The organism is Xanthobacter sp. NM-25 (assembly GCF_022138605.1).
Lineage (GTDB): Bacteria > Pseudomonadota > Alphaproteobacteria > Rhizobiales > Xanthobacteraceae > Xanthobacter.
The window spans coordinates 283,069-647,855 of sequence record NZ_JACBFS010000002.1 but is presented as its reverse complement, the minus strand read 5'-3'; the positions used below and the strand labels follow the sequence as shown (position 1 = coordinate 647,855).

Sequence of the window (364,787 nt, the reverse complement as noted above, 5' to 3'; positions counted from 1 at the left end):
CCGAGCCGGCGTTGGCCGCCAGCGACAGGATGGTGTCCTGGGCCTTGGCGTGCAGGATCAGGCGGGTGGAATCCGCCTTCGGGTCGCAACCCACGATGAGGATCTTGTGACCCATCTGCGCAAGCGCAGCCAGGGTGTTCTGGGAGGTGGTGGACTTGCCGATACCACCCTTGCCGTAAAACGCGATCTGTCGCAGAGAAGACATCTTGCTCTCCTTCGAACCTATTTGAGACCAGCGCGCGCGTGGCGCGAGGCCGTTTCTCAAGTCAAAGCAAATTTTCGTCGGAAACGCCCCGCGGGTTACGGGAAGGAGCGCATCGCTGGCAGGGATCCATCACTGGACTTGGCCTAGGCGTGCACTCAGCCCTCACTCGCTGTTGCGCAAAGCAACCAGCAAGGCCCATGCCAGTCGCCAGCGGGCGCCGGAAAGTCTTGATTTACGTCAAATTCCGAAGGTGAAGGGCCGTTTTGGCAAGGTGTGTCGAACCCGACATGCAGCACTTTGTCTGTCGCAATCGAAACATGTTGTACGGGGTCGGCTGCGTGCGGCGGAGCGGGGCATCCGGCGCACGTGTCAAACGCAGCGGCGCCCGGGCTTGATCACGCGTGCCTCACGACCGTGTCGATCGCGCGCGGCAGCCTGCGGAATGGAATTTGCTTTGCTGAGAACGCCGCGTGCGGCGGGCGTCTGCGCCTTGCGGGTCGCGGCAGGGTTTCCGGGGGATTGAAGCGAGGGACCAGATGCAGATCGGCGTTGAGACTTCCAAGGCGGTCGACCAGCGGCGTGTGTTCGTGGTGGACGAGGACGAGATCACCCGCGCTGCCCTGCAGTTCATGCTGCATGACGAGATCGAGACCCATGAGCTGGCGACCCCCGAGGAAGCCTATGAGAAGGGCACCGGCTGGCTGATGCCCCACGTGGTGCTGCTGGGGGTGGGCTATCTCAAGAGCCGCGGCAACGGGATCATCGCCGAGATGAAGGAGAAGTTCCCCAATGTGCGCATCCTCATCGTCTGCGAGAAGGCGGACGAGGCGGTGGCCGTGGGCGGCATGAAGGCCGGCGCCGCCGGCGCGGTGGTGAAGCCGCTGACCCTGGAGGCGGTGCGCAAGAAGGTGGATACGGTGCTCGGCCGCGGCGGCGCCGCGCCGCTGGTTCAGCTCTCGGTGATGAAATAGGGGTGCGGCGTGGCGCGCGTCATCTTTTATGAAAAGCCCGGCTGCGGCACCAACGCCCGGCAGAAGCTGATGCTCGCCAATGCCGGGCACGCGCTGGAGGTGAAGAGCCTCCTGGCGGAGCCGTGGACGGTGGAGCGTCTGGCCTCCTTCTTCGGCCCGACGCCGGTGGCGAGCTGGTTCAATCCGGCGGCGCCGGCGGTGAAATCCGGGGGGGTGGATCCCGCCGCCATGACAGCGGACGCGGCGCTGGCGCTGATGGTGGAGCAGCCCATCCTGATCCGCCGCCCGCTGGTGGAAGTGGACGGCGCGCGCTGCGCGGGCTTCGATCGGGAGCCGGTGCTGTCGCTGCTGGCCGCGGACAATGCCAGCGTGCTGCCGCAAGGCTGCTCGCGCGCCACCGAGGGGGCCTGTCCCGACCCGACGGCGATCCCGCAGCCATGAACCCCGCAGCCATGACACCCGCAGCGATGAACGTCGCGGCGGCCCCGGCCGTGACACCGGTGGATGTGGCGATCGCCTATCACGAGCGCACCAAGCACGGCTTGAAGCGCTATGCGGCGGGCCCGGAAACCCTGGATTGGGACATGCAGCCCGATCCGTTCCGCACCTTCGCCGGCTGTATGCGGACCGAGCTACCGCTGCTGGCGGACGGGCTCGAAACGCCCTTCTCGGCCCTGGCGACGCCGGGCGCCGTGCCGCCGGCGCCGCTGACTCTGGGCGCGGTGGCGACACTGCTGGAACTCTCCATGGGCCTGTCCGCCTGGAAGGAGCTGGGGCCCGACCGCTGGGCGGTGCGCTGCAATCCTTCCAGCGGCAACCTCCACCCCACCGAAGCTTATGTTCTGGCGGTCCATGTGCCGGCGCTGGCGAACGGGCTGTATCATTATGTGAGCCGCGACCACGCGCTGGAGCTGCGCTGTCTAAGCGCGGATGCAGGGGCGGACGCGCCGGCCGGCCTGTGGATCGGACTCAGCTCCATCCAGTGGCGCGAGGCGTGGAAATATGGCGAGCGGGCCTTCCGCTATTGCCAGCTCGATACCGGGCATGCGCTGGCCGCGTTCCGTTATGCGGCAGCCGCCCTCGGCTGGCGGGTGCGGCTGGTGGAGGACCTCGACAGCGCCGGGCTCGCAGCCCTGTTGGGTCTTGACCGGGCGGCGGATTTCGCCGGCGCCGAGCGCGAGGAGCCCGAGCTGCTGCTGGCGGTGGATGTGGCGCCGGGTGAAGGCGTCACGGTCCCGCTGCCGACGCTCCTGGCGGAAGGCTGGGTGGGGGCGGCCAATGTGCTCGATCGCCACCCCATGTATCGTTGGCCGGTGATCGACGAGGTGGCGCGCGCCACCGTGCGTCGGGGCGCGTCGGTCGCGCGCGCGCCGATGGTGCTGCCGACCTATCCGCCACGCCGGTCTGATGCAACGGGGCGGGTCGTGGAGATCATTCGCGGCCGGCGCAGCGCTCAGCGCTTCGACGCCAAATATCACATGCCCCAGGCGACCTTCTGGTCGCTGCTGGATGCCCTGTTGCTGCGCCCGCAGGCCGTGCCGTTCGATGTGTGGGATGTCCCGCCATCCCTCCATCCGGTGCTGTTCGTGCACAAGGTGGAGGGGGTGGACACCGGCGTCTATGCGCTGCCGCGTGCGCCGGAGATGGAGGCGCCGCTGCGGGCGGCGCTGCGTGATGATTTCGAGTGGACGAAGCCGGAGGGCTGCCCGGCCCACCTGCCGCTCTATCGCCTCGCCCGCACCGACAGCCGCGGCGTCATCCGCACCCTGAGCTGCCATCAGGCCATTGCCGGGGACAGCTGCTTTTCCGTCGGCTTTATCGCCGCCTTCGGGACGGCGCTGGAGGAGGGGGCGTGGCGCTATCGCCAGCTGTTCTGGGAGGCTGGCCTGCTCGGCCAGGTCCTCTATCTGGAGGCGACGGCGGCCGGCCTCGGCGGCACCGGCATCGGTTGCTATTTCGACGACGATCTGCATCGCCTTCTGGGCCTGGAGGGGCGCGTCTTCCAGTCCATGTATCACTTCACCGTGGGGCGTCCCATGACCGACGCCCGCATCGTGTCGTCTCCGGCCTATCCGGACCGGACGGCGTGAGGAGGCTGAGATGAGGGAGCGCACGGCTTTTCGTTGCATCGGCGTGAAGGAGGCGGATGCGCTGGTGAAGGATGCCCGCACCGTGCTGCTCGATGTGCGGGCGGCCGACGCCTTCGGCGCGGCGCACATGGACCGGGCGCGTCACGTCACCTTCTCCGGCCTGTCCGAGATCATCGGCGGTACTGCCAAGACCACGCCGGTGCTCATCTATTGCTATCACGGCCACGCCAGCCGTGAATTTGCGCAGACCTTGTCGGATTTCGGCTTCAAGGAGGTCTATAGCCTCGATGGGGGCTATGAGGCGTGGACGAGCTGGGAGCAGGCGCAGGTGTCGAGCGCCCTGCCCGGGGCCAGCCTCGCCGCCTGGCTGGTGGGGCAGGGCTTCGCCGCCGATGGCGTCGATATGGCGGTAGACAATGGCATGACGCCGCTGATGAAGGCGGCGCGCGAGGGGTTGGAAGGCATCGTCGAAGCGCTGATCGCCGCCGGCGTCCGGCTCAATGCGCGCAACACCGATGGCAACACGGCGCTGTGGCTGGCCTGCGTGGGCAACCACCTCGGCATTCTGGATCGGCTGGCGGCCGCCGGCATCGACATCGACAATCGCAACGACAATGGCGCCACGGCGCTGATGTATGCGGCGTCCGCCGGCAAGGCGCCGGTGGTGGAACGCCTGTTGGCGCTGGGGGCCGACCCGCTGCCGGAAACGCTGGATGGTTTTTCCGCGCTGGATCTGGCGGCCACCCGCGAATGCCTCGATCTGCTGCGGCGGGCCGCCCGCTCCGGCGCACCGCGCGCCAGCACCGTCTCCTGAGCCGGGCCGTCCTTTCGCGTGGGCCCGGCGGGCGCATCGGCCGCGGCGCGCGTGGTGGACGACGCAGTCCGCGCACCCCATAGTCGCGAAGCTGTATTCAACGATGATCAGCGGCGGCACCTGCGGGCGGGGGATTGCGATGCACAGATGGTGGACCGAGGCCATGCTCGATGCGCTGCTGGCCGAGGATGTGCCTCACGGCGATCTCACCACCGATGCCCTGGGCATCGCCGCCGCGCCGGCGCGCGTGCACATGTCCATGCGGGCCGATGCCACCGTGTGCGGCACCGAGGTGGCGCAGGCCCTGTTCAGCCGGTGTGGGGTTGAAGCCACGGTTCTTGCGCCGTCGGGGGCGCGGGTGGCCGCCGGGGGCGCCATCCTTTCTGCGGAAGGCGCGGCCGGTGGCGTGTTCACCGCCTGGAAGGTGTCGCAGACCCTGGTGGAATATCTCTCCGGCATCGCCACCGCCACGGCCGATCTGATCGCCGCGGCCCGGGCGGTGGCCCCGCAGGTGGCGGTGGTGACCACGCGCAAGACCTTGCCGGGGGCCAAGGCGCAGATGATCGCCGCCATTCGCGCCGGCGGGGCATTCCCCCATCGGCTGGGGCTCTCCGAGACGCTTCTGGTGTTTCCGGAGCACCGCGCCTTCCTCGCCGAGCCGGTGGCTCGGATCGCGGCGCTGCGGCAGGCCATGCCGGAGAAGAAGGTGGTGGTGGAGGTCAAGGGCCTTGATGCCGTGCGCGCGGTGCTGCCGGCGGACCCCGATGTGCTCCAGTGCGAGAAGATGACGCCCGATGAGATTGCCGCCGTGGTGGCGCTCGTGGCGGAGGTGGGCAGCGGGGCGCGGGTGGCGGCGGCCGGCGGAGTCAATGTCCACAACGCAGCCGCCTATGCCGCCGCGGGCGCCCACATTCTAGTGACCTCGGCGCCCTATTGGGCGAAGCCCGCGGATGTGAAGGTCACCATCGATCCGCTGTGATCGCGCGGTTCGCGCCCCGTCGCGGATGAGGCCGGGACAGGTGGCCAGCCGACGCCGGCCACCCATCGCTCACTTGTCGACGCTCACTTGTCGACGCTTATTTGCCGACCAGGATGTTGGACGACTTGATGAAGGCGGTGACCTCGTCGCCGACCTTGAGGCCCATTTCCTTGACCGACTGTTCAGTGATGTGGGCAAACAGGATGTGCCCGCCGCCGATGTCGATGCTGACAGTGCCAGAGATCGGGCCCTCATGGACCTCCACGATCTTGCCCTTCAGCTGATTGCGCGCGCTGATCTGCATAACCGGTCTCCCCAATGACCCCGACGCAACGTCGGGTCACTTCTTATATCTATTTGGATACAGTATTGAAACGCGCAACAGCGCCGCGCCGCCTGCGGAGTTTTCCGGAGGCGACGCCGTAATGGCCCTGTCGCGAACCTCTCGAAAGCCCCGCCCGCCCCTTGCTCCTGTCGCGTTTGCGACACGGAAGGGGGGTGTTTTTGAATGAAAACAATGTGTTGTCTGTTTGGCCCGCCGCTTGCTTTTAGAGAAGCCGAAGGGTTGCCCATCCGCACGGTGGGGGCCTCACGCGCCGGCAGCGGCGCGACCTCTGAAGGTGTCGGGGTGATCGCGTGATGGTCTCGCTTTCGACAGATGCGGCTCTGGCGGTCCGGGCGGCGATGAGCGCGGCGGGGCCGGCGGCGCACGGCCTGCGGCTGGTGGCGCATGCGGATGACGATGCGGTGCTCACGGTCATGATCCATCTCGATGTGGCCCGCCACGGCGATGTGGTGCTCGAGCGGTCCGGCGTGCGGCTTCTTCTTGATGGCGTCAGCCATCGCTCTGTCGAGGGGCTGCGGATCGATTTCGTCACCGCGCCGGGCGTGCCCCGTTTCGTGGTGGGGGCGGATCACGCTGCGCGCGGCGCCGGTGTGTGCTGATGGCCGGCGCGTTCCCGCTCCTGTCCGGTTGCCGGCGTCGCGCGGCGTTCCGTCGCCGCATGGGTGGGGGGAGCGCAGCCGTCGCAAAGGTTTTTGTCTCAAGGGTTTTCGTCTGAAGCTGTCGCAACCGACGCATCGTCGCCGGTGCTTTTCATCGCCACAGGGCTGGCAGATTGGAAGGGGCCCATGCTTGCGAAGTCACCATCGACCGTCTCGGGACGTTCCGGGCGCGCGGCACCGGAGGGTGGCGCCGCCGGTGCACGGTCGAAGCCGGCCCGCACCGTGTTCCTGAACGACACCACCCTGCGCGATGGCGAGCAGGCGCCCGGCGTGGCCTTCACCCGGCGGGAGAAGATCGAGATCGCCGAGGCCCTGGCGGCGGCGGGGGTGCCCGAGATCGAAGCCGGCACGCCGGCCATGGGCGATGAGGAGATCGAGACGCTGCGCTCCATCGCCTCGCTGAAGCTGCCCATGCGGGTGGTCGCCTGGTGCCGCATGAGCGAAGAGGACCTTCTGGCCGCGGTGGCGGCGGGGGTCACCGCCGTGAACCTGTCCATTCCCACGTCCGACCGGCAGTTGCAGGGCAAGCTCGGCAAGGATCGCGAATGGGCCCTGGGGGCGCTGCGCCACGTGGTGGCGCTGGCCCGCAAGATCGGCTTCACCGTCGCGGTGGGGTGCGAGGACGCCTCGCGCGCCGATCCCGATTTCCTGTGCCAGGTGGCGGAAGCGGCCCGCGATGTGGGCGCCTTCCGCATCCGCCTCGCCGACACGCTGGGGGTTCTGGATCCCTTCTCCACTTATGCCCTGGTGCGCCGGGTGGCCAATGCCACCGACCTGGAGGTGGAGTTCCACGCCCATGACGACCTCGGCCTCGCCACCGCCAACACCCTGGCGGCGGTGATGGGCGGCGCGCGCCATGCCAGCGTCACCGTCACCGGGCTGGGTGAGCGGGCCGGCAATGCGGCGCTGGAAGAGGTGGCGGTCGCTCTCATGCAGACGGCTCGGGCCGAGACCGGCATCGCCCTGCGGTCCCTGCGGCCCCTGGCGCAGCGGGTGATGGACGCGGCCGGCCGGCCAATGCCGCGCACCAAGGCGATCGTCGGCGAGGACGTGTTCACCCACGAATCCGGCATCCACGTGTCGGGCCTGCTCAAGGACCGCGCCACCTATGAGGCGCTCAATCCCGACCTGCTAGGCCGCAAGCACGTGCTGGTGCTGGGCAAGCATTCCGGCCTTGCCGCGGTGAACAAGGCGCTGTCCGACCAGGGCCTCAGCGTCGACGAGGCGCGGGGCCGCGCGATCCTGGCGCGGGTGAAGGACTACGCCACCCGCACCAAGCAGAACGTGCCGCCCGACGCGCTGCGCCGGTTCTACGACGAGAGCTTTGCTGAGGACGCTCTGCGTCGCCGGCATATGAGCGTGATGGGAGCCTGCTGATGATCATGGGACGCCTGCGCACCGGCACCAAGGGCAGAGCTGAGGCCGCGGCCGCGCGCCCCGCGGAGGCCCCCGCCACCCGGCCTTCGCTGTGGAGCCTGATCCGGGAGGACGTCGCCTGCGTTCGCTCGCGGGATCCGGCCGCGCGCAACACCTTCGAGATCATCCTCACCTATCCCGGCGTCCACGCGGTGATCTGGCATCGGCTGGCGAGCCGGCTGTGGCGCCGTGGGGTGAAGTTCCCGGCCCGGTTCCTGTCCTGGCTCGGCCGGCTGCTGACCAATGTGGACATCCACCCCGGGGCCACCATCGGCCGGCGCTTCTTCATCGATCACGGCGCCGGCGTGGTGGTGGGGGAAACCGCCGAGATCGGCGACGACGTGACCCTGTATCACGGGGTGACCCTGGGCGGTACCTCATGGACCGCCGGCAAGCGCCATCCCACCCTGCGCGATGGTGTGCTGGTGGGGGCCGGCGCGAAGATCCTCGGGCCCATCACCATCGGCGCGGGCTGCCGGGTGGGGGCCAATTCCGTGGTCATCGACGATGTGCCGCCGGCGATGACGGTGGTGGGCATTCCCGGGCGGGTGGTGAAGCCCCTGTCCGATCGCCGCCGGCTGGGTGATGGGCGGATCGATCTGGAGCATCACCTGATGCCCGATCCGGTGGGGGAAGCCATCGTATCGCTGCTCGACCGCATCGAATTTCTGGAGGCGCGCCTGTCTCACCTGCAGGGCGAAATGCAGCGCGGCCGCAACGCCACCGCCGACGAGGCGGCCTGAGCGGGCCGCCGGGCACGGGGATGGGACACACGTGGAGTGGAGGTTGAAATGTCGGTTCTCGAAACCTTGAAGTCACTCTCCAGCGCGGAAGAGTTTTTCTCCACGCTGCAGGTGGATTATCAGCCGGAGGTGCTCCAGGTTCTGCGCCTGCATATCCTGCGGCGGATGGGACAGTATCTGGTCTCCGCGGATTTCGAGGGGCAGAGCGACGAAGAGATCTTCACCGCCGCGCAATCCATGCTGGCGCAGGCCTATCAGGACTTCATCAAGTCCAATCCCATGGCGGAACGGGTGTTCAAGGTGCTGAAGGAGCACGATCCAAACCGCGAGCCGGTGCCCGGCCCCAAGCCCGCGTTCGTGCCGCTGACCTCGCTGACCACCGGCAGCTAGGTCTGGGCGAACGCCGTCCCGGCGGCCGCGCTCCGGCGCTGCCGCCCCTCGTCCGCCCTCCGCTTTTCCATATTTCAGATGGCATTGTGCAGGGTTCCCCGATTTGCTTGAGGCGCTTGCGTGTTCCACGCAGCGGGGGGCGGACGGTATTTTCCGAAGCGGCACAGCAGCCGACGTGGTGGCATTTTCCGCACCGCGTCGGCTGTGGTCGTTTGGGGGCTGCCTCTGGTGCGTTCGATCCGTGGCCGTGTGGCGGCGTGTGTCCCATCGCCGATGCCCCCATGGCCGGCCCCCCATGGTCGGCGTCCCCATGGTCGGCGTCCCCATGGTCGGCGCCCCCATGGCCGGCGCCGGAGGTGTCCGATGCGCTGCTCCCTTGCGCTCCTTCCCTCGGAGCGGTCGCTTGAGGGCCCCTTCTTTTGGGCCCCTTTTTTTGGGCCGCTTCCTTTGGGCCGCTTCCTTTGGGCCCCTTCCTTTGGGCCCTTCCTTTGGGCCCCTTCCTTTGGGCCCTTCCTTTGAGCCCCTTCCTTTGGGCCCCTTCCTTTGAGCCCCCTTCCCTTGGGGGCCTTGATTGCGGCGGCGCTTCCGCGCAGTTGTTCGGCATGGGTGGCCCATGGGTCGCCCCTCTCCGAAAGGCAACAGGAGCAGCCGATGACCGGCCGGTCGCAGGGACTTCAGGGTTCCGGGGAATCAGAGGCGGGCAAGCCGGGCGCCGGGAGCGTCGCCGGCAGCGCAACCGGCGCGGGTTCCGGGCATGGTGGGCGGAAAGTGGCCTGCGCGGTGTGCGGGCGGATGTTCCCCCGTGGCCAGACCGTGGCCCTGGCAGAGCTGCGTCCCACCCTGGCGGCCTTCGCCGCGGAGAGCCATCCGCAGCTGCCGAGCGAGGGTTTCATCTGCAAGACCGATCTCGGCCGGCTGCGGGCGGGCTTCGTGGCCAGGCTGCTGGAGCGCGAGCGTGGCGAGCTCAGCCATCTGGAGCGCGAGGTGGTGGAAAGCCTCGCCGCCAACGAGACCCTGGCGGAGGACGTGGAAAAGAGCTTCGAGCGTCAGCGCACCCTGGGCGACCGCATGGCGGATGCCATCGCCACGTTCGGCGGTAGCTGGGGCTTCATCGGCATCTTCGCCGGCGTGCTCGGCATCTGGATCCTGTTCAACCTCATCGCGGCGGGCCGGGCCCAGTTCGATCCCTATCCCTTCATCCTGCTCAATCTGGCCCTCTCCTGCCTGGCGGCGGTGCAGGCGCCGGTGATCATGATGAGCCAGAAGCGGGTGGAAGTGCGGGACCGGCTGCGGGCAGAAAACGATTTCAAGGTAAATCTGAAGGCGGAGCTGGAAATCCGCCACCTGCATGAGAAGCTCGATCACCTGCTCGGCCAGCAATGGGAACGGCTGGCGCAGATTCAGGAGGTGCAGATCGATCTTCTGGAGGCGATGAACGAGCGCCGGAAATAGCCCGCCTGGGCCGATTCCGGTGTCTCCGCACCGTCTTCGGCGCCGCGCCGGGGGCAGGATCCGGCTAAGGAACGGGCGAAAGCGCCGGTCTCCCACTATTTGTGCAAGCGCGCCGGCTTGAACCCCTTGCCGGATGGGAGTAGTCAAGCGCCGCTCGGCTCCTGCTCGACGGCAGGCTCATTTCCGGGGAACAGGCATGGCCCGCAACAAGATTGCCCTGATCGGGGCCGGCCAGATCGGCGGAACCCTCGCCCTTCTGGCCGGGCTGAAGGATTTGGGCGACGTGGTCCTGTTCGACGTGGTCGAGGGCGTGCCCCAGGGCAAGGCGCTCGACCTGGCGGAACTGGCCCCGGTCGCAGGCTTCGACGCCGCCTTCGCCGGTACCAATACCTATGACGCCATCGCCGGCGCCGATGTGGTGATCGTCACCGCCGGCGTGCCGCGCAAGCCCGGCATGAGCCGGGACGACCTGCTCGCCATCAACCTCAAGGTGATGGAGCAGGTGGGTGCTGGTATACGTAAGTACGCGCCGGAAGCCTTCGTCATCTGCATCACCAATCCGCTCGATGCCATGGTGTGGGCGCTGCAGCGCTCCAGCGGCCTGCCGCCGGCCAAGGTGGTGGGCATGGCCGGGGTGCTGGATTCGGCCCGCTTCCGCTATTTCCTGGCCGACGAGTTCGCGGTGTCGGTGGAGGATGTCACGGCCTTCGTGCTGGGCGGCCACGGCGACACCATGGTGCCGCTGGTGCGCTATTCGGCGGTGGGCGGCATTCCGGTTCCCGATCTCATCCGCATGGGCTGGACCAGCGCCGAGCGCGTTGCCGCGATCGTCGAGCGCACCCGCAATGGCGGGGCCGAGATCGTCGAGCTGCTGAAGACCGGCTCGGCCTTCTACGCGCCGGCCGCCTCGGCCATCGCCATGGCCGAGAGCTATCTCAAGGACAAGAAGCGGCTGCTGCCGGCGGCGGCCTATCTCGAGGGCGAATATGGCCTGAAAGACATTTATGTGGGGGTCCCGGTCATCATCGGGGCGCGGGGGGTGGAACGCATCGTCGAGGTGGAGCTCGACCATGCGGAGCGCGCCATGTTTGAAAAATCGGTCGCATCGGTCGAAGGGCTGGTGGAGGCCTGTGTGAAGATCGCACCCGATCTCGGGAAGTGATCTCGCTGAACGGCGGCGTTTCCTCGGAAAGGCTGCCATCGTGCCGGTCGTCGCGCCGGCGAGGTGAAGGAGACGAATGTTCCCCTCCTCGGGGGGTGTCATCAGGCCGGGCCGCACCCGGATGGGGCATCTCCCACACTGCCACGGAGGTCGGCCAGCGCCCGCTCCCGCCACGGGTTCGGTTCGGAGCGGTCGAAGCCGGTTCAGGGGGGAAGGGGCACTTCGCAACCCTTAGGGGACGAAGAGATGAATATTCACGAGTACCAGGCCAAGGCGCTGCTGAAGACCTTCGGCGCGCCGGTGTCGCGCGGTGTGCCCGTGCTCAAGGTCGAGGACGCGGAAGCGGCGGCCAAGGAGCTGGGCGGTCCGCTGTGGGTCGTCAAGTCCCAGATCCACGCCGGTGGCCGTGGCAAGGGCAAGTTCAAGGAGCCGGCAGCCGGCGAGAAGGGCGGCGTGCGCCTCGCCAAGTCGGTTGAGGAGGTCAAGCAGTTCGTCGAGCAGATGCTCGGCAACACCCTCGTCACCGTGCAGACCGGCCCGGCCGGCAAGCAGGTGAACCGCCTCTATATCGAGGACGGCTCCGACATCGAGAAGGAATTCTACCTGTCGCTGCTGGTGGACCGCGCCACCTCGCGCGTTGCCTTCGTGGTGTCCACCGAGGGCGGCATGGAGATCGAGGAAGTGGCTCACAAGAGCCCTGAGAAGATCCTGACCTTCTCGGTGGATCCGGCCACCGGCGTGCAGGGCTTCCATGGCCGCAAGGTGGCCCAGGCCCTCGGCCTTTCCGGTGACCTCGCCAAGCAGGCGGGCAAGCTGGTGCAGGTGCTCTACACCGCCTTCACCGAAACCGACATGGCCATGCTCGAGATCAACCCGCTGATCGTCACCAAGGACGGCCAGCTGAAGGTGCTCGACGCCAAGGTGTCGTTCGACTCCAACGCCATGTTCCGTCATCCCGAGCTCGCCGAGCTGCGCGACCTGACGGAAGAGGACGAGAAGGAGATCGAGGCCTCCAAGTACGACCTGGCCTACATCGCCCTCGACGGCACCATCGGCTGCATGGTGAACGGCGCCGGCCTCGCCATGGCGACCCTGGACATCATCAAGCTCTATGGCGAAGAGCCCGCCAACTTCCTGGACGTGGGCGGCGGCGCCAACGAGGAGAAGGTGACGGCGGCCTTCAAGATCATCACCGCGGACCCGAACGTGAAGGGCATCCTGGTGAACATCTTCGGCGGCATCATGAAGTGCGACGTGATCGCCAATGGTGTGCTGGCCGCGGTGAAGGCGGTGGGCCTCAAGGTGCCGCTGGTGGTGCGCCTGGAAGGCACCAACGTGGAAGAGGGCAAGAAGATCATCCGCGAGAGCGGCCTGAACGTGATCCCTGCCGACGACCTGGACGACGCCGCGCAGAAGATCGTGGCCGCTGTGAAGAAGGATGCTGCGTGATGTCCGTGCTGATCGACGCCAACACCAAGGTCATCACCCAGGGCTTCACCGGCAAGAACGGTACGTTCCACGCCGAGCAGGCCATCATGTACGGCACCAAGATGGTCGGCGGCACCTCGCCCGGCAAGGGGGGCTCCACCCACCTCGGCCTGCCGGTGTTCGACACCGTGCTGGAAGCCAAGGAGAAGACCGGTGCCGACGCCTCGGTGATCTACGTGCCGCCGCCCGGCGCCGCTGACGCTATCCTGGAGGCGGTCGACGCCGAGATCCCCCTCATCGTCTGCATCACCGAGGGTATTCCGGTGATGGACATGGTGAAGGTGAAGCGGGCGCTGTCCGGCTCCAAGAGCCGCCTCATCGGCCCCAACTGCCCGGGCATCGTCACCGCCGGCGAATCGAAGATCGGTATCATGCCGGCCAACATCTTCAAGCCCGGCTCGGTGGGCGTGGTCTCGCGCTCCGGCACGCTGACCTATGAAGCGGTGTTCCAGACCACCATGGAAGGCCTCGGCCAGACCTCGGCGGTGGGCATCGGCGGCGACCCGGTGAAGGGCACCGAGTTCATCGACGTCCTGGAGATGTTCCTGGCCGATCCCAAGACCACGTCGATCATCATGATCGGCGAAATCGGCGGCTCGGCCGAGGAAGAGGCTGCCCAGTTCATCGCCGACGAGGCGAAGAAGGGCCGCAAGAAGCCGATGGTCGGCTTCATCGCCGGCCGCACGGCCCCTCCCGGCCGTCGCATGGGCCATGCTGGCGCCATCATCTCCGGTGGCAAGGGCGGCGCCGAGGACAAGATCGCGGCCATGGAGGCGGCGGGCATCCGCGTGTCGCCCTCGCCGGCGCGCCTCGGCAAGACCCTGGTGGACGTGCTGAAGGGCTGATCGCGCGTTCGTGACACCAGCGAACCCGGCGGCGCCGCGCCGCCGGGTTCTGCCACAGCGGCGGCTGTGGAGAGCGGGCAAGAGCTTTTGGACGCACCGGCCCCGAGCGGTCGATGTGCCGCTGCCATGCCCGACCCGCGAATGGCGCAGCGGGGCCGTCTCGGTCCGCGCGCGGGGGGCGGACCTTGAGGCTGGACCTCGAGGGACGGCGCGTGGTCGGTGGCAGCGAGGTGGGTGCCGGTCCTGATTTCGCCGCGATCGCAGGCGAGGGCGGAGCGGCCATGCGATTGACGCGCGTCAGGCAGGCTTTTTCCGTTGGCCTGACGGGACTATGTAGGGCACACGAGTGCCTCGGCCCACGGCTGCCACGAGCCGGGCTGGGGTGAAAAGGCGGCTCGGCTTTGGTCGTTCCGTCGGTTTGTGGCAGACAACACGGCTTTGGGCTTGGTTTTCTGTGCGAAAGGCGCACAAGGAGGGCGAGGCCCGAGGTTATCCGGGAAGACACCCATGTCGCGCGCGGAACAGAACGACCTTTTCCTGAACACCTCCTTCCTCTATGGCGCCAATGCCGCCTGGATCGAGGATCTCTATGCCCGCTATGAGAAGGATCCGAGCTCGGTGGATGCCGAGTGGCAGGCCTTCTTCGCGGCCCTGAAGGATGATCCGAACCAGGTGCTGGAGAACGCCCGCGGCGCCTCCTGGAAGAAGCCCAACTGGCCGGTGCACGCCAATGGCGAGCTGGTGTCCGCCATGGATGGCCAGTGGATCGAGGTGGAGAAGGCTGTCGCCGACAAGGTGAAGGCGAAGGCCCAGAAGGCCGGCGTCGAGCTGCCCGCCGCCGACGTGCAGCAGGCCAGCCGCGATTCCGTGAAGGCGCTCATGATGATCCGCGCCTATCGCATGCGCGGCCATCTGCATGCCAATCTCGATCCGCTGGGCCTGACCCCGCCCAAGGACGCGCCGGAGCTCGATCCGGTCTCCTACGGCTTCTATGAGGCCGATCTCGACCGCAAGATCTTCATCGACCACGTGCTGGGCCTGGAATTCGCCACCGTGCGCGAGATGCTGGCCATTCTGCGCCGCACCTATTGCTCGGATGTGGGCGTCGAGTTCATGCACATCTCCTCGCCCGAGGAGAAGGCCTGGATCCAGGAGCGCATCGAGGGGCCGGACAAGGAGGTCACCTTCACCCGCGAGGGCAAGCGCGCCATCCTCAACAAGCTGGTGGAGGCCGAGGGCTTCGAGAAGTTCCTCGATGTGAAGTACACCGGCACCAAGCGCTTCGGCCTCGACGGCGGCGAGAGCCTGATCCCGGCGCTGGAGCAGATCATCAAGCGCGGCGGCAATCTCGGTCTCAAGGAGATCGTGTTCGGCATGGCCCACCGTGGCCGTCTGAACGTGCTGACCCAGGTGATGGGCAAGCCGCACCGGGCGCTGTTCCACGAGTTCAAGGGCGGCTCCTGGGCCCCCGACGACGTGGAAGGCTCGGGTGACGTGAAGTACCACCTGGGTGCGTCGTCCGACCGCGAGTTCGACAACAACAAGGTCCACCTGTCGCTGACCGCCAACCCCTCGCATCTCGAGATCGTGGATCCGGTGGTGCTCGGCAAGGTGCGCGCCAAGCAGGACCAGTTCGAGGACACCGAGCGGGTGAAGGTGCTGCCGCTCATCCTGCACGGCGATGCCGCCTTCGCCGGCCAGGGCGTGGTGGCCGAGTGCCTTGGTCTGTCGGGCCTGAAGGGGCACCGCACCGGCGGCTCGCTGCATTTCATCATCAACAACCAGATCGGCTTCACCACCAATCCGCGTTATTCGCGTTCCTCGCCCTATCCGTCGGATGTGGCGAAGATGATCGAGGCGCCGATCCTGCACTGCAACGGCGACGACCCCGAATCCGTGGTGTTCTGCGCCAAGGTGGCCATCGAGTTCCGCCAGCGCTTCCACAAGCCGGTGGTCATCGACATGTTCTGCTACCGCCGGTTCGGCCACAACGAGGGCGACGAGCCGTCCTTCACCCAGCCGAAGATGTACAAGGTGATCCGCCAGCACCCCACGGTGCTGGAGCTGTACACCAAGAAGCTGGAGGCCGAGGGCGTGGTGACTGCCGGTGAGGTGGACACCATGCGCAACGCCTGGCGCGAGCGCCTGGAGGCCGAATATGAGGCCGGCCAGGCCTACAAGCCCAACAAGGCGGACTGGCTGGACGGCCGCTGGGCCGGCCTGAAGGCCGCGCGGGACGATGATGATCCGCGCCGTGGCAACACTGGCGTGCCCCTGGACCAGCTCAAGGTCATCGGCGAGAAGATCACCACCGTGCCGGAGGGCTTCAAGGTCCACCGCACCATCCAGCGCTTCCTCGACAACCGCAAGAAGGCCATCGCCGAAGGGCAGGGCATCGATTGGGCGACCGGCGAGGCGCTGGCGTTCTGCTCGCTGCTGGAGGAGGGCCACCCGGTCCGCCTCTCCGGCCAGGACGTGGAGCGCGGCACCTTCTCCCAGCGCCATTCGGTGCTGCTCGACCAGGAGACCGAGGCGCGCTACAAGCCGTTCAACCACCTGACCGACACCCAGGCCAAGTACGAGGTCATCAACTCGATGCTCTCGGAAGAGGCGGTGCTGGGCTTCGAGTATGGCTACTCGCTGTCCGAGCCCAACACGCTGGTGCTGTGGGAGGCGCAGTTCGGCGACTTCGCCAACGGCGCCCAGGTGGTGTTCGACCAGTTCATCTCCTCGGGCGAGCGCAAGTGGCTGCGCATGAGCGGCCTCGTGTGCCTGCTGCCGCACGGCTATGAGGGCCAGGGTCCCGAGCATTCCTCGGCCCGCCTGGAGCGCTATCTGCAGCTGTGCGCCGAGGACAACATGCAGGTGGCCAATGTCACCACCCCGGCCAACTACTTCCACATCCTGCGCCGGCAGCTGAACCGCGAGTTCCGCAAGCCGCTCATCCTGATGACGCCCAAGTCCCTGCTGCGTCACAAGAAGGCGGTGTCGCGCCTGGAGGACATGGCGGCCGGCAGCACCTTCCACCGGGTGCTGTGGGACGATGCCCAGTCCCATCCGGACGTGGCCGGCGTCACCCTGGTGCCGGACGAGAAGATCCGCCGCGTCGTGCTCTCCGCCGGCAAGGTCTATTACGACCTCCTGGAGGAGCGCGAGAAGCGGGGCGTCAACGACGTCTACCTGCTGCGCGTGGAGCAGCTCTATCCGTTCCCGCTCAAGACCCTGGTGCAGGAGCTGTCGCGCTTCAAGAACGCCGAGGTGGTGTGGTGCCAGGAAGAGCCGAAGAACCAGGGTTCCTGGGCCTTCGTGCAGCCGTACCTGGAATGGGTGCTGGAGCAGGTGGGCGGCGTGGCCAAGCGGCCGCGTTATGCCGGCCGTCCGGCGTCGGCCGCCACCGCCACCGGCCTCATGTCCAAGCACCTCGCCCAGCTCAAGGCCTTCCTCGACGAATGCCTGGGCTGAGCCCCGCCCGCGTTTCAATGATCCGACTTTAAAGAAAGAAGACGACCCCCATGGCTACCGAGATCCGCGTACCTACCCTGGGCGAATCCGTGACGGAAGCGACCATCGGCAAGTGGTTCAAGAAGCCCGGCGACGCCGTCAAGGTGGACGAGCCCCTGGTGGAGCTGGAGACCGACAAGGTCACCGTCGAGGTGCCGGCGCCGACCTCCGGCGTGCTCGCCGAGATCATCGCCAAGGATGGTGACACCGTGGGGGTGGGCGCGCTGCTCGGCTCCATCGGCGAGGGTGCCGGCGCCGCCGCCGCGGCTCCCGCCGCCGCTGCCCCGGCCCCCGCCGCTGCTCCGGCCCCGGCTCCCGCAGCGGCGCCCGCCGCAGCCGTGGCTGCCGGCTCCAACGGCCCGGCGGTGGCGCGCATCGCCGCCGAGACCGGCCTCAACCCGGCCGCGGTCGCCGGCTCCGGCAAGGATGGCCGCGTGACCAAGGGTGACATGCTGGCGGCGGTGGCTGCCGGCGTGCCTGCCGCGCCGGTGGCGGCCCCGCGTGCCGCCTCGGCCCCGGTGGATGCCGCCCGCGAGGAGCGGGTGAAGATGACCAAGCTGCGGCAGACCATCGCCCGCCGCCTGAAGGACGCCCAGAACACCGCCGCCATGCTCACCACGTTCAACGACGTGGACATGTCCGGCGTGATGAGCCTGCGCGCCCAGTACAAGGACGCCTTCGAGAAGAAGCACGGCACCAAGCTCGGCTTCATGGGCTTCTTCACCAAGGCCGTGATCGCGGCCCTGAAGGACCTGCCGGCGGTGAACGCCGAGATCGACGGCACCGACATCATCTACAAGAACTACTACAACATCGGCATCGCCGTCGGCACCGAGAAGGGCCTCGTGGTTCCGGTGGTGCGCGACGCGGACCTGCTCTCCATCTCCGACATCGAGAAGCAGATCGCCGGCTATGGCCGCAAGGCGCGTGACGGCAAGCTCGGCATCGAGGACATGCAGGGCGGCACCTTCACCATCACCAACGGCGGCATCTATGGCTCGCTGATGTCCACCCCCATCCTCAACGCGCCGCAGTCGGGCATTCTCGGCATGCACCGCATCGAGGAGCGCCCGGTGGTGGTGAAGGGCCAGATCGTCATCAAGCCGATGATGTATCTCGCCCTCTCCTACGATCACCGGATCGTCGACGGCCGCGAGGCGGTGACCTTCCTGGTGCGGGTGAAGGAGACCCTGGAGGATCCGGCGCGGCTCGTGCTGGACCTGTGATTGCGGCGAACCTGAGCCGCCCGGGGGCGCCCATCGCGGCGCCTCCGGGCGACAGGGTGCCTTGAGGGGGCCGGGATGGTGAACCACCTGTCCGAATATCTGACGCTGATGGCGGTGTTCGGCCTGGCGGCCGTGGCCCCGGGGCCGGATTTCGCCATGGTGGTGCGCCAGAGCGTGGTGCACGGGCGCCGCGCCGGCCTGTTCACCAGCCTCGGGGTGGGCACGGCGCTGCTGTTCCATGCCAGCTACACCCTGGCCGGTCTCGGTTTCCTTGTGGCCCACTCGCTTCTGGCCTTCACCGTGCTGAAGTGGGCCGGCTGCGCCTATCTCGTCTATGTGGGGCTGAAGACCTGGAGCGCGCCGGCGGTGCAGGCGGAACCGCTCGATGCGCCGCGCACGCCGGTCTCCGCCCGCCGCAGCTTCGCCCTCGGCTTTTTGACCAACGCGCTCAATCCGAAGGCGGTGCTGTTCTTCCTGTCCCTGTTCAGCACCCTCGTGAGCGCCGCCACGCCGCTCGCCGTTCAGGGCCTCTATGCCCTCTCCATGGCCGCTCTCCTGGTGTCCTGGTTCGCGGTCGTGACCTTGTTCTTCACCGGCCGGGCCGTCCGCGACGGCTTGGCGCGTCTGGGGCGCGGTTTCAACCGCATCACCGGCGCGCTGCTCATCGGCCTCGGCATCCGCATCGCTCTGCAGAAGGCCGCGACGGTGCCCTGAGCGGCGCCACGGCCTTCCAATCTCAAGGGAATTCCCATGTCCTACGATCTCACCATCATCGGCACCGGCCCGGGTGGTTATGTCTGCGCCATCCGCGCGGCGCAGCTTGGCCTGAAGGTGGCTGTGGTGGAGAAGCGCGGCACCCATGGTGGCACCTGCCTGAACGTGGGCTGCATCCCCTCCAAGGCGCTGCTGTATGCCTCCGAGCTGTTCGAGGAAGCCGGCCACAAGTTCGGCGAGATGGGCATCGGCGTTCCCGCGCCCAAGCTCGACCTGAAGGCCATGCTGGCGTTCAAGGACAAGGGTGTCGACGGCAACGTGAAGGGCGTCGAGTTCCTGCTCAAGAAGAACAAGGTCGACGTCTATATGGGCGTCGGCAAGATCCTCGCTCCCGGCAAGGTGGAAGTCACCCTCAACGCCGACGGCAAGGTGGAGACGCTGGAGACCAAGTCCATCGTCATCGCCACCGGCTCGGACGTGGCGCCGCTGCCGGGTGTGACCATCGACGAGGAGCGCATCGTCTCCTCCACCGGCGCGCTGGCCCTGCCCAAGGTGCCGGGCAAGCTGGTGGTGGTGGGTGCCGGCGTCATCGGCCTGGAGCTCGGCTCCGTGTGGCGTCGCCTCGGCGCCCAGGTCACCGTGGTGGAATTCCTGGACCGCATTCTGCCCGGCATGGACAGCGAGGTGGCCCGCTCCTTCCAGCGCATCCTGGAAAAGCAGGGCTTCGCCTTCAAGCTCGGCACCAAGGTCACCGGCGTCGACACCAAGGGCAAGAGCCTGAAGGTGTCGGTGGAACCGGCCGCCGGCGGCGCCGCCGAGGTGCTGGAGGCGGATGTGGTGCTGGTGGCCATCGGCCGCGTGCCCTACACCACCGGCCTCGGCCTCGAAGAGGTGGGTGTGGCCAAGGATCCGCGCGGCCGCGTGGTCACCGACGGTCATTTCGCTACCAGCGTGCCGGGCATCTATGCCATCGGTGACGCCATCGTCGGCCCCATGCTGGCCCACAAGGCCGAGGATGAGGGCGTGGCCCTGGCCGAGCTGCTGGCCGGCAAGGCCGGTCATGTGAATTATGACGTCATCCCCGGCGTGGTCTACACCTTCCCGGAGGTCGCTTCGGTGGGCAAGACCGAGGACGAGCTGAAGGCGGCGGGCGTGGCCTACAAGGTGGGCAAGTTCCCCTTCACCGCCAACGGCCGCACCAAGGTGAACAACACCACCGACGGATTCGTGAAGATCCTGGCGGATGCCGCCACCGACAAGGTGCTCGGCGCCCACATCATCGGCCCCGAGGCCGGCGAGATGATCCACGAATGCGCGGTGCTGATGGAGTTCGGCGGCTCGTCCGAGGATCTCGCCCGCACCTGCCATGCCCACCCCACCCGCTCGGAAGCGGTGAAGGAAGCGGCCATGGCGGTGGAAAAGCGCGCTATCCACATGTGAGGCCGTCGCTGCGGCGACCCTTTCGTATCACCCATGCACACGGGCCGGCGGGGGCACCCCCGCCGGCCCGTTCGTGTTTCCGCTGGTCCAGGCGCAAAAAAAAGACCCCTCGGGACGGTCTGTCCGGAGGGGCTTGGAGGAGGTCAGGGGTCTTTCGGCAAAGCCGATCGATGGGCGGACTGTCGGTGATTCTGGCTAACAAAAGGTTGCAATCCCGTGCGGCCGGTTCGCGTCATGGTCGTGGAGGCGGCGCCACGCGCCGTTGCTATAGCGCGTAGGTCACGGCTTCGATGCGCCAGCCGTCGGGGTCGATGAGAAAGGCGGCGTAATAGCCTTCACCGTAATGGGGGCGGGGGCCCGGGCCGCCATTGTCGGTGCCGCCGTGGGCGAGGCCGATGGCATGGAAAGCGTGCACCGCCGCCCGGTCCGGTGCCAGGAAGCAGACGTGAAAGCCCGGCGGGCAGTGGATGGGGCCGGGCCGCTGCTCCACCCAGAACGGTGCCGCGCCCGGTATGCCTTCCGGCGCCGGCAGGCTGCCCACCGGCCCCCAGCAGGCGGAAGGCCCGGCGACCTCGGCATAATCCGCCACCCGCACCAGCCCCAGGGGAGCCAGCACCGCGTCATAAAAGGCGATCGCCCGTACGAGATCGTTGGTGCCAAGGGACATGTGGTCGATCACGGGCCGGACGGGGATCATCGGAGACCTCACGGGGGCGGGGCGCCTCGGTGCGGAGTGAAGCACGCGGGGCGCGTCGTTGCCATCGCCCGGCCCTGGTCCCGCGCGCTCGGCGTCAGGCGCGGGGATGGGCGGCGCGGTAGGCGGCCATCAGGGCGGTGGCATCCACCTGGGTGTAGATCTGGGTGGTGGAGAGGGAGGCGTGGCCGAGCAGTTCCTGAATGGCGCGCAGGTCGCCGCCGCGCGCCAGAAGGTGGGTGGCGAAGGAGTGCCGCAGCGCGTGGGGGGTCGCCGTGTCCGGCAGGCCGAGGGCGCCGCGCATGCGGGCGACGGCCAATTGGACGATGCGCGGCGAGAGCGGCCCGCCCTTGGTGCCACGGAACAGGGGCTTGTTCGAGCCGAGATCATAGGGGCACAGGCTGCGATATTCGGCGATGGCGACCGCCACAGGGCGAATCAGCGGCACCATGCGGGTCTTGTTGCCCTTGCCGGTCACGGTGAGCTGGTCGGAGCCCGGGGGCACCATGCCGGCGGTGAGGCCGAGGGCCTCGGAGATGCGCAGCCCCGCCCCATAGAGCAGGGCGATGACGGCGGCATCGCGGGCCAGAACCCAGGGCTCGCGGGTTTCGCCGGCGCGGGTCGCGGGGTCGGCGAGGGCGCGGGCGGCGTCCACGGAGACGGGCTTGGGCAGGCTTTTCGGCACCTTGGGCGCCCGCACGGCAGTGAGCGCGCCCACCTTGCCCTGGCCTTCGCGCTCCAGGTGCCGGCCGAAGGAGCGGGCGGCGGCCAGCAGGCGCACCAAAGTGCGCGGCGCCACCCCATCGGCCCGGCGCGCTGCCAGCACCGCCCGCACATCGGCGGGCTTCAGTGCCGCCAGGGCCGCGAGGTCCGGCTTGCCGCCCAGATGCGCGGTGAGCCGCAGCAGCACCACCGAGAGATCACGGGCATAGGCTTCCAGCGTCTTCTGGGACAGCCGCCGCTCATGGCCGAGCCGGGCGAGCCAGGCCGCGACCGCCTCGGCCACGTCCGGAGCGGCAGCCGCCAGCAGGCCGTGGGCGGCGCGAGCCGCCTTCTGCTGATCGCTCATGGCCATGGGGCGTTCCTCCGGTGAAATCGCCGGTCAGTGTGCCGGCCCAAGGTTGCAGATTTGCTGACGTCCCTCCGGCGCGGCGCTTGCATCGGATGCTGCCGGCGGCCCCTTGCCGCCCGCCGCTCCTCCCAGCCCGAGACTGTCGCCCATGCCTGTTGATTTCAACCGACCCATCTTCGAGTGGCTGCCCACCCGCACCTATGCGAGCTTTCGCCCCGGCCTGCCGGATGTGGTGCTGGGGCGTCTGCCGGAGCCCGTCTCCATCGCCGTGGGGCGGGCCTTCAAGGGTTGGATCGTCGAGAGCGCGGACGAACGGGCGGCGCTGGAGGCGGCCCTGGCGCGGCTCATTCTCCAGCCGGAGCCGGGGCGGCTGAATTTCAAGGCGGGTCCTGATGCCGCCTGCGCCGGCCGCTCACAGGGGCCGGCCTTCCTCGCCCTTTATGCGCCGCCGGAGGAAGGCTGGCCGGTGCTGCTGCTGTCGTCCTTCGCGCCGGAGCGGGAGCGGCGCACGCGCATCCAGCGTGATCGCTATGTGTGGGAGACCTTCGCGACGGCGGCGCTGGCGGAGGAGGCTCTGGCGGCAGAGCTGGCTGAGGCGGGCGATGTGCCGGTCCATCGCGGGGCCTGAGGGGCATGGCTCTTGCTTGAACTTGGGCGCCAAGAGGGGCCCGCCCCAAGAGGAGCCCGCGCCAAGAGGAGCCCGCGCCAAGAGGAGCCCGCGCCAAGAGGAGCCCGTCCCATGAAGATTCCAGCGGTGTTGCACGGTCTGTCGCCCCAGGAGCCTCCCGGCATCCGCGCTGTGGAGGCCGGAGCGCTGATGGGCAGGCGCCTGCACTATTATGATTACTGCATGGCCGCCTTTGCGGTGATCCTCATCTGCTCCAACCTCATCGGCGCCTCCAAGGTGGCGGTGGTGGATCTGCCGCTGTTCGGGGCGGTGACCTTCGGCGCCGGCATCCTGTTCTTTCCTTTGTCCTATGTGCTGGGGGATGTGCTGACCGAGGTCTATGGCTATGCCCGGGCCCGCCGCGTGGTGTGGGTGGGGTTCGTGGCGGCGGTGTTCGCGGCCGGCATGGCGGCGTTCGTGGTGGCGGTGCCACCGGCGCCCGACTGGGGCGGGCAGGGGGCGCTGGCCAGCGTGCTCGGCCAGGTGCCGCGCATCTTCGCCGCTTCCATCCTCGCCTTCTGGGCCGGCGAGTTCGCCAATGCCTTCGTCATGGCGCGCATGAAGGTGTGGACCGAGGGGCGCCATCTGTGGACCCGCACCATCGGCTCCACGGTGGTGGGGCAGGCGGCGGACAGCCTCATCTTCTACCCGCTCGCCTTCCTCGGGGTGTGGGACACCGGCCTCGTGCTGACGGTGATGGTCACAAACTACCTGGTGAAAGTGGGCTGGGAGGCGCTCTTGACCCCGCTCACCTACCAGATCGTCGGCTTCATGAAGCGGGCCGAAGGCCTCGACGTCTATGATCTCGACACCGATTTCACGCCCTTCCGGACCCGGGTCTGAGTCTCATTCCAGGAAGGAAAAGCCCATGGTGCGGGCGTGGTAGTAGAGCCCGCCGTCCTGGACGATGAGGAACAGCGCCCGGGTAGGGCCGCCATTGTGATGGGAGTGGGGCGAGGCCGGCGGGGTCACCAGGGTGGCCCAGGGCGACCAGTCGCAGTGCCGCTCGTCCACCATGGAGTGGCAATCGGTGCCGTTCACCACCAGGGTCAGCGCCGGGGAATTGTGCCGGTGGCTGCGCTGATGCGCGCCGGGGGGCAGGGTGTTCAGCGACAGCGTCAGGGTGGGCATGATGTTGCGCGCCGCCGACTGGGTGTCGTTGGAGAAGATCAGCGCGATGCCGGAGGTGCGCTCGTTGGGCGCATGGGCATAGATGAGGGCGATCTGCCGCTCGATCTCCGCAGCCGGATAATGCACCGGGGCGATGGGCCGGCGGGCGTCGTCGGGCGGGCAATCGCCGTCGAAGGCGAGCTGCGGCTCGTTGGTCACCAGCCAGGCCACCACCCGCTCGCGGGCGGTGATGCGCGCCGGGGCGCCCGGCAGCAGCAGCACGTCGCCGGTGCCGAAGGCGATGTCCTCACCCAGGCAGGAGGCGGTGCCGGTGCCGGCGATCACGTACCAGATGGAGCCGGTGGCGATGAAATCCGTGTCCAGGCTCTCGCCGGGGGCGATGGTGGCGTAGCGGGCCAGCATCAGCGGCGTGGTGGCGGGAAAGGCAAGACCCATGGCCGCCGACTGATCGCAGGTGATGAGCCCGGTGGGGGCATCGTCCGCCATGGCCTGCGCGGCCGGCGCGGTGAACACCCCGCCGGGCACCGGCGGCAGCTTGATGTTGAAGGCGTTGCCCGAGTTGAAGAAGCGCGCCCGCGCCTGGGCCGGCCCGGTGGGCGCGGCGGGGCGCTGCTCCGGCATGTCGGCCATGTCGGGAAGGGCGGAGGCCGCGGCAGCGGGGGATGTCATGGTGCGGGGTCCTCCAGGGATGTGGTGGCGAGCAGGGGCGCGAGCACGTCGCTGAGCACCTGTGTGCCGGCGGCCAATTGCTCGGGGCTGGTGTATTCGTGCTCGGCGTGGCTCACGCCGTCGCGGCAGGGAATGAAGATCATCGCCGTCGGGCACATTGTGGCCAGGTGGCGGGCATCGTGGCCGGCGGCGGAGAGGATGGGCATGGAGGACAGGCCGCGGCCGGCGGCCGCCGCGGCGATCCGCGTCCGCAGGCCGACATCGAAGTCGTTGGGCGGCGCGTCCACCAGGCGCGTCACCGCCACGGCGCAGGGGGCAGCCTGCTGGGCGGCCTGCTCCGTGCAGATCGCCTCGCAGCGGGCGCCGAGGCGGGCGAGGGTGGCGGCATCCGGGTGGCGCAGGTCGATGCGGAAGGTCACCCGCGCGGGCACCACCGAGGGGGCGTTGGGGGCCACCAGCAGCCGGCCGATGGTGAATTTGACGATGGCGTCGGCGCCGCCCACCTGCGCATAGAGCTGCGCCGCCATGCGGGTGAAGGCGGCGAGGGCATCGCGCCGCTCCGCCATGTCGAGGGTGCCCGCATGGCCCTCGGCACCGGTGATCTCCACCTCATAGGTGTATTTGCCCTGGATGCCGGTGACGACGCCGATCTGCGTCGCGGCCGCTTCCAGCAGCGGCCCCTGCTCGATATGCAGTTCCAGGAACGCGGCGGCGGGTGGCCCCAGCGGCCGGCGCGGCAGCGCGGGAAAGGTCGCCAGCAGCCGGTCGAGTGCATCGGCGACGCTGCAGCCCGCGGCATCGCGCACGGCGCGGATGGCCGCCAGCGACCGCACGCCGGCAAAGGCTTCCGAGCCCATCATGCCGGGGGCGAAGCGGGAGCCCTCCTCGTTCATCCAGGCCACCACCGTCAGGTCTCGGGCGCGGGGCAGGGGGCTCGCCGCCAGGGTGGCGGCGGCCTCCAACGCCGCCATCACGCCGGCCGCGCCATCGAACTTGCCGCCGGTGGGCTGGCTGTCGAGATGGCTGCCCGCCAGCACCGGCGCGGCTGTGCGGTCGCGCCCCGGCAGGGTCAGGAAAAGATTGCCGGCGAGGTCGCAGGCCGGCTCCAGCCCCGCCTCGGCGCCCCATTGCAGCATCTGCCGCCAGGCCGCGATGTCCGCGTCGCTCAAGGCCTGGCGGTTGACGCCGCCGGCCGGCAGGGCGCCGATCTCGGCCAACGCCAGGGTGCGGCGCCACAGCCGGGCGGCATCGATGGCGGGCAAGGCCGCGCGCATCTCACGCGGTCCGCATGATCTGGCCGGGCAGCGCCCGGGGATCGCGCGGCAGCCAGTGGCCGGCTTCCACCTGGGCAATGAATTCCGCCAGCTGGGCGTTGAAGGCACACGGCTCTTCGAGATTGAGCGTGTGCCCGGTCTTGGGGAACACCGACAGGCCACAGGCGGGAATGGTCTTCTTGAGGAAGATCCCCGGCTGCAGGCAATGGTCGTCCTCGTCGCCCACCATCACCAGCGTGGGCACCCTCATGGCCTTGAGGTCGTCTTCCAAGTCCCAGAAGGAGGGCCGGCGTGCCTGCACCCCGCGCATGGTCATGGCCGCGCCGATATCGGAATGGGTGGCGAGCCGGGCGGCGAAGTCCTGCCAGCCGCGCGGATCCTTGTTCTGGTACTGCACCCGGCTGGCGCCCAGGGCATAGATCTTGGAAAAGGCCTCGGCGCCGAGGCGCTCGAAATTATCGGCCACATCCCGCGAGACGCCGCGGAAATACTCTTCGAATTCCTTCTCGCACCCATAGCCGGCGCCGGCCACGGTGAGGGACAGGGCGCGTTCCGGCGTGCGCAGGCCGAAATGCACGGTGGCGAAGCCGCCCATGGACAGGCCGACGATATGTGCCTTGTCGATGCCGAGCCCGTCGAGCACCGCCACCGCATCATCGGCGGCGATGGCCTGGGAATAGCTGTCGATGTCGGTGGGAATGTCCGAGGGCGCATAGCCGCGTGCGGCATAGGTGATGCAGCGGTGGCGGCGGGCGAAGAACCGCATCTGCGGTTCCCAGCTCATGTGGTTGCCGCCGAATTCGTGCACGAACAGGATGGGGGTGCCGGTGCCCGCCTCTTCCACATGCAGGCGCACGCCGTCCTTGGCGGTGACGGTGAAGGGGGATGTCGTGAGGGCAGAACGAGACATGACAGACCTCGTCAGAACTGGGCGGGAACGTCGTTAAGGGCGCGGGCGCTGTCGACCAGCCGCGGCAGCAGGCTGGCGAACCTCTCGGCCCAGGGGCCGGGCACCGAGGTGCTCACCTTGATGAAGCGATCGCCGAAGCGGGCGGTGTGATAAGTGCCCTGGCGGATCATCATGCCCTCGCGCCGGGCGGCTTCCACCAGCGCCTCGGGCCGGATGCCGGCGGCCACCGTCTCGATCACCAGGAAGTTGCCATGGGAGGGATAGACCGGCAGGTGCAGCCCCTCGATGGCGAGGGCGGCATCGCGGATCATCTCCTTGTTGGCCCGGTCGATCCGGCGGACCTCGCGCATCCATTCGGGCTTCACCGCAAGGCCGGCCATGGCCGCGCGCTGGGCGATGACGCTGGCGCCGAGCACGGCGGTGGTGCACGCCGTGCAGCGGTCGAGCAGCTCGGGCGCGCCCACCAGGGCGCCGATGCGCAGGCCGGCGAGGCCCAGCCACTTGGAGAAGCTCAGCGAAACCAGGGCGCCTGCCGGGGCGGCGTGGAGCGCGGGGTAATGACCATCGGCGAAATCGCGATAGGTGCAGTCGTGCACCAAGAGGGCGCCGCAGTCGCGGGCGATGGCGGCGAACGCCTCGATCTCCGCGCGGCTGTAGCGGATGCCCAGCGGATTGTTGGGGTCCACCAGATAGATGATGGCGGTGCGGTCATCCACCGCCGCCTTCAGGGCCTCCGGGGTGAGGCGATAGCCGCAGGCGGCGTCGTAGATGGGGATCTCGATGACCTCGGCGCCCTGCTGGCGGGCGAACAGGCAGGGCCATTTCCAGGTCGGGTCGGTGGTGACGAAGGTGCTGCCCGGCGTGCAGAAGGCGCGGCACACCATGGCCAGCGCCGAAACGCCACCCTCGGTCACCAGGGCCTCGGCGCCGGGTGTGCCGAGGTCCGCGACGATGGCGGCGCGCAGGGCCTCGAAGCCCAGGGGCGGGGCATAGGCATTGAACTCGTGGGAGCGGACCGAGGCGATCATCGCCTCTTCCACCGCCGGGTGGGTGGGAATGTGGTTGGTATTCTGGCCGAGCCACATGAGGCCGGGGGTGGAGAACAGGTCGTCGAAATAGCGGTTGCGCAGACGCGCGCTGGATGTAGGGGCGTTGGACATGCGGGGCGTTCCTGGGCGCCCCGCCGTGATGGCGGGGCAGGATCTGGATTTTTGGGCGGCTGGGCGGGCGCGGCTCAGCTCAGATGACCGAGCCGCGGGCCGAGATGCCACCGTCGATGGTGACATTGGTGCCGGTGATGTAGCCGGCGCGGGGCGAGGCCAGGAACGCCACCAGGTCCGCCACTTCCTCGGCGGTGGCGGGACGCTTGCCGGGGTATTTGTCGTAGAGCTCTTCCCAGCGCGCCTCGGCGCCGAGCATGTCGATGGCCTTGCGCTTCATGATCTTCAGCATGCGGTCGGTGGCCACCGGGCCGGGATTGACGCCCACCACGCGCACGCCGTCGTTGAGGCTGGCGCCACCGAGCGCCTTGGTGAAGGACATGAGCGCGGCATTGCCGGTGGAGCCGGCGATGTAGCTGGCGTCCCAATTCTCACCGGAATTGCCGATGACGTTGATGATCACGCCGTCACGGCCGCGCATGCGCGCATAATAGGCCCGCGACAGGGTGATGTAGCCGAACACCTTGAGGTCGAAGCCGCGCCGCCATGCGGCGTCGTCCACCACGTCCAGGGCGCCGGCGGGGATGTCGCCGGCATTGTTGACGAGGATGTCCACCGCGCCGACATCGTCCACTAGCTTCTCCATGGCGGCGGTGCTGGACAGGTCCACCGGATAGATGGCCACGGTGACGCCATAGGTGGCCTCGAGGTCCGCCTTGGCCTGCGCCAGCGCCTCGCCATTGCGGGCGGCCAGGTGCAGGTGGCAGCCCTCGGCGGCCAGTGTCTGGGCGACGGCCAGGCCGATGCCCTTGGAGGCGCCGGTGATGAGGGCGGTCTTGTTGGTCAAATCGAGCTGCACGTTTGTATCTCCGCAGGGGCTGCCGATATACAAACTCATGCAATACGCATACCAATATCAGCCATAGGCGGCGAGGAAGTCCAGCAGGTCGTCACCCAGCAGGTTCACGTGGTCGCGCATGGCGGTGTGGGCGCGCTCCGCGTCGTGAACGCGGATGGCCTCGATGACGGCGGCGTGCTCCTTGAGGGTGGCGGCGATGCGGGTGGGCATGCGGGTGACGCGGCGCCGGTAGGCGGCCACCTGATTGCGCAGCCTGCGGGTTTGCTCGGCCAGGAAGGCGTTGCAGGAGGCTTCATAGATCGCCTCGTGAAATTCCTGGTTCACGTCATAGAAGGCGTCGACCTCATCCGGCGTCGCAAGGCCTTCCAGGCGCAGGTGAATGGCGTCGATCCTGGCGATCTGCGCGGGGGTGATGCGGCGGGCGGCAAGCCGCGCGCACAGGCCTTCCAGCTCCGCCATCACCTGGAACATCTCCACCAGCGTATGGCCGCCGATGCTGCGGACCATGGCGCCCTGGCGGCCGCGCAGTTCCACCAGATTGCTCGCCGCCAGCAGGCGAAAGGCCTCGCGCACGGGCGTGCGGGAGACCCCGAAGCGGTCGGCGATCTCCTGCTCGTCCAGGCGGCTGCCGGGCTCGATGCGTCCGGCTGAGATGGCCGTCTCCAGCTCCTTGCGGATGCGATCCGCCAGGGTGGCGCCGGGGGTTCCGGTACGGGTTTCCTGGTCATTCGGTGGGCAACTGCCTGCCTCATGTGCGCAAACATCTTGCATATGTGTTTCTTAGCTCACTTTACGTATACATAAAGAACGGGATCGCGCCTTGCTTCATGGGCTGATCCACGCCGCCGATGCGTGTCGTCCCTAGGATAAGAGGGCGTTGGCGGCAAAATGCAATGGTGCTGTTGCGCTGCCCCCGGATTGCGCCCCATCTCCGGATATTGGCATGCGCATTGCTAGATAATCTCCACAAATGGATCATCGGCGCATGCGCTGAGGCATCTGCATTATACAATAAAGGAAGGTGTGCTTTTGCCCGTGGCCACACATCACAAAGGGTCGTCGGAACCGGCCTCGGGCGCAGCGGCGCCGGAGTTCCCGGCCGCCGCGGTGCCGCCCCTGCTGGATTTGCGCGGGCTGAGCAAGACGTTTGGCGCCGTGCAGGCCCTGGGGAATTTCACCGCCACCATCCAGCCCGGCGAATTCGTCACCGTGGTCGGTCCCAGCGGCTGCGGCAAGAGCACCTTGTTCAACATCGTCTCGGGCCTCGAGGAGCCCGACGCCGGTGGCGTGGTGCGCTTCCAGGGCGCCAGTGTGATGGCCGCTGATCTGCTCGGCCGCGTCTCCTTCATGCCCCAGCGCGATCTGCTGCTGCCCTGGCGCACGGTGATCGACAATGCGGTGCTCGCGCTGGACGTGGAGGGGGCGCCGCGCAAGGCGGCGCGGGAGCAGGCGCGCGCCATGCTGCCGGAATTCGGCCTCGCTGGCTTTGGGGACCAGTATCCGAGCCAGCTGTCCGGCGGCATGCGCCAGCGGGTGGCACTGATGCGCACCTTTCTGTTCAAGCGCGAGCTGATGCTGCTCGACGAGCCGTTCGGCGCCCTCGACGCCCTGACGCGCACCATGATGCAGCGGTGGCTGCTCGATGTGTGGCAAACCCACAAGCGCACCATATTGTTCATCACCCACGATGTGGACGAAGCCCTGTTCCTGGGGGATCGGGTGATCGTGATGAGCGCGCGTCCCGGCCGCGTGAAGCTGGAGCAGAAGGTGGATCTGCCCCGTCCGCGTCCCGCCGAGGTGGTGATTTCGCCGGAGTTCATCCGCCTCAAGCGCACCCTCCTGGAAGCCATCGAGGAAGAGGCGATGAAGTCGTTCCTCGCCCCCGGCGCCGACGGCGCCACCACAACGGAGGTCCGCTGATGAGCGCTCCCCTCGCCCGTGTTCCCCGCCCGTGCGATCCCCAGGAATGGGCGGCCCGGGTTGAGCTCGCCGCCTGCTACCGGCTGGTGGCGAAGCTGGGCCTCGATGATCTCATCTACAATCACATCTCACTGCGGCTGCCCGGGCGCGAGGGGGAGTTCCTCATCAACCCCTACGGCCTGCTGTTCGAAGAGATCACCGCGTCCAGCCTGGTGAAGATCGACACCGAAGGCCGCAAGCTCGACAACACGCCCTATGAGGTGAACCGCGCCGCCTTCGTCATCCACGCGGCCGTGCACAAAACCGGGTCCGATGCGGCCTGTGTGCTGCATACCCATTCCGATGCCAGTGTCGCGATCTCCGGCCAGAAAGAGGGGCTGCTGCCGCTCAGCCAGTTCGCCATGCGCTTCTACCAGCGCCAGGGGTTCCATGCCTATGAAGGGGTGGCCATCGATCTCGACGAGCAGGCGCGGCTGGTGGCCGATCTCGGCACCCACAAGGTTATGCTGATGCGTCACCACGGCATCCTCACCGTTGGCCGCACGGTCGGTGAGGCGTTCATGCTGCTCTATTATTTCGAGCGGGCCGCGCGCATCCAGCTGGCCATGCAGGCGGCCTGCGCTTCTGGTGTGGAGCTGATGCTGCCGCCGCACGCGGTCTGCGAGAAGGCCGCGCGCCAGTTTTGGGAGCAGCAGGGCGACATCCTCATTCCCGGCGAGCGGGAATGGCCGGGCCTGCTGCGCCAGCTCGATCGCGCCGATTCCAGTTTTCGCCAGTGAGCCGGCGCGGCATTGCCGCCGGCCATGTGGCGCTCCCCACTCTCGCGCCCTCCAACCCCCGGAGATCTGACATGACGACCCGCCGAAGCCTGCTGGCCACCCTGGTGGCCGGCGCCGCGTTCATCACCGCGGCCCTGCCGGCCGTGCCGGCCGCCGCTGCCGATCTCACCAAGGCCAGCCTGCGTCTGAAATGGCTGCCGCAAGCCCAGTTCGCGGGCTTCTACGTGGCGGTCGCCAAGGGTTACTACAAGGCCGAGGGCATCGACCTCACCATCAACCCGGGCGGTCCCAACATTCTCACCGAGAATCTGGTGGCCACCGGCGCCGACACGTTCGGCCTGTCGGGTGGCGTCGACAGCGTGTTCGCCGCCCGCGACAAGGGCATGCCGGTGGTGTGCGTGGGCATCGCCCACCAGATGACGCCGTTCGTGTTCGTCACCCGCGCCGACGGGCCCATCAAGAGCGTCGACGATTTCAAGGGCAAGAAGGTCACCACCTGGTTCACCGGCGCCAACCACGTGCTGAAGGCGATGCTGACCAAGGCGGGCGTGGACCCAGCGCTGGTCAACATCCAGCCGCAGCAGGTGAGCGTGACGCCGTTCGTGGATGGCCAGGTGGATGTCATCACCGCCACCCGCTACAATGAGTATTACACCATCAAGACCCGCATGGGCGAAGAGACGCTGCGTAGTTTCGTGGCCGAAGACTTCGGCGTCACCTTCCCCCGTGACACGCTGATCGTGTCGGAGACCACCGCCAAGGAGAAGCCGGAGCTGGTGAAGGCGTTCCTGCGGGCCTCCATCAAGGGCTGGCAGGATGCCTTCGCCGATCCCAAGGGCGCCGTCGACACCATCATGGCGGTCGCGCCCACCCTCGACCGGGCCCACCAGGAATTCATGCTGGCCGAGGCCCAGAAGCTGATGCTGGCCGGCACCGTGAAGGAGAACGGCCTGTTCTGGATCGACATGGGCGCCGTGAAGACCGCCGAGCAGCTGTTCCTCGACGCCAAGGTGATCGCCAAGCCGGTGGATCTGGCTGCCACCTTCAACGTGAGCTTCCTGGAATCCATCCCGCTGGCGGAGCGTCGCCCGTGAGCGGCGCCCTCGTTGCGTCTCCGGCCTCACGGCCGGAGACGATGTCCCTCGCCCTCCTCGCCCCGCTGTGGCGCTTCGCCCGTGGCCTGTTCTGGCTGGCGGTGGTGCTGGCGGTGGCCGAGGGGCTGATCGTGCTGTTTGGCGTGCGGCCCTATTACGTGCCGCGGCCGAGCGTGGTCATCGGCGCCATCCTGGCGACGCCAACGCCCTATGTGCAGGGCTTCCTGCGCACCCTGTCGGAAACACTGCTGGGCTTTGCCTCGGGGGCGGTGTTCGGCATCGGCATCGGTGTGCTGTTCTTCCGGGCGCGGGCGCTGCGGGAACTGGTGTTTCCCATCTTCATCGTGTCGCAGACCATTCCGGTCATCGCCTTCGGCGCGCTGGTGGTGCTGTGGTTCGGCAACACCCTGGTGGCCAAGGCCGCCATCTCCTTCTATCTCACCTTCTTTCCCGTCACCGTGAACACCCTGCTGGGGCTCGAGGGGGTCGATCCGCGCCAGGAGGCGCTGATGCGCTCGTTCGGCGCCAGCCGCTTCAAGCTGCTGACCCATCTGCAATTGCCCAGCGCGCTGCCGCAGATCTTCGTCGCGCTGCGCCTCGCCTCGGCGCTGGCCCTGGTGGGCGCGCTGGTGGGCGAGTGGTTCGGCGATACGGTGGGGCTCGGCGTGCTGCTGCTGCAGGGCATGTACAACGAGAACGTGGTCGCCATCTGGGCCGCCATCGCTGTCTGCGCGCTGCTGGGCACCGGCCTCTATGCCGCCGTCAGCATGATCGAGAAGTGGCTCGTCTTCTGGGGAGCGGAGCAATGAGCGCGACGGCGGATTTCGCCGCGGCCCTGCCGCGCGTGCTCGGCTCGCGCACGGTTCAGCGGGGCGTGCTGGGCATGGTGCTGCTGGTGGCGGTGTGGGAAGGCGTGGCGCGGGGCTTCGCTTTGCCCGCTTATACCCTGCCGGCGGTCAGCGCCATCCTGGTCAATATTGTCGACAGCTGGGCGGTGCTGGCGCCGGCGGCCAGCTACACCTTGACGGAGTCCCTGCTCGGCTATGGGGTGGGCTCACTGATCGGCATCGCGCTGGCGGGGCTCATCACCCTGGTCCCCCGGGCCCGGGCGGCCATCCTGCCGGTGGCGACCGCCATCAATTCGGTGCCGGTGGTGGCGTGGTCGCCGCTGATCCTGCTGTGGTTCGGCATCGGCATCGCCTCCAAGGTGGTGATGGTGGCGCTGGCGGTGAGCTTCACCGTGTTCCTTTCCGCCCTGGCCGGCTTCGACCGGGTCGACCGGCGCGCCGCCGATCTCATGCGCTCGTTCGGCGCCGGCCGGCTCTCGGTGCTGTGGCGGCTGCGCCTGCCCACAGCGCTGCCGCTGATCGCCGCCGGCATGCGGGTCTCCACCGTGCGGGCCATCATCGTCGCCATCGTCACCGAAATGCTGGGCGCCTACGACGGCATCGGCTGGGTGATCTACCAGGCGGTTCTGCAAGTGGACTTCGTGCGGGTGTGGTCGGCCATCTTCGTGGCCTCGGCCATCAGCCTCGCCTTCTTCGGCCTCGTGAGCTTCTGCGAGCGGCGCCTCATCTTCTGGACCTGAGATCCCGACCATGTCACGACAGATGCACTTCGGCCTGTTCCTGCTGGGAACGGGGAGCCACATCGCGGGCTGGCGCCAGCCGGGTGCCATGGATACTTTCCAGGACATCGAGAAGGTGCGGCAGATCGCGGCCACCGCCGAGCGCGGCCTGTTCGACCTCATCTTCATGGGCGACAACCTGAACGCCGATCCCGCCAGCCACCCCTCCTACACGGCGCGGCTGGAGCCCATGACCCTGCTCGCCGCCATCGCCGGCGCCACCCGCCACATCGGCCTCGGCGGCACCGTGTCCACCACCTATGCGGATCCCTTTTCGGTGGCCCGGGCGTTCGCTTCGCTCGATCACATCAGCGGCGGGCGGGCTGCCTGGAACGCGGTGACCACCTCGGCGCCGGCCGCCGCCGCCAATTTCGGCACCCAGCATCCCGACCACGCCCGGCGCTACGAGCGGGCCGGTGAGTTCGTGGATGTGGTGACGGGCCTGTGGGACTGCTGGGCCGACGACGCCATCTGCGCCGATCGCGCAAGCGGCGTCTATATCGATCCCGCCAAGGTGCGGCCCCTCGACCACGAGGGCCCGTTCTTCAAGGTGAAGGGGCCGCTCAACATCGGGCGCTCGCCCCAGGGCCATCCCATCATCTCCCAGGCCGGCGGTTCGGAGCCGGGGCAGATGCTCGCCGCCCGCACCGCCGACATCGTGTTCGCGGTGGTGCAGGACCTGGCGGAGGCGAAGGCCGGTTACGACAGCCTCAAGGCCCGCCTGCCGGCCTTTGGCCGCCATCCCGACGAAGTGTGTGTTCTACCGGGGGTGATGCCGGTGGTGGGGCGCACCGCCAAGGAGGCGCGGGAGAAGCTCAACGATCTCATGCAGTTCGTCGACACGAGCAATGCGCTGGGCATGCTCTCGGAGCGCTTCGGCCACGACATGAGCGCCTATGCGCTCGACGGTCCCATTCCCGATCTGCCGGAGGCCGACACCTACAAGTCGTTCACCGGGGTGCTGCTCTCGAAGGCCCGGCGGGACGGCATGAGCCTGCGGGATCTCTACAATCTGGTGGCGGCGGCCCGTGGCCACTGGGTGCTGTGCGGGGCGGCGGAAGAGGTGGCCGATACGCTCCAGCAGTGGTTCGAGGCCGGCGCCGCCGATGGCTTCAACGTGATGCCGCCCTATTTCCCCGGCGCGTTCGACGATTTCGTCGATCTGGTCATTCCGATCCTGCAGGAGCGCGGCCTGTTCCGCACCGCCTATGAGGGCGCCACCCTGCGTGATCTGCTGGGCCTGAAGCGGCCGGCCAATCCCAACTTCTGACCCGGGGTGGGCGGGCCCCCGCGACGGGGGCCCGCCACGTCACTTCATGGTGGGCATCACGAACTCGGCGCCGGCGCGGATGCCGGTGGGCCAGCGGGTGGTGATGGTCTTCAGCCGCGTGTAGAAGCGCACGCCCTCCGGCCCATGCATGTGGTGATCGCCGAACAGCGAGGCCTTCCAGCCGCCGAAGGAGTGGAACGCCATGGGCACCGGGATCGGCACGTTGATGCCCACCATGCCCACCTTGATGTCATGGGCGAACTCGCGGGCGGCGTCGCCGTCGCGGGTGAAGATGGCGGTGCCGTTGCCGAACTCGTGCTCGTTGATGAGGGTGGCGGCGGTGGCGAAGCTGTCGGCGCGCAGCACCGCCAGCACCGGGCCGAAGATCTCTTCCTTGTAGATGCGCATGTCCGGCGTCACGTTGTCGAACAGCGTGCCGCCGATGAAGTAGCCGTCCTCATAGCCCTGCAGCTTCAGGCCGCGGCCGTCCACCACCAGGGTCGCGCCCTCGGCGACGCCAGCATCCACATAGCCGGAGACCTTGTCCAGGTGCTGGCGGGTGACGAGCGGGCCCATCTCCGCCTCGGGGTCGGTGCCGGGGCCCACCTTCAGCGCGCGCACCTTGGGTTCGAGCTTGGCCATCAGGGCGTTGGCCGTCTCCTCGCCCACCGGCACGGCCACCGACACCGCCATGCAGCGCTCGCCGGCGGAGCCGTAGGCGGCGCCCATCAGCGCATCCACCGCCTGGTCGAGGTCGGCGTCGGGCATGATGATCATGTGGTTCTTGGCGCCGCCCAGGGCCTGGCAGCGCTTGCCGGTGCGGGCGGCGGTCTCATAGATGTATTTGGCGATGGGGGTGGAGCCCACGAAGCTGATGGCGGAGATGTCCGGGTCGTGGAGCAGGGCATCCACCGCGTCCTTGTCGCCGTTCACCACGTTGAACACGCCGTCGGGCAGCCCGGCTTCCTTGAGCCACTCGGCCAGCACCAAGGCGGCGGAGGGATCGCGCTCGGATGGCTTCAGGATGAAGCAATTGCCGCAGGCCAGCGCCACCGGGAACATCCACATGGGCACCATGGCGGGGAAGTTGAACGGGGTGATGCCGGCGACGATGCCCAGGGGCTGGCGCACGCCGTAGCTGTCCACCTTGGTGCCCACGTCCTCGGTGATCTCACCCTTCAGCATCTGGGGAATACCGGTGGCGAACTCCACCACCTCCATGCCGCGCTGGATTTCGCCCTTGGCGTCGGACAGCACCTTGCCGTGTTCGGCGGTGATGATGGCGGAGAGGCTGTCGATGCGCTCTTCCATGATGCGCAGGAAGGCGTTGAGGATGCGGGCACGGCGCAGCGGCGTGGTGGCGGCCCAGCCGGGGGCGGCGGCCTTGGCGGCGTCCACCGCGGCGCGCACCTCTTCCGGCGCTGCCAAAGCGACGCTGCCGGACTGGAGCCCGGTGGCCGGGTTGAACACTGGGGCGCTGCGGCCGCTGGTGCCCTCGACGCGGCGGCCGGCGATGTAATGGGGAATGGATTGGGCCATGGCTGAGGTCCTTGCGCGGGCAGCGGGCGCGGCTGGCCCGCCGGAATGACGACGCTCCTCCTTCCCGCTTCAAGAGGCGCACAGCAATGAGTAAGATCGATAACTCATTGTGCGAAATTTGAAGTGTGATGATGGATTGGGATCATTTGCGCGTCTTCCTGGCGGTGGCGCGGCAGGGTCAGTTGCTGGCGGCGGCGCGGCGGCTGGGGCTGAACCACGCCACCGTGGCGCGCCGGCTGGATGCGCTGGAGGCGGCGCTGGCGACACCCCTGTTCGATCGCCGCCCGGCGGGCACGGTGCTCACCGCGGCGGGGGAGCGGCTGCTGCCGGCGGCGGAGCGCATCGAGGCGGAGATCCTGGGTGCCGCCGAGAGCCTGCGCGAGGAGGCGGGGGAGGTCTCCGGCACCGTGCGCATCGGCGCGCCGGACGGCCTCGGCAATTATTTCCTGGCCGCCGAACTGGGCCGCCTCGCCGCCGCTTACCCGGACCTGATCGTGGAACTGGTGCCGCTGCCGCGGACCTTCTCCTTGTCCCGGCGCGAAGCCGATCTCGCCATCGTTCTGGACCGGCCGGCGGAAGGCCGGCTGGTGGTCTCGCGCCTCACCGATTACACCCTGGGCGTCTATGCGGCGCAGGCCTATCTCGAAGCGGCGGGCACGCCGCAGGAGGTGGAGGATCTCGCCAACCACACGGTGGTGACCGGGGTGGAGGACCTCGCCTATGCCTCGGCCCTCGATTATGCTGAGGTGCTGGAGCGCCACGGCGGCCGGCGCTTCCGCTGCGCCAGCGTGATGGGGCAGGTGGAGGCGGTGAAGGCCGGCACCGGCATCGGCGTGCTGCATGATTTCGCCGTGGGCGCCCATGACGGGCTGACCCGGATCCTGCCGCAGGTGCGCTTCCGCCGCAGCTATCACCTCCTCGCTCATCCCGATACGCAGGCGGTGCGCCGCATCGCCGTGGCGCGGGATGTCCTGGCCCGCCGCTTCCGCGAGGCGCGGGCGCGCTTCATCTGCGCATGAACAAGGCGCGGTCGGCCCGCACCCGGCTGGTGAGGGCGGCGAGCACCGCCTGCACCCGGCGCAGCCGCCGCATGTCGTCATGGACCGAGAGCCAATAGCTGCGGGTGAGGCCCACCGCCTCGGGCAGGAGGCGGATCAGCTCCGGCCTCCGGGCGGCGAGGAAGGTGGGCAGCACCCCCAGCGCCGCGCCGCTCGCCACCGCCTCCACCTGGGCGATGACGCTGGTGCTGCGGATAGTGGGGGAAAGCTCCACCCGCTCGTCGAGCCGGGAGAAATCGAGGGCGGCGGTGAACAGCAGCTCGGGGATGTAGCCGGCGAACACATGGTCGGGCAAAGCGGCGACGCTGGCCGGTTCGCCGCGCCGGTCGAAATAGGCGCGGGTGCCATAAAGATCGAGGCTGTAGTCGGTGAGCTTGCGCACGCTCACCCGCCCGGCGGCGGGCCGCTCCAGGGTGATGGCGATATCCACCTCGCGGCTGGCCAGGGAATAGGTGCGTGGCAGGGCCACCAGCTCGGTTTCCAAGCCCGGATGCTCGGCTGAGAGGGCGGCGAGCCGGGCGGCCAGATAGCCGACGCCGAGCCCTTCCGGCGCCCCCACCCGCACCCGGCCGGCCAGCACCATCTGGTCTTCCCCAAGGCCGGCCACCTTGCGCAGCACGATGGATTCGATCTCCTCCACCGCCTCCGCCAGCTTCTGGCCCTGCTCGGTGATGACGGTGCGCCGGCCGGCCCGCTCCACCAGAGGCGCGCCCAGCGCCGCTTCCAGCCGGGCGATACGGCGGCCCACGGTGGAATCGTCCACCCCCAGGGCCTTGCCGGCGCTGGTCATGCGGCCGGAGCGGGTAAGCTGCAGAAAGATGCGCAGATCGTCCCAATCCATGGCCTTGTTCTGCATTTTTGCGGAAGTGAAGCGACGCTATCGGCCTTGAGCGGGAAAATCCAGCGTGTCATCACCGCAAGAGCCAGAAGCCACCAAGAGCCACTGGAACAGGGAGAGCGCCATGGGCACCGACGACGTGGGCCGTCTCGACGGCGATTATGATTACATCGTCGTTGGCGCCGGCACCGCCGGCTGCATCGTCGCCAACCGCCTCTCGGCGGACCCCGCCAAACGGGTGCTGCTGCTGGAGGCCGGCGGGCGCGACAACTGGATCTGGTTCCATATTCCGGTGGGCTATCTGTTCGCCATCGGCAATCCGCGCTCCGATTGGATGTTCAAGACCGATCCCGAGCCGGGGCTGAACGGGCGGGCGCTGAACTATCCGCGCGGCAAGGTCATCGGCGGCTCGTCCGCCATCAATGCCATGATCTCCATGCGTGGCCAGGCGGCCGATTACGATCATTGGCGCCAGCTCGGCCTCACCGGCTGGGGCTGGGATGATGTGCTGCCCGCCTTCAAGGCGCTGGAGGACCATTTCCTCGGGGCGAGCGCCCTGCACGGCACCGGCGGCGGCTGGCGCATCGAGGCGCCGCGCCTCTCCTGGGACGTGCTGGATGCGGTGGGCCGCGCGGCGGAGGAGATGGGCGTGCGCCGGGTGCCGGATTTCAACACCGGCGACAATGAGGGCGTGGGCTATTTCCATGTGAACCAGAAGCGCGGCCGGCGCTGGTCGTCCGCCCGCGGCTTCCTGAAGCCGGCCCTCGGCCGCGCCAACCTGCGGCTGGAAACCGATGTGGTGGCCGATCGTGTGCTGGTCGAGGCCGGTCGGGCGGTGGGGGTGCGCTATCGCCAGAACGGGCGGCTGATGGAGGCGCGGGCGCGCGGCGAGGTGCTGCTGTGCTCCGGCTCCATCGGCTCCATCCAGGTGCTGCACCGTTCCGGCATCGGCCCCGGCGAATGGCTGGCGCCCCTGGGGCTGGAGGTCGTCGCCGACCGTCCCGGCGTGGGGCGGAACCTGCAGGATCACCTGCAGCAGCGGGCCATCTACAAGGTGCATGGCATCCGCACCCTCAACGAGACCTATTATTCGCTGCCGCGCCGGGCCCTGATGGGGATCGACTATGCCCTGCGCCGGCGCGGACCGCTGACCATGGCGCCTTCCCAATTGGGCATCTTCACGAGGTCCGATCCGGGCCAGGAGCGGGCCAATATCCAGTTCCACGTTCAGCCCTTGTCCTTGGACAAGTTCGGCGAGCCGCTGCACCGCTTCCCGGCCATCACCGTGGCGGCCTGCAACCTGCGCCCCACCTCCCGTGGGCTGGTGCGGGTGACCACGGCGGACCTCGATGCGCCGCCGCAGATCGCCCCCCATTATCTCACCACCGAGGCTGACCGGCAGGTGGCGGCGGATGCCATCCGCGTCACCCGGCGGCTCATGGGCCAGAAGGCGCTGGCGCCCTATCGGCCGCAGGAATATCTGCCGGGGCCGAGCGTGGGGGATGATGCGGCCTCCCTCGCCAAGGCGGCGGGCGACATCGGCACCACCATCTTCCACCCGGTCGGCACCGCCAAGATGGGGCGGGCGGATGATCCGCAGGCGGTGGTGGATGAACGGCTGCGGGTCTTCGGCATCGGCGGGCTCCGGGTGATCGATGCGTCGGTGATGCCCACCATCACCTCCGGCAACACCAACACCCCCACCGCCATGATCGCCGAGAAGGGCGCCGGCTTCGTCCTTGCCGACGCCCACTGATGCCGGCCGCCCTCAGCCGATGACGCCGGCGCGGCGCAGATCGGCGAGGGTCTCCGGCGCGAGGGCGAGCCGCTCGTGCAGCACCGCGTCGGTCTGCGCGCCCAGCTGCGGCGGCGCGCTGTCATAGCGGGCGGGGGTGGCGGAGAGCTTCACCGGGAAGCCCACCACTGGAACCGTGGTGCCGCCCTCCAGCGTCATGTGCTGCACCAGGCCGCGGGCGGCGATCTGCGGCTCGGCGAACACCTGGTCGATGCGGTTGATGGGCCCGCCCGGCACCCCGGCCTCCGCCATGGCGGGGATGAGGTCGGCGGTGGACCATTGGGCGATGGCCGCGCCCAGGGCCGCTTCCACCTCGTCGCGCCGGGCGACGCGCGCGGCATTGTCGCCATAGCGCGGATCCTCGGCCATGGCATCGAGCTTCAAAAGCCGGCACAGGGCGCGGAACTGGCGGTCGTTGCCGGTGGCGATGATGGCATGGCCGTCGCGGGTGGGGAAGGTGCGGTAGGGCACCACATTGGGGTGCAGATTGCCCATGGGTCTGGGGATCATGCCGCCCACCAGCCAGTTCATGGCCTGGTTGGCGAGCACCGCCACCTGGGTGTCGAGCAGCGCGCAGTCGAGATGCTGGCCGGTGCCGGTGGCATCGCGATGGCGCAGCGCCGCGAGAATGGAGATGGTGGCGTAAAGCCCAGTGAAAACATCGGAAACGGCGACGCCGACCTTCATGGGTTCGGCCCCGGGCGTGCCCTCCGGCTGGCCGGTGATGCTCATGAGGCCGCTCATGCCCTGCACCACGAAATCATAGCCCGGCCGCTTCGCCAGCGGGCCATCCTGGCCGAAGCCGGTGATGGAGCAATAGACCAGCCGGGGGTTGATGGCGCGCAGGCTCTCATAATCGAGCCCATAGCGGGCAAGGGCGCCCACCTTGAAATTCTCCAGCACCACGTCGCTGTCGCGGGCCAGGGCGCGGATGAGATCGGCCCCGGTGGGCTGGGCCATGTCCACGGTGATGGAGCGCTTGTTGCGATTGCAGCCGAGGAAATAGGCGCTGAAGCGGGCGCCCTCGGCGCCATCCTCCACGAACGGTGGGCCCCAGGAGCGGGTGTCGTCGCCAGCCCCCGGCTGCTCCACCTTGATGACGTCGGCGCCGAGATCGCCGAGGATCTGGGAGGCCCAGGGGCCGGCCAGGACGCGGCTGAGATCCAGCACCCGCAGGCCGGCGAGGGCATAGGGGGCGGAGCGAAGGAGCGTTTCCGAATCACGTTCTTGCATGGAATTTCATTCTGTGAAATATTATTTCATATAATCTAGCGCAGGGTCATCCACCCCACAAGGGCGCCGATGACTCGGTGTGGTTGCGGGCGTCGATCCGCGTGCCTAGAAGTCACAGGCGCCGGCGGTGTGTGACCGCCCGTCGGCGCAGGTTGCCGGATCCACCGGCCGCGAGGGGGAGCGTCGATGCCGTCATTCAAGCCCGTGGTCGCGGTCCTGCGCGGTCTCGACGTGTTGCGGGCGGTGAACGAGAGTTCGGAGTCCACCGTGGGCTCTGTGCACGCGGCCACCGGGCTCGACAAGGCCACCATCGTGCGCATGCTGGAGACGCTGGAGCACGGCGGCTATGTGGTGCGCACCGGCAAGCGCGGCACCTACGCCGCTGCCGGCCGCACCCTGCAATTGAGCTCCGGATACAATTTCCATGAGCGCCTGCAGGCGGCGGCCGAGCCCATCATGGCGGCATTCCGCCGGCGGGTGGGCTGGCCGTCGGATCTGGCCGTGTGCGACCGCGACGAGATGATCGTGGTGCAGACCAGCCGCGAGCAGGGCCCGCTCCATCTCAACCGTCGCCCCGGCTATCGCGCACCGGTGCTCATCACCTCGGTGGGCCGGGCCTATCTCGCCTTCTGCACCCCCGCGCGCCAGGCCGCCATTCTCGACCGGCTGGCCCAGCGCCCGGACGTGGCGCCCCTTGACCGCCCGGCCGCCGAAGCCATGCTCGAAACCGTGCGCCGGCAAGGCTTTGCGGTGATGGACGACATCTATTCCAGCCGCGAATATGAGAGCCTGGTATGGGCCATGGCGGTGCCGGTCATAGATGGCGACCATGCCTGTGCCTCCATCAACATCATGATGCTGCGCTCCGCGGTCTCGCCGGAGACCGCCGTCAGCCAGCTGCTCGAACCGCTGCGGGAGACGGCGGGGCAGCTGGCGGAGGCGATCCGCGCCCAGGGTGGGGTTCCGGAGATCTATTCCGCCGCTTGAGCCGCCGGCGCGCGCACCCGCACCATCCGCAGCGGGGTGTAGACCAGGGTGACGGTGCCGTCCTGCTTCACCACCCGATTGCGGGTGCGCACCAGGCCGCGGTCGGGGCGGGAGGTCAGACGCGCCTCGATCACCTCGCAGGCGACGTGGATTGTGTCGCCGACGAAGGTTGGTCCCTTCATGTCCACCTCGGCATTGAGGAAGGCGAGGCCGGTGCGCTGCATGGAGGTGGTGAGCAGCCCCTCGGCGCAGGCATAGACCAGCGCCCCCGGCACCACCCGGCCCTGGATCGCCATGTGCGCCCGGTCGGCGGTGTTGGTGAACAGCTCCTCGGTGAACCAGGAGAGGTTCACGAAGGCGACCAGGTCGGTTTCGGTGATGGTGCGCCCGGTGGTGCGGAAGCGGGTGCCGAGGGGCAGGTCCTCGAAATGGAAACCGAGGCCGAGGGTGGGGCCCTCGTCCCCGAGGGCGGGCGAAGAGGGGGAAGCGGCGTCGCTCATGCGGACTCCATGGGTTCGGTGATGTCGGTGGGGGTATCGGCGGCGACCACCACGGCTCCGCAGGCGCACAGGGCGGCGAGGCGGGCGTCGTCGTACCCGACCTCGGCCAGCACCTCGGCACTGTGCTCGCCGAGCCGCGGCGCGTGTCGGCGCACCTTCGGCCGGGCTCCGGCCCAGCGGGTGGCGATGCCGATGGCGCGCATGGTCCCCTCGCTCGGATGCTCGGTGAGCGGCAGGAAGCCGGTGGCGGCGTGGTGGGGATCCTCAATCAGGCTGCCGGGGGTATGGAGCGGCATGGCCGGGATCTCCGCCGCTGCCAGGGCCGCCAGCCAGTCGGCGGTGGTGCGGGTGGCCATGGCATCGGCCACCATGCCGTAGAGCTCGTTGATGTGCCGGGTGCGGGCGCCGATGTCGGCGAAGCGGGGATCGCAGGTGAGCAGCTCGGCGCGGCCGATGAGGCCCAGGAAGTGGCGCCATTGCTTGTCGTTGTAGATGACCGTGCAGATGTAGCCGTCGAGGGTCCGGTAGGGGCGGCGATGGGCCGCCAGAAGGCGCGGATAGCCGGTGGGCCCCAGGGGCGGGACGAAGGTCTCTCCGCCCATGTGATCGCCCAGGACGAACTCGGTCAGCGCCTCGAACATGGGGATCTCCACCACCTCCCCACGCCCGGTGCGGGCCCGCTGGAGCAAGGCGGCGGTGACCGCATAGACCGCGTGCAGGCCGGCGGTGCGGTCGGCCAGGGTGGCGGGCACGTAGCGCGGGTCGCTGCCGGTGGCCTCCGCAATCAGGGAAGGCAGCGCCACCGCGCCCTGGATCAGGTCGTCATAGGCCGGCTTGTCCGCATAGGGACCATCCTGGCCGAAGCCGGTGATGGCGGCATAGACGAGCTTCGGATTGAGGGCGGTGACGTCCTCTGGCGCCAGCCCCAGCCGCGCCATGGCGCGCGGGCGCATGTTGTGGATGAAGACGTCGGCGGTGGGGACGAGGTCGAGCAGCGCCTGGCGCGCCGCCGGCTGCTTCAGATCCAGCACCAGCGAGCGCTTGGAGCGGTTGGCATGCAGGAAGATGGCGCCCATGCCGGGATGGCGCATGGGGCCGATGCCCCGCACATTGTCGCCGGCGGGCGGCTCCACCTTGATCACGTCGGCGCCGAGGTCGCCGAGGATCTGGGTGGCGTAAGGCCCCACCAGCACCGAGGTGAGATCGAGGATGCGTATGCCGTCGAGCGGTCCGCCCATCGCGGCCCTCCATGGGAGACGTGGCAGCCCGGCCGGCGCAGGAGGCGCGCCGCGCCGGCGGCCAGGGGAATGGTGTTTCGGCTCCGGGCGGAACCCGGAGCGGCAAGCTGAAGTGGGCGACGAGCTGGCAAACGACAGTGGAAAAACATGCCACATGCGGCGTTTGACTGCTGCCGCCCGCTCTCAATTGGGGCGGTCACCGTCTTCTCCCACTGACACGCACAAAACGTGCAGAAGACATGAGGCCGGCCCGATCGATGCGCCGGGCGACGCGCCGTGGCGCGAGGGGCGGACGGCCGCCCCCTTGTCCCTGTGGGTGCGCTGCAGCCCGGCTAGATCCGGGGGCGGCGCCACGGCGGGCGCGCGCCCCCGGCCCGGCGGCCGGTCAGGCGGTGGCCGCTCGGATCACTGGGGCTTCTGCTCGAGGGCCTTGCGGAAGGCCTCGAGGGTCTGGGTGCCGGGCAGGCGGCGCTTGTCCAGATTGGCCGCCCATTCGGTGCTCACCCCGGCCACGTCCTCGCGCAGCTTGGCCTTGTCGGCGGCCGAGAGGGTGACGAACTCCACGCCGGTGGCCTTGATGCGCTCCATGTCGCGGCTGTCGTCCTGGTCGGTCTTGGAGCAGGCGTTGCGGTTGATCTTGTCGGCGGCCTGGTCGATGGCGGCCTTCACATCATCCGGCAGCGCATCCCATTTGCGCTTCGAGATCATGTAGGTGATGACGAAGCTGCCGAGGTTCTCCCCCACGGTGGCCGACTTCACATAGCGGGTGAGGTCGTAGGAGGTGATGCTGGAATGGGGGAAGAGCATGCCGTCCACGGTGCCGCGGGAAAGCGCCTCCATCACGTCCGGGGTGGGAATCTGCACCGGCACGGCGCCGAGCTTGCGCACGGTGAGTTCCTTGGCGGCGCCGGTGGTGCGCAGCTTCTTGCCCTGGGTGACGTTAATGGAGGTGATGGGCTCGCGCGCCATATAGAGCTGGTAGGGCGGCAGCACCAGGGTCCACAGCGCCCGCATGCCGGCGGGGCTGATCTCCTTCTGGTCGAGGAAGCCGCCGGGCTTCACCAGCTGCCAATAGGCCAGCGTGCCCTCGCAGCTGGTGGAGAAGGATTCCGGCAGCTCGGCGACGGTGGAGAGCGGCAGCTTGTCGGTCACGAAGGCCGGCGCCACATAGCCGATGTCGGTCACGCCGCTCTGGGTGAGCTTGAGCATGTCCTTGGATTTGCCGAGCTGCTCGGCCGGGTAATATTTGAACTGCACCTTGCCGTTGGTGGCGCGGGTGATTTCCTCCATCCACGGCTTGGTGCCGTGCTCCACCACATAGTGGCCGGCGGGGAAGGAGTCCGCCACCCGGAGGGTGATCTCCTCGGCCCGCGCGGCGCCGGCGGCCGCCAGGCAGCCGGCGGCCAGCGACAGCAGGGTCAGTGGTCTGGCAACGTTGAACGACATGATTTCCTCCGTGTTTTTCCGTTGTTTATGGGGGTGAGGGCCGGTGCGCCCGTCAGTAGTTCATGTGGGAGGGCAGCCACAGGATGATGGACGGGAAGGCGGTGAGGATGGCGATGAGGATGAGGTGGGACACCACGTGGGGCATGACCCCGGCGAACACCTCGCCCAGCGGCCGGCCGGTGTAGCGGGAGACCACGAACACGTTGAGGCCCATGGGCGGCGTCACCATGCCCACCTCGGCGGTGACCACCGCGAGGATGCCGAACCAGATGGGATCGAAACCCAGGGAGACCACCACCGGGAGCACCACCGGAACCGTGAGGATCAGGATGGCGAACTGATCCATGAAGCAGCCGAGGATGATGTAGCCGAACAGGATCAGGGCGATGATGACCCAGCGCGACACCTGCAGCTCGCCCACCCAATGCACCAGGTCCTGGGTGATCTGGGTGAGGGTGAAGAAGGTGCCGAAGATGTGCGCGCACAGGATGATCATGAGGATCATCGCGGTGGCGTGGCCGGCGCGCACCAGCGAGCGCGTGAGCGCCTTCAAGGTGAGCTTGCCGGAGAAGAACGCCAGCACCAGGGCGCCGAAGGCACCGATGGCCGCCGCCTCGGTGGGGGTGGCGATGCCGAGATAGATGGTGCCGGTGACCGCCGCGAACAGCACGATCATGGGGCCGGACACCTTCAGCGACGCCAGCTTCTCGCGCATGGAATAGGCGCGGCCGGCGGGGGCGCTGGAGGGATCCAGGGTCACCAGCGCCAGCACCGTGAGGATGATGGTGAGGGTGACCAGGAGGCCGGGGATGATGCCGCCGATGAGCAGGGCACCGATGGACACGTCGCCGATGATGCCGAACACCACCAGGGCGATGGAGGGCGGGATCATCATGGCGAGGGTGCCGGAGATGGCCACCACGCCGCCAGCGAGCTTGGGATCATACCCCTGGCGCAGCATCGCCGGGATGGAGGTGGAGGAGAGGGTGGCCGCCGCCGCCGTGCTGGAGCCGGAGATGGCGCCGAAGCCGGCGCCGGCCACCGCGGTGGCCATGGCGAGGCCGCCCGGCACCCGCCCCACCCATTTGGAGGCGGCGGTGAACAGATCGTCCGCCACGCCGGAGACGATCACCAGTTCCGCCATCAGCAGGAACATGGGAATGGTGATCATCTCGTAGGAATTGGCGGTGGAGAAGGGCACCGTTTCCAGGATGCCCGACAGCATGGGCATGCCGCCCACCATGAGAAGGCCGATGGAGCCGGAGATCGCCATGGCGAAGGCGACCGGCAGCCCCAGCACCAGCAGGATGAAGAGCGCGGACAGTCCGGTGATGGCGACCATCAGATGGGCTCCTCGAGGCTGGGGGTGGTCATGTCGGCATCGGCGCGGCTCTTGTCGAAGATGTCGCGCACGTGGGTGGCGGCCAGCAGCAGGCAGCGCAGGGCGATCATGGCGGTGCCCACCACCACCGGAACCTGGGCGATCCAGGTGGGCCACAGATAGGCGCCGGAGAGCATCTCCTCGTTCTGCCACGCGGAGAGCCCGCGGAAGAACGCCAGCTGGGCCATCATGCCGGTGAGGAAGGCGGCGGCCAGATAGCCGATGGCCTCGCCCACGTGGCGCACGGTGGAGGGCAGATAGGGCTGGAACACATCGATGCCCACATGGCCCCCCACCCGCAGGGTGTCGGAGATGGCAAAGAAGAACATGCCGACCATGAGATAAAGCGAGATCACGTCATAGGACCACGCCAGCGGCATGTGGAGAGCGTAGCGCAGAAGAACGTCCGCAATCACGATCAGCATGATGATGAACATGCAGGCCGCGGAAAACAGCACGAGCGCGCGATCGATACGATCGAGGATGTTGCGCGGTTCCTTGTCATGAACCATGGGGGCCTCCCGGTGGTGTTCTTGTTCTTATTCGAGGGTCAGGATGAGCTTGCCCCGGACCCGGCGCGCCAACAGGTCTTGGGCGGCCTCGGGCAGACGGGCGAAGGGGCGGGTTTCGGTCGGGGGCGGCTCGAGCCGCCCCGCGCCCACGAGCGCCAGCAGCAGGGCGAGCGCGCGCCCGGCCGGTTCCGCGGTCTTGATCTCCTCGAACACCGCCAGACCGCTGATGGTCTTGGCGCCGGCCATGTAGAAGGCGCGGGCGTCGATGTGTGCCTCGGTGTCGGCGGAGACCCCGAACACCACGCAGATGCCGCGCGGGGCCAGCATGTCGAGGCTGCGCGCCAGCGACGAGCCGCCCACGGACTCGATGATGAGATCATAGGGGCCGAGGGCGCGGGCAGCGTCCGCGTCCCCGTCGGTGATGGCCACCGCGTCGGCACCCGCCGCGGTGGCGAGCGGCGCGTCGGCCGCGGAGCGCACCAGCGCCGTCACGCGGGCGCCGGAGAGACGGGCGAGGCGGGCGGCGAACTGCCCGACGCCGCCGGTGGTGCCGGTGACCAGCACCCGCCGGCCCAGCAGGGACCCGAGAAACACCTCGCCCCGGCGCACCGCATAAAGGGCCGTGAGGCCGGCGACCGGCAGGCTGGCGGCGGTGGTGAGGGCGATGGCATCGGGCACCTTGGCGAGCTGGCTGGTGGGCACCGCCACCCGGTCGGCCCAGCCACGGCTCGCCACCAGACCGACGACGCGGGTGCCCACCGGCGGGCCGGAGCCGTCGGCGGCGGCCACTTCCACCTCTCCCGCCACGTCCCAGCCCAGCCGGGTGCCGGGCTTGGCGCCCTGGGCGCGGGTGACCTCGCCGCGATTGAGGGAGACGGCGGCGACCCGCACCAGCGCTTCGCTGGCTGCCGGGACGGGGGGCGGGCACTCCTGGAGGGCGAGCCGCCCGTCCGCATCGACAACAAAGGCGCGCATGGGCGAGGCCTCCAGAAGGGTCAGCGACCGGTGAAGGCCGGTTTGCGCCGCTCGAGCAGCGCAGAGACGGCTTCCACATGGTCGGAGGTGGCATGGGCGAGAGCCTGCATGGCGGCCGAGACCTCCAGCAGCGCCGGCAGATCGCTGACGCGACCCTGGCGCAGCAGGCGGCGGGTCATGCGCACCACATGGGGCGGGTTGGCGGCGATGCGGGCGGCCAGCGCCCGGGCCTCGTCCATCAGCGTGGCATCGTCCACCACCTTGGAGACGAGGCCGCAGGCCAGCGCCTCGGCGGCGTCGATGGCATCGCCGGTGAGGGCCATTTCGCAGGCCTTGGAGAAGCCCACCACCCGCGGCAGGAACCAGGCGCCGCCATCACCGGGCACGATGCCCACCTTGACGAAGCTCTCGGCGAAGCGCGCGCTGGCGGCGGCGATGCGCAGGTCGCACATGAGCGCCAGATCGAGGCCGGCGCCGATGGCCGGGCCGTTCACCGCGGCGATCACCGGCACTTCCATGGCCTCGATCAGCAGCGGCAGGCGCTGGATGCCGCGCCGGTAGTTGAGGCGGGTCTGCGCCGGCAGCGCATCGTTGAGGCCGCCGGTGGCGCCCATGGTTTTCAGATTGCCGCCGGAGGAGAAGGCCGAGCCGGCACCGGTGAGGATGATGGCGCGGGTCTCATTGTCCGCATCGAGCCGGGCCAGGGTGGCCAGCATCGGCTCGAGGATCTCGGCGTCGGAGATGGGGTTGCGCAGCTCCGGCAGGTTCAGCGTCAGGGTGACGATGCCGCCGTCGCGGGTTTCCAGAAGGGCGGTTGGCGTGGTCATGGGCGTTCCCGGGTGATCTTTGGTTTTGGTGTCAGCGCAGGCCGAGGCCGCGGGCGATGATGCCGCGCAGGATCTCGCGGGTGCCGCCGCGCAGCGAGAAGCATGGGGCGGCCAGGACGATGTGGGCGAGCACGTTGGACAGATCCACCGGGCTGCGCAGGGACGGTTCCACCGCCAGGATGGTGCGCACCACCTCTGGGATCTCCTGCTCCAAGAGGGCGCCCTGGTCCTTCACCAGCGCCGCCTGCAGGGCCGGATTCTCGCCCCGCTGCAGCAGCCCCGCCACCGAGCGCGACAGCCGCCGCAGGGTGACGATCTGGCCGGTGAGGCGGCCCACTGCCGCCTGCGCCGCGACGGACGGGCTCTGCCCCAGCGCCCGCACCGCCTCCACCAGCAGGATGAAGGAGGACAGGAAGCGCTCCGGCCCGGAGCGCTCGAAGGCGAGCTCGCCCATCACCTGGTTCCAGCCATCCCCCAGGGCGCCGATGACGGCGGAAGAGGGCAGGAACACGTCCTCGAACACGACTTCGTTGAAATGGTGCTCGCCGGAGAGGTCGGCGATGGGGCGGATGGTGATGCCGGGGGTGGAGAGGTCCACCAAAAGCTGGCTGGTGCCGCCGTGCCGGTCATCGGCTGCGCCGGTGCGGCAGAACAGGATCATGTAATGGGACTTGTGGCCGTAGGTGGTCCACAATTTGGTGCCGTTGACCCGGAAGCCGCCCTCCACCGGGGTGGCGCGGGTGCGGGCGGCGGCGAGGTCCGAGCCGCTGTCGGGCTCGCTCATGCCGATGCAGAAGAAGCATTGCCCGGCGGCGATGCGCGGCAGGATCGCTTGCCTCTGCTCCTCGGTGCCGGCCTTCAGCAGCAGCGGGCCGCTCTGACGATCGGCGATCCAGTGGGCGGCGACCGGGGCGCCGGCGGCCAGCATCTCCTCCAGCACCACATAGCGTTCCAAAGCGGAGCGCTCATGGCCACCATAGCGCTTGGGCCAGGTCATGCCGATCCAGCCCCGCTCGCCCATCTGGGCACTGAAATCGGCGTCGAAGCCGGTCCAGGTGCGGGCGCGATCACGCGGCTTGCGGTTCGCGAGGGCGGTGGCGAGGAAGTCGCGGACCTCGGCGCGCAGGTCGGAAAGGGTATCCGCCGGCGGCGGCGGGAAGGTGATCGAAGTCTCGGTCATGATTCTGCTTCAGGCCGCGGTGATGAGGGGCCACAGGCCATCGGCCCCGGCGGCGGTGACGGCGGCGCCCACCCGGGCGTTCCAATGGGTGTCGTTGCCGTATTCGTCGCGCCAGGCCCACAGGCGGCGGGTGAAGTGGTGCAATTCGTGCTCGTGGGTGAAGCCGATGGCGCCGTGCACCTGGTGGGCGATGGCGCAGGCGCTGCTCGCCGCCTCGCCGGTGCGGGCCTTGGCGATGGCGATGGGCAGCGGGTCGAGATCCTCCGCCAAGGCTTCCGCCGCGAGATCGGCGGCGCCGCCGGCAGCCGCGGTCTGGCCTGCGAGAATAGCGAGATTCTGCTGTACCGCCTGGAACTTGCCGATGGGACGGCCGAACTGCACCCGCTCACTGGCATAGCGCACGCTCAATTCGAGCACCCGTTCCAGGGCGCCGGCCATCTGAATCGCACGCAGCGCGGCCCCGGCTTCCTGAAGCGACAGGGCGAGACGGGGGGCCGGTGCCACCGAATCGGCCGGGAGGACGAGGTCGAAGGCGAGGTCGTCGCGGGGCTCGGCGGCGAGATTGTCACCGGCCGTGACCGTGGCCCGGCCGGCCGGGACCCGGGCGATCATCGGACCGTCTGCGCTGTCGGCCACCACCACCACATCGGCCTGCGCCCCCCACGGCACGCGCGGGGCGTGGCCCACGAGGCGCCAGCCGTCCGCGCTGCGGGTGATCTGCAGGGGATCCACTGAGGGGGCCGAGGTCGCCGGGGCGAAGAAGGTGACGGGGCCGCTGGGGCGCGACAGACCGGCGGCGGCAAGAAGGCGATTGGCCCACAGGGTCTCGGCCAGGGGCAGAGGCACGGCGAAACGGGCGGCGGTGCGCACCACGGCGAGGGCGACCAGCGGATCGAGCCCGTAGCCGCCCGCCTGTTCCGGTACCAGGGCTTCCGGCAGGCCGAGGTCAGCGACGGCCTCCCACAGCGCCTGCGGCCAGCTGCCGGCCTCGGCGGCATTGCGCAGCTGTGGCGTGACGTCGTCGGCGAAAAGTCGTGCGGCGGTTTCGACGACGATCTGGTCGATGTCGCTCATGGTCCCCCTCTCGCTTCCTGCTGTCATTTCATCTAGTGAAATGATCTTTCATTCTCATAAGACTAGCCAGCGAACCGGGTTTGCGCAACAGGTTTGGCGCCGGTGGTGATGAAATTTCCCAACCCGTGCCGACCGGTCGCGCCGCGCCTGATTCACTCCTGAGGGACCGATGGCGGGACCATGGTTCCAGAGCGCGCGGTTTCAGCTTGCGCCTTCAGGCCGCCTGTCGCGCGCGGGGCGGCACGGCAAGGAGCGTGCAAGGGAAGGCGGCGGAAGGAGGCGGAGGGACGCGGTCCGCGGAATGGGGCCGGGCCCTGCTGTTCGGATGTATCTTCAGCGGAGGCTGCGCAAGTCCCGCCTGCGCCACCTACCGGTCTCCAATCCCCGGGGCGCGCACGCTCGCCGCCGCCGTCTCGCCGCGGCTGCGCGCGAGCGCTGGGGTGCGGCAGCTGGGGTGTTTCCACCATACCTCCGCGTCCTGCGGCTGTGGAGAAGGGGCGGCGGGCCGCTCGCCCGTAACTTGGTACGGCTGCGATTTTCCTGCCGGACAAACGGTTTTCAACGGCCTGTCAACTTGCTATCGCTGCATGGTTCACGTTCGTCCGCTGAGGTGGTGCGAAGGGCGGCCTGGCGCTATTGCAGGCCCGTCCGTGCCGGCTGTTTGGATGACGTGTGCGGGCTTTGTCCCAGGGTCGGAGGCCGGATACGGGGGCCACCACCACGCCCGCGGCTGCACCACTTTCGGTGGGCCGGGAAGTGAAAGGAAGGAGGGGCGATGACTGAGCGCAAGGGGATCATCCTCGCTGGCGGATCCGGAACGCGACTTTACCCGATTACCATCGGGGTGTCGAAGCAGCTCATGCCGATCTACGATAAGCCGATGATCTATTATCCGCTGTCCGTGTTGATGCTGACGGGCATCCGCGACATCGCGATCATCACCACCCCGCAGGACCAGGACCAGTTTCAGCGGGTGCTCGGCGACGGGAGCCAATGGGGCATCCGCCTCTCCTACGTGGTGCAGCCCGATCCCGGCGGCCTCGCCCAGGCCTATACGCTGACGGAGGATTTCCTTGCCGGCGCACCGTCCTGCATGGTGCTGGGCGACAACATCTTCTTCGGCCATGGTTTGCCGGACCTGCTGGCCCAGGCGGACTCCAAGGCCGTGGGCGGGACCGTGTTCGGCTATCATGTGAACGATCCCGAGCGCTACGGCGTGGTGGCCATGGATGCCGCCGGCAAGGTCATCGGCATCACCGAAAAACCCAAGGTGCCGCCCTCCAATTATGCGGTGACGGGTCTTTATTTCCTCGATGGCCGCGCCTCCGAGCGGGCCCGCCAGGTGAAGCCCTCGGCGCGTGGCGAAGTGGAGATCACCAGCCTCTTGGAGATGTATCTCGAGGAGGGCACGCTGGATGTGAAGCGCATGGGCCGCGGCTTCGCATGGCTCGACACGGGGACCCACGGCAGCCTGCTGGATGCCGGCAATTTCGTGCGCACATTGCAGACCCGCCAGGGGGTTCAATCCGGCTGTCCCGAAGAGATCGCCTTCCACCAGGGCTGGATCAGCCGCGCCGAGCTCACCGCCATCGCCGAGCGCCTCTCGAAGAACAATTATGGCGCCTACCTGCTGGGCCTGCTGCGCGACACGCCCACCTTGTGAGCGTCGCCGGGGGCTGCCCGAGGTTCGGGTGCGGGGACCTCGTCGCGCCGTCATCCTGCCAGGTGACGGCGTCGCTCCGGTGCGGCTACCTGCGGTACAACCTCCGTAGGGAAGGCCGGGGCGGTGGCTTTCGGGCGCCGGCCTGCGGCGGATCCCGGCGCCGGCTGGAGCGCCTGCGGGTTGTGGAGGTACCAGGCAGGCGGATGCGCGGCTCAGGAATGGTAGCGGCTGGTGGGTGGACCATATGTTGAGCGAGAACCTCTTGCGGGCCTGGAAATACTCGTGCATCAACGGTCACGCCCTCGAAACTGGTCCTGAGGTCCCGCCCGCCATGGGCGGGTTTATGACCTCTTGCCATCGAACGAGGCCCTACTCTGCGCGCGAACGCAGAAGGAGGTGCACACGGCCTGCGGTGGCATCAAGGTGGCAATGGGGCGAATAGCAGGGCAGAGCCCGCCAAAGCCTTCAGCCGACTGCGGAATCCAGCTCTGATGCACGCCGCGGCAGTGCCGGGCTGGCTGTGCAGGTTTTCGGTTCTATCCGGGGCGCCTTCGAAGCGGCGCCTCCTTATCGGCATTATCTGGACAGATCTCTCGTTAGGGAAATGATGCGAACAGCTCTTGTCACCGGCGCGGCCGGATTCATCGGGGCCCAATGCTGCGATCGCCTTCTGAAGCAGGGGTGGCGTGTTGTCGGCCTCGATGCATTCACGGATTATTATGATATTTCCCTCAAGCGTGCGCGTTTGCGTAACCTTCCGGAAGGTAGCCCATTCCGGTTGATCGAAGATCATGTGGAAACACGGGATCTTCTTTCCGATCTCTTCGCCGAAGAGAATTTCGAGATTGTCATTCATCTCGCCGCTCAGGCGGGCGTGCGCTATTCCATCGACAATCCCCGGGCCTACCTCGAGAGCAACATCGTCGGGACCTACGAACTGCTGGAGGCGGCACGGGCGCATCCGCCACGCCACATGCTGCTGGCCTCCACATCGTCGGCCTATGGGGCGAATACGGATTTCCCCTATGTGGAGACCATGCGCGCCGATCACCAGATGTCGTTCTACGCCGCTACGAAGAAAGCCGGCGAATCGATGGCGCACAGCTACGCTCATCTTTACAATATTCCAATTACAATGTTCCGTTTCTTTACCGTCTATGGCCCCTGGGGGCGGCCGGACATGGCGCTTTTCAAATTCACGCGCGCCATTCTCGAAGGCCGCCCGATCGACGTCTATAATTACGGCAACATGCGGCGTGATTTTACCTACATCGACGATCTGGTCGACGGCATCATGGCGCTTTCCGAGGTTGTTCCGCCGGGTCCCGTGCCGGAGCGGCCGGTGCCCGAAGGCGACAGTCTTTCACCTGTCGCGCCGTTCCGCGTCGTCAATATCGGCAACTCGAGCCCCGTGCCGCTTACGGATTTCATCGCGGCGATCGAAGCTGCAACCGGTCTGACAGCAGAACGTAATCTGATGCCGATGCAGCCAGGGGATGTACCTGCGACATGGGCAGACACCCAATTACTGCAACAACTGACCGGTCACAGCCCGAAAACGCCGGTAGCGGAGGGGGTGCGGCACTTCGTCTCTTGGTACCGCAACTATTATTCAGTGTGACCTGTGTTGTCTGATGATCTGATCTAACGCACCACGACCCGACGCTCCCCGGCCTGCATCAAGGGCGTCGGTTCCGGTTTCTGCACGGGCTGCATAGCGCCATTGTGGATGGCGGCACGACACAGTGATGAGGCTATGAGGGTGGCGATGCGAAACAACGTTGCTGTATGCGTTCATATTTATTATGAAGATATGTGGGATTATATTGTCGGATATTTGAAGAATATTCCGGAAAATGCCGATTTTTTCATTACATGTCGCCCGCAGATTCACGCATTGGTCGCCGAACGTGTCGCCCGGGACCTCCCGGGCGCGCAGGTCGTTGTGCTCCCCAATCTCGGCATGGACGTGCTGCCGTTTCTTCAGCTCTGTCGGGAGAAAGAGCTCCACCGATATGGCGCCGTTCTGAAGCTGCATACCAAGAACCGCGCCACCAGCCTGCGTGCCGAGCAGGGGCGGATCATGCTGGACGGGCTGTGCGGTTCGCCCGCGCTCGTGCGCCAGATCCTCGATGTCTTTGAGCATGACCCGGATGCGGGCATGGTGGGGGCCGCCTTCCAGCTGCGCTCCGCCAACACGTTGATGTACGGCAATCGCAGCCGCATGGAGGCGCTGCTTGCCACGTTGGGCATTCGCGCGACTGATTGGCCTTTCTTCTCGGGGACCATGTTCTGGATCGCCGGGCGGCTGCTCAAGGATCTGGCCGATCTGGCGCCTGACTTCCAGCGGGAGATCGAGCAGGAGGCGGCGAGCACCACCGGGGGTGATGGCATGCTCGCCCATACGCTCGAGCGCGTCTTTGGCGCCCTTGCCGCGTCGGTCGGGGCGAGCGTTTATCTGACGGAAAAGAAGAAACCCGACGGTCATGACTTCTTGCTTCTGCCTTGGCAGCAGCATGGTGCGGCCAGTAATTGGCGGCCCATGGGCTTGTATAGTCCGGACCTCGTGCGCCGCTACGTCCACGCGACCGCTTGGCGGCGTCTGATCGCCAATTCAGGTTTTTTCGACGTAAAATACTATCGGAAGGTATCTGCGCCCTACGCTGTGCCCGGCATGGACGATCTTTATCATTTCGTGCTCTACGGTGATCTACTCCAGCTGGATCCCAGTGACCGGTTCAATGTGACCTATTACCAATTGCGCAGGCCTGATGTCGCGCGCAAGGGCATATGTTCCCTGGTTCATTACATTGAGAGCGGGCGTCGCGAAGGCGGCGTCGCTGTTCCGGCCGAGGAAGATTGGCGCGCTCTGGGGCTGAGATACTTTCTCTTCGATCCTGAATGGTATCGCCGAACCTACGGGGATGTCGAGCGCCTAGGGATGGAGCCGGCCGAGCACTATTGGCGGGTTGGTCGATATTTATCTCGCGCGGCGAGCTCGAAGTTCCATGCCAAAGGGATTCCTGTGCTTGAGGATGGCGCAGCTGCAGGGCAGGGCGACTTCGTTTATTTCTTGAAGAAGTATTTTCTGGACGAAGGGCTTTTGTATTCGCAGTTGAAGCGTGCGGGCGAGAATGGGGATTACGCCCTGGTGGCGGATGTCGCGCGGCGCATCCTGAGCAAGTTCGGGGCGAGCCGTCCGCTGAACGAAGCGATGGCGGTGAACGATACCCTGAAGGGAAATTGGGCGCTTGCGGAAAAGCGGTGGCGCGAATTCTGGGCGGAGGTGGAGCGGGGGGAGAATTCCGGCCGTCATGGTCGGAGCGTGATGCAATTCGACCGGACGCCCCGAAAGGCGGAAGGATTCGCGACTGTCGGTCCGGAGAATCTTCCCAGCGTGACCGCCGGGGAGGCTCATCAAAGCACCGCTAAAGTCTGTATTTATACGACCTTATTTGGCGATATTGATCAGTTGTCCTCCGTCTCTGACCCGGTTCCCGGTGTTGATTATATTTGCTTCACCGATCGGCCGCGCGAAGCGACGGGCTGGAAGCAGGTCATCACGGATCCGCAGCAGGCGACGAATAACTTGAATGCGAAAGTGTTCAAGATTTTGCCGCACAAGTACCTGGCGGAATATGAATACTCGATGTTTGTTGATGCCAATACCGTATTCGTCGGGCGGGTTGCAGAGCTTATTGAGATTTGCCGTGCGGGTGGCGATTTCGTGATGTGGTCACATCCCACGCGGGATGATGCCTATGTGGAAACGTGCGCCATCATCGGTCATGTGCGCCACGGGCCGGATGGGCTTTTGGACCAGCTGCGCCATTACGCCGACGAGGGCTTGCCGCGGCATACATCCATGTTCGAGGCGTCCTTCATCTGGCGCAGGCACACGCAGCCCGCGGTGCAGGAGCTGATGGAGGCCTGGTGGCAGGAGATTTGCCGCTTCACGAGCCGCGATCAGCTCTCGTTGTCATATCTGGTCTGGAAGACCGGCATGCGGCCATGCCTGCTTTCGAGCCGGCTCGGCACGTCTCGTGATAACATTTACTTCCTCAAGGTGCCGCACCGCAAGAAACATGTGGAAGCGCGGGCGGAGGTTGTGACGCAAGAGGCGGCTGAGGGCAAGGAGCGTCCGGGGGTGGAGCTGAGCGCGCCGGCGCTCAGGGCCGCGGCGCGGGACGTCGTCTTTCTTTACGACGAAAAATACGCTCAGGCGGGCTCGACGGTACTGCGGAGCCAGCAACTGTCGGAAATCGTCGCCGCCCATTATGAGGGGCAGCGGAATGTGCGTTTGGTGAACAGTGCGGCGGACATCCATGATGCCGTCGTGATCCTCGCCAAGGGGTTCCTCAAGCTGGTGACTCCTGAACAGCTGCGGAGCCTGCGTCGCGATAACATCGTGGTCGCGGATTTTGTCGATGAGCCACCCCGGAAAGAGCTTCTCGGGGAGCTTGACGCGCTCATGGCGTCCTCGCTCTGTGGCTACCGCAGCTATCGCACGCTCTTCCGGGACATGCCTGCGTTCCACGTCACGCACCACGTCGATGTGCGTATTCCGTTCCAGGAGGAGGCCGCGGCTGGTGATTTTCGGGCTGGGTATTTTGGCGAGCTCGTCAACACCATCCGAAAAGAAGAGATCGCACGGTTGGTGGATTTCAATTCGGTCGATACCAGCAAGCAAACAAATGATTGGATCGAGGCACTGGCCGGTTATAATTTCCATTATGCCTTGCGTCGGACACGCAAAATCGATGGGGCGAAGCCGTTCCTCAAGGGTTTCGTGGCAGCGCATTGCGGGTGCAATATGATGATCCAGAGATCCGTTGGAGATGCACCGTTCTATCTCGGCGCAGACTATCCCTATCTGCTGGACGATGATGCAGGGCCGGAGACGATTGTGGAGGCGCTTGAGCGCGCCAAGGACTCCATTGGTGGCCCGGAGTGGCGTTACGGGCGACAGATCATGCGCGAGGTGCAGGCCCGCTCGTCTTTACCTTATGTTTTGAATGAATTCGACAACATGCTGAAGGCATTGTGAGGCTGCGCCCATAGTTGCATGACTTTGCATGTGGCGGCGCTGTCCCCGTCCGTGCTAGATCCCCGGATCGGCCCGATGCAGATGTGAGAGACAGGAAAGAGCGGGACGCCATGGAGATGACCCAGGTGGAGGGTTCCATTCGACAGCCCACGCAGCGCACCGCGGTTCTTGTCTTGGGGATGCATCGGTCGGGGACATCCGCGCTGGCGGGGGTTCTGGCACAGCTGGGCTGCGATCTGCCGAAGGACCTGATGGCGCCGCATTCGCCGAATCCGAAGGGTTACTTTGAATCAAATACCGTTCGCGATCTGAATAATGCGATTCTCGAGTCGGCGGGTTCGACTTGGGATGACTGGCTTCCATTTAGTCGGGATTGGCTTGAGACGCCGCACGCCGAGATGTTCAAGGGCCAGGCGATCGATGCTCTGGGGCGTGAATTTGGGCAGTCGCCCCTCTTCGTCCTCAAGGACCCGCGGATCTGCCGCCTGCTGCCGTTCTGGCGGGGGGTGCTGGAGGCGGAGGGGATTCGTCCGGTTGTCGTTCACATTCATCGTGGGCCGCAGGACGTCGGCCAGTCGCTCTATCAGCGCAACGGCATCGAGCCGGACCTCGGCCGCTTGATCTGGCTCGGTCATGTTCTGAGTGCGGAGCATGACAGTCGTGGCATGACGCGCAGCTTCACCTCCTACGACCGTCTTCTCGATGACTGGGCGGGTGTCGTCGAGGGCATGAGCCGGCATCTCGGCTTTCGTTGGCCGCGCTTGTCGGAGCGTGTGGCCGCCGGCATCGGTGAGTTCCTGCTTCCGAGCCTGCGGCACAATCGGGCGCCGCGGGCGGAGATTTTGACAAATCACGCCAACCCCGCGTGGCTGCGGGATGTCTATGGCATTCTGGAGAGCTGGGTCGCGGATGGCGAGCGGCCGCAGGATTTTTCCGCGCTGGACGCAATTCGGGAAGAATTCGCCTCGGGTATCACGAATTTGTCGCCGCTGATCGGCGCCGGTGTGCGGACGCGGAAGCGCGTCGGTGCAGTTCAGGCGGAGCTTTCACAGGCCAAGAGCCAGCTGGAGGAGGGGGGGCGGACGCTGTCGTCCCTCGCCGCGCAGGTGGAGGCGCTGCAGGCGGAGTGCGCCCGCCTGAACGGGAGTGTGGTGGCCTCCGAGCAGGCCTTGAGCGAACTACAGGCGGCGCGGGATGCGCGCGTGGCCGAGCTTGAGCGCGATTGTGAGCAGGGGCGCAGTGCCCTGGCCCGCGCCAGCGAGAGCCTTGAAGCTCTGCGCCAGGAGAACGCGCAGCTGCGGAGCGACCTCGGGCAGCGCGGCCGTGAGGTGGAGGCGGCTTCGGCGGCGGCGCGGGATGCGCGGGAGGCGTTGAAGCAAAGGGAGGTTGTGGCCGAGGAGCGGCGGGAGGCGCAGATCGCGGCGGATGCGGCCCGTAACGTCGCGGAGAAGCGAAGCGTCGAGCTGACCAAGGACAACGCCCGCCTGTCCACTCTGCTGGATGAGCGCGATCGGCGGCTCAGCGAGGAACAGCTCCGCGAGCGGGAGCTGACGACGCAGCTGAGCGTCTTCTCTCAGGTGCTGGCCCAGAAGGATGCTGTTCTGGCAGCGCTCAGCCGCGATCTTGATGAGCTCCGGAGCCGAAAGGAACAGGAGCGGGTCGCGGCGAACGAGGAAATCGGCACCCTGAAGCGGGAGCATGGGGAAGCGATCCGCACGCTTTCCGGTGAACGCGATGCGCTTCGGCAGAGCCTGGATGACCGCTTCTGGGAGATTTCGGAGTTGGCAAAACGCATCTTCGCGGCGGAAGATGCGAGCCGGTCGCTTCCAGGTTTGAAGGAAGAGCTGTCGCAGAAGAGTGCGGCGCTGGAGAGTGCCACGGAGGAACTGGCGGACGCCCGCAGCCAGTTGGAACACCTGCGCGCGGAAAGCGAGGTCCTCAAGGCGGGGCATCCGAAAGTGGTCGCGGCCCTGTCCAGCGAACGCGATGCGCTGAAGCAAAGCCTGGATGAGAGATTCTGGGAAATCGCGGAACTGACGAAGCGCGTGTCGGCGAGCGATGCGACAGAGCAGTCGGTCGCACGGCTGACGGAAGATTTGTCCCAGAAGGAGGCGCTTCTGGCGCAGGCCATGCGTGATCTCGAAGGCACGCGCAGCCGGCTGGAGGAGGGGCGCGTCGCGGCACAGCACGAAATCGACACGCTGAAGCGGAGCGTGGATGAACGCTTCTGGGAGATTGCGGAACTGACGAAGCGCGTGTCGGCGGCGGAAAAGGCCAGCCAGCGCGTCGTGCCGGTGGCTTATGATCCGGCCTGTCTTTCTGCGGACGGTGCCGATGAGACCCGGGCGCCCGACGGCCTCACGCGCTTTCTCAACGGGCTGTCAGAAAAGCGCATCACGCAAAGGGTTGAAGCGTTCATCTTGCGCGGCGGCAAGTATAAGCAGGCAGAAAAGTGGCTTGAGGCCTGCAATGAATATCGCCAGGCGCTGTTGTTGCGACCGTCACTTTTCCTCACCTGGGTGCAGCTGGGGCACTGCTATCGCAAGCTCGGCCGGTCGGCGGCGGCGGAAAACGCCTATCGGAATGCGATCGTCTACGCCCCCGCGCACGCCGATGCGTGGTATTTCTGGGGGGTGGCTCTGCAGGAGCTCGGCCAACTGAAGGCTGCGAAGGGCGCGTTCTTGCACTGCAGCCAAATTGATCCCAACGGCAAGGATGGGAAGCGGGCGAAGAAGCGGAGCGCGGGGCTGAAGCTCTAGCGTCCGTTTGCATTCCGCGCATCTGGCCCGGCGCCGCCCTCATGGTGTTGGTTGCCGGGACATGTTGCTGCCCCGCATGCCGGGGGGCGCTGAACACAGCCGCTCTTCCGACCGGCGATCAGGCCTCATCTGCTGCGTCGGGTGATGCTGCCGTGGTCCTGCGCGAACTGCGGCTGAACGGGAGGTGTCGGCCTTGCGGCGGGTCTTCGGCGTTTGGTCCGCAAGGGTTCCCAGCGTCAGGGGTGAAACCGGGCATCTATCTGTTCGAGAACATGCGGGCGTGATGAGGTGGTGTACGACGTCCTGGGGCGGTGAGCTGGGTTGCGCTGGCGAGCGCCCTGTCAGGTCTCGTCCCGGCCCTCGGTGGGCGGCGTCGTCCCGGCGGGCGTGGGCGCTGTCTCCTCCTGGGGCGTCCCGCGTTTCGTCATTTCATCCTGGGGCGCTTCGTCGTGCCGGGCCTCGTCCTTGGGGTGGTCGGTCAAGGCGGTCTGCAGCCGACGGGCGAGGCTCTCCAATTCGTCCGGTACGGACTCCTGCGCATAATCGTCAAACAATTGGCGCAGCTCCCGTCCCAAAAGATCCTGCCGCGCGGAGATGTCGCGTCGATGGGGCATGCGCATGGCGCGGATGTCTCGCTGGTTCTGTTTGGTCATGGGCGTAGATCGACACATCAAATGAAACGCGAGGGCCGCACCCGCGCAGGGGCGCTGCCAGGATGAACGGACCTTGGCGGCAGGCCGGCGCGCGGCGGTCGGACCTCGCGTGATGGCCCCTTGGGACGGGCCGCCACACTCCACTCGCATGCCCCGTCGAGCCTTCAAGTCCGGCTTGCCGGTGGCCCGGCGCGCCTGTTGCCGCAGGCAATGGCTTACATCTGGCACCCTGATGGCCATAAGGCAACCAGGGTGCCGCCCCTGGGGCGCCGTGATCCGGCTGAATCGCCGCGGCCTAGTCGCGATAGAGCCGGGAGGAGCCGTCGCCTGGCGGCGCCTCGCTGTCCATGTCGAGGTCGGAGCCGGTGCGCTGGTGGTCATCGCCCGGCTGGGCTCGCAGGTCCGCCGTCACGCGGCGCAGGTGGGCGCGCTCCTCGTCACCCACCCGCCGTCGGCGCGGTGGGGAGGGGAAGTCGCGCCCACAGTCCTGCGGCGCGAACTCCAGCCGGTCGTAGCCGATGGGCGGCCGGCCGGTGGGGGCCGTGGGGGATGATCTCATGCCGTTCATGGGGGCCTCCATGCTCGTTGGTGCGTGTACAACGCCTGTGGTGGCAGGCGGTTCCCCGCGCGCGGCGGCTCCGTTGCCCGATCCCGTGACGTGCATTGCGATGGAACAGGCTCCCACATTTTGCGTTGAAGAGGGCATGACAACTTTCATCATGCAGATGTGCAGCACAGAAACAGGTATCGCTGCAGCGCATGTTCAGCACTGGAGGTGATCATGTTTGGGTGGGCGATCAGCTTTCTCATTATCGCACTCATCGCCGCCGTTCTCGGCTTCGGCGGAATTGCGGGAACAGCCATCGAGATCGCGAAACTGATCTTTTTCGTGGCGCTGATCTTGTTTGTCGCGTCTGCGGTCATCGGCTTGTTTCGTCGCGGACCCACGGTGCCTTAGAGGGCGCAGGGTCGGCATCGGCCGGTCATCGACCCCATGATGGGCCACTCATGGGGCCACTCATGGGGCAAAAGCAAAAGGGGCGCCCGCTGGGCGCCCCTTTCGTATGGTCGTGCGCAAGCAGCCGCAGCGGCGGCGCTCAGGGGCACTGAACCCGATAGCGATTGCCGTAACGATCGCGCGCCCAGCAGGCCTTGGGGGTGGTCTCGGCGCCGACGATGGCACCGGTGCCAGCGCCGATCAGGCCGCCGACCAGGGCGCCGGTGCCAGTGCCGGTGGCCGCCGCGCCGATGGCCGCGCCCGCGCCGCCGCCGATCAGGGCGCCGCCCACCGCGCGATCGGAACGCGAATATTCACTGCATCCCGCCAGAGCAAGCGCCATGGCGCCCACGATGAGAGCCGCTTTCATCCTAGTCTCCTTGCCCATGCGCCCAGCCCGGAGGCGGGCGTGTCCAACCGGCCTTGAATGTCCTCGAGAGGGCCGGTGGACGACATCTCCCGACGAGGTCAGAGCCGGGCGATCGGCACCGCCCGACGCAGCGGCATATAACATATCAATTTGCCCGCGCACACCAGATGCAATCCGCCCGCAACCCAATGAGAGGTAAGGTGGAGTGGCCTATCCGGAAGCTTGCGGCGGGCCCGACGCATCCGCCGGTGGTGGGCTGGTCCGGCGCCCGCGGCGTCGACAGGCGGGGCGACGCAGATTATCTATAAAATCATGACAGCGCGATCGGAAGAGACCCTGGCGGCACGGATCTGCCGCACCCTGGCGGAGCGGATCATCGCCGGCGAGATCGAGCCTGGCGCCCGGCTGCGGCAGGATCACGTGGCGGTGGAGTTCGGCGCCAGCCATGTGCCGGTGCGCGAGGCGTTCCGGCGCCTGGAGGCGCAGGGGCTGGCGGTGAGCGAGCCGCGGCGCGGCGTGCGGGTGGCCGCCTTCGATCTCTCGGAGGTGAAGGAGGTGGCGGAGATGCGGGCGGCGCTGGAGGTGCTGGCACTGCGGCACGCGGCGCCGCATGTGACGCCGGCGATCCTCGCCGCCGCCGAGGCCGCGACCCGGGCGGGTGACGAATCCCGCGACGTGCGCTCGTGGGAGGAGGCCAATCGCCGCTTCCATCGTCTCATTCTGGAGCCGTGCGGCATGTCGCGGCTGCTGGCGACCATCGACGACCTGCACGCCGCCAGCGCGCGCTTCCTGTTCGCCGCCTGGCGGTCGGACTGGGAGGCGCGGACCGATCACGACCATCGGGCGATCCTGGCGGCCCTGCGCAAAGGCGATGTGGAGACAGCCTGCGCGACGCTGGCGCGGCATGTGCAATGGATCGGCCGACGGCCGGTGCCGGGCGTGGGCGGGCGGCGGCGCGACGCCTTCGCCATCGTCGGCTGAGCGGTCTGGTTGAAATTATAGATAGCGTGCCTTGCTTTTCCGGCCCTATCGTGGATTCATTATAGATAGTTGTAAAAATTATCTATAAATGAGGTTCGGCATGGAGACGGCTCTTTCACAGGAAACTGCGCGCCGCCCGCAGGCGCTGCGGCGGGCGGCGGTGGTGGCGTTGGGGGTCGGCGTGCTCACCCTCAGCGCCAAACTGCATGTGCCGTTCTGGCCGGTGCCGCTGACCCTGCAGACCTTCGCGGTGATGGCGCTCGCTCTCGTGCTGGGCCCGGCGCGCGCCACCGTCACCTTCCTGGCCTATCTGGCCTGTGGGGCGGCGGGGTTGCCGGTGTTTTCCGGCACGCCGGAGCGGGGCCTGGGGCTCGCTTATATGGTCGGGCCCACCGGGGGCTATCTGCTCGGCTTCCTGCTGGCCAGCGGCGTTACCGGGCACCTGGCGCGCCGGTTCGATAGCGCGGGGGCTTCGGCCCGTCGGGCAGGCGCCATCCTTGGTCGCTTCGGGGCCATGCTGGTGGGGCTCGTGGTGGTGTATGCGTGCGGCCTGGCGTGGCTGGGCCTGTTCGTCCCCGCCGGGCGGATCCTGCCGCTGGGCCTGTTCCCCTTCCTTCTCAGCGATCTGATCGACATCGCCGTGCTGGCGCTGGGCCTGGGCCTGTTGCCCGCCGGTCTGCGCGCCCGCCTGCGCGCGGGGCTGGGCCGATGACCCCGGCCGTGCGCGCGCCGGCCGCGGCGCCCCGCTGGACGCTGGCGCAGGCGCGGGCCCTTTACGATCTGCCCTTTCCGGAACTGCTGCTGCAGGCGCAACTGACCCACCGCCAGTCTTTCGATCCGCAGACGGTGGAGACGGCGACGCTGCTCTCCATCAAGACCGGGGGCTGCCCGGAGGATTGCGGCTATTGTGCCCAGAGCGCCCATTGGGATACCGGGGTCCAGGCGTCGAGGCTGATGGCGGTGGAGGCGGTTCTGGCGGAAGCCCGGCGCGCCAAGGCCGGCGGGGCCACGCGCTTCTGCATGGGGGCGGCCTGGCGCGCCCCCAAGGACCGGGACATGGCGGCGCTATGCGCCATGATCCGCGGCGTGAAGGCGCTGGGGCTCGAGGCCTGCGTGACGTTGGGCATGCTCTCGGCGGCGCAGGTGGCCCGCCTCGCCGAGGCGGGGCTCGACTATTACAACCACAACGTCGACACCTCCCCCGCCTTCTATCCGCAGATCGTTTCCACCCGGACCCTGGAGGATCGGCTGGAGACCCTGGCGCAGGTGCGGTCCGGCGGCATCAGGCTGTGCTGTGGCGGCATCGTCGGCATGGGTGAAGAGGTGGAGGATCGCATCGCCATGCTGGTGCTGCTCGCCGGCCTGGACGAGCCGCCGGAGAGCGTGCCGCTGAACATGTGGACGCCCATCGACGGGGCGCCGGTGATGGACCGGGCCGCGCCGGTGGACCCCATCGCCTTCGTGCGGCTGGTGGCGCTGGCGCGCCTGCTCATGCCGCGCAGCGTGGTGCGGCTCTCGGCGGGGCGCGAGGCCATGAGCGATGAGATGCAGGCGCTCTGCTTCCTGGCGGGCGCCAATTCCATCTTCACCGGCGACACGCTGCTGACGGCGGCCAATCCCGACCGGGACCGGGACGCGGCGCTGCTGCAACGCCTCGGCATGCGCGCGGCGCCTGTCCGCTCGCATGTCACCGCGGCGAGCGAAGAGGCGCCTGCCTGCTGATGCTGGCGTGGATGAGGACACGGCGGCGGAGGGAATCCGCCGTCGGCGGCGGCAAATCGGCTGGTCCTTAACCTGTTCGCAAGATCGCATCGGCCAGTGTGCGGCGCATGATGCGCGGCGTTTCCTGGTATCTTGTCGCTCCGCTCGTGTGCATGGGGCTCCTCACCGGCTGCCGCTTCGGCGATAGCGGCCGTGAGGCCTGGCGCGTCGAGGCCGAGGAGCAGTGCTTGGCGGAGAAGGGCGTGGTGCCTTCCGCCTTCATGGAGCCATTGCCCGCGATTGACGGCAATGGGTCGTGCGGCATGGAGTATCCATTCCGCGTCAGCGCCTTCGCCGAAGGCAATGTCGTGGTGGAACCGTCCGCGCGGCTGGCCTGCCCGGTTATCCGGGAGACCGATGCCTGGGTGAAGGAGGTGGTGGAGCCCGCCGCCATGGCCTGGCTCGGCCAGCCGGTGGTGGCGATCCGCCAGATGTCGTCTTATTCCTGCCGCACCATGAATGGTCAGGCGGGCGCGAAAATCTCCGAGCACGCCTTTGGCAACGCCCTCGATGTGGGCGCCTTCCGCACCGCCGATGGCCGCTGGATCACGGTGAAGAACGGCTGGAAGGGCACAGCGGAGGAGCGCGGCTTCCTGCTGCAGGTGCAGGCAGGTGCGTGCGAGCGTTTCACCACGGTGCTGGCGCCGGGCTCCAACATCTTCCACTACGACCATATTCATGTGGATCTCATGCGCCACGCCAAGGGTCGCATGATCTGCAAGCCCGCGCCGCGTCCCATGCCGGCGCCCAACGTGCCCCCCATGGCGGCGGCGCCGCCGATGGCGGAACCGGCGGTGATGGCGCCCCAGCAGCAGCCGGAGCCGCTGCCGGTGAAGGCGGAGCCGCCTCCGGTCTACCCGCCCCAATCCTATCCGCCCCAGAGCTATCCCGCGCCGGCCCCCAGCTCGCAGGCGCCGCTGCCGCCGGCCCAATTGCCGCCGGGGTGGGATGTGGGGCCGCAGGGCCTGCGGCCGCCGGGACCCATGTCCTATGCGCCGTCTGCCCATGGCAGCGGGCTGGAAACCGGGTCCATCGCCAAGCGGAAATATTATAACGCCCCCGTTCCCCAGGCTTCGCCCATGCCGTTGCCCCAGGCCAAGCCGGGCGAGGATTGAGTGATGATGCCGTCACGGGCCTTCATCGGCCTCGACGGTTGCCGCGGCGGCTGGATCTGCGCCCGTTGGGATGGTGCCGGCGCCCTGCAGCTGAGCCGCATCGCCCGGCTGGAGGACCTGCTCGACGCCGGCGCGCCGGCGGCGCTCCCCATGATCGCCATCGACATGCCCATCGGCCTGCCGGAAACGGTGGGGCCGAAGGGGCGCACCGCGGAACGGCTGGCGCGGCCCAACCTCGGGCCGCGGCAATCCTCGGTGTTTTCGGTGCCGGCCCGGGCGGCGGTGGAAGCGGGGGTGCGCGCCGGGGTGGACGAGGCGACCCGCTACCGCGCGGCCTGCGCGGCCGCCCGCGCCACATCCAACCCGCCCCGGGCGGTGGCCAAGCAGTGCTTTCACATTTTTCCGAAGATCATGGAAGTGGACGCGCTGCTGCGGTCGCGTCCGGAGCTCTTGCCCTTTGTGCATGAGTGCCATCCGGAAGTGGCCTTCTGGGCCATGAACGGATGCAGTCCCGTGCGCCAGGCCAAGAAGGTGAAGAACCGCCCGAATCCGGCGGGCCTGGATTTGCGCAAGGGCTTGCTGGAGGCCGAAGGTCTGCCGATTGATGCGCTCACAGCGCAAGCCGCCCTTGCGCTCAAGGCAGGGCTGGACGACCTGATCGACGCCTGCGCCTGCGCCTGGACGGCGAAAAGAGTGGCATATGGCAAGGCTTTGCGCTTTCCTGATCCACCGGAACAGGACGCGCATGGCTTGCCCGTCTGCATTACCGCCTGAGGCGACTTTGTCTTAAGTCGAATTCCGATGACGGCGTGACGGTGGGTATGCGCGAACCAACCTAATCGAGGAAACCCCGGGACGACGCCATGCCTCAGGACCGTATTCGCCTCGCCTCTCTGCGCGACAAGATCGTTTCCGCCGAGGAGGCCGCGAGCCTCATCAAGGACGGCATGATCGTCGGCATGAGCGGCTTCACCCGGGCCGGCGAGGCGAAAGCCGTGCCGGTGGCGCTGGCCGCCCGGGCCAAGACCGAGCCGATGAAGATCACCCTCATCACCGGCGCCTCGCTGGGCAACGATCTCGACAAGCAGATGGCGGAAGCCCACCTGTTGTCGCGCCGCATTCCCTTTCAGGCCGATCCCGGCCTGCGCAAGGCCATCAATACCGGCGAGGTGATGTTCGTCGACCAGCACCTGTCCGAGACGGTGGAGCACCTGCGCACCCACCAGCTCGGACCCATCGACGTGGCGGTGATCGAGGCGGTGGGCATTACCGCGTCGGGCGGTATCGTGCCCACCACCTCGGTGGGCAATTCGGCCACCTTCGCCATTCTGGCGGACAAGGTGATCATCGAGATCAACCTGACCCAGCCGGCGGAGCTGGAGGGGCTGCACGACATCTATATTCCCACCCGCCGCCCGTTCCGCGAGCCGATCCCGGTGGTGGCCCCCGAGAGCCGGGTGGGCCTGCCCTTCATCCCGATCCCGCCGGAGAAGATCGCCGCCATCGTGGTGACGGAGAAGCTCGATTCCGCATCCACCGTGCTGCCGCCGGACCAGGAGACCGCGGCCATCGCCGCGCATCTGATGGAGTTCTTGAAGCACGAGGTGAAGATCGGCCGGCTCACCGAGCGCCTCCAGCCGCTGCAGGCCGGCATCGGCACCATCGCCAACGCGGTCATGCACGGCTTCATCGAGAGCCCGTTCTATGACCTCACCATGTATTCCGAGGTGCTCCAGGATTCGACCTTCGACCTGTTCGACGCCGGTAAGCTGAACTTCGCCTCCGGCTCGTCCATCACCCTGTCGAAGGCCAAGCACGACGAGGTGATGCCGAAGATCACCGATTACAAGTCGCGCCTCATCCTGCGTCCGCAGGAAATCTCCAACCATCCGGAGATCATCCGCCGGCTTGGCATCATCGGAATCAACACCGCGCTCGAGTTCGACATTTACGGCAATGTGAACTCCACCCACGTGGGTGGCACCCACATGATGAACGGCATCGGCGGCTCGGGGGATTTCGCCCGCAACGCTTATCTGTCGGTGTTCGTCACCAAGTCCATCGCCAAGGGCGGGGCCATCTCCTCGGTGGTGCCGTTCGCCAGCCATGTGGACCACACCGAGCACGACGTGGACATCCTCATCACCGAAGTGGGCCTCGCCGACCTGCGCGAGCTGGCGCCGCGGGAGCGGGCGCGGGTGATCATCGACAATTGCGTGCACCCGAGCTTCCGCGACGAAATCGAGGATTATTTCGGCCGCGCGGTGGCCCGGGGCGGGCACACCCCGCACCTCATCGAAGAGGCCCTGTCCTGGCATGTGCGGGCCCGCGAGACCGGCTCCATGCATGCGGTGGCGGCCCATAAGGTGGCCGAGCCCGCCGCCTGACGCCATCGGCGCCGGTCTTTGGCCGGCGCCAAGCGGGTCCGCTCAAGCACTGGGCGGGCTTGACCCAAGGTCCCCATGAGTCATGCTCATGACCCTTGGACATGGATCCTCCCGGGCCGCGCAGAACTTGTGCCGCGCGGCCACGGTCTGGCCGGAGAGCTTGGTCTCTCCGGCTTTTTTTGTGCCGGTGGCCTGGCGCCCAAGCGCCGCGCGGGGGCATCAGGAGACGGCGGCGATGTCCGGGTGGCGCTTGCGGGCGGCCTGGCGGGCGCTCACCGCCGCGAGGGCGGCGTCATATTCGCGGGCGAGGCGGGCGCACAGATCCGCGGCGGCGGGAATATCGGTGATGGCGCCCACCCCGTGCCCGGCCGACCACACGTCCCGCCAGGCCTTGGCCTCGTTGCCCATGTCCAGATTGCCGTGGCGGACGAGGTTGGCGGGATCGAGCCCGGCGCGCACCAGGGACGGCTTCATGAAATTGGCGTTCACCCCGGAGATGGCGTCCGTATAGATGATGTCCTCGGCGGCGGCGGCGAGCATCATCTGCTTGAAGTCCTCGGCGGCGAGGCTCTCGCGGGTGGCGATGAAGCGGGTGCCCAGATAGGCGAGGTCGGCGCCCATCACCTCGGCGGCGGCGATATGGGCGCCGGTGGACATGGCGCCGGACAGGATCAGGGTCTTGTCGAACACGCGGCGGATCTCGCCGAGCAGCGCGAACGGGCTCAGGGTGCCGGCATGGCCGCCGGCGCCGGCGCACACGGCGATGATGCCATCCACCCCCGCCGCGGCCGCCTTCTCCGCGTGGCGGCGGCTGATGACATCATGGAACACCAGCCCGCCATAGCTGTGCACCGCATCCACCACCTCGCGCGCGGCGCCGAGGGAGGTGATGACGATCGGCACCTTCTTCTCCACCGTCACCGCCAGGTCCGCCTCCAGGCGGGTGTTGGTCTTGTGGACGATGAGGTTGACGCCGAACGGTGCGCTGCCGGAAGGGGGCGCGGTGCGGGCGGCGATGTCGTCGAGCCAGTCGCGATAAAGCGCGGTGCTGCGGGCATTCAGGGCCGGAAAGGTGCCGACGATGCCACCGCGGCAGGTCTCGGTGACGAGGTCCGGCCCCGAGACCAGGAACATGGGGGCGGCGATGGCGGGCACGGCCAGGCGGCCGTGGAACAGCGCGGGCAGGGACATCTGTTTCCTCTCCATGGCGGCATGCCGGATGGCCGCCGCGCGGGTGTTCTGCTTCAGGAGCCTGCCGTTTCCGGGTCCGGTATCGGGGCGGCAGGTTGCTCCGATCCACCTTTGCTTCCAGGTTCACCTATAGGTGAAGCGCTTGTCAATTGAGGGAGTGGCGGGGCGTTTACCACGGGCGGGACGAGAGCCTTGACTCCCGCCTCGGGTTCCGGAATCTATCTAGAACAAATAGTGAACACGAGGCGGTTGGGCCGTCATGAGCATTCCGCGCGCATCCCGCACCGCGGCCGATCTCGCGCGTTTGCGCGGCATCATTTCCGCCATCGAGCGCGGCGTTACCCCGCCGTCCCGGACGCAGGAGCTGCCACAGACCCGGGCCCCGATCCAAGGGACGATCGGTGGAGCGATCGGTGGCGGGCCGGTGGCCCAGGCGACGGCGGAGCTGGTGGCCGGCTCTGAAGGCGGCATGTGTGCCGCTTCAACACCCCCACCCCCTCAGCCGGACGCGGGCGATGGGCACAGCCCATCAGGGCGCCCCGGACCTGCCGGGGAAGGTGGCGCCCCGCCTCGGTCCCCGGTGCCTGCGGTTCCGGCCGCCATCGCGCCCCCCCGGCCCTTCGGTGACCCGCCTCCGCTCGCTTTGGGCGTGCCGGCCGTGGATGGGGCGCTCGGCGGCGGGTTCCGGTGGGGCGCGCTGCACGAGGTGGCGGCCGGGCCGGGGGAGGAGGGGGCGCTCAGCGCCTTCGCCCTCGCCCTGGCGGCGCGGGGCGCGCGGGCGCTCCGGCGCCCGGTGCTGGTGGTGCAGCAGGCGTTCGCCCAGTGGGAGGCGGGGGCGCTCTACGGCCCGGGGCTGGCGGCGCTGGGCCTGCCGCCGGAGGCGCTGCTGCTGGTGCGCGTGCCGCGCCCGCAGGACGTGATGTTCGTGATGGAGGAGGGGTTGAAATGCGCGGGTCTGTCGGTGGTGCTGGGGGAAGTGCTGTCGCCGGTGCCGGAGGCGCTCACCGCCACCCGGCGTCTCTCCCTCGCCGCGCGCGGCTCCGACCGGCTAGGCCTTCTGGTGCGCCACAAGGCGGACCCGGCCCCCTGCGCGGCGCTCACCCGCTGGCGTATCCGCACCCGGCCGAGTCCGGCCCTGGACGGCTTCGGCGGCCTCGGTGCGCCGTGCGTCTGCGCCCGCCTCACTCGCAACCGCTTCGGCCCCCTCGGGGAATGGCCCCTGCGCATCGAGGCGGACGGGTTCCGGCTGGTCGGGGAGACCAGCCATGAGCGCGCCCCATCCGACCCCGGCGGCCGGGCGGCGCTACCTGGGCCTCGTCCTGCCCCATCTCGCCACCGACCGGATCGAACGGTCGTTGTCGCCTGAGGCACGGCTGGCGCCCCGGGTGGTGGTGGCGCTGCAGCAGGGCACGCTGCGGCTCATCGCCGGCAATGGGGCGGCCACTGCCCTCGGGCTTGAGCCCGGCCTCACCCTGGCCGACGCGCGGGCGCGCCATCCCGAGCTGGAGGTGAGCGAGGAGGCGCCGCAGGCGGTGGCCCGACTGCTCGCTCAGCTGGCGGATGCCTGTGAGCGCTATACCCCCCTCATCGCCCTGGAAGGGCGCGACGGGCTGCTGCTGGACGTCACCGGCTGCACCCATCTGTTCGGCGGCGAACAGGGGCTGGTGCGCGATCTGCTGCGGCGGGTGGCGGGCGCCGGCCTCACCGGACGGGCGGCACTGGCGGCCACCGCCGGCGCCGCCTTCGCCCTCGCCCGCTTCGCCGCCGGCCGGGGCGGCGTGGTGGTGCCGCCGGACGAAGACCTCGGCGCGGTGCTGGCGCCCTTGCCGCTTGCTGCCTTGGGCCTTGAGCCGGCGCGGGTGGACAGCCTCGCCCGGCTCGGCTTCCGGCGGATCGACGACGTGCGCGCCGCCCCCCGCGCACCGCTGGCCGCCCGCTTCGGGGCGGAACTGCTGCGCCGTCTCGACGAGGCCCTGGGGCGGGCGCCCACGGCGGTGGATTATCGTTTTCCCCCGCCCGCCTTCTGCGTCGAACGGGCGTTGCCGGAACCGGTGGAGCGGGTGGAGGACGTGCTGGGCCTTGCCACCCATCTCGCCACCACTTTGTCCGGCGCGCTGGAGCGGCACGGGGTGGGCGCGCGGCGGCTGGATCTCACCTTGTTCCGGGTGGATGGCAAGGTAACGCGGCTCGCCATCGGCACCAGCCGGCCGCTGCGGGAGCCTGAGGCCATCCGTCGCCTGTTCGCGGAAAAGGTGGCGACCCTGTCCAGCCTGGAGCCCGGCTTCGGTTTCGAGCTGCTGCGCCTCGCCGTGCGCGAGACCGGCCCGCTCACGGCCCAGCAGGACGGCTTCGGCGCCGAGCCCGATCGCGCGGCGGCCTTGGATGGCCTGGTGGACCGCCTCGCCATCCGCTTCGGCGCCCCCCAGGTGCAGCGCCTCGTGCCGGCCGACCGCCACCTGCCGGAAGAGGCCTGCCCCCCGGTGCCGGCGCAGGGCCGGCGCGGCTGGGCCGAGGCCGCCGCCGCTCTGGCCCTGCCTCCGGCTGGGGCGGCCATGGCGCCATGGAGGGATGGCCCGCCCGCCACCGCGTTTCGCGACGTCTTGTCCGCTCCCGCCGTCCCGCTCCGGCCGCCGGCCGTATCCCAACCTGCGCGCATCGGCGGGTGGGAAGAAAATGGGGTGTCGACGGAGGACGGGGCAGATGCCGAGGGCCGGGCGTTGCTGCGGGTGATTGGCCCGGGCGCTGGTGCTGCTCCTGCAGCGGCGGAAGCTGTGGCTTTTCCCCCTCCCCAACCCTCCCCCGCAAGCGGGAGAGGGAGCGGTGGTGCGGCGGGGGATGAGGCGGATGCAACAGGCCGGGCGCCGTTGCGGGCGATTGGGCCGGGCGCTGGTGCTGCTCCTGCAGCGGCGGAAGCGGCGGCCCTTCCCCCACCCCAACCCTCCCCCGCAAGCGGGAGAGGGAGCGGCGGTGCGACGGAGGATGGGGCGGCTGCAGAGGGCCGGGCGTTGCTGCGGGTGATTGGCCCGGGCGCTGGTGCTGCTCCTGCAGCGGCGGAAGCTGTGGCTTTTCCCCCTCCCCAACCCTCCCCCGCAAGCGGGAGAGGGAGCGGTGGTGCGACGGCGGAGGGGGCGGCTGCAGAGGACCGGGCTCCGCTGCGGGCGATTGGGCCGGGCGCTGCTGTGGCTTCTGTCGACGCGGGACGGATGGCTGAGCCGCCATCCCAACTGTTCCTCGCCGGTGGGGGCGGGAACTGTGATGCGGATGGGGCGATCTTCAGGGAGTCCTGGTGTGCGGAAGAAGAGCGCCCCGACCTGGCCGGGCCGGCGCGGCCGCTGCGGCTTCTGGAGGCGCCGGAGCCGGTGGAGGCGGTGGCCGAGGTGCCCGATGGGCCGCCCATCCGCTTCCGCTGGCGGCGCCAGCTGCATCCGGTGGTGCGGGCGGAGGGGCCGGAGCGCATCGCCGCCGAATGGTGGCGCACGGCGGGGGATCTGCCCACCCGTGACTATTTCCGGGTCGAAACCGCCAGCGGCCATCGCTTCTGGCTGTTCCGGGCCGGCCTCTACGGGCGGGAGGCCGGCCGGCCGACCTGGTTCCTCCACGGCCTGTTCGGGTGAGCACCATGGCCCCGCCGCTTCCCTTCCGCTCCGCGCCCACCCCGCCGCGCCCGCCGCAGGCGCCGCCGTCGTTCGTGGAACTGGCGGTCACCACCAATTTCTCGTTTCTGCGGGGCGGCTCCCATCCGGAGGAATATGTGGCGACCGCCGCCGCTCTCGGCCATGCGGGCATCGGCATCGCCGATCACAACACTCTGGCGGGGGTGGTGCGGGCCCATGCCATGGCCAAATCCCGCGGGGTGCGGCTGGCGGTGGGTGCGCGCCTGGTGTTTGCCGACGGCACGCCGGACATTCTCGCTTACCCTGAGGATCGCGTCGCCTATGGCCGCCTGTGCCGTCTGCTCACCACCGGCAACATGCGGGCGGCCAAGGGCGATTGCCTGCTCACCGGCGCCGACCTCATGGAATGGGCCGAAGGCCTCTGCCTCGCGGTGATGCCGCCGCGCCGCCTACCGGAGGCGTTCGGCCCGTTCCTGGCCGATCTCCAGGCGGCCACCTCCGGCCGGGTGTGGCTGGCGGCGCCCATGATCCTCGCGGGGGACGATGCCCGCCGGCTCGCCCGGCTCCAGGCGGTGGGGGCGAAGGCGGGCGTGCCGCTGCTCGCCACCTGCGACGCGCTCTATCACGATGCCGACCGCCGGCCGCTGCAGGATGTGCTCACCGCCATCCGCGCCCACGTGACCCTGGATGGCGCCGGCCGCCGCCTCGCCGCCAATGCCGAGCGGCACCTGAAGCCGGCGGCGGAGATGGCCCGGCTCTATCGCGCCGCGCCGGAGGCGGTGGCGGAGACGGCCGCCTTTCTCGCCCGCCTGCATTTCTCGCTGGACGATCTGAAGCCGACCTACCCGCGCGAGGCGCGGGCGGGGTTCGAAAGCCCCCAGGCGGCGCTGGAGGTCCTCGCCTGGGCCGGGGCGCGGGCCCATTATCCCGCCGGGGTGCCGCCCAAGGTGGAGGGGGCGCTGCACCATGAGCTCGCCCTCATCGGCAAGCTCGCCTACGCGCCCTATTTCCTCACCGTGCACGAGATCGTGGGGTTTGCCCGCGGCGCCGGCATCCTGTGCCAGGGGCGGGGCTCGGCGGCCAATTCGGCGGTGTGCTTCTGCATCGGCATCACCGATGTGGACCCCATGAAGAGCGATCTTCTGTTCGAGCGCTTCATCTCCGAGGAGCGGGGCGAGCCGCCGGATATCGACATCGATTTCGAGCATGAGCGGCGCGGCGAGGTGCTGGCCTTCATCTATCGCCGCTACGGCGCCGCCCATGCCGGGCTCGCCGCCACCACCACCACCTATCGCTCCCGCTCGGCGGTGCGCGAGGTGGGCAAGGCGTTCGGCCTGTCGGAGGATCTGGTGGGGGCGCTGGCCGGCACCATCTGGGGCTGGTCCTCCGGTGGGGTGAAGGCGGAGGAGGCGCGGCGCATCGGCCTTGATCCCGACGAGCCGCGCCTCGCCCGGGTGCTGGAGATGACCCGCGCCCTCATCGGCTTTCCGCGCCACCTCTCCCAGCATGTGGGCGGCATGGTGGTGACCCACGACCGGCTGGACGAGACCGTGCCGCTTACCCGCTCGGCCATGGATGAGCGCCCCATCATCGAATGGAACAAGGACGATCTGGAAACCGTGGGCCTGCTCAAGGTGGACATCCTGGCCCTGGGCATGCTGACGGCGGTGCAGAAATGCTTCGGCCTGCTGAAGCGGCATTATGGGGTGGAAATGGCCCGCATCGGCGATGCGCCGTTCGGCGATCATCGGGTCTATGCCATGCTGCAGCGGGCGGATTCCATCGGCGTGTTCCAGGTGGAAAGCCGCGCCCAGCAGACCATGCTGCCGCGCCTGAAGCCCAAGGAGTTCAAGGATCTGGTGGTGGAGGTCGCGATCGTGCGGCCGGGGCCGATCCAGGGCGGCATGGTGCATCCCTATCTGCGGCGCCGGCAGGGGCTCGATCCGGTGTCCTATCCCTCTCCGGAGCTGCGGCAGGTCCTGGAGCCGACCCTCGGGGTGCCGCTGTTCCAGGAGCAGGCCATGCAGATCGCCATGGTGGGCGCCGGCTTTTCCGCCGGCGAGGCCGATGCCCTGCGCCGGGCCATGGCCACCTTCAAGCGGGTGGGCACCATCGGCCGCTTCCACGACAAGCTCATCGCCGGCATGCTCGGGAACGGCTACACGCGGGAGTTCGCCGAAAGCCTGTGGCGGCAGATCGAGGGGTTCGGCTCCTATGGCTTTCCGCGCTCCCATGCGGAGAGCTTCGCCCTCATCGTCTATGCCTCGGCCTGGCTGAAGTGCCATTATCCCGATGTGTTCGCCGCCGGCCTTCTCAATGCCTGGCCCATGGGCTTCTACGCCCCCGCCCAATTGGTGCGCGACGCCCAGGAGCACGGGGTCGCGGTGCGCCCGGTGGATGTGAACGCCTCCCATTGGGATCACACGCTGGAGGCGGAGGAGGGGGGCGCCGAGGCGCGTTCGCCTCTCCAGACCGCGCCCTTCCCCCTCCCCAGCCCTCCCCCGCAAGCGGGAGAGGGGGCTGCCGTGTCGCAAAAGGAGAGGGAGGCGGGGGACAGGGAGCGGGGCGAGAGGAGGCCGGGGGCGTTTGGGTGTCGACAGGGTGCGGACCCGGGGCGAACCGAACTGGAGAGCGCCGGGACGCAGCGATCCACACCGGTTCGAAGTCCTGGGGGCGCCGGGGAGCCGTCGGCGGCGGTGCGGCGGCTGCAGCCACGCCATGGCGCCATGGCGGGGGATATCCGCACCACCCATGCGCTGCGGCTCGGGCTGCGGCAGGTGGAGGGGCTGAAAGAGGAGGAGATGCGCCGGCTGGTGGCGCTGCGCGGCGCCGGCTACGATTCCGTGCGCGACCTGTGGCTGCGCACCGGCCTGCCGCCGTCCACGTTGGAAAAACTGGCGGATGCCGATGCCTTCCGCTCCCTCGGGCTCGATCGCCGGGCCGCTTTGTGGGCGGTGAAGGGGCTGCGCCGCGCCGGCGACAAGGACGACCTGCCCCTGTTCCGTGCCGCCGCGACCCCGCGTGAGCCCGATGTGGACCTCGCCGCCTTGCCGCCGGGGGCGCAGGTGGTGGCCGATTATCGGCACATGAAACTGTCCCTGAAGGCCCATCCGCTGGCCTTCCTGCGGCCGGAGCTGGAACGGCGCGGGGTGACCCCGGCGGCGCGGCTGCCGGCATTGGCCAGCGGCCGGCGGCTGACCCTGGCCGGCCTGGTGCTGGTGCGCCAGCGCCCGGGCACCGCCAGCGGCGTCATCTTCATGACCCTGGAGGACGAGGCGGCCTGGGCCAATGTCATCGTCTGGCCCCGGGTGTTCGAGGCGTTCCGCCCGCAGGTGCTGGGGGCGCGGCTGGTGATGGTGTCGGGCCGGCTGCAGAATGAACAGAGCGTCATTCACCTGGTGGCCGAGAAGGTGGAGGATTGGAGCCCGCTCCTGGAGCGTCTGGGCGAGCGTGGCGCCGACCTGTCCGTCGCCGCCCCGGCCGACGAAGGCCGGCGCGGCCCCGATGCCGGGCGCAGCCGTGCCGCGCGCATCCGGGAGAACCCCGGTGCCGCTTTGCCGCGCGGGCGCAATTTCCATTGAGCGCTGAGGCCTTGGCCGGCGTATCCCCCGTCGGGTGCCCGGCCCCGTTCAGCTCTGGAAGACGCGCCGCTGGAGGGGGATGGCCGGACGAGGCGGAGCGCTGTCACCGCGCCGCGATGCCGCCTGGCGGAGCCCGCGTCTCAACCCCGATCCAAAGCGTGTGATTTCTCTCCCGTGGCACTGATTTTCCTGTATGGAAAATAAGTTCAAGCCTCGCCGCTGCGAAGCCCGCGGGCGGCGCGCCGTTCAGCATGAGATTGCCGGGACATGACCTATCTCTATCTCGCCATCGCCATCCTTGCGGAGGTCATCGCCACCTCGGCGCTCAAGTCCACCGCCGGCTTCACCCGGCTGCTGCCCTCGCTGGTGGTGGGGGCGGGCTATGTGGTGGCGTTCTATTTCCTGGCGCTGACCGTGCGCGACCTGCCGGTGGGCATTGTCTATGCCATCTGGTCGGCGGCGGGGATCATCCTGGTGGCGGGCTTCGCCTGGATCTATTACGGCCAGGCGCTGGATACGGCGGGGCTGATCGGCCTCGGCCTCATCATCGCCGGGGTGCTGGTGGTCAACCTGTTCTCGAAAACCGCCGTTCATTAGGGCGCTCCTGTGCGCGCCCATAAAATCTGCAGGCCCATAAAATCTGCAGGCCCATGACATCTGTACGCCCATGAAAAAGGCGGCATCCTCAGGATACCGCCTTTCATCGTTTTCGCCGCGCCTCCAGCGGCGCGCGCGGGGCGCCCGCTCAGGCGGCTTCGGCTTCGATCTGCGCGTCGTCCCCGGCGGGAATCAGCATGTCGAACATACGGCCGGTGGCCAGGCGCTGGGCCTGCAGCACCGCCCCCGCCATGCCCTGCAGGTCGGCCGCGGCCTCCTGCGCCAGCGACAAAGCGGTGGGGAAGGGCGCCTTCAGGGCCGCCGTCACCTCATCGATGTCGAAGCTCAGCTCGGCATCGAACTTGCGGGCGATCTGCTGCATGCGCCGGTTCTGCGCCAGGCAGTTGAGGCACAGCTTGCCGATGCCGCGATTGCGCGCGGCCAGGATCACCCGCTCCAGCAGCTGGGTGCCGAGGCCGTGGTTCTGGAACTCGCGCTCCACGCTGAACGCGGCTTCCGCTTCCCCGGGCAGCACATCGCCCATGGGGTAGAGTTCCGCGGCGGCACGCAAGGTGCCGTCCACGAAATAGCCGTGAACGATGGCGCCGGTGCGGAATGCCCGCGCCGCATATCGCTCGACGAATTCGGCAGACACCGCAGAGCCGAATCTGAACCGACGGCTCTCCACATCGAGCCTGAGGAGGTGATCCTTGAAGATCTCGGCTTCCCCGGCCCAAAGCTTGCGGATGATCCCCGGTGCGACCTGTTCGGTCATATTGGTCTCCAGACTTGGCGTCTTGAAGCCCCCCGGTTCCTCCTGGGGCCGGAATTTATGTGCACTGCAACAAAGGTCAAGGGGGCTGACCTTAACCCTCTGTTCAGAACTCCCCTGCAGACGGCAATTCTGCAGCGCAACATGCTGAAATGTAAGAGGTCGTATGAGCCATGCAAATGGCGCATGGCGGATGCGACTTTCGGACGAGCCCGCGCCCTGCTGTGGCCATGTTCGAGGGCCGGGGCGCTCACGTCGCGCGCGGAAGCACCAGTATGGCCCTGAAATCATTGACATTGGTCAATGTGGGGCCGGTGACGACCAACTGGTCGAGGGTCGCGAACAGGCCATAGGCGTCGTTGTCCGCCAGATGGCGCCGCGGGTCCAGGCCGAGGGCCTGGGCGCGTGCCAGGGTGCGTGAATCGCTCCAGGCCCCGGCATTGTCAGCGCTGCCGTCGATGCCATCGGTGTCGGCAGCCAGCGCCAAGATCGCCGGCCCGTCCGCCGGCAGGCCCTCCAGGGCCAGGGTGAGGGCCAGCAGGAACTCGCTGTTGCGCCCGCCGCGCCCGCGCCCGGTCACCCGCACAGTGGTTTCGCCACCGGAGAGCAGCACGCAGGGCGCCGCCGCCGGCTGGCCATGGGCGGCGGCGGCGCGGGCGATGCCGGCCAGCACCGTGCCGGCGGCGCGCGCCTCTCCCTCGATGGCGTCGCCGAGGATCACCGGCGCGATGCCGAGAGCCTGCGCCTGCGCCGCCGCAGCCTGCAACGCCATGAATGGGGTGGCGATGAGATGCAGCGCGGCCTCGGTCGGCGCGACGGGGGGCGCCGTGAGGCGTGCATTGGCGCGGATTGCCGCCGCGAGCCGGTCATCGGCGGCGATGCCGTAGGCGCCCAGCAGGGCCAGCACCGCCTCGGGATCCGACGGCCGGGGCACCGTGGGGCCCGAGCCGATCACCGCCGGATCGTCACCCGGCACGTCGGAGATCAGATAGGTGACGCACCGCGCCGGGGCGATGGCGGCGGCGAGCCGCCCGCCCTTCACCGCCGACACCGCCTTGCGCACCGTGTTCATCACGCCGATGGGCGCGCCCGAGCGCAGCAGCGCGGTGTTCAGCGCCTGCTTGTCCGCCAGGGTGAGGCCCGGGGCCGGCGCAGTGAGCAGGGCCGAGGCCCCGCCGGAGATGAGGCACACCACGAGGTCGTCGGCGCCGGCGGAGCGGGCGATGTCCAGCAGGCGCCGGGTGGCGGAGAGACCGGCCGCGTCGGGCACCGGATGGCCGGCCTCCACCACCTCGATGGAGCGGGTGGGGCAGCCGTGGCCATAGCGGGTGATGACGAGGCCGGTGCAGGGCCTGTCCCATTCGGCCTCGAAGGCCCGCGCCATGCGCGCGGCGGCCTTGCCGGCCCCCACCACCAGGGTGCGCCCCTTGGGTGGCGCCGGCAGCCGGCCGGCGAACTTGCCTTCCGGCGTCGCCGCCGCGAGCGCCGCCGCGAACAGGGCCCGGAGAATCGCCGGGGCCGCGCCCGGTGTGGATGTGGCTGTTTCCATGCTCTTTATACGGTTGTGCGCGCCGGTTCCGAGGCCCTGTGCATGCGGCCGGTCGCCGTGGTTTTCAACACGCCGGCGGGCCGCCAGGGGACAGGACATTAGACTTTCGTTTGAAATGGGTAAAAGGTGCTGGCCTTTACGGACGGAGCCGTTAGCTTCACTGTTAACGCTTATAACAATACCGATAGGGAGGATGCTGATGATCCGTATCACCACGGCCGCGCTCATCTCAGCTTTGGTTCTGGCGCCTGTCGCCGCCAAGGCGGAGTTCGTGAACGTTCTGACCGGCGGCACGTCCGGCGTCTATTATCCGCTGGGGGTCGCCATCTCCAAGGTGATCGGCGAGAAGGTGCCGAACGCGCGCCCCTCGGTGCAGGCCACCAAGGCCTCCGTGGAGAACCTGAACCTCATTCAGCAGGGCAAGGGCGAAGTGGCCTTCACCCTGGCCGACAGTCTCGCGGACGGCGCCGCCGGCAAGGCCGAGGCGGGCTTCAAGGCCCCGCTCACCAAGGTGGTGGCGCTCGGCGGCATCTATCCCAATTACATCCAGATCGTGGCCGCTAAGGATTCCGGCATCAAGACGCTGGCCGATCTGAAGGGCAAGCGCCTGTCGGTGGGCGCCCCGCGCTCCGGCACCGAGCTCAACGCCCGCGCCATCCTCGGCGCCGCTGGCCTCACCTATGACGATCTCGGCAAGGTGGAATACCTGCCGTTCGCCGAATCCGTCGAGCTGATGAAGAACCGTCAGCTGGACGCGACCCTGCAGTCTTCCGGCCTCGGCGTCGCCTCCATCAAGGATCTCGCCAATTCGGTGCCGATCGTGGTGGTGGAAGTGCCCAACACCGTGGTCGACAAGGTGGGCGCGCCCTACATCAAGGCGGTGATCCCCGCCAACACCTATGAAGGCCAGTCGGTGGACGTGGTGACCGCGGCCGTGCCGAACTTCCTCGTGACCCGCTCCAACATGAAGGACGAGGAGGTCTACGAGATCACCAAGGCCATCTATGACAATCTGCCCGAGCTGGCGGCGGCCCATTCGGCGGCCAAGAGCATCAAGCTCGAGAATGCCATGAAGGGCTCGCCGGTGCCGTTCCATCCCGGCGCCGCCAAGTACTTCAAGGAAAAGGGCGTCACGCCCTGAAGCCGGGTTGGCGGCGGCCCTTGAGGGCGCCGCCGCTCGCGGTGTCGCGCCGCGGATGAAAGATGCGGGGGCTGCCGGCGCCGACGGGCGCGCAGCCCCTTTGTGGTCTTCTCCTCCCCGATGGGACCGTGATCGTTTCCAGTGACGTTGCCGCCGGGCGCGGGGCGCCGGGCGGAGAGTTTTTGACCTGTTGAGGCCGCACGTCCATGACCTCCTCGCTGCACACGCCCACCACGACTCCACCCGTCAGCCACGACCTGAACAACCCCAATCACGGGGCCTCCGTGGTGGTGGACGACGCGCTGCTGGACCTCACCTGGGGCCCGGGCAGCTGGGGGCGCGCGGTATTCTGGATCGCGGTCGCCTTCTCCACCTTCCAGATCATCACCGCCGCCTGGAGCCCGCTGCCGAGCCAGATCGTGCGCTCGGTGCACGTGGGCTTCCTGCTGCTGGTGGTGTTCGCCATCGCCGGCAATCACCGGGTCGGCGGCGGGCGGGTCATGCTGTGGGGGCTCGGCATCCTGTCGTTCGTGGTGGGCCTTTATCACTGGATCTTCTATTCCGACCTCATCGCCCGTGCCGGCGATCCCGATACCATGGACATCGTGGTCGGCGTGGTGGCGGTGGCGCTGGTGTTCGAGGGCTCGCGCCGGCTCATGGGCCTGTCGCTGCCCATCATCTGCGGCTTCTTCATTCTCTACGGCCTGTTCGGCGAATATCTGCCGGCGCCGCTGGACCACCGGCCCTATGATTTCGTGCAGGTGGTGGACCAGTTGTTCCTCGGCACCGAGGGCATCTACGGCACGCCCACTTATGTGTCGTCGTCCTACATCTTCCTCTTCATTCTGTTTGGCGCGTTCCTGGAACGGGCCGGCATGATCAAGCTGTTCAATGATGTGGCCATGGGCACCGTGGGCCATGCCCGCGGCGGCCCGGCCAAGGTCTCGGTGATCTCCTCGGCGCTGATGGGCACCATCAACGGCTCCGGCGTCGCCAACGTGGTCACCACCGGCCAGTTCACCATCCCGCTGATGAAGAACTTCGGCTACAAGCCGGCCTTCGCCGGCGCGGTGGAGGCGACCGCCTCCATGGGCGGGCAGATCATGCCGCCGGTGATGGGTGCGGTGGCCTTCATCATGGCCGAGACCATCGACGTGCCCTATGCGAGCATCGCCACCGCGGCGGTGATCCCCGCCTTCCTCTACTTCCTCACCGTGTTCGCCATGGTGCATCTGGAGGCCGGTCGCAACGGATTGTCGGGCCTGCCCAAGGCGGAGTGCCCCAATGCCTGGGCGGCGCTGAAGGCGCGCTGGTACCTCATCCTGCCGCTGGGCGTCCTGGTCTGGCTGCTGTTCTCCGGCTACACGCCGCTGTTCGCCGGCACCGTGGGCCTGGCGCTGACCGCGCTCATCGTGCTCGGCACGCCGGTGGCCCGCCTCATCGGCCCCTATGGCCTGCGGGTGGTGTTCTGGGTGGTGCTCGGCATCGCCGCCGCCAGTTTCGTGGAATACGGCATCAACGGTGTCGCCACGGTGGTGGCCATCCTGGTGGCGCTGCTGCTGTTCGTGAAGGGCGGGCGGGAGACCTTGCGCATCGCCCTCGACAGCATGGCCGACGGCGCCCGCAACGCGCTGCCGGTGGGCATCGCCTGCGCCCTCGTGGGCACCATGATCGGCATCTTCACCCTGACCGGTGTCGCCACCACCTTCGCCACCTTCGTGGTGGCGGTCGGCGAGAGCTCCCTGCTCTTGTCGCTGGTGCTCACCATGGTGGCGTGCCTGATCCTGGGCATGGGCCTGCCCACCATTCCCAACTACATCATCACCGCCTCCATCGCCGGGCCGGCGCTGCTGGCCCTGGGCGTGCCGCTCATCGTCTCGCACATGTTCGTGTTCTACTTCGGCATCATGGCCGACCTGACGCCGCCGGTGGCCCTTGCCGCCTTCGCGGCGGCGCCCATCGCCGGCGTCTCCGGGCAGGCTATCGCCGTGAACGCGACACGCATCGCGCTCGCCGGCTATGTGGTGCCGTTCATGGCGGTCTATTCGCCGGCGCTGATGCTGCAGACCGGCGATCCCATGGCCGATCTCATCGGCTTCTGGCCGGCGGTGGCCTACGCCTTCATCAAGGCGGTGATTGCCGTTCTGCTGTGGGCCGGTACCGCCACCGGCTATCTGCTGGGCCCGCTCAACATCGTCGAGCGCGTGGTGGCCTTCGCGGCGGCGGCGCTGCTGATCGCCGCTGTGCCGTTGAGCGATGAGCTGGGCTTCGTGGCGGCGGCGGCCTTCATTGCCTGGCATTATTGGCGCACCCGCGCCCAGAAGGTGGCGCAGGCCTGAGGTGGCGGTGCTCGCCTGCCTGGTCGCCGGTACCACCGTGGTGCGGCTGGCGGCTGTCGTGACCCTGGCCTGGACCCATTCGGTGCAGAAAAGCGAATGGCAGGAAGACTGGCGGGCGACCCCCGCCGGCCTCCAGCTGACCGAGGTGCGGGTCCAGGGCTCCGGCGCCGGCATGGAACCGCCCGACGACGCGGTGCTGCAGGGTGACTTCTATGTGGCCCATCCGCGGCTGGCGCCGCAGAAAGAGGTGCTGCTGCGGCGCTCCGGCGCCACCGCCGACTGGCGGGTGTGCAGCGCCGGCCGCTGCCAGCCCATGGGGGAGCTGGTGCCGCCGGATGCGGACCCGGTGCGCTTCACCACCTGCGCGGAGCCCGCGCCCCGCCGCTGAGTGCGGCCCGGTCTGGCGCTCAGGCGGTCTGGAGTGCCCGGCGGGCGGCGGCGAGCCGCAGGCCGTCCCGCAGGGACAGGGCGAGCAGCGTGATGTTGAGGGCCCCGGCCACCAGTTCCACCCCCTGCACCACCATGAACGATGAATCGAACAGCCCGGCGGCGGCGCGCGACTGAAGGAAGATCGCACTCGGCAGCAGGAGGCACAGGCCGTTGAGGGCGATCACCGGCATGCGTCGGCGCTTGGCGACCACCAGCGGCTGGGTGGAGCGCCCGCCGAGCCGGAAGCCGGTGGCGCCGACGCTCACCAGCGCCGGGATCAGCGCCAGCATCCCCCAGAGAATGGCGGTTTTTACCGTTCGCACCGCGGCGGGCGTGCCGAAGGCCTCGCTCACGACCGTGGCGCTCCAGAAGCTGAGGATGATCAGCAGGGCGAGGCCCCCGGCAAGGGGATGCAGACGGCGGATCATGTGGGGTCTCCCGAACCGGCGCCGGCCTCGCTCAGCGTCGTGCGCAACTGGTGAAGGGTGGTGGCGGCGGCCTCCGCCGCGGCGGGCCCGATCCGGGCGAGCAGCAGGTCGGCCAAGGGGGCCCAGCGGGCGCTGGCGGCGGCGAAGGCCTGCGTCCCGGCGGCGGTGAGCTGCACCAGCTTGGCGCGCTTATGGTGGGGGTTGGTGGCGAAGCATACCAGCCCGCGCGCGGCCAGATCATCCACCACCCGCTGCACCGATTGGCGGGTGAGCCCCATGTTGCGGGCAATGCCGGCGGTGGGCAGGGCGCCGCCCGCCTCGGCGATGGCGCCCAGAACCTGCCAGCGGGCACTCGTGAGCCCAAGCGGCGCCACCAGGGTATCACCGGCGGAAATCAGCGCGCCATTGAGGCGGAAGACCTCCAGAGCCAGGCGGCTGGCGGGGTGGGTGAAGGGATCGTGCACAGCGTTCATAATGACAGTATACATCCATAACGACAGTGTGCTGTCAATAAGCGTGACACGATCCAACCGATGCATCGCAGGCCGGAAGGGCCTATATGCGGCGGCATGAGCGCCTCTCTGCCCCTCGTCTTTGATCGCCGCCTGGTCCGGCGGCGGCTGGCCCGCGCCGTCGACCTCGGACCGGAAACCTTCTTGCTGGATCGGGTCGCGGAGGACCTCGTCGACCGGCTGGGGGCGGTGCAGCGGCGGTTCGATCGTGCCCTGGATCTCGGCACCCCCACCGAAGGGCTGGCCCGCGCCCTGGCTGGCGTGCCGGCGGTGGGGCAGGTGCTGCGGGCAGCGCCGCTGGCGCCCGCCTCGTCCGATGGCGCCGCGGTGGTGGCCGACGAGGAGGCCCTGCCGTTCGCTCCGGCAAGCTTCGATCTGGTGGCGTCGGCACTGGCGCTGCAGAGCGTCAATGACCTGCCGGGGGTGCTGGCCCAGGTGCGGCGGGTGCTCCGGCCCGATGGCCTGTTCCTGGCCGGCTTCATCGGTGGCGCCAGCCTCACCGAGCTGCGCCAGTCCTTCGCCATCGCCGAGAGTGAGGTGACCGGCGGCCTCTCCCCCCGGGTGGCGCCGTTCGCCGATGTGCGCGACCTTGGCGGCCTGCTGCAGCGGGCGGGCTTCGCCCTGCCGGTGGCGGATGTGGACCGGGTGGTGGTGCGCTATGGCTCCCCCTTCACCCTGTTCTCCGAGCTGCGCCGCATGGGCGCCACCAATGCGCTGGTCGAGCGGCGGCGGGTGCCGCTGCGCCGCGCCACGCTGCTGCGCGCGGCGGAAGTCTATGGCGAGCGCTTCGCCGATGCCGACGGGCGGCTGCGGGTGACGTTCGACATCGTCTGGCTGTCCGGCTGGGTGCCCCATGAGAGCCAGCAGAAGCCGCTCGCCCCCGGCTCCGCCCGCATGCGCCTCGCCGATGCCCTGGGCGCGCGGGAGGTGCCGTTGCCGGCCGCGTCCAACGGGCCGGCGGAGCCGCGCGACTGACGCGCCCAGCAAACCCTTGACGCCGCGCCGCAGGCGCGCAGCATGACCCCCTGGGCAAGCCAAAAGCCGGGGGTGTCCCATGGCCGGATTCGTCTTCAACACACCGCCACGCATCGTGGTCGCCGCCGGCGCGGCGGGGCAGGTGGCAGCGCGCTGGCGGGCCGCCGGGGTCGGCCGGGTGCTGGTGGTGACCGATGGCGGGGTCGCCCGCGCCGGCGCCCTGGCGGCGGTGCTCGAAGCCCTGCGGGCCGAGTCCATCGCCCACCAGGTGTTCCAGGCGGTCACCCCCAATCCCGATGCGCAACTGGCCGTGGCCGCCGCCGCGCAGGCGGTGGACATGCGCGCCGAGGGCGTGCTCGGGCTCGGCGGCGGCTCCTGTCTCGATGTGGCGAAGCTGGCGGCGCTGCTGGCCACCGGCCATGACGCGCTGTCGGAGATCTATGGCGTCGGGCTTGCCGAGGGCCCGCGCCTGCCGCTCATGCTGGTGCCGACCCTGGCCGGCAGCGGCGCCGAGGTGACGCCCATCGCCCTCGTCACCAGCGATGGCGAGAAGCGGGCCGTGGTGTCCTCCTGCCTGCTGGCCGATGCGGCGCTGCTCGACGTGGACCTCACCTTCACCGCGCCGCCGGAGGCCACAGCGGCGGCCGGGGCCGGCTGCCTGGCGGTGGCCATGGAGGCCTTCACCTCCGCCCATGCCAATGCCAATCCGGTGTCGCGGGCGCTGGCGGAAGGGGCGCTGGCGCTGCTGCGCTGGGCGCTGCCCCTGGTGGTGATGGACGGCGCCGACCGGCGGGCGCGCGAAGCCATGCTTTCCGCTTCGCTCATGGCCGGACAGGCGTTTGCCAACGCGCCCGCCGGCGCGGCCCATGCGCTGGCCTATCCGCTCTGCGTGCGGCATGGTCTGCCGGCGGGTCTTGCCGCGGCGCTGATGCTGCCGCAGGTGGTGCGCTTCAACGGACCGGTGGCGGCGCATGATTACGGCCTGCTGGCCGCCCGCCTGTTTCCCGAACGGCCGATGGTGGGCGACGCCCAGGCGCGTGCCGATATTTTCGCGGCCAACCTGGTGCGCTTCTTCCATGAGCTGGGGCTGCCGACGGACCTGCGCGCCGTGGGGGTGGAGGCGGTGGACGTGGCCCCTCTGGCTGCGGCGGCCATGGGGCAGGGCCGGCTGCTGGCCAATAATCCGCGCCCCCTCGTGGCGCAGGATGCCGCCGCGCTCTACAAGGCGGCTCTGGATTGAGCGTCGCCTGGCGCGGCGCCGACGACAACAGGGAGGCATGCCGATGGCCGAGGCACATGGAGCGCGGGGAACGTCAGCCCCGGGGCGGGAGGCCCCCTTCGTTCTGAAAGACTTTCCCCACAGCCTCCCCATCAGCACGCGGTGGGCGGATGTGGATGTCTACGGCCATGTGAATAATGTGGTGTATTATTCGTATTTCGACACGGTGGTGAACGAATATCTCATCGCCCGCGGGGTGCTCGACCCGCAGACGAGCCCGATCATCGGGCTGGTGGTGGAGACCCGCTGCACCTATTTCCGCAGCCTCACCTTTCCGGCGCCGGTCATGGCGGCGCTCCGGGTGGCCAAGCTCGGCTCCTCCTCGGTGCGCTATGACATCGCTTTGTTCCAGGGAGATGAGGAGGCGGTGGCCCAGGGCCATTTCGTCCATGTCTATGTGGACCGCGCCAGCCAGCGCCCGGTGCCGATTCCCGATCCGGTGCGGGCGGTGCTGCAGGCCCTGGTGAGGACCCCGGCCTGAGAGGCCGGGGCGGCGCAAAGAAAAGGCCGGCTCGCGCACGAGCCGGCCGGAATGATGGAGCGGGAAGCCCGGTTCAGCAGATGTACTGCGCGCCGTTGATGGTCAGCGTCGAGCCGGTGACGAAGGATGCGCCATCGGAGGCGAGGAAGACCACGCCGCGGGCGATATCCTCCGGCTCGCCGAGCCGGCCCACCGGAATGGTGGCGATGATCTTGGCGAGCACCTCGGCCGGCACCGCGCGCACCATGTCGGTGCCGATGTAGCCGGGGGCGATGGCGTTCACCGTGATGCCGTGCTTCGCCGATTCCTGGGCCAGCGCCTTCACGAAGCCGATCTCGCCGGCCTTGGCGGCGGAATAGTTGGTCTGGCCGAACTGCCCCTTCTGGCCGTTGATGGAGGAGATGCAGACGATGCGGCCGAAACCGCGCGCGCGCATGCCCTCGATCACATTGCGGCACATGTTGAAGGAGCTGGAAAGGTTGGTGCTGACCACCGCGTTCCACTGCTCCAGCGACATCTTGTGCAGGGGGGCGTCACGGGTGATGCCGGCGTTGTTCACCAGCACCTCGACCGGACCCAGCTGCGCCTCGACCTTGGCGATGCCCTCTTTGCAGGCGTCAAAATTGGAGACGTCCCACTTGAAATTGGGGATGCCGGTCTTCTCGGTAAAGGCTTTCGCAGCCTCGTCATTGCCGGCGTAGTTCGCCGCGACGGTGTAGCCCGCCTCCTTGAGCGCGATCGAGATGGCCTCGCCGATTCCGCGAGTCCCGCCCGTGACCAATGCGACACGCGCCATAGTTCCCTCCATCGTCTGTTGGCCCGACCTAAAGACGAAATACAACAATCCCAAGCGGATCGGGCCACACAGGGATTGTGTCTAAGCAAACCTTCAGCAGGTTGCGAGGGTCTTGGGCCGCGACCTTCGATCGCGGCCCAAAGTATGATGGTTGAGTGACTGTCTCAGTCGCGCTCGACACACATGGCAATGCCCATGCCGCCGCCGATGCACAGGGTGGCAAGGCCCTTTTTCGCATCGCGCTTCTGCATTTCATGCAGGAGGGTGACGAGAATACGGGTGCCCGAGGCGCCGATGGGGTGGCCGATGGCGATGGCGCCGCCGTTCACGTTCACCTTGGAGGTGTCCCAGCCCACGCCCTTGTTGACGGCGATGGCCTGGGCGGCGAACGCCTCGTTGGCCTCGATGAGGTCGAGGTCGGCGGTGGTCCAGCCGGCCTTTTCCAGCGCCAGCTTGGAGGCCGGGATGGGGCCGGTGCCCATGATGGACGGATCGACGCCGGCCTGGGCCCAGGAGACGATGCGCGCCAGCGGGGTCTTGCCCTCGGCCTTGGCCTTGGCGCCGCTCATGAGCACCACGGCGGCGGCGCCGTCGTTGATGCCGGAAGCGTTGCCGGCGGTCACCGAGCCATCCTTGGCGAAGGCGGGCTTCAGCTTGGTCATGGCGTCGATGGTGGCGCCATGGCGGATGTACTCATCCTGGTCCACCACCACGTCGCCCTTGCGGGTGGAAATGGTGACGGGGACGATTTCATCCTTGAACTTGCCGGACTTCTGGGCCGCCTCGGCCTTGTTCTGGGAGGCGACGGCGAATTCGTCCTGCTCCTGGCGGGTGATCTGGAACTGCTTGGCCACGTTCTCGGCGGTCATGCCCATGTGGTAGCCGTTGAAGGCATCCCACAGGCCGTCCTTGATCATGGTGTCGACGAATTCCATGTTGCCCATGCGCTGGCCGTTGCGCAGGTGGGCGCCATGCACGGACTGGCTCATGGATTCCTGGCCGCCGGCCACCACCACTTCGCTGTCGCCATTGGCGATGGCCTGGGCGCCGAGGGCGACGGAGCGCAGGCCGGAGCCGCACACCATCTGGACTTCATAAGCCGGGCTGGTGATCGGCACGCCGGCCTTGAGGGAGGCCTGGCGGGCGGGATTCTGCCCCTGGGCGGCGGTGAGCACCTGGCCGAGAATGACCTCGCTCACGGCGTCGGTGGAGACACCGGCCCGCTCGAGGGCCGCCTTGATGGCGACGGCGCCGAGCTCGTGCGCCGGCAGGGGAGCCAGCGCGCCGTTGAACGACCCGACCGGGGTGCGCGCGGCGGCGACGATGACGACCTCGTCCTTCATATTGAATCTCCTGGGACTTAGAACAGGCGGGAGCGGCTTTGCGCCGCTTTTGGATCAGAGCATTATATCGCTGTCGAGCACGACCATGTGTCAATGATCCACATCATGGCAAGTGCAATATGGGGCGCGCTGTGCCCAGGGTTGAGTGGGCCGCCGGTTTGTCGCTGGGGATGCCGCTTCGGGATCCGGCCTGCGTGCGACGCGGGCAGTGCACCAGGAATGCGCGCGCTGCACATAATTTGGTAGCTATGGGGCGCGAAACCACTTAACGTGGTGTAACCCCAAGGACATCGGATGACCGGACGATGGCAAAATCAGAAGAACCAGTCACCATCAAGAAATACGCCAACCGTCGCCTGTACAACACGGGCACGAGTACCTATGTGACGCTGGAAGACCTCGCCAACATGGTGAAGGATGGCGAGGATTTTGTGGTGTATGACGCCAAGAATGGCGATGACATCACCCATTCGGTTCTGACGCAGATCATCTTCGAACAGGAAAATAAGGGAACGAATCTGCTTCCCATCACCTTCCTGCGCCAGATCATCCGTTTTTACGGCGACAGCATGCAGATGCTGGTTCCCCGGTACCTGGAAGCGTCCATCGACAGCTTCACCAAGGACCAGGAGAAGTATCGCGACCACGTGGCCAAGACACTGACGGGCGGCGGCTTCGCCGGGCTCGACGATCACGTGCGGCGCAACATGGAGATGTTCGAGCGGGCTTTCCACATGTTCCTGCCGTTCCCCAAGGACGAGGAGCAGGAGGAGGCTGGCGCCGCGCCGGTTGCGTCCACGCCGGCCAAGGAGGCGGACGAGCTCGATGCGCTGAAGCGTCAGATGGCCGATATGCAGGCCAAGCTCGAGCAATTGGTGGTGCGCCCGGCGCCGACGCCGGAACCCGACGTCGCGCCGCCTGCGCCCGATGTGCCGAAGCCCGACGACAACGGCTGAGGCCGGCGCCCGGCTGCACGTGAGGATGGATGGCGAGGGCCGGCATGATAATGCCGGCCCTTTTGCCGTTCAGGTCGGTCCCGTGTCCGCACCGCCTACCGCTGCGCTGGGCCCGGCCCCCTCACGACTGGTCGGGGCGCACCGAGAAATCGCGCTGGGCGACGCGGACCGAGACGGAGAAACCGGCCACCACATCCAGCAGCATCACGCACAACAGCAGCGCGAACACGGAGTTGCCGGCCTGCGGCACCAGCAGGAATTCGGCAAGGCTGACCACGAACAGCAGAATGGACAGCATGTGATCGATCAGCGAGCGGGAGCTGATGCGGGTCGATTTGACGATCTCGAAGAACAGGATCAGCAGCGAGAAGGCGATGAAGGCCTCGGCGAGGGTGATCTTCCACTGGGCGCCGGACAGCATGGAGACGATGGTGAGCGGCGAATCCCAGCTGAGGCTGGGCGTCAGAAATGCGACGATATTGAACAGTGCCAACGGAATGATCAGCAACGGAACCGGTGTCAGCATAGGTGCTCCTTCGGGCCGATCCGCGGCCGCGGCGACGCTGGGACACGGATGCCGCATCGCGGAGGGGGATTGGCAAGGTGCCACCTTGCCGTGCGGAGTGTCACCGTTCCGTTGCCGTGCCTGCTGGCGGGCGTGTTTTGTGCGCCCCGTGCCGTCGCTGACACGGCGGTCTTCGCCGTCGGATGATTGATGGGGAGCGTGTCGCGTGGGCGGGCGCGCATAGGGCGGCCGCACCATTCCAGGTCGATGCCCTGCGGGTGCTTTTGGCCGCTGCTTTTTGGGCCGCCGATCCGGTGCATCCGCGGCGCCGCGCACCGAGCGCGGGTGACGGCAAGTCGCGATCCGCCGACACCGGCGGATGAGGCCGTGCGCGTGGGCCGCCAAGGACGATCCGGACAGCGCCGGATCCTGGGCTCTCCACGCGGGCGACAAGCACGCAGGCCGCAAGGAGGGAAGAGGCGAGGGGCGTTCGGCGCGGACGCACGGCAGGGCCGGCGTTCAGCGCGTGATGATCACGCCCCCGGCCTGTCCCGGCCCGGGAGGGTCTCACCCGGGACGGTACGATCTTAGGCTCAGGCTTCGGCCTTGGGAGCCAGAATCTGGCGGCCCTTGTACATGCCGGTCTTGAGGTCCAGGTGATGCGGACGACGCAGCTCACCGGAATCCTTGTCTTCCACATAAGTGGGCTGCTTCAGCGCATCGGCCGAGCGGCGCATGCCGCGACGGGACGGCGAGGTCTTTCTCTTAGGGACGGCCATTGTCCAAACTCCTGAAGACGAGACATCCGAAGATCGGTCTCGCCCTCTGCGTCGGTTCGCGCGAGGCTGTAGCGAAACCTGTTTCTCGATTGAAGGCGCGCCTTATACAGGCTCTCGCGGCGAAGCGGAAGCCCCGCCCCGGTGTTTTGTCCATTCCGGTGCGGCGCCTCAACAATGCCCTCTTGTCAGATAAGGAGAAGGCGGGCAAGGGTGCACGCCGTTCGGGGTGCACCCATCCCCGAGGAACCCGGACCCAAAGGAACCCGGACCCATGAAGCGCTCCGTTTCCACTGCCGCGCTGGCGGCTGCCCTCGTCTCGTCTGTCGCCCTGTTCTCCGTTTCCGGTCCGGCCCTTGCTCAGTCCGCTGCGGCCAAGCCCGCCGCTGCCAAGCCTGATTCTGCCAAGACTGATGCCTCCAAGCCCGCCGACACCGACCTGGTGGTGGCGACGGTGAACGGCACGCCGATCTATGCCAGCCAGCTGGCCATCGCCGCCGAGGACATCGGTCCCGGCCTGCCGCCCCAGCTTCAGGGGCCGGCGCGGCGCGATTATGTGCTGTCCTTCCTCACCGACATGACCCTGCTGGCGCAGGCGGCGGAAGCGCAGAAGCTGGACCAGACCCCGGCCTTCCAGACGACCCTGAACTACCTGAAGACCAAGGCGCTGATGGAAGCGCTGATGACCCAGGCGGCCAAGGGTGCGGTGACCGACGAGCTCAAGCGCAAGACCTATGACGAGTTCGTCAAGTCTCAGCCGCCGGAGGAAGAGGTCCACGCCCGCCACATTCTGGTGGATGACGAGGCCAAGGCCAAGGAAATCGCCAAGAAGGCCAAGGCCGGCGAGGACTTCGCCAAGCTCGCCAAGGAATATTCCAAGGACGGCGCCGACGACGGCGGTGATCTCGGCTATTTCACCAAGGACCAGATGGTGCCGGAGTTCGCCGAGGTCGCCTTCAAGCTGGACAAGGGGCAGATCTCCGACCCGGTGAAGAGCCAGTTCGGCTGGCACATCATCAAGGTCGAGGACAAGCGCACGAAGCCGGTGCCCACCTACGTGCAGGTGGAAGGCCAGCTGGACCAGTATCTGGTGCGCAAGGCCCAGGCCGATCTCGTCACCAAGCTGCGCGCCGACGCCAAGATCGAGAAGGCCGCGGCGCCCGCCACCCCGGGTGCTGCCGCCACGCCGGCTCCGGCCGCCGCCGGGAAGTGACGCGGGCTTATCGCCAAGGTTGAAGAAAGGGGCGCTGCGGCGCCCCTTTTGCTGTCTACAGCTCTTCGAGCCCTTCACGGGCGCGAGCGGTGAGCTGGGCGGTGGTGAGCACCTTGTCGCCCTCCGCCTCGTGGACGATGGCGCCGAAGCTGCCGGCAAGGGCGGCACAGACCGCCAGCGCGCTCACCTTCTCGCGCACGTCGCCGCTCCACTTGAGGTCCATCGCCACGTCGCGTCCGTCGAGCGCCGTCTTGAGATTGGGCATGGCGTCGAGAGCGGCATCCACATCATGAAAGCGAACGGTGAAGCCTGCATCCTCGCCATCGAGGGTGCAGGGCAGGTAGCCGGAGGATTTCAGCGGCACATAGCCGTCGTCCAGGGTCACCCTGAGCTTGAGGGCATCGAGCGCCGGCTGCAGGGCGGCGCGGGTGGGCACATCGGCGCGATGAAGAAAGGCGCAAAGGGCACGGGCCATGACGGCTCCTTGAGACGAAAAGAAAAATAAGGCGGTGGACCGCGACTGAAACGCGACCACTGTAAGGCCGGGATGGCACGGGAGAAAAGAGCGGGGATCCGGGCCTCCGCAGTGGCGGCGCGGGTGTCGCCCGCCGCGCTCAACCCCTTGCGCGCGCGGCGCGGCTGCGGCACAGGAAAGGCACCCGGGCGGCTGTGCCGCCCTGGACGCGTGCCGCTCAAGCGGTGCTCGCTTCTTCAATGAGCCCGTCCGGGCGGAAGGTTCAGGCCGGGCTCGTGCGGGGATTTCCCATGTCTGCGACCGTTTCACCCCTGGCGCCCCAGTTCGTGCCCGAGCTGCTTCCCATTCCCGGCGTGGGTTTCACCACCGCCGCGGCCGGCATCCGCTACCAGGGCCGCACCGATGTCCTGGTCATGTCATTCGTGCCGGGCACCACGGTGGCGGGGGTGACCACCAAGTCGCTGTGCCCCTCGGCGCCGGTGGAATGGTGCCGGGAGCTGGTGAAGAAGGGCAAGGCGCGGGCGCTGGTGGTGAATTCCGGCAATGCCAATGCCTTCACCGGCAAGAAGGGCCGCGAATCCACCCAGCTCACCGCCGAGATCGCCGCCGCCGTGCTGCGCTGCAAGCCCTCCGAGGTGGCGTTGGCCTCCACCGGCGTCATCGGCGAGCCGCTGGATGCCACCAAGTTCGAGGGCGTGCTGGCGGAAGCCGCCGGCCGTCTGGTGGACTGGCCGTGGCTGGATGCCGCCCGCGCCATCATGACCACCGACACCTTCCCCAAGCTCGCCACCGCCGAGGTGCTGCTGGGCGACGTGCCGGTGCGGATCAACGGCATCGCCAAGGGTGCCGGCATGATCGCCCCGGACATGGCGACCATGCTCTCCTTCGTCTTCACTGACGCCCCCATCGCCGCCGACGTGCTGCAGAAGCTGCTCTCCAAGGGCGTGAAGAACACCTTCAACGCGGTGACGGTGGATGGCGACACCTCCACCTCCGATACCCTGCTGATGTTCGCCACCGGCGTTGCCAAGACCCGGGGCGCCCCGCTCATCAAGGATGCGGATGATCCGCGCCTGAAGACCTTCAAGCGGGCGCTGGTGGACCTTCTGGCAGATCTTTCCGAGCAGGTGGCCCGCGACGGCGAGGGCGCGCGCAAGCTCATCCGCATCCATGTCACCGGCGCCGTCTCCAACAAGTCGGCACGGCGCATCGCCATGTCCATCGCCAACTCGCCGCTGGTGAAGACCGCCGCCGCCGGCGAGGACGCCAATTGGGGCCGGGTGGTGATGGCCGTGGGCAAGGCCGGCGAGCCGGCCGACCGCGACAAGCTCACCATCTCCTTCGGCGATGTGTGCGTGGCCCGCGACGGCGAGCGCGACCCCGACTATGACGAGGCGGTGGTCTCCGCTTACATGAAGAACCCGGTCATCGACCTCACGGTGGACCTCGGCCTCGGCCGCGGCGCCGATCGGGTGCTCACCTGCGATCTCACCAAGGAATATGTCGCCATCAACGGGGACTATCGCTCGTGAAGATCACCTTGGTGGCCGCCTGCGCGCTCATCGATGCCGACAACCGGGTGCTGGTGGCCCAGCGCCCGGAGGGCAAGGCGCTGGCCGGCCTGTGGGAGTTTCCCGGCGGCAAGCTGGAGCCCGGCGAGCGGCCGGAGGATTGCCTCATTCGTGAGCTGGCGGAAGAACTGGGCATCACGGTGAAGGAGCCGTGCCTCGCTCCGCTCACCTTCGCCAGCCACGCCTATGAGACTTTCCATCTCCTCATGCCCCTGTGGATCTGCCGGCGCTGGGAGGGCACGGTGACCCGCAAGGAGCATCAGGCCCTGAAGTGGGTGCGCCCCGGCAAGCTGCGCGAGCTCGACATGCCGCCCGCCGACGCGCCGCTCATTCCCCCGCTCATCGACCTGCTCGGCCCTTGAAGCCTCTTCGCCGGGCAGGGTGCTGCCCGGCCTTTCGTTCGGATCCGTTCATGCCTTCGGCCTCCCCATCGGCCCTGTCGCTCCGCGAGATTTCTCCCCGCCAGGCGACGCGCATCGGCCTCGTGGCCATCCTGTTATGGTCCACGCTGGCCTTCTTCACCGCAGCCACCGGCGCGGTGCCGGCCTTCCTGCTGACGGCGCTCACCTTCGGCATCGGCGGGCTGGTGGGGGTGGTCGCGGCGCTCCTGGGGCCGGGGCTCGGCGTGCTGCGGCAGCGCCCGCTTGCCTATGTGCATGGGGTGGGCGGCCTGTTCGGCTATCACTTCCTCTATTTCGCCGCCCTGAAGCTGGCGCCGCCGGCCGAGGCGGGGCTGCTCAACTATCTGTGGCCGCTGCTCATCGTGCTGCTGTCGGCGACCCTGCCGGGCGGCGGGCTGAAGCGCACCCATGTGATCGGCGCGCTTCTGGGCTTTGCCGGAACGGTGGTGCTGCTGTTGGGCAAGGGTGGCTTTTCCGGCATCGAGGCGCGCTATGTGCCCGGCTATCTCGCCGCCGTCTCCTGCGCCTTCATCTGGGCCATCTATTCGGTGGCCTCGCGCCATTTCGCCGATGTGCCCACCGCCGCCGTGGCCGGCTTCTGCCTCGTGACGGCGCTGCTTGCCGGCCTCTGCCATCTTGTGTGGGAACAGACCATCTGGCCGGCGGACCTCATGCAATGGGGGGCGGTGGTGGCGCTGGGCATCGGTCCGGTGGGGCTTGCCTTCTATGCCTGGGACATCGGCATGAAACGGGGCGACGTGCGGCTGCTGGGGGTGGCCTCCTATGCGGCGCCGGTGCTTTCCACGGTGCTGCTGGTGCTCACCGGCTTCGCCGCCCCCAGCCTTGCCTTGGGGCTCGCCTGCCTCTGCATCGTCGGCGGCGCGGTGGTGGCGACCCGCCGCTGAGGCCACAGCTCTGGTGCGCCGGCACCGGGAAATCTTGCGCTCCGGTCGGCGACGCCTTAGCACTCGCGCCGGAAGTCACCTGAAGATGGCCGCCTGAGGCCGCAGTTTCCGAGGATACACCATGGCCACCCACAAGCTCCTGCTCCTCGCCGGCGACGGCATCGGCCCCGAAGTGATGGCCGAGGTGAAGCGCGTCATCGCCTGGCTGGAACAGGAAGGCCTCGCCTCCTTCGCCATCGAGGAGGATCTGGTGGGCGGCAGCGCCTATGACGCGCACGGCGTCGCCATCTCCGATGCCGCCATGGCGCGCGCCAAGGATGCGGACGCGGTGCTGCTCGCCGCCGTGGGCGGCCCCAAGTGGGCGGATGTGCCCTATGAGGCGCGCCCCGAGGCCGGCCTGCTGCGCCTGCGCAAGGACCTGGAGCTGTTCGCGAATCTGCGCCCCGCCATCTGCTATCCGGCGCTGGCCGATGCCTCCTCCCTGAAGCGGGAGGCGGTGGAAGGCCTCGACATCCTGATCGTGCGTGAGCTCACCGGCGGCGTCTATTTCGGCGAGCCCAAGACCATCATCGACCTCGGCAACGGCCAGAAGCGCGCCATCGATACCCAGGTGTACGACACCTATGAGATCGACCGCATCGCCCGCGTCGCCTTCGAGCTGGCCCGCACCCGCCGCAACAAGGTGACCTCCTCCGAGAAGCACAATGTGATGCGCTCCGGCGTGTTGTGGAAGGAAGTGGTCACCCAGGTGCACGACGCCGACTACAAGGACGTGGTGCTGGAGCACAATCTTGCCGATTCGCTCGCCATGCAGCTGGTGCGCTGGCCCAAGCAGTTCGACGTGATCGTCACCGACAATCTGTTCGGCGACGTGCTGTCCGACATCGCCGCCATGCTCACCGGCTCGCTGGGTATGCTGCCCTCGGCCTCGCTGGGCGCGGTGGACCCCAATACCGGCAAGCGCGCGGCCATGTATGAGCCGGTGCACGGCTCGGCCCCCGATATCGCCGGCAAGGGCATCGCCAACCCCATCGCCATGATCGGCTCGCTGGCCATGGCGCTGCGCTACTCGTTCAACCAGGGCGATGTGGCGGACCGCATCGAGCAGGCCATCGCCGGCGTGCTGGATGCCGGCAAGCGCACCGCCGACATCCGCACCGAGGGCGCCGAGGTGATCAGCACGCAGGCCATGGGCGAAGCCATCGTTGCCGAGCTGGATGCCGCCCGCGCCTGATCGGCAAGAGTTCAGAACAGAAAGCCCCTCTCCGCGCCGCGGAGAGGGGCTTTTTTGTGGGGATTCAGATGCGGGGCACGATGATGAGGCGTTCCACCGGCTTGCCGCCCAAAAGGTGGGAGGTGACGATCTCGTCGATGTCCTCGGGAGTCTTGGGCGTGTACCAGATGCCTTGGGGGTAGACGACCATGATGGGGCCGGCCGAGCAGAAGCTCAGGCAGCCGGACGAGGTCATGGCGATATCGCGGCGGCCGGAGGCCTCCAGCTTCTTGGCGAGCCGTTCCCACAGGGGCTGGGCGCCATTGGCGCCGCATGAGCCGCGCGGATGCTGGGGCGGTCGCTGGGTGAAGCAGCAGAACACGTGGTGGGTGTAGACCTGGGGAATCTCCAGGGAAAATTCCGGGATCTCGGCTTCAGCGCTTTCGGCGACGTCGGACATGGCGGCTCTTCACTTCGAGGGTCCGGGACTTCGGGAGTCCTGAGGCTGGAACCATTCAAAGATCGTGCCGCGCTGGCCGAAAACTGAGATCCACCAAGGCTGGCAAGGCCTTACCCGGGTGTGCCACGCCGTGGTCGGGTGAGGGGATGTCGGGCTTCGGAGGAAGTCCGACATCCGGTGGCGGGTTGCCGTCAGGCCGCGCTCGCTCAGCGGCCGATGAAGACCTGCTCCAGCTTGCCGCCGGAGGCGAAGTGGTCGGCCTGGGCCTTGTCCCAGCCGCCGAACACCTCCTCCACCTTGACCAGGCGGACCGGGGGGAACTGGTCCTTGTACTGGGCGGCGACCTCGGGGTTCACCACCCGGTGGAAGGCCTTGGCGGCAACCTCCTGGCCGGCGGGGGAATAGAGGAACTCGAGATAGGCGGTGGCGGCGGGGCGCGAGCCGCGCTTGTCCACCACCTTGTCCACCACCGCCACCGGGAATTCGGCGAGCAGGCTCACAGAGGGGGTGATCGGCTGCAGCTTGCGGTCGGGATAGAGGTTCTGGATGGCGTGGGTCTCGGCCTCGAAGGTCACCAGCACATCGCCCGTCTCGCGCTCCACGAAGGTGGTGGTGGCGCCGCGGCCGCCGGTGTCGAATACCGGCACGTTGGAAAGCAGCTTCTTCACGAAGGCGTCGGCCTTGGCGGTGTCGCCGTTGAACTTCTCCAGCGCATAGGCATAGGCGGCGAGATAGGTGTAGCGGGCGTTGCCCGAGGTCTTGGGGTTGGGGAAGATGACCTTCACGTCATCGCGCACCAGATCCGACCAGTCCTTGATGCCCTTGGGGTTGCCGGCGCGCACCAGGAACGAGGGGAAGGAATAATAAGGCGAGGCGTTGTTGGGGAACTTCTTCTGCCAGTCCTTGGCGACGAAGCCGGCCTTGGCCAGCACGTCCACGTCGGTCACCTGGTTGAAGGTCACCACGTCCGCCTCCAGCCCCTCGAGAATGGCGCGGGCCTGGCGGGAGGAGCCGGCGTGGCTCTGGTTGATGGTGAGCTGTTGGCCGGTCTTCTCTTTCCAGGCGGGAACGAACAGCGCGTTCTCGGCGGCGAACAGCTCGCGGGCGATGTCGTAGGAGACATTGAGCAGGCTGTCGGGGCCCGGCGCGGCGGTCTGCGCGAAGCTGGGGGCGGCGAACGCGCCCGAGAACACCCCGGCCAGGGCCCCAGCGAGGGCTGTGGCGAGGAAGGCCCGGCGATGGATCATCTGGATCTCCAATAACACAATAAAAATACGTCAAATGACGTATTTCACGTGATATCGGAGATAGCATGCGGAATCGGCGCTGTGAACTCTTTCCGATTTTTATCTGCTATTTGATTTTATTTCACATATAAAATTCGCTTAATCGGTCTCAATCCTGGTTCTCGTGCGCGAGGCTGCGGAAGTGGCCCCTGGCCTGGAGATAGGCGAGCAGCGCCAGGCCCGGCAGGCCGGCGACGGCGGTGATGATGAAGAACACCGGCCATCCGGTGGCCTCGGCGATGAAGCCGCCGCCGGAGGCGAGGAAGGTGCGGCCCACGGCGGTGAGCGCGGTGAGCAGGGCATATTGGGTGGCGGTGTGGGCGCGGGCGCCGCACAGGGCCGAGAGATAGGCCACGAAGATCACCGTGCCGATGGCACCGGTGAAATTCTCCACCACGATGGTGAAGGTGAGAGCGGGCACGCTGACACCGATCACTGCCTGGGCGGTGAAGGCGAGGTTGGAGGCGATCTGCAGCACGCCGCCGATCCACAGGCAGGTGGCAAGCGGCAGCGCCCGCGCCACGAACCCGCCGGCGAACCCGCCCAGCAGCGCCGCGGCCAACCCGACGCCCTTCACGATGGCCGCATAGGTGGCCTTGTCGAAGCCGATGGAGATGACGAACGGCGCCGTGAGCACGCCGGCGAACGCATCGCAGAATTTGTAGAGCAGCACGAACAGCAGGATGGCCCACGCCTGGCGGCGGGCGAGGAACTCGCTGAAGGCGCCCACGGCCGTATCCACCACCCGGGCGACGGCGCTCACCCCTTCCTCGCGCACCGGGGCGGTGGGCTCGCGGGCCATGAAGGTGGCGAGCATGCCCACCGCCAGGCAGGCGGCGGCGGCCACATAGCCCCAGAACCACACGTCGGCGCGGACCGAGCCGAAGGCTTCCAGCGCCGCCACCAAAGCGATGACGCCGGCGCCCGACACCAGCATGCCGATGCGATAGGCGGCCACATAGCCGGCCATGCCGGCGGCCTGCTCGCTGGTGTCGAGGCGCTCCACGCGGAAGGCGTCCACGACAATGTCCTGGGTGGCGGAAACGGTGGCCACCAGCAGCGCCCCAAGGGCCACCATGAACGGCGAGGCGACCGGATCCTGGGCGCCGAGGAAGACGATGGCGCCCATCAGCACGATCTGGGTGGCCAGCAGCCAGCCCCGCCGCCGGCCGAGCAGGCGCGAGAGCACCGGGACGTCGAGGGCATCCACCAGCGGCGCCCAGATGAATTTCAGGGTGTAGGGCAGCCCCACCAAAGAGAACAGGCCGATGCTGCCGAGGCTCACCCCACTTTCCGTCATCCACACCGACAAGGTGGTGCCGGTGAGGGCGAGCGGCAGGCCGGAGGAGAAGCCGAGCAGGATCACCACCAGCACGCTCGGGTGCAGGTAGACGGTGAGCGCCTCCCAGGCGGAGCGCCGGGGCGCGGGGGAGGGGGCGGTTGCGCTGTCGTCGCTCATGAAAAGTCCACCGCTGGAGCCACTCGGCCAGATGCCATCGGCACGCCTTGGGCTTGCCTCACGGCGCCGACCAAGGCGCCGCCGCGGGCAGTGGACACCGTCGCCCGTTAAGAAACCGCATCCGCGGCGCGCGGCCACGGCGCAGGGTTCCCCCGGCGGGAAAGCGCGGCGCGCGGCCGGTAAGGACGGGTGGATTTCAGTGCGTCAGGCCTGGGGCGGGGTCCACAGGCCGGTCTCCACCTTGGAAACGGCGATCACCGCCTGGGTGCGGCTTTCCACCCCCAGCTTCTGCAGGATGGCGGAGACATGGGCCTTCACGGTGGCTTCCGACACCGAGAGCTCATAGGCGATCTGCTTGTTGAGGCGGCCCTCGGCCAGCATCATCAGCACCCGCACCTGCTGCGGCGTGAGGGTGGCGAGGCGGGCGATGATGGCATCGGTCTCGCCGTCGCTGCCGCCGTTGAGGGTGATATCCGGGGGGATGAACACCTCGCCGCCCAGCACCTCGGCGATGGCGTCGCGCATCTGGCGCACGTCCATGGTCTTGGGGATGAAGCCGGAGGCGCCGAGGTCCAGGCCCCGGCGGATCACCGCCGGCTCCTCATTGCCGGAGACCACCACCACCGGCAGCGCCGCATATTGGGCGCGCAGATAGATCAGGCCGGAAAAGCCCCGTGCGCCGGGCATGGTGAGGTCCAGCAGCACCAGATCGAAATCGGCATCCCGTTCCAGCAGCGCCGTCAGATCGTCGAAGGTGCCGACTTCCTCGATGGTGGCGCCGGCGTGATGGCTGAGCACGGCCTCGCGCAGGGCGCCGCGGAACAGGGGATGGTCATCGGCGATGACGAGGCGCAAGGCCCCACCTGATGCCGCACCTAATGCGCCACTCGCGGCTTCTCCCAATGGACCCTCCCCCCGACAGCATCCGTGTTTTGTCTTGGTCCCGACACACTCTTTCGCGGCGCGCCGCCCGCGCGCAACGAATTTTCGCTCCAATCATCATTCGATGGCGAAGCTGTGACAAGTCACGTGATTCAACGCCCTGTATGACCGGTAAACGCCAATACCACTTCTCGTCGGTGCGCGGCGAGCCGATGTTCGATGAGATAGAGGCCCTGCCAGGTGCCGAGCGCCAGCCGGCCGGCGCTGACCGGGATGGCCAGGCTGACCCCGCTGAGCAGGGTGCGCACATGGGCGGGCATGTCGTCCGGCCCCTCGCTGTCGTGCACCCAGCCGGCATGCTGGGGGGCCAGCCGGTCGAGGGCGGTGAGCAGGTCGCGCTGCACGTCCGGATCGGCGTTTTCCTGCAGGGTGAGGGAAGCGGAGGTGTGGCGGCAGAACGCCACCAGCACGCCGTCGCGGGCGCCGATCTCGGCCAGGAACGCGGCGGCCTCGCGGGTGATGTCGGTGAAGCCCTGGCCGGCGGTGGTCACCTCCAGCCGGCATTCGGCGTGGGTGTCCAGGGGCGCGCGGTGCGCGGGGGAACGCTGGAGACGCGCCATGGTCATGGTCCTCACTGCGCGCTTATGCGCGGTCCGGTTCGCGCCCCGTGTATTGCCTCCTACGCCGCCGCCTGCAACCTTGCCCGCGCACCGCCGCGTCGACGGCGGACCAAAATGTCAGCGCCCGGGACTGAATGGACATGTCGAAGCTGGTTCTCGATTCTGCGGTGTTCAGCGATGCCGCCGTCGCCGTCGATACGCGCATGGTGAATGACGCCATCGTCAAGGCCATGCTGGCGGTGCCGGATCGCTGGTCCATCCCGCTGCCGCATATCCGTGCCGCGCGCCTCGCCGGCAAGGGCACCTTTCCCCTGCCGCCGGAGAGCCGGCGCGCCCATGTGGAAAGCATCCCCGGCCCGCGGGGTCCCATTTCCCTGCGCATCCTGATGCCCGATGGCGCCCCCAGGGGCGTCTATCTGCACATCCATGGCGGCGGCTGGACCCTGGGCTCGGCCCGGGAGAATGAGAACCTGACCGATCGCATCGCCGCCAACTGCGGCCTCGCGGTGGTGTCGGTGGATTATCGCCTGGCGCCGGAGGAGCCCTATCCGGCCGGTCCCGACGATTGCGAGGCGGCGGCCCTGTGGCTGGTGAAGGAAGGCCAGAACCGGTTCGGCACCACCCGCTTCGCCATCGGCGGCGAATCGGGTGGGGCGACGCTGGCGGTCACCACCCTGGTGCGCCTGCGCGACCGGCACGACCTGACGCCGTTTTCCGCGGTGAACCTCACCGCCGGCTGCTTCGACCTGCGCCTCACCCCTTCGGTGCGCAATTGGGGCGATCTGCCCCTGGTGCTGAACCGCGCCGACATCGAGCATTTCGTGGAGAATTATCTCCGGCTCGAAGGCCGCGCGGAGGACCCCGATGTCTCGCCGCTTCTGGCCAATCTGAAGGGCCTGCCCAAGGCCCTGTTCATCGTCGGCTCACGCGATCCGCTGGTGGACGACACTTTGTTCATGGCCAACGCCTGGCTCGCCGCTGGCAACGGGACTGAGCTCGAGGTCTATCCCGGCGGCTGCCACGTGTTCCTGGCCTTCCCCGGCACCCTTTCCGACCAGGCGCTGAAACGGGTGGACGCCTTCCTCAGCGATTTCTGAGGCCGGGTGTCTCGAGCCGTCGCATTTTCTGCCCGCGAACCGGTCTCCCCTTCGCTTGAAAATGCTCTATAGCCGCTCGCTCTGGTCCGGCGCCCGCATCTCGTCGACCTTCTGTTTCAGCCAGCGGAACCACTGGTCGGCATAATCGAGCGCGGCATCGAGATCGGAGGTGTCGGGGGCCGGCTTGGTCTCGGGGTTGGTGGCGCCACCGCGCTTCAGCGCCGCGATTTCCCCCTGGAGCCGGCCGATCTCCGCCTCATAGGCATCGCGGCTGTCGGGCACGGCGGTGCAGGCGAAGCCCTGTGGACCCTTGGCGCACAGGGAGACCTTGCCGGTCTCGGTGTCGAGCTTGAGCGCGCCGCCTTCCACCGGGGCGAAGGCGAAGCGCGGCCCGGGCGGCGGCGGCAACGGGTCCGGCGCGCCCGCTGCTGGCGCCGGCTGCGCCAGCGCCGCGCCGGTGGGGATGAGGAGGGGGGTGGCCAGCGCCGTGGTGAGGATTAAACCGGCGATCCTGGCGTGCGCCGTCGCGCGACATGCAGCCATGAGGTCTCCTTTTCAGCGGCGGGCGATGGCCCGTTCGCCGCCACTTTCCGTTGCGATCGGGGCCGAAGCGGGGCGCTAGGCGGGATCGGTGCCGAATGGCGCGCGGCCGGAGGTCAGCGCATCATCGAGCAGCTCGATGCGGTCCTGCCCCCAGAACACTTCTCCCTCCAGCACATAAGCGGGGGCGCCGAAGACGTCGGCGGCCAGCGCCTTGGCCCGATTGTCGAGATAGGCGGCCCCGGCGGCCTCGCCACCGGCGGCGGCCACCAGCGCGGCCCCCGGCAGGCCTGCCGCGTCGGCGAGGGCGGTCACCACCCCCGGGTCGGCGAGATCGAGCTGGCGCTGCCAGACACCGCTGAACAGCGCCGGCAGCAGCCGCTCCACCGGGTGGCCCGCCTGCAGGGCGGCGATGATGGTGCGGTCGGCCAGCGCGCAGTCGAACGGCCAGTGGGCCGGATGGATATGGAAATCAATGCCCCGCTTCACCCGCCAGCGCTGCAGCTCCAACAGGCGGTAGCGCTGGCGCTGCGGCGGGCGCTGGGGCAGCGGCAGGCCCCCGGTTTCGGCGAAGATGGGGCCGAGGGATACTGGATGAAACACCACCTGCGCCCCGTTGCGGGCGGCCACCGCCATGAACAGGTCATGGCCGATGAAGCTCCAGGGGCTGATGGTGGAGAAAAAATAATCGATGCGGCGCGCCATGAGATCCTCCCGTTGGTCGCTTATAGCAGTCCCTTCCGGTTCGTCCCGCTTTGTCCGCCGTTTGGCGGACCGTCGCGCCTGTGAGTTGAGCCCGGCGGCTTGACACGGCGCGGCAGACCCGCGCCTTGTTGGACGAGACCACACCGCGTCATGCCCAGGAGGCGAAGGAGATGACCCGCGCCCGATCCACCGCCCGCAAGCTCGCCGGGCTGAAGGCCGATCTCGCCGCTGCGCCCGCCGCACCTGCCGCGTCACCGCCCGCCGGTGCGGGCGCGGCGCCTGTTGGCGCGGCGCCGTCGGGCGGCTGTCCGTTCCGCGGGTGCGGCGTCGAGGATGCGGAGCGCCAGCTGCGGGCGCTGGTGCGCGCCCGCCCGCTGACGGCGGCGGGGCTGTCGCTGCTGGCGGGGGCCGTGGTGGGGGGACTATTGCTCCGGGGTGGCAAGAAATGAGCGACATGGACACGCTGGTCCGCAATCTGCGGGTGCTGCTGCGGGCCGATCTCATCATCGCCGAGATCCATCTGCGCAAGGCGGCGGCTAAATCCACCTTCTTCGGCATCGCCGCCTTGATCGGGGGCTTTGGCCTGGTGATGCTGGGTATCGCGGGCTTTCTGGCCCTGGAGACGCTCTATGGCGCCATCCTGGCGGCCACCATCACCGGTGGCGTGGCGCTGGTTCTGGCGGCGCTGCTGGTCTTCGCCGGCGCGCGGGTGCGGCCCGGGCGCGAATTGGATCTCGCAACGGAAGTGCATGCCGCCGCCATGACCGCCGTCAGCGCCGATCTGCAGGCGGCGGGGACCAGCGTGCAGCGGCTGACGGCGTTCGTGCGCAACCCGCTCGACACCGCCGTGCCGGCGGTGGCCTTCAGCCTCTTCAACACCCTGCTGAAGGCGTTGCGGCGCAAGAACTGAACGTGTGGCGACCCGCCCCGGCAGCGCCGGGCCGGGCCCGGGAGACAGGCCGTGAGCGACGCGACCATGACGAGCCAGACCGCGACCTCGGAGGCGGCCGACGCCGCCCGCCCCATCATGCTGCTCACCGGGGCCTCGCGGGGCATCGGCCATGCCACGGTGAAGCGCTTTTCGGCCGCCGGCTGGCGCGTCATCACCTGCTCGCGGCACGCCTTTCCGGAAAAGTGCCCGTGGGGCGCCGGCCCCGAGGATCATCTGCAGGTGGACCTGTCGAGCCCGGCCAGCACCCTGGCCGCCGTGGCCGAGGTGAAGCGGCGCCTGCCCGAGGGCAAGCTGCATGCCCTCGTCAACAATGCCGCCATCTCCCCCAAGGGGGAGGGCGGCGCCCGGCTCGGCACCCTCGACACGGATCTTGAGACCTGGGTGGATGTGTTCCAGGTGAACTTCTTCGCGCCCATCATCCTGGCGCGGGGCCTCGCCGGCGAGCTGGAGCGGGCGCAGGGCAGCGTGGTCAACGTCACCTCCATCGCCGGTTCGCGGGTGCATCCCTTCGCCGGCGCCGCCTATGCCACCTCCAAGGGGGCGCTGGCGGCGCTGACGCGCGAGATGGCTTCCGATTTCGGCCGCCGGGGCATCCGGGTGAACGCCATCGCCCCCGGGGAGATCGACACGGCCATCCTCTCGCCGGGCACCGAGAAGATCGTGGCGCAGATTCCCATGCAGCGGCTGGGCACCCCCGATGAGGTGGCCAAGATCATCTTCGTGCTGTGCACCGACACCGCGTCCTATCTCAATGGCGCGGAGATCCACATCAACGGCGGCCAGCACGTCTGACGTGCTGCGGCGCCGGGGGCCTGACCTCAAGCGCGGCCGCGGGCCGAGCGGGTGGGCCGCACCAGGCGATCCACCCAATTGCGGATCTCCAGGGTGCGCACGGGCTTGGCGATCACCGCATCATCAATGCCGCAGCGCCAGGCCAGCGCCTTGTTGCCGGGATCACGCTCGAAATGCTCGAGATCGGCGATGAAGGCGGCTTCCTCCTCCTCGTCCTGAAAGAAGCCTTCGGCGACCAGCGACGGCTGCAGCCGGCGGAAGATGGCGGCCATCTCCCGGAACGGATATTCCGGGTGGTACTGCACCCCCCAGCAGATGGAGCGGCCGGCGCGGATCTCCGCCGCCTGCACGGTCGAATGGTCGTTGGTGGCGAGCAGCCGCGCCCCCTGCGGCAGGGACTCCACCTCGTCGAGATGCACGGTCATGGCCTCGAACACGCCGGGCTTGTCGGCGAACAGGTCATGGCCGGCGACGGTCTGGCGGATGCGGCGGCCGAACCCCACCTCGCGCCCGCGTGGGCTGGGCCGCACGCTACCGCCGGCGGCGACCGCCAGCAATTGCAGGCCCCAGCAGCTGCCGAACACCGGCACGCCGGTGGCAAAGGCCGCCTGGATCAGGGCGATCTGCGGCGCGATCGCCGGCCCGCCCTGGTAGATGTTCAGCGACGAGCCGGTGATGGCGATGCCGTCATAGCCGTCGAGCCCGCCGCTGTCGGGCAAGTTGGCGCCGGGGTCGGCGGGATAGCAGATGTCCACGGTGGCGCCGGGCGCCAGCTCGCGCAGCAGCTGGGCATAGCCCTCGCCCGCCGCCTGGCCGCCGAAATGGATCTGCCGGGCGCGCGCCTCAGCGGTGTTGCCTTCGACAACGAGCAGGCGGGGGGCGGTGGGCGTTGCGGTGGGCGTTGCGGAGGGCATGGCAGGCAGCGGGCCTTTGACACGGGAGCCGTGAGCGGATGGCGGCGAGCATAATGGCCATTTTGACCAAAGCGAGGATGGCGCCTCAGTCCGGCGCCTGCGCCTCCAGGGTGCGCGGCGCCCGCCCGCGCCGTTCGCGCAGCAGCAGGTCGATGCCGGAGGCGATGACGATGGCCGCGCCGGCGAGGGTCCAGGCGGTGGGGGACTGGTCGAACACCAGCCAGCCGAGCGCGATCATGCCGATGATCTGGGTGTAGATGAACGGCGCGAGGAGCGCCGCCGGGGCGCGGGCGTGGGCGAGGATGAGGAAGAAGTGGCCCGCTCCCGCGATGATGCCCAGTTCCAGCATCAAGCCGATGTCGAGGGCCGAGCGCGGCGTTTCCCACACGAAGGGCAGCGGCAGGCTGGCGGCGAGTGAGCCCACCAGCGAGGAATAGAATAGGGTGGTTTCGCTGCGATCGCAGGCGGCGAGCATGCGGGTGGTGATGGAATAGAGAGCATAGGCGGCGGCCGCCGCCAGGCTCAGCAGCGCCGCCGGGTGAATGCCCCCGACCCCGGGGCGGACCACCAGCAGGATGCCGCAGAAGCCCACCATGATGGCGATCCAGCGCCGCACCCCCACCCATTCACCCAGCATGGGCCCGGCGAACAGGGCGACGAAGAAGGGCGCGGAGAACATGATGGAGACGGTCTGATCCAGCTGCAGGAAGTGCAGCGCGGAGAAGTTCAGGGCGGTGATGGCGAACAGCAGGCCCGAGCGGACCAGCTGCAGCCCCGGCCGCGCCGTGCGCAGCAGCCCCGGCACGGTCCAGGGATTGAACACCACCAGCGACACCGCGAAATGCACCACATAGCGGGCCCAGATGACCATGATGACGGGCATCTGCTGGCCGAGCCACTTGGCGGTGGCGTCGGTGACCGCGAAGCTCAGCACCGCCACGCACATGAAGGCGATGCCGAGCAGCGTCGAGCCGCCCGAGGCCGGCAGGCCCTTGCCGGCGGGGCGCGCGGTGGCATGGGGATCCGCAGGCGGAGAGACTGCGGCAAGCGGATCCGCGGGCGCGCCCATGTTGGCCTCGGTCAATAGGTGGCGCGGCCGCCGGAGATGTCGAACACGGCGCCAGTGGTGAAGGAGCAGTCCGACGATGCGGCAAAGGCGATGGTGGCGGCGATCTCCTCCACCGTCACGAATCGCCCGCGCGGGATCTTGGCGAGCATATAAGCGATCTGCGCCTCGCTCATCTGATCGAACAGCGCGGTATGGGCGGCGGCCGGGGTCACGCAGTTCACGCAGATGTCGTGGATGGCCAGTTCCTTGCCCAGGGACTTGGTGAGCGCGATCACCCCGGCCTTGGAGGCGGAATAGGCGGCGGCGTTGGGATTGCCTTCCTTGCCGGCGATGGAGGCCACATTGACGATGCGCCCATAGCCCTGGGCGATCATCACCGGCACCACCGCCCGGCAGCAGAAGAAGGGACCGTCGAGATTGACCGCCATTACCTGGTGCCAGGCGTCCTCGGGATATTCCCAGGTGGGATGATTGGGGCCCGAGATGCCGGCATTGTTGACCAGGATGTCGATCCGCCCCAGCGCCGCATGCGCCTGCTCCATGGCCCGTTCCACGTCCGCGCGGCGGGTCACGTCCACGCCGATGGCGCTCACCCGGTCACGGCCGAGGGCGGCGGCGGTGGCCTCGGCCCGCTCCAGATCCTGGTCGAGAAGGGCGACGCGGGCTCCCGAGTCCAGGAACCGGGCGACCACGGCGCGGCCGATGCCCTGGGCGCCGCCGGTGACAACGGCAGTGCGGCCGATGAGATTGATGGTGTTGGGCTTACTGGCGTGTGGCATGGATCCTCCCGTCGGCGCGGAGGCACCCTCCGCGTCGCGCCGTGGTCCGCTTGTCGCGGCTCGTCGCAGTTTGCGCGCCTCAGGCTAGCCGGGCCGCGCGGGTCCGGGAAGGGCCGGCCGGTGCCACGGTGCCGGGGAGATCCGCTTCGCGCCGTGGGGAACAGGAGGGCTCAGGCCTCCTCGTCCTCATCGGCCGCGTCGGTCTCGTCATCGAGGCCGCCATCGGTGCCGAGCCGCTGGGCCAGATTCTTCTCCACCTTGCGCAGCAGCTTGCGCAGGCGTTTGCGCTCCTTGCCGTCGAGCCCGGCGACCATCTCGCCCTCCAGCGTCTCCCACACCCCGTCGATGGCGCCGGAGCGCTCGCGACCGAGGTCGGTGAGGAACACCCGCACGAGGCGGCCGTCGCCATCGGTGGTGCGGCGTTCCACCAGGCCCTGGGTGGTGAGGCGGGCGATGGTCTTCGAAGCGGTGGGCGGGCGCACGCGCAGGGCGCCTGCCAGATCGCCCATGGTGCGTCCATCCAGCTCCGCCAGCAGCTTGAGCACCGCTTCCTGGCCCGGGAACAGGCCGAGATCGGTGAGCAGGCGCGCCGACAGCGCCCGTTGCAGGCGGGCGGTATGGTTGAGGCGGTAGCCGATGGTCTTTGCGAACGGGTCCTTCATGTTTCCCCCAGCGGCTTGCGCCCTCTTCGTTCTGTCGCGGGCAGCATCGCGCCGACCCGGTGCCGGCGCCAGTGCCGCATGTGATCCGCGCCGAACGTGACGCTGTTATCCACGCGCCGGCTTACATTTTTACGAAGGTGTCGAATGGGAGGATTTCCAAGGGGCGGCCTGATGCTTGACAGGGGCCGCCGGTGGCCCCTTGCATGGGCCCATGAGCACCCCGACGCCCCCCGACGGCGCAGCCGCCGCCGCTTCCCAAGATCTCCCCTCGTCACGTCTCGATGACAGCAGCCTGGATGCCCGGGCCCGCCGCGAGGCGGACGATCCCCATTCGCCGGTGGTGCGCTTCGATGCCTCCTGGCCGCTGCGCCTGGACGCCGGGGTGGCGCTGGAGGCCCAGCAGATCGCCTACCAGACCTACGGCGAGCCCAATGCGGCGCGCTCCAACGCCATTCTCATCTGCCATGCGCTGACCGGCGATCAGCACGCCGCCAATCTCAATCCGGTCACCGGCAAGCCCGGCTGGTGGGAGACCATGGTGGGGCCGGGCCGCCCCATCGACACCGAGCGCTTCTATGTCATCTGCGCCAACGTGCTGGGCGGCTGCATGGGCAGCACCGGGCCATCGTCGCGCAATCCGGCCACCGGCGCGCCCTATGGGCTCGACATGCCGCTGGTGACCATCCGCGACATGGTCAACGCGCAGGCGATGCTGCTCGATCACCTGGGCATCGAGCGATTGTTGTGCGTGGCTGGCGGTTCCATGGGCGGCATGCAGGTGCTGCAATGGGCGGCGAGCTATCCCGAGCGGGTGTTCTCGGCATTGGCGCTCGCCACCGCGGCCCGCCATTCGGCGCAGAACATCGCCTTCCACGAGGTGGGGCGGCAGGCGGTGATGGCGGATCCCGACTGGCGCGGCGGGCGCTATCTGGCGGAAGGGGTGACGCCCCATCGCGGCCTCGCGGTGGCGCGCATGGCGGCGCATATCACCTACATGTCGGACCAGGCGCTGCATCGCAAGTTCGGCCGGCGGCTGCAGAACCGCGCCATGCCCACCTTCGGCTTCGATGCGGATTTCCAGGTGGAAAGCTATCTGCGCCACCAGGGCGAGGCGTTCGTGCAGCGCTTCGATGCCAATTCCTATCTCTACGTCACCCGCGCCATGGATTATTTCGACCTCGCGGCGGATTACGACGGGGTGCTGGCCAACGCCTTCCGCGGCACCAAGACCCGCTTCTGCCTCGCCTCCTTCACCTCCGACTGGCTGTTTCCCACCGAGGATTCCCGGGCCATCGTCCATGCGCTCAATGCCTCGGGCGCCAACGTCTCGTTCGCCGAGATCGAGAGCGACAAGGGCCACGACGCCTTCCTGCTGGAGGAACCGGAATTGTTCGCCATCGCCCATGGCTTCATCGACAGCGCGGCGCGGGCCCTGGGCCTGCCGCCGGCCCGGGAGCGCTGAGCCATGGCGCAGCCGACGCTGGATGAAGGCGCCGTGCGCCAGCAGGGCGGGCGTGTCGACCTGGTGGTGGTGGCGGAGATGGTCGCCCCCGGCTCGCGGGTGCTGGACGTGGGGTCCGGCGACGGCGGCCTGCTGGAGCTGCTGGCCACCACCCGGGGCTGCGATGCCCGGGGCATCGAATTGTCCCGCGAGGGGGTCAATGCCGGGGTGGCCCGGGGCCTCGCCATCATCCAGGGCGATGCCGATGTGGACCTCGCCTATTACCCCGACGATGCCTTCGATTATGTGATCCTGTCCCAGACCCTGCAGGCCACCCGCCGTCCGCGCTGGGTGCTGGAGCAGATGCTGCGGATCGGCCGGCGCGCGGTGGTCTCCTTCCCCAATTTCGGCCATTGGCGCTCGCGGCTCGACCTCCTGGTCAACGGCCGCATGCCGGTGACGGAGAACCTGCCGCTGCCCTGGTATGAGACGCCGAATATCCATTTCTGCACCATCCGCGACTTCGTCGGGCTGGTGGATGCGCTGGACGCCAAGATGGAAAAGGCCGTGGCGCTCGATTCCGCCGGTCACCGGGTCCGCGTGAACATGCCCTGGTGGGTGTGGAACCTTTTGGGCGAACAGGCGGTGTTCCTGCTGTCACGCAAGGGGCGCGGCTGACGGCGCCGGGCCTCAGAGGGGCGCGGCGTCGCGTTCCGCGAGGAACAGTTCCACGTCCCGCAGATACCGCTGTGACACCGGGGCGCTCAGCCCATTGGTGAGGCGGACGCGCGCGGCACGGCCCGTGCGCTCCAGGCCGAGGATGGCCGCATCGGCTACCCACCAGGACCGATGAATCTGTCGCCCCGGCGTCGGGGCGCATTCCGCAATGGCGTCGGTGAGGCGAAGCAGGACCAGGGCGGATCCCCGGTCCGTATGGATCCGGGCATAGTGATCCTCCATCTCCACGGCGACCATGGGGCCCCGCGTCGCCGGAGGCAGGCGGGCAAGAAGGGCGCTGGCGAGGGGCGACGGCTCCGCATCGCCGGGCATGGGGCGTTCAGTGTCCGGCGGTGGTGGCGCCGTGGAGGGGGATGGCGGCCGCGGCTCTGGTCTTTGCCGCAGTTCCGGGCTTTGTCGCAGCTCGTGTTGCGCTTGCCGCGGTTCTCCCATGGGCGTTGCCGCGAAACTGAGGCCGAAAGCCGCCCGCGCGATCATCGACGCCCCGGCGCCGATCAGCACGATCTGAAAGTAGAGCGCCAGGATCTTGTGGGGGTGCGGCCACCATCCGGTGAGCACATGGGTCGCCGGCCCGACGATCAGCATCATGGGCACCGCCGCGACACCCACCAGGGCCAGCCAGCGTGGCGCGGGAGCCAGGGACCGGCCGACGCCGCGGAGGTCGGCGATCCGCTCCACGAGGGCCAGCATGAGGAACCAGCTGGCGAGCATTCCGGTCCAATAGCCCACGCGGGCAAGAAAGACCTGTTCGGTGACGTCGAACGGTCCGATCCAGGCAAAGGCGGGGCTCAGGGCGAAGGCGAGGGAGACCTCGGCCAGCCTGTGCCGCCGCCATGGATTCGTGTGCAGATTGGCGAATTCACGCATCGCGAGGACCTTGACCATCGGGGTGTGGGTAGATTGCCGAATAGTTTGGCGCAATTGCGAAGCGGACGTCGTGGTCGCGGCGGGGCTCTGCCTAAACCGGGCAATCCCGTTCCGATGTCCACCGAGCAAGAGCCCCATGCCCGATCCCCATCGCGTGTTCCCCCGTGCCAAGCCGTCCCGTTCCTTCAAGCCTGTCGGACTGGCGCCGATCGGAGCGCTGATGTTGATGATGCCATCGGCTTCCGCAGCCGATCTCCCGGCACCCGCCGCCACCACACCCACCGGTTTGGAGCCCGCGCCATCCGTCGACCAGTTCACCTGGGTCAGCGAGAAGCTCGCCAACTGGAAGGTCGTGCTGGGTGGCGGTGCCATGGTCGCCCCGAAGTTTGAGGGGTCCGACGAATACGAGGTTTCGCCCATTCCTTTCGTCTCGGCGGCGGTGACCGACTGGATGATGCTCGATCCACGGGGCGTGGCCCTGGGTGTGCGGCCCCTCGATGGTCTCCCGAATTTCAAGGTGGCGGCGCGGCTGGGCTACGATCCCGGCCGCCAGCAGGACGATTCGGATCATCTGCGCGGGTTGGGCGATATTGACGCCGGGGCTGTGGTCGGTGCGCGTGTGGCCTATCTGACCGGTCCGGTGGAGGTGTATGCCGCCGTCGACCGGACCTTCGGCGGCAGCGATGGCCTCCAGGCCCGCTTGGGTGCCGAAGGATCATGGAACTGGGGCCGCTTTTTCTTCACCCTCGGGGCTTCGGCCACCTGGGCGGACGAGACATATATGTCCGCGTATTTCGGCGTCACCCCGATCCAGTCGCTGCGGTCGCATCTGCCGGTCTACGATCTCGGCGCCGGCATCAAGCGGATCGACGTGTCCGCGTCCGTCACCTACATGATGAGCGATCATTGGCTGATCCGGGGGCAGGCCGGCCTTGGCACGCTCGTCGGGGATGCTGGCGACAGCCCCATCGTCCAAAGCCGGACGCAGCCCTCGGGCATGCTTTCGATCGGCTACAAATTCTAGGCAGGGTCCCGCCGCGCGTCGGCTGCCCTATCCCGCCGGGACGCCGCCGAGCACCGGTTCCAGGGCCGGTTCGAGCACCGGAACCAGACGCGAGCGGCGCACCGCCACCGGGCGATAAAGCTGCTTGGTCGCCTCCACCACCAGCACCCCGGAAAAGGGCAGGGAGAGCCGCGCGCCGACCCGCTCGAAGGCCACCGCCGTGCGCAGGAACCAGGCGCTCGGCGGGGCATAGAGCGCCTCGCCCCAGCCCACCGGGGTGAACAGGGCCTCGCGCAGCAGGTTCACCACCTGGCCGCGGGAGAACGGGCGGCCATTGCCGAACGGGGTGGTGTCGAGCCGCGCCCACACCCCGCGCCGATTGGGCACCACCGCCAGCAGGCGGCCGCCAGGGGCCAGCACGCGCCACACCTCGCGCAGCATCTCGGCGGCATTATCGGTCATTTCGAGGGCATGCACCGCCACCACCCGGTCGATGCTGGCGGTGGGCAGGGGCAGCATGGTCTCGTCGGCGAGCGTCGCCAGCGTCGGCCCGCTGGAGGGCCAGCGCACCACGCCCTGGGCGGCGGGCATCACCGCGATGCAGCGCTCGGCCTCCTCGCGGAACACGCCGAGATACGGCGTGGCATAGCCGAGGCCGAGCACGGCGAGGTTGGTGACATTGTCGAACCGGGCGCGGATCGCGCGGCCGAGCAGGCGTCGTGTCATGATGCCGACCGGCTGGGCATAGAAGTTGCGCAGGTCCACGACGTCGAGATACATGCCGCTCCCCTGCACCTCAGTCCTCCGCTGCCGGGCGCGCGTGCGCCGGATCCCGCCCGATCATGTTGCGTCCTGCGCCCGGGCGACGCAATCGCGGCGCGGTGGTTGGGTGGCCTTTTCCTTTGCGCGTGAATAGACGATCATGACCGCCAGGTCGCCAGAGATCTGTCGCCTGGCGTGGGGGCGCCATGCGCCGCCCGGGGAGTGTGTTCGTGCCGGCCGAGATTCGCCTCGTTCCTTGCCTTAGCGACAATTATGCCGTGCTGCTGCACGACCCCGCCACCGAAGCCACGGCGGTGGTCGATGCGCCCGAGGCCGAGCCCATCATGGCCGCGCTGGAGGCTGCGGGCTGGGCCCTCACCCACGTGCTGGTGACCCATCATCACGCGGATCATGTGCAGGGCATTCCCGCTTTGAAGCAGCGCTATGGCGCCACGGTGGTGGGGCCGCGCGCCGAGGCGAGCGACATCCCCGGCCTCGACGTGGCGGTGGTGGACGGTGATCCGGTGGCGGTGGGCACGCTGGTGGGCCGGGTTCTGGAAACCCCGGGCCACACCGCCGGCCATGTGGTCTATCTGTTCGAGGACGAACACGCCTTGTTCGCCGGCGACACCCTGTTCACCCTGGGGTGCGGGCGGCCGTTCGAGTGCGAACCGGCGGTGCTGTGGCACTCCCTGCAGCGCCTCAAGGGGCTGCCGGGGGATCTCCAGGTCTACAGCGGTCATGAATACACGCTGAGCAATGCCCGCTTCGCCCTCTCCGTGGACCCCGACAATGCCGAGCTGAAGACCATGTTCGCCCGCGCCGAGGTGGCGCGGGCCAGGGGCGAGCCCACCATTCCCTCGCTGATGGCGGATGAGCGGGCTGCAAACCCCTTCCTGCGCGCCGATGATCCCGCGCTCGCCGCCCATCTCGGGCTCGCCGGAGCCGATCCGGCGGACGTGTTCGCCGCTTTGCGGGCCCGCAAAAACACCTTCAAGGGCTAACGTTTTCAATCGCTAACATTTTCAAGGGCTGAGCCATGATCCCTCTGGACGTTGGCCTGAGCGCCGCCGATGTGGTCCGCCTGCTGGAGTTGCAACCCCATCCCGAGGGCGGGCATTTCCGCGAGACTTTCCGCGATGTGGCGGCCGATGGCGGCCGCGGCGCCTCCACCGCCATCTATTTTCTGCTGGCGGCCGGGGAGGTCTCCCACTGGCATCGGGTGGATGCGGTGGAGGTCTGGCATTGGCATGCCGGCGCGCCCCTCACCTTGTCGCTGGCGGATGCGGCGGGCCGGCGCGATCTGCGGTTGGGACCGGCGTTGGACCGTGGCGAGCGGCCCCAGGGCATCGTCCCCGCCAGCGTGTGGCAGGCGGCGGCGAGCCAGGGCGCCTGGACCCTGGTGGGCTGCACGGTGGCCCCGGCCTTTGACTTCTCCGGCTTCGAGCTGGCGCCACCCGGCTGGGCGCCCGACTGAGACCGGTCCACCTCCGTGGGGCGCGCCGCGCGTCGTCCCGCCGGCGCGGGCCGGAGCCCGGCGTGCGGTTTCAGCTGTCAGATTTCGGCACGTGGTGGGCGGCGGAGAGGGCCACCGGGTCACCTTCCACCACCTCGGCGGTGTCCTGCGCGCCCATCAGGCTCAGCAGCTTGGCGCGGGCCCGGTTCACGCGGCTCTTGATGGTGCCGAGAGCGCAGCCGCACACATCGGCAGCTTCTTCATAGGACAGGCCGGCGGCCCCCACCAGAACCAGCGCCTCGCGCTGATCGTCGGGCAGCTGAGCCAGGGCTTCCTTGAGGGTGGAAAGGGTGACCGACCAGTCTTGGCCGGGGCCCATGGTGTGGTCCTGCTGGGCGAGAGCCGACAGGCCGTCGTTCTCCCGGCGCTTTTTGCGCATGTCCGTGTAGTAGCTGTTGCGCAGAATGGTGAACAGCCACGCCCGAAGGTTCGTGCCGGGATCGAATTTCTCGATGTTCGAGAGGGCTTTGAGCAGCGTCTCCTGCACCAGGTCGTCGGCCTCGGCGCGATTGCGCGTCAGCGAGCGGGCAAATGCGCGGAGCGCCGGCAACAGCTCCAGCACCTGGTCGCGCAGATCCTGCGCGCCGGACTTGGGCGCATCCGCTGGGTGTGCGTGATCGTTCACGTCCATGGAAGCCCCTTTGGAAGTCCCTTCGGAAGCCTCTTGCTTGACGGACCGTGGGCGGCCCGGCTGCTGCGCATCGACTGAAGTGCCTTCGCGATCGGCGGTCAAGGGCCCCGATTGGGCGCGCGCCGGGCGTGATGACTGCGGCCGGTGTGTCGGCACCGCGTCGCCGATGCGGTCGCTCTCTTGGAGTCGTTTCGGGGGCCGATCCTGGTCCTTATCTCGGCCCCGGCCTTGGACGGCGGCATCGGCGTCGGGGTGGGCCGCCGACGCCGCGCCCCAGGGCGAAGCCTCCGGGGGGCGGGCAAGGGGCCGGTCAAGGGGCTGGGCAAGGGGCTGGGGAAGCCGGGGAGCGCGGGTGTTCAACGACCATCGTAGGGCGGCGGATACGGGTTGAGATTGCGGCAAGGGCTGGCCTCCGTTCTCAAAGGGATCCGAGGGGCAGGCACGCTCTCCTCGCATGCTGTCCTCGTCTGCTCTCCTCTTGCATGGCGCCGGGGCAGGGGCGCCGGTGACGCTGCGGGGTGGGCTACATCTTGGGAGGGCTCTTCTGGCCCCCCTTCTGTCCCGCCAGGGAGGCAAGGGAGCGGTCCCGCGAGAAGCTGCGCTGGTCGTCGGAGACACTCTGACCACCCTTGCGACCCGCCGCGGCGGCGAGGGCCCGGTTCTGGGAGAAGCTGCGCTTCTCGGCAGGCACGCTCTCTCCGCCCTTGCGGGCGATGGCCCGTTGCTTTTCCGCATCCATGGCGGCGAAGCCACGCGGTGCGGGGGTCTTGCTGGGACTCTTGGAGGGCATCTTTTCCATTCTGCTGCTCCTGCTCGGCTGCCCTGCCGCCGCGCTGCGGAAATGGCAGGGGCGCCGCATGGGGCCTCTGGAAGCACAAACGTCACCGGAGCGGAAAAGTTCCACCCATGGTCATGCGCGGGTGCGAGGGCGTCGCCGCGCGGCGTTAGCGGCTGCCATCGCGACAGGGAAAGGTGCCGCAGACGGTGACGCGCGGACCGCTCGTCCTCTGTTCGAGGGTGCCGCCGAGCTGGGCGGCGAAACCATAGGCGAGATCAGCGCCAGTGGCGGCGGGCGGGGGGCCGTCCACCGGCGCTTCCACCGCCACCTGAAGCCGGTTGTCGGCGACGCTGCCGGACAGGGTGAGGGCGAGAGCGGCGCGGTCCCTGGCATCATCACCATCGGCCATGGCGAAGCGCAGGACGATCTCCACCAGCATCAGCGCCAGGGGCACCGCCATGTCGGTGGGAAGCGGCGCGTCCTCGGCCTCGACCGAGATGCGCAGCGGGCCCTCGGCGGCGCTTTCCAGCAGGCCGGCCAACTCGCCCATGAGCTCACGCAGCCGCACCTGCGAGCCTTCCGTCGCCTCGTAGAGGATGCGATGCACCAGAGCGAGGGTGTTGACGCGGGTGCGCAACTGCTCGAACCGCCGCCGATCGGCACCCCGCGGGATCGCCGAGCCGTAGAGGCTGATGAGGCTCACCACGATCTGCAGGCTGTTCTTGATGCGGTGGTGGATCTCGCGCACCAGCGCCGTCTTCTCCGCCAGGCTCTCGCGCAGCCGCGCATCGCGCTCGCGCACGGCGAAGGCCATGTTCTCCACCGCGTGGCCGAGGGCGCGGAACTCGCTGGGCGCATCTTTGATCCGGGTGGGGCGGAAGGCGTAATGGCCCTGGGCGTAGACCGCCGTGACGCGCCGCAGATAGAGCACCCAGCGCAGCACGATGCGATCCACCGCCAGCCACAGCCCCACAAGGCTGGCGACGACGATGAGCGCGGGCAGGGCGAAGCTGGCGGCCACCGTCAGCACGGTCCAGCGGAACAGGCTTTCGGTGGGCAGGGCGAAGGCGATGGTCAGGCCCTGCCGGCTCAAGGGGGCCGTGGCGAAGGTCCAGCTACGCCCGTCACTGTCCCGGGCCTCCCGCAGGCTCCGGCCGGTGCGCGTCATGTCCTGCCCGGCGAACAACGCGGCGCTGGCGGTCCGGGCGTTGGAGACCAGCTCCTCACCATGGGGAGAGAACAGCGCGACCATGCTGCGCGCCGGCGGCGCCTCGCGTTTCATCAGATTGTCGAGCCAGGCGATGTCGATGCCCATGGCGATGGTGCCGTCCACCTGCCCGTCGGCACCGGTCAGGGGCAACAGGGCCATGAGGATGCCGTCGTGGGCGGTGGGGCTGGCGATGCGGCCGGACAGCCGGAACATCCGCGCGTCGGCGGCGGCGCGCCACCAGGGGGCATCGCTCACGTCGGTCTGCTCCAAGGGCAGGGCCGCGCAGGTCACCTTGCCGGTGGTGTCGATGACGCTGATGTTGCTGGCGAAGGGCAGGCTCAGCACGGCGCCGTGCAGAATCGCCGGGCAGGAGGGCGCACCGGTCACCACATCGGCGACGTTCTTCAGTGCCTGCAGCACGTTTTCTGCCGAGGCGATCACCGCCTCCTGGTCCGCGGCGGCGGCGGTGGCGTGCTGCAGCAGCCGCTGGCGGGCCTCTTCCTCGGCGGCGTTGAGCTGCATGACGCCCTGGATGAAATTCAGCGCCGCGATGGGGGCGAGCGCCAGCAGCACCATGAGAATCAGCCGCCGGCGCACGCTGTCGAGCAGGGTGCGCGGACGGCTGGCCGCGGCGGCGAACAGGGCCGAGCGTTCGCGGTGGCGTGTGCGGACGGCTTGCGCCTTTACCCAATCCATGAACGCCATCACCCTCGTTCTGCGCCCGGTCGACCCCGGAATGAAGCACGCCACATCTCGTCCCGCACGAGCCACCGCTGTAGAATGTCCCGGTGCGTCATCGGGTTCCGCACGCGCCGCACCCGGAACAATCGGCAGGTGACGGCGTTGGAAACCATCGAGGCGTTCGTTCCGGTGCCGTCCTTGGTCCGTGCCATTATGAGCGAGTGCCATCCTTCAGGAGAGTCGCGCATGCCGCAAACCTCGATCGTCAAGCAACTGCCGGCGCTGCGGCGCTATGCCCGAGCCCTGCTCGGTTCCCAGCAGGCGGGCGACGATCTGGTGAAGGAGACGCTGGAAGCGGTGCTGGATGGAAAGGTGCCGCTCGACACCGGGGTATCGCCCCGGGTGGCGCTCTACCGGGCCTTCCACCACGTGTGGAATCGCCGGCCCGGCCTTCCCGAGGCGGGCGCCCTGCAGGCCGACTTGCGACTGCAGGCCATGGATCTTTCGTCGCGGGTCGCCTTCCTGCTCACCGCCATGGAGAGCTTTTCTTATGCCGAGGCCGCCAGCATTCTCGGCGTGACCATCGAGGAGGTGGAGGCGCAGGTGGTGGCCGCCCAGCGGGACATCGACCGGCAGATCGCCACCCGGGTGCTGATCATCGAGGACGAGTGGGTGATCGCCCTTGACCTGCGCACCATGGTCGAGGAGCTGGGGCACGAGGTGATCGGCGTGGCGCCCACCCATGCCAAGGCGGTCGAGCTGGCGCAGAGCGGCAATTTCGGTCTGGTGCTGGCGGATATCCAGCTGGCCGACGGATCGTCGGGGGTGGATGCGGTCACCGACATCCTCGAGCGCTTCGCGGTGCCGGTGATCTTCATCACCGCCTTTCCCGACCGCCTGCTCACCGGCGAGCGGCCGGAGCCCACTTATTTGATCACCAAGCCGTTCCTGTCGGAAACGGTGAAGGCGACCATCGCCCAGGCGCTGTTTTTCCACGAGGCCCGCAGCGTCGGCGCCGCGTCCGAGCGGATCGCCTGATCCGCGGGGCACGTGCGCCGGCTGCCGCGCCTGTCCGCTGCCGCGCCTGTCCGTTGCGCCATCGCATTGTCCAACGGCGTGGAGGCGGGCAAGGTGCGGCGGTCGGCATCATCCGCCGCCTCGCCCGTGCGGGTGTGGCGGGAACCGACACGAGATGAATGGAGACCATGATGGCCGAGAAGAGCGAACCGAGTCTGGGAGACGTGCGTCAGGATCTCGATCAACTGCGCGCCGATTTCGCGCGCCTCATCGACAGCCTCGGCAAGACCGCCCAGAGCAAGGTCGAGGGCCTTGCCGGCGAGGCGCAGGTTCAGGCCGCGGCGGCGAGCGAGTGGGCCGAGGGGCACTCGGTGTCGGTGCGCGAGGCCATCCGCGAGCAGCCTTTCGTCGCCTGCGCCGTGGCCGCTGGCGTCGGTCTGCTGCTGGGGCAGCTGCTGCTGCGGCGGTGATCGGTTCCGACGCTGGCGCTAGGCGCCGGCGTCGGGCTCTTCCGGGATCGCCACCCCCACCTCGCGCAGCGCCCCCCGCAGGGTGGCCACGTCATAGGGCTTGCGGATCATCACCAGGCGCGCAACGCCGTCAAATTCCGCGGCAATCTCCTCGATGGCATAGCCGGTGGCGATGATGATGGGCAGGGTGGGCGCCAGCCCGCGCAAGGTGCGCACCACCTCGTCGCCGCCGATGTCGGGCAGGCCGATATCCACCAGGGCCAGCAGCAACGCCCCATCGCCACCGGACTGGAAGGCGTCGCGCGCGTGATCGATGGCGGCGGCGCCATGGCCGGCCACCACCACCATGAACCCGTGGTCCTCGAGCACCTGCTGGGCCACGAGCGCGACGAATGGCTCGTCCTCCACCAGCAGGATGGTTCCGCGCGCGCTCGGCTGTTCGACCACTGGACGTTCCTTCCTGAACCGCGACCCTGGCGCGGCGTCTTTGACCCGTATCGGAGCCGATGGGCGCGGCGGCATCATGGCATAACGGGCGATGGGGGGAAGCACCCGCGCGGTGCGGCTTGCGGGCCTTGCTCCGGCGCTGGCATCATGGCAATGGCGGTGGGGTCAGAGCCTCGCCGGGTGGCGGTTCACGCGCGATCCGGCCGTACAGGTCCATGTTCACCCGGGTCGCGGTGTGCCTTGGCCACCGCCATCCGCCCGAGCGGTCCCCCACCGTGCGCACCCATCGCGCGCCCACGCAGCAGGATGCCCGACGCATGTTCCGCACCCTCTCGGACTTCATCACCGACATCACCGGCGGACGTCGTGACACCGATGCGTTCAGCCCGGACGATTATCGCCTCGCCGCCGCCGCACTCCTGGTTCACGTCGTCTCCATCGACGGTGTGGTGACCGACGCCGAGCGGGCCATGCTGCGCCAGATTCTGGAGCGGCGGTTCGCGCTCGAAGGTGCGGAGAGCGATGCTCTGGTTGAATTGGCCATTGCCAAGGATGCCGAAGCCGTCGATCTTTATGCCTTCACCAGCGTGTTGAATCGGGCGTTGGACGAGGAGGGCCGGCGCCGCATCATCGAGATGATGTTCGAGGTGGCCTTCGCGGATGGCACCTTGAGCGAGTTCGAGGACAACCTCGTCTGGCGCGCAGCGGAATTGCTCAATGTCAGCGCGCGCGAGCGGGTGGAGATCCGGCGCGAGATTCGCGAGGAGACGGAAACGAGCGGTGAACGACAGGATCAGGCCCCAGACACAGCACCCGACCACACCGACCGCGCTTGAGCCGGAGGCGGTGACGCTGCGGACGCCTGCAGGCTCACGCCAGCCGTTACCATGCAGCGCCGATGCCGCCCAGCCGGCGGCGGGCGGGCCGGCCACCGACATCCTCATCATCGTGCATCAGGCCCATTCCTCTCCCGGGCGCATCGGCGAGCGGCTGCAGAAGCGCGGCTATCACCTCGATGTGCGGCGCCCGGCGCTGGGCGAGCCTTTGCCGGGCTCGCTGGAGGATTACGCCGGCGCCGTGGTGTTCGGTGGCCCCATGAGCGCCAATGACGACCTGCCCTTCATCCGTGCCGAGATCGATTTCATGGCCAAGGCGCTGGCGGCGCGCATGCCGCTGCTCGGCATCTGCCTCGGCGGCCAGATGATGGCCAAGGCGCTGGGCGCGCGGGTGCTGCCGCACCACGAAGGCACGTGCGAAATCGGCTATTATCCGCTGGCGGCCACCGACGCCGGTGAGGCACTGCTGCCCTGGCCCAGCCACGTCTATCATTGGCATTCCGAGGGGTTCGAGCTGCCGCCCGGCGCCGATCTCCTGGCCACGGGCGAGGTTTTCCCCAACCAGGCGTTCCGCTATGGCGCCAACGCTTTCGCCCTGCAGTTCCACCCGGAGGTGACGCGGGAGATGATGTGCCTGTGGACCGTGCGCGGCGCCCAGAGCCTGTCGAAGCGCGGCGCGCAGCCGGGGCAGGCCCATCTGGACGGTTGGCAGCGCTATGATTCCGCTGTCTGCCGCTGGCTCGACGGGTTCCTGGACGTCTGGCTCGCCGAGGAGGCGCGGGGCGCCGCCAGGGCGCTCTCGCAGGACTAGTCCACCCCAGTCGTCCGCCCGCCTTCCGGGCTCTCGCAAACTGCAAGAGACCACCCTTGGCATTTTGCAAAATGCGAGCACGATTTGCATTCTGCGAAGCCGTCACGCAAGCTTGGCCATATTTTGTAGGCTGGATGGGGTCTGCGGCCTACATCTTGTTTTTGCCGAATTGGCAGGCCATTTGCTGATACAGGGCGAGGCCGGTCGTCAGGTGTCAGCGTCACCGGCTTCGATGGGGGCGCTCGCCGGTCTGCGGTGAGCGCCCCAATTTCTTTCAGCCGGCCGCCGGGCCGCGCCCCTCCATCATGGAAATGTCGTTCATTTCGGCACAAGACGGGGCCGCGGCGCGCGTGTTCTGTCCATTTGGCGATTCAGCGGCCGTCGATTCTGCTCTAGCGTAGCAGGCTGGAAACCGGAGGAACGCCACCATGACGGGAGCCCACGGGCCGCGATCGAGCGCAATGGCTTGGATGACGCCGAGCACCAAGACGCTGCTGGCCCGCTACAGTATTTTCATCGCCGTGAGCCTTGGGGCGTTGATCAGCCTCATCCTGTCGTTCTCGCTGCATCAGGCGTGGCTCATCGTCTTCTGCGTGCTGTTTCCGCTGGTGCTGCTCGGGGTGTTCGACATCACCCAGCCGGAGCATTCCCTGCTGCGCAACTACCCCGTCATCGGCTCCATGCGCTGGTTGTTCGAGGCGCTGCGGCCCTATCTGCGCCAGTATCTCATGGAGGACGACCTGTCCGAGCGGCCGTTCAATCGCGACGATCGCTCCCTGGTCTATGCCCGTGCCAAAAATGAGGAGGATCGCCAGCCGTTCGGCACCGAGCTCGACACCTACGCCACCGAATATGAATGGATGACCCATTCGCTGGCGCCCATGCCGGTGGCCAAGGAGCCGTTCCGGGTGAGTGTGGGCGGGGCGGACTGCGCCAAGCCCTATTCGGCCTCGGTGCTCAACATCTCGGCCATGAGCTTCGGCTCGCTGGGGGGCAACGCTATCGAGGCGCTGAACCTCGGCGCCCGGGAGGGGGGCTTCTACCACGACACCGGCGAAGGCAGCATCTCCCGGTATCACCGCATCCATGGCGGCGACATCGTGTGGGAGCTGGGGTCGGGCTATTTCGGCTGTCGCAATCCCGATGGCACCTTCTCGCCCGAGCGGTTCGCGGAGCGGGCGGCGGACGACCAGGTGAAGATGATCGAGATCAAGCTCTCGCAGGGCGCCAAGCCAGGCCATGGCGGCATGCTGCTGGCGGCCAAGGTGACGCCGGAGATCGCCGAGGCGCGGGGCATTCCTGTGGGCGAGGACTGCATTTCGCCGGCCCGCCATTCCGCCTTCTCGACGCCGGTGGAGATGATGGAGTTCGTCGCCCGCCTGCGCGAGCTGTCGGGCGGCAAGCCGGTGGGCCTCAAGCTCTGCGTCGGTCACCCCACCGAGGTGTTCGCCATGACCAAGGCCATGCTGAAGAGCGGCATCCGGCCGGATTTCATCGTGGTGGACGGGTCCGAGGGCGGCACCGGTGCGGCGCCGCACGAACTGGCCGATCACGTGGGCATGCCCCTGCGCGAGGGGCTGATCGTGGTTCGCAACGCGCTGGTGGGCACAGGCCTGCGCCCCGAGGTGCGCCTCGCCGCCTCCGGCAAGGTCACATCGGGCTTTTCCATGGTCGCCAACATGGGGATCGGCGCCGATTGGTGCAACGCGGCGCGGGCTTTCATGTTCTCGCTGGGCTGCGTGATGTCCATGCGCTGCCACACCGGCCAGTGCCCCACCGGAGTCACCACCACCGATCCGCACCTGCAGCGCGGGCTGGTGGTGGCCGAGAAGGCGCAACGGGTCACCAATTATCACCGCCACACGGTAGACGCGCTGGCCGAGCTGGTTGCGGCGGCGGGCCTATCCCATCCCAGCGAGCTGCTGCCGCACCATCTGTGGCATCGCGTGAGCCCCATCGAGGTGAAGCCCCTGGATCGCATCTACCCGTTCCTGACGGCGGGCAGCCTCCTGGCGGAGGCGGATGCCACGCCTTATGCGGCCGAATGGGAGGCCGCCGACGCCGACAGCTTCGCCCCGCGCCGGCCGGTGGGGCCGCGCCGGGCGGCCTGAGGGCGCCGCGCCGCGGCGTCGGTCACGACACCCTGCCGGAGGTGGGATCGCCGCCGGCAGGCATCGTCTCTTCCAGATCCTCGTCGGTCCGCTCCCGCGCGCCGGGATGCTCCTCCACCAGCGGGCCCGGGGTCTGGACGACGGGAGGGACGGGCGCCCGGGAGCCCTTGGGCGCGGCGCGGCGGGCGCCGCCGGTTTCCATCACCACATGCACCGGCGGGGCCTCGCCCTTCTTGTCGACGCCGAAATAGATGGTCTGATGGGGGAACGGGATGCGGATGTCGCGGGCGTCAAAGGCCGCCTTGATGCGTCGGTAGAATTCCCGTTTGACGTTCCATTGTCCCAGCGGCCGGGTCTTGAAGCGGCCGCGCAGCCAGACGGCGGAATCCTGCAGCCCCTCCACCCCCATCAGCTCGAAGGGACCGATGATGGTTTCGGCCAGCGGGCCGGTGGAGGCCATCTCCTCGGCCACTTCCGCCATCACCGCCAGCGCCTCGTCGATATTCTCACGGTAGGAGACGGAAACGTCGACCACCGCATAGGCGAACTGCTTCGACATGTTCTTGATGATCTGCACCTCGCCGAACGGCAGGGAGTGCACGTTGCCGTCGAAGTCGCGCAGATGCACCGTGCGGACGGTGATCTTCTCCACCAGCCCCGCGTGGGCACCGAGCTCCACCACGTCGCCCACCGACAACGTATCCTCCATGAGGATGAAAATGCCGGTGATGACGTCCTTCACCATGGTCTGCGCGCCGAAGCCGATGGCGAGGCCCAGCACGCCGGCGCCGGCCAGCAGCGGGCCGATGTTGACGCCGAGCTCGGACAGCACGATGAGCCCGGCGATGGTGACGAGGACAATGCGGAAGCCGTTCTGCAGGAACGGTAGCAGGGTCTTCACCCGATTGGAGGCGGGGTTGCGTTCATAGAGCCGGTCGGCGAAGGCGATGCCCACCTCCCAGGCGGCAAACCCGCCGGCCACCACGATGCAGATGGCGATGGCGCGGCCCAGCAGGTCTTCGCCATGGTCGGTGGCCAGCCAGTCGAACGGCTCGGCGCCCCAGATCTCCAGCAGGATCAGGGTGGTGACGGCGGTGATCAGCAGCCCCACCCCGTGCCGCAGGATCGGCAGATAGCGATTGGCCCGTGCCTCGAGCTGGGGAAACTCCTCCCGCACCGTGTCATTCAGCCGGAACACCGCCTTGCCTACCCGCATCAGGACGAGCATCAGCGCCCGCGCCGCCAGGATGGTGATGAGGGACAGGATGCTGGCCTGGGCGATGAAGGCGGTGCCCCCTTCGATGCCGAGGGCCCAGACCATGAACACCGCAACTACATAAGCGATGGCGAACAGGTGCCAGAATTCGGCGATCTGGTTGCGCAGCAGGGTCATCTGGCCGCCCGCCGCCGATACCTTGCGCAGCTGGCGGGCCACCGGGCGGCGGATCTGCAGAATCAGCACCACCGCCATGCTGGCGATGATGAAGGCCAGCAGATCCAGCAGCATGCCATGGGCGGCCGACGACAGGCCGAGGATCCAGGCGGCGCGCAGCAGGAAATAGCCGTACACCGCAGTGTAGGTGAACCGCCGGACCCAGAGGAAGCAGTAGGCGGCTCCCTCATCCCCCAGTGGCACCAGCCGCAGGCGCGGCAGGGACGGGGTGAGCACGGCCCGCGCCGCCGCCAGCACGCTGCGCGCCAGCACGTTGGCGTTGATCACCGTCACCACCGCCAGGCGCACGGCGAAGGTGAGGTCGGCGAAGGCCAGGACCCCGAAGGCGGTGGCCGCGAACGCGGCGATGGGCAGCACATCGAGCAGCGTGCGCAGGCACAGCCAGGCGAGCCGGGCGACGAGGCTGGCGCTGTTCTGGGCCTCCACCGCCCGGCGTGGGCGGCGCAACAGCCACTTCACCAGCCATTCCACCGCCAGCGCCGCAGCCAGCACCGCCGCCACCATGCCGGTGGCCCAGCTGATGTTCTCGATCACGCGCGGATCGGACAGGTCGGCAAACACCTGCAACAGCAGCTGCGGGAGATTGCGGATCTCGATGACGAGCGCCAGCACCGAGCTGGAGAACTGCCCCAGGCCGCGGGTGGCGCCGGTGAGCCAGTCGTTACGCGCGCCCTGATGGGCGAGAGGGTCGGCGACCCGCAGCAGGGTCTGGAGGTTCGTGATGAGATCCGCGCGGCTCTCGTCATCCTTGAGGGTGCTCAGCAGCCCCTTGATGTCCTTGCGCAGGCTCTCGGAGAGCGGAGGCGGCGTCTGCGCCGGTGCGGCAGGGGGCGCCGCGGCGGAGGGATCCTGGATGGAGGCCTCCGGGGTTGCGGCTCTCGCCCGTGGCAGCTCCAGGGGCTGGGCCCGGGCGGGCGCGGCGAACAGGCTGAACAGGGCGACGGCGACCAGGAGGGTCGCGAGAATCGAGGACGTTCTGAAAGGGGGGCGCAGCGCCATCGGTGGGGGTTCCCGACGTGATCTGGCGTGTTGCGGAGCAGCACGGAGAAGCGTCGCAAGGGCAACGCGGCGTGCCCCTAGCCTTTCATCGCAAGTGCGAAATGTCCACCCGTTGGTAATTAGGTAGCATTCCCCGGGGGGCATACGTGTGCCTTGCGGGAGGGTGGGGGTCACCCCATATGGATCATGTCGAGGTGCCGCGAGGGCCTCGATGGGCGCGGCCGGATAGGTGCGCGCCCGGCAAAGCCAAGTCGTTTGACCAAGTCGCTTGATGAGGACTTGAGGCATGTCGCGAGTTTCTTCGTTGTCGAGTCCCTTTCTCCTGGGGTTCGACGAGGTCGAGCGGGTGCTCGACCGGGTGGCCAAGAGCGCCGACGGATATCCTCCCTACAATGTGGAGAGGATCGAAGCGGGCGCGGGAGCGCCGCTGCGCCTGCGGATCACGCTGGCGGTGGCGGGCTTCAGTGCGGAACAGCTGGAAATCACCCTGGAGGAGCGGGAGCTGACGATCCGTGGGCGTCAGATGGAGGAGGGGCTCAACCGCACCTTCCTGCATCGGGGCATCGCGGCGCGGCAGTTCCAGCGCACCTTCGTCCTTGCCGAGGGCATGAATGTTCTCGGCGCAGAGCTGCGCAACGGCCTGCTGGCGGTGGATCTCGTCCGCCCCGAGCCGGTCCGGGAGGCCAAGCGGATCGATATCGTCTCGCGGCCTTGAATGGGGCGGGCGATCGGCATGCCGGAGTGAGGAGCATAAAAATGACTGGATTTTCGGGACACGGGGGCGCCGCGGCAGCGTCGAACCTGGAGGGCATGACCCCTGAAGCCCTGGCAGGTCTGGGGGGTGGTGAGATCGCCTATGTGCGGAGCATTCAGTCCGAGCAGGTTCGGGCGCTGTTTCCACAGGCGCCGGAGCTGGCGCCGGGCATGACGCTGTTCACGCTGCATGCGGCCGACGGCACGCCCATCATGCTGACCGACAGCCGCGAGGCGGCGCTGGCCAATGCCATGGAACATGAGCTCGTTCCGGTGAGCGTCCACTGACGCCGTGAACGGCACCGCGACGGGGCGCAGAGCCCCGCGCGGACGGCGCGCAGCGCCAGGGCTTGAGACAAGCGGGCCTTGCGACAAGCGGGCAGCGAGCTGCGGGCGGTATGGCGCCGTTTGCGGTCAGAGCCTTAAGCGCCGAGCCTCACCGCTCCTGTGCCTGCTTGTCAGGACAGCCAGGCGTTCCTACCGGCAGGCGTTCCTACCGGCAGGCATTTTTGCCGACAGGCGTTCCTGCAGCATCGGACCAACACCAGCATCCCTGCCGCGACCCGACTGGTCGCTGGAGGGCTGTTCTGGTTGGGCTTCGCAAAGCGGTCAGGCGGCGTTGGAGGCGGATGTGGCGGTGAGCACCGCATACATCATGCTGCTGTCGCGCGTGGCGCGCAGCTTTTCCACAATATCCGGATCGCGCAGCATCCGCGCCACCCGGGCCAGCGCCTTGAGATGATCGGCGCCGGCGGCTTCGGGGGCCAGCAGCAGAAACACCAGATCCACCGGCTCGCCATCCAGCGATTCGAAATCGATGGGTTTTTCGAGGCGGGCAAACAGGCCGAACAGCTTGTTCAGATTGTCGAGCTTGCCGTGGGGAATGGCGATGCCGTTGCCGACACCGGTCGAGCCGAGACGCTCCCGTTGCAGGAGCGTCTCGAAGATTTCCCGCGGATCACGATCCACCAGCAGGCTAGCCTGCTGCGCCAGTTCCTGAAGAACCTGCTTCTTGCTGCTCGCCCGCAGCATGGGGAACACCGCATTCGGGGCGAGAAGGTCGGCAAGGGGCATAGATCGGGTCCCTGCGGCGTACGGCCCTGGCTTGAGAAAACGCGGACGCTAATCTCAAGCGGGGTCGAGGGTCAATGCACTTCCTCGGCGGCCGGGTCGATCCACCCGACATGGCCATCCGGCCGGCGGTATACCACACTGACGCGCCCATGGCCGCCATGGCGGAACACCACCACCGGCGCGCCGGTGATGTCGAGCTCCACCACCGCATCCGCCACCGACATGGAGCGCAGACGAGTCATCTGCTCTGCCACGACAGTCGGACTCCAGCCGTCGAACTCCGCCTCGGTCTCCGATTCGGGGAGGCCGCTGAGAATATAGCTCTGCGCGGCGAAGCTTTCATCCGTCGCTGTGGTTGCGTGGCGCGTCTTCTGCCGCTGCTTGTAGCGGCGCAGCCGCCGCTCGATCTTGTCGATGGCGGAATCCGCGCAGGCATTGGCATCCTGCGCCGATCCCTGCGCCTGCAGATTCACACCCGTATCAAGATGCAGCATGCAATCCGACCGATAGCCGGAACCTTCCCGGGACACGGTGACATGTCCGGACCATCCGCCGTCGAAGTATTTGGCGAGAACTTCGGAGACCCGATCCGTGAGCCGAGCCCGGAGGGCGTCGCCAACGTCGATGTTCTTTCCCGACACGCGTAGGGCCATGCGATTTGATCCCCTTTGAGCGGACCTTCTCGAGATGGGTCCGCTCTGTTTTGCAAACCGGCCGGCTTACAAGTGGTAGGAGTGGTTTGCCGGCGTGTCAACGGAGGGGAAGGACGCCGGTTCCCCGATGATGCGGGAATGCCTCCATCCTGGCATGTAAAGCGGCTTGCAAGGGCGATTGATCTGGGCTGTGTGAAGGCCGGCATATGGAAGGCCTGCACAGCCGGCGCATCGGCGGCGCGCCAGGCGCTCTTGTGTCGGCGCGCGGCCGTTGCCATGTCTAGGGCGAACAAGGTTTTAGCTCCTGCGCCGGGTGGCCGTGGAGGGATCAGAGAGCATCATGGTGTCTGTGGGTGCTGAATTCGGCCTGCTGGGAGGGGATGTCGCCGTCGAACGGGCGATCTCCGAGCTGCGTGCGGGCCGGCCCGTGTGCCTGACGGAGCCGCAGGCCGCGGTGGTGGTGATTGGCGCGGAGGCGCTCGATGCCCGCTTGGCCGAAGCCCTCGCCCGCGTGGGCCGCAGCGCGCGGCTGGTGCTGCCGGCGCCCCGGCTGGACAAGCTCGGCCATCCCGCCTCGCGCCCCGGCGCGGTGGCGCTGGCCGGGGTGGATGCCGGCGCAGTGGCCCGGCTGGCGCTGGATGTGCAATCGCGGCTGCCGGGCGACGCCGCCGTTGCGCCGGCGAATGGGCTGGACGGCTCCGCGCTTGACCTGCTCGGGCTGGCTCTGGTGTTGCCGGCGGCGGTGGTGGTGGACATTGATCCGGCCGCCGCGCCCGGCCTGCTGCGGGTGTCGCGGGAGGCGATCGCCAGCTATCGGGCGGCCCAGGTGGCCAGCCTGAAGATCGTCGGCCGCGCCCAGGTGCCGCTGGAAGGGGCCACCGACACGCAATTCGTGGTGTTTCGCGGTGGCGAGGGGCTGCGCGACCAGGTGGCCATCATCGTTGGCCGGCCGGACCTGTCCGCGCCGGTGCCGGTGCGGCTCCATTCCGCCTGCCTCACCGGCGATCTGTTCGGCTCGCTGAAGTGCGATTGCGGCGACCAGCTGCGCGACACGGTGCGCGCCATGGCGGAAGGGGCCGGGGGCATCCTGCTCTATCTGGACCAGGAAGGGCGGGGCAACGGCATTGCCAACAAGATGCGCGCCTACCACCTGCAGGCCCAGGGCTACGACACCTTCGACGCCGACGCGGCGCTCGGCTTCGGCCTCGACCAGCGGCGCTTCGATTTCGCCGCCGAGATGCTGCGCCAGCTCGGGGTGCGGGGGGTGCGGCTGATCACCAATAATCCACAGAAGATCGAAGCCCTGCGTGCCGCCGGGCTCGATGTGGTGGCCGATGAGCGGGTGTTCGGGCGCCCGACCGCGCAGAATGTGGGCTACCTCACGGCCAAGCGGGATCGCGCCGGCCATTTCATCGATGCCGAAGCCCTGGCGGCGCCTGCCACCAATTGAGCCCCGCCGGGCAGGTGACCGTGGGCTTGACTTCTCCCCGCCGTGGTCGCGCCATGGCGTTATCGCCACTGGCGATGACGGGCCCGCAACGACGGGTTCGTGGCGGTCAATGGTGGGGGAGGAGCCGCGATGACCAGAAGACAGATTGCCGTCGTCACCGGCGCGGGGTCGGGCATCGGCCAGGCGGTCGCCGTGGCGCTGGCGGGGGCCGGCTATGGCGTGGCCATCGCCGGACGACGGGCTGAGGCGTTGAGCGAGACCGCCGCCGCCATGAATTCCGATCACACCCTGGTGGTGCCCACCGATGTCACCCAGCCCGAGCAGGTGAAGGCGCTGTTTGAGGCCGTGCGCGACAAGTTCGGCCGGCTCGACCTGCTGTTCAACAATGCGGGCACAGGCGCGCCGGCGGTGCCCCTTGATGAATTGTGCTTCGGCCAGTGGAAGAGCGTGGTGGACACCAACCTCACCGGCCCGTTCCTGTGCACTCAGGAGGCGTTCCGGCTGATGAAGGCGCAAACCCCGCGGGGCGGGCGGATCATCAACAACGGATCCATCTCCGCCACCGCACCACGGCCCTTTTCGGCCCCCTACACCGCCACCAAGCACGCCATTACCGGCCTCACCAAGGCCACTTCGCTCGATGGCCGCGCCTATGACATCGCCTGCGGGCAGATCGACATCGGCAATGCGGACACCGACATGGCGGCGCGTATGAAGGCCGGCATTCTCCAGGCCGACGGCTCCACCAAGGTGGAACCGGTGATGGACGTGGCCCATGTGGCGAGCGCGGTGCTCTACATGGCCAGCCTGCCGCTGGACGCCAATGTGCAGTTCATGACGGTGATGGCCACCAAGATGCCCTTCATCGGCCGCGGCTGAACATGCCGCGGCCGACGAGGCCGCATCTTGCCTGCTAGCCCCACATGCCCTTGAGGCGGGCGCGCACGTCCACCATGGCGGGGCCCAGGGGCGCGCCGGGGCCGGTCGCCCCCGCCTTGGGCCAGCTTTCCGCCTCGAACAGGTTGAGGAGGGCGGGGGGAATGAAGCGGGTGCGGCTGGCATAGACGTGGCGGTCGCCGCGCGCGTGCTGGCCATGCACGAAGAAGCGCTGCGGCACCATCAGGTCCAGACTGTCCTTGGCCCTTGTCATGGCCACATAGAGCAGGCGGCGCTCCTCCTCGATCTCCGCGCTGGTGCCAGTGCCGAGATCGGACGGCATGCAGCCATCCACCACATTGAGGACGAATACGGATTTCCATTCCTGCCCTTTGGCGGAATGGATGGTGGACAAGATGAGGTAATCCTCGTCCTTCAAGGGCACGCCGGCTTCGCCGGAGGTGGCGTCGGGCGGATCGAGGCTCAATTCGGAGAGGAAGCGGGCGCGGCCGGGATAGCCGGCGGCGATGGCCTCCAGCTGCACTAGGTCGGCGCGGCGCATGTCCGCATCCTCATGGATGCGCTCCAGATGGGGCTCATACCAGCGCCGCACCCGGCCGAGTTCCGCCGGCCAATGGGGATCGGCCGCCCCCAGCCCCTGCATGAGGATGACGAAGGCGGCCCAATCGGCGCCGGAGCGGGGCGGCGCCGGCAGCTCCGCCAAGGTGGCGAGGGGCGTGGGGCTCGCGGCCATGGCGTCCAGCACCCGGGCGGCAGTGGCGGCACCGATGCCCGGCAGCAGCTGCAGCAGCCGGAAGCCGGCCACCTTGTCGCGCGGGTTCTGGGCAAACCGCAGCACCGCCAGAAGGTCTTTCACATGGGCGCTGTCCAGGAACTTCAGCCCACCGAACTTCACGAACGGGATGTTGCGCCGGGTCAGCTCCACTTCCAGGGTGCCGGAATGGTGGGCGGCACGGAACAGCACCGCCTGCTGCTTCAAGGCAATGCCGCCTTCCCGCCCGGCCAGCACCGCATCCGCCACGAAGCGGGCCTGATCGGCCTCGTCGCGCACGGTGACGAGGCGGGGGCGCCGCGGCGAAGGGCGGTCCGACCAGAGGTTTTTGGTGAAACGCTCGGAGGCCTCGGCGATTACCCCGTTGGCGGCGGCGAGGATGGGCTGGGTGGAGCGATAGTTGCGCTCCAGGGTCACCACCTCGGCCGGCGGGCTGAACTGGGCGGGAAAATCCAGGATGTTGCGCACGGTCGCGGCGCGGAAGGCGTAGATGGACTGGGCATCGTCCCCCACCACGGTGAGGCCGTGCCCGGAGGGCTTCAGCGCCAGCAGGATGGAGGCCTGGAGACGATTGGTGTCCTGATATTCGTCCACCATCACATGGTCGAAGCGCGCGCCCATATGGGCGGCGAGGCTCGGCTCACGGACCGCCTCGGCCCAGTAGAGCAGCAAATCGTCGTAATCGAGCACGTTCTGGCGCTGCTTGGCCTCCACATAGGCGCCGAACAGCCGCTTCAGCTCCTCCGCCCAGCCGGCGCACCAGGGAAAGTGCGCGCGCAGCACCTCTTCGATGGGGGCCTGGGCATTGAGGGTGCGGGAATAGATGGCGAGGCAGGTGCCCTTGGCCGGAAACCGTGCCTCGGTCTTGGAGAAACCCAGCTCGTGGCGGACCAGGTTCATCAGGTCCGCCGAATCCTCCCGGTCGTGGATGGTGAAATCCGGGGTGATGCCGAGTTCACCCGCATAGTCGCGCAGCAGCCGGGCGCCGATGGCGTGGAAGGTGCCGGTCCAGGCGAGGGCCTCGCCCATGGCATTGCCCGGGGTGCCGAGCACCCGGGCGCAGATGCCCTCCACCCGGCGCGTCAGTTCCTCCGCGGCGCGGCGGGAGAAGGTCATCAGCAGCATGCGGCCGGGATCGGCGCCGTTGAGGATGAGGTGGGCGACGCGATGGGCGAGGGTGTTGGTCTTGCCCGATCCGGCACCGGCGATGATGAGCAGCGGCCCGCCGACGGTGCCGGAACCGCCCGCGCCATGGGCGGCGGCGCGGCGCTGGTCGTCGTTCAGCGTGTCCAGATGCCCCGTCACCCGCGTCGTCCCCTGCTCGCATCCCGCAGCGGGGCGAATCGCCCCGATCGGAACAAATATCGAACAGGATGCCGGGGGCGGCAACCGCAGTGGGATGGGGGCAGATATGGGATGGGGCAGACATGGAAAGGCCCGCCACCGGGGCGGGCCTTTTGCGGCGTGGCGTCAGTGATAGCCCTCGCCCGGCTTCAGCCGGCCGCGGAAGGTCCAGTAGATGAAGCCGGTGTAGATGAGAATGATGGGCAGCAGGGGAATGGTGCCCAGCAGCACAAACAGCTGGCTTTCCGGAGCCGCCGCCGCTTCCCAGATGGTGACCGAGGCCGGCACCAGATAAGGGAAGACGGAGACCGCAAGGCCGAGGAAGCACAGAAGGAACAGCCCCACGGTGGAGAAGAAGGTCTGCGCCCCCCGGTTCGCCCGGATGCCGCGATAGGCGGAGAAGGCGACCAGAGCGGTGAGCACCGGCACCGCCAGCAGGTAATAGAATTGGGGCAGGCTGAACCAGCGATCGGCGATGCGCGGGATCACCAACGGCGTCCAGATGGACACGGCGGCGATGAAGGCCAGCAGCACGCCGAGCAATGGCAGCGCCCAGCCCTGGGCCTTCCGGGCGAGCGGCCCCTCGGTGCGCATCATCAGCCAGCCACAGCCGAGCAGCGCATAGCCGGCCACCATGCCGATGCCGCACATGATGGAGAAGGGATGGAGCCACGCCAGCGGCCCGCCGGCGAAGGCGCCGTTCTCCACCGGCAACTGGTAGACGACGGCGCCCAGCACCACCCCCTGGAAGAAGGCGGCGAGGGTGGAGCCGGCGGCAAACGCCACGTCCCACTTGCGGTGATCGGGCTTGGAGACAAAGCGGAACTCGAAGGCGACGCCGCGGAACACCAGCGACAGCAGCATGAAGATGATCGGCAGATAGACGCCGGGCATGATCACCGCATAGGCCTTGGGGAACGCCACCCACAGGCCGCCGCCGCCGAGGATGAGCCAGGTCTCGTTGCCATCCCAGAAGGGGGCTACCGAGTTCATCATCTGATCCCGCTCCCCCTCGTCCTTGGTGTGGGGGAACAGGATGCCCATGCCGAGGTCGAAACCGTCGAGCAGGACATAGAGCACGATGGCCGTGCCGATGAGGAGCGCCCAGATCAGGGGCAGATAGTAAGTGAACCAGAGGCTGTCCACGGTGCTCACTCCCCTGCCTGAATGGCCTTGCGGCCGGCATCCTGGGCGGCCGAGAGCGGCCGCAGGGCGGTGGCGTCGTCGCTGCCGTCACCCTCGGGCACGGGCCCGATCTTCAGCAGGCGGCTGATGTAGTAGCCGCCTGCGGTGAAGACGATGCCGTAGACCAGGATGAACAGCAGCAGGCTGGTGAGCACCGCATGGCCGGTCACCGGCGACATGGCGTCCTCGGTGCGCAGGAGGCCGGTGGCGACCCAGGGCTGGCGGCCCACTTCGGTGGTGTACCAGCCGGCCAGCACGGCGATGAAGCCCAGCGGCCACAGATAGCTGGCGATGCGCAGGAACAGCCCGCGCTGGAACAGCCGGCCGCGCAGCCACAGCACGGCGCCGGTGAGGATGGTCAGCATCATGATGCCCCACATGGCGATCATGATGCGGAAGGTGAAGAAGGGAATGGCCACCGGCGGCCGGTCCTGGGGCGGGAATTCCTTCAGGCCCTTGATGGTGCCGTCGAGGGTGTGGGTGAGGATAAGGCTGCCCACATAGGGGATGGCGATCTGGAAGTCGTTGCGCTCCTGCGCCTCGTTGGGCCAGGCGAACACCACCCAGGGGATCGGCCCCTTGGTGTCGTCGGGGCCGCCCCAATGGGCTTCCATGGCCGCCACCTTCACCGGCTGGTGCTCCAGCGTGTTGAGGCCGGAGGCATCGCCCAGGAAGCCCTGCAGCGGCACCAGCACGATGAGCAGGCCCAGGCCCATGCGGATCATGATCCGGGCCTCCTCCACCACCTTGTCCTGCAGCAGCCAGCGGGCGCCCACCGCGAACACCACGAAGGCAGTGGTGATGTAGGCGGCCACCACCATATGGCCGAGCCGTGTGGGGAAGGTGGGGTTGAAGATGATCTTCAGCCAATCCACCGGGAAGGCGATGCCGTTGCGCACCTCATGCCCGGCGGGCATCTGCATCCAGCTGTTGGCGGAGAGAATCCAGAAGGCCGACAAGGTGGTGCCCACCGCCACCGCCAGGCAGGCGAGGAAGTGCAGCCATGGCGGCACCTTGTTCCAGCCGAACAGCATCAGGCCGAGGAAGGTGGCTTCCAGGAAGAAGGCGGTAAGCACCTCATAGCCGATGAGGGGCGCCACCACATTGCCCACCACTTCCGAATAGCGGCTCCAATTGGTGCCGAACTCGTAGGACATGACGATGCCCGACACCACGCCCATGGCGAAGGAGACGGCGAACACCTTGGTCCAGAAGCGGGCGATGAGGTGGAACCGGTCATTGCCGGTGGCCAGCCAGATGCCTTCGAGGGTGGTGATCCAGGCCGCGAGGCCAATGGTGAAGGAGGGAAAGATGATGTGAAAGGAAACCGTGAACGCAAACTGGAGACGCGAAAGTAAGATCGGGTCCAGTTCCATGCCCCACCCCCGATGGCTGTCGGCCCCGCAAGGCCCTGCCGATGCTGAAAACCTGTCCTTGCCCGCTCCGTGCCACGCGCTGCGGTGCCCTTCGGCGGTCCGCGTGGCCTGCCACGGCCTCCGCCCGTCTGGCCGCAGGGCCGGGCGGAATGGGGTCCAGATCGCCGTGGCCCCGCCGGGTCCGGTCCGTCGCAACCGGCGGGCTGGCCGGCGCGCAGGAGACGCGCCGCAGTCGACCCGCTGCGATGCTCTAACTCTCGACGCCGGCAATCAAACTCACGTTCTTTGGTATCGTTTCATCTTCGCGCCCGTTGATCAAGGGAGGGGAAGTCGCAGGTCCCCACACCGGGGCGGCACTCGACCGTCGATTGGTCTCTTCGGGACGCCTGCCGACAGGGTTGCGGTCGGGGGCGGCGCGCGCCACCGTCGGGCGGAGGCCGGCGTCATCACAGGTGGAAGCATTGCCACTATGGCGTTTGCGCGCTTGCGATGGCGGGATGTGAGTCGTTAGATCACGTGAGGACGGCAACGCCGCGGCCGCCGCGGCAGGGGACCTGCATTGAGTATGGCTGGTGAAGCCGGCACGCGCCGGACACGCGACATTTCCTACTATGTCTTTGCGATCATCGTCGGCGGCATCACCGGTCTGGTGGGCACAGCCTTCCACCTGGGCGTCAACGCCATGCTGCAGTGGCCGCAGGTGCTGCGGCGCATGGCGGCGGAGTGGTGGCCGGATCTGCCGGAATATGGGTTCCTGCTGATCTGCGGCCTGTTCGCCGCGGTTCTCGTGCTGGTCGCCACCTGGATGGTGCGCACCTTCGCGCCCGAAGCCGGAGGTTCCGGCGTGCAGGAGGTGGAAGGCGCCATGGAGGGGCTGCGCGAGGTGCGCTGGGCCCGGGTGCTGCCGGTCAAGTTCGTGGGTGGCCTCATGTCCCTGGGCTCTGGGCTGGTGGTGGGGCGCGAGGGGCCGACCATCCACATGGGCGCCTCCATCGCGCGCGCCGCGTCCGGCTGGTTCGCGCTCGAAACACGGGATGCGCGCGGCCTGCTCGCCTCCGGCGCCGCCGCCGGCCTCGCCGCCGCCTTCAATGCGCCGCTGGCCGCGATCCTGTTCGTCATCGAGGAAACCCGGCGCCAGTTTCCCTACGGCTTCAAGACTTATTCCGCCGTTATTCTCGCCGCGGTGGCGAGCGGGGTGGTCACCTCGCTGATCACTGGCACCCGCCCGTTCATGGAAGTCACCGTGCCGGAGACGCCGCTGCTCTATCTGCCGGCGTTCGCGGTGCTTGGCATCGTGCTCGGCTTCGTCGGCGTGCTGTTCAATCGCAGCCTGGTCTGGTCCATGGACGTGGGGCTGAGCATCGGCAAGGGCTCGTCTTTCTATGTCGTGCCGGCGCTGGTGGGCTTCGCGGTGGGCATTCTCGCCACCGTGCAGCCCGAGGCCACCCAGGGGGGCGAGATGCTGGCGGTAACGCTGATCGAGAACCGCCTGCCGCTGCTGGTGCTGGCCGGGTTGGTGGTGATCCGCTTCGTGATGACCATGGCCAGCTATTCCACCGGCGCGCCGGGCGGCATCTTTGCGCCCATCCTCGCGCTCGCCACGGCGACCGGCATGCTCTATGGCACGGCGCTGGAGACCCTGCTGCCGGGGGTGCCCGCCGGGGTGGCGGCGGCGCTCGCCGTGGCCGCCATGGGCGGCCTGTTCTCATCCACCGTGCGGGCGCCGCTGGTGGGGGTGGTGCTGGTGCTGGAGCTCACGGGGGCCTACACCCTGCTGGTGCCGGCCATCCTGACCTGCGTGTTCGCCAACATCATCGCCGAATGGCTGGGCGGCAAGCCGATCTACGAGGTGCTGCTCGATCGGACCCTGCGCCTGTCGGGGCAGCGGCCGCCGGCGGCGCGCGGCAAGGCGGCCGATGGATCGGAGCAGATCGGCGGCTGGGACGAGACCATTCGCCGGCCTGAATGACGCAATCGCGGCGCCGCGACGGGGAACGACGCGGCGGAAACGGGGGGAGATCATGGTGAACAGCGGTGACGTGCTCGGGGGTATCGAAGGCATCGGCGGCCCGTCGGCCCCACCACCGCAGCGCCATTTCTGGCTGCACGAAGCCCCCTATCTGGTGATCCTGGTGCTGACCCTGTGCGGGGCGGCCTACACCACGGTCACGCGCACGCCCATCGTGTATTTCTGGGAAGCCATCGCGGTGTTCAGCTGTGCAGCGAGCATCTTCGAGGGCTGGCGCCATACCTCCGAGCGGGGGGGGCGCTGGCGTCTGGTGTGGACCCAGGTGCTGCACTGGGGGGCCTTCCTCGGCGCCATGAACCTGGTGTTCCTGCCCAGCGTGCAGGCGGTGGCGAATGCGGATTCCACCAGCCTCATCGTGCTGCTGCTGCTGGCGCTGGGCACTTTCGTCGCCGGTGTCCATGCCGCCTCCTGGCGCATGGGCCTCAACGGGGTGGTGATGGGGCTGGCGGTGCCGGTGGTGGCGTTCCTGGACCAGTCGGCGCTGTTGCTGTCGCTGGGCGCCCTGGGGGCGCTGGTGATCGTCGCCGTGGTGCTGGTGTGGATGCGCTCGCGGGGCTGACGGCTCAGGCCGCCGGCACCGACGGCGCGCGGCCAGCCACCAGGTCGGCGAGCACCCGGCCGGTGCCGCAGGCCTGGGTCCAGCCGTTGGAGCCGTGCCCCACATTGAGGAACAGATTGTCGAAGCGCGTGGCCCCCACCCGCGAGGGGCCGTCCGGCATCATCGGCCGGAAGCCGTGCCAGAAGCGGGCCTGCCCATAGTCGGCGGCGCCGGGAAACAGCGCCGCCACGCGGGCGCGCAGCCCGTCCAGAACCGCCGGCGGCATCCGCCGGTCGAAGCCCGCCAGCTCCGCCACCCCCGCCGCGCGCAGGCGCCCGCCGAGACGGGAGATCATCACCTTGGAATGCTCGTCCATCACCGAGAAGCGCGGCGCGGCCTCCAGGTCGGCGATGGGCACGGTGAGCGAATAGCCCTTCACCGGATAGATCGGCACGCGGATTCCCAAAGGTCGCAGCAACGCGGGCGCGAACGGTCCGGTGGCGACGACCACCGCATCGGCGGCGATGGGTCCGGTCGCGGTCGCCACCCCGGCGGCGCGGCCGCCGGCGACGAGGATGCGTTCTACCGATGTGCCAAAGCGGAAGTCGCAGCCCCGCTCTTGCGCGAGCCGCGTCAGTTCCTGGCAGAACAGGTGGCAGTCCCCCACCTCGTCGGTGGGCAGCTGGAGCGCGCCGCTCAACGCCACTCCGGAGGCGGCAAGCCCCGGCTCGATGGTCAGCGCGTCCGCCGGGGCCAGCAGCCGGTGGGCGACGCCGAGCTCGCGCAGGACCTTTGCCGAGCGGACGCCGCCTTCCATCTCCTCGGGGGTGCAGAAGATCTGTAGTACGCCGCCGCTGGCGTGGTCGTAGCGGATGCCGGTTTCCGCCCGCAGCGCCACCAGCTCGGCTTTGCTGAAATGGGCCATGCGCTGCATGCGCGCCTTGTTGCGGGCAAAGCGCGGGGCCGTGCAATTGGCCAGGAAGGCGGCGAGCCAGCGCCATTGGTCCAGGTCGGCCCGGGGCCGCCACTTCAACGGCGGATTGGGGCTCGCCAGCCACTTCAGCACCTTCAGTGGCATTCCGGGCGCGGCCCAGGGGCCGGCGAAGCCGGGGCAGACCCCACCGGCATTGCCATAGCTGGTCTCCAGGCCGGGCCCCTCGCGGGCCTCCAGCACCGTGACCTGGTGGCCATCCTTGTTGAGGTACCAGGCGCTCGTGACGCCCACCACGCCGGCGCCGATCACCACCACATGCATGGGCCCGTCCTCCGCCTCAGAACGTGCCGGGGTAGGAGCCGCCGTCGATCATCAATGATTGGCCGGTGATGAAGCCGGCATGGGCGCTGCACAGGAAGCAGAAGGCGGCGCCGATTTCCTCGGGACGACCATAGCGGCCGGCGGGATTCTCCGCCGCCCGTGCCGCCCAGATCTCCTTGAACCGCTGGGGATCGTGCTGGGCGAGCACGTCCACATGCTCGCGCTGCGCCTCGCTGGCGATGATGCCCGGCAGCAGCGTGTTGATGGTCACATTGTGCCGCACGGTCTGGCGGCCGAGGCCGGCGAGGAAGCCGACGAGGCCCGAGCGGGCACCATTGGACAGGCCCAGCTCCGGCTGCGGGCATTTCACGGTCCGGGCGGCGATGGCGACGATGCGGCCGAAGCCACGGGCCATCATGCCGTCCACCACCGCGCGGGTGAGCAGGATGGGAGGCAGCATCATCAAGTCCACCGCGGCGATCCAGTCCTCGCGGCTCCACTGGCGGAAGTCGCCCGGCTTCATGCCGCCGGCGTTGGCGAGCAGGATGTCGGGAGCGGGGCAGGCGGCCAGCGCCGCCGCCCGGCCCGCCTCGGTGGAGATGTCGGCGGCCACCGTGGTCACCCGCACGCCGCTGACGGCGCGGATGGCCGCCGCCGTCTCCTCCAGCGGGCCGCTGCCCCGGGCCACAAGGGTGAGGTCCACGCCTTCGCGCGCCAATGCTTCGGCGCAGGCCCGGCCCATGCCCCGGCTGGCGCCGGTGAGAAGGGCCGTCCGGCCCTGCAGGCCCATGTCCATGGCTCACTCTCCCTCGTGGTGGTGGCTCGGCAGCGGTCCGGCGCGGACCGCCGGCGCGCTCAGGCGGCGTCGAGCATCGCGGTATTGATGCGCAGGCCGTACTTCTCGGCGAGGCCGAGCTGGGCGAAGGCGTCGAGGCCGGCCTGCAGGATGGCACCGCTGGCCGGCTGCAGGGGCTTGCGCAGGGGGCCGGACGGCAGGCCCACCACGTTCATCAGCGTCTTCATGGTGACCGGGTTGACCGCCATGTAGGAGAAGTGAAGCATGGCGAGGTTTTCGAGATAGGCGGCGCGGCAGGCGAAGGCATCCTCGCCGCTGGTCCAGGGGGTCGAGATCACCGCCATCTCGCGGGGGATGATGTTGCCGGTCATGTTGGCGGTGCCGTGCCCGCCCAACGCCATGGTGGGGATGACGAGGCCGAGGTTCGGCGAGCAGCAGCACATGATGGACATGTCGGGCTTGGCGGCGCAGACCTGCGCCACCTGGCCGACCCGGGTGGTGGATTCCTTCAGCACCACCATGTTCGGATGCTCGGCGAGCTTGAGCAGCTCGGTCCAGTGCAGGTCGGTCTTCACCCGCGGCGGGTTGTTGTAGAAGCCCATGGCCAGATCGGTACTGTCGAGCACTTCAAAGGCATAGTCGGTGATGGCCGCGTTGTCGGCGCAGATGTAGGCCGGGGCCGCGACAATGGCACCGTCGCCGCCTTCCGCTTTCACGTAGCGGGCATAGTCGATGGTGGTGGCAGTATTGTTGCCGGTGACGCCGTAATACATCTGGATGTTGCCGTGGCGCATCGTGGCGGTCTTGGAGATGATCGCCTTGCGCTCCTCGGCGGAGAGCATGGACACCTCGCCGGTGGAGCCCATGATGAGCACGGCGCTGGTGCCGTTCTCGGCATGCCAGTCAAGCAGGGTCTGGAAGCCTTCGAAGTCGATGCTGCCATCGGCATTCATCGGGGTGACGAGGGCAACGAAGGAACCGGTGGGCTTGGTGTGAGCCATGTGTGTCTCCCTAGGGGCGGGGATGGATGGGGCGGGGTCAGAACAGTTCCGGCGCCGCCAGCTTGGGCAGTCCCAGCACGATGTCCGGGAACAGGATCGACAGGATCGCCACCAGCACGGTGAGGGCGCAAATGGGCGCGGCCGCCCACATGGCCCGGCCCAGCGAGACCCCGCCGATCTGCGAGGCGATGAGCAGGCAGATGCCGTAGGGTGGGGTGATGAGGCCCACCGACAGGATGATGGTGCTGAGCACCCCCATATGGACCGGGTTCATGCCGGCGGTGTTGCCCAGGGCCTGGATGATGGGCAGGAAGATGAGGGTTGCCGAGATCGGGTTCAGCACCATGCCCACCAGCAGCAGGAACACGATCAGCAGGATCATGATCATGAAGCCGTTGGAGGTGACGCCGAGGATGAAGTCGACCACCAGCTGCGCCGCGCCCAGATAAGCGATGAGCCAGCCGAAGATGCCGGCGCCCGCCACGGTGAACATGGGGATGGCGAAATCGATCACGCCATCGGCGAACAGCTTCGGCACGGTGCGCAGCGGAATGTCGCGATAGATGACGAGCGACAGGAACAGGGCCCACAGCACCGCGCCGATGGCCCCCTCGGTGGGCGTGAAATAGCCGCCGACGATGCCGCCCAGCACGATCACCGGGATCATCAGCGGGGCGAACCCGCGGACCCCCACGCGCCCCAGCATCTTGAGGCCCGGGAACGGGTTGGCCGGATAATTGTGCCGCACCGCCAGGACATAGGTATAGGCCATCATGAACAGGCCGATGAGGATGCCGGGCACCACGCCGCCCAAGAACAGGGCGCCGATGGAGACGTTGCCGAACGCCCCGTAGACGATGAGGATGATGGACGGCGGGATGATCACGCCCAGGGTGGACGAGGCGGCGGTGAGGGCCACCGCGAAGGCGGGATCATAGCCGGCCTTCTTCATGGCCGGGATCAGGATCGAGCCGACGCTGGCCGTATCCGCCGCCGCTGAGCCGGACAGGCTGGCGAACACCATGGAGACGAACACGTTCACATGGCCGAGGCCGCCGCGCACATGGCCCACCGTGGCATCGGCGACCTCCAGCAGGCGGGTGGTGATGGAGCCGGCATTGAGGATGCGGCCGAGCAGCATGAAGAACGGCACGGCGAGCAGCGTGAAGCTGTCGATGCCCGCATACATCTGGTTGACCACGGAGGTCAGCGGCAGATCTTCCTTCAGTAGCACGATGACGGACGAGATGATCAGCGAAAAGCCGATGTTCACCCGTAGCGCGATGAGCACGAAGAAGGACAGCAGCAGCAGGACGAGGGAGTTCATCGCGCGCCTCCGAGCGCCTTGCGGCTCGCCATCATCTCCACCAGGAACAGCAGCATGAGCACGCCGGAGATCGGCATGGGGATGAAGGTCCAGAAGTGGGAGAGGTTGAGGGATTGGATGCTGCCGGTGGAGCGCAGCATGGCCAGGGTCCAGCCCTGAATGACCAGCAGATAGACGATGATCAGCCCGGCGACGATGCTGATCCAGTCCAGCGCCTGGTTGAGCCAGGCATGGTGCTGCGGCAGCAGGTCGACCGTATAGTGGGCGCCCTTGCGCAGGCCCACGGCGGCGCCGATGAAGATGAGCCAGGTGAAGAGGAGCTGGGCCAGGTCGCCGGTCCAGATCATGGGTTCGTGGAGCAGATTGCGCGCGAGCACCTGGAGCGCGACCGTGGCGATGAGCACGGCGAAGGCGGCGGCCATCGCCGCCTCCACCAGCCGCACCACGCCGTCGCAGAAACGGCTGAGCATGGCAGTTTCCTTATGGGCGGCGACGGTGCCGATCAGTTCTTGAGCAGCTTGAACTCGGCTTCGAGGTTCAGGCGCTGGGCCAGCTGCGGCTGGATGGGGGCCAGCTTCTCGATGAAGGCCGCCTTGTCCGGGCGGGTCACCTGAACCCCGTTCTCGGCCGCCAGCTTCTTCACCAGGCTGTCGTCATACATCTTGGCCTGCTCCAGGCCATAGGCATTGGCGTTGACGGCGGCGGCGTTCACCACTTCCTGCAGATCCTTCGGCAGCTTCTTCCAGCTGCGATCGGCGATGGAGGTGTGGTTGACCTGCACCGTATGCTCGGTAAGCGCGAGGTGGGGCGCCACCTCGAACAGCTTGGAGCCGGTGTAGCCGGGCAGCGAGCTCTCCATGGCCTGGGCGAGGCCGGTCTGCATGGCGGCATAAAGCTCGCCCCAGGCGACGGTGACCGGCAGCATGCCGAGGGCCGCCCAGGTCTCGCTATCCATGGGGGAGGGCGGAGTCCGCATCTTGAGGCCGGCCAGATCAGCCGGGCTGTTGACCGGAACCTTGGCGGTGGCGAGGTTGCGGGTGCCCGAGCCGCCCAGGGCCAGCAGGCGGATGCCCAGGCCGCGCTTGACGAACACGTTCTCGAAATAGGCCTGCACCGGAGTGCCGGGGCCGATCTTCTCCAGCAGTCCGTTCAGGCCCGGCAGCAGGTAGGGCATGGTGAAGATGCCGAACTCGGGGATCTGCTGCACGCCGTTGGAGACGGTGGAGATCATCATGTCGATGGTGCCGATGCCCATTTCGCCGATGACCGCCGGATCCTGGCCGAGCTGTCCGGAATCGAAGATGCGCACGGCGATGCGGCCGGCGCTCTTCTCCTCGATCTCGCTTTTCAGGCGCTGCGCCATATCGTTGTAGGGATGCGGCGACTTGACGAGGGTGTGCAGCCGCAGCGTGAAGTCGGCGGCGCGCGCGGGGGTGATTTTGAGGCCGGCGGCCAGGGAGGCAGCACCCGCGGCGAGGAAGAGACGGCGTCCGATCAGCATCGAGGATCCCCTTCGGTGGGTCTGGGTTTTATTATTGTCCGTCTATCGATCCGTATGCCCAGCATAAATTCAAATACAAATACGGCATCCGATCATTCGGAAATCTTATGCACGCTGCGGCCGAAATCCGGCAGCTCGGCGATGATGGTGCGCAGGTGGGCGAGAAACTGCGCGGCGGCGCGTGAGAGCGGCGGCCCGGCCGGCTTCAGCACCTGGAAGCAGAACGGCAGCAGCGGCCTGAAGGGGATCGCCCGCAGCCGGTCGCCGAACACGTGCGGGGTGATGGGATCGACGATGGCGATGCCGACGCCGAGCGCGGCGAGACTGCAGGCGGAATAGGAGGGCTGCGTTTCGGCAAAGATGCGCGGTGCGACGCGGGCCTCGGCGAGGCATTGGCGCACATAACCGGCCACCACCGTGTGGGATGCCAGCGCCACGAACGGCTGATCGTGCAGGTCGCGCGGGACGATGCAGGCCTGGTCAGCCAATGGGTGATCGGGCCGCATCACACACACGCAATCGGTGCGGTAGGCGGAGAGCAGTTCGAGATCGGGATGGTCGGCCTCGGTCTGGGCGATGCCGAGATCGATCTGGCGCGAGGCGAGCAGATCGAGAATGCGGGCGGATTCGAAGATGTCGTGGGTCACCTTGACCCCGGCATGGGCGTCAACGAACCGCATCAGGGTGGCGGGCACGATCTCGAACCCCACCATGGGCAGGGTGGCGATATGCAGGGTGGCGCGGCGCAGGTCACGGATCTCGTGAGCCACCACCTCGAGCCGCTCGAGGCCGTAGAACATGCGCTCGACCTCGGTGATGAACTCGAAGGCCTCCGCCGTCGGCTCCGCGCGACCGCCCTGGCGCCGCAGCAGGGGGAAGCCGATGGCATATTCGAGATCGGCGATGAGCCGGCTCACGGCGGGCTGCGACACATTGAGCGCCCGCGCTGCCGCGGTGATGGAGCCATGCCGCATCACCAGGCGGAAGGCGTTGATCTGCCGTTGATTCATAGGGCGCTCCCGGGCCGCTGTCGGCCCGACGCTGCCTCTCCCGCCGGCGAAAATCAATGTAGGGCGGCGCGGCGCGCTATGGTTGAATTACGCCGGTCGATCGCGCCGGGTGGGATCGCTGGGGGCGTCTCTCCGGTCGGCGCGGGCCAGGGTGTTTGCGCTGGCTGCGGCGTAGGCTATCATGAAACGGTCTATTGACATGTCAGATATTGGCAACTGAGGCAATCAATGGCGGACGACGCGCAGATCACGGGCCGAGCCTATGCCGCGATCCGGCAGGACATCATGCGTTGCACCTTGGCGCCCGGTAGCGAGGTCTCCGCCGCCCATCTGGCCGAGCATTTCGGCTTCGGCCTCGGTCCGGTGCGCATCGCCCTCTCCCGCCTGGAGCAGGATGGGCTGGTCAAGGCGCTGCCGCGCAAGGGGTATCTGGTGATCCCCGTGACCCTCAAGAGCGTGCTCGACATCTTCGAGATGCGGGCGCTTCTGGAGCCCTATGTGGCGCGCAAGGCGGCGGGCAAGATTGATCCGGCCAAGCTTGCCTTTCTCAACTCGGTCTGCAATCGCGACTACAATCACCGCAACGCCCAGAGCCGGCTCGAATATCTGGAGGCGAACCGAGCCTTTCACGTGTTCATTGCCGAAAGCGCGGGCAATCAGAAGCTGACCGGCACCTTGTCGCAGATCCTCGATGAGATGACCCGCATCCTGTTCATGGGGCTCGGCCTGCGCAACCGCACCACCGAAATGCAGCATGAGCACAAGGCCCTGGTGGAGGCCCTGGTGGCCAATGACGCCGAGGAGGCCGAGCGGCTGGCGGCGCAGGAGGTGATCTCCTCCAAGCAGATGGTGCTGGATGCCATTCTCTCCAGCTCGGCCATCCAGGACGTGCCGCTGGGGGTGAGCGGACAGGTGGTCGATGTGGGGGTGTAGGCCCGCCCGCTTATCGCTATCTGTATATTTCACAAAGCATTTGTTGACATTTTAATTTAGCAGGCCTGTAGTGTGTCGATCTTCTCCGCTCGACGCCTGGACTCATCATGTCTGCTCTCGACCTCCACGACCTGTCCGACCCCGCTGATCGCCCGCTCGGCGCGGTGGCGCGCGAAGCGTGTGGCGCGGACCCTGTTTCGAGCCCGGAGCAGGCTGCGGTGCCGGCCCTGCGGCGGGATCTGGCGGCGGTACTGGACGGCGCGGGGCGCGAATGGACCCGCCGCGCGGTGGCCGCGCTTGAGGCCGATGCGGCCCGCTCCGCCGATACCCATCTGATGAAGCCGTTGTTTCCCGGCCTCACGGGGCTCGACATCTATCTCAAGAACGAATCGACTCACCCCACCGGCAGCCTCAAGCATCGCCTGGCCCGCTCGCTGATCCTCTACGGAATCTGCAATGGCGAGATCCGCGAGGGGACCCACCTGATCGAGGCGTCGTCGGGCTCCACCGCGGTCAGCGAAGCCTATTTCGCCCGCCTGCTGGGCCTGCCGTTCACCGCCGTGGTGCCCAAGGGGACCAGCCGCACCAAGCTGAGCGAGATCGAGCGCCTGGGCGGCACCTGCCATTTCGTGGATGACGGCGCGCGCATCTATGATGAGGCCCAGCGTCTCGCCCATCTTTATGACGGCCACTATCTCGACCAGTTCACCTATGCGGAACGGGCCACCGATTGGCGCGGCAACAACAATATCGCCGAGAGCATCTTCCGGCAGATGCATGCCGAGCCCCACCCGGTGCCGAGCTGGGTGGTGATGAGCGCCGGAACCGGCGGCACTGCCGCCACCATCGGCCGTTACATCCGCTACCGCGGCTTTCCCACCCGGCTGTGCGTGCCGGACGTGGAGAATTCCGTGTTCTACGACGCCTATGTGAGCGGCGACCGCAGCGTGACCTCGGCCACCGGCTCCCGCATCGAGGGCATCGGCCGGCCGCGGGTGGAACCGTCGTTCCGGCCGGCGGTGGTGGACTGCATGGTGAAGGTGCCGGATGCGGCCTCCCTCGCCGCCATGCATGTGCTGTCGGAGCGGCTCTCTTGCCGGGTGGGCGGCTCCACCGGCACCAATTTCTATGCCTTGTGCGCCCTGGCGGCCACCATGCGGTCGGAGGGGCGCTCGGGCTCCCTCGTCACCCTCATCTGCGACAGCGGCGAGCGCTATGCCGCCACCTATTTCAACGCCGATTGGCTGCGGGACAAGAAGATCGACATCACGCCCTATCGCGCCGTTCTGGAGCGGTTCCTGGATCAGGGGGCATATGATTTCGAGGCCGCCGGCCTGCTGGGCGTGGGCACGCGCGGCAAGCCGAAGGCCTGAGTTGCCGCCCTTCCGAGTGAGCCGGTGTCCGCTTCGCTCGGAAAAACATCCTACGCGGCGTGTTCCAGAACGATCAGCTCGCTCTCGTCATAGGGCCGGCGCTCCAGTTCCCGGAAGCCTTCGGGGCAAGCGAAGGCGCCGGTGCGCTCTTCCACCACGATCAATGCCTCGGGGGTGAGCCAGCCGCCGGCCTGCGCGCTCGCAAGGGCCGCTTCGGCGAGGCCCTTGCCATAGGGCGGGTCGCAAAACACCAGACCATAGGCCTCGCCGGGCCCCATCTCCCCCAGCCGGGTGGCGTCGCGGCGGAAAATGCGGGTCACGCCGGTCAGGCCCAGGGCCTCCACATTCTCACGGATCACGCCGCGCGCGCCGGACGCTTCCTCCACCATGAGGGCGAAGCGGGCGCTGCGGGAGAGGGCCTCGATCGCCAGCGCGCCGGTGCCGGAAAAGAGGTCCAGCACCCGCGCGCCGTCGCACGGATCGCCATAGGCATGGGCGAGCACGTTGAACAGGCTCTCCCGCAGCCGGTCCGAGGTGGGCCGGGTGGCGCTGGAGGAGGGGCCCTTCAGAGTGCGGCCCTTGAACCGGCCGCCGACGATCCGCATGGCTCAGGATCCCCGCTCAATCCCGCTCTCAGCGCTTGCCGCGCGGGGCGGAAGGGCGGCCACCCGGTTTGCCGCCGCCTTTGCCCGTTGGGCGTCCGCCCGGCTTGCCGCCGAAGCCGCCCTTGAATCCGCCCTTGAACCCACCTTTGCCGGCAGGCCGGGCGCCCTTGAAGCCGCCGCTGCGCTCGCGGCCCGGCCCCTCGCCACGCGGCGCCCGATCCCCGGCGCCACCGTCCGGACGCGGCCCCCGAGGCCGATCAGCACCGGGACGGCCACCACCAGGGCGGCCACGGCCGGGGCCGCGGAAATCCTCTTCGCCCTCGCGGGGACGGAAGCTGCGCTGGGGGCGGTCCTCATTGCGCTCGAAGCGGCGCGGGCCGCCTTCATTGCGCGGGCCCCGGGGCTTGTCACCACCGGGGCGGCCCCGGCCGCGGGCCTCCTCTTCGCCCTCACGCGGGCGGAAGCTGCGCTGGGGGCGATCGTCATTGCGCTCGAAGCGGCGGGGGCCGCCTTCGGTGCGCGGTCCACGGGGCCGGTCACCACCGGGGCGACCACGGCCGGGACCACGGAATTCTTCTTCCCCCTCGCGGGGGCGGAAGCTGCGCTGGGGGCGATCGTCATTGCGCTCGAAGCGGCGGGGACCGCCTTCGGTGCGCGGGCCTCGGGGCCGATCCTCACCGGGGCGACCCCGCCGCGGACCGCGTCCCTCCTCCTCGCCATCGCGCGGGCGGAAGCCGCGCTGCGGGCGGCGGTCATCGTCCGCAAAGCGGCGCGGGCCGCGTCCAAAATCCCGTTCCTGATCGCGCCCCGTGCCCCGGCTGCCGCGGGCGGGGCGTTCGGCGTCGTCGCGGGGCTTGGTGACGAGGCGTTCCACCTTCACCGCGCGGCCCCTCTTGTCGGCCACGGTGCCCCGGGTCTCCAGCGCGCCCACCTCGGCGATGCGCCGGCGCACGCGGGGGCCGGTCGGGCGGAACTCGTCCTGGGCCGGCGCATCGCCCTCCGCCTTGCCGCGGCGGGCGGCGGCGGCGGCCGGGCGCGGCGGCGCCGGCTCGATCTCGTGCTCCAGGATGGGCCCTTCGAAATCCGCACCGGCCACGGCGGTGAGCTCGGCGCCGATCTGATCCTTCAGCACGCGGGTGCGGACCTCCTCGATCTCCCCTTCGGGGATCTCGCCCAGCTGGAAGGGGCCGTAGGAGATGCGGATCAGCCGGTTCACCTTGAGGCCGAGGGCGCCGAGCACATTGCGCACCTCACGGTTCTTGCCCTCGCGCAGGGAGACGGTGATCCAGGCATTGGCCCCCTGGACGCGATCGAGCTCGGCCTCGATGGGGCCATACTCCACGCCATCCACGGTGATGCCCTTCAGCAGGCTATCGAGCCGGGCCTGGTCGATCTCGCCATTGGCGCGCACTCGGTAGCGCCGCAGCCAGCCAGTTTCCGGCAGCTCCAGCGCGCGGGCGAGGCCGCCATCATTGGTGAGCAGCAGCAGGCCTTCCGAATTGAGATCGAGCCGGCCCACGCTGACGAGGCGCGGCAGGCCCCCGGGCAGGATCTCGAACAGGGTGGTGCGGCCTTCCGGATCGCGGTTGGTGGTCACCACACCCCGGGGCTTGTGGTAAAGGAAGAGGCGGGTGCGCTCCTTCTCCGGCAGCGGCGCGCCATCCACGGTGATGGCATCGGCAGCGGTGACGGTGATGGCAGGGCTGGTGAGCACGGTGCCATTGACCGCCACCCGGCCCTCGGCGATCCAGGCCTCGATCTCGCGGCGCGAGGCGAGCCCCGCGCGGGCGATGACCTTGGCGACGCGCTCCGCCTCCTTCTTCACGGCTGCGGGCAGCTCGCGTTTCTGGCGCGGAACGTTGTTCTTATCCTTGCGGGGCGGTGACATGCGCGGCATTGAAGGCAATCGACAGGTGTCCGTTCGTCAGGGCTCGATCGCGCCAGCCCTGGCGAATGAACACCCGTCGCTCTCATGTTGATCGGCTGAATGGATGTCCCACGCCAGCGACGGCACGGGACGGTTGATTCGGCTCTAGCACACCAAATGTGGCGCGGCGAGCGCGGCGGCGCTTTTTCGCGTTTCCTTGAACGGAACGGCGGCAGCCGGCGCCATCTCCCGCCCCTCAAACGCAGGAACGCCCATGTCCGGAACCTTCATGCAGATGGCGCTCAACGAGGCCCGGGCGGCGGCGGAGCGGGGCGAGGTGCCGGTGGGGGCGGTGCTGGTGCGTGGTAGCGACGTGGTGGCGCGCGATGGCAACCGCACCCGCGAGCTCAACGATCCCACCGCCCATGCGGAGGTGCTGGTGATCCGCGCGGCGGCGGCCCGGCTCAAGTCCGAGCGGCTGATCGGCTGCGATCTCTATGTGACGCTGGAGCCGTGCGCCATGTGCGCGGCGGCGGCCTCGTTCGCGCGGCTGCGGCGCATCTATTTTGGCGCCGCCGATCCCAAGGGTGGGGCGGTGGAGCACGGCCCGCGCTTCTTCTCCCAGCCCACCTGCCACCACGCCCCCGAGGTTTATGGCGGCATTGCCGAGCGGCAGGCGGCGGAGGTGCTGCGCGCCTTCTTTCAGGATCGGCGGTAGGTTTCAGGCCGCCGCGGCGGCCCCGAGGGCGCTGTGGATCTCCCGCTGCATGGCGCTGATGGTGGCGGCGTAGTCGCCGGCGCCGAAAATGGCGCTTCCGGCCACGAAGGTATCGGCCCCGGCGGCGGCGATGGCGCCGATATTGTCCACCTTCACCCCGCCGTCGATCTCCAGGCGGATGTCGCGTCCGGACCCATCGATGCGCGCGCGGAGCGCGGCGAGCTTGTCGAGGGCGCCGGGAATGAAGGCCTGGCCGCCGAAGCCGGGGTTCACCGACATCACCAGCACCAGGTCGAGGGCGTCCAGCGTGTGGTCGAGCACATTGAGGGGCGTCGCCGGGTTCAGCGCCAGCCCGGCCTTCACGCCCTTCGAGCGGATGAGCTGCAGCGAGCGGTCCACATGTTCGCTCGCTTCCGGATGGAAGGAGATGAGGTCGGCCCCGGCGGCGGCGAACGCCTCGATCATTCCATCCACCGGCTTCACCATCAGATGCACGTCGATGAAGGCATCGGTGGCCTTGCGCAGGGACTGGAGCACCAGCGGGCCGATGGTGAGGTTGGGGACGTAATGGTTGTCCATCACGTCGAAGTGGATCCACTCGGCCCCGGCGTGCAGCACCGCTTCCACCTCGGCCCCGAGCCGGGCGAAATCGGCGGAGAGGATCGACGGGGCGATGATGGGATGGGCACGGGCCATGGGGCTCTCCTGAGGTTCACGCACCGAGGGCGTGATGTGGGGCGGCGGTGGAGGGGGGCCCGCGACCACCTTTTGCTGGACGCCGCCCCCTCCCCCGCACGCGGGGGAGGGGTGGGGAGGGGGAATGCCACGGGTTATGGTGCCCCGCTGCCATCCGAAGGGGCGCTGGGCTTCCCGGCGTGGCGGTCGTCCTCGGCGTCCCTGTCCCTCCCCCGCACGCGGGAGAGGGGATGCGGCGGCTTTGGCGGCGCGGAGCAAGCGACCGCGCTGCGTCCCGATCCGTTCCGCTTATGCTGCGGCGCGGGTGGTGTGGACGGTCTGGGTGAGGGCGCCGGTGGCGTAGCGGCGGGCCATCTCATCCAGCTCCACGGGCTTGATCTTCTCCGCCTGGCCGGCCGAGCCGAACGCCTCGAAGCGGGCGATGCACACCGCTTTCGCCTCGTCCATGGCGGCAGCCAGGAACTTGCGCGGATCGAACTCGGAACGCTTGGTGGCGGCCACGCGGCGCATGGCGGCGGTCATGGCAAGGCGGATGTCGGTGTCGATATTCACCTTGCGCACGCCGTGGCGGATGCCTTCCTGGATCTCCTCCACCGGCACGCCATAGGTCTCCTTCATGTCGCCGCCATAGGTGCGGATCTCCGCCAGAAGCTCCTGGGGCACCGAGGAGGAGCCGTGCATCACCAGATGGGTGGTGGGAATGCGGGCGTGGATGGCCTTGATGCGGTCGATGGCGAGGATGTCGCCGGTGGGCTTGCGGGTGAATTTGTAGGCGCCGTGTGAGGTGCCGATGGCGATGGCCAGGGCGTCGCACTGGGTCGCCTTCACGAAGGCGGCGGCTTCGTCCGGATCGGTGAGCAGCTTGTCGTGATCGAGGGCGCCCTCGGCGCCGTGCCCGTCCTCGGCCTCGCCCTTGCCGGTTTCCAGCGAGCCGAGGCAGCCGAGCTCGCCTTCCACGGACACGCCCACCGCATGGGCGAGCTCCACCACCTTGGCGGTGACGGCGACGTTGTAATCGTAATCGGCGGGGGTCTTGCCGTCCTCCTTCAGGGAGCCGTCCATCATCACCGAGGAGAAGCCGGAGCGGATGGCAGCCATGCACACGGCAGGGGAGGCGCCGTGGTCCTGGTGCATCACCACCGGGATCTCCGGATAGGCCTCCACCGCGGCGGCGATGAGATGGCGCAGGAACGGCTCGCCGGCATATTTGCGCGCTCCGGCCGAGCCCTGGAGGATGACCGGCGAGGCGGTGGCGCGGGCCGCCTCCATGATCGCCTTCACCTGTTCCATGTTGTTCACGTTGAACGCCGGCAGGCCATAGGCCTGTTCCGCCGCGTGGTCGAGCAGCTGGCGCATGGACACGAGGGCCATTGTCCTCTCCTTGGATGCGTTGCGGGATGGGGCTGTGGGGCGTCAGGCGAGGGCGGCGCGGACCGCGTCGCTCACCCGCTCCACGGTGAAGCCGAACAGGGGCCAGAGATCCTTTTCCGGCGCCGATTCACCAAAGCGGTCGATGCCGATGGCGGTGACCCCGCCCAGGCCGAGCCCGGCCCAGCCGCGGGTCACCCCCGCTTCCACCGCGATCACCGGCAGGCCCTTTGGCAGCAGCGCCGCGCGGCTGGCGAGGGGGGCTGCCTCGAACCGCTCGCGGCAGGGCATGGACACCACCCGGGTGCCGATGCCTTCGGTCTCCAGCGCCTCGGCCGCCGCCACCGCGAGCTTCACCTCGGAACCGGTGGCCACCAGCACCGCCTGCGGCGCCGTGGGGCTGTCGCGCAGCACATAGGCGCCGGCGGGAACGGCGGCGAGCTGCTCCACCGTGCGCGGCCAGCCGGGCAGGTTCTGGCGCGACAGGATGAGGGCGGTGGGGCCATCGCGCCGGGTGAGGGCGGCGCGCCAGGCGAACAGGGTCTCCACCCCGTCGCACGGGCGCCAGACATCGAGATTGGGGATGAGGCGCAGGCTCTCCACATGCTCCACCGGCTGGTGGGTGGGGCCGTCCTCGCCCAGGCCGATGGAATCGTGGGTGAGAATGTAGATCACCCTTTGCCCCATGAGCGCGCTCATGCGCATGGCGTTGCGGGCGTAATCGGAAAACACCAGGAAGGTGGCGACGAACGGGATGAAGCCGCCATGCAACGCGATGCCGTTGGCGATGGCCGACATGCCGAACTCGCGCACCCCGTAGAACACCTGGTTGCCGGCAGGATTGCGGGTCACCGGCGTCGCGCCGGGGAAGGTGGTGAGGTTGGAATGGGCAAGGTCGGCGGACCCGCCCAGCAGCTCCGGCAGGGCTGGCGCCAGGGCGGCGAGAGCCTGCTGGCTGGCCTTGCGGGTGGCGATTGTCTCGTTCTTCTCCACCGCGCGGGCGAGGGTGGCGGCGAAGGTGCTCTCGAAGGCGTCCGACAGGGCGCCGGAGAGGCGGCGGCGGAATTCCGCGGCCTCATTGGGATAGGCGCGCGCGTAGGCGGCCATGCGCGCCTCCCAGGCCGCCTGACGGGCGGCGCCGGCCTTGCGGGCATCCCATTTCGCGTAGATGTCCGCCGGCACCTCGAACGGGGCATGCTCCCAGCCCATGGCGGCGCGGGTGCGGGCGATCTCCTCCGCCCCGAGCGGCGCGCCGTGGGTGTCCTGGTGGCCCTGCTTGGTGGGGGCGCCGCGGCCGATCACCGTCTTGCAGCAGATGAGGGTAGGCTTCTCCGTCTCCGCCAGCGCCGCCTCCAGCGCCGTGGCGATGGCCGCCGGATCGTGACCGTCCACGGCGGGGATGACTTGCCAGCCATAGGCGGCGAAACGGGCCGGCGTGTCATCGGCAAACCACTCCTCCACCTTGCCGTCGATGGAGATGCCGTTGTCGTCATAGAAGGCCACCAGCTTGCCGAGGCCGAGCCGGCCGGCCAGCGAGCAGGCCTCGTGGCTGATGCCTTCCATCAGGCAGCCGTCGCCCAGAAACACGAAGGTCCGGTGATCGACGACGGTGAGGCCTGGCCGGTTGAACTGGGCCGCCAGGGTCTTTTCCGCCAGCGCCATGCCCACCGCATTGGCGAGGCCCTGGCCGAGCGGGCCGGTGGTGGTCTCCACCCCCGGCGTCATGCCGTATTCGGGATGGCCCGGGGTGTGGGCATGGAGCTGGCGGAAGCGCTTCAGCTCGGCGATGGGCAGATCGTAGCCGGTGAGATGCAGCAGCGCATAGATCAGCATGGAGCCATGGCCATTGGACAGCACAAAGCGGTCGCGGTCGGGCCAGGCGGGATCCGTGGGATTGTGCCGCAGATGGTCGCGCCACAGCACGGTGGCGATCTCCGCCATGCCCAGCGGCGCGCCGGGATGGCCGGACTTGGCCTGCTCCACGCCATCCATGGCGAGGGCCCGCAGGGCGGCGGTGACCGGCCAGGCGAGGCTGCCCGGGGTGCGGTCCAGCGGGGCCGCAGGCGTCAGGACGTCAGCAATGGCATTCATGATGGGTCCTCTCGACCTCAGGTTCCGACACGTCGGGTCAAGGGGGGAGGGCGGCGCCACGGGTCCCCAGGGCATCGGGGACATGTCGCCCTCCCCCGCAGCCTCCCGCGCGAGGAGGAGCTCGGGTTCAGCGTCGGTGCGGCTCACTCCGCTCGGCGCTTGCGGTCCATCAGCTTCATGATCAGCGGGGTGAGCAGGAGCTGCATCGCGAGATCCTGCTTATTGCCCGGGATGACGATGGAATTCGCCCGCGACATGAAGGAGTTGTGGATCATCGACAGGAGGTAGGGGAAGTCGATGCCATGGGGATCGCGGAAGCGGATGACCACCATGGATTCATCGGGCGTCGGGATCCAGCGGGCGACGAACGGGTTCGAGGTGTCCACCGTGGGCACCCGCTGGAAGTTGATGTCCGTCTCCGTGAACTGCGGGCAGATGTAGCGCACGTAATCGGGCATCCGGCGCAGGATGGTGTCGGTGACATCTTCCGTGGAATAGCCGCGGGTGGCCTTGTCGCGGTGGATCTTCTGGATCCACTCGAGATTGATCACCGGCACCACGCCGATCTTCAGGTCCGCATGGCGGGCGACATTCACCTCGTCGGTGACGGCGGCGCCGTGCAGGCCCTCGTAGAACAGCACATCGGTGCCGTCTTCCACCGCCTCCCAGGGGGTGAAGCGCCCCGGCTCGGCGCCGTAGAGGCGAGCTTCGTCCGCATCGTGCACATAATGGCGGAAGCGGCCGGAGCCGGTGGCGCCATAGTCGCGGAAGAGCGTCTCCAGCTCGCCCAAGAGATTGGTCTGGGGCGAGAAATGGCTGAAATGGCGGTTGCCGTTGGTGGCTTCCGCCGCCATCAGCTCGCGCATCTCCAGCCGGTCGTAGCGGTGGAAGGCATCGCCTTCCACATAGGCCGCCTTCACGCCCTCGCGGCGGAAGATCTGGTCGAAGGTGCGCTTGACCGAGGTGGTGCCGGCCCCCGACGAGCCGGTGACGACGATGATGGGATGCTTGATCGACATCTTATGGCTCCCGCCCGGTCAGATGAACAGGCCGCGCCGCGCGAACAGCGGCGAGCGGGCGCCGTGGCCGGCGGGTTCGTCGTGGTAGCGGCCCACCCGGGCCACCTCCTCGCGGGAGCCGAACACCAGGGGCACCCGCTGGTGCAGGGCGCTGGCGGTGCGGTCGAGAATGGCGCCGCGCCCGTCGGTGGCGGCACCGCCCGCCTGCTCCATCAGGAAGGCGATGGGGAAGGCCTCATAGAGCAGCCGGAGCCGGCCCTGGGCGTAGCCCTTCCGGGTATCGCCGGGGTAGAGATAGATGCCGCCGCGCCGCAGGATGCGGTGGGCGTCGGCCACCATGGAGGCCACCCAGCGCATGTTGAAATCGCGCTCGCGCGGGCCCTTCCGGCCGGCCAGGCAATCATCCACATAGGCCCGGACCGGATCGTCCCAATGGTGGTAGTTGGACATGTTGATGGCGAATTCCGCCGTGCTCTCCTTCACCGCCACGTTGGCTTCGGCGAGGCGGAAGGTGCCGGCGCGGTCGAGGGCGAAATGCCAGGTGCCGGCGCCCACGCTCAGCAGCAGCGCCACGTGCGGCCCGTAGATCACATAGCCGCCGGCCAGTAGATCGCGTCCGCTCTGGAAGAAGGCGGCGGCATCGGCGCCGGTGGCGCCTTCGGGGCGGGGCAGCACGGCGAAGATGGTGCCCACCGACAGGTCGGTATCGATGTTGGAGGAGCCGTCGAGGGGGTCGATGGCGACCAGGAGCGGCGCGTCGGGGTTGAGCTCCACCGCCGCCTCGTTTTCCTCGGAGGCCACCGCCGCCACCGGCGCGGTGGCGAGCGCCGCAATGATGAGGTCGTTGGCGATGACGTCGAGGGCCTTTTGCCCCTCACCGGCCTCGCCGGAGGACAGAGTGGCGCCGAAATCGCCGCCGAGGGGACCCTCGGAGATCCGTGCCGCCAGCGCGATGGCGCCAGCCGCCAGCGCGGTCAGGGTGTCGCTCACGCTTCGGCGGCGGGTGTCGGCGCCGGCCCAGGCGTCGAGCACTTCGGCCAGAGGCGTGCCCAGCGGTGCCACGGGCGGGGCCGGGCGGGCGGCTTCTCCGGACGCGGCCGGCGGCGCGTGGGGATCGGTGATCAGAGCGGCGGCGGCCGGCTCCAGGATCGGCTCCAACATGACGTTCATCTCCCTGAGGGTCTTTGCCCTGCGGCCCGTTTGCGGGCCGTCTCACCTGTTCTTGTCCCCATGCGCCGTCGGGCGGCGCCAGAAAATCAAACGACCGGTCCCGGCTGGGGAGCGTCGATGCCCCCGGAAAACACCCGGCTCGCCCGCACGTCCCCTTCGGTGAGGGTTTCAAGCGCATCACGGTCGGTGAGCCCGCCCTGGTCGAACAGCCGCAGCGACTGGCGCAGGCGCATGCGATCGAAGGCGTTGCGGATGGAGCGGGCGTTGGCGAAATTGGGCTGGGCTCGGCGCGCCGTCACATAATCGGCGAGCGCCTGCTCGGCCTCGGCGCTGAAGCGGTAGTCGGCCGCCTCGGCCATGGTCTTGGCGATGGCCACCAGTTCGTCGTCCTCATAATCGGGGAAGTCGATGTGGTGGGCGATGCGGGAGCGGAAGCCGGGATTGCTCTCGAAGAAGCGGTCCATGCGGTCCTTGTAGCCGGCCAGGATCACCACCAGATCGTCGCGCTGGTTCTCCATCACCTGCAGCAGGATCTCGATGGCCTCCTGCCCGTAGTCCCGCTCGTTCTCCGGGCGGTACAGGTAGTAAGCCTCGTCGATGAAGAGGACGCCGCCCATGGCTTTCTTCAAGATCTCTTTGGTTTTGGGTGCCGTGTGGCCGATATACTGGCCCACGAGATCGTCCCGCGTCACCGAGACAAGATGACCCCGGCGCACATAGCCCAGCCGGTGGAGAATCTGCGCCATCTTGAGCGCCACCGTGGTCTTGCCCGTGCCGGGATTGCCGGTGAAGGCCATGTGCAGGGTGGGGGCACCGGCATTGAGGCCGAGGCTTTCCCGCGCGCGGCCGATGACGAGGTGGGCGGCGATCTCGCGAATGCGCCGCTTCACCGGCTTCAGGCCGATCAGGTCGGCTTCGAGATCGGCCAGGAATTCAGGAACCTCGCTCTCGGTGAAGAGAGCACCGAGGTCGAGCGTGCCGTCGGCGTCCCGCGCCGGCAACGCGGCGGACGGTGCGGAGAGGGTTGCGTCAAGCATCGCTCGATCCTCGGCTAAGTTGCGCGGTGGGAACAGCCGCGCTGGTGACACGATGGAAGAAACCTGAAAGGGGCCCCCGGCGGGGGCAGTCGTCGCGCCGGGGGCCGTGCGTGCTGCGGTCAGCGCGCCTCGAACTGGGCGCGATGGCGCATCGCATAGCGCTGGGTGCGGCCGGGCCCTTCGGTGCGATCGAGCCGGAAGCCGTCTTCCTTGGCCGGCCGCTGCACCAGGAAGGACAGGCGCACCGTCTCCCAGCCGCGGGTGGAGTCGAAGGCATTCACCCGCACATATTGGTTCGGGAAGGTGGCGCGGCAGGCGTTGATCTCGCCGAACACGCCGGCGGCATCCTTGAGATCGAACATGGGCAGGCCCCACATCTCCCAGTAATTGTTCCGGGGATGGGGATCGTCCGTGTATTCCACCGAGACCGCCCAGCCTTGTTCCAGGCAATACTGGACCTGAGCCTTGATCTGCGTGTCGGTGAGGTCGGGAAGGAAGGAAAAGGTTCCTTGAGTGATACGCATGGCAGTGTCCTCAGGCGACAGACGCGGTGGGCACGAAATCAGACGTGTCGGTGGAGGCGTAGTTGAAGGTCACCTCACCCCAGGTATCGAGCGCGGCCTTGAGGGGCGCGCAGGTCTTGGCGGCGGTGATGAGGATTTCCGCCCCCTCGTTCCGGATGTCGCGCCCCTCGTTGCGGGCGAGGATCATGGCTTCGAGGGCGACCCGGTTGGCGGTGGCGCCGGCCTGGATGCCATCGGGATGGCCGATGGTGCCGCCGCCGAACTGCAACACCACATCCTCCCCGAACAGGTCGATGAGCTGGTGCATCTGGCCGGCATGGATGCCGCCGGAGGCCACCGGCATCACCTTGCGCAGGCCGGCCCAATCCTGATCGAAATAGAGGCCGCGGGTGTAGTCGGTCTGCGTCACCATCTCGCGGCAGACGTTGTAATAGCCCTGCACGGTCATGGGGTCGCCTTCCAGCTTGCCCACGGCGGTGCCCGCATGCAGGTGATCGACACCGGCGAGGCGCAGCCACTTGGCGATGACGCGGAACGACACGCCATGGTTCTTCTGCCGCGTGTAGGTGCCATGTCCCGCCCGGTGCATGTGCAGGATCATGTCGTTCTCGCGGCACCAGTTGGAGATGGACTGAATGGCGGTCCAGCCGACGATCAGATCCACCATCACCACCACGGAGCCGAGCTCCTTGGCGAAGTCGGCGCGGCGGTACATCTCCTCCATGGTGCCGGCGGTGATGTTGAGGTAGTGGCCCTTCACCTCGCCGGTCTCAGCCTGCGCTTTGTTCACCGCTTCCATGCAGTAGAGGAAGCGGTCGCGCCAGTGCATGAAGGGCTGCGAGTTGATGTTTTCATCGTCCTTCACGAAATCGAGGCCGCCCTTCAGGGCTTCATAGACCACGCGGCCGTAATTCTTACCGGAAAGACCCAGCTTCGGCTTGGTGGTGGCGCCCAAAAGCGGGCGGCCGAACTTGTCGAGGCGCTCGCGCTCCACCACGATGCCGGTGGGCGGGCCGCGGAAGGTCTTCACATAAGCGACGGGAAGACGCATGTCCTCCAGCCGCGCCGCCTTCAGCGGCTTGAAGGAGAAGACGTTGCCGATGATGGAGGCGGTAAGGTTGGCGATGGAGCCTTCCTCGAACAGGTCGAGATCATAGGCGACCCAGCAGAAATACTGCCCCGGCTGGCCCGGCACCGGCTCCACCTTATAGGCCTTGGCGCGGTAGACGTCGGCGGCGGTGAGGCGGTCGGTCCACACCACGGTCCAGGTGGCGGTGGAGCTTTCACCGGCCACCGCGGCGGCGGCCTCCACCGGGTCCACACCCTCCTGCGGGGTGATGCGGAACAGGGCCAGGACATCGGTGTCCTTGGGCTGGTAGTCCCCATCCCAATAGCCCATCTGGGCATATTTCAGCACGCCGGCGGCGTACCTTTTCTTCGCATCCTTGATCTGCCCGATGGCGGCGTCGGCACCCATGGCGACCTCCTCTTTTGTTGAACGAAAGTTGCATCGGGCCGCGCATTCGGTAAATTTGAATGATCTGAATATCGAATTCAGGAAATCTGAATATGGCACTGCACTGGAGCTTGAAGCAGCTGCGTCTGGTGGCCCTGGCCGCGGCTTCCGGCTCCTATGCCAAAGCCGCGCAGGAGCTGAATTTGAGCCCGCCGGCGGTGACCGCCCAGATGAAGGCGCTGGAGGAAGAACTGGGCATGCCCGTGTTCGAGCGGGTGGCCGGCGCTCTGCGACCGACCGCCGCGGGAAAGGAGCTGATTGCTGCGGCGCAGCGTGTGTCCCAGGCGCTCGGCGAGGCGGAGCGGGCCATCCTCGCGCTGAAGAGCCCCGATGCCGGCGCGGTGGTGGTGGGAGTGGTCTCCACCGCCAAATATTTCGCGCCCATGGCGCTCGCCGCCTTTCGCAAGCGCCATCCAGCCATCGAGCTGAAACTGGTCATCGGCAACCGGGCGGACATCATCGCCGGCCTCGCCAATCTCGATGTGGATCTGGCGGTGATGGGCCGCCCGCCGCTGGATCTCGATGCCGAGATGGAGGTGATCGGCGATCACCCCCATGTGGTCATCGCTCCGCCGGAGCACCGGCTGGCCCGGCGGCGGCGCCTCACCCCGCACGATCTGGCGCGCGAGGCGTTCCTGATGCGCGAGGAGGGGTCGGGCACGCGCATGCTGATGGAGAAAGTGTTCGCCGAAGCCGGTGCTCCGCCGCCCCCCATCGCCATGGAGATCGGCTCCAACGAGACCATCAAGCAGGCGGCGATGGCGGGGCTCGGCCTGTCCTTCATCTCCGCCCACACGGTGGCGGCGGAGGTGGCGGACGGCCGCCTCACCATCCTCGAGGTCCGCGGCCTGCCGGTGATGCGCCAGTGGCTGGTGGTGCGGGCGCGGGGCAAGCGCCTGCTGCCCGCCGGCCAGGCCCTGCAGGCCTTCCTGGCGCGGGAGGGCGGCAGCTACCTGCCGCGGATGTCGGGGCCGAAGGTCAGCGCGCCGAGCCGATGATGCGCCCGTCGGGCCCGAAGAAGGGGAAGGGCCCGGGGAAGTCGCCGATGAAGCTGCGGTGGGTCACCAGCTGCCCGTCGGCGAAGCGATGCAGGGCGAGGCTCGGCGGCTCCATATGGAAGGTGGGCGGGGCTTGCGGATCGAGAGCGAGGCTCACCGAATGGGCCGGCGCCGGGGCGATGGTGGCGGCGATGCCGGCGAAGGTGGTGGTCACCGCGCGGTGCACATGGCCGCAGGTATAGCCCAGCACCTGGGGATGCCGGCGGATCACCGCCGCCAGATCCGCCGCGTCGAACAGGTTCTGCACGTCCATATGGCGGATGCCGGTGAGAAAGGGTGGATGGTGGGCGCAGATGAAGGTGGGCCGCGCCGGCGCAGCCGCAAGGGTGCCCTCCAGGAAGGCGAGGCCGGCGGCGCCGATCTCCCCATGGGGCCGGCCCGGCACGCTGGAATCCAGCATCACCAGACGCAGGGCAAACTCATCCACCACATAGTGCGCCTTGCCGGCCGTGGCGCGGTGGGCCACCGCCGGAAAGGCGGCCAGCACGCCCTGCGTGCTGTCATGATTGCCGGGCACCGGGAAGACCGGCATGGGCAGCGGCGCGAGGATCTGCTGGAAGCGGGCATATTCCTCGGCCTTGTCGAAATCCGTGAGGTCGCCGGTGACGATCACCGCGTCGGGGCGCGGCGTCAGCGTCAGGATGTGGCGGACCGCCGCTTCGAGGAAGACGGCGGTGTCCACCACGTCATAGGCGAGGGTTCCGGGCAGGCGGATGTGGGTGTCGGTGAGCTGGGCGATGAGCATGGGCGGTGTCGGCAACCATCACACGAGGGACAGGCGAGACGGATCGAGCCGCAGCCCCATGGCCGCGCCGGCGGCGACGAGCTGCTCGGCGGGGGCTTCCACCACCACCCGCGTCCCGTCGGCCCCGGCCAGCACCACGCGCTGCCGCGCCCCCTGAAACTGCACCTGTTCCACCTGGAAGACGAGCCCCGTTTCTTCCGGCGCGCACAGGCTGGCCGCCTCCGGGCGGAACAGCAGGGTGGCTTCCGCCTTGTCCGCCCCCGCAAACGGCAGGCTGCCGGCGGCGCTGGCGAAATGGCCGGCCTTGAGGCTTCCGGCGAGGCGATTGGTGATGCCCACGAAGGTGGCGACGAAATCGTTCTGCGGCTGGAAATAGACCTCGCGCGGCGTGCCCACCTGTGCGATGGCGCCCTGGCGCATGACGACGATGCGGTCGCCCAGCGCCAGCGCTTCGGCCTGGTCATGGGTGACATAGATGGCGGTGATGGCGAGCCGGCGCAGCAGGGAATCGATCTCGGCCCGCAGATGCTCGCGCAAGGCGGCGTCGAGGGCGGTGAGGGGCTCGTCCAGCAGGATCACCCGCGGCCGCACGGCGAGCGCCCGGGCCAGCGCCACCCGCTGGCGCTGGCCGCCGGAAAGCTGGGTGATGCGCCGCTCCGCCAGGGTGTCGATGCGCATCATCTCCAGCACCGCGTGGGCCTGGCGCAGCCGCTCGGCCTTGGCGACGCCGCGTACCCGAAGGCCATAGGCGACATTGTCGATGACGCTCATGTTGGGGAACAGGGCATAGGACTGGAACACCATGCCCACGTTGCGCTTCTCGATGGGCAGGGTGGTCACGTCCGCGCCGTCGAAGGCGATGTGGCCGCCGGCGTCCGGGCTCTCCAGGCCGGCGATGATGCGCAGAAGCGTGGTCTTGCCGCAGCCCGAGGGGCCGAGCAGCACCAGGGTTTCCCCGGCCGGAATGGAGAGGTCGAGCGGCTCCAGCGCCCGGGTGCCGTCGGCAAAGGTCTTGCCGCAGCCGGAAAGGGTGATGGCGGCGCCGGTGGCGGTTAAGGTCATGGCTGTTCTCCGGCGATCAGCGGCGGGCCCCTGTTGGCCTTTGTGGGGGTCTGGGCGCGGGTCTTGAGGGGGCGTTCGAGGCCGAACATCTGGATCGCCACCAGCAGCGGCACGATCATCACGAAGAACACCAGCGTGTAGGCGCTGGCGATCTCCAGCCGCATGGAGGCATAGCTGTCGGCAAGGCCCACCGGCAGGGTCTTGGTGAGTGGGGTATGCAGCATCCAGGTGAGGTTGAATTCGCCGATGGAGAGGGTCACCACCATCAGTGCGCCGGCGAGAATGCCGCCCTTGGCGTTGGGCACCACCACATGGAAGAACCGCTGCAGCGGTGAGGCGCCGAGCGAGGCTGCCCCTTCCTCGAGGGTGCGCACATCCACGGCGGCAAGCACCGCCATCACCGAGCGCAGCATGAAGGGCAACGTGTAGAGCACGTGCCCCACCAGGATGAACAGGGGGCTCATGCGGAACTCGCGGAAGCCGCCATAGGCGATGATGAGGGCGAGGGCGAGGGCAAGGCCCGGAATGGCCACCGGCAGCGTCACCACCTCTTCCACCAGTCGCGCCATGCGGCCGGGCCTGCGAACCAGAGCCCAGGCCGCCGGCACCCCCAGCACCAGGGTGACGGCGAGGGTGCCGAGCGCCAGAGCGATGGAGAAGCCGATGGTGTCCGAATAGAGCTTCAGCACCTCCTTCACCCAATCGAGGGTCAGGCCGGAGCTGAGGCCGCGGAAGTAATTGGCGGTGAAGCCGGCGAGGATGGAGGCGCCGGCGGGCACCAGCAGGAAGGCGGCGACCACAAGGGTCACCAGGAGCTGCAAAGCGAAAGTCAGGCGATGGGGGCTCATGGAACGTGGGCTCATGGAAGATCCTCAACCCGCCGCCGCGACGCCGGAGCCCGAGAGGCTGCGGGTGAGCGCCAGCACGCCCCAGGTGATCAGCCCCAGCGCCAGGGACAGGGCGCTGGCGGTGGCGAAATTGGCGTTGAGGGTGAACTCCGTATAGATGGTCATGGCCAGCACATCGATGCGGGTGGCGAGGGTGAAGGCGGTGCCGAACGCCCCCACCGCGGTGGCGAAGGCGATGGCGCCGGAGGCGATCAGCGCCGGGGCGATGCCCGGCAGGGTCACGTCCCGCATCACGTGCAAACGGCTGGCGCCCAGCGAGCGGGCGGCCTCCTCCAGGTTCGGGTCCAGCTTGTCCACCGCCGCCATCAGGGTCACCAGAACCCGCGGCAGCGAGAAATAGACATAGCCCGCGAACAGCCCGCCCATGGAATAAGCGAACACCCACTTGCCCAGCCCCAGCGCCTGGGTGGCGTTGCCAAGCAGTCCCTGGCGCCCGGCGAGGAGGATGATCATGAAGCCCACCACCACGCCGGGGAAGGCGAGGGGCAAGGTGAGCAGGGACACCAGCAGCGCCCGGCCGGGAAAGCTGTTGCGGGCGAGGAACAGGGCCACCACCGTGCCGATGGCGAGGGTGGCGAAGGTGACCGCCGCTGACAGCAGCAGGGTCGAGATCAGCGTCTGCAGATGCCGCGGGTTGGTGAGGATGGCGAGATATTCCATGGCGCCGTTGGGTCCGCCACCCGCCACCGCGACGAGCCGCACCAGCGGCAGCACGAAGAAGGCGGCCACGAACAGGAACAAGGGCAGCAGGAACAGGCGGGCGAGACGGTCGGCGCTGGTCATGGGCGCGGCTTCACGGCTGGGGGCGGAGGAGGAGCCCCACCCTGAGGGGGGTGGGGCGTGAGTGGCGAGGTGCTCACTTCACCTCGTTCAGATAGGCTTCGGCAAAGCCCTTCTGGGCGGCTTCCATCTTGGCATAGTCCACCGGCTTGGCGCGGGCGTAATCGGCCGCCGGCAGGAAGCGCTCGGAGATTTCCTTGGGCAGCTCCACCGCCCGGGCAGGGCGCAGATAGGCCTGGGCCCACATGGCCTGGCCCTTGTCGGAGAGCACATAGTCGAGGATCTTCCTGGCGGCTTCCGGGTGCGGCGCGCCCTTCACCATGGTCATCACATAGGGCACCACCACCGTGCCTTCGCAGGGGATGACGAAGGCGAAGTCGCCCTTTTCGTTATATTTGGCCCGGTAGGCATTGAAGTCGTAATCCAAGAGGATCGGGATTTCGCCGGAGACGACGCGGGCATAGGAGGTCTGCTTAGGCACGATGGGGTCATTGGCCTGCAGCTTCTTGAAGTAGTCGACGCCCGGCTTGAAATTGTCGAGGCTGCCGCCCATTGCATTGTTCACCGCCACGGCGCCCACATAGCCCACGAAGGCGCTGGTGGGGTCGAGATAGCCCACCATGCCCTTGTATTCGGGCTTCTGCAGGTCGGCCCAGCAGGCCGGCACCGGCGCGCCGCCGAGGGCCTCCTTGTTCACGAAGAAGCCGAGGGTGCCGGAATGGATGGTGAACCAATTGCCATCCTTGTCCTTGAGGCCTTCGGGGATCTCCTCGAAGCCCTTGGGCTTGTAGGGCTGGGTGACGCCGGCATCCTTGGCCTTGATGCCGAAGGTGACGCCCAGATAGGCCACATCGGCCACCGGGCTCGCCTTTTCCGCCAGGATCTGGGTGAGGGACTGGCCGGAGTTCTTGTTGTCCTGCGGCACGTCGATGCCGGTATCGGCCTTGATGGCCTTCAGCATGGCGCCCCAATTGGCCCATTCGGGCGGGCAATTGTAGCAGATGGCATCGGCGGCCGAGGCGGCGGGCGCCGCAAGCGCCGTGAGGCCGCAGCCGAGCGCGCCCGCCAGGAGCGCGCGTGAGATCAGGCGAAGCATGGTGAACCTCAATCGCTGGTCGGTGATGATGAGGGAGGAACGGTCTGGTACGCGGCACATGGCGGATGCTGCTCGCGGGCTTCCGCCGTCCCGCCCGGTGCAGAGGCGAGCGTGCCTCCCGGGCGAATGGTGTAGTCGAGGTGCTCGATGCTGGGCGGCTCGCCCTGCTCGATCATCTCGAAGAGCTTTTCCACGGCCCGCTCGCCCATGCGCCGGTTGGGCGTGGCGATGGTGGCGAGCGCCGGGGTGATCAGGCTGCCGAGGCTGATGCCGTCGAACCCTGCCACCGAGACGTCGCCGGGCACCTCCAGGCCGAGCTTGCGCAGGGCACCGGCCACCGAGATGGCCAGGAGATCGTTGGAGCACAAGGCGGCGGTGGGGTGGTGCCGGTCGCGGAACAGGGCGGCGAGCGCACGGGCGTGGCCTTCGGCATCGCCGAGGTAATCCAGCTCCACCGCCGGCTCGGGGGGCAGCCCCGCCCCTTCCATGGCGGTGACGTAGCCCAGATAGCGCCGGCGTGACCGGTCGGAGCTGGCGAAGCGCCCGCCGAGATAGACGATGCGCCGATGGCCATCGGCAATCATCGCCTCCGTGAGGGCGCGGGTGGCGCCGGCGTTGTCCACGCACACAGCAGCTCGGTCCGGCCGGGTGGGCTCGTTATAGACCAGCACGTAGGGGATGCCTTCCGCCTCCAAGAGGTCGAGGGAGGGATTGCTGTCGGCATTCGTCACCGTCAGCACCAGCCCGGCCACATTCTGCGCCACCAGGGTTTCCACCATCTCCGGCTCACGGGTGGGGTCATAGTCGGTGGTGGTGAGCAGCAGGGTATGCCGGCGCTGCCGCGCGCCATCCTCCATGCCCGACACCGAAAGGGCGAACACCGGGTTGGTGAGGCTGGGGATGACCACGCCCAGGGTGCGGGTGCGCAGGGTCTTCAGCGAGCGGCCGATCTCGCTGGGGCGGAAGCCCAGTTCCTGCACCGCGGCGCGCACCCGGGCTTCCACCTCCGGGCTGGTGCGGGCCGAGCCGTTAATGACGCGGCTGACGGTGGCGATGGAACAGCCCGCCCGCTCGGCGACAGTGCGTATGGTGACGACCCGGGCCACGGCACTCTCCGCATCCAGTCCCTGTTTCCGGTTTCAACCGTGACCGTCATGCCAGCGCCGACGGGCGGACATAGCTTCACGTGGGTCGTGCCCTCGGGTCGATGTCCTGAAACCGTTTTCAGGGTGTATAGGCAGATGATGCTACAACCGTATGACGGCCGCGTCTTCTTGCAGCGCGAAGAGGGTGGGCGGCGCCGGCCATGAACCTTCGGGTCATGACCCTCATAAAGAAACAGCGGGTGCGTCGAAACGCACCCGCTGTGGGGAAGGGACGATCAGGGCGGCGAGAATCCCTTCCTTTCCGAAGCCTCCGGCTGATGTGCTCAGGCGGAGGCGAACTCAGGGCTGGCCCAGTCCGTCGGGCCCGGGGCCATCCATCTCGGGCCCGGTCATGTCGGGTCCCGGCATATCCGGCCCGTTGGGGCCGCCGAGCGGAGCGGGCGGCGCCGGGCGCCGCGGCGGCATGAGGGCTGGACCCAGCCGGGCCACCCGCTCGAGCTGGGCGGGGGTCAGCTTGGCCTTGAGGGCGGCGGTTGCCTTAGCCAGCTGCTCGCCGGCTTTGCCGCGCTCCTGCAGGCGGCTCGCCATCGCCTCGATGCCGCTGAACGGCGCCGGAGCGTCTGCCTCGGCGGTATCGGATCGCGCCGGACGAGCGGGCCGGCGGGCCGGCCGGGGCGGCGTGGCCGTGGCCTGCAGGGCATCGGTGAAGTCCCGCCAGACATCAAGCTGGTCGACGCGAATGCCGATGGCCGTTTCGGCCGCGGCGAGGCGACCTGCCAAAGCGAGTGGGCCGGGCGGCGGCGGGCCTGGCGGTCCCATGCGGCGCCCGCCGGGCTGGCCGGGCCGGACGGGGCCCGGAGCGGCCGCGAAGGGCGGCTGCGGGTGGGGGCCAGCCGAAGCCAGCTGCGGACCCGCGAGCGGCTGTCCAGGCGGACGATCCAGCGCGGCGACCTGCGTGCGGGCCATCACGCTTTCGCTGGCGATCTGCGGCAACCGATCCTGGGTCTTGCCGGAGCTGTTCTGGGCTGCCGCCACGCCGACCAGGGCGACGCTCGTCACCACGCTCGATAACAGCAGAATCCGAACACTTTGGCGCACCATCTTTACCGCCTCCGTGACGTTTGCGATGGCCGGACAGTGCCCCGTTCCTGTTGCTGGTGAAGGTCCGCAGGTTTCCCAACGTATTCCCGGAGGGCCAAAATGTATCTGAATGTTGCATCCGGCGGCCGAGCAACGGATCGTTGCACGCCGCCATGCGGGGACACGGGCAAAGACGGATAAGGACAATGAAGGACAGGAGGCCAAAGCCCGTGGAGAGTGGCGCCCATATTCTCGTCGTCGATGACGACCAGGAGATCCGCAAGCTTCTGAGCCGCTATCTGGTGGGCCAGGGATTCCGCGTCTCCACTGCCGGAGATGGCAAGGAGATGGGGGAGAAGCTGGCCACCCAGCGTATCGACTTCGTGGTGCTCGATCTGATGCTTCCCGACGTGTCCGGTCTCGATCTGTGTCGCGACCTGCGGGCCACTTCCAACGTGCCGGTGATTCTGCTGACGGCGCTGAAGGAGGATGTGGACCGCATCATCGGGTTGGAGATCGGCGCCGACGATTATCTCGGCAAGCCCTTCAACCCGCGCGAGCTGGTGGCGCGCATCCGCGCCGTGCTGCGGCGCACCGCGCCCAGCGAGGCGCAGGCGGAGACGCCGCGCGCCTTCCATTTCGCCGGTTTCCGCGCCGAGCCGGACCTGCGCCGGGTCACCGCCGAGGACGGCACGGAGGTGGCGCTCACCGGCGCCGAGTTCGATCTTCTGATGGCCTTTCTGGAGCGGCCGGGGCGTATCCTCTCGCGCGAGCAATTGCTGGATATCACCAAGGGCCGCGAGGCCGGGCCCTTCGACCGCTCGGTGGACGTGCTGGTCAGCCGGCTGCGCCGTAAGCTCGGCGACCAGGGTGCCTATCAGATCCTCAAGACCCTGCGCAACGGCGGCTACCAGCTGGCTGTGCGGGTCGAGATCGAGGATGCCACCGCATGAAGCCACTGCCGATCAAGGCATTGCCGATGAAAAGCCTGCGCGCGCAAGTGACGGCGCTGATGGTGGTGGCCATGGTGCTGGTGGTGGCGTTTGCCAACGTCGCCTCCTTCTTCATCACCGCGCCGTCGGGCCCGCCGCCCAATATGGCGGAGGAGACCGCAGGGCAGTTGGCCTTTCTCGCCGACCTCGCCGCCAAAGCTCCGGACGCGCTGCCCGGGATTGGGCGGACCGGGGTGGGCCTAAGCTCCGAGCCGCCGGCGGGGGGGGTGCTGGACTTCCCGTCTCAGGATCTCGCGCGGGCGTTGCAACGCTTTGGAAAGACAGGGGCGGTGCGGGTTGTCGCGCCCGCCGATGGCGGTCCGCCTCTGGCGGCGCTGCAGTTGCCCGACGGCCGCTGGCTGGTCACCAATGATCGCCTGTTCGGCCTGCCGTTGCCGCCGGGGCCCGGGGGGCATCCCAGCTGGACCTTGAATCTCGCCACCTGGCTGGTGCTGATGGTGGCGGGCATCACCGTGGTGGTGCTGCTGGTGATGCGGCGGTTGATGAAGCCCTTGTCGCTGATCGAGGAAGCGGCGGCGCAGATCGGGCCCAATGGCGAGCCACCGGTGTTGCCGGAGGAGGGGCCGGCTGAGGTGCGGGCGGCGGCTGCCGCCATCAATCGCCTGTCTGCCCGGCTCAAGGGGGCCATGGACAGCCGGATGCGGATCGTCGCCGGGGCCGCCCATGATCTGCGGACTCCCTTGACCCGTATGCGTTTGCGGGCGGAATTCATCGCCGATGACGAGGAGCGGGGACAGTGGTTGTCCGATCTCGCCGAGCTCGACCGCATCGCCGACAGCGCCATTCGGCTGGTGCGGGAGGAGGTGGAGGCCGGTCCCGGCGCGCCGGTCTGGCTCGACCGGCTGGTGGCGGAGGTGGTGACGGAAACCGTCGAAAGCGGTCGCAAGGCCTTGTTATTGAAGGCGGAGCCGGTTCTCGTCCTGGCTCGGCCCCTGTCTCTGAAACGGGCGCTGCGCAACCTCATCGTCAATGCCGCCACCCATGGTGGGGGCGCCCGTGTGGCGTTGTGGCGGGATGCCGGGGGGCAGGGGGAGGCGCGGGCGGTTCTCAGCATCGAGGACGATGGGCCGGGCATCCCTGAAGCCTTGATGGGACAGGTATTTGAGCCCTTTTTCCGGGTCGATCCGGCGCGCCAGGCGAAGATCCCCGGGGCCGGGCTGGGGCTGGCCATCGCCAATGAGATCATCGGCCGCCATGGAGGGCGCCTGACCCTGGTGAACCGCCCCGGTGGGGGGCTGGTGCAGCGGGTGGAGTTGCCGGCCACCGCCGCCAGCGCGCCCGAGGAAGCGCTCTGCGAGGGCTGACTCCTCGGCCGTGGAGGCGAGCGAGGCGGCCGCCGAAGGCCCCATCCTCGCCTTCAGACGAACAAAAGCCCGGCTGAGCCGGGCTTTTGCAGGGAGGATCTTAAAATGGTATCGCGGTGCGCTCGCCCGATCAGCGGGTGGGCACCGGCTTTTCGCCGCGATAATCGTAGAAGCCGCGATGGGTCTTCCGGCCGAGCCAGCCGGCTTCCACATATTTCACCAGCAGCGGGCAGGGGCGATATTTGGAATCGGCCAGCCCCTCGTGCAGCACCTGCATGATGGCGAGGCAGGTGTCGAGGCCGATGAAGTCGGCGAGCTGCAGCGGACCCATGGGATGGTTGGCGCCGAGCCGCATGGCCTTGTCGATGGCGTCCACCGAGCCGACACCCTCGTACAGGGTGTAGATGGCCTCGTTGATCATCGGCAGCAGGATGCGGTTGACGATGAAGGCCGGGAAGTCCTCGGCCACCGCATAGGTCTTGCCCAGGCTGGAGACGAAGGTCTTGGCCAGGTCGAAAGTGGCGTCGTCGGTGGCGATGCCGCGCACCAGCTCCACCAGCTCCATGAGCGGCACCGGGTTCATGAAGTGAACGCCGATGAAGTGCTCCGGCCGGTCGGTGACGGCGGCAAGGCGGGTGATGGAGATGGAGGAGGTGTTGGAGGCCAGCAGCGCATCCGGCCGCAGCACCGGGCACAGGCCGATGAAGATCTTGCGCTTCACCTCTTCCCGCTCGGTGGCCGATTCGATCACCAGGTCGCAGGGGGCGAGATCCTCGGTGGCGTTGGCCACCTGGATACGGGCGAGGGCGGCCTGGCGGGCCTCCTCGGTGACGTGGCCCTTGGAGACCTGGCGGGCCATGTTGCCGTTGATGGTGGCGATGCCGGCGCGGATCCGCTCGGGATCCAAATCGTTGAGGTACACGTCATAGCCCGCCAGGGCGCAGACGTGGGCGATGCCGTTGCCCATCTGGCCGGCGCCGATAACCCCGACCTTCTTGATCTCGACCGGCATGATTCTCTCATTTTGCCTTGGGGCCGGGGGACGGCGCCCGAATAGGGATTGGCCCGGGCCGACGGCCCGGTGCCGGTGATCTTACGGCAAGTCACCATCGGGATAGAAGATCCCCACGGTGCTGCGCGTCGACGGCGGACGGCGGCCGCGAACCCTCGCGGCCGCGCGCCCTCAGCCCTTGATCTTGGCGATTTCCGCCTTCAGCTCAGGTACCACGGTGAAGATGTCACCCACGAGACCATAGTCGGCCACCTGGAAGATGGGGGCTTCCTCATCCTTGTTGACGGCGACGATGACCTTGGAGTCTTTCATGCCGGCCAGGTGCTGGATGGCGCCGGAGATGCCGAGCGCCACGTAGAGCTCGGGGGCGACCACCTTGCCGGTCTGGCCCACCTGCCAGTCGTTGGGGGCGTAGCCGGCATCCACCGCGGCGCGGGAGGCGCCGACGGCCGCACCCAGCTCGTCCGCCAGAGGCTCGATCAGCTCGGCGAACTTCTCGCGCGAGCCGACCGCACGGCCACCCGACACGATGATCTTGGCGGCGGTGAGCTCGGGACGGTCCGAGGCGGCGATGGCCTCTTCCACGAAGGTGGAAACGGCCGGATCGGCCGCCACGGCCACCGCCTCGACGGGCGCCGCGCCGCCTTCGGCGGTGGCGGCGAACGAGGCGGTCCGCACCGTGATCACCTTCTTGCCGTCGGTGGACTTCACGGTCTGGATGGCGTTGCCGGCATAGATGGGACGCTCGAACGTGTCGGCGCCGTCCACCTTGATGATGTCGGAGATCTGCATCACGTCGAGCAGAGCGGCGACGCGGGGCAGAACGTTCTTCACCATGGCGGTGGAGGGGCCGACGATGGCGTCATAGCCCGGCGCCAGCGAGACGATGAGGGCCGCCAGCGGCTCGGCCAGGCGATGCGCATAGAGCGCGTCGTCGGCCAGCAGCACCTTGTTGACGCCGGACAGCTTGGCGGCTGCCTCGGCCACCGCCTTGGCATCCTTGCCGGCCACCAGCACGTCCACCGGGGCGCCGAGGGCGGCGGCGGCGGTCAGGGCCTTGGCGGTGACGCCGTTGAGAGAAGAATTGTCGTGTTCGGCGAGAAGCAAAGTCGCCATCAGATCACCCCCGCCTCGTCCTTGAGCTTGGCCACCAGCTCGGCCACCGAGCCGACCTTCACGCCCGCCTTGCGGCCGGCGGGCTCCGCGGTCTTCAGCACCTGAAGACGCGGCGCCACGTCCACGCCGTAGTCGGCGGGGGTCTTTTCGGCGATCGGCTTCTTCTTGGCCTTCATGATGTTGGGGAGCGAGGCATAGCGCGGCTCGTTGAGGCGCAGGTCGGTGGTCACCACCGCCGGGCCCTTGAGGGTCACCGTCTGCAGGCCGCCGTCGATCTCACGGGTCACCGCGAAGCCGCCGTCTTCCACCGCGACCTTCGAGGCGAAGGTGCCCTGGGGCCAGCCCAGCAGCGCCGCCAGCATCTGGCCGGTCTGGTTGCAGTCGTCGTCGATGGCCTGCTTGCCGAGGATCACCAGGCCGGGGGCTTCCTCACCCACCACGCCCTTCAGGATCTTGGCCACCGCCAGCGGCTCCACCGCCGTATCGGTCTTCACCAGAATGCCGCGGTCCGCGCCCATGGCCAGAGCCGTGCGCAGGGTTTCGGAAGCCTGGGCCGGGCCGATGGACACCGCCACCACCTCGGTCGCCTTGCCGGCTTCCTTGAGGCGCAGAGCCTCTTCCACCGCGATCTCATCGAACGGGTTCATGGACATCTTGATATTGGCCAGCTCGACACCCGAGCCGTCCGACTTCACCCGGACTTTGACGTTGTAATCCACTACCCGCTTCACGGGCACCAAGATCTTCATAAAGGCGTGCTCCCCGTCTGACGATCAGAAGGTCCGGCAGCGCGCGAACGGCGCCGAGGCCTCCACTTCCTTCGGTTTCCCTGCATTGCAGCAAACCTTAGGGCCGGCAACGTAGGAGGGGGCATAAATCGTGTCAACGCTCGCGCTTGAATGGTCACCGGCCGCCCCTGCCACCGGATGGATCGCGATCGAACAGCGGCACCCCGCTCCGCCGCATCACCACCACCAGCACCGCCCCGGCGAGAAAGCCGCCGAGATGCGCCCACCAGGCGGTCTCCCCATCGCTGGCGGTCAGAATCTGCCACACCTGCAGGGCGAGCCATCCGCCGATCATTACATAGGCCGGCACCCGCAGGGGGATCTTGGCCAGTGCCAGCACCCACAGCCGAATGTGGGGATGCAGGATCACATAGGCGGCGATCACCCCCGCCACCGCGCCGGAGGCGCCCACCAGGGGCGCTTCCGAATCCGGTTGCGCCGCCACATGGGCGAGGCCGGCGGCGATGCCGCACAGCAGATAGAAGAGGAGGAAGCGCCCATGGCCCATGGCGTCCTCCACATTGTCGGCGAACACCCAGAGGAAGGCCATGTTGCCGAGAAGGTGCAGCCATCCCGCGTGCAGGAACATGTAGCTCACCAGCGCAAGGTCGGCCGGCAGCTGCAGATAGCCCTCGGGCAGCACGGCGGCGCCGGTGAGCACCGCCGGAATGGCGCCGAACGACAGCATGGCCGCCTGAGCCGGGGCTTCGCCATAGCCCTGCTGCAGCAGCACGAACACCGCCAGGTTGAGGACGATGAGCCCGTAGGTCACGTAGGGCCGGCGCACGTGCTCCAGCGGGTTGCTGTCGGCAACGGGCACAAACATGGCGTGGTCCCCGGCGGAAGGAGGGAGGGGAAGCGGAACGGGCGGTGCCTCAGCGACCGCCGCCGGGCACCCACAGCACATCGGCGGTGCCGCGCCCGTTGGCGTAGCGACTGGCGACGAACAGCAGATCCGACAGCCGGTTCACATATTGCAGCGCCGGCGCGCTGACGGCGTCGGGGGCGCTGTGGGCGAGCTCCACCATGTCCCGCTCGGCCCGCCGGCAGATGGTGCGGGCCAGATGCAGGTGGGCCGCGGCCGGGCTGCCGGCCGGCAGCACAAAAGAGGTGAGGGGGGTGAGGGCGGCGTTCAGGGTGTCGATGTCGCGTTCCAGGCCATCCACCTGCGCCGGCACGATGCGCAGGGCCGCTCCCGGGGCCTCGTCGGCGGTGGCCGGGGTGCACAGGTCGGCGCCGAGATCGAACAGATCGTTCTGCACGCGGGTGAGAATGGTCGCCAATTCCGGCTCGCCGGCCAGGTACTGGCGGGCGATGCCAATGGCGGCGTTGGTCTCGTCCACCGCGCCATAGGCCGCCACCCGCAGGTCGTATTTGGCCACCCGCGCGCCGGTGCCGAGGCCGGTGGTGCCGGCATCGCCGGTGCGGGTGTAGATCTTGTTGAGCTTGACCATGGGCAGGGCCTCGAGGCTGGGGAGACACGGCGCGGGCGGTGGCGGCCGCGGGTGGGCTCGCATAGCGCACCCGGTTGCCGGCGTCATCTGGCGCCGGTGCATCGGCTCCGGCATGGGCCGTTCCGGCCGCTGACGTTCGGGCAGGCGTGGTGCCGGATGATCGCTCGCGGTGGCGCGCGTGGCCTATCGGTACATGGCGAACACCGTGGCGGCCACCAGCAGCACCGCCAGAAGCTGGAAAATGATGCGCAGCCGCATCAGCAGCTGTGAGCGCTGCGGACTGCCGCCGGCGGCGAAATTGAACAGGCCCAGCAGCAGCACGCCGGCCACCAGGGCCAGGGCCAGCGGAATGAACAGAGTGATGGACCAGTGGAGCATGGCGTTCCCCCGCCGCCCGCCGCGTCAGTTGAGATGCGCGATCATGGCATTGAGACTTGCGGCGTAGCACACCCAGGCCAGATAGGGCAGCAGCAGCGCCGCCGCCGGCCCATCCACCGCCAGCGCCGCGCGCACGGTGGCGGCGAGGGCCACCACCAGCAGCCCGATGAGCACGAGAGCGGCCTGGAGCGCGTGCAGGCCGAAGAAGACCGGGGACCAAGCGGCGTTCAGCGCCAGCTGCACCATGAACAGAAGGATGGCCCGCCGTCGCGCCGGGCTGGGCGGACGCTCCCAAAGCCGCCACAGGGCGAGCGCCATGGCGGCGTAGAGCAGGGTCCAGGCCACCGGGAAGGCCCAGTTGGGCGGCGTGAACGCCGGCTTCTCGAGCCCCGCATACCAGCCGGGAATGGCCGGACGGGTGACCACGGCGCCGCTGATCGCCACCAAAGTGACGAGAACCGCGCACAGGGCCAGCCGCCCGGCGCGCCGGGCGGTGGGGGATGGCGGCTCTGGAGCGGGCGGCACTGGAGCTTGGGGGCCGGTGGGCGCCATGGCGGAGCGTTTCCCGTTTCCGTTGATCCGGCGGTTCGTCTGGTTGGTTCAGGTGGCGATCAGCCGCTCGATCTCGTCCACCGGCATTTTCACCAGATCCTTGGCCACCTCACCGCTGACCAGTGGGCGCACCGCGGCGGGCAGGGCCTCGCGCAGCACTCCCAGCGCCCGCGGCGGCGCCACCAGCAGGATGCGCTTCACCTCGCCGCTTTCCACCAGCGCGCCGAGGCGGGCCGCCAGCCGGGTGAGAAAGGCGGTCTCGGCGGCATCATGGAGGTCGGGCTGCTCCACGGCGCTGCGGGAGACGCCGGCCGATTCGTGCACCCGACCGGGCCGCTCCGTGCCCTGGGCCGTGGTGGAGGGATGCGGCTCCGTCACGGTTTCCACCACCGTGAGCTTGGGCTGGGGGGCGATGCCCGTATCGGCGAACAGCAGCGCCTTCGCGCCGTCGGCCACCAGCACCAGACGGTTGGACTTGGCGAAGGATCCCATGGCTTGCCTCCTTGCTGCGTCATGTGTCCGGACGGTTCGGTCCGGCCATGCTCTTAAGGTTCCGCGGTGCCGGCCGAGGCGCCTTGCGGCGGATCAATGCGACGCGCGCGCCGGGTTGATCCCTGCGACGTTGCCGCCCGGCTGCGGCCTTGCCTCGATGGGCGCAACCGTGAGAATATAACAGCTTAATCGAAGCGGTGCTGCGGCGTGTGCCCGGCGTGCCGCGGCGGGTCCGGATGGCGTTGGTTCCGGTGCCATTGGTTCAGATGGCACGGTCAGCCCTGCGCGGGTCCGCGGAGAGGGGAAGGACAGATGCCTGCTCTCGTCAAGTTCCTGGTCGGTCACGCGGTGATCGGCGTGTCGCTGGCGGCGGTGTTCGTCGGCGCTCTGGTGGCGTTCGACGTGGCCAATCTCGGCACGCTGGTGCGCACCTCCTCCGATGGCCTGCTGGCCGTGGTGCTGCTCACCTTCGGTCTCGGCATCACCTTCGGCAGCGTGCAGATGGGCTTCGCCGTCATGCTGATGAGCGACGAGGACGAGCCGCCACGTGGTCGCCGCGTGCTGCTGCGCCGTCTGGTGCCCAGCTATGCCAAGGTGAAGGCCAGCCGCTGACGGGCCGGCGCGCCGGGCGCGTGCCCGCCACGCGCGATCGTCGGCTGCCGTTTGCGCTCGCCGATAGTGTGTCCCAGTTCGTGCTGTTCGCCAGCTCTGCCCAGGCTTGTGCTTGAGGCCTCCGCGTCGCCGCGGAGGCCTTTTGCTTTGCAGTGGGCCCTCAGTGGCCGCTGTGGCTGCCGTGATCGGGGGCGCTGGCGCCGATGCCTTCCACCTTGAAGGTGACGTCCACGGTGCCGGCCTTCTCGAAGGTCAGGCTGCCCTTCACGCTCTCGCCCTGCTTCAGGGGGGCCTTCAGATCCATGAACATGATGTGGTAGCTGCCGGGTTTCAGGGCCACCTCGCCATGGGCCGGCACCGGCAGGCCGTCGGGCAGGGGGCGCATGGTCATGACGCCGTCCTTCATGGCCATCTCGTGGATCTCCACCCGGCCGGCCACCTCGGCGGTGGCGGAGACCAGGCGATCGGCGGTGGCGCCGTCATTCTTCAACACCACATAGCCGCCGCCCACCTTGGCGCCGGCCGGGGTCGCCCGGGCCCAGGGGTGGACGACCTCGATGCTGCCGATCTTGAACTCATGGGCGATGCCGGCGTCGACGGAGAACACCGCGAGGCCGGTGACGAGCGCAGCCCCCGCCAGGGCGCGCAAGGCGGAACGGCGGGTGGCGGAGCGGAAACGGGGAAGATGGGTCATGGAGTGATGTCCGAAAATGGAGGTGACGCGAAGCGGCCACGGGGCCGCGCGGGATGGCATGTGCCCGCGCCGCGGCCCCGGCGGTGCCGGAGCGGACGGGTTGCAGGCGAGATACGGGACAGGTTCAGCCGCGTGTCGGGGCTGGGGGCGCGCGCGCTTGCGGCAGATGTCCGCGCCGCTGCGGCGCGATGATCGCGCGCGCCGGCGGCAGAACCGCGGCTTGTGCGAAGCGCAGCGGAATGTCGAGGGGGCTGGCGGTGCCGCCAGGCAGGCCGAAACCGAGGCCGCAGGCGCCGGCGACGCAGCAGGTGGGGGCGCCCGTCTTCGGCCCGCCGCCTTCCGGGGTCGGTGTCGTGCCCGAGGGGGTGCACAGCGCCAGCCAGCCGGGCGAGGAACTGGATGCGGCCGCCGCCGAGACGCCGAGCACCAGGCCCAGCAGCAGCGCCTGCAGCACGAGGCCATAGGCTGCAAGGAGGGCAGCAAAGGCGCGCAGATGCGAAGGCCGCCTCCTCACCGCTGCCGTCCCTCCCCGTGCTGGCGCCTGTTTCGCTTCAAGCTAGAGCATGTCCGCCGATTTCCCAAACAGGCTCTCAGGTCAGCCCCCCTTGCGCCGCAGCGCCTCGGCCAGGGCCGCGCCGAATGCGCCCTGGTCTGGCTTGTCGTTGCTGCGCTTGCCCTGCGGGGGCAGGCCGCGCTTGCCGTCGCGCGGGGCGGTGGCGCGGTCGGGGGTGCCGCCTGCGGGCCGGCCGCCGGCGTCGTCCTTGCGCATGGAGAGGGCGATGCGCTTCCTCTTCACATCCACATCCACCACCCGCACCTTCACCACATCACCGGCCTTGACCACCTCATGGGGGTCCTTCACGAACCGGTCGGCCAGGGCGGAGACATGGACCAGCCCGTCCTGGTGCACGCCGATGTCGACGAAGGCGCCGAACGCGGCGACATTGGTCACCGTGCCTTCCAGCACCATGCCGGGCTTGAGGTCGCTCATCTCGTGCACCCCCTCGGCGAAGGTGGCGGTCTTGAAGGCGGGGCGCGGATCGCGGCCGGGCTTCTCCAATTCGGAGAGGATGTCACGCACCGTGGGCAGGCCGAAGCGCTCGTCCACGAAGGTGCGCGGATCGAGGGCTTTCAGCGCCGCCGTATCGCCCATCAGCGCGCGCACGTCGCGGCCGCAGGCGGCAACGATCTTCTTCGCCACCTCATAGGCTTCCGGATGCACCGCCGAGGCGTCCAACGGCTCGGCGCCATCGGGAATGCGCAGGAAGCCGGCGGCGAGCTCGAAGGTGCGCGGGCCGAGCCGGGAGACCTTCAGCAGTTCCTTGCGGGTCTTGAACGCCCCCACCGTATCGCGGTGGGCGACGATGGCCTCCGCCAGCGACGTGCCGAGCCCCGACACCCGGGCGAGCAGCGAGGCGGAGGCGGTGTTGAGGTCGACGCCCACGGCGTTCACCGCGTCTTCCACCACCGCATCCAGGGCCTTGGCGAGGCGGGCCTGATCCACATCGTGCTGATACTGGCCGACGCCGATGGACTTTGGCTCGATCTTCACCAGCTCCGCCAGCGGGTCCTGCAGCCGGCGGGCGATGGAGACGGCGCCGCGCAGGGACACATCGAGATCGGGCATTTCGGCCGCGGCGGTGGCGGAGGCGGAATAGACCGAGGCGCCGGCCTCGCTCACCACCACCTTGATGGGCTTCTTGCCGGCGGCATCCGGCGGCAAAGCGGAGAGGAGATCGGCGGCGAGCTTGTCGGTCTCGCGGCTCGCCGTGCCGTTGCCGATGGCGATCAGCTCCACCCGATGGCGGCGGATGAGGCTGGCCAGCTCCGCCATGGCTCCTTGCACATCGTTGCGGGGCTGGAACGGATAGACGGTAGAGGTGGCGAGCACCTTGCCGGTGCCATCCACCACCGCCACCTTCACGCCGGTGCGGATGCCGGGGTCGAGGCCCATGGTGGCCCGCGAGCCGGCCGGGGCGGCGAGCAGCAGGTCCTTGAGATTGCGGGCGAAGACGTGGATGGCCTCTTCCTCCGCCTTCTCCCTCAGCTCGCCCATGAGATCGATGGTGAGGTGCAGCGAGAGCTTCACCCGCCAGGCCCAGCGCGCCACGTCCAGGAGGAAGGCATCGGCGGGGCCGCCATTGGCGAGGGGGATCTCGTAAGCCTCGGCCACCAGCCGCTCCACCGGCTTGATGGGGGCGGTGGCGTCCTCGTCCACGACGAGGTCGAGGGTCAGCATGTCCTCGTTGCGGCCGCGCAGCATGGCCAGCACCCGGTGGCTGGGGGCGGTGGCCCATTTTTCCGCATGGTCGAAATAGTCGCGGAACTTGGCGCCGGCCTCCTCCTTGCCCTCGGCCACCTTGGCCTTGAGCACGGCCTGGCTCTTCATATAGGTGCGCAGGCGGCCCACCAGATCGGCATTTTCCGCGAACGTCTCCACCAGGATGTCGCGAGCGCCGTCGAGGGCGGCCTTCACGTCCGCCACCTGATCGTTGAGGAAGCGGGTGGCCAGCTCCGCCGGCACGCTTCTGCGATCGGCCAAAAGGGTTTCCGCCAGCGGGCTGAGGCCTTTTTCGCGGGCGATTTCCGCCTTGGTGCGCCGCTTGGGCTTATAGGGCAGATAGAGGTCTTCCAGCTCCGCCTTGGTGGTGACGGAGAGGAGCTTACCGCGCAGGTCATCGGTGAGCTTGCCCTGGCCCTCAATGGAGGCGAGCACGGTGGCGCGGCGCGCCTCCAGCTCGCGCAGATAGGACAGGCGCTCCTCCAGGGTGCGCAATTGGGTGTCGTCGAGGCCGCCGGTGACTTCCTTTCGGTAGCGGGCGATGAAAGGCACCGTGGCGCCTTCGTCCAGCAGCCCCACCGCCGCGCTCACCTGGGCCGGCCGCGCGCTGATCTCGCCGGCGATGATGCGGGCGATGGCTTCGGTTTCAGCAGCCTTGGTGGCAGACGGCGTAGCGGCCATGGGGGATCCTTAATACGGGTTTCGGGGGATGCCCGAAGCAGCCTGAGGCTCAGGCGCCCCTGCGCAGCGCTGGAGCATGTCCCCGATTCAATGAACGGGCGAGTGCTCTAGCCCAGGGTTGCGGCGCTGTCACGGCAGGGCGGCGTGCACCGGGGGCGAGGTCACAGGAAACGGCCCCCGCGTTTGCCCGTGATGAAGCGGTGCCCCGCGGGGGCCTCAGCCGTGGCGGGAGAGGAAGGCTTCGGCGAGGGCCACCGTGCCATCGGTGAAGGCGGGGCCGAGGGCCTGGGCGGCGGGGCGTTCGCCGTGGGAGGCGGCCCAGGCGGTGAGCAGGATGCGGCGCAGCATCACGAAGACGTCGAGCTGGGCGGAGACATCACCCGGCAGCGGCCGCTCGGCGCGATAGCCCTCCATCCAGGCGGCCTTCAGGGCCGGCACATAGGGTTCGTGCTCCAGGAAGGAGATGGCGGCGGCGAAATCATAGAGGAACCAGGAGAAGCCGCAGTCATCGAAATCGATGAGGGCGAACCGGTCGCCGTCCACCAGCAGATTGGCGAGCCGCAGGTCGGCATGCACCAGGCCGAAGCCGTCCGGCTGTTCCAGCGGTCGCAGCTTGTCCTTCAGCATCCGCGCGGTGCGCTCCAGCAGTACCCGGCCCTGGTCGTCGAGACCGAGGGCGTTGCGGAAATCCCCCCACAACGGCTTGGCGCCCAGCGTGCTCTCGAAATTCCACACCTTGCGGGCGAAGCCTTCGGGGCGCTTCCAGCGGCGGGCATGGGCATGCAGCCGGGCGTGAAGGGTGCCGAGGTGGCGGAACCACGCCACCAGATCCTCATCGGGCGAGGGCTCGCGGCCGGGCATGAACTCGAAGGCCACCACATGGTGGCTGGCGCCCACCCCCGCCACATCGGCGATGAAGCCGCCCTCGGCGAGGGGGATGGGGCGCGGCGTGGTGATGACATCATCGGCGCGCAGCGCCTCGATCCAGGCCAGTTCCGACTTGATCTCGGCCCGGCAGTGGGCGCCGGAGCGGTGCACCCGCAGCACCACATCGCCGTCGCGCCCGTCCTGCACCCTGTAGGTGGCGTTGTCGGACACGGTGATGAGGCGCATCTCCGCATCGGGATCGAGCCCCCAGCGTGGCAGAGCGGCGCGCACGCCGTCTTCGATGCGGTCGCGTTCGGCATGGGTGTCGAGCACGAGGGTTCTCCTGCAAAGCGGGGCTGATGTCAGAGGCTGAACGCCGTGGCCCTCATTCTGTTTCATCCGGCCTGCGCGGGATTAGCGGGGATCGCAGGCCCGTCGCGTCCTCACCTTCAGGCATGGGCTGCGTGAGCACGGCAGGGTCGGCGAAGACCCGCCGGCACGTAGCGCGGCTCATTCCCCCGCCACCGTTCACCTCCTCACCAGCAACGTGTTCCTCTTGGTGCCCCTCCCTCTCCCGCTTGCGGGGGAGGGTCGGGGAAGGGGGCAATCGCCAGTCACGTGAACCGAATTGCGAGGCGAAGGGCCGTGCCTCGAAAGTGAAAAAAGTTTCAAATGCCAAGTTCTCAAATGCCAAGTTCTCAAATGCCAAGTTTTCAAATGCCAGTTTCTGCGATGCAGGACGCCGTCCTGGCCCCCTCCCTCACCCTCCCCCGAAAGCGGGAGAGGGAACGCCCAACGACGGGCCATCGTGCTCGAATGTCGATCGAGCTGAGAGGCTGGCCCAGCCAAGCCCCTGGTGAAGACGGGGGGATGCTACGCAGTCCGGCCGCCGCTTCACAAGCGGTTTTTGTTGTGCGCTGCGGGACCGATGGGCCGTGCGCAGGTGCGCGGGCGGCCCTCAGCAGATGCGGGGCAATTGGTCGCCCACCAGCATGTCGACGATGCGCTCGCCGCCGAAGCGGGTCGCCATGGTCACCCGGCCGGGCCGGCCGCTGGTGATGGTGCCGATGGCCGCCGCATCGCGCCCGAGCGGGTGGGCGCGCAAAGCGGCAAGGGCTGCCTCGGCCTCGTCCGATGGCACCACCGCGACGATCTTGCCTTCGTTGGCGAGATAGAGCGGGTCGAGCCCCAGGATCTCGCAAAAGCCCTGCACCTCCGGCCGCATGGGCAAGGCGAGCTCGTCGAGCCGCACGCCCACGGCGCTCGCCTCCGCCAGCTCGTTCACCACCGCCGCGACGCCGCCACGGGTGGCATCGCGCATCATGCGGATGCCCGGGGTGGCGGTGATCAACGTGGCGATGAGGTCGTGGAGGGGGGCGCAATCGCTGGTGATTTCCGTCTCCAGCGCCAGATCGCCCCGGGCGTTGAGGATGGCGGCACCGTGGTCGCCCAGCAGGCCGTTCACCAGCACCACATCGCCCGGGCGCGCCTTGGTGATGCCCACATCGAGCCCGGTGCGCACCACGCCGATGCCGGTGGTGGTGATGAACAGCTTGTCGCACGCGCCGCGGGCCACCACCTTGGTGTCGCCGGTGGCGATGGCGACGCCGGCGGCGCGGGCGGTCTCGGCCATGGAGGCCACCACCCGGCGCAGTTCCTCCACCTTGAGCCCCTCCTCGATGATGACGGCGCAGGAGAGCGCCACCGGCACCGCCCCGCCCACGGCAAGGTCGTTCACCGTTCCGCACACGGCCAATGTGCCGATGTCGCCGCCGGGGAAGAACAGGGGGTCCACCACGAAGCTGTCGGTGGTGAAGGCGAGCCGGTCGCCCTTGGCGGCGAGGGCGGCGAGATCGAACCGCGCCTGGTCCTCGGGAGCCGGGTGGCCGGCGCCCGAGAAGGTCGAGAGGAACACGTCGTCGATGAGGTCGCGCATGGCGCTGCCGCCGCCCCCATGGGCGAGGGTGATGGTGCTCTGGGTGAGCGCGCGGCGGCGGGTGGGCGTTGCGGGGGCGTTCATGCGGCTTCTCCCCTCAGGCCGCCGTATTGGTAATAGGCGGCGCACGATCCTTCCGACGACACCATGAGCGCGCCGAGCGGCGTTTCCGGCGTGCAACCTTTGCCGAATTCGGGGCAGGCCCAGGGCTTTTCCGCCCCGGTGAGCACGGCGCCGCAGCGGCATTGGGCGGGGTCCGCCACCTTCACGTCGGGCACCGCGAAGCGGCGTTCCGCATCGAAGCGGGCGAAGGCCTCGCGCAGCCGCACCCCGGAGCCGGCGATGGAGCCGAGGCCGCGCCATTCGAAGGTGGGGCGCGGCTCATAGACCTCCGCAACCGCCTTCAGGGCGGCGGGGTTGCCGTGGGGCGGCACCACCCGGGCATATTGGTTCTCGATCCGGGCGTCCCCCGCCTCGATCTGCCGCAGCACCATGAGCAGCGACTGCAACAGGTCGATGGGCTCGAAGCCCGCCACCACCAGGGGCTTCTTGAATTCATCGGCGATGAAGCGGTACGGCTCGGTGCCGATGACCATGGAGACATGGCCCGGGCCGATGAAGCCGTCGATGCCGAAATCCTCCTGCTCCAGCAGCGCCCGCAGGGTGGGGATGATGGTGATGTGGTTGCAGAACAAAGAGAAGTTCTCCACCCCCTCGCGCGCGGCGCGCAGCACGGTGAGCGCCGTGGAGGGCATGGTGGTCTCGAAGCCGAGGCCGAAGAACACCACCTCGCGCTCCGGGTTGCGCGTGGCCAAAGTGAGGGCGTCGAGGGGGGAATAGACCATGCGTACGTCGGCGCCCTCGGCCTTGGCCTGGAGCAGGCTCTTCCTGGAGCCCGGCACTCGCATGGCATCGCCGAAGGTGGCGAAGATCACCTCTTCCCGTTCGGCGATGGCCACGCAGTCATCCACCCGGCCCATGGGCAGCACGCACACCGGGCAGCCGGGGCCATGCACGAATTCCACCAGATCCGGCAAAAGCCCTTCGAGGCCATAGCGGAAGATGGCGTGGGTGTGCCCGCCGCACACTTCCATGATGGCGAACGGCCTGTCGCGGCCGCGTTCCAGCCGGGCGGAGATGGCCTCGATCTCCTTCACCAGCGCCCTGGCCAGAGCGGGATCGCGGAATTCATCGACGAAGCGCATGGGCTCACTCCTGTCCGGCCGGCTGGGAGGCGAGGGGGGCGATAGCGCCGGCGGTGAGCGCCTCCATTTCCGCCGCCGCCTCGCCAATCTCGGTCAGCACCTTCAGGGTGGCGGCCGCCTCCTCCTCGTCGATGACGCTCATGGCGAAGCCCACATGCACCAGCACCCAGGCCCCCACGAGATCTGCGAGGGGCGCGCCGGGCGCGGCCACGCACACCACGTCCACAGTGCGGCGCACGCCGGAGACATCCACCACGCACAGCATGGCCTCCTCATCGGCGACGGCGACGATGCGCCCAGGAATGCCGAGACACATGGCGGTTCTCCGTTCGTCTTCAATGCGGCTGGGCGAAGGTGCGGTCGCGGGCGATGCCGTAGCGGTCGAGTTTGGCGCGCAGCCCCACCCGCGACAGGCCCAGCTCCTCCGCTGCGCGGCTCTTGTTCCAGCGGCAGCGCACCAGGGTTTCGGTGAGGATGGAGGCTTCCATGCGCTCGATGCGGTCTTTCAGCGGGCCGGACTCGGGCAAGGTGATCACCTCCGGCTCGGCGCGGGCGGTGGTGATGGCCGCTGCCCGCACCAGATGGGGCGAGAGCAGGTCGGCGCCCAGGGTCTCGCGCTCGGCCAGCACCAGCATGCGGGTGATCTCGTTCTGCAGTTCGCGCACGTTGCCGGGCCAGTCATAGGCCTGCATGCAGGCGAGCGCCTCGGGGCTGAAGCCCTTGGCGCGCTTGCCGTGCTGGGCGGCCAGCGCATCGAGGATGCTCTGCGCCAGCACCGGGATGTCGGCGCGCCGCTCGCGCAGCGCCGGCAGGGTCAGCACCATGGCGGAGAGGCGGTAATAGAGATCCTCGCGGAAGCGGCCCTTGGCCACCTCGCCGACGAGGTCGCGATGGGTGGCGGCGAGCACCCGCACATTGACGCGCTTGGCCTCGTTGGAGCCCACCGGGCGGATCTCGCCTTCCTGCAAAAAGCGCAGCAGCTTCACCTGGAAGGCGGGGGAGATGTCGCCGATCTCGTCCAACAGGATGGTGCCGCCATCCGCCTGATCGAGCAGGCCGATGCGGGTGACGTGGGCGCCGGTGAACGAGCCTTTCTTGTGGCCGAACAATTCGGATTCCAGCAGCTCGTCGGGGATGGCCCCGCAGTTCACGGCGAAGAACGGGCGGTCCGAGCGCAGGCTGGAATAATGGATGGCGCGGGCCAGGAGTTCCTTGCCGGTGCCGGTCTCCCCATGGATCAGCACCGGCACGTCGAAGGTGGCGACCTTGGCGCCGCGGGTACAGGTGTCGGAGAGCGGGCTGCCGGGGGCGCGGATCAGCGTGTCGAAATGGAAGATCTGTGCCACCCGTTCCCGCTGGGCGGCGAGGCGCGCCTCGGCGGTGGTGGCGGTGAGCTTCATTTCGAGGCTCAGCCGCTCGTGCTCGCGCTGCAGATCGAACAGATGGGCGGCGTTGCGGGCGGCGAGCAGCAATTGGTCGGGATGCCAGGGCTTGGGGATGAACTGGTAGATGCCGGCGGCATTGATGGCGCCGATCATGTCCTCGGGCTCGCTATAGCCGGTGACGATGATGCGCAGGATGTCCGGCCAGCGCTCGCGCACCTCGGTGAGCAGCGCGACGCCGGAGGTGCCGGGCATGCGCTGGTCGCAGAAGATCACCTGGATCCACTCGTTCTCCAGGATGCGCCGGGCCTCGTCGGCGCTGCCGGCGGTGAAGACGTCGAATTCCTCGTCGAGCACGCGGGCGATCACTTCCACCGAGCGCGGCTCGTCATCCACCACGAGAAGGGCGGGGCGGCGGGTCATGAGTGGGCCTCCCGTGCGGCGAGGAGGCCGGCGGCGGCGCGCAGAGTGCGGGCCTTGGCCTCGGCGGCGATGGCGAGGGCCTCGAGCCGGCTGGCGCGCCGGCGCTCCAGCCAGGCGAGCCAGCGGGCGAGGCCCACTTCGCCCCGGGCGGAGACGCGCAGGATCTCCGCCTTGGGGTTCACCCGGGCGATGTTGCGCTCCAGCGCCGCCATGTCCGCATCCACATAAGGCGCCAGGTCCGCCTTGGTGATGAGCACCAGCTCGGCGCCCTGGAAGATGTCGGGATATTTCAGCGGCTTGTCGTCGCCTTCCGCCACCGAGATGAGGGTGATGCGGGCGGTCTCGCCGAGATCGAAGGCGGCGGGGCACACGAGGTTGCCCACATTCTCGATGAACAGCACGCCGCCTTGGGGCAGGGGCAGCTTTTCGAGGGCGTGGCCCACCATGTGGGCGTCCAGGTGGCAGCCCTTGCCGGTGTTGATCTGCACCGCCGGCACGCCCACGGCGCGGATGCGGGCGGCGTCATTGTCGGTCTGCTGGTCGCCCTCGATGACGGCGGCGGGCAGCCGGCCGGCAAGGGCTTTGAGGGTTTCCACCAGAAGCGTGGTCTTGCCGGCGCCGGGGCCGGAAAGGAGATTCAGCGCCAGGATGCCGGCCGCATCGAGCCGGGCGCGGTTGGTACCGGCATAGCCGTCGTTCTTGGCGAGGATATTGGTCTCGATCTCCACCATGCGGGCCTGGCTGAGGCCCGGGGCATGGGCGCGGGCCGGGCCCTGGCCGTAATCGAGGGTGCCGGCGCGCTCCTGTGGCGCGGTGTCTTGTGGCGCGGTGTCTTGCGGGTGGGCGTCTTGCGAATGGGCATGGCTGTGAGTGGTGCCGTCCGCATGGGTATGCACGGCGCCGCCATGGTCATGTGCATGAGCGTGCGCGTGCCCATGGTCATGATGATGGGCGTGATCATGCCCGTGGTCGTGACCGTGGGCCTCGGAAATGGTGGCGCCGTCACCGGCGCAGCCGCACACCGTGCACATCACATCACCTCCAGGTCTTTGATGGTCATTTCGGTGCCGCCATTGGGCACCAGCCGTTCGCCGCCGCAGCGGGGGCAGGGATCGAGCCGGTGCGCCAGGGGCACCGTATTGCCGCAATCGAAGCACCAGGCGGTGCCGGGCTCGTCCAGCACCACCAGTTCGGCGCCTTCGGCGAGCGAACCCTGCATCACCACGTCGAAGCCGAAGCGCAGCGCCTCCACCTCCACCCCGGCGAAGCGGCCCACGGCGAGGCGCACCCGCGTGACCTTGGAGAAATTCTGCGTGCGGGCCGCGTCTTCCATGGCGGAACGCAGGCTTTCGCACAGGGCCATCTCATGCATCGGCGAGGGCTCCTTGCAGATCGAGGGTGACCGGCACGCACGGATTGATGGCGCTGATCAGGAAGCCCGCCACGAAGGCGGTGTCCGGCCCCGGCGCAAGGCGCGCGAACGCCTGCTCCAAGAGCCCGCCGGGGGCGAGGTTCCAGGCGCTGGGGGAGAGGATGCGATAGCCCGCCACCCGGCCCGCCACCACCTGCGCCCCATGCCCGAGCAGGCCTCGGGCGGCTTCCGCATGGCCGAGGCTAAGGGTCGACTGGCCGGCGGACCGGTCCGCCCGTGTCGCGCCGAAGGGCACGAGGGGCGCATGGCTGCTGCCCGGCATGACCGCGCCCAGCGAGAGAAGATCGGCAAGCCGCGCCAGCAGGCGCACGAACAGGCTCGGCCCTTCGGCCGCCAGCAGTTCAGCGAAGAGGGGCGTGGCGGCCACCCGGCCGAGGGCGCCGGTTTCGCGCAGGGGGAAGGGTGCCGGCTCCGGCGGCGTTGCGCCGCGTGCGTGCAGCGGCGGCTGGAGGTCGCCAAGCAATGCCCGCTCCAGATCCACCCGGCCGAGCTCGGGCAGGCCGGCGCGGCCACAGGCGGGATCGAGCCCGCGCAGGCGGGAGAGGATGCGGGCGGTGGCGGTGGGGCCCGCCGCCAGCCAGCGGTTCAGCGCGGCGACGGATTGGGCGGTGAAATCTTCGGCTGCCAGCCGTTCGCCCACCAGGGCGCCCGCCAGCGCAGGTGCCCCACCCGCAGGTGCCCCACCCGCAGGTGCCCCGCCGGGCTGGGCGAGGCTGGCGAGGGCGGCGCGGTCCGGCGCGCCGCCACAGAGGCTTGGCCAGGTGTGGAGAATGGCGAGGGCGTGGTCGCGCCGGCTCTCCCGTATCATGGCCTCCGCATCGGCCTCCGCCGGCAGGCCCAGCGCCCGGGCGGCGGCGAAGCCGTGGGCGGCGCCGCACAGATTGAAGATGCGCGGCGCCAGGCGGGCGGCCTCCGCGACCGTGCGCCCTTCCAGAACCCGCGCCGGATCCGGCCCCTCGGCGCGCACGAACCGCCAGCCGTCGCCCTTTGGCGCAGGGGTGATGGTGAGGCGCTGGAGGCTGGCGCGGGGGGAGGTCATGGCCGGGCTGTCCCTGCGTCCGCAAGGGCGTCATCCGCCGACACCATTCGGTCGCTGGTCGCGCCGGTCCGCGCCGGTCCGCCCGCCGCCATGGGGTCCGCAGCGGCCTGACCCGCCGCCACCGGGTGTTCGGCGGCCGGGTGCCCGCCGGGCTGGCGTTCCGATGTCTCGCGCCCTGCCTCCTGCGCCGTGGCCTCCTGGCCGGCCGCATCCTTGGCTACATCCTGGCTCGCGAGGCCGGGGCCGAAGATGAGGGCGCGGCGTGACAGGGCGGAGGGCGTTTCGCGTGCGGGCGCATCCGCCGCCGCCTCCAGGGCGGCGCGCTGCGCCGCTTCTTCTTCCGCCTGCCGGGCGGCCGCGTCCTCGGCGCGCCGGCGGATCTCGCCGGCGCGGCTGCCCTCCTCGCGATTGGCGGGATCGAGCAAAGCGGGGATGATGGCTTCCGCCGTCTCCACCGCCTGCAGCATGGAGGAGAAATCGAACATGGGGGAGAACAGGGAGCACGCCCGGTAGGGCCCCGTCTCCGGCCGTTCGGCGGAGAGGAATTCATAGGTGCCGGAGGGAAAATCCATCAGCGCCCGGGTGCCCGTGGGCAGGCCCGTCCAGTCCTCGCCCGGCTTCGGCAGCGCGATGATGTTCATGAACCACGGGGTCACCAGCACGCCCACCAGGCGCCCCTCGAGAATGCGGAAGCCCACCGCCTTCACCGACAGCGCCCCGTTGACGAACGGCACCCCCTTCATGCGGGAGGCATTGATCTCCTGAAACACCGCTTCCAGCCGGCCGGGGAGGGTGCGCAGGGTTTCGTCCAGCGCCGCGTCCTCGGGGGAGGGGGCATCGACCACGGCGGTGGCGCCGGCGGCGCCGCCATCGAGCACCATGAACTGGTCGCGGGCGCCGTCGCACACCGGGCAGCGCCAGTCGTCCGGCAGATCATTGAAGGCGGTGCCGGGCGGCACCTGCCAGGTGTCGCAGCCCTCGGCCGGGTCATAGACGTGCCAGCACACCTTGCATTCGAGCCGGGCGGTGGGGGCGAGGCGGGCGCGATCGCCGAGGTAGGAGCCCTCGAACCGGCCATGGGGGAAGGCGGAGATGTTCATGGCCGCCTCACGAAATGGCCACGAGCACGTCGGCGAGGCGCTCGGCGGAATCGGCGATGTCCTCCGCCGCCGCGCACGCCACCTCCGGTACCTCGCACAGTTCGATGGTGTCGAGAATGAGCATGTCGGTGGAATTGTAGAAGCGCACCCGCCACACCCCCTTCAGCGCCGCCGCATCGATGCGGCAATTGCCATAGCCGCGGGAGAGCACCACCGTCGCGCCCTGGCCCAGCCGGGCGTCCAGCATGGCGAGGTCTTCAGGTGTGTGTGGCAGCAGGGAGAGGTTGATGACATGGGGCGGCGCCCCGGGCGTGAGGCTGCGGGTGCGGTGGTCGATCTCCACCAGCAGGGTGGGGGCGTTGAAGATGCCCGGCCCACCCCCGGACAGGGCGGCGGTGTCGATGGCCCAGTTCGGGTCGTGGGCGCGCAGGATGGCGCCGCGCGGGAAGGCGCCCACCTCCACCCGGTCGGCCCCGGCGGCGCCGCGCAGGCGCCACACGCCGGCGAAGGTGGCTTCCTGGATCTCCATGGCCCGGCCATCGGTGCCGGCCACCTTCACCGCCACTTCGCCCTCGCCCAGGGTCTCGTCCACCAAAGCGAGATTGTCGGCATCGAGATGGCTGAGCGGGATGGTGAGGCTGCCACCCGGCGTCCAGGCCTTCAGGGCATCGAGGATCTCGGCCACCACCTTGAGGGCGGGGGCAAAGCGGGCCTTGTCCTCCACTTCCGGCAGGTGGGCCTCGAAAATGCGCATGCCCGAGGGCATGGGCAGATAGGCGAGGCCTTCTTCCTCGGCGGTGGGCTGGCTGCCGGGGCCGAAGCCCATGGGGGCCTGGGTGGCGAAGGGGCTGGAAGCCATGGGGAAAGCCTCAGTGGGTGGCGGTGGAGGGGGCGTCCATCAGGGCGCCGAGGCGGTCGAGATATTCATCCCAGTCCCGCATGCGGGAGATGGCGCCCAACGGTACGCCGGCGCGCAGCACCACGATGGCCGGCAAGGCGAGGTTGAGCGCCTCGCGGAAGGCGGCTTCCGCCTTGGGGCCGGCCACCGCGCCGCCGATCTGCGCCTCGCCGCCCAGGGCCTTCACCAGCTCGGGCAGCACCACGGCGATGTCGGGGCTCTCCAGGTGCGCCTTGCCGTGGGCGGGCAGCAACAGGAGATGGTCGCGGGCATCGAGGGCAGCGGCATCCTCGGCGGCTTCGACATAGGCATAGGCGCGCTCGGTGAGGAGGCGGCGCACCAAGGGGTGGAGGGCGTCCTGCGACATCAGGCTTCCTTTCGGCCGGCGGCATAGGCGGCGGCGAGGTGCGGCGGCAGCTCGGGCTCGCGATCGGCGAGATCGGCGAAGGCGCGGTCGATCCGGTCGGCATCGGCCTCGCCGGCCATGATGGCGGCGACGCCCGCCAGCGCCTCGGTGATGAGGCGGGCTTCCTCCGCCTCCAGCAGGCGGCGGGCGGTGCCCTGGAACACCAGTACGTGGTCGCCCACCCGGGCCTCGGGCACCAGGCACAGGTCCACCCGCTCGCTGCGGTCCTCGGCGAGGCACGAGGCGAAGGCGCCGTCGGAGGCGATGATGCGCATGGGCAGGCCGAGACACATGGGTGAGGGCTTTCAGCTGCGGGCGAGAATGCGGGGGTCGCCGATGCGGCAGGCCTCCTCGGCGCTGGGCCGGCCGGTTTCGTAAGAATCGCGGGCGATGGGCGCAGCGATGAAGCCGCCATCGCGCCGGGGGCGGGGCTGCGGAATGATGTCAAAATCGGTGGCCAGCACCTCCAGCACCTTGGCCGCCGCCGGTGCCACCTGGGCGGCGACGGTGGCGGTGAGGCCGCCGCCGTAATCGTCGAGAATTTCCGGCTGCACGCCCACCAGCACCATGTGCCCCGGGGTGTGGCCGCGCAGCGCCAGAAGGCCGAGGATCTCCTGGAAGCCGGTCTGGTGCAGGCTCACCTTGCGGGTGGCGAGTACGGCGGGCACCGCCTCATCGGCCAGGATGTGCAGGGTGCCGGGGGCAAGGCCGTAATCCACCGCATCGACGATGACGACGCCGTCCGCCTCTTCCAGATAGGGCAGGAGATAGAGGCCCTGGGTGCCGCCATCGAGCAGGGTGACGATGTCGGGGAAGACATGGTCGCGGTCGAGCGCCTCGAGCACGCGCACGCCGAAGCCTTCATCGGCCCACAGGATGTTGCCGATGCCGAGCACCAAAATGCGCGCGGGTATACATTCGTCGGCCATGCGACGCCTCCGTTCGGCCTGATCCTCCCACGGCGGTCTGCTGCCGCCTGAATGGAAGTGGACCAATTCAAAGACCGTGCCAGGGTGGCCGGGGGCTGCTAACGCCTTGATCGGTCTTGCCGGCATTGCATACCTTCCGGTATGGCTGCAGCTTAAAATGGAAGGATAATGTCCGATATTCTGTAAATTTGGAAATCTGAAATCCAATTTTTGCCGGAGCGGGCATGGACCGGCTCCGCTCACGCGGTTCAGCAATGCAAAAGGGCGCGGCCTTGGCCGCGCCCTTTCAGGTTGCAGGCCGGACGCCTCAGTCCGGATCGTCGTCGCGGAAGGTGCGGTAGCCGTTGGTGATGGCCGAGACCATGGACTGACGGCTCATGATGTCCTCGCGGATCACCGAATAGACGTGGATGATGATGAACAGGATGATCACCCACATGCCGAGGTGATGCAGGGTGTGCACCTGCATGGAGCCGCCGAGCAGCGGGATGACCCAGCCGAACAGGCGATCCTGCCAGGAGCCGGCGCCGGTGCCTTCCGAATAGAGGGCAAAGCCGGTAACGATCATGAAGATGAGCCCCAGCACCATCACCAGGAACAGGAAGGTCTGCGCCAGGGGATTGTGGCCCACGAACTTCAGTGGCCGGGGCTTCAGGAAGGCATACCACTGGATCTCGGTGAACAGGCCTTTCCAGAAGCTCTTCTTCCAGAGCGGCAGGGTGAACAGCTCGCGGGAATATGTATTGCCCACGAACGCCCACGCCACCCGGCCGATGAAGGCCACGGCGAGAATGTAGCCCGCAGAGAAGTGGATGAAGCGGATGGTGCCCATGAGGTAATGGGCGCTCGCCTCCCCCGACAAAGTGGGGAAGGGCGAACCGATGAAATAGCCGGTGACGCACAACACCACGATGCACAGGGCATTCACCCAGTGCCACAGGCGCACCGGCGCCTCATAGACATAGACGGTGGTCAGGGACTTTCCACCCTTCACCGCGGCCGTGGTCGCGGCCGGGGCGCGGTCCGCCGGGGGGGCGGTGCCGGGGATCGATGCATCGGTCATGGCTCACCTCCTCAGCGCACGCTGACGCGGGCCAGCTCCTCGCCGTCGTCCGACATCACATGGGTCGAACAGGCGAGGCAGGGATCGAAGGAGTGGAGGGTCCGCAGAATCTCCACCGGCTCTTCCGGGCGCGCCATGGGCGTGTTCATGAGGGAGGCCTCGAACGCGCCGATATTGCCCTTGGGATCACGCGGGCCGCCGTTCCAGGTGGTGGGCACCACGCACTGGTAGTTCTCGATCCGCCCGTCCTTGATCTTGATCCAATGCCCGAGGCCGCCGCGCGGCGCCGCCACCGTGCCCACCCCCTTGGCCTCCTTGGGCCAGGTGGCGGGGTCCCACTTCTCCATATTGGCGGTGGCGGTATCGCCCGCCTTGATATTGGCGATGAGGGCGTTGAAATCGTCCAGCATCATATGGGCGCAATAATGCGCCTCCAGCGCCCGGGCCAGCGTGCGGCCGATGGTGGTGGGCAGCGCCTGCTTGGCGGTGAGCTGGGTGCCGGCCAAGGTGTTGAAGGCGCCCAGCGCCTCGTCCACCTGCCCCTTCACGAACGGCACGCCATGGGCATAAGCGAGGATGTAGCGGGCCAGTGGGCCCACCTCCACCGCATTGCCCCGCCAGCGCGGCGCCTTGATCCAGGAATATTTCGCGTTCTCGTCCACCGCCTCGATATTGGTGCGGGTGCCCTTGGCATTGGGGCCGAGCACATATTGCGGGTCGGTGATGCCGTCCCACGGGTGCAGGCCCTTGTTCTTGTCCGCCTCCCCATAGGTGTACCAGGAGTGGGCCACGAACTCCTGCACCTGCTCGGGATCGCGCGGGTCGATGGGATGGATTTCCTCCCAATTGCCGTTGAGGATGACGCCGCCGGGCAGGCGATCGGTCTTCTTCTGGCCCTGGATGGCGGCATAGTCGCCGTAATCCATCACGTTCTGGCCGGAAAGGCCGCCGCCATAGAGCCAGCCCTTGTAGAAAGAGGCGATGGCGATGACATCCGGCACATAGACGTTCTTGGAAAATTCAAAGGCTTCCTGCAGCTTCAGCTGCACGAAGTTCAAACGCTCCATGTTGAGCGGGGCGCCGGCGGCCAGATCCCCGTTCATGTTGATGGCGCACGGCACGCCACCCACCAGATAATTGGGGTGCGGATTCTTGCCGCCAAAGATGGTGTGCACCTTCACGATTTCCTTCTGGAAATCGAGCGCCTCGAGATAATGGGTGACGGCCAGCAGATCCGCTTCCGGCGGCAGCAGATAGGCCGGGTTGTCCCAGTATCCGTTCTTGAAGATGCCGAGCTGGCCGCTCTCCACGAACTTCTTCAGCCGGTTCTGCACATCGCGGAAATAGCCCGGCGAGGACTTGGAATGGGCCGAGATGGACTGCTGCAGCACGCTGGTCGCCTTGGGGTCGGCTTTCAGCGCGTTTACCGGGTTCACCCAGTCGAGGGCGTGCAGGTGATAGAAGTGCACCACGTGGTCGTGCCACTGCAGCACCTTGGCCATGATCTCGCGGATGAGATAGGCGTTGTTGGGGATGGTGATGTTCAGCGCATCTTCCACCGCCCGCACGGAGGTGAGGGCGTGGCAGCCGGTGCACACGCCGCAGATGCGCTCCACGAAAGCCCAGGCGTCGCGCGGGTCGCGGCCTTTCAGGATGACTTCCAGCCCGCGCCACATGGTGCCGGTGGAAACCGCGTTGCGGATGATGTTCTGATCATCCACATTCACCTCGCAGCGCATATGCCCTTCGATGCGGGTGACGGGATCGACGACGATGCGCTTGCCGGACGTGTCGAGGGTGAAGCCGTTCGGCGTCTGAATGGTCACTTGTCGCCTCCCTTATCGGCGCCATTGCCTGCGTCGTGCTTTGTCTGGGCGCGCTTCAGGGCGCTGATGGCGGCATGCACCGCCACGCCCCCGCCCACCACGGCGGCGGCCGCGAGGCCCACCTTGTCCGCATTGCTTTCGATGCCGAAGCCGGAGCCCTTCAGGTCGGCGAGGCGCGCATACCACGAGCCCTTGTCCCAGAAGCCGTCTTCCGAGCAGCCGATGCAGCCGTGGCCGGCCTGGATGGGGAAGGACACGCCATCGTTCCAGCGCACGGTGGAGCAGGCGTTGTAGGTGGTGGGGCCCTTGCAGCCCACCTTGTAGAGGCAATAGCCCTTGCGCGCGCCTTCGTCGTCGAAGCTCTCCACATATTGCCCGGCGTCGAAATGGGGGCGCCGATAGCATTTGTCGTGGATGCGCTGGGAATAGAACATCAGCGGCCGGCCCTGGCGATCAAGGGCGGGGAGCTGGTCGAAGGTGAGCATATAGGTGATGACGCCGGTCATCACCTCGGCGATGGGCGGGCAGCCCGGCACCTTGATGATGGGCTTGTCGAAGATCACCTCATGCACGGGCGTGGCGCGGGTGGGGTTGGGCCGGGCCGCCTGCACGCAGCCATAAGAGGCGCACGAGCCCCAGGAGATGATGGCCTTGGCGTCGGTCGCGACCTTCTTGAGCTGGTCCACGAAGGGCTTGCCGCCGATGATGCAATACATGCCATCCTCGTTGAGGGGCGGGTTGCCCTCCACGGCCAGGATGTAATTGCCCTTATACTTGGTCATCACCTCATCGAGAATGGCTTCCGCCTGGTGGCCGGCGGAGGCCATCAGCGTGTCGTCATAGTCGAGGGAGATCATGGAGAGCACCACATCCTTGGCCAGCGGATGGGCCGAGCGGATGAAGCTTTCCGAGCAGCAGGTGCATTCCAGCCCATGCAGCCACAGCACCGGGGTGCGCGGCTTGGTTTCCATGGCATGAGCGATCTTGGGCGCAAACTCCGGCCCAAGGCCCAGCGCCGCCGCCGTGAGCGAGCAATATTTCAGGAACGACCGGCGGGTAATGCCCTGCCGCCGCATGACTTCATAAAACGTCTCGAGGGCCATAAAGGCGTCCCCCCTTGGCTGACCTTGTCCTCCCCTCCGGCGTCGAGGCCGGGGGATTGGAACCGTTTCAGCAAGGCGTGTGCCAGAGGGGGAGCGTGAGGGATTTCAGGGGGTTGGGCTGAATGGTGCGGCGGCGGGGTGGATGGGGGGTGAGCGGTTTGAGGGGGGCGGTGGAAAGGGGGTTATCGGGAATGGTAGTCGATATTACGATTTCGGCGATTCGAGCTAGATAATGGTGAAGCGAAGGGAATGGCGTGACCCCGTTTCCCCATTCCAATTTTTCGGACGAAGCGGGAGGGCCGACAAGATGAAATTGTCAAAATCTCAGAGAATAAAATTTATCAGGGATATTTCAAAACGACTCGAGCCCGAAACTTGGACTGAGATTGATTTGGTTTTGAAGCAATTTTATCTGCCGACTAGCGATCAATGGAATGGCGGAAAAGATGCTTATGTCGTCAAAATGATTGAAGATTCAAATGATTCTGACCTATCTGAACTTGCTGAACATTTCGGAATTATAACAAAGGAAGGAAACGGACAAAAGGACGAGGATTTTAATAGTCATTTCTGGGAAGATGGAAAATTAAAGGTTTTTATATCGCACTTGACTGCCCATCGAGAGCAGGCGTCAAAATTGAAAAATGCACTCAGTCGATGGGGAATGGGATGTTTTGTTGCGCACAACGATATACATCCAACTCTCGAATGGCAGATTGAAATTGAAGCGGCGCTATCTACATGCGATTTACTTATCGCCTTAATTCATCCCGGATTCAAGGATAGCTCTTGGTGCGATCAGGAGATTGGCTACGCGCTCGGTCGCGGTATTCCGGTGTTTTCTATCAAATGCGGCGCCGATCCTCATGGATTCGTTAGTCGCTTTCAGGCCTTCAACGGGCAGGGAAAGGCAGAATCTAGTATCGGGAAGGAAATATTTGAACATGCTTTACGTCATAAAAAACTGCAGGACAAAATCGCCTACATTTTGGTGAATATGTTCGCAAACAGCGGAAGTTTTTCGGACGCTAAGACGCGAATTGCTCTTCTCGAAAGGCTTGAGGTTTGGGATGATTCTTTTAATGCAATTATTTCTGATGCATTAAAGAAAAATAGCCAGATATACGATTCGTGGGGAGTGCCGGATCAAGTAAGAAAACTTCTCGCTAAGTGGAAGTAGGATTCCCTCTTCCAAGGATGGGGCGAATTTGGCGATCGCCTTACCCCCTTGCATCCCACCCCTCCCCTTGCCATATCGCGCGTGGGAGGTTGGCGGTGGACGAGCCACTCGCCAACGGGGTCAGGTCCAGAAGGAAGCAGCCTCAACGCGCCGTGCCTCGGGTCTTCGTCCCGCTTCACAACCCTCTTCCATACCGACGCGCCTGCCCCTGCCGATGGATGCTCCGGTCAAGCCGGAGCATGACGGTGGTTGGGCGGAGGGTTAGCGCGTTATGCGCCGACGGACGGGCTGCGCTGGCATCGGGATATTGCCGCGGCTGCCCTCCTCCGCGCCGTCGCCCTCCGGCTTGACCGGAGGGCCCACCTCACGGCTTGTGCCGACAAAGGGTGCGGCCATGGATGCTCCGGTCAAGCCGGAGCATGACGGTGGTTTTTGAAGGGGGCATCTTCGGGAATGCGCTCGGCGCCGGTGCCGGAAGGTTGCCCTGGTTGACGGCCACCCCACCGTCGCCCCCCGGCTTGACCGGAGGGCCTATTCCTCAGCCGAGCGCGATCTCGTCGAAGAGGTCGCGCCACTCGGGATTGCTCTTTTCCACCAGATCGATCTTCCACTGCCGCAGCCACGCCTTCAGCCGCTTTTCCCGCTGGATGGCGGCGAGGGCCGTGTCGTGGATCTCGAACCAGACGAGGCGGTGGACATGGTAGCGGCTGGTGAAGCCCGTTCCGGTGCCGAGCCGGTGCTCGAACACGCGGCGCGTCAGATCATTGGTCACGCCTACATAGAGTGTGTCGCGGGGCTTGCTGGCGAGGAGATAAACGAAATAACGCCGCTCCATGCACAAGCTCCGCCGTGGTCGCGTCCACAGTGCACCGGGAGCCGGCCGTTTCGCCAGGGGGTGGATGCTCCGGTCAAGCCGGAGCATGACGGCGGTTGGGATGGGAGGCGCAGAATTGGACCGGCGCCCCGCATCGCACGTTCACCCCTCAGGAAACACCAGCCCCGCCTTCCGCAGCGCGTCCCCTGATCCCAATCCCATGCGCTTCACCACCATCATGGCCTGCGCCATGGGGATGTTGAGGGGGACCACGCGGTCTTTCGGGACATAGAAGAGGTCGCCGGACATGGGGGTTGGGGCGCGGGGGATGAAGACGGCGGCCCAGCCGTCGGGAATCTCCTCCAGCTGGTAGCCGAGCTGCCAGGCGCCGTCGCGGCTGATCAAGGCCGGGGTGACGCCGGCCATGCTTTCCACCTGGGTCAGGCCATCAGCCATGCTCTTCACCAGCTGGTATTGCGGCACGCCGCCCAGCAGGGAATTCTCCCAGAAGCGCGTCACCCGCCGGCCGTGGCGCGTGCTGGCGGCATAGCCCGCGCCGAAGGCGATGAGGAGAATGAGCAGAAGGCCGATGAGGCTTTCCCCGCTCACCCCCACATAATCTTCCACCGGCACCAGATGGGAGACGGGCTTGGCGAGCGCCCCCACCAGCTTGATGGCGTGTCCCAGCACGATGAGCACCAGCACCGCGGGCAGAAGAAACACCATGCCCAGCACCAGTCGTCGCCCCAGGATCACCAGGACCGACCTCGGCTTGTCCTGCCCGCCCTGCGCCATGGTTCCATTCTCCCTGAAGACACCCGCGCCCCGCCAGAGGCCGCGGCGGCCCGGCCGCCGATGTCTATCGCACCCCAAGGGGCCGAGCCACTCCCCTCGGCGGCGCCTCTGTCCTGTGGTGGACCGCACCGCCTGGTTTCAAGGCCCGCCGTCGGCGCCGGAAACCGCGACGGCCTGGAGAAGCGGTGTTGAAGCGCGCCCGCCAAGCCTTTGCGGCGGCGCGTGATGCCCGGGGATCCTGTGCGTGCGCCCCTTGCATCGCGCCGGCACCCCTGCCATATAGCGCTCGGGAGGTTGGCGGTGGACGAGCCACTCGCCAACCGGGTCAGGTCCGGAAGGAAGCAGCCCCAACGAGCCCGGTCTCGGGTCTTCGTCCAGCCTCCCACCCTCGCACATCATCGCGCTTGCCTCGCGCGCCCGGTTTCCGGGCGGCGCCGGCGGGTGCGCGTCTGCCTCCGCCAGTGGCGCCTAGCGGTGCGGTGGGCCCTCCGGTCAAGCCGGAGGGCGACGGTGTGGGGAAGCTGATGCGGGCGACCGCCGCGGGCGCAGCGCTGCGTCTTCCCCAATAACCACCGTCATGCTCCGGCTTGACCGGAGCATCCATAGCCGCCCCCGGTGTGGCGCCTGGCGGCGGCGATAGGCCCTCCGGTCGAGCTGGAGCGCGACGGGGGAGAGGGCCGGAGGGCGACGGGGGCAGAGAGGGCTGGGACCATGCTCCCGGCGGCCCACCGAAATTGCGGGGGATGGGGCATGGGCGGGTGCGCGTTGTCGCAATCCCGCTTGGATCGCGGGGTAGGGGAGGGGCGCCCCATTGGAAGGAGCGCCATCATGTGGGTTGTCGTCGTCCTCGTCCTGAGCGCGCTGGTGAAGCCGGAAGTGGCTGTGAACCGCGAGACCAGCTACCCTACCGAGGAGGCCTGCAAGGCCGCCATTGCGAAGAACATCCCCGCCCGCCTGGACGCCAAGAACAAGGAAGCCTTCGCCGAAGGCTACCGCCGCTACGTCTGCATCCGCGTCCCCACCGACGCGAAAACGGGTGCCGCTAAGCCCGACGCGGCCAAGCCCCAGGCGGGTGCGTCGCCGGCCGGCAAGCCGCCGCTGCCGCAGCAGGTGCCCGCCCCGAAATAGGCGCGGAGGAATCGTCACGCGCGGCCGCAGTCGCCTTCCACAGGCGGGGTGCGGCCGTGCATTTCCGGGCGCGGGCCATCGACGCGCGCGCCCGCGGTGCTATGTATGGGGCATGTCCCCCGTCTTTCTCTTCTCGAAGGCCGCGTCATGAGCGAGGATCAGCGCAGCGATGAGGCGCACGGCGAGGCCCAGGACGATCTGGGCGCCGGCCTCGATCTCGGCACGCCGCCTGCGCCGGTTCCCGTGACGACCGCTCCCGCCCCCGCCAGCCCCGGCGCCTATCGGGTGCTGGCGCGCAAATACCGGCCGCAGAATTTCACGGACCTGATCGGCCAGGAGGCCATGGTCCGTACCCTGAAGAATGCGTTCGCCTCCGGCCGCATCGCCCAGGCCTATATCCTCACCGGCGTGCGCGGCGTGGGCAAGACCACCACCGCCCGCATCCTCGCCCGGGCGCTCAATTACGAACCCATGGATGGCGCGCCCGGCGGGCCCACCCTCGATCTTTCGGTGCCGGGCAAGCACTGCCGCGACATCATCGAATCCCGCCATGTGGACGTGATGGAGATGGACGCCGCGTCCAACACCTCCATCAACGACATCCGCGAGATCATCGAGAGTGCCCGCTATCGCCCGGTGATGGCCCGCTACAAGGTCTACATCATCGACGAAGTGCACATGCTCTCCACCGCCGCCTTCAACGGCCTGTTGAAGACGCTGGAGGAGCCGCCGGAGCATGTGAAATTCATCTTCGCCACCACCGAGATCCGCAAGGTGCCGGTCACCGTGCTCTCCCGCTGCCAGCGCTTCGATCTGCGGCGCGTGGATGCCGGCGTGCTCGCCGCCCACCTTTCCGGCATCTGCGCCAAGGAGGGGGTGGCCATCGAGCCGGAGGCTCTTTCCATCGTCGCCCGGGCGGCGGAAGGCTCGGTGCGCGACAGCCTCTCGCTGCTGGACCAGGCCATCGCCCATGGCGGCGGGCAAGTTTCGGCGGAAGAGGTGCGGCGCCTTCTCGGCCTTGCCGATAAGGGCCGCGTCATCGATCTGTTCGAGGCGCTGATGCGCGGCGAGATGCCAAAGGCCCTCGCCGAATTCCGCGACCAATATGATTCCGGCGCCGATCCGGCGGTGATCCTCACCGATCTCGCCGATTTCACCCATCTCGTCACCCGCCTGAAGATCGTCCCCGACACCGCCAATGACGCGGCGCTGGTGGAGGCCGAGCGGGTGCGCGGGGTGGAGATGGCTCGCGGCTTGTCCATGCGGGTGCTGGCCCGCGCCTGGCAGATGCTGCAGAAGGGCATCAGCGAGGTGCAGCAGGCCCCCAAGCCCGCCCAGGCGGCGGAAATGGTGCTGGTGCGCCTCGCCTATGCCGCCGATCTGCCCACCCCCGATGAAGCGCTGCGCCGGCTGAAGGACCAGCCGGTTTCCAGCCCGGGCGCCGGCCCCGGCGGCGGTTCCGGCGGGGCCGGCGGTGCCATGGCCATGGCGGCGGCGATGGGCGCGCCCATCACCGCTGGCATGCCCGCCCCCGTGACCGCTTCTGCCCCGCGGCTCGCTTTGGCGGCGGCGACCGCCGCGCCGCAGCCGGCGCCGACGCCCGTCCGGGCGCCGGCGGTGGAGGCGGGCCCACAGCTCGCCAGCCTCGCCGATGTGGCGGCCCTCGCCAGTGAGAAGCGCGATCTGCTGTTGAAGCTGGCGGTGGAAACCCAGGTGCGGCCGGTGAAGTTCGAGGACGGCCATATCGAGCTCGCCCTTGCCCCCGGTGGCAGCGCCACGGTGGTGCAGAACATCGCCAAGAAGCTGTCCGAATGGACCGGCCGGCGCTGGCTGGTCTCCCTCTCCCAGGAGCAGGGCGGCCCGACGCTGGCCGAGGAGAAGGACGCCCGCCGCGCCGAGCGGGAGGAGGGCATCAAGGCCCATCCCCTGGTGGCGGCGGTGCTGGCGCGCTTTCCCGGCGCCGAGGTGGTGGATGTGCGCACCCGCGAGGATGAGGCCAGCGAGGCGCTGCCTCCCGCCGAGGACGACGCCTATTCCGGCCCCGGGCCGGATGATGAGATCGAATATTGAGTGAAGGAGAGTGAGGCGATGCGCGACCTGTTGGGCATGATGAAGCAGGCCAAGGAGCTGCAGGAGCGCATGCAGCAGATGCAGGCGGAACTGGAGAATGTGGAGGTGGATGGCGCCTCCGGCGGCGGCCTCGTCACCGTGCGCGTCACCGCCAAGGGCGAGTGCAAGGCCATCCATATCGACCCCTCGCTGTTGAAGCCCGACGAGGCGGAGATCGTGGAAGACCTCATCGTCGCCGCCCTGGCCGATGCCCGCGGCAAGGCCGAGCGGGTGATGCAGGAGAAGATGCAGGCCCTCACCGGCGGCCTCGCTTTGCCCCCCGGCATGAAGCTGTTCTGACGCCAGCGCGTGTTTGTCCGGCGAAGCCCCAGCGGGGCGCCGCCATCGGGCTCCCCGCTGGGGCTTCGCCGGAATGTGCCGGGCGCCCACTTTTCGAGCGGGAGCGGAAGGCGTACGCGGTCCTGCCTCCTGCTTTGCGCGACCGTGATGCGTTGCGGGTTTTTGGGGCCAAGCAGGGTCTGGCCAAGCAGGGTCTGGTGAAGCCGGTGTCGCCTCAGCGTGCCGCGGCAGGTGGGACGCGACACCTGTGCCGCGGCGAACTGCGCGGCGACACAGGAGCGGGCAGGCAGGGGCACCAAGCCCCTCTAAGCCAAGCCCCACACGGCGGGCCGTACGGCCGTTCGGCCTTCCCGTGACTGGCGGGAAGGGTGCGCTTCTGTCCTGCGGAATGGGGCAGGGGGCAGGCCCACACCCGGCAAACCAGGTTGTTGCGGCGTGTGAACGGCCCGCGCGGCGCACCCAAAAATGAGCGCGTGCACCGCGCCGACACCGTTATTGCTTTGGCGCGGCCCGGATGCTCCGGTGGTCATCCTCTGACCGCCGGACGATCCGCATTGGCGCGGCTCAGCTCGCCGTGACGGAACGGCGGGCCTCATAGGCGGCGATCCATTTGTGGATCTCCCGAACGTGCTGGCTCTCCTCCTCGAAGAATTCCTTCGCGAGCGCCTTGATCTCAGGGTCCTCGCTGGTGTCGAGGATGGACTTGTAATAATCGCGGCTGGCTTCTTCCGCCTCGCGGGCGATCTGCAGCGCCTCGCCATGGCCCAGGAAGGGGTCGGCGGCCCAGATGGCGGCCGTTTCCGGGCTTTCGACGTCGGGCCAATCGAATTCGGACGCGGCCTTGGTGGGGATGTCGCGGAACGCGGAGCGCGCGCGGGCGTCGGCGAGGTGCATCCGCGAGTATTCGGATAGGCGCCGGAAGAGCTTGCTCACGTCGCTATTGCCGCAGCTTCCCATGGCGTCTGCCAGCTCGCCGAAACGGAGGGCGGCCTCCTCTTCCAGCTTGACGGCGTAAGCAAGGAATTCTTCGACACTGTTCATCGGACCACCTCCAGATGAAGGCCGGGCCGGCTGCGCGCCGACCCTGCCGAATGATCGTGAAAGAGCTTAGCTCAAACCTCGACCGCGCACACTTCGTAGTGAATGATCACTTCCTCTTCGCGCGCGATGAACTGACACGCGAGCCGATAAGGCGGCGCGATATCATTGACCTCGGCATCGCGGATTTGCTCTTCGGTGATCTTTTCCAGTTCCCTGAGCTTGGCCTTTTCCCGCTCGGTCAGCGCGATCGCCATGCGCGGCTTGCCTTCGGGATATTCGACGCGGATGAGGCAGGAGCCGCATTCGCCTTCTTCACATTCGAAGGGAATTTGCACGCCGTTCGCCTTGGCGACGGTGAGAATGGTGCTGGTATCGCCCGCCGTCGCATAGGCGCGCTTATCCTTCGTGCTCGACGAGCGAAAAGTAATAATCGGCATATTTGCCTCCAATTTGAGAACGTCCACCCAACGCGGGATACAGTAATTTTAAATGTTAAATAATACTGATGTAACACAATGGACTGCCGACGCGCGACTGCAGCCAAACGTCATGCTGAGAGCAGCACTTTAGAAGTGCCTACATCCGGTGGCCGTGCGTTTTATTGATTTGAATCATATTGCTATAAATTTGTTCACGTGATGGGCGTGCGGCTGCAGATTACCACTCTGTCGTGCCAAGGCCTCTAAAACCGGAGTGCAGCCTAGTAAAGCGGCAGATAAAAGCCCCTATCCCCTTCTGCAGGCTCATGCCGCTGCGCGATATCCAGGCAGCCCTGTGGTGGCGACAGAAGGCCGGCTCGCCTTTCGGTTTTGTGGCAGGTGTCGCTAAGTCATTTGTAAAGCGATATTTTTTTGATCATCGCTGGTGCGAATTGGGTGATCGGACGCCTCTGTTGGTTTTGAAAGCGCCGCCCCATTTTTCAAAGAGAGCCGATCCCCCTTATGGGAACATGTCGGCAAAGCCAAAAAAAAGGGCGGCCAATCGGCCGCCCTTCCGTCTTTGTCGCGCAATGGTCGATCATTCGGCGGCGCCGGCCTCGCCATTCTCGTCCTTGGCAGCGGCCTTGGCGGCGTCCCGCTCGGCCTTTTCCTTGGCCTCGAGGTCCTCGCCGGTCACCTGGTCCACCACCTTCATGGACAGGCGGGTCTTGCCGCGCTCGTCGAAGCCCATGAGCTTGACCTTGACCTTGTCGCCTTCCTTGACGACGTCGGAGGGCTTGTTCACCCGCTCCTTGGCCATCTGGGAGACATGCACCAGGCCGTCCTTGGAACCGAAGAAGTTCACGAAGGCGCCGAAGTCCACCACCTTCACGACAGTGCCGTCATAGATCTGGCCCACTTCCGGCTCGGAAGCGATGGACTTGATCCAGTTGATGGCGGCCTTGATGCTGTCGCCCGAAGACGAGGCGATCTTGATGGTGCCGTCGTCCTCGATATTGACCTTGGCGCCGGTCTTCTCGACGATCTCGCGGATCACCTTGCCGCCGGAGCCGATCACTTCGCGGATCTTGTCCACCGGGATCTTCATGACCTCGATGCGCGGGGCATGCTCGCCCAGCTCGGCGCGGGCGCTGGTGAGGGCCTTGGACATCTCACCGAGGATGTGGGTGCGACCGTCCTTGGCCTGGGCCAGGGCGACCTTCATGATCTCCTCGGTGATGCCGGCGATCTTGATGTCCATCTGGAGCGAGGTCACGCCCTGCTCGGTGCCGGCCACCTTGAAGTCCATGTCGCCGAGGTGATCCTCGTCGCCGAGGATGTCGGACAGCACGGCGAACTTCTCACCTTCCAGGATGAGGCCCATGGCGATGCCCGCCACCGGGCGCCGCAGCGGCACGCCCGCATCCATCAGCGCCAGCGAGGAGCCGCAGACGGTGGCCATGGAGGAGGAGCCGTTGGACTCCAGGATCTCGGAGACCACGCGCAGGGTGTAGGGGAACTCGTGCTTGGCGGGCAGCATCGGGTGGATGGCGCGCCAGGCGAGCTTGCCGTGGCCGATCTCGCGGCGGCCGGGGGAGCCCATGCGGCCGGTCTCGCCCACGGAGAAGGGCGGGAAGTTGTAGTGCAGCAGGAAGTGCTCCTTGTAGGTGCCTTCCAGGCTGTCGATGAACTGCTCGTCCTCGCCGGTGCCCAAAGTGGCGACCACCAGGGCCTGGGTCTCGCCGCGGGTGAACAGAGCGGAGCCGTGGGCGCGCGGCAGGATGCCGACTTCCGAGACGATGGGGCGCACGGTGCGCACGTCACGGCCGTCGATGCGGATGCCGTCGTCGAGGATGTTCCAGCGCACGATCTGGGCTTCGAGGTGTTTGATCACCTCGGCCACCACCTGGCCGTTGGGCACCGCGGTGCCGCCCAGCGCCAGCTCCTCGTAATACTTCTTCACCTTGGACTTGGCAGCGCCGACCGCCTCATAGCGGGCCTGCTTCTGCTTGATCTTGTAGGCGGCGCGCAGGTCGGCCTCGGCGATTTCCTTCACCTTGGCCTCGACGGCGGAGACGTCGGCGGGCTGGAAGGTGCGGGGCTCCTTGGCGGCCTTCTCGGCCAGCTTGATGATGGCCTCGATCACCGGCTGGAAGTGCCGGTGGCCGAACATCACGGCGCCCAGCATGATCTCCTCGGGCAGCTCTTTCGCTTCCGATTCCACCATCAGCACGGCGTCGGAGGTGCCGGCCACCACCAGGTCGAGGTCGCTTTCCTTGACTTCGTCCACGGTGGGGTTGAGCACGTATTCATTGTCGATGAAGCCGACGCGGGCGGCGCCCACCGGGCCCATGAAGGGGATGCCGGAGAGGGTGAGGGCGGCGGAGGCGGCCACCAGGGAGACCACGTCGGGGTCGTTCTCCAGGTCGTGGGCGAGCACGGTGATGATCACCTGGGTGTCGCACTTGTACCCATCGGGGAACAGGGGGCGGATCGGCCGGTCGATGAGGCGGGAGACCAGGGTCTCCTTCTCGGAGGGGCGGCCCTCACGCTTGAAATAGCCACCGGGAATGCGGCCGGCGGCGTAGGACTTTTCCTGGTAGTTCACGGTCAGGGGGAAGAAGTCCTGGCCGGGCTTCGGCTCCTTGGCGGAAACCACGGTGGCGAGCACCTTGGTGTCGCCGTAGGTGGCGAGCACCGAGCCATCGGCCTGGCGGGCCATCTTGCCCGTCTCCAGGGTGAGGGTGGTTCCGCCCCAATCCAGCGTTTCGCTGTGAATGTCGAACATGCGTCGTCTTTCTCTATTGGCGAACGAGGCGAGCCATGAGCAAGACGGCCGGACGCGCCGCGCGAAGCGCACCTTCCGGGGAAGGGGCTCCGACGGTTGCGTCCGGCGATCCTGCCATGGTTCGTCCCTTGCTTCGCGGACCCGCAGCCGGCCCCATGCCTGCTGCGATGGCACGCCACGGGGGCATGCGCGGCACCGGCGCAGAAAAGGGCCGGGCCAGGGGGTTCATAAGACCATCTGCGGACGCAGCCGCACATGGGCCCGCCGAAACCGGCGGGAGGGGACCGGACCCGAACGGAAGACCCGCGCGGATCCGGCGTAACATCAGCGGCGCAGGCCGAGACGTTCGATCAGGGACTTGTAGCGGCCCTCGTCCTTCTTCTTCAGATAGTCGAGAAGGCTACGACGCTGCGAGACGAGCTTCAGCAGCCCGCGACGCGAGTGGTTGTCCTTGTGGTGGGACTTGAAGTGCTCGGTGAGGTTCACGATGCGGGTCGTGAGGATCGCCACCTGCACCTCGGGCGAACCGGTGTCGCCGTCCTTGGTCCCGAAATCCTTGATGAGCTCCTGCTTGCGCTCGGCCGTGATCGACATCGCAGTGTCCTTTCAAACGGAGTGGAAAAGGCGCGCCGTCGCACCGCCAGGGCGGGGAGGAGCGCCAGTCGGCCGGGCCGGGATGTCGTCCAGCACGGTCGAATGCAAATGCGAAAATCGGCGCCCGAATGGCATCGGGCGCCGCTTTCGCGCCGGGACTATAGCCGAATTCCCTTTCGGGGCCAGCGGAATGTTGGCCCCGGCGCGGGAGCGGTCTCAGCTCTCGGTGTCGAGGGCCCGGGGGCGCGGACGCCGCGCCCAGTTGAACACCCGGTGCGGGTAGATTTCACCCGCCTCCACATCGCCGATGGCGATGAGGCCGCCCTGGCAGAACACGGCGGCATGCCCCTCGACGATGGGCGCATCGCGTCCGCGCAGGATCACGCTCTGGCCGCAGCGCAGCCGGTGCGCGTCAGGTGGGGTGACGGTGAGATGCGGAATCTCATCGAGGGCGAACTCCACCGGGTCCAGCGCCTCCATCAGATCCGCCTCGCCGGCGTCGGCGCGCTCGCGCAGCTCATCCAGGGAAACGAGGTCATCCTCGAGGAACGGGCCCACCGAGGTGCGTCGCAGCGCCGAGACATGGCCGCGGGCGCCCAGCATGCGGCCGAGATCGCGCGCGATGGCGCGCACATAGGTGCCCTTACCGCACTCCGCCTCCAGCACCGCATGGTCGGCATCGGGCCGTTCCACCAGGTCGAGGCGATAGATGGTGACGGGCCGCGCCTCCAGCACCACGTCCGCGCCCTCGCGGGCCAGGTCGTAGGCGCGTTCGCCGCCGATCTTCAGCGCGGAATAAGCGGGCGGCACCTGCTGGATCTCGCCCCGGAAGGGGGCAAGGGCGGCCAGGATCTCGTCGTCGCTCGGGCGCAGCTCGGAGGTGGCCACCGGCTTGCCCTCGGCGTCGTCCGTGTCGGTCTCGATGCCGAAGTGGACGGTAAAGCGATAGGTCTTGCGGCCATCCATCACATAGGGAACGGTCTTGGTGGCCTCGCCGAAGGCGATGGGCAGGCAGCCGGACGCCAGCGGATCCAGGGTGCCCGCGTGCCCGGCCTTCTTGGCCGAGAACAGGCGCTTCACCACGGTGACCGCCTGGGTGGAGGTCATGCCCGTGGGCTTGTCGAGCAGCACCCAGCCGTCGAGGTCGCGCTTGGGCGTGCGGGGGCGGTTGTCCTGCTGGCGATTGTCGTTTCCGCGCCCGTGGCCGCGCGGGGGGCGCTGGGCGTCGGCGGCGGGGCTGGCCTCGGGTTCCTCCGGCGCGGCGGCGGGAACGGCGGATGCGGCAGATGCGGTTGTCATTCGCGGTTGGTCTCTTCGTCGTCACTGTCGAGATCGCGGACGACCTCGGGGGTGCGCAGCAGCGCGTCCATGCGGGCGCCCTCGTCGAACGAGGTGTCCTCACGGAACCGCAGTTCCGGCACGGATTTCAGCTCCACCCGGTGCGCCACTTCGGTGCGCAGGTGGCGCTTGTTGGCCTCCAGGGCCTTGATCACGGCGCCGATGTCCTTGCCGCCCAGCGGCATGACAAAGCAGGTGGCGACCTTCAGGTCGGGCGACATGCGCACTTCCGGCACGGTGATGATGTGGCCGGAGAGCACCGGGTCGATATGGTCGCCGCGGGACAGCACGTCGGCCAAAGCGTGGCGCACCAGCTCGCCGACGCGCAGCATGCGCTGGGAGGGGCCGCCTCCCGTGCGGGCTTGGGATCTCATCTGTTCAAAAACCTCTTCGACACCGCGCGGCGCGGCCGGGGCGTCTTGTCTTCAAGTCGAGAGCGGATGGGTTTGGACCATGCCGCTCCGGTTCACTCCATATGTCTCAAGCCCCGAGGCGCCCCTTGGGTTCCCGGGGGGGCAACGCACCCTTTCGCCGGTGCGCCGCCCCCGCCTTGAAAAGGGGGGCGCCGACCGGCGATCCGGGGTCGAAGAGGGGTGCGTCGTCGCGGCGTCGCCCTCTCTCCGCTGGGGAGAGGGGGCGCCAGGGGCGGGGCTCCTCAGAGCGAGCGCTGCACCGTCTCCACGCGATAGCACTCGATGACGTCGCCTTCGCGCATGTCCTGGTAGTTCTCGAAGGACATGCCGCATTCCTGGCCGGCGTGCACCGTGTTCACCGCATCCTTGAAGCGGTTGAGGGTGGAGAGCTTGCCCTCGTGGATCACCACGTTGTCGCGGATGAGGCGGACATGCTGACCGCGCTCCACCACACCGTCGGTGACCAGGCAGCCCGCCACCTTGCCGACCTTGGACACGGCGAAGATCTGGCGGATCTCCGCGTTGCCCAGCATGGTCTCGCGGGTGATGGGGGCGAGCAGGCCGCTCATGGCGTGCTTCACGTCATCCACGAGGTCGTAGATGATGTTGTAGTAGCGGATCTCCACGCCCGCCCGGTCGGCGGCGTCGCGAGCTTCCTTGTTGGCGCGCACGTTGAAGGCGATGATCACCGCGCCGGATGTCTCCGCCAGGGTCACGTCGCTCTCGTTGATGCCGCCGGCACCCGAATGGATGATGCGGGCCTGCACCTCGTCGTTGCCCACCTTCTCGAGGGCACCGATGATGGCTTCCACCGAGCCCTGCACGTCGCCCTTGATGATGAGCGGGAACTCCTTGCGGCCAGACGACTTCACCTGGCTCATCATCTGTTCCAGCGAGCCGCGGATGGCGGTGGACCGGGCCGCCGCCTTCTCGCGCTTCTGGCGCTGACGATAATCGGTGATTTCGCGGGCGCGGGCTTCGTTCTCCACCGCCGCCAGGCGGTCGCCCGCCTCCGGGGTGCCGTTGAAGCCGAGCACCTCAACCGGCATGGACGGGCCGGCCTCGCTCACGTTGCTGCCGAGGTCGGAGATGAGGGCGCGCACGCGGCCCCATTCGGCGCCGGCCACCACGATGTCGCCCACATGCATGGTGCCACGCTGCACCAGCACGGTGGCCACCGGGCCGCGGCCGCGATCGAGCTTCGCCTCGACCACGGTGCCTTCGGCGGCGCGGTCGGGGTTGGCCTTGAGATCGAGGATTTCCGACTGCAGCGAGATGGCGTCGAGCAGCTTGTCGAGGTTGAGCTGCTCCTTGGCGGAGACCTCCACCTCGAGCGTCTCGCCGCCCAGGCTTTCCACCTGCACCTCGTGCTGGAGCAGCTCGGTGCGCACCCGCTCCGGCTTGGCGCCGGGCTTGTCGATCTTGTTGATGGCCACGATGATCGGCACACCGGCGGCGCGGGCGTGATGGATGGCTTCCACCGTCTGCGGCATCACGCCGTCATCGGCGGCCACCACCAGCACCACGATGTCCGTCACCTTGGCGCCGCGGGCACGCATGGCGGTGAAGGCGGCGTGGCCGGGGGTGTCGATGAAGGTGACCTTGCCGCCGGACGGCGCCGTCACCTGATAGGCGCCGATGTGCTGGGTGATGCCGCCGGCCTCGCCGGACACCACGTTGGCTTTGCGGATCGCGTCGAGCAGCGAGGTCTTGCCGTGGTCGACGTGACCCATGATGGTCACCACCGGCGGGCGCGGCAGCAGGTCCTCGGCGGCGTCGGGCGTGTCGAACAGGCCCTCTTCCACGTCGGATTCCGAGACGCGGCGCACCGTGTGGCCCATCTCCTCGGCGATCAGCTCGGCGGTGTCGGCGTCGATCACGTCGGTGATCTTCAGCATCTGCCCCTGCTTCATCAGCAGGCGGATCACATCCACGCCCCGCTCCGACATGCGGTTGGCGAGTTCCTGGATGGTGATGGTCTCGGGCAGGATCACCTCGCGGGCGATCTTTTCCTTGCTCTCCTGAGCGCGGTTGCCGGTCATGCGCTGGGTGCGGCGGCGGAACGAGGCCACCGAACGCTGGCGCTCCTCATCCCCCGACAGAGCGGTGACGACGGTCAGGCGGCCGCGCTGCTTTTCCGGGCCGGCGGGGGCGCGGGGCACCTTGACCGGGGCGGCGGGACGGGCGCCGGGGCCGCGACGGGCGGCGCGGCGCTCCTCCTCCTCGGCCTCGGCGGTGCCGGCGGGCCGGGGGGCGAGCGGACGGGCCGTGGTGGTGCCAGCGGGGCGCGCGGCGCCACCGGCCGGCCGGCTGGTGCCGGTCGAGCCCTGCTCGTCGCCGAAGCGCTTGCGCGCTTCCTGCTCGGCGCGGCGCTTGCTTTCCTCTTCCTGGGCGCGGCGGGCGTCCTCTTCGCGCTTGCGCGCTTCGGCGGCCTCGCGCTCGGCGCGCTCGGCGCGCTCACGCTCGGCGCGGCGGCGGGCTTCCTCCTCCGCGGCGCGGCGCTCCTCGGCCATGCGCTGCTCTTCGACGGCGCGGACGCGGGCGTCGGCAAGGGCGTTGGCGCGGGCATTGCGTTCATCATCGGTCAGGGTGCGCAGCACCACGCCCGATCCACCCTGGCGCTGGCCGGGGCGGCCGGCGGGACCACCGGGCCGGCGCTCGCCGGAGCCACCGCGACCCTGCTGGCCCTGACCATGGCCCTGCTGACCCTGGCGGTTGGCGCCGGGGCCCGCGGGGCGCTGGGCGCCGGCCTGGCCGGAGCGCTGCGCGGGGCCGGCCGAGCTGCCGGAACGGGAGCCGGAGCTGCTCTGCGGCCCGCTGGAGGCCCGGCTGCCGGAGGAAGTCGAAGACGTCGCGGGACGCGGGGCGGCAGGTGCCGCCGCCTGCGCCGGAGGGGCAACGGGCGTGGTGGGAGCAGAGGACACAGGCTTGGCTTCCGGAGCGGGGGCCGCAGGGGCTTCAACCGGTTTTTCGACGGGCATGTCAGTCGGCACGTCAGCCGGCACGTCGGCCGGCTTCGCGGTCGGCGCGGGCGCCGGTGCTTCCACCTTCACCTCGGCCTTCACGTCCACCTTGGCCGGTTCGGGCGCCTTGGCGACGGGTTCGGGCGCGGGCGGTGCCGCCGGCACCGGCGCCGCGGGCGCCTTGGCTTCGACGGGGGCCACCGGCGCGCTGGGAGCGGGCGCAGCCGGACGTGGCGCGGCCGGCGCCGCCGGCGCGGGCGCAGCCGGGGCGGCCTGCCCCGTCTCGCCGGGAGCAATGACGCGGCGCTTCACCTTCTCCACCACGACCGCCTTGGAGCGGCCATGGCTGAAGCTCTGGCGCACCGTGCCCTGCTCCACCGGGCGCTTCAGGGTGAGCGTCTTGCTGCCGGGGGCGGGGTGGAGCGTCTTGTCGCCGGGTGTCTTCGTATCGTTCATACCTTATCCGTTCCTTGCATCCGGCCGGGCGCGCGGCTGCTGTCCTCACCTGTGCGGTTCTGGTCCTCTCCCGATGGACTTAGAGCCGCCTGGGCACTGCTCACGGGACCCGCCCCGCGCTCGCCATCGACGGACGATCCGGTCCGCCAACGTTCGAGCCTGCGGCAGCGCGCGAGAAATCCCGCCGTCGTCGGATGCGCAAGCAGGGCCGCATGTACCACATTTGACCGCCCTAACGCCAAGTCCAAATCAATGCCGGGGAAGCAATCGACGATCGCCATCGGCGCATGGCGCGCCTCATGGTCGGACGTTGCGGCAATCTGGCGGGCCAGGGCGTTGAGCTTTCGCACGCCGTCGGGGCGCGCGTCGCCGGCGTGCAGCAGCACGGCGACGCTCCCGGAGCAGAGTGCGGATTCGACTTTGGCGTTGCCGGTCACCACCTGTCCCGCCTTGTTGGCAAGGGAGAGGCTGGCGCGGGCGTCCTTGTCCAGCAGGGTGTCGACGAGGGCGACCAGTTCGGGGCCGGCCTTGCCCTTGCCCTTGAACGCGCGGCCGAAGGCCTTGCGCTTCAACGCTGTCTCGAGGTCTCCACGGGTGGCGCAGACCCAGGCCCCGCGTCCGGGCAGCTTACGGGTGAGGTCGGGAACGATGGTTCCGTCCGGCCCCACCACGAAGCGGATCATGTCGGTGACCGGGGTGACCTGCCGCGTGGCGAGGCACAGGCGTGACAAAGGCGCCCGCGCGGCAGTCACGCTGCGCGGTCCCTCGTCCGTCTCGTCCTCGACAGGCTGTGCAAGCACCGTGGGTCATCTCCTGATCTCAGGCGTTGGCGGAGGCGTCGTCGTCCTCGCCCGCGGGGGCGAGGTCGTCGGCGCTGATCCAGCCAGCCGCCACGCGCGCCTGCATGATGAGATGCTCGGCGTCTTCGCGGGTGAATTCGAAACCGTCCAGGGCACCGGCATGGCGGATGGTCTCGCCATCCTTGCGCTCGCTCCAGCCGATGAGGTCATCGGTGGCGCAGCCGGCCAGGTCCTCGACGGTCTTGATGTCGTTCTCGCCGAACGCCACCAGCATCTTGGAGGTGATGCCGGGGACATCCTTCAGGGCATCCTCGACGCCCAGCTCCGTGCGGCGGGCATCCAGCGCCTCCTCCACCTCGGCGAGGTGCTTGCGGGCGCGGGACTGCAGCTCGGCGGCGGTGTCCTCGTCGAAGCCCTCGATGGAGGCGAGCTCGGAGATCGGCACATAGGCGATCTCCTCCACCGAGGTGAAGCCCTCGGAGGTGAGCAGCTGGCCCATCATCTCGTCCAGGTCCAGAGCCTCGGAGAACATCTTGGTGCGCTCGGCGAATTCCTTCTGCCGCCGCTCGCTCTCCTCCTGCTCGGTCATGATGTCGATGTCCCAGCCGGTGAGCTGGGTGGCGAGCCGCACGTTCTGGCCGCGACGGCCGATGGCCAGCGACAGCTGGGCGTCGGGCACCACCACCTCGATGCGCTCGCGCTCCTCATCGAGCACCACCTTGACCACTTCCGCAGGGGCCAGGGCATTGACGATGAAGGTGGCGATGTCCGGATTCCAGGGGATGATGTCGATCTTCTCGCCCTGCAGCTCGTTCACCACCGCCTGCACGCGCGAGCCGCGCATGCCGACGCAGGCGCCGACCGGATCCACCGACGAATCGCGGGAGATGACGGCGATCTTGGCGCGGGAACCGGGATCGCGGGCCACCGCCTTGATCTCCACCACGCCGTCGTAGATCTCCGGGACTTCCTGGGCGAACAGCTTCGCCATGAACTGGGGATGGGTGCGGGAGAGGAAGATCTGCGGGCCGCGCGGCTCGCGGCGCACATCATAGATATAGGCGCGGATGCGGTCGCCGGTCTTCACGGTCTCGCGCGGCAGCAGCTCGTCACGGCGCAGGATGCCTTCGCCGCGGCCGAGGTCCACCACCACGTTGCCGTATTCGACGCGCTTGACGAGGCCGTTCAGCACCTCGCCGATGCGGTCCTTGTATTCGTCATACTGCCGGTCACGCTCGGCCTCGCGCACCTTCTGCACGATCACCTGCTTGGCGCTCTGCGCGGCGATGCGGCCGAAATCGAATGGGGGCAGGGTGTCGGCGATGGTGTCGCCGACCTGGGCCGCCGGATTGTGGCGCCGGGCGCCATCCAGGGTGATCTCGGTGGCCGGGTTCTCCACCTGGTCCACCACCAGCAGGTGGCGGGCGAGGCGCAATTCGCCGGTGCGCGGATTGATGTCGGCGTGGATGTCCGTCTCCTGGCCGTAGCGCGAGCGCGCGGCCTTGGCGATGGCATCCTCCATGGCGGCAATGACGATGCTGCGGTCGATGGACTTCTCACGGGCGACCGCGTCGGCGATCTGCAGAAGCTCCAGTCGGTTTGCGCTGACGGCCACCATCAGTGCGTCTCCTTCACGCTGCCGGTGTTCTCAAAATTGGATTTCTTGGCGTTGGACTTCTTGGCCCCCGCCTTTTTGCCTTTGGCCTTCTTGCCCGCCACCTTGCCGGTAGCGGCCTTGTTGGCCACAGCCTTGCCCGCAGGCGCCGGCTTGCCAGAGGTCGATTTGGCTGCGGTCGATTTGGCTGCGGTCTTGCGGCCAGACGCGCTCTCGGCGGGCGCGTCGGCGTCGTCCGCAGCTTCGCCGTCGGCGCCTTCGAGGAAGGCTTCCTCGTCGTCGTCCAGCTCCTGGCCGGCGGCCTTGGCGGCGCGCAGGGCCTCGGTGATCAGGGCGTCGGTCAGCACCAGCTTGGCGTCGTGAATGTCGGCCATGGGTAGCTGAACGGTTGCGTCCTCGTCGGCGCGGGCGTCATCGCGGCGCACCACGGCGCTGTCGCCCTCGACGCCGATGAGCAGGCCACGGAAGCGCTTGCGGCTGGCCACGGCGGCGGCCATCTCCACCTTCACCTCGTGTCCGGCCCAGCGCACGAAATCGGAGCGGCGCACCAGCGGGCGGTCGATGCCGGGGGAGGACATTTCCAGGCGATAGGCGCTGGCGATGGGGTCTTCCACGTCCAGCACCGGCGAGAGGGCGCGGGAGGCCGCCTCGCAATCGTCAATGCTCATGGTGCCGTCGGGGCGTTCGGCCATGATCTGGACCGTGCCGCCATCGCGGTTCGTCACCTTCACCCGCACCAGCCGATAGCCCAGCCCGCCGAGCACGCCGTCGGCGATCGCGGCCACGCGGGCGGCCACTCCGGTTTCGGTGATGAGGCGCGGCTCGTTCGGATCGTCGAGCGCGACGAGGGTCTCGGTCATGTCCCTCCGGGACGGCTGGCGCCGGGCGCCGATGGCGCGCGGCTGGGAAACGGGTCCGCTTGGGCGGAGACTGGCCTGCGCGGTTCGTGGCCGGTCCGGCGTGGAAGGCCGGATAAACAGAAACGGAGCGGGTCCCGGTGGGGCCCACTCTCATCACCTTCGACTGCGATGGCGCTGAGGCATCCCCATCAGGGGACGGCGCTAATATAGCGGGAATCCCGCCGGGTGCAAGGCCGGGGTGCAAGGCCGGGCTACAAGGTGGGCTGCAACCGGCGTCGGTCGGGCAGGCGCCCGGGCGGCGGCGGGGCGGGTCAGGCGAGGGCGTCGATTTCGGCATCGGTGAGGGCCCCCGGCACCACCGTGATGGGCACCGGGAAATGCCCGGATTGGAAGCCCACCAGCGCGGTGACCAGCGGGCCGGGGCCCTCCTTGCCCACCCCGGCGCCCAGCACCAGAATGGCGATATCCTGATCGTCGGCGATGAGGCCCGTCACCGCCTCGGCCTTGGAGCCCTCGCGGATCACGGTTTCGGCATCCACCCCGGCCACCTGGCGGGCGCGGGCGACGAATTTGTCGAGCCGGCTGCTCATGTCGTCATGGGCCTCGGCGCGCATCAGGTCGGCCACTCCCAGCCATTGCTGGCGCGCCCCTTCGAGCTCCAGCACACCGAGCAGCACCACCGCTCCGGCGGTGCCGGCGGCACGACGGCTGGCGTAATAGACGGCGCGGTCGCATTCCGGCGTGTCGTCCACCACCACCAGAAACTTGCGACGATGCCCCGGCTCGCGGCTGCGGCGGGGCAAGGCGGAGGTGGACGCTGCGGTCATGGCGGCCTCGGGCGGTCCGGCGCGCCGGCTGCGCCCGCGCATCTGGGGCGGGCGGCCGCGGCACGGCGGAAAGATTCGACGGTGGCGCATGCTGCCACGACGCGGGCCGGCACGGTGAAAAAAGTCGCCCCCGCAGCGATGGACGCCATGGCCAACCTTGAACTAAGAGGCGCCGTGGGGCCCGTGGCGGGCGGGACCTCGTGGAGGAGGGGCCCCCGATGATCGTCAGCTTTGCCGACCACCTTGCGCAGTGGCCGAACGTCCTGATCGTGCTGAGCGTCGCCGTTGTGCTGCTGCTGGTGCTGGCCCTCGTCCACCGGCTGGGGCGGCTGCTGCCGCGGGAGGGCGCGGAGGCGCGCTCGGCGGCCGCCCTGGACACCTTCAAGGTGCTGGGACCGCTGGCGGGGGTGTTCCTCAGCTTCTCGCTGGTGCAGGCCATCGGCCAGTTCCGCACCGCGGATCTGAACGTCAGCCGTGAGGCGGCCAACATCTACCAGCTCGATCGCGCCCTCAACGGTGCCTCGTCCATCATGGATCCCGGCCCGGCGCGGCTGGCGCTGCGCGCCTATGTGCGCGAGGTGGTGACCTCCGGCTGGGCCGCCATGCGCCGCGGCGGCGGCGAGGCGCCGGAGACCGCGGCGGCGCTGGCGCGCCTGCAGCTGGAGGTGGATGCGCTGCTGGAGAATCTGCCGCTCGATGCCCGCTTTTCCAACGACATCGACAAGAATCTCGATGATGTGCAGGACGATCGGGCGGCGCGGCTGGGCATCGCCCGGGGGGGCCTGCCGACGGTGATGTGGTGGGTGCTCGGCGCCCTTTTGTGCCTGCTGTTCGCCTGCGCGGCCTGCCTGCAGGGGGCGCAGGCGCGCCATCCGCTGCCGATTCTCTATATCGCCGGTCTCGGCATGCTGAGCGCGCTGCTGTTCATCATGGATCGTCCGTTCCAGGGCGAGCTCAGCGTCTCGCCGGCGCCGCTGGTGAAGGTGGAGGCGCAGCTGGAGGCGCGCCTGAAATCGGCGCCGCTTCAGCCCGCGCCATCGCCCCCCACCCATTCAACGCCCCGGTGATTTGGTCTAGACAAGCTCGACCCACCCCGAGGGGCGCCCGCCTCGACCATTGGAGATCCCCATGACCGCCTCTGCCGCCGACCTCTCCCTCGATCAGGCGCAAGTCCTCATTGCCGCGGCCCTCGCCCATGGGCGCGCGCAGGCCATGAACCCGCTGGCCATCTGCGTGCTCGACGTCCGCGGCGCGCTCAAGGCATTCGCGGCGGAGGATGGCGCCAGCCTCAAGCGCGGCGAGATCGCGCGCGGCAAGGCCGATGGCGCCCTGGCGCTGGGCATCGGCTCGCGCTCCCTGTTCAAGCGGGCCAAGGACCAGCCCTTCTTCATCAGCGCCGCCGCCAGCGCCATCGGCGGCTCGCTCGTGCCGGTGCCCGGCGGGGTGCTGGTGCGCGACGGCGCCGGCCAGATCATCGGCGTCGTCGGGGTGTCCGGCGATACCTCGGACAATGACGAGGCCTGTGCCATCGCCGGCATCGTCGCCGCCGGCTTCACCGCCGATCCCGGCGTCGACTGAGCCGCCGGCTGACCGCAACAAAAACCCCCCGTCGGCAGGGCCGGCGAGGGGCGTCTTCCCGGGGCAGGGTTGAAGGATCAGACGATCTTGGCGGCGTCCTCGAAAGCGAGGCGCGGCAGGCGATCGAACAGCTTGGAATGGTCGCCATGGCCGATGGCGGCGATGAAATTGGTCTTTACCGTGCCGCCGGGGAAGAATTCCGCATCAACCTTGGCCGCATCGAACCCGGACATGGGACCCACGTCGAGGCCCAGGGCCCGGGCGGCGATGATGAGATAGGCGCCTTCCAGGGACGAGTTGCGGAAGGCGTGGGGTTCCACCATCGCCGGGGTGTTCACGAACAGGTCGCGGAAGCCCGGGTTGTGCGGAAACAGCTCCGGAATCTTGTCATAGAAGTTCAGGTCATAGCCGACGATGGCGATGACGGGCGCCGCCAGGGCCTTGAGGTTGCCGGGCGACAGCGCCGGCTTCAGGCGCTCCTTGCCCTCCGCGCTGGTGACGAAGACGAAGCGCGCCGGGTGGGTGTTGGCCGAGGTGGGGCCGAACTTCACGATGTCGTATAGCGCCCGCAGCTCCGCTTCGCTCACCGGGGTCTCGGTCCAGCCGTTGTGGGAGCGCGCGTTGAGGAAAAGCTGGTCGATGGCAGCCTGGTCGATCTTCTGAGTCATGGGAAAATCCGAAGAAGGGAAGGGGCAATAAAGGTGGTCACTGCCATTTAGGCAGCCGGGGCGGTGGCAACAATGGCTCGGTTCGCAAAACCATGTTGCGGTGGTGCAAGCCCATCATCACCGGTGATGGGTGTTTCAATCGATTTGATGGGTTTCCGGCGCGCGGCGGCCTTATGGTCCGGCGCCGAACACGTCGCAGGTTCAGGATTTCGTCATGCCGCTGTCACCCTCCGTCACCGATGCCGCCTATCTTGAGCAGGTGCGCGCGCACATTCTCGCCTTGCCGGAGAGCGGCATCGTCGAGGTGATGAATTATGGGCGCGACCGGCCGGGCATGATTCCCCTTTGGGCAGGGGAAGGAGATGTGCCGACCCCCGCCTTCATCTGCGAGGCGGCCGCCACCGCGCTGCACGCCGGCGAGACCTTCTACACCTGGCAACGCGGCCTTCCGGAGCTGCGGGCGGCCATCGCCCGCTACATGAGCCGGGTGTATGGCGTGGCCGAGGATCCAGAGCGGTATTTCGTGACCGGATCGGGCATGCAATCCATTCTCATCGCGTTCGCCATGGCGCTCGCGGCGGGGGACGAGGTGCTGATTCCCTCGCCCTCCTGGCCCAATGCCGCCGCGGCGGCCCAGAAGACCGGCGCGGTGCCGGTGGCCGTGCCCTTCCGTTACGGCGCCGATGGCTTCCGGCTCGACATGGAGCGGTTCGAGGCGGCGGTGACGCCCCGCACCCGGGCGATCTTCATGAACACGCCCGCCAACCCCACCGGCTTCGTGGCCACCCGGGCGGAGCTGGAGGGTGTGCTGGCGCTGGCGCGCCGCCATGGTCTGTGGATCATCGCCGATGAGATCTACGGGCGCTTCTATTATGCCGATGCGCCCCGGGCGCCGTCGTTCCACGACATCATGACGCCGGACGACCATATCGTCTTCGTGCAGACCTTCTCCAAGAACTGGGCCATGACCGGCTGGCGCATCGGCTGGATCGAGGCGGATCCGCGGCTCGGGCAGGTGGTGGAGAACCTCATCCAATATTCCACCTCCGGCGTCGCCGCCTTCATGCAGCGCGGTGCCATCGCCGCGCTGGAGCAGGGCGAGCCGTTCGTGGCCGAGCAGATCGCCCGGGCGCGGGCCGGCCGGGACATCGTCGCCGATGCGCTGCTGGCCACCGGCAAGGTGGATCTAGTGAAGCCCGATGGCGCCTTCTACCTGTTCTTCGGCATCAACGGCCATCGGGATGTCGCCCGGCTAGGGCTGCGGCTGGTGGACGAGGCCAATGTGGGCATCGCTCCCGGCACCGCCTTCGGGCCCGGTGGCGAGGGCTTCATGCGCCTGTGCTTCGCCCGTGGCGCGGTTCAGCTCGAGGAGGCCGCGCGCCGGCTCTCCGCCTGGATCCGCGCCCATGGTGGGGCAGCGGCGCCCGCCCTCGAGACCGCGTTCGACCGCTCGTGAAAGGCCCCTCGCCCGCCGCCGTGCAGCAGGGGCTGGCGGCCCTGGCCACACTGGGCGCGGGCGCGCTCGGCGGCGCTGTGTTCTGGTGGCTCGGCTTGCCGGCCGGCTGGATCTCCGGCGCCCTGGTGTTCACCCTCGTCCTGGCGCTGGCGGGGGTGCAGGTGGCGGTGCCGGAGGGGCTGCGGTTCGTGGCCTTCATCATCCTCGGCACCTCCATGGGCACGGTGCTGACCCCGGACATGCTGGTGCGGGCCGGCAGCTGGCCCATCAGCATGGCGTGTCTGGCCGCCAGCGTGGTGGGCAGCATGCTCGCCGGCGTGCTGTTCCTCACGCGGGTGGCGGGCTGGTCGCTGGAGACCGCCCTGTTCGCCTCCACCCCCGGCGCCTTCTCGGCGGTGATGGCCATGGCGGAGGAGACCCGGGCCGACCTGCGGCAGGTGGCCTTCGTGCAGACGGTGCGGCTGTTCCTGCTGGTGGCGGCGCTGCCCAATGTGCTGGGCGTCACCGGCCTCGCGGGCGGCGGGCTGCAGCCGCCGCCCCATGTCTCCGGGATGCTGGATGTCCTCATCCTGTTCGCCGTCACCACCGCATGCGGCCTTGCGGCGGCGGCGCTGCGGCTGCCGGGCGGCCTCATCGTCGGGGCCCTGGTCGGCAGTGCCGGCATGCACCTGTGCGGCTGGTCCGATGCCGTGGTGCCGCCGCTGCTGCTGCTGCCGGCCTTCGTGGTGCTCGGCGCCGGGGTGGGGGTGCGCTTCCTCGGCACCCGGCTCGCCACCATCCGCTCCTACATCGTGGTGTCGGTGGGGGCGTTCGTGGTCTCCATCGTGGTGTCCGCCGCCTTCGCCCTGTGCGCCGTGCACCTCACCGGCGACGACTTCGGCAAGATGCTCACCGCCTTCGCGCCCGGCGCGCTGGAAGCCATGGCGGCGCTGGGCTTCGCCATGGGCTATGACCCGGCCTTCATGAGCGCCCACCACCTGTTCCGGTTCGTGGGCCTGTCCATCGCCCTGCCAGTGCTTACGCGCGTTCTGTTCGCCCACCCGCCGAAGACCTGAAGGACAGGGGAGCACACAGGGCGGCCGGGCGCGGGGCCGACGGTCCAGGCCGCAGGCGCCGCTGATGGCTCCCCATCCGCGTGGGCCTTCCGGTGGCCTCTGCTGACGGTGGATGGACCTTAAGGCGCGCCGTAGCGGTGCAGGCTCGCCCCGTGGTGGCGCAGCCAGGCCTCGGCTTCGCGCCGGGCCGGGAAGATCCGCTCCACATGCCGCCAGAAGCGCGGGCCGTGGTTCAGCTCCAGTCGATGCGCCACCTCATGGGCGGCGAGGTAGTCGAGCACGGATGGCGGCGCCAGGATCAGCCGCCAGGAGAAGGAGAGATCGCCCCGGGCCGAGCAGGAGCCCCAGCGGCTGGCGGTATCCCGCAGGGTCAGCCGGCCCACCTCGACCTGGAGCGCCTGGGCGTGACGCCGCACGCTGGTGGTGAGCTCCCGCCGGGCTTCGCGCTTGAGGAAATCGCTGACGCGCCGGGCCACGTGGGGGGCCGCGCCGGCCACGAACAGGGCCGGGGCGCCCGGCTCCCATTCGCCCAGCCATACGGTGCCGCGGGCCTCGGGGCGGTGGATGATGCGGTGGGGCACGCCGCGGATGGGCACCAGCGCGTCCGGGGCGAAGGGCACCACCTCCGGCAGCCGGCCGAGGCGCACCCGCACCCACTCCCGATGCCGGTGCACGAAATCGGCGGCGGTGGCCGCGGAGACGTGGGGCGGAGCGGTCAGCGTGACGTCGCGCGCGGCGGCGCGCACCCGCAGGGTGAGCCGCCGGGCCTGCGGATGCCGGCGCACGGCGACGTGCAGAACCTCACCATCGAGCGCCAGCTCGATGGCTTCGGTGGGCGCCCGTGGCGCCTTCAGGTCCTGGCGGCGAAACAGCGGCATGAGGGCACCAGTCTTGAGGAGCCTGATGACGATTTGATGTCATCTTCTCCGGTTCGCGGGCCCCCGACCAGAGCTAGGGCGCAGCATTCCGGGGATAAAGGGCGGTGACCTTGGCGGGTAGGGCGAACACGTCGGGCTCGTCGCTGCCGGTGGGGGCGGGGGCCGGCTCGACCTTGTCGCGCACCGTGCCGCGCGGCAGCTCCTGGGACAGGATGAAATCGGCGATGCGCGGTGCGATCTCGGCCCGGAAGCGGGAGCCGTTGAACACCCCGTAATGGCCGACGCCCGGCTGCTCCCAATGGGCCCGCTTGTCCTCTGGAATGCGCGGACACAGGCGATGGGCGGCCTTGGTCTGGCCGATGCCGGAGATGTCGTCCTTCTCCCCTTCCACCGTCATCAGCGCCACGCGATGGATCGCCTCCGGCTTCACCACCTGGGCATGATGCATGATCTCACCCTTGGGCAGGCTGTGGGTGATGAACACGTTCTCGACGGTCTCGAGGTAGAATTCAGCGGTGAGATCCATGACGGCGAGATATTCGTCATAGAATTCGCGGTGCTTTTCCGCCGAATCGCCGTCGCCTTTCACCAGATGGGTGAACAGGTCCCAATGGGCCTGCAGGTGGCGGTCGAGATTCATGCTCATGAAGCCGTTGAGCTGCAGGAAGCCGGGATAGACCTCGCGCAGCGCGCCGGAATGGGGCCACGGCACGGTGGTGATGACGTTGCGGCGGAACCAGTCGATGCCGCGATCCTTGGCGAGGGCGTTCACCGCCGTGGGCGTTTCGCGGGTGTCGATGGGGCCGCCCATGAGGATCATGGACTTGGGCACATAGGGGTCGTCTTCCGCCTCCATGCGCGCCACCGCCATCAGCACCGGCACCGCCGGCTGGCACACCGCCATGACATGGCAGTCGCCGCCGAGGCGGTGGAAAATGGAGATGATGTAGTCGACATAGTCGGAGAGGGTGAATTGCCCTTCCGAGGCCGGCACCAGCTTGGCGTCCACCCAGTCGGTCACGTAGACGTCGTGGTTGGGCAGCATGGCTTCCACAGTGCCGCGCAGCAGGGTCGCGTAATGCCCCGACATGGGGGCGACCACCAGCAGCTTGGGCTGGCGCTGCCGCGGCGGATGCTCGAACGCCCGCTCGAAATGCAGCAGATTGCAGAACGGCCGGTGCCAGACGGTATTCAGATGCACCGGCACCCGCTGGCCGTTGGACACGGTCTCGGTGATTCCCCAGTCGGGCTTTCCGTAACGGCGGGTGGTGCGCTCGAACAATTCGCACGCCGCCGCCATCGACTTGCCGAGCGTGGTGTGAGAGACCGGATTAATGGGATTTTTCAGAAACAGGCGGCTGGCGTCGGCCATGGCGCGGGAGGGATTAAGAGCAGCATGTCCCATCTCGTAGAGCCAGTACAACGGCGTCGACAGACCGAGATCCACGCCAGTTTCCACGTGCGCCGGGCGTTGTGTCGCCCCCGTGAACTCTCCGATGGCCATGTGCGTTCCTCGCTATTTTATTTGGAGACGCAGGTTGTGCCCTGTTTCCATCGCGGTCAATGCCAACCAAAGACATAGGCGGGATCTCATCTCGCACTATGGCCAAGATGTCACATTGTCGCGCTTTGCGACATTGAGTGTTACGCGCCGAACCTTGCGTGAAAGTGAATGAGATGAATCCAGCATTCGCCCCTCCTCTGCATGGGCGGTCCTTTGGACTTCGGGTCGACACTCTGATTCGTCTGCGCTGGCTGGCGATCACCGGGCAGATCGCGGCCCTGGTGGTGGTCAGTCTGCTGCTCGGATTTCAGCTGCCGCTGAGCTCCTGCCTGGCGGTCGTCATTCTTTCGGCGCTGGTCAATGTGCTGCTGCGGGCCAAGTATCCGGTGGCCCGGCGCCTGTCGGACGCCGCTGCCGGGCCGCTGCTCGCCTATGATCTGCTGCAGCTGACGGCGCTGCTTTACTTGACCGGCGGCCTCAAGAATCCATTCGCGCTGCTCTATCTGGCGCCGGTGATGATCTCGGCCACCGGCCTGGCCTGGAGCACGACGGTGCTGCTCGGCATCCTGGCCTCGGCCTGCGCCGGGGCGGTCGGCCTTTGGGCCCGGGCGCTGCCCTGGGCGGGGGATGCGGTGCCGGTGCTGCCGGACCTCTATCTCGCGGGCATCTGGGTGGCGCTCACGGTCTCCATCGGCTTCATCGGCATGCATGCCTGGCGCATCGCCGAGGAGGCGCGGGAACTGGCCGACGCGCTGGCGGCGACGGAACTGGTGCTGGCCCGCGAACAGCATCTGTCGGCCATCGACGGGCTGGCGGCCGCCGCCGCCCACGAGCTGGGCACGCCGCTGTCCACCATCGCTCTGGTGGTGAAGGAGATGCAGCGCTCCATGCCGCCCGACAACCCCTATGCGGAGGATGTCGCGCTGTTGCGCGACCAGGTCAGCCGCTGTCGCGACATTCTGCAGACCCTGACCTCGCTGCGCTCCGGCGATGCGCCGTTCGACCGCATGCCGATCCGCCTGCTGCTGGAGGAGGTGGTGGAGCCGCACCGCAATTTCGGCATCACCATCGGCATCGAGGCGCTGGAACACGCCGATGATCCGGTGATCAACCGCAACCCGGGCCTGCTCTATGGCCTGGGCAATCTGGTGGAGAATGCGGTGGACTTCGCCCGCAGCCGGGTGGACATCGCCGCGGAGTGGACGCCCTCCAGCCTCGTCATCGTGGTGCAGGACGACGGGCCGGGCTTCTCCCCGGAGGTGAGCGCCCGCATCGGCCAGCCCTATGTGACCTCCCGCGCCCGCGACCGCCAGGACGAGGATGAGGAGAGTGGACTCGGGCTCGGCTTCTTCATCGCCAAGACCCTGCTGGAGCGCACCGGCGCCAGCCTCACCTTCGAGAACCGGCCGCCGCCGCAGACCGGCGCATTGATCCGGATCACTTGGCCGCGCCCGGCATTGGCCATAGAAGCGGAACATGACGCGACAAACGGACGCGGAGCGGGCTATTCTGCCTCTAAACAAGGGTAAAAGCCGGCACAGGGTTCCGGTGCCATTGCACTCAGGGCGCGGGCTCGGGCCGCGCAGCAGGTCGACGAGGACAGATCACGATGAATGAGACGACGCCGCTCGAAGTGGGGGAAGACCGCACGGTCCTGATCGTCGATGACGATCGCTCCTTCCTGCAGCGCCTGGCGCGGGCCATGGAAGCCAGGGGCTTCCTCGTGACCAGCGCGGAAACCGTGGCCGATGGCCTGGCGCGCGTCGATGAGGCGGCGCCGGCCTATGCGGTGGTGGACATGCGCCTCGGCGATGGCTCGGGTCTCGATGTCATCTCCGCCCTCAAGCGGCAGCGCCCGGGCGCCCGCGCCATCGTGCTCACCGGTTATGGCAACATCGCCACCGCGGTGACGGCGGTGAAGCTCGGCGCCGTCGATTATCTCGCCAAGCCGGCCGACGCCGACGACGTGGTGGCGGCGCTGATGGCCAGCGGTGATCACAAGCCGCACCCGCCGGAAAATCCCATGTCCGCCGACCGGGTGCGCTGGGAGCACATTCAGCGGGTGTACGAACTGTGCGGCCGCAATGTCTCGGAGACCGCCCGCCGGCTGTCCATGCATCGGCGCACGTTGCAGCGCATCCTGGCCAAGCGCGCGCCGCGCTGAGGCGAAGCCGACCCGCCGCGCCGGCGTCACAGATCCTGCCGCAGCAGGGCCGGATCGTGGAGCGCCGTGAGGCGGCTGGCGGCGGCGCGGGCCAGCCGCAGGGTCAGGGCTTTGCGGGTGGCCGGGGCGAGGGGATGGCGCGGCGCCTCCCGCATCTGCGCGGCGCCGAAGCCATCGGCCAGCAGCAGGCCCACGTCCTGGGGCAGCACCTCCACCGGGAAATCGGCCGGCACCGCGAACAGCAGCCGGTCGCAGAAGGCGCGATATTCCGGCCATTTGCCGTCGCTGCGGAAATCTTGCAGCGAGGACTTGATCTCGATGATGGCGATCTCCCCCCGCCCGTCGATGGCGAGCACGTCGGCCCGCCGGCCGGAGGCGAGCGCGAATTCGGTGATCCCCACCCATCCATGGGCGGCCAGATGGCGCAACACGCCCCGCTGCACCGCCAGCGCGGTGGCCGATTGGCGCCCATCAGGCTTGGGCGTGGTCCCGGTCATGGGGTCCCGGGTGCCGTCGCCGGTTCCCCGGCGGGCGCCGGCCGGCGGGCTTGGCGATCGCGGGCGATGGCCGCGTTGAACTCGCCACCGAACACGAAGATGGATGCGGTGAGGTACAAAAACACCAGGGCGATCATCACCGACGACAGGCCGGCGTAGGTGGAGACGTAATTGCCGGGGAATTCGGCGAGATAGGTGCCGAAGGCCGAGGCGCCCACCAGCCACAACACCAGGGTGACCAGGATGCCCGGCGCCACCTCGCCCAGGCTGCGTCGCCCTGCCGGCAACCACAGGTGGGCCACCAGCAACGCCACCACCAGGATGATCGAGGTGGCGGCGAAGCGGGCCAGGGTGACGATCCTGGAAAACGGCGCCAGCGCCGGCAGCTGCGCCACCGCCGCCTGCCACAGCAGCGGCCCCAGCACCACCAGGAACGACAGGGCCAGGATGGCCGCCGCCGACAGCATCACATAGCCGATGGATTCCAGCCGCAGCCAGTACCAGGCGCGCATCTCCTTCACGCCATAGGCGCGGTTGAGGCCGATTCGCAGGCTTTCGATGCCGTTGGAGGAGAAGTAGATGGCGAGGGCCACGCCATAGGTGAGCACGTCGGTGCGCACCTGGTTCACCACATTGTGGATCTCGTGGGCGATGGGCTGGGCCACCTGCCGGGGCCAGCTTTCCAGGATGATCTGGATGGTTTCGTCGGCCAGCGGCCGCAGATCCAGGAAGCCGGCCAGGGCCGTCACGAAGATCAGGAAGGGGAACAGCGACATCAGCGCCGACAGGGCGATGTGGCTGGCGATGGCCCAGCCGTCATCGGCGGTGAAGGTCCACACCGCGTCGAGAACGATATGAAGGGTGCGGCGCAGCATGTCGGCTCCCGGTTGCGCGAGACATCGGGCTTTCCGCTGCGGATGGCAAGTCACTCCGTTCTCCACCTTGCTCTCCGCCTTCTCCGTCGCCGTCGTATGTGGATGTCGCCATCGCTGCCGGTGCGTGCCGGTGGGAGCATGCTAGATTGCCGGCGCCGCCTGTTCTGCCGTAACGGGAGGCCGCCGCCGGACCGTGCCATTGGTCTTCTTCGGCCGGTCCCACCGAGGGAGCCCATGTCCAGCCCTGTTCTCACCCGTCTTCTGAAGCTGTTCACGCCCGCCCAGTACAAGCTCGGCTTTCGCGCCGGCGTGGCGGCGGTGGCGGCCTATGGCCTCGCCTATGGACTGAGCCTGCCCAACGGCTATTGGGCGGTGCTGACGGCGGTGCTGGTGGTGCAATCCACCATCGGCGCCAGCCTCTCGGTGGCGGTGGACCGCGCCCTGGGCACGGTGGTGGGCGGCGTGGTCGGCGTGGTGGCGGCCATCATTGCCGGCCCGTCCATGGGGCTCACCTTCCTGACCCTGGCGGTGGCGGTGTTCGTCACCAGCACGCTGGCGGCGAAATCGGCCAAGTACAAGCTGGCGCCGGTGACGGTGGTGATCGTGGTGCTGTCCGATCCCTCCCATCTGGATCCGTGGGTGTCGGGTTTGCACCGGGTGTTCGAGATCGGCGTGGGCGGCGTGGTCGGGGTGTTGTGCGCGCTGCTGGTGCTGCCGGCCCGCGCCCTGTTCTTCCTGTTTCCCCACTGCGCCACGGCGGTGCGGCTGTGCGCCACGCTGCTGGCGCTGGGGCGCGACGGGGTTTTGGGGCGGGGGCTCGACCCGGCGCGCATCGACAGTCTCAACACCCAGGCCCGCAATGCCCTGCGCGCCGCCGACGCGCGTATCGCCGAGGCGAAGGCCGAGCGGGCCCTGTCGGGCTATTCCGATCCCACGCCGGTGGTGCGCAGTTGCCGGCGGCTGTGGCATTCGGTGATCATCCTGCTGCGCGGGGCGGACGCCACCTTGTCGGCGCCGCTGGTGGCGCTGGTGTCGCCGCACCTCGACGCGGCGGTGGCGGGGCTCGCCGATTACATGTCCACCCTGGCCCGCCGGCTGGACGGTGAGAAGGATGTGGATGTCACCGGCGCGGCCCTGACGGCGCGGGCGGCGGTGAGCGCCCTCCAGGGGGAGGTGGACCGGCTCAATGCCGGTGGCAATCTCGACAGCATGGGCGGCGCCGAGCTGACCGCGCTGTTTGCCGCCATTTCCGCCTGCGGCCATGTGCGGGACAATCTCGACGACCTCGCCCAGCGCCTGGCCGAGATGGATGCCAGCGGCGAGTGAGGGGTAATTCTATCGGGATTCAATCTGCCATTGCCTTGGAATGGTTCCGGGGCAAGGATAGATTTCGCGTTGCACAACGAATGGGAGAAGATCGTCCATGTCCGCCACCGCTGCCCTCCGTCCGCTCGATCAGAGCCCCATCGATGCGGTCGCCCTCGGCCGGGTGGCGACGGACACGCTGGAGAAACTGCTGGCGGAAGCGACCTCCACGATTCGCGCCAAGGTGAGCGAGGGCGGCAAGATCTCGTCCGCGCTGTTGGAGCGCGAGCAGCGCGCCACCCATGGCCTTGCCTGGCTCGCCACCTATGTCTTCTCCGTGCGCGAGCTGGTCCATTATGCCGACCGCCTGGCCGACATGGGCAAGTTCGGCGCCACCGAGAAGCTGATCGTGCAGATCGGCCTCGGCGAGTATGTCGCCCAGATCCTTGGCGGCATTCCCATGAGCCAGGGCGAGATTGTCCGGCTCACCGACCTTTACCTGCCTATCTCCACCATCTCCGAGCTGGCGGCCGAACCGGCTATCGCCCAGCTGCTGGCCCATGGCAACACCACCGCCAGCCGCGCCGCCCTGGCCGACATCATCCGCACCACCCATCCCACCGGCACCATCGGCGAGGCGGGTCTCGACGAGACCATGGAGGCCATGCGCACGGAGATGCACCGCTTCGTGGAAGCGGAAGTGGCGCCCCATGCCCACGAATGGCACTTGAAGAACGAGTACATCCCCCTGGAGATCATCGCCCAGCTCTCGGAGATGGGCGTGTTCGGCCTCACCATTCCGGAGGATTTCGGGGGCCTCGGCCTGCCCAAGGAGGCCATGTGCGTGGTCACCGAGGAATTGTCCCGGGGCTATATCGGCGTCGGCTCGCTGGGCACCCGCTCGGAGATCGCCGCCGAGCTGATCCTGGCCGGCGGCACTGCGGACCAGAAGGCCCATTACCTGCCCAAGATCGCCTCCGGCGAGATCCTGCCCACGGCGGTGTTCACCGAGCCCAACACCGGTTCGGACCTTGCCTCCCTGCGCACCCGCGCGGTGAAGGAGGGCGATGTCTACAAGGTCTCCGGCAACAAGACCTGGATCACCCATCCGGTTCGCGCCGACGTGATGACCCTTCTGGTGCGCACCAATCCCAACGAGCCGGGCTACAAGGGCCTGTCCATCCTGCTGGCGGAAAAGCCGCGCGGCACTGACGAGACTCCGTTCCCGGCCGAGGGCATGACCGGCGGCGAGATCGAGGTGCTCGGTTATCGCGGCATGAAGGAATATGAGATCGGCTTCGACGGCTTCACGGTGCCGGCGGCCAATCTGTTGGGCGGCGAGGAAGGCCAGGGCTTCAAGCAGCTGATGACCACCTTCGAGAGCGCGCGCATCCAGACCGCCGCCCGCGCCGTGGGCGTGGCCCAGGCAGCCATGGAGGTGGGCCTGAAATATGCCGAGGAGCGCATCCAGTTCAAAAAGCCGCTGTTCGCCTTCCCCCGGGTGGCCGACAAGATCGTGATGATGGCGGTGGAGACCATGATCGCCCGCCAGATCACCTATTTTGCCGCCCGCGCCAAGGATGAGGGGCGCCGCACCGATCTGGAGGCCGGCATGGCCAAGCTGCTCGGCGCCCGCGTTGCCTGGGCGGCGGCGGACAACGCCCTGCAGATCCATGGTGGCAACGGCTTCGCGCTGGAATATCCGGTGTCGCGTATCCTGTGCGACGCCCGCATCCTCAACATTTTCGAGGGCGCGGCGGAAATCCAGGCCCAGGTGATCGCCCGCCGCCTGCTCGACGGCGGCAATTGAGCTTCCCCGCCCGGGCTCCGGGCGGGCCACTGCGGCATCGGCGGGGTGGGCGTCGGATCCTGTGTGGATCGGCGCTCGCCCCGCCGTTTTTGCGTCGAAGCGGGGCGCGCGTGCCCCCGCGCATGGAAGCGGCGTGAGCCTTCAGGAATGTTGGCGGGGCGGCGTCCCGTGGCGCTGTCAGGCGGACGGCGGCGCGTCGGAGGCGGCCAGCGTCAGGGGGATGGGGCTGTGGCCGGTCAGCGCCAGGAAGGCGCGCAGCGCGGCAGGCGTCAGCACCGTGGTGCGGGTGTTGGTGAGGGGGTGGCAGCCGATGGCGTCGGCCGCCAGCAGGGCCGCGTCGATGCCGACGGTGACGGTGTGCTGCGGATCGTTGGCGAGGGCCAGCAGGGTGACCGAGCCGGGCAGCACGCCGAGCCGCTCGAACAAGGCTTCCGGGCTGGCGAAGGAGAGCGAGCCGCGGGCGCCGAGCGGCTCGCGCAGACTTTTGAGGTTCACCACGGCATCGGCGGCCAGGGAGATCAGGAAGTAGTTCTTCTTGCTATCCCGCAGAAACAGATTCTTGGTTTGCGCACCGGGAACGACACCGCGCAGGAGCTTGGATTCCGCCACCGTGTGCAGCGGTGGGTGATCGAAGGTTTCGGCCGGGATCTGGTGGGCGGCCAGGAGGGCCAGCAGGGCATCGGGCGTGAGCGGCATCAGCAGGGCTCCGCCCCAAGCGGGGCATCAGGGGTGCCCCCTCCATAACGGGCGCCGCGCGGTTCCGGCAAGGGCCGGCCGCGCGGCGCCCCTGTCGCGTGGTCTCAGCGCAGCTTGGCGAGACAGGTGCCGGCGGCTTCCGCCGCGCCACGGGCGGCGCCCATGGGCACGGTGCCGCCGGTCACCAGGGACTTGGTGACGCTGGTGATCAGCCCGCGCAGGTCGGAGGTGGAGGCCGCCTGCGGCGCCGCCGCCGCATAGATGGCCTGGCCGTTGGCATCGAGGCCCGAGGCGCACTTGGTGGCGGCGGCCTGGTCGGCGAAGGCCGGGGCGGCGGCCACGAGCGCGCCGAGGGTGGCGCACGCATAAACGAACGTCTTCATCACTCTTCTGTCTCCTGTGATGCGGTGGGAACGGGCGTCAGCGGATGCCGACCCGGTTGACGGGGCCGCCGGCATTGGCCGGGGCGACGCCCGGTCCGGGGGCACCCACGCCGACGCCACGGGTGACGCCAACGCCCGGCGCGCCGGCACCGGGTACGCACCCGACCGGATAGCCGGGTCGGGTGCAGTGCACCGCGGCCCGTGCCGCCGGCGCTGCCGGACGCGCCACGCAGCCCTTGGGCACACCTACGCTCTTACAATAGACAACGGCTTCCGCGGTGGGGGCCGCCAGGCCCAGCAGGCCGAGCGCCGCCAGGGCGGAAAGGGCGATCCGTTTCATGATCTGCCTCGTGACAGGAGGAACGCCCCACCGCTAGGCAGGTGACGGGGGCATCTCAATGACGAACATTGACCGCAATGGGCCGATTGTGCCCTTTTCGTGGTCGTGGGGATCAGGTGAGGTTCCGCCGCAGGTCGAGGGCTGCGCGCGGTGAGCCCGTGCGGGGGGCATCGTGATTGGGGTGAAGCAATGGGCGGCCGGCGCTGCGGCGCCGGCGCCCGCATGGCTGGTGGATGGGGTAAGCGCGGCGACACTGGAGCGGCTCAAGGCCCATCCGGATTTCGCCCGCGCCATGACGTCGAGCGCGGCAGCGCTCGCCGCGCTCTACACGGGCAACCGTCTGCTCAACCGGGTGTTGAATGATCGCGGGCGCACGCTGTTCGGTTTCTTCGCGCTCTATCTGCATGCTTTGCCGGAGGTGCAGGGCGGCAGCCTGACCGTCGGACGCATGGCGGCGCTGGCGGCGGAAACCGGCGTGTGCAGCCGGGGCCGCGCCAAGGCCATGCTGGCGCTGATGCGCTGGGGCGGCTACCTCGCCCCGGTGGAGGAGGGGGGCGACCGGCGCTCGAAGCCGCTGGCCCCCACGGCGCGAATGCTGGCGCTGCACCGGCAGCGCTGGGTGAGCCAGTTCCAGGCCATTTCGCAGATCGATCCGCAGGTGGCCACGGTGGTGGCCCGGCTCGATGATCCCGCCTTCTTCAACCGCCTGGCCATCGCCCTCGGCGACAGCTTCCGCTCCGGTTTCCGGGTGCTGGACCACGCGCCGCTGCTGGCCGACCTCGCCGATCGCGACAGCGGCCTGATGGTGCTTTTGTCCCTGCACGTGGCGCAGGCGAGCGCCCAGCCCAGCCCCTCCATCGCCGATCTCGCCCGGCGGTTCCATGTGTCCCGCGCCCATGTGCTGCAATTGCTGAAGGATGCCCAGGCGGCCGGGCTGGTGGAGCGCGACGAGGGCGGCGGTGGCGGCGTCTTGACGGCGCTCGGCCATGACGCGCTGGCGGACTTCTTCGCCGCCACCTTCGCGCTGCTGGCGTGCGCCGCCAAGGCATCGCTGGCGGAGCCGGCCCCCCTGCGCTGATCTCACGCCTTCCGCCATCCCATCAATTCCCTGAGACTGACGTGCAACGACAGAAATGGGGGAGCGCGGATGACGGGGTACGAGCCGCAGTTCGACACCGCCGAGCCATTGGCCGCTGAGCCGATGGACGAGGGCCAGAACCACAGCCTGGACGATCTGCCCCTGCGGGCGGACATCCGCCGGCTCGGCCGGATTCTCGGCGACACCGTGCGGGCCCAGCAGGGCGAGGTGGTGTTCGATCTGGTGGAACAGATCCGCCAGACGTCCATCCGCTTTCATCGCGATGGCGACGAGGCCGCCCGCCAGGATCTCGAGGCGCTGCTGGCGCACCTGTCGGCGGAGCGGGCGGTGGAGATCATCCGGGCGTTCTCCTATTTCTCGCACCTGGCCAATCTCGCCGAGGATCAGCACCACATCCGGCTGGCGCGGGCGCGCGCCATCGCCGGTGCGCCGCCCCTGCCGGGCAGCCTCGGCTTCTCCTTCGATGCGGCGGCGGCGCGGGGCATCGCGCCCGAGGTGCTGGCGGATGTCTTCGCCGGCGCCCGCATCAGCCCGGTGCTCACCGCCCATCCCACCGAAGTGCGGCGCAAGAGCACCCTGAACCGGGAAATGGAGATCGCCGCCCTGCTCGACCGGCGCGAACGGGTGGCCCCCACCCCGGAGGAGCGGGAGGCGGAGGACGACGCCCTGCGCCGCGCCGTGCTCACCTTGTGGCAGACGGCGCTGCTGCGCCGGATCAAGCTCACGGTTCAGGACGAGGTCACCAACGGCCTGTCCTATTACGACTACACCTTCCTCGATCAGCTGCCGCGCCTCTATTGCGCCCTGGAGGACCAGCTGGCGCGGCAGGGCACGGGGGACGTGACCGGAGACGGGGCGCGCGAGACGCCTGCGGCCGCGCGGGAGCTGCCCTCCTTCCTGCGCATGGGCAGCTGGATCGGCGGCGACCGGGACGGCAATCCCTTCGTCACCGCCGAGGTGCTCGAGCAGACCATGCGTCTGCACCGGGCCCGCATCTTCGCCCATTACGACGCGGAGCTCACGGCGCTGGCGTCGGAATTGTCCATCGCCGGCCGCCTGGTGGGCGTTTCGCCGGAGCTGGAGGCACTGGCGGCGGCGTCCACCGATCCCTCCCTCAGCCGGCGCGAGGAGCCCTATCGGCTGGTTCTCGCCCACATCCTGCAGCGGCTGCGGGCCACGGCGCTGACCCTCGACGGCGCCGCTGCGCCAGGGTCGGCGCGGCCCTATGGCGAGGCGGCAGCGCTGCGGGCCGATCTGGATGTCATCCACCATTCCCTGTGCGCCAACGGCTCGCGGATCCTCGCGCGGGGCCGGCTGCGGCTGCTGCGGCGGGCGGTGGACTGCTTCGGCTTCCATCTCACCTGCCTGGACCTGCGGCAGAATTCCGAGGTCCATGCGCGCACCGTGGCGGAGCTGTTCGAGAAGGTGGCGCCGGGCACCGGCTATGCCGGCCTCGACGAGGCGGCGCGGGTGGCGCTGCTGGTGCGGGAACTGGGCACCGCGCGGCTGCTCGCCTCGCCGTTCGTGGACTATTCCGAGGAGACGCGCTCCGAGCTCGCCATCTTCCGCGCCGCGGCGGAGGTCCACCGCACGCTGGGGCCTTTGGCCATTCCCAACGCCATCATCTCCAAGGCCGAAAGCGTCTCCGACCTGCTGGAGGTGGCGCTGCTGCTGAAGGAGGTGGGCCTCGTCACCGCCGCGGGCACCAGCGCGGTGAACATCATTCCCCTGTTCGAGACCATCGGCGACCTGCAGGCCTGCGCCCGGGTGATGGAGGCGGCCCTGGCACTGCCCGCCTATGCCCGGCTGGTGGCGAGCCGGGGGCAGGAGCAGGAGGTGATGCTCGGCTATTCCGACAGCAACAAGGACGGCGGCTTCGTCACCTCCGGCTGGGAATTGTACAAGGCGGAGATCGGCCTCATCGAGGTGTTCCGCGCCCATCAGGTGCGGCTGCGCCTGTTCCACGGCCGTGGCGGCTCGGTGGGGCGCGGCGGCGGGCCGAGCTATGATGCCATCCTGGCCCAGCCGGGCGGTGCGGTGAACGGGCAGATCCGCATCACCGAACAGGGCGAGATCATCTCCTCGAAATACTCCCACCCGGAGGTGGGCCGGCGGAACCTGGAGCTGCTGGTGGCCGGCACCCTGGATGCCTCGCTGCTGCAGCCCCAGGAGAGCGCGCCGCGCGCCGCTTTCCTGAGCGCCATGGAGGAGATGTCCGCCACCGCGTTCCAGGCCTATCGCGCCCTCGTCTACGAAACCGAGGGGTTCGAGGACTATTTCTGGGCCTCCACGGTGATCAGCGAGATCGCCACCTTGAACATCGGTTCACGGCCGGCCTCGCGCACCAAGACGCGGGCGATCACCGCGCTCAGGGCCATTCCCTGGGTGTTTTCCTGGGCCCAGTGCCGGCTGATGCTGCCCGGCTGGTATGGCTTCGGCGCCGCCGTGGAGGCGTTCCTCGCCGCCCGTGGCCCGCAGGGGCTCGCGCTCCTCAAGGACATGTACCGGCAGTGGCCGTTCTTCCGCACCCAATTGTCGAACATGGACATGGTGCTGTCCAAGAGCTCGCTGGCGGTGGCCTCGCGCTATGCCGAGCTGGTGGAGGACGCGGCGCTGCGTGCGGCGATCTTCGGCCGCATCCGGGCTGAATATGAACGCACCGTGCGCCACCTCAACGCCATCATGGACCAGGAGCGGCTGCTGGAGGGCAACCCGACCCTCGATCGCTCCATCCGCAACCGCTTCCCTTACCTCGATCCCCTCAACCACCTGCAGATCGAGTTCCTGAAGCTACATCGGCGAGGGGAAAAAAGCGCCGGGAGGACCGATGCCGAGCAGGTGCTGCACGGCATTCAGCTGTCCATCAACGGTATCTCGGCGGGCCTGCGCAACTCCGGCTGAGGCGGCTCACTCCAGGCCCTGGATGTGCCCGATAAAGGGCAATTGGCGATAGGCATGGGCGACGTCCATGCCGTAGCCCACCACGAACACGTCGGGGCACTCGAAGCCGACGAAATCGGCCTTGATCTGCACCGCCCGCTTGCCGGGCTTTTCCAGCAGCACGCACACCAGAACCCGCCGCGCGCCCCGCGCCATGATCAGGTCCTTGGCAAAGGCCAGGGTGCGGCCGGATTCCAGGATGTCGTCGATGAGCAGCACGTCGCGGTCGCGCACGTCGCTTTCCAGGTCGCGCAGAATATCCACATGGCCGGAGGAGACGGTGGCGTCGCGATAGGACGACAGGTGCATGAACTCCACTTCCGGCACCAGGCCGGAGGCATGCATGGCCCGCAGCAGATCGGCGGCGAACATGAACGAGCCCTTCAGGACCGCCACCGCCAGCAGGTTCTGCGGTTCGATGGCGGCAATCTCGCCGGCTATGGCGTGATTGCGCGCGGCAATGCGGTTTTCGTCATACAGCACGGAGATGTTGGGTAGGGACATGGTTCCTCTCAGCAAGGCGGGGAGCATGGACCGGATGCCCGCAGCCGTCCAGATCGCCGCCCGCCCACCGCCATCCCTGGCACCACCGGTGCCGGCACGGCCCGGCGGTGGGCGGGCCCGCCGGCATCGTCTATGTTGCTTTCGCAACTGCCACGGACGATTCGGGGGAAGGGTGGAACATCTGGTCCGGTTCGAGAATGTCGGCCTGCGATACGGGATGGGCTCGGAGGTGCTGAAGGACGTGACCTTCAGCATCGCGCCGAAGTCGTTCCAGTTTCTCACGGGCCCCTCGGGCGCGGGCAAGACCACCCTGATGCGCCTGCTGTTCCTGTCGCTGCGGCCGACCCGGGGCCTCATCACGTTGTTCGGGCGCGACGTATCCTCGCTCGATCCGGACGAGGTGGCGGTGCTGCGCCGGCGCATCGGCATCGTGTTCCAGGATTTCCGCCTGCTCGACCACCTCACCACCTATGAGAACGTGGCCCTGCCGCTACGGGTGCTCGGCAAGGAGGAGGCGAGCTATCGCGGCGAAGTCACCGAACTGCTCCACTGGGTGGGCCTGGGCGATCGTATGGACGTGCTGCCGCCGGTGCTGTCCGGGGGAGAGAAGCAGCGGGCGGCCATCGCCCGGGCGCTGATCGGCCGGCCGGAATTCCTGCTGGCGGACGAGCCCACCGGCAATGTGGATCCCACGCTGGCGCGGCGGCTGCTGCGCTTGTTCATCGAACTCAACCGCACCGGGACATCCGTGCTGCTGGCCACCCATGACATCGCGCTCATGGACCAGTACGACGCCCGGCGCCTCGTGATCGCGGACGGTCGCCTCTATGTCTACGACTGACACCGCCCCCGCCAACGGCGCGCCAAAGGCCGCCGAGGGCGCGCCGCGCCCGCCCAAGGCGCGGCCGCAGACCTCCATCGTGCCCGGCGCCACCATCGCCGGCCGGGCGCTGGTGGCGGTGGTGGCCATCATGACCTTTCTCGCCTCCCTCACCATCGGCGCGGCACTGGCGGTGCGCTCCACCGCCAGCCACTGGCGCTCGGACGTGACGCGCGAGGTGACCATCCAGATCCGCGCCGGCGACCGCAAGCTCACCGACGCCCAGGTACAGCAGGCCGCCGAGATCGCCCGCACCACGCCCGGCGTCACCGATGCCCATATCCTTTCCACAGAGGAAACCGGGCGGCTGCTGGAGCCGTGGCTCGGCGCCGGGCTCGACCTCGGCGACCTGCCGGTGCCGCGGGTGGTGGTGGTGAAGATCGCGCCCGGCGCGGCGGTGGATTTCGCCAAGCTGCGCCGCACCTTGTCCGATCGCATTCCCACCGCCTCCCTGGATGATCATCGCCTGTGGTCGCGCCGGCTCGGCGCCATGGCGGAAGGGGTCGTGCTCACCGGGGTGGTGTTGCTGGTGCTGGTGGGGCTCGCCACCATCCTCTCGGTGGTGTTCGCCACCCGGGCGGCGGTGGCCACCAACCGGGCGGTGGTGGAGGTGCTGCATTTCGTCGGCGCCCGCGACGGCTTCATCGCCGCCCAGTTCCAGCGGCACTTCCTGAAGATCGGCGCCCAGGGCGGGGTGATCGGCGGCTGCGCCGCAGCGCTGCTGTTCGGCGCCATCGTCGGCCTGCCGCGCTTCGGGCTGGTGGGCGATCCGGAGGACCCGACTTTCCTCGGCTGGCTCAACCCCGGCATCTGGGGCTTCGTGGGCATTGCCGGCGCGGTGCTGGTGGTGGCCCTGGCGACGGCGCTCACGTCGCGCATCACCGTTTACCGTACGTTGAGAACGATCCAATGAAGGCCGCAGCCGTCGCGCATGCGGCGGTGAAGTCCTCGCCGCCGCCGCATTCAGCCCGCAAGGTTGGGGTATGAACGCGACTGATTTGTCGCCCCCTGGCCGATCCGAGCATCGCAACGAAGAGGGGCGCACGGCGGAGGAGCACGATGCGCTGACCGCGGCCGCACAGGCCGAGGCTGGGCCTGCGCCTGCGCCGGGTCGTGGCTGGCGCCGCCAGTTGCTGCGCCGCAGTCTCATCGCGGTGGTGCTGCTGGTGGGTCTCGGTGGCCTGACGGTGTTCGCCGGCTTCCTCGCTTTCCTGACGCAGATCCCGGTGCGCGAGCCCATCCAGATCAAGCCCGCCGACGCCATCGTGGTGCTCACCGGTGGGGCCTCGCGCATCGCTGACGCGGTCAATCTGCTGGCGGAGGGGCGGGGGCGGCGGCTGCTCATCACCGGGGTCAATCCCATCACTTCTCCGCTCGAGCTCAAGCGCACCCTGCCATCGGGCGAGGAATTGCTGACCTGCTGCATCGATCTCGGCCACAAGGCCCTCAACACAAGGGGCAATGCCATCGAGGCGGCCGAATGGGCGCGCAGCCAGCGCTTCCGCTCGCTGGTGGTGGTGACCTCCGCCTGGCACATGCCGCGCGCCCTGGTGGAACTGAACCGCTCCCTGCCTGATGTGGAGCTGGTGGCTTATCCCGTGGTCACCTCGCGGATGGAGGCGGAGCAATGGTGGCGCAATCCCGCCACCCTGAAGCTGCTCTTCAAGGAATATTTGAAGTACATGATGGCTAAGGCGAAGATCCGCCCGGCGCAAGCCGTGGCCGAGGCCGACGCCGCGCGGTCGCACGCCCCCGCCGAGGCGCGCGTTTCGCCCTGATGCCGGCGGAGGGGAGCTTGCCCGGTGACGGCGCTGCGTTCGTTCGTGTTCCAGATGGTCTTCTTTCTGGTGACGACGCTTTATCTCTTGGCGTTCACGCCGCTCTTGCCCTTCCTCTCCCGCGCGGCCCTGTGGCGGACCGCGGTGCGGTACTGGGTGGCCACCAACAACACCCTTCTGCGCCTCCTGTGCGGCACGCGGGTGGAGATCCGCGGGCGTGAGAACATTCCCCCCGGGCCGCTGCTGATCGCCGCCAAGCACCAGTCGGCGTGGGAGACCTTCGCGCTGCTGCCGCTGTTCGCCGACCCCGCCTTCATCCTCAAGCGGGAACTGACCCGTATTCCCGTGTTCGGCTGGTTCCTCGCCAAGACCGGGATGATTCCGGTGGACCGCAGCGCCGGCATGTCGGCCCTGAAGGCCATGACCCGGGCGGCCCGGGTCGAGGTGGGGCAGGGCCGGCAGATCCTCATCTTTCCCGAGGGCACCCGCCGCCCGCCGGGGGCGCCGCCCGACTACAAGTTCGGCGTGGCGCATCTGTATGGGGCGCTGGACGTGCCCTGCCTGCCCATCGCCCTCAATTCGGGCCTGTTCTGGCCGCGCCGCGCCATCACCAAGCGGGCCGGGACGATCCGGGTCGAGATCCTGCCGCCGATCCCCGCCGGACTGGGCCGCGCCGACTTCATGGCGCGCCTGGAGCACGACATCGAGGGGGCCAGCGACCGCCTGCTCGAAGCTGGGCTGCGGGAGCTCGGCGCGCGGGCGCCGAAGGAGCTGGCCGAGCGGCTGGCGGGATCCCCGCTGTCCACCCCTGTGGAAAACTCTTGATCGGGATTCTTGGGTGTTCTAGTTTCGTTCCTATGAACGCGACTGATTCGCTCCTGACCCCTTTGTCCGATGCCGGCTGCCTCAGCGGCCTGAAGCACGGCGCCCTTGGCGCGCGCTATCGCTTCTGGCGTGACACCGACGGTACGCGGCATGTGTTCTCGGTCTATCCCGCCGATGCGGCGCCGGACTATCCGGATGCCGTCGCCATCGTCGCGCGGCGCACCCCGGCGGGCTCCATCGCCATGTGGGTGGGCCCGGCCGGCGAGGTGGCCCGTCAGGCGGCGCAGCGGCTGGATGCGGAAGAAATCCACATCCATGTGCTGGGCGAAGACGAACAGGCGGAAGGCCTGCGGCGCTATCTCAACCGGCCGGCGCCGCAGCCGCGCACGGTGGATGCCCGCGCCGGCGAGGGGCGGCCACGCGGCTCCGAGGGTCGCGCCCGCTTTGCCGGCCTGCTGCCGGCGCCCTGTGGTGGCCGTCACGCCGCCTGAGGGGGACGACCACCCACACCGGCCGGGCGCTACAGCGCGTGCGGACGGGGCCGGGGTTGTGCACCACGGTGGCTTACAGCGCCGGTCGTGCCGCGCGCTTCTCGCGCGGCTCTCTCCTGCCGATATGAGGCGTGAACCGTCGCGCCGCGCGCCGGGCGTGCCGGCTAGGGGGCGTCGCCGGCGGGATGGGCCGGGTGGCGCAGCTGCCGGGCGATCCAGCTGAGTTCGGGATCGGCGAGGCCCATGGCCTCGAGGCTGCCGACAGTGGCGATCACATAATCCGCATTGGGACCGGACTGTCCGTGGGAGCGCCGCACCAGCCGCAGCTGCTCTTCGCGATCGAGGATGCCGGCATATTGGCTGTGCCCCCGGTTGACCAGATAGGCGATGGCCGGCGCGGCGCGGCGCGAGCCATCCAGCAGGTGTACCCGCCGGGTGGTTTCCAGATACACGCCGGAGATCTGTTCCCGCGCGGTGAGATAGGCATGGGTGTCCGTCCAATGGGCCGGCGCGACCCGATAGGCGATGCCGCGGCAGGAGCCGCCGCGTTCCAGCCCGAATACCAGCCCGGGCCGCTCCGGCGTGCCGCGATGGTGGAAGGAATAGACGCACAGCGCCCGATGGGCCCCGATGAGGCGCGCCTCGCAGCGCTCCTCGAAGGGGAACCCGGGGTTCCACATCAACGAGCCATAGGCGAACACCCAGTGGTCGTGGCAAGGCTCCCGCACTTCGCTCATAATGTTCGGCGATGCTCTCGGCGTTGACAGTTGCAACCCCGCGTCGCCTAACAGCGTGGGCGCCCGGCTGCAAGGGACCCCCCGCGATTCGCGAGGCGGTCGCCGGCCGTGCGCCGGTTCCAGTTGTTCCCCATGGATCAGCCCCCAAGGATCCCCATGACGGCCGCCGATCAGCCTTCCAAGCCTCCCCGCCGCAGCCGTGCCCGGCGCTGGATCGTCATCGCGCCCGTGGCGCTGCTGGTGCTGCTGGCGGTGGGGTGGAGCGCGGTGTGGGTCTATGCCGCCAACCGCGCCGAGCATGAGCTCGATGCCTGGGTGGGCCGCGAGGCCAAGCTCGGGCGGGTGTGGAATTGTCCGGACCGCCGACTGGGCGGTTTCCCTTTCCGTTTTGAATTGACCTGCGCCACGCCGAGCCTGGAGACCCACGGCGGCGATGCGATGCGCGTCACTGCCGTGTCGTCGCGCACCGTGGCGCAGATCTGGGCGCCCAATCATATCGTGGCGGAGTTCACCGGGCCGGCGCGGGTGGAGGATCTCACCACCGGCGCGGCCTATCTGGCGCGGTGGAGCCTGCTGCAGATGAGCGGCGTGGGCGATCTGAGCGGCCAGCCGCAGCGCTTTTCCCTGGTGGCGCACGAGCCGGTGCTGGAGAAGCCGGAAGGGGTGGGCGCGCCGCAGGGTCCGCTGCTCATGGCGCGGCTGCTGGAATTCCATGTGCGGCGGCTGCCGGGCAAGGCGGGGCCGGATGCGCTCGACTATGCCTTCGGCCTGAACGGTGGCGAAAGCGCGCTGCTCAAGGAGGCTGGCAGCGAGGGGCCGGTGGATGTCACCGTGCAGGGCATCGTCACCGCCGCCGCGGACCTGAGACCCATGCCGCTGGTGCAGCGGCTGCGGGCCTGGGCGGCGGCCGGTGGCGTGGCGCGGCTGGAGCGCTTCACCGTGTCGGCGCCGAACCTCTCCGCCTCGGCCAAGGGTGTGCTGGGCCTTGACCCTCTGGGGCGCCTCAATGGCAATCTCGATCTCGGCTTCTCCGGCCTGAACGACCTGGTGAAGCAGCTGGATCGCGCCGGCGTCATCCCCAGCGAGCTCTCGCCCATCGTCGGTGCGCTCGCCATGGTCGGTCGGCCGGGGCCGGTGGATGGGCGGCCGGGGGTCACCTTCGCGCTGTCGTTCAAGGACGGCACCCTGCGCCTGGGGGGCTTCCCGGTGGGCATGGTGCCGCCGGCCTTCTAGGGCGGGCGTCTTCCGGCGCGCTCAATGCATGCGGGCGCCGGCCACCAGCACCTCGCGCACCACGGGCGTATCGTCCACCACGCGGAAGCGCAGCACGTCGGCCCGCAGGCCGACGGCCAGGCGGCCGCGATCGGTGAGACCGACCATCTCCGCCGGCGCGCGGGTGACGCGGGCGAAGGCGCGGGGCAGGGGCTCCCCGTGGATGCGATGCAGCCCCACCGCCGCCTGCAGAAGGCTGGCGGGAACGTAATCGGACGCCAGGGCATCGAGGAGGTCGGCGGCGGCCAGGTCCCGCATGGCGACACCACCCGAATGGGAGCCGCCACGCACCACATTCGGCGCCCCGCCGATGGTGGCGAGGCCCGCCGCGCGGGCGGCGGCGGCGGCCTCACGGGTGGTGGGAAACTCGCTCATCACGCAGCCGGCGCCGCGCGCCATCTCCACATGCTCCACGGTGGTGTCGTCATGGCTGGCGCGCACCACGCCCCGGTCCCGCAGCAGCGCCGCCAGGGGCTCGAAATTCCGCGTCACCGCCGCGCGGCCCCGGGCGGAGCGCTCGACGATCTCGGTCTCGGTCTCCTCCGCCGTCTTGCCGATGCCGAGCAGGAAGGTGCGCAGGCTGTCCACATTGCGCCATTGCCGCGCGCCGGGGGTGTGGTCCATGAGCGAGGCGAGGCCCACGGCGGCGCGCCCGAGGGCCGGCTCCGCGAGCGCCAGAAGGTCCGGGTCGGTCATCTCGCAGCGCAGGTGGATGCGGTGATCGGCGCGGAACAGCGCCTGCTCATTTTCCACCGCATCGAGCATCACCGTGAACAGGTCGCGCCGCGCCGCCTTGGCCTGGTCGAAGCCGCCGGCGCAGATGGCGTCGAACACGGTGGTGATGCCGCTGGCGATGATCTGCCCGTCATGGGCCAGCGCCGCGGCGCGGGCATCGGGCCAATAGGCCTTGGGGCGCGGCACGAAATGGGTTTCGAGCGCGTCGGTGTGCAGGTCGATGAGGCCGGCGCTGAGATAGTCCCCGGCGCAGTCGACGGCCCCGGGCTGCCGGCTGCGGCCTGGCTCCACGGCGGCAATGCGGCCATCACGCACCACCAGCGTGCCGTCCAGCACCGTGTCGTCGAGGATGAGGCGGGCGTGGGTGTAGACGGTTTCCATCAGAAGACGATCCGGTCGTGGCAGACGGCTGAGAGGCGAGGGCCTGCCAGAAAAGCATGACGCCCCCGTGACCGGGAGCGCCTGCCGGTCGACCCTCACTTCTCGGCGCTGGCCGGGGGCGGGGGGATGACCTGATAAAGCTGAAAGCGCTCGCCTTCATAGATCATCTTCAGCCGGTCGGGGTCGGGATTCGGCGCGCCGCGCTCGGTGAAGAGCAGATAGACGTAGTCGAAATTCCTGGGCCACAGGTCCCAATAGCGCGGCCCGTCCACCGTGGGCTCGTCCTCGGTAATGAGCAGCTGCTCCACCTGCGGCGGGGTGCCGTCCTCGGTGTCCACATGGTCGCGATAGGGCGGGTTGACCCTGAGGATCTGCTTGCCCTTCACCGTGAAGGCGGTGGTGACCAGAGACGAGCGCTCGATAATGGCGAGGCAGGCCGCATGCACGAGACCAAGGTCCCGCGGATCATTGCCGCCCTGCAGGTCGGCATAGGCCACCAGCACCCGCGAGCCGGGGTGGATGAGGGTGATGGACTTGTCGAAATTGGTGGTCCACTGGCTGAGCCGGTTCCACACCAGCTGCACCTCTCCCACCCGCACCGCCAGCAGCACCAGCAGCACCGCGATGAAGCCGCGCTGGGCCAGCCGGTGGCGCAGGTCCACGCGGATGGTGGCGAGCACCATGAAAGCGATGGCGATGGGCATGCGCTGGTCGGCCATATAGGTGGCGAACACCACCCGGGGCATGGCGAGATAGATGGTCACCGACACCAGCAGCAGCGGCAGCAGCAGCGGCGCGGTGCGCAGCAGCCGGTGCTGAATGGCCCAGGCCGCCGCCAGCACCACCACCGCCGTGAGGCCGAAGGCGACCAGGTCGTAATAGACGTTGATGACGAATTCGACGCCCTGCAGCTTGCCCTGCGGCTCCCAGATGTTCTGGGTGGACAGGCCCCAGGTGGGGCTCGCCAGCAGCATGGGGATGATGATGGCGAACGGCAGGCCGGAGGCGACGAAATCCACCAGCCGCGGCAGCAGCGGCGTCTCCCGCCGCCCGAACAGGCGGGCGAGCTCGAACGAGAGGATGCCCACCGCATAGACCCCCGCCGCGAACAGGTGGCAGAAGAACAGGGCGACGATGAACAGGGTGGAAACGGCGAACCGCCACGGCCAGGGCTTCTCCCGCAGCAGGCTCCAGAACGCCAGGGCAAACAGCGCGAGGCCGATGCCGAAATAATAGTTCATCACGCCGATGAGGAAGATGCTGTTGTACAGCAGCGGAAACGCCAGCAGCGGGATGGCGGACCACTGGCCGAACAGCGCGCGATGCAGTGTGAGGGTGCCACCGACGATGAGCGCGAAGCACATCAGCGTGTAGATCTCACCGGCCAGATAGATGTTGGTGAAGCGGTCGATGACCGGCACCACCAGATCCATCATGAGGTTCGGCAGGATCGACCAGTCCAGCGCGTAGAAGCGGGCGAGATCCTTGTCGTGGGGCAGGGCGGCGATGACATGCATGCGCGCCAGATGGTTCACATAATCCGACAGGGGCGGAATGGGGTGGGTCAGGATCGGGATGGACACCAGAGCCAGGCACACCACGAACAGGATGGCGATGGTCCGCACGGACAGGTTGAGCGGCCGGCGCGGGGGCAGACGGGAAGGCGTGGACATGGCGTGTTCTGCCTTGCGAGGCGCATCGGGGATGCGCACGCTGGGTTGAGGGGTACGACGCGTAGGTCATTTCAGGAAAGGCTGACGTCAGTGTGCGCCGACCCGCGAAAAACAACGGGCCTTCGCAGCCGCGTCAGCGCGGTTCGGCCGCGCTCTTCGCACCTCGATTGTGGTGGGCCGGAGGCGGATTTTGATCACGTTCTCGTGATCTTGAAAATGGGGACGCGGCGGGCCATCAACAGATCCCGCCACCCTTCCCGGCGCGCGCCGAACCGGCTATGAGGGCGCCGTCCGGCATCCCTTCAGCCTGCGAGCCCCGTCATGAGCGCCATCGCCCCCAATTCCATCGCGGAAGCCCAGCTGCAGGCCGAGGTTCTGGCCAAGGCCCTGCCGCACATGCAGCGCTACGATGATGCCATCGTGGTGGTGAAGTACGGCGGCCACGCCATGGGTGACGAGCAGGTGGCGCGTCATTTCGCCCAGGATATCGTGCTGCTGGAGCAGGCGGGCGTGAACCCGGTGGTGGTGCATGGTGGCGGCCCGCAGATCGGCGCCATGCTGTCCAAGCTCGGAATCAAGTCCGAATTCGCCGGCGGCCTGCGCATCACCGACAAGGCGACGGTGGAGATCGTCGAGATGGTGCTGGCCGGCTCCATCAACAAGCAGATCGTCGGCTTCATCAACGAGGCGGGCGGCAAGGCCATCGGCCTGTGCGGCAAGGATGGCAACATGGTGCGGGCCCGCAAGGCCAACCGCACCGTGGTGGACCCCGGCAGCAAGATCGAGCAGGTGGTGGACCTCGGCTTTGTCGGCGAGCCCGACACGGTCGACACCATGGTGCTGGACCAGATCCTCGGCCGCGACCTCATCCCGGTGCTGGCGCCGGTGGCCGCGGCGGTGGATGGCGGCACCTACAATGTGAATGCCGACACCTTCGCCGGCGCCATCGCCGGCGCGCTGCACGCCAAGCGGCTGCTGCTGCTCACCGACGTGCCGGGCGTGCTCGACAAGAACAAGGTGCTGATCCCCAAGCTCACCATCGCCGAGGCCCATGGGCTGATCGCCGATGGCACCATCTCCGGCGGCATGATCCCCAAGGTGGAAACCTGCATCTACGCCCTGGAGAAGGGCGTGGAAGGCGTGGTCATCCTCGACGGCAAGGTGCCCCACGCGGTGCTCCTGGAGCTGCTCACCGACCACGGCGCGGGCACCCTCATCACCCGTTGACCCCCGGGCCACGCCGCGCCCCTGTTGACCCGATGGTGTGGCCCCGCGCCGTAAAGCGCGGGGCCACACATGTGTTCAGAGGGTTGGTGGGGTGGTGGCGCCGGCGCCCAGGGCGCGCTGCATCAGCACCGTGTCGATCCAGCGGCCGAGCTTGAAGCCGGTGGCGGGCAGGATGCCGATGGGGGCGAAGCCGCAGGCCCGGTGCAAGGCGATGGAACCGGCATTGCCGCTGTCGCCGATCACCGCCACCATCTGGCGGAAGTCGCGGCGTTCGCATTCGCTGATCAGCGCCTCCAGCAGCGCCTTGCCGATGCCGCGGCCGTGCTGGGTCTCATCCACATAGACGGAATTCTCGACCGTGTGCTTGTAGGCCACCCGCGGGCGGAAGGCGGTGGCATAGGCATAGCCCACAACGCGGCCGTCTTCCTCCATCACCAGGAAGGGATAGCCGGCGTCGATGACCGCCTGGCGGCGGCGCGCCATCTCCTCGGGCCCGGGCGGGTCGATCTCGAAGGAGGCGGTGCCAGCGAGCACGGCGGCATCATAGATGGCGGCGATGGCGGAGCTGTCTTCAGGGGAGGCGGCGCGGATCGGCATGGCCTGTCTTTCCAGGGCTTTTAGAACGGGCGCGGCGTGGACCCGGCCAGGGGCTGGCCGGGGCGCCCCACGCGGCGGGCGGCACTTCTTATAGCAACCCCACATGCCCTTGGTTCATGCGCTTTGGTCATGCGTCGCCGAGCGGGGCTGCCATCGGCGCGGCGCAAAAGAAAACCCCGGCCGAAGCCGGGGTTTCCGAAGATCCGTCGGGTGTCGCAGCGTCAGTCGTTGCCGCGGTTGCCGAACAGCTGGAGCAGCATCATGAACAGGTTGATGAAGTCCAGGTAGAGGGCAAGGGCGCCCATGATGGCCTTCTTGCCCATCACGGCCGTATCGTCGCCGGCGAAATACATCTCCTTGATGCGCTGGGTGTCGTAGGCGGTGAGGCCCGCAAACACCAGAACGCCGACCACGGACACGATGAACTGCAGCATCGTGGAGCCGAGGAAGATGTTCACCAGCGAGGCGATGATGATGCCGAACAGGCCCATCATCAGGAACGAGCCCATGCCGGAGAGATCGCGCTGGGTGGTGTAGCCATAAAGGCTCAGCGCACCAAACGAGGCCGCGGTGATGAAGAACACCCGGACGATGCTCTCGTGCGTGTACACGAGGAAGATGGTGGCGAGCGAGACACCCACCAGGCCGGCATAGAGCCAGAAGGTGAGCTGGGCCGCCGAGACGCTCATGCGCTCAATGCGGAAGCTGAGGAAGAACACGGCCGCCAGCGGCGCGAGCATCACCACCCACTTCAGCGGGCTCACGAACAGCGTGTAGCCGAACTGGGTCAGCATGATGCCGCCCGCCACCCGGCCCGCCGCCAGGCTCGGATCGGTGGTCACCGACAGCATGTAGATGCCGAGCGCAGCCGCGCCGGTGATGGCGAGGCCCAGCGCCATGTAGTTGTACACGCTCAACATATATGAGCGGAGACCTTGGTCGATCGCGGCCTGCGAGCGTGCCACCGACGGGTTCCAACGCCCGGCGACGTTGCGATCATAATCGGACATCGTCGTTCCCCTTTAAGAAACTTCAAACCCGGCCCATGCCCGACACGGACCGGGGGGTTCGTGCGTCAATATGGTGGGTTCGGCATAGCCGGGCAAGACGAGCCAAGATGAAATTTACGCAAGGTCACTCTAGGTCAGGGGCCATTTGGCGCGCTTCTCCGCTCCCGTCTGGTTGCGGCATCCGCTATAGTGGATCAGGGGGTGTGGCGGCGATGAGATCTGCTGGGGGGCGGACCCGCGATCTATGGCGTTGTGCGGCGGGCGCACGCCGTGTGCACGGCCGCGCGTCCACCGCGCTGGCGACACGGGAGACACACAGGAGACAGGAGACTCGGGGCCTGCCGTTCGTCGGCGTCGCGGCGTGGTCGCCCCTGTTGTGGCCGTTCGCCATGCTCCTGTGCCCGGAGGAGGCGCGGGCGGGGGCGTGGACCCTGCGGCCCGGGGAAGGCCAGATCATCGCCCAGACCACCCTGGCCCACGCGTCGTCCGAGTTCGGCCCCTCATCGGCTCTTTACGACAGCCGTCCCTATGACAAGGCCGAGGTGACGCTGGTCTTCGAGTATGGGTTGACCGACTGGCTGACGGTGCTGGCGGCGCCACAGCTGTTGTCGGTGTCCCTGGGCGCGCCCGACCCCTCGTCCTACACCGGCCTTGGCTATACGGACGCCGGCGCCCGTGTCCGCCTCTGGCAGGGGGAGGGGGTGGTGGTCTCCGGCCAGGTGGTCGGGCGGTTTTCCGGCACCGGCCAGTCCCGCAGCGCCGCCGCGGTCGGCTATGAAGACCCCGAATTGGACCTGCGGCTGCTGGCGGGCTTTTCGTTCATGCTGTGGGAGCGGGCGGCGTTTCTCGACCTGCAACTGGCGCAGCGCCAGCGGTTTGGCGATCCGCCGGATGAACTGCACCTGGATGTGACCCTGGGGGTGCGCCTCACCGAGCGCTGGCAGGGGCTGGTGCAGTTCTTCAACGTCATGTCGGAGGGCGCCGGCGAGGGGCCCTATTTCGATGTGTCGTACGAATATTACAAGCTCCAGCTCGGGGCCGCCTTCGACTGGAGCGCGGCCCTGACCCTGCAGGCGGCTGTGGTGACCACCTATTTCGCTCGCAATGCCCCCCAGGAAAATGGGCTGGTGCTGAGTGCGCTCTATCGCTTCTGAACCGATGCCCGCTGGGTGGTCACCAGCCGGATGCCGAGGGCGATGGGCACGATGCCGAGAATGTCCAGGGGCGGCACGGTCTCGCCCAGCAGCAGCCAGCCGAACATGAGGCCCAGGGGCGGCATCAGAAAGTGCAGGGCGCTGGCCTTGGTGGCGCTGGAGCGGTTGAGGATCAGCAGCCACAGGCTGAAGGCCCCCACCGATCCGGCGAGGGTGAGATAGAGGAAGGCGGTGATCAGCGAGGGGGTGACGTGCACCTGCCCCGGGTCTTCCATGAGGAACGCGATGGGCGCCAGCACCGCCCCGCCGGCGAGGGCCTGGATGCCGCTGCCCATCACCAGCGTGCCGGCGGGCAGGCGCATGCGCTTGTAGGCGAGGGTCCCGGCGGTGAGGGAGACCAGGGCCGCCAGCACGAACACCGTGCCAAGGGGGTCTTCATGGCCCTGGCCCAGTCGCGACCGCAGCACGAACGCCACCCCGACGAATCCCAGCAACAGCCCCACCAGCTTGCGCGGCGTCAGGCGCTCCCCCAGCAGGGGCGCGGCGGCCAGGGCGGTGAGCAGCGGGGTGGCGCTGACAACGACGGCGGTGAAGCCGGCGGAGACCGTGGTCATGCCCATGAAGCTGAAGCCCAGATAGGCCGCGTTGTTCAGAGTGCCGATGATCGCGAACATGGCGAGGGTCCGCCAGCTGATGCGCGAGAACTGGCCCATGAGCGCACAGGCCGCCAGCAGCACGCCCCCCGCCAGCAGGAAGCGGGCGCACAGCAGCAGCAGCGGCGGGCAGTCGACCACCGCCGTCTTGGCGGCGGCAAAGGCGGAGCTCCAGATCAGGCAGAACAGGATGATGGGCACCAGGCTGCCATCGAAGCCGGAGGGCGCGCGCGCGGTGGAGGTCAGGGGTGTGGTCATCAGGCATCCTAGAAGCGCCACCGTGCGACGACAGTGGGCCATCACCAGCATGCACAGGGCTGGTGCATTTAGAAATTCGATGTTTTGATGTTCGGTAGTGGAAATATGAATATGTGGCGCCGATGTTCGATCTCGACCTCCTCAAGGCGTTCGTCAGCGTGGTGGATGCCGGGGGCTTCACCCGTGCCGGCGAGCGGGTGCACCGCACTCAATCGACGGTGAGCCAGCAGGTGCGGCGCCTGGAAGAGCAGGCGGGCCACGAACTGCTGGTGCGCGGCGCGCGGACGGTGAGCCTCACCGGCGAGGGGGAACGCCTGCTGTCCTACGCCCGCCGGATTCTCGCCCTCAGCGCCGAGGCTCGGGCGGCGCTGGCCGAGGGCAGTGTGGAGGTGGTGCGGCTGGGCATGCCGGAGGATTTCGCGGTGGCCGCCCTTACCGGATTGATCGCCGATTTCGCCCGCAGCCATCCCCATGTGCGCCTGTCCGTGCGCTGCGCCCTCAGCAGTGCCCTGGCGGCGGACCTCGCGCGCGGCGACCTGGATCTGGCGCTGATGAAGCGCGCTCCGGGCGGCCTGCCGGCGCGGGCGGTGTGGCCGGAGCGGCTGGTGTGGGTCGCCGGGCCGTTCGAGCCGGCGCCGGACGCGCCGGTGCCGCTGGTGGCGTTCCCGCAGGGCTGCCTCTATCGCGACCGGGCGGTGCATGCGCTGGAGCGCGCCGGCCGCGACTGGCGCATCGCCTATGAAAGCCCGAACCTGGTGGGCATCGAGGCGGCGCTGGCGGGGGGGCTCGGGGTGGCCCTGCTGGAGCGCCGCGCCTGTGCGCCCGGCCAGCGGATCTTGGCGGCGGCCGACGGCCTGCCGGCGATCCAGCCCACCGAATTGGCCCTGTGCCTGGCGGAGCGCCCGGCCGCGGCGGTGGACGCTTTGGCCGCCGCCATCATCGCCTTCTGCGATGAGGAGGCCGGCGCCCGCCATGCGGCCTGAGCGGGGGGTGAGCCGGGCCGGCGGAGACTAGGCCAGCAGCAGCCGGCGGCCGACGCGCCCGGCGCCGATCAGGCCCGGGGCGGCATGGGTCACCACCTGCACGGGAATCTGTGCCAGCCGGTCGGCGAACGGGGGGTGCTCCTCGAAGGCGGTGCGGAATGGGCTGTCGGCGAACAGGGGGGCCATGGCGCGCCCCACCCCGCCGCCCACATAGACGCCGCCGAACGCCTGGAAGGTGAGCGCGAGGTCTCCCATGATCCGCCCCAGCACCCGCAGGAAGATGGCGCAGCTCTCCTTCTCGCAGAGCTGGCCCTGGGTGGCGGCCTTGATGATGGCGTGGGAGGAGAGCTGCTCTCCGGACAGGATCCGGTGCAGCCGCACCAGGCCGCCGCCGGACAGCACATGTTCCACCACCACCGGGCCGAGATCGCGCACCATGTGGGCGATCACCCGTGCCTCGTCGGTGGTGACGGCGCCGAACCGCATGTGACCGGCCTCGCTGGGCAGCACTTCATAGCCGTCGCCCTGGGGTTGCAGCAGGGCGGTGCCGAAGCCGGTGCCCGGGCCGCAGACGAGAATGGCCCGCCCCTTCATGGCGCGACCGACGCCGACGCTCTGCAGGTCATCGCGGCCGAGAGCGGGGATGGCGTGGGCGAAGGCGACGAAATCGTTCAGCACCTCCAGCCGCTCGAAGCCGAAGGCGGCGGCGAGGCCGGGCCGGGTGAAGCACCACTCCCGGTTGGTGAGGCGCACTTCGTCGCCATCCACAGGCCCCGCCACCGCCAGCACCGCGGCCCGGGGCGCCTCGCCGCCGGTGGTCGACAGATAGGCGCTCAGCAACTCTTCGATGGAACCGTAGGAATCATTCGCCTCCAGGCGAATGTCGAAAGGCGCGCCATCGGCGCCGGCCCGCGCGATGCGCGTGACGGTGCCGCCGATGTCCGCAAGCAAGACGGTGGGAGCCATGGTTCGTCCGGTCAGGTGGGCCGGGGCAATCTAGGGGTGGAAAGTTGAGAAAGGAAGAAAGGACACCCACGGCCCGGCCGGCGCGGCGCGGCCGCAGTGCGGCGGGCGCGGAGCACAACTGCGCCGATGCATGACGGGCAGGTGGCGCGGGATCGTGACCTGCCGTAAGCTGGATCAGAAAATGTGCGGCAGGCGGTGGTGAGGGCTGGCGACAGGCCCCGTTCGACGTACATATGGCAGATGAGGCGCGGTCCGGATGCGGCGACATTCCGGCGGGCGCGCCTTTCCCGAGGCAACAGGCGCGGCGGCATGGATCGCGGCGCCGCAAGGCATGGCGAAACGCAGTGCTCGATATCTATACGATCATCTTCCTGGCCCTGGCCGTATTCATCTTCGTGCGGCTGCGCAGCGTGCTGGGCCAGCGCACCGGCCGCGAACGCCCGCCGTATGATCCCTATTCCCGCGACACCGCCCGGCCGCCGCAGCCCACCGGTGACAATGTCGTGAGCTTGCCCGAGCGCAACACCACCACCCCGGGCGCTCCGCCGGCCGCCGAAGCGGAGGAGGAAGAGGCGCCCAAGTACCGCTGGGAGGGTGTCGCGCCGGAAGGCAGCGCCATGGCCGCCACCCTGGACGAGATCGCCCGCCAGGAGCCGGATTTCGACGCCAAGCATTTCCTGTCCGGCAGCAAGGCCGCCTATGAGATGATCGTCACCGCCTTCGCCAATGGGGACCGGCGGACCTTGAAGGATCTCCTCTCCAAGGAGGTCTACGACAGCTTTGTCGCCGCCATCGCCGATCGTGAGAGCCGGGGCGAGAGCATGGAGAGCCGTTTCGTGGCCATCTCCAAGGCCGAGCTGGAGAACGCGGTGATGGAGGGGCGGACCGCCCGGCTGACCGTGCATTTCGTGTCGCAGCTGGTGAGCGTGACGCGCGGGCGCGACGGCAGCGTGGTGGATGGCAGCCCCGATACGGTGGCCGACGTGACCGATGTGTGGACCTTCGCCCGCGATCTCGGCTCCCGCGATCCCAACTGGAAGCTGGTGCAGACCGGCACATCGGCCTAAGGGCATCCGTGTGAGGGGGCGCCGGTGGTGCGCGACCTGTCGCAGGGCCTGTTCCGCGGGGGCCCATGCTCCGAGAATGGGGCGTCCCCTCGCCGTTTGAGCTGCTGGCGGGCGGGCGGGCGGTGGCGCATGGCCGGCGCCACGCTTCTGCTGGCGCTGGGATTGAACGGCGCGATGCCGCACGCCGGGGCGGCCGCGTCCCGGCTGGAGCCGCCTGGAGCTGCCGTGCCCCCGCTCACCCTGCTGCCCCCGCTCACTCTGCTGCCGCCGCCGGTCCTTCCCGGTGCCGATCTCGCGCCGCTGGATTTCGCCACGGTGCCGGGCTGGGCGGACGACGACCTGGCTGCGGCCTTCCTGACCTTCCGCGACAGCTGCGCGGCCCTGCGTCCCGGCGCCGGGTCGAATGCGTCCCCTGGTCTGCGCGCAGGCCTGCGCCACGCCTGTGCGGCGGCTGCGGCGCTGGGCGTGGCGGCGCCCACCGGGCGTGTGGCGCGGCTGTTCTTCGAGGCCAATTTCCAGCCCTATGAGGTGCGTCCGGACGGCCGCCAGGGGGGCTTCTTCACGGGCTATTACGAACCCGAGGTGGAAGGCGCGCTGCGCCCCGGCGCTGGCTTCGACGTGCCGGTCTACGCCCGGCCCGACGACCTGGTGATGGCCGCCGGGCCCACCGCCAACGGCGGCGCGGCATGGCGGCAGGATGGGGCGCGCCGGGTGCCCTATTACGATCGTGCCGAGATCGAGGATGGCGCTCTCGCCGGGCGCGGCCTGGAGATCGTCTATCTACGGGATCCCATCGACCTGTTCTTCATGCAGATCCAGGGCTCCGCCCGGGTGCGGCTGCCGGATGGGACGGTGCTGCGGCTCAATTACGATGGCTACAATGGCTTTCCCTATACCCCGGTCGGCCGGCTGCTGATCGCCCGCGGGCTGGTGCCCAAAGACGAGATGTCCATGGATCGCATCCGCGCCTTCATGGAGCAGGATCCCGAGGCGGGCCGGCTGCTGCGTCGGGAAAACCGCGCCTTCGTCTTCTTCAAGGCCGTGCCCCTGTCCGGCGCCGAAGGTCCCCTGGGCGCGCAGGGCCTGCCACTGACCGCCGGGCGCTCGCTCGCGGTGGACCGCAGGCTGCATGTCTATGGCACGCCGGTGTTCGTGGCCGCCGACCTGCCGCTGACCGGCCCCGGCGTGCTGGAGCCGTTCCGGCGGCTGATGATCGCGCAGGATACGGGATCGGCCATCGTCGGCCCGGCCCGGGCGGACCTCTATCTGGGGGCCGGCCCGGAGGCGGGGGCGGTGGCCGGCCGGCTGCGCCATCCCGGCCGCTTCATCATGCTGGCACCGCGCTTTGCGACCGATGACAGGCAGGAGCCGAAAGCACCATGAGCCGGCGTCCCCGCCGCCGCATTCTGAGCGCCGAGGAGCGGGCGCTGTGGGCGCATGTGGTGCAGGCCGTGACACCGCTGCGCCCGGCCCCCGCCGCGGAGCCGGGCCCGCCGGCCGAGGGGCCGTTGCCGTCGCTCGCGGAACCGCCGGCGCCACGGGAGGCCCAGGCCGCGCCGCTGCGTCCGGCGGCGCCACCAAAAGCCGCGTTACCGCTGGCGCCGCTGGATCCCAAGGCCCGGCGACGCCTCGGGCGGGGGGCGGAGGTGGATGCCCGCCTCGATCTGCACGGCCTGACCCAGGCTGCCGCCCACCACCGCCTGCGCCTGTTCCTGAAAGATGCGCAGGCGCTCGGCCATGCGGTGGTGCTGGTGATCACCGGCAAGGGCGATCCGGAGCGGCTGGGCGCCGCGCCGTTCGGTGAAGGGCGCGGCGTGCTGCGCCGGGCGGTGCCGCTGTGGCTGGCGGAGCCGGATCTGCGCGCGGTGGTGCTGGGCTTCGAGGCCGCCAGCCGCCGGCATGGCGGGGAGGGCGCCCTCTACGTGCGCATCCGCCGCCGGCGCGGGGCCCTTTAGGGGCCGGTCACGCCGGGACGCGCCTTCAAGGCCGATGGACCGCGATGGCGCTGCGGTGCGTCGCCGGCGCGCGCCAGGGGGCTATCGCAGCCGGGAGGCGGGCATGCGGAAGGTGCGGCCCTCGCCCAGCAGATGCACCTCGAAATCGTCCGCTGCGAACAGGTCGGCAATGGCCGGCATCCGCACGTCGAGGCCGCCGGTGAAGGCGCCAAAGGCGGGCAGGATCAGGCGCGCGCCATTGGTGACGAAACAGCGCCGCCGCACGCTGCCGCCCCGCACGCCGACGCGGGCGGCGGGGTGCAGGTGCCCGCAGACTTCCCCCACGGCCGGCCCGGGGCTGGGCTCGTGCCGCAGCTGCAGCGGGCCGAGCGCGAGGGTGTCCACGCACAGGCCGCCCAGACCATGGGGGGCGGGATCATGATTGCCGGCAATCCAGATCAGATCGCAGCCGCGGGCGAGCTGGCGGAGGGTGTCGCGGGCCGCGGGCGCCAGCCGTTCATCCGCCCAGCGGTCGTGCAGGCTGTCGCCCAGGGCCACCACCGCGCGGGGCCGGTGCTGCTCCACCAGCCGGGCGAGGCGGGCGAGGGTTTCGGCGGTGTCGAACGGCGGCAGCATCTGGCCGCGCCGGGCGAAGGCCGAGGCCTTCTCCAGATGCATGTCGGCCACCACCAGCAGCCGCTCCTCCACCCACAGCGCCGCCCCCAAAGGGTCGAGCACCAGCTCCGCGCCGGCGAGAGCGATGGTGGTGACAGGCGATTCGGCAGCGGCGAGCATGGGCGGATTGTGCATGGGCGAGCGGTGCAGGGACAGTGCGGCGGGGCGGGGCGGGGGGGTGGGGATGGCCCTCACAGGAAGCTCTGCGGGTCCACGTCGATCACCACCTTGATGTTGCCGGTGGGCTTGGGGGCCAGCGCGCGCCATTCGCGCAGATAGGCGGAAAGGTCGGTGCCGCGGGGCGAGCGCACCAGCAGGCGCCAGCGGTGGCGGGCGCGCAGCACCGCCAGCGGCGCTTCCGCCGGGCCGAGGATGCGCACATCGGGCCGGATCGGCGCGCAGGCGATGAGGCGTCGGGCGAAGCCCTCCGCCACATGGGCCTCGCTGGCGGAAATGATGAGCCCCGCCATGCGGCCGAACGGCGGCAATTGGGCGCCCTCCCGGGCGGCGATCTCGCTGTCGTAGAAGGCTTCGCGGTCGCCGGTGACCAGCGCCTTCATCACCGGATGCTCGGGCATGTGGGTCTGGATGAAGCCGCGCCCCTCGGTCTTGCCGCGTCCGGCGCGGCCGGCCACCTGGTGCACCAGTTGGAAGGTGCGCTCGGCGGCGCGGGGATCGCCCTGGCCGAGGCCGACGTCCGCATCCACCACCCCCACCAGGGCAAGGCCCGGGAAATTGTGGCCCTTGGCCACCAATTGGGTGCCCACCACCACATCCACCTCGCCCTTCGCCACCGCATCGAGCTCGGCGCGCATGCGCTCCACTCCGCCCAACAGGTCGGAGGAGAGCACCAGGGTGCGGGCCGTGGGAAACAGCGCCTGAACCTCCTCCTGCAACCGTTCCACGCCGGGGCCCACCGCCACCAGGCTGTCTTTGGCGCCGCACTTGGGGCATTCCTCCGGCACCGGCGCCTGATAGCCGCAATGGTGGCAGGTAAGGCGGCGGCGGAAGCGGTGCTCCACCAGCCAGGCGGTGCAGGAGGGGCAGCGCATGCGGTGGCCGCAGGCGTTGCACAGGGTCAGCGGGGCATAGCCGCGCCGGTTGAGGAACAACAGCGCCTGCCCGCCCGCCTCCAGGGTGGTGTTGATCTCTTGTTCCAGCCGCGGGGCGATCCAGCGCCCGCGCGGCGGGCCTTCCCGCCGCAGGTCGATGGGGGTGAGGCCGGGCACCTTGGCGCCGCCGAACCGCACCGGCAGGGCGAGCCGGCTATAGCGGCCGCGCCGGGCGTTCACCTCGGTCTCGATGGAGGGGGTGGCGGAGGCGAGCACAATGGGGGTGGCGCACAGGCGCGCCCGCACCACCGCCATGTCGCGGGCGTGGTAGCACACCCCGTCATCCTGCTTGTAGGCGGGGTCGTGCTCCTCATCCACCACCATCAGGCCGAGGTTCTGGAACGGCAGGAACAGGGCCGAGCGGGCGCCCGCCACCACTTTCACCTCGCCGGAGGCGACGCCGTTCAGGATTTTCGCCCGCCGGCGTGCCGAGACGCCGGAATGCCATTCCGCCGGCTTCACCCCGAAACGGGATGTGAAACGATCCAGGAAGGCCTGGGTGAGGGCGATTTCCGGCAGCAGGATCAAGGCTTGCCGCCCGTCCCGCACCGCCTGGGCCACCGCCTCGAAATAGACTTCCGTCTTGCCCGAGCCGGTGACGCCATCCAGCAGGAACACCTTGAAGGCATGGGCCGCCACCGCCGCCTTCAGGGTCTCGGCCGCCCCGCCCTGCACCTCGGAGAGGGGCATGGCGGCATGGTCCGGGTCCGGCGGATAGGCCGCCGGTTCCGGTGGCAGCACCAGGGATTCCAGGGCGCCGTCGTCGATCAGCCCATCCACCACGGACGGCGACACGCCGGCCTCCCGCGCCGCCTCGCTCTTGCCGCGGATGAAGCCGTCGGAGACGAAGGCGAGCAGACGGGCGCGGGCGGCGGTCATGCGCTCGGGCGTGCGGCCGGTGGCGCGCACCCCCACCCGCTCCCGGCCGGGGCCGGGGCTTTCTCCGTGGCGCAGGGCCATGCGCAGCACCATGCCGCGCGGCGCCAGGGTGTAATCGGCCATCCAGTCGATGAGCTTCAGGAGATCCGGCGGCAGCGGCGCGAAATCGAGCCGGGTCTTCACCGCCTTCAGCTTCCTGATGTCGAGGGGCTTGCTTTCCGCCGCCGGATCGCGTGGCCACACGCAGCCCATCACGCTCTTGGTGCCGAGGGGCACGTTCACGAGATCCCCCGGATGGAGGCGCATGCCCTCGGGCCGGAGGTAGGAATAGGGGGTGTCCAGGCCGAGCGGCAGCAGGACATCGACGGTGGGCAGGGCCGGCGGCGGGAAGGGCGGCGACATGCCGGTGTTTTGGGCCGGCCGGCGGCAAAGGTCAAAGGGCGGGGTGATCGCGAGCGGCCCGCGGGCGATGGCGCCACGGCGGGTTGCCACGTCGTGGCCGTCCCCGGTGACGCCAGCGCCGCCCCATGCCACGCCTCATGCCCCGCCCCATGCCCCGCGCCGGGGCCCATTGAGCGATGATGAATCGCAATGCGGCTGGTGGTGTGGAGCGGTAGACGTAAGGGAAGGAGCGACATCATGAGCAATCCCGACGCCCGCCTGCTGGCGGCCCGCCGCATCGACCCCAACGATCCCCGCCCGCCTCTCGTGCAGGCCCTGCGCATCGGCCTTTATGACGAATGGCATGCGCTGGCGGTTTATGACGCGGTGATCCGCCGGTTCGGCCCGGTTCGGCCGTTCGCCAATATCGTCCATTCCGAAGCGGCCCATGCCCAGGCGCTGCAGCGCCTGTGCGCGCGCCATGGGGTGCCCTTGCCGGTCAACGACTGGGCGGGGAAGGTGGTGTTGCCCGCCACCCTTGCCGAATGCTGCGCCGCCGGCGTCGCCGACGAGATCGAAAATGTGGCCATGTATGAGAACTTCCTCTCGTACCCCATGCCCGCGGACGCGGTGGTGGTTTTCAACGCGCTGAAAACCGCTTCCGGTGAGCGCCATCTGCCCGCCTTCCAGCGCTGTCTTGCCCGCCGCGGCGTGGGCGGTGGTCGGGGCCGGGGGCAGCCCTTCGCAGCTGCGACGCCGGGCCGGGACCGCCCGGCGTCGGGCGCGCCGTCATCCGGCGTGCCGGTGGCTCTGGCGCTGGCAGGGGTCGTGGCGCTGGGGCTTGGAGCGCTGTCGCTGCTCGCCGGGCGACACCGCCGCGGCGCCTGAGGCGATGGGGTGCCTGGTTCCGCCGGGCCCCGTTCTTTGGGTGTCCCCCTTGCGTTCCTTCAAGCGCCCGTCTACCTCCTGGCCATGAAATTCCTCGATCAAGCCAAGGTCTATGTGCGCTCGGGCGACGGCGGTGCCGGCTGCGTCTCGTTTCGGCGCGAGAAGTTCATCGAATTCGGTGGCCCCGACGGCGGCGACGGCGGCCGCGGTGGCGACGTGTGGATCGAGTGCGTCGACGGCCTCAACACCCTGATCGATTATCGCTACCAGCAGCATTTCAAGGCCAAGAAGGGCGATCACGGCAAGGGCGCCAACCGCACCGGCGCCAGGGGCGCCGATATTGTGCTGAAGGTGCCGGCTGGCACCCAGATCCTCGATGAGGACGAGGAGACGGTACTCGCCGACCTCACCGAGGTGGGCCAGAAGATCAAGCTGCTGGAAGGCGGCAACGGCGGCTTCGGCAACGCCCAGTTCAAGACCTCCACCAACCAGGCCCCGCGCCGCGCCAATCCCGGCCTCGAGGGCCAGGAGCGGTGGATCTGGCTGCGCCTGAAGCTGATCGCCGACGCCGGCCTGGTGGGCCTGCCCAATGCGGGCAAATCCACCTTTCTCGCCGCCACCACGGCGGCCAAGCCGAAGATCGCCGATTATCCCTTCACCACCCTGCATCCTGGCCTCGGCGTGGTGCGGGTGGACGGGCGCGAGTTCGTGCTCGCCGACATCCCCGGCCTCATCGAAGGGGCGCATGAAGGGGTGGGCATCGGCGACCGGTTCCTCGGCCATGTGGAGCGCTGCCGCGCCCTTTTGCATCTGGTGGATGGCACCAGCGAGCATGCCGGCAAGGCCTATAAGACCGTGCGTGCCGAGCTCGCCGCGTATGGCAACGGGCTCGATGAAAAGCCGGAGATCGTCGCCTTGTCCAAGGTGGACGCGCTCTCGCCCGAACTGCTGAAGCAGCAGAAGGAGCGGCTGAAGCGCGCCGCCAAGAAGACGCCGCTGCTGCTCTCCGCCCAGTCGGGCCAGGGGGTGCAGGAGGCGCTGCGGGCCCTGCTCGGCATCGTCGAAGAGGCACGGGTGGAGGAGAAGGAAGAAGAGCCACGGCCCGAATGGCGGCCGTGAGGCTCTGGTCTCGGCCCGCGCGCCGGGCTTGAATTCCGGCGATGGCATGGCCTATGCCGTCGCCCGGGCGCATGCCGCGCCTTTCCCGTTTGGGGACGCTTCCTCCCGCATTTCGGGCCCGGTGCCCGGATCGCGCATTCTCGGTCTTTGAACCCATGACCTCCCTGGTCCCCGCCAATCCGCCCGCCCTCACCGACTTCCACCGCATCGTCATCAAGGTGGGGTCCGCCCTCTTGGTGGATCGCGACCGGGGCCGGGTGCGGCTGCCGTGGCTGGTGTCTCTGGTGGAGGATATCGGCACCCTGCACCGGCGCGGCTGCGACGTGATGGTGGTGTCGTCCGGCGCCATCGCCTTGGGGCGCACGGTGCTGCATCTGCCGGCCGGGCCGCTGAAGCTGGAGGACAGCCAGGCCGCCGCCGCGGTGGGGCAGATCGCCCTCGCCCGCACCTGGGCCGAGGCCCTCGGCCATGAGGACATCAACGCCGGCCAGGTGCTGCTGACCCTGGGCGACACCGAGGAGCGCCGCCGCTACCTCAACGCCCGCTCCACTTTGGCGCGGCTGATGGACCTCAAAGCGGTGCCGATCATCAACGAGAACGACACGGTGGCCACCTCCGAGATCCGCTATGGCGACAATGATCGCCTCGCGGCCCGGGTCGCCACCATGGCCAGCGCCGATCTGCTGGTGCTGCTTTCCGACATCGACGGCCTCTATACCGCTCCGCCGGCCAAGGACCCCAACGCCGCCCATATTCCGGTGGTGCCGCGCATCACCGCCGAGATCGAGGCCATGGCCGGGGCGGCGGGCTCGGAACTGTCGCGCGGCGGCATGCGTACCAAGGTCGAGGCGGGCAAGATCGCCACCGCCGCCGGCACCCACATGGTGATCGCCTCCGGCCATGTGAAGAATCCGCTCCGCCGCATCCGCGAGGGCGGGCGCTGCACCTGGTTCCTCACCTCCGCCAATCCCGTGCGGGCGCGCAAGAGCTGGATCGCCGGCGCCCTGGAGCCCCATGGCACCCTCTATCTGGACGAGGGCGCGGTGGCGGCTCTGCGTCGCGGCGCCAGCCTGCTGCCGGCGGGGGTGAAGCGGGTGGAGGGGGAATTCCAGCGCGGCGATGCGGTGCTGCTGCGCGGGCCCGATGGGGCCGAGGTGGGTCGGGGGCTGGTGGCCTATGATTCCCACGACGCGGGTCGCATCATGGGCCGGCCCACCGCCGAGATCGAGGCGCTGCTGGGCATCACCGGGCGCTCGGAAATGGTGCATCGGGACGACATGGCGCTCGGCGTGGAGTGAGCGCGCGCATCACACCCGAGCCTTATAGCGGCGCGTCACAGCCGCGCGATCGCGGCTCGAATTCCTCTCAACGGCACCATATTAACGCTTCTCGACCGAGCATCTGTCGTATTTCCCCAGGAGCGTGCTAAAGAACACGCTCTGTTGCCTCTCTCGGGCCACACTTCACAGGGCCGGGGGCGGTGTCGTTCCTGATCGTGAGTTTCGCCATGGCTATCGCCTCTGCCGCCCGCCTGACCGTTCCCGCTGCCGCGGAGCGCGCGGTGCCGCCGGCCGATCTCGCCGCGGCCATGCTGGCCATGGGCAAGCGGGCGCGCGCCGCCGCGCGTGTTCTCGCCCTCGCTGATGCGGACACCAAGACCAACGCGCTGAAAGCCGCCGCCGACGCGGTGCGGGCAGCGACCGCCGACATTCTCGCCGCCAACGCGCGGGATGTGGCCCGCGCCCAGGCGGAAGGGGTGAGCGGCTCGTTCCTCGATCGGCTCTCCCTCACCCCTGCGCGCATCGAGGCCATGGCCGAGGGCATCGAGGCGGTGGCGGGCCTGGCCGATCCCGTCGGCAAGGTGACCGAGCGCTGGGAGCGGCCCAACGGCATGCTCATCGAGCGGGTGCGCACGCCGCTGGGGGTGATCGGGGTGATCTATGAAAGCCGGCCCAATGTGACCGCCGATGCCGCCGCGCTCTGCCTGCGCTCCGGCAATGCGGTGATCCTGCGCGGCGGCTCCGACAGCCTGGCCTCCTCGGGGGCCATCCATCGGGCGTTTGTCGCTGGCCTTGTGTCGGCGGGCCTGCCGGCCGATACGGTGCAGTTCGTCGACACCTCCGATCGGGCGGCGGTGGGCCTCATGCTCGGCGGCCTGGAGGGCACGGTCGACGTGATCGTGCCGCGTGGCGGCAAGAGCCTGGTGGCCCGGGTGCAGAGCGATGCGCGGGTGCCGGTGTTCTCCCATCTGGACGGCATCGTCCATGTGTTCATCGACAAGGCGGCCGACCTCGACATGGCCAAGACCGTGGTGCTGAACGCCAAGATGCGCCGCACCGGCATCTGCGGCGCCGCCGAGACGCTGCTGGTGGACAAGGCGGTGGCGGCCACGCACCTCAAGCCGCTGGTGGAGATGCTGATCGACGCCGGCTGCGAGATTCGCGGCGATGCCGCCGTGCAGGCGGTGGACGGCCGGGTGCGGCCGGCCAAGGATGCGGATTGGGATACGGAATATCTCGACGCGATCCTGGCGGTGAAGGTGGTGGACGGGCTCGATGAGGCCATCCAGCATATTGAGCAGCACGGCTCGCACCACACCGACTGCATCGTCACCCAGGACCAGGCGGCGGCCGACCGCTTCCTGGCGGAGGTGGATTCGGCCATTGTCCTGCACAATGCCTCCACCCAGTTCGCGGATGGCGGGGAGTTCGGCTTCGGCGCCGAGATTGGCATTGCCACCGGGCGCATGCATGCCCGCGGGCCGGTGGGGGCGGAGCAATTGACCTCCTTCAAGTATCGCATCCACGGTTCGGGCCAGACACGCCCGTGAGCTGCGAAGGGGCCCACGTGGCGCGTCTCTCCTCCGTCCTTCCCGTGGTGAGCGCGCGCGACGCGCGACGGATTCCGCTGGCCGCCCCCGGCCTGCGGGTCGGCCTGTTCGGCGGCAGCTTCAACCCCGCCCATGCCGCCCACCGGGCCGCCAGCCTTCTGGCCATGAATCGGTTGCGGCTGGATCGGGTGTGGTGGCTGGTCACGCCCGGCAACCCGCTGAAGAACAACAAGGATCTGCCTACTCTGGAAGAGCGGGTGGCGTTCACCCGGCGGCTCGCGCACCATCCGCGAATCGATGTGACCGGGTGCGAGGACGCCCTCGGGGTGCGCTACACCTATGAGACCGTCAAAACACTCACCTCGCGCATGCCGCAGGTGCGGTTCGTGTGGATCATGGGCGCCGACAATCTGGTGCAGTTCAACCGCTGGCAGCGCTGGCGGGGCATTGTAGATCTGGTGCCGTTCGCGGTGGTCGACCGGCTCGGCAACAGCCTCACGGCCACCGCCTCGCCCGCCGCCCAGGCACTGGAGCGCTACCGCATCAATGAAGCGGATGCCGCCCATCTGGCGGACCTTAAACCCCCCGCCTGGGTGTTTCTGCACGGGCTGAAATCCTCATTGTCTTCAACGGGAATCCGCGCTGCACGGGCCCGCCTCGATGCGATGCACAAGGGCTGAGCCCCAGCGGACCCTTGAAAATTCGTTGAATTTGCTACATTCTGATGCTCGCGCCCCCGGCAATTGGCCGGCCGCGCCTGCAACTCGAGAGGATATGGACCCCTGTCCACGATGGCTTCGGCCCACACGGCTCCGGCCCCTGCGGCACTTCTGGCAACCGACCAGATGACGGCTGACCAGACGACCCCGCCCGCCACGATCTCCAAGCCGCTGCCTGAGGCGGAGGAGATCCTCACCCTCGTCAAGGCCCAGCTGGACGACGACAAGTCCGAGGACATCGTCTCCATCGACCTGCGCGGCAAGACCTCCATCGCCGATTTCATGGTGATCGCCTCCGGCCGCTCGCAGCGGCATGTGGGCGCCATCGCCGAGCACCTCATCGAGGCGCTCAAGGCGGCGGGGATCAAGCACGTGCGCGTCGAAGGCCAGCCCGCCTGCGACTGGGTGCTGATCGACGCCAATGACGTCATCATCCACGTGTTCCAGCCCGAAGTCCGCGCCTTCTACAACATCGAGAAGATGTGGTCGGGAACGCCGCGGTCCTGATCGCGGTCTTGATCGTGATGGCACATGGCTCGGGCTCGCGGCTTCACGCGCCCCCGGCGCGTGGTCCGCTGCGGGCGGCGCCGCGCGCAGCTGGGAGTTGAGGCTTCATGCGCCTCATCCTGGCCTGTGTGGGCCGGCTGAAGGCCGGTGCCGAGCGCGATCTGGTGGCGCGCTATGTGGAACGCGCCCGCGCCGCCGGGCGCGCCCTTGGCTTCACCGCCGTCGACATGCACGAAATCTCCGAATCCTCGGCCCGACGGGCGGAGGATCGCATGGCGGAGGAGGGGGCCGCGCTGCTGGCGGCGATTCCCGCCGGCGCCGTGCTGGTGGCGCTCGATCCCCGGGGCCGCAATCTCACCAGCGAGGACATCTCCGCTCGCCTCGGCGCGTGGCGTGACGGCGGCCGCCCGGCGGTGGCGCTGGTGATTGGCGGTGCCGATGGACTCAGCCCCCAGGTTCGGGACAAGGCGGAGGTGCTGCTGGCCTTCGGCGCGGCCACCTTTCCCCATCAATTGGTACGGGTGATGCTGGCCGAGCAGGTCTATCGGGCTGTCACGATTCTGGCCGGCCACCCCTATCATCGCGCCTGAGCGGTGATCGGGCCGCGGCGATTTTGCTCGCGAGGCCAGCACCAGAGCGGCTTTGAAGGGTGCAATTGGGCCCGCTCCATTGACATCCGCGTCGCCGCCTTCTATCACGCCGGCTCCATTCAACAACCAAGTGTCGACGAGCCGCGCGGCACGCGCGCCGCGGTCGGCCCGAAGGCGAGTGTCATGAAGATCCGTAATTCCCTGAAGTCGCTGCTCACCCGTCACCGGGACAACCGCCTGGTGCGCCGCAAGGGCCGCGTCTACATCATCAACAAGACCCAGAAGCGCTACAAGGCCCGCCAGGGCTGAGCCTGTGCTGCCGACGTTCCGGCGCCATCGCCGGAACGTGATGGCGATCGCGGCCACCGCGCCGCGACGCTGTTGACGCCGCCCCATCGGCGGCGGACACTTGCGCCATGAGTGCATCGACGCCGTCCCGCTCCCGCCGCTCCGGCGAACGCTTCGCCTTTTGCCCCGCTCCTGGCGGGCGGTTCCTGCGGCTGTTTCAGGCGGCGGCGCTCGGTCTGGTCCTTGGCGTGGCCAGTCTTGTTTCCCCAGCTCTCGCCCAATCGCGCGGTGATCGCGCGCCGCAGGCCGGTGACGCACCGGAGGCGGGGCCGGCGGATACGCCCGCCAACGCCGCCGAGACCCGGCGGGGTGGTCCAGCTGCCCCCAAGGATCGCCGGACGCAGCTCGAAGGTCTGTTTGCCGCCCTGAAGGCGGCGCCCGATGCGCGCAGCGCGCAGGCCATCGCCAGCCGGCTGGATCAGATCTTCAACAGCAATGACAGCACGGCCATCGACATCCTGATGGCACGCGCCACGGTGGCGCAGCAGGCCAAGCAGCCTGATCTCGCGCTGAAGATCCTCGGCCAGGTGCTGGAAATCGCGCCCGATGATCTGGGCGCCAGAACCAAGCGGGTCACCATCTATTACCAGCGCGATGATTATGGCGCGGCCCTGGCGGACATCCGCGAGGTGCTGGCGCGGGAGCCCCGTCATTTCGAGATGCTGTATGGGCTGGCGCTGATTCTGCGCGATCTCGGCGAGGAACCGCGGGCGCTCACGGCGGTGCGGCAGGCGCTGGCGGTCAATCCCCATCTGGAAGGGGCCAAGGACATGGAAGCGCAATTGACGCTGACCGTGGAAGGCCGCCCCATCTGAACGCGGCCCGTCTCAGATCGGTGACGCGGCCTCAGCGGTCGCGGACCCCGGCGGGAGCCAGCGGCGGCAGGGGCGCGTGCGCCTGGGCCGGCACCTTCATCAGGTGATTGTCGGTGAGCTGCACGGTCCAGGATTTCTGCTCCTGGGTATCCACCTCGAAAAAGCCGGTGCGCTCGAAGCCGCGGGCCAGGCAATCCTCGGCGCCGCGAATGGTGAATTCCTTTTCCCGCGTGCACATGTGGGCCTTGCCGGCCCATTCGCCGCCCTGGTCGTAATCGACGGCGTAGAGATAGTAGAAGCGCGCCACCAGGTCGCCGCGCAGCAGGGTCTCGCAGCTGTTGGCGGCCACGTTCCACCAGCCCTCGGTGGTCCAGCCATCACCATCCTTGTAGCCCACCGAGACGCCGACGCGACTCTGCGTGCGGTTGCACAGGCGGAAGTCCGCATGGGCCAGCGACGGCAGCAGGATGAGGCTGCAGGCCAGCGCAGCGCCGAGCCAGCCGCGAGAAGCCCGCGACAGCAGCGCCCACTTGCGCAGCGCCCACTTGCGTGGCGCACACGTGCACCGATGCGGGCTGGAGGAGGGGCGGCCCGTCACGGGCGCGACACGGGGGAACATAAGTCGGGCTGTGTGCCTGTCATGGGGGGTGGCGTCAATGCCTTCCGATGCGCGTATCCGGGGGCGAGGGTGTCTTGTCGCTGGTGATCGGGGCAGGAGCGAGGCACGTGGCTCCGTCCTGGTCGGGGGTATCATGGTCACGTGCATCATGGTGGCGTGCTTTGCGGTGCGCCGCGCGCGGGCGCGCCACCATCAGCCCCAGCAGGATGACGCCGCCGCCCAGCACCTGGAGCGCCGACAGGGGTTCGGAGAGGAAGAGCCAGCCCAGCAGGGCGGCAGAGACCACCTCCAGGAAGAACACCAGGGCTCCGAACACCGGCGGCACCGCCGCGAGGCCGATGGCCATCAGGCCCTGGCCGGCCACCTGGCTGACCAGCGCGAGCGCCACCAGGGCGGCGAGCCCGGCCGCCGAGGCGGGCAGCAGCCGGGGCTCCAGCGCCAGCGCGACGCCGCCGAGCACCACGGTGGTGGTGGCGGTGGATATCAGCATGATGGTGGCGGCCCCGCGGGACAGCCGGGCCCGGCGCACGGCCAGGAAATAGCCGGCGAAGAACATGGCGGTGACCAGGCCGGCGGTATCGCCGGGCAGGTGATGGGGATCGAACCGCGCGCTCTGGCCCACCAGCACCAGCGCCCCGGCCAGGCACAGGCCGAGGCCGAGCCACACCGCCCGCCGCGGCGGCTCCCCCAGGGCCAGCACCGCGAACAGGGTCACCCACACCGGCGACGTGGTGGCGAGCACGGTGGCGTTGGCGACGCTGGTGCCGAGGATGGCGAGATGCCAGCAGATGAGATCGCCGGCGAAGAACAGGCCGGAGATTACCGACATGCGATCGAGCCGGAAGCGGGCGGTGGTGGCCGGCCGGGGGGTGAGCGCGGCCCAGGCGGCGAGCACCGGCAAGGCCAGGGCGACCCGCCAGAAGGCGCTGGCGAAGGGGCCCACATCCGCCTGCCGCACGAACAGCACGGAGGCGCCCATGGCGAAGGCGCCGAGGGCGAGGGCGCAGATGCCGGCGACAAGGCCGGGGGAGGCGGCTTTCATGGGGACCTTTGGCTCTGCCGATCGCCGGCGGCGGCCCGGGGGCGGCGGGAGCGTGGAAAGTGGGGATGGTTCCTTGACGCGGACCGGACAGCTGGCCTCTATCATCCGCGGATCAGAATGAGGAGACCTGCCAGGTGGCGGAAGACGTCTCGGATGCCCCTGCGGGCTTCGCCAAGGAACAGCTCAAGTCCTTCATCGAGCGCATTGAGCGCCTCGAGGAGGAGAAGAAGGCCATCGCCGACGACATCAAGGATGTGTTCGCCGAGGCCAAGGCCAATGGCTTCGATGTGAAGGCCCTGCGCACCATCCTGAAGCTGCGCAAGGAAGACGCCGACGAGCGCAAGGAGCACGACGCCATCGTCGAGCTGTATTGCCAGGCGCTCGGCATCTTCATGTGAGGACCCCGCGGCGCGGCTGATCTCCGGGTCATCCCCGCCGTGTCCATGCCGCGCGGCGGGGCTAAGCGCTCCGGCGGCGAGCCAGTTCAGAGAACACGAACCCGGTGGCGCGGTCTTGCGCCGCCGGGTTCGCGCTTGAGCGTCCGCGTGTGGGCGGTCGTCCTTGCGCGCGTCGCGAGGGAAGGCGCCCCGCCAGCGGCGCGCGGCTCCCCGCCTGAGGCTCACATGCGCTGGCTGAGGGCGACGGTGGGGGCGCGGAACACGTAGGTGGTCAGGTCGGCGACGGCCGCCCCGTTGAAGCCCGGCTTGGCGAAGAAGGCGGGATCGCGGGAGAAGGAGACCGCCAGCGCCGCCTGTGGCGCCGTGACGAAGGCGGTGAACACCCGCAGCTCCGGCGGCCTCAGATAAAGCTCCGTGGAGAGGCTGGGCGAGAGGAACAGCCGGCCGAAGGCGATGGCCTGGGGCACCGGGGCGCGCTCGCGGGGGCGCCGGGCGGCCGGCGCGGCGCTGGCGACGGCGGTGCCGGCGCTGTGGGGCGGCGGGCCGAAAATGTCGCCCATGGCGGCATAGCCCAGCGCCTGCGGAGCCTCTTCCTGGGTGCCGCGGGTGATGACCGCCGGCAGTGGCGCGGCGGCGAGGCGGGCGGAGACCGGGCGGCCCGGTGCGTCGTTGGGGCGGCGCTGCGGCAGCGGCGCGGTGAGCGCGGCGCTGGCCATCTGCTGGGTGGCGATGGCGCCGCGGGCCACTTCCGCCGGGCGCAGCTGCGGCAGCGGCGTGGGATCGGCGACCGCACGGGCGGTCTGGGTGGGACGATCGGCGGCACGGGGTTTGGCGTCGTCACGCGCGGTGCTGCCGGCATCGGCCACGGTGGTGCCGCTCTCCTCGTCGTCGGCGTCGTCCTTTTTGCCGAAGAAGCCGGAGAAGAAGTTCTTTACGCCCTTGCCGCTGTCGGCGGAGGCCACCACCACGTCGCCATCAGAGCCGCGGGCGCGGATCTCGGCCAGGGCGGTGGCATAGCCGGAGAGGGGCTTGCCATCGGTGGGCACATGCACGGTCTTGCCGTCCGGGAAGACCCGCACCAGTTGTTCGCGGGTCATGCGCGGCCAGTGGCGCACGCTGCCGGTGTCCATGTGGACGAAGGGCGAGCCCGAGGTGGGGTAGAAGCCGACGCCGCCCCGCTGCAGCCGCAGGCCGGCGGCGCGCAGATCGGCGAGGGGGACGCCCGGAATATAGAAATCCATGGCCTTGCCCAGCATATGCTGGGAGAATTTCGCCACGCCCCGGCTGCGCGAGCGCAGCATGGAATTGGTTTCCGGCGAGCGGTAGGCGCTGACGATCTGGATCGGCGCGCGGGCGTTGTTCTCGCGATAGACCTCCCAGACCACATCGAACAGATGGGGGTCCATCTTGGTTTCTTTGTCGTTGCGCCAGTCCCGCAGAAAGCGGTTGAGCTGCGCCAGCACCGCCGGATCGTAGCGGCCATCCCTCTTGAAGGTGAAGGTGGCGCTTTCGCCGCGGTGGGTGTGGTGCAGGGTCAGGGTGCGGGTATCGCCATTGGCGATGGCCGTCTGGAGCGAAGTGCTGCCGCAGGCCAGCAGAGTGGCGCCGATGGAGGCGACACGCAGCAGGCGGAAGCCGTCGCGGAGCGGGCGGCGGACGGGACGGGAGGAGATCGACAATTTGGTCCTGGCCACTGTCGCGAACCCGAGGCTCTGGTTTGGGAGGTGCCGCGGCGAACCGCGACACGAGGCTAACGGAGTCTTGCCGGGTTCGGTTAAGGGTGAGTTGACACCCCGCTCCCCCAACGCATGCCCGTTCCGGGCAGCACCTTCTCACCATCACTCACGTCGCCGTGACTAGCGGTCGAGTATGGCGAAAACGTGCTTCGTGCTGTCCTGGGGCTGTGTCGGGAAAGCTATACGCAAGGTTTGGTGAATCGAAACTTGGTGGCAGATCTGCGGCATTCAGTCACAGAATGCGGCGGGTGCGCGAAAGTCTTGGCCCCGCCGCCGTCGCGCGCAGGCTGATCCGGACCCTGCTTCAAGTCCTGGTTATAGAACCGCATTCTGAGTGGGCTCTCGGGCTTGTCGAAGGCGCTGCGTCCGGCCACATTCTGGTGGAATCCCGGCGGGGCATGCTGCCGCCAGGATGTCGCGGCCGGGAGCGTGCCCGGCTTGTGGCGAATCAGCGCCGGCTTGTGGTGGCGCCGTCGGCGAGGCGGCGCTTGCCGTCCAGCCCCAGGCGCGCCTCAACGGCGGCATCGAGGCCATAGAGGTCCTCGCGCAGCTCGAGCTTGCCGGAGGGGCCCACCACGGCGGTGAAATACACCACGTGGACCGGAATGCGCCGCTTCAAGGTGACGTAGCGTTCGCTGCCGCCGAACATCTTGCCGATGCGGGCCGCGCTCCAGGTCTCGCCCGGCATGCCGATGTTGAACAGCACCTCGCCGAACTCCAGCGGGTCCTGCACCCGCATGCAGCCGTGGCTGTAGGCGCGCCGCTCGTTGGCGAACAGGCTCCGCGACGGCGTGTCGTGCAGGTAGACCGAGTGGTCGTTGGGGAACATGAACTTGATGCGGCCGAGCGCGTTGTTGTTGCCCGGAACCTGGCGGAATGAATAGCCCCCCGAACCGCTGCGGGTCACCTGGATGCCGCGCCGGCTGAGCGCCGACGGATCGGAGCGCAGCAGCGGCATCATCTCGTTGCGGGCGATGGAGGGGGGGATGTTCCAGGCGGGATTGACCACCGCATAACGCATGTCCTGCGACAGCAGCGGCGTCGGCGTGTCCGGCTTGCCCACCACGATCCGCGTCTCGTGGATCACCTCGTCCCCCTCATGGATGCGGGCCATGTATTCGGGGATGTTGACCATCACATAATAGGCGCCGAGATCGCGCGGCAGCCAGCGCCAGCGTTCCATATTGGCCAGAATGCGGTCACGGGCGCCGGCGCCGGTGGCATCCACGCCCCGGTTCAGGGCGCTGAGGGTGCCGGAGCCCACCACCCCGTCTGGCGAGAGGTTCAGGCTCGCCTGAAAATCCTTCACCGCGGTCACCAGGTCCGGATCATAGGTCAGGTCGCCGGGAATGGCGGCAAGCCCCAGCCGCGCCCGCAGCAGCGGCACACGGGGATCGACGCCGCCAGGCTTCAGCAGGCTGCCCCGGGGAATCGCCACCTGGGTCGGCGGGCGCGGCGCGCCGATGGTGGCGAGCTTGGCCTTCAGGGCCTTGTAGCCGGCGTGGGGCGGGTTGAACGCGGCCAGCGCCGCATTGGCATCGGCCGCGTCCGCCAGGGTCGCGAGAATGGCGGCCGGCTCGGGAATGTCGCGGGTGGGCGTGATCATGCCCGAGATCCGGCTCGGCTCGAAGCGGCCGGCCTGGGCATGGCGCGCATAGGTCAGCGCGGCCTGCGCCAGCCGCAGCTCGGCGTCGGCCAGGGCGGTGGCATCGGCACCTTTGGCGAGGCGGGCCACCTCATAGTCGTTGGGGTCGAGGCCGTCTTCGCCGGCCGCCGCGAGGCGGGCGAGCACGGCCCGGCCGCGGCTGTTCCAGCCGGTGTTGTCCACGAACAGCGGTGCGTCCTGTCGGGCGCCGTAGAAGGCAGTGAGCGCCTCCTGCTCCTTCTTGTTGGAGGTGACGCGCTGCGGGTCCGCCAGGGCCAGAGCGAGGGCCGCCGCCACCGGATCGGCCGGCACCGCCGGCTGCGCCATCCCGGTGGCTGGTGCGCCGATGGACGGCTGAGCGGATGGCGTGGCGGTGTTGATGGCCGGCGCGGCGGAGGCGGGCACGGATGGCGCATGGGCGCCGGGAGCCGGCGCTGCGGGCGCAGCCTGGATGGTGGCGCTCGGATTGGGCGTCGAGGGCGTGGCCTGGGCGCTGGTGGACGGCGCCGGCGCTGCGGGCGCAGCCTGGACGGGGGCCTCCGGATTGGGCGCCGAGAGCGTCGTCTGGGCGCTGCCGGTCGGCGCCGGCGCTGCGGGTGCCGCCTGGACAGTGGCGCTGGGCTTGGGCGCCGTTGGCGCGGTCTGGACAGTGGCGCTCGGGGCAGGCGCATGCGGCGCAGAAGCGGCGACGGGCAGGGGCTCCCCATTGCCGGCACTGTCGATGCCGCCGCGCACGGCGGAGGCGGCGGCCTGTCGGGCTGGCGGCGGCGTCACGGCGGGTGTCGTCACGGCGGGTGTCGTCACGACAGGTGTTGTGGCTGCGGGGGGCGTCGCCGCGGGCGTCACGGTCGCCGCAGCAGGGACGGCCGGCGTCCGGTTCGGCAGGGCCTGGCGGGTGGCGGGCACGGGATCGCCGGTGCCCATGCCGGCATCGTCGGTGACCGGCGGCGCCATGCGCGGCCCTTCGAGCAGGCTTCGGGCGTTGGCGGCGGCCGGCGACATGCCGGTGGTCGGCGCGTTGGATTGGGCGGCGGCAGGAAGCCCCCACAGGGCGAGGGCGAGACTGATGGCGCTCACCCCGAGGCCGCGCACGGCCGTCCGGTGCGGCGCGCAGGGCGCAGCGGTCTGCGGCGTTTCGGCGATCCCCATGGTCCTCTCCTGATCTCGTCCCCGTCTGGTGTGGTGCCGTCCCTGTGCGCGCGGATCAATTCACAAGCGCGAGCAGGGCCGGGCTTTGTCGGCCATTGTCACTCTGCAGCAACAAATTGTGGCGTGGCGCGTTCCGCTGGGGCCAACGAAAGGTCGTCGTCGATGGCGAGGTCGCCGAGCCGGGCCAGCTTGCGATAGAGGGTGGAGCGGCCGATGCCGAGCCGGCGCGCCACTTCGGTGAGCCGTCCGCCATAGCGGCTGCAGGCGAGGCGGATGGCCGCTTCCTCCAGCGCCTCCAGGGGGCGCACGTGGCCGCTGGCGTCGGTCCAGCGCGGATCCGCATCGGCGGGGTCCGCGGCGGCCGCGTCCCATGCCGCGCCGGTGGCGGGCGCCGCGGCGAGGCGGGGGGCCAGGGGAATGATGTTGTCGCGGGCGGCCAGCGCCGCTTCCGCCCGGCCCAGGGCCGCCGCATTGGCCAGCGCCACCTGCAGGCGCAAGGCGCCGGCCGGCTTCACCACGAAATCGCGGGCCCCGGCGCGCAGGGCGGATTGGGCGGCGTCGATGCCCTCGGCGCGCACGGCGATCACCACCGGCGCGGTCAGGCCGCGGGCCTTCATGGCGCCGAGCACGCCCATGCCATCGAGTTCCGGCAGCACCAGATCGAGCAGCACCACGTCGAACCGGGTGCGCGCGAGCTGCGCCAGAGCGGCGTCGCCATCACAGGCGTGGATGCAGTCATACCCCAGTTGGGTGACCACCGATTCGAGGCGGCACGCTTCGAGCGCATCGTCTTCAACCAGCAACAGCAAGGGTTTCATGGGATTCCGGCGTGGTGCGAACCGGTCCAGCTTGGGCGCTGATGATTAACCAAGTCTGAGCGTCACGCATTCGTGTGCGCGGTCGACCCGGCGCCGGCGGGCTTGCGGGCCGGGGGCATTGAGGCGATCGTGGCCGGCGAGCTATGAGGACGCCCAACGAGGCTCCGTTCCGATTGCCGGAGGTTGCATGTTCTTTTTTCGTCGCCCCGCCTATCAGCCCGCATCCGCCACCGCGGCGCACGCGGCGACCCGTGGCGCGGCCGCCGTCGCTTCTGCCGAGGCCCTGCCCGAGTGGAATCTGACAGACCTCTACCCGGCCATGGATTCGCCGGAGCTGGAGGCTGACCTTCTGCGCGCCGATCTGGAAGCGAAGGATTTCGAGACCGCCTACAAAGGCAAGCTCGCCACGCTGCTGGCAGACAAGGAAGCCGGCGCGGCGCTGGCCGCCGCGGTGCGGCGCTATGAGGAGATGGACGACCTCATTGGCCGCATCGCCTCCTATGGCAGCCTCGTCTATGCCGGCGATACCTCCGATCCGGCCCGCGCCAAATTCTATGGCGATATCCAGGAGCGGCTCACCGATGCTTCCACCCACCTGCTGTTCTTCACGCTGGAGCTGAACCGGCTGGACGACAAGGCGCTGGAAGCGGCCATGGCGGTGCCGGCGCTCGCCCACTACCGGCCGTGGATCGAGGATCTGCGCAAGGACAAGCCCTACCAGCTCGATGACAAGATCGAGCAATTGTTCCACGAGAAGTCGACCCCCGCCCGCTCCGCCTGGAGCCGGCTGTTCGACGAGACCATCGCCTCGCTCCGCTTCCAGGTGAACGGCCAGGAGCTCGCCATCGAGCCCACCTTGAACCTGATGCAGGATTCCAAGGGCGAGGTGCGCCAGGCCGCCGGCCAGGCCATCGCCGAGACGCTGGGCAAGAACATCCGCCTGTTCACCCTCATCACCAACACCCTGGCCAAGGACAAGGAGATCTCCGACCGCTGGCGTGGCTTCCCCGATGTCGCCTCGTCCCGCCACCTGGCCAACCGGGTGGAGCAGGAAGTGGTGGATGCCATGGTGGAGGCCATCCGCGCCGCCTATCCGCGCCTGTCGCACCGCTATTACGCCTTGAAGGCGCGGTGGTTCGGCAAGGACCGGCTGGAGTTCTGGGACCGCAACGCGCCGCTGCCCAAGGTGGAAAGTCGCGACATCGGCTGGTCCGAGGCCCGCGACACGGTGCTCTCCGCCTATGGTGCCTTCTCGCCGAAGATGGCGGAGATCGCCGGCACCTTTTTCGACAAGTCCTGGATCGACGCGCCCACCCGTCCCGGCAAGTCGCCGGGCGCTTTCGCCCACCCCACGGTGCCCTCGGCCCATCCGTTCGTGCTGCTCAACTATCAGGGCAAGCCGCGGGACGTGATGACGCTGGCCCATGAGCTGGGGCACGGCGTGCACCAGGTGCTGGCCGCCCGCCAGGGCGCGCTGATGGCGCCGACCCCGTTGACCCTGGCGGAAACCGCCTCGGTGTTCGGCGAGATGCTCACCTTCCGCCGGCTGCTGGCCCAGGCCGAGACTCCCGAGGCCCGCAAGATCATGCTCGCCCAGAAGGTGGAGGACATGATCAACACGGTGGTGCGCCAGACGGCCTTCTATACGTTCGAGCGCCTGGTCCATACCGAGCGGCGCAAGGGCGAGCTCACCTCCGAGGTGATCGGCGAGCTTTGGATGAAGGTGCAGACCGAAAGCCTCGGCCCGGGCATCAATCTGGGCGCGGGCTATGAGACCTTCTGGGCCTATATCCCCCACTTCATCCATTCGCCCTTCTATGTGTACGCCTACTCGTTCGGCGATTGCCTGGTGAACTCGCTCTATGCGGTCTACGAGAACGCGCAGGCCGGGTTCGCCGAGCGCTATCTGGAGATGCTCTCCGCCGGCGGCACCAAGCACCATTCCGAGCTGCTGGCGCCGTTCGGCCTCGATGCCCGCAACCCGGCCTTCTGGCAGACCGGCCTGACGCTCATCGACGGCATGATCACCGAGCTGGAGGGCATGGAAGCCACCGCGTGAGCCGAATGGCCCGGCCCGCGCCGCCGGGCCCGCGCTGCCACTTGCAAACCCCGCGTGGCCCCGCGCGCGGGGCCACGCGGGGGCGTGGAAAATGCCGGGTTGAAGGCAAACCTTTACATCTCTTCAACTCCGGCGCCTTAAGCCTTGGTTCATGATGCTGCGATCCGGCCTGCTCCTGTGCGCCCTGCTGCTCGGTCTGTCCGGCGCGGCCGTGTCGGCGCATGCGCAGCCGAACGGCGCCGGGGGTGGCGGAAAGCCCGCGCCGCTGCCGCCGGCCTCGCCGGTGCGCCAGGGTGCCAATCCGGGGCTCGATACCGAGGCGCTGAAGGCCGACGTGAGCGGGGCGGAAGCCTTCCAGAAAAAGCTCGCTGCGGAGTTGGAGGCGGCCAAGGGGGATCGCGCGAAGCTCAACGCGCTGCTGGTGGAGACCGCAGGGCGATCACGGGCGGTGGAACAGCAGCTGATCGACGTCGAGGCTCGGATCGGCGACTTGGACCGCAGCGCGGTCGAGCTCACCAGCTCCCTCGCCAAGCGGCGGGATGTGCTGGCGGAGGTTCTGGCGGCGCTGCTGCGCATGGGGCGGGAGCCGCCGCCGGCGCTGCTGATGCGCCCGGATGACGCGCTCGACGCGGTTCGCTCGGCCATTCTGTTGGGTGCTCTTCTGCCTGAGCTCAGGGTGGAGGCGGAGACCCTGGCCGCCGACCTGTCGGAACTGGTGCGGGTGCGTGGTGAGCTGAACGATGCGCGCACGCGGCTCGGCCAGCTGCGGCCGGCGCTGGATCAGGATCAGAAGCGGCTGTCCGCTTTGGTGGGCGAGCGCCAGCGGCGGCGCGCGGAAGAGCAGCCGCTGGCCCCGGCGGAGAAGGCCGAGGCTGACCAGGTGGCCAAGAGCAGCGGCGATGTGCACGATCTCGTGACCCGTCTGGAGACCGAAGTGGGCCCGGCGGCCCGTGCCGCCGATGCGGCCGGCGCCGCCAGCGCCGCGCAGGCCGCGGCCAAGCCGGATCTGGAGGCCCTCAAGAACCCCGCCCGCATCGCGCCGGCGGTGGCGTTCGACCAGGCCAAGGGCTTGCTGCCGCTTCCGGTGGCGGGGGTGCCACTGCGCGGATTCGGCGTGGGCGACGACGTGGGCGGCAGCACCAAGGGGCTGACCATCGCCACCCGCGCGGGCGCGCCGGTGAGCGCGCCGGCCGATGGCTGGGTCGTCTATGCGGGGCCGTTTCGCAGCTATGGCCAACTCTTGATCATCAACGCCGGCGGCGGATACCATATCTTGATGGCGGGGATGGAGAAGATCACCGTGGACCTCGGCCAGTTCGTGCTGGCGGGCGAGCCGGTGGCGGTGATGGGGGGCTTGCCCCGGCTGGCCGGCAGCTCGCGCGGGCTTGAAGGCAGTGCGCCGGCGTCGCCCGGTTTGTCCCGTGGTTCGCCTCTTGGCACAGCCTCGGGACAGCCCCAATTGTATGTTGAGTTCCGCAAGGACGGAGTCTCCATCGATCCCGCCCCCTGGTGGGCGGCAACGGACAGTCGGAAGGTGCGCGGATAATGCGTCGGACATCACTTTTTCTCGTCGGCGTGGCCGCGGGCGCCCTGGTGGCGGTGGCCGCTGTGCAGCCGCGCATGCTGCTCATCGGCACGGCGGCCGAGGCGGCGGCTTCGGACACCTATCGCCAGCTCAATCTCTTCGGAGACGTGTTCGAGCGTGTGCGCTCCGACTATGTCGAGAAGCCCGAGGATTCGAAGCTGATCGAGTCGGCCATCAACGGCATGCTGCAGTCGCTTGATCCCCATTCCTCCTACATGGACGCGAAGAATCACCGCGACATGCAGGTGCAGACCAAGGGCGAGTTCGGCGGCCTCGGCATCGAGGTGACCATGGAGGACGGCCTGGTGAAGGTGGTGGCTCCCATGGAGGACACCCCCGCCGCCAAGGCCGGCGTGCTGGCCGGCGACCTCATCACCAAGCTCAACGGCGACCAGGTTCAGGGCATGACCCTGAACGAAGCGGTGGACAAGATGCGCGGCGCCGTGGGCACGCCCATCACCCTCACCCTGGTGCGCAAGGGCGCCGACAAGCCCATCGACGTGAAGGTCGTGCGCGACACCATCAAGATCAAGGTGGTGCGCTCGCGGGTGGAAGGCGGCGACATCGCCTACATCCGAATCAACTCCTTCAACGAGCAGACCTATGACAGCCTGAAGAAGGCCATCGACGACCTCACCGCCGAGATCGGTCCGGATAAGCTCAAGGGCTACATCATCGATCTGCGGAACAATCCCGGCGGTCTGCTGGATCAGGCGATTGCCGTGTCCGATGCGTTCCTCGACCGGGGCGAGATCGTTTCCACCCGCGGCCGCAACCCGGAGGAGACGCAGCGCTTCAACGCCCGCGCCGGTGACCTCGCCAAGGGCAAGCCGGTGATTGTGCTGGTCAATGGCGGCTCGGCCTCGGCGTCGGAGATCGTCGCCGGTGCGCTGCAGGATCAGAAGCGGGCCACGGTGCTGGGCTCGCGCTCGTTCGGCAAGGGGTCGGTGCAGACCATCATTCCCCTGGGGCAGAACGGCGCCCTGCGGCTGACCACGGCGCGCTATTACACCCCCTCCGGCCGCTCCATTCAGGCCAAGGGCATCGACCCGGACATCGTGCTCGTGCAGGACATGCCCGACGAGATGAAGGCCAAGATCGGCGCCACCGCCGATGCCACCCGGGGCGAGGCCTCGCTGAAGGGGCATCTGAAGAACGGCACCGACGAGCAGTCCGGATCGCCGTCCTACGTGCCGCCGGACCCGAAGGACGACACCCAGCTCAAGCTGGCGGTGGAGCTGATGGAAGGCACCGTGAAGAACGCCGCCTTCCCCGCCACCCCCAGCAAGACGACGCAGGCCAACTGAGGGTTATCCCCGGTTTCTCTGCCGAAAATTCATGCAGGTCAGCGCCCCCGCTTAATCTTTCAGCGGGGGCGCTGTCATATCCGGTATTGCGCAGTTTTCGGGCAGGAGAAGAGGCGCCTTCCCCTGCGTCGCAGCAAGGCGGAATGGCGGTTCCGCCGGCCTGCCTCCAGCAATCATGCGGCTTTCCCGGGGCTTGGCCGGGTTGGATCAGGGTCGGGCGGGCCTGCGTCGGCGTCGCATTTTGCAACGCGGTCGCCGATGCCGGGCGGGCCCCGGCACCTCCCGGTGCGGCAATGCGGCCTAGGTGCCATCCTTCGGTCATGTTGCCGCCTTGATCGGCCTGTGTTAGGCAACCCGGGATTTCGAGGGTGGGGTTTCGCCCGCTGGCGAGGTCGCACTAGAATATTCCCAACAGATCAAGGGTTTGGGTCTTGGCTTCGCAAATGGTGCGGGGCGGGCTGCAAATCCGAGAGAGGTGCGGGTGGCGGATACGATCGTGTCAGGCATGGCGGGGCGCTACGCGACTGCGCTGTTCGAACTGGCGGATGAAGCCGGCGCCATTGATTCCGTGAAAGCGGATCTCGATCGCCTGTCGGCCCTCATCGCCGAGAGCGCGGATCTGGCGCGGCTGGTGAAGAGTCCTGTCTTCACCGCTGACGAACAGCTGTCCGCGATTTCTGCAGTTTTGGATAAGGCCGAGATTTCCGGCCTTGCCGCGAATTTCGTGCGGCTGGTGGCGAAGAACCGCCGCCTGTTCGCACTCCCCGGTATGATCGCGGACTTTGCCGCCCTCGTCGCCGCCAAGCGCGGCGAAGTGACGGCGCAGGTGACCGTGGCGTCCGCCCTCAGCGACGAGCATCTCGCCACGCTGAAGGAGACCCTGGCCCAGAATACCGGCAAGGACGTGAATCTCGATGTGACGGTCGACCCGTCCATCCTCGGTGGTCTCATCGTGAAGCTCGGCTCCCGCATGGTCGACGCGTCGCTCAAGACCAAACTCAACTCTATCCGGCATGCGATGAAAGAGGTCCGCTGATGGACATTCGAGCCGCTGAAATCTCCGCGATCCTCAAGGGGCAGATCCAGAACTTCGGTCAGGAAGCCGAAGTGTCCGAAGTCGGACAGGTTCTCTCCGTCGGTGACGGCATCGCCCGCGTCTACGGCCTCGACAATGTCCAGGCCGGCGAGATGGTGGAGTTCGAGAACGGCACCCGCGGCATGGCGCTGAACCTCGAGCTCGACAACGTCGGCATCGTGATCTTCGGCTCCGACCGTGAGATCAAGGAAGGCCAGACCGTCAAGCGCACCGGCGCCATCGTCGACGCCCCCGTCGGCAAGGGCCTGCTCGGTCGCGTCGTGGACGCCCTCGGCAACCCGATCGACGGCAAGGGCCCCATCCAGTACACCGAGCGTCGTCGCGTCGACGTGAAGGCCCCCGGCATCATTCCGCGCAAGTCCGTGCATGAGCCCATGCAGACCGGCCTCAAGGCCATCGACGCGATGATCCCGATCGGCCGCGGCCAGCGCGAGCTGATCATCGGCGACCGCCAGACCGGCAAGACCGCCGTTGCCCTCGACGCCATCCTCAACCAGAAGCCGCTGAACGCCGGCGACGCCCCGGAGAGCCAGAAGCTCTACTGCGTGTATGTCGCGGTGGGTCAGAAGCGCTCCACCGTCGCCCAGTTCGTGAAGGTGCTGGAAGAGCAGGGCGCCCTCGAATACTCCGTGATCGTGGCGGCCACCGCCTCCGACGCGGCCCCCATGCAGTTCCTGGCGCCGTTCACCGGCACCGCCATGGGCGAGTATTTCCGCGACAATGGCATGCATGCCCTGATCATCCACGATGACCTGTCCAAGCAGGCCGTGGCCTATCGTCAGATGTCGCTGCTGCTGCGCCGCCCGCCGGGCCGCGAGGCCTATCCCGGCGACGTGTTCTACCTGCACTCCCGCCTGCTGGAGCGCGCCGCCAAGCTCAATGACGAGCACGGCGCCGGCTCGCTGACCGCTCTGCCGATCATCGAGACCCAGGCCAACGACGTGTCGGCCTACATCCCCACCAACGTGATCTCCATCACCGACGGTCAGATCTTCCTCGAGAGCGATCTGTTCTACCAGGGCATTCGCCCGGCGGTGAACGTCGGCCTGTCGGTGTCGCGCGTGGGCTCCTCGGCCCAGATCAAGGCGATGAAACAGGTGGCCGGCAAGATCAAGGGCGAGCTTGCCCAGTATCGCGAGCTGGCGGCCTTCGCGCAGTTCGGCTCGGACCTCGACGCCTCCACCCAGAAGCTGCTGAACCGCGGCGCCCGCCTCACCGAGCTGCTCAAGCAGAGCCAGTTCGCGCCCCTCAAGGTCGAGGAGCAGGTGGTGGTGATCTTCGCCGGCATCAACGGCTATCTGGATCCGCTGCCGGTCAGCAAGGTGCGTGAGTTCGAAGCCGGCCTGCTGCTGGCGCTGCGCTCGCAGAACCCCGAGATCCTCGACACCATCCGCACCTCCAAGGAACTGTCCAAGGAGACCACCGAGAAGCTGACGAAGGCCCTCGACGCCTTCGCCAAGAGCTTCGCCTGAGCGGCGTTGGTCGTTCCTCGAACCTGACGGACGGGCGCGATGGCGAGTCTGAAGGACCTAAGAAACCGTATCGCCTCGGTGAAGGCGACGCAGAAGATCACCAAGGCGATGCAGATGGTCGCCGCGGCGAAGCTGCGTCGCGCCCAGATGGCGGCGGAAGCCGCGCGGCCTTATGCCGAGCGGATGGAAACCGTGCTGGGCAACCTCGCAGGCGGCCTGGTGGGCAATGCGCAGGCGCCGGTGCTGCTGGCCGGCACCGGCAAGACCCAGACCCATCTGCTGCTGGTGTGCACGGGCGAGCGCGGTCTGTGCGGCGCCTTCAACAGCTCCATTGTGCGTCTGGCGCGTGAGAAGGCCCAGCTCCTGATCGCCGAAGGCAAGGATGTGAAGATCCTGTGCGTCGGCCGCAAGGGCGCGGAGCAGCTGCGTCGCATCTACCCCGATCGCATCATCGAGGTGGTGGATCTGCGGTCGGTGCGGAACATCGGCTTCAAGGAGGCGAACGACATCGCCACCAAGGTGCTGAACCTGCTCTATGCCGGCTCCTTCGACGTGTGCACGCTGTTCTATTCGAACTTCAAGAGCGTGATCGCGCAGGTGCCCACCGCCACGCAGATCATTCCGGCCACCTTCCCCGAGCGGGACGAGGCGGAAGCCGGCCCGGTCTACGAATACGAGCCAGTGGAAGAGGAGATCCTCGCGGACCTCCTGCCGCGCAATATCGCGGTTCAGATCTTCCGTGCGCTGCTCGAAAATCAGGCGTCCTTCTACGGTGCGCAGATGAGCGCCATGGACAACGCCACCCGCAATGCGGGCGAGATGATCAAGAAGCAGACGCTCACCTATAACCGCACCCGCCAGGCCATGATCACGAAGGAACTCATCGAGATCATTTCCGGCGCCGAGGCCCTCTGAGGCTGCGGGCGAAGAGACAAGGACGACGCAAATGGCGAACAAGGTCGGACGCATCACCCAGATCATCGGCGCCGTCGTCGACGTGCAGTTCGACGATCACCTGCCGGCAATCCTCAACGCGCTGGAGACCACCAACAACGGCAACCGCCTGGTGCTGGAAGTGGCTCAGCACCTCGGCGAGAACACCGTGCGGTGCATCGCCATGGACGCGACCGAGGGTCTCGTGCGCGGGCAGGCCGTCACCGATGCCGGCGCGCCCATTCAGGTGCCGGTGGGCGATGGCACCCTGGGCCGCATCATGAACGTGATCGGCGAGCCGGTGGACGAAGTGGGCCCCATCTCCTACGAGACGGTGCGCGGCATCCATCAGCCGGCCCCCTCCTATGCGGAGCAGGCCACCGAGGCCGAGATCCTGGTCACCGGCATCAAGGTGGTGGATCTGCTGGCGCCTTATTCCAAGGGCGGCAAGGTCGGCCTGTTCGGCGGCGCCGGCGTGGGCAAGACCGTGCTCATCATGGAGCTGATCAACAACGTGGCGAAGGCGCACGGCGGCTATTCCGTGTTCGCCGGCGTGGGTGAGCGCACCCGTGAGGGCAACGACCTTTACCACGAGATGATCGAGTCCAACGTGAACAAGGACCCCAAGGAGAATGGCGGCTCGGCCGTCGGCTCCAAGTGCGCCCTTGTGTATGGCCAGATGAACGAGCCTCCGGGCGCCCGCGCCCGCGTCGCGCTCACCGGCCTGACCGTCGCCGAGCACTTCCGCGACCAGGGCCAGGACGTGCTGTTCTTCGTGGACAACATCTTCCGCTTCACCCAGGCCGGCTCGGAAGTATCGGCTCTGCTGGGCCGCATTCCTTCGGCGGTGGGCTATCAGCCGACGCTGGCCACCGACATGGGTGCCCTGCAGGAGCGCATCACCACCACCACCAAGGGTTCGATCACCTCAGTGCAGGCCATCTACGTGCCGGCCGACGATCTGACCGACCCGGCGCCCGCCACCTCCTTCGCCCATCTGGACGCGACCACCGTGCTGTCGCGCTCCATCGCGGAAAAGGGCATCTACCCGGCGGTGGATCCGCTGGACTCCACCTCGCGCATGCTGTCCCCCGCTATCCTCGGCGAGGAGCACTACAACACCGCGCGTCAGGTGCAGCAGACCCTGCAGCGCTACAAGGCGCTCCAGGACATCATCGCGATCCTGGGCATGGATGAGCTCTCGGAAGAGGACAAGCTCACCGTGGCCCGCGCCCGCAAGATCGAGCGCTTCCTCAGCCAGCCGTTCCACGTGGCCGAGGTGTTCACCGGGTCGCCCGGCAAGCTGGTCGACCTCGCCGACACCATCAAGGGCTTCAAGGGCCTGGTGGAAGGCAAGTACGACTACCTGCCCGAGCAGGCCTTCTACATGGTGGGCAACATCGAAGAAGCCATCGAGAAGGGCAAGAAGCTGGCCGCCGAGGCGGCGTGATCGCGGCGCGGTTCCGGCCGCGCGCGGAACGCTGGTCCCTTCCAGCTGCGACATGACGGGTGGCCGGAGCTGCGGCCGCCCGTGCTCATGAGGTTCAGGCGGACCTGATGCGGCGCCCGGCACTGTGCTTCAGGGCAGGTGCGGGATGTCCGTGGCAGGTTGGAGCCGGACAGTTTTGAAAGGCATGCGCCTGTCGGTCCCACGGGCTGGCGCGGATGCCGAGCGGCGCACCGGACCGCGATGGCACGGTGATCAAGGAGCCGGAGACAAGAACATGGCGACCTTACCTTTCGAGCTGGTTTCGCCGGAGCGGCTGGTGTTCTCCGGGGCGGTGACCGAGGTGATCGTGCCCGGCGCCGAAGGCGAATTCGGCGTGCTGGCGGGGCATGCCCCCTTCATCGGCATGCTGAAGCCGGGCATTCTCACCATCAAGACCGGCGGTGAGCTGCGGCGTTTCTTCGTCCGCGGCGGCTTTGCCGAGGTGAACCCGGCGGGCCTGACCGTGCTGGCCGAGGAGGCCAAGCCGGTGGAGGAACTCGACCTCGCGACGCTCCGCCAGCAGATCCAGGATGCCAGGGAAGACCTGAGCGACGCCACGTCCGACGAGATCCGCCAGCGGGCCGCGCGGCAGTTGGCTGACCTGGAACAGGTTGCGGATGCGCTGGAGCGCGGCTTCGCGCCGGTCACCAAGCACTGAGCATCTCTTGCTGATTTCTGCGTCAAAGGCCGGGCGGCAACGCCCGGCCTTTTGCGTTTCGCGACGGTCCGCTGCGAGGCGGCCGGGATCTCCCGCTTGTGCGCCCGTGCCGGGCGTGATGTCGTGGGACACCGGCATAGGGGAGGCAGCGAGATGGGCGAGGAGCAGCAGCCATTGTCGAAGGGGGCAGGACCGTCGCGGCGCGCGGTTCTGGCGGGCCTCGTGGCCGGGATCGGCGGCGCGGGCGTGCTGAGCCTGTTCCCGCTGGAAACACGGGCCGAGGCGGTGGAGGTGCCGGCCCGCCCCGAGGACGAGGCCTTCATGCGCGAAGCCATCGCGCTCGCCAAGGCGGCGGATTATCCCTTCGGCGCGGTCATCACCCGGGGCGGGGATGTGCTGGCCCGCGGCATGAACCTCGGGCGCCGGCTGGCGGATCCGACGGCCCATGGAGAGATGGTGGCGATCCGCCGGTTCCTCGCCGTGCGCCCGCCGGACGAGCTCAAGGGCACCACGCTCTATACCTCGGGTGAACCGTGCGCCATGTGCATGGGGGCGATCGTCTGGTGTGGCATCTCGCGGGTGGTGTTCGCGGCCAACGTGGAGGAGCTTGCGGCCCGCATCGGCCAGATCACCATTTCCGCGAAACAGGTGGCGGAAGAGACGCCGTTCGCACGGGTCGAGCTCACCGGCGGTGTGCTCTCAGGGGAAGCGCTTGCGCTGTTCGATCAGAAGAAGCCGTAGCGGCCCGGGGCCGGGGCGGGCAATCAATCGAAAAAATTGATTGAATGTAGAAAAATAACGTGATGGCGAAATGATCGATGGAGGCCGAAGGTGCCGGCGGTTCATCGAGGAGTTTCGTCATGTCCGACATCCCTGCGGCCGAGGTTCCGGCCGCTGCGCCGCCCCCCACCGTTCCGGCCCCAGGGCCCAGGGGGTGGGTGCCTGCGGGGGCGGTCGGCGCGCTGTTGCCGGGCATCGCGCTCACGGTGCTGATTGCGGCGGCGGCCTATGCCTTGCGGCTCATTCCCGGCATGGGCCTCGTCAGCCCCCTGGTTCTCGCCATCATCATCGGCATGGCCTACCACAATCTGGTGGGGACGCCGAAGGCGGCCATTCCGGGCGTCAAGTTCGGCCTTCGGCGCATCCTGCGCTTTGCCATCGTGCTGCTGGGCCTGCAGCTCACCTTCGCCCAGGTGCGCACCGTGGGGCTGGTGGGCTTCTCCATCGTTGCCTTCACCCTGGCCGCCACCTTCTTCACCACCCGCTGGTTCGGCCGGCTGATCGGGGTCGATCGCCAATTGTCGGAGCTGATCGCGGCGGGCACCGCCATCTGCGGCGCCTCGGCGGTGATCGCCACCAATACGGTGACCCGCGGTTCCGATGAGGATGTGGCCTATGCGGTGGCGTGCGTCACCGTGTTCGGCTCGCTCTCCATGCTGCTGGCGCCGGTGCTGCTGCCCTATACCGGTTTCGACGCCCACGCCTATGGCCTGTGGACCGGATCGTCCATCCATGAAGTGGCGCAGGTGGTGGCGGCGGCGTTCCAGGGCGGCCAGCAGGCGGGCGAGTTCGGCACCGTGGCCAAGCTCTCGCGGGTGATGCTGCTGGCGCCGCTGGTGATCGGTCTCGGCGCCGCCGCCATGTGGCGGGCGCGGGAAGACAAGAACCCGAATCACGCCCGTCCGCCGCTGCCCTGGTTCGTGTTCGGCTTCGTGGCCATGGTCATGGTGAACAGCGCCGGCGTGGTGCCGGAAGAACTGCGCACCCATCTGGTGACCCTCACCACCTTCCTGCTGGCGGTCGCTCTGGGCGCCATGGGGCTGGAGACGGATATTCGCAAGCTGCGCATGAAGGGGCTGCGCCCGCTGCTGCTCGGTGCCGCGGCCTGGCTTTTCATCTCCGCCCTGAGCTTTATCCTGATCTCCACCTTCATGACCTGACCTTGCAGGACCGATGACGCTGGAGCAGCTTCGGGTGTTCGCCATGGTGGCCGAACACCTGCACATGACGCGCGCCGCAGAACACCTCCATATGACGCAATCGGCGGTCAGCGCCTCGGTTGCGGCGCTGGAGGCGGCCTGCGGCGTTCAATTGTTCCATCGGGTGGGCCGTCGCATCGCCCTCACCGAGGCGGGCGCGGGCTTCCTGCCGGAAGCACAGGCCATCCTGGCGCGGGTGGAACTGGCCGAGACGGTTCTGGCGGATCTGACCGGGCTCAAGCGCGGCCGGCTGGCGCTGCAGGCCAGCCAGACCATCGCCAATTACTGGCTGGGGCCGGCGCTGCACCGCTTTCATCTGCGTTATCCCGAGATCGCGGTCTCCGTGGCCATCGGCAACACCACCCAGGTGGCGGCGGCGGTGCGTGCCGGAGAGGCGGACCTCGGCTTCGTGGAAGGGGAGGTGCAGGAGGCGCTGCTGGCCCGCAGCCCCATCCCCGGAGATCGCCTGGTGCTGGTGGCGCCGGCCAGTCACCCCTGGCGGGAGCGGCGCGAGATCGCGCCCGAGGAACTGCTGGATCTCACCTTCGTGCTGCGCGAATCGGGCTCGGGCACCCGGCAGGTGTTCGAGAGCGCGCTGGCGGCCCACGGGCTCGATCCGGCGGCGCTGAAGGTGGCGTTTGAATTGCCCTCCAACGAGGCGGTGCTCAGCGCCGTCATCGCCGGGGCGGGGGCCACCGTGATCTCCGATCTGGTGGCTGAGGCCGGGCTGGTGGCGGGCCGGCTGGTGCGTCTGCCCCTCAGCCTGCCGCCGCGGCGCTTTTATGCCCTGCGCCACGCCGACCGCTACCATTCGCGCGCGGCGGCCGCCTTTCTGGAGCTGGCCCGCGGCCCTGGCCCGACGCGCTGAGCCCGCCGGCGCCAGGGCTCACCCCCCGGCGGCCTCCAGTTCGGAGCTGACGGTGAGCCATTCTTCTTCCGCCTGGGCCAGGGTGTCGGCGGCGGTGGCGCGGGCCTGGGCGAAGCGGGCGGCATCGAGCGGCGCCTTGGCGTGCAAAGCGGGGTCGGCCAGCTTGGCGTCGAGGCTGGCGATTTCCTTCTCCAGCTTCTCCACCTGGCTTTCCAGTTCGCGGATGCGCTTCTTGAGCGGGCCGGTGGCGATGCGCTTTCGCGGCTCGGCGGCGGGGGCGGCCTTGGTGTCCGCCTTGTCCTTGCGGCCATCGGCGGTCATGCGGTCGCCATCGGCGCGGCTCAGCACCTCGCGGCGATACTGGTCGAGATCACCCTCATAGGCCTTCACCGTGCCGCCGGAGACCCGCCACAGCCGCTCGGCGCAGGCTTCCAGCAGATGCCGGTCATGGGAAATGAGGATGACCGCGCCGGGGAAATCATTCAGCGCCTCGATGAGGGCGGCGCGGGCCTCGATGTCCAAATGGTTGGTGGGCTCGTCGAGAATGAGCAAATGCGGCCCGTGGAAGGTGGCGAGGCCCAGCAGCAGCCGGGCCTTCTCGCCACCCGAGAGGGCGGAGACCTTGGTGTCGGCGGCCCCGCCGGAAAAGCCCATCTCGGCGGCGCGGGCGCGCACCCTGGCTTCCGGCGCGTCGGGCATCAGGCGGCGCACATGCTGGGCCGGGCTGTCGCCGGGCACCAGCTCGTCGAGCTGATGCTGGGCGAGATAGGCCACCTCCAGCTTGTCGGCGCGCACCAATTGCCCGCTTTCCGGGGAAAGTCGGCCGGCGAGCAGCTTGGCGAAGGTGGATTTGCCGTTGCCGTTGGGCCCGAGCAAAGCGATGCGGTCGTCCTCGTCGATGCGCAGATCGAGCCCGCGCAGGATCGGCTTGCCGGGCACATAGCCCACCGCCACCTTGTCTAGCACCAGGATGGGGGGCGAGAGCAGGCGGTCGGGATGGCGGATGGAGATGGCCGCCGCATCCTCGCTCACCTGGGCGGCCAGGGGCTCCATGCGGGCCAGGGCCTTGAGGCGGGATTGGGCCTGCTTGGCCTTGGTGGCCTTGGCGCGGAAGCGGGCCACGAAGGCTTCCATGTGGGCGCGCTGGGTCTCCTGCTTCTTGCGCGCCTTCTGGTCCAGCAGCAGCCGTTCCCGCCGCTGGCGGTCGAACGAGCTGAAGCCGCCCTTGTAGAGGGTCAGCTTCTGGCCGGAGAGGTGGAGGATGTGGTCCACCGATTCATCGAGCAGGTCACGATCGTGGCTGATGAGGATGACCGTGCGCGGGTAATGGGCGAGGTAATCCTGCAGCCAAAGGGTGCCTTCGAGGTCGAGATAGTTGGTGGGCTCGTCCAGCAGCAACAGGTCCGGCTCGGTGAACAGCAGGGCGGCGAGGGCGACGCGCATGCGCCAGCCGCCGGAGAATTCGGAGCACGGGCGGGCCTGGGCGCTCTCGTCGAAGCCGAGGCCGGCGAGAATGGTGGCGGCGCGGGCCGGGGCCGAATGGGCATCGATGTCGATGAGCCGCGCCTCGATCTCGCCCATGCGCATGGGGTCGGCGGAGGTCTCGCGCTCATGGAGCAGCGCGGCGCGCTCCGTATCGGCGGCCAGCACCCGCTCGATGAGGCTGTCGGGGCCGGCGGGGGCCTCCTGCGCCACGCGGCCGATGCGGGTGCGGCTCGGCAGGCGGACGGCGCCGCTCTCCAGCTCCAATTCGCCCACCAGGGCCTTGAACAAAGTGGTCTTGCCGGCGCCGTTGCGCCCCACCACGCCCACCCGGGCATTCTCCGGCAGCGCCACCGAGGCGTGGTCGAGGAGCAGGCGGCCGGCGAGGCGCAGGGAAATATCGTCGAGAACGATCATGGTGCCGCCTTTTCGCAGGCGCGCGGGAGCAGGGCAAGGGGCGGCGGACGGGCCCGGGCCAGGGGCGGCGGCGGGGGAGGGGTGCCGCTCGCGCTCGTCCTGCCTATGCTGGGGTGTCCGGGTGTGAGCCCGGTATCCTTGAGCGGTGCGGGAGGCGGGTCGTGAGCGGGCAGACGGATGGGGGCGCTGAAACCATTTCCTTTGATGAGTTCCTGAAGGTGGATATCCGCGTCGGCACCATCGTGGCGGCGGAGCCGTTCCCGAAAGCGCGCAAGCCCGCCTTCAAGCTCACCATCGATTTCGGTCCGGAGATCGGCCTCAAGCGCTCGTCGGCGCAGATCACCGTGCATTACACGCTTGAGCAGCTGGTGGGGCGGCAGGTGGCGGCCGTGGTGAATTTTCCGCCGCGTCAGATCGGGCCGTTCATGTCGCAGGTGCTGACCCTGGGCTTTCCCGATGCCGAGGGCGCCGTGGTGCTGGTGACGCCGGGCCAGCCGGTGCCCAACGGCGCCCGCCTGTTCTGAGCGCATCGGGGCCGGTCGGGCTGGGTTCCGGCATTTGCATCTTCCGAAAAAAGGTTCGGCCCGGCGCAGGGTCCTGCGCCGGGCCGGTCATGTCGATCACACGCGACCGTAGCAGGCCTCAGCGATGAGGCCGATGGGCGCCGCCCTGAGGCCGGGCGCGATGCTGCTGCGGCCGCGCCCGTTGTTGCGGGCGTGCGCGCTGCTGTGGCCGGGCCCGTTGCTGTGGCCGGGCGTTCTGCTGCGGCCGCGCCCGCTGCTGAGGCCGCGCATTCTGCGGCCGCTGCTGGGGCCGGGCATTCTGCTGGGGCCTCTGCGCATTGGGGCGCTGGGCATTAGGCCGGTTGGCATTGGGCCGCTGCTGGTTGGGGCCGGCATTGGGCCGATTGCCCGCGCCGCCAGGACCGCCGGGACCACTAGGCCGATTGATGCCCGCAGGCCCACCCGGACCGCCGGGACGGTTGACGCCGCCGGGGCCACCTGGCCCACCCGGACCACCGGGACGGTTGACGCCGCCGGGGCCACCTGGCCCACCCGGACCACCGGGACGGTTGATGCCGCCAGGCCCACCCGGACCACCGGGACGGTTGATGCCACCGGGGCCACCCGGGCCACCCGGACCACCGGGACGGTTGATGCCACCGAGGCCACCCGGGCCGCCTGGACCACCGGGACGGTTGATGCCACCGGGGCCACCCGGGCCGCCCGGACCACCGGGACGGTTGATGCCACCGGGGCCACCGGGGCCGCCCGGTCCACCGGGACGATTGATGCCGCCGGGTCCGCCGGGACGGCCGGGCATGGGCGGACGTGGGCCGACACCGGGTCCGCCGGGCGGACGTGGGCCGACACCCGGGCCCGGCGGGCGCGGGCCGGGCCGCCAGGGACCGGGACCCCAGGCCGGAGGCGGCGCGCCGGGCCGCCAATAGGGCGGCGCCCGCCAGCCGGGCGGCCGCACCCACACGCTGTTCCAGCCGCGGTTGTTCCAGCCCCAATTGTTGTTCCACGCCGAGCCCACCAGCACACCGGCGCCAAAGGCGAGGGCGCCGGTGGCGAAGGTGGTGAACACCGACGAGCTGTCATAGGTGGGAACGTAGATCCGCTCCGGATTGGCCGGCGCGATATAGATGGTGTCGCGCCCGTTGTCCTGGCGGGTGGTCACCACCTGCTGCGGCGTGGTCTTGAGGTTGCCGACCTTCTGCGCCTGGGCGCGCAGCAGCTGGATGGTGGTGGACACGTCCTGCGGCTGGTTGACGAAGGCGTAGCCGAGGGATTCCGCCCACTCCATGTGGCTGTTGAGCATGGTCACCACCTCGGGAAAGCGCACCAGCGCCTTCACCGAGGGATCCCAGCTCATGGCATCCACGGCGGTGAAATTGTTGTCCTTCACCGGCTGCGGGTTGGCCTCGATCCATTGATTGGCGGCCACCAGCTGGTCGGGGAAGGCCGTGGCCGGGAACAGGATGGCCAGCAGCGGATCGGGATAGAGGGCGATGGGCGACAGCAGATATTCGAGGTCGGACATCGAATAGAGCTGCGGCGCTGCGGATTGTGCCGCGGCCGCGGCCGCGGCCGCCGGGGCGGTGGGCAGCGGCGTGGGCTGGGCCGCGGGCGGCACCACCTGCGGCGCCGGCGCATCCTGCGCCACGGCCGGCGGGACGGCCTCAGGCGCAACCTGGGGCGCAACTTCCGCCGGCGTGGTCGGCGCGATGGCCTGCGGCTGGGTGGATTCGCCGGCCGGCGGAGTCTGCGCCAGCGCGGGCAGCATGCTGGTCGACCAGCCGAACACCGCGGCAATGGCGATGCGCGACCATGTGCTGGCCCATGCGGATGAATTCATCCGCAGGCGCGAGCGCTGACTCTGGTCTTGATGGGTGGGCACCATCCCTGTCTCCTGGTTACCCGATGATTGTGAATTCAAGGCCAATTCGCGCCGTGTCGCAAGGAGATAGATCAAGACACAGCCGGTCCGCCACGGCGCGGAGCGGTCGCCGGCGCGGGGCGCGGGCATCTTGCGGTGCAGCAGATTGATGCGTGGCAACGGCTGGCGCGGCGTCGGCCTTGCGCGGCCCTCAGGGGTGGGCGCGCGCCGCCTGGCGGGTGCGCACCGCCGCGCCGAAGGCCGCCAGCAGCCGGGCATTGGCGGGGGAGAGGTCGGGGCGGTATTCCGCATGCCACTGCACGCCCACCGCGAACGGATGTCCGCTCACCCGCACGGCCTCCGGCGTGCCGTCCGGCGCGCGGGCCTCCACGCTGAGGCCGGCGCCGATGCGGTCCAGGGCCTGATAATGCAGGGAGTTCACCGGAAAGCTGCGGGCACCGAAGGTGGCCTCCAGCGGCGAGCCGGGCACCAGGTCCACCGCATGGAGCGGGCCATAGCGGGTGTCATAGGGGGCGTCTTCCGGCGCGTGGTGCGGCAGGCGCCCGGGCAGTGCGGCGAGATCGGCATGGAGGGTGCCGCCGAACGCCACGTTCAGCTCCTGAAAGCCGCGGCAGATGAACAGGGCGGGCACCTGCGCCGCCACCGCCGCGCGGATCAGCGCCAGGGCGAAGCGATCGCGCACCGGATCGAAGGGGCCGGGGGCATCGTCCGGGCCGTTCCAATGGCTGGGGTGCACGTTGGAGGGGCTGCCGGTGAAGAAGAAGCCGTCCACCCGGGCGATCAGGGTGGCGATATCGGCGTCGCGGTCCGCCTCGGGTCCCACCGGCAGTGCCATGAGCGGCACCGCATGGGCGAATTCGGCGACCGCGCGAGCATATTTCTCCCCCACCATGAAATAGGGCAGGTCGGTGTCGTCCTTGAGGTCACCGACAATGGCGACGAGGGGCTTGGCGGCCGCGCGCATGGCTCATTCGCCGAAGCTGTAGCGGATGCCGAACCGGACCTGGTGCCCGCCCAGGGCGTCGATGCTCACCCCGGGAACGGCGGCGACGTCCGGGGCGCCGACATCGATGTAGCGATAGCCGAGATCGACGCTCCAGCTGTCCGAGAAGGCGTAGGACACGCCACCCCCCAGGCTCCAGGCGAACTTCCACTGGTCGTCCGCCGCGGGAATGATCGGTGGCGGCGAGATGCGGTCGATGGCGAAGCCCACGCCGCCGCTGAGATAGGGGGTGAAGCCGGCCAGCGTGATGATGTCCCAATAGACGCTTGCCAGGGCGACGGTGGCATTGGCCTCAAACCGGCCCAGCACGGTGTCGACGCCGCCGAGGTCGAGATAGTCGAGGCCCACCTCGCCGCGCAGCCAGGGGGTGAAGCGATAGCCCAGCCCGGCACCCACCGACCAGCCGGAGGCGCGCGAGCTACCACCTGCGGCGCCGGTTCCGATGAGGTTTTGCAGAGATCCGTCCACATAGCCGGCGACATAGCCGCCGTCAGCGCGCAGGTACCAGCCGCCGGCGGCGCTTTCCACCACCTCGGGCGGGGCGAGGGAGAAGTCGCCGGTCTTGCCCAGCAGGGGTGCCTCGTCCGAGGCCCAGGCGGCAGCCGGGGAGATGAGCAGCACCGCCGCGAGGAACCGAATCGAACGCACCATTACGCACCCCTGGATTTCGTCTGACGGCATCGACCGTCGCACGGGGGCACTTAAAGTGGGATTAACCCTGACGGGAGGTTAAGGCCGCCTCAGGCGGCGGCCTTGGCCAGCGCCTCGATCACCTGGTCCACCACGCCCTCCACCAGGTCTCGGTCGTCGCCCTCGCCCATGACGCGGATCACCGGCTCGGTGCCGGAGCGGCGGATGAGCAGGCGGCCATGGTCGGCCAGGCGCTGCTCGGCGGCGGCGATGGTGGCCTGCACCTCCTCCGCCTCCAGCGGCATGACGGAATCGTAGCGCACGTTCTTGAGCACCTGGGGCAGCGGCTCGAACCGGTGGCACACCTCCGACACCGGCTTGCCCTGGCGGGCCACCACGGCCAGCACCTGCAGCGCCGCCACCAGGCCATCGCCGGTGGTGGAGAAATCCGACAGGATGATGTGGCCGGACTGTTCGCCGCCCACGTTGTAGCCCCCGGCGCGCATGCGCTCGAGCACGTAGCGGTCGCCCACCGATGTGCGGGCGAGGTGGATGCCCTGCTCGCCCAGATGCCGCTCCAGGCCGAAATTGGACATGACGGTGGCCACCACCGTGTTGTGGTTCAGCCGGCCCTCGGCCTTGAAGGCCTCGGCTACCACCGCCATCATCTGGTCGCCGTCCACCACCTGGCCCTTCTCGTCCACCAGGATCACCCGGTCGGCGTCGCCATCGAGGGCGATGCCGATGTCGGCGCGCACTTCCCGCACCTTGGCGGCCAGCGCCGCCGGCGAGGTGGAGCCCACGTCGCGGTTGATGTTCATGCCGTCCGGATCCACGCCGATGGCCACCACTTCCGCGCCCAGCTCCCACAGGGCTTCGGGGGCGACCTTGTAGGCGGCACCGTTGGCGCAATCCACCACCACCCGCAGGCCCTCGAACTTCTGGTCGCGGGGCAGGGTGCCCTTGGCATATTCGATATAGCGGGCGTGCACGCCCTCCAGGCGCCGGGCGCGGCCGATCTCGTCCGGCTTGGCCAGGCGGCGGGCGAGATCCTGGTCGATCAGCGCCTCGATCTCCCGCTCCACCTCGTCGGAGAGCTTGAAGCCGTCCGGCCCGAACAGCTTGATGCCGTTGTCGTCGAACGGATTATGGGAGGCCGAGATCATCACCCCGAGGTCGGCGCGCATGGACCGGGTCAAAAGGCCCACCGCCGGCGTCGGCATGGGGCCGAGCAGCAGCACCTCCATGCCCACCGAGGTGAAGCCCGCCACCAGCGCATTCTCGATCATGTAGCCGGACAGCCGGGTATCCTTGCCGATCACCACCCGGTGGCCGCCGTTGCGGAACACCAGGCCGGCCGCCATGCCCACCCGCAGCGCGATGTCGGCAGTGAGGGTGGAATTGGCGCGTCCGCGCACGCCGTCGGTGCCAAAATACTTGCGCGACATGGGTCCTCTTGGGTCCGGTCCTCATGAGGCCGGTCCTCATGGGTCCGGTCGTCATGGGTCATGGCCGGGTCGCTGGCCCGGTTTGTCGGGTGCGCCTTAGCATTTCCGCGCCCCGCCTGGCGATCACATCTCGTGACCGGCTTTCACAGAGCGCGGCGCGGATCTCTCCGCGCCGGTCCGTTCACTGGCCGATGGCGATGGGCGCCGGCGCGGCAGGCAGGGGGAGCAACTGCGGCGCCTTGCCGTCCAGCTTCAGCTTGGCGAAGTCGAGGCCCTGCAGGCTGGGGTTGTCGTAGGTGGTGAACGTGTAGCGCAGGTTCTTGAGGTCGGCGTAGACCGTCCATTCGGTGGTCTCGAAGCCGGCCACACCGCCACCGGCGGTGCTGCCCGCCTTGGTCACCACCGAACCGGGGGCAATGTCGAACGAGCTCATGATGTGGCGTACGTTCACCAGGGCCTCGGCCGTGGTGGCCGCCTCCGGCGCGTTGTGGGAGAAGAAGAAGGCGCGCAGGAAGCGCGAGGGGGAGAGCATGTCGCCCGGCAGGCCGTGCAGCCCGGCGCCGGTGGACGGCGCGGCGATGGTGAGCGGGCCGACCTTTATGGGATCGGGCTCCACCGCCGACAGGTTCACATACTGGCCGAGATTGGCCAGGTGCCAGTCGAAGGTGGGGGCATTGGTGAGCACGCTGGTGGGGTTGTCATACATGTGGAGGGTGCCGCCCACATATTCCACCACCAGGCTGGCGCCGGAGGCATCGTGCAGGGTCATGTGCACCGGCACAGGGCCCTTGAACACCGCCTGCGGCGCCGCGCTCACCTTGATCTTGGGCATGGCCGCCTTCACTTCCGCCACGGTGGCGAACGAGGTCAGCACATAGGTCAGCATCTCGTAGGAGGCGATGGAGTTCTTCGCCTCGGCCGGGCTCACGTCCTGGAACTGCGCGAGATTGGGCAGATAGAGCAGGCCGCCGGCGAGCCCCTTCTCGTTCATGCCGTCGATGAAGACCTTGAGGCCGATGCCGTTCAGCCCCACAGCGGCATATTTGCCGGTCCAGGACAGGCCGGTGCCGGCCTCACCGGTGGGGCCGGTTCCGGTGAGGGCGATGTTGCGGGGCATCACCAGCGCTTCCGATTGCAGCGGCAGCCCGAATTCCATGGTGCGGCCATAGACCACGCCGCCATCCTTCGCCTTCAGGATCAGCGACGTGCAGGCGGAGGCGCCCAGGCTCTGCGTCAGCAGGGCCGCGCCGGCGAGGAGGGCGGTGGCGGTGCGCGCGTAGATCCGCATGGCGGGTATCCTTTTGCTTTGCCCCCAAGGGGGAAGAGGATGGTTCGCCCCTGGCTTGCCCATTGGGGCAGGGGAGAGTGGTTTGCCCGGCAAAGGGGCAAGACGAAGCCAAACACCCTGATCGTCGCCCGGATCCGATAGCTATAGGCTTGCGCGGGGCTTGCGCCCATGGCCGGGGCGCTGTCCGCTGCGCAATTCTAAAGAAAGGGTTAACGCGATTGCGCCGCACCCAAGGGCGGTGCTACCGCTCGGCAGCGATTTTTTCCGGAGACTGCCGCCCGTGTCTTTCCCCCCGCTCGACGTGCTGACCATCGGCAACGCCATCGTGGACGTGCTCGCCCGCGCCGAGGATGATTTCCTCGCCACCCACGCCATGAACAAAGGCGGCATGGCGTTGATCGACGAGCCGCGGGCCGAGCAGGTCTATGCGGCCATGGGCCCGGGCACCGAGATTTCCGGCGGCTCGGCCGCCAACACGGCGGTGGGTGTCGCTTCCCTCGGCGCTCGCGCCGGCTTTATCGGCAAGGTGAAGGCGGACGGGCTCGGCACCGTGTTCGGCCACGACATCCGCGCCGCCGGCGTCGCCTTTGCCACCCCGGCCGCCGCGGACGGACCGGCCACCGCCCGCTGCCTGATCCTGGTGACGCCCGATGGCGAGCGCACCATGAACACCTTCCTCGGCGCCGCCCAGAGCCTCGCCGTGGCCGATATCGACCCGGCCCAGGTGGAGGCCGCCGCCGTCACCTATCTGGAAGGCTATCTGTGGGATCCGCCGGCCGCCAAGACCGCCTTCCTCGCCGCCGCCGAGATTGCCCACAAGGCCGGCCGCAAGGTGGCGCTCACCTTGTCCGATTCCTTCTGCGTGGATCGCTACCGGGCCGAGTTCCTCGATCTCATCCGCTCCGGCACCGTGGACCTCGCCTTCTGCAACGAGGCCGAGCTGAAGGCGCTCTATGAGACCGCCGATTTCGACACGGCCCTCGTGGCCCTGCGCCGCGATGCCAAGGAGGCGGTGGTGACCCGTTCGGAGAAGGGCGCTTCCTTTGTCACCTCCGGCGCGGTGGTGAGCGTGCCGGCAGTGCCGGTGGAGCGGGTGGTGGACACCACTGGCGCCGGCGACCTGTTCGCCGCCGGCTTCCTGGCCGGCTACACCAAGGGTCTGGATCCGGCGAGCGCCCTGCGGGTCGGCGCCCTGGCGGCGGGCGAGATCATCACCCAGCTCGGCGCCCGGCCCCAGCGCAACCTCCTGGACCTCGCCCGCGAGGCCGGCCTCATCTCGTGAGCGGGGCCGAGAGCGACAGAGCGCCGGGCCTGCCGGCGCAGCCGGGCGCGGCTCTCGCCAGTTCCGCTTTGGCGGATCCCGGCGGCCAGTCGGCGCGGGCGCTCGCCGCCATCGAGGCGCGGGCGCCGACCCTGCTGGTGCTGGGCGGCGCCGGCACCGGCAAGACCACCTTCCTGCACGAATTGCGCAAGACGCCGCGGGGACGCCAGGTGTTCCTGGCCCCCACCGGGGTGGCGGCGCTGCAGGTGGGCGGGCAGACCATCCATTCCTTCTTCGGCATTCCCCCGCGCCTGCTCAATCCTGACGAGGTGAAGCCGCGGGTGCAGGTGCGCCGGCTGCTGAAGAAGCTCGACCGAGTGATCATCGACGAGATCTCCATGGTGCGGGCGGACCTGCTGGACGCCGTGGACATCTCGCTGCGCATCGCCCGCGACAGTTCGGAGCCGTTCGGCGGCGTGCAGATGGTGCTGGTGGGCGATTTCCTGCAATTGCCACCGGTGGTGCCCATGGCGGAGCAGGAGATGCTGGCCCGCATGGGCTATGACGGCCCCTTCGCCTTCCACGCCAAGGCCTTGGTCGATCGCGCCACCACCGGCGTGCCGTTCACCCATGTGCATCGGCAGACCGATCGCGGCTTCATCGCCATGCTCGACGCGCTGCGCCGCGGGCGCGGTGCGCGGGATGCGGCGGAGGCGCTCAACGACGCCTGCGTGCGGCCCCATCGCGAGGGCCGCCTGCCGGTGCTGCTGACCCCCACCAATGCCCGCGCCGATGCCTATAACGCCCGTGGCCTCGCCTCCTTGCCCGATGAGGGCCGCGAGTTCGCCGGGGCGCTGAAGGGCGAGTTCGGCCTGGAGGGCGACCGCCTGCCGGTGGCCGAACGGCTGGTGTTGAAGCGGGGCGCGCGAGTGATGGCGCTGCGCAACGATCCGGCGCGGCGCTGGGTCAACGGCTCGGTGGGCACGGTGGTGGGGCTCGCCGCCGGCTGCGCCATCGTCAAGCTGGATGCCGGGCCCACGGTGGAGATCGAATCCTTCACCTGGGAGCGCATCCGCTACGGCTGGGACGAGCGCACGGCGCGCATCGAGGCGCAGGTGGTGGGCACCTACACTCAATTGCCCCTGGCGCCAGCCTGGGCGCTCACCATGCACAAGGCCCAGGGCCTGACCCTGGATGATGTGCGCATCGATTTCGGCGAGGGCGCCTTCGCCCCCGGTCAGGCCTATGTGGCGCTCTCCCGCGCCCGCTCCCTGGAGGGGCTCTCCCTGGTGCGGGCCATTCGCGGGTCGGATGTGCGGGTGGATCGCCGGGTGGCGGCCTTCATGGAGGCGTTCGAGGCCGAGGGGTAGGGCGTCTCAGCCTTCGACCGGCAGGCGGCAGACCCCATCCACATAGCCCTCGCGCCAGCGGGTGATCTCCACCCGTGCGAACAGCTCCGCCTGCGCCAGCGGATCGGCGGCGAGGAAGGCCTCGGCCTCGCCTCGGCTTTCCAGAGCTACGATATAGAGGCCGCCGCCCAGGGGCTGGCCGTCATCATCCAATTTGCCGCCGCACGCGATCAGCAGATGGGCGTGGGCGGTGAGGAAGGCGAGATGGGCGGGCCGGGTCGCCGCTCGCAGGGCCAGGGTGCCCGGCTTGTCGAAGGTCTCGATCATGAACGGCATGGGCATCCCCGGCGCGTAAAGCGCCAAGGTGGAAGGCAGCGCTGGCCGCGTCCAGGGCCGGTTGCCGTGCGGAACCAAAAAACCCCCTCCCGGCAGGCCGGAAGGGGGCTTTGAAGACGAGCACACTCGGGTCTTCAGGGGTGGCGCCCCTGAAGGATCACGCGGCCTGCTGTCATGCCGCCTGCTTCTTGGGCTGCACCTCGGCGGTGTAGGCATCCATCAGCTGGTGGGTGATGCCCGACGGGGTGAACTTCCAGTCGGCGATGGCGCCCACCGGGGTCACCTCGGCGGCGGTGCCGGTCACGAAGCACTCGGTGAACTCGGACAGCTCCTCGGGCTTGATGTGGCGCTCCACCACCTCGATGCCGTGGCGGCGGGCCAGCTCGATCACCGTCTTGCGGGTGATGCCGTCCAGGAAGCAGTCGGGGGTGGGGGTGTGCAGCACGCCATCCTTCACGAAGAAGATGTTGGCGCCGGTGCACTCGGCCACATAGCCGCGATAGTCCAGCATCATCGCATCGGCGAAGCCGCGCCGCTCGGCCCGGTGCTTGGAGATGGTGCAGATCATGTACAGGCCGGCCGCCTTGGCCTTGCAGGGAATGGTCGCCGGATCGGGGCGACGGAACTCCGCCAGGTCGAGGTGCAGGCCCTTGATGCGCTGCTCGGGATCGAAATAGCTCGGCCATTCCCACACGGCGATGGCGAGGTGCACCTTGTTGTGGGGCGCGGCGACACCCATGGTCTCGCTGCCGCGCCAGGCCACCGGGCGCACATAGGCATCGAGCAGGTTGTTCTTCTCGAGGGTGGCCTTCTTGGCGGCGACGATCTCGGGCATGGAATAGGGGATCACGAAATCCAGAAGCTCACCGGAGCGGCGCAGGCGCTCGGCATGCTCGGTGGACTTGAAGATTTCGCCGCCATAGGCGCGCTCGCCCTCGAACACGGTGCTGGCATAATGCAGGCCGTGCGAAAGCACGTGCAGCTTGGCGTCCTGCCACGGCACGAAGGCGCCGTCGTACCAGATCCAGCCGTCCATTTTGTCGAAGGGAACGCCCGGTGCACTCATGATCCTTGCTCCTCTTCAGGCCGCGTCGTCCGCGCGGCTTCCCCCCTGGTGCCGCCTTGCTTTGCAGGCCGGCCACTCGGGGGTATCTTTACGCCAGCGGCATTTGCTGGCAACACCGCGAAACGATCGGTTACGGTTTGGCTCGACAGCGACCGATCATTTCGTGAAACTGGTCCTGTAAGTAACGATCGCATTGAAAAAGTCAATATGGCTGACATAAACACCGCACTCGCGCCGGCCGAGACTCCCGCGCGCTCCGCGTCGGAGGAGATCCGGGACGGCGTGCCTCTGGTGGACCTCGTCGAGCTTTTGTTCTTCGCTTACAGGGACTTCGTGGGCGACCCCGACGAGATCCTGGCGCCCATCGGCTTTGGCCGGGCTCACCATCGCGTGATCCATTTCGTGAATCGCCACCCTGGTATGCGCGTGACGGACCTCTTGGAGATCCTGCAGATCACCAAGCAGTCCCTCGGCCGGGTGCTGCGCGAGCTGGTGGATGAGGGGTTCGTGGAAAGCCGGGCGGGGGCCGCCGACCGGCGCCAGCGCCTGCTCTATCCCACCCCCAAGGCGGAGGCGCTCGCCCGTGATTTCGTCGGCATCCAGAGCCGGCGCATCGCCCGGGCGCTCGACGCCTGCGGGCCGGGATCGGAAGAAACGGTGCGCCGCTTTCTTCTCGCCATGATCGATCCGGAGGATCGGGCGGCGGTGGAACGGCTGATCCAGCGCGCCGACCGGGCCCGCCGCGCCCGCCACGGGTGATGTCCTGATGCCGGCGGAGTGACGACCGGCTGGCGCCCAAAGGCTTGACGGCGGACCGCGCGGGCGTGCACAGCCGGAGCACCGACCTTTGCCGCGATGCGGCAGGGGTGAGGCGCAAGGGTGACGCGCAAGGGGTGGCGGCCATGGGCCGCGCCACCAGGGAGCCAGAGATGACCGAGCCGACGGCCGCGACCAGTCCCATGCCCCCGCTGCCGGACGACGTGCCCCACCTGCTGGTGGTGGACGACGACAACCGCATCCGCACCCTGTTGTCGCGCCTGCTCATCACCAATGGCTATCGCGTCACCACCGCCGCCTCCGCCGCCGAGGCGCGCAGCCGGCTGGAGGGGCTCACCTTCGACCTCCTGGTGCTCGATGTGATGATGCCCGGGGAGAGCGGCGTGGAGCTCGCCCGCTCCCTGCGCCAGACCTCCGCCGTGCCCATCCTGATGCTCACCGCCCGCGCCGAGACCGAGGACCGCATCACCGGGCTCGAGGCGGGGGTGGATGACTATCTCGCCAAGCCGTTCGAGCCGCGCGAGCTGCTGCTGCGCATCGGCTCCATCCTCAAGCGGGCGGCGCCACCGCCGCAGAAGGCCATCGAGAGCGTGCGGTTCGGCGACTTCACTTTCCATCTGGAGCGGGGCGAATTGACCCGTGATGGCGAGATCGTGCGCCTCACCGAGCGCGAGCGCGACATGCTGCGCACCCTGGCCGAGGCGCCGGGCGATACGGTGCCGCGCCTCGCCCTCGCCGGCGGCGGCGCCACCAGCGAGCGGGCGGTGGATGTGCAGGTGAACCGGCTGCGCCGCAAGCTGGAGCGGGACCCGGCCAATCCGGTGTTCCTGCAGACCGTGCGCGGCATCGGCTATCGGCTGGTGGTCACGCCTTGAGCCGGATGGAGCGCGGCCTGTCGGGCCTGCAGGCCGTGGCCCACGGGCTGAAGGAGGCCAACGCCCGCTTCGCCCACTGGTTCAACCGGGTGACGCCCAAGGGCCTCTATCCGCGCTCGCTGCTCATCATCGTCACCCCTATGGTGCTGCTGCAGTCGGTGGTGGCGTTCGTGTTCATGGAGCGCCACTACAATACGGTGACCCGGCGCCTCTCCGCCGCCGTCAGCCAGGATATCTCGGCGGTGGTGGCGCTCTATCCGGTGCTGCCGCGGGACAATGATTTCGAGCTTTTGCGCCGCATCGCCTGGCGCAACCTCGGCCTCAACGTGGCGGTGCTGCCGCCCGATCCGCTGCCGCCGCCGGGGCCCAAGCCCTTCTTCTCGGTGCTCGACAGCGCCTTGTCGCGGGAGATCGGCCGGCGGGTGAGCCGGCCGTTCTGGATCGACACGGTGGGCAAGTCGAACCTCATCGAGGTGCGCATCAAGATGGATGATTCGGTGCTGCGCATCTTCGCCCAGCGCAACACCGCTTATGCCTCCAACTCCCACATCTTCCTGTTGTGGATGGTGGGCACCTCCCTGGTGCTGCTGGCGGTGGCCATCCTGTTCCTGCGCAACCAAATCCGTCCCATCGAGAATCTCGCCGACGCGGCCGAGGCGTTCGGCAAGGGGCGGGACGTGGAGAATTTCCGCCCCCGCGGCGCCCGCGAGGTGCGGCGGGCCTCGGTGGCCTTCCTGGAGATGAAGCGGCGCATCGAGCGGCAGATCGAGCAGCGCACCACCATGCTCGCCGGTGTCTCCCACGACATGCGGACCATCCTCACCCGCTTCAAGCTGGAACTCGCCTTCCTGCCCGACAATGCCGACACCGACGCCCTGAAAAAGGACGTGGAGGAACTGCAGGGCATGCTGGAGGCTTATCTCGCCTTCGCCCGCGGCGACACCGGCGAGGCGGTGACCCTGACCGACATGGGCATGCTGATCGAGGACCTGCGCCAGAATGCCGAGCGCGACGGCGCTGAGGCGCGCGCCTCCTTCATGGGCCCGCCGCTGGTGGAGGTGAAGGGCGAGCAGCTGAAGCGCTGCATCGGCAACCTTGTGAACAATGCGGTGCGCCACGCCGATACGGTGGAGATCACCGGCACCCGCGACGCGCGCTGGCTGATCGTCAACGTGGATGACGACGGCCCCGGCATTCCCGAGGAGAAGCGGGACGACGTGTTCCGCCCGTTCCTGCGGCTCGACGACGCCCGCAACCAGGATGAAGGCGGCTCGGGCCTCGGCCTGTCCATCGCCCGCGACGTCGCCCGTGCCCATGGCGGCGACATCACCTTGGCCGACAGCCCCCTCGGCGGGTTGCGCGCCACCGTGCGCATTCCCGTATAGGCCGGGCAGCCGGTCCACACCCCTTTCCACGCCGGTGCGGCCGGCGTGGACGATGCAGGAGCACCCGAACCGATGACCCGCAGCAGACCGATGACCCCGACGGACACCCCCGTGCCGGCCACCGCCGCTGCCGCCGGGCTCGGGCGGCGCGCTTTTATGGCGCTGGCGGGGATGGGCCTCGGCGCCACCATCGCCCGGGCGGAGGAAGCCCCCTCGCCGGTGGGCCGCTGGCTTGCCGAGGATATCGGCGGCAACGGTGTGCTGGATCGCCTGCAGACCACCCTGGAACTCACCGCCGAGGGGCGGGTGTCCGGCTCCAGCGGCTGCAATCGCTATACCGGGGAGGCCAAGGTGGATGGCAAGGCCATCCAGTTCGGGCCGCTCGCCTCCACCCGCATGAGCTGCTCGCCCGGGGCCATGGACCAGGAGACGAAGTTTCTCGCGGCCCTGGAAGCCGCGCGGGGCTGGCAGGCGGACATGGGCCGCCGCACCCTCACCCTCACCGACGGGGCCGGCAAGGCTTTGGTGCTGTTCTCGGCCCTGTGACGGCGCACTCTGGCCGTCAGCCGGCCAGGGCCGCGCGCTCTTCCGCCTGGCGAATGGTCTCGGTGCGCTTGGTGATGATGGAGGCGGCCAGCACCACCACCGTGACGATGGCGATGAGGATGGTGCAGATGGCGTTGATCTCCGGCGTCACCCCGAGCCGCACCTGGGAATAGATGCGCATGGGCAGGGTGGTGGCCCCCGGCCCGGTGGTGAAGCTCGCCACCACCAGGTCGTCCAGCGACAATGTGAAGGCCAGCATGAAGCCCGACACCACCGCCGGCAGGATCAGCGGCAGGGTGATGGTGAAGAACACCTTCAGCGGCGGGCAGCCGAGATCGAGGGCGGCCTCCTCCAGCGAGCGGTCGAAGGTGATGAGCCGCGACTGCACCACCACCGCCACGAAGCACATGGTGAAGGTGATGTGGGCAAGCAGCACGGTCCAGAAGCCGCGATCGAAATTCACCGCCACGAACAGCAGCAGCAGCGACAGGCCGGTGATGACCTCGGGCATGACCAGCGGCGCATAGATCATGCCCGAGAACAGGGTGCGGCCGTAGAAGCGGCCGTAGCGGGTGAGGGCCAGCGCCGCCATGGTGCCGAGCACGGTGGCGGCGAGCGAGGAGAAGAAGGCGAGCCGCAGGGTGACCCAGGCGGCGTCCAGCAGCTGCTCATTCTCCAGCAGCGCCCAATACCATTGGGTGGAAAAGCCCGCCCACACGGTGACGAGGCGCGAGGCGTTGAAGGAATAGACCACCAGCAGCAGGATGGGGATGTAGAGGAAGGCGAGGCCGAGGGCGATGGACGTCACATTGAACCAGGTGAGCCTGCGGTTCATCGGCCCGCCTCCAATTGGCGCTGCTGGACGTTCTGATAGATGACGATGGGGATCACCAGCACCAGCAGCAGCAGCACCGCCACCGCCGAGGAGACGGTCCAGGAGCGGTTCACGGTGAACTCGGTCCACAGCGACTTGCCGATCATGATGGTGTCGGAACCGCCCAGCAGGTCGGGGATGACGAACTCGCCCACCGCCGGGATGAAGCACAGGAGCGCGCCGGCGGCGACGCCCGGCAGGGAGAGCGGAAAGGTGATGGTCCAGAACGCCTTCACCGGCGGGCAGCCGAGGTCGGCGGCCGCTTCCAGCAAGGTGTCGTCCAGCTTCTCCAGGGCGGAATAGAGCGGCAGCACCATGAAGGGCAGGTAGGAATAGACGATGCCGATATAGACGGCGATGTCGGTGTTGAGGATCTCCAGCGGCGTGTCGATGACGCCCAGCGCCATCAGCCCCTGGTTGAGCAGGCCTTCGGGGGACAGGATGCCGATCCAGGCATAGACGCGGATCAGGAACGAGGTCCAGAACGGCAGGATCACCAGCATCAGCAGGGTGGGCTGCAGGCTGCGCGGCGCCCGCGCCATGCCATAGGCGATGGGGTAGCCCACCAGCAGCAGCAGCGCCGTGGAGATGGAGGCGATCACCAGCGAGGAGCCGTAGGCCTGGATGAACTCGTTGGAGAAATCCAGCACGTAGACGTAATTGTCGAACGACAGGCCGGAGAGGAAATCGGTGAAGCCGGTCCAGCCGTCGGCGAGGTCCAGTTGCGGCGCATAGGGCGGCTGGGCCACCACATCCTGCGACAGCGAGATCTTGAAGACGATGAGGAACGGCGCCAGGAACAGCGCCAGAAGCCACAGATAGGGCACCGCGATCACGAGGTAGCGGCGCCGTCCGTTTTCTCCCGCCATCGGCATCGGCACCTCCTCAGCGGGTCAGGATGACGCCAGCGTGGGGCGCGAACGTCACCCACACCTTGTCTTCCCAGGTGATGGGCCGCTGCACCACGCGCGACAGGTTGGGCTGCGAGACCTTGATACGCTGCCCGCAGGCGAGCTCCACATGGTAGATGGACAGGTCGCCCAGATAGCCGATGTCCCAGATCTCGCCCTGGAAGCAGTTTTCCGAGGTGTCGGCCGGTTGATCGAGGGAGATGCGCAGCTTTTCCGGGCGGATGGCGACGCAGGCGGTGTCGCCGGGCTGCGCCGCCACCGCCTGGGCGACGACGAGGGGCTGGGGGGTGACCTCGGAGCTCAGCCGGGTGCTGTCGGCGCCGGTGGCGGAGATCCGGCCCTCGATGAGGTTCACCTCGCCGATGAAGTCCGCCACATAGCGGCTGGCCGGCTGCTCGTAGATCACCGCCGGGGGCGCCACCTGCATCAGCTCGCCATGGTTCATCACGGCGATGCGGTCGGCCACCGTCATGGCCTCTTCCTGGTCGTGGGTGACGATCAGGAAGGTCATGCCCAGCTGCATCTGCAGGTCCATGAGCTCGAACTGGGTTTCCTCGCGCAGCTTCTTGTCGAGGGCGCCGAGCGGCTCGTCCAGCAGCAGCAGCTTGGGCCGCTTGGCGAGGGAGCGGGCCAGAGCCACCCGCTGGCGCTGGCCGCCGGAGAGCTGGTGCGGCTTGCGCTTGGCGAACTTCTCCAGCTTGACGAGCTTGAGCATCTCCTCGACCCGGGCGTCGATCTCGCCCTTGCCCATCCTGTCCTGCTTCAGGCCGAAGGCGATGTTGTCGGCCACGTTCATGTGCGGGAACAAAGCGTAGGACTGGAACATCATGTTCACCGGCCGCCGATAAGGCGGCACGCCGGCGAGGTCCTGGCCGGCGAGGGTGACGCGCCCTTCGGTGGGCTCCTCGAAGCCGGCGAGCATGCGCATCAAGGTGGTCTTGCCGCAGCCGGAGGGGCCGAGCAGGGCGAAGAACTCCCGCTCATAGATGTCGAGGCTGACGTGGTCGACGGCGGTGAACTCGCCGAATCGCTTCACCACGTTCTCAAAGCGGATGAGGGGCTTCTGGGCCGGATCGGCCCATGGCTGGAAGGTCCGCCTGACTGCGCCGATGGTTTGGGTGCGCGGCTTGTCCGCAGCCATACTGTCCCCCCGGTGTGGCCTCTCCTCCTGAGGCTATAGAGGGAACAAGAAACGCTCAAGACATGTGCAAGCGCAAAAAAGGAGCTTCGGCCTTGAGATCGGCGGGCGGCGCGGGGAGTTGTCCACCGCTTGCCGGTCGAAAAGGGGCGTCCCGGGGATGAAGATGCAGATATCGCACGAACGCCCTTGCGCCGGTCTGAAGCATATGGCAGATGGGGCCACCTGACGGCGAACGACACGTCGCCGCCCTTCGGGACCGAGGGTTTGACCCTTCCCGATGCGGATGCTGCGGTAGCTCAGTGGTAGAGCACTCCCTTGGTAAGGGAGAGGTCGAGAGTTCAATCCTCTCTCGCAGCACCAGCTTAAAGTCTTGATATTCCTGTTCTTGTCGCGCACCCGCGCCGGGCGATCGTGGATTGTCGTGCGCCGGGGTGGTTCGGTGTGGGCGGTGGTGGGCGTTGGGCGGGGAGTGCGGTAGAAGGGGACGCGCGCCGCGCCCGGGGGGGTCGACAAGATCATGACGCCGCACGAGTTTATCGCGAAGTGGCAGAACTCGAAGCTCAAGGAGCGCGCCGCGGCGCAGGAGCATTTCATCGATCTGTGCCGGCTCTTGGGCGAGAAGACCCCGGCGGAGGTCGATCCCGAAGGCCGCGACTATGCTTTTGAGGTGGGCGCCACCAAGACCACCGGCGGCAAGGGCTTTGCCGATGTGTTCAAGCGCGGCCATTTCGGCTGGGAATACAAGGGCACCCACGCCAATCTCGACAACGCCTTCGCCCAGCTGCAGCGCTATGCGGTGGCGCTGGATAATCCGCCGCTGCTCATTGTGTCCGATGTGGGCACCACCATCCGCATCCACACCAATTGGACCAATTCGGTCTCCAAGGTCTACGAGATCCCCATCTCGGAGCTGGAGGATGCCCAAAAGCGGCAATGGCTGAAGGCCGCCTTCTCGGACCCCGAGGCACTGCGCCCCAGCAAGACGCGCCAGCAGCTGACGGAAGAAGTGGCCGGCAATTTCGCCGAGCTGGCCCGTTCGCTCCGCGCCCGCTATGGCGAGCCGGAGGAGGTGGCCCACTTCATCAACCGCCTCGTTTTCTGCATGTTCGCGGAAGATGTGAAGCTGCTGAAGGATGCCATGTTCAGCCGCATGCTGGAGCGGGCGCTGGAAGATCCTTCCGCCTTCACCGATTTCGCCGGCGATTTGTTCCGCGCCATGAGCAAGGGCGGGCGCATCGGGTTCGAGAAGGTGGCCTGGTTCAATGGCGGCCTGTTCGACAATGACCGGGTGTTCGCCCTCACCAAGGACGAGATCCGCCTCGTGCACGGGGCCGCCACCCGCTATTGGGGCGATATCGACCCCTCCATTCTCGGCACTTTGTTCGAGCGCGGGCTGGACCCGGACAAGCGCAGCCAGCTCGGCGCCCATTACACCGACCGCGACAAGATCATGATGATCATCGAGCCGGTGCTCATCGCCCCGCTCACGGCGGAATGGGAGAAGGCGCGGGCCGAGATCGCCGCGCTCATGGAAAAGGCCGCCGCCCAGGACGCGGCCGCGAAGGCGAAGCGCGGCAAGGCCGGTTCCACCGCCAAGGGGCAGGCCACCAAGGCCCATAACGATGCCCAGGCGGTGCTGGCGAATTTCCTGAAGCGGCTGGGGGATTTCAGGGTGCTGGACCCGGCCTGCGGCTCGGGCAACTTCCTTTATCTGGCGCTCAGGGCGCTGAAGGACCTGGAGCACCGCGCCCAGGTGGAGGCGGAGGCGATGGGCCTGCCGCGCGGCTTCCCGCGCATCGGGCCGGAAGTGGTGCGCGGCATCGAGATCAACCCCTATGCGGCCGAGCTGGCGCGGGTGTCGGTGTGGATCGGCGAAATCCAATGGATGCTCGCCCACGGCTTCCCCGCCGCCGAAAACCCGGTGCTGAAGCCGCTGGAAACCATCGAGTGCCGCGATGCGGTGCTGAATGCGGATGGGACCCGGGCGGAATGGCCGGAGGCGGATGTGGTCGTGGGGAACCCGCCGTTTTTGGGTGCAAGCCGGATGATCTCTGAGCTCGGCGAGAAATATACGCGCGACCTGCGCAATGCATGGGATGGGGTTGTGCCAGGATTTGCCGACTTGGTTTGTTTCTGGGTCGCCGGGGCCTGGGAGCGGATTGTCAATGGAAAGCTAAGTCGCGCTGGACTTGTTGCCACCAACTCCATTCGCGGAGGCGCAAATCGCGAGGTTCTTAAGCCCATCGTCGAGCATGGGCGAATTTTCGAAGCGTGGAGCGATCAAGGCTGGACGGTCGAGGGAGCGGCGGTTCGTGTCTCAATTATATGCTTCGAGCGAAATGGCGGGCAGTCAGTTCGATTGGACGGAAGTTCTGTCGATCACATCAACCCCGATCTGACAGGAGGTGGTGATGGCAAAAACTTGACTGCCTCGGAGAGGCTTCTGCAAAACGCTCAATCTGCATTTCTGGGAACAAAAAAGGGAGGCCCGTTCGACCTTCCTTCCGCTGAGGCCCGGCGGATGCTGCTGCTGCCCACAAATGTGAATGGACATCGAAACTGCAAGGTTATTCACCGGAGGTTTACGGGTACAGATTTGGCTCGGCGCCCAGAGGATCGCTGGGTGATTGATTTTGGGCATGGTGTGTCAGAAGCAGATGCCGCGCTGTTTGAAGCCCCATTTGCGTATGTTGTGGAGTATGTGAAGCCAGAGAGAGATAAGAACCGCCGAGAGTGGCGACGTGTACACTATTGGCTTCATTCGGAAACTGCGCCGGGTCTGCGTAACGCAATTAAACGGTTGAAGCGATTTATTGGGACGCCACGTGTGTCCAAATATCGAATTTTTTCATGGCTCAATGTCTCTGACTCTTTGGACGATGGCGCAATTGCCATCGCCCGCGATGACGACACCACCTTCGGTATCCTTCATTCCCGCTTCCACGAGCTGTGGTCGCTGCGTCTGTGCACATGGCTCGGCGTCGGCAATGATCCGCGCTATACGCCCTCCACCACCTTCGAGACCTTCCCCTTCCCCGAAGGCCTCACACCCAATATCCCGGCCGCCGACTATGCCGACGATCCCCGGGCCATCGCTATTGCCACCGCGGCGGCGCGGCTCAATGAGTTGCGGGAGAATTGGCTGAACCCGGCCGATCTGGTGCGGCGCGAGCCGGAGGTGGTGCCGGGCTATCCTGATCGCATCCTGCCCGTGAGCCCCGAGGCGGAAAAAGAGCTGAAGAAGCGCACCCTCACCAATCTCTACAACGCCCGCCCCACCTGGCTCGTCAACGCCCACAAGGCCCTCGACGAAGCGGTGGCCGCCGCCTATGGCTGGCCGGCGGACCTCTCCGATGACGAGGTGCTCGCCCGCCTGTTCGCCCTCAACCAGGAGCGGGCCGCCGCCCAGGCGAAGACGAGCTGAGCGGCCGGGCGCGCCCGCGCCCGGGGGACTGAAAGCTGCCAGTTTGGACCCATCTGGCCGCGCGCTCTCCCGCGGGTTGTGCTGTAGTGGGGCTGCAGCCCATCCCTGTCGCGGTCCGCGCCATCATGTCCATGTCCCGGTTCAAGGTCTCTCTCCCCTCGATCGCCGTCGCCGCGGTGATCGCGCTCATCCTCGCGGCACAGGGGCTGCTGCTGTGGCAGACCTATTGGGACACCTGGGACCTGGAGGTGGGGGCGGCGCGCAACCTGCTGGGGTCGGTCTCGTCCAACATCGAGCGCAATCTCACCATGGTGGAGCTGTCCATCATCGGCATGCAGGATTCGGTGAAGCATCCCGAGATCATGGCGCTGCCGCCGGACCTGCGCGCGCGGGTGCTGTTCGACCGGCTGGCCTATGCGCCGTTCATCGGCTCCATGCTGGTGATCGGCAAGGATGGCTCCATTCTGGCGGATTCCCAATCCCTGGAGCCTCGGGCCGGCAATTTCGCCGATCGCAATTACTTCACCGCGCAGCGGGAGGCGGATCGCGGCACTTTTCTCAGCGATCCGCTGTCGAGTCGGCTGCGGGCGGATGCCCCCATCATCGTCCTGAGCCGGCGGATGACCGATGCCGATGGCGCGTTCGCCGGGGTGGTGATCGCCAGCATCAGCATTGACCTGTTCAATGCCATGTTCGGCAACATCCATTTCGACCATCGCGACAGCATCATGCTGAGCAAGGACAATGGCGTGGTCATCTTCCGCCAGCCGTCCACCGACGAGGCGGGCAACATCGGCCTCGATATCCATGACACGGAGAAGTTCCGCCTCATCTCCGCCAATCGCACCGGCGCCTTCATCCACACCTCGCCCATCGACGGCATCGAGCGTTATTACATCGACCAGCCCATCGGCAATTTCCCCCTGGTGCTGACCGTGGGCGTTTCCACCGACGATGCCATGCTCGAATGGCGCCGGCAGGTGCTGATCACCGTGTTGAGCACGGCCCTGGTGTGCGTCCTCATCGTCATCACCGTGCGCACCCTGCGGCGCTCGCTGGCCCGCAGCCAGGCCATGGAAGCCCAATTGGAGATGCTCTCCGCCACCGATGCCATGACCGGCCTGCCCAACCGCCGCGCCTTCGACCGCACCCTGCTGGACGAAGCCTCCCGCGCCGCCCGCACCAAGAGCACCCTGTCCATCGTGCTGATCGACGCCGACCACTTCAAGGCGGTCAACGACCGCTTCGGCCATAAGGTGGGTGACGAGGTGCTGCAGCGCCTTGGCGCCACCATCGCCACCTCCATCCGGCGCCCTGGCGATTTCGCGGCCCGCTACGGCGGCGAGGAGTTCATCGCCATCCTGCCGGATACGGACGCGGCCGGGGCCCGCGCCATCGCCGAGCGCATCCGCGCCAATGTGGCGGCCATGCGCCCCAGCGCTTCGGCGGCGGAGCTCACCACCATCAGCGCCAGCCTCGGGGTGGCCTCCGGGCATATCGCTCCCGGCCAGAATGCCGAAGAGCTGGTGCGCCAGGCCGACATGGCCCTCTACAAGGCCAAGGAAGCCGGCCGCAACCGGGTGGTGGTGGCCGCCGGCTGAGCCGGCGCGCCAGACGCCATCATCGCGGGCTGTCATGGAGCGCCATCGGGCGCATGCGGCGCCCCGCCGGGCTGGGGCCCGGCCCCGCATCCGGCGGGCGTCGCCCATCGAACCCACGATTGAAGCCGCCGTGTTCGCGGACGTCGCGGCCCGCCCACGGGTCGTGTTCGCAGTGGCCGTGTTCAGTGGCCGTGTTCAGTGGCCGTGTTCCGGGCGCGTCTCGCGCCAGGGATGCCCGAGAGCGGCTTCCCCACCTGGCCGCGGCCTTCCCGCACCCACGGCCGCGTTAGCGGCCTTCCCGTACCCACGCGGCGGCGAGCACGCCGAGCAGCAGCAGCAGGCCGCTGAGCCCGGCGAACACCGGGAACAGGCCGATGCCGCGCACCACCGAGACATCGCGGGTGGCAAGGCCCATCCAATCGGCGCCGGCAAGCCGATCACCGGAGGAGACCTGCACCACCCGGGGCACGCCGCCGTTGAGATCGGCGAGCCGCCACAGGCCGCCGCCGCTGGCGTTCACGATGGGCGCCACCACCGCGCGGGTGCTGGTGACCTCGGCGAATTCCTTGGGGTTCAGCGGGCCGATATTGGCGAGCGCGGTCAGGGTGCCGTTGGTGGCCCGCCACAGGCCCAGCGCATCGGCCGGGGTGCTGGCCCGCCACAGGCCGGGCTCCACTTCCTTCAGGGCCAGGGTGCGGGTGGCGCCCTCGGGGGTGGTGATGAGCGCCGGCGGCACCGTGTCGCCCATGGTCTGGCGTTCCACCACCAGATCGCGGCCGGAAACGGTGAGCTTCAGCCGTTCCTCCTCCAGGTCCGGTTCCTTCATCAGCCAGTGGGAGAGGCGGCGCAGCAGGTCGATGTGCGGCCCGCCGCCCTCATAGCCGCGCGCCCACAGCCAGATGTGGTCGGAGAGCAATTGGGCGACCCGGCCTTCGCCCACCCGGTCCACCAGCAGAATGGGCTTGTCGCCGGGGGCGGTCATCAGCGGGGTGCCGGAGCGGGCCTGGGAATCGATGACCCGGAAGAAGCGGCTCCACTGGGGCGGTTCCGCATGGGCGCCGGGCAGGCCCCGGGTCACGGGATGGCGCTTGCCGGCGGCGCTGAGCCGGGCATGGAAGGGGGTTTCGGTGACCTGTCCCGAGGGCATGCCGGGCAGGATCTCCTCCAGCGGCGTGTTGTAGAGGGAGCCCGGCTCCACATAATCGGTGCCCGAGGCCACCAGCACCGCGCCGCCACTGCGCACATAACGCACGATATTGTCGAAATAGACCTGCGGCAGCACGCCCTGCTGGGCGTAGCGATCGAAGATGATCAGGTCGAAATCCTTGATCTTGGTCTGGAACAGCTCGCGGGTGGGAAAGGCGATCAGCGAGAGCTCGTTGATGGGCGTGCCGTCCTGCTTCTCCGGCGGGCGCAGGATGGTGAAGTGGACGAGGTCCACATTGGCATCGCTCTTCAACAGGTTGCGCCAGGTGCGCTCGCCGGCGTTGGGCTCGCCGGAAACCAGCAGCACCTTGAGCTTGTCGCGTATGCCGTCGACGGAAACGGCGGTGCGGTTGTTCACCAGGGTCAGCTCGCCGGGCAGCGGCGGCACCTCGAATTCGATGATGTTGGGGCCGGCGTGGGTGATGTCCACGTCGATGCTGTCGCTCACCCCGGCGGTGACGATGGGCCGGGCGATCTCCTCGCCGTCGCGCCGCACGGTCACCGGCACCCGGGCGCCGGGCGGCAGGCCCTCGTCGGTGACGCGGAAGGTGAGGCTCTGATACTGGCCGACGATGCCGAAGCGCGGCGTCTTCTCCAGGGTGATGCGGCGGTCGCTCTCGCCTTCGTGGCCGGTGATGAGGGCATGCACCGGGGCGGTGAAGCCCAGCGCCGCGACGCTGTCCGGCACGTCATGCACCCGCCCGTCGGTGAGCAGGATCGCGCCCGCCACCCGCTCCGGCGGCACATCGGCCAGGCCGGCGGAGAGGGCGGAGAAGAGCCGGGTGCCGTCGGTGTCGCCATGGGCGGCATCCACGGTCAGGGTGCGCACCTCCACGCCGGGCAGCTGGCCGAGCTTTTCGGCAAGGGCCGCGCGGGCGGCCTCGGTCTGCGGGGTGCGCTCGCCGAACGACTGGCTGGCGCTCTCGTCCACCACCAGCGCCACCACCGAGGACAAGGGCTCGCGTTCCTCGCGGGTGAGCGAGGGATTGGCGAGGGCCAGGAGCCCCACCGCCAGCGCCAGCGCCCGCAGTCCCGCGCCGCGGGTGCGGGTCATCAGCAGCAGGCCGGCCAGCACCAGAGCGGCCACGCCAAGGCCGATCAGCACCGGCCAGGAGACGAAGGGGGCGAAGGCGAGGCCGTAGCTCATCGCGTACCCCCGCGGGTGGAGCGGGCCTCAGGCCGGGCGAGACGGGGGGTCATTGGCCGAGCCTTTCCAGCAGCGCCGGCACATGCACCTGGTCTGCCTTGTAATTGCCGGTGAGCACATACATCACCATGTTGGCGCCGGCGCGGAACGCCATTTCCCGCTGGCGCGGCTCGCCGGGGGTGAGGGGCAGCAACGGCTCGCCGGAGCGGGTCACCGCCCAGGCGCCGGCGAGGTCGTTGGAGGTGATGATCACCGGCGAGACGCCATCGCCGGCCCGGGCCGGCCGGTCGGCCTCGTCGCCGGGGGGCAGCGCCTCCACCCAGGTGGTGCCGCCGGTGAAGCGGCCGGGGAAGTCTTTCAACAGGTAGAAGGCCTTGGTGAGAACGTGCTCGCGCGGCACCGGGGCGAGCTCAGGAATGTCGAGGCCGGAGAGGATCTCGCGCAGCCGCGCCTGCGCCGGGGTGAGGGCGGCGCCGGGGGTGTTGGAGGAGGCGATGGCGTCGCGGGTGTCGAAGATCACCGTGCCGCCCTGCTTCATATAGGCATCCACCCGCGCCAGCACCGCCGGCGGCGGCACCGGGGTATCGGCCAGGATCGGCCAATAGATCACCGGGAAGAAGGCGAGCTCGTCCTTGGAGAGATCCACCCCCAGGGCCTCGCCCGCCTGCAAGGCGGTGCGCTGGGCCAGGAAGGCGGCGAGGCCATTCAGCCCGGCGCGGGAGATGTCGTCCACCTCCGGTTGGCCGGTTGTGACGAAGGCGAAGCGCGTCTGCGCGGTGGCCATTTGGGCGAAGCCGTCGTCGCCGGCCCGGGCCGGTGGCGGCAAAGCGAGGGCGCCGAGGGCGAGGACCGCGGCGAGAAGCGCCGCCGTGCTGCGCCGCCCGCCGAGGCGGGAGAGGCCACCGGCGAGGTAGAACACCGCCAGCGCATCGAGCAGCAGCAGCACCATGGCGGCGATCAGCACCGGGCCGCGCAGATCCTGCGGCGCGCTTTCCTGCAGCGGCTCGGCGCGCAGGCCCAAGGCGGCAAAGTCGATGGCCTTGGGGGCATCGGCCGGCAGCAGCGCATTCACCGCGACGAGGCCATCGGGCGGGCCGTAGAAGCCGGGGGGATGATCGGCGCTGGCGCGGCCGGTGAAGGTGGCGGGAATGGCCCGCACCGTGGGGCCGGGCGGCGCGAAGGCGCCGAAGCCGTCCAGCACCCGCGCCGCGGCGAGGTTCGCGACTTCCGGTTGGCCGAGGGGCGCAGGCTGGGGCGCGCGCTGGGCCGGGGCGGCATCGGCGGTGGGGGGCGGGGCGTCTGACAAAGCGATCACCCGGCGCAGCATGTCCACGAAGGTGCCGGACAGCGGCAGGTTCGACCACGAAGTATCGGCGGTGACGTGGAACAGCACGATGGCGCCCTTGCCCACCCGCGCGCCGGTGACGAGCGGGGTGCCATCGGCCAGCGCCGCCCAGGTGTGCTCGCCGAGATTGCCATCGGGATCGGCCAGCACCTGGCGGGTCACGGTGACGTCGCCGGGCACCTTCATGTCGCGGAACGGGCCTTCAGCGGTGAGGGCGCCGAGCTTCTGCGGCGTTTCCCAGGAGAGCGAGCCGCCCAGCACCCGGCCGCCGCGGCGCAGCTTCACCGGCAAGAGGTCGTCCTGGGCATTGGCGAGGCGCGGCCCGGCAAAGCGCACCAGCACGCCGCCATTTTCCACAAAGCGGGCGAGCCGGGCCCGGGTGGCGGCGGGAATGGTGCCCACGTCCGGCAGCAGCAGCACCGGCAGGTGCTGCTCCAGAAACGCATTGATGTTCTCGATGGCCGAGCCGGTCTCCGCCACGCGCAGGTCGGCATAGGGGCCGAGAGCGCGGGTGAGGTAATAAGTGGGGGCGAGCAGGGGCTGGCCGGTATCGGTGCTGGTGCCGGAGACGATGCCCACGGTGCGCCGGCGCCAGCTCTTGTCGATGAGCTGCACGGCCCCGGCGGAATGGCTGCCGATGATCTCCAGCCGGGCGATCTCGTTGCGCATCTCCACCGGCAGAGCGAAGCGGGCGGTGGCCGCGCTGGCGCCTTCGGCCAAGGTGAACGGCGCCTCGCCGAGGGTGAGGCCGCGCATGTCCTTCGCCTCCACCCGCCCGGCCGCGGCGCCGGGGGCAGAGCGCAGCACCTTCACGCTCAGGGCATCGGCGCCGTTCTCCGGTCCGGCGAGGGCCAGAACCGGGGCGCCGGCCATCAGCAGCGCGGCGGAATTCTTCAGTGGTGCCAGGGTGGCCGCGAGATTGGCATCGGCGCCCATGTCCACGGCATCGGTGAGGAAGACGAGGCCGGCCTTCGGCTCCTTCTCCAGGAGCCGGCTGGCGAGGGCGAAGGCGGCGGCCCGCTCCGGCGCATAGGCCACGGGGGCGAGGGAGCGCAGGCGGTCGCGGGCGCCGCCGGGGGTAAGGAAGCCCGGCTCGTGCGGCACGTCGCCGGTGGGGATGAGGGCGACGCCGCGGCCGCTGGTGTCGGCCTCGTCGATGAGGGCGCCGGCGGCGGCCATGCGCGCTTCCCACTGGCTGGCGGCGGGCCAGCCCTGGTCGATCACCAGCACCAGCGGCCCATCGGCACCGGGGCTGGTGGCGGGCGGATTCCAGATGGGGCCGGCAGCGGCCAGGATGATGAAAGCGGCGAGCAGCAGCCGCAGCGCCGTGAGCCACCAGGGGCTGCGCGCGGCGCTCTCCTCCTTGGGGCGGATCTCGAACAGGAGGCGGGTGGGCGGAAAGGCGATGGCGCGCGGCTTGGGTGGCACCACCCGCAGCACGTACCACAACAGCGGCAGCGCCAGGAACGCGGTGAGCAGCAGCGGCGCAGCAAAGGCGAGGGGCAGGCCGAACATCAGGCGCGCCCTCCGCTGGCGGCGGCCGCGCCCATGCGCATGTGCAGCGCCAGCAGCAGCTCGCTGGCGGGTCGGTCGGTGCGATGCACGAGGAAGCTCCAGCCGAGCCGCTCGGCGGCGGCGCGCAGGGCGGCGCGGTGGGCGTCGAGCTTCAGCTCATATTCGGCGCGCCAGCTTTCGGCGCGGCCGACGGTGAGCCTGTCGCCGCCTTCGGGCTCGGAAAATTCGATGCGGCCGGAAAAGGGGAAGGTCTCTTCCGCCGGATCGACGATCTGCACCACATGGCCGTGGGCGCCGCCGGCGGCGATGGCCTCCAGCCGGGCGATGATGTCGGCGGCGGGGCTCCAGAAATCGCCCAGCAGCACCACTTCGGCGGTGGGGGCGGGGGCGAAGGCCGGGGGCAGGCTGGCCGGCAGCTCCGGCGCCAGAACCACCGATTCCGCCATGCGATCGACGATGCCGCGATGGGCGGACGGCCGCATCAGCCCCGGCACGCCCACCCGCTCGCCGCCGCGCACCAGCAGGTCGGCCAAAGCGAAGGCGATCACCAGCGCCCGCTCGCGCTTGGGCGGGCGGTTGCCGGTGGCATAGTCCATGGAGGCGGAGAGGTCCGGCCAGACCCACACGGTGTGGGCGGCCTCCCATTCGCGTTCGCGCACATAGAGAATGTCGTCGCGGGCCGAGCGGCGCCAGTCCACCCGCGCGGCGGGCTCGCCGGCCAGAAAGCGGCGATACTGCCAGAAGCTCTCGCCGATGCCGGCGCGCCGTCGGCCATGCAGGCCGTGCTGCACGCTGGAGGCGATGCGGCGGGCCTCCAGCACCAGCCGCGGCATGGCCGCCACCAGTCCGGCGGCGGCCAGCGCCGCCCGCTCCACCGCTCGGGTCGCGGTGCCGGTTGCAACTGCCTCGTTCGATCCCTGTGCCAAGCCGGATGCGCCCCTCAACCGATCTGCGCCACCAGGCGGCGGATGATGGCGCTCACGCTCTCGCCCTCGGCGCGGGCGGCGAAGGTGAGGGCCATGCGGTGCTTCAGCACCGGCTCGGCGAGCGCCGCCACATCGTCGAGGGAGGGGGCGAAGCGCCCGTCCAGGAGTGCCCGGGCACGCACCGCCAGCATCAGCGCCTGCGAGGCGCGCGGGCCCGGGCCCCAGGCGATGAAGCGCTGTTCCGCGCTTTCCGCCGGCTGGTCGCCGGCCGGGCGGGCGGAACGGACCAGGGTGAGGATGGCTTCGACCACCGATTCGCCCACCGGCAGGCGCCGCACCAGGCGTTGGGCGGCCATCAGGTCATCGACCGCCATGGCGGCGCGGGGCTTCTGCTCCTCGGCGCCGGTGGTCTCGAACAGGATGCGCCGCTCGGCTTCCCGATCGGGATAATCCACGTCGATCTGCATCAGGAAGCGGTCGAGCTGGGCCTCGGGCAGGGGATAGGTGCCTTCCTGCTCCAGCGGGTTCTGGGTGGCCAGCACGTGGAAGGGCTTGGGCAGGTCGTGGCGCTCGCCGGCCACCGTCACGTGGTATTCCTGCATGGCCTGCAGCAGGGCCGACTGGGTGCGCGGCGAGGCGCGGTTGATCTCGTCGGCCATCAGCAATTGCGCGAAGATGGGCCCGCGGATGAAGCGGAAGGCGCGCTGGCCGCCGGTGGTCTCCTCCAGCACCTCGGCGCCGAGAATGTCGGAGGGCATCAGGTCGGGGGTGAACTGCACGCGCCGGGCATCGAGCCCCAGCACCGTGCCCAGGGCTTCCACCAGCTTGGTCTTGGCAAGGCCCGGCACGCCCACCAGCAGCGCATGGCCGCCGGACAGGATGGTGATGAGCGCGCGGTCGATTACCGCATCCTGCCCGAAGATGACCGCACCCATGGCGGTACGCGCCGCCCGCACGTGGCCGGCGGCGGTTTCCGCATTGCGCACGATCATCTGGTCGAGGTCGAAAGTCTCGCCGGCAGCCGACATCAAAACGTCTCCACGCAAGGTCTCCACGCCCCCGAGCCGGGTGTCACGGGTGCATCGCCACGAGGCTCGCCGCAAAAGGCGGCGAAAAGGCGCCTGGATGCGATGATCTCGCGTCGCCCCGGCCGGGGCTAGCCCTGATTTCGCGTGGCAAAGGTCGCGCCACCCGGAAAGAGAGCTTACGATAAGATTGTGTTCCGTCTAATCCCTGAACGGGAGAAGCGCGCGCCGCGCGCTCACGTCATCGCGAGGACCGATCATGGCAGGCCGGAACGGCGGCGAAACCCTTGCGCCGTCAGGCGATGCGCCCACCGGCGCCGGTCGCCTGGAGGCGCTGATGGCGGCCGCGCGGGCGGCCGGCACCGGGGGCGGGCCGGCCCCGGTGGAGCGCTGGAACCCGCCCGATTGCGGCGACATGGACATGCGAATCGCCGCCGATGGCACCTGGTTCTACATGGGCACGCCCATCGGCCGGCCGGCCCTGGTGCGCCTGTTCGCCTCGGTGCTGACCCGTGAGGGCGCCCGCTATGTGCTGAAGACGCCGGTGGAAAAGATCGGCATCACCGTCGACGACGCGCCCTTCCTGGCGGTGGAGATGGCGCAGGAAGCGGGGCCCGAGGGGCCCACCCTGGTGTTCCGCACCAATCTCGATGACGTGGTGCGCTGTGGCCCCGAGCACCCGCTGCGCTTCGCCCCGGGAGCGCAGGACGGGGAGTTCGTGCCCTATCTCGCCGTGCGCAACGGGCTGGAGGCGCGCCTCACCCGCTCGGCCTATTTCGATCTGGTGGCCGCCGGCGCGGTGCGGGCGGTGGGGGGCGAGGAGATGTTCGGCGTGGCCTCCGGCGGTGCCTTCTTCCCCATCATGCCGGCCGGCGCGCTGGACCTGCCCCCATCATGAGTGTGCCTGTCGTGACGTTTCCCCATCGCACCGCGCCGCCCGGCTCACCGCTGGCGGATTTCCTCGACCGCGCCGCCCATGGCCTGTCCGCCGTGCCGCCGCCACCCTATGCGGAAGGGGCATTCGGCGCCGTGAATGGCGACCATGCCCTGCAGCCCAGCCTCGATGGCCTCGCCCCCACGGCGCCGCCGCGCCATGCCGCCGTGCTGGTGCCCATCATCGCCCGGCCCGATCCGGCGGTGCTGTTGACCCTGCGCTCGTCGAAGCTCTCCACCCATGCCGGGCAGGTCGCCTTTCCCGGTGGCCGGGTCGATCCCGGCGATGCGGACGAGAAGGCCGCAGCCCTGCGGGAGGCCCAGGAAGAGGTGGGGCTCGATGCCCATTGGGTGCGGCACCTCGGCTATCTCGATGGCTATCTCTCCGGCACCGGCTTCTGGATCGTGCCGGTGGTGGGGCTGGTGGACCCCGGCTACGCGCTCACCCTCAATCCGGCGGAGGTGGAGGAGGCGTTCGAGGTGCCGCTCGACTTCCTGATGACCCCGGCCAACCACCAGCGCCAGTCGCGGGAATGGAAGGGCACCCTGCGCCATTACTATGCCATGCCGTTCGAGGGGCGCTTCATCTGGGGCGCCACCGCCGGCATGCTGCGCAACCTCTACGAACGGGTCTACGCCTGATGCTGCGGACCATCCTGGTGGAACTGGCGCTGTTTCTCACGCCGTTCGTGCTCTATGCCGCCTTGCTCATCGCCACCAAGGGCTCGGTGGTGCCCAGGCACTGGTCGCCGCGGGCGCTGGTGGCGCTGGTGGTGGCCGCCCTGGCGCTGGTGGTGGCCGGCCTCCTGCTGTTCGAGGGGGGGCGCAGCGCGCCGCCCGGCAGCCATTATGTGCCGGCGCAGACCCGCGACGGCACCTTCGTTCCCGGGCATTTTGAATGACCGCGCCCGCCCTGGCCGGGGCCGCCTTCTGGGAGCGGCACGGCCTGCGCCGGCTTCTCGATGTGCTGAATGCCGATGGCGAGACCGCGCGGGTGGTGGGCGGCGCGGTGCGCAACACCCTCCTCAACCGGCCGGTGACCGATGTGGACATCGCCACCACCGCGCTACCCCAGGAGGTCAGCCGGCGGGCCCAGGCGGCCGGCCTCAAGCCGGTGCCCACCGGCATCGACCATGGCACCGTGACGGTGGTGGTGGACCATGCGGCCTATGAGGTCACCACCCTGCGGGAGGACATGGAGACCGACGGACGCCGCGCCGTGGTGCGGTTCGGCCGCAGCTGGGCGCATGACGCGGCGCGGCGGGATTTCACCATCAACGCCCTTTATGCCGATGCCGATGGGCGGGTGATCGACCTGGTGGGGGGGCTCGCCGATCTCAGAGCGCGCCGGGTCCGCTTCATCGGCGCTGCCGAAGCGCGGATCGCCGAGGATTATCTGCGCATTCTGCGGCTGTTCCGCTTTCATGCGGCCTATGGGGCAGGTCCGGTGGACCCGACCGCGCTCAGCGCAGTCATCCGCGGCCGGGCCGGGCTCGCCGGCCTCTCCCGTGAGCGGGTGCGGGCGGAGCTCTTGAAGCTGCTGGTGGCCGAGGGGGCGGCGGAGACCTTACGGGTGATGAGCGACACCGGCCTGCTGCAGCCGCTTCTGGCTGGCATCGCCGATCTGGCCGCCTTCGACCATCTGGTGGCGGAGGAAGCGACCGCCCACGTGGCACCGGAGGCCATGCGCCGCCTTGCCGCCTTGGCGCTTTGGACGGGCGACAGCGTGATGCGCCTGCGCGAACGGCTGCGCCTCTCCAATGGAGAAACCCGGCATCTGGAGGCGTTGGCCGCCGCCCAGCCGCCGGTGCCGCAGGCGCGGGCGCCGGAGCGTGATCTGCGGGCCTTCCTCTATCGCGCGGGTGTGGAGACGGCGCGGGACCGGGCGCTGTTGAGCGCGGCCCGCGATCCGCAGCGACGGGGCGAGACGGCCCGGCTGCTGGCGATGGCGCAGAGCTGGACCTCGCCGCGCCTGCCGGTGACCGCTGCCGACCTGATGGCCCGCGGCCTGCGCCCCGGCCGGGCCTTGGGGCAGGCCCTGGCCCGGGTGGAGGCTGCGTGGATCGCCGCCGATTTCCCCCTTGATGCGGACAGTTGCGCCGCGCTGGTGACGCAGGTGCTGGCGAGCGGGGATTAAGGCGGGGATAAAAGGTGCGGACGCGGCGACGCCGCGCCCGGAAAAGCCGGGCCCGAACAGGTTCGGGCGAGGGGCTCAGTCCTCGTCGGCTTCGGCTTCGGTCTCGCCGTCCTCTTCCTCGTCCTCGAAATCCGTCAGGTCGAGGATCTCCAGGGCCGCCTCGGGCAGGGTTTCGCTACGGAACTCACCCACTTCGTCGGCATACCAGACCAGCTTGACGTCAGCGCCAATCACCTCGACCACGGTGAGGGCCGGGCTGCCGGACTTGAGCTGAACGATGTCTCCCGCGTTGAACGCCATGGCTGTCTCTCCGCTTGCCGTGGGGCTGTGCGGAGAAAGCCTTAGCGGGGCTTGATGACGCTGCCATCACGGCCACTTCACCACCGGCGGCATGGAGGAAAGAATGGAGTCGACATTGCCGCCGGTCTTCAGCCCGAAGATGGTGCCGCGATCGTACAGCAGGTTGAATTCCACATAGCGGCCGCGGCGAATGAGCTGTTCCTCGCGATCGGCGGCGGTCCAGGGGGTGGCCATGTTGGCGCGCACGAGCCGGGGATAGATGTCGAGGAAGGCGCGCCCCACATCCTGGGTGAAGGCGAAGTCGGCGGCCCAGTCGCCGGTGCCCTGGGCGGCGCTGTCCAGATAGTCGTAGAAGATCCCGCCGATACCCCGCATCTCATTGCGATGCTTCAGGAAAAAATACTCGTCGCACCAGGCCTTGTAGCGGTCGTAATCGGCCACCTTGTGGGGTGCGCAGGCGCTCGCCATGGCGGCGTGGAAGGCCCGGGTGTCCGGATCCTCCTGGCTGCGCCGGCGCTCCAGCACCGGGGTGAGATCGGCCCCGCCGCCGAACCAGGCCTTGGTGGTGACCACGAAGCGGGTGTTCATATGAACCGCCGGCACATGGGGATTGGCCATGTGGGCGATCAGCGAGATGCCCGAGGCCCAGAAGCGCGGATCCTCGCTGGCGCCGGGAATCTGGGCGCGGAACTCGGGGGCGAAGGTGCCGAACACGGTGGAGGTGTGGACCCCCACCTTCTCGAACAGCCGCCCGCTCATCAGCGCCATGGTGCCGCCGCCGCCGGGCACGCCGGAATGGTCGGTGCGGGCCCAGGGGGTGCGGGCGAACCGCCCGGGCTCCGCGCCATAGAGATCGGCGGCGGCCTCGTCCTCCAACTGCTCGAACGCCGCGATGATGCGGCCCTGCAACGCCTCGAACCAGCTCCGGGCGTGGGCCTGACGCTCGGCGAGGGCGGGGTCGTGGGCGGCGGTGTCGGCGGTCATATCTGTTCCTTCTGGCCCTTCAGGGCATCGCGGCCGGGTAGCGGCGGGCACCATGGCGCGGTCTCAGCCGGTTGGAAAGCCGCGGGTCTGGCGCAGCGCCTCGGCCAGGCCGATTCCCGCGCTCACCGCGAGGTTCAGCGAACGCAGCCCCGGCCGCATGGGAATGGTGACCCGGGCATCGGCTGCCGCATGGACATGGGCCGGGACGCCGGCCGATTCCCGGCCGAACAGCAGGGCATCATCGGGTGAAAATCGGAAATCGGTGAACATTTGTTCGGCCTGTGTGGTGAACAAGACGAGGCGTTGCCGCCGTGCATGCAGTTGCTCCGTGAAATGTGAGAAGGTGGTGTGCCGATGCCACTCGACGGCGTCGATATAGTCCATGCCGGCGCGGCGAAACCCTGCGGAGCCAAGGGGAAAGCCCGTGGGCTCGATGATGTGGACGGGCACGCCGAAGCAGGCGCCGGTGCGCAGGCAGGTGCCCGCGTTTTGCGCAATGTCGGGGCAGTAGAGCGCGAGGATCATGAAACAGGCTCTCGGAAACGGAAATTCGGGAGGTTTTATGGCACCATCATCGGCGCGCTGACCTTGCGTCGTCATACGAATGGGCTGCGTGCCGCATGGCCATCATCTGGACAAGATCGGGCGGGGGTGCAATTAGAGGCGCTCGAAGATGGACACTTGTGGCTTCACTGACCCGCCACATTCGCCCGCAGATGTCTGAGCCCAAATGGTGAGGATCCCGGTGCGAGCGGCGGGCAGACCATAGACGGGGATCAGCGCCGTGGCACATACGGAGACGTCACAGAAGGCATCGCGTCGGGACTTTCTCTACATCGCGACCGGAGCGGTGGGCGCGGTGGGCGTTGCCGGCATGGTGTGGCCCTTCATCTCCCAGCTCCAGCCCGATGCCTCGGTGCTGGCGCTCTCCACCACCGAGGTGGATATCTCTCCCATCGCCGAGGGGCAGATCGTGACCGTGCAGTGGCGCGGCAAGCCGATCTTCATCTCTCACCGGACCAAGAAGGAGATCGAGGAGGCCCAGAAGGCCGATCTCGCCTCCATGCGCGATCCGCAGCCCGACGCCGACCGCGTGAAGCCGGGCAAGGACGAATGGCTGGTGGTGATCGGCATCTGCACCCATCTCGGCTGCGTGCCCCTGGGCCACCAGGGCGCCTACGACGGCTGGTTCTGCCCCTGCCACGGCTCGGTCTACGACACCTCCGGCCGCATCCGGCAGGGACCCGCGCCGCTCAACCTGGCGCTGCCGCCCTACGCTTTCACTTCCGATACGAAGATCGTGATCGGCTGACGCTCGACCGTCGCTGAACTCAATAAAGGTTGGATCCCATGGAAGGACACTCCACCTACCAGCCCAAGAGCAAGGTCGCGCAGTGGTTCGAGAGCCGCCTGCCGATCGTCGGGTTGGTCCATTCTTCCGCCATCGCTTACCCGGTGCCGAAGAATCTCAATTACTTCTGGACCTTCGGCGCCATCCTCAGCTTCATGCTGGTGGTGCAGATCGTCTCCGGCGTCGTGCTGGCGATGCACTATGTGGCCTATGCGCCGGTGTCGTTCGCCCGCGTCGAGCACATCATGCGCGATGTGGATTACGGCTGGCTGATCCGCTACATCCACGCCAACGGCGCCTCGATGTTCTTCATCGCCGTCTATATCCATATCTTCCGCGGCCTCTATTACGGCTCCTACAAGGCACCGCGCGAGGTGTTGTGGATCCTCGGCGTCATCATCTACCTGCTGATGATGGCCACCGCCTTCATGGGCTACGTGCTGCCCTGGGGCCAGATGTCGTTCTGGGGCGCCACCGTGATCACCAACCTGTTCTCCGCCATTCCGGTGGTGGGCGAGGTGATCGTGCAGTGGCTGTGGGGCGGCTACTCGGTCGGTGATCCCACCCTGAACCGTTTCTTTGCGCTGCATTATCTGCTGCCGTTCATGATCGCCGGCGTGGTTGGCCTGCATATCTGGGCGCTGCACCACGTGGGCCAGAACAATCCCGACGGCATCGACGTGAAGAGCGTGAGCAAGGACACCGTGCCCTTCACGCCCTACGCGACTCTGAAGGACGTGTTCGCCACCTGCGTGTTCCTGCTCTTCTTCTGCTGGTTCATCTTCTACATCCCGAACTACCTCGGGCATTCGGACAACTATATCCCGGCGAACCCCATGTCGACGCCGGCGCATATCGTGCCCGAATGGTACTTCCTGCCCTTCTACGCCATCCTGCGGTCGATCCCGGACAAGCTGGGCGGCGTGCTGGCCATGTTCGCCGCCATCGCGGTGCTCGCCTTCCTGCCCTGGCTCGACACCTCCAAGGTGCGCTCAGCCCGCTATCGGCCCATGTACCGCATCTTCTTCTGGATCTTCGCGGTGGTGGCGGTGGGCCTCGGCTACCTCGGCTCGCAGCCGTCCGAAGGCATCTATGTGATCGTGTCGCGCATCTTCACGGTCTACTATTTCGTTCACTTCCTCATCATTCTGCCGCTGCTGGGCTTCGTGGAGAAGCCGAAGCCGCTGCCCGCCTCCATCGCCGACGCGGTGCTGGCGAGGCACGCGAAGGGTGGCGCGACGGTGGTGGCCGGTGCGGCCGCCCCCGAGACCAAGTGACCCGGGGCGGAGAGAACAGCATGACCATTCGTAGCATTCTCTTCGGTGCGGCCGCGGCAGCGCTGCTGTTTGCGGCGCCCGCCTCGGCGGCGGAGGGCGGTCATGATGACCGCCCGGCGCGGCTCAGCTGGTCGTTTGCCGGCCCGTTCGGCATGTATGACACGGCGCAGCTGCAGCGCGGCTTCAAGGTGTTCAAGGAAGTGTGCAGCTCCTGCCATTCCGCGAACTTCTTCTATTTCCGCAATCTGGTGCAGCCGGGCGGTCCCCGCTTCAGCGAGGCACAGGCCAAGCAGATCGCCGCGGAATACCAGATCACCGATGGTCCCAACGATTCCGGTGACATGTTCCAGCGGCCCGGTCGCTTGTCGGATCACTGGCCGGCGCCGTTCCCCAACGATCAGGCCGCCCGCGCCTCCAACGGTGGCGCGCTGCCGCCGGACATGTCGGTGCTGGCCAAGGCCCGCTCCTACCACGTGGGCTTCCCCGGCTTCGTGACCGACGCCTTCATCCAGTATCAGGAGCACGGCGTGGACTATATCCACGCGCTGCTGACCGGCTATGCCGAGCCGCCGGAAGGCGTGCACGTGCAGTCGGGCCTGCACTACAACAAGTATTTCCCGGGCAATCAGATCGCCATGCCGGCTCCGTTGAGCGACGGCCAGGTGGAATACACCGACGGCACGCCGCAGACGGTCGACCAGTATGCCACGGACGTTTCCGCCTTCCTGATGTGGATGGCCGAACCCCATCTCGATGCGCGCAAGCGCATCGGCTTCCAGGTGGTGATCTTCCTGATCGTCCTGTCAGGCCTGCTGTACTTCACCAAGAAGAAGGTGTGGTCCAAGGTGCCTCACTGAGGTCGCCCTGACGTCACGCACGAAGAAGGGTCCGCGAGGGCCCTTTTTCTTTTTGAGGGTCGCCGCGGCCGCGCCGGCCTCATTCGCTCCGGAGACCGTCATGACGCCCAATGAGTTCGCCGCCACGATCCGGACCATTCCCGATTATCCCAAGCCCGGCATTCTGTTTCGCGACATCACCACCCTGCTCGGCAACCCGCGCGCTTTCCGCCGGGCGGTGGACGAGCTGGTTCAGCCGTTCGCCGGCGGTCGCGTGGCGAAGGTGGCGGGCATCGAGGCGCGCGGCTTCATTCTCGGCGGCGCGGTCGCCCATCAATTGTCGGCGGGCTTCGTGCCGATCCGCAAGAAGGGCAAGCTGCCGCACGAGACGGTGCGCATGGCCTATGCGCTGGAATACGGCCACGACGAGATCGAGATGCACGTGGATGCCATCGCACCCGGCGAGCCGGTGCTGCTGGTGGATGACCTGGTGGCGACCGGCGGCACCGCCATCGGCGCGGTGCAGCTGCTGCGCCAATGCGGCGCGCAGGTGCTGGCGGCCTGCTTCGTTGTCGAACTGCCCGATCTCGGTGGCGCGCAGAAGCTGCGGGACCTCGACGTGCCGGTGCGCAGTCTGGTTTCGTTCGCCGGCCACTGAGCGTGCCGCCGGCATGAGCCACCACGGCGGGGCGGCGCAGCTGCTGCTCTAAACCAGCACCGCCCGGGCCGGCTGCTGTTCCTGCGCGAACACATGCCGGTAATGGGCGACGAGATCGGCCGGGCCCATGGCCTTGGTGGGGTTGTCGGAGAGCTTCACCGCAGGCCGGCCATTGGCGGCGATGACCTTGCAGACGATGGAGATGGGATCGAGCGCCCCATCGGCCACCAGGCCGCGGAAATCGTTGGTCAGCAGGGTGCCCCAGCCGAAGCCGAGGCGCACCCGGCCCTGGAAGGCGGCGTGGATGCGGGTGACCTCCGCCACGTCGAGGGCATCGGAGAAGATGGCGAGCTTCTCGCGCGGATCCTCCCCCCGCGCCTGCCACCAGCGGATCATTTCCTCGCCGCCCTCGATGGGGTCCTTGCTGTCGATGCGGGCGCCGGTCCAGCGCGCCACCCAGTCGGGGGCGTGGGCGAGGAAGCCGGCGGTACCATAGGTGTCGGGCAGGATGATGCGCAGGTTGCCGTCGTAATCCTGCTGCCAGTCCGACAGCACCCGATAGGGCGCCGCCCGTAGCGCCGCGTCGTCATCGGCGAGGGCGGCATAGACCATGGGCAGCTCGTGGCCGTTGGTGCCGGTGGCCTCCATCTCGTGGCGCATGGCGATGAGGCAGTTGGAGGTGCCGAGAAAGCCGGCGCCGAGCCCCTCCTTCAGGGCCGCGACACACCACTCCTGCCACAGGAATCCATGGCGGCGGCGGGTGCCGAAATCGGCAATATTGATGGGGGCGAGGGCGCGCAGCGCCTCCACCTTTTCCCACACCCGGGTCATGGCGCGGGCGTAGAGCACCTGCAGCTCGAACCGGCCGAGGTCCTTCAGCACGGCGCGCGAGCGCAACTCGTTGATGATGGCGAGGGCCGGGATCTCCCACATGGTGGTTTCCAGCCACGGGCCCTCGAAGGTCAGCTCATACTGCCCCTCGCGTTTCTCCAGCGCGTAGTCGGGAAAGCGGAAGTCCTCCAGCCAGGCCAGGTAATCGGGGGCGAACATCTGGCGCCGGCCGTAAAACATGTTGCCGCGCAGCCAGGTGCTCTCGCCCCGGCTGAGACTGAGCGTGCGCACGTGGTCCAGCTGCTCGCGCAGGGCGCCCATGTCGATGATGTCGGCGAGGCGGATGCGGGCGGTGCGGTTGTGGATGCCGAAGGTGACCCGGGTGTCGCGATGGCGGCGAAAGATCAGCTGACCCATCAGCAGCTTGTAGAAATCGGTGTCGAGCACCGAGCGGATGATGGGGTCGATCTTCCAGGTGTGGTTATAGACGCGGGTCGCGATGTCGGTCATGGCCACCGTCTGGCTGGCGCCCGGGCGACGGTGGGCCGCCGGGGCGCGGATGGATGGGCCCGCGCCGGCGCGGGCCACCGTATGGTCGCGGGTGGACCGCCGCTCAGGACGCGGCGGGCGCGCCGCCGCCGATGAGGGCCGCCTTCAGCTTGGCTTCCGCCTCGTTGGACAGGGAGGTCTTGAGCACGCGGGGATTATAGGGCTCGATCTCCGGCAGCACCTTGTCGAAGGTGACGCTCTTCACCAGCACGAACAGGGCCGAGGAATCGGCCGGGATGGTGGCGCCCAGCTGCTTCACGAAATCGTCGTTGATGCCGTAATCGGCCAGCGAGCCGGACAGCGCGCCCGCTCCGGCACCGGCCGCCGCGCCCAGCGCCATGCCGGCGAGCGGGTTGAGGAACAACAGGCCCACCAGGCCGCCCCACAGGGCGCCCATGGTGCCGCCCTGGGCGGCGCCCATGGCGGTGAGGTTTACCGCCTGCTTCACATGCACTTTGCCGTCGGCTTCCCGCTCCACCACGCAGGCATCTTCCAGGTCGATGAGGTGCTCTTTCTGCATGGAGCGAAGCTTGTTGAGGACTTCGTCGGCCTCGTGAAGTTTGCTGAAGCCGAATACGACGAGATCGCTCATGGTCATCCTCTGTGTGGTGGGCGCAGAACCGCGCAGGGCCCGGTTGCAGGCGCCGGACCTTGGGCCGAATCCGCGACAGAGGCAAGACGCGCTGCGGTATGGGCACCGCTGTGCAGGGCCCGCCTGTGCGGCCGCGGCCACGTTGCAACGCGGCACGGCCGGCAGTAGAACCGAACCACAACGTATCCTGCCGTTGAAGCTTTGGTTCTGCTTGTTCAACGCCATGATTCGTCCGGTCACAAGGTTCCGCTGCACGTGCGGGGCGGGTGTCCTGCCCGCTGTCGCGCGGGGCGGCCACTGCAAGGATGGGGTGATCAGGCGTCATGACGGCTCTTCCGCCGCCGGACCTCGAGCATGGGGCTTCCGGCTTCAGCCTGCGGCAGCGCGCGGTGCGCTTTCTGTGCGTCTTCGCCGTGTGGGTGGCGCTCGGCCGGGTGGGGCCGGTGGATCTGCTGGCGGGGGCCCTGGGCAGCGTTTTGGTGGCGGAACTGAGCCTGCGCCTGCTGCCCCCCTCTCGGCGGGTGCTGCGCGTACGGCCGATCGCCATATTTCTCGCCCATTTCCTGCGCCGCTCCGCTCTCGCGGGCGTGGACCTGCTGCGCCGCGTCACCGCGCCGGTGCTGCCCATCGCCCCGGGCATCGTCGCGGTGGATTGCGGCATGTCGGAAGGGCTGCTGCGCCAGGGGTTCGCCGCCACCATCAGCCTGCAGCCGGGGACCTTGCCCTTCGGTGCGGAGGAGGATGCGCTGCTGCTCCATGCCCTGGACGTGGAAGGCCCGGTGCTCGACGAGCTGGAGGAGGACGCTACCCTCTACCTGGAGGCCGTGGGCGCGGCGGTCGATGAGGCGCTCCCGCCCGACGATCTGCTCGAGCCGGAGGGGCCGGCGCATGGCTGAGAGCCTGCTGGGGGAGGCGCTGTTCGTGGCGGCGGCTCTGTTGCTGCTCATCACCGCCATCGGGCTGGTGGCCATGGGCCTGCGCGGCGGTATGGCGAACCAGATGATGGGGGTGCAGTTGCTGGGGTCCGGGGGCATCGGGGTGCTGCTGCTGCTCACCCTCGCCAGCGGCGATGTCGCCACGCTCGATGTGGCGCTGTTGCTGGCCCTTCTGGCTGCGGTGGCGGCCATGGCGCTGCGGGGGCTGGCGCTCAAGAACCCCGCGCCATCGGACGAGGCGGGCGGCGAGGGGCGCCGATGATCGCGCTCCATCTGCTCACCGGCCTGTGTGTTCTGGCTGGCCTCGTGTTTTTCGCCGCCGGAACCCTCGGTCTGCTGCGCCTGCCCGATCCGCTCACGCGTCTGCATGCGCTGGCCAAGGCGGACAATATCGGCCTGGGGTTGATCGCCCTCGGCGTGCTGCCGCAGCTCGTGGCCAGCGGCGCCGTGCTGGCCGCCGCCAAGGTGGTGGCCATCTGGCTGCTGCTGCAGCTTTCCTCCGGCGCGGTGGCGCAGCTGCTGGCCGAAGTGGCGTTTCGGGACAGCGAGACCGGCGCCGATGACCCGGACGGTGCGGCCGCGGAGGCGGGCGAGCCATGAGCCTGGCCTTTGATGCGCTGCTCTGTCTTCTCGCCCTGCTGGCGGCGCTGCGCGCGGTGGCGGCGGGGGAGGGGTTCTCGCGGGTGGCCGCCTTCATGGCCTATGGGCTGATCCTCGGCCTCGTCTGGGTGCGGCTGGCGGCGGTGGATGTGGCCTTGACCGAGGTGGCGGTGGGCAGCGGCGTCACCGGTCTGGTGCTGCTGCGGGCGGTGGCGCGGGATGATGCGCCGGCCCCGCTCGCGGCCGGGCTCGCCTATCGCCTGCTCGCGGGGGTGGTGGCGCTGCTGGTGTTCGCGGGGCTCGCCGCTGTGGTGCTGTTGCTGCCCGAGCCAGCGCCGAGCCTGGCGCCGGAAGTGGCGCGGCACCTGCCGGCCACCGATCTCGGCAATCCCATCACCGCCGTGCTCATCGTGTTCCGCGCGCTGGATACGCTGCTGGAAACGGTGGTGCTGCTGCTCGCCCTCATCGGCGTATGGGCCCTCTCGCCCGACCGCACTTGGGCCGGCCGTCCGGCGGTGCTGCTGCCGGCCCCCTGGTCGGGGGCGCTGGAATTCCTGGCGCGGCTGGTGGTGCCGGTGGGCGTGCTGGTGGGGCTCTACATGTTTTGGGCCGGCGCGGACGTGCCCGGAGGCGCCTTCCAGGGCGGTGCCGTGCTGGCGGCCATGGCTCTGATGGCCATCGCCGCGGGGCTGCTGCCGCGCCCGGTGCTGGCGCGGCGGCGGCTGCGGGCGCTGCTGCTGGCGGGGCCGTTCGGCTTCCTGCTGGTGGGCGTGCTCGGCTGGGTGTTCGCCGACGCCTTCCTGGCCTATCCGCCGGGGGTGGAAAAAGCGGTGATCATTCTGGTGGAAGCCGCCATCACCCTGTCCATCGCGGTGACCCTGGCGCTGCTGGTGCTCGGCCCGCCGGTTGCGGAGGAGACGGAATGAGCGCCGAGACCCTGTTCGGCCTCGCCGCCGCGGCCCTGTGCGCCATCGGCATCTATGGCCTGATGGTGGGGCGCGGTGCCCTGGCCCGGCTCATCGCCTTCAACCTTCTGGGCGGCGGCGTGTTCGTGCTGTTCGGCGTGGTGGCGCGACGGGGGGCCGGCGCGGGCTTCGGCGGCGATCCGGTGCCGCAGGCGCTGGTCATCACCGGCATCGTCGTCGCCTTCTCGGCCACCGCCCTGGGCGCCGCGCTGGTGGAGCGCCTGGCGCAGTTGCGGGCGAAGGGCGGCGCGCCGTCCGAGGAGCCGGAGGCGGACACGTGAGCGGGGGAGCACTCCCGGGGCTGCCCCCGGCCGACATGCTGCTGGTGCTGGCGGTGATCTTGCCGCTGTTCGGCCTGCTGCCGCTGCTTTTGCTGGGGTCGCGCCTGGCCGAGCGGCTCACGCTGCTGGTGCTGGCGGCGGGCCTCGCCGTGGCGCTGGGGATCGGCGCGGAGGTGGCGGCGGCCGGGCAGGCGGCCACTGCGTTCATCGGCGGCTGGCGCCCGCCCCTGGGGGTGGGCCTGCGGGCCGATGGCCTGTCCGCCGTGATGCTGGTGATGACGGCGGTGGTGCTGTGCGCCACCGGCCTTTACGCCATGACCGGCCCGGCGACGCCGCGGGCGGCGGGCGAGCGCATGCCGACGGCCTTCTGGATGCTGCTGTTGTGCGTGTGGAGCGCGCTCAATCTGGTGTTCGTCGCGGAAGACCTGTTCACCCTCTATGTGGCGCTGGAGCTGCTCACCTTCGCGGCGGTGCCGCTGGTGTGCCTTGACGGTAAGGAAGGGCAGATCGAGGCGGCGCTGCGCTATCTGGTGTTCGCGTTGTTCGGCTCGGTGCTCTACCTGCTGGGCACGGTGCTCATCTACGCCCTTTACGGCACCCTCGACATCATCCTGGCGGCGCGCAGGGCCAGTGTCAGCCCCGGCCTGGTGGTGGCGCTGGCGGCCATGACCGCCGGCATGATGGCCAAGGCCGCCCTGTTCCCCCTGCATCTGTGGCTGCCGCCGGCCCATTCGGGCGCGCCGCCCGCCGCCAGCGCCATGCTGTCGGCGGTGGTGATCAAGGCGCCGATCTTCCTCCTGGTGCGGTTCTGGCTCGATCTGGCGCCGGAGAGCCTGGCGGTGAAGGTGGGGCCGATCCTGGCCGGCCTCGGCGCTGCTGCCATTCTCATGTGCAGCCTGGTGGCGCTGGCGCAGCACCGTCTCAAGCTGCTGATCGCTTATTCCACCGCGGCGCAGATCGGCTACCTGTTCCTGATGTTTCCGCTGGCGGCGGCGGCCAGCGCCTGGAGCGCCCTGGCCTGGACCGGTGGCGCGCTGCATCTGGCCTCCCACGCCTTCTCCAAGGCGGCCATGTTCATGGCGGCGGGCCTGATCGCCGAGGCGGTGGGCCACGATCGCATCAAGGGGCTCACCGGGCTCGGCCGGGCACTGCCGGTGAGCGTGGCCGCCTTCGGCCTCGGCGGCCTCTCGCTGATGGGGCTGCCACCGGCCGGCGGCTTCGTCGCCAAGGTCATGCTGCTGTCGGCGGCGGTGCATCTGGGCAACTGGTGGATCGCGCTGGTCATCCTCATCGGCGGCCTGCTGGCGGGGGGCTATGTGTTGCGGGTGGTGGTGCCGGCGCTGCAGCGGCCCGCCGCGCCGCTGGCCCTGCGGCCGGTGGCCGGCTGGCGCGAGTGGGTGGCGCTCGCCCTGGCGCTGGTGGCGGTGGGGCTGGGCTTCGTGCCCTTGGAGCCGTCCGCCTATCTTGCCATCGGCCGGCCCGCCAGCTGGGCGGAGGGTGCACCATGACGGCGGGCACGCTGGGCGGTTCCGATCTGCTGTTGCTGTCGGCGATCCTGGTGCCTCTGGTGCTGGGCCTCGCGGCGCTGAAGCCCTGGGTGCGGCGGTGGGGGCCGACCTTGGCGCTGGTCGCCCCGCTGCCGGCGCTGGCGGCGGTGCTGCTGGTGCCGGTGGGGCAGAGCGTGCTGCTGGTGCCGGCGCCGTTTCGCCTGACCCTGGCGCTCGATGCCCCCGGCGCGCTGCTGCTGGGCGGGGCCGCCCTTTTGTGGCTGCTGGCCGGCATCTATGCACGGGCCTATCTCAAGGATGATCCGGAGCGCGGTGCCTTCAGCGTCTGGTGGCTGCTCACCATGGCCGGGGCGTTCGCGGTGTTCCTGGTGGCGGATGTGGCGAGCTTCTATCTGGCCTATGCGCTGGTGAGCTTTGCGGCCTACGGGCTCGCCGCCCATGACGACACGGCCGAGGCGCGGCGGGCCGGCCGGGTCTATCTCGCCCTCACGGTGCTGGGCGAGGCGCTGCTGATCGCCGCCTTCGTCATGCTGGCCTCCAGCGTCAGCGGCGCCAATCCACTGATCCGCGATGCGGTGGCGGGCCTGGCGCAATCGCCCTGGCGGGGGGCCATCCTGGGGCTGCTGCTGGTGGGCTTCACCATGAAGATGGGGCTGTTCCCGCTGCATGTGTGGATGCCGTTGGCCCATGCGGTGGCGCCGGTGCCCGGCTCAGCCGTGCTGTCGGGCATTGTGGTGAAGGCCGGTGTCATCGGCCTCATCCGCTTCCTGCCGGCGGACCTGCCGCTGGCGCAATGGGGCATGGCGCTGCTGACGGCAGGTCTGTTCACGGCCTTCTACGGGGTCGCCATCGGACTCACCCAGAGCCATCCCAAGCGGGCGCTGGCCTATTCCACCGTCAGCCAGATGGGGGTGGTCGCGGCGGTGCTGGGCGCCGGCCTGGCGGCGGGGGATGCCGCTGCGCCCAGTCTCGCGGCCTTCTATGCCCTCAATCACATGCTGCTGAAGGGCGCCATGTTCCTGGCGGTGGGGGTAGCCATGGCCAGCGGGCCCCGCCACCTGCGCCTCGTGCTCATCGGCGCGGCGGTGCTCGGGCTGAGCCTCGCCGGCTTGCCCTTCACCGGCGGTGCCCTCGCCAAATATGCGGTGAAGGCGCCGGTGGGCGAGGGGGGCGCCGGGATACTGCTGGCGCTGTCCGCCGGCGGCACCACGCTGTTGATGGCGCGCTATGTGCTGCTGCTGGCGGCGCGTGGCAAGGGCGCCGACCCGGCGGCCGGCGAGGCGGAGGCGCCGCCGGCGCTGCTGGTGCCGTGGGCCGTGCTGAGCGGGGTGGCGGTGCTGCTTCCCTTTGCCCTGTTTACGCCGGTGACCGGCCTTGGGCTCGGCGGCCTGTTCTCCCTCGAGGGCATCATCAAGGGGCTGTGGCCGGTGGCCCTGGGGTTGGCGGTGGCGGCGCTGCTCTATCAGAAGCCGCCCAAGGTCTCGGAGATCCCCGCCGGTGACATTCTGGCCCTCACCCAGGGGCTTCGCCCGGCGCTGCGTGGACTGCTGAGCGCGGCGGTGCGGCTCGATGCCGGGCTGCGGCATTGGTCCAGCGCGGCGCTCGCGCTGGTGCTGGTGATGGTGGCCCTGGCGGTGGCCATGGGCGAGCCGCAATGGCTCCAACCGCTGTGGCCGTGAGGCGGCTTCAGCAGGCGAGGCCGCCGAACCAGGCGCCGAAATAGCCGGCGTAGAGTTCCGGGGCCTCCACATTCATGGAGTGGCTCACGCCCGGCACCGCCACAAGGCGGCAATCGGGCATCTCCTCGGTCATGACCTGAAGGTCCTGCTCGCGAATGACGGCGTCGAGCATGCCCCAGGCGACGAGATGGGGATGGATGATCTCCTTCATCCGCCCCTTCAGCTCGCCACTCTGGGCTTCCTTGGTGAGGGTGTCGGGGGTGCCGAACCAGATGCCGTCGGAGACCGCGAAGGTTTGCTCGACGATGGTGTCGAACAAGGCCCCGCGCGCCCCCACATCGGCCACGAACCGCACCGGCCCCTTGGCGAAGCTGTCGGGCTCGAACAGGCTCATGCAGGTGGCGGCCATGATCTGCCGGGTGAGGGGCTTGCTCTTCTTCATCTCGCCGAAGAAGGCCACCTTCTCCGGCGGGAACAGGATGGATTGGGGCGCCACCGGAGACAAAGAGAACACCCGCCCGAACCGCTGCGGCTGCTCCAGCAGCATGCGGGTGGAGATGAGGCCGCCGGCGGAATGGGTGGCAAGGTGGCAGAAGGAGACGTTGAGGGCATCGAGCGCCGCCAGCATGTCGCGGGCGTGCTGGGCCACCGCATAATTGGCGAAATCGGGCAGGGGCGTCGGCTTGTCGCTGTCGCCGCATCCGCGCCAGTCGATGGCGATGGTGCGGATGCCGCGGGGAAAATGTGGCGCCGCCAGGGAGATCCACTCCTTGCTGGCGAGATTGCCGTGGATGAACAGGACGGTGACGTCCCCCTCGCCCCAGGTGCGATAGGCGAGCTCGATGCCATTCACCGCGACCCGTTCCATGCCCCCTCCCATGGTTCCTGCGGACCTTTGGGGGCGCTCGGCACGCCCCGGTTGGTGTCTTCTAGCCATGCCCGTTCAGCGAAGTCCATATCCCCGTCACGAGCAATGGTATAAGGCGGCCGTTGCGGCACTGCGACGAAGGAGGTGTCGATGGACCGGGTTTCGGTGGATCTCGCGCTGCAGGGGGGCGGCTCCCACGGTGCTTTCACCTGGGGGGTTCTCGACCGCCTGCTGGAGGAGGAGTGGATCGACATCGAGGGGGTCTGCGGCACCTCCGCCGGCGCCATGAATGCGGTGGTGCTGGCCGATGGCTATGCGCAGAACGGGCGCGCCGGCGCCAAGGCGGCATTGGCCCGCTATTGGCGGCAGGTGTCGGATGCCGCGCACTTGAGCCCGTTCCAGCGTTCGCCCCTCGACCGCCTGCTGGGCCGCTGGTCGCTGGACCAGTCACCGGGCTACCTGCTCATGGATTTCATGTCGCGGATGCTCTCGCCCTACCAGTACAATCCGACGGGCCACAACGCCTTGCAGCCGATCCTCGACCGGCAGGTGAATTTCGAGCGCCTGCGCACCTCGCCGATCAAGGTCTTCATCACCGCCACCAATGTGCGCACCGGCCGGCCGCGGGTGTTCGGCAATGCCGACATCACCCCGGATGCGCTGATGGCCTCCGCCTGCCTGCCCACCCTGTTCCAGGCGGTGGAGATCGACGGCGATCCCTATTGGGACGGCGGCTATTCGGGCAATCCCACCCTCGCCCCGCTCGCCGAGGCGCTCACCGCCGACGACATCATCCTGGTGCCGGTCAACCCGCTGGAGCGGGCGGGCACGCCGCGCACCCCCACGGATATTCTCAACCGCCTCAACGAGGTGTCCTTCAATGCGGTGCTGGTGAAGGAGCTCTATATGATCGAGCGGCTGCAGCGGGACGGCGCCAGCGCCGGCGCCGATCTGGCGGCCCGGGAATGGGCGCGGCTGCGCCTGCATGTGGTGCGCAACCCGCTCATGAACGGGCTCGACTTCTCCTCCAAGCTCAATGCCGAATGGTCGTTCGTCTCCATGCTGCACACGGAGGGGCGCAAGGCGGCGCAGGCTTTCCTCGATGCCCATGGCGCGGCGCTGGGGCAGCGGCAGAGCCTCGATTTCGACGCCCTCCTGGCCCAGCTCTAGGAGGCGCAGAGGCGGGCTGCGCAAATAGGGCTTGCGTCGCGGGCCGGTCCGTGGCGAGTGGCGCAGCAAGGGCTTGTGCCCCTTCCCCCTGTCTCCTCCCGCCGTGCCGCTTGCGACCCGCCGGGCGCCGAAGGAACCCTCATGGCCGACGCATCCCTCACCCTCCGCCGCCCGGACGATTGGCACCTGCACCTGCGCGACGGCGCGGTTCTGCAGTCGGTGGTGGGCGAGACCGCCCGCCACTTCGCCCGCGCCATCGTGATGCCGAACCTGGTGCCGCCGGTGGTCACCGGCGCCCAGGCCGCCGCCTATCGCGAACGCATCCGTGCCGCCATTCCCGCCGGCATGAGCTTCACCCCGCTGATGACCCTCTATCTCACCGAGGAGACCGATCCGGCCGACCTGAAGGCCGCGGCCGAGAGCGGCCTCGTCACGGCGGTGAAGCTCTATCCGGCCGGCGCCACCACCAATTCCGCCTCCGGCGTGCGCGATTTCGGCAAGGTGCAGAAGGTGTTCGACACCATGGCCGAGATCGGCCTGCCGCTGTGCGTGCATGGCGAGGTGACCGACCCGGCGGTGGATGTGTTCGACCGCGAGGCGGTGTTCATCGAGCGGGTGCTGGAGCCGCTGCGTCGCCGCACCCCGGGCCTGCGGGTGGTGCTGGAGCACATCACCACCCGGGAAGGGGCGGACTATGTGCGCCAGGGAGGCGACGACATCGCCGCCACCATCACGGTGCAGCACCTCATCATCAACCGGAACAACATTCTGGTGGGCGGCATCAAGCCCCATTACTACTGCCTGCCGGTGGCCAAGCGCGAAGAGCACCGGCTGGCGGTGCGGGCGGCGGCCACTTCCGGCGATCGCCATTTCTTCCTGGGCACCGACAGCGCCCCCCACCTGGACCCGGCCAAGGAATGCGCCTGCGGCTGCGCCGGCTGCTACACCGCCACCAATGCCCTATCGGCGGTGACCGAGGTGTTCGACCAGGATGGGGCCCTCAACCAGCTGGAAGCCTTCATCTCCCTCAACGGCCCGGCCTTCTACCGGCTGCCGCCGAACGAGGAACGCATCACCCTGAAGAAGGGCGAGCCCTGGGCCTATCCACGCAAGATCGCCACCGCGGAAGGGCTGCTGACGGTGTTCGATCCCACCTTCCCGCTGCACTGGCAGGTGGCGTAAGGGCGGGGATCGGGTGGCGGCACGTGTTGGCGCCGCCGCCTTTCGGTTCTCGCCCTTGGGGCATATCTGTGCGTCGTGCCGTTAGGATGATACCTAAGAGGGCATCTTTTCCGGGTTTGTGGTAAGGGCACTACAACCGGGGGCATGCGCGATCAGATGAAATTGGGGACTCTGACCCTTCAAGGCCTCTTTGTCCTGGCTCTGGCGCTGCTTGGCGCGGCGTTGTCGCTTGTCGTTGGACAATTGGTGCTGCTGGAGCTCTCGCGCGACCGGCTGGAGGACTACGCCGACGATGTCCTGGCCCACGGCGTCATCGTGGCGAGCCAGAACATGCGGGTGTTGCGCATCGTCCAGGCCGGCCGCGAGCCCTTCTGCTCCGACACCAATCTGACAGATCTGCGCTATCTCCTGTTTCAGAACGAGTATCTGCATGACATCGGCCGCATCCGCGACGGATACTTGGTGTGCTCGGCCATCTGGGGGCGCCTCAAGGAGCCGATCAGCCTGCCGCCCCCACAGCGGCAGCAGGCTAATGGGGATCGGCTGTGGGTGAATATCGAGGGGTTGGCCGATCATCGCGTCATGGTCGACATGGCCGGTTTCGGTTCGGCGGTCACATTCACCGCGCCGACCGCATTCAAGCTCTATGAGAAGCCGGCAGTGGGGCTGAGCGCCCTGCTGCTCACCGCCGACGGCCAGCACATCTTCCGTGCGTTCGGAGACACGGCGGGGCTGCGCCAGCGCTTTACCGAAGGGGCTCCGGACCTGGAACTGGGGCCACGGCTCACCACTTCGCGCTGCGACCCCGCCATCGATGTCTGCGTGGTGGCGGCGCTGTCCAATGTCAGCATCCTGCAGCAGGAGGTCCCGATCTGGGCGGGCGCGGCCGGCTCCGGCGGGCTGACCCTTGGCCTTCTGGGTGTCGCTCTCGTTCTGCGGTGGCGGAGCCAGTCGTCGTTGCCGCAGCGGGTCCGCCGTGCCGTGGCGCGCGGCCGTCTTCGGGTCGTCTATCAGCCGCTTGTGCGCCTGCAGGACGAGCACACGGTGGGCGTGGAGGCGCTGGCGCGGCTGACCGACGAACATAACGAAGCGATCTCTCCTGAGATCTTCATTCCCGCCGCCGAGGCCATGGGTCTGATGCCCACCATCACCCGACAGGTGATCCACATGTCGCTACAAGAGATGAGATCCCGCCTGAGGGGCACACCGCCATTTCATGTCCATATCAATCTGGCGGTGGCGGACGTGCTCGATCCCAGCCTGTGCGACGATCTGAATGAGGAGGTGGATCGCCTGGGCATTCCCCGGGACCGGGTGGTGCTCGAGATCACCGAGCGCTCCACGGCCGACCACACCGAGCTGCGGCAGGGCGTGGAGCATTTCCGCAAGGAAGGGTACCGCTTCTTCATCGATGATTTCGGCACCGGCTATTCCAACCTCGCCTACCTCGCGAAGCTCCCCATCACCGGTATCAAGCTCGACAAGATGTTCACCAAGGCCATCGGCAAGGCGGCGGTAAGCTCCACCATCGTCGAGAAGATCTGCCTGATCGCCAGCGAGCTCGATCTGGAGCTGGTGGCGGAAGGAGTGGAGACCCGCGAGCAGGCGGATCATGTGCTCGCCCTCAATCCCGATGCCATCGCTCAGGGCTGGCTGTTCGGCAAGCCGGTGCCGGCCGATCAGCTGTGAGGCCCGGCGGCGGTCACCGCCGGGCCGGCCGGCATCGCCTCAGTGCGCGAACACCCCCTCGAAATCCTTGAACCCCTTGATTTCGATGGGGTTCCCGGCGGGATCGAAGAAGAACATGGTGCGCTGCTCGCCCGGCTCGCCCTCGAACCGCACCACCGGGGGAATGTCGAAGGCGATGCCGGCCTTGGTCAGCCGGTCGGCCAGGGTGAACCAGTCGTCGAGGGGCAGCACCGCGCCCAGATGCGGCATCATCACCATGTGATCGCCCACCTTGCCGGTGCGGGTGACCGGGAACGGTGTGCCCAGGTGCAGGGAGATCTGGTGGCCGAAGAAGTCGAAATCCACCCAGGTGTCGGTTGAACGCCCCTCCGCGCAGCCGAGAACGCCGCCATAGAATTTGCGGGCGGCGTCGAGGTCGGTGACGTGATAGGCGAGGTGGAACAGAGACTTCATCGGGGTGCTCCAAAGCGGGAGAGGGCAACGCGCCAGCGCGTTTGACCCCTGCTTAGCCCAGGCTATACAATATAAAAACTATATAATTTCGTCTCTCAGCATAAGAGATTCTATTGGATATCCGCTTCCTGCAAAGCCTCGTCGCGGTGGTGGAGGCCCGCTCCATCGCCGGGGCGGCGCGGCGGGAGAAATTGACCGCCGCCGCCGTGAGCCAGCGCATCCAGGCGCTGGAGCGGGAACTGGGCTGCGCCCTTTTGGTGCGCAGCGCCCATGCGGCGCGGCCGACGCCCGCCTGCCTCGCGCTGCTGCCGCGGGCCCGCCGGCTGATCGGCGAGGCGGCGCTGCTGCGGGATGACGTGGCGGGAGGCGAGCTCTCGGGCGAGCTGCGGGTGGGGGCCATCTCCACCATGCTCACCGGGCTTCTGCCGGAGGCCCTCGACGCCCTCGGCCGCACGGCGCCGCAGCTGCGCCTGCAACTGGTGCCGGGCAGCTCGCTGCAGCTCTACGAGATGCTGAGCCACGGCGGCCTCGATGCGGCCATCCTGGTGGAGCCGCCGTTCGCTTTGCCCAAGGGGCTGGAGGCCCATCTGCTGCGGGTGGAACCGCTGGTGCTGCTGGCCCGCGAAGAGGTGGCGCCGGCCGATGTGGCGGCGGCCATCCTGGAGGCGCCCTTCATCCGCTATGACGCGGGCTCCTGGGGCGGGCGGCTGGCGGCGGAGTATCTCGCCACCCACGGCCTGTTTCCGGATGTGCGCTGCGATCTCGACGCGCTGGAGACCATTCAGCTCCTGGTGGCGCGGGGCATGGGCCGGGCGCTGGTGCCCCTGTGGCCGGGCCTCGGCGGCGAGGGGGTGCATCTCTGCCCGGTGCCCGATGGGGCACCCTACGCCCGGCGCATCGTCGCTCTGCATCCGGCCCTGCCGCCACGGGCGCGGGCCATCGCCGCGCTGCTGGAAGCGCTGCCCAAGGGCGTCTAGGCGCTCAGGCCTTGCGCACCCAGCGGCCGGTTTCCTCCTGCTGCCAATAGGTCAGCTCGTGGCCCTGGGCCTTGGCCTCGCGCCAGCGCTCGCGGGCGGCGGCCACCTGCTCGCCGTCACGCCCGTCGAACAGATGCACGATGCGGGTGTAGCCCGTGGAGTCGTTGAGCGGCACCGCATCCACCAGGAAGCGGATCTGCGCGCCGTTGGGATTGGCCTCGGTGGTGGCGATCAGCACCGGCTGCCGCTCGGGCTGGGGCTGGGCCTCGGTGCCGTGGGGCAGGAAGGACGACTCGCTATAGGTCCACAGGTGGGAATCGAGCGCATCCCGCCGCTCCGCCGAGCCGCATTGCACCACGCACCGCCAGCCCCGCTCCAGGGACTTCTCCAGCAGCGTCGGCAGCACCTGCTCCAGCGGGCGCCGTTCGAGATGGTAGAAGAGGACTTCGGTCATGGCGGTGTCGGGGTCATGGCGATCCGGGGCTTGGATCCGCAGGCTGCGCGGGAGCCCCTCTCCCGAGCGGAGAAGGGCTCGCCAGCCTCAATCCTCGTAGGCGTCCTGCACCAGCTGGTTCAGCAGGCGCACGCCCCAGCCCGAGGCCCAGCTCTTGTTGATGTCGGAGGCGGGGGAGGACATGGCGGTGCCGGCCACGTCCAGATGCGCCCACGGGGTCTTGTCCACGAAGCGCTGCAGGAACTGGGCGGCGGTGATGGAGCCGGCGTTGCGGCCGCCGGTGTTCTTCATGTCGGCGAACTTGGAATCGATGAGCTTGTCATATTCCGGGCCCAGCGGCAGGCGCCACACCCGCTCGCCGGTGTCGGTGCCGGCCTTGGCGATGAGGCCGGCGAGGGCGTCGTTGTTGGAGAACAGGCCCGCATATTCCTGCCCCAGCGCCACCAGGATGGCGCCGGTGAGGGTGGCGAGATCGATCATGAACTTCGGCTTGAAGCGCTCCTTCGTGTACCAGAGCACGTCGGACAGCACGAGCCGGCCCTCGGCATCGGTATTGATGACCTCGATGGTCTGGCCCGAGAGCGAGGTGACGATGTCGCCTGGTCGCTGGGCGGCGCCGTCGGGCATGTTCTCGACGAGGCCGATGACGCCCACGGCATTCACCTTGGCCTTGCGGGCCGCCAGGGCATAGAGGAGGCCGGTGACGCAGGCGGCACCGCCCATGTCGCCCTTCATATCCTCCATGCCGGCCGCCGGCTTGATGGAGATGCCGCCGGTGTCGAAGGTGACGCCCTTGCCGATGAAGGCGAGGGGCGCCTCGTCCTTGGCGCCGCCGTTCCAGCGCATCACGACGACACGGCTTTCCTTGATGGAGCCCTGGCCGACGCCCAGCAGGGCGCCCATGCCGATGCGGGCGAGGGCCTCGTCGTCCAGCGCCTCCACCTCGACACCCACCTTGGAGAGGCGCTCGGCGGCGCGGCGGGCGAATTCCGGCGGATCGAGCACATTGGCCGGCTCGTTCACCAGATCGCGGGCGAACAGTACACCTTCGGCCACCCCCTCGCGGCCCGCCCAGGCGCGCTTGGCAGCGGCGTCATCCGGCACCTGCAGGGTGAGCGACAGGCCGCCGGTGCGGTCGGCGTCGTCCTTGGACTTGGTCTTGTAGCGATCGAAGCTGTAGCCGCGCAGGGTGGCGCCCAGGGCCACCTCAGCCACCGCTTCGGGGCTGATCTTGCCGGTGGGCAGGTCGAGCAGCACGCTGGCTTCGCGGGCACTGGCCGGCAGCTTGCCGGCGATGACGCCGCCGAGCTTGAGGTAATCGGTGGCCTTGAGATCGGCCAGCTTGCCCAGGGCGATCACGATCAGGCGCGGCGCATCGAGCCCGGTGGGGGCGAGCAGGTCCACGCTCGAGAAGGCCTTGCCCTTGAAGCGCTCGGCGTCGAACGCCCGGGTGATGGCCCGGTCGGCGCCCTTCAGCAGCTTCTGGGTGGCGGAGCCGAACGCCAGGGTCTCGTCGGTGAGCACGATCACCACGCCCTTGGGGGCGGACGTGAGTTTGGCGAACGAGAGGGTCATGGGCTCGGACATGCAAGGCTCCAGGCAGAAAGGAGGTGAAGGAATGAGGCGTGAGAGCGCCTTTGTCCAGATGCGGGCACGCCGTCGGGGAGGCAGCGCGGAGCGGGCTTTCCCCCTAGATAGGAGCGCGGAGCCCCGCTGCAAAGGTCAAGAGCGGTGGTGACGGCTGCCAGGCGGCGCAAAAGCGCACGAAAAAGGGCGCCGCACGGATGCGGCGCCCTGAACGGATGTCCGGCGCAGGCTGAAGCCCGCGGCCGCAATCACTCGGCGGAGGCGCCTTCGGCCGGGGCGGCAGCGGCGGCGGCCTTGTCGGCCTTCTCCTTGGCGCGCTCCTGGGCCTTCTGGCCGGGCTCGGCCTTCTTGGGGTTGTTCTTGGCTTCGCGCTTCAGCAGGCCGGCGGCGTCCAGGAAGCGGGCGACGCGATCGGTGGGCTGGGCGCCCTTCTCGAGCCAGGCCTTGGCCTTCTCGGTGTCGAGCACCACGCGCTCGGCGGCATCCTTCGCCAGCAGCGGGTTGAACGAGCCGATGCGGTCGATGAAGCGGCCATCACGGGGCGAACGGGCGTCGGCCACCACGATGCGATAGTAAGGGCGCTTCTTGGCGCCACCGCGGGAGAGGCGGATCTTCAGGGACATGGTGTTTTCCTTAAGGTTCGAAAGGCGGTGAATGGGTGAAACGGGGGCTGCCGCCGTGGGGCGCGCCGGCCCTGGGGTCGGCTGCGGAGCGGCGGGGAAGAGGGCTTACTTCTTCTTGGTCGGTCCTCCCAATCCAGGAAGACCCTTCGGCAGGCCGGGCAGGCCGCCGGGGAATTTGGCGGGCAGGCCACCGGGAAGACCCCCCGGAAGGCCGGGGAAGTTGGGGGGCAGGGAGCCGCCACCGGGCATGCCGCCCATCTTCTCGGCCATATCCTGCAGCATTTCCGGCGAGGGGGCGCCGCCGCCGAAGCCCATCATGCCGGCAAGGCCCGCCAGCGGGCCGCGCTTGCCGGCCTTGCCGCCCATGGCCTTCATCACGTCGGCCATCTGCCGGTGCATCTTCAGCAGGCGGTTGATGTCCTCCACCTTGGTGCCCGAGCCGGCGGCGATGCGGCGCTTGCGGGAGGCGTCCAGAAGCTTGGGGTGGGACCGCTCCTTCGCCGTCATGGAACCGATGATGGCGATCTGACGCTTGAACACCTTGTCGTCGAGATTGGCGGAGGCGATCTGGTTCTTGAACTTGGCGACGCCCGGCAGCAGGCCCATGAGGCCGCCGAGGCCGCCCATCTTGGCCATCTGCTCCAATTGGCCGCGCAGGTCTTCGAGATCGAAGGTGCCCTTGCGCATGCGCTCGGCGGTGATCTTCGCCTTTTCGAGGTCGATGGCCTCGGCGGCCTTCTCCACCAGGGCCACCACGTCGCCCATGCCGAGGATGCGGCCGGCCACCCGCTGCGGATCGAAATCCTCCAGCGCGTCCATCTTCTCGCCGGTGCCCAGGAGCTTGATGGGCTTGCCGGTGACGGCGCGCATGGAGAGGGCGGCGCCGCCACGGCCATCGCCGTCGGCGCGGGTCAGCACGATGCCGGTGAGACCCACGCGCTCGTCGAACGCCTTGGCGGTGTTCACCGCATCCTGGCCGGTGAGGCTGTCGGCTACCAGCAGCACTTCATGGGGGCCGGTGGAGGCCTTCACCTCCGCCACCTCGGCCATCAGCGCCTCGTCGAGGGTGACGCGGCCGGCGGTGTCGAGCATCACCACGTCGTAGCCGCCGAGCTTGGCCGCCTCGATGGCGCGCTTGGCGATCTGCACGGCCGACTGGCCGGCGACGATGGGCAGGGTCGCCACGTCCACCTGGGTGCCGAGGGTCGCCAGCTGCTCCATGGCCGCCGGACGCCGGGTGTCCAGGGAGGCCATCAGCACCTTGCGCTTGGCCCGCTCGGTGAGGCGCTTGGCGATCTTGGCGGTGGAGGTGGTCTTGCCCGAGCCCTGCAGGCCGACCATGAGGATGGCGACCGGGGCGGGGGCATTGAGATCGATGGGGTCGGCATCGGAGCCGAGGGTGGCGACCAGTTCGTCATGGACGATCTTGACCACCATCTGGCCGGGGGTCACCGACTTGATGACCTCCACGCCCACGGCACGCGCCTTCACCCGGTCGATGAACGCGCGCACCACGTCGAGGGCGACGTCGGCCTCGATCAGGGCGCGGCGCACCTCGCGCATGGCCTCGCCGACGTCGGCCTCGGTGAGCGCACCGCGCCGCTTCAGCTTGTCGAGTATGCCGCCGAGGCGGTCGGAGAGGGTATCGAACATGAGCGTCCCGTTTCGGTCTCACGAGCATGAGGACAACGCCAAACGCGCCCGAGAGCGCAACGCGCTGTCGGGCGGTGACCTCCGGACCCTCAGGTCCGGTCGGCGGATCGGCGTGGCCGTCCTCGTGAAGGGGCGGTGCTTATCAGGTTTGGCCGTGCGAGGCAAATCACCGGCCTCTCAGCGGCCGCCTCCGACCGGTGCGCCGCCGCGCAGCAGCCTCTTGTCCGCCTCGATGCGAAGGGCCGCTTCCGCGTGGGCGAGGGCGAGGTCCGCCGTGGCGCGGGCGGCCGCACGGAATGCGTCGTCGCCCATGCCGGCCAACGCAAGAAGGGTCTTTCTGAGTCGTAGCTGAACTTCGATCAAGGCCGCGCCGTCGCGGGCGATGGGGCGGAAGGCGTCGTCGAACAGGTCGGCGGCCAGCAATGGCGGCACCTGCACGTGGGGGCAGGGCGGTTCTGCTGCGTCCTCCGCGTGTCCCTTGGCCCAGAGGGTGAGCAGCCGAGCCGCGCGGCCGATCACGTCGATGGCGGTGCCGGGGTCGTTGACCGCCGGCGACAGCGCCCGTGAGGCGATCTCGCTCAGCACCGAGAGGCCGAACCGCGGGTCCTGGTCGAAGCTACGGGCATCGCCGATGGTGATGGCATCGCGCAGGGTCTGGGCCATGCCCTTCTGGTCCGTCTCCTCCAGCGCTTCCGCCGTGGCGGCGCCGGCATGGGGGAGCACCATGAGGGGCGTGCCTTCATGGACGAAGGCGCCGGGCACCACGGCAAGGCAAATCGGCGTTTCCAGCCGGGCCCCGCAGGCGTCCAGTGCCCCCATGTCCACATGCTGCACATAGCCCGTCACCTGCGCGCGCACCGTCACGGCGCCGGGGGGCGGGGTGGCGGTCTCGTCGCGCGGGATGCCGCCGAGGAACGGGCAGGCGAGCCGGGCCGCGAGCGCCGATCGGGTGGCCTCCTCCACCCGATCGGTGGTTTCCCGGACGTTGCCGAGGCGGGTGAGGTGGTCGATCCAGCTCAACAGCGCGACCACCACCAGCACGATGACGCCTATGGTGACCACGAACAGCACCGCCCGGCCCTGGGGCCCGTAGGCGCCGGCCTTCAGGGCGACGATGCCGACGATGCTGAACAGGAACGAGCCGAGGAAGGTGGAGAGCACATTCTGCGTCACCCGGTCCTGGCGCAGCAGCGGCGTCGCCCGGGGGGTGACCGTGCTGGCGGCCGCGCCATAGGCCGAGGTCATCACGGAGAGGGAGAAGGTGGTGACCGCCAGCATGCTCGAGGCGATGATGGAGAGCACGCTGTTGACCGCGTCAGCGCCCACGTCCAGCTGCTGCTGACCGGGTATGAAACGGTCCGCCAGCAGCGCCAGCCCGGCGGCCGCCACCCCGAGGGCTCCGATCAGCGTGGCGCGGAACCAGAGCTGGCGCGCGGTTCGCAGCAAGATCCATTGCCAGCGTCGCATGGCGCCTCCGTGGAACTGACGATGGGCCATGGTAGGCCAAGCTGCGGCCGTTGCGCGAGGGCGGATGGAGCCGTGGGCCGAAAACCGCTGCGGCGGTTCTCATGTGGGAGGCTACATGTTATCCAAGAGCATCCTCCTTTCAGTGTCTGTCGAGCCCGGCATCGCTGTCCATTGGCCGAAGATGTCGCCATATCTTCGCTGACGAAGGGACACAGGTCCGCCCATCATGATTGCGCTTCAGTCCCTGGATATTATCGTTGTTGTCGCCTATCTCGCGGTCGTTGCCGTCATCGGCATCGCGGTGTCGCGCAAATCGACTTCAAGTGAGGAATTGTTCCTGGCGGGGCGCAGCCTGGGTGGGCTGGCCATTGGCCTGTCGCTGTTCGCATCCAACATCTCCTCCACCACCCTCATCGGCGTCGCCGGCGCCGCCTATGGGCAGGGGATCGCGGTGGCCCATTATGAATTGTGGGCGGCGCTGATCCTGGTGTTCATGGCGCTGTTCACCATTCCGGTGCTGCTGCGCACCCGCATCACCACCATTCCCGAATATCTCGGTCGCCGCTTCGGCCGTGGGGTGCAGCGCTACGTGTCGGCGCTCACCATCTTCCTGTCCATTTTCGTGGATGCGGCCGGCAGCGTCTATGCGGGCATCCTGGTGCTGCAGGTGCTGGTGCCGGACGTGCCGTTCGTGCCGGCCTGCATCGGCCTCGCGCTGTTCGCCGGCGCCTACACCATGGCCGGTGGCCTGCGCGGCGTGGTCTATACGGATGTGATCCAGGCCCTGGTGCTCATCGCCGGGTCGCTGGCGCTCAGCTATGCGGTGTTTGCACGGTTCGACTTCTCCTGGGCGGCGGTGGTGGCGGCGGTGCCGGCCGATCACCTGAGCCTCATCCGCCCGGCGTCGGATGACGCCATGCCCTGGACCGGGGTGCTCATCGGCCTGCCGGTGCTGGGGTTCTATTATTGGGGGGCCAACCAGTACATCATGCAGCGGGTGCTCGGCGCCCGCTCGCTGGAGTCCGCGCGCCGGGGCGCCATGCTGGCGGCGGCGCTGAAGATCCTGCCGCTGTTCATGATGGCCCTGCCGGCGGCCATGGCGCTGGCGCTGCTGCCGCCGCTGGACAATGGCGACCAGGTGTTCCCCATGATGGTGAGCCACTTCCTGCCGGTGGGCATGGTGGGGCTGGTGCTTTCCGGCCTGCTGGCAGCCATCATGTCCACCATCGATTCCACGCTGAACTCCGCCGCCACCCTGGTGATGTACGATTTCGCCGGTGCCGATCGGCGCCAGTGGAGCCCGGCGCACGCGGTAACGCTGGGACGGCTGGTGACGGTGGGCTTCATCGTCATCGCCGCCCTGTGGCCGCTGGTGATTCGCGAGTTTCCCGGCCTCTTCAACTATATTCAGCAGGTCTTTTCCTATGCGGTGCCGCCGGTGGTGGCGGTGTTCCTCATGGGCCTGTTCTGGCGGCGGGCCACCCGGGCCGGAGCATGGGCGGCGCTGCTCTTCGGCCATGGTCTCGGGCTGGCCCTGCTGGGTCTTCGCCTCGGCCTCGCCCGGGCCGGCGTTGCGGATCCGCTGCCGCATTTCACGGTGGTCGCGGGTCTCTCCACCCTGGCCTGCGTCGGGGTCGGCGCGGCGGTGAGCCGTGCATGCCCCGCGCCTCCCGCCGCCGGGCATGCCGGCACCTTGTGGGTGCGCGGCGATGCCGGCGGACGGCTGCGGGGCCTCGGCGACGATCGGGTGATGGCGGTGGCCATCTTGGTCGCCGTCGGCGTCATCGTCTGGGTGTTCCGCTGAGGCGGCGGCGCCCTACGGCGTGCGCGGAATGGGGAAGGCCACCGCGCCGGTGGGCGCGACCGTGATCGGCGCGGAAAAGACCGTCCCCTTCAACGGCCCCTCGGTGACGGTTCCGGTGACCCGGTAGGCGCCGGGCAGCAGGGCGGCCTCCACTGGCTCCACGCGCTCCTCCTCGGCGGCCCAGGCTTCCGGTGGCAGGGCCTGCGGCCCGGGCATCGGGGCGGCGGACCAGGAAATGGGCGCGCCGTCGGCTTCGGCGCTGAAGGTCACGGTGATGAGATAGGGCCGCACCAGCGGGCTGTGGCCATCCTTGATGCCCGAGGCCCACCCCTCTTCGGCGGGGAAGGTGCGCAGATCGAACTCGCTGCTGGCAGGGAATGTGAAGCAGCGCGCGTGATCGACGAAATAGCTGCCCTTGGGCTCGTAGCGCCAGGCCAGGCAGGCGGTGTCATCGGTGCAGGCGGCCTGGCACTGGGCGATGGTGCCGGTGGGCGGGAACGGCTTTTCCGCCAGGGGCTTGCCCTCCTGGTTGGTGGTCTGGCCGGTGGGCTCGAGGGCCACATTCGGCATCAGCGGCGCGCCCGGAAAATAGGTCTTGGCCGGCGGCGTCGCGGCGGGCGGTGCCGCCGTGGGGGGCGTGCCGACGGTGGCGGTGAGCGCTTCCGCCAGCGCCGCGCCGTCGCGCGCCGGCAGGTAGCGGCCGCCGGTCTTTTCGGCGATGCAGGCCACCTGGGCGCCCTGGGTGCGGGTGAGGCCGAAGCCGATGACATGGGCGGTGAAGCCGACCCCGGCGGCCTCCAGCTCCGTGGCCACCGCGCAGGGATCGGCGGCGCAGGTCTCCAGCCCGTCGGTCACCAGCACCACGGTGGCGGGAGCCTGGGTGTAGTCCAGCGCCTCGGCCGCCTGCCGCACCGTTTCGGACAGCGGCGTCTTGCCCACGAACCGCATGGACCGCACCGCCTGAAGCACCGCCGGCGCGGTGCCGGGCGCTGGCGGCACGATCAGCTCGATGTCGGAACAGTCGCCCTTGCGCCGGTGGCCATAGGCCATCAGCCCGAGCGCGCGGTCGGCGGGCAGGCTGGAAACCACCTGGCCCACCACCTCGCGGGCGGTGTCGAGCTTCCGGAGACCGTCGATCTCGCCCCACATGGAGCCCGAGCCATCGAGCACGATGATGGTGCGCGGCGCCGGCTCGGCTCGGGCGGCGGTGGGCGCGCCGGTCCAGATGGCGAGCAGGGTAGCTGCCAGAAGCGGGAGGGACAATGGGCGGATGAGGTCGCAAAGGCGCATGGGCGGTCGTCTCCAGCTGGCCGTCCGGATCCGTTGCGCCCCCGCGCGCCGGAGCGTATCCGGTGGAATTGCCGTAGCGGCATTCCCGCGCCGTGTCGAGCCTTCCACACAGCGCCCATCCGGCGACGGGCCGGAGTTGATTCCACGTTGGCGGCGGGCATGCTAGACCTGCCCCCATCACAGGAGGCCGGCATGGCGGACAATAACGAGCTCACCCGATTCTTCGGCGGATCCCCCGCCTGGGTGCTGGTGCGTCTCGTCATCCTGTCCGTGGTGGTGGGGGTGATCATGGCCGCGCTCGGCCTTGATCCCATGAACATCTTCCAGAGCCTGGAACGGCTGGTGCGCAACCTGTTCTCGTTCGGCTTCGAGGCGGTGGAGCGGTTGTGGCGCTATTTCCTGTTGGGCGCCGTCATCGTCGTACCGCTGTGGATTGTGCTGCGCATCGCCAACGCCCGCCGCTGAGGCATCCCTCGAGGCTCCCATGAGCGCTGGAACCGGGCCCGTCACCCACCGAAGGGTGCTGGCCATCGCGCTGCCCATGACGGTGGCGCATCTCACCACGCCCCTGCTCGGGGTGGTGGATGCGGCGGTGGTGGGGCGGCTGGGCGATGCCGCGCTGCTGGGCGGCGTGGCCCTGGCCGCCGTGATCTTCGACATGCTGTTCTGGGTGTTCGGCTTCCTGCGCATGGGCTCGGTGGGGCTGGCGGCGCAGGCGGTGGGGCGCTCCGATCGCCTGGAGACGCGGGCGGTTCTGGCGCGGGCGCTGCTGCTGGCGGCCCTGTGCGGAGGTGCTTTGGTGCTGCTGCAGGTGCCCATCTTGATGGTGGCGCTGAAGCTCGCCGGGGCGAGCCCCGAGGTGGAGCGCGCCGTGGCCACCTATTTCCATGTGCGGATCTTCGCCGCCCCCTTCACCCTCGCCAATTATGCGGTTCTGGGCTGGCTCACCGGCCTCGGCCGCACCGGTCGGGCGCTGGCGGTGCAGGTGGGCATGAATGTCGTCAATATGGGGCTGACGGCGGCGCTGGTGCTGGGCGGGGGATGGGGCGTGGCCGGCGCCGCGCTGGGCACGCTGGTGGGGGAGATGGTGGGCACCCTGGCGGGTCTCGTCATCTGCGGCCAGCTGCTGGGCTTCCGCTTCGCGGTGCCGCGTGCGGTGCTGCTGGATCGGGCGCGGGTGCGCCAGGCGGTGCTGCTCAATGGCGACATCATGATCCGTACCGCGGTGCTCATGTTCGCCTTCTTCTTTTTCGCGGCCCAGGGCGCGCGCTCCGGCGATGTCACTCTGGCGGCCAATGCGCTGCTGCAGAATCTCGGGCTCGTCGCGGCCTATTTCCTCGATGGCTTCGCCACTGCCGCCGAGCAGGTATGCGGGGCGGCGGTGGGCGCCCGCCAGCGCGCCACCTTCCTGCGCGGGGTGCAATTGGTGCTGCTGTGGGGCTTCGGCTTCGCCCTCGCCGCCGCCGGCCTCTATCTGCTGGCCGGGCCGCAGCTGATCGACCTGATGACCACCAGCGCGCCGGTGCAGGCGGAGGCGCGGGCCTATCTGCTTTATGCCGCGCTGTTGCCGGTGGCGGGCGTGCTGGCGTTCGCGTTCGACGGGGTGTTCATCGGCGCTTTGTGGTCCCGCGACATGCGCAATCTGATGCTGCTGGCGGTGGGCATCTATATGGCTGCCTGGTGGGCGTTGCGGCCTTTCGGCAATGATGGCCTGTGGGCGGCGCTCATGGTGTTCCTGGCGGCGCGCGGGGTGCTGCAGGGCCTGCGGCTGCCGGCGCTGATGCGGCGCACCTTCGGCCCGGCGTGAGGCTCAGTCGAGGTCGGGAAAAAGGTGCAGGCCATCGGCCCCCAGCGGCAGGTCCTTCACCCACAGCACGGCGGTCAGCGGCAGCGGCCCGTAGAGATGGGGAAACAGCGCGCCGCCCCGCGAGGGCTCCCATTTGAGCGCGGCACCCAGCGGTGCAGGATCGATGGCCACCAGCTTCAGCCCCTCCTGCCCCTGGAAATGCTTCGCAGCGGTCTCACGTGCCTGGGCGGCGGTGGAAAAATGGATGAAGCCATCGGCCACATCCACCGGCGCGCCGGTGAAGACGCCTTCCGCCTGCGCGGTCGCCCATAGGGCGGCGGGGCTGATCTTGTAGATGGCGGACATGAGAGCCTCCCGGATGTCGGCGCCACCATGGAGGCGGCGCGGCGAACCTCGTGAGGGCTTTAGCGCCGTTGCCGGGGGGATGTCACCGGCGGCGTGCCGGTGACGCAATTTTCGGTGCATAGCCCGGACGCCCGCTTGTGGGTCGTGTACACCCTGAGATTGTATCAAAGTTGTGTGGGGATTTCATTCCTGGACAAATAGGGAACAAATTCTTATGTTCCGCGCAAGAGGCGGCGAGGACGCAACATGACCATGCTCACTCATGGGCAGATCTGGAGGGCGGTGGACCAGCTCGCCGTCGAGCATGGGCTGTCCACGTCCGGGCTCGCCAAGCGGGCCGGGCTCGATCCCACCACCTTCAATCGCTCCAAGCGCATCACCACCGACGGGCGGCCGCGCTGGCCCTCCACCGAGAGCATCGCCAAGGCGCTCACCGCCACCGGCGCCAGCGTCGAGCATTTCCTAGCGCTGCTGGAGCCGGAACGGGGCGGTGCGCGGGACGACGGCTTCGCCGAGGACCCGTCTCCCATGAAGGGGGCCTTGCACGCCATTCCGCAGATCGGCTTCGCCCAGGCCGGCAGCGGCGGCTTCTTCGACGATGCCGGCTTTCCCGCCGGCGCCGGCTGGGACGAGATCGTGTTTCCCGAGGTGGAGGACCAGCACGCCTATGCCCTGGAGATCGCCGGTGATTCCATGCAGCCGGTGTATCGCGACGGGGACGTGGTGGTGGTCTCCCCCGGCGCTTCCATCCGCAAGGGCGACCGGGTGGTGGTGAAGACGCGCGGTGGGGAGGTGATGGCCAAGGAATTGGCCCGCCGCACCGCCCGCCATATCGAGCTGCGCTCCCTCAATCCGGCCCATGAGGACCGGCAGATTCCGCTGGATCAGGTGGAGTGGATCGCCCGCATCATCTGGGCGAGCCAGTAGGCAGCAGGGCCTCCAGCGCCTCCAGCCGGTCCGCTTCCCCCGGCGGCTTGTCCCAGCGCAGGCGGGCGATGCGGGGAAAGCGCAGCGCGAGGCCCGCGCGGTGGCGCGGCGAGCGGCCGATGCCCTCGAACGCCACCTCCAGCACCAGCCCCGCTTCCTTTTCGTGCACCACCTCGCGCACCGGGCCGAAGCGGTTGATGGTGAACTTGCGCACGAAGGCGTCGATGGCCTTCAGCTCCTCGTCGGTGAAGCCGAAATAGGCCTTGCCCACCGGCACCAGAACATCGCCGTCCTCGCCCGCCGTCCACACCCCGAAGGTGTAGTCGGAATAGAAGGAGGAGCGCTTGCCGTGGCCGCGCTGGGCATACATGAGCACGGCATCCACCGTGCGCGGGTCGCGCTTCCACTTCCACCACGGGCCCTTGGGGCGGCCGGGCAGATAGGGGCTGTCGGCCCGCTTCATCATCACCCCTTCCACCGCATCCCCATCGGCGTCGGCCCCCGCCGCGCCCGGATCGGCGCGGGCGGCGGCAAGGTCGTCCCAGTTGCTGAAGGGCACCAGCGCGGAGAGATCGAGCCGGGGGGAGGCGAGGCGCGCCACCAGCGCCGCCAGCCGCGCGCGGCGGGCGGTGAAGGGCTGGTCGCGCAGGTCCTCCGCCCCTTCGGCCAGAAGGTCGTAGGCGCGCATATGGGCGGGGAATTCGGCCAGCAGCTTGGGAGTGACGGATTTGCGGTTGAGCCGCTGCTGCAGCACGTTGAACGGCTCCACCCGCCCCTCGCGCACGATCAGCAGTTCGCCGTCCAGCGCCCCCTCGAAATCGAGGGCCTCCAGAAGATCGGGAAAGGCGGCGGAGATGTCCTCCCCGGTGCGGGAATAAAGCCGCGTCACCCGTTCGCCGGCGTCGCCGCGTCCGGCCACCGCCTGCACGCGGATGCCATCCCATTTCCATTCGGCGCGAAAGTCGGCCGGGGCGAGGGTGGAGAAATCCGCCTCCTCGATGGCATGGGCCAGCATCACTGGGCGGAATGGCGCCGGATTCGTGGTCTCCGGCCGCGTCCCGCGGCCCTCGACCCAGGCGAACAAATCCCCATAGGGCGCGGTGAGGCCCGGCCACACCAGCTCCACGTCGTCTGGCGTGAGGGTGCCGAGGCTCGCCACCGCAGTCTTGGCGAGCCGCGCCGAGGCGCCCACCCTGAGGGCGCCGGTGATGAGCTTCAGGAGCGCCCAGCGGCCGGTTTCGTCCAGGCCATCGAGCCAGCCGGCCAGATGCCGGGGCAGGGCGCTCTTGGACAGAGTGGAGAGGTCGTGGACGATCTCGGACAGCAGCGGGGCGTGGGCCGGGGCCCCCTCGGGTGTCGGCCACATCAAGGCGACGGTCTCGGCGAGGTCGCCCACATAATCATAGGAGAGGTCGAACAGCACCGGGTCGGTGCGCTCGGAGATGAGGGCGCGCACCAGGGCCGGCTTGGCATTGGCGAAGGAGAAGGCGCCGGTGAGGGCCGCCAAAGCGAAGCCCCGCTCGGGATCGGGCGTCGCGCGGAAATAGTCCGCCATCAGGCGAACCTTGGCATTGCGGCCGGCCTCGTAGCCGAGCCGGTCGATGAGAGCGGCGAAGCGGTTCATGGGAACCTTACCCCTCTCACCTTCCGGTGGCCGGAGCAAGGCGGCAGCCCCAAAGCGGAACGGCCCCGCGCGGGGGCCGTTCGCATGCCGTCAGACCATCGGTCCCGGTCTTCGACCGGTCCCAACCGGGTTCGCTCAAGGGCCGCGCAGGCTGGTCCAACGGCCCATGAGAAAGGCTCAAGCCTTTGGCCCCAGCCCTGGCCGGTCAGCCCTTGCAGTTCAGACTTGTCCGATCTGGTCCTTGATGAGGGCCAGCACCGCCTCGGTGTCGGCGCCGAGGCGGGGGCTGGCGGTCTTGGCCACCTGCCGCTCGCCGTCGAGCACGATGGGGCTCGCTACGGTCGGTACGGTGCCGCCGCCCGCCTCGGGCAGGTCCACCTTGAGGCCGCGATACTCCACCTGCGGATCGGCGAACACCTGGGGCACGGTGTTGATGGGGCCGGCCGGCACGCCCTGCTTCTCCAGCGCCGCCAGGAGCTCGTCGCGCTTGAAGGTGGAGGTGAGGGCGGAAAGCTGGGGCACCAAAGTGGCGCGATGGGCCACCCGCTCCGGATTGGTCTTGAAATCCGGGGTGGTGGCAAGCTCGGGGGCGCCGAGCACCGCGCAGAAGCGGGTGAACTGGCCGTCATTGCCCACGGCGGCGATGAAATAGCCGTCGGCGCAGGGGAACACCTGGTAGGGCACGATATTGGGATGGGCATTGCCCATGCGCTTGGGCGCCTTGCCGGAGGCGAGATAGTTCATGGCCTGGTTGGCGAGCACGCTCACCTGAGTGTCGAGTAGGGCCATGTCCACATAGCCGCCCTCGCCGGTGGTCTCGCGCCGCCGCAGCGCCGCCAGAACGCCGATGGTGCCGTAAAGCCCGGTGAAGATGTCGGCGAAGGCCACGCCCACCTTCTGCGGCTCGCCATTGGGATCGCCGGTCAGATCCATGATGCCGCCCATGCCCTGCACCAGGAAGTCATAGCCGGCGCGTGGCGCATAAGGGCCGTTCTGGCCGAAGCCGGTGACCGAGCAATAGACGAGGCGCGGGTTCACCTTTTTCAGGCTCTCGTAATCGAGCCCGTATTTCTTGAGGCCGCCGAGCTTGAAATTCTCGATCACCACGTCGCACCGGGCGGCCAGGGCGCGGATCACCGCCTGGCCTTCGGGGGTCTCGAAATCCACGGCGACGGAGCGCTTGCCGCGATTGGTGGCGTGGAAATAGGCCGCGCCGAGATCAGCGCCGTCGGCCCCCTTCAGGAAGGGCGGGCCCCAGGTGCGCGTGTCGTCACCGGCGCCGGGGCGCTCCACCTTGATCACCTCGGCGCCGAGATCCGCCAGCATCTGGCCGCACCAGGGGCCGGCGAGGATGCGGGCAAGCTCAAGGACGCGCAGGCCCGCGAGCGGGGCGGGGGTATCGGCGGCGGAGGAGGCAGGAGAAGACTCAGCAGCGGACATGGCACTTTTCCAGGACAGAAGAAGAGCCCCTCTCCCCGGAGGGAGAGGGGGAAGTGGGGCGAGGCGGGCCGCCGGAGCGCGGGGTGCGCTCAACCGGGCGGCGCCATCCTCACCCGAACCTCTCCCGGGAGGGGGAGAGGGCACAAGGGGGACTTGAGGACAATCAGGCGCTCAGAAGAACGCCTGCAGGCCGGTGATAGCCCGGCCGATGATGAGGGCGTGGATGTCGTGGGTGCCCTCATAGGTGTTGACGGTCTCGAGGTTGGCCGCGTGACGGATCACGTGGAACTCGGCCGAGATGCCGTTGCCGCCGTGCATGTCGCGGGCCACCCGGGCGATGTCCAGGGCCTTGCCGCAATTGTTGCGCTTCAGGAAGGAGATGGTCTCCACCGGCAGCTGGCCTTCGTCCATCAGGTGGCCGGCGCGCAGAGCGAGCTGGAGGCCGAGGGCGATCTCGGTGGCCATGTCGGCGAGCTTCTTCTGCACCAGCTGGGTGTTGGCCAGCGGGCGGCCGAACTGCTTGCGGTCCAGGGTGTACTGGCGGGCCTGGACGTAGCAGGCTTCCGCCGCGCCGATGGCACCCCAGCCGATGCCGTAGCGGGCGCGGTTGAGGCAGCCGAACGGGCCGGCGAGGCCAGAGACGTTGGGCAGCAGGTTCTCTTCCGGGATCTCCACGTCGTCGAGCACGATCTCGCCGGTGATGGAGGCGCGCAGGGAGAGCTTGCCCTCGATCTTGGGGGTGGAGAAACCCTTGGTGCCGCGCTCGACCACGAAGCCCTTGATGGCATTGTCATGGGCCGCCGACTTCGCCCACACCACCGCGAGATCGGCGATGGGGGAGTTGGTGATCCACATCTTGGCGCCCTTGAGGCGATAGCCGCCGTCGATCTTCTCGGCGCGGGTGCGCATGCCGGCCGGGTCGGAACCGGCGTCCGGCTCGGTGAGGCCGAAGCAGCCGACCCACTCGCCGGTGGCGAGCTTGGGCAGATACTTCTTCTTCTGCTCCTCGGTGCCATAGGCGTTGATGGGGTGCATCACCAGCGAGGACTGAACGCTCATGGCCGAGCGATAGCCGCTGTCCACCCGCTCCACCTCACGGGCGGCCAGGCCATAGGACACGTAGTTGAGGCCGGCGCCGCCGTATTCCGGAGAGATGGTGCAGCCGAGCAGGCCGAGCTCACCCATCTCGTTCATGATCTCGCGGTCGAAGCGCTCTTCCAGATAGGCCGAGGTCACGCGCGGCAGGAGCTTCTCCTGGGCATAGTCGCGCGCGGTGTCGCGGACCAGCCGCTCTTCCTCGGTGAGCTGGCTCTCGAAATTGAAAGGGTCGTTCCAGTCGAACTTCGGCTTGGCGGACGATGCGGCCATGGGACGTGCCTCCTCGCGGATGTGGGTTGGCGTGATTTAGTTTCCGACCAGTCGGTATATAACTTGACGGCGCCGGTCAAGTCCTCAAAATGAACACTTGAGAAATGATGGCGGGCGAACGGCCCGCACCGGGAGGATGCGGGTGAGCGAAGACACCGAAAAGCCGGTACGGGCGGCGCGCGGAAGCCGGGCTGTCGCGCCGCTGCGGCGGCGTCGCGTTGTCGGCGGGGCCGCTGTGGCGGCGGATGGTGTCGCAGCGCGTCCGGTGGCCCGCGCTCCAGGGAGCGAGACGTTGGCGAAGGCCCGTCCGGTGGGGCGCCCGCGGATGATCGACGATCCGCGCGCCGAGATCCTGCAGCAGGCGGCGCGCCTGTTTGCGGAAAAGGGCTATACGGCGGGCTCCCTCAGCGAGCTGGCGCGGGCGATGAACTATTCCAAGGGCGCCATCTACAATTATTTCTCCTCCAAGCAGGAGATCTACGACGCCATCATCATCTTCACCCTCACCGGCCTTTACGAGACCGCCGCCGCGGCGGTGGACAAGAAGGATCCGCCGGTGGAGCAGCTGCGCCACTACATGATGGCCCACGCCCGGTTCCTGGCCGACAATTATGATTGCTTCGCCACCATGCTGGTGGGCTTCTCCGGCATGGCGAGCGCGCGGCTGAAGGACGATGCCCTCGCCTTGCGCGATGCCCATGAGGGCCTGCTGCGGCAGATCATCGCCGATGGGGTGGCCGACGGCTCGTTCCGCCCGGTGGGCGCCGCCATGACCGGTCGCGCGGTGCTGTCGCTGCTGAGCTGGATGGTGCGCTGGTTCAAGCCCGGCCGTGGCAAGTCCGCTGAGGAAGTGGCGCAGGAGTATCACGACCTCTTGGTGCGCGGCTTGCTACCTTGAGCCCGTTGTTCCGGATCAGGGGCTGTCTCTTCGAATTGTGGGCGGCCGTGTGGACGGCGCCCGAAGGCGCCGTCCACACGGGTCTTTGACCCAAGTCGGTATCAGTTGGGGTTCGCCACCACCTGATAGACCACCTGGCCGCCCTGGAACTGGGGCAGATACCAGTTGGGGCCGCACTGCTGGTAGGCAATGCCGTTGACGATCATCTGCGAGCAGCTTGCCGGCAGCGAATAGGCGTAGGAGCCGATGGCGGCGGCGGTGATGGCCGCGCCCACGGCGGCGCCGGCTGCGGCCGGTCCCCACCAGCCGCCCGGATAATAGGGGCCGGGCCAGTAGCCGGGATGATAGGGCGGATAAGGGCCGGGACCGGGCGGCGGCAGGGGATGCGGCCCTGGGCCAGGCGGCGGCAAGGGATGCGGCCCCGGGCCGGGGCCCGGCATGGGGTGCGGACCCGGCATCGGGCCGGGCGGGCCGAACGGATGTCCGGCCGGGATCGGCTGGTTGAAGCCGGGGCCGGCATTGAAATGCGGTCCCATGTTCATGCGGGGCGCAGCCATATCGAAGCCGCCGCCGCCATGAAAGCCACCAAAGCCGCCGCCGCCGTGAAAGCCGCCGAAGCCGCCGCCAAAGCCGCGGGCATCGGCCGCGGTGGCGGCCAGAGCGACGCCGAGCGCGAGGGTGGCCGCCGTGGCCAGATGGTGACGCGGGGTGCGCGAACACGAAGAGGTCATCATTTTGCTCCCTTCTTGTCCGTCGCCGGCTGGGCGGGGGCCGCCGCCGCGGGCTTGGCAAAGTCGATCTTCGCCAGATCCTTGCCGGGGGTGAAGGTGAACACGTCGTCGGCAATGGCGGCGTCGGGCTTCCAGCTCAGCAGGGCCGAGAAGCGCGGGCTGCCGGGGGTGCTGTGGTCCACCAGGGCCATCTTCAGGGGCAGGGGCTGCTCACCCCGCTGGATCCACACCTCGAAATCGAAGTCCTTGCCGATCAGGGCGTAATGCTCGGTCTCGGTGCCTTCGATCTTGGCGGTGCCGACGAAGAAGCCGCGGTCGAACAGGTTCAGGGGCGCGTGGGGGGTGCCCCAATCGAACAGGTCGGCCAGCGGCACCTCGATATTGAGGGTCTGGGCGGCGAAGGCCAGCGTCTCGCGGATGCCGGCCTGGCCCGGAGCCTGGGCGAAGAAGCCATCGACCGGCGCCACCATCGTGAAGGTCTTGCCGTCGAAGAAATACTGGCGCGACACGGTGTCGGTGTCGCTGTCGATGCGCAGCATGTTGGGCTTCTTGGCCCAATAATGCACAACGCCGCCGATCTCCACCTGATGGCCGGCCCGCAGCACCACCTCGATGGTGGTCTTGGCGGTCAGCTCGAATGTCTTCAGGCTGGCGAGGTAGGTCCCCATGCGGGTGAGGGCGGCGGTGGCCGCGGGGTCGACGCTGGTCGCGGCGCGATCGTCCGCCGCCGGCGGTGGGGCGGCGGCCGCCTGGCGGACGCCGGTGCCCGACACCAGGCCGGCGACGGCGATCGCCGCCACGGCTCTGATCAGGCGAGAGGAATAGGGCATGTAGACGGGCCTTTCTGTTGGAAAGGAAAACAGCAGACGCGGGCTCTGGATGCGGGCGCGCGTCGGTGACGTGACCGCACCGAGGGCGCTAGGGTCCACGGGCGTTGCGGCCGTGTCTCGTCATCTCATGTCGCCAGATGCCGCGTGATCTGGTGGCGCCTGATGATGATCGACGATAGCCCGGCCCATGGCTCCGAGCTTCCGCAACGAACATGGCCGCCCCCTTTGGAGACCGATGATCCGTGCGTCGCGTCTCTGTGGCCTGGGATGGCCGTTTCGCCCTGATCGCGCCGACGCACCCCAATAGGCTAATGCAAAGCGCTGCCGGGCGAAATGCGCAAAAATACGAGATCGCGGACGGCGTGCCGTCACGCGCCGCCGGCAGATGGGAACTACCGCGCCGATGGCGGCGTTGACCGCCTGCAAGGCGACGCAGGCGGTGCGGCTTCCGCGCCGGCTCCCGTCGTGACAGGTGCAGACGGAGGACGACCATGAGCGAGACCATGAAGGCCAAGACAGTGAGCGGATCGCGCGATGACGGCGCCGCCGGGCTGAATGCCTTTGAGCGGGATCAGATCCGCCGGCGCGCCCATGCCATCTGGTGGGAGGAGGGGTGCCCGCAGGGGCGCGATCGCGAGTTGTGGGCGCGGGCCGAGCTGGAGGTTCTGAAGACCCGCCCGCACATGTGAGCGCAGCTGATCGCAGATCCCGTCTCATCGGCCGGGGCGTCACACGCCCCGGCCGATTGCGTTTGCGCCGCGCCGCTGCGGCGCCGCCGCACATCGCTTGACGGGCTCGGCGATGTATAAGAAGAGGATGGAAGAGATCATCGTCTCAGGATCATCTGTTTAGAATCGTTCAAAGTTGTCGGTGGTGAAATGATCGGCGCCGCTGTGGTGAGTTTTTGATGATCGTGATTTGCTGATTTCAGGTCAGTGTGCGTTCAGGTCTGCTTCTTTATTTCCCGACCTCGCCGTTGCGTGCGGCGGGCGGACAGCCCCGTGCGGAGATCTGAATTGCATCGGCGCGGGCCTTGGTTGTGAAGGATGAATGTCATGGGTATGGCGCTGCGTTCCTTGCCGCAGTCATTTCGCGTTCTGGCCTGGGGGCTGGCCCTGCTGTTGGGGGGGGTGGTGTGGGCGCCGGCGGCCGGCCGCGCCGCGCCGGTGACCGTCAGCCACGCGCGCGGCGAGCTGGTGCTGCCGCAGATGCCCAAGCGCGTCGTGGTCTTCGACGTGGCGAGCCTCGATACTCTCGATGCCCTGAGCGTCGACGTGGCGGGGGTGCCCGGCACCAACATGCCGGCCTTCCTCGCCAAGTATCAGGACGCCCGCTATGCCAAGGTCGGCACCCTGTTCGAGCCCGATTACGAGGCGGTGGCGGCGCTGGAGCCGGACCTCATCATCATCGGTGGCCGCTCGGCGCCGAAATATGACGCGCTCGCCAAGATCGCGCCCACCATTGATCTCACCATCGATCCCAAGTCTTTCCTGGCCAGCGCCGAGGCCCATGTGGACACCCTGGGCCGCATCTTCGGCAAGGAAGAAGAGGCCAAGGCGCTGGATGCGCGGCTCGAAGCCGCCAAGGCGCGGGTGCGCGCCGTCGCGCCCGATCTCGGGCGGGTGCTCATGGTGATGGTGAACGGTGGCAAGCTCAGCTCCTATGGCGCCGGCTCGCGCTATGGCTGGATCTTCGACGAACTGGGGCTCAAGCCCGTCGCCGAGGGCAAGGCGGCGGACACCCATGGTGACGTCATCTCCTTCGAGTACATCCTGAAGACCAATCCGCAGTGGGTGCTGGTGCTCGATCGCGACGTGGCCATCGGCCGCGCGGCCGCCGCCGCCCAGAAGGTGCTCGACAACGACATCGTCGCCGCCACCCAGGCCGCCAAGGCCGGCCACATCGTCTATCTCGACGCGCCGCGCTGGTATATCGCCAATGGCGGCGGGCGGGCGCTGGCCATCACCATCGAGGACCTGGCGACCGCCTTCGAGGCGGCGCCCAAGGCCCGGTAGCGCTGTGATGGCGCCCGCGGCCCGCGCCGGGGCCGGTTTCCTCGCGCCGGTGGCGGCCCCGTGGGCGTTCCTGGCGGCGCTGCTGGTGCTGGCGCTGCTGGTGGCCTCGAGCCTCCTCATCGGCGTCGGCGATCTGGCGCCGGCGGATCTGTTCTCGGCGGATGCAGCGGGGCAGGAGGCGCTACTGGTGCTGATGGCGAGCCGCGTGCCACGCACCCTCGCGCTGCTGTTCGCGGGCCTCTCCATGGGCGTCGCCGCGGTGATCATGCAGATGCTGTTCCGCAACCGCTTCGTGGAGCCCACCACCGCCGGCACCGCCGAGGCCGCCCGCCTCGGCCTGGTTGTGGTGATGCTGGCGGCGCCCGACCTGCCGGTGTTCGGCAAGATGCTGGTGGCCTCTGCCTTCGCTCTGGCCGGCACCTTCCTGTTCCTGCGCATCGTCGATCGGCTGAGCCTGCGCACCACTTTGATCGTGCCGCTGGTGGGCCTCATTCTGGGCGGGGTGATCGATGCGGCCTCCACCTTCCTCGCCTATCGCTTTGATCTCCTGCAGGCGCTGGCCGCCTGGACCACGGGCGACTTCTCCGGCGTGCTGCGGGGACGCTATGAGCTGCTGTGGATCAGCGTGCCGCTCTCTATTCTCGCCT

Annotated in this window: 343 protein-coding genes, 1 tRNA gene, 2 other RNA genes and 1 pseudogene (1 of these 347 running past the window's edge); 168 read left to right on the top strand and 179 right to left on the bottom strand. The window is 68.6% G+C overall.

Annotated features, from left to right (window positions below; genetic code table 11):
• Positions 1–205: AAA family ATPase (locus tag MEU52_RS08815; RefSeq protein WP_238120313.1), on the bottom strand; the 205-nt coding region annotated here is incomplete at its 3' end.
• A gap of 536 nt (positions 206–741) precedes the next feature.
• Here MEU52_RS08815 and MEU52_RS08810 point away from each other — a divergent pair.
• The 5 genes from MEU52_RS08810 (at position 742) to modD (ending at position 5,059) form a co-directional block, all read left to right on the top strand.
• Positions 742–1,176 carry a response regulator gene (locus tag MEU52_RS08810; RefSeq protein ID WP_238120314.1) on the top strand — a complete coding sequence of 145 codons (435 nt, stop codon included), beginning with the start codon at positions 742–744 and terminating at the stop codon, positions 1,174–1,176.
• 9 nt (positions 1,177–1,185) lie between these two features.
• On the top strand, positions 1,186–1,617 hold the full coding sequence (locus MEU52_RS08805) for an ArsC/Spx/MgsR family protein (protein WP_238120315.1): 432 nt from the start codon (positions 1,186–1,188) through the stop codon (positions 1,615–1,617).
• Positions 1,618–1,628: 11 nt separating this feature from the next.
• Positions 1,629–3,266 carry a SagB/ThcOx family dehydrogenase gene (locus tag MEU52_RS08800; protein ID WP_238120316.1) on the top strand — a complete coding sequence of 546 codons (1,638 nt, stop codon included), beginning with the start codon at positions 1,629–1,631 and terminating at the stop codon, positions 3,264–3,266.
• Positions 3,267–3,276: 10 nt separating this feature from the next.
• Positions 3,277–4,080 carry an ankyrin repeat domain-containing protein gene (locus MEU52_RS08795; RefSeq protein ID WP_238120317.1) on the top strand — a complete coding sequence of 268 codons (804 nt, stop codon included), beginning with the start codon at positions 3,277–3,279 and terminating at the stop codon, positions 4,078–4,080.
• A gap of 139 nt (positions 4,081–4,219) precedes the next feature.
• Positions 4,220–5,059, top strand: coding sequence for a ModD protein (modD, locus tag MEU52_RS08790; RefSeq protein ID WP_238120319.1), 840 nt, complete (start codon positions 4,220–4,222; stop codon positions 5,057–5,059).
• A gap of 97 nt (positions 5,060–5,156) precedes the next feature.
• On the opposite strand, the gene MEU52_RS08785 is transcribed toward modD, so the two are convergent.
• Positions 5,157–5,363: a TOBE domain-containing protein gene (locus tag MEU52_RS08785; RefSeq protein WP_238120320.1), complete on the bottom strand. Its 207-nt coding sequence runs from the start codon at positions 5,361–5,363 to the stop codon at positions 5,157–5,159.
• 335 nt (positions 5,364–5,698) lie between these two features.
• Between MEU52_RS08785 and MEU52_RS08780 the strand changes: the two genes are divergently transcribed.
• From MEU52_RS08780 to lpdA, 12 genes are all read left to right on the top strand, one after another.
• On the top strand, positions 5,699–6,004 hold the full coding sequence (locus MEU52_RS08780; RefSeq protein ID WP_238120321.1) for an iron-sulfur cluster assembly accessory protein: 306 nt from the start codon (positions 5,699–5,701) through the stop codon (positions 6,002–6,004).
• 186 nt (positions 6,005–6,190) lie between these two features.
• Positions 6,191–7,441, top strand: a complete 1,251-nt coding sequence (gene nifV / locus MEU52_RS08775) for a homocitrate synthase (protein ID WP_238120322.1) — start codon at positions 6,191–6,193, stop codon at positions 7,439–7,441.
• Entirely contained in the window at positions 7,441–8,223 is a 783-nt protein-coding gene (cysE, locus tag MEU52_RS08770) for a serine O-acetyltransferase (RefSeq protein ID WP_238120323.1), read from the top strand. The genes nifV and cysE overlap by 1 nt, the downstream gene beginning before the upstream one ends.
• A gap of 48 nt (positions 8,224–8,271) precedes the next feature.
• Positions 8,272–8,613 (top strand): nitrogenase stabilizing/protective protein NifW, encoded by a 342-nt coding sequence (gene nifW / locus MEU52_RS08765; protein WP_238120324.1) that lies wholly within the window; start codon positions 8,272–8,274, stop codon positions 8,611–8,613.
• 792 nt (positions 8,614–9,405) lie between these two features.
• Positions 9,406–10,065, top strand: coding sequence for a DUF1003 domain-containing protein (locus MEU52_RS08760; protein ID WP_238120325.1), 660 nt, complete (start codon positions 9,406–9,408; stop codon positions 10,063–10,065).
• A 196-nt stretch (positions 10,066–10,261) separates the two neighbouring features.
• Positions 10,262–11,227 (top strand): malate dehydrogenase, encoded by a 966-nt coding sequence (mdh, locus tag MEU52_RS08755; protein WP_238120326.1) that lies wholly within the window; start codon positions 10,262–10,264, stop codon positions 11,225–11,227.
• Positions 11,228–11,473: 246 nt separating this feature from the next.
• Positions 11,474–12,676 carry an ADP-forming succinate--CoA ligase subunit beta gene (gene sucC, locus MEU52_RS08750; RefSeq protein ID WP_238120328.1) on the top strand — a complete coding sequence of 401 codons (1,203 nt, stop codon included), beginning with the start codon at positions 11,474–11,476 and terminating at the stop codon, positions 12,674–12,676.
• Positions 12,676–13,560: a succinate--CoA ligase subunit alpha gene (sucD, locus tag MEU52_RS08745; protein WP_238120329.1), complete on the top strand. Its 885-nt coding sequence runs from the start codon at positions 12,676–12,678 to the stop codon at positions 13,558–13,560. The genes sucC and sucD overlap by 1 nt, the downstream gene beginning before the upstream one ends.
• A 507-nt stretch (positions 13,561–14,067) precedes the next feature.
• Positions 14,068–17,022 carry a 2-oxoglutarate dehydrogenase E1 component gene (locus MEU52_RS08740; protein ID WP_238120331.1) on the top strand — a complete coding sequence of 985 codons (2,955 nt, stop codon included), beginning with the start codon at positions 14,068–14,070 and terminating at the stop codon, positions 17,020–17,022.
• Between the two features lie 50 nt (positions 17,023–17,072).
• On the top strand, positions 17,073–18,287 hold the full coding sequence (gene odhB, locus MEU52_RS08735) for a 2-oxoglutarate dehydrogenase complex dihydrolipoyllysine-residue succinyltransferase (protein ID WP_238120332.1): 1,215 nt from the start codon (positions 17,073–17,075) through the stop codon (positions 18,285–18,287).
• A 78-nt stretch (positions 18,288–18,365) separates the two neighbouring features.
• Positions 18,366–19,001 (top strand): LysE family translocator, encoded by a 636-nt coding sequence (locus MEU52_RS08730; RefSeq protein WP_238120882.1) that lies wholly within the window; start codon positions 18,366–18,368, stop codon positions 18,999–19,001.
• A 36-nt stretch (positions 19,002–19,037) separates the two neighbouring features.
• Positions 19,038–20,441 (top strand): dihydrolipoyl dehydrogenase, encoded by a 1,404-nt coding sequence (gene lpdA, locus MEU52_RS08725; RefSeq protein WP_238120334.1) that lies wholly within the window; start codon positions 19,038–19,040, stop codon positions 20,439–20,441.
• Between the two features lie 265 nt (positions 20,442–20,706).
• Here lpdA and MEU52_RS08720 read toward each other — a convergent pair whose 3' ends face one another.
• Together MEU52_RS08720 and MEU52_RS08715 are read right to left on the bottom strand one after the other, a co-directional pair.
• A complete protein-coding gene (locus MEU52_RS08720; RefSeq protein WP_273546092.1) occupies positions 20,707–21,138 on the bottom strand; it encodes a VOC family protein in 432 nt (143 codons plus the stop codon).
• Between the two features lie 94 nt (positions 21,139–21,232).
• Positions 21,233–22,210 (bottom strand): tyrosine recombinase XerC, encoded by a 978-nt coding sequence (locus tag MEU52_RS08715; RefSeq protein WP_238120336.1) that lies wholly within the window; start codon positions 22,208–22,210, stop codon positions 21,233–21,235.
• 145 nt (positions 22,211–22,355) lie between these two features.
• On the opposite strand from MEU52_RS08715, the gene MEU52_RS08710 reads away from it, so the two are divergent.
• Together MEU52_RS08710 and MEU52_RS08705 are read left to right on the top strand one after the other, a co-directional pair.
• Entirely contained in the window at positions 22,356–22,835 is a 480-nt protein-coding gene (locus MEU52_RS08710) for a hypothetical protein (protein WP_238120338.1), read from the top strand.
• A gap of 111 nt (positions 22,836–22,946) precedes the next feature.
• Complete coding sequence (locus tag MEU52_RS08705; protein WP_238120339.1) at positions 22,947–23,717, top strand: queuosine precursor transporter; 771 nt, start codon at positions 22,947–22,949, stop codon at positions 23,715–23,717.
• 3 nt (positions 23,718–23,720) lie between these two features.
• On the opposite strand, the gene MEU52_RS08700 is transcribed toward MEU52_RS08705, so the two are convergent.
• The 6 genes from MEU52_RS08700 to MEU52_RS08675 all read right to left on the bottom strand — a co-directional run bounded on the left by MEU52_RS08700 (position 23,721) and on the right by MEU52_RS08675 (position 29,648).
• Positions 23,721–24,674: a cupin domain-containing protein gene (locus tag MEU52_RS08700; RefSeq protein WP_238120340.1), complete on the bottom strand. Its 954-nt coding sequence runs from the start codon at positions 24,672–24,674 to the stop codon at positions 23,721–23,723.
• Positions 24,671–25,948 (bottom strand): hydantoinase/carbamoylase family amidase, encoded by a 1,278-nt coding sequence (locus tag MEU52_RS08695; RefSeq protein ID WP_238120341.1) that lies wholly within the window; start codon positions 25,946–25,948, stop codon positions 24,671–24,673. The genes MEU52_RS08700 and MEU52_RS08695 overlap by 4 nt, the downstream gene beginning before the upstream one ends.
• 1 nt (position 25,949) lies before the next feature.
• Positions 25,950–26,858 carry an alpha/beta fold hydrolase gene (locus MEU52_RS08690; protein WP_238120342.1) on the bottom strand — a complete coding sequence of 303 codons (909 nt, stop codon included), beginning with the start codon at positions 26,856–26,858 and terminating at the stop codon, positions 25,950–25,952.
• An 11-nt stretch (positions 26,859–26,869) separates the two neighbouring features.
• Positions 26,870–28,018 (bottom strand): pyridoxal phosphate-dependent aminotransferase, encoded by a 1,149-nt coding sequence (locus tag MEU52_RS08685; protein ID WP_238120343.1) that lies wholly within the window; start codon positions 28,016–28,018, stop codon positions 26,870–26,872.
• 79 nt (positions 28,019–28,097) lie between these two features.
• Entirely contained in the window at positions 28,098–28,877 is a 780-nt protein-coding gene (locus MEU52_RS08680) for an SDR family oxidoreductase (protein ID WP_238120344.1), read from the bottom strand.
• Positions 28,878–28,934: 57 nt separating this feature from the next.
• Positions 28,935–29,648: a GntR family transcriptional regulator gene (locus MEU52_RS08675; protein ID WP_238120345.1), complete on the bottom strand. Its 714-nt coding sequence runs from the start codon at positions 29,646–29,648 to the stop codon at positions 28,935–28,937.
• Positions 29,649–29,912: 264 nt separating this feature from the next.
• Here MEU52_RS08675 and MEU52_RS08670 point away from each other — a divergent pair, with 264 nt between their 5' ends.
• The 6 genes from MEU52_RS08670 (at position 29,913) to MEU52_RS08645 (ending at position 35,567) form a co-directional block, all read left to right on the top strand.
• Positions 29,913–30,797, top strand: coding sequence for an ABC transporter ATP-binding protein (locus MEU52_RS08670; protein WP_238120347.1), 885 nt, complete (start codon positions 29,913–29,915; stop codon positions 30,795–30,797).
• Positions 30,797–31,576 carry a class II aldolase/adducin family protein gene (locus MEU52_RS08665; protein WP_238120348.1) on the top strand — a complete coding sequence of 260 codons (780 nt, stop codon included), beginning with the start codon at positions 30,797–30,799 and terminating at the stop codon, positions 31,574–31,576. The genes MEU52_RS08670 and MEU52_RS08665 overlap by 1 nt, the downstream gene beginning before the upstream one ends.
• Before the next feature lie 71 nt (positions 31,577–31,647).
• Positions 31,648–32,670: an ABC transporter substrate-binding protein gene (locus MEU52_RS08660; protein ID WP_238120350.1), complete on the top strand. Its 1,023-nt coding sequence runs from the start codon at positions 31,648–31,650 to the stop codon at positions 32,668–32,670.
• A 41-nt stretch (positions 32,671–32,711) separates the two neighbouring features.
• Positions 32,712–33,479: an ABC transporter permease gene (locus MEU52_RS08655; RefSeq protein WP_238120352.1), complete on the top strand. Its 768-nt coding sequence runs from the start codon at positions 32,712–32,714 to the stop codon at positions 33,477–33,479.
• A complete protein-coding gene (locus MEU52_RS08650) occupies positions 33,476–34,258 on the top strand; it encodes an ABC transporter permease (protein ID WP_238120353.1) in 783 nt (260 codons plus the stop codon). Before MEU52_RS08655 ends, MEU52_RS08650 begins: the two co-directional genes overlap by 4 nt.
• Before the next feature lie 10 nt (positions 34,259–34,268).
• Complete coding sequence (locus tag MEU52_RS08645; RefSeq protein ID WP_238120354.1) at positions 34,269–35,567, top strand: LLM class flavin-dependent oxidoreductase; 1,299 nt, start codon at positions 34,269–34,271, stop codon at positions 35,565–35,567.
• A 39-nt stretch (positions 35,568–35,606) separates the two neighbouring features.
• On the opposite strand, the gene MEU52_RS08640 is transcribed toward MEU52_RS08645, so the two are convergent.
• Positions 35,607–37,106: a CoA-acylating methylmalonate-semialdehyde dehydrogenase gene (locus tag MEU52_RS08640; RefSeq protein ID WP_238120355.1), complete on the bottom strand. Its 1,500-nt coding sequence runs from the start codon at positions 37,104–37,106 to the stop codon at positions 35,607–35,609.
• Positions 37,107–37,237: 131 nt separating this feature from the next.
• On the opposite strand from MEU52_RS08640, the gene MEU52_RS08635 reads away from it, so the two are divergent.
• Positions 37,238–38,125: a LysR family transcriptional regulator gene (locus tag MEU52_RS08635; RefSeq protein WP_238120884.1), complete on the top strand. Its 888-nt coding sequence runs from the start codon at positions 37,238–37,240 to the stop codon at positions 38,123–38,125.
• On the opposite strand, the gene MEU52_RS08630 is transcribed toward MEU52_RS08635, so the two are convergent.
• Positions 38,112–39,005: a LysR family transcriptional regulator gene (locus MEU52_RS08630; RefSeq protein ID WP_238120356.1), complete on the bottom strand. Its 894-nt coding sequence runs from the start codon at positions 39,003–39,005 to the stop codon at positions 38,112–38,114. The two genes, MEU52_RS08635 and MEU52_RS08630, sit on opposite strands and share 14 nt — an antisense overlap.
• 121 nt (positions 39,006–39,126) lie before the next feature.
• Between MEU52_RS08630 and MEU52_RS08625 the strand changes: the two genes are divergently transcribed.
• The gene (locus tag MEU52_RS08625; protein WP_238120357.1) at positions 39,127–40,758 is read left to right on the top strand and encodes a GMC family oxidoreductase; all 1,632 of its coding nucleotides are present in this window, start codon (positions 39,127–39,129) and stop codon (positions 40,756–40,758) included.
• A 12-nt stretch (positions 40,759–40,770) separates the two neighbouring features.
• Here the strand turns inward: MEU52_RS08625 and MEU52_RS08620 are convergent, their stop codons facing one another.
• A complete protein-coding gene (locus MEU52_RS08620) occupies positions 40,771–42,030 on the bottom strand; it encodes a CaiB/BaiF CoA transferase family protein (protein WP_238120358.1) in 1,260 nt (419 codons plus the stop codon).
• A gap of 186 nt (positions 42,031–42,216) precedes the next feature.
• Between MEU52_RS08620 and MEU52_RS08615 the strand changes: the two genes are divergently transcribed.
• Complete coding sequence (locus MEU52_RS08615) at positions 42,217–43,017, top strand: IclR family transcriptional regulator domain-containing protein (protein WP_238120360.1); 801 nt, start codon at positions 42,217–42,219, stop codon at positions 43,015–43,017.
• Here MEU52_RS08615 and MEU52_RS08610 read toward each other — a convergent pair.
• The 9 genes from MEU52_RS08610 to MEU52_RS08570 form a co-directional block, all read right to left on the bottom strand.
• Positions 43,002–43,517 carry an acyl dehydratase gene (locus tag MEU52_RS08610; protein ID WP_238120361.1) on the bottom strand — a complete coding sequence of 172 codons (516 nt, stop codon included), beginning with the start codon at positions 43,515–43,517 and terminating at the stop codon, positions 43,002–43,004. The two genes, MEU52_RS08615 and MEU52_RS08610, sit on opposite strands and share 16 nt — an antisense overlap.
• Positions 43,514–44,755, bottom strand: a complete 1,242-nt coding sequence (locus MEU52_RS08605; RefSeq protein ID WP_238120362.1) for a CaiB/BaiF CoA transferase family protein — start codon at positions 44,753–44,755, stop codon at positions 43,514–43,516. Before MEU52_RS08605 ends, MEU52_RS08610 begins: the two co-directional genes overlap by 4 nt.
• Positions 44,756–45,160: 405 nt before the next feature.
• Positions 45,161–46,201 carry a TRAP transporter substrate-binding protein gene (locus MEU52_RS08600; RefSeq protein ID WP_238120363.1) on the bottom strand — a complete coding sequence of 347 codons (1,041 nt, stop codon included), beginning with the start codon at positions 46,199–46,201 and terminating at the stop codon, positions 45,161–45,163.
• Between the two features lie 52 nt (positions 46,202–46,253).
• Positions 46,254–47,543 carry a TRAP transporter large permease gene (locus MEU52_RS08595; RefSeq protein ID WP_238120364.1) on the bottom strand — a complete coding sequence of 430 codons (1,290 nt, stop codon included), beginning with the start codon at positions 47,541–47,543 and terminating at the stop codon, positions 46,254–46,256.
• Positions 47,543–48,094 carry a TRAP transporter small permease gene (locus MEU52_RS08590; RefSeq protein ID WP_238120365.1) on the bottom strand — a complete coding sequence of 184 codons (552 nt, stop codon included), beginning with the start codon at positions 48,092–48,094 and terminating at the stop codon, positions 47,543–47,545. The genes MEU52_RS08595 and MEU52_RS08590 overlap by 1 nt, the downstream gene beginning before the upstream one ends.
• A 27-nt stretch (positions 48,095–48,121) precedes the next feature.
• On the bottom strand, positions 48,122–49,069 hold the full coding sequence (locus MEU52_RS08585; protein ID WP_238120366.1) for a zinc-binding dehydrogenase: 948 nt from the start codon (positions 49,067–49,069) through the stop codon (positions 48,122–48,124).
• Between the two features lie 20 nt (positions 49,070–49,089).
• Complete coding sequence (locus MEU52_RS08580) at positions 49,090–49,896, bottom strand: crotonase/enoyl-CoA hydratase family protein (protein WP_238120367.1); 807 nt, start codon at positions 49,894–49,896, stop codon at positions 49,090–49,092.
• Positions 49,897–49,927: 31 nt separating this feature from the next.
• Positions 49,928–51,076 carry an acyl-CoA dehydrogenase family protein gene (locus MEU52_RS08575; RefSeq protein WP_238120369.1) on the bottom strand — a complete coding sequence of 383 codons (1,149 nt, stop codon included), beginning with the start codon at positions 51,074–51,076 and terminating at the stop codon, positions 49,928–49,930.
• A gap of 9 nt (positions 51,077–51,085) precedes the next feature.
• The gene (locus MEU52_RS08570) at positions 51,086–52,150 is read right to left on the bottom strand and encodes an acyl-CoA dehydrogenase family protein (protein ID WP_238120370.1); all 1,065 of its coding nucleotides are present in this window, start codon (positions 52,148–52,150) and stop codon (positions 51,086–51,088) included.
• A 775-nt stretch (positions 52,151–52,925) separates the two neighbouring features.
• On the opposite strand from MEU52_RS08570, the gene rfbA reads away from it, so the two are divergent.
• The 4 genes from rfbA (at position 52,926) to MEU52_RS08550 (ending at position 61,619) form a co-directional block, all read left to right on the top strand.
• Complete coding sequence (gene rfbA / locus MEU52_RS08565) at positions 52,926–53,813, top strand: glucose-1-phosphate thymidylyltransferase RfbA (protein WP_238120372.1); 888 nt, start codon at positions 52,926–52,928, stop codon at positions 53,811–53,813.
• Positions 53,814–54,420: 607 nt separating this feature from the next.
• Positions 54,421–55,434, top strand: coding sequence for an NAD-dependent epimerase/dehydratase family protein (locus MEU52_RS08560; protein ID WP_238120885.1), 1,014 nt, complete (start codon positions 54,421–54,423; stop codon positions 55,432–55,434).
• 135 nt (positions 55,435–55,569) lie between these two features.
• Entirely contained in the window at positions 55,570–58,860 is a 3,291-nt protein-coding gene (locus tag MEU52_RS08555; RefSeq protein ID WP_238120374.1) for a rhamnan synthesis F family protein, read from the top strand.
• Positions 58,861–58,970: 110 nt separating this feature from the next.
• Entirely contained in the window at positions 58,971–61,619 is a 2,649-nt protein-coding gene (locus MEU52_RS08550) for a hypothetical protein (RefSeq protein WP_238120376.1), read from the top strand.
• 341 nt (positions 61,620–61,960) lie between these two features.
• Here the strand turns inward: MEU52_RS08550 and MEU52_RS08545 are convergent, their stop codons facing one another.
• Entirely contained in the window at positions 61,961–62,272 is a 312-nt protein-coding gene (locus MEU52_RS08545) for a hypothetical protein (protein WP_238120378.1), read from the bottom strand.
• Positions 62,273–62,567: 295 nt separating this feature from the next.
• Positions 62,568–62,840 (bottom strand): hypothetical protein, encoded by a 273-nt coding sequence (locus MEU52_RS08540; RefSeq protein WP_238120379.1) that lies wholly within the window; start codon positions 62,838–62,840, stop codon positions 62,568–62,570.
• A 213-nt stretch (positions 62,841–63,053) separates the two neighbouring features.
• Here MEU52_RS08540 and MEU52_RS08535 point away from each other — a divergent pair, with 213 nt between their 5' ends.
• Positions 63,054–63,230 carry a DUF1328 domain-containing protein gene (locus tag MEU52_RS08535; protein ID WP_238120380.1) on the top strand — a complete coding sequence of 59 codons (177 nt, stop codon included), beginning with the start codon at positions 63,054–63,056 and terminating at the stop codon, positions 63,228–63,230.
• 139 nt (positions 63,231–63,369) lie between these two features.
• Here MEU52_RS08535 and MEU52_RS08530 read toward each other — a convergent pair whose 3' ends face one another.
• Positions 63,370–63,639, bottom strand: a complete 270-nt coding sequence (locus MEU52_RS08530; RefSeq protein ID WP_238120381.1) for a glycine zipper domain-containing protein — start codon at positions 63,637–63,639, stop codon at positions 63,370–63,372.
• Positions 63,640–63,951: 312 nt separating this feature from the next.
• Here MEU52_RS08530 and MEU52_RS08525 point away from each other — a divergent pair, with 312 nt between their 5' ends.
• The 6 genes from MEU52_RS08525 to MEU52_RS08500 all read left to right on the top strand — a co-directional run bounded on the left by MEU52_RS08525 (position 63,952) and on the right by MEU52_RS08500 (position 69,883).
• Entirely contained in the window at positions 63,952–64,620 is a 669-nt protein-coding gene (locus MEU52_RS08525) for a GntR family transcriptional regulator (protein WP_238120382.1), read from the top strand.
• 100 nt (positions 64,621–64,720) lie between these two features.
• Positions 64,721–65,332, top strand: a complete 612-nt coding sequence (locus tag MEU52_RS08520; RefSeq protein WP_238120383.1) for a biotin transporter BioY — start codon at positions 64,721–64,723, stop codon at positions 65,330–65,332.
• Positions 65,329–66,342, top strand: a complete 1,014-nt coding sequence (gene bioB / locus MEU52_RS08515; protein ID WP_238120384.1) for a biotin synthase BioB — start codon at positions 65,329–65,331, stop codon at positions 66,340–66,342. Before MEU52_RS08520 ends, bioB begins: the two co-directional genes overlap by 4 nt.
• 107 nt (positions 66,343–66,449) lie before the next feature.
• Complete coding sequence (locus MEU52_RS08510; protein WP_238120385.1) at positions 66,450–67,496, top strand: extensin-like domain-containing protein; 1,047 nt, start codon at positions 66,450–66,452, stop codon at positions 67,494–67,496.
• A gap of 3 nt (positions 67,497–67,499) precedes the next feature.
• Positions 67,500–68,270 carry a DUF429 domain-containing protein gene (locus MEU52_RS08505; protein WP_238120387.1) on the top strand — a complete coding sequence of 257 codons (771 nt, stop codon included), beginning with the start codon at positions 67,500–67,502 and terminating at the stop codon, positions 68,268–68,270.
• An 89-nt stretch (positions 68,271–68,359) separates the two neighbouring features.
• The gene (locus MEU52_RS08500; RefSeq protein WP_238120389.1) at positions 68,360–69,883 is read left to right on the top strand and encodes a succinate CoA transferase; all 1,524 of its coding nucleotides are present in this window, start codon (positions 68,360–68,362) and stop codon (positions 69,881–69,883) included.
• A 219-nt stretch (positions 69,884–70,102) separates the two neighbouring features.
• Here MEU52_RS08500 and MEU52_RS08495 read toward each other — a convergent pair whose 3' ends face one another.
• Complete coding sequence (locus tag MEU52_RS08495) at positions 70,103–71,074, bottom strand: NAD(P)H-dependent flavin oxidoreductase (protein ID WP_238120390.1); 972 nt, start codon at positions 71,072–71,074, stop codon at positions 70,103–70,105.
• Between the two features lie 658 nt (positions 71,075–71,732).
• Between MEU52_RS08495 and MEU52_RS08490 the strand changes: the two genes are divergently transcribed.
• The 4 genes from MEU52_RS08490 (at position 71,733) to MEU52_RS08475 (ending at position 78,866) form a co-directional block, all read left to right on the top strand.
• Positions 71,733–72,440 (top strand): ImuA family protein, encoded by a 708-nt coding sequence (locus MEU52_RS08490; protein WP_238120391.1) that lies wholly within the window; start codon positions 71,733–71,735, stop codon positions 72,438–72,440.
• Positions 72,340–74,688, top strand: coding sequence for a Y-family DNA polymerase (locus MEU52_RS08485; protein ID WP_238125013.1), 2,349 nt, complete (start codon positions 72,340–72,342; stop codon positions 74,686–74,688). The genes MEU52_RS08490 and MEU52_RS08485 overlap by 101 nt, the downstream gene beginning before the upstream one ends.
• Positions 74,689–74,693: 5 nt before the next feature.
• The gene (locus MEU52_RS08480) at positions 74,694–78,269 is read left to right on the top strand and encodes an error-prone DNA polymerase (protein ID WP_238120393.1); all 3,576 of its coding nucleotides are present in this window, start codon (positions 74,694–74,696) and stop codon (positions 78,267–78,269) included.
• Positions 78,270–78,536: 267 nt separating this feature from the next.
• Entirely contained in the window at positions 78,537–78,866 is a 330-nt protein-coding gene (locus MEU52_RS08475; protein WP_238120394.1) for a DMT family transporter, read from the top strand.
• Between the two features lie 148 nt (positions 78,867–79,014).
• Here MEU52_RS08475 and MEU52_RS08470 read toward each other — a convergent pair whose 3' ends face one another.
• Positions 79,015–79,641 carry a GNAT family N-acetyltransferase gene (locus MEU52_RS08470; RefSeq protein ID WP_238120395.1) on the bottom strand — a complete coding sequence of 209 codons (627 nt, stop codon included), beginning with the start codon at positions 79,639–79,641 and terminating at the stop codon, positions 79,015–79,017.
• A 247-nt stretch (positions 79,642–79,888) separates the two neighbouring features.
• Positions 79,889–81,187, bottom strand: a complete 1,299-nt coding sequence (locus MEU52_RS08465) for a glycerate kinase type-2 family protein (RefSeq protein WP_238120396.1) — start codon at positions 81,185–81,187, stop codon at positions 79,889–79,891.
• A gap of 199 nt (positions 81,188–81,386) precedes the next feature.
• Between MEU52_RS08465 and MEU52_RS08460 the strand changes: the two genes are divergently transcribed.
• The 3 genes from MEU52_RS08460 to MEU52_RS08450 all read left to right on the top strand — a co-directional run bounded on the left by MEU52_RS08460 (position 81,387) and on the right by MEU52_RS08450 (position 85,055).
• Complete coding sequence (locus MEU52_RS08460; RefSeq protein ID WP_238120398.1) at positions 81,387–82,328, top strand: TAXI family TRAP transporter solute-binding subunit; 942 nt, start codon at positions 81,387–81,389, stop codon at positions 82,326–82,328.
• 206 nt (positions 82,329–82,534) lie between these two features.
• Positions 82,535–84,667, top strand: coding sequence for a TRAP transporter permease (locus MEU52_RS08455; RefSeq protein ID WP_238120400.1), 2,133 nt, complete (start codon positions 82,535–82,537; stop codon positions 84,665–84,667).
• A 1-nt stretch (position 84,668) separates the two neighbouring features.
• Positions 84,669–85,055, top strand: coding sequence for a DUF1850 domain-containing protein (locus MEU52_RS08450; RefSeq protein WP_238120401.1), 387 nt, complete (start codon positions 84,669–84,671; stop codon positions 85,053–85,055).
• A 19-nt stretch (positions 85,056–85,074) separates the two neighbouring features.
• On the opposite strand, the gene MEU52_RS08445 is transcribed toward MEU52_RS08450, so the two are convergent.
• Positions 85,075–85,524 (bottom strand): hypothetical protein, encoded by a 450-nt coding sequence (locus tag MEU52_RS08445; RefSeq protein WP_238120402.1) that lies wholly within the window; start codon positions 85,522–85,524, stop codon positions 85,075–85,077.
• A complete protein-coding gene (locus MEU52_RS08440; RefSeq protein ID WP_238120403.1) occupies positions 85,521–85,997 on the bottom strand; it encodes a MarR family winged helix-turn-helix transcriptional regulator in 477 nt (158 codons plus the stop codon). Before MEU52_RS08440 ends, MEU52_RS08445 begins: the two co-directional genes overlap by 4 nt.
• Positions 85,998–86,093: 96 nt before the next feature.
• On the opposite strand from MEU52_RS08440, the gene MEU52_RS08435 reads away from it, so the two are divergent.
• The 3 genes from MEU52_RS08435 (at position 86,094) to MEU52_RS08425 (ending at position 88,771) form a co-directional block, all read left to right on the top strand.
• Complete coding sequence (locus MEU52_RS08435) at positions 86,094–87,011, top strand: methyltransferase domain-containing protein (RefSeq protein WP_238120404.1); 918 nt, start codon at positions 86,094–86,096, stop codon at positions 87,009–87,011.
• Between the two features lie 79 nt (positions 87,012–87,090).
• A complete protein-coding gene (locus MEU52_RS08430; RefSeq protein WP_238120405.1) occupies positions 87,091–88,251 on the top strand; it encodes an iron-containing alcohol dehydrogenase in 1,161 nt (386 codons plus the stop codon).
• A 43-nt stretch (positions 88,252–88,294) separates the two neighbouring features.
• On the top strand, positions 88,295–88,771 hold the full coding sequence (locus tag MEU52_RS08425) for an acyl-CoA thioesterase (RefSeq protein WP_238120406.1): 477 nt from the start codon (positions 88,295–88,297) through the stop codon (positions 88,769–88,771).
• Between the two features lie 73 nt (positions 88,772–88,844).
• Here the strand turns inward: MEU52_RS08425 and phbB are convergent, their stop codons facing one another.
• Positions 88,845–89,567 (bottom strand): acetoacetyl-CoA reductase, encoded by a 723-nt coding sequence (gene phbB, locus MEU52_RS08420; protein WP_238120407.1) that lies wholly within the window; start codon positions 89,565–89,567, stop codon positions 88,845–88,847.
• Positions 89,568–89,731: 164 nt separating this feature from the next.
• Entirely contained in the window at positions 89,732–90,910 is a 1,179-nt protein-coding gene (locus MEU52_RS08415) for an acetyl-CoA C-acetyltransferase (protein ID WP_238120408.1), read from the bottom strand.
• A 305-nt stretch (positions 90,911–91,215) separates the two neighbouring features.
• Here MEU52_RS08415 and phaR point away from each other — a divergent pair, with 305 nt between their 5' ends.
• Positions 91,216–91,866: a polyhydroxyalkanoate synthesis repressor PhaR gene (gene phaR, locus MEU52_RS08410; RefSeq protein WP_238120409.1), complete on the top strand. Its 651-nt coding sequence runs from the start codon at positions 91,216–91,218 to the stop codon at positions 91,864–91,866.
• A 121-nt stretch (positions 91,867–91,987) separates the two neighbouring features.
• Here phaR and MEU52_RS08405 read toward each other — a convergent pair whose 3' ends face one another.
• Both MEU52_RS08405 and rpmF read right to left on the bottom strand, forming a co-directional pair.
• A complete protein-coding gene (locus MEU52_RS08405; RefSeq protein WP_238120410.1) occupies positions 91,988–92,392 on the bottom strand; it encodes a hypothetical protein in 405 nt (134 codons plus the stop codon).
• Positions 92,393–92,964: 572 nt separating this feature from the next.
• Positions 92,965–93,150, bottom strand: a complete 186-nt coding sequence (gene rpmF / locus MEU52_RS08400) for a 50S ribosomal protein L32 (RefSeq protein ID WP_238120411.1) — start codon at positions 93,148–93,150, stop codon at positions 92,965–92,967.
• Between the two features lie 271 nt (positions 93,151–93,421).
• On the opposite strand from rpmF, the gene MEU52_RS08395 reads away from it, so the two are divergent.
• The gene (locus MEU52_RS08395) at positions 93,422–94,360 is read left to right on the top strand and encodes a peptidylprolyl isomerase (protein ID WP_238120412.1); all 939 of its coding nucleotides are present in this window, start codon (positions 93,422–93,424) and stop codon (positions 94,358–94,360) included.
• Between the two features lie 55 nt (positions 94,361–94,415).
• Here MEU52_RS08395 and MEU52_RS08390 read toward each other — a convergent pair whose 3' ends face one another.
• The gene (locus MEU52_RS08390) at positions 94,416–94,835 is read right to left on the bottom strand and encodes a hypothetical protein (protein ID WP_238120413.1); all 420 of its coding nucleotides are present in this window, start codon (positions 94,833–94,835) and stop codon (positions 94,416–94,418) included.
• A gap of 290 nt (positions 94,836–95,125) precedes the next feature.
• Between MEU52_RS08390 and argJ the strand changes: the two genes are divergently transcribed.
• From argJ to leuB, 4 genes are all read left to right on the top strand, one after another.
• Positions 95,126–96,367, top strand: coding sequence for a bifunctional glutamate N-acetyltransferase/amino-acid acetyltransferase ArgJ (argJ, locus tag MEU52_RS08385; protein ID WP_238120414.1), 1,242 nt, complete (start codon positions 95,126–95,128; stop codon positions 96,365–96,367).
• The gene (locus MEU52_RS08380) at positions 96,364–96,768 is read left to right on the top strand and encodes a (deoxy)nucleoside triphosphate pyrophosphohydrolase (protein ID WP_238120415.1); all 405 of its coding nucleotides are present in this window, start codon (positions 96,364–96,366) and stop codon (positions 96,766–96,768) included. Before argJ ends, MEU52_RS08380 begins: the two co-directional genes overlap by 4 nt.
• A gap of 50 nt (positions 96,769–96,818) precedes the next feature.
• Entirely contained in the window at positions 96,819–97,712 is an 894-nt protein-coding gene (yddG, locus tag MEU52_RS08375) for an aromatic amino acid exporter YddG (protein ID WP_273546093.1), read from the top strand.
• A gap of 121 nt (positions 97,713–97,833) precedes the next feature.
• Entirely contained in the window at positions 97,834–98,946 is a 1,113-nt protein-coding gene (leuB, locus tag MEU52_RS08370) for a 3-isopropylmalate dehydrogenase (RefSeq protein WP_238120416.1), read from the top strand.
• Positions 98,947–99,010: 64 nt separating this feature from the next.
• On the opposite strand, the gene MEU52_RS08365 is transcribed toward leuB, so the two are convergent.
• The 5 genes from MEU52_RS08365 to MEU52_RS08345 all read right to left on the bottom strand — a co-directional run bounded on the left by MEU52_RS08365 (position 99,011) and on the right by MEU52_RS08345 (position 103,632).
• Positions 99,011–99,385: a (2Fe-2S) ferredoxin domain-containing protein gene (locus MEU52_RS08365; RefSeq protein ID WP_238120417.1), complete on the bottom strand. Its 375-nt coding sequence runs from the start codon at positions 99,383–99,385 to the stop codon at positions 99,011–99,013.
• 206 nt (positions 99,386–99,591) lie between these two features.
• Positions 99,592–100,632, bottom strand: a complete 1,041-nt coding sequence (locus tag MEU52_RS08360; protein ID WP_238120418.1) for a sulfate ABC transporter substrate-binding protein — start codon at positions 100,630–100,632, stop codon at positions 99,592–99,594.
• 148 nt (positions 100,633–100,780) lie between these two features.
• Positions 100,781–102,130, bottom strand: a complete 1,350-nt coding sequence (locus MEU52_RS08355; protein WP_238120419.1) for an AmpG family muropeptide MFS transporter — start codon at positions 102,128–102,130, stop codon at positions 100,781–100,783.
• Between the two features lie 204 nt (positions 102,131–102,334).
• Complete coding sequence (locus MEU52_RS08350) at positions 102,335–102,985, bottom strand: response regulator transcription factor (protein WP_337927094.1); 651 nt, start codon at positions 102,983–102,985, stop codon at positions 102,335–102,337.
• Positions 102,986–103,164: 179 nt separating this feature from the next.
• Positions 103,165–103,632 (bottom strand): secondary thiamine-phosphate synthase enzyme YjbQ, encoded by a 468-nt coding sequence (locus tag MEU52_RS08345; protein ID WP_443266308.1) that lies wholly within the window; start codon positions 103,630–103,632, stop codon positions 103,165–103,167.
• A 140-nt stretch (positions 103,633–103,772) separates the two neighbouring features.
• On the opposite strand from MEU52_RS08345, the gene MEU52_RS08340 reads away from it, so the two are divergent.
• Complete coding sequence (locus MEU52_RS08340) at positions 103,773–104,729, top strand: alpha/beta hydrolase (RefSeq protein WP_238120422.1); 957 nt, start codon at positions 103,773–103,775, stop codon at positions 104,727–104,729.
• Between the two features lie 66 nt (positions 104,730–104,795).
• Here the strand turns inward: MEU52_RS08340 and MEU52_RS08335 are convergent, their stop codons facing one another.
• Positions 104,796–105,272, bottom strand: a complete 477-nt coding sequence (locus tag MEU52_RS08335; protein WP_238120423.1) for a hypothetical protein — start codon at positions 105,270–105,272, stop codon at positions 104,796–104,798.
• 75 nt (positions 105,273–105,347) lie between these two features.
• Positions 105,348–105,974 carry a 2-hydroxychromene-2-carboxylate isomerase gene (locus MEU52_RS08330; RefSeq protein WP_238120424.1) on the bottom strand — a complete coding sequence of 209 codons (627 nt, stop codon included), beginning with the start codon at positions 105,972–105,974 and terminating at the stop codon, positions 105,348–105,350.
• A 170-nt stretch (positions 105,975–106,144) separates the two neighbouring features.
• Between MEU52_RS08330 and MEU52_RS08325 the strand changes: the two genes are divergently transcribed.
• From MEU52_RS08325 to MEU52_RS08315, 3 genes are all read left to right on the top strand, one after another.
• Positions 106,145–106,423: a hypothetical protein gene (locus MEU52_RS08325; protein WP_238120425.1), complete on the top strand. Its 279-nt coding sequence runs from the start codon at positions 106,145–106,147 to the stop codon at positions 106,421–106,423.
• Positions 106,420–106,884, top strand: a complete 465-nt coding sequence (locus MEU52_RS08320) for a hypothetical protein (RefSeq protein WP_238120426.1) — start codon at positions 106,420–106,422, stop codon at positions 106,882–106,884. The genes MEU52_RS08325 and MEU52_RS08320 overlap by 4 nt, the downstream gene beginning before the upstream one ends.
• 117 nt (positions 106,885–107,001) lie before the next feature.
• Complete coding sequence (locus MEU52_RS08315; protein WP_238120887.1) at positions 107,002–107,718, top strand: SDR family NAD(P)-dependent oxidoreductase; 717 nt, start codon at positions 107,002–107,004, stop codon at positions 107,716–107,718.
• Positions 107,719–107,744: 26 nt separating this feature from the next.
• On the opposite strand, the gene MEU52_RS08310 is transcribed toward MEU52_RS08315, so the two are convergent.
• The 4 genes from MEU52_RS08310 to MEU52_RS08295 form a co-directional block, all read right to left on the bottom strand.
• On the bottom strand, positions 107,745–108,632 hold the full coding sequence (locus MEU52_RS08310) for a type 1 glutamine amidotransferase (protein WP_238120427.1): 888 nt from the start codon (positions 108,630–108,632) through the stop codon (positions 107,745–107,747).
• Between the two features lie 85 nt (positions 108,633–108,717).
• Entirely contained in the window at positions 108,718–109,701 is a 984-nt protein-coding gene (locus MEU52_RS08305) for a DMT family transporter (RefSeq protein ID WP_238120428.1), read from the bottom strand.
• Positions 109,702–109,712: 11 nt separating this feature from the next.
• Positions 109,713–110,480 (bottom strand): SDR family NAD(P)-dependent oxidoreductase, encoded by a 768-nt coding sequence (locus tag MEU52_RS08300; RefSeq protein WP_238120429.1) that lies wholly within the window; start codon positions 110,478–110,480, stop codon positions 109,713–109,715.
• Between the two features lie 170 nt (positions 110,481–110,650).
• The gene (locus MEU52_RS08295) at positions 110,651–111,142 is read right to left on the bottom strand and encodes a MarR family winged helix-turn-helix transcriptional regulator (protein WP_238120430.1); all 492 of its coding nucleotides are present in this window, start codon (positions 111,140–111,142) and stop codon (positions 110,651–110,653) included.
• Between the two features lie 211 nt (positions 111,143–111,353).
• On the opposite strand from MEU52_RS08295, the gene metX reads away from it, so the two are divergent.
• Both metX and metW read left to right on the top strand, forming a co-directional pair.
• Entirely contained in the window at positions 111,354–112,604 is a 1,251-nt protein-coding gene (gene metX / locus MEU52_RS08290) for a homoserine O-acetyltransferase MetX (RefSeq protein WP_238120431.1), read from the top strand.
• Positions 112,605–112,607: 3 nt separating this feature from the next.
• Positions 112,608–113,261 carry a methionine biosynthesis protein MetW gene (metW, locus tag MEU52_RS08285; RefSeq protein WP_238120432.1) on the top strand — a complete coding sequence of 218 codons (654 nt, stop codon included), beginning with the start codon at positions 112,608–112,610 and terminating at the stop codon, positions 113,259–113,261.
• A gap of 12 nt (positions 113,262–113,273) precedes the next feature.
• Here the strand turns inward: metW and MEU52_RS08280 are convergent, their stop codons facing one another.
• Positions 113,274–114,326: a LytTR family DNA-binding domain-containing protein gene (locus MEU52_RS08280; RefSeq protein ID WP_238120433.1), complete on the bottom strand. Its 1,053-nt coding sequence runs from the start codon at positions 114,324–114,326 to the stop codon at positions 113,274–113,276.
• Between MEU52_RS08280 and MEU52_RS08275 the strand changes: the two genes are divergently transcribed.
• Positions 114,325–115,212, top strand: a complete 888-nt coding sequence (locus MEU52_RS08275; protein ID WP_238120434.1) for a MipA/OmpV family protein — start codon at positions 114,325–114,327, stop codon at positions 115,210–115,212. The two genes, MEU52_RS08280 and MEU52_RS08275, sit on opposite strands and share 2 nt — an antisense overlap.
• A gap of 27 nt (positions 115,213–115,239) precedes the next feature.
• Here MEU52_RS08275 and MEU52_RS08270 read toward each other — a convergent pair whose 3' ends face one another.
• Positions 115,240–115,971, bottom strand: coding sequence for a class I SAM-dependent methyltransferase (locus MEU52_RS08270; protein ID WP_238120435.1), 732 nt, complete (start codon positions 115,969–115,971; stop codon positions 115,240–115,242).
• A 212-nt stretch (positions 115,972–116,183) separates the two neighbouring features.
• Here MEU52_RS08270 and gloB point away from each other — a divergent pair, with 212 nt between their 5' ends.
• Both gloB and MEU52_RS08260 read left to right on the top strand, forming a co-directional pair.
• On the top strand, positions 116,184–116,957 hold the full coding sequence (gloB, locus tag MEU52_RS08265; protein ID WP_238120436.1) for a hydroxyacylglutathione hydrolase: 774 nt from the start codon (positions 116,184–116,186) through the stop codon (positions 116,955–116,957).
• A 35-nt stretch (positions 116,958–116,992) separates the two neighbouring features.
• Positions 116,993–117,430 carry a cupin domain-containing protein gene (locus MEU52_RS08260; protein ID WP_238120437.1) on the top strand — a complete coding sequence of 146 codons (438 nt, stop codon included), beginning with the start codon at positions 116,993–116,995 and terminating at the stop codon, positions 117,428–117,430.
• A 70-nt stretch (positions 117,431–117,500) separates the two neighbouring features.
• Here MEU52_RS08260 and MEU52_RS08255 read toward each other — a convergent pair whose 3' ends face one another.
• The 3 genes from MEU52_RS08255 to MEU52_RS08245 all read right to left on the bottom strand — a co-directional run bounded on the left by MEU52_RS08255 (position 117,501) and on the right by MEU52_RS08245 (position 120,793).
• A complete protein-coding gene (locus tag MEU52_RS08255; RefSeq protein WP_238120438.1) occupies positions 117,501–118,100 on the bottom strand; it encodes a sigma-70 family RNA polymerase sigma factor in 600 nt (199 codons plus the stop codon).
• A 523-nt stretch (positions 118,101–118,623) separates the two neighbouring features.
• The gene (locus MEU52_RS08250) at positions 118,624–118,899 is read right to left on the bottom strand and encodes a KGG domain-containing protein (protein ID WP_443266296.1); all 276 of its coding nucleotides are present in this window, start codon (positions 118,897–118,899) and stop codon (positions 118,624–118,626) included.
• Positions 118,900–119,044: 145 nt separating this feature from the next.
• On the bottom strand, positions 119,045–120,793 hold the full coding sequence (locus tag MEU52_RS08245) for a sensor histidine kinase (RefSeq protein ID WP_238120439.1): 1,749 nt from the start codon (positions 120,791–120,793) through the stop codon (positions 119,045–119,047).
• Between the two features lie 222 nt (positions 120,794–121,015).
• Here MEU52_RS08245 and MEU52_RS08240 point away from each other — a divergent pair, with 222 nt between their 5' ends.
• Complete coding sequence (locus tag MEU52_RS08240) at positions 121,016–121,807, top strand: response regulator (protein WP_238120440.1); 792 nt, start codon at positions 121,016–121,018, stop codon at positions 121,805–121,807.
• 158 nt (positions 121,808–121,965) lie between these two features.
• Entirely contained in the window at positions 121,966–122,256 is a 291-nt protein-coding gene (locus tag MEU52_RS08235) for a glycine zipper domain-containing protein (protein WP_238120441.1), read from the top strand.
• 18 nt (positions 122,257–122,274) lie between these two features.
• Here MEU52_RS08235 and MEU52_RS08230 read toward each other — a convergent pair whose 3' ends face one another.
• Positions 122,275–122,703 (bottom strand): response regulator, encoded by a 429-nt coding sequence (locus MEU52_RS08230; RefSeq protein WP_238120442.1) that lies wholly within the window; start codon positions 122,701–122,703, stop codon positions 122,275–122,277.
• Between the two features lie 317 nt (positions 122,704–123,020).
• Here MEU52_RS08230 and MEU52_RS08225 point away from each other — a divergent pair, with 317 nt between their 5' ends.
• The 3 genes from MEU52_RS08225 (at position 123,021) to MEU52_RS08215 (ending at position 126,461) form a co-directional block, all read left to right on the top strand.
• Entirely contained in the window at positions 123,021–123,539 is a 519-nt protein-coding gene (locus MEU52_RS08225) for a tellurite resistance TerB family protein (protein WP_238120443.1), read from the top strand.
• A 16-nt stretch (positions 123,540–123,555) separates the two neighbouring features.
• Positions 123,556–124,350, top strand: a complete 795-nt coding sequence (locus MEU52_RS08220) for a glutamine amidotransferase (protein WP_273546113.1) — start codon at positions 123,556–123,558, stop codon at positions 124,348–124,350.
• A 470-nt stretch (positions 124,351–124,820) separates the two neighbouring features.
• On the top strand, positions 124,821–126,461 hold the full coding sequence (locus tag MEU52_RS08215; protein ID WP_238120444.1) for an FMN-binding glutamate synthase family protein: 1,641 nt from the start codon (positions 124,821–124,823) through the stop codon (positions 126,459–126,461).
• Positions 126,462–126,483: 22 nt separating this feature from the next.
• On the opposite strand, the gene MEU52_RS08210 is transcribed toward MEU52_RS08215, so the two are convergent.
• A complete protein-coding gene (locus MEU52_RS08210) occupies positions 126,484–128,913 on the bottom strand; it encodes a mechanosensitive ion channel family protein (protein WP_238120445.1) in 2,430 nt (809 codons plus the stop codon).
• Positions 128,914–129,199: 286 nt separating this feature from the next.
• Here MEU52_RS08210 and MEU52_RS08205 point away from each other — a divergent pair, with 286 nt between their 5' ends.
• The gene (locus tag MEU52_RS08205; RefSeq protein ID WP_238120446.1) at positions 129,200–129,628 is read left to right on the top strand and encodes an Hsp20 family protein; all 429 of its coding nucleotides are present in this window, start codon (positions 129,200–129,202) and stop codon (positions 129,626–129,628) included.
• Positions 129,629–129,723: 95 nt separating this feature from the next.
• Positions 129,724–129,954 (top strand): DUF1150 family protein, encoded by a 231-nt coding sequence (locus tag MEU52_RS08200; protein ID WP_238125012.1) that lies wholly within the window; start codon positions 129,724–129,726, stop codon positions 129,952–129,954.
• Between the two features lie 321 nt (positions 129,955–130,275).
• On the opposite strand, the gene ptsN is transcribed toward MEU52_RS08200, so the two are convergent.
• Together ptsN and hpf are read right to left on the bottom strand one after the other, a co-directional pair.
• Positions 130,276–130,740, bottom strand: a complete 465-nt coding sequence (ptsN, locus tag MEU52_RS08195) for a PTS IIA-like nitrogen regulatory protein PtsN (RefSeq protein ID WP_238120448.1) — start codon at positions 130,738–130,740, stop codon at positions 130,276–130,278.
• Positions 130,741–130,811: 71 nt separating this feature from the next.
• Positions 130,812–131,393, bottom strand: a complete 582-nt coding sequence (gene hpf / locus MEU52_RS08190) for a ribosome hibernation-promoting factor, HPF/YfiA family (protein ID WP_238120449.1) — start codon at positions 131,391–131,393, stop codon at positions 130,812–130,814.
• 340 nt (positions 131,394–131,733) lie between these two features.
• Between hpf and ribA the strand changes: the two genes are divergently transcribed.
• Together ribA and MEU52_RS08180 are read left to right on the top strand one after the other, a co-directional pair.
• Positions 131,734–132,843, top strand: coding sequence for a GTP cyclohydrolase II RibA (ribA, locus tag MEU52_RS08185; RefSeq protein WP_238120450.1), 1,110 nt, complete (start codon positions 131,734–131,736; stop codon positions 132,841–132,843).
• Between the two features lie 129 nt (positions 132,844–132,972).
• The gene (locus MEU52_RS08180) at positions 132,973–133,722 is read left to right on the top strand and encodes an SDR family oxidoreductase (RefSeq protein ID WP_238120451.1); all 750 of its coding nucleotides are present in this window, start codon (positions 132,973–132,975) and stop codon (positions 133,720–133,722) included.
• Between the two features lie 34 nt (positions 133,723–133,756).
• On the opposite strand, the gene MEU52_RS08175 is transcribed toward MEU52_RS08180, so the two are convergent.
• From MEU52_RS08175 to MEU52_RS08165, 3 genes are all read right to left on the bottom strand, one after another.
• Positions 133,757–135,817 (bottom strand): ATP-dependent helicase, encoded by a 2,061-nt coding sequence (locus MEU52_RS08175; protein ID WP_238120452.1) that lies wholly within the window; start codon positions 135,815–135,817, stop codon positions 133,757–133,759.
• Between the two features lie 165 nt (positions 135,818–135,982).
• Entirely contained in the window at positions 135,983–137,002 is a 1,020-nt protein-coding gene (gene cydB, locus MEU52_RS08170; protein ID WP_238120453.1) for a cytochrome d ubiquinol oxidase subunit II, read from the bottom strand.
• Between the two features lie 5 nt (positions 137,003–137,007).
• A complete protein-coding gene (locus MEU52_RS08165) occupies positions 137,008–138,417 on the bottom strand; it encodes a cytochrome ubiquinol oxidase subunit I (protein WP_238120454.1) in 1,410 nt (469 codons plus the stop codon).
• A gap of 565 nt (positions 138,418–138,982) precedes the next feature.
• On the opposite strand from MEU52_RS08165, the gene clcA reads away from it, so the two are divergent.
• Entirely contained in the window at positions 138,983–140,386 is a 1,404-nt protein-coding gene (gene clcA, locus MEU52_RS08160; protein WP_238120455.1) for a H(+)/Cl(-) exchange transporter ClcA, read from the top strand.
• 52 nt (positions 140,387–140,438) lie between these two features.
• Complete coding sequence (locus MEU52_RS08155; protein ID WP_238120456.1) at positions 140,439–141,005, top strand: hypothetical protein; 567 nt, start codon at positions 140,439–140,441, stop codon at positions 141,003–141,005.
• A gap of 4 nt (positions 141,006–141,009) precedes the next feature.
• Here the strand turns inward: MEU52_RS08155 and MEU52_RS08150 are convergent.
• The 7 genes and pseudogenes from MEU52_RS08150 to MEU52_RS08120 form a co-directional block, all read right to left on the bottom strand.
• Positions 141,010–142,245: pseudogene (locus tag MEU52_RS08150) on the bottom strand (D-amino acid dehydrogenase); the annotation flags it as partial.
• Positions 142,246–142,255: 10 nt separating this feature from the next.
• Positions 142,256–143,035, bottom strand: a complete 780-nt coding sequence (locus tag MEU52_RS08145) for an SDR family oxidoreductase (protein ID WP_238120458.1) — start codon at positions 143,033–143,035, stop codon at positions 142,256–142,258.
• 59 nt (positions 143,036–143,094) lie between these two features.
• Positions 143,095–144,036 carry a dihydrodipicolinate synthase family protein gene (locus MEU52_RS08140; protein WP_238120459.1) on the bottom strand — a complete coding sequence of 314 codons (942 nt, stop codon included), beginning with the start codon at positions 144,034–144,036 and terminating at the stop codon, positions 143,095–143,097.
• 37 nt (positions 144,037–144,073) lie between these two features.
• Positions 144,074–145,363, bottom strand: coding sequence for a TRAP transporter large permease (locus MEU52_RS08135; protein WP_238120460.1), 1,290 nt, complete (start codon positions 145,361–145,363; stop codon positions 144,074–144,076).
• Positions 145,360–145,833: a TRAP transporter small permease gene (locus MEU52_RS08130; protein ID WP_238120461.1), complete on the bottom strand. Its 474-nt coding sequence runs from the start codon at positions 145,831–145,833 to the stop codon at positions 145,360–145,362. Before MEU52_RS08130 ends, MEU52_RS08135 begins: the two co-directional genes overlap by 4 nt.
• A gap of 32 nt (positions 145,834–145,865) precedes the next feature.
• Positions 145,866–146,864: a TRAP transporter substrate-binding protein gene (locus MEU52_RS08125; protein ID WP_238120462.1), complete on the bottom strand. Its 999-nt coding sequence runs from the start codon at positions 146,862–146,864 to the stop codon at positions 145,866–145,868.
• Positions 146,865–146,956: 92 nt separating this feature from the next.
• On the bottom strand, positions 146,957–147,874 hold the full coding sequence (locus MEU52_RS08120; protein ID WP_238120463.1) for a LysR substrate-binding domain-containing protein: 918 nt from the start codon (positions 147,872–147,874) through the stop codon (positions 146,957–146,959).
• A gap of 228 nt (positions 147,875–148,102) precedes the next feature.
• On the opposite strand from MEU52_RS08120, the gene MEU52_RS08115 reads away from it, so the two are divergent.
• Both MEU52_RS08115 and MEU52_RS08110 read left to right on the top strand, forming a co-directional pair.
• A complete protein-coding gene (locus MEU52_RS08115) occupies positions 148,103–148,807 on the top strand; it encodes a GntR family transcriptional regulator (protein WP_238120464.1) in 705 nt (234 codons plus the stop codon).
• A gap of 107 nt (positions 148,808–148,914) precedes the next feature.
• Entirely contained in the window at positions 148,915–150,180 is a 1,266-nt protein-coding gene (locus MEU52_RS08110; RefSeq protein ID WP_238120465.1) for a PLP-dependent cysteine synthase family protein, read from the top strand.
• A 50-nt stretch (positions 150,181–150,230) separates the two neighbouring features.
• Here the strand turns inward: MEU52_RS08110 and rsmD are convergent, their stop codons facing one another.
• Entirely contained in the window at positions 150,231–150,785 is a 555-nt protein-coding gene (gene rsmD, locus MEU52_RS08105; protein ID WP_238120466.1) for a 16S rRNA (guanine(966)-N(2))-methyltransferase RsmD, read from the bottom strand.
• 28 nt (positions 150,786–150,813) lie between these two features.
• A complete protein-coding gene (locus MEU52_RS08100) occupies positions 150,814–152,673 on the bottom strand; it encodes a pseudouridine synthase (protein WP_238120467.1) in 1,860 nt (619 codons plus the stop codon).
• 253 nt (positions 152,674–152,926) lie between these two features.
• Between MEU52_RS08100 and MEU52_RS08095 the strand changes: the two genes are divergently transcribed.
• Positions 152,927–153,370: a nucleoside deaminase gene (locus tag MEU52_RS08095; protein ID WP_238120468.1), complete on the top strand. Its 444-nt coding sequence runs from the start codon at positions 152,927–152,929 to the stop codon at positions 153,368–153,370.
• A 3-nt stretch (positions 153,371–153,373) separates the two neighbouring features.
• On the opposite strand, the gene rpe is transcribed toward MEU52_RS08095, so the two are convergent.
• From rpe to MEU52_RS08055, 8 genes are all read right to left on the bottom strand, one after another.
• On the bottom strand, positions 153,374–154,066 hold the full coding sequence (gene rpe / locus MEU52_RS08090) for a ribulose-phosphate 3-epimerase (RefSeq protein WP_238120469.1): 693 nt from the start codon (positions 154,064–154,066) through the stop codon (positions 153,374–153,376).
• A 288-nt stretch (positions 154,067–154,354) separates the two neighbouring features.
• Positions 154,355–155,437 (bottom strand): class II fructose-bisphosphate aldolase, encoded by a 1,083-nt coding sequence (gene fba, locus MEU52_RS08085; RefSeq protein ID WP_238120470.1) that lies wholly within the window; start codon positions 155,435–155,437, stop codon positions 154,355–154,357.
• 42 nt (positions 155,438–155,479) lie between these two features.
• On the bottom strand, positions 155,480–157,525 hold the full coding sequence (gene tkt, locus MEU52_RS08080) for a transketolase (RefSeq protein ID WP_273546095.1): 2,046 nt from the start codon (positions 157,523–157,525) through the stop codon (positions 155,480–155,482).
• A 143-nt stretch (positions 157,526–157,668) separates the two neighbouring features.
• The gene (locus MEU52_RS08075) at positions 157,669–158,544 is read right to left on the bottom strand and encodes a phosphoribulokinase (RefSeq protein ID WP_238120471.1); all 876 of its coding nucleotides are present in this window, start codon (positions 158,542–158,544) and stop codon (positions 157,669–157,671) included.
• Between the two features lie 18 nt (positions 158,545–158,562).
• Positions 158,563–159,705: a class 1 fructose-bisphosphatase gene (locus MEU52_RS08070; protein WP_238120472.1), complete on the bottom strand. Its 1,143-nt coding sequence runs from the start codon at positions 159,703–159,705 to the stop codon at positions 158,563–158,565.
• 95 nt (positions 159,706–159,800) lie between these two features.
• Entirely contained in the window at positions 159,801–160,751 is a 951-nt protein-coding gene (gene cbbX / locus MEU52_RS08065; protein ID WP_238120473.1) for a CbbX protein, read from the bottom strand.
• Positions 160,752–160,870: 119 nt separating this feature from the next.
• Positions 160,871–161,275 carry a ribulose bisphosphate carboxylase small subunit gene (locus tag MEU52_RS08060; protein ID WP_238120474.1) on the bottom strand — a complete coding sequence of 135 codons (405 nt, stop codon included), beginning with the start codon at positions 161,273–161,275 and terminating at the stop codon, positions 160,871–160,873.
• Positions 161,276–161,285: 10 nt separating this feature from the next.
• Positions 161,286–162,752, bottom strand: coding sequence for a form I ribulose bisphosphate carboxylase large subunit (locus MEU52_RS08055; protein WP_238125011.1), 1,467 nt, complete (start codon positions 162,750–162,752; stop codon positions 161,286–161,288).
• A gap of 92 nt (positions 162,753–162,844) precedes the next feature.
• Between MEU52_RS08055 and MEU52_RS08050 the strand changes: the two genes are divergently transcribed.
• A complete protein-coding gene (locus MEU52_RS08050) occupies positions 162,845–163,789 on the top strand; it encodes a LysR family transcriptional regulator (protein WP_238120476.1) in 945 nt (314 codons plus the stop codon).
• Here the strand turns inward: MEU52_RS08050 and MEU52_RS08045 are convergent.
• The 7 genes from MEU52_RS08045 to MEU52_RS08015 form a co-directional block, all read right to left on the bottom strand.
• Positions 163,770–164,594 carry a phosphodiesterase gene (locus MEU52_RS08045; RefSeq protein ID WP_238120477.1) on the bottom strand — a complete coding sequence of 275 codons (825 nt, stop codon included), beginning with the start codon at positions 164,592–164,594 and terminating at the stop codon, positions 163,770–163,772. The genes MEU52_RS08050 and MEU52_RS08045 overlap by 20 nt on opposite strands.
• An 18-nt stretch (positions 164,595–164,612) precedes the next feature.
• On the bottom strand, positions 164,613–165,656 hold the full coding sequence (locus MEU52_RS08040; RefSeq protein ID WP_238120478.1) for an ABC transporter ATP-binding protein: 1,044 nt from the start codon (positions 165,654–165,656) through the stop codon (positions 164,613–164,615).
• Entirely contained in the window at positions 165,653–166,519 is an 867-nt protein-coding gene (locus tag MEU52_RS08035) for an ABC transporter permease (RefSeq protein ID WP_238120479.1), read from the bottom strand. The genes MEU52_RS08040 and MEU52_RS08035 overlap by 4 nt, the downstream gene beginning before the upstream one ends.
• A 9-nt stretch (positions 166,520–166,528) precedes the next feature.
• Positions 166,529–167,347: an ABC transporter permease gene (locus tag MEU52_RS08030; RefSeq protein WP_238120480.1), complete on the bottom strand. Its 819-nt coding sequence runs from the start codon at positions 167,345–167,347 to the stop codon at positions 166,529–166,531.
• 73 nt (positions 167,348–167,420) lie between these two features.
• Positions 167,421–168,440, bottom strand: a complete 1,020-nt coding sequence (locus MEU52_RS08025) for an ABC transporter substrate-binding protein (RefSeq protein WP_238120481.1) — start codon at positions 168,438–168,440, stop codon at positions 167,421–167,423.
• Positions 168,441–168,448: 8 nt separating this feature from the next.
• A complete protein-coding gene (locus MEU52_RS08020; protein ID WP_238120482.1) occupies positions 168,449–169,546 on the bottom strand; it encodes a LacI family DNA-binding transcriptional regulator in 1,098 nt (365 codons plus the stop codon).
• A gap of 339 nt (positions 169,547–169,885) precedes the next feature.
• Positions 169,886–170,647, bottom strand: coding sequence for a Spy/CpxP family protein refolding chaperone (locus tag MEU52_RS08015; RefSeq protein ID WP_238120483.1), 762 nt, complete (start codon positions 170,645–170,647; stop codon positions 169,886–169,888).
• 209 nt (positions 170,648–170,856) lie between these two features.
• Between MEU52_RS08015 and MEU52_RS08010 the strand changes: the two genes are divergently transcribed.
• Positions 170,857–171,579, top strand: a complete 723-nt coding sequence (locus MEU52_RS08010; protein WP_238120484.1) for a response regulator — start codon at positions 170,857–170,859, stop codon at positions 171,577–171,579.
• A complete protein-coding gene (locus tag MEU52_RS08005) occupies positions 171,576–172,943 on the top strand; it encodes an ATP-binding protein (RefSeq protein ID WP_238120485.1) in 1,368 nt (455 codons plus the stop codon). Before MEU52_RS08010 ends, MEU52_RS08005 begins: the two co-directional genes overlap by 4 nt.
• A 130-nt stretch (positions 172,944–173,073) precedes the next feature.
• On the opposite strand, the gene MEU52_RS08000 is transcribed toward MEU52_RS08005, so the two are convergent.
• The 8 genes from MEU52_RS08000 to MEU52_RS07965 all read right to left on the bottom strand — a co-directional run bounded on the left by MEU52_RS08000 (position 173,074) and on the right by MEU52_RS07965 (position 178,735).
• On the bottom strand, positions 173,074–173,955 hold the full coding sequence (locus MEU52_RS08000; RefSeq protein WP_238120486.1) for a 3-hydroxybutyryl-CoA dehydrogenase: 882 nt from the start codon (positions 173,953–173,955) through the stop codon (positions 173,074–173,076).
• A gap of 171 nt (positions 173,956–174,126) precedes the next feature.
• Positions 174,127–175,071 (bottom strand): electron transfer flavoprotein subunit alpha/FixB family protein, encoded by a 945-nt coding sequence (locus MEU52_RS07995; protein ID WP_238120487.1) that lies wholly within the window; start codon positions 175,069–175,071, stop codon positions 174,127–174,129.
• Entirely contained in the window at positions 175,071–175,820 is a 750-nt protein-coding gene (locus MEU52_RS07990) for an electron transfer flavoprotein subunit beta/FixA family protein (protein ID WP_238120488.1), read from the bottom strand. Before MEU52_RS07990 ends, MEU52_RS07995 begins: the two co-directional genes overlap by 1 nt.
• Positions 175,821–175,974: 154 nt before the next feature.
• Positions 175,975–176,685, bottom strand: a complete 711-nt coding sequence (locus MEU52_RS07985; protein ID WP_238120489.1) for a rhomboid family intramembrane serine protease — start codon at positions 176,683–176,685, stop codon at positions 175,975–175,977.
• A gap of 49 nt (positions 176,686–176,734) precedes the next feature.
• On the bottom strand, positions 176,735–177,313 hold the full coding sequence (locus tag MEU52_RS07980; RefSeq protein ID WP_238120490.1) for a cob(I)yrinic acid a,c-diamide adenosyltransferase: 579 nt from the start codon (positions 177,311–177,313) through the stop codon (positions 176,735–176,737).
• A 183-nt stretch (positions 177,314–177,496) separates the two neighbouring features.
• Positions 177,497–177,691 carry a twin transmembrane helix small protein gene (locus tag MEU52_RS07975; protein WP_238120491.1) on the bottom strand — a complete coding sequence of 65 codons (195 nt, stop codon included), beginning with the start codon at positions 177,689–177,691 and terminating at the stop codon, positions 177,497–177,499.
• A 24-nt stretch (positions 177,692–177,715) separates the two neighbouring features.
• On the bottom strand, positions 177,716–178,243 hold the full coding sequence (locus tag MEU52_RS07970; RefSeq protein WP_238120492.1) for a TspO/MBR family protein: 528 nt from the start codon (positions 178,241–178,243) through the stop codon (positions 177,716–177,718).
• Between the two features lie 48 nt (positions 178,244–178,291).
• A complete protein-coding gene (locus tag MEU52_RS07965; RefSeq protein ID WP_238120493.1) occupies positions 178,292–178,735 on the bottom strand; it encodes a host attachment protein in 444 nt (147 codons plus the stop codon).
• 312 nt (positions 178,736–179,047) lie between these two features.
• Here MEU52_RS07965 and MEU52_RS07960 point away from each other — a divergent pair, with 312 nt between their 5' ends.
• Positions 179,048–179,347, top strand: coding sequence for a hypothetical protein (locus MEU52_RS07960; protein ID WP_238120494.1), 300 nt, complete (start codon positions 179,048–179,050; stop codon positions 179,345–179,347).
• Positions 179,348–179,507: 160 nt separating this feature from the next.
• Here MEU52_RS07960 and MEU52_RS07955 read toward each other — a convergent pair whose 3' ends face one another.
• The 19 genes from MEU52_RS07955 to MEU52_RS07865 form a co-directional block, all read right to left on the bottom strand.
• Complete coding sequence (locus tag MEU52_RS07955) at positions 179,508–180,041, bottom strand: copper chaperone PCu(A)C (RefSeq protein WP_238120495.1); 534 nt, start codon at positions 180,039–180,041, stop codon at positions 179,508–179,510.
• A 124-nt stretch (positions 180,042–180,165) separates the two neighbouring features.
• Entirely contained in the window at positions 180,166–180,555 is a 390-nt protein-coding gene (locus MEU52_RS07950) for a DUF2946 family protein (protein WP_238120496.1), read from the bottom strand.
• 81 nt (positions 180,556–180,636) lie between these two features.
• Positions 180,637–183,003 carry a Tex family protein gene (locus tag MEU52_RS07945; RefSeq protein WP_238120497.1) on the bottom strand — a complete coding sequence of 789 codons (2,367 nt, stop codon included), beginning with the start codon at positions 183,001–183,003 and terminating at the stop codon, positions 180,637–180,639.
• A gap of 216 nt (positions 183,004–183,219) precedes the next feature.
• Positions 183,220–184,203, bottom strand: coding sequence for a phosphotransferase enzyme family protein (locus tag MEU52_RS07940; RefSeq protein ID WP_238120498.1), 984 nt, complete (start codon positions 184,201–184,203; stop codon positions 183,220–183,222).
• Between the two features lie 625 nt (positions 184,204–184,828).
• A complete protein-coding gene (gene hypE, locus MEU52_RS07935) occupies positions 184,829–185,890 on the bottom strand; it encodes a hydrogenase expression/formation protein HypE (RefSeq protein WP_238120499.1) in 1,062 nt (353 codons plus the stop codon).
• Positions 185,887–187,011: a hydrogenase formation protein HypD gene (gene hypD / locus MEU52_RS07930; protein ID WP_238120500.1), complete on the bottom strand. Its 1,125-nt coding sequence runs from the start codon at positions 187,009–187,011 to the stop codon at positions 185,887–185,889. Before hypD ends, hypE begins: the two co-directional genes overlap by 4 nt.
• A gap of 4 nt (positions 187,012–187,015) precedes the next feature.
• Positions 187,016–187,327, bottom strand: a complete 312-nt coding sequence (locus MEU52_RS07925; RefSeq protein WP_238120501.1) for a HypC/HybG/HupF family hydrogenase formation chaperone — start codon at positions 187,325–187,327, stop codon at positions 187,016–187,018.
• 19 nt (positions 187,328–187,346) lie between these two features.
• A complete protein-coding gene (locus MEU52_RS07920; protein ID WP_238120502.1) occupies positions 187,347–188,816 on the bottom strand; it encodes a sigma-54-dependent transcriptional regulator in 1,470 nt (489 codons plus the stop codon).
• On the bottom strand, positions 188,813–189,847 hold the full coding sequence (gene hypB / locus MEU52_RS07915) for a hydrogenase nickel incorporation protein HypB (RefSeq protein WP_238120503.1): 1,035 nt from the start codon (positions 189,845–189,847) through the stop codon (positions 188,813–188,815). Before hypB ends, MEU52_RS07920 begins: the two co-directional genes overlap by 4 nt.
• Entirely contained in the window at positions 189,847–190,188 is a 342-nt protein-coding gene (gene hypA, locus MEU52_RS07910) for a hydrogenase maturation nickel metallochaperone HypA (RefSeq protein WP_238120504.1), read from the bottom strand. The genes hypB and hypA overlap by 1 nt, the downstream gene beginning before the upstream one ends.
• Positions 190,181–191,287 carry a hypothetical protein gene (locus MEU52_RS21785; RefSeq protein ID WP_273546097.1) on the bottom strand — a complete coding sequence of 369 codons (1,107 nt, stop codon included), beginning with the start codon at positions 191,285–191,287 and terminating at the stop codon, positions 190,181–190,183. The genes hypA and MEU52_RS21785 overlap by 8 nt, the downstream gene beginning before the upstream one ends.
• Positions 191,284–192,387: a [NiFe]-hydrogenase assembly chaperone HybE gene (gene hybE, locus MEU52_RS07900; RefSeq protein WP_238120505.1), complete on the bottom strand. Its 1,104-nt coding sequence runs from the start codon at positions 192,385–192,387 to the stop codon at positions 191,284–191,286. The genes MEU52_RS21785 and hybE overlap by 4 nt, the downstream gene beginning before the upstream one ends.
• Positions 192,388–192,394: 7 nt before the next feature.
• On the bottom strand, positions 192,395–193,246 hold the full coding sequence (locus MEU52_RS07895) for a hydrogenase expression/formation protein (protein WP_238120506.1): 852 nt from the start codon (positions 193,244–193,246) through the stop codon (positions 192,395–192,397).
• Positions 193,247–193,256: 10 nt separating this feature from the next.
• Complete coding sequence (locus tag MEU52_RS07890) at positions 193,257–193,652, bottom strand: hydrogenase (RefSeq protein WP_238120507.1); 396 nt, start codon at positions 193,650–193,652, stop codon at positions 193,257–193,259.
• Positions 193,652–193,984: a HypC/HybG/HupF family hydrogenase formation chaperone gene (locus tag MEU52_RS07885; protein WP_238120508.1), complete on the bottom strand. Its 333-nt coding sequence runs from the start codon at positions 193,982–193,984 to the stop codon at positions 193,652–193,654. The genes MEU52_RS07890 and MEU52_RS07885 overlap by 1 nt, the downstream gene beginning before the upstream one ends.
• 12 nt (positions 193,985–193,996) lie before the next feature.
• The gene (locus MEU52_RS07880; protein ID WP_238120509.1) at positions 193,997–194,620 is read right to left on the bottom strand and encodes a HyaD/HybD family hydrogenase maturation endopeptidase; all 624 of its coding nucleotides are present in this window, start codon (positions 194,618–194,620) and stop codon (positions 193,997–193,999) included.
• Between the two features lie 307 nt (positions 194,621–194,927).
• Positions 194,928–195,683 (bottom strand): Ni/Fe-hydrogenase, b-type cytochrome subunit, encoded by a 756-nt coding sequence (gene cybH, locus MEU52_RS07875; protein WP_238120510.1) that lies wholly within the window; start codon positions 195,681–195,683, stop codon positions 194,928–194,930.
• Between the two features lie 11 nt (positions 195,684–195,694).
• Positions 195,695–197,509, bottom strand: coding sequence for a nickel-dependent hydrogenase large subunit (locus MEU52_RS07870; RefSeq protein ID WP_238120511.1), 1,815 nt, complete (start codon positions 197,507–197,509; stop codon positions 195,695–195,697).
• Positions 197,506–198,612: a hydrogenase small subunit gene (locus MEU52_RS07865; RefSeq protein ID WP_238120512.1), complete on the bottom strand. Its 1,107-nt coding sequence runs from the start codon at positions 198,610–198,612 to the stop codon at positions 197,506–197,508. Before MEU52_RS07865 ends, MEU52_RS07870 begins: the two co-directional genes overlap by 4 nt.
• Before the next feature lie 307 nt (positions 198,613–198,919).
• Here MEU52_RS07865 and MEU52_RS07860 point away from each other — a divergent pair, with 307 nt between their 5' ends.
• Positions 198,920–199,792, top strand: coding sequence for a toll/interleukin-1 receptor domain-containing protein (locus MEU52_RS07860; RefSeq protein WP_238120513.1), 873 nt, complete (start codon positions 198,920–198,922; stop codon positions 199,790–199,792).
• A gap of 83 nt (positions 199,793–199,875) precedes the next feature.
• Positions 199,876–199,974, top strand: an RNA gene (gene ffs, locus MEU52_RS07855) — signal recognition particle sRNA small type.
• 356 nt (positions 199,975–200,330) lie between these two features.
• On the opposite strand, the gene MEU52_RS07850 is transcribed toward ffs (MEU52_RS07855), so the two are convergent.
• Entirely contained in the window at positions 200,331–200,627 is a 297-nt protein-coding gene (locus MEU52_RS07850) for a GIY-YIG nuclease family protein (RefSeq protein ID WP_238120514.1), read from the bottom strand.
• Between the two features lie 141 nt (positions 200,628–200,768).
• Complete coding sequence (locus MEU52_RS07845; RefSeq protein WP_238120515.1) at positions 200,769–201,401, bottom strand: hypothetical protein; 633 nt, start codon at positions 201,399–201,401, stop codon at positions 200,769–200,771.
• A gap of 288 nt (positions 201,402–201,689) precedes the next feature.
• On the opposite strand from MEU52_RS07845, the gene ffs (MEU52_RS07840) reads away from it, so the two are divergent.
• From ffs (MEU52_RS07840) to MEU52_RS07825, 4 genes are all read left to right on the top strand, one after another.
• Positions 201,690–201,788, top strand: an RNA gene (gene ffs / locus MEU52_RS07840) — signal recognition particle sRNA small type.
• A 441-nt stretch (positions 201,789–202,229) separates the two neighbouring features.
• The gene (locus MEU52_RS07835) at positions 202,230–202,529 is read left to right on the top strand and encodes a hypothetical protein (protein WP_238120516.1); all 300 of its coding nucleotides are present in this window, start codon (positions 202,230–202,232) and stop codon (positions 202,527–202,529) included.
• Positions 202,530–202,676: 147 nt separating this feature from the next.
• Positions 202,677–204,599, top strand: a complete 1,923-nt coding sequence (locus tag MEU52_RS07830) for a DNA polymerase III subunit gamma/tau (RefSeq protein ID WP_238120517.1) — start codon at positions 202,677–202,679, stop codon at positions 204,597–204,599.
• A gap of 18 nt (positions 204,600–204,617) precedes the next feature.
• Positions 204,618–204,938, top strand: a complete 321-nt coding sequence (locus MEU52_RS07825; RefSeq protein ID WP_238120518.1) for a YbaB/EbfC family nucleoid-associated protein — start codon at positions 204,618–204,620, stop codon at positions 204,936–204,938.
• Between the two features lie 564 nt (positions 204,939–205,502).
• Here MEU52_RS07825 and MEU52_RS07820 read toward each other — a convergent pair.
• The 11 genes from MEU52_RS07820 to MEU52_RS07770 form a co-directional block, all read right to left on the bottom strand.
• Entirely contained in the window at positions 205,503–205,979 is a 477-nt protein-coding gene (locus MEU52_RS07820; protein ID WP_238120519.1) for a ferritin-like domain-containing protein, read from the bottom strand.
• Between the two features lie 71 nt (positions 205,980–206,050).
• Positions 206,051–206,416, bottom strand: coding sequence for a 2Fe-2S iron-sulfur cluster-binding protein (locus MEU52_RS07815; protein ID WP_238120520.1), 366 nt, complete (start codon positions 206,414–206,416; stop codon positions 206,051–206,053).
• 580 nt (positions 206,417–206,996) lie between these two features.
• On the bottom strand, positions 206,997–209,186 hold the full coding sequence (pnp, locus tag MEU52_RS07810) for a polyribonucleotide nucleotidyltransferase (protein ID WP_238120521.1): 2,190 nt from the start codon (positions 209,184–209,186) through the stop codon (positions 206,997–206,999).
• A gap of 324 nt (positions 209,187–209,510) precedes the next feature.
• A complete protein-coding gene (rpsO, locus tag MEU52_RS07805) occupies positions 209,511–209,780 on the bottom strand; it encodes a 30S ribosomal protein S15 (protein WP_238120522.1) in 270 nt (89 codons plus the stop codon).
• A 216-nt stretch (positions 209,781–209,996) separates the two neighbouring features.
• The gene (gene truB, locus MEU52_RS07800; protein ID WP_238120523.1) at positions 209,997–211,079 is read right to left on the bottom strand and encodes a tRNA pseudouridine(55) synthase TruB; all 1,083 of its coding nucleotides are present in this window, start codon (positions 211,077–211,079) and stop codon (positions 209,997–209,999) included.
• A complete protein-coding gene (gene rbfA / locus MEU52_RS07795) occupies positions 211,076–211,492 on the bottom strand; it encodes a 30S ribosome-binding factor RbfA (RefSeq protein WP_238120524.1) in 417 nt (138 codons plus the stop codon). Before rbfA ends, truB begins: the two co-directional genes overlap by 4 nt.
• A 281-nt stretch (positions 211,493–211,773) precedes the next feature.
• A complete protein-coding gene (infB, locus tag MEU52_RS07790) occupies positions 211,774–214,950 on the bottom strand; it encodes a translation initiation factor IF-2 (protein WP_238120525.1) in 3,177 nt (1,058 codons plus the stop codon).
• Positions 214,947–215,750, bottom strand: a complete 804-nt coding sequence (locus MEU52_RS07785; protein WP_238120526.1) for an RNA-binding protein — start codon at positions 215,748–215,750, stop codon at positions 214,947–214,949. The genes infB and MEU52_RS07785 overlap by 4 nt, the downstream gene beginning before the upstream one ends.
• A gap of 19 nt (positions 215,751–215,769) precedes the next feature.
• Positions 215,770–217,368 (bottom strand): transcription termination factor NusA, encoded by a 1,599-nt coding sequence (gene nusA / locus MEU52_RS07780; RefSeq protein ID WP_238120527.1) that lies wholly within the window; start codon positions 217,366–217,368, stop codon positions 215,770–215,772.
• Entirely contained in the window at positions 217,368–218,225 is an 858-nt protein-coding gene (gene rimP, locus MEU52_RS07775; RefSeq protein WP_238120528.1) for a ribosome maturation factor RimP, read from the bottom strand. The genes nusA and rimP overlap by 1 nt, the downstream gene beginning before the upstream one ends.
• A 311-nt stretch (positions 218,226–218,536) precedes the next feature.
• The gene (locus tag MEU52_RS07770) at positions 218,537–219,052 is read right to left on the bottom strand and encodes a universal stress protein (protein WP_238120529.1); all 516 of its coding nucleotides are present in this window, start codon (positions 219,050–219,052) and stop codon (positions 218,537–218,539) included.
• Positions 219,053–219,270: 218 nt separating this feature from the next.
• Here MEU52_RS07770 and MEU52_RS07765 point away from each other — a divergent pair, with 218 nt between their 5' ends.
• Together MEU52_RS07765 and MEU52_RS07760 are read left to right on the top strand one after the other, a co-directional pair.
• Positions 219,271–220,119 (top strand): bestrophin-like domain, encoded by an 849-nt coding sequence (locus tag MEU52_RS07765; protein ID WP_238120530.1) that lies wholly within the window; start codon positions 219,271–219,273, stop codon positions 220,117–220,119.
• A gap of 61 nt (positions 220,120–220,180) precedes the next feature.
• Entirely contained in the window at positions 220,181–220,630 is a 450-nt protein-coding gene (locus MEU52_RS07760; protein ID WP_238120531.1) for a GlcG/HbpS family heme-binding protein, read from the top strand.
• A gap of 77 nt (positions 220,631–220,707) precedes the next feature.
• Here the strand turns inward: MEU52_RS07760 and MEU52_RS07755 are convergent, their stop codons facing one another.
• On the bottom strand, positions 220,708–221,298 hold the full coding sequence (locus MEU52_RS07755; RefSeq protein WP_238120532.1) for a malonic semialdehyde reductase: 591 nt from the start codon (positions 221,296–221,298) through the stop codon (positions 220,708–220,710).
• Between the two features lie 214 nt (positions 221,299–221,512).
• Here MEU52_RS07755 and MEU52_RS07750 point away from each other — a divergent pair, with 214 nt between their 5' ends.
• On the top strand, positions 221,513–222,754 hold the full coding sequence (locus MEU52_RS07750; protein WP_238120533.1) for a pyridoxal phosphate-dependent aminotransferase: 1,242 nt from the start codon (positions 221,513–221,515) through the stop codon (positions 222,752–222,754).
• Complete coding sequence (locus MEU52_RS07745; protein ID WP_238120534.1) at positions 222,751–223,809, top strand: AbrB family transcriptional regulator; 1,059 nt, start codon at positions 222,751–222,753, stop codon at positions 223,807–223,809. Before MEU52_RS07750 ends, MEU52_RS07745 begins: the two co-directional genes overlap by 4 nt.
• Positions 223,810–223,928: 119 nt before the next feature.
• On the opposite strand, the gene MEU52_RS07740 is transcribed toward MEU52_RS07745, so the two are convergent.
• Complete coding sequence (locus MEU52_RS07740; RefSeq protein WP_238120535.1) at positions 223,929–224,687, bottom strand: M48 family metallopeptidase; 759 nt, start codon at positions 224,685–224,687, stop codon at positions 223,929–223,931.
• A 73-nt stretch (positions 224,688–224,760) separates the two neighbouring features.
• Complete coding sequence (locus MEU52_RS07735) at positions 224,761–226,191, bottom strand: polyhydroxyalkanoate depolymerase (RefSeq protein ID WP_273546098.1); 1,431 nt, start codon at positions 226,189–226,191, stop codon at positions 224,761–224,763.
• A 173-nt stretch (positions 226,192–226,364) separates the two neighbouring features.
• Between MEU52_RS07735 and MEU52_RS07730 the strand changes: the two genes are divergently transcribed.
• The gene (locus MEU52_RS07730; RefSeq protein ID WP_238120536.1) at positions 226,365–227,720 is read left to right on the top strand and encodes an ActS/PrrB/RegB family redox-sensitive histidine kinase; all 1,356 of its coding nucleotides are present in this window, start codon (positions 226,365–226,367) and stop codon (positions 227,718–227,720) included.
• 80 nt (positions 227,721–227,800) lie between these two features.
• The gene (locus tag MEU52_RS07725) at positions 227,801–228,355 is read left to right on the top strand and encodes an ActR/PrrA/RegA family redox response regulator transcription factor (RefSeq protein WP_238120537.1); all 555 of its coding nucleotides are present in this window, start codon (positions 227,801–227,803) and stop codon (positions 228,353–228,355) included.
• Positions 228,356–228,381: 26 nt separating this feature from the next.
• On the opposite strand, the gene MEU52_RS07720 is transcribed toward MEU52_RS07725, so the two are convergent.
• Positions 228,382–228,852: an MmcB family DNA repair protein gene (locus MEU52_RS07720; protein ID WP_238120538.1), complete on the bottom strand. Its 471-nt coding sequence runs from the start codon at positions 228,850–228,852 to the stop codon at positions 228,382–228,384.
• Entirely contained in the window at positions 228,849–229,727 is an 879-nt protein-coding gene (locus MEU52_RS07715) for a YihY/virulence factor BrkB family protein (RefSeq protein WP_238120539.1), read from the bottom strand. The genes MEU52_RS07720 and MEU52_RS07715 overlap by 4 nt, the downstream gene beginning before the upstream one ends.
• Before the next feature lie 234 nt (positions 229,728–229,961).
• On the opposite strand from MEU52_RS07715, the gene MEU52_RS07710 reads away from it, so the two are divergent.
• Together MEU52_RS07710 and MEU52_RS07705 are read left to right on the top strand one after the other, a co-directional pair.
• Positions 229,962–231,053 carry an FUSC family protein gene (locus MEU52_RS07710; protein ID WP_238120540.1) on the top strand — a complete coding sequence of 364 codons (1,092 nt, stop codon included), beginning with the start codon at positions 229,962–229,964 and terminating at the stop codon, positions 231,051–231,053.
• Positions 231,054–231,150: 97 nt separating this feature from the next.
• Positions 231,151–232,842 carry an acyl-CoA dehydrogenase family protein gene (locus tag MEU52_RS07705; RefSeq protein ID WP_238120541.1) on the top strand — a complete coding sequence of 564 codons (1,692 nt, stop codon included), beginning with the start codon at positions 231,151–231,153 and terminating at the stop codon, positions 232,840–232,842.
• A 177-nt stretch (positions 232,843–233,019) separates the two neighbouring features.
• Here the strand turns inward: MEU52_RS07705 and MEU52_RS07700 are convergent, their stop codons facing one another.
• The 3 genes from MEU52_RS07700 to MEU52_RS07690 all read right to left on the bottom strand — a co-directional run bounded on the left by MEU52_RS07700 (position 233,020) and on the right by MEU52_RS07690 (position 234,261).
• Entirely contained in the window at positions 233,020–233,538 is a 519-nt protein-coding gene (locus MEU52_RS07700; RefSeq protein ID WP_238120542.1) for a prolyl-tRNA synthetase associated domain-containing protein, read from the bottom strand.
• 104 nt (positions 233,539–233,642) lie between these two features.
• Positions 233,643–233,921 (bottom strand): hypothetical protein, encoded by a 279-nt coding sequence (locus tag MEU52_RS07695; protein WP_238120543.1) that lies wholly within the window; start codon positions 233,919–233,921, stop codon positions 233,643–233,645.
• Positions 233,922–233,958: 37 nt separating this feature from the next.
• Positions 233,959–234,261, bottom strand: coding sequence for a hypothetical protein (locus MEU52_RS07690; RefSeq protein ID WP_238120544.1), 303 nt, complete (start codon positions 234,259–234,261; stop codon positions 233,959–233,961).
• A 172-nt stretch (positions 234,262–234,433) separates the two neighbouring features.
• Here MEU52_RS07690 and MEU52_RS21935 point away from each other — a divergent pair, with 172 nt between their 5' ends.
• Both MEU52_RS21935 and ppc read left to right on the top strand, forming a co-directional pair.
• Positions 234,434–235,339 carry a MarR family transcriptional regulator gene (locus MEU52_RS21935; protein ID WP_238120545.1) on the top strand — a complete coding sequence of 302 codons (906 nt, stop codon included), beginning with the start codon at positions 234,434–234,436 and terminating at the stop codon, positions 235,337–235,339.
• Positions 235,340–235,462: 123 nt separating this feature from the next.
• Positions 235,463–238,261, top strand: coding sequence for a phosphoenolpyruvate carboxylase (gene ppc, locus MEU52_RS07680; protein WP_238120892.1), 2,799 nt, complete (start codon positions 235,463–235,465; stop codon positions 238,259–238,261).
• Between the two features lie 6 nt (positions 238,262–238,267).
• Here ppc and hpt read toward each other — a convergent pair whose 3' ends face one another.
• Positions 238,268–238,804 carry a hypoxanthine phosphoribosyltransferase gene (gene hpt, locus MEU52_RS07675; protein WP_238120546.1) on the bottom strand — a complete coding sequence of 179 codons (537 nt, stop codon included), beginning with the start codon at positions 238,802–238,804 and terminating at the stop codon, positions 238,268–238,270.
• 181 nt (positions 238,805–238,985) lie between these two features.
• Between hpt and ftsE the strand changes: the two genes are divergently transcribed.
• The 5 genes from ftsE to MEU52_RS07650 all read left to right on the top strand — a co-directional run bounded on the left by ftsE (position 238,986) and on the right by MEU52_RS07650 (position 242,778).
• On the top strand, positions 238,986–239,645 hold the full coding sequence (gene ftsE, locus MEU52_RS07670) for a cell division ATP-binding protein FtsE (protein ID WP_238120893.1): 660 nt from the start codon (positions 238,986–238,988) through the stop codon (positions 239,643–239,645).
• Positions 239,632–240,597 carry a cell division protein FtsX gene (locus MEU52_RS07665; protein WP_238120547.1) on the top strand — a complete coding sequence of 322 codons (966 nt, stop codon included), beginning with the start codon at positions 239,632–239,634 and terminating at the stop codon, positions 240,595–240,597. Before ftsE ends, MEU52_RS07665 begins: the two co-directional genes overlap by 14 nt.
• 70 nt (positions 240,598–240,667) lie before the next feature.
• On the top strand, positions 240,668–241,462 hold the full coding sequence (locus MEU52_RS07660; protein WP_238120548.1) for a YdcF family protein: 795 nt from the start codon (positions 240,668–240,670) through the stop codon (positions 241,460–241,462).
• Positions 241,463–241,486: 24 nt separating this feature from the next.
• Complete coding sequence (locus MEU52_RS07655) at positions 241,487–242,287, top strand: lysophospholipid acyltransferase family protein (RefSeq protein ID WP_238120549.1); 801 nt, start codon at positions 241,487–241,489, stop codon at positions 242,285–242,287.
• A 32-nt stretch (positions 242,288–242,319) separates the two neighbouring features.
• A complete protein-coding gene (locus MEU52_RS07650) occupies positions 242,320–242,778 on the top strand; it encodes a hypothetical protein (RefSeq protein ID WP_238120550.1) in 459 nt (152 codons plus the stop codon).
• 164 nt (positions 242,779–242,942) lie between these two features.
• Here the strand turns inward: MEU52_RS07650 and MEU52_RS07645 are convergent, their stop codons facing one another.
• Positions 242,943–243,515 carry a gamma-glutamylcyclotransferase gene (locus tag MEU52_RS07645; protein WP_238120551.1) on the bottom strand — a complete coding sequence of 191 codons (573 nt, stop codon included), beginning with the start codon at positions 243,513–243,515 and terminating at the stop codon, positions 242,943–242,945.
• Positions 243,516–243,671: 156 nt separating this feature from the next.
• On the opposite strand from MEU52_RS07645, the gene MEU52_RS07640 reads away from it, so the two are divergent.
• Positions 243,672–244,748: a DUF2125 domain-containing protein gene (locus tag MEU52_RS07640; RefSeq protein ID WP_238120552.1), complete on the top strand. Its 1,077-nt coding sequence runs from the start codon at positions 243,672–243,674 to the stop codon at positions 244,746–244,748.
• 21 nt (positions 244,749–244,769) lie between these two features.
• Here the strand turns inward: MEU52_RS07640 and MEU52_RS07635 are convergent, their stop codons facing one another.
• On the bottom strand, positions 244,770–245,903 hold the full coding sequence (locus tag MEU52_RS07635) for an alpha-D-ribose 1-methylphosphonate 5-triphosphate diphosphatase (RefSeq protein WP_238120553.1): 1,134 nt from the start codon (positions 245,901–245,903) through the stop codon (positions 244,770–244,772).
• A gap of 95 nt (positions 245,904–245,998) precedes the next feature.
• Positions 245,999–247,576: a hypothetical protein gene (locus tag MEU52_RS07630; protein ID WP_238120554.1), complete on the bottom strand. Its 1,578-nt coding sequence runs from the start codon at positions 247,574–247,576 to the stop codon at positions 245,999–246,001.
• 321 nt (positions 247,577–247,897) lie between these two features.
• On the opposite strand from MEU52_RS07630, the gene argB reads away from it, so the two are divergent.
• Positions 247,898–248,803 carry an acetylglutamate kinase gene (gene argB / locus MEU52_RS07625; RefSeq protein ID WP_238120555.1) on the top strand — a complete coding sequence of 302 codons (906 nt, stop codon included), beginning with the start codon at positions 247,898–247,900 and terminating at the stop codon, positions 248,801–248,803.
• Positions 248,804–248,878: 75 nt separating this feature from the next.
• Here argB and MEU52_RS07620 read toward each other — a convergent pair whose 3' ends face one another.
• Complete coding sequence (locus MEU52_RS07620; RefSeq protein WP_238120556.1) at positions 248,879–249,400, bottom strand: GNAT family N-acetyltransferase; 522 nt, start codon at positions 249,398–249,400, stop codon at positions 248,879–248,881.
• Positions 249,401–249,621: 221 nt separating this feature from the next.
• Positions 249,622–250,410, bottom strand: a complete 789-nt coding sequence (locus MEU52_RS07615; RefSeq protein ID WP_238120557.1) for a Bax inhibitor-1/YccA family protein — start codon at positions 250,408–250,410, stop codon at positions 249,622–249,624.
• A gap of 389 nt (positions 250,411–250,799) precedes the next feature.
• Between MEU52_RS07615 and MEU52_RS07610 the strand changes: the two genes are divergently transcribed.
• Positions 250,800–251,564 (top strand): hypothetical protein, encoded by a 765-nt coding sequence (locus tag MEU52_RS07610; RefSeq protein WP_238120558.1) that lies wholly within the window; start codon positions 250,800–250,802, stop codon positions 251,562–251,564.
• Here the strand turns inward: MEU52_RS07610 and MEU52_RS07605 are convergent.
• Positions 251,552–252,475 (bottom strand): DMT family transporter, encoded by a 924-nt coding sequence (locus MEU52_RS07605; RefSeq protein ID WP_238120559.1) that lies wholly within the window; start codon positions 252,473–252,475, stop codon positions 251,552–251,554. The genes MEU52_RS07610 and MEU52_RS07605 overlap by 13 nt on opposite strands.
• A 122-nt stretch (positions 252,476–252,597) precedes the next feature.
• Here MEU52_RS07605 and MEU52_RS07600 point away from each other — a divergent pair, with 122 nt between their 5' ends.
• A complete protein-coding gene (locus MEU52_RS07600; RefSeq protein WP_238120560.1) occupies positions 252,598–253,458 on the top strand; it encodes a LysR substrate-binding domain-containing protein in 861 nt (286 codons plus the stop codon).
• 27 nt (positions 253,459–253,485) lie between these two features.
• Here the strand turns inward: MEU52_RS07600 and MEU52_RS07595 are convergent, their stop codons facing one another.
• Positions 253,486–254,424 (bottom strand): glucokinase, encoded by a 939-nt coding sequence (locus MEU52_RS07595; protein WP_238120561.1) that lies wholly within the window; start codon positions 254,422–254,424, stop codon positions 253,486–253,488.
• 344 nt (positions 254,425–254,768) lie between these two features.
• Here MEU52_RS07595 and MEU52_RS07590 point away from each other — a divergent pair, with 344 nt between their 5' ends.
• From MEU52_RS07590 to MEU52_RS07580, 3 genes are all read left to right on the top strand, one after another.
• Positions 254,769–255,491 carry a Tim44/TimA family putative adaptor protein gene (locus MEU52_RS07590; RefSeq protein WP_238120562.1) on the top strand — a complete coding sequence of 241 codons (723 nt, stop codon included), beginning with the start codon at positions 254,769–254,771 and terminating at the stop codon, positions 255,489–255,491.
• A 225-nt stretch (positions 255,492–255,716) separates the two neighbouring features.
• Positions 255,717–256,874 (top strand): murein transglycosylase A, encoded by a 1,158-nt coding sequence (gene mltA, locus MEU52_RS07585; RefSeq protein WP_238120563.1) that lies wholly within the window; start codon positions 255,717–255,719, stop codon positions 256,872–256,874.
• On the top strand, positions 256,871–257,446 hold the full coding sequence (locus MEU52_RS07580; RefSeq protein ID WP_238120564.1) for a Smr/MutS family protein: 576 nt from the start codon (positions 256,871–256,873) through the stop codon (positions 257,444–257,446). Before mltA ends, MEU52_RS07580 begins: the two co-directional genes overlap by 4 nt.
• Before the next feature lie 81 nt (positions 257,447–257,527).
• Here the strand turns inward: MEU52_RS07580 and pdeM are convergent, their stop codons facing one another.
• Both pdeM and MEU52_RS07570 read right to left on the bottom strand, forming a co-directional pair.
• A complete protein-coding gene (gene pdeM / locus MEU52_RS07575; RefSeq protein ID WP_238120894.1) occupies positions 257,528–258,220 on the bottom strand; it encodes a ligase-associated DNA damage response endonuclease PdeM in 693 nt (230 codons plus the stop codon).
• A 71-nt stretch (positions 258,221–258,291) separates the two neighbouring features.
• A complete protein-coding gene (locus MEU52_RS07570) occupies positions 258,292–260,493 on the bottom strand; it encodes a primosomal protein N' (protein ID WP_238120565.1) in 2,202 nt (733 codons plus the stop codon).
• A 237-nt stretch (positions 260,494–260,730) separates the two neighbouring features.
• On the opposite strand from MEU52_RS07570, the gene MEU52_RS07565 reads away from it, so the two are divergent.
• The 9 genes from MEU52_RS07565 to MEU52_RS07525 all read left to right on the top strand — a co-directional run bounded on the left by MEU52_RS07565 (position 260,731) and on the right by MEU52_RS07525 (position 268,288).
• Entirely contained in the window at positions 260,731–261,360 is a 630-nt protein-coding gene (locus MEU52_RS07565; protein ID WP_238120566.1) for a ferritin-like domain-containing protein, read from the top strand.
• An 84-nt stretch (positions 261,361–261,444) separates the two neighbouring features.
• Positions 261,445–262,479 carry a GTPase ObgE gene (obgE, locus tag MEU52_RS07560; protein WP_238120567.1) on the top strand — a complete coding sequence of 345 codons (1,035 nt, stop codon included), beginning with the start codon at positions 261,445–261,447 and terminating at the stop codon, positions 262,477–262,479.
• Between the two features lie 155 nt (positions 262,480–262,634).
• A complete protein-coding gene (proB, locus tag MEU52_RS07555; RefSeq protein WP_238120568.1) occupies positions 262,635–263,777 on the top strand; it encodes a glutamate 5-kinase in 1,143 nt (380 codons plus the stop codon).
• A gap of 290 nt (positions 263,778–264,067) precedes the next feature.
• Entirely contained in the window at positions 264,068–265,309 is a 1,242-nt protein-coding gene (locus MEU52_RS07550; protein ID WP_238120895.1) for a glutamate-5-semialdehyde dehydrogenase, read from the top strand.
• Positions 265,310–265,326: 17 nt separating this feature from the next.
• A complete protein-coding gene (locus MEU52_RS07545) occupies positions 265,327–265,989 on the top strand; it encodes a nicotinate-nucleotide adenylyltransferase (protein WP_238120569.1) in 663 nt (220 codons plus the stop codon).
• A 165-nt stretch (positions 265,990–266,154) separates the two neighbouring features.
• Positions 266,155–266,535 carry a ribosome silencing factor gene (gene rsfS, locus MEU52_RS07540; RefSeq protein ID WP_238120570.1) on the top strand — a complete coding sequence of 127 codons (381 nt, stop codon included), beginning with the start codon at positions 266,155–266,157 and terminating at the stop codon, positions 266,533–266,535.
• Positions 266,536–266,642: 107 nt separating this feature from the next.
• Positions 266,643–267,125 carry a 23S rRNA (pseudouridine(1915)-N(3))-methyltransferase RlmH gene (gene rlmH / locus MEU52_RS07535; protein WP_238120571.1) on the top strand — a complete coding sequence of 161 codons (483 nt, stop codon included), beginning with the start codon at positions 266,643–266,645 and terminating at the stop codon, positions 267,123–267,125.
• Positions 267,126–267,308: 183 nt separating this feature from the next.
• Positions 267,309–267,434 carry a type B 50S ribosomal protein L36 gene (gene ykgO, locus MEU52_RS07530; protein ID WP_238120572.1) on the top strand — a complete coding sequence of 42 codons (126 nt, stop codon included), beginning with the start codon at positions 267,309–267,311 and terminating at the stop codon, positions 267,432–267,434.
• Between the two features lie 107 nt (positions 267,435–267,541).
• A complete protein-coding gene (locus MEU52_RS07525) occupies positions 267,542–268,288 on the top strand; it encodes a tetratricopeptide repeat protein (protein WP_238120573.1) in 747 nt (248 codons plus the stop codon).
• Between the two features lie 31 nt (positions 268,289–268,319).
• Here MEU52_RS07525 and MEU52_RS07520 read toward each other — a convergent pair whose 3' ends face one another.
• Together MEU52_RS07520 and MEU52_RS07515 are read right to left on the bottom strand one after the other, a co-directional pair.
• A complete protein-coding gene (locus tag MEU52_RS07520) occupies positions 268,320–268,907 on the bottom strand; it encodes a DUF1036 domain-containing protein (RefSeq protein WP_238120574.1) in 588 nt (195 codons plus the stop codon).
• A gap of 34 nt (positions 268,908–268,941) precedes the next feature.
• Positions 268,942–269,949: a DMT family transporter gene (locus MEU52_RS07515; protein ID WP_238120575.1), complete on the bottom strand. Its 1,008-nt coding sequence runs from the start codon at positions 269,947–269,949 to the stop codon at positions 268,942–268,944.
• Positions 269,950–270,083: 134 nt separating this feature from the next.
• Here MEU52_RS07515 and MEU52_RS07510 point away from each other — a divergent pair, with 134 nt between their 5' ends.
• Complete coding sequence (locus MEU52_RS07510; RefSeq protein ID WP_238120576.1) at positions 270,084–270,347, top strand: GapR family DNA-binding domain-containing protein; 264 nt, start codon at positions 270,084–270,086, stop codon at positions 270,345–270,347.
• Positions 270,348–270,568: 221 nt separating this feature from the next.
• Here MEU52_RS07510 and MEU52_RS07505 read toward each other — a convergent pair whose 3' ends face one another.
• The 3 genes from MEU52_RS07505 to MEU52_RS07495 all read right to left on the bottom strand — a co-directional run bounded on the left by MEU52_RS07505 (position 270,569) and on the right by MEU52_RS07495 (position 275,695).
• A complete protein-coding gene (locus MEU52_RS07505; RefSeq protein WP_443266383.1) occupies positions 270,569–272,020 on the bottom strand; it encodes a DUF882 domain-containing protein in 1,452 nt (483 codons plus the stop codon).
• 511 nt (positions 272,021–272,531) lie between these two features.
• Positions 272,532–274,877: a L,D-transpeptidase family protein gene (locus tag MEU52_RS07500; RefSeq protein WP_238120578.1), complete on the bottom strand. Its 2,346-nt coding sequence runs from the start codon at positions 274,875–274,877 to the stop codon at positions 272,532–272,534.
• A 98-nt stretch (positions 274,878–274,975) separates the two neighbouring features.
• A complete protein-coding gene (locus MEU52_RS07495) occupies positions 274,976–275,695 on the bottom strand; it encodes a response regulator (RefSeq protein ID WP_238120579.1) in 720 nt (239 codons plus the stop codon).
• A 187-nt stretch (positions 275,696–275,882) separates the two neighbouring features.
• Between MEU52_RS07495 and MEU52_RS07490 the strand changes: the two genes are divergently transcribed.
• The 11 genes from MEU52_RS07490 to MEU52_RS07440 all read left to right on the top strand — a co-directional run bounded on the left by MEU52_RS07490 (position 275,883) and on the right by MEU52_RS07440 (position 289,141).
• The gene (locus MEU52_RS07490) at positions 275,883–277,754 is read left to right on the top strand and encodes a M3 family oligoendopeptidase (protein ID WP_238120580.1); all 1,872 of its coding nucleotides are present in this window, start codon (positions 275,883–275,885) and stop codon (positions 277,752–277,754) included.
• Positions 277,755–277,905: 151 nt separating this feature from the next.
• Complete coding sequence (locus MEU52_RS07485; RefSeq protein ID WP_238120581.1) at positions 277,906–279,300, top strand: murein hydrolase activator EnvC family protein; 1,395 nt, start codon at positions 277,906–277,908, stop codon at positions 279,298–279,300.
• Positions 279,297–280,646: a S41 family peptidase gene (locus tag MEU52_RS07480; protein ID WP_238120896.1), complete on the top strand. Its 1,350-nt coding sequence runs from the start codon at positions 279,297–279,299 to the stop codon at positions 280,644–280,646. Before MEU52_RS07485 ends, MEU52_RS07480 begins: the two co-directional genes overlap by 4 nt.
• Before the next feature lie 505 nt (positions 280,647–281,151).
• Positions 281,152–281,682, top strand: coding sequence for a F0F1 ATP synthase subunit delta (locus tag MEU52_RS07475; protein WP_273546124.1), 531 nt, complete (start codon positions 281,152–281,154; stop codon positions 281,680–281,682).
• Positions 281,682–283,214 carry a F0F1 ATP synthase subunit alpha gene (gene atpA / locus MEU52_RS07470; protein ID WP_238120583.1) on the top strand — a complete coding sequence of 511 codons (1,533 nt, stop codon included), beginning with the start codon at positions 281,682–281,684 and terminating at the stop codon, positions 283,212–283,214. The genes MEU52_RS07475 and atpA overlap by 1 nt, the downstream gene beginning before the upstream one ends.
• Positions 283,215–283,253: 39 nt before the next feature.
• A complete protein-coding gene (locus MEU52_RS07465) occupies positions 283,254–284,129 on the top strand; it encodes a F0F1 ATP synthase subunit gamma (RefSeq protein ID WP_238120584.1) in 876 nt (291 codons plus the stop codon).
• Positions 284,130–284,160: 31 nt separating this feature from the next.
• Positions 284,161–285,597: a F0F1 ATP synthase subunit beta gene (gene atpD, locus MEU52_RS07460; protein WP_238120585.1), complete on the top strand. Its 1,437-nt coding sequence runs from the start codon at positions 284,161–284,163 to the stop codon at positions 285,595–285,597.
• Between the two features lie 274 nt (positions 285,598–285,871).
• Positions 285,872–286,294 (top strand): F0F1 ATP synthase subunit epsilon, encoded by a 423-nt coding sequence (locus MEU52_RS07455; protein WP_238120586.1) that lies wholly within the window; start codon positions 285,872–285,874, stop codon positions 286,292–286,294.
• Positions 286,295–286,447: 153 nt separating this feature from the next.
• Positions 286,448–287,035 carry a nucleoside deaminase gene (locus tag MEU52_RS07450; protein ID WP_238120587.1) on the top strand — a complete coding sequence of 196 codons (588 nt, stop codon included), beginning with the start codon at positions 286,448–286,450 and terminating at the stop codon, positions 287,033–287,035.
• 119 nt (positions 287,036–287,154) lie between these two features.
• Positions 287,155–288,234, top strand: coding sequence for a YeiH family protein (locus tag MEU52_RS07445; protein WP_238120588.1), 1,080 nt, complete (start codon positions 287,155–287,157; stop codon positions 288,232–288,234).
• Positions 288,235–288,247: 13 nt separating this feature from the next.
• Positions 288,248–289,141, top strand: a complete 894-nt coding sequence (locus MEU52_RS07440; RefSeq protein ID WP_238120589.1) for a LysR family transcriptional regulator — start codon at positions 288,248–288,250, stop codon at positions 289,139–289,141.
• Positions 289,142–289,159: 18 nt separating this feature from the next.
• Here MEU52_RS07440 and MEU52_RS07435 read toward each other — a convergent pair whose 3' ends face one another.
• Positions 289,160–291,040, bottom strand: a complete 1,881-nt coding sequence (locus MEU52_RS07435; protein WP_238120590.1) for an ABC-F family ATP-binding cassette domain-containing protein — start codon at positions 291,038–291,040, stop codon at positions 289,160–289,162.
• A gap of 161 nt (positions 291,041–291,201) precedes the next feature.
• Between MEU52_RS07435 and MEU52_RS07430 the strand changes: the two genes are divergently transcribed.
• On the top strand, positions 291,202–291,564 hold the full coding sequence (locus tag MEU52_RS07430; protein ID WP_238120591.1) for a tRNA-binding protein: 363 nt from the start codon (positions 291,202–291,204) through the stop codon (positions 291,562–291,564).
• A gap of 118 nt (positions 291,565–291,682) precedes the next feature.
• Here the strand turns inward: MEU52_RS07430 and MEU52_RS07425 are convergent, their stop codons facing one another.
• From MEU52_RS07425 to MEU52_RS07405, 5 genes are all read right to left on the bottom strand, one after another.
• Positions 291,683–293,446, bottom strand: a complete 1,764-nt coding sequence (locus tag MEU52_RS07425) for a DUF3300 domain-containing protein (RefSeq protein WP_238120592.1) — start codon at positions 293,444–293,446, stop codon at positions 291,683–291,685.
• Positions 293,447–293,633: 187 nt separating this feature from the next.
• Positions 293,634–294,407: a gamma-glutamyl-gamma-aminobutyrate hydrolase family protein gene (locus MEU52_RS07420; RefSeq protein WP_238120593.1), complete on the bottom strand. Its 774-nt coding sequence runs from the start codon at positions 294,405–294,407 to the stop codon at positions 293,634–293,636.
• A 3-nt stretch (positions 294,408–294,410) separates the two neighbouring features.
• Positions 294,411–295,097 (bottom strand): outer membrane protein, encoded by a 687-nt coding sequence (locus MEU52_RS07415; RefSeq protein WP_238120594.1) that lies wholly within the window; start codon positions 295,095–295,097, stop codon positions 294,411–294,413.
• An 89-nt stretch (positions 295,098–295,186) separates the two neighbouring features.
• Positions 295,187–296,524 (bottom strand): phosphoglucosamine mutase, encoded by a 1,338-nt coding sequence (glmM, locus tag MEU52_RS07410; RefSeq protein ID WP_238120595.1) that lies wholly within the window; start codon positions 296,522–296,524, stop codon positions 295,187–295,189.
• Between the two features lie 181 nt (positions 296,525–296,705).
• On the bottom strand, positions 296,706–297,812 hold the full coding sequence (locus MEU52_RS07405) for a linear amide C-N hydrolase (RefSeq protein WP_238120596.1): 1,107 nt from the start codon (positions 297,810–297,812) through the stop codon (positions 296,706–296,708).
• A 280-nt stretch (positions 297,813–298,092) separates the two neighbouring features.
• Here MEU52_RS07405 and MEU52_RS07400 point away from each other — a divergent pair, with 280 nt between their 5' ends.
• Complete coding sequence (locus MEU52_RS07400) at positions 298,093–299,094, top strand: adenosine kinase (RefSeq protein WP_238120597.1); 1,002 nt, start codon at positions 298,093–298,095, stop codon at positions 299,092–299,094.
• A complete protein-coding gene (locus MEU52_RS07395) occupies positions 299,091–300,443 on the top strand; it encodes an ATP-dependent DNA helicase (protein ID WP_238120598.1) in 1,353 nt (450 codons plus the stop codon). The genes MEU52_RS07400 and MEU52_RS07395 overlap by 4 nt, the downstream gene beginning before the upstream one ends.
• 6 nt (positions 300,444–300,449) lie before the next feature.
• Here MEU52_RS07395 and MEU52_RS07390 read toward each other — a convergent pair whose 3' ends face one another.
• The gene (locus MEU52_RS07390; protein WP_238120599.1) at positions 300,450–300,758 is read right to left on the bottom strand and encodes a YciI family protein; all 309 of its coding nucleotides are present in this window, start codon (positions 300,756–300,758) and stop codon (positions 300,450–300,452) included.
• 172 nt (positions 300,759–300,930) lie between these two features.
• The gene (locus MEU52_RS07385) at positions 300,931–301,824 is read right to left on the bottom strand and encodes a branched-chain amino acid aminotransferase (RefSeq protein ID WP_238120600.1); all 894 of its coding nucleotides are present in this window, start codon (positions 301,822–301,824) and stop codon (positions 300,931–300,933) included.
• A gap of 207 nt (positions 301,825–302,031) precedes the next feature.
• On the opposite strand from MEU52_RS07385, the gene MEU52_RS07380 reads away from it, so the two are divergent.
• The 4 genes from MEU52_RS07380 to MEU52_RS07365 all read left to right on the top strand — a co-directional run bounded on the left by MEU52_RS07380 (position 302,032) and on the right by MEU52_RS07365 (position 305,407).
• Positions 302,032–302,583 (top strand): MarR family winged helix-turn-helix transcriptional regulator, encoded by a 552-nt coding sequence (locus MEU52_RS07380; protein WP_238120601.1) that lies wholly within the window; start codon positions 302,032–302,034, stop codon positions 302,581–302,583.
• Positions 302,584–302,753: 170 nt separating this feature from the next.
• Positions 302,754–303,476 carry a response regulator gene (locus MEU52_RS07375; RefSeq protein WP_238120602.1) on the top strand — a complete coding sequence of 241 codons (723 nt, stop codon included), beginning with the start codon at positions 302,754–302,756 and terminating at the stop codon, positions 303,474–303,476.
• Positions 303,473–304,861 carry an ATP-binding protein gene (locus MEU52_RS07370; protein WP_443266202.1) on the top strand — a complete coding sequence of 463 codons (1,389 nt, stop codon included), beginning with the start codon at positions 303,473–303,475 and terminating at the stop codon, positions 304,859–304,861. The genes MEU52_RS07375 and MEU52_RS07370 overlap by 4 nt, the downstream gene beginning before the upstream one ends.
• A gap of 72 nt (positions 304,862–304,933) precedes the next feature.
• Positions 304,934–305,407 (top strand): META domain-containing protein, encoded by a 474-nt coding sequence (locus MEU52_RS07365; RefSeq protein ID WP_238120603.1) that lies wholly within the window; start codon positions 304,934–304,936, stop codon positions 305,405–305,407.
• A 16-nt stretch (positions 305,408–305,423) separates the two neighbouring features.
• Here the strand turns inward: MEU52_RS07365 and MEU52_RS07360 are convergent, their stop codons facing one another.
• The 3 genes from MEU52_RS07360 to MEU52_RS07350 are packed head-to-tail and all read right to left on the bottom strand — an operon-like array spanning position 305,424 to position 308,333.
• Entirely contained in the window at positions 305,424–306,242 is an 819-nt protein-coding gene (locus tag MEU52_RS07360) for an ABC transporter permease (protein WP_238120604.1), read from the bottom strand.
• On the bottom strand, positions 306,239–307,156 hold the full coding sequence (locus MEU52_RS07355; RefSeq protein ID WP_443266197.1) for an ABC transporter permease subunit: 918 nt from the start codon (positions 307,154–307,156) through the stop codon (positions 306,239–306,241). Before MEU52_RS07355 ends, MEU52_RS07360 begins: the two co-directional genes overlap by 4 nt.
• Before the next feature lie 10 nt (positions 307,157–307,166).
• Entirely contained in the window at positions 307,167–308,333 is a 1,167-nt protein-coding gene (locus MEU52_RS07350; RefSeq protein ID WP_238120605.1) for an ABC transporter ATP-binding protein, read from the bottom strand.
• A 285-nt stretch (positions 308,334–308,618) separates the two neighbouring features.
• On the opposite strand from MEU52_RS07350, the gene MEU52_RS07345 reads away from it, so the two are divergent.
• The 3 genes from MEU52_RS07345 to MEU52_RS07335 all read left to right on the top strand — a co-directional run bounded on the left by MEU52_RS07345 (position 308,619) and on the right by MEU52_RS07335 (position 313,358).
• Positions 308,619–308,693: transfer RNA gene (locus MEU52_RS07345), tRNA-Thr, on the top strand.
• Positions 308,694–309,000: 307 nt separating this feature from the next.
• Positions 309,001–311,757, top strand: a complete 2,757-nt coding sequence (locus tag MEU52_RS07340) for a class I SAM-dependent DNA methyltransferase (RefSeq protein WP_238120606.1) — start codon at positions 309,001–309,003, stop codon at positions 311,755–311,757.
• A 125-nt stretch (positions 311,758–311,882) separates the two neighbouring features.
• Complete coding sequence (locus tag MEU52_RS07335) at positions 311,883–313,358, top strand: sensor domain-containing diguanylate cyclase (RefSeq protein WP_238120607.1); 1,476 nt, start codon at positions 311,883–311,885, stop codon at positions 313,356–313,358.
• A 286-nt stretch (positions 313,359–313,644) separates the two neighbouring features.
• Here the strand turns inward: MEU52_RS07335 and MEU52_RS07330 are convergent, their stop codons facing one another.
• From MEU52_RS07330 to MEU52_RS07315, 4 genes are read right to left on the bottom strand one after another with little or no spacing between them, the layout of a single operon-like run.
• The gene (locus MEU52_RS07330; protein WP_238120608.1) at positions 313,645–315,711 is read right to left on the bottom strand and encodes a hypothetical protein; all 2,067 of its coding nucleotides are present in this window, start codon (positions 315,709–315,711) and stop codon (positions 313,645–313,647) included.
• Between the two features lie 49 nt (positions 315,712–315,760).
• Positions 315,761–318,571: a DUF4159 domain-containing protein gene (locus tag MEU52_RS07325; RefSeq protein ID WP_238120609.1), complete on the bottom strand. Its 2,811-nt coding sequence runs from the start codon at positions 318,569–318,571 to the stop codon at positions 315,761–315,763.
• Positions 318,571–319,497, bottom strand: a complete 927-nt coding sequence (locus MEU52_RS07320; protein WP_443266192.1) for a DUF58 domain-containing protein — start codon at positions 319,495–319,497, stop codon at positions 318,571–318,573. Before MEU52_RS07320 ends, MEU52_RS07325 begins: the two co-directional genes overlap by 1 nt.
• 14 nt (positions 319,498–319,511) lie before the next feature.
• Positions 319,512–320,525, bottom strand: coding sequence for an AAA family ATPase (locus MEU52_RS07315; protein WP_238120610.1), 1,014 nt, complete (start codon positions 320,523–320,525; stop codon positions 319,512–319,514).
• A gap of 256 nt (positions 320,526–320,781) precedes the next feature.
• Between MEU52_RS07315 and MEU52_RS07310 the strand changes: the two genes are divergently transcribed.
• Genes MEU52_RS07310 through MEU52_RS07295 form a run of 4 tightly spaced genes read left to right on the top strand, consistent with a single transcriptional unit; the run spans position 320,782 to position 323,592 of the window.
• Entirely contained in the window at positions 320,782–321,420 is a 639-nt protein-coding gene (locus tag MEU52_RS07310) for a DUF1285 domain-containing protein (RefSeq protein WP_443266188.1), read from the top strand.
• On the top strand, positions 321,417–322,097 hold the full coding sequence (locus MEU52_RS07305; RefSeq protein WP_238120611.1) for a CoA pyrophosphatase: 681 nt from the start codon (positions 321,417–321,419) through the stop codon (positions 322,095–322,097). Before MEU52_RS07310 ends, MEU52_RS07305 begins: the two co-directional genes overlap by 4 nt.
• Positions 322,097–322,357, top strand: a complete 261-nt coding sequence (locus tag MEU52_RS07300; RefSeq protein ID WP_238120612.1) for a DUF6111 family protein — start codon at positions 322,097–322,099, stop codon at positions 322,355–322,357. The genes MEU52_RS07305 and MEU52_RS07300 overlap by 1 nt, the downstream gene beginning before the upstream one ends.
• A complete protein-coding gene (locus MEU52_RS07295) occupies positions 322,354–323,592 on the top strand; it encodes a CCA tRNA nucleotidyltransferase (protein WP_238120613.1) in 1,239 nt (412 codons plus the stop codon). The genes MEU52_RS07300 and MEU52_RS07295 overlap by 4 nt, the downstream gene beginning before the upstream one ends.
• A gap of 75 nt (positions 323,593–323,667) precedes the next feature.
• Here the strand turns inward: MEU52_RS07295 and MEU52_RS07290 are convergent, their stop codons facing one another.
• From MEU52_RS07290 to MEU52_RS07280, 3 genes are all read right to left on the bottom strand, one after another.
• Positions 323,668–323,892 (bottom strand): YodC family protein, encoded by a 225-nt coding sequence (locus MEU52_RS07290; RefSeq protein WP_238120614.1) that lies wholly within the window; start codon positions 323,890–323,892, stop codon positions 323,668–323,670.
• Between the two features lie 66 nt (positions 323,893–323,958).
• Positions 323,959–324,876, bottom strand: coding sequence for an oxygen-dependent coproporphyrinogen oxidase (gene hemF / locus MEU52_RS07285; RefSeq protein ID WP_238120615.1), 918 nt, complete (start codon positions 324,874–324,876; stop codon positions 323,959–323,961).
• Between the two features lie 63 nt (positions 324,877–324,939).
• A complete protein-coding gene (locus tag MEU52_RS07280) occupies positions 324,940–325,401 on the bottom strand; it encodes a tRNA (cytidine(34)-2'-O)-methyltransferase (protein ID WP_238120616.1) in 462 nt (153 codons plus the stop codon).
• A gap of 259 nt (positions 325,402–325,660) precedes the next feature.
• Between MEU52_RS07280 and petA the strand changes: the two genes are divergently transcribed.
• The 4 genes from petA (at position 325,661) to MEU52_RS07260 (ending at position 328,998) form a co-directional block, all read left to right on the top strand.
• Entirely contained in the window at positions 325,661–326,188 is a 528-nt protein-coding gene (gene petA, locus MEU52_RS07275) for a ubiquinol-cytochrome c reductase iron-sulfur subunit (RefSeq protein ID WP_238120617.1), read from the top strand.
• A gap of 38 nt (positions 326,189–326,226) precedes the next feature.
• Positions 326,227–327,504 (top strand): cytochrome b, encoded by a 1,278-nt coding sequence (locus MEU52_RS07270; protein ID WP_238120618.1) that lies wholly within the window; start codon positions 326,227–326,229, stop codon positions 327,502–327,504.
• Between the two features lie 20 nt (positions 327,505–327,524).
• Positions 327,525–328,361 carry a cytochrome c1 gene (locus MEU52_RS07265; RefSeq protein ID WP_238120619.1) on the top strand — a complete coding sequence of 279 codons (837 nt, stop codon included), beginning with the start codon at positions 327,525–327,527 and terminating at the stop codon, positions 328,359–328,361.
• 100 nt (positions 328,362–328,461) lie between these two features.
• Positions 328,462–328,998: an adenine phosphoribosyltransferase gene (locus tag MEU52_RS07260; protein WP_238120620.1), complete on the top strand. Its 537-nt coding sequence runs from the start codon at positions 328,462–328,464 to the stop codon at positions 328,996–328,998.
• A 48-nt stretch (positions 328,999–329,046) separates the two neighbouring features.
• On the opposite strand, the gene pncB is transcribed toward MEU52_RS07260, so the two are convergent.
• Positions 329,047–330,339, bottom strand: a complete 1,293-nt coding sequence (gene pncB, locus MEU52_RS07255) for a nicotinate phosphoribosyltransferase (RefSeq protein ID WP_238120621.1) — start codon at positions 330,337–330,339, stop codon at positions 329,047–329,049.
• Positions 330,340–330,442: 103 nt separating this feature from the next.
• Positions 330,443–330,970, bottom strand: a complete 528-nt coding sequence (locus MEU52_RS07250; protein ID WP_238120622.1) for a DUF1269 domain-containing protein — start codon at positions 330,968–330,970, stop codon at positions 330,443–330,445.
• Between the two features lie 323 nt (positions 330,971–331,293).
• Between MEU52_RS07250 and MEU52_RS07245 the strand changes: the two genes are divergently transcribed.
• The 7 genes from MEU52_RS07245 to MEU52_RS07215 are packed head-to-tail and all read left to right on the top strand — an operon-like array spanning position 331,294 to position 336,938.
• Entirely contained in the window at positions 331,294–331,866 is a 573-nt protein-coding gene (locus tag MEU52_RS07245) for a Na+/H+ antiporter subunit E (protein ID WP_238120623.1), read from the top strand.
• Positions 331,859–332,167, top strand: a complete 309-nt coding sequence (locus MEU52_RS07240; protein ID WP_238120624.1) for a monovalent cation/H+ antiporter complex subunit F — start codon at positions 331,859–331,861, stop codon at positions 332,165–332,167. Before MEU52_RS07245 ends, MEU52_RS07240 begins: the two co-directional genes overlap by 8 nt.
• Entirely contained in the window at positions 332,164–332,505 is a 342-nt protein-coding gene (locus MEU52_RS07235) for a cation:proton antiporter (RefSeq protein ID WP_238120625.1), read from the top strand. The genes MEU52_RS07240 and MEU52_RS07235 overlap by 4 nt, the downstream gene beginning before the upstream one ends.
• Positions 332,502–333,431, top strand: coding sequence for an MnhB domain-containing protein (locus MEU52_RS07230; RefSeq protein ID WP_238120626.1), 930 nt, complete (start codon positions 332,502–332,504; stop codon positions 333,429–333,431). Before MEU52_RS07235 ends, MEU52_RS07230 begins: the two co-directional genes overlap by 4 nt.
• Positions 333,428–333,751: an NADH-quinone oxidoreductase subunit K gene (locus tag MEU52_RS07225; RefSeq protein WP_238120627.1), complete on the top strand. Its 324-nt coding sequence runs from the start codon at positions 333,428–333,430 to the stop codon at positions 333,749–333,751. The genes MEU52_RS07230 and MEU52_RS07225 overlap by 4 nt, the downstream gene beginning before the upstream one ends.
• Positions 333,748–335,259, top strand: coding sequence for a complex I subunit 5 family protein (locus MEU52_RS07220; RefSeq protein WP_238120628.1), 1,512 nt, complete (start codon positions 333,748–333,750; stop codon positions 335,257–335,259). Before MEU52_RS07225 ends, MEU52_RS07220 begins: the two co-directional genes overlap by 4 nt.
• Positions 335,256–336,938 (top strand): complex I subunit 5 family protein, encoded by a 1,683-nt coding sequence (locus MEU52_RS07215; protein WP_238120629.1) that lies wholly within the window; start codon positions 335,256–335,258, stop codon positions 336,936–336,938. The genes MEU52_RS07220 and MEU52_RS07215 overlap by 4 nt, the downstream gene beginning before the upstream one ends.
• A 7-nt stretch (positions 336,939–336,945) precedes the next feature.
• On the opposite strand, the gene MEU52_RS07210 is transcribed toward MEU52_RS07215, so the two are convergent.
• Entirely contained in the window at positions 336,946–337,806 is an 861-nt protein-coding gene (locus tag MEU52_RS07210) for an alpha/beta fold hydrolase (RefSeq protein ID WP_238120630.1), read from the bottom strand.
• A gap of 150 nt (positions 337,807–337,956) precedes the next feature.
• Between MEU52_RS07210 and MEU52_RS07205 the strand changes: the two genes are divergently transcribed.
• The 3 genes from MEU52_RS07205 to MEU52_RS07195 all read left to right on the top strand — a co-directional run bounded on the left by MEU52_RS07205 (position 337,957) and on the right by MEU52_RS07195 (position 341,847).
• Entirely contained in the window at positions 337,957–338,976 is a 1,020-nt protein-coding gene (locus tag MEU52_RS07205; protein ID WP_238120631.1) for a patatin-like phospholipase family protein, read from the top strand.
• A gap of 141 nt (positions 338,977–339,117) precedes the next feature.
• A complete protein-coding gene (pyrC, locus tag MEU52_RS07200; protein ID WP_238120632.1) occupies positions 339,118–340,158 on the top strand; it encodes a dihydroorotase in 1,041 nt (346 codons plus the stop codon).
• A 156-nt stretch (positions 340,159–340,314) separates the two neighbouring features.
• Positions 340,315–341,847: an EAL domain-containing protein gene (locus tag MEU52_RS07195; RefSeq protein WP_238120633.1), complete on the top strand. Its 1,533-nt coding sequence runs from the start codon at positions 340,315–340,317 to the stop codon at positions 341,845–341,847.
• A gap of 39 nt (positions 341,848–341,886) precedes the next feature.
• Here the strand turns inward: MEU52_RS07195 and MEU52_RS07190 are convergent, their stop codons facing one another.
• A complete protein-coding gene (locus MEU52_RS07190; protein WP_238120634.1) occupies positions 341,887–342,300 on the bottom strand; it encodes a VOC family protein in 414 nt (137 codons plus the stop codon).
• Between the two features lie 113 nt (positions 342,301–342,413).
• On the opposite strand from MEU52_RS07190, the gene MEU52_RS07185 reads away from it, so the two are divergent.
• A complete protein-coding gene (locus MEU52_RS07185) occupies positions 342,414–343,277 on the top strand; it encodes a LysR family transcriptional regulator (RefSeq protein ID WP_238120635.1) in 864 nt (287 codons plus the stop codon).
• 4 nt (positions 343,278–343,281) lie between these two features.
• Here the strand turns inward: MEU52_RS07185 and MEU52_RS07180 are convergent, their stop codons facing one another.
• From MEU52_RS07180 to MEU52_RS07160, 5 genes are all read right to left on the bottom strand, one after another.
• Positions 343,282–343,731: a DNA polymerase III subunit chi gene (locus tag MEU52_RS07180; RefSeq protein ID WP_238120636.1), complete on the bottom strand. Its 450-nt coding sequence runs from the start codon at positions 343,729–343,731 to the stop codon at positions 343,282–343,284.
• 87 nt (positions 343,732–343,818) lie between these two features.
• A complete protein-coding gene (locus MEU52_RS07175) occupies positions 343,819–345,318 on the bottom strand; it encodes a leucyl aminopeptidase (protein ID WP_238120637.1) in 1,500 nt (499 codons plus the stop codon).
• Between the two features lie 248 nt (positions 345,319–345,566).
• Positions 345,567–345,941, bottom strand: a complete 375-nt coding sequence (rpsP, locus tag MEU52_RS07170) for a 30S ribosomal protein S16 (RefSeq protein WP_238120638.1) — start codon at positions 345,939–345,941, stop codon at positions 345,567–345,569.
• 105 nt (positions 345,942–346,046) lie between these two features.
• The gene (gene ffh / locus MEU52_RS07165) at positions 346,047–347,594 is read right to left on the bottom strand and encodes a signal recognition particle protein (RefSeq protein WP_238120639.1); all 1,548 of its coding nucleotides are present in this window, start codon (positions 347,592–347,594) and stop codon (positions 346,047–346,049) included.
• 177 nt (positions 347,595–347,771) lie between these two features.
• Positions 347,772–349,061: a DUF2254 domain-containing protein gene (locus MEU52_RS07160; protein ID WP_238120640.1), complete on the bottom strand. Its 1,290-nt coding sequence runs from the start codon at positions 349,059–349,061 to the stop codon at positions 347,772–347,774.
• Positions 349,062–349,287: 226 nt separating this feature from the next.
• Between MEU52_RS07160 and MEU52_RS07155 the strand changes: the two genes are divergently transcribed.
• On the top strand, positions 349,288–350,865 hold the full coding sequence (locus MEU52_RS07155) for a sodium:solute symporter family transporter (RefSeq protein WP_238120641.1): 1,578 nt from the start codon (positions 349,288–349,290) through the stop codon (positions 350,863–350,865).
• 12 nt (positions 350,866–350,877) lie between these two features.
• Here the strand turns inward: MEU52_RS07155 and MEU52_RS07150 are convergent, their stop codons facing one another.
• The gene (locus MEU52_RS07150; protein WP_238120642.1) at positions 350,878–352,155 is read right to left on the bottom strand and encodes a vWA domain-containing protein; all 1,278 of its coding nucleotides are present in this window, start codon (positions 352,153–352,155) and stop codon (positions 350,878–350,880) included.
• Between the two features lie 192 nt (positions 352,156–352,347).
• Here MEU52_RS07150 and MEU52_RS07145 point away from each other — a divergent pair, with 192 nt between their 5' ends.
• Entirely contained in the window at positions 352,348–352,620 is a 273-nt protein-coding gene (locus MEU52_RS07145) for a DUF6460 domain-containing protein (protein WP_238120643.1), read from the top strand.
• A 19-nt stretch (positions 352,621–352,639) separates the two neighbouring features.
• A complete protein-coding gene (locus MEU52_RS07140) occupies positions 352,640–353,962 on the top strand; it encodes an MATE family efflux transporter (protein ID WP_238120644.1) in 1,323 nt (440 codons plus the stop codon).
• 3 nt (positions 353,963–353,965) lie between these two features.
• Here MEU52_RS07140 and MEU52_RS07135 read toward each other — a convergent pair whose 3' ends face one another.
• Positions 353,966–354,307, bottom strand: a complete 342-nt coding sequence (locus MEU52_RS07135; RefSeq protein WP_238120645.1) for a DUF952 domain-containing protein — start codon at positions 354,305–354,307, stop codon at positions 353,966–353,968.
• A 252-nt stretch (positions 354,308–354,559) separates the two neighbouring features.
• On the opposite strand from MEU52_RS07135, the gene MEU52_RS07130 reads away from it, so the two are divergent.
• On the top strand, positions 354,560–355,234 hold the full coding sequence (locus MEU52_RS07130; protein ID WP_238120901.1) for a S24 family peptidase: 675 nt from the start codon (positions 354,560–354,562) through the stop codon (positions 355,232–355,234).
• Here the strand turns inward: MEU52_RS07130 and MEU52_RS07125 are convergent.
• From MEU52_RS07125 to MEU52_RS07115, 3 genes are all read right to left on the bottom strand, one after another.
• Positions 355,215–356,858 (bottom strand): cisplatin damage response ATP-dependent DNA ligase, encoded by a 1,644-nt coding sequence (locus tag MEU52_RS07125; RefSeq protein WP_238120646.1) that lies wholly within the window; start codon positions 356,856–356,858, stop codon positions 355,215–355,217. The two genes, MEU52_RS07130 and MEU52_RS07125, sit on opposite strands and share 20 nt — an antisense overlap.
• A 219-nt stretch (positions 356,859–357,077) precedes the next feature.
• Positions 357,078–358,298 (bottom strand): CaiB/BaiF CoA transferase family protein, encoded by a 1,221-nt coding sequence (locus tag MEU52_RS07120; protein ID WP_238120647.1) that lies wholly within the window; start codon positions 358,296–358,298, stop codon positions 357,078–357,080.
• A 171-nt stretch (positions 358,299–358,469) separates the two neighbouring features.
• The gene (locus MEU52_RS07115) at positions 358,470–359,666 is read right to left on the bottom strand and encodes an acyl-CoA dehydrogenase (protein WP_238120648.1); all 1,197 of its coding nucleotides are present in this window, start codon (positions 359,664–359,666) and stop codon (positions 358,470–358,472) included.
• A gap of 292 nt (positions 359,667–359,958) precedes the next feature.
• On the opposite strand from MEU52_RS07115, the gene MEU52_RS07110 reads away from it, so the two are divergent.
• Entirely contained in the window at positions 359,959–360,564 is a 606-nt protein-coding gene (locus tag MEU52_RS07110) for a TetR/AcrR family transcriptional regulator (RefSeq protein WP_238120649.1), read from the top strand.
• A 101-nt stretch (positions 360,565–360,665) separates the two neighbouring features.
• On the opposite strand, the gene MEU52_RS07105 is transcribed toward MEU52_RS07110, so the two are convergent.
• The gene (locus tag MEU52_RS07105) at positions 360,666–361,295 is read right to left on the bottom strand and encodes a hypothetical protein (RefSeq protein WP_238125010.1); all 630 of its coding nucleotides are present in this window, start codon (positions 361,293–361,295) and stop codon (positions 360,666–360,668) included.
• On the bottom strand, positions 361,295–362,125 hold the full coding sequence (locus tag MEU52_RS07100) for a DUF2092 domain-containing protein (RefSeq protein ID WP_238120651.1): 831 nt from the start codon (positions 362,123–362,125) through the stop codon (positions 361,295–361,297). Before MEU52_RS07100 ends, MEU52_RS07105 begins: the two co-directional genes overlap by 1 nt.
• 491 nt (positions 362,126–362,616) lie before the next feature.
• Between MEU52_RS07100 and MEU52_RS07095 the strand changes: the two genes are divergently transcribed.
• From MEU52_RS07095 to MEU52_RS07085, 3 genes are all read left to right on the top strand, one after another.
• The gene (locus tag MEU52_RS07095; RefSeq protein ID WP_238120652.1) at positions 362,617–362,814 is read left to right on the top strand and encodes a DUF2934 domain-containing protein; all 198 of its coding nucleotides are present in this window, start codon (positions 362,617–362,619) and stop codon (positions 362,812–362,814) included.
• 366 nt (positions 362,815–363,180) lie between these two features.
• Positions 363,181–364,140, top strand: a complete 960-nt coding sequence (locus MEU52_RS07090; protein WP_238120653.1) for a siderophore ABC transporter substrate-binding protein — start codon at positions 363,181–363,183, stop codon at positions 364,138–364,140.
• Positions 364,141–364,147: 7 nt separating this feature from the next.
• On the top strand, positions 364,148–364,787 hold the 5' portion of the coding sequence (locus MEU52_RS07085) for an ABC transporter permease (RefSeq protein ID WP_238120654.1). Its footprint extends 377 nt past the window's final position; only the first 640 of its 1,017 coding nucleotides appear in the window; it begins with the start codon at positions 364,148–364,150; its stop codon lies off the right edge, out of view.

Excerpts from the sequence above, each read along its gene's own strand:
- MEU52_RS08810 (WP_238120314.1), top strand. The coding sequence starts at position 742 with ATGCAGATCGGCGTTGAGACTTCCAAGGCGGTCGACCAGCGGCGTGTG.
- MEU52_RS08800 (WP_238120316.1), top strand. The coding sequence starts at position 1,629 with ATGACACCCGCAGCGATGAACGTCGCGGCGGCCCCGGCCGTGACACCG.
- MEU52_RS08795 (WP_238120317.1), top strand. The coding sequence starts at position 3,277 with ATGAGGGAGCGCACGGCTTTTCGTTGCATCGGCGTGAAGGAGGCGGAT.
- modD (WP_238120319.1), top strand. The coding sequence starts at position 4,220 with ATGCACAGATGGTGGACCGAGGCCATGCTCGATGCGCTGCTGGCCGAG.
- MEU52_RS08785 (WP_238120320.1), bottom strand. The coding sequence starts at position 5,363 with ATGCAGATCAGCGCGCGCAATCAGCTGAAGGGCAAGATCGTGGAGGTC.
- MEU52_RS08780 (WP_238120321.1), top strand. The coding sequence starts at position 5,699 with ATGGTCTCGCTTTCGACAGATGCGGCTCTGGCGGTCCGGGCGGCGATG.
- nifV (WP_238120322.1), top strand. The coding sequence starts at position 6,191 with ATGCTTGCGAAGTCACCATCGACCGTCTCGGGACGTTCCGGGCGCGCG.
- cysE (WP_238120323.1), top strand. The coding sequence starts at position 7,441 with ATGATCATGGGACGCCTGCGCACCGGCACCAAGGGCAGAGCTGAGGCC.
- nifW (WP_238120324.1), top strand. The coding sequence starts at position 8,272 with ATGTCGGTTCTCGAAACCTTGAAGTCACTCTCCAGCGCGGAAGAGTTT.
- MEU52_RS08760 (WP_238120325.1), top strand. The coding sequence starts at position 9,406 with ATGTTCCCCCGTGGCCAGACCGTGGCCCTGGCAGAGCTGCGTCCCACC.
- mdh (WP_238120326.1), top strand. The coding sequence starts at position 10,262 with ATGGCCCGCAACAAGATTGCCCTGATCGGGGCCGGCCAGATCGGCGGA.
- sucC (WP_238120328.1), top strand. The coding sequence starts at position 11,474 with ATGAATATTCACGAGTACCAGGCCAAGGCGCTGCTGAAGACCTTCGGC.
- sucD (WP_238120329.1), top strand. The coding sequence starts at position 12,676 with ATGTCCGTGCTGATCGACGCCAACACCAAGGTCATCACCCAGGGCTTC.
- MEU52_RS08740 (WP_238120331.1), top strand. The coding sequence starts at position 14,068 with ATGTCGCGCGCGGAACAGAACGACCTTTTCCTGAACACCTCCTTCCTC.
- odhB (WP_238120332.1), top strand. The coding sequence starts at position 17,073 with ATGGCTACCGAGATCCGCGTACCTACCCTGGGCGAATCCGTGACGGAA.
- lpdA (WP_238120334.1), top strand. The coding sequence starts at position 19,038 with ATGTCCTACGATCTCACCATCATCGGCACCGGCCCGGGTGGTTATGTC.
- MEU52_RS08720 (WP_273546092.1), bottom strand. The coding sequence starts at position 21,138 with ATGATCCCCGTCCGGCCCGTGATCGACCACATGTCCCTTGGCACCAAC.
- MEU52_RS08715 (WP_238120336.1), bottom strand. The coding sequence starts at position 22,210 with ATGGCCATGAGCGATCAGCAGAAGGCGGCTCGCGCCGCCCACGGCCTG.
- MEU52_RS08710 (WP_238120338.1), top strand. The coding sequence starts at position 22,356 with ATGCCTGTTGATTTCAACCGACCCATCTTCGAGTGGCTGCCCACCCGC.
- MEU52_RS08705 (WP_238120339.1), top strand. The coding sequence starts at position 22,947 with ATGAAGATTCCAGCGGTGTTGCACGGTCTGTCGCCCCAGGAGCCTCCC.
- MEU52_RS08700 (WP_238120340.1), bottom strand. The coding sequence starts at position 24,674 with ATGACATCCCCCGCTGCCGCGGCCTCCGCCCTTCCCGACATGGCCGAC.
- MEU52_RS08695 (WP_238120341.1), bottom strand. The coding sequence starts at position 25,948 with ATGCGCGCGGCCTTGCCCGCCATCGATGCCGCCCGGCTGTGGCGCCGC.
- MEU52_RS08690 (WP_238120342.1), bottom strand. The coding sequence starts at position 26,858 with ATGTCTCGTTCTGCCCTCACGACATCCCCCTTCACCGTCACCGCCAAG.
- MEU52_RS08685 (WP_238120343.1), bottom strand. The coding sequence starts at position 28,018 with ATGTCCAACGCCCCTACATCCAGCGCGCGTCTGCGCAACCGCTATTTC.
- MEU52_RS08675 (WP_238120345.1), bottom strand. The coding sequence starts at position 29,648 with ATGCAAGATGTTTGCGCACATGAGGCAGGCAGTTGCCCACCGAATGAC.
- MEU52_RS08665 (WP_238120348.1), top strand. The coding sequence starts at position 30,797 with ATGAGCGCTCCCCTCGCCCGTGTTCCCCGCCCGTGCGATCCCCAGGAA.
- MEU52_RS08660 (WP_238120350.1), top strand. The coding sequence starts at position 31,648 with ATGACGACCCGCCGAAGCCTGCTGGCCACCCTGGTGGCCGGCGCCGCG.
- MEU52_RS08655 (WP_238120352.1), top strand. The coding sequence starts at position 32,712 with ATGTCCCTCGCCCTCCTCGCCCCGCTGTGGCGCTTCGCCCGTGGCCTG.
- MEU52_RS08650 (WP_238120353.1), top strand. The coding sequence starts at position 33,476 with ATGAGCGCGACGGCGGATTTCGCCGCGGCCCTGCCGCGCGTGCTCGGC.
- MEU52_RS08645 (WP_238120354.1), top strand. The coding sequence starts at position 34,269 with ATGTCACGACAGATGCACTTCGGCCTGTTCCTGCTGGGAACGGGGAGC.
- MEU52_RS08640 (WP_238120355.1), bottom strand. The coding sequence starts at position 37,106 with ATGGCCCAATCCATTCCCCATTACATCGCCGGCCGCCGCGTCGAGGGC.
- MEU52_RS08635 (WP_238120884.1), top strand. The coding sequence starts at position 37,238 with ATGGATTGGGATCATTTGCGCGTCTTCCTGGCGGTGGCGCGGCAGGGT.
- MEU52_RS08630 (WP_238120356.1), bottom strand. The coding sequence starts at position 39,005 with ATGGATTGGGACGATCTGCGCATCTTTCTGCAGCTTACCCGCTCCGGC.
- MEU52_RS08625 (WP_238120357.1), top strand. The coding sequence starts at position 39,127 with ATGGGCACCGACGACGTGGGCCGTCTCGACGGCGATTATGATTACATC.
- MEU52_RS08620 (WP_238120358.1), bottom strand. The coding sequence starts at position 42,030 with ATGCAAGAACGTGATTCGGAAACGCTCCTTCGCTCCGCCCCCTATGCC.
- MEU52_RS08615 (WP_238120360.1), top strand. The coding sequence starts at position 42,217 with ATGCCGTCATTCAAGCCCGTGGTCGCGGTCCTGCGCGGTCTCGACGTG.
- MEU52_RS08610 (WP_238120361.1), bottom strand. The coding sequence starts at position 43,517 with ATGAGCGACGCCGCTTCCCCCTCTTCGCCCGCCCTCGGGGACGAGGGC.
- MEU52_RS08605 (WP_238120362.1), bottom strand. The coding sequence starts at position 44,755 with ATGGGCGGACCGCTCGACGGCATACGCATCCTCGATCTCACCTCGGTG.
- MEU52_RS08600 (WP_238120363.1), bottom strand. The coding sequence starts at position 46,201 with ATGTCGTTCAACGTTGCCAGACCACTGACCCTGCTGTCGCTGGCCGCC.
- MEU52_RS08595 (WP_238120364.1), bottom strand. The coding sequence starts at position 47,543 with ATGGTCGCCATCACCGGACTGTCCGCGCTCTTCATCCTGCTGGTGCTG.
- MEU52_RS08590 (WP_238120365.1), bottom strand. The coding sequence starts at position 48,094 with ATGGTTCATGACAAGGAACCGCGCAACATCCTCGATCGTATCGATCGC.
- MEU52_RS08585 (WP_238120366.1), bottom strand. The coding sequence starts at position 49,069 with ATGCGCGCCTTTGTTGTCGATGCGGACGGGCGGCTCGCCCTCCAGGAG.
- MEU52_RS08580 (WP_238120367.1), bottom strand. The coding sequence starts at position 49,896 with ATGACCACGCCAACCGCCCTTCTGGAAACCCGCGACGGCGGCATCGTC.
- MEU52_RS08575 (WP_238120369.1), bottom strand. The coding sequence starts at position 51,076 with ATGACCGAGACTTCGATCACCTTCCCGCCGCCGCCGGCGGATACCCTT.
- MEU52_RS08570 (WP_238120370.1), bottom strand. The coding sequence starts at position 52,150 with ATGAGCGACATCGACCAGATCGTCGTCGAAACCGCCGCACGACTTTTC.
- rfbA (WP_238120372.1), top strand. The coding sequence starts at position 52,926 with ATGACTGAGCGCAAGGGGATCATCCTCGCTGGCGGATCCGGAACGCGA.
- MEU52_RS08560 (WP_238120885.1), top strand. The coding sequence starts at position 54,421 with ATGCGAACAGCTCTTGTCACCGGCGCGGCCGGATTCATCGGGGCCCAA.
- MEU52_RS08555 (WP_238120374.1), top strand. The coding sequence starts at position 55,570 with ATGAGGGTGGCGATGCGAAACAACGTTGCTGTATGCGTTCATATTTAT.
- MEU52_RS08550 (WP_238120376.1), top strand. The coding sequence starts at position 58,971 with ATGGAGATGACCCAGGTGGAGGGTTCCATTCGACAGCCCACGCAGCGC.
- MEU52_RS08545 (WP_238120378.1), bottom strand. The coding sequence starts at position 62,272 with ATGACCAAACAGAACCAGCGAGACATCCGCGCCATGCGCATGCCCCAT.
- MEU52_RS08540 (WP_238120379.1), bottom strand. The coding sequence starts at position 62,840 with ATGAACGGCATGAGATCATCCCCCACGGCCCCCACCGGCCGGCCGCCC.
- MEU52_RS08535 (WP_238120380.1), top strand. The coding sequence starts at position 63,054 with ATGTTTGGGTGGGCGATCAGCTTTCTCATTATCGCACTCATCGCCGCC.
- MEU52_RS08530 (WP_238120381.1), bottom strand. The coding sequence starts at position 63,639 with ATGAAAGCGGCTCTCATCGTGGGCGCCATGGCGCTTGCTCTGGCGGGA.
- MEU52_RS08525 (WP_238120382.1), top strand. The coding sequence starts at position 63,952 with ATGACAGCGCGATCGGAAGAGACCCTGGCGGCACGGATCTGCCGCACC.
- MEU52_RS08520 (WP_238120383.1), top strand. The coding sequence starts at position 64,721 with ATGGAGACGGCTCTTTCACAGGAAACTGCGCGCCGCCCGCAGGCGCTG.
- bioB (WP_238120384.1), top strand. The coding sequence starts at position 65,329 with ATGACCCCGGCCGTGCGCGCGCCGGCCGCGGCGCCCCGCTGGACGCTG.
- MEU52_RS08510 (WP_238120385.1), top strand. The coding sequence starts at position 66,450 with ATGATGCGCGGCGTTTCCTGGTATCTTGTCGCTCCGCTCGTGTGCATG.
- MEU52_RS08505 (WP_238120387.1), top strand. The coding sequence starts at position 67,500 with ATGATGCCGTCACGGGCCTTCATCGGCCTCGACGGTTGCCGCGGCGGC.
- MEU52_RS08500 (WP_238120389.1), top strand. The coding sequence starts at position 68,360 with ATGCCTCAGGACCGTATTCGCCTCGCCTCTCTGCGCGACAAGATCGTT.
- MEU52_RS08495 (WP_238120390.1), bottom strand. The coding sequence starts at position 71,074 with ATGTCCCTGCCCGCGCTGTTCCACGGCCGCCTGGCCGTGCCCGCCATC.
- MEU52_RS08485 (WP_238125013.1), top strand. The coding sequence starts at position 72,340 with ATGAGCGCGCCCCATCCGACCCCGGCGGCCGGGCGGCGCTACCTGGGC.
- MEU52_RS08480 (WP_238120393.1), top strand. The coding sequence starts at position 74,694 with ATGGCCCCGCCGCTTCCCTTCCGCTCCGCGCCCACCCCGCCGCGCCCG.
- MEU52_RS08475 (WP_238120394.1), top strand. The coding sequence starts at position 78,537 with ATGACCTATCTCTATCTCGCCATCGCCATCCTTGCGGAGGTCATCGCC.
- MEU52_RS08470 (WP_238120395.1), bottom strand. The coding sequence starts at position 79,641 with ATGACCGAACAGGTCGCACCGGGGATCATCCGCAAGCTTTGGGCCGGG.
- MEU52_RS08465 (WP_238120396.1), bottom strand. The coding sequence starts at position 81,187 with ATGGAAACAGCCACATCCACACCGGGCGCGGCCCCGGCGATTCTCCGG.
- MEU52_RS08460 (WP_238120398.1), top strand. The coding sequence starts at position 81,387 with ATGATCCGTATCACCACGGCCGCGCTCATCTCAGCTTTGGTTCTGGCG.
- MEU52_RS08455 (WP_238120400.1), top strand. The coding sequence starts at position 82,535 with ATGACCTCCTCGCTGCACACGCCCACCACGACTCCACCCGTCAGCCAC.
- MEU52_RS08445 (WP_238120402.1), bottom strand. The coding sequence starts at position 85,524 with ATGATCCGCCGTCTGCATCCCCTTGCCGGGGGCCTCGCCCTGCTGATC.
- MEU52_RS08440 (WP_238120403.1), bottom strand. The coding sequence starts at position 85,997 with ATGAACGCTGTGCACGATCCCTTCACCCACCCCGCCAGCCGCCTGGCT.
- MEU52_RS08435 (WP_238120404.1), top strand. The coding sequence starts at position 86,094 with ATGAGCGCCTCTCTGCCCCTCGTCTTTGATCGCCGCCTGGTCCGGCGG.
- MEU52_RS08430 (WP_238120405.1), top strand. The coding sequence starts at position 87,091 with ATGGCCGGATTCGTCTTCAACACACCGCCACGCATCGTGGTCGCCGCC.
- MEU52_RS08425 (WP_238120406.1), top strand. The coding sequence starts at position 88,295 with ATGGCCGAGGCACATGGAGCGCGGGGAACGTCAGCCCCGGGGCGGGAG.
- phbB (WP_238120407.1), bottom strand. The coding sequence starts at position 89,567 with ATGGCGCGTGTCGCATTGGTCACGGGCGGGACTCGCGGAATCGGCGAG.
- MEU52_RS08415 (WP_238120408.1), bottom strand. The coding sequence starts at position 90,910 with ATGAAGGACGAGGTCGTCATCGTCGCCGCCGCGCGCACCCCGGTCGGG.
- phaR (WP_238120409.1), top strand. The coding sequence starts at position 91,216 with ATGGCAAAATCAGAAGAACCAGTCACCATCAAGAAATACGCCAACCGT.
- MEU52_RS08405 (WP_238120410.1), bottom strand. The coding sequence starts at position 92,392 with ATGCTGACACCGGTTCCGTTGCTGATCATTCCGTTGGCACTGTTCAAT.
- rpmF (WP_238120411.1), bottom strand. The coding sequence starts at position 93,150 with ATGGCCGTCCCTAAGAGAAAGACCTCGCCGTCCCGTCGCGGCATGCGC.
- MEU52_RS08395 (WP_238120412.1), top strand. The coding sequence starts at position 93,422 with ATGAAGCGCTCCGTTTCCACTGCCGCGCTGGCGGCTGCCCTCGTCTCG.
- MEU52_RS08390 (WP_238120413.1), bottom strand. The coding sequence starts at position 94,835 with ATGGCCCGTGCCCTTTGCGCCTTTCTTCATCGCGCCGATGTGCCCACC.
- argJ (WP_238120414.1), top strand. The coding sequence starts at position 95,126 with ATGTCTGCGACCGTTTCACCCCTGGCGCCCCAGTTCGTGCCCGAGCTG.
- yddG (WP_273546093.1), top strand. The coding sequence starts at position 96,819 with ATGCCTTCGGCCTCCCCATCGGCCCTGTCGCTCCGCGAGATTTCTCCC.
- leuB (WP_238120416.1), top strand. The coding sequence starts at position 97,834 with ATGGCCACCCACAAGCTCCTGCTCCTCGCCGGCGACGGCATCGGCCCC.
- MEU52_RS08365 (WP_238120417.1), bottom strand. The coding sequence starts at position 99,385 with ATGTCCGACGTCGCCGAAAGCGCTGAAGCCGAGATCCCGGAATTTTCC.
- MEU52_RS08360 (WP_238120418.1), bottom strand. The coding sequence starts at position 100,632 with ATGATCCATCGCCGGGCCTTCCTCGCCACAGCCCTCGCTGGGGCCCTG.
- MEU52_RS08355 (WP_238120419.1), bottom strand. The coding sequence starts at position 102,130 with ATGAGCGACGACAGCGCAACCGCCCCCTCCCCCGCGCCCCGGCGCTCC.
- MEU52_RS08345 (WP_443266308.1), bottom strand. The coding sequence starts at position 103,632 with ATGGCGCGTCTCCAGCGTTCCCCCGCGCACCGCGCGCCCCTGGACACC.
- MEU52_RS08340 (WP_238120422.1), top strand. The coding sequence starts at position 103,773 with ATGTCGAAGCTGGTTCTCGATTCTGCGGTGTTCAGCGATGCCGCCGTC.
- MEU52_RS08335 (WP_238120423.1), bottom strand. The coding sequence starts at position 105,272 with ATGGCTGCATGTCGCGCGACGGCGCACGCCAGGATCGCCGGTTTAATC.
- MEU52_RS08330 (WP_238120424.1), bottom strand. The coding sequence starts at position 105,974 with ATGGCGCGCCGCATCGATTATTTTTTCTCCACCATCAGCCCCTGGAGC.
- MEU52_RS08325 (WP_238120425.1), top strand. The coding sequence starts at position 106,145 with ATGACCCGCGCCCGATCCACCGCCCGCAAGCTCGCCGGGCTGAAGGCC.
- MEU52_RS08320 (WP_238120426.1), top strand. The coding sequence starts at position 106,420 with ATGAGCGACATGGACACGCTGGTCCGCAATCTGCGGGTGCTGCTGCGG.
- MEU52_RS08315 (WP_238120887.1), top strand. The coding sequence starts at position 107,002 with ATGCTGCTCACCGGGGCCTCGCGGGGCATCGGCCATGCCACGGTGAAG.
- MEU52_RS08310 (WP_238120427.1), bottom strand. The coding sequence starts at position 108,632 with ATGCCCTCCGCAACGCCCACCGCAACGCCCACCGCCCCCCGCCTGCTC.
- MEU52_RS08305 (WP_238120428.1), bottom strand. The coding sequence starts at position 109,701 with ATGGGCGCGCCCGCGGATCCGCTTGCCGCAGTCTCTCCGCCTGCGGAT.
- MEU52_RS08300 (WP_238120429.1), bottom strand. The coding sequence starts at position 110,480 with ATGCCACACGCCAGTAAGCCCAACACCATCAATCTCATCGGCCGCACT.
- MEU52_RS08295 (WP_238120430.1), bottom strand. The coding sequence starts at position 111,142 with ATGAAGGACCCGTTCGCAAAGACCATCGGCTACCGCCTCAACCATACC.
- metX (WP_238120431.1), top strand. The coding sequence starts at position 111,354 with ATGAGCACCCCGACGCCCCCCGACGGCGCAGCCGCCGCCGCTTCCCAA.
- metW (WP_238120432.1), top strand. The coding sequence starts at position 112,608 with ATGGCGCAGCCGACGCTGGATGAAGGCGCCGTGCGCCAGCAGGGCGGG.
- MEU52_RS08275 (WP_238120434.1), top strand. The coding sequence starts at position 114,325 with ATGCCCGATCCCCATCGCGTGTTCCCCCGTGCCAAGCCGTCCCGTTCC.
- MEU52_RS08280 (WP_238120433.1), bottom strand. The coding sequence starts at position 114,326 with ATGGGGCTCTTGCTCGGTGGACATCGGAACGGGATTGCCCGGTTTAGG.
- MEU52_RS08270 (WP_238120435.1), bottom strand. The coding sequence starts at position 115,971 with ATGTATCTCGACGTCGTGGACCTGCGCAACTTCTATGCCCAGCCGGTC.
- MEU52_RS08260 (WP_238120437.1), top strand. The coding sequence starts at position 116,993 with ATGATCCCTCTGGACGTTGGCCTGAGCGCCGCCGATGTGGTCCGCCTG.
- MEU52_RS08255 (WP_238120438.1), bottom strand. The coding sequence starts at position 118,100 with ATGGACGTGAACGATCACGCACACCCAGCGGATGCGCCCAAGTCCGGC.
- MEU52_RS08250 (WP_443266296.1), bottom strand. The coding sequence starts at position 118,899 with ATGGAAAAGATGCCCTCCAAGAGTCCCAGCAAGACCCCCGCACCGCGT.
- MEU52_RS08245 (WP_238120439.1), bottom strand. The coding sequence starts at position 120,793 with ATGGCGTTCATGGATTGGGTAAAGGCGCAAGCCGTCCGCACACGCCAC.
- MEU52_RS08240 (WP_238120440.1), top strand. The coding sequence starts at position 121,016 with ATGCCGCAAACCTCGATCGTCAAGCAACTGCCGGCGCTGCGGCGCTAT.
- MEU52_RS08235 (WP_238120441.1), top strand. The coding sequence starts at position 121,966 with ATGGAGACCATGATGGCCGAGAAGAGCGAACCGAGTCTGGGAGACGTG.
- MEU52_RS08225 (WP_238120443.1), top strand. The coding sequence starts at position 123,021 with ATGTTCCGCACCCTCTCGGACTTCATCACCGACATCACCGGCGGACGT.
- MEU52_RS08215 (WP_238120444.1), top strand. The coding sequence starts at position 124,821 with ATGACGCCGAGCACCAAGACGCTGCTGGCCCGCTACAGTATTTTCATC.
- MEU52_RS08210 (WP_238120445.1), bottom strand. The coding sequence starts at position 128,913 with ATGGCGCTGCGCCCCCCTTTCAGAACGTCCTCGATTCTCGCGACCCTC.
- MEU52_RS08205 (WP_238120446.1), top strand. The coding sequence starts at position 129,200 with ATGTCGCGAGTTTCTTCGTTGTCGAGTCCCTTTCTCCTGGGGTTCGAC.
- MEU52_RS08200 (WP_238125012.1), top strand. The coding sequence starts at position 129,724 with ATGACCCCTGAAGCCCTGGCAGGTCTGGGGGGTGGTGAGATCGCCTAT.
- ptsN (WP_238120448.1), bottom strand. The coding sequence starts at position 130,740 with ATGCCCCTTGCCGACCTTCTCGCCCCGAATGCGGTGTTCCCCATGCTG.
- hpf (WP_238120449.1), bottom strand. The coding sequence starts at position 131,393 with ATGGCCCTACGCGTGTCGGGAAAGAACATCGACGTTGGCGACGCCCTC.
- ribA (WP_238120450.1), top strand. The coding sequence starts at position 131,734 with ATGGTGTCTGTGGGTGCTGAATTCGGCCTGCTGGGAGGGGATGTCGCC.
- MEU52_RS08180 (WP_238120451.1), top strand. The coding sequence starts at position 132,973 with ATGACCAGAAGACAGATTGCCGTCGTCACCGGCGCGGGGTCGGGCATC.
- MEU52_RS08165 (WP_238120454.1), bottom strand. The coding sequence starts at position 138,417 with ATGGAACTGGACCCGATCTTACTTTCGCGTCTCCAGTTTGCGTTCACG.
- clcA (WP_238120455.1), top strand. The coding sequence starts at position 138,983 with ATGGCTGGTGAAGCCGGCACGCGCCGGACACGCGACATTTCCTACTAT.
- MEU52_RS08155 (WP_238120456.1), top strand. The coding sequence starts at position 140,439 with ATGGTGAACAGCGGTGACGTGCTCGGGGGTATCGAAGGCATCGGCGGC.
- MEU52_RS08145 (WP_238120458.1), bottom strand. The coding sequence starts at position 143,035 with ATGGACATGGGCCTGCAGGGCCGGACGGCCCTTCTCACCGGCGCCAGC.
- MEU52_RS08140 (WP_238120459.1), bottom strand. The coding sequence starts at position 144,036 with ATGGCTCACACCAAGCCCACCGGTTCCTTCGTTGCCCTCGTCACCCCG.
- MEU52_RS08135 (WP_238120460.1), bottom strand. The coding sequence starts at position 145,363 with ATGAACTCCCTCGTCCTGCTGCTGCTGTCCTTCTTCGTGCTCATCGCG.
- MEU52_RS08130 (WP_238120461.1), bottom strand. The coding sequence starts at position 145,833 with ATGCTCAGCCGTTTCTGCGACGGCGTGGTGCGGCTGGTGGAGGCGGCG.
- MEU52_RS08125 (WP_238120462.1), bottom strand. The coding sequence starts at position 146,864 with ATGCTGATCGGACGCCGTCTCTTCCTCGCCGCGGGTGCTGCCTCCCTG.
- MEU52_RS08120 (WP_238120463.1), bottom strand. The coding sequence starts at position 147,874 with ATGAATCAACGGCAGATCAACGCCTTCCGCCTGGTGATGCGGCATGGC.
- MEU52_RS08115 (WP_238120464.1), top strand. The coding sequence starts at position 148,103 with ATGGCGGACGACGCGCAGATCACGGGCCGAGCCTATGCCGCGATCCGG.
- MEU52_RS08110 (WP_238120465.1), top strand. The coding sequence starts at position 148,915 with ATGTCTGCTCTCGACCTCCACGACCTGTCCGACCCCGCTGATCGCCCG.
- rsmD (WP_238120466.1), bottom strand. The coding sequence starts at position 150,785 with ATGCGGATCGTCGGCGGCCGGTTCAAGGGCCGCACTCTGAAGGGCCCC.
- MEU52_RS08100 (WP_238120467.1), bottom strand. The coding sequence starts at position 152,673 with ATGTCACCGCCCCGCAAGGATAAGAACAACGTTCCGCGCCAGAAACGC.
- MEU52_RS08095 (WP_238120468.1), top strand. The coding sequence starts at position 152,927 with ATGTCCGGAACCTTCATGCAGATGGCGCTCAACGAGGCCCGGGCGGCG.
- rpe (WP_238120469.1), bottom strand. The coding sequence starts at position 154,066 with ATGGCCCGTGCCCATCCCATCATCGCCCCGTCGATCCTCTCCGCCGAT.
- fba (WP_238120470.1), bottom strand. The coding sequence starts at position 155,437 with ATGGCCCTCGTGTCCATGCGCCAGCTGCTCGACCACGCGGCGGAACAG.
- tkt (WP_273546095.1), bottom strand. The coding sequence starts at position 157,525 with ATGAATGCCATTGCTGACGTCCTGACGCCTGCGGCCCCGCTGGACCGC.
- MEU52_RS08075 (WP_238120471.1), bottom strand. The coding sequence starts at position 158,544 with ATGTCGATCAAGCATCCCATCATCGTCGTCACCGGCTCGTCGGGGGCC.
- MEU52_RS08070 (WP_238120472.1), bottom strand. The coding sequence starts at position 159,705 with ATGTTGGAGCCGATCCTGGAGCCGGCCGCCGCCGCTCTGATCACCGAT.
- cbbX (WP_238120473.1), bottom strand. The coding sequence starts at position 160,751 with ATGCTTGACGCAACCCTCTCCGCACCGTCCGCCGCGTTGCCGGCGCGG.
- MEU52_RS08060 (WP_238120474.1), bottom strand. The coding sequence starts at position 161,275 with ATGCGTATCACTCAAGGAACCTTTTCCTTCCTTCCCGACCTCACCGAC.
- MEU52_RS08055 (WP_238125011.1), bottom strand. The coding sequence starts at position 162,752 with ATGGGTGCCGACGCCGCCATCGGGCAGATCAAGGATGCGAAGAAAAGG.
- MEU52_RS08050 (WP_238120476.1), top strand. The coding sequence starts at position 162,845 with ATGGCACTGCACTGGAGCTTGAAGCAGCTGCGTCTGGTGGCCCTGGCC.
- MEU52_RS08045 (WP_238120477.1), bottom strand. The coding sequence starts at position 164,594 with ATGCTCATCGCCCAGCTCACCGACACCCACATCCGCCTGCCCGGAACC.
- MEU52_RS08040 (WP_238120478.1), bottom strand. The coding sequence starts at position 165,656 with ATGACCTTAACCGCCACCGGCGCCGCCATCACCCTTTCCGGCTGCGGC.
- MEU52_RS08035 (WP_238120479.1), bottom strand. The coding sequence starts at position 166,519 with ATGAGCCCACGTTCCATGAGCCCCCATCGCCTGACTTTCGCTTTGCAG.
- MEU52_RS08030 (WP_238120480.1), bottom strand. The coding sequence starts at position 167,347 with ATGACCAGCGCCGACCGTCTCGCCCGCCTGTTCCTGCTGCCCTTGTTC.
- MEU52_RS08025 (WP_238120481.1), bottom strand. The coding sequence starts at position 168,440 with ATGCTTCGCCTGATCTCACGCGCGCTCCTGGCGGGCGCGCTCGGCTGC.
- MEU52_RS08015 (WP_238120483.1), bottom strand. The coding sequence starts at position 170,647 with ATGGTGCGCCAAAGTGTTCGGATTCTGCTGTTATCGAGCGTGGTGACG.
- MEU52_RS08005 (WP_238120485.1), top strand. The coding sequence starts at position 171,576 with ATGAAGCCACTGCCGATCAAGGCATTGCCGATGAAAAGCCTGCGCGCG.
- MEU52_RS08000 (WP_238120486.1), bottom strand. The coding sequence starts at position 173,955 with ATGCCGGTCGAGATCAAGAAGGTCGGGGTTATCGGCGCCGGCCAGATG.
- MEU52_RS07995 (WP_238120487.1), bottom strand. The coding sequence starts at position 175,071 with ATGGCGACTTTGCTTCTCGCCGAACACGACAATTCTTCTCTCAACGGC.
- MEU52_RS07990 (WP_238120488.1), bottom strand. The coding sequence starts at position 175,820 with ATGAAGATCTTGGTGCCCGTGAAGCGGGTAGTGGATTACAACGTCAAA.
- MEU52_RS07985 (WP_238120489.1), bottom strand. The coding sequence starts at position 176,685 with ATGTTTGTGCCCGTTGCCGACAGCAACCCGCTGGAGCACGTGCGCCGG.
- MEU52_RS07980 (WP_238120490.1), bottom strand. The coding sequence starts at position 177,313 with ATGGTCAAGCTCAACAAGATCTACACCCGCACCGGCGATGCCGGCACC.
- MEU52_RS07975 (WP_238120491.1), bottom strand. The coding sequence starts at position 177,691 with ATGCTCCACTGGTCCATCACTCTGTTCATTCCGCTGGCCCTGGCCCTG.
- MEU52_RS07970 (WP_238120492.1), bottom strand. The coding sequence starts at position 178,243 with ATGGCGCCCACCGGCCCCCAAGCTCCAGTGCCGCCCGCTCCAGAGCCG.
- MEU52_RS07965 (WP_238120493.1), bottom strand. The coding sequence starts at position 178,735 with ATGGGATCCTTCGCCAAGTCCAACCGTCTGGTGCTGGTGGCCGACGGC.
- MEU52_RS07960 (WP_238120494.1), top strand. The coding sequence starts at position 179,048 with ATGCCTGCTCTCGTCAAGTTCCTGGTCGGTCACGCGGTGATCGGCGTG.
- MEU52_RS07955 (WP_238120495.1), bottom strand. The coding sequence starts at position 180,041 with ATGACCCATCTTCCCCGTTTCCGCTCCGCCACCCGCCGTTCCGCCTTG.
- MEU52_RS07945 (WP_238120497.1), bottom strand. The coding sequence starts at position 183,003 with ATGGCCGCTACGCCGTCTGCCACCAAGGCTGCTGAAACCGAAGCCATC.
- hypE (WP_238120499.1), bottom strand. The coding sequence starts at position 185,890 with ATGAACGCCCCCGCAACGCCCACCCGCCGCCGCGCGCTCACCCAGAGC.
- hypD (WP_238120500.1), bottom strand. The coding sequence starts at position 187,011 with ATGCGCTTCGTCGATGAATTCCGCGATCCCGCTCTGGCCAGGGCGCTG.
- MEU52_RS07925 (WP_238120501.1), bottom strand. The coding sequence starts at position 187,327 with ATGTGTCTCGGCATTCCTGGGCGCATCGTCGCCGTCGCCGATGAGGAG.
- MEU52_RS07920 (WP_238120502.1), bottom strand. The coding sequence starts at position 188,816 with ATGACCCGCCGCCCCGCCCTTCTCGTGGTGGATGACGAGCCGCGCTCG.
- hypB (WP_238120503.1), bottom strand. The coding sequence starts at position 189,847 with ATGTGCACGGTGTGCGGCTGCGCCGGTGACGGCGCCACCATTTCCGAG.
- hypA (WP_238120504.1), bottom strand. The coding sequence starts at position 190,188 with ATGCATGAGATGGCCCTGTGCGAAAGCCTGCGTTCCGCCATGGAAGAC.
- MEU52_RS21785 (WP_273546097.1), bottom strand. The coding sequence starts at position 191,287 with ATGACCTCCCCCCGCGCCAGCCTCCAGCGCCTCACCATCACCCCTGCG.
- hybE (WP_238120505.1), bottom strand. The coding sequence starts at position 192,387 with ATGAACATCTCCGCCTTCCCCCATGGCCGGTTCGAGGGCTCCTACCTC.
- MEU52_RS07895 (WP_238120506.1), bottom strand. The coding sequence starts at position 193,246 with ATGGCTTCCAGCCCCTTCGCCACCCAGGCCCCCATGGGCTTCGGCCCC.
- MEU52_RS07890 (WP_238120507.1), bottom strand. The coding sequence starts at position 193,652 with ATGTCGCAGGACGCCCTCCACCCCTTGGTGCGCCGCCTCCTCACCGAG.
- MEU52_RS07885 (WP_238120508.1), bottom strand. The coding sequence starts at position 193,984 with ATGTGTCTCGGCCTGCCCATGCGCATCATCGCCTCCGACGGCGCCTTC.
- MEU52_RS07880 (WP_238120509.1), bottom strand. The coding sequence starts at position 194,620 with ATGGCCGACGAATGTATACCCGCGCGCATTTTGGTGCTCGGCATCGGC.
- cybH (WP_238120510.1), bottom strand. The coding sequence starts at position 195,683 with ATGACCGATGCATCGATCCCCGGCACCGCCCCCCCGGCGGACCGCGCC.
- MEU52_RS07865 (WP_238120512.1), bottom strand. The coding sequence starts at position 198,612 with ATGGCCCTCGAGACGTTTTATGAAGTCATGCGGCGGCAGGGCATTACC.
- MEU52_RS07860 (WP_238120513.1), top strand. The coding sequence starts at position 198,920 with ATGAAATTGTCAAAATCTCAGAGAATAAAATTTATCAGGGATATTTCA.
- MEU52_RS07850 (WP_238120514.1), bottom strand. The coding sequence starts at position 200,627 with ATGGAGCGGCGTTATTTCGTTTATCTCCTCGCCAGCAAGCCCCGCGAC.
- MEU52_RS07845 (WP_238120515.1), bottom strand. The coding sequence starts at position 201,401 with ATGGCGCAGGGCGGGCAGGACAAGCCGAGGTCGGTCCTGGTGATCCTG.
- MEU52_RS07835 (WP_238120516.1), top strand. The coding sequence starts at position 202,230 with ATGTGGGTTGTCGTCGTCCTCGTCCTGAGCGCGCTGGTGAAGCCGGAA.
- MEU52_RS07830 (WP_238120517.1), top strand. The coding sequence starts at position 202,677 with ATGAGCGAGGATCAGCGCAGCGATGAGGCGCACGGCGAGGCCCAGGAC.
- MEU52_RS07825 (WP_238120518.1), top strand. The coding sequence starts at position 204,618 with ATGCGCGACCTGTTGGGCATGATGAAGCAGGCCAAGGAGCTGCAGGAG.
- MEU52_RS07820 (WP_238120519.1), bottom strand. The coding sequence starts at position 205,979 with ATGAACAGTGTCGAAGAATTCCTTGCTTACGCCGTCAAGCTGGAAGAG.
- MEU52_RS07815 (WP_238120520.1), bottom strand. The coding sequence starts at position 206,416 with ATGCCGATTATTACTTTTCGCTCGTCGAGCACGAAGGATAAGCGCGCC.
- pnp (WP_238120521.1), bottom strand. The coding sequence starts at position 209,186 with ATGTTCGACATTCACAGCGAAACGCTGGATTGGGGCGGAACCACCCTC.
- rpsO (WP_238120522.1), bottom strand. The coding sequence starts at position 209,780 with ATGTCGATCACGGCCGAGCGCAAGCAGGAGCTCATCAAGGATTTCGGG.
- truB (WP_238120523.1), bottom strand. The coding sequence starts at position 211,079 with ATGACAACCGCATCTGCCGCATCCGCCGTTCCCGCCGCCGCGCCGGAG.
- rbfA (WP_238120524.1), bottom strand. The coding sequence starts at position 211,492 with ATGAGATCCCAAGCCCGCACGGGAGGCGGCCCCTCCCAGCGCATGCTG.
- infB (WP_238120525.1), bottom strand. The coding sequence starts at position 214,950 with ATGAACGATACGAAGACACCCGGCGACAAGACGCTCCACCCCGCCCCC.
- nusA (WP_238120527.1), bottom strand. The coding sequence starts at position 217,368 with ATGGTGGCCGTCAGCGCAAACCGACTGGAGCTTCTGCAGATCGCCGAC.
- rimP (WP_238120528.1), bottom strand. The coding sequence starts at position 218,225 with ATGACCGAGACCCTCGTCGCGCTCGACGATCCGAACGAGCCGCGCCTC.
- MEU52_RS07770 (WP_238120529.1), bottom strand. The coding sequence starts at position 219,052 with ATGACCGCAGCGTCCACCTCCGCCTTGCCCCGCCGCAGCCGCGAGCCG.
- MEU52_RS07765 (WP_238120530.1), top strand. The coding sequence starts at position 219,271 with ATGATCGTCAGCTTTGCCGACCACCTTGCGCAGTGGCCGAACGTCCTG.
- MEU52_RS07760 (WP_238120531.1), top strand. The coding sequence starts at position 220,181 with ATGACCGCCTCTGCCGCCGACCTCTCCCTCGATCAGGCGCAAGTCCTC.
- MEU52_RS07755 (WP_238120532.1), bottom strand. The coding sequence starts at position 221,298 with ATGACTCAGAAGATCGACCAGGCTGCCATCGACCAGCTTTTCCTCAAC.
- MEU52_RS07750 (WP_238120533.1), top strand. The coding sequence starts at position 221,513 with ATGCCGCTGTCACCCTCCGTCACCGATGCCGCCTATCTTGAGCAGGTG.
- MEU52_RS07740 (WP_238120535.1), bottom strand. The coding sequence starts at position 224,687 with ATGCCGCTGTTTCGCCGCCAGGACCTGAAGGCGCCACGGGCGCCCACC.
- MEU52_RS07735 (WP_273546098.1), bottom strand. The coding sequence starts at position 226,191 with ATGGCCATCGGAGAGTTCACGGGGGCGACACAACGCCCGGCGCACGTG.
- MEU52_RS07730 (WP_238120536.1), top strand. The coding sequence starts at position 226,365 with ATGAATCCAGCATTCGCCCCTCCTCTGCATGGGCGGTCCTTTGGACTT.
- MEU52_RS07725 (WP_238120537.1), top strand. The coding sequence starts at position 227,801 with ATGAATGAGACGACGCCGCTCGAAGTGGGGGAAGACCGCACGGTCCTG.
- MEU52_RS07720 (WP_238120538.1), bottom strand. The coding sequence starts at position 228,852 with ATGACCGGGACCACGCCCAAGCCTGATGGGCGCCAATCGGCCACCGCG.
- MEU52_RS07715 (WP_238120539.1), bottom strand. The coding sequence starts at position 229,727 with ATGCTGCGCCGCACCCTTCATATCGTTCTCGACGCGGTGTGGACCTTC.
- MEU52_RS07710 (WP_238120540.1), top strand. The coding sequence starts at position 229,962 with ATGTCCAGCCCTGTTCTCACCCGTCTTCTGAAGCTGTTCACGCCCGCC.
- MEU52_RS07705 (WP_238120541.1), top strand. The coding sequence starts at position 231,151 with ATGTCCGCCACCGCTGCCCTCCGTCCGCTCGATCAGAGCCCCATCGAT.
- MEU52_RS07700 (WP_238120542.1), bottom strand. The coding sequence starts at position 233,538 with ATGCCGCTCACGCCCGATGCCCTGCTGGCCCTCCTGGCCGCCCACCAG.
- MEU52_RS07695 (WP_238120543.1), bottom strand. The coding sequence starts at position 233,921 with ATGAAGACGTTCGTTTATGCGTGCGCCACCCTCGGCGCGCTCGTGGCC.
- MEU52_RS07690 (WP_238120544.1), bottom strand. The coding sequence starts at position 234,261 with ATGAAACGGATCGCCCTTTCCGCCCTGGCGGCGCTCGGCCTGCTGGGC.
- ppc (WP_238120892.1), top strand. The coding sequence starts at position 235,463 with ATGGACGAGGGCCAGAACCACAGCCTGGACGATCTGCCCCTGCGGGCG.
- hpt (WP_238120546.1), bottom strand. The coding sequence starts at position 238,804 with ATGTCCCTACCCAACATCTCCGTGCTGTATGACGAAAACCGCATTGCC.
- MEU52_RS07665 (WP_238120547.1), top strand. The coding sequence starts at position 239,632 with ATGTCTACGACTGACACCGCCCCCGCCAACGGCGCGCCAAAGGCCGCC.
- MEU52_RS07660 (WP_238120548.1), top strand. The coding sequence starts at position 240,668 with ATGAACGCGACTGATTTGTCGCCCCCTGGCCGATCCGAGCATCGCAAC.
- MEU52_RS07650 (WP_238120550.1), top strand. The coding sequence starts at position 242,320 with ATGAACGCGACTGATTCGCTCCTGACCCCTTTGTCCGATGCCGGCTGC.
- MEU52_RS07645 (WP_238120551.1), bottom strand. The coding sequence starts at position 243,515 with ATGAGCGAAGTGCGGGAGCCTTGCCACGACCACTGGGTGTTCGCCTAT.
- MEU52_RS07640 (WP_238120552.1), top strand. The coding sequence starts at position 243,672 with ATGACGGCCGCCGATCAGCCTTCCAAGCCTCCCCGCCGCAGCCGTGCC.
- MEU52_RS07635 (WP_238120553.1), bottom strand. The coding sequence starts at position 245,903 with ATGGAAACCGTCTACACCCACGCCCGCCTCATCCTCGACGACACGGTG.
- MEU52_RS07630 (WP_238120554.1), bottom strand. The coding sequence starts at position 247,576 with ATGTCCACGCCTTCCCGTCTGCCCCCGCGCCGGCCGCTCAACCTGTCC.
- argB (WP_238120555.1), top strand. The coding sequence starts at position 247,898 with ATGAGCGCCATCGCCCCCAATTCCATCGCGGAAGCCCAGCTGCAGGCC.
- MEU52_RS07620 (WP_238120556.1), bottom strand. The coding sequence starts at position 249,400 with ATGCCGATCCGCGCCGCCTCCCCTGAAGACAGCTCCGCCATCGCCGCC.
- MEU52_RS07615 (WP_238120557.1), bottom strand. The coding sequence starts at position 250,410 with ATGTCCGATTATGATCGCAACGTCGCCGGGCGTTGGAACCCGTCGGTG.
- MEU52_RS07610 (WP_238120558.1), top strand. The coding sequence starts at position 250,800 with ATGCTCCTGTGCCCGGAGGAGGCGCGGGCGGGGGCGTGGACCCTGCGG.
- MEU52_RS07605 (WP_238120559.1), bottom strand. The coding sequence starts at position 252,475 with ATGACCACACCCCTGACCTCCACCGCGCGCGCGCCCTCCGGCTTCGAT.
- MEU52_RS07600 (WP_238120560.1), top strand. The coding sequence starts at position 252,598 with ATGTTCGATCTCGACCTCCTCAAGGCGTTCGTCAGCGTGGTGGATGCC.
- MEU52_RS07595 (WP_238120561.1), bottom strand. The coding sequence starts at position 254,424 with ATGGCTCCCACCGTCTTGCTTGCGGACATCGGCGGCACCGTCACGCGC.
- MEU52_RS07580 (WP_238120564.1), top strand. The coding sequence starts at position 256,871 with ATGAGCCGGCGTCCCCGCCGCCGCATTCTGAGCGCCGAGGAGCGGGCG.
- pdeM (WP_238120894.1), bottom strand. The coding sequence starts at position 258,220 with ATGCTCGCCGCTGCCGAATCGCCTGTCACCACCATCGCTCTCGCCGGC.
- MEU52_RS07570 (WP_238120565.1), bottom strand. The coding sequence starts at position 260,493 with ATGTCGCCGCCCTTCCCGCCGCCGGCCCTGCCCACCGTCGATGTCCTG.
- MEU52_RS07565 (WP_238120566.1), top strand. The coding sequence starts at position 260,731 with ATGAGCAATCCCGACGCCCGCCTGCTGGCGGCCCGCCGCATCGACCCC.
- obgE (WP_238120567.1), top strand. The coding sequence starts at position 261,445 with ATGAAATTCCTCGATCAAGCCAAGGTCTATGTGCGCTCGGGCGACGGC.
- proB (WP_238120568.1), top strand. The coding sequence starts at position 262,635 with ATGACCTCCCTGGTCCCCGCCAATCCGCCCGCCCTCACCGACTTCCAC.
- MEU52_RS07550 (WP_238120895.1), top strand. The coding sequence starts at position 264,068 with ATGCTGGCCATGGGCAAGCGGGCGCGCGCCGCCGCGCGTGTTCTCGCC.
- rsfS (WP_238120570.1), top strand. The coding sequence starts at position 266,155 with ATGACGGCTGACCAGACGACCCCGCCCGCCACGATCTCCAAGCCGCTG.
- rlmH (WP_238120571.1), top strand. The coding sequence starts at position 266,643 with ATGCGCCTCATCCTGGCCTGTGTGGGCCGGCTGAAGGCCGGTGCCGAG.
- ykgO (WP_238120572.1), top strand. The coding sequence starts at position 267,309 with ATGAAGATCCGTAATTCCCTGAAGTCGCTGCTCACCCGTCACCGGGAC.
- MEU52_RS07525 (WP_238120573.1), top strand. The coding sequence starts at position 267,542 with ATGAGTGCATCGACGCCGTCCCGCTCCCGCCGCTCCGGCGAACGCTTC.
- MEU52_RS07520 (WP_238120574.1), bottom strand. The coding sequence starts at position 268,907 with ATGTTCCCCCGTGTCGCGCCCGTGACGGGCCGCCCCTCCTCCAGCCCG.
- MEU52_RS07515 (WP_238120575.1), bottom strand. The coding sequence starts at position 269,949 with ATGAAAGCCGCCTCCCCCGGCCTTGTCGCCGGCATCTGCGCCCTCGCC.
- MEU52_RS07500 (WP_238120578.1), bottom strand. The coding sequence starts at position 274,877 with ATGGGGATCGCCGAAACGCCGCAGACCGCTGCGCCCTGCGCGCCGCAC.
- MEU52_RS07495 (WP_238120579.1), bottom strand. The coding sequence starts at position 275,695 with ATGAAACCCTTGCTGTTGCTGGTTGAAGACGATGCGCTCGAAGCGTGC.
- MEU52_RS07490 (WP_238120580.1), top strand. The coding sequence starts at position 275,883 with ATGTTCTTTTTTCGTCGCCCCGCCTATCAGCCCGCATCCGCCACCGCG.
- MEU52_RS07485 (WP_238120581.1), top strand. The coding sequence starts at position 277,906 with ATGATGCTGCGATCCGGCCTGCTCCTGTGCGCCCTGCTGCTCGGTCTG.
- MEU52_RS07475 (WP_273546124.1), top strand. The coding sequence starts at position 281,152 with ATGGCGGGGCGCTACGCGACTGCGCTGTTCGAACTGGCGGATGAAGCC.
- atpA (WP_238120583.1), top strand. The coding sequence starts at position 281,682 with ATGGACATTCGAGCCGCTGAAATCTCCGCGATCCTCAAGGGGCAGATC.
- MEU52_RS07465 (WP_238120584.1), top strand. The coding sequence starts at position 283,254 with ATGGCGAGTCTGAAGGACCTAAGAAACCGTATCGCCTCGGTGAAGGCG.
- atpD (WP_238120585.1), top strand. The coding sequence starts at position 284,161 with ATGGCGAACAAGGTCGGACGCATCACCCAGATCATCGGCGCCGTCGTC.
- MEU52_RS07455 (WP_238120586.1), top strand. The coding sequence starts at position 285,872 with ATGGCGACCTTACCTTTCGAGCTGGTTTCGCCGGAGCGGCTGGTGTTC.
- MEU52_RS07450 (WP_238120587.1), top strand. The coding sequence starts at position 286,448 with ATGGGCGAGGAGCAGCAGCCATTGTCGAAGGGGGCAGGACCGTCGCGG.
- MEU52_RS07445 (WP_238120588.1), top strand. The coding sequence starts at position 287,155 with ATGTCCGACATCCCTGCGGCCGAGGTTCCGGCCGCTGCGCCGCCCCCC.
- MEU52_RS07440 (WP_238120589.1), top strand. The coding sequence starts at position 288,248 with ATGACGCTGGAGCAGCTTCGGGTGTTCGCCATGGTGGCCGAACACCTG.
- MEU52_RS07435 (WP_238120590.1), bottom strand. The coding sequence starts at position 291,040 with ATGATCGTTCTCGACGATATTTCCCTGCGCCTCGCCGGCCGCCTGCTC.
- MEU52_RS07425 (WP_238120592.1), bottom strand. The coding sequence starts at position 293,446 with ATGGTGCCCACCCATCAAGACCAGAGTCAGCGCTCGCGCCTGCGGATG.
- MEU52_RS07420 (WP_238120593.1), bottom strand. The coding sequence starts at position 294,407 with ATGCGCGCGGCCGCCAAGCCCCTCGTCGCCATTGTCGGTGACCTCAAG.
- MEU52_RS07415 (WP_238120594.1), bottom strand. The coding sequence starts at position 295,097 with ATGGTGCGTTCGATTCGGTTCCTCGCGGCGGTGCTGCTCATCTCCCCG.
- glmM (WP_238120595.1), bottom strand. The coding sequence starts at position 296,524 with ATGTCGCGCAAGTATTTTGGCACCGACGGCGTGCGCGGACGCGCCAAT.
- MEU52_RS07405 (WP_238120596.1), bottom strand. The coding sequence starts at position 297,812 with ATGCGGATCTACGCGCGCACCGCCACCGCCCTCCTCGCCGGCGCGGCC.
- MEU52_RS07390 (WP_238120599.1), bottom strand. The coding sequence starts at position 300,758 with ATGCCGTTCATGATCGAGACCTTCGACAAGCCGGGCACCCTGGCCCTG.
- MEU52_RS07385 (WP_238120600.1), bottom strand. The coding sequence starts at position 301,824 with ATGAGTGCACCGGGCGTTCCCTTCGACAAAATGGACGGCTGGATCTGG.
- MEU52_RS07380 (WP_238120601.1), top strand. The coding sequence starts at position 302,032 with ATGGCTGACATAAACACCGCACTCGCGCCGGCCGAGACTCCCGCGCGC.
- MEU52_RS07375 (WP_238120602.1), top strand. The coding sequence starts at position 302,754 with ATGACCGAGCCGACGGCCGCGACCAGTCCCATGCCCCCGCTGCCGGAC.
- MEU52_RS07365 (WP_238120603.1), top strand. The coding sequence starts at position 304,934 with ATGACCCGCAGCAGACCGATGACCCCGACGGACACCCCCGTGCCGGCC.
- MEU52_RS07360 (WP_238120604.1), bottom strand. The coding sequence starts at position 306,242 with ATGAACCGCAGGCTCACCTGGTTCAATGTGACGTCCATCGCCCTCGGC.
- MEU52_RS07355 (WP_443266197.1), bottom strand. The coding sequence starts at position 307,156 with ATGCCGATGGCGGGAGAAAACGGACGGCGCCGCTACCTCGTGATCGCG.
- MEU52_RS07350 (WP_238120605.1), bottom strand. The coding sequence starts at position 308,333 with ATGGCTGCGGACAAGCCGCGCACCCAAACCATCGGCGCAGTCAGGCGG.
- MEU52_RS07335 (WP_238120607.1), top strand. The coding sequence starts at position 311,883 with ATGTCCATGTCCCGGTTCAAGGTCTCTCTCCCCTCGATCGCCGTCGCC.
- MEU52_RS07330 (WP_238120608.1), bottom strand. The coding sequence starts at position 315,711 with ATGAGCTACGGCCTCGCCTTCGCCCCCTTCGTCTCCTGGCCGGTGCTG.
- MEU52_RS07325 (WP_238120609.1), bottom strand. The coding sequence starts at position 318,571 with ATGTTCGGCCTGCCCCTCGCCTTTGCTGCGCCGCTGCTGCTCACCGCG.
- MEU52_RS07315 (WP_238120610.1), bottom strand. The coding sequence starts at position 320,525 with ATGTCGGCTGCCGGCGAGACTTTCGACCTCGACCAGATGATCGTGCGC.
- MEU52_RS07310 (WP_443266188.1), top strand. The coding sequence starts at position 320,782 with ATGGCAGGCCGGAACGGCGGCGAAACCCTTGCGCCGTCAGGCGATGCG.
- MEU52_RS07305 (WP_238120611.1), top strand. The coding sequence starts at position 321,417 with ATGAGTGTGCCTGTCGTGACGTTTCCCCATCGCACCGCGCCGCCCGGC.
- MEU52_RS07300 (WP_238120612.1), top strand. The coding sequence starts at position 322,097 with ATGCTGCGGACCATCCTGGTGGAACTGGCGCTGTTTCTCACGCCGTTC.
- MEU52_RS07295 (WP_238120613.1), top strand. The coding sequence starts at position 322,354 with ATGACCGCGCCCGCCCTGGCCGGGGCCGCCTTCTGGGAGCGGCACGGC.
- MEU52_RS07290 (WP_238120614.1), bottom strand. The coding sequence starts at position 323,892 with ATGGCGTTCAACGCGGGAGACATCGTTCAGCTCAAGTCCGGCAGCCCG.
- hemF (WP_238120615.1), bottom strand. The coding sequence starts at position 324,876 with ATGACCGCCGACACCGCCGCCCACGACCCCGCCCTCGCCGAGCGTCAG.
- MEU52_RS07280 (WP_238120616.1), bottom strand. The coding sequence starts at position 325,401 with ATGATCCTCGCGCTCTACTGCCCCGACATTGCGCAAAACGCGGGCACC.
- MEU52_RS07270 (WP_238120618.1), top strand. The coding sequence starts at position 326,227 with ATGGAAGGACACTCCACCTACCAGCCCAAGAGCAAGGTCGCGCAGTGG.
- MEU52_RS07265 (WP_238120619.1), top strand. The coding sequence starts at position 327,525 with ATGACCATTCGTAGCATTCTCTTCGGTGCGGCCGCGGCAGCGCTGCTG.
- MEU52_RS07260 (WP_238120620.1), top strand. The coding sequence starts at position 328,462 with ATGACGCCCAATGAGTTCGCCGCCACGATCCGGACCATTCCCGATTAT.
- pncB (WP_238120621.1), bottom strand. The coding sequence starts at position 330,339 with ATGACCGACATCGCGACCCGCGTCTATAACCACACCTGGAAGATCGAC.
- MEU52_RS07250 (WP_238120622.1), bottom strand. The coding sequence starts at position 330,970 with ATGAGCGATCTCGTCGTATTCGGCTTCAGCAAACTTCACGAGGCCGAC.
- MEU52_RS07245 (WP_238120623.1), top strand. The coding sequence starts at position 331,294 with ATGACGGCTCTTCCGCCGCCGGACCTCGAGCATGGGGCTTCCGGCTTC.
- MEU52_RS07240 (WP_238120624.1), top strand. The coding sequence starts at position 331,859 with ATGGCTGAGAGCCTGCTGGGGGAGGCGCTGTTCGTGGCGGCGGCTCTG.
- MEU52_RS07235 (WP_238120625.1), top strand. The coding sequence starts at position 332,164 with ATGATCGCGCTCCATCTGCTCACCGGCCTGTGTGTTCTGGCTGGCCTC.
- MEU52_RS07230 (WP_238120626.1), top strand. The coding sequence starts at position 332,502 with ATGAGCCTGGCCTTTGATGCGCTGCTCTGTCTTCTCGCCCTGCTGGCG.
- MEU52_RS07225 (WP_238120627.1), top strand. The coding sequence starts at position 333,428 with ATGAGCGCCGAGACCCTGTTCGGCCTCGCCGCCGCGGCCCTGTGCGCC.
- MEU52_RS07215 (WP_238120629.1), top strand. The coding sequence starts at position 335,256 with ATGACGGCGGGCACGCTGGGCGGTTCCGATCTGCTGTTGCTGTCGGCG.
- MEU52_RS07210 (WP_238120630.1), bottom strand. The coding sequence starts at position 337,806 with ATGGAACGGGTCGCGGTGAATGGCATCGAGCTCGCCTATCGCACCTGG.
- MEU52_RS07205 (WP_238120631.1), top strand. The coding sequence starts at position 337,957 with ATGGACCGGGTTTCGGTGGATCTCGCGCTGCAGGGGGGCGGCTCCCAC.
- pyrC (WP_238120632.1), top strand. The coding sequence starts at position 339,118 with ATGGCCGACGCATCCCTCACCCTCCGCCGCCCGGACGATTGGCACCTG.
- MEU52_RS07195 (WP_238120633.1), top strand. The coding sequence starts at position 340,315 with ATGAAATTGGGGACTCTGACCCTTCAAGGCCTCTTTGTCCTGGCTCTG.
- MEU52_RS07190 (WP_238120634.1), bottom strand. The coding sequence starts at position 342,300 with ATGAAGTCTCTGTTCCACCTCGCCTATCACGTCACCGACCTCGACGCC.
- MEU52_RS07180 (WP_238120636.1), bottom strand. The coding sequence starts at position 343,731 with ATGACCGAAGTCCTCTTCTACCATCTCGAACGGCGCCCGCTGGAGCAG.
- MEU52_RS07175 (WP_238120637.1), bottom strand. The coding sequence starts at position 345,318 with ATGTCCGAGCCCATGACCCTCTCGTTCGCCAAACTCACGTCCGCCCCC.
- rpsP (WP_238120638.1), bottom strand. The coding sequence starts at position 345,941 with ATGTCCCTGAAGATCCGCCTCTCCCGCGGTGGCGCCAAGAAGCGCCCT.
- ffh (WP_238120639.1), bottom strand. The coding sequence starts at position 347,594 with ATGTTCGATACCCTCTCCGACCGCCTCGGCGGCATACTCGACAAGCTG.
- MEU52_RS07160 (WP_238120640.1), bottom strand. The coding sequence starts at position 349,061 with ATGCGACGCTGGCAATGGATCTTGCTGCGAACCGCGCGCCAGCTCTGG.
- MEU52_RS07155 (WP_238120641.1), top strand. The coding sequence starts at position 349,288 with ATGATTGCGCTTCAGTCCCTGGATATTATCGTTGTTGTCGCCTATCTC.
- MEU52_RS07150 (WP_238120642.1), bottom strand. The coding sequence starts at position 352,155 with ATGCGCCTTTGCGACCTCATCCGCCCATTGTCCCTCCCGCTTCTGGCA.
- MEU52_RS07145 (WP_238120643.1), top strand. The coding sequence starts at position 352,348 with ATGGCGGACAATAACGAGCTCACCCGATTCTTCGGCGGATCCCCCGCC.
- MEU52_RS07140 (WP_238120644.1), top strand. The coding sequence starts at position 352,640 with ATGAGCGCTGGAACCGGGCCCGTCACCCACCGAAGGGTGCTGGCCATC.
- MEU52_RS07135 (WP_238120645.1), bottom strand. The coding sequence starts at position 354,307 with ATGTCCGCCATCTACAAGATCAGCCCCGCCGCCCTATGGGCGACCGCG.
- MEU52_RS07130 (WP_238120901.1), top strand. The coding sequence starts at position 354,560 with ATGCTCACTCATGGGCAGATCTGGAGGGCGGTGGACCAGCTCGCCGTC.
- MEU52_RS07125 (WP_238120646.1), bottom strand. The coding sequence starts at position 356,858 with ATGAACCGCTTCGCCGCTCTCATCGACCGGCTCGGCTACGAGGCCGGC.
- MEU52_RS07120 (WP_238120647.1), bottom strand. The coding sequence starts at position 358,298 with ATGTCCGCTGCTGAGTCTTCTCCTGCCTCCTCCGCCGCCGATACCCCC.
- MEU52_RS07115 (WP_238120648.1), bottom strand. The coding sequence starts at position 359,666 with ATGGCCGCATCGTCCGCCAAGCCGAAGTTCGACTGGAACGACCCTTTC.
- MEU52_RS07105 (WP_238125010.1), bottom strand. The coding sequence starts at position 361,295 with ATGACCTCTTCGTGTTCGCGCACCCCGCGTCACCATCTGGCCACGGCG.
- MEU52_RS07100 (WP_238120651.1), bottom strand. The coding sequence starts at position 362,125 with ATGCCCTATTCCTCTCGCCTGATCAGAGCCGTGGCGGCGATCGCCGTC.
- MEU52_RS07095 (WP_238120652.1), top strand. The coding sequence starts at position 362,617 with ATGAGCGAGACCATGAAGGCCAAGACAGTGAGCGGATCGCGCGATGAC.
- MEU52_RS07090 (WP_238120653.1), top strand. The coding sequence starts at position 363,181 with ATGGGTATGGCGCTGCGTTCCTTGCCGCAGTCATTTCGCGTTCTGGCC.